Annotated in this window: 447 protein-coding genes, 4 tRNA genes, 4 pseudogenes, 1 riboswitch and 1 other annotated feature (2 of these 457 cut by a window edge); of the genes and pseudogenes, 247 read left to right on the top strand and 208 right to left on the bottom strand. The window is 66.1% G+C overall.

From position 1 onward, the window contains the following. Positions 1-878: the 3' portion of an SLC13 family permease gene (locus ACNO8X_RS27270; protein WP_418003532.1), read on the top strand. Its footprint begins 961 nt before the window's first position; 878 of the gene's 1,839 nt are visible here — the last part of the coding sequence; its start codon lies beyond the left edge, outside the window; its stop codon occupies positions 876-878. Positions 879-959: 81 nt separating this feature from the next. Here the strand turns inward: ACNO8X_RS27270 and ACNO8X_RS27265 are convergent. The 3 genes from ACNO8X_RS27265 to ACNO8X_RS27255 form a co-directional block, all read right to left on the bottom strand. After that, a tRNA-Arg gene (locus tag ACNO8X_RS27265) sits at positions 960-1,032 on the bottom strand. A 178-nt stretch (positions 1,033-1,210) separates the two neighbouring features. Continuing rightward, positions 1,211-1,903, bottom strand: a complete 693-nt coding sequence (locus ACNO8X_RS27260) for a hypothetical protein (RefSeq protein WP_418003531.1) — start codon at positions 1,901-1,903, stop codon at positions 1,211-1,213. 249 nt (positions 1,904-2,152) lie between these two features. After that, positions 2,153-3,235, bottom strand: coding sequence for an enoyl-CoA hydratase/isomerase family protein (locus tag ACNO8X_RS27255; protein ID WP_418003530.1), 1,083 nt, complete (start codon positions 3,233-3,235; stop codon positions 2,153-2,155). 117 nt (positions 3,236-3,352) lie between these two features. Between ACNO8X_RS27255 and ACNO8X_RS27250 the strand changes: the two genes are divergently transcribed. Then, positions 3,353-3,973 (top strand): TetR/AcrR family transcriptional regulator, encoded by a 621-nt coding sequence (locus ACNO8X_RS27250; protein WP_418003529.1) that lies wholly within the window; start codon positions 3,353-3,355, stop codon positions 3,971-3,973. A 584-nt stretch (positions 3,974-4,557) separates the two neighbouring features. Here ACNO8X_RS27250 and ACNO8X_RS27245 read toward each other — a convergent pair. From ACNO8X_RS27245 to ACNO8X_RS27235, 3 genes are all read right to left on the bottom strand, one after another. Then, on the bottom strand, positions 4,558-4,911 hold the full coding sequence (locus ACNO8X_RS27245) for a nitroreductase family deazaflavin-dependent oxidoreductase (protein WP_418006055.1): 354 nt from the start codon (positions 4,909-4,911) through the stop codon (positions 4,558-4,560). Positions 4,912-5,502: 591 nt separating this feature from the next. Next, positions 5,503-6,558: an alcohol dehydrogenase catalytic domain-containing protein gene (locus ACNO8X_RS27240; protein ID WP_418006054.1), complete on the bottom strand. Its 1,056-nt coding sequence runs from the start codon at positions 6,556-6,558 to the stop codon at positions 5,503-5,505. A gap of 242 nt (positions 6,559-6,800) precedes the next feature. Beyond that, positions 6,801-7,244 carry a DUF2867 domain-containing protein gene (locus tag ACNO8X_RS27235; RefSeq protein ID WP_418003528.1) on the bottom strand — a complete coding sequence of 148 codons (444 nt, stop codon included), beginning with the start codon at positions 7,242-7,244 and terminating at the stop codon, positions 6,801-6,803. A 165-nt stretch (positions 7,245-7,409) separates the two neighbouring features. Between ACNO8X_RS27235 and ACNO8X_RS27230 the strand changes: the two genes are divergently transcribed. Together ACNO8X_RS27230 and ACNO8X_RS27225 are read left to right on the top strand one after the other, a co-directional pair. Next, a complete protein-coding gene (locus ACNO8X_RS27230) occupies positions 7,410-8,015 on the top strand; it encodes a TetR/AcrR family transcriptional regulator (protein WP_418003527.1) in 606 nt (201 codons plus the stop codon). A gap of 84 nt (positions 8,016-8,099) precedes the next feature. Further along, positions 8,100-8,396, top strand: coding sequence for a hypothetical protein (locus tag ACNO8X_RS27225; RefSeq protein WP_418003526.1), 297 nt, complete (start codon positions 8,100-8,102; stop codon positions 8,394-8,396). Positions 8,397-8,685: 289 nt separating this feature from the next. Here the strand turns inward: ACNO8X_RS27225 and ACNO8X_RS27220 are convergent, their stop codons facing one another. The 5 genes from ACNO8X_RS27220 to ACNO8X_RS27200 all read right to left on the bottom strand — a co-directional run bounded on the left by ACNO8X_RS27220 (position 8,686) and on the right by ACNO8X_RS27200 (position 12,766). Further along, positions 8,686-9,129, bottom strand: coding sequence for an ASCH domain-containing protein (locus tag ACNO8X_RS27220; protein WP_418003525.1), 444 nt, complete (start codon positions 9,127-9,129; stop codon positions 8,686-8,688). Further along, the gene (locus ACNO8X_RS27215) at positions 9,099-10,622 is read right to left on the bottom strand and encodes a GNAT family N-acetyltransferase (RefSeq protein WP_418003524.1); all 1,524 of its coding nucleotides are present in this window, start codon (positions 10,620-10,622) and stop codon (positions 9,099-9,101) included. Before ACNO8X_RS27215 ends, ACNO8X_RS27220 begins: the two co-directional genes overlap by 31 nt. Before the next feature lie 196 nt (positions 10,623-10,818). After that, a complete protein-coding gene (locus ACNO8X_RS27210) occupies positions 10,819-11,109 on the bottom strand; it encodes a helix-turn-helix domain-containing protein (protein ID WP_418003523.1) in 291 nt (96 codons plus the stop codon). A 190-nt stretch (positions 11,110-11,299) separates the two neighbouring features. Then, positions 11,300-11,632 carry a hypothetical protein gene (locus ACNO8X_RS27205; protein ID WP_418003522.1) on the bottom strand — a complete coding sequence of 111 codons (333 nt, stop codon included), beginning with the start codon at positions 11,630-11,632 and terminating at the stop codon, positions 11,300-11,302. Positions 11,633-11,644: 12 nt separating this feature from the next. Next, entirely contained in the window at positions 11,645-12,766 is a 1,122-nt protein-coding gene (locus tag ACNO8X_RS27200; protein ID WP_418003521.1) for an ImmA/IrrE family metallo-endopeptidase, read from the bottom strand. Between the two features lie 317 nt (positions 12,767-13,083). Between ACNO8X_RS27200 and ACNO8X_RS27195 the strand changes: the two genes are divergently transcribed. The 5 genes from ACNO8X_RS27195 to ACNO8X_RS27175 all read left to right on the top strand — a co-directional run bounded on the left by ACNO8X_RS27195 (position 13,084) and on the right by ACNO8X_RS27175 (position 18,228). Next, positions 13,084-13,809 carry a hypothetical protein gene (locus ACNO8X_RS27195; protein ID WP_418003520.1) on the top strand — a complete coding sequence of 242 codons (726 nt, stop codon included), beginning with the start codon at positions 13,084-13,086 and terminating at the stop codon, positions 13,807-13,809. A gap of 92 nt (positions 13,810-13,901) precedes the next feature. Then, positions 13,902-14,135, top strand: a complete 234-nt coding sequence (locus ACNO8X_RS27190; protein WP_418003519.1) for a hypothetical protein — start codon at positions 13,902-13,904, stop codon at positions 14,133-14,135. Continuing rightward, entirely contained in the window at positions 14,128-14,637 is a 510-nt protein-coding gene (locus ACNO8X_RS27185; protein WP_418003518.1) for a hypothetical protein, read from the top strand. Before ACNO8X_RS27190 ends, ACNO8X_RS27185 begins: the two co-directional genes overlap by 8 nt. Before the next feature lie 290 nt (positions 14,638-14,927). Continuing rightward, positions 14,928-15,941 carry an AAA family ATPase gene (locus ACNO8X_RS27180; RefSeq protein WP_418003517.1) on the top strand — a complete coding sequence of 338 codons (1,014 nt, stop codon included), beginning with the start codon at positions 14,928-14,930 and terminating at the stop codon, positions 15,939-15,941. Between the two features lie 46 nt (positions 15,942-15,987). Beyond that, a complete protein-coding gene (locus ACNO8X_RS27175) occupies positions 15,988-18,228 on the top strand; it encodes a S8 family peptidase (protein WP_418003516.1) in 2,241 nt (746 codons plus the stop codon). Positions 18,229-19,017: 789 nt separating this feature from the next. On the opposite strand, the gene ACNO8X_RS27170 is transcribed toward ACNO8X_RS27175, so the two are convergent. Next, on the bottom strand, positions 19,018-20,532 hold the full coding sequence (locus tag ACNO8X_RS27170; protein ID WP_418003515.1) for a hypothetical protein: 1,515 nt from the start codon (positions 20,530-20,532) through the stop codon (positions 19,018-19,020). 752 nt (positions 20,533-21,284) lie between these two features. On the opposite strand from ACNO8X_RS27170, the gene ACNO8X_RS27165 reads away from it, so the two are divergent. Next, on the top strand, positions 21,285-22,058 hold the full coding sequence (locus tag ACNO8X_RS27165; RefSeq protein WP_418003514.1) for a hypothetical protein: 774 nt from the start codon (positions 21,285-21,287) through the stop codon (positions 22,056-22,058). Here the strand turns inward: ACNO8X_RS27165 and ACNO8X_RS27160 are convergent. Continuing rightward, positions 22,055-22,333, bottom strand: a complete 279-nt coding sequence (locus ACNO8X_RS27160) for a hypothetical protein (protein WP_043983946.1) — start codon at positions 22,331-22,333, stop codon at positions 22,055-22,057. The genes ACNO8X_RS27165 and ACNO8X_RS27160 overlap by 4 nt on opposite strands. Then, positions 22,330-22,713, bottom strand: coding sequence for a heme-binding protein (locus ACNO8X_RS27155; protein WP_133762262.1), 384 nt, complete (start codon positions 22,711-22,713; stop codon positions 22,330-22,332). The genes ACNO8X_RS27160 and ACNO8X_RS27155 overlap by 4 nt, the downstream gene beginning before the upstream one ends. 256 nt (positions 22,714-22,969) lie before the next feature. Between ACNO8X_RS27155 and ACNO8X_RS27150 the strand changes: the two genes are divergently transcribed. From ACNO8X_RS27150 to ACNO8X_RS27140, 3 genes are all read left to right on the top strand, one after another. Next, entirely contained in the window at positions 22,970-23,755 is a 786-nt protein-coding gene (locus ACNO8X_RS27150; RefSeq protein WP_418003513.1) for a DUF4239 domain-containing protein, read from the top strand. Positions 23,756-23,820: 65 nt separating this feature from the next. Further along, positions 23,821-24,183 carry an ArsR/SmtB family transcription factor gene (locus tag ACNO8X_RS27145; protein WP_418006053.1) on the top strand — a complete coding sequence of 121 codons (363 nt, stop codon included), beginning with the start codon at positions 23,821-23,823 and terminating at the stop codon, positions 24,181-24,183. Next, positions 24,180-25,160: a cation diffusion facilitator family transporter gene (locus tag ACNO8X_RS27140; RefSeq protein WP_418003512.1), complete on the top strand. Its 981-nt coding sequence runs from the start codon at positions 24,180-24,182 to the stop codon at positions 25,158-25,160. The genes ACNO8X_RS27145 and ACNO8X_RS27140 overlap by 4 nt, the downstream gene beginning before the upstream one ends. Here ACNO8X_RS27140 and ACNO8X_RS27135 read toward each other — a convergent pair. The 3 genes from ACNO8X_RS27135 to ACNO8X_RS27125 all read right to left on the bottom strand — a co-directional run bounded on the left by ACNO8X_RS27135 (position 25,157) and on the right by ACNO8X_RS27125 (position 27,104). Then, entirely contained in the window at positions 25,157-25,588 is a 432-nt protein-coding gene (locus tag ACNO8X_RS27135; protein WP_418003511.1) for an ester cyclase, read from the bottom strand. The two genes, ACNO8X_RS27140 and ACNO8X_RS27135, sit on opposite strands and share 4 nt — an antisense overlap. Before the next feature lie 223 nt (positions 25,589-25,811). Beyond that, the gene (gene rd, locus ACNO8X_RS27130) at positions 25,812-25,994 is read right to left on the bottom strand and encodes a rubredoxin (protein WP_020098970.1); all 183 of its coding nucleotides are present in this window, start codon (positions 25,992-25,994) and stop codon (positions 25,812-25,814) included. A gap of 27 nt (positions 25,995-26,021) precedes the next feature. Further along, positions 26,022-27,104 (bottom strand): fatty acid desaturase, encoded by a 1,083-nt coding sequence (locus ACNO8X_RS27125; protein WP_418003510.1) that lies wholly within the window; start codon positions 27,102-27,104, stop codon positions 26,022-26,024. A gap of 83 nt (positions 27,105-27,187) precedes the next feature. Between ACNO8X_RS27125 and ACNO8X_RS27120 the strand changes: the two genes are divergently transcribed. Further along, positions 27,188-27,904 (top strand): TetR family transcriptional regulator, encoded by a 717-nt coding sequence (locus ACNO8X_RS27120; RefSeq protein WP_418003509.1) that lies wholly within the window; start codon positions 27,188-27,190, stop codon positions 27,902-27,904. Between the two features lie 43 nt (positions 27,905-27,947). Then, on the top strand, positions 27,948-29,159 hold the full coding sequence (locus ACNO8X_RS27115) for an acyl-CoA dehydrogenase family protein (protein ID WP_418003508.1): 1,212 nt from the start codon (positions 27,948-27,950) through the stop codon (positions 29,157-29,159). Between the two features lies 1 nt (position 29,160). Here the strand turns inward: ACNO8X_RS27115 and ACNO8X_RS27110 are convergent, their stop codons facing one another. Further along, positions 29,161-29,988: an SDR family oxidoreductase gene (locus tag ACNO8X_RS27110; protein WP_418003507.1), complete on the bottom strand. Its 828-nt coding sequence runs from the start codon at positions 29,986-29,988 to the stop codon at positions 29,161-29,163. A gap of 142 nt (positions 29,989-30,130) precedes the next feature. Between ACNO8X_RS27110 and ACNO8X_RS27105 the strand changes: the two genes are divergently transcribed. The 7 genes from ACNO8X_RS27105 to ACNO8X_RS27075 all read left to right on the top strand — a co-directional run bounded on the left by ACNO8X_RS27105 (position 30,131) and on the right by ACNO8X_RS27075 (position 37,885). Next, complete coding sequence (locus ACNO8X_RS27105; protein ID WP_418003506.1) at positions 30,131-31,516, top strand: aldehyde dehydrogenase family protein; 1,386 nt, start codon at positions 30,131-30,133, stop codon at positions 31,514-31,516. Beyond that, complete coding sequence (locus ACNO8X_RS27100) at positions 31,516-32,937, top strand: wax ester/triacylglycerol synthase family O-acyltransferase (RefSeq protein WP_418003505.1); 1,422 nt, start codon at positions 31,516-31,518, stop codon at positions 32,935-32,937. The genes ACNO8X_RS27105 and ACNO8X_RS27100 overlap by 1 nt, the downstream gene beginning before the upstream one ends. After that, complete coding sequence (locus tag ACNO8X_RS27095; RefSeq protein ID WP_418003504.1) at positions 32,937-33,899, top strand: PDR/VanB family oxidoreductase; 963 nt, start codon at positions 32,937-32,939, stop codon at positions 33,897-33,899. Before ACNO8X_RS27100 ends, ACNO8X_RS27095 begins: the two co-directional genes overlap by 1 nt. Then, complete coding sequence (locus ACNO8X_RS27090) at positions 33,896-35,134, top strand: cytochrome P450 (RefSeq protein ID WP_418003503.1); 1,239 nt, start codon at positions 33,896-33,898, stop codon at positions 35,132-35,134. Before ACNO8X_RS27095 ends, ACNO8X_RS27090 begins: the two co-directional genes overlap by 4 nt. Positions 35,135-35,136: 2 nt before the next feature. Beyond that, a complete protein-coding gene (locus ACNO8X_RS27085) occupies positions 35,137-36,681 on the top strand; it encodes an acyl-CoA synthetase (protein ID WP_418003502.1) in 1,545 nt (514 codons plus the stop codon). Positions 36,682-36,697: 16 nt separating this feature from the next. After that, a complete protein-coding gene (locus ACNO8X_RS27080; protein WP_418003501.1) occupies positions 36,698-37,237 on the top strand; it encodes a TetR/AcrR family transcriptional regulator in 540 nt (179 codons plus the stop codon). Between the two features lie 84 nt (positions 37,238-37,321). After that, positions 37,322-37,885: a TetR/AcrR family transcriptional regulator gene (locus ACNO8X_RS27075; protein ID WP_418003500.1), complete on the top strand. Its 564-nt coding sequence runs from the start codon at positions 37,322-37,324 to the stop codon at positions 37,883-37,885. A 23-nt stretch (positions 37,886-37,908) separates the two neighbouring features. On the opposite strand, the gene ACNO8X_RS27070 is transcribed toward ACNO8X_RS27075, so the two are convergent. The 4 genes from ACNO8X_RS27070 to ACNO8X_RS27055 form a co-directional block, all read right to left on the bottom strand. Then, on the bottom strand, positions 37,909-38,181 hold the full coding sequence (locus tag ACNO8X_RS27070; RefSeq protein WP_418003499.1) for a cytochrome C oxidase subunit IV family protein: 273 nt from the start codon (positions 38,179-38,181) through the stop codon (positions 37,909-37,911). Positions 38,182-38,183: 2 nt separating this feature from the next. Continuing rightward, positions 38,184-38,813 carry a cytochrome c oxidase subunit 3 family protein gene (locus ACNO8X_RS27065; protein WP_418003498.1) on the bottom strand — a complete coding sequence of 210 codons (630 nt, stop codon included), beginning with the start codon at positions 38,811-38,813 and terminating at the stop codon, positions 38,184-38,186. Then, positions 38,806-39,147, bottom strand: coding sequence for a hypothetical protein (locus tag ACNO8X_RS27060; protein ID WP_418003497.1), 342 nt, complete (start codon positions 39,145-39,147; stop codon positions 38,806-38,808). The genes ACNO8X_RS27065 and ACNO8X_RS27060 overlap by 8 nt, the downstream gene beginning before the upstream one ends. A 102-nt stretch (positions 39,148-39,249) precedes the next feature. Further along, entirely contained in the window at positions 39,250-40,047 is a 798-nt protein-coding gene (locus ACNO8X_RS27055; RefSeq protein ID WP_418003496.1) for an SDR family NAD(P)-dependent oxidoreductase, read from the bottom strand. 185 nt (positions 40,048-40,232) lie between these two features. Here ACNO8X_RS27055 and ACNO8X_RS27050 point away from each other — a divergent pair, with 185 nt between their 5' ends. The 3 genes from ACNO8X_RS27050 to ACNO8X_RS27040 are packed head-to-tail and all read left to right on the top strand — an operon-like array spanning position 40,233 to position 44,448. Next, positions 40,233-41,093, top strand: coding sequence for an SDR family oxidoreductase (locus ACNO8X_RS27050; RefSeq protein ID WP_418003495.1), 861 nt, complete (start codon positions 40,233-40,235; stop codon positions 41,091-41,093). A gap of 11 nt (positions 41,094-41,104) precedes the next feature. Then, positions 41,105-42,724 carry a class I adenylate-forming enzyme family protein gene (locus tag ACNO8X_RS27045; RefSeq protein ID WP_418003494.1) on the top strand — a complete coding sequence of 540 codons (1,620 nt, stop codon included), beginning with the start codon at positions 41,105-41,107 and terminating at the stop codon, positions 42,722-42,724. After that, on the top strand, positions 42,721-44,448 hold the full coding sequence (locus ACNO8X_RS27040; protein WP_418003493.1) for a class I adenylate-forming enzyme family protein: 1,728 nt from the start codon (positions 42,721-42,723) through the stop codon (positions 44,446-44,448). The genes ACNO8X_RS27045 and ACNO8X_RS27040 overlap by 4 nt, the downstream gene beginning before the upstream one ends. Here ACNO8X_RS27040 and ACNO8X_RS27035 read toward each other — a convergent pair. After that, positions 44,445-45,467 (bottom strand): MBL fold metallo-hydrolase, encoded by a 1,023-nt coding sequence (locus ACNO8X_RS27035; RefSeq protein WP_418003492.1) that lies wholly within the window; start codon positions 45,465-45,467, stop codon positions 44,445-44,447. The genes ACNO8X_RS27040 and ACNO8X_RS27035 overlap by 4 nt on opposite strands. Positions 45,468-45,548: 81 nt before the next feature. Here ACNO8X_RS27035 and ACNO8X_RS27030 point away from each other — a divergent pair, with 81 nt between their 5' ends. Both ACNO8X_RS27030 and ACNO8X_RS27025 read left to right on the top strand, forming a co-directional pair. Further along, entirely contained in the window at positions 45,549-46,418 is an 870-nt protein-coding gene (locus tag ACNO8X_RS27030; RefSeq protein WP_418003491.1) for an HpcH/HpaI aldolase/citrate lyase family protein, read from the top strand. Next, positions 46,415-47,629, top strand: a complete 1,215-nt coding sequence (locus ACNO8X_RS27025) for an enoyl-CoA hydratase-related protein (protein WP_418003490.1) — start codon at positions 46,415-46,417, stop codon at positions 47,627-47,629. The genes ACNO8X_RS27030 and ACNO8X_RS27025 overlap by 4 nt, the downstream gene beginning before the upstream one ends. A 1-nt stretch (position 47,630) precedes the next feature. On the opposite strand, the gene ACNO8X_RS27020 is transcribed toward ACNO8X_RS27025, so the two are convergent. Continuing rightward, positions 47,631-48,311, bottom strand: coding sequence for a TetR family transcriptional regulator (locus ACNO8X_RS27020; RefSeq protein WP_418003489.1), 681 nt, complete (start codon positions 48,309-48,311; stop codon positions 47,631-47,633). 159 nt (positions 48,312-48,470) lie between these two features. On the opposite strand from ACNO8X_RS27020, the gene ACNO8X_RS27015 reads away from it, so the two are divergent. From ACNO8X_RS27015 to ACNO8X_RS26955, 13 genes are all read left to right on the top strand, one after another. Next, on the top strand, positions 48,471-48,923 hold the full coding sequence (locus ACNO8X_RS27015; RefSeq protein ID WP_418003488.1) for a MaoC family dehydratase: 453 nt from the start codon (positions 48,471-48,473) through the stop codon (positions 48,921-48,923). Continuing rightward, positions 48,920-49,660: an enoyl-CoA hydratase/isomerase family protein gene (locus ACNO8X_RS27010; protein ID WP_418003487.1), complete on the top strand. Its 741-nt coding sequence runs from the start codon at positions 48,920-48,922 to the stop codon at positions 49,658-49,660. Before ACNO8X_RS27015 ends, ACNO8X_RS27010 begins: the two co-directional genes overlap by 4 nt. After that, positions 49,653-50,447: an enoyl-CoA hydratase/isomerase family protein gene (locus ACNO8X_RS27005; protein ID WP_418003486.1), complete on the top strand. Its 795-nt coding sequence runs from the start codon at positions 49,653-49,655 to the stop codon at positions 50,445-50,447. The genes ACNO8X_RS27010 and ACNO8X_RS27005 overlap by 8 nt, the downstream gene beginning before the upstream one ends. 1 nt (position 50,448) lies before the next feature. Then, a complete protein-coding gene (locus tag ACNO8X_RS27000; RefSeq protein WP_418003485.1) occupies positions 50,449-51,222 on the top strand; it encodes an enoyl-CoA hydratase/isomerase family protein in 774 nt (257 codons plus the stop codon). A 9-nt stretch (positions 51,223-51,231) separates the two neighbouring features. Beyond that, positions 51,232-52,473, top strand: a complete 1,242-nt coding sequence (locus ACNO8X_RS26995; protein WP_418003484.1) for an aromatic ring-hydroxylating oxygenase subunit alpha — start codon at positions 51,232-51,234, stop codon at positions 52,471-52,473. Next, positions 52,473-52,958 (top strand): aromatic-ring-hydroxylating dioxygenase subunit beta, encoded by a 486-nt coding sequence (locus ACNO8X_RS26990; protein WP_418003483.1) that lies wholly within the window; start codon positions 52,473-52,475, stop codon positions 52,956-52,958. The genes ACNO8X_RS26995 and ACNO8X_RS26990 overlap by 1 nt, the downstream gene beginning before the upstream one ends. Beyond that, complete coding sequence (locus ACNO8X_RS26985; RefSeq protein WP_043983981.1) at positions 52,958-53,170, top strand: hypothetical protein; 213 nt, start codon at positions 52,958-52,960, stop codon at positions 53,168-53,170. Before ACNO8X_RS26990 ends, ACNO8X_RS26985 begins: the two co-directional genes overlap by 1 nt. Beyond that, positions 53,167-54,348, top strand: a complete 1,182-nt coding sequence (locus ACNO8X_RS26980) for an acetyl-CoA hydrolase/transferase family protein (protein ID WP_418003482.1) — start codon at positions 53,167-53,169, stop codon at positions 54,346-54,348. Before ACNO8X_RS26985 ends, ACNO8X_RS26980 begins: the two co-directional genes overlap by 4 nt. Next, a complete protein-coding gene (locus ACNO8X_RS26975; protein WP_418003481.1) occupies positions 54,345-55,541 on the top strand; it encodes an acetyl-CoA C-acetyltransferase in 1,197 nt (398 codons plus the stop codon). Before ACNO8X_RS26980 ends, ACNO8X_RS26975 begins: the two co-directional genes overlap by 4 nt. Further along, positions 55,538-56,815, top strand: coding sequence for an OB-fold domain-containing protein (locus tag ACNO8X_RS26970; RefSeq protein WP_418003480.1), 1,278 nt, complete (start codon positions 55,538-55,540; stop codon positions 56,813-56,815). The genes ACNO8X_RS26975 and ACNO8X_RS26970 overlap by 4 nt, the downstream gene beginning before the upstream one ends. Further along, the gene (locus tag ACNO8X_RS26965; protein WP_418003479.1) at positions 56,812-58,005 is read left to right on the top strand and encodes an acetyl-CoA acetyltransferase; all 1,194 of its coding nucleotides are present in this window, start codon (positions 56,812-56,814) and stop codon (positions 58,003-58,005) included. Before ACNO8X_RS26970 ends, ACNO8X_RS26965 begins: the two co-directional genes overlap by 4 nt. A gap of 95 nt (positions 58,006-58,100) precedes the next feature. Then, on the top strand, positions 58,101-59,267 hold the full coding sequence (locus tag ACNO8X_RS26960; protein ID WP_418003478.1) for an acyl-CoA dehydrogenase family protein: 1,167 nt from the start codon (positions 58,101-58,103) through the stop codon (positions 59,265-59,267). A gap of 9 nt (positions 59,268-59,276) precedes the next feature. Beyond that, positions 59,277-60,578 carry a phytoene desaturase family protein gene (locus ACNO8X_RS26955; RefSeq protein ID WP_418003477.1) on the top strand — a complete coding sequence of 434 codons (1,302 nt, stop codon included), beginning with the start codon at positions 59,277-59,279 and terminating at the stop codon, positions 60,576-60,578. A 66-nt stretch (positions 60,579-60,644) separates the two neighbouring features. Here the strand turns inward: ACNO8X_RS26955 and ACNO8X_RS26950 are convergent, their stop codons facing one another. From ACNO8X_RS26950 to ACNO8X_RS26925, 6 genes are all read right to left on the bottom strand, one after another. Next, a complete protein-coding gene (locus tag ACNO8X_RS26950) occupies positions 60,645-61,799 on the bottom strand; it encodes an acyl-CoA dehydrogenase family protein (RefSeq protein ID WP_418003476.1) in 1,155 nt (384 codons plus the stop codon). Positions 61,800-61,820: 21 nt separating this feature from the next. Further along, complete coding sequence (locus ACNO8X_RS26945) at positions 61,821-62,972, bottom strand: acyl-CoA dehydrogenase family protein (protein ID WP_418003475.1); 1,152 nt, start codon at positions 62,970-62,972, stop codon at positions 61,821-61,823. A 3-nt stretch (positions 62,973-62,975) separates the two neighbouring features. After that, positions 62,976-64,127 carry an acetyl-CoA C-acetyltransferase gene (locus ACNO8X_RS26940; RefSeq protein WP_418003474.1) on the bottom strand — a complete coding sequence of 384 codons (1,152 nt, stop codon included), beginning with the start codon at positions 64,125-64,127 and terminating at the stop codon, positions 62,976-62,978. A 69-nt stretch (positions 64,128-64,196) separates the two neighbouring features. After that, positions 64,197-64,817 carry a hypothetical protein gene (locus tag ACNO8X_RS26935; protein WP_043390719.1) on the bottom strand — a complete coding sequence of 207 codons (621 nt, stop codon included), beginning with the start codon at positions 64,815-64,817 and terminating at the stop codon, positions 64,197-64,199. 108 nt (positions 64,818-64,925) lie between these two features. Beyond that, positions 64,926-66,197, bottom strand: a complete 1,272-nt coding sequence (locus ACNO8X_RS26930) for a PucR family transcriptional regulator (RefSeq protein ID WP_418003473.1) — start codon at positions 66,195-66,197, stop codon at positions 64,926-64,928. 44 nt (positions 66,198-66,241) lie between these two features. Beyond that, on the bottom strand, positions 66,242-66,445 hold the full coding sequence (locus tag ACNO8X_RS26925) for a hypothetical protein (RefSeq protein ID WP_418003472.1): 204 nt from the start codon (positions 66,443-66,445) through the stop codon (positions 66,242-66,244). Between the two features lie 257 nt (positions 66,446-66,702). Between ACNO8X_RS26925 and ACNO8X_RS26920 the strand changes: the two genes are divergently transcribed. Next, positions 66,703-70,179, top strand: a complete 3,477-nt coding sequence (locus ACNO8X_RS26920) for a protein kinase domain-containing protein (RefSeq protein WP_418003471.1) — start codon at positions 66,703-66,705, stop codon at positions 70,177-70,179. A 1-nt stretch (position 70,180) separates the two neighbouring features. Here the strand turns inward: ACNO8X_RS26920 and ACNO8X_RS26915 are convergent, their stop codons facing one another. Both ACNO8X_RS26915 and ACNO8X_RS26910 read right to left on the bottom strand, forming a co-directional pair. Next, on the bottom strand, positions 70,181-72,271 hold the full coding sequence (locus ACNO8X_RS26915) for an MDR family MFS transporter (protein ID WP_418003470.1): 2,091 nt from the start codon (positions 72,269-72,271) through the stop codon (positions 70,181-70,183). A gap of 51 nt (positions 72,272-72,322) precedes the next feature. Further along, positions 72,323-73,144, bottom strand: coding sequence for an LLM class F420-dependent oxidoreductase (locus tag ACNO8X_RS26910; RefSeq protein WP_418003469.1), 822 nt, complete (start codon positions 73,142-73,144; stop codon positions 72,323-72,325). Between the two features lie 64 nt (positions 73,145-73,208). Here ACNO8X_RS26910 and ACNO8X_RS26905 point away from each other — a divergent pair, with 64 nt between their 5' ends. The 3 genes from ACNO8X_RS26905 to ACNO8X_RS26895 are packed head-to-tail and all read left to right on the top strand — an operon-like array spanning position 73,209 to position 76,768. Then, on the top strand, positions 73,209-74,723 hold the full coding sequence (locus ACNO8X_RS26905; protein WP_418006052.1) for an MFS transporter: 1,515 nt from the start codon (positions 73,209-73,211) through the stop codon (positions 74,721-74,723). A 46-nt stretch (positions 74,724-74,769) separates the two neighbouring features. Further along, positions 74,770-75,558, top strand: coding sequence for a GNAT family N-acetyltransferase (locus ACNO8X_RS26900; RefSeq protein WP_418003468.1), 789 nt, complete (start codon positions 74,770-74,772; stop codon positions 75,556-75,558). Positions 75,559-75,565: 7 nt separating this feature from the next. After that, positions 75,566-76,768 (top strand): lysine N(6)-hydroxylase/L-ornithine N(5)-oxygenase family protein, encoded by a 1,203-nt coding sequence (locus tag ACNO8X_RS26895; RefSeq protein WP_418006051.1) that lies wholly within the window; start codon positions 75,566-75,568, stop codon positions 76,766-76,768. On the opposite strand, the gene ACNO8X_RS26890 is transcribed toward ACNO8X_RS26895, so the two are convergent. The 4 genes from ACNO8X_RS26890 to ACNO8X_RS26875 all read right to left on the bottom strand — a co-directional run bounded on the left by ACNO8X_RS26890 (position 76,758) and on the right by ACNO8X_RS26875 (position 80,831). Beyond that, complete coding sequence (locus ACNO8X_RS26890) at positions 76,758-77,984, bottom strand: Nramp family divalent metal transporter (protein WP_418006050.1); 1,227 nt, start codon at positions 77,982-77,984, stop codon at positions 76,758-76,760. The genes ACNO8X_RS26895 and ACNO8X_RS26890 overlap by 11 nt on opposite strands. Positions 77,985-78,067: 83 nt before the next feature. Next, positions 78,068-79,144, bottom strand: coding sequence for a diacylglycerol kinase (locus tag ACNO8X_RS26885; protein ID WP_418003467.1), 1,077 nt, complete (start codon positions 79,142-79,144; stop codon positions 78,068-78,070). 11 nt (positions 79,145-79,155) lie between these two features. Next, positions 79,156-79,947: an SDR family oxidoreductase gene (locus ACNO8X_RS26880; protein WP_418006049.1), complete on the bottom strand. Its 792-nt coding sequence runs from the start codon at positions 79,945-79,947 to the stop codon at positions 79,156-79,158. Between the two features lie 89 nt (positions 79,948-80,036). Next, on the bottom strand, positions 80,037-80,831 hold the full coding sequence (locus ACNO8X_RS26875; protein WP_043983996.1) for a Ku protein: 795 nt from the start codon (positions 80,829-80,831) through the stop codon (positions 80,037-80,039). A 46-nt stretch (positions 80,832-80,877) separates the two neighbouring features. Between ACNO8X_RS26875 and ACNO8X_RS26870 the strand changes: the two genes are divergently transcribed. Next, complete coding sequence (locus ACNO8X_RS26870) at positions 80,878-83,124, top strand: ATP-dependent DNA ligase (RefSeq protein WP_418003466.1); 2,247 nt, start codon at positions 80,878-80,880, stop codon at positions 83,122-83,124. Here the strand turns inward: ACNO8X_RS26870 and rnhA are convergent. The 4 genes from rnhA to ACNO8X_RS26850 all read right to left on the bottom strand — a co-directional run bounded on the left by rnhA (position 83,111) and on the right by ACNO8X_RS26850 (position 85,059). After that, complete coding sequence (rnhA, locus tag ACNO8X_RS26865; RefSeq protein ID WP_418003465.1) at positions 83,111-83,581, bottom strand: ribonuclease HI; 471 nt, start codon at positions 83,579-83,581, stop codon at positions 83,111-83,113. The genes ACNO8X_RS26870 and rnhA overlap by 14 nt on opposite strands. Then, a complete protein-coding gene (locus tag ACNO8X_RS26860; RefSeq protein ID WP_418003464.1) occupies positions 83,578-83,757 on the bottom strand; it encodes a helix-hairpin-helix domain-containing protein in 180 nt (59 codons plus the stop codon). The genes rnhA and ACNO8X_RS26860 overlap by 4 nt, the downstream gene beginning before the upstream one ends. A gap of 100 nt (positions 83,758-83,857) precedes the next feature. Then, positions 83,858-84,484 carry a glyoxalase gene (locus ACNO8X_RS26855; RefSeq protein WP_418003463.1) on the bottom strand — a complete coding sequence of 209 codons (627 nt, stop codon included), beginning with the start codon at positions 84,482-84,484 and terminating at the stop codon, positions 83,858-83,860. Next, positions 84,481-85,059 (bottom strand): TetR/AcrR family transcriptional regulator, encoded by a 579-nt coding sequence (locus ACNO8X_RS26850; protein ID WP_418003462.1) that lies wholly within the window; start codon positions 85,057-85,059, stop codon positions 84,481-84,483. The genes ACNO8X_RS26855 and ACNO8X_RS26850 overlap by 4 nt, the downstream gene beginning before the upstream one ends. 94 nt (positions 85,060-85,153) lie before the next feature. Here ACNO8X_RS26850 and ACNO8X_RS26845 point away from each other — a divergent pair, with 94 nt between their 5' ends. Both ACNO8X_RS26845 and ACNO8X_RS26840 read left to right on the top strand, forming a co-directional pair. Further along, a complete protein-coding gene (locus ACNO8X_RS26845; protein ID WP_418003461.1) occupies positions 85,154-86,314 on the top strand; it encodes an acyl-CoA dehydrogenase family protein in 1,161 nt (386 codons plus the stop codon). Positions 86,315-86,438: 124 nt separating this feature from the next. After that, complete coding sequence (locus ACNO8X_RS26840) at positions 86,439-86,798, top strand: DUF5709 domain-containing protein (RefSeq protein WP_418003460.1); 360 nt, start codon at positions 86,439-86,441, stop codon at positions 86,796-86,798. A gap of 71 nt (positions 86,799-86,869) precedes the next feature. On the opposite strand, the gene ACNO8X_RS26835 is transcribed toward ACNO8X_RS26840, so the two are convergent. The 4 genes from ACNO8X_RS26835 to ACNO8X_RS26820 form a co-directional block, all read right to left on the bottom strand. Then, positions 86,870-87,724 (bottom strand): IS3 family transposase, encoded by an 855-nt coding sequence (locus tag ACNO8X_RS26835; protein WP_418003459.1) that lies wholly within the window; start codon positions 87,722-87,724, stop codon positions 86,870-86,872. Further along, positions 87,721-88,050, bottom strand: a complete 330-nt coding sequence (locus ACNO8X_RS26830) for a helix-turn-helix domain-containing protein (protein WP_418002669.1) — start codon at positions 88,048-88,050, stop codon at positions 87,721-87,723. The genes ACNO8X_RS26835 and ACNO8X_RS26830 overlap by 4 nt, the downstream gene beginning before the upstream one ends. Positions 88,051-88,297: 247 nt before the next feature. After that, a complete protein-coding gene (locus ACNO8X_RS26825; RefSeq protein ID WP_133763254.1) occupies positions 88,298-89,173 on the bottom strand; it encodes an LLM class flavin-dependent oxidoreductase in 876 nt (291 codons plus the stop codon). 59 nt (positions 89,174-89,232) lie between these two features. Next, entirely contained in the window at positions 89,233-90,429 is a 1,197-nt protein-coding gene (locus ACNO8X_RS26820; protein WP_418003458.1) for a diiron oxygenase, read from the bottom strand. A 216-nt stretch (positions 90,430-90,645) separates the two neighbouring features. Between ACNO8X_RS26820 and ACNO8X_RS26815 the strand changes: the two genes are divergently transcribed. Genes ACNO8X_RS26815 through ACNO8X_RS26805 form a run of 3 tightly spaced genes read left to right on the top strand, consistent with a single transcriptional unit; the run spans position 90,646 to position 92,792 of the window. Continuing rightward, positions 90,646-91,635: an IS481 family transposase gene (locus ACNO8X_RS26815; RefSeq protein WP_418002682.1), complete on the top strand. Its 990-nt coding sequence runs from the start codon at positions 90,646-90,648 to the stop codon at positions 91,633-91,635. 9 nt (positions 91,636-91,644) lie between these two features. After that, the gene (gene cobF / locus ACNO8X_RS26810; protein WP_418003457.1) at positions 91,645-92,400 is read left to right on the top strand and encodes a precorrin-6A synthase (deacetylating); all 756 of its coding nucleotides are present in this window, start codon (positions 91,645-91,647) and stop codon (positions 92,398-92,400) included. Beyond that, on the top strand, positions 92,397-92,792 hold the full coding sequence (locus ACNO8X_RS26805; protein ID WP_418003456.1) for a phage holin family protein: 396 nt from the start codon (positions 92,397-92,399) through the stop codon (positions 92,790-92,792). The genes cobF and ACNO8X_RS26805 overlap by 4 nt, the downstream gene beginning before the upstream one ends. Before the next feature lie 18 nt (positions 92,793-92,810). On the opposite strand, the gene ACNO8X_RS26800 is transcribed toward ACNO8X_RS26805, so the two are convergent. Next, positions 92,811-94,595: an FUSC family protein gene (locus ACNO8X_RS26800; RefSeq protein ID WP_418003455.1), complete on the bottom strand. Its 1,785-nt coding sequence runs from the start codon at positions 94,593-94,595 to the stop codon at positions 92,811-92,813. Between the two features lie 40 nt (positions 94,596-94,635). Here ACNO8X_RS26800 and ACNO8X_RS26795 point away from each other — a divergent pair. Both ACNO8X_RS26795 and ACNO8X_RS26790 read left to right on the top strand, forming a co-directional pair. Beyond that, positions 94,636-94,881 (top strand): annotated as a pseudogene (locus ACNO8X_RS26795) (DNA-formamidopyrimidine glycosylase family protein); the annotation flags it as partial. 144 nt (positions 94,882-95,025) lie between these two features. Further along, positions 95,026-95,499: a zinc finger domain-containing protein gene (locus ACNO8X_RS26790; RefSeq protein ID WP_418006048.1), complete on the top strand. Its 474-nt coding sequence runs from the start codon at positions 95,026-95,028 to the stop codon at positions 95,497-95,499. 1 nt (position 95,500) lies between these two features. Here the strand turns inward: ACNO8X_RS26790 and ACNO8X_RS26785 are convergent, their stop codons facing one another. Next, the gene (locus ACNO8X_RS26785) at positions 95,501-96,058 is read right to left on the bottom strand and encodes a chorismate mutase (RefSeq protein WP_418003454.1); all 558 of its coding nucleotides are present in this window, start codon (positions 96,056-96,058) and stop codon (positions 95,501-95,503) included. 60 nt (positions 96,059-96,118) lie between these two features. On the opposite strand from ACNO8X_RS26785, the gene ACNO8X_RS26780 reads away from it, so the two are divergent. Beyond that, on the top strand, positions 96,119-96,868 hold the full coding sequence (locus tag ACNO8X_RS26780; protein WP_418003453.1) for an SDR family oxidoreductase: 750 nt from the start codon (positions 96,119-96,121) through the stop codon (positions 96,866-96,868). Positions 96,869-96,878: 10 nt separating this feature from the next. Here the strand turns inward: ACNO8X_RS26780 and pgi are convergent, their stop codons facing one another. Both pgi and ACNO8X_RS26770 read right to left on the bottom strand, forming a co-directional pair. Then, the gene (pgi, locus tag ACNO8X_RS26775; protein WP_418003452.1) at positions 96,879-98,543 is read right to left on the bottom strand and encodes a glucose-6-phosphate isomerase; all 1,665 of its coding nucleotides are present in this window, start codon (positions 98,541-98,543) and stop codon (positions 96,879-96,881) included. Positions 98,544-98,588: 45 nt separating this feature from the next. Continuing rightward, positions 98,589-98,882 carry a chorismate mutase gene (locus ACNO8X_RS26770; protein WP_043390768.1) on the bottom strand — a complete coding sequence of 98 codons (294 nt, stop codon included), beginning with the start codon at positions 98,880-98,882 and terminating at the stop codon, positions 98,589-98,591. Between the two features lie 200 nt (positions 98,883-99,082). Here ACNO8X_RS26770 and pcrA point away from each other — a divergent pair, with 200 nt between their 5' ends. After that, the gene (gene pcrA, locus ACNO8X_RS26765; RefSeq protein WP_418003451.1) at positions 99,083-101,419 is read left to right on the top strand and encodes a DNA helicase PcrA; all 2,337 of its coding nucleotides are present in this window, start codon (positions 99,083-99,085) and stop codon (positions 101,417-101,419) included. A 66-nt stretch (positions 101,420-101,485) separates the two neighbouring features. Here pcrA and ACNO8X_RS26760 read toward each other — a convergent pair whose 3' ends face one another. Together ACNO8X_RS26760 and ACNO8X_RS26755 are read right to left on the bottom strand one after the other, a co-directional pair. Then, positions 101,486-102,175, bottom strand: a complete 690-nt coding sequence (locus ACNO8X_RS26760) for a hypothetical protein (protein WP_418003450.1) — start codon at positions 102,173-102,175, stop codon at positions 101,486-101,488. Positions 102,176-102,178: 3 nt separating this feature from the next. Then, positions 102,179-103,270, bottom strand: coding sequence for a M23 family metallopeptidase (locus ACNO8X_RS26755; protein ID WP_418003449.1), 1,092 nt, complete (start codon positions 103,268-103,270; stop codon positions 102,179-102,181). A gap of 268 nt (positions 103,271-103,538) precedes the next feature. On the opposite strand from ACNO8X_RS26755, the gene sucC reads away from it, so the two are divergent. Continuing rightward, complete coding sequence (gene sucC / locus ACNO8X_RS26750; RefSeq protein WP_418003448.1) at positions 103,539-104,702, top strand: ADP-forming succinate--CoA ligase subunit beta; 1,164 nt, start codon at positions 103,539-103,541, stop codon at positions 104,700-104,702. 15 nt (positions 104,703-104,717) lie between these two features. Next, on the top strand, positions 104,718-105,620 hold the full coding sequence (gene sucD / locus ACNO8X_RS26745) for a succinate--CoA ligase subunit alpha (RefSeq protein WP_020099021.1): 903 nt from the start codon (positions 104,718-104,720) through the stop codon (positions 105,618-105,620). Positions 105,621-105,857: 237 nt separating this feature from the next. On the opposite strand, the gene ACNO8X_RS26740 is transcribed toward sucD, so the two are convergent. The 4 genes from ACNO8X_RS26740 to ACNO8X_RS26725 all read right to left on the bottom strand — a co-directional run bounded on the left by ACNO8X_RS26740 (position 105,858) and on the right by ACNO8X_RS26725 (position 110,128). After that, entirely contained in the window at positions 105,858-106,961 is a 1,104-nt protein-coding gene (locus ACNO8X_RS26740; RefSeq protein ID WP_418003447.1) for a MarR family transcriptional regulator, read from the bottom strand. Then, entirely contained in the window at positions 106,940-108,052 is a 1,113-nt protein-coding gene (locus ACNO8X_RS26735; RefSeq protein ID WP_418006047.1) for an ATP-binding protein, read from the bottom strand. The genes ACNO8X_RS26740 and ACNO8X_RS26735 overlap by 22 nt, the downstream gene beginning before the upstream one ends. A gap of 83 nt (positions 108,053-108,135) precedes the next feature. After that, positions 108,136-108,660, bottom strand: a complete 525-nt coding sequence (locus tag ACNO8X_RS26730; protein ID WP_418003446.1) for a hypothetical protein — start codon at positions 108,658-108,660, stop codon at positions 108,136-108,138. 16 nt (positions 108,661-108,676) lie between these two features. Next, complete coding sequence (locus ACNO8X_RS26725; RefSeq protein ID WP_418003445.1) at positions 108,677-110,128, bottom strand: hypothetical protein; 1,452 nt, start codon at positions 110,126-110,128, stop codon at positions 108,677-108,679. A gap of 433 nt (positions 110,129-110,561) precedes the next feature. Between ACNO8X_RS26725 and ACNO8X_RS26720 the strand changes: the two genes are divergently transcribed. Continuing rightward, positions 110,562-112,091, top strand: coding sequence for an acetyl-CoA acetyltransferase (locus ACNO8X_RS26720; protein WP_418003444.1), 1,530 nt, complete (start codon positions 110,562-110,564; stop codon positions 112,089-112,091). A gap of 71 nt (positions 112,092-112,162) precedes the next feature. Here the strand turns inward: ACNO8X_RS26720 and ACNO8X_RS26715 are convergent, their stop codons facing one another. Both ACNO8X_RS26715 and ACNO8X_RS26710 read right to left on the bottom strand, forming a co-directional pair. After that, positions 112,163-112,498, bottom strand: a complete 336-nt coding sequence (locus ACNO8X_RS26715) for a hypothetical protein (RefSeq protein WP_418003443.1) — start codon at positions 112,496-112,498, stop codon at positions 112,163-112,165. Positions 112,499-114,073: 1,575 nt separating this feature from the next. After that, positions 114,074-114,925 carry an LLM class F420-dependent oxidoreductase gene (locus ACNO8X_RS26710; protein ID WP_418003442.1) on the bottom strand — a complete coding sequence of 284 codons (852 nt, stop codon included), beginning with the start codon at positions 114,923-114,925 and terminating at the stop codon, positions 114,074-114,076. A gap of 185 nt (positions 114,926-115,110) precedes the next feature. Between ACNO8X_RS26710 and sfnG the strand changes: the two genes are divergently transcribed. The 5 genes from sfnG (at position 115,111) to purH (ending at position 121,104) form a co-directional block, all read left to right on the top strand. Further along, on the top strand, positions 115,111-116,241 hold the full coding sequence (gene sfnG / locus ACNO8X_RS26705) for a dimethylsulfone monooxygenase SfnG (RefSeq protein WP_043390781.1): 1,131 nt from the start codon (positions 115,111-115,113) through the stop codon (positions 116,239-116,241). Positions 116,242-116,370: 129 nt separating this feature from the next. Continuing rightward, the gene (locus ACNO8X_RS26700; RefSeq protein WP_166651472.1) at positions 116,371-117,300 is read left to right on the top strand and encodes a DUF5336 domain-containing protein; all 930 of its coding nucleotides are present in this window, start codon (positions 116,371-116,373) and stop codon (positions 117,298-117,300) included. A 76-nt stretch (positions 117,301-117,376) separates the two neighbouring features. Beyond that, positions 117,377-118,900: a DUF6350 family protein gene (locus ACNO8X_RS26695; protein ID WP_418003441.1), complete on the top strand. Its 1,524-nt coding sequence runs from the start codon at positions 117,377-117,379 to the stop codon at positions 118,898-118,900. A gap of 9 nt (positions 118,901-118,909) precedes the next feature. Further along, on the top strand, positions 118,910-119,539 hold the full coding sequence (purN, locus tag ACNO8X_RS26690) for a phosphoribosylglycinamide formyltransferase (protein WP_260932779.1): 630 nt from the start codon (positions 118,910-118,912) through the stop codon (positions 119,537-119,539). After that, positions 119,536-121,104 carry a bifunctional phosphoribosylaminoimidazolecarboxamide formyltransferase/IMP cyclohydrolase gene (purH, locus tag ACNO8X_RS26685; protein ID WP_418003440.1) on the top strand — a complete coding sequence of 523 codons (1,569 nt, stop codon included), beginning with the start codon at positions 119,536-119,538 and terminating at the stop codon, positions 121,102-121,104. The genes purN and purH overlap by 4 nt, the downstream gene beginning before the upstream one ends. A gap of 98 nt (positions 121,105-121,202) precedes the next feature. Here purH and ACNO8X_RS26680 read toward each other — a convergent pair whose 3' ends face one another. Together ACNO8X_RS26680 and ACNO8X_RS26675 are read right to left on the bottom strand one after the other, a co-directional pair. Beyond that, positions 121,203-122,090, bottom strand: a complete 888-nt coding sequence (locus tag ACNO8X_RS26680) for a hypothetical protein (RefSeq protein WP_418003439.1) — start codon at positions 122,088-122,090, stop codon at positions 121,203-121,205. 161 nt (positions 122,091-122,251) lie between these two features. After that, on the bottom strand, positions 122,252-123,265 hold the full coding sequence (locus ACNO8X_RS26675; RefSeq protein ID WP_418003438.1) for an alpha/beta hydrolase: 1,014 nt from the start codon (positions 123,263-123,265) through the stop codon (positions 122,252-122,254). A gap of 94 nt (positions 123,266-123,359) precedes the next feature. Between ACNO8X_RS26675 and ACNO8X_RS26670 the strand changes: the two genes are divergently transcribed. Further along, on the top strand, positions 123,360-124,736 hold the full coding sequence (locus ACNO8X_RS26670; RefSeq protein WP_418006046.1) for a sigma 54-interacting transcriptional regulator: 1,377 nt from the start codon (positions 123,360-123,362) through the stop codon (positions 124,734-124,736). Beyond that, positions 124,729-126,696: a VWA domain-containing protein gene (locus tag ACNO8X_RS26665; RefSeq protein WP_418003437.1), complete on the top strand. Its 1,968-nt coding sequence runs from the start codon at positions 124,729-124,731 to the stop codon at positions 126,694-126,696. Before ACNO8X_RS26670 ends, ACNO8X_RS26665 begins: the two co-directional genes overlap by 8 nt. A gap of 137 nt (positions 126,697-126,833) precedes the next feature. Here ACNO8X_RS26665 and ACNO8X_RS26660 read toward each other — a convergent pair whose 3' ends face one another. The 7 genes from ACNO8X_RS26660 to ACNO8X_RS26630 form a co-directional block, all read right to left on the bottom strand. Beyond that, complete coding sequence (locus ACNO8X_RS26660; protein WP_418003436.1) at positions 126,834-127,421, bottom strand: DUF1707 SHOCT-like domain-containing protein; 588 nt, start codon at positions 127,419-127,421, stop codon at positions 126,834-126,836. A gap of 90 nt (positions 127,422-127,511) precedes the next feature. Then, on the bottom strand, positions 127,512-128,279 hold the full coding sequence (locus tag ACNO8X_RS26655) for an enoyl-CoA hydratase family protein (RefSeq protein WP_418003435.1): 768 nt from the start codon (positions 128,277-128,279) through the stop codon (positions 127,512-127,514). Positions 128,280-128,290: 11 nt separating this feature from the next. Then, positions 128,291-129,454: an acyl-CoA dehydrogenase family protein gene (locus ACNO8X_RS26650; RefSeq protein ID WP_043390799.1), complete on the bottom strand. Its 1,164-nt coding sequence runs from the start codon at positions 129,452-129,454 to the stop codon at positions 128,291-128,293. Next, positions 129,451-131,409, bottom strand: coding sequence for a biotin carboxylase N-terminal domain-containing protein (locus tag ACNO8X_RS26645; protein ID WP_418003434.1), 1,959 nt, complete (start codon positions 131,407-131,409; stop codon positions 129,451-129,453). The genes ACNO8X_RS26650 and ACNO8X_RS26645 overlap by 4 nt, the downstream gene beginning before the upstream one ends. A 7-nt stretch (positions 131,410-131,416) precedes the next feature. Continuing rightward, a complete protein-coding gene (locus ACNO8X_RS26640; protein WP_418003433.1) occupies positions 131,417-133,012 on the bottom strand; it encodes an acyl-CoA carboxylase subunit beta in 1,596 nt (531 codons plus the stop codon). Beyond that, entirely contained in the window at positions 133,009-134,157 is a 1,149-nt protein-coding gene (locus tag ACNO8X_RS26635) for an acyl-CoA dehydrogenase family protein (RefSeq protein WP_418003432.1), read from the bottom strand. The genes ACNO8X_RS26640 and ACNO8X_RS26635 overlap by 4 nt, the downstream gene beginning before the upstream one ends. Then, on the bottom strand, positions 134,154-135,854 hold the full coding sequence (locus tag ACNO8X_RS26630) for an acyclic terpene utilization AtuA family protein (RefSeq protein WP_418003431.1): 1,701 nt from the start codon (positions 135,852-135,854) through the stop codon (positions 134,154-134,156). The genes ACNO8X_RS26635 and ACNO8X_RS26630 overlap by 4 nt, the downstream gene beginning before the upstream one ends. 218 nt (positions 135,855-136,072) lie before the next feature. Here ACNO8X_RS26630 and rpmF point away from each other — a divergent pair, with 218 nt between their 5' ends. From rpmF to ACNO8X_RS26585, 9 genes are all read left to right on the top strand, one after another. Next, the gene (gene rpmF, locus ACNO8X_RS26625) at positions 136,073-136,249 is read left to right on the top strand and encodes a 50S ribosomal protein L32 (RefSeq protein ID WP_043401019.1); all 177 of its coding nucleotides are present in this window, start codon (positions 136,073-136,075) and stop codon (positions 136,247-136,249) included. A gap of 92 nt (positions 136,250-136,341) precedes the next feature. Then, entirely contained in the window at positions 136,342-137,028 is a 687-nt protein-coding gene (locus ACNO8X_RS26620; RefSeq protein WP_260932725.1) for a response regulator transcription factor, read from the top strand. Between the two features lie 53 nt (positions 137,029-137,081). Further along, positions 137,082-138,569 carry a sensor histidine kinase gene (locus ACNO8X_RS26615; protein WP_260937882.1) on the top strand — a complete coding sequence of 496 codons (1,488 nt, stop codon included), beginning with the start codon at positions 137,082-137,084 and terminating at the stop codon, positions 138,567-138,569. A 111-nt stretch (positions 138,570-138,680) separates the two neighbouring features. Continuing rightward, positions 138,681-140,123 (top strand): S1C family serine protease, encoded by a 1,443-nt coding sequence (locus ACNO8X_RS26610; protein WP_418003430.1) that lies wholly within the window; start codon positions 138,681-138,683, stop codon positions 140,121-140,123. Positions 140,124-140,143: 20 nt separating this feature from the next. Further along, entirely contained in the window at positions 140,144-140,668 is a 525-nt protein-coding gene (locus ACNO8X_RS26605; RefSeq protein ID WP_133763292.1) for a MogA/MoaB family molybdenum cofactor biosynthesis protein, read from the top strand. Positions 140,669-141,269: 601 nt separating this feature from the next. Further along, positions 141,270-141,908, top strand: coding sequence for an MspA family porin (locus ACNO8X_RS26600; RefSeq protein ID WP_418003429.1), 639 nt, complete (start codon positions 141,270-141,272; stop codon positions 141,906-141,908). A 140-nt stretch (positions 141,909-142,048) separates the two neighbouring features. Next, the gene (locus ACNO8X_RS26595; protein ID WP_418003428.1) at positions 142,049-142,696 is read left to right on the top strand and encodes an MspA family porin; all 648 of its coding nucleotides are present in this window, start codon (positions 142,049-142,051) and stop codon (positions 142,694-142,696) included. A 150-nt stretch (positions 142,697-142,846) separates the two neighbouring features. Then, positions 142,847-143,482, top strand: coding sequence for an MspA family porin (locus ACNO8X_RS26590; RefSeq protein WP_418003427.1), 636 nt, complete (start codon positions 142,847-142,849; stop codon positions 143,480-143,482). Between the two features lie 156 nt (positions 143,483-143,638). Next, positions 143,639-144,277, top strand: coding sequence for an MspA family porin (locus tag ACNO8X_RS26585; protein ID WP_418003426.1), 639 nt, complete (start codon positions 143,639-143,641; stop codon positions 144,275-144,277). An 88-nt stretch (positions 144,278-144,365) separates the two neighbouring features. Here ACNO8X_RS26585 and mscL read toward each other — a convergent pair whose 3' ends face one another. The 4 genes from mscL to ACNO8X_RS26565 form a co-directional block, all read right to left on the bottom strand. Then, the gene (mscL, locus tag ACNO8X_RS26580; protein ID WP_043398854.1) at positions 144,366-144,734 is read right to left on the bottom strand and encodes a large-conductance mechanosensitive channel protein MscL; all 369 of its coding nucleotides are present in this window, start codon (positions 144,732-144,734) and stop codon (positions 144,366-144,368) included. 141 nt (positions 144,735-144,875) lie between these two features. Then, on the bottom strand, positions 144,876-145,541 hold the full coding sequence (locus ACNO8X_RS26575) for an SAF domain-containing protein (protein WP_418003425.1): 666 nt from the start codon (positions 145,539-145,541) through the stop codon (positions 144,876-144,878). A 63-nt stretch (positions 145,542-145,604) separates the two neighbouring features. After that, the gene (locus tag ACNO8X_RS26570; RefSeq protein ID WP_418003424.1) at positions 145,605-145,910 is read right to left on the bottom strand and encodes an FmdB family zinc ribbon protein; all 306 of its coding nucleotides are present in this window, start codon (positions 145,908-145,910) and stop codon (positions 145,605-145,607) included. Positions 145,911-146,181: 271 nt separating this feature from the next. Then, positions 146,182-146,760 carry a 5-formyltetrahydrofolate cyclo-ligase gene (locus ACNO8X_RS26565; protein ID WP_418006045.1) on the bottom strand — a complete coding sequence of 193 codons (579 nt, stop codon included), beginning with the start codon at positions 146,758-146,760 and terminating at the stop codon, positions 146,182-146,184. Between the two features lie 156 nt (positions 146,761-146,916). Between ACNO8X_RS26565 and ACNO8X_RS26560 the strand changes: the two genes are divergently transcribed. The 8 genes from ACNO8X_RS26560 to ACNO8X_RS26525 all read left to right on the top strand — a co-directional run bounded on the left by ACNO8X_RS26560 (position 146,917) and on the right by ACNO8X_RS26525 (position 152,418). Continuing rightward, positions 146,917-147,807, top strand: coding sequence for a UTP--glucose-1-phosphate uridylyltransferase (locus ACNO8X_RS26560; protein WP_418006044.1), 891 nt, complete (start codon positions 146,917-146,919; stop codon positions 147,805-147,807). 86 nt (positions 147,808-147,893) lie between these two features. Then, positions 147,894-149,132, top strand: a complete 1,239-nt coding sequence (gene glp / locus ACNO8X_RS26555; protein ID WP_043398868.1) for a gephyrin-like molybdotransferase Glp — start codon at positions 147,894-147,896, stop codon at positions 149,130-149,132. Between the two features lie 3 nt (positions 149,133-149,135). After that, positions 149,136-149,789 (top strand): GNAT family N-acetyltransferase, encoded by a 654-nt coding sequence (locus ACNO8X_RS26550; RefSeq protein ID WP_418003423.1) that lies wholly within the window; start codon positions 149,136-149,138, stop codon positions 149,787-149,789. A 193-nt stretch (positions 149,790-149,982) separates the two neighbouring features. Beyond that, positions 149,983-151,176 (top strand): gephyrin-like molybdotransferase receptor GlpR, encoded by a 1,194-nt coding sequence (gene glpR / locus ACNO8X_RS26545; protein ID WP_418003422.1) that lies wholly within the window; start codon positions 149,983-149,985, stop codon positions 151,174-151,176. 49 nt (positions 151,177-151,225) lie between these two features. Next, positions 151,226-151,298: transfer RNA gene (locus ACNO8X_RS26540), tRNA-Ala, on the top strand. A 92-nt stretch (positions 151,299-151,390) separates the two neighbouring features. Further along, positions 151,391-151,855, top strand: a complete 465-nt coding sequence (locus ACNO8X_RS26535) for a hypothetical protein (RefSeq protein WP_418003421.1) — start codon at positions 151,391-151,393, stop codon at positions 151,853-151,855. A 78-nt stretch (positions 151,856-151,933) separates the two neighbouring features. Further along, the gene (locus ACNO8X_RS26530; protein ID WP_418003420.1) at positions 151,934-152,245 is read left to right on the top strand and encodes a WXG100 family type VII secretion target; all 312 of its coding nucleotides are present in this window, start codon (positions 151,934-151,936) and stop codon (positions 152,243-152,245) included. After that, the gene (locus tag ACNO8X_RS26525; protein WP_418003419.1) at positions 152,242-152,418 is read left to right on the top strand and encodes a hypothetical protein; all 177 of its coding nucleotides are present in this window, start codon (positions 152,242-152,244) and stop codon (positions 152,416-152,418) included. The genes ACNO8X_RS26530 and ACNO8X_RS26525 overlap by 4 nt, the downstream gene beginning before the upstream one ends. A gap of 12 nt (positions 152,419-152,430) precedes the next feature. Here ACNO8X_RS26525 and ACNO8X_RS26520 read toward each other — a convergent pair whose 3' ends face one another. The 7 genes from ACNO8X_RS26520 to ACNO8X_RS26490 all read right to left on the bottom strand — a co-directional run bounded on the left by ACNO8X_RS26520 (position 152,431) and on the right by ACNO8X_RS26490 (position 156,754). Then, positions 152,431-152,775: a hypothetical protein gene (locus tag ACNO8X_RS26520; protein WP_418003418.1), complete on the bottom strand. Its 345-nt coding sequence runs from the start codon at positions 152,773-152,775 to the stop codon at positions 152,431-152,433. A 29-nt stretch (positions 152,776-152,804) separates the two neighbouring features. Then, positions 152,805-152,954: a hypothetical protein gene (locus ACNO8X_RS26515; protein ID WP_418003417.1), complete on the bottom strand. Its 150-nt coding sequence runs from the start codon at positions 152,952-152,954 to the stop codon at positions 152,805-152,807. A 30-nt stretch (positions 152,955-152,984) separates the two neighbouring features. Further along, positions 152,985-154,241, bottom strand: coding sequence for an MgtC/SapB family protein (locus tag ACNO8X_RS26510; protein WP_418003416.1), 1,257 nt, complete (start codon positions 154,239-154,241; stop codon positions 152,985-152,987). A gap of 14 nt (positions 154,242-154,255) precedes the next feature. Beyond that, positions 154,256-155,053, bottom strand: coding sequence for an enoyl-CoA hydratase/isomerase family protein (locus ACNO8X_RS26505; protein ID WP_418003415.1), 798 nt, complete (start codon positions 155,051-155,053; stop codon positions 154,256-154,258). Positions 155,054-155,133: 80 nt separating this feature from the next. Beyond that, positions 155,134-156,048, bottom strand: a complete 915-nt coding sequence (locus ACNO8X_RS26500) for a lysophospholipid acyltransferase family protein (RefSeq protein ID WP_418003414.1) — start codon at positions 156,046-156,048, stop codon at positions 155,134-155,136. 98 nt (positions 156,049-156,146) lie between these two features. Further along, a complete protein-coding gene (locus ACNO8X_RS26495) occupies positions 156,147-156,506 on the bottom strand; it encodes a WhiB family transcriptional regulator (RefSeq protein WP_418003413.1) in 360 nt (119 codons plus the stop codon). Then, positions 156,503-156,754 (bottom strand): type B 50S ribosomal protein L31, encoded by a 252-nt coding sequence (locus ACNO8X_RS26490; RefSeq protein ID WP_418003412.1) that lies wholly within the window; start codon positions 156,752-156,754, stop codon positions 156,503-156,505. The genes ACNO8X_RS26495 and ACNO8X_RS26490 overlap by 4 nt, the downstream gene beginning before the upstream one ends. 148 nt (positions 156,755-156,902) lie before the next feature. Between ACNO8X_RS26490 and ACNO8X_RS26485 the strand changes: the two genes are divergently transcribed. After that, entirely contained in the window at positions 156,903-157,901 is a 999-nt protein-coding gene (locus tag ACNO8X_RS26485; RefSeq protein ID WP_418003411.1) for a GNAT family N-acetyltransferase, read from the top strand. After that, the gene (locus ACNO8X_RS26480) at positions 157,901-158,737 is read left to right on the top strand and encodes a shikimate 5-dehydrogenase (protein WP_418003410.1); all 837 of its coding nucleotides are present in this window, start codon (positions 157,901-157,903) and stop codon (positions 158,735-158,737) included. The genes ACNO8X_RS26485 and ACNO8X_RS26480 overlap by 1 nt, the downstream gene beginning before the upstream one ends. Positions 158,738-158,749: 12 nt before the next feature. Here the strand turns inward: ACNO8X_RS26480 and ACNO8X_RS26475 are convergent, their stop codons facing one another. Further along, a complete protein-coding gene (locus ACNO8X_RS26475; protein WP_043398886.1) occupies positions 158,750-159,451 on the bottom strand; it encodes an LpqN/LpqT family lipoprotein in 702 nt (233 codons plus the stop codon). 148 nt (positions 159,452-159,599) lie between these two features. Between ACNO8X_RS26475 and ACNO8X_RS26470 the strand changes: the two genes are divergently transcribed. Then, entirely contained in the window at positions 159,600-160,274 is a 675-nt protein-coding gene (locus ACNO8X_RS26470; RefSeq protein WP_418003409.1) for a DUF5642 family protein, read from the top strand. A gap of 10 nt (positions 160,275-160,284) precedes the next feature. Then, the gene (locus ACNO8X_RS26465; RefSeq protein ID WP_418003408.1) at positions 160,285-160,941 is read left to right on the top strand and encodes a DUF5642 family protein; all 657 of its coding nucleotides are present in this window, start codon (positions 160,285-160,287) and stop codon (positions 160,939-160,941) included. Here ACNO8X_RS26465 and ACNO8X_RS26460 read toward each other — a convergent pair whose 3' ends face one another. After that, positions 160,942-161,553 carry an alpha-ketoglutarate-dependent dioxygenase AlkB gene (locus ACNO8X_RS26460; RefSeq protein WP_043398896.1) on the bottom strand — a complete coding sequence of 204 codons (612 nt, stop codon included), beginning with the start codon at positions 161,551-161,553 and terminating at the stop codon, positions 160,942-160,944. A gap of 41 nt (positions 161,554-161,594) precedes the next feature. Next, the gene (locus tag ACNO8X_RS26455; RefSeq protein ID WP_418003407.1) at positions 161,595-163,133 is read right to left on the bottom strand and encodes a dolichyl-phosphate-mannose--protein mannosyltransferase; all 1,539 of its coding nucleotides are present in this window, start codon (positions 163,131-163,133) and stop codon (positions 161,595-161,597) included. A gap of 23 nt (positions 163,134-163,156) precedes the next feature. Between ACNO8X_RS26455 and rsmI the strand changes: the two genes are divergently transcribed. Further along, the gene (rsmI, locus tag ACNO8X_RS26450; protein ID WP_418003406.1) at positions 163,157-164,011 is read left to right on the top strand and encodes a 16S rRNA (cytidine(1402)-2'-O)-methyltransferase; all 855 of its coding nucleotides are present in this window, start codon (positions 163,157-163,159) and stop codon (positions 164,009-164,011) included. A gap of 12 nt (positions 164,012-164,023) precedes the next feature. On the opposite strand, the gene ACNO8X_RS26445 is transcribed toward rsmI, so the two are convergent. From ACNO8X_RS26445 to metG, 5 genes are all read right to left on the bottom strand, one after another. After that, positions 164,024-165,211, bottom strand: a complete 1,188-nt coding sequence (locus tag ACNO8X_RS26445; protein WP_418003405.1) for an aminodeoxychorismate synthase component I — start codon at positions 165,209-165,211, stop codon at positions 164,024-164,026. 13 nt (positions 165,212-165,224) lie between these two features. Further along, complete coding sequence (locus ACNO8X_RS26440; RefSeq protein WP_418003404.1) at positions 165,225-166,139, bottom strand: RNA polymerase sigma-70 factor; 915 nt, start codon at positions 166,137-166,139, stop codon at positions 165,225-165,227. Next, positions 166,136-167,305, bottom strand: a complete 1,170-nt coding sequence (locus ACNO8X_RS26435; protein WP_418003403.1) for an NAD(P)/FAD-dependent oxidoreductase — start codon at positions 167,303-167,305, stop codon at positions 166,136-166,138. Before ACNO8X_RS26435 ends, ACNO8X_RS26440 begins: the two co-directional genes overlap by 4 nt. 98 nt (positions 167,306-167,403) lie before the next feature. After that, positions 167,404-168,759: an NADP-specific glutamate dehydrogenase gene (gdhA, locus tag ACNO8X_RS26430; protein ID WP_418003402.1), complete on the bottom strand. Its 1,356-nt coding sequence runs from the start codon at positions 168,757-168,759 to the stop codon at positions 167,404-167,406. Positions 168,760-168,768: 9 nt separating this feature from the next. Continuing rightward, complete coding sequence (metG, locus tag ACNO8X_RS26425; protein WP_418003401.1) at positions 168,769-170,346, bottom strand: methionine--tRNA ligase; 1,578 nt, start codon at positions 170,344-170,346, stop codon at positions 168,769-168,771. 25 nt (positions 170,347-170,371) lie between these two features. Here metG and ACNO8X_RS26420 point away from each other — a divergent pair, with 25 nt between their 5' ends. From ACNO8X_RS26420 to ACNO8X_RS26390, 7 genes are all read left to right on the top strand, one after another. Continuing rightward, positions 170,372-171,205: a TatD family hydrolase gene (locus ACNO8X_RS26420; protein ID WP_418003400.1), complete on the top strand. Its 834-nt coding sequence runs from the start codon at positions 170,372-170,374 to the stop codon at positions 171,203-171,205. A gap of 128 nt (positions 171,206-171,333) precedes the next feature. Next, positions 171,334-172,461 carry a transglycosylase family protein gene (locus ACNO8X_RS26415; protein WP_418003399.1) on the top strand — a complete coding sequence of 376 codons (1,128 nt, stop codon included), beginning with the start codon at positions 171,334-171,336 and terminating at the stop codon, positions 172,459-172,461. After that, positions 172,458-173,378: a 16S rRNA (adenine(1518)-N(6)/adenine(1519)-N(6))-dimethyltransferase RsmA gene (gene rsmA / locus ACNO8X_RS26410; protein WP_043398927.1), complete on the top strand. Its 921-nt coding sequence runs from the start codon at positions 172,458-172,460 to the stop codon at positions 173,376-173,378. The genes ACNO8X_RS26415 and rsmA overlap by 4 nt, the downstream gene beginning before the upstream one ends. A gap of 66 nt (positions 173,379-173,444) precedes the next feature. Further along, positions 173,445-174,413 carry a 4-(cytidine 5'-diphospho)-2-C-methyl-D-erythritol kinase gene (locus ACNO8X_RS26405; RefSeq protein ID WP_418003398.1) on the top strand — a complete coding sequence of 323 codons (969 nt, stop codon included), beginning with the start codon at positions 173,445-173,447 and terminating at the stop codon, positions 174,411-174,413. A gap of 291 nt (positions 174,414-174,704) precedes the next feature. Further along, the gene (locus ACNO8X_RS26400) at positions 174,705-176,342 is read left to right on the top strand and encodes a fatty acyl-AMP ligase (protein WP_418003397.1); all 1,638 of its coding nucleotides are present in this window, start codon (positions 174,705-174,707) and stop codon (positions 176,340-176,342) included. 151 nt (positions 176,343-176,493) lie between these two features. After that, positions 176,494-176,916, top strand: a complete 423-nt coding sequence (locus tag ACNO8X_RS26395; protein ID WP_043398934.1) for a hypothetical protein — start codon at positions 176,494-176,496, stop codon at positions 176,914-176,916. 276 nt (positions 176,917-177,192) lie between these two features. After that, positions 177,193-177,456 carry a hypothetical protein gene (locus ACNO8X_RS26390; RefSeq protein ID WP_418003396.1) on the top strand — a complete coding sequence of 88 codons (264 nt, stop codon included), beginning with the start codon at positions 177,193-177,195 and terminating at the stop codon, positions 177,454-177,456. Positions 177,457-177,538: 82 nt separating this feature from the next. Here the strand turns inward: ACNO8X_RS26390 and ACNO8X_RS26385 are convergent, their stop codons facing one another. The 10 genes from ACNO8X_RS26385 to ACNO8X_RS26340 all read right to left on the bottom strand — a co-directional run bounded on the left by ACNO8X_RS26385 (position 177,539) and on the right by ACNO8X_RS26340 (position 184,991). Next, complete coding sequence (locus tag ACNO8X_RS26385) at positions 177,539-178,393, bottom strand: IS3 family transposase (protein ID WP_418003395.1); 855 nt, start codon at positions 178,391-178,393, stop codon at positions 177,539-177,541. After that, positions 178,390-178,719, bottom strand: coding sequence for a helix-turn-helix domain-containing protein (locus tag ACNO8X_RS26380; RefSeq protein ID WP_418002669.1), 330 nt, complete (start codon positions 178,717-178,719; stop codon positions 178,390-178,392). The genes ACNO8X_RS26385 and ACNO8X_RS26380 overlap by 4 nt, the downstream gene beginning before the upstream one ends. 259 nt (positions 178,720-178,978) lie before the next feature. Continuing rightward, positions 178,979-179,554: an aminoacyl-tRNA hydrolase gene (gene pth, locus ACNO8X_RS26375; protein ID WP_133763328.1), complete on the bottom strand. Its 576-nt coding sequence runs from the start codon at positions 179,552-179,554 to the stop codon at positions 178,979-178,981. Between the two features lie 6 nt (positions 179,555-179,560). Continuing rightward, a complete protein-coding gene (locus ACNO8X_RS26370; protein ID WP_020099098.1) occupies positions 179,561-180,223 on the bottom strand; it encodes a 50S ribosomal protein L25/general stress protein Ctc in 663 nt (220 codons plus the stop codon). 150 nt (positions 180,224-180,373) lie between these two features. Next, positions 180,374-181,243: an oxidoreductase gene (locus ACNO8X_RS26365; RefSeq protein WP_418003394.1), complete on the bottom strand. Its 870-nt coding sequence runs from the start codon at positions 181,241-181,243 to the stop codon at positions 180,374-180,376. Between the two features lie 24 nt (positions 181,244-181,267). Beyond that, the gene (locus ACNO8X_RS26360) at positions 181,268-181,918 is read right to left on the bottom strand and encodes an LpqN/LpqT family lipoprotein (RefSeq protein ID WP_418003393.1); all 651 of its coding nucleotides are present in this window, start codon (positions 181,916-181,918) and stop codon (positions 181,268-181,270) included. Then, positions 181,915-182,256 (bottom strand): arsenate reductase (glutaredoxin), encoded by a 342-nt coding sequence (gene arsC / locus ACNO8X_RS26355; RefSeq protein WP_418003392.1) that lies wholly within the window; start codon positions 182,254-182,256, stop codon positions 181,915-181,917. Before arsC ends, ACNO8X_RS26360 begins: the two co-directional genes overlap by 4 nt. 2 nt (positions 182,257-182,258) lie before the next feature. After that, entirely contained in the window at positions 182,259-183,239 is a 981-nt protein-coding gene (locus ACNO8X_RS26350) for a ribose-phosphate diphosphokinase (protein ID WP_043398950.1), read from the bottom strand. A 159-nt stretch (positions 183,240-183,398) separates the two neighbouring features. Further along, positions 183,399-184,841: a bifunctional UDP-N-acetylglucosamine diphosphorylase/glucosamine-1-phosphate N-acetyltransferase GlmU gene (gene glmU, locus ACNO8X_RS26345; RefSeq protein WP_418003391.1), complete on the bottom strand. Its 1,443-nt coding sequence runs from the start codon at positions 184,839-184,841 to the stop codon at positions 183,399-183,401. Positions 184,842-184,919: 78 nt separating this feature from the next. Beyond that, positions 184,920-184,991 (bottom strand) — tRNA-Gln (locus tag ACNO8X_RS26340). Between the two features lie 85 nt (positions 184,992-185,076). Between ACNO8X_RS26340 and ACNO8X_RS26335 the strand changes: the two genes are divergently transcribed. Next, positions 185,077-185,670 carry a TetR family transcriptional regulator gene (locus ACNO8X_RS26335; protein ID WP_418006043.1) on the top strand — a complete coding sequence of 198 codons (594 nt, stop codon included), beginning with the start codon at positions 185,077-185,079 and terminating at the stop codon, positions 185,668-185,670. Positions 185,671-185,745: 75 nt separating this feature from the next. On the opposite strand, the gene ACNO8X_RS26330 is transcribed toward ACNO8X_RS26335, so the two are convergent. Then, entirely contained in the window at positions 185,746-186,993 is a 1,248-nt protein-coding gene (locus ACNO8X_RS26330; protein ID WP_418003390.1) for a diaminopimelate decarboxylase family protein, read from the bottom strand. A 107-nt stretch (positions 186,994-187,100) separates the two neighbouring features. Here ACNO8X_RS26330 and mfd point away from each other — a divergent pair, with 107 nt between their 5' ends. Both mfd and ACNO8X_RS26320 read left to right on the top strand, forming a co-directional pair. Beyond that, positions 187,101-190,730, top strand: a complete 3,630-nt coding sequence (mfd, locus tag ACNO8X_RS26325; protein WP_418003389.1) for a transcription-repair coupling factor — start codon at positions 187,101-187,103, stop codon at positions 190,728-190,730. A gap of 31 nt (positions 190,731-190,761) precedes the next feature. After that, positions 190,762-191,709: a nucleoside triphosphate pyrophosphohydrolase gene (locus ACNO8X_RS26320; RefSeq protein WP_418003388.1), complete on the top strand. Its 948-nt coding sequence runs from the start codon at positions 190,762-190,764 to the stop codon at positions 191,707-191,709. Here the strand turns inward: ACNO8X_RS26320 and ACNO8X_RS26315 are convergent. Then, positions 191,697-192,389 (bottom strand): alpha/beta hydrolase, encoded by a 693-nt coding sequence (locus ACNO8X_RS26315; RefSeq protein ID WP_418003387.1) that lies wholly within the window; start codon positions 192,387-192,389, stop codon positions 191,697-191,699. The two genes, ACNO8X_RS26320 and ACNO8X_RS26315, sit on opposite strands and share 13 nt — an antisense overlap. 34 nt (positions 192,390-192,423) lie before the next feature. Between ACNO8X_RS26315 and ACNO8X_RS26310 the strand changes: the two genes are divergently transcribed. Beyond that, the gene (locus ACNO8X_RS26310) at positions 192,424-193,374 is read left to right on the top strand and encodes a cupin domain-containing protein (RefSeq protein WP_418003386.1); all 951 of its coding nucleotides are present in this window, start codon (positions 192,424-192,426) and stop codon (positions 193,372-193,374) included. Between the two features lie 98 nt (positions 193,375-193,472). Next, positions 193,473-193,763, top strand: a complete 291-nt coding sequence (locus ACNO8X_RS26305; RefSeq protein WP_043398968.1) for a hypothetical protein — start codon at positions 193,473-193,475, stop codon at positions 193,761-193,763. Here the strand turns inward: ACNO8X_RS26305 and efeB are convergent. Genes efeB through efeU form a run of 3 tightly spaced genes read right to left on the bottom strand, consistent with a single transcriptional unit; the run spans position 193,736 to position 197,089 of the window. Continuing rightward, positions 193,736-195,055: an iron uptake transporter deferrochelatase/peroxidase subunit gene (gene efeB, locus ACNO8X_RS26300; protein WP_418003385.1), complete on the bottom strand. Its 1,320-nt coding sequence runs from the start codon at positions 195,053-195,055 to the stop codon at positions 193,736-193,738. The two genes, ACNO8X_RS26305 and efeB, sit on opposite strands and share 28 nt — an antisense overlap. Further along, positions 195,036-196,196 carry an iron uptake system protein EfeO gene (gene efeO / locus ACNO8X_RS26295; RefSeq protein WP_418003384.1) on the bottom strand — a complete coding sequence of 387 codons (1,161 nt, stop codon included), beginning with the start codon at positions 196,194-196,196 and terminating at the stop codon, positions 195,036-195,038. Before efeO ends, efeB begins: the two co-directional genes overlap by 20 nt. Further along, positions 196,193-197,089 (bottom strand): iron uptake transporter permease EfeU, encoded by an 897-nt coding sequence (gene efeU / locus ACNO8X_RS26290; RefSeq protein ID WP_418003383.1) that lies wholly within the window; start codon positions 197,087-197,089, stop codon positions 196,193-196,195. The genes efeO and efeU overlap by 4 nt, the downstream gene beginning before the upstream one ends. Positions 197,090-197,339: 250 nt before the next feature. Here efeU and ACNO8X_RS26285 point away from each other — a divergent pair, with 250 nt between their 5' ends. The 5 genes from ACNO8X_RS26285 to ACNO8X_RS26265 all read left to right on the top strand — a co-directional run bounded on the left by ACNO8X_RS26285 (position 197,340) and on the right by ACNO8X_RS26265 (position 201,536). Next, on the top strand, positions 197,340-198,008 hold the full coding sequence (locus ACNO8X_RS26285; RefSeq protein WP_418006042.1) for a lytic transglycosylase domain-containing protein: 669 nt from the start codon (positions 197,340-197,342) through the stop codon (positions 198,006-198,008). Positions 198,009-198,108: 100 nt separating this feature from the next. Then, positions 198,109-199,398: a phosphopyruvate hydratase gene (eno, locus tag ACNO8X_RS26280; protein ID WP_043398978.1), complete on the top strand. Its 1,290-nt coding sequence runs from the start codon at positions 198,109-198,111 to the stop codon at positions 199,396-199,398. 23 nt (positions 199,399-199,421) lie between these two features. Beyond that, the gene (locus ACNO8X_RS26275; RefSeq protein WP_418003382.1) at positions 199,422-200,102 is read left to right on the top strand and encodes an FtsB family cell division protein; all 681 of its coding nucleotides are present in this window, start codon (positions 199,422-199,424) and stop codon (positions 200,100-200,102) included. Beyond that, positions 200,095-200,586: a DUF501 domain-containing protein gene (locus tag ACNO8X_RS26270; RefSeq protein WP_418003381.1), complete on the top strand. Its 492-nt coding sequence runs from the start codon at positions 200,095-200,097 to the stop codon at positions 200,584-200,586. The genes ACNO8X_RS26275 and ACNO8X_RS26270 overlap by 8 nt, the downstream gene beginning before the upstream one ends. Continuing rightward, positions 200,577-201,536 (top strand): exopolyphosphatase, encoded by a 960-nt coding sequence (locus ACNO8X_RS26265; RefSeq protein ID WP_418003380.1) that lies wholly within the window; start codon positions 200,577-200,579, stop codon positions 201,534-201,536. Before ACNO8X_RS26270 ends, ACNO8X_RS26265 begins: the two co-directional genes overlap by 10 nt. 303 nt (positions 201,537-201,839) lie before the next feature. On the opposite strand, the gene ACNO8X_RS26260 is transcribed toward ACNO8X_RS26265, so the two are convergent. Together ACNO8X_RS26260 and ACNO8X_RS26255 are read right to left on the bottom strand one after the other, a co-directional pair. Beyond that, the gene (locus tag ACNO8X_RS26260) at positions 201,840-202,595 is read right to left on the bottom strand and encodes a cutinase family protein (RefSeq protein WP_133763343.1); all 756 of its coding nucleotides are present in this window, start codon (positions 202,593-202,595) and stop codon (positions 201,840-201,842) included. A 273-nt stretch (positions 202,596-202,868) separates the two neighbouring features. Further along, a complete protein-coding gene (locus ACNO8X_RS26255; protein WP_418003379.1) occupies positions 202,869-205,709 on the bottom strand; it encodes an aminotransferase class I/II-fold pyridoxal phosphate-dependent enzyme in 2,841 nt (946 codons plus the stop codon). 149 nt (positions 205,710-205,858) lie between these two features. Here ACNO8X_RS26255 and ACNO8X_RS26250 point away from each other — a divergent pair, with 149 nt between their 5' ends. Further along, positions 205,859-206,686, top strand: coding sequence for a class I SAM-dependent methyltransferase (locus ACNO8X_RS26250; RefSeq protein WP_418003378.1), 828 nt, complete (start codon positions 205,859-205,861; stop codon positions 206,684-206,686). A gap of 2 nt (positions 206,687-206,688) precedes the next feature. Here ACNO8X_RS26250 and ACNO8X_RS26245 read toward each other — a convergent pair whose 3' ends face one another. The 6 genes from ACNO8X_RS26245 to ACNO8X_RS26220 all read right to left on the bottom strand — a co-directional run bounded on the left by ACNO8X_RS26245 (position 206,689) and on the right by ACNO8X_RS26220 (position 214,769). Then, on the bottom strand, positions 206,689-207,369 hold the full coding sequence (locus ACNO8X_RS26245; RefSeq protein WP_043398993.1) for a response regulator: 681 nt from the start codon (positions 207,367-207,369) through the stop codon (positions 206,689-206,691). Continuing rightward, the gene (locus ACNO8X_RS26240) at positions 207,366-209,894 is read right to left on the bottom strand and encodes a DUF4118 domain-containing protein (protein ID WP_418003377.1); all 2,529 of its coding nucleotides are present in this window, start codon (positions 209,892-209,894) and stop codon (positions 207,366-207,368) included. The genes ACNO8X_RS26245 and ACNO8X_RS26240 overlap by 4 nt, the downstream gene beginning before the upstream one ends. 11 nt (positions 209,895-209,905) lie before the next feature. Next, positions 209,906-210,838, bottom strand: coding sequence for a potassium-transporting ATPase subunit C (locus tag ACNO8X_RS26235; protein ID WP_418003376.1), 933 nt, complete (start codon positions 210,836-210,838; stop codon positions 209,906-209,908). A gap of 2 nt (positions 210,839-210,840) precedes the next feature. After that, entirely contained in the window at positions 210,841-212,901 is a 2,061-nt protein-coding gene (kdpB, locus tag ACNO8X_RS26230; RefSeq protein WP_418006041.1) for a potassium-transporting ATPase subunit KdpB, read from the bottom strand. Between the two features lie 108 nt (positions 212,902-213,009). Further along, complete coding sequence (gene kdpA / locus ACNO8X_RS26225) at positions 213,010-214,680, bottom strand: potassium-transporting ATPase subunit KdpA (RefSeq protein WP_418003375.1); 1,671 nt, start codon at positions 214,678-214,680, stop codon at positions 213,010-213,012. Further along, positions 214,680-214,769, bottom strand: a complete 90-nt coding sequence (locus ACNO8X_RS26220) for a potassium-transporting ATPase subunit F (RefSeq protein ID WP_418003374.1) — start codon at positions 214,767-214,769, stop codon at positions 214,680-214,682. Before ACNO8X_RS26220 ends, kdpA begins: the two co-directional genes overlap by 1 nt. Positions 214,770-215,249: 480 nt before the next feature. Here ACNO8X_RS26220 and ACNO8X_RS26215 point away from each other — a divergent pair, with 480 nt between their 5' ends. The 7 genes from ACNO8X_RS26215 to ACNO8X_RS26185 all read left to right on the top strand — a co-directional run bounded on the left by ACNO8X_RS26215 (position 215,250) and on the right by ACNO8X_RS26185 (position 222,262). Continuing rightward, positions 215,250-215,828, top strand: a complete 579-nt coding sequence (locus ACNO8X_RS26215; protein ID WP_418003373.1) for a hypothetical protein — start codon at positions 215,250-215,252, stop codon at positions 215,826-215,828. An 88-nt stretch (positions 215,829-215,916) separates the two neighbouring features. After that, complete coding sequence (locus ACNO8X_RS26210) at positions 215,917-217,563, top strand: acyl-CoA synthetase (protein WP_418003372.1); 1,647 nt, start codon at positions 215,917-215,919, stop codon at positions 217,561-217,563. A gap of 7 nt (positions 217,564-217,570) precedes the next feature. Further along, positions 217,571-218,926, top strand: coding sequence for an acetyl-CoA hydrolase/transferase family protein (locus ACNO8X_RS26205; RefSeq protein WP_418003371.1), 1,356 nt, complete (start codon positions 217,571-217,573; stop codon positions 218,924-218,926). Between the two features lie 12 nt (positions 218,927-218,938). Beyond that, complete coding sequence (locus ACNO8X_RS26200) at positions 218,939-219,316, top strand: hypothetical protein (RefSeq protein ID WP_418003370.1); 378 nt, start codon at positions 218,939-218,941, stop codon at positions 219,314-219,316. A gap of 150 nt (positions 219,317-219,466) precedes the next feature. Then, complete coding sequence (locus tag ACNO8X_RS26195; protein WP_418006040.1) at positions 219,467-220,480, top strand: AurF N-oxygenase family protein; 1,014 nt, start codon at positions 219,467-219,469, stop codon at positions 220,478-220,480. 125 nt (positions 220,481-220,605) lie between these two features. After that, a complete protein-coding gene (locus ACNO8X_RS26190) occupies positions 220,606-221,001 on the top strand; it encodes a YciI family protein (protein WP_133763353.1) in 396 nt (131 codons plus the stop codon). 7 nt (positions 221,002-221,008) lie between these two features. Continuing rightward, positions 221,009-222,262 (top strand): RNA polymerase sigma factor, encoded by a 1,254-nt coding sequence (locus ACNO8X_RS26185; protein WP_418003369.1) that lies wholly within the window; start codon positions 221,009-221,011, stop codon positions 222,260-222,262. A gap of 1 nt (position 222,263) precedes the next feature. Here the strand turns inward: ACNO8X_RS26185 and ACNO8X_RS26180 are convergent, their stop codons facing one another. Then, positions 222,264-222,851, bottom strand: coding sequence for a hypothetical protein (locus tag ACNO8X_RS26180; protein WP_418003368.1), 588 nt, complete (start codon positions 222,849-222,851; stop codon positions 222,264-222,266). A 217-nt stretch (positions 222,852-223,068) separates the two neighbouring features. On the opposite strand from ACNO8X_RS26180, the gene ACNO8X_RS26175 reads away from it, so the two are divergent. The 3 genes from ACNO8X_RS26175 to ACNO8X_RS26165 all read left to right on the top strand — a co-directional run bounded on the left by ACNO8X_RS26175 (position 223,069) and on the right by ACNO8X_RS26165 (position 226,470). Then, a complete protein-coding gene (locus tag ACNO8X_RS26175) occupies positions 223,069-224,694 on the top strand; it encodes a hypothetical protein (RefSeq protein ID WP_418003367.1) in 1,626 nt (541 codons plus the stop codon). A gap of 4 nt (positions 224,695-224,698) precedes the next feature. Next, positions 224,699-225,448, top strand: coding sequence for a DUF2510 domain-containing protein (locus ACNO8X_RS26170; RefSeq protein ID WP_418003366.1), 750 nt, complete (start codon positions 224,699-224,701; stop codon positions 225,446-225,448). Positions 225,449-225,573: 125 nt separating this feature from the next. After that, on the top strand, positions 225,574-226,470 hold the full coding sequence (locus tag ACNO8X_RS26165) for an alpha/beta fold hydrolase (protein ID WP_418003365.1): 897 nt from the start codon (positions 225,574-225,576) through the stop codon (positions 226,468-226,470). Position 226,471: 1 nt separating this feature from the next. Here the strand turns inward: ACNO8X_RS26165 and ACNO8X_RS26160 are convergent, their stop codons facing one another. Genes ACNO8X_RS26160 through ACNO8X_RS26150 form a run of 3 tightly spaced genes read right to left on the bottom strand, consistent with a single transcriptional unit; the run spans position 226,472 to position 228,611 of the window. Beyond that, positions 226,472-227,605, bottom strand: a complete 1,134-nt coding sequence (locus ACNO8X_RS26160; RefSeq protein WP_418006039.1) for an MAB_1171c family putative transporter — start codon at positions 227,603-227,605, stop codon at positions 226,472-226,474. 8 nt (positions 227,606-227,613) lie between these two features. Continuing rightward, the gene (locus tag ACNO8X_RS26155) at positions 227,614-228,132 is read right to left on the bottom strand and encodes a hypothetical protein (protein ID WP_418003364.1); all 519 of its coding nucleotides are present in this window, start codon (positions 228,130-228,132) and stop codon (positions 227,614-227,616) included. Positions 228,133-228,134: 2 nt separating this feature from the next. Next, positions 228,135-228,611, bottom strand: a complete 477-nt coding sequence (locus ACNO8X_RS26150) for an XRE family transcriptional regulator (protein ID WP_418003363.1) — start codon at positions 228,609-228,611, stop codon at positions 228,135-228,137. A gap of 151 nt (positions 228,612-228,762) precedes the next feature. On the opposite strand from ACNO8X_RS26150, the gene ACNO8X_RS26145 reads away from it, so the two are divergent. After that, positions 228,763-228,836, top strand: a tRNA-Leu gene (locus ACNO8X_RS26145). 48 nt (positions 228,837-228,884) lie between these two features. Here the strand turns inward: ACNO8X_RS26145 and ACNO8X_RS26140 are convergent. Beyond that, positions 228,885-230,054 (bottom strand): tyrosine-type recombinase/integrase, encoded by a 1,170-nt coding sequence (locus ACNO8X_RS26140; protein WP_418003362.1) that lies wholly within the window; start codon positions 230,052-230,054, stop codon positions 228,885-228,887. Next, positions 230,041-230,574 carry an XRE family transcriptional regulator gene (locus tag ACNO8X_RS26135; protein WP_418003361.1) on the bottom strand — a complete coding sequence of 178 codons (534 nt, stop codon included), beginning with the start codon at positions 230,572-230,574 and terminating at the stop codon, positions 230,041-230,043. Before ACNO8X_RS26135 ends, ACNO8X_RS26140 begins: the two co-directional genes overlap by 14 nt. An 86-nt stretch (positions 230,575-230,660) precedes the next feature. On the opposite strand from ACNO8X_RS26135, the gene ACNO8X_RS26130 reads away from it, so the two are divergent. Next, complete coding sequence (locus tag ACNO8X_RS26130; protein WP_418003360.1) at positions 230,661-230,903, top strand: helix-turn-helix domain-containing protein; 243 nt, start codon at positions 230,661-230,663, stop codon at positions 230,901-230,903. Positions 230,904-230,905: 2 nt separating this feature from the next. Here ACNO8X_RS26130 and ACNO8X_RS26125 read toward each other — a convergent pair whose 3' ends face one another. Further along, positions 230,906-231,040 carry a hypothetical protein gene (locus tag ACNO8X_RS26125; RefSeq protein ID WP_418003359.1) on the bottom strand — a complete coding sequence of 45 codons (135 nt, stop codon included), beginning with the start codon at positions 231,038-231,040 and terminating at the stop codon, positions 230,906-230,908. Positions 231,041-231,072: 32 nt separating this feature from the next. Between ACNO8X_RS26125 and ACNO8X_RS26120 the strand changes: the two genes are divergently transcribed. From ACNO8X_RS26120 to ACNO8X_RS26055, 14 genes are all read left to right on the top strand, one after another. Next, positions 231,073-231,456 carry a hypothetical protein gene (locus ACNO8X_RS26120; RefSeq protein ID WP_418003358.1) on the top strand — a complete coding sequence of 128 codons (384 nt, stop codon included), beginning with the start codon at positions 231,073-231,075 and terminating at the stop codon, positions 231,454-231,456. Then, entirely contained in the window at positions 231,453-232,319 is an 867-nt protein-coding gene (locus ACNO8X_RS26115) for a hypothetical protein (protein ID WP_418003357.1), read from the top strand. Before ACNO8X_RS26120 ends, ACNO8X_RS26115 begins: the two co-directional genes overlap by 4 nt. Then, positions 232,316-232,489: a DUF6011 domain-containing protein gene (locus tag ACNO8X_RS26110; RefSeq protein ID WP_418003356.1), complete on the top strand. Its 174-nt coding sequence runs from the start codon at positions 232,316-232,318 to the stop codon at positions 232,487-232,489. The genes ACNO8X_RS26115 and ACNO8X_RS26110 overlap by 4 nt, the downstream gene beginning before the upstream one ends. Then, the gene (locus ACNO8X_RS26105) at positions 232,470-232,793 is read left to right on the top strand and encodes a DUF2742 domain-containing protein (protein ID WP_418003355.1); all 324 of its coding nucleotides are present in this window, start codon (positions 232,470-232,472) and stop codon (positions 232,791-232,793) included. Before ACNO8X_RS26110 ends, ACNO8X_RS26105 begins: the two co-directional genes overlap by 20 nt. Beyond that, the gene (locus ACNO8X_RS26100) at positions 232,790-234,340 is read left to right on the top strand and encodes a hypothetical protein (RefSeq protein ID WP_418003354.1); all 1,551 of its coding nucleotides are present in this window, start codon (positions 232,790-232,792) and stop codon (positions 234,338-234,340) included. The genes ACNO8X_RS26105 and ACNO8X_RS26100 overlap by 4 nt, the downstream gene beginning before the upstream one ends. 93 nt (positions 234,341-234,433) lie before the next feature. Continuing rightward, a complete protein-coding gene (locus ACNO8X_RS26095) occupies positions 234,434-234,862 on the top strand; it encodes a hypothetical protein (protein WP_418003353.1) in 429 nt (142 codons plus the stop codon). Beyond that, positions 234,847-235,014 (top strand): hypothetical protein, encoded by a 168-nt coding sequence (locus tag ACNO8X_RS26090; RefSeq protein ID WP_418003352.1) that lies wholly within the window; start codon positions 234,847-234,849, stop codon positions 235,012-235,014. Before ACNO8X_RS26095 ends, ACNO8X_RS26090 begins: the two co-directional genes overlap by 16 nt. Next, the gene (locus tag ACNO8X_RS26085; RefSeq protein WP_418003351.1) at positions 235,001-235,717 is read left to right on the top strand and encodes an HK97 family phage prohead protease; all 717 of its coding nucleotides are present in this window, start codon (positions 235,001-235,003) and stop codon (positions 235,715-235,717) included. The genes ACNO8X_RS26090 and ACNO8X_RS26085 overlap by 14 nt, the downstream gene beginning before the upstream one ends. Then, positions 235,717-236,058, top strand: coding sequence for a hypothetical protein (locus ACNO8X_RS26080; protein WP_418003350.1), 342 nt, complete (start codon positions 235,717-235,719; stop codon positions 236,056-236,058). The genes ACNO8X_RS26085 and ACNO8X_RS26080 overlap by 1 nt, the downstream gene beginning before the upstream one ends. After that, positions 236,055-236,435 (top strand): hypothetical protein, encoded by a 381-nt coding sequence (locus tag ACNO8X_RS26075; RefSeq protein ID WP_418003349.1) that lies wholly within the window; start codon positions 236,055-236,057, stop codon positions 236,433-236,435. The genes ACNO8X_RS26080 and ACNO8X_RS26075 overlap by 4 nt, the downstream gene beginning before the upstream one ends. A gap of 2 nt (positions 236,436-236,437) precedes the next feature. Further along, a complete protein-coding gene (locus ACNO8X_RS26070; RefSeq protein WP_418003348.1) occupies positions 236,438-239,851 on the top strand; it encodes a phage tail tape measure protein in 3,414 nt (1,137 codons plus the stop codon). A 112-nt stretch (positions 239,852-239,963) separates the two neighbouring features. Next, entirely contained in the window at positions 239,964-240,281 is a 318-nt protein-coding gene (locus ACNO8X_RS26065; protein ID WP_418003347.1) for a hypothetical protein, read from the top strand. A gap of 774 nt (positions 240,282-241,055) precedes the next feature. Next, entirely contained in the window at positions 241,056-241,502 is a 447-nt protein-coding gene (locus ACNO8X_RS26060; protein ID WP_418003346.1) for a Panacea domain-containing protein, read from the top strand. After that, positions 241,502-241,969, top strand: a complete 468-nt coding sequence (locus ACNO8X_RS26055; protein WP_418003345.1) for a hypothetical protein — start codon at positions 241,502-241,504, stop codon at positions 241,967-241,969. Before ACNO8X_RS26060 ends, ACNO8X_RS26055 begins: the two co-directional genes overlap by 1 nt. Positions 241,970-242,116: 147 nt before the next feature. Here the strand turns inward: ACNO8X_RS26055 and ACNO8X_RS26050 are convergent, their stop codons facing one another. The 4 genes from ACNO8X_RS26050 to ACNO8X_RS26035 form a co-directional block, all read right to left on the bottom strand. After that, the gene (locus ACNO8X_RS26050; RefSeq protein WP_418003344.1) at positions 242,117-242,563 is read right to left on the bottom strand and encodes a hypothetical protein; all 447 of its coding nucleotides are present in this window, start codon (positions 242,561-242,563) and stop codon (positions 242,117-242,119) included. Beyond that, positions 242,560-243,165 (bottom strand): XRE family transcriptional regulator, encoded by a 606-nt coding sequence (locus ACNO8X_RS26045; RefSeq protein ID WP_418003343.1) that lies wholly within the window; start codon positions 243,163-243,165, stop codon positions 242,560-242,562. Before ACNO8X_RS26045 ends, ACNO8X_RS26050 begins: the two co-directional genes overlap by 4 nt. Positions 243,166-243,224: 59 nt before the next feature. Then, on the bottom strand, positions 243,225-243,506 hold the full coding sequence (locus ACNO8X_RS26040; RefSeq protein ID WP_418003342.1) for a hypothetical protein: 282 nt from the start codon (positions 243,504-243,506) through the stop codon (positions 243,225-243,227). 618 nt (positions 243,507-244,124) lie between these two features. Next, positions 244,125-245,360, bottom strand: coding sequence for an integrase core domain-containing protein (locus ACNO8X_RS26035; protein ID WP_418005940.1), 1,236 nt, complete (start codon positions 245,358-245,360; stop codon positions 244,125-244,127). Positions 245,361-245,509: 149 nt separating this feature from the next. Between ACNO8X_RS26035 and ACNO8X_RS26030 the strand changes: the two genes are divergently transcribed. Continuing rightward, positions 245,510-245,794 carry a hypothetical protein gene (locus tag ACNO8X_RS26030; RefSeq protein ID WP_418006038.1) on the top strand — a complete coding sequence of 95 codons (285 nt, stop codon included), beginning with the start codon at positions 245,510-245,512 and terminating at the stop codon, positions 245,792-245,794. A gap of 404 nt (positions 245,795-246,198) precedes the next feature. Here the strand turns inward: ACNO8X_RS26030 and ACNO8X_RS26025 are convergent, their stop codons facing one another. Then, the gene (locus tag ACNO8X_RS26025; protein ID WP_418003341.1) at positions 246,199-246,798 is read right to left on the bottom strand and encodes a TetR/AcrR family transcriptional regulator; all 600 of its coding nucleotides are present in this window, start codon (positions 246,796-246,798) and stop codon (positions 246,199-246,201) included. A 128-nt stretch (positions 246,799-246,926) separates the two neighbouring features. Between ACNO8X_RS26025 and ACNO8X_RS26020 the strand changes: the two genes are divergently transcribed. The 5 genes and pseudogenes from ACNO8X_RS26020 to ACNO8X_RS26000 all read left to right on the top strand — a co-directional run bounded on the left by ACNO8X_RS26020 (position 246,927) and on the right by ACNO8X_RS26000 (position 252,030). Next, positions 246,927-247,415, top strand: a complete 489-nt coding sequence (locus tag ACNO8X_RS26020; RefSeq protein WP_133763372.1) for a nuclear transport factor 2 family protein — start codon at positions 246,927-246,929, stop codon at positions 247,413-247,415. 9 nt (positions 247,416-247,424) lie between these two features. Next, positions 247,425-247,696 (top strand): annotated as a pseudogene (locus tag ACNO8X_RS26015) (IS3 family transposase); the annotation flags it as partial. After that, positions 247,514-247,645: a sequence feature (AL1L pseudoknot), on the top strand. (Overlaps the previous pseudogene by 132 nt.) A gap of 416 nt (positions 247,697-248,112) precedes the next feature. Further along, on the top strand, positions 248,113-249,510 hold the full coding sequence (locus ACNO8X_RS26010) for a hypothetical protein (RefSeq protein ID WP_418003340.1): 1,398 nt from the start codon (positions 248,113-248,115) through the stop codon (positions 249,508-249,510). Positions 249,511-250,405: 895 nt separating this feature from the next. After that, the gene (locus ACNO8X_RS26005; RefSeq protein ID WP_418003339.1) at positions 250,406-250,825 is read left to right on the top strand and encodes a hypothetical protein; all 420 of its coding nucleotides are present in this window, start codon (positions 250,406-250,408) and stop codon (positions 250,823-250,825) included. A 719-nt stretch (positions 250,826-251,544) separates the two neighbouring features. Next, positions 251,545-252,030: a MarR family winged helix-turn-helix transcriptional regulator gene (locus ACNO8X_RS26000; protein WP_418003338.1), complete on the top strand. Its 486-nt coding sequence runs from the start codon at positions 251,545-251,547 to the stop codon at positions 252,028-252,030. Between the two features lie 266 nt (positions 252,031-252,296). Here the strand turns inward: ACNO8X_RS26000 and ACNO8X_RS25995 are convergent, their stop codons facing one another. Further along, positions 252,297-253,814: a hypothetical protein gene (locus tag ACNO8X_RS25995; protein WP_418003337.1), complete on the bottom strand. Its 1,518-nt coding sequence runs from the start codon at positions 253,812-253,814 to the stop codon at positions 252,297-252,299. 1,770 nt (positions 253,815-255,584) lie between these two features. Between ACNO8X_RS25995 and ACNO8X_RS25990 the strand changes: the two genes are divergently transcribed. The 3 genes from ACNO8X_RS25990 to ACNO8X_RS25980 all read left to right on the top strand — a co-directional run bounded on the left by ACNO8X_RS25990 (position 255,585) and on the right by ACNO8X_RS25980 (position 259,168). Further along, complete coding sequence (locus tag ACNO8X_RS25990) at positions 255,585-256,730, top strand: zinc-binding dehydrogenase (protein WP_418003336.1); 1,146 nt, start codon at positions 255,585-255,587, stop codon at positions 256,728-256,730. Between the two features lie 68 nt (positions 256,731-256,798). Next, the gene (locus ACNO8X_RS25985; RefSeq protein WP_418003335.1) at positions 256,799-257,653 is read left to right on the top strand and encodes a glycosyltransferase family 2 protein; all 855 of its coding nucleotides are present in this window, start codon (positions 256,799-256,801) and stop codon (positions 257,651-257,653) included. A gap of 249 nt (positions 257,654-257,902) precedes the next feature. Further along, positions 257,903-259,168 (top strand): MCE family protein, encoded by a 1,266-nt coding sequence (locus tag ACNO8X_RS25980; protein WP_418003334.1) that lies wholly within the window; start codon positions 257,903-257,905, stop codon positions 259,166-259,168. A gap of 6 nt (positions 259,169-259,174) precedes the next feature. Here the strand turns inward: ACNO8X_RS25980 and ACNO8X_RS25975 are convergent, their stop codons facing one another. After that, positions 259,175-259,681, bottom strand: coding sequence for a hypothetical protein (locus ACNO8X_RS25975; RefSeq protein WP_418003333.1), 507 nt, complete (start codon positions 259,679-259,681; stop codon positions 259,175-259,177). A 100-nt stretch (positions 259,682-259,781) separates the two neighbouring features. On the opposite strand from ACNO8X_RS25975, the gene ACNO8X_RS25970 reads away from it, so the two are divergent. Then, positions 259,782-261,992 (top strand): AAA family ATPase, encoded by a 2,211-nt coding sequence (locus ACNO8X_RS25970; RefSeq protein ID WP_418003332.1) that lies wholly within the window; start codon positions 259,782-259,784, stop codon positions 261,990-261,992. Positions 261,993-261,996: 4 nt separating this feature from the next. Here ACNO8X_RS25970 and ACNO8X_RS25965 read toward each other — a convergent pair whose 3' ends face one another. From ACNO8X_RS25965 to ACNO8X_RS25935, 7 genes are all read right to left on the bottom strand, one after another. After that, the gene (locus ACNO8X_RS25965; protein WP_418003331.1) at positions 261,997-262,839 is read right to left on the bottom strand and encodes a bile acid:sodium symporter family protein; all 843 of its coding nucleotides are present in this window, start codon (positions 262,837-262,839) and stop codon (positions 261,997-261,999) included. Further along, positions 262,836-263,849: a hypothetical protein gene (locus ACNO8X_RS25960; RefSeq protein ID WP_418003330.1), complete on the bottom strand. Its 1,014-nt coding sequence runs from the start codon at positions 263,847-263,849 to the stop codon at positions 262,836-262,838. The genes ACNO8X_RS25965 and ACNO8X_RS25960 overlap by 4 nt, the downstream gene beginning before the upstream one ends. Before the next feature lie 8 nt (positions 263,850-263,857). Further along, positions 263,858-265,183: a Dyp-type peroxidase gene (locus tag ACNO8X_RS25955; protein ID WP_418003329.1), complete on the bottom strand. Its 1,326-nt coding sequence runs from the start codon at positions 265,181-265,183 to the stop codon at positions 263,858-263,860. After that, positions 265,180-265,743, bottom strand: a complete 564-nt coding sequence (locus tag ACNO8X_RS25950) for a hypothetical protein (protein ID WP_043987781.1) — start codon at positions 265,741-265,743, stop codon at positions 265,180-265,182. Before ACNO8X_RS25950 ends, ACNO8X_RS25955 begins: the two co-directional genes overlap by 4 nt. Positions 265,744-265,812: 69 nt before the next feature. Then, positions 265,813-266,541, bottom strand: coding sequence for a DUF3060 domain-containing protein (locus ACNO8X_RS25945; protein ID WP_418003328.1), 729 nt, complete (start codon positions 266,539-266,541; stop codon positions 265,813-265,815). Positions 266,542-266,572: 31 nt separating this feature from the next. After that, positions 266,573-267,262: a response regulator gene (locus ACNO8X_RS25940; RefSeq protein WP_133763382.1), complete on the bottom strand. Its 690-nt coding sequence runs from the start codon at positions 267,260-267,262 to the stop codon at positions 266,573-266,575. Continuing rightward, positions 267,259-268,821 (bottom strand): ATP-binding protein, encoded by a 1,563-nt coding sequence (locus ACNO8X_RS25935; protein ID WP_418003327.1) that lies wholly within the window; start codon positions 268,819-268,821, stop codon positions 267,259-267,261. Before ACNO8X_RS25935 ends, ACNO8X_RS25940 begins: the two co-directional genes overlap by 4 nt. A 117-nt stretch (positions 268,822-268,938) precedes the next feature. On the opposite strand from ACNO8X_RS25935, the gene ACNO8X_RS25930 reads away from it, so the two are divergent. Beyond that, positions 268,939-270,270 carry a cation:dicarboxylate symporter family transporter gene (locus ACNO8X_RS25930; protein WP_418003326.1) on the top strand — a complete coding sequence of 444 codons (1,332 nt, stop codon included), beginning with the start codon at positions 268,939-268,941 and terminating at the stop codon, positions 270,268-270,270. A 554-nt stretch (positions 270,271-270,824) separates the two neighbouring features. Then, the gene (locus ACNO8X_RS25925) at positions 270,825-271,796 is read left to right on the top strand and encodes a hypothetical protein (RefSeq protein WP_418003325.1); all 972 of its coding nucleotides are present in this window, start codon (positions 270,825-270,827) and stop codon (positions 271,794-271,796) included. Positions 271,797-271,851: 55 nt separating this feature from the next. On the opposite strand, the gene ACNO8X_RS25920 is transcribed toward ACNO8X_RS25925, so the two are convergent. Further along, positions 271,852-272,169, bottom strand: a complete 318-nt coding sequence (locus ACNO8X_RS25920; RefSeq protein ID WP_418003324.1) for a hypothetical protein — start codon at positions 272,167-272,169, stop codon at positions 271,852-271,854. Between the two features lie 100 nt (positions 272,170-272,269). Between ACNO8X_RS25920 and ACNO8X_RS25915 the strand changes: the two genes are divergently transcribed. Next, complete coding sequence (locus ACNO8X_RS25915) at positions 272,270-273,898, top strand: fatty acid--CoA ligase (RefSeq protein WP_418003323.1); 1,629 nt, start codon at positions 272,270-272,272, stop codon at positions 273,896-273,898. Positions 273,899-273,909: 11 nt separating this feature from the next. Here the strand turns inward: ACNO8X_RS25915 and ACNO8X_RS25910 are convergent, their stop codons facing one another. Beyond that, on the bottom strand, positions 273,910-274,740 hold the full coding sequence (locus tag ACNO8X_RS25910; protein ID WP_418003322.1) for an alpha/beta fold hydrolase: 831 nt from the start codon (positions 274,738-274,740) through the stop codon (positions 273,910-273,912). Positions 274,741-274,802: 62 nt separating this feature from the next. Between ACNO8X_RS25910 and ACNO8X_RS25905 the strand changes: the two genes are divergently transcribed. Then, entirely contained in the window at positions 274,803-275,408 is a 606-nt protein-coding gene (locus tag ACNO8X_RS25905; RefSeq protein WP_418003321.1) for a TetR/AcrR family transcriptional regulator, read from the top strand. Positions 275,409-275,482: 74 nt separating this feature from the next. Here the strand turns inward: ACNO8X_RS25905 and ACNO8X_RS25900 are convergent, their stop codons facing one another. After that, positions 275,483-276,676 (bottom strand): lipid-transfer protein, encoded by a 1,194-nt coding sequence (locus tag ACNO8X_RS25900; RefSeq protein ID WP_418003320.1) that lies wholly within the window; start codon positions 276,674-276,676, stop codon positions 275,483-275,485. A 139-nt stretch (positions 276,677-276,815) separates the two neighbouring features. Here ACNO8X_RS25900 and ACNO8X_RS25895 point away from each other — a divergent pair, with 139 nt between their 5' ends. Then, the gene (locus tag ACNO8X_RS25895) at positions 276,816-277,865 is read left to right on the top strand and encodes a dihydrodipicolinate reductase (protein WP_418003319.1); all 1,050 of its coding nucleotides are present in this window, start codon (positions 276,816-276,818) and stop codon (positions 277,863-277,865) included. A 92-nt stretch (positions 277,866-277,957) separates the two neighbouring features. Here the strand turns inward: ACNO8X_RS25895 and ACNO8X_RS25890 are convergent, their stop codons facing one another. Then, complete coding sequence (locus ACNO8X_RS25890; protein ID WP_418003318.1) at positions 277,958-279,001, bottom strand: zinc-binding dehydrogenase; 1,044 nt, start codon at positions 278,999-279,001, stop codon at positions 277,958-277,960. 40 nt (positions 279,002-279,041) lie between these two features. Here ACNO8X_RS25890 and ACNO8X_RS25885 point away from each other — a divergent pair, with 40 nt between their 5' ends. Further along, positions 279,042-279,515 (top strand): SRPBCC family protein, encoded by a 474-nt coding sequence (locus ACNO8X_RS25885; RefSeq protein ID WP_418003317.1) that lies wholly within the window; start codon positions 279,042-279,044, stop codon positions 279,513-279,515. A 39-nt stretch (positions 279,516-279,554) separates the two neighbouring features. After that, on the top strand, positions 279,555-280,406 hold the full coding sequence (locus ACNO8X_RS25880) for a patatin-like phospholipase family protein (RefSeq protein WP_418003316.1): 852 nt from the start codon (positions 279,555-279,557) through the stop codon (positions 280,404-280,406). On the opposite strand, the gene ACNO8X_RS25875 is transcribed toward ACNO8X_RS25880, so the two are convergent. From ACNO8X_RS25875 to ACNO8X_RS25860, 4 genes are all read right to left on the bottom strand, one after another. After that, positions 280,403-281,368, bottom strand: a complete 966-nt coding sequence (locus ACNO8X_RS25875; protein ID WP_418003315.1) for a patatin-like phospholipase family protein — start codon at positions 281,366-281,368, stop codon at positions 280,403-280,405. The genes ACNO8X_RS25880 and ACNO8X_RS25875 overlap by 4 nt on opposite strands. 47 nt (positions 281,369-281,415) lie before the next feature. Continuing rightward, entirely contained in the window at positions 281,416-281,631 is a 216-nt protein-coding gene (locus ACNO8X_RS25870; RefSeq protein WP_418003314.1) for a hypothetical protein, read from the bottom strand. A 352-nt stretch (positions 281,632-281,983) separates the two neighbouring features. Further along, positions 281,984-283,606, bottom strand: a complete 1,623-nt coding sequence (locus ACNO8X_RS25865) for an LCP family protein (RefSeq protein ID WP_418006037.1) — start codon at positions 283,604-283,606, stop codon at positions 281,984-281,986. Positions 283,607-283,805: 199 nt separating this feature from the next. Beyond that, positions 283,806-284,228 (bottom strand): lipoprotein LpqV, encoded by a 423-nt coding sequence (locus ACNO8X_RS25860; protein WP_418003313.1) that lies wholly within the window; start codon positions 284,226-284,228, stop codon positions 283,806-283,808. 187 nt (positions 284,229-284,415) lie between these two features. Here ACNO8X_RS25860 and ACNO8X_RS25855 point away from each other — a divergent pair, with 187 nt between their 5' ends. Both ACNO8X_RS25855 and ACNO8X_RS25850 read left to right on the top strand, forming a co-directional pair. After that, positions 284,416-284,961 (top strand): cysteine dioxygenase, encoded by a 546-nt coding sequence (locus tag ACNO8X_RS25855; protein ID WP_418003312.1) that lies wholly within the window; start codon positions 284,416-284,418, stop codon positions 284,959-284,961. After that, a complete protein-coding gene (locus ACNO8X_RS25850; protein WP_418003311.1) occupies positions 284,961-285,407 on the top strand; it encodes a rhodanese-like domain-containing protein in 447 nt (148 codons plus the stop codon). The genes ACNO8X_RS25855 and ACNO8X_RS25850 overlap by 1 nt, the downstream gene beginning before the upstream one ends. A gap of 9 nt (positions 285,408-285,416) precedes the next feature. Here the strand turns inward: ACNO8X_RS25850 and ACNO8X_RS25845 are convergent, their stop codons facing one another. The 3 genes from ACNO8X_RS25845 to ACNO8X_RS25835 form a co-directional block, all read right to left on the bottom strand. Next, positions 285,417-287,102, bottom strand: coding sequence for an alpha/beta hydrolase (locus ACNO8X_RS25845; RefSeq protein WP_418006036.1), 1,686 nt, complete (start codon positions 287,100-287,102; stop codon positions 285,417-285,419). A gap of 66 nt (positions 287,103-287,168) precedes the next feature. Beyond that, a complete protein-coding gene (locus tag ACNO8X_RS25840) occupies positions 287,169-287,942 on the bottom strand; it encodes an enoyl-CoA hydratase (RefSeq protein WP_418003310.1) in 774 nt (257 codons plus the stop codon). Positions 287,943-287,950: 8 nt separating this feature from the next. Beyond that, complete coding sequence (locus ACNO8X_RS25835; protein ID WP_418003309.1) at positions 287,951-288,985, bottom strand: enoyl-CoA hydratase/isomerase family protein; 1,035 nt, start codon at positions 288,983-288,985, stop codon at positions 287,951-287,953. Positions 288,986-289,146: 161 nt separating this feature from the next. On the opposite strand from ACNO8X_RS25835, the gene ACNO8X_RS25830 reads away from it, so the two are divergent. Then, entirely contained in the window at positions 289,147-289,989 is an 843-nt protein-coding gene (locus ACNO8X_RS25830; protein WP_043395837.1) for a Bax inhibitor-1/YccA family membrane protein, read from the top strand. Between the two features lie 66 nt (positions 289,990-290,055). Here ACNO8X_RS25830 and purT read toward each other — a convergent pair whose 3' ends face one another. Beyond that, on the bottom strand, positions 290,056-291,255 hold the full coding sequence (gene purT, locus ACNO8X_RS25825; RefSeq protein WP_418003308.1) for a formate-dependent phosphoribosylglycinamide formyltransferase: 1,200 nt from the start codon (positions 291,253-291,255) through the stop codon (positions 290,056-290,058). Positions 291,256-291,524: 269 nt separating this feature from the next. On the opposite strand from purT, the gene ACNO8X_RS25820 reads away from it, so the two are divergent. Then, positions 291,525-292,397: an endonuclease domain-containing protein gene (locus tag ACNO8X_RS25820; protein WP_418003307.1), complete on the top strand. Its 873-nt coding sequence runs from the start codon at positions 291,525-291,527 to the stop codon at positions 292,395-292,397. Between the two features lie 146 nt (positions 292,398-292,543). On the opposite strand, the gene ACNO8X_RS25815 is transcribed toward ACNO8X_RS25820, so the two are convergent. Continuing rightward, positions 292,544-293,761, bottom strand: coding sequence for an acetyl-CoA C-acetyltransferase (locus ACNO8X_RS25815; RefSeq protein ID WP_043395831.1), 1,218 nt, complete (start codon positions 293,759-293,761; stop codon positions 292,544-292,546). Between the two features lie 51 nt (positions 293,762-293,812). Continuing rightward, complete coding sequence (locus ACNO8X_RS25810; protein ID WP_418003306.1) at positions 293,813-294,781, bottom strand: SGNH/GDSL hydrolase family protein; 969 nt, start codon at positions 294,779-294,781, stop codon at positions 293,813-293,815. A 206-nt stretch (positions 294,782-294,987) separates the two neighbouring features. On the opposite strand from ACNO8X_RS25810, the gene ACNO8X_RS25805 reads away from it, so the two are divergent. From ACNO8X_RS25805 to ACNO8X_RS25775, 7 genes are all read left to right on the top strand, one after another. Further along, positions 294,988-296,040, top strand: a complete 1,053-nt coding sequence (locus ACNO8X_RS25805; protein WP_418003305.1) for an alpha/beta hydrolase — start codon at positions 294,988-294,990, stop codon at positions 296,038-296,040. 42 nt (positions 296,041-296,082) lie between these two features. Further along, the gene (locus ACNO8X_RS25800; protein ID WP_418003304.1) at positions 296,083-297,477 is read left to right on the top strand and encodes a cystathionine beta-synthase; all 1,395 of its coding nucleotides are present in this window, start codon (positions 296,083-296,085) and stop codon (positions 297,475-297,477) included. An 85-nt stretch (positions 297,478-297,562) separates the two neighbouring features. Then, positions 297,563-297,940, top strand: a complete 378-nt coding sequence (locus tag ACNO8X_RS25795) for a CD225/dispanin family protein (RefSeq protein ID WP_418003303.1) — start codon at positions 297,563-297,565, stop codon at positions 297,938-297,940. Positions 297,941-297,952: 12 nt separating this feature from the next. Then, positions 297,953-298,381, top strand: coding sequence for a DUF2752 domain-containing protein (locus tag ACNO8X_RS25790; RefSeq protein ID WP_418003302.1), 429 nt, complete (start codon positions 297,953-297,955; stop codon positions 298,379-298,381). A gap of 51 nt (positions 298,382-298,432) precedes the next feature. Then, the gene (locus tag ACNO8X_RS25785; RefSeq protein WP_418003301.1) at positions 298,433-299,551 is read left to right on the top strand and encodes a hypothetical protein; all 1,119 of its coding nucleotides are present in this window, start codon (positions 298,433-298,435) and stop codon (positions 299,549-299,551) included. Positions 299,552-299,617: 66 nt separating this feature from the next. Beyond that, a complete protein-coding gene (locus ACNO8X_RS25780) occupies positions 299,618-300,103 on the top strand; it encodes an RDD family protein (protein WP_418003300.1) in 486 nt (161 codons plus the stop codon). After that, complete coding sequence (locus ACNO8X_RS25775) at positions 300,103-300,597, top strand: RDD family protein (RefSeq protein ID WP_418003299.1); 495 nt, start codon at positions 300,103-300,105, stop codon at positions 300,595-300,597. Before ACNO8X_RS25780 ends, ACNO8X_RS25775 begins: the two co-directional genes overlap by 1 nt. On the opposite strand, the gene ACNO8X_RS25770 is transcribed toward ACNO8X_RS25775, so the two are convergent. Continuing rightward, positions 300,581-301,747 (bottom strand): acyl-CoA dehydrogenase family protein, encoded by a 1,167-nt coding sequence (locus tag ACNO8X_RS25770; protein ID WP_260943259.1) that lies wholly within the window; start codon positions 301,745-301,747, stop codon positions 300,581-300,583. The two genes, ACNO8X_RS25775 and ACNO8X_RS25770, sit on opposite strands and share 17 nt — an antisense overlap. Positions 301,748-301,831: 84 nt before the next feature. On the opposite strand from ACNO8X_RS25770, the gene ACNO8X_RS25765 reads away from it, so the two are divergent. The 3 genes from ACNO8X_RS25765 to ACNO8X_RS25755 are packed head-to-tail and all read left to right on the top strand — an operon-like array spanning position 301,832 to position 304,058. Continuing rightward, a complete protein-coding gene (locus ACNO8X_RS25765; protein ID WP_418003298.1) occupies positions 301,832-302,347 on the top strand; it encodes a DUF4190 domain-containing protein in 516 nt (171 codons plus the stop codon). Between the two features lie 15 nt (positions 302,348-302,362). Then, positions 302,363-302,875: a TM2 domain-containing protein gene (locus ACNO8X_RS25760; protein ID WP_418003297.1), complete on the top strand. Its 513-nt coding sequence runs from the start codon at positions 302,363-302,365 to the stop codon at positions 302,873-302,875. A 10-nt stretch (positions 302,876-302,885) separates the two neighbouring features. Beyond that, a complete protein-coding gene (locus tag ACNO8X_RS25755) occupies positions 302,886-304,058 on the top strand; it encodes a cystathionine gamma-synthase (protein ID WP_418003296.1) in 1,173 nt (390 codons plus the stop codon). Positions 304,059-304,123: 65 nt separating this feature from the next. Here ACNO8X_RS25755 and ACNO8X_RS25750 read toward each other — a convergent pair whose 3' ends face one another. The 3 genes from ACNO8X_RS25750 to ACNO8X_RS25740 form a co-directional block, all read right to left on the bottom strand. Further along, on the bottom strand, positions 304,124-304,789 hold the full coding sequence (locus ACNO8X_RS25750) for a GOLPH3/VPS74 family protein (RefSeq protein WP_418003295.1): 666 nt from the start codon (positions 304,787-304,789) through the stop codon (positions 304,124-304,126). Between the two features lie 46 nt (positions 304,790-304,835). Beyond that, entirely contained in the window at positions 304,836-305,330 is a 495-nt protein-coding gene (gene greA / locus ACNO8X_RS25745; protein ID WP_043395809.1) for a transcription elongation factor GreA, read from the bottom strand. Positions 305,331-305,597: 267 nt separating this feature from the next. Further along, positions 305,598-306,020 carry a DUF4307 domain-containing protein gene (locus ACNO8X_RS25740; RefSeq protein ID WP_418003294.1) on the bottom strand — a complete coding sequence of 141 codons (423 nt, stop codon included), beginning with the start codon at positions 306,018-306,020 and terminating at the stop codon, positions 305,598-305,600. Between the two features lie 120 nt (positions 306,021-306,140). On the opposite strand from ACNO8X_RS25740, the gene mca reads away from it, so the two are divergent. The 4 genes from mca to ACNO8X_RS25720 are packed head-to-tail and all read left to right on the top strand — an operon-like array spanning position 306,141 to position 309,657. Beyond that, positions 306,141-307,007, top strand: coding sequence for a mycothiol conjugate amidase Mca (mca, locus tag ACNO8X_RS25735; RefSeq protein ID WP_418003293.1), 867 nt, complete (start codon positions 306,141-306,143; stop codon positions 307,005-307,007). Then, complete coding sequence (locus ACNO8X_RS25730) at positions 307,004-307,312, top strand: hypothetical protein (protein ID WP_418003292.1); 309 nt, start codon at positions 307,004-307,006, stop codon at positions 307,310-307,312. Before mca ends, ACNO8X_RS25730 begins: the two co-directional genes overlap by 4 nt. Then, the gene (locus ACNO8X_RS25725) at positions 307,305-309,284 is read left to right on the top strand and encodes a thioredoxin domain-containing protein (RefSeq protein WP_418003291.1); all 1,980 of its coding nucleotides are present in this window, start codon (positions 307,305-307,307) and stop codon (positions 309,282-309,284) included. Before ACNO8X_RS25730 ends, ACNO8X_RS25725 begins: the two co-directional genes overlap by 8 nt. Positions 309,285-309,294: 10 nt before the next feature. Further along, complete coding sequence (locus tag ACNO8X_RS25720; protein ID WP_071289764.1) at positions 309,295-309,657, top strand: nuclear transport factor 2 family protein; 363 nt, start codon at positions 309,295-309,297, stop codon at positions 309,655-309,657. Here ACNO8X_RS25720 and trhA read toward each other — a convergent pair. Next, positions 309,654-310,379 (bottom strand): PAQR family membrane homeostasis protein TrhA, encoded by a 726-nt coding sequence (gene trhA / locus ACNO8X_RS25715; RefSeq protein ID WP_418006035.1) that lies wholly within the window; start codon positions 310,377-310,379, stop codon positions 309,654-309,656. The genes ACNO8X_RS25720 and trhA overlap by 4 nt on opposite strands. A 116-nt stretch (positions 310,380-310,495) precedes the next feature. Between trhA and ACNO8X_RS25710 the strand changes: the two genes are divergently transcribed. The 4 genes from ACNO8X_RS25710 (at position 310,496) to ACNO8X_RS25695 (ending at position 313,775) form a co-directional block, all read left to right on the top strand. Continuing rightward, positions 310,496-311,293, top strand: coding sequence for a (2Z,6E)-farnesyl diphosphate synthase (locus tag ACNO8X_RS25710; RefSeq protein ID WP_071289767.1), 798 nt, complete (start codon positions 310,496-310,498; stop codon positions 311,291-311,293). Between the two features lie 21 nt (positions 311,294-311,314). Beyond that, a complete protein-coding gene (locus tag ACNO8X_RS25705; protein ID WP_418003290.1) occupies positions 311,315-312,679 on the top strand; it encodes a hypothetical protein in 1,365 nt (454 codons plus the stop codon). A gap of 129 nt (positions 312,680-312,808) precedes the next feature. Continuing rightward, positions 312,809-313,228 (top strand): hypothetical protein, encoded by a 420-nt coding sequence (locus ACNO8X_RS25700; RefSeq protein WP_418003289.1) that lies wholly within the window; start codon positions 312,809-312,811, stop codon positions 313,226-313,228. Between the two features lie 145 nt (positions 313,229-313,373). Continuing rightward, positions 313,374-313,775, top strand: a complete 402-nt coding sequence (locus ACNO8X_RS25695) for a hypothetical protein (protein WP_418003288.1) — start codon at positions 313,374-313,376, stop codon at positions 313,773-313,775. 62 nt (positions 313,776-313,837) lie between these two features. Here ACNO8X_RS25695 and coaA read toward each other — a convergent pair whose 3' ends face one another. Then, positions 313,838-314,776: a type I pantothenate kinase gene (coaA, locus tag ACNO8X_RS25690; RefSeq protein WP_133763418.1), complete on the bottom strand. Its 939-nt coding sequence runs from the start codon at positions 314,774-314,776 to the stop codon at positions 313,838-313,840. Between the two features lie 62 nt (positions 314,777-314,838). Between coaA and ACNO8X_RS25685 the strand changes: the two genes are divergently transcribed. The 7 genes from ACNO8X_RS25685 (at position 314,839) to ACNO8X_RS25655 (ending at position 322,252) form a co-directional block, all read left to right on the top strand. After that, positions 314,839-316,071 (top strand): DUF885 domain-containing protein, encoded by a 1,233-nt coding sequence (locus ACNO8X_RS25685; protein ID WP_418003287.1) that lies wholly within the window; start codon positions 314,839-314,841, stop codon positions 316,069-316,071. Between the two features lie 6 nt (positions 316,072-316,077). Continuing rightward, positions 316,078-316,539 carry a hypothetical protein gene (locus ACNO8X_RS25680; RefSeq protein ID WP_418003286.1) on the top strand — a complete coding sequence of 154 codons (462 nt, stop codon included), beginning with the start codon at positions 316,078-316,080 and terminating at the stop codon, positions 316,537-316,539. Positions 316,540-316,585: 46 nt separating this feature from the next. Beyond that, positions 316,586-318,058 (top strand): glycine hydroxymethyltransferase, encoded by a 1,473-nt coding sequence (locus ACNO8X_RS25675; RefSeq protein WP_418003285.1) that lies wholly within the window; start codon positions 316,586-316,588, stop codon positions 318,056-318,058. Between the two features lie 181 nt (positions 318,059-318,239). Beyond that, complete coding sequence (locus ACNO8X_RS25670; RefSeq protein WP_418003284.1) at positions 318,240-318,902, top strand: DUF4190 domain-containing protein; 663 nt, start codon at positions 318,240-318,242, stop codon at positions 318,900-318,902. A 62-nt stretch (positions 318,903-318,964) separates the two neighbouring features. Next, positions 318,965-319,786, top strand: a complete 822-nt coding sequence (locus tag ACNO8X_RS25665) for an acyl-ACP desaturase (protein ID WP_043984703.1) — start codon at positions 318,965-318,967, stop codon at positions 319,784-319,786. 189 nt (positions 319,787-319,975) lie between these two features. Next, positions 319,976-321,289 carry a PhoH family protein gene (locus tag ACNO8X_RS25660; RefSeq protein WP_043395757.1) on the top strand — a complete coding sequence of 438 codons (1,314 nt, stop codon included), beginning with the start codon at positions 319,976-319,978 and terminating at the stop codon, positions 321,287-321,289. 87 nt (positions 321,290-321,376) lie between these two features. Further along, positions 321,377-322,252: a polysaccharide deacetylase family protein gene (locus tag ACNO8X_RS25655; protein WP_418003283.1), complete on the top strand. Its 876-nt coding sequence runs from the start codon at positions 321,377-321,379 to the stop codon at positions 322,250-322,252. Positions 322,253-322,630: 378 nt separating this feature from the next. Here ACNO8X_RS25655 and ACNO8X_RS25650 read toward each other — a convergent pair whose 3' ends face one another. The 3 genes from ACNO8X_RS25650 to glpX form a co-directional block, all read right to left on the bottom strand. Continuing rightward, a complete protein-coding gene (locus ACNO8X_RS25650) occupies positions 322,631-322,990 on the bottom strand; it encodes a hypothetical protein (RefSeq protein WP_418003282.1) in 360 nt (119 codons plus the stop codon). Between the two features lie 174 nt (positions 322,991-323,164). After that, positions 323,165-324,571, bottom strand: a complete 1,407-nt coding sequence (locus ACNO8X_RS25645; protein ID WP_418003281.1) for a class II fumarate hydratase — start codon at positions 324,569-324,571, stop codon at positions 323,165-323,167. Between the two features lie 29 nt (positions 324,572-324,600). Next, on the bottom strand, positions 324,601-325,629 hold the full coding sequence (gene glpX / locus ACNO8X_RS25640) for a class II fructose-bisphosphatase (RefSeq protein ID WP_418003280.1): 1,029 nt from the start codon (positions 325,627-325,629) through the stop codon (positions 324,601-324,603). Positions 325,630-325,683: 54 nt separating this feature from the next. Here glpX and ACNO8X_RS25635 point away from each other — a divergent pair, with 54 nt between their 5' ends. Further along, positions 325,684-326,382 (top strand): DUF4245 domain-containing protein, encoded by a 699-nt coding sequence (locus ACNO8X_RS25635; RefSeq protein ID WP_418003279.1) that lies wholly within the window; start codon positions 325,684-325,686, stop codon positions 326,380-326,382. On the opposite strand, the gene ACNO8X_RS25630 is transcribed toward ACNO8X_RS25635, so the two are convergent. Genes ACNO8X_RS25630 through ACNO8X_RS25610 form a run of 5 tightly spaced genes read right to left on the bottom strand, consistent with a single transcriptional unit; the run spans position 326,309 to position 331,704 of the window. After that, positions 326,309-327,538 carry an AI-2E family transporter gene (locus ACNO8X_RS25630; RefSeq protein WP_418003278.1) on the bottom strand — a complete coding sequence of 410 codons (1,230 nt, stop codon included), beginning with the start codon at positions 327,536-327,538 and terminating at the stop codon, positions 326,309-326,311. The genes ACNO8X_RS25635 and ACNO8X_RS25630 overlap by 74 nt on opposite strands. Before the next feature lie 32 nt (positions 327,539-327,570). Next, positions 327,571-328,335 (bottom strand): SDR family NAD(P)-dependent oxidoreductase, encoded by a 765-nt coding sequence (locus ACNO8X_RS25625; protein ID WP_418003277.1) that lies wholly within the window; start codon positions 328,333-328,335, stop codon positions 327,571-327,573. Between the two features lie 51 nt (positions 328,336-328,386). Then, positions 328,387-329,268, bottom strand: coding sequence for a formylglycine-generating enzyme family protein (locus ACNO8X_RS25620; protein ID WP_418003276.1), 882 nt, complete (start codon positions 329,266-329,268; stop codon positions 328,387-328,389). Further along, positions 329,261-330,154, bottom strand: a complete 894-nt coding sequence (locus ACNO8X_RS25615) for an HAD family hydrolase (protein ID WP_418003275.1) — start codon at positions 330,152-330,154, stop codon at positions 329,261-329,263. Before ACNO8X_RS25615 ends, ACNO8X_RS25620 begins: the two co-directional genes overlap by 8 nt. Next, positions 330,154-331,704 carry an arylsulfatase gene (locus ACNO8X_RS25610; protein ID WP_418003274.1) on the bottom strand — a complete coding sequence of 517 codons (1,551 nt, stop codon included), beginning with the start codon at positions 331,702-331,704 and terminating at the stop codon, positions 330,154-330,156. The genes ACNO8X_RS25615 and ACNO8X_RS25610 overlap by 1 nt, the downstream gene beginning before the upstream one ends. Before the next feature lie 151 nt (positions 331,705-331,855). Between ACNO8X_RS25610 and ACNO8X_RS25605 the strand changes: the two genes are divergently transcribed. Next, positions 331,856-332,131 (top strand): dsRBD fold-containing protein, encoded by a 276-nt coding sequence (locus ACNO8X_RS25605; protein WP_418003273.1) that lies wholly within the window; start codon positions 331,856-331,858, stop codon positions 332,129-332,131. 123 nt (positions 332,132-332,254) lie between these two features. Here the strand turns inward: ACNO8X_RS25605 and ACNO8X_RS25600 are convergent, their stop codons facing one another. The 4 genes from ACNO8X_RS25600 to ACNO8X_RS25585 form a co-directional block, all read right to left on the bottom strand. After that, positions 332,255-333,328, bottom strand: a complete 1,074-nt coding sequence (locus tag ACNO8X_RS25600) for an NAD-dependent epimerase/dehydratase family protein (RefSeq protein WP_418003272.1) — start codon at positions 333,326-333,328, stop codon at positions 332,255-332,257. 63 nt (positions 333,329-333,391) lie between these two features. Next, positions 333,392-333,604, bottom strand: a complete 213-nt coding sequence (locus ACNO8X_RS25595) for an exodeoxyribonuclease VII small subunit (RefSeq protein ID WP_043395723.1) — start codon at positions 333,602-333,604, stop codon at positions 333,392-333,394. Next, positions 333,591-334,808: an exodeoxyribonuclease VII large subunit gene (gene xseA, locus ACNO8X_RS25590; RefSeq protein WP_418006034.1), complete on the bottom strand. Its 1,218-nt coding sequence runs from the start codon at positions 334,806-334,808 to the stop codon at positions 333,591-333,593. Before xseA ends, ACNO8X_RS25595 begins: the two co-directional genes overlap by 14 nt. Before the next feature lie 19 nt (positions 334,809-334,827). After that, positions 334,828-335,406, bottom strand: coding sequence for a lipid droplet-associated protein (locus tag ACNO8X_RS25585; RefSeq protein ID WP_418003271.1), 579 nt, complete (start codon positions 335,404-335,406; stop codon positions 334,828-334,830). 53 nt (positions 335,407-335,459) lie between these two features. Here ACNO8X_RS25585 and ACNO8X_RS25580 point away from each other — a divergent pair, with 53 nt between their 5' ends. After that, entirely contained in the window at positions 335,460-336,470 is a 1,011-nt protein-coding gene (locus tag ACNO8X_RS25580) for a 4-hydroxy-3-methylbut-2-enyl diphosphate reductase (RefSeq protein ID WP_418003270.1), read from the top strand. 50 nt (positions 336,471-336,520) lie between these two features. Here the strand turns inward: ACNO8X_RS25580 and ACNO8X_RS25575 are convergent, their stop codons facing one another. Further along, positions 336,521-337,663, bottom strand: coding sequence for a DUF6542 domain-containing protein (locus ACNO8X_RS25575; protein ID WP_418003269.1), 1,143 nt, complete (start codon positions 337,661-337,663; stop codon positions 336,521-336,523). 83 nt (positions 337,664-337,746) lie between these two features. Here ACNO8X_RS25575 and ychF point away from each other — a divergent pair, with 83 nt between their 5' ends. Then, positions 337,747-338,820: a redox-regulated ATPase YchF gene (gene ychF, locus ACNO8X_RS25570; RefSeq protein ID WP_418003268.1), complete on the top strand. Its 1,074-nt coding sequence runs from the start codon at positions 337,747-337,749 to the stop codon at positions 338,818-338,820. Positions 338,821-338,879: 59 nt separating this feature from the next. Here the strand turns inward: ychF and ACNO8X_RS25565 are convergent, their stop codons facing one another. Continuing rightward, positions 338,880-339,722 carry an SDR family oxidoreductase gene (locus ACNO8X_RS25565; RefSeq protein ID WP_418003267.1) on the bottom strand — a complete coding sequence of 281 codons (843 nt, stop codon included), beginning with the start codon at positions 339,720-339,722 and terminating at the stop codon, positions 338,880-338,882. A gap of 151 nt (positions 339,723-339,873) precedes the next feature. On the opposite strand from ACNO8X_RS25565, the gene ACNO8X_RS25560 reads away from it, so the two are divergent. Continuing rightward, entirely contained in the window at positions 339,874-340,737 is an 864-nt protein-coding gene (locus ACNO8X_RS25560; protein ID WP_418003266.1) for a helix-turn-helix transcriptional regulator, read from the top strand. Positions 340,738-340,915: 178 nt separating this feature from the next. After that, on the top strand, positions 340,916-341,152 hold the full coding sequence (locus ACNO8X_RS25555) for a hypothetical protein (RefSeq protein WP_418003265.1): 237 nt from the start codon (positions 340,916-340,918) through the stop codon (positions 341,150-341,152). An 87-nt stretch (positions 341,153-341,239) separates the two neighbouring features. Here the strand turns inward: ACNO8X_RS25555 and ACNO8X_RS25550 are convergent, their stop codons facing one another. Both ACNO8X_RS25550 and ACNO8X_RS25545 read right to left on the bottom strand, forming a co-directional pair. After that, complete coding sequence (locus tag ACNO8X_RS25550; protein ID WP_418003264.1) at positions 341,240-342,301, bottom strand: magnesium and cobalt transport protein CorA; 1,062 nt, start codon at positions 342,299-342,301, stop codon at positions 341,240-341,242. Continuing rightward, positions 342,298-342,651, bottom strand: a complete 354-nt coding sequence (locus ACNO8X_RS25545; protein WP_418003263.1) for an ArsR/SmtB family transcription factor — start codon at positions 342,649-342,651, stop codon at positions 342,298-342,300. Before ACNO8X_RS25545 ends, ACNO8X_RS25550 begins: the two co-directional genes overlap by 4 nt. Positions 342,652-343,070: 419 nt before the next feature. Here ACNO8X_RS25545 and mgtA point away from each other — a divergent pair, with 419 nt between their 5' ends. The 4 genes from mgtA to ACNO8X_RS25525 all read left to right on the top strand — a co-directional run bounded on the left by mgtA (position 343,071) and on the right by ACNO8X_RS25525 (position 349,866). After that, positions 343,071-345,668, top strand: coding sequence for a magnesium-translocating P-type ATPase (gene mgtA, locus ACNO8X_RS25540; RefSeq protein ID WP_418003262.1), 2,598 nt, complete (start codon positions 343,071-343,073; stop codon positions 345,666-345,668). 62 nt (positions 345,669-345,730) lie between these two features. Next, a complete protein-coding gene (locus ACNO8X_RS25535) occupies positions 345,731-347,473 on the top strand; it encodes an ABC transporter permease (RefSeq protein ID WP_418003261.1) in 1,743 nt (580 codons plus the stop codon). Between the two features lie 24 nt (positions 347,474-347,497). Next, complete coding sequence (locus ACNO8X_RS25530; RefSeq protein ID WP_418003260.1) at positions 347,498-348,862, top strand: nitrate/sulfonate/bicarbonate ABC transporter ATP-binding protein; 1,365 nt, start codon at positions 347,498-347,500, stop codon at positions 348,860-348,862. Continuing rightward, positions 348,859-349,866 carry a VWA domain-containing protein gene (locus tag ACNO8X_RS25525; RefSeq protein ID WP_418003259.1) on the top strand — a complete coding sequence of 336 codons (1,008 nt, stop codon included), beginning with the start codon at positions 348,859-348,861 and terminating at the stop codon, positions 349,864-349,866. Before ACNO8X_RS25530 ends, ACNO8X_RS25525 begins: the two co-directional genes overlap by 4 nt. Before the next feature lie 213 nt (positions 349,867-350,079). Here the strand turns inward: ACNO8X_RS25525 and arr are convergent, their stop codons facing one another. Both arr and ACNO8X_RS25515 read right to left on the bottom strand, forming a co-directional pair. After that, positions 350,080-350,490: an NAD(+)--rifampin ADP-ribosyltransferase gene (gene arr / locus ACNO8X_RS25520; protein ID WP_418003258.1), complete on the bottom strand. Its 411-nt coding sequence runs from the start codon at positions 350,488-350,490 to the stop codon at positions 350,080-350,082. Between the two features lie 35 nt (positions 350,491-350,525). Beyond that, positions 350,526-350,906 carry a nuclear transport factor 2 family protein gene (locus ACNO8X_RS25515; RefSeq protein ID WP_418003257.1) on the bottom strand — a complete coding sequence of 127 codons (381 nt, stop codon included), beginning with the start codon at positions 350,904-350,906 and terminating at the stop codon, positions 350,526-350,528. Between the two features lie 106 nt (positions 350,907-351,012). After that, positions 351,013-351,078, top strand: a riboswitch (guanidine-III (ykkC-III) riboswitch). A 9-nt stretch (positions 351,079-351,087) separates the two neighbouring features. Here ACNO8X_RS25515 and ACNO8X_RS25510 point away from each other — a divergent pair. Continuing rightward, a complete protein-coding gene (locus tag ACNO8X_RS25510) occupies positions 351,088-351,402 on the top strand; it encodes a DMT family transporter (protein WP_418003256.1) in 315 nt (104 codons plus the stop codon). 30 nt (positions 351,403-351,432) lie between these two features. Continuing rightward, positions 351,433-351,996, top strand: a complete 564-nt coding sequence (locus ACNO8X_RS25505; protein ID WP_418003255.1) for a dihydrofolate reductase family protein — start codon at positions 351,433-351,435, stop codon at positions 351,994-351,996. An 11-nt stretch (positions 351,997-352,007) separates the two neighbouring features. On the opposite strand, the gene ACNO8X_RS25500 is transcribed toward ACNO8X_RS25505, so the two are convergent. Continuing rightward, positions 352,008-352,370 carry a VOC family protein gene (locus tag ACNO8X_RS25500; RefSeq protein WP_418003254.1) on the bottom strand — a complete coding sequence of 121 codons (363 nt, stop codon included), beginning with the start codon at positions 352,368-352,370 and terminating at the stop codon, positions 352,008-352,010. A 149-nt stretch (positions 352,371-352,519) separates the two neighbouring features. Then, positions 352,520-352,966, bottom strand: a complete 447-nt coding sequence (locus ACNO8X_RS25495) for an Lrp/AsnC family transcriptional regulator (RefSeq protein ID WP_418003253.1) — start codon at positions 352,964-352,966, stop codon at positions 352,520-352,522. A gap of 80 nt (positions 352,967-353,046) precedes the next feature. Between ACNO8X_RS25495 and ACNO8X_RS25490 the strand changes: the two genes are divergently transcribed. The 4 genes from ACNO8X_RS25490 (at position 353,047) to ACNO8X_RS25475 (ending at position 355,418) form a co-directional block, all read left to right on the top strand. Next, positions 353,047-353,754: an AzlC family ABC transporter permease gene (locus tag ACNO8X_RS25490; RefSeq protein ID WP_418003252.1), complete on the top strand. Its 708-nt coding sequence runs from the start codon at positions 353,047-353,049 to the stop codon at positions 353,752-353,754. Continuing rightward, a complete protein-coding gene (locus ACNO8X_RS25485) occupies positions 353,747-354,070 on the top strand; it encodes a branched-chain amino acid transporter permease (protein ID WP_418003251.1) in 324 nt (107 codons plus the stop codon). The genes ACNO8X_RS25490 and ACNO8X_RS25485 overlap by 8 nt, the downstream gene beginning before the upstream one ends. A gap of 111 nt (positions 354,071-354,181) precedes the next feature. After that, positions 354,182-354,580 (top strand): VOC family protein, encoded by a 399-nt coding sequence (locus tag ACNO8X_RS25480; RefSeq protein WP_418003250.1) that lies wholly within the window; start codon positions 354,182-354,184, stop codon positions 354,578-354,580. A gap of 91 nt (positions 354,581-354,671) precedes the next feature. Continuing rightward, on the top strand, positions 354,672-355,418 hold the full coding sequence (locus tag ACNO8X_RS25475; protein WP_418003249.1) for a class I SAM-dependent methyltransferase: 747 nt from the start codon (positions 354,672-354,674) through the stop codon (positions 355,416-355,418). 8 nt (positions 355,419-355,426) lie between these two features. Here ACNO8X_RS25475 and ACNO8X_RS25470 read toward each other — a convergent pair whose 3' ends face one another. Beyond that, positions 355,427-356,005 carry a TetR/AcrR family transcriptional regulator gene (locus ACNO8X_RS25470; RefSeq protein WP_418003248.1) on the bottom strand — a complete coding sequence of 193 codons (579 nt, stop codon included), beginning with the start codon at positions 356,003-356,005 and terminating at the stop codon, positions 355,427-355,429. A gap of 46 nt (positions 356,006-356,051) precedes the next feature. Between ACNO8X_RS25470 and ACNO8X_RS25465 the strand changes: the two genes are divergently transcribed. The 4 genes from ACNO8X_RS25465 (at position 356,052) to ACNO8X_RS25450 (ending at position 360,190) form a co-directional block, all read left to right on the top strand. Continuing rightward, positions 356,052-356,900 (top strand): phytanoyl-CoA dioxygenase family protein, encoded by an 849-nt coding sequence (locus ACNO8X_RS25465; RefSeq protein WP_418003247.1) that lies wholly within the window; start codon positions 356,052-356,054, stop codon positions 356,898-356,900. 71 nt (positions 356,901-356,971) lie between these two features. Further along, positions 356,972-358,240 carry a DUF222 domain-containing protein gene (locus ACNO8X_RS25460; RefSeq protein WP_418003246.1) on the top strand — a complete coding sequence of 423 codons (1,269 nt, stop codon included), beginning with the start codon at positions 356,972-356,974 and terminating at the stop codon, positions 358,238-358,240. A gap of 54 nt (positions 358,241-358,294) precedes the next feature. After that, positions 358,295-358,930 (top strand): TetR/AcrR family transcriptional regulator, encoded by a 636-nt coding sequence (locus tag ACNO8X_RS25455; protein WP_418003245.1) that lies wholly within the window; start codon positions 358,295-358,297, stop codon positions 358,928-358,930. A 27-nt stretch (positions 358,931-358,957) separates the two neighbouring features. Next, complete coding sequence (locus ACNO8X_RS25450; RefSeq protein WP_418003244.1) at positions 358,958-360,190, top strand: oxygenase MpaB family protein; 1,233 nt, start codon at positions 358,958-358,960, stop codon at positions 360,188-360,190. A 17-nt stretch (positions 360,191-360,207) separates the two neighbouring features. On the opposite strand, the gene ACNO8X_RS25445 is transcribed toward ACNO8X_RS25450, so the two are convergent. Next, positions 360,208-360,435: a hypothetical protein gene (locus tag ACNO8X_RS25445; protein ID WP_418003243.1), complete on the bottom strand. Its 228-nt coding sequence runs from the start codon at positions 360,433-360,435 to the stop codon at positions 360,208-360,210. A 109-nt stretch (positions 360,436-360,544) separates the two neighbouring features. Continuing rightward, positions 360,545-361,237 (bottom strand): hypothetical protein, encoded by a 693-nt coding sequence (locus tag ACNO8X_RS25440; protein ID WP_043395672.1) that lies wholly within the window; start codon positions 361,235-361,237, stop codon positions 360,545-360,547. Between the two features lie 56 nt (positions 361,238-361,293). Here ACNO8X_RS25440 and ACNO8X_RS25435 point away from each other — a divergent pair, with 56 nt between their 5' ends. Further along, complete coding sequence (locus ACNO8X_RS25435; RefSeq protein WP_418003242.1) at positions 361,294-361,461, top strand: hypothetical protein; 168 nt, start codon at positions 361,294-361,296, stop codon at positions 361,459-361,461. Here the strand turns inward: ACNO8X_RS25435 and ACNO8X_RS25430 are convergent. Both ACNO8X_RS25430 and ACNO8X_RS25425 read right to left on the bottom strand, forming a co-directional pair. Further along, positions 361,422-362,240 carry an adenylate/guanylate cyclase domain-containing protein gene (locus ACNO8X_RS25430; RefSeq protein WP_418003241.1) on the bottom strand — a complete coding sequence of 273 codons (819 nt, stop codon included), beginning with the start codon at positions 362,238-362,240 and terminating at the stop codon, positions 361,422-361,424. The two genes, ACNO8X_RS25435 and ACNO8X_RS25430, sit on opposite strands and share 40 nt — an antisense overlap. A 34-nt stretch (positions 362,241-362,274) precedes the next feature. Continuing rightward, entirely contained in the window at positions 362,275-363,162 is an 888-nt protein-coding gene (locus tag ACNO8X_RS25425; protein WP_418003240.1) for an alpha/beta fold hydrolase, read from the bottom strand. Positions 363,163-363,300: 138 nt separating this feature from the next. On the opposite strand from ACNO8X_RS25425, the gene ACNO8X_RS25420 reads away from it, so the two are divergent. The 5 genes from ACNO8X_RS25420 (at position 363,301) to ACNO8X_RS25400 (ending at position 368,208) form a co-directional block, all read left to right on the top strand. Further along, positions 363,301-363,936 carry an Mce protein gene (locus ACNO8X_RS25420; protein WP_418003239.1) on the top strand — a complete coding sequence of 212 codons (636 nt, stop codon included), beginning with the start codon at positions 363,301-363,303 and terminating at the stop codon, positions 363,934-363,936. Further along, entirely contained in the window at positions 363,933-364,592 is a 660-nt protein-coding gene (locus tag ACNO8X_RS25415) for a hypothetical protein (RefSeq protein WP_418003238.1), read from the top strand. The genes ACNO8X_RS25420 and ACNO8X_RS25415 overlap by 4 nt, the downstream gene beginning before the upstream one ends. Then, on the top strand, positions 364,592-365,845 hold the full coding sequence (locus ACNO8X_RS25410; protein ID WP_418003237.1) for a WS/DGAT domain-containing protein: 1,254 nt from the start codon (positions 364,592-364,594) through the stop codon (positions 365,843-365,845). Before ACNO8X_RS25415 ends, ACNO8X_RS25410 begins: the two co-directional genes overlap by 1 nt. Positions 365,846-365,854: 9 nt before the next feature. Next, positions 365,855-366,370 (top strand): DoxX family protein, encoded by a 516-nt coding sequence (locus ACNO8X_RS25405; RefSeq protein WP_043395663.1) that lies wholly within the window; start codon positions 365,855-365,857, stop codon positions 366,368-366,370. Between the two features lie 107 nt (positions 366,371-366,477). Next, positions 366,478-368,208 (top strand): DUF3556 domain-containing protein, encoded by a 1,731-nt coding sequence (locus tag ACNO8X_RS25400; RefSeq protein WP_418003236.1) that lies wholly within the window; start codon positions 366,478-366,480, stop codon positions 368,206-368,208. Here ACNO8X_RS25400 and ACNO8X_RS25395 read toward each other — a convergent pair. Beyond that, positions 368,198-368,995, bottom strand: coding sequence for a FadR/GntR family transcriptional regulator (locus ACNO8X_RS25395; protein ID WP_418003235.1), 798 nt, complete (start codon positions 368,993-368,995; stop codon positions 368,198-368,200). The two genes, ACNO8X_RS25400 and ACNO8X_RS25395, sit on opposite strands and share 11 nt — an antisense overlap. A gap of 194 nt (positions 368,996-369,189) precedes the next feature. On the opposite strand from ACNO8X_RS25395, the gene ACNO8X_RS25390 reads away from it, so the two are divergent. Genes ACNO8X_RS25390 through ACNO8X_RS25380 form a run of 3 tightly spaced genes read left to right on the top strand, consistent with a single transcriptional unit; the run spans position 369,190 to position 372,277 of the window. After that, positions 369,190-370,335: a thiolase family protein gene (locus ACNO8X_RS25390; RefSeq protein WP_418003234.1), complete on the top strand. Its 1,146-nt coding sequence runs from the start codon at positions 369,190-369,192 to the stop codon at positions 370,333-370,335. Then, complete coding sequence (locus ACNO8X_RS25385; protein ID WP_418003233.1) at positions 370,332-371,132, top strand: crotonase/enoyl-CoA hydratase family protein; 801 nt, start codon at positions 370,332-370,334, stop codon at positions 371,130-371,132. Before ACNO8X_RS25390 ends, ACNO8X_RS25385 begins: the two co-directional genes overlap by 4 nt. A 2-nt stretch (positions 371,133-371,134) precedes the next feature. Continuing rightward, positions 371,135-372,277: an acyl-CoA dehydrogenase family protein gene (locus ACNO8X_RS25380; protein WP_418003232.1), complete on the top strand. Its 1,143-nt coding sequence runs from the start codon at positions 371,135-371,137 to the stop codon at positions 372,275-372,277. 73 nt (positions 372,278-372,350) lie between these two features. Here ACNO8X_RS25380 and ACNO8X_RS25375 read toward each other — a convergent pair whose 3' ends face one another. Both ACNO8X_RS25375 and ACNO8X_RS25370 read right to left on the bottom strand, forming a co-directional pair. Next, positions 372,351-373,106 (bottom strand): fasciclin domain-containing protein, encoded by a 756-nt coding sequence (locus ACNO8X_RS25375; protein ID WP_043984741.1) that lies wholly within the window; start codon positions 373,104-373,106, stop codon positions 372,351-372,353. Between the two features lie 133 nt (positions 373,107-373,239). After that, positions 373,240-374,460: an MFS transporter gene (locus ACNO8X_RS25370; RefSeq protein WP_418006033.1), complete on the bottom strand. Its 1,221-nt coding sequence runs from the start codon at positions 374,458-374,460 to the stop codon at positions 373,240-373,242. Positions 374,461-374,571: 111 nt separating this feature from the next. Here ACNO8X_RS25370 and ACNO8X_RS25365 point away from each other — a divergent pair, with 111 nt between their 5' ends. Continuing rightward, entirely contained in the window at positions 374,572-375,087 is a 516-nt protein-coding gene (locus tag ACNO8X_RS25365; RefSeq protein WP_043396016.1) for a gamma carbonic anhydrase family protein, read from the top strand. A 49-nt stretch (positions 375,088-375,136) separates the two neighbouring features. On the opposite strand, the gene tet(V) is transcribed toward ACNO8X_RS25365, so the two are convergent. Next, a complete protein-coding gene (gene tet(V) / locus ACNO8X_RS25360; RefSeq protein ID WP_418003231.1) occupies positions 375,137-376,420 on the bottom strand; it encodes a tetracycline efflux MFS transporter Tet(V) in 1,284 nt (427 codons plus the stop codon). An 81-nt stretch (positions 376,421-376,501) separates the two neighbouring features. Next, positions 376,502-377,293: an enoyl-CoA hydratase gene (locus tag ACNO8X_RS25355; protein ID WP_418003230.1), complete on the bottom strand. Its 792-nt coding sequence runs from the start codon at positions 377,291-377,293 to the stop codon at positions 376,502-376,504. Positions 377,294-377,413: 120 nt separating this feature from the next. Between ACNO8X_RS25355 and ACNO8X_RS25350 the strand changes: the two genes are divergently transcribed. From ACNO8X_RS25350 to ACNO8X_RS25340, 3 genes are read left to right on the top strand one after another with little or no spacing between them, the layout of a single operon-like run. Further along, positions 377,414-378,508, top strand: coding sequence for a CaiB/BaiF CoA transferase family protein (locus ACNO8X_RS25350; RefSeq protein ID WP_418003229.1), 1,095 nt, complete (start codon positions 377,414-377,416; stop codon positions 378,506-378,508). A gap of 39 nt (positions 378,509-378,547) precedes the next feature. Then, complete coding sequence (locus tag ACNO8X_RS25345; RefSeq protein ID WP_071288912.1) at positions 378,548-379,300, top strand: 3-hydroxyacyl-CoA dehydrogenase; 753 nt, start codon at positions 378,548-378,550, stop codon at positions 379,298-379,300. Positions 379,301-379,331: 31 nt separating this feature from the next. Further along, on the top strand, positions 379,332-380,333 hold the full coding sequence (locus ACNO8X_RS25340) for an NAD(P)H-dependent flavin oxidoreductase (RefSeq protein WP_418003228.1): 1,002 nt from the start codon (positions 379,332-379,334) through the stop codon (positions 380,331-380,333). 212 nt (positions 380,334-380,545) lie between these two features. Here ACNO8X_RS25340 and ACNO8X_RS25335 read toward each other — a convergent pair whose 3' ends face one another. Further along, complete coding sequence (locus tag ACNO8X_RS25335) at positions 380,546-380,668, bottom strand: hypothetical protein (RefSeq protein WP_020099274.1); 123 nt, start codon at positions 380,666-380,668, stop codon at positions 380,546-380,548. Between the two features lie 336 nt (positions 380,669-381,004). Here ACNO8X_RS25335 and ACNO8X_RS25330 point away from each other — a divergent pair, with 336 nt between their 5' ends. The 3 genes from ACNO8X_RS25330 to ACNO8X_RS25320 are packed head-to-tail and all read left to right on the top strand — an operon-like array spanning position 381,005 to position 384,530. Beyond that, positions 381,005-383,233 (top strand): MMPL family transporter, encoded by a 2,229-nt coding sequence (locus ACNO8X_RS25330; RefSeq protein WP_418003227.1) that lies wholly within the window; start codon positions 381,005-381,007, stop codon positions 383,231-383,233. Further along, the gene (locus ACNO8X_RS25325; protein ID WP_418003226.1) at positions 383,230-383,898 is read left to right on the top strand and encodes a TetR/AcrR family transcriptional regulator; all 669 of its coding nucleotides are present in this window, start codon (positions 383,230-383,232) and stop codon (positions 383,896-383,898) included. Before ACNO8X_RS25330 ends, ACNO8X_RS25325 begins: the two co-directional genes overlap by 4 nt. A 2-nt stretch (positions 383,899-383,900) precedes the next feature. Then, the gene (locus tag ACNO8X_RS25320) at positions 383,901-384,530 is read left to right on the top strand and encodes a class I SAM-dependent methyltransferase (RefSeq protein WP_418003225.1); all 630 of its coding nucleotides are present in this window, start codon (positions 383,901-383,903) and stop codon (positions 384,528-384,530) included. On the opposite strand, the gene ACNO8X_RS25315 is transcribed toward ACNO8X_RS25320, so the two are convergent. Further along, on the bottom strand, positions 384,517-385,245 hold the full coding sequence (locus tag ACNO8X_RS25315) for an NAD-dependent deacylase (protein ID WP_071288915.1): 729 nt from the start codon (positions 385,243-385,245) through the stop codon (positions 384,517-384,519). The genes ACNO8X_RS25320 and ACNO8X_RS25315 overlap by 14 nt on opposite strands. An 86-nt stretch (positions 385,246-385,331) precedes the next feature. Here ACNO8X_RS25315 and ACNO8X_RS25310 point away from each other — a divergent pair, with 86 nt between their 5' ends. Continuing rightward, positions 385,332-385,694 carry a GntR family transcriptional regulator gene (locus ACNO8X_RS25310; protein WP_071288916.1) on the top strand — a complete coding sequence of 121 codons (363 nt, stop codon included), beginning with the start codon at positions 385,332-385,334 and terminating at the stop codon, positions 385,692-385,694. A gap of 195 nt (positions 385,695-385,889) precedes the next feature. Here the strand turns inward: ACNO8X_RS25310 and ACNO8X_RS25305 are convergent, their stop codons facing one another. Beyond that, on the bottom strand, positions 385,890-387,086 hold the full coding sequence (locus tag ACNO8X_RS25305) for a PucR family transcriptional regulator (protein ID WP_418003224.1): 1,197 nt from the start codon (positions 387,084-387,086) through the stop codon (positions 385,890-385,892). Between the two features lie 131 nt (positions 387,087-387,217). On the opposite strand from ACNO8X_RS25305, the gene ACNO8X_RS25300 reads away from it, so the two are divergent. Together ACNO8X_RS25300 and ACNO8X_RS25295 are read left to right on the top strand one after the other, a co-directional pair. Beyond that, on the top strand, positions 387,218-388,723 hold the full coding sequence (locus tag ACNO8X_RS25300) for a flavin-containing monooxygenase (protein ID WP_418003223.1): 1,506 nt from the start codon (positions 387,218-387,220) through the stop codon (positions 388,721-388,723). A gap of 40 nt (positions 388,724-388,763) precedes the next feature. Next, positions 388,764-391,901 carry a cytochrome P450 gene (locus ACNO8X_RS25295; RefSeq protein ID WP_418006032.1) on the top strand — a complete coding sequence of 1,046 codons (3,138 nt, stop codon included), beginning with the start codon at positions 388,764-388,766 and terminating at the stop codon, positions 391,899-391,901. Positions 391,902-391,977: 76 nt separating this feature from the next. Here the strand turns inward: ACNO8X_RS25295 and ACNO8X_RS25290 are convergent, their stop codons facing one another. The 3 genes from ACNO8X_RS25290 to ACNO8X_RS25280 are packed head-to-tail and all read right to left on the bottom strand — an operon-like array spanning position 391,978 to position 394,631. Beyond that, a complete protein-coding gene (locus ACNO8X_RS25290; RefSeq protein WP_418003222.1) occupies positions 391,978-393,222 on the bottom strand; it encodes a uracil-xanthine permease family protein in 1,245 nt (414 codons plus the stop codon). A 42-nt stretch (positions 393,223-393,264) separates the two neighbouring features. Next, positions 393,265-394,041 (bottom strand): class I SAM-dependent methyltransferase, encoded by a 777-nt coding sequence (locus ACNO8X_RS25285; protein ID WP_418006031.1) that lies wholly within the window; start codon positions 394,039-394,041, stop codon positions 393,265-393,267. A gap of 56 nt (positions 394,042-394,097) precedes the next feature. Continuing rightward, positions 394,098-394,631: a DUF1697 domain-containing protein gene (locus ACNO8X_RS25280; RefSeq protein WP_418003221.1), complete on the bottom strand. Its 534-nt coding sequence runs from the start codon at positions 394,629-394,631 to the stop codon at positions 394,098-394,100. A 54-nt stretch (positions 394,632-394,685) separates the two neighbouring features. On the opposite strand from ACNO8X_RS25280, the gene ACNO8X_RS25275 reads away from it, so the two are divergent. Then, entirely contained in the window at positions 394,686-395,129 is a 444-nt protein-coding gene (locus ACNO8X_RS25275) for a PPOX class F420-dependent oxidoreductase (RefSeq protein WP_043395606.1), read from the top strand. Between the two features lie 18 nt (positions 395,130-395,147). Continuing rightward, entirely contained in the window at positions 395,148-395,336 is a 189-nt protein-coding gene (locus ACNO8X_RS25270; RefSeq protein ID WP_418003220.1) for a DUF5302 domain-containing protein, read from the top strand. Positions 395,337-395,414: 78 nt separating this feature from the next. Here the strand turns inward: ACNO8X_RS25270 and ACNO8X_RS25265 are convergent, their stop codons facing one another. From ACNO8X_RS25265 to ACNO8X_RS25255, 3 genes are read right to left on the bottom strand one after another with little or no spacing between them, the layout of a single operon-like run. After that, the gene (locus tag ACNO8X_RS25265) at positions 395,415-396,698 is read right to left on the bottom strand and encodes an acyltransferase family protein (protein WP_418003219.1); all 1,284 of its coding nucleotides are present in this window, start codon (positions 396,696-396,698) and stop codon (positions 395,415-395,417) included. Positions 396,699-396,742: 44 nt separating this feature from the next. Next, positions 396,743-397,963, bottom strand: coding sequence for an MFS transporter (locus tag ACNO8X_RS25260; protein ID WP_418003218.1), 1,221 nt, complete (start codon positions 397,961-397,963; stop codon positions 396,743-396,745). Positions 397,964-397,970: 7 nt separating this feature from the next. After that, entirely contained in the window at positions 397,971-398,501 is a 531-nt protein-coding gene (locus ACNO8X_RS25255) for a helix-turn-helix domain-containing protein (protein WP_418003217.1), read from the bottom strand. Between the two features lie 100 nt (positions 398,502-398,601). On the opposite strand from ACNO8X_RS25255, the gene ACNO8X_RS25250 reads away from it, so the two are divergent. Both ACNO8X_RS25250 and ACNO8X_RS25245 read left to right on the top strand, forming a co-directional pair. Beyond that, a complete protein-coding gene (locus ACNO8X_RS25250; RefSeq protein ID WP_418003216.1) occupies positions 398,602-399,387 on the top strand; it encodes an aldolase in 786 nt (261 codons plus the stop codon). Positions 399,388-399,411: 24 nt separating this feature from the next. Beyond that, a pseudogene (locus ACNO8X_RS25245) lies at positions 399,412-400,291 on the top strand (dihydrodipicolinate synthase family protein). 6 nt (positions 400,292-400,297) lie between these two features. Here the strand turns inward: ACNO8X_RS25245 and ACNO8X_RS25240 are convergent. Continuing rightward, the gene (locus ACNO8X_RS25240; protein ID WP_043395587.1) at positions 400,298-400,594 is read right to left on the bottom strand and encodes a hypothetical protein; all 297 of its coding nucleotides are present in this window, start codon (positions 400,592-400,594) and stop codon (positions 400,298-400,300) included. A 119-nt stretch (positions 400,595-400,713) separates the two neighbouring features. On the opposite strand from ACNO8X_RS25240, the gene ACNO8X_RS25235 reads away from it, so the two are divergent. After that, complete coding sequence (locus ACNO8X_RS25235; protein ID WP_043395583.1) at positions 400,714-401,292, top strand: HhH-GPD-type base excision DNA repair protein; 579 nt, start codon at positions 400,714-400,716, stop codon at positions 401,290-401,292. 71 nt (positions 401,293-401,363) lie between these two features. On the opposite strand, the gene ACNO8X_RS25230 is transcribed toward ACNO8X_RS25235, so the two are convergent. Further along, positions 401,364-402,026, bottom strand: coding sequence for a nitroreductase family protein (locus ACNO8X_RS25230; protein ID WP_418003215.1), 663 nt, complete (start codon positions 402,024-402,026; stop codon positions 401,364-401,366). A gap of 175 nt (positions 402,027-402,201) precedes the next feature. Here ACNO8X_RS25230 and ACNO8X_RS25225 point away from each other — a divergent pair, with 175 nt between their 5' ends. From ACNO8X_RS25225 to ACNO8X_RS25205, 5 genes are all read left to right on the top strand, one after another. Next, positions 402,202-402,822, top strand: a complete 621-nt coding sequence (locus ACNO8X_RS25225; protein ID WP_418003214.1) for a hypothetical protein — start codon at positions 402,202-402,204, stop codon at positions 402,820-402,822. A 41-nt stretch (positions 402,823-402,863) separates the two neighbouring features. After that, positions 402,864-403,013 carry a DUF1059 domain-containing protein gene (locus tag ACNO8X_RS25220; RefSeq protein ID WP_418003213.1) on the top strand — a complete coding sequence of 50 codons (150 nt, stop codon included), beginning with the start codon at positions 402,864-402,866 and terminating at the stop codon, positions 403,011-403,013. Between the two features lie 171 nt (positions 403,014-403,184). After that, the gene (locus tag ACNO8X_RS25215; RefSeq protein ID WP_418006030.1) at positions 403,185-403,622 is read left to right on the top strand and encodes a MarR family winged helix-turn-helix transcriptional regulator; all 438 of its coding nucleotides are present in this window, start codon (positions 403,185-403,187) and stop codon (positions 403,620-403,622) included. Between the two features lie 29 nt (positions 403,623-403,651). After that, positions 403,652-404,014 (top strand): nuclear transport factor 2 family protein, encoded by a 363-nt coding sequence (locus ACNO8X_RS25210; RefSeq protein WP_418003212.1) that lies wholly within the window; start codon positions 403,652-403,654, stop codon positions 404,012-404,014. A 62-nt stretch (positions 404,015-404,076) separates the two neighbouring features. Beyond that, a complete protein-coding gene (locus ACNO8X_RS25205) occupies positions 404,077-404,817 on the top strand; it encodes an SDR family NAD(P)-dependent oxidoreductase (RefSeq protein ID WP_418003211.1) in 741 nt (246 codons plus the stop codon). A 68-nt stretch (positions 404,818-404,885) separates the two neighbouring features. On the opposite strand, the gene ACNO8X_RS25200 is transcribed toward ACNO8X_RS25205, so the two are convergent. Together ACNO8X_RS25200 and ACNO8X_RS25195 are read right to left on the bottom strand one after the other, a co-directional pair. After that, positions 404,886-405,932, bottom strand: a complete 1,047-nt coding sequence (locus ACNO8X_RS25200; protein WP_418003210.1) for a hypothetical protein — start codon at positions 405,930-405,932, stop codon at positions 404,886-404,888. Between the two features lie 43 nt (positions 405,933-405,975). Continuing rightward, positions 405,976-406,794, bottom strand: a complete 819-nt coding sequence (locus ACNO8X_RS25195) for a hypothetical protein (RefSeq protein ID WP_418003209.1) — start codon at positions 406,792-406,794, stop codon at positions 405,976-405,978. A 183-nt stretch (positions 406,795-406,977) separates the two neighbouring features. Here ACNO8X_RS25195 and ACNO8X_RS25190 point away from each other — a divergent pair, with 183 nt between their 5' ends. Further along, entirely contained in the window at positions 406,978-408,111 is a 1,134-nt protein-coding gene (locus ACNO8X_RS25190) for a mannosyltransferase (RefSeq protein WP_418003208.1), read from the top strand. Here ACNO8X_RS25190 and ACNO8X_RS25185 read toward each other — a convergent pair. Continuing rightward, a complete protein-coding gene (locus ACNO8X_RS25185) occupies positions 408,092-408,367 on the bottom strand; it encodes a 4a-hydroxytetrahydrobiopterin dehydratase (protein WP_418003207.1) in 276 nt (91 codons plus the stop codon). The genes ACNO8X_RS25190 and ACNO8X_RS25185 overlap by 20 nt on opposite strands. 144 nt (positions 408,368-408,511) lie before the next feature. On the opposite strand from ACNO8X_RS25185, the gene ACNO8X_RS25180 reads away from it, so the two are divergent. Next, on the top strand, positions 408,512-409,366 hold the full coding sequence (locus tag ACNO8X_RS25180) for a DUF559 domain-containing protein (protein WP_418003206.1): 855 nt from the start codon (positions 408,512-408,514) through the stop codon (positions 409,364-409,366). Between the two features lie 63 nt (positions 409,367-409,429). Then, on the top strand, positions 409,430-409,828 hold the full coding sequence (locus tag ACNO8X_RS25175) for a (deoxy)nucleoside triphosphate pyrophosphohydrolase (RefSeq protein WP_418003205.1): 399 nt from the start codon (positions 409,430-409,432) through the stop codon (positions 409,826-409,828). Here ACNO8X_RS25175 and ACNO8X_RS25170 read toward each other — a convergent pair. Together ACNO8X_RS25170 and ACNO8X_RS25165 are read right to left on the bottom strand one after the other, a co-directional pair. After that, a complete protein-coding gene (locus ACNO8X_RS25170; RefSeq protein ID WP_418003204.1) occupies positions 409,822-410,094 on the bottom strand; it encodes a hypothetical protein in 273 nt (90 codons plus the stop codon). The genes ACNO8X_RS25175 and ACNO8X_RS25170 overlap by 7 nt on opposite strands. Before the next feature lie 93 nt (positions 410,095-410,187). Next, on the bottom strand, positions 410,188-410,355 hold the full coding sequence (locus ACNO8X_RS25165; protein ID WP_110767632.1) for a hypothetical protein: 168 nt from the start codon (positions 410,353-410,355) through the stop codon (positions 410,188-410,190). Positions 410,356-410,423: 68 nt separating this feature from the next. On the opposite strand from ACNO8X_RS25165, the gene typA reads away from it, so the two are divergent. Next, entirely contained in the window at positions 410,424-412,328 is a 1,905-nt protein-coding gene (typA, locus tag ACNO8X_RS25160) for a translational GTPase TypA (protein ID WP_043395565.1), read from the top strand. A gap of 52 nt (positions 412,329-412,380) precedes the next feature. Here the strand turns inward: typA and ACNO8X_RS25155 are convergent, their stop codons facing one another. Next, a complete protein-coding gene (locus ACNO8X_RS25155; protein WP_418003203.1) occupies positions 412,381-413,235 on the bottom strand; it encodes a hypothetical protein in 855 nt (284 codons plus the stop codon). 127 nt (positions 413,236-413,362) lie between these two features. Here ACNO8X_RS25155 and ACNO8X_RS25150 point away from each other — a divergent pair, with 127 nt between their 5' ends. Continuing rightward, the gene (locus ACNO8X_RS25150; RefSeq protein WP_071288591.1) at positions 413,363-415,204 is read left to right on the top strand and encodes an ABC transporter family substrate-binding protein; all 1,842 of its coding nucleotides are present in this window, start codon (positions 413,363-413,365) and stop codon (positions 415,202-415,204) included. Here the strand turns inward: ACNO8X_RS25150 and ACNO8X_RS25145 are convergent. Beyond that, complete coding sequence (locus ACNO8X_RS25145; protein WP_418003202.1) at positions 415,191-416,492, bottom strand: chloride channel protein; 1,302 nt, start codon at positions 416,490-416,492, stop codon at positions 415,191-415,193. The genes ACNO8X_RS25150 and ACNO8X_RS25145 overlap by 14 nt on opposite strands. Before the next feature lie 28 nt (positions 416,493-416,520). Here ACNO8X_RS25145 and mshB point away from each other — a divergent pair, with 28 nt between their 5' ends. Together mshB and ACNO8X_RS25135 are read left to right on the top strand one after the other, a co-directional pair. Beyond that, entirely contained in the window at positions 416,521-417,399 is an 879-nt protein-coding gene (gene mshB / locus ACNO8X_RS25140; protein WP_418003201.1) for an N-acetyl-1-D-myo-inositol-2-amino-2-deoxy-alpha-D-glucopyranoside deacetylase, read from the top strand. Between the two features lie 90 nt (positions 417,400-417,489). Continuing rightward, positions 417,490-417,942: a hypothetical protein gene (locus ACNO8X_RS25135; RefSeq protein WP_418003200.1), complete on the top strand. Its 453-nt coding sequence runs from the start codon at positions 417,490-417,492 to the stop codon at positions 417,940-417,942. Positions 417,943-418,083: 141 nt separating this feature from the next. Here the strand turns inward: ACNO8X_RS25135 and ACNO8X_RS25130 are convergent, their stop codons facing one another. Continuing rightward, on the bottom strand, positions 418,084-419,412 hold the full coding sequence (locus ACNO8X_RS25130) for a hypothetical protein (protein ID WP_418003199.1): 1,329 nt from the start codon (positions 419,410-419,412) through the stop codon (positions 418,084-418,086). A gap of 213 nt (positions 419,413-419,625) precedes the next feature. Here ACNO8X_RS25130 and ACNO8X_RS25125 point away from each other — a divergent pair, with 213 nt between their 5' ends. Both ACNO8X_RS25125 and ACNO8X_RS25120 read left to right on the top strand, forming a co-directional pair. Further along, positions 419,626-422,202: a bifunctional FO biosynthesis protein CofGH gene (locus tag ACNO8X_RS25125; protein ID WP_418003198.1), complete on the top strand. Its 2,577-nt coding sequence runs from the start codon at positions 419,626-419,628 to the stop codon at positions 422,200-422,202. A gap of 89 nt (positions 422,203-422,291) precedes the next feature. After that, positions 422,292-422,762 (top strand): DUF2231 domain-containing protein, encoded by a 471-nt coding sequence (locus tag ACNO8X_RS25120; RefSeq protein WP_418003197.1) that lies wholly within the window; start codon positions 422,292-422,294, stop codon positions 422,760-422,762. 122 nt (positions 422,763-422,884) lie between these two features. Here the strand turns inward: ACNO8X_RS25120 and ACNO8X_RS25115 are convergent, their stop codons facing one another. Together ACNO8X_RS25115 and ACNO8X_RS25110 are read right to left on the bottom strand one after the other, a co-directional pair. Further along, positions 422,885-424,912: an FAD-dependent oxidoreductase gene (locus tag ACNO8X_RS25115; RefSeq protein WP_418003196.1), complete on the bottom strand. Its 2,028-nt coding sequence runs from the start codon at positions 424,910-424,912 to the stop codon at positions 422,885-422,887. Continuing rightward, the gene (locus ACNO8X_RS25110; protein ID WP_133764346.1) at positions 424,909-425,469 is read right to left on the bottom strand and encodes a PadR family transcriptional regulator; all 561 of its coding nucleotides are present in this window, start codon (positions 425,467-425,469) and stop codon (positions 424,909-424,911) included. The genes ACNO8X_RS25115 and ACNO8X_RS25110 overlap by 4 nt, the downstream gene beginning before the upstream one ends. Before the next feature lie 246 nt (positions 425,470-425,715). Here ACNO8X_RS25110 and fdxA point away from each other — a divergent pair, with 246 nt between their 5' ends. The 5 genes from fdxA to ACNO8X_RS25085 all read left to right on the top strand — a co-directional run bounded on the left by fdxA (position 425,716) and on the right by ACNO8X_RS25085 (position 431,297). Beyond that, on the top strand, positions 425,716-426,036 hold the full coding sequence (gene fdxA, locus ACNO8X_RS25105; RefSeq protein ID WP_029121628.1) for a ferredoxin: 321 nt from the start codon (positions 425,716-425,718) through the stop codon (positions 426,034-426,036). A 2-nt stretch (positions 426,037-426,038) separates the two neighbouring features. Beyond that, positions 426,039-427,142: a succinyldiaminopimelate transaminase gene (dapC, locus tag ACNO8X_RS25100; RefSeq protein WP_418006029.1), complete on the top strand. Its 1,104-nt coding sequence runs from the start codon at positions 426,039-426,041 to the stop codon at positions 427,140-427,142. Between the two features lie 139 nt (positions 427,143-427,281). Beyond that, entirely contained in the window at positions 427,282-429,543 is a 2,262-nt protein-coding gene (locus ACNO8X_RS25095) for a sensor histidine kinase (protein WP_418003195.1), read from the top strand. Further along, complete coding sequence (locus ACNO8X_RS25090; protein WP_418003194.1) at positions 429,518-430,195, top strand: LuxR C-terminal-related transcriptional regulator; 678 nt, start codon at positions 429,518-429,520, stop codon at positions 430,193-430,195. Before ACNO8X_RS25095 ends, ACNO8X_RS25090 begins: the two co-directional genes overlap by 26 nt. Before the next feature lie 76 nt (positions 430,196-430,271). After that, positions 430,272-431,297, top strand: a complete 1,026-nt coding sequence (locus ACNO8X_RS25085) for a TIGR03617 family F420-dependent LLM class oxidoreductase (RefSeq protein WP_418003193.1) — start codon at positions 430,272-430,274, stop codon at positions 431,295-431,297. 83 nt (positions 431,298-431,380) lie between these two features. Here ACNO8X_RS25085 and ACNO8X_RS25080 read toward each other — a convergent pair whose 3' ends face one another. Continuing rightward, positions 431,381-432,307, bottom strand: coding sequence for a LysR family transcriptional regulator (locus tag ACNO8X_RS25080; RefSeq protein ID WP_418003192.1), 927 nt, complete (start codon positions 432,305-432,307; stop codon positions 431,381-431,383). A gap of 69 nt (positions 432,308-432,376) precedes the next feature. Here ACNO8X_RS25080 and ACNO8X_RS25075 point away from each other — a divergent pair, with 69 nt between their 5' ends. Beyond that, positions 432,377-435,811, top strand: a complete 3,435-nt coding sequence (locus ACNO8X_RS25075; protein ID WP_418006028.1) for a proline dehydrogenase family protein — start codon at positions 432,377-432,379, stop codon at positions 435,809-435,811. A gap of 9 nt (positions 435,812-435,820) precedes the next feature. Here ACNO8X_RS25075 and ACNO8X_RS25070 read toward each other — a convergent pair whose 3' ends face one another. The 3 genes from ACNO8X_RS25070 to ACNO8X_RS25060 form a co-directional block, all read right to left on the bottom strand. Beyond that, complete coding sequence (locus ACNO8X_RS25070) at positions 435,821-436,840, bottom strand: isopenicillin N synthase family dioxygenase (protein WP_418003191.1); 1,020 nt, start codon at positions 436,838-436,840, stop codon at positions 435,821-435,823. 82 nt (positions 436,841-436,922) lie between these two features. Continuing rightward, positions 436,923-437,168, bottom strand: a complete 246-nt coding sequence (locus ACNO8X_RS25065) for a hypothetical protein (RefSeq protein WP_418003190.1) — start codon at positions 437,166-437,168, stop codon at positions 436,923-436,925. A gap of 98 nt (positions 437,169-437,266) precedes the next feature. Continuing rightward, a complete protein-coding gene (locus ACNO8X_RS25060; protein WP_418003189.1) occupies positions 437,267-437,815 on the bottom strand; it encodes an NUDIX domain-containing protein in 549 nt (182 codons plus the stop codon). Positions 437,816-437,838: 23 nt separating this feature from the next. Between ACNO8X_RS25060 and ACNO8X_RS25055 the strand changes: the two genes are divergently transcribed. Continuing rightward, positions 437,839-439,236: an acyl-CoA synthetase gene (locus ACNO8X_RS25055; RefSeq protein ID WP_418003188.1), complete on the top strand. Its 1,398-nt coding sequence runs from the start codon at positions 437,839-437,841 to the stop codon at positions 439,234-439,236. On the opposite strand, the gene ACNO8X_RS25050 is transcribed toward ACNO8X_RS25055, so the two are convergent. Both ACNO8X_RS25050 and ACNO8X_RS25045 read right to left on the bottom strand, forming a co-directional pair. Next, positions 439,233-440,120, bottom strand: coding sequence for a carbon-nitrogen hydrolase family protein (locus tag ACNO8X_RS25050; protein ID WP_418003187.1), 888 nt, complete (start codon positions 440,118-440,120; stop codon positions 439,233-439,235). The genes ACNO8X_RS25055 and ACNO8X_RS25050 overlap by 4 nt on opposite strands. A 2-nt stretch (positions 440,121-440,122) precedes the next feature. Next, positions 440,123-441,604, bottom strand: coding sequence for an APC family permease (locus ACNO8X_RS25045; protein ID WP_418003186.1), 1,482 nt, complete (start codon positions 441,602-441,604; stop codon positions 440,123-440,125). 124 nt (positions 441,605-441,728) lie between these two features. Between ACNO8X_RS25045 and ACNO8X_RS25040 the strand changes: the two genes are divergently transcribed. Further along, positions 441,729-442,319: a TetR/AcrR family transcriptional regulator gene (locus ACNO8X_RS25040; RefSeq protein ID WP_267315307.1), complete on the top strand. Its 591-nt coding sequence runs from the start codon at positions 441,729-441,731 to the stop codon at positions 442,317-442,319. Here the strand turns inward: ACNO8X_RS25040 and ACNO8X_RS25035 are convergent. Then, positions 442,316-443,641: a hypothetical protein gene (locus ACNO8X_RS25035; protein ID WP_418003185.1), complete on the bottom strand. Its 1,326-nt coding sequence runs from the start codon at positions 443,639-443,641 to the stop codon at positions 442,316-442,318. The genes ACNO8X_RS25040 and ACNO8X_RS25035 overlap by 4 nt on opposite strands. Before the next feature lie 178 nt (positions 443,642-443,819). On the opposite strand from ACNO8X_RS25035, the gene ACNO8X_RS25030 reads away from it, so the two are divergent. Then, complete coding sequence (locus tag ACNO8X_RS25030; RefSeq protein ID WP_418003184.1) at positions 443,820-444,233, top strand: PPOX class F420-dependent oxidoreductase; 414 nt, start codon at positions 443,820-443,822, stop codon at positions 444,231-444,233. A gap of 48 nt (positions 444,234-444,281) precedes the next feature. Here ACNO8X_RS25030 and dapD read toward each other — a convergent pair whose 3' ends face one another. Next, positions 444,282-445,214 carry a 2,3,4,5-tetrahydropyridine-2,6-dicarboxylate N-succinyltransferase gene (gene dapD / locus ACNO8X_RS25025; RefSeq protein ID WP_418003183.1) on the bottom strand — a complete coding sequence of 311 codons (933 nt, stop codon included), beginning with the start codon at positions 445,212-445,214 and terminating at the stop codon, positions 444,282-444,284. Between the two features lie 111 nt (positions 445,215-445,325). Continuing rightward, the gene (locus ACNO8X_RS25020) at positions 445,326-447,140 is read right to left on the bottom strand and encodes an NAD(P)-binding domain-containing protein (RefSeq protein ID WP_418003182.1); all 1,815 of its coding nucleotides are present in this window, start codon (positions 447,138-447,140) and stop codon (positions 445,326-445,328) included. 114 nt (positions 447,141-447,254) lie between these two features. Here ACNO8X_RS25020 and ACNO8X_RS25015 point away from each other — a divergent pair, with 114 nt between their 5' ends. The 4 genes and pseudogenes from ACNO8X_RS25015 to dapE form a co-directional block, all read left to right on the top strand. Beyond that, complete coding sequence (locus ACNO8X_RS25015) at positions 447,255-448,301, top strand: 2,3-butanediol dehydrogenase (RefSeq protein WP_418003181.1); 1,047 nt, start codon at positions 447,255-447,257, stop codon at positions 448,299-448,301. Between the two features lie 50 nt (positions 448,302-448,351). Further along, positions 448,352-448,777, top strand: a pseudogene (locus ACNO8X_RS25010) (SDR family oxidoreductase); the annotation flags it as partial. A 23-nt stretch (positions 448,778-448,800) separates the two neighbouring features. Further along, positions 448,801-450,081, top strand: coding sequence for a GAF domain-containing protein (locus ACNO8X_RS25005; protein ID WP_418003180.1), 1,281 nt, complete (start codon positions 448,801-448,803; stop codon positions 450,079-450,081). A gap of 26 nt (positions 450,082-450,107) precedes the next feature. Beyond that, positions 450,108-450,205, top strand: the start of a protein-coding gene (gene dapE / locus ACNO8X_RS25000) for a succinyl-diaminopimelate desuccinylase (RefSeq protein WP_418003179.1). Its footprint extends 967 nt past the window's final position; the window shows 98 of its 1,065 coding nt (coding positions 1-98); the start codon lies at positions 450,108-450,110; the stop codon falls past the right edge of the window.

The raw sequence follows: 450,205 nt of genomic DNA, 5'->3' as shown, positions 1-450,205 counted from the left end.
TGTTGCAGGACGTCGGTGTGGCCGAGGTGATGCTCGCGCCCGAGTCGAAATCCATCGGCACCACACTCGGCGATCTGGACCTCGCTGCCGCACACAACGTGACCGTCCTGGCGGTCCGGCACCGAGGGCAGTGCATCACCGAGGACCTGCCCAGCCGCACCCTCGACTTCGGTGACGCGATGTTGGTCGGCGGCAACTGGGACGACATCGAGCGGCTCAGCGATGCTCGGCGCAACTTCATCCTGTTGAACCTGCCCGCCGAGTACCAACAGCGGTTGGTGGCGCCGGGCCGGGCGCGCGCCGCGGTGGCCATCCTCATCGCGATGGTGGCGTGCATGGCCTTCGGTTGGCTTCCGGGGGCCGATGCGGCACTGCTCGGCGCGCTGGCCATGGTCGGTGCGGGCTGCGTTCGCGTCGACAGCATCTACCGGCTGATCAGCTGGAACACCCTGGTCCTGATCGCCGGGATGTTGCCGTTGGCCACGGCGTTGGCCAAAACGGGTACGACGACGCTCATCGCGCACCACCTGGTCTCCACCCTCGGCGACCTGGGGCCGACCGGCATGCTCGCGGTGGTGTTCCTGGTGACGGCGGTGGTGGCGCTGTTCATCTCGAATTCGGCGACCGCCGTGCTCATCGCGCCGGTCGCCATCGAGGCGGCCCAGGCATTGCATGTGTCGCCGCAAGGCTTCGCGATGACCGTCGCCATCGCGTGCTCCGCAGCATTCGTCACGCCCGTGTCGTCGCCGACCAACATGCTGGTCATGGAGCCCGGCGGCTACCGGTTCTCCGACTACGCGAAGGTCGGCGTGCCCCTGCTGGCGCTGACCATGGTGATCACGGTCGTCATGGCCAGGCTGATCTACCTACCGGGCTAGCGCCCTACGCTGAGCGTGGGGGTTGACGAGGCGACACGCCGCGGCGGACCTCGAAAGGTCGCACGCTCGACGCGCAAAAAGTGCCCCCGGCAGGATTCGAACCTGCGACACCGGCTTTAGGAGAGCCGTGCTCTATCCCCTGAGCTACGGGGGCGCGGGACCTATCGAAATAGGTGTCTAAAACCCTAAGGGACGACTCATGCTAGACGGCGAACTGCTGATGGCGGTATTTGGGCTCGCGTCGACGCGGTGATTGTGATGCTGGCGTGGTCGGTGTGAGGGGTGAGTTGTATGTGACTGGCCTGTGGGTAGATCTATCCCCTGTGGGGTGTTCAGGCGGTTTTTCGTTGCTGCTGTTTTTGATGCAGGTATGCGGCGATTGCGTTGCGGCCCAAGGCAAATCCGATCATCACGCCGTGTTGTCGGGTGGCGGAGTGTGCGGTCATGCGGCCGCCGTAGAGGGTGCGGTCGAGGGTGTTGTTGAGGGATTCGGAGTCTTCGCGCCAGCCGTAGCAGCGGTCGTAGAGGCTGGTGCCGCCTTCGGTTTTGGTGAATTGGCGCAGGTGCTCGGCGCGCTTGTAGCCCTTTTTGTCATCGTCTTCGGTGCTGTCGATGCGTACTTTGGTGACGGTGCCGCAGAGGGGCGCGAATTCGATGTACCAGCGGTAGGTGCCTCTGGGAGTGTGGCGGTCGTAGACGCGGGTCACGGGCAACGGATGGAGATGGGTTTCGCCGGTGTCCAGGATGGTGCGCTCGTGCAGTCTGCCCTTGTCGGTCCAGAGTTCGTGGTCGTCACCGCAGCCGCATTTGATGGTGGCGAACGCAGTGGGCACGGCGGTGCCGGCGTGCGTGGGGACCAGGGCGATCATGCCGCGTTTCATCACGTGGTCGATGTGGGTGCCGCGGAAGGCGCCGTCGTAGCAAATGCCGTCGACGCGTAGGTCCGGCCGGGCGGTAAGGCGGTCGAGCATCTTCAGGGCAATGCCCGCTTCGCCTTTGTAACCCTTGCGCGGCGGGACCGGCATGGTGTCCAGGATGACTCGGAGATTGCGGGTGGTGTCCGGGCGCGTGATCATGATCGCGAACTTCGTGCCGTAGCTCCATGCCTTGGAGTCCTCCCCGCGCTCGACTTCGAACTCGGAATAGACGGTGGCCCTGCCCTCGGCTTTCTTCTTCTCGGCCGTCGATGGGCGCTCGGGTCCGGCCAGAACGGTGCCGTCGCAGGTCGTCTTGCGCGGCCGCGAGCCCCCGCATCGGGGCCGCGAGCGGCTGGGTCAAGACCACATCGTCGTGAAGGATTTCAGTGAGTCGTTCTGGTGATGGGTCTTTCCAGAAATCGGTGAACTTCGCAACGAACAGCTCCGGGTCAGACATTGATTCTCTCCTTGCGCTCTACATGCGAGGCTTGGACGGCGCCGCACCGAGGAAGACGTCCCACGCATGGCGCACCGCCTGCTCGGCGGGCAACACGGGATCGAGTTCACGGAGCAACGCTTCGAAGTGGCGCGTGGCGCGTGGCGTGGGGCGTGGGGCGCGGACACGGCGGTCACCAGGCTTGCCGCCTCCATCCGCAAGCCGGCCGAGAGCGACCGGCTGCCGGCGTCGTAGACCAAGCGCTTGATTTCCCGGTTGATCAGCGGGGGTCGCTGGGCCAGCCGCTCGGCGATTGTCATCGCCTCCGCGTCCAGGCGGTCCTTCGCAACGACGCGGTGTACGAGGCCGATCCGAGCCGACTCGTCGGGCGTCAGGTAGCGGCCTTCGAGCAGCATTTCGACCGCGCGTGACGCACCGACAGCGCGCACCAATCGTTGCGTTCCGCCGGCGGCGCCCAACATCGCGACGGCACTTTCCGGCAGGCCAATCACGTGGTCCCCCGCGGCCATAAGCCGGATGTCACAGGCGAGCGCAAAGACACACCCAAACGCCAACGCTGTTCCATTGATCGCCGCGATGAATACCTTGTCCATGCGGTTCATCCGGTCGAGGGCTGCATATGTCCTGGGTAGCAGCATGCCGCCCCGCATACGGGTATCACGCAGCCTGCCGTCCAGCCATTGCGACCGGCCTGCCATCGTGGTCACCCCGGTGAGGATCTTGGCAGGTAGGTAGCGAACACCGAATGGAGTAAGCCGAGCGCCCTGCAGAAGGTCCGGAATATTCAGGTGGGTGTAGGCGCCGTCCTGACCGGTGAATATCACCGCCCCGATCGACCTGTCGCGCTTCAGCTGCCGGGTGAGTTGATCGAGCTCGACACTCATCTGTTCGTCGTAATGATGATGCGGGGGGTTGTTGAAACGCAACGTCAGGACGCGCCCGCGGCGATCAGACAGCAGCCGTGCATCGGCCTTAGTGTTCATCTTCGCCTCCGACCTGCCGGTACGTGCGTTCTTATAGCCATTACACGAACTTGCATTGGCGGTACCGTAGCATCGAGGCAGAATTTCTTGCAATGGTTATAAGAACTGGGACGGTGGATGGATCCGCGCAAGCAGCGAACGATCGACGCACTCGTTGAGGCGGGCGAGCGGATTTTCGCCGTGCACGCAGTCGATGAGGTCACTGTCGAGCAGATCGCGGAGGCCGCCGGAGTGTCGGTGGCGTCGATCTATAACCACTTCGGGTCAAAGGCAGGCTTGCATGCTGCAGTCGCGCAGCGGGCGCTCGACGTCGATAGGGGTTTCATGGATCTCGCCTATGCCCCGGATCGGACACCTGAAGACCAGGTGACCGCGGCGGCCGAGCAGTATTTGCAGTTCTATCTCAATCACCCTGACTTCTTCCGGATGCTCGCGTTCCCTGCTGAGCCGGGTCAGTACCTGGCGGGTCACGAGGTCGCCGAGCGCTTAGCGGAATCAGTGGCCGAGCAGAACGTGCGCCTTGCCAATGCAGTGGGGGCGGGAATCGAGTTCGGACTAGTCCGCCCCCTCGATCCTGCGGCGGTCGCCACCGTGCTGTGGGCGGCGTGGAATGGCATTATCAGCCTCGCGTGGCGTCAGGACTCGTTGCGTTGCAACGAGTCCGAATTGCGGTCCCTGCTGGCGACTGCCAGCGACATCATCGCCAACGGACTGCGGCTACCGCCTTCAAGCAGCTAGCGACGAACCGTTCTGGTGCCGCGACGCGCCGGGAACATCAACAACAAGCAACTGCACAAGATGTTTGCCGGCGCGGCGCCGCATCAAGAAATTCCGGGTACAAGCTCAGCGCGGGCCGCAAGCATTGATGCGGCAGGTAGAGCCACCAGATGGCGCGGCGCGCGCATCCACTGTCCACTGCCTTCCAAGTCGCGTGGCTCCCTGGTGCGGCGCGTTCTGGACGTTGATCTCGAACACTCCTGGATTGGTTATCAACGGGCAGTGGATATTTGGCGGGTCGCGTCTGGCGGACACCTTGCGAAATACGGCCGTGTTCGACCATGACTGGACCGAGCCGGTGGCGTAGTGACGTTGGTCGGCGACAGAGAGAGAGTCTCTTCGGCCCGCTGTTGCCGAGTGCCATCACAGCGACTTGACTGCCGTGCGGTCAACTCGCCCAAGCCGATTCGACAAAGACGAGGGCGGCGGCCTCCTGCGCCGCGGCGGAGCCATCCATTTGGCGCACGAAGAGACCTTCGAATGGATCCGCGCTCTCCTGCCGGATATCACGGCACGGTCGACGAACTGACGGCTGCGGGGCAAACCTAGGTGCTGATTGGTTTCAGTTCGAATATCCGGAACGGTCTCTGCGGCACACGATCTTGGGCGATCTGGTAGCTCGGCCACCGGCGCAGAATCGTCGCCCACGCCTGGTCGCGTTCGGTGCCGGTCAAAAGCCGGACGGTGGCCCTGCCCTGATATAGGCGTCGTCGCACGTCGACCTCCGAGACCGCGATCAGATTCGCCGACCATGCCGGATGGTCTTCGTGCCCCCAATTGGAGCCAATCACCAGAACGCGATTGCCATCATCGACGCAGTAGAGCGTGCTGGTGCGTGACATTCCAGTGCGCCTGCCCGCCACAGTGACTCGGATTGCCGGCAACCCCACTAGATCCATCACACCGACACGATCACGGGTCAAACTGCGGATCGATCTCTCACACCACTCGACACCGCGGTGTAGTCGGAGCATCACCGCGTAGGCCCACCGCCGTTGGGCCAACACCGCGAGCGGGTTCCCGATCAACTTGCCGCCCTCTGCCTCGAAGCAGCAGCCGCATGCCACACATCCCGAGTGTTGCTTCGTCGGTGACGGTCGCGACATTGATCGCGTCCCGTCCGTCGCCGCTCACGTTGGCCGATATCCGTGTGAGGGCCAGGAGCGGCGCGGCGATCGATCACGAACCGGCGAACCCTTCCCTCGGCTGCCCCCTCGCATAGGTGGGTAGGCCGCAACTGAGGCCAACGTTGAAAGCGCCGATCTCCCGCTGAAACCGGGACCCCGCGTTCACTCATACCGATTTGTGCCCTCGTCGGATGCGGGTAGATGGCCCGTTGGGTGCTGGCAGTCATTGCCAGCGCGCCAGCATCGACGAGAAGTTCACTGCACGCAGTGGAACCGCAGTCGATCCACGCATAATCCGGCCCTCCTATTGGCTGATCTTGTCGACGCAGATAGTGGACATGCAGGCAGGCCTCTTTGCGGCCGCTACTCGATGACAACGGTTTTGGTGGCTTCGCCAAGAACGTGTTCGGTGATGACCCGGTCGGCCTGGTCCAGACGACCGACGTTCGTAGTCACTGTCTCGGGGCGCAGCGTTCCGTTGCACATCAGGTCGAGTACGGCAGGTATGTGGGCGCGCGCATTGGATCGCCCGAGTTCGTAACTGATGTTGCGTCCGTACATAAGTGCCGTCGGAATAGAACTACGTCGGCTCAGACTTGCCAGCGAGACACAGATGCCGTCAGGTGCCGTGTGCCGGATCGCTAGGCCGACACCAGGTTTGATGCCCGTGCTGTCTACCACCAATGCCGCTGGCCCAACGCCGCGCAGCGTATCGGGGCTGTGAGCGAACATCCCAAGACCGGCGGCGTGGGCGCGAACGTGGCCGCGTCGGTCAACCAGATGGACTCGGCGGGCTCCCAGCGCCAATGCAGTCAGCCCGGCGTAGAGCACCACGCTCGAACTCATCGGCGGCCGGCGGCCGATCTCATTTAAGATGAGGACTTCCGTGTCAGGATCTCTTTCGAGCAGGTGCGGGAGATACGGTGCAACACCCCGGTATCCATCGACGACGTTGTCGGCGACCGATGCCGCCGCGGCCGGGTCGACACCATCAGGCAGCGCTACGAGCATGCCGTCGGCGTACGGGACGGTCAACAGATCAGACAGTGCTCCGCCCCAATGTCCGCCGACCACACCGAACCCGTACATCGAAATAGGCGGCACGCTAGCGCAATTGGAGGTCAGGCCCGCCCGGCACGGCCGGCACGTCCCGCAACTGATCTGGAAAGGCACCACGACACGGTCGCCGGGGCGCACCGTCGTGACGCGTTCACCGACCGCGGTGACTTCGGCCACGCATTCATGTCCGAAATGGAACGGCAACGGAAATGGTGTTCTTCCCAGCGCCATCGCCCGATCCAGGTCACAGGTCGCAACCGCGATCGGGTGCACGACCGCCGCGTCGGGCGCCGGTGGCGGGGGCGCTGGGACGTCGCGCCACCGCAACTGTCCACCGGGGCTGGCTACCAGAGCCCGCATCTTCGGCCTGCCTGGCCGGCGGTGTTGCCGCCAGCCGTCTGCGGCGGTGGTCTTTAGCCGTTCGACTCGTTGCGCGGCCAAGCGCTCAAGCGCCACCTGCGCGGCCGGGATAGCGGTTTCGGCGGTGGCGACCCCGGCAAGGTGGCGCAACCATCCCCGAGGGTGGTGCTGCGGCAGCGTCGGGTAACCGTAATCACGGAAGGCGTCGGTGGCGGTCTGCGCTGGCGGGGTCGGTGTGCCGGTCACCGGAGGACACCGCCGCGAGCTGCCCGGATCAGTAGTCGGGGAATCGTCGCGGTATGAAAAGGCAAGACCATTGCCCACACCAATCGCGCGCACGGCGTCCGGTAGTGCACGGTCGTCGTCCACGACACCTGGGCATCATCGACCTGCACGATATTGAGCGCTGCGATGAGTCGCGAACGTTGTTCGAGGACAACAAGATCATTCTCAACTGAGTCAACGTGCCAACCGAGTACATGGCTGTCATCGGTGCGTGGCCGCGACGGCAGCCCGAGAACGACACGCCACCCGAACAGTAGAAAACCTCGCATCAGAGAGGGGGCACCTTCGAACACCGACCGCGCCCACTGTTCGGCGGTGCGCAAGTCTGCAGCCGGCCGCGTGATGTCGAACGCGCAGGTGGTGTCGACCGGCGAGGTTCTCGCTATCTGCTGGGTCCGCACGGGCACCCGGGCTCGTCGGGCAGTCACCTCGGTCATATATGCCTCCGCAGTGCATTGGTTCAAACGGCGTACTCGGGTGATTCGCTGTCAAGTAACATACTGACGTGTCAGTATGTAGTCAATGCGCTGGCGAGGGCGCAGTTGGCGATGCGAGAGGACCGAGAGATGAGTACGCCCGCAAGCGATGTCGACCAGCCGCCCCACGCCCGTCGCCGCGCGGCGACTCGACGTCGATTGATCGATGCTGCCCTGGATGTGTTCTCGCGTAATGGTTTTCACGCCGCTTCGCTAGATGAGATCGCGGCCAGCGCCGGGGTGTCCAAAGGCGCGGTGTACTACAACTTCACCTCGAAAGAAGACCTGTTCCTCACCCTGCTGGAGGACCAATTCGAGCGCATCCTCGACAACGTGCGGGCGAACTCTGAGGGCGCCCAGTCCGCGGCACACCTGTTCATCACTACCATCGAGGGTATTCCTGGATGGCTGCCGCTTTATCTGGAGTTCCTCGCCTACGCGTCTCGGACCCCCCGGGTCGCGGAGGACTACGCCCGCCGCTTCGTTCGCGACTCGCGTCGTCAGGTCACCGACACGCTCCAACAGTTCGCCGGCGAACTCGACACTGCACTGCCCGCCCCAGTCGCCGAACTAGCCGTCGCCGTTGACGCGATCATGTTGGGCTTCACCATCAACCGACTCTTCGACCCTGACGCGGTGCCCGATCGTCTCGTTGACGAGGCTCTGTTGCGAACCGCACTCGGCAGCATCGAGTGACCACTCCCTGGGAGATGCTGCCGAGCCACATGCGATGCGCGGTAAGGATGGCGAACGATCGATGCTTCGGCGCGTATTGGGCCAGTGCCCCGCACCAATCAGGCTGCTGCAGGCGCGGGCCGCGCGTTGTTCAACACAGCGCTGCTGGATGCCAGCATGCTGTTTACGGACGGGCCTGTGCATGACCGCTTGCGTGGCCCGATGCGGGGCGTGGTCGGTCCCTCATTCATCAACCAGCTCAGCGTCGGTGTCGAACACCTCTGCACCAATACGGTTTCCGTGGTTCCGGCCGGCCGGACCTTCGACGGCGATGTCTCAAATCACCCTTTCGCGGCCAGGGCGAATCGCTTTTCAGAGATGCAGCCATGCCGCGCGAGATGACCCGGCTGTGACTGAGTTGCATATGAAGCCGCTCAATCGACCTGAGCTGGGCCGAGTGAGTCGTTCGAGGGCGCCGTGGATAGCGGTCTCAGTGTCGTCGGCGACGACCATACGTCGCGTTTGCAGATAGGCGAGCGGTGGTCTAACCGTCCGACCCCGGACGCGGTGTACAGCCCATTGCAGAAGGCTGGGGACGCGACGATACTGAAGCCCACTGACACGCTTCAGCCAGTTGTCAGACCGACCGCATCATTGAATTCAGTACACGCGCGTCGTGCGCTCGATCGAATTATGCCCGCGCGATTTGATGGTGTATCCGTCCGTTGTGGTGATCGGCGGGCGAGTTCACGTACGCGAAGCTCTGCGGTGGAACCCCCGACGGTAGAAGTTCGGAGATCACCAGCGGCGTCTCAAGGCGGACGGCCGACCTGATGCCAATTCCTGCACCGGAGTCGCTTCCGGCGTAATACCGATCGAAGTCGACCCGGTCGATGCACCCGACTTTGGCAAACTTGCGCCAAAGTACTTGTGGTGCAGCCGTAATAGTTCGATCGACCTCAAAGTACCCAACGATCCGTTGCACTGGTGCAGTGGCGTACACCCACACTCGGGTCACGTCATCGGCGAGCGGCCGCTTACGAAACTCCACCCGCTTGCGTCCATCCATGATGGCCTCGGCGAACCGGGGATGCACAGAAAGAACTACCTGTCGGCCAGTTGTTGGTGAACCCATTGGGCGCCAACCTCCTTCACCTTGGTCACCGTTTGTGGCGGTCCCTTGAGCACGCCGTTAGCAATGAGTTCCGAGTCGGTCCACGGCGGCTCGACGTCGCGATCCTTACGAAACAGCAGCACCAGGACACCGCGGGAATGGGCAGCCATCCCAGCGATGTCATCGGTGCCGTAAACCGTGCGCCCCGCAACAAGATTGAGCACTTCATCCGGGGCGGAAGTGCGGTGTGTGCGTTCCACGACGCCGACAACCGAAACGACCTGCAGGCCCGACCGGTAGAACAGGATGACATCGCCCGGGCGCACCTGCTTCGTTGGCGCGTTGCATAAGTAGGCTTTTCGTAACGCGTTCCCCCACGGTCGTGTCGCTTGGCCGGCGATGTCGGGGAAAGTCAGCTGGTCCCCAACGGCATCGGATGCGCACTCGGGGAAGAGCTGATCATGCCAGTGCGCGCGAATCGGGATGACGAACACCGAGGCATCCGTCGAGATAGCCGGTGGCCCGTATCTAATGTGGTAGTCGAGCGGCGGCAGGCTCTCGTCGCGCGGCTGAAAGCTTTTGAGCAGAACGAGTTCGCCGCGCGCGGACTGCGCGCCCTCGACGTAGCCGAATTGCCCCAAGAAGTCGATCAGCGGCTGGTGGTGCGGCCACACCTCGACATACGCGCTGCCGACTCCATGATCATGGTGCGACCGCAGCACTGCTTTCAGCAGCAGTTCTCCGTACCGCGATCCTGAAAACTGTTCAGCAACTTTGAATGTGGAGATTTTCGACACCGGCTGCGTGAACGGGTAGGCGCAGTCAGGCTCATTGATCTTCACGATCGCGATGGCGGCATAGGTCCCATCGGCCTCCTCGATGACGAAACACTCGCGATTCGACGAGTCGGCCTGAACCTTGGCGATCCAGTCATCGAAGTCCGGCTGGTACTCGATTCGAAGGCTGTCGAAGATGTCTTGTTCGAGGTCTAACGCATATGGCGGCAGCACTGTGACTCGCGGCGGAGGTGGCGCGATCGACGGTTCGAATCCCTCAAGCATCGCGGCCGCATCGGCCAAGGTAAGGACCCGGTCGCCGACGCCGATACGTTTCGCTCGTTGCCCGAGGCGAACATCATCGCTTACAAGGAAATTCACGGCCGCCGCCAGAATCCTTCTGTCCCGGTGGTCGTTGCTGTCCAGTTCGACAGGGCCGAGCTCGTTACTGATCGTTGAGCTGATCGGTGACTCGGCCAGCAGGTCGAACTTCTTGAGTTCGGCGATTCGCTGTTGCACGCGAGTCGGATCGGATCCTTCGGCGAGTTCGTCTCGGCTTGCAGGGTGAACAAAGACGTGATGCCCTTGCTTCATCGCAAGTCGGACGAAGGTCGCGGCCGGGGTCATGCCAGCTTCCATTTGGCCGGCATATGGCTCCAACGCGATAATGACGTTGGTATCCAGCAGAAACCGAGTGGGAGCCGTTGAGCTGTTGGTATTGACGCGCTCGTCGGCCACAGCTGGATTATCGGTTTTGGACGCCGTGTTTCTGCAGCGTGACACGCGCCATCCGGCACCGGATTTCCGCGAACGATATCGGCGGAGCCCGTGTTGGTGGGTGGCCGCGCTAGTCGGGGTCTGTTTCGGAGAGGGGTATTCGCGCACCGGACTGTCGGCAACGGGGTGTGCGGTTATCCGGTGTCCCGCACCGTGGTTAGAGGGTCGGCGCATCGTCATGCTCGGACCACGCGTCGGCGAGAGTGTTGGCGAGGGACCAGAAGTCGGATTCGTTGCGCGAGTAGTTGCCGCGGCGCGATGTTGCGTTGAGCAGGCCGACCTCGGTGAGTTTCTTGAGTTCCTTCGAGCAGGTCGCCGATGACACGTCGGTGATCGACGCTAGTTGACCCGTGGTGAACTCCGGCTTGGGGAACCGACTGATGGCGCTCCACAGGCGTATTGCCTCAAACCTGCCCGTCAGGACCTGGGACCGCGCGTCGATGTCCATGCTTCCAATTTCGTCATGCTAATTTCTAATATAGAAATTAGCATGATAGTCGGGATGCGGGGTCGTGACAACGCGATGGTGGCCCTTGCCCTCGGCCTCGCTCAGGCTGACGACATTGCTGCCTCCCTGCGGGTGGGAGTCCGCCGCATCGTCACGGGCACGTTCATGCACATCGCGTCAGCCGCTGTGTTCACACTGGCACTGAGGTATCGGACACCAGGCCAAGGTTCTTCGCGAGCTGCCATGCGGCAGTCAGATTTTCGGCGCGGCTGCGTGCGGCGACCTGCCCCAGGTAACGACTGTGGCACTGGCAGTTGCTCTGCCAGCGCAGTTCGGCGTAGATCCGGTTGTACTTGACCTTCAGGGCGACTCGTCCTAGTGCTGGGGCGCTGTCAATTATGGTGCGCTGGTCTCGTCCGCCTGCGGCAGTGTCCTGTTCGTCGGACAGCGTCTGCTTGCCCGCGTTGGGTAATGGGCGCCACTGTTCATCTCTGATCGGCGTTCGGTTCCAGGTCGCGGACACAAACGTTTTCTGTTAGACCAGGGTCAGCCTGCGGGGAGCTGGTTCGCTGGTTTGTTGTTGTGCTGCACCGAAAGTCGCAATGCGCTCTTCGTTGGTCAGCAACGTGATGGTATCCAAGTCGCGCTCATTGAAACCCGCTTCGGTCAGCTGGTCGAGAACGTGGCCAACAAGTCGCGGTTCCTCGCGATCGACGCCAGGTCGATCGCCGTAAGCCCGACCGGTTTCGTTGAGAATTCGAAACATGGTGCGGTAGTGATAATCCGACAAATGGCCACGGTCGTGGGCGCGTACCACCAACGACGGAACGCTGACGCCCCAACGCATCCGCAGTTCGTCGAGCTCGTGGACAGTGCGAGGCGTCACTCGTGCCAAGTCATACTCGATATCCGCGTACGGTGCGAGGAACTCAGCGGCGAAAGACGTTGCGCGTCGTTCCACCTCTTTCGGATGGGCAAGCGTCATCGCATCCATGACCAAATGTCCGAGCTCGTGGGCTAGCGTCAGCCGGAACCGATCGGCTGGCAGCGCCCGATTGATGTAGATGACGTGAGGGTGAAATTCGTTGGCGCGCAGGCTCACCGCGTCGACGTCATTGTCGCTGAATGGGTCAGCGACGACGAACACGCCGGCGCTCTCCAGTAGCCCGGTCAGATCGGTGATTGGTCCCGACAAGCGCCAGTACCGTCTAAGCACCTGAGCGACGGTGATCTCGCCGAACTCCGTCGCATAGTCGTCCGGATCGAGCGTCGGCAAGGAGATCGCCGGGTCCAAATCAACGTTCTCGACAATGCGGCCGATGCGCATGGCGGCGATGTTGGCGTTGGCAAGTACGCGGTCGCGTTTCCATTCCGCCGTGCTGGCATTGGCGCGGAAATGGGGCCCTTGGGACGGTGATCGGCGGTAGGGCACGCACAACAACTCCGGTCGGCAGTCCAGCGCCTGGGCGTAGTCGCGCAGGGGTTTACCGGCAAGGGGAAGACGGCCAGCTTCCACCCGGGTGACATGGGAAGGGTGGACGCCGGCGAGTTCAGCCAAGCGCTTCATGGGCCAGCCCCGTGACAGGCGCATCAACTGCACCACCACGCTGTTGGCCTCAGCAATCTCAATCCCGCTGGAAACCGACTGCGACACCATGCCTCCGTCTAACGTGCCAGGCGGATTTCGCCCACCCTAGCGTGCACCTAAGCCTCAGCCCGGCAGAAACCCCGGTCCGAGGGCTGTCCAATCCGTGCTGTTGGCGATACCGGTTTGGGCTACAGCAATGTATGCGCCCCGCGCCGCCCTGTCATATCGCGGCGGTCGTCGGCATCGCCGGTGACCGCCGCATGGCTTCGCTCATCGCCCCACCATCCCAGCTGGGTCCGACACGCCTGGCGTGTCGTGCCCTCGAAACCTTCCCCCGGTCTGCAACATTTTAAGCAAGATTTTCACCACATGTGGAGGAATTGACCGTGACCGCACCGGACTCACAGGCGCCGCTGCCGGGCAAAACGTTTGTCAGTCGTCACGACGCCAAGAACATGATGCGCCAGCTCTACGTCGGTATCGGCGCATTGCTGCTGGCCTCGGTCGATGAGTGGGACCTGTACGTCGCCGGCCACAACGCGCATATGCGCACCGCGCTCACCCCATTGGCGCGCGGCTACCACATCGCGGCGACGCTTGCGGCGTCCATCGACGTGTGGATGAGCACCCCGGGCAAGCACCCGCCGCGGCACCTCGCCCGTAAGCCGTACGCATGGCCGGAAGTGACCTGCCGCGGCAAGCTCAATCTGATCGCGCACCACGAAGAAATGGAACCCACCAACGATCGACGATCGGCCTACCGCCGACAGGACGCCGAATTCCTGCTGTTCGACGACGACCCCACACTGTGCGAGCTGACGTGGGACTACGACCAGTTGACCGAGAGCAAAGTGACCCACATCTGGGTCAGCGCACCCCTGGACGAGGGCTACGTTTGGCCACGGTTCGAGGTGCCGATGGCCGCAGCACGGCTGCAGTACGACAAGTGGGTCAAACGAGCCGTCAGTTGGATGCCGATCACCACGCCGCCCGCCGCGCCGGTGATTGCTACTCCGACCCAGAGCGGCCCCCGTCCGAAGCCAACGGTGGTGGTCACCGGAACGCCTGCCTCGGCTGCCCAGCGGGAACGGGCCGAACGTGAGACGTCCTGAGCCGCAACGCCATATCTAGACAGGTCTCACGGTCGATTGTCACAGTTTTACTGTGAGCGACCTGTCACGACGTGGTGCCGACCGGGCTATGTATGAAACCGCGCGTCGTCGGCGAAAATCAGGTGATCGGCCCGAGCATCGGGCAACGGCGAGATGGTGCGGAGGTCATGTTGGTGACTCAGGCAGGCGGCGACGAGCAGAACCCTGATCAGCAGGCGCAGACCCAGAGTCCGACACCTGAACCCTGGCGGGACTGGGGTTCTGATGAGAACATCAGAGGCGAGCTGCCGTCACAAGAACGGCGCGACAACCGACCTCATGGCTGAGGCGTCGACCGCCGGCGAGGTCTACGCCTCTCTGGTCGAGTCGGCTCTCAAGTCTGAAGAAGACCGTCGCAAGGCCATTGAAGGCCGGGCGGGCGCGATCTTGACGACCAGCTCCACGATGCTGGCGCTCATTCTCGGGCTCACGGTCATCGTGACCGGCAAAGACTACGTCTACAAAAACCACTGGTCGCTGGTGTTGCTGTTGGTGGCGTTGGTGGCGTTTGTCATGTCAGCGGGGCTGGCCATCGTGGTTCAGGCATTTGGCTTCAAATACAAGGTGATCAGCGCCGCAACGCTGTCCAATCTCACCGACGATGTGAACTGGCATCGAACCCCCGATGCCCGGCGGATGTGGGTGACTCGTCAAGTTGCGACCACCCAGTCGGTGCGCACGGGCAACAACACCAAAGCCACACTTGCGATCTGGAGCCTGGCCTTCGAGCTGGCCGCCATTGCCATGTTGGCGCTCGCCGTCGGCGTGGAACTTCACACCCGGTTCTAGCCGACTGGGGCACTGCCTGATCACGCTGTAGCGACGCCGGTCGCTGGTCGCCGTGCGACTCCCGAGCGCCGACGGGTCCACCGGCGATCACCCGGGACCCACCGCTCCGCGCCATATAGCCGGTGGGCGTCAGTGGCTTGAGATAGCATATAACTAGTCCACATGATGACGGGAATAAGCGCATGTCAGCACCTATAACAGACCCGCAGAGGACGAAGGATCCTGCGGTTGACGAAGCATTAGTCCACTTGGCTCGCTTGGCGATGTCCGGGCGTGAGCAAGATGTCGTGATGTTTGTGCAGCGGACCGCTCGCCGTCTGCGCCACACGCACCCCGAGGCCGCAGAGGCTCTGACGCAGGTATTGCGCGAGTCGCCGACCAGAATGTCTCCGCTGCGCTCGGCCTCGCCGTCGCCAATGCCGGTGGATACCGATTCTCGACTGCCGTTGTTGCGGATCGAATCGTTCGATCACGGCGGCCTCGCGCCGATCTTGTCCGACGCGGTTCGGGACGCACTCGCGCAGATTGTCGATGAGCGCGGACATCGGGACCGCTTGTTGGGTGCGGGTCTGGCACCGTCGCGCGCGGCGCTGTTTGTCGGACCTCCCGGTGTGGGCAAGACGATGGCGGCGGGGTGGATCGCACAATCTCTTGGTGTGCCACTGGCGATTTTGGATCTGTCCAGCGTGATGAGCAGTCTGCTGGGCAAGACGGGGATCAACCTGCGCTATGCGTTCGACTACGCGAAACAAAGTGAATGTGTGCTGTTTCTGGACGAATTGGACGCTATCGCCAAACGGCGGGGCGATGACAGTGATGTCGGCGAGCTCAAACGTCTAGTCACCGTGTTGCTGCAACAGATCGACGACTGGCCCAGCAGCGCCGGCCTGATCTTGGGGGCCACCAACCATCCTGATCTGCTCGATCCTGCAGTTTGGCGCCGGTTTGACACGACTGTCGCCTTCGACGCTCCAGATGGGCACCTTCGGGCCCAGGCCATCGAGCGGTTCAGCGACGGGATGCTGACTGCAGCGGCCGTTGAAGTGCTGTCGGCCTCGATGGAGGGTGCATCGTTCAGCGACCTGGAACGGCGGGTTCTGCGGTTGCGGCGCAATGCCGTCATCCACGGCTCTAGCGCCGCGGAGGTCGAAGATCACGTGCTTGCCGGTGTCCGGGAACTCGATCTGGCTCAACGTCGACGAATTGCCGTGGCACTCAACGACAGTGGCCGTAGTCAGCGGCAGATCAGTGTGATAACCGGCATATCGCGCGACACGCTGCGCAAGCACCTCGCCCAGGGTTAACGAGAGTGTTAATAATTGGTGCTGACCGCGAAGGGAGGTCGCGGCAATGACCGCACCGACACGTTTTCTCATTGGCCACGGCGAACGGTTGATCGAGCCCATTCCGCCGATCGTCGGAGGTAACGAGACGCCCACGCCGTACACGGTGGAGCACGCCCGCACGCGGATTGGCCAGATGACACAACGCACCGCGGCCGATGCGGCCGTGCTGCCCCGATTGGCCTGCCCCGATGACGTGACCGTCGCCGCACTGACTCTGCATCCGTCATACCTGTCGAAAAGCGGTTACCCACTGGAGCTTTTGCGATCGGTCGGGTTGAGCCCCGTGGGAAGCCGACCGGCGAAAATTGTTCCCGAGCAGGCCGCTCGGCGCGTCAAGGGCAGCACAGAGCCCCAGCGTTATGAGCCGACCGAGCCCCGGACCACGACCAAGCTGTTCGTCGCGGCGACCCGAGACCACCTGAGGCAGTGGGCGGACGAATTGCTCTCTCCGTTCAGCGAGGATGACCTCAGCAACGCCGACAAACAGATCGTCCGTTTGGAGCGCGTGGACCTCAACACTGCGCGCGACCGTGACCGGCTGAGCACCGGCGCCACCACCGCAGAGGTCGTTCTGCATTCCTCTGAGCAGATCGCCATCGACGGTTTGGTCCAGTACTGCGCCGACCGTGAGGTGCAGTTGCTCCTCGAGCGTCGTCTCATCACCGGCGGACTGGTTTTTGTGCCCGTGCGTGGAGATAACGAGGTGTTGCGCAGTCTGGCCGACTACTCTTTTACTCGCGTCGTGCGCGCAGTTCCGCAGATGCGTCGACTGTTAGAAGAACCGCCAGAGCCGGTGCGTTCGATGCCGGCTGTACGCGCCGTGCTGCCCCAGGGTGGGCCCATCGATCCCACCCTGCGCGTCGCGATCTTTGATGGCGGACTGCCCGACGACACTGTGCTGAACCAGTGGGCGACCACATACACATTTCCGGACAGTGGCCCAGCCCGGCCGAAATACCTCGACCACGGCCAGAAGGTCACCTCGGCAATCCTGTTCGGCTCGGGCCAGGAGGGTGCGCCAGTAGCTCGACCCTATGCCAATGTTGATCACTACCAGGTGCTCGATTCGGAAAGTGATTCCGATCCTTACGAGCTGTACGCCGTCATCGAACGGATTGAATCAGTTCTGACACAAACGAATTACCCATTCGTGTCCATTAGCATCGGACCTGCACTGCCCATCGAGGATGACGAAGTCCACGCATGGACGTCGTTCTGGGACAAGCACCTCGCCGACGGCAATACCTTGACCACCATTGCCATCGGCAACAACGGTGCCCTCGACCGCGACAGCGGTAATGCTCGTGTGCAGGTGCCCGCAGACAGTGTTAACGCCATCGCGATCGGCGCCGCCGACAAGACCAGTCAACTGTGGCAACGAGCAACGTACTCAGCCATCGGATACGGCCGCGAGCCCGGAGTGATCAAACCCGACGTCCTGGCATTCGGAGGCTCCCTGACTGAGCCGTTCATCTGTGTCAATCCCGAGGGAAACCTCTATACCACCTGCGGCACCAGCTTTGCCTCGCCTCTGGCTATGCGCACAGCCCTGGGGATCCACACATTTTTCGGATCGCAAGTCGGGCCCATGGCGATCAAGGCGCTGCTCATCCATACCGCGGACCTCCAGGAGGGTCACGATCACCGCGAGGTGGGACGCGGGCGGATCAGGCAGCACAATGACGACTTGACCCAATGTGGCGACGGTGAAGCACGGATCCTCTACCAAGGCACGCTGGAGCCGGCGCGCTATGTTCGGGCTGCGATCCCGTTGCCGCCGGACTTGCCCTCAGGCCTGGTAACCATCACCGCCACAATCGTTTTCGCCACTGATGTCGACCCGGCCGATCCTGGCAATTACACCCGCAGCGGCCTGGATGTGTGGTTTCGTCCTCACCGCGACAGACTCAACCGCTCTGGCACGCTCGCCAAGACCGCGCCATTCTTCCAGGGGCACGACTTCTCCAACGAACAGGAGTTGCGCCGCGACGCCCACAAATGGGACACCGTTATGCATGCCTCGCACCGCAAAAACACGTCGAGCCTGTCGCACCCCGTGTTCGACATCCACTACAACGCCCGATCAGCAGGACACAACGCCGGCGACTCGCCGCGCATCCGGTATGCCATGGTGATCACCGTTCGGATGCCCAAGGTGGACGATCTGTACGAACAGGTGTTGCGCACGTACGCCACCCAGCTGCAGGCGCTGCAGCCAGCGATCGACCTGCGTCTCTACACCTGAGTCGGCAACGCTACGCCGTGCACATCGGGTACGTGGCGTGCGATGAGTAAAACTGTTGATATTCAACATATCTCGCGGTGGCAGTGGGTTGCATTGGTAGCGCTGCCGCCCGACAAGTGGCCAGTGGATGGCGACGGTGGCCCATTGCCTTTGATGCGGTCTGGCTGTCGTCGCTGTCCCTGTGCGATCGGGGCCGCAGTGATCGACACCTACATACGGTCAAGCCAGCCCTGTCAATACGACGGCGGCGCCAACGGGCAGATGGTCACCTCGGACCTGATGCTGCCGGGCAGCTTCGCCATTGATGCTCAAGGCGAACTCGATCTGGTCAAGGGTGATGGACCCGGTTCCGACGTGACCGGCCTGAGCGGTCCGCGTACTGTGCGACCTCCACCGGCGGAAGGGGATTCTCGATGCTGCTCGTTGTGCTCAGTGGTGGCCGCGCCTACCAGGCATTGGGCTGGGGCGGTCACCAAACCTGCGACCAGCTAAAGCAATTCACACACGCGGCACTGCAGCATATCCCGGGCTGAGCATTGGTGCTGCCACGGAACCCATCAGGAATGCCGCAATTACGTCGCGGCCTAAGGCAAATCCTGTCATCACGCCGTGCTGGCGGGTAGCCGAGTGTGCGAGTATGCGGCCGCCGTAGAGGGTGCGGCAGAGGGCGTAATTCAGGGATTTGGAGTCTTCACTCCACCCCTAGCAGCGGTCGTAGCGGCTGTTGCCTTCCTCGACTTTGGTGAACACCGGTACGACACTTCCGGCACGCGGTCAGCACCTGAGTTCCTACAACCCAGGTTCGCCTTCGGTGCCGTTTTCGTCGTCCATGTAGTCGTCCGGGCCGAGGTCGGCGTACTCCCATTCCCTGGCGTGCTCGGCGTGGCGCGCGTCGCGCCACCCTTCTTCCTCATCGTCGGTGGCCTCATCGATACCGAGGTCGAGTTGCAATTCGATATCGGTTAGAACCAAGTACTCCGCATCGAGAAATAGGTCGCACACCGGGCATTCGGCATAGTTGGCTGTCCCGGATACGTTGGCGTAGAACGAAACACCGTGAGGCATCTCCGACTCGTCGATGTCGATCTCCCGATGTACGTCGTACACCACCCACATGTAACTCCCGCAGGCCGGGCAGTTGTGCTTGCGCGCCGTCTGGTCGTCCTCGACCGGAGGTTGACGCGCTTCAAGTTCGCCGATGACTCGGTTACGTTCGTTATCACTCAGTCCCGCAGTCAATCTGATGAAGACGGCTTTTGCCTCACCGACCACTCCGCCGAAGTATTCGCGTAGATCTTCGTAACGGGCTTTTCGGCGCGCCTCGACGATCGCGAAGTGCCTCGGTGACCAAAATGCGCTGAGATCTGCCTGTTGATTCAAAGCGGCACGGACTTTGAAAACCCAATCAACTAGTGTCACCAATTCGGTGAGTGCGGTCTCGAGGTCCTCATCATTGGCCAGCGCCAGATGTTGGGCTCCGTGTCGGACTTCGAACACAGCTTTGGGCTCGGGTATGCCCTTCATTCCGGCCGGCATGCACGCGATGAGTCGTTTGAACGCCTCTACGCCGCTGGCGGTAGCGACTTTCCCGGACGGCTGCTGCCCGTTGCTGCTGAGCGCACAGAGTGTAGCCATTCCGGTGTTATCTGCGATGAGTACTGGGTTGATGTTGGCGAGCGTGGCCTTCAGTAGCATTTCGGCAGCCTGGCCGATCGCCGTCAGCCGAACCCACCGGTCGAACCCTGACTGATCAGCCGGCGGCTCGTCGATTGCCTTTCGTGAGCAGTCGGTGGCCAGTTCGAACAATGCCGCTGCCAACTCGTGGGGCGTCTTGGTCCCGTAGATCGTGTTCCAGGATCCTTGCATTGGCGTCCGTTTTGGTTTGGGCACCGCTTCACTGCTTCCTTTTGGGGACGAAGTGCCAGACGCTTGCCTTGCGGCTTGCACGACCGACACGAACTCGGTGGTGTCCTTCGCCTTGCCTAGTACTTCGATCGGGGTGCGGTCGTCGAGGCGAGTGTTGGTGCCGAGTAGCCATGCTCGGGCGGTCTTGTCGTCGTAGGCGTCGACGAGCATGCGCACAACTTTGTAGCCCTCGCGCAGCCGGCGTTCCGTGGTTGCTTGCGGGTTGGGGCCGTCGGTGCGTGCATAGCGGCCGATCTGCTTCGCATCACCCAGGCCTGCGACTGCGGCGGCGGTCCGTTGTCCGAGTGTGTTTTGCAGGTAGGTAGCGATCTCCGCGAGGGGCCGGGTTGTGGCTTCGGCGTCGAGTCTGTCGGAGGCTGCGGTGACCAAGACTGCCATGGGCCGTCTCCCATCATCTGTACCCTGCCCTTATCGGGGATGTTACCAGAACAACCCCAGAAACCACACCGGAAACAACACCTTGCAATGAAGTTAAGCAGGACAAGGCGAACAGTCGAGTGGATGCTTGTGCCTGACCTGCGGGGTGGTGAAGGCATCCGGGATGCGCCTACTGCGCCCAGTCACTGGTCAGGCAACACGCAAGTGGGCTGGTATATCGACGAGTAGGCCGTTCGGCGTGCATAGTTCCACGCGTTCCGAAATCGGCCATACTGCGTTCCGAAGCCGAGAATCCCGAAGGTGCTGATCAGCGGTGTCGGGGTTTTCTACAGGTCCCCGGGGGCGCAAAGGGACGCCTCATGGTAGTTGGCGCGCCGTCCGCTGGGCATCTGGGCTCGCGGTGAGGCCGCGTTCGTGGTGCAAGTGAGGCTCATGGGCTGTGTGCGGCCGGCCGCGGGTGGATCGTGTCCCGTGCGCGTACGTGTCACGGGTGCCAGCGGATTTGGTGGCTCGACTTTCGGGGTAGGCCCCGGCGATGGGTGGCGACCTCGGCCGCTTTCTTGCGCCGGCGCCTCAAATTCGGTGGGTGACGGCATCCCGATTGTCGGTGCAATTAGCGCCCCTACCATTCTATTTACGCGACTGTATAATACTTCTCTGCACCGCCGATTTACGGTGCCCTGATCGGGGGAAAAGTCAAATCGCAGCAATTGTGGTAACGACGTTCTCTGGTTGTCTACACTTCCGTCCAAATGTGTGAATTTGACATGAACGCGTGCGATCCCGTCGATGTGGCGCGCCAGTTGGACTCGACGGGTGTCGCTCAGGTAGCAAACGCCGTGCAATGGGATTGGGTGATCGATTCCCGCGCGGAGATCGACCGTTGGCTGGCCGCGCATGGCGAGAAAGACCATTTCGTCCTATCGCCACAGGATGGGCACCTGGAGTCGATTCATGCGTTCATGGCCAGCGATTCGGTTCGCACATTTCTCGACAATGTCGTGCGCCAGCGCTTCCCGGACCGGGCGCACGAATTGGCCGGTACCGCGGTGCGCATCGTGGCCGGTCCGCACGCCGACGGTGACGCGTGGTGGTTCCACTACGACGCCAGCGTCGTGACGATGGTGGTCCCGCTGTTCATTCCCGAAGCGGAGCCGGGCCGGTCGGGAGAGCTGGTGGGCTACTTCAACAAGCGGCCGTTCCGGCGGTCTGTGGCGATCAACATCCTCGAGAAGATCGTCCACCAGAGCGCCACGTTCCGGCAGCGGATCCTGCAGAGCCTCGGCCGTGCCGGTGGCCCGACCGTCGTCGACATGAATGTCGGTGACGTGTACCTGTTCTGGGGCTATCGAAGCCTGCACGCCAACATGCCGATCGCTTCAGGTCAGCGGCGCGTCACGTTGCTCATTCACTATGGACAACCGCACGCGCCCAGCGGCACCTTGGCCGCGGCCAAGCGCCTGCACTGGGCGCTGCGCGGCCGCGCCGACGCCGCGGACCAGCCGGCCGCGGCGCGGGCGTACTAGCGGCAGGTGTTGGCGCTGACCCAACGGCCGTTCCAGCCGACGCACCCCTGCACGGGCGGGGGCGGCGGGGGCGGCGGCATGTCCTCGGGCAGCGGCGCGTAGTAGGCCGGCGGCGGAGCGTACGGCGCGACGGCGCCGAAGTCGGTGCATCCGCTGACCGTGATGCGTCGTCCGGCGCCGAAGCAGACGTCGGCACTCGCGGTACCGGCGGGGGCGACGGCAATCAATCCGGGCACGGCTGCAGCTGCCAACGCGGCAGCGACGAGGCGCATCATTCGCCGAGCAGCGGGCGGTCGGGCTGCGCCAGGCCGCAGCGCTCGCGGAAATCGGTCATGGGCTGACGGATCGCCCGAAGTTCGTTGTGCGCCTGTGGGTTTGCGTCGAAGAAGGTGCGAACGTCATTCGCGACCTCATCGCGGGGCTTGCCCTGCAGGCTGCCGTAGAAGTCGTTGACGTCCGGGTGTGTGAACAGGTAGGCGGAGGCAGCAGCGGCGACTCCCGATGCCACGCCGGCCAGGTCCGCGGGGGTGCAGTTGGGGGCCGTGGGGGCGGCCATCGCCTGACCCGAAGTCGGCAGGGCGACAGCCATGACGGCCATGACGGCTCCTGCGGCAGCCACGACCGCCCGCTGGGCGACCGATTTTGTGAAGACCATTGCCGTATTCCTTTCCACAGCGCCAGGTTCGGCGTCGATCGGCGCCGGATATAGCCGGACTGTAGCAGGCCGATTGACCCGGACGACATTTTCGGGGAGAGCCTCGGTGTGCTCGTTGCACCGGTGGTCGATCTCGCCGCCGCCGCACGTTGCCGGCGGACCCGACAACTGCGTGTTGCTGTGCGGTTTCACGCTTCAGGCAGTTTGCGGAGAATGCTTGGCAACGGCCCGGCGTGATTGGCATGCTTGATCGACTATGGGTGATCTAGGGGTGTTCGGCGCATGGCTCATGCTGGCCTTGGTCGTCGGCGGAGCGGTCTGTGTGGCGGTCGGCTGTGTGTTCGTGACGCGCCGCATCATCGCGCGCGATGCGCGTCCCGAACAGAACTCGTTCCTGTCTCCGTTTCTGACCGTCGTCGGCCTGGTTTACGGGGCGCTCCTCGGGTTCACGGTCGTCGTCGGCTGGCAGCAGTTCCTCGGTGCCGAGACGAATGTCGCCAACGAAGCGTCGACCTTGACCACCCTGTATCGCCAAACCATCGCGATGCCCCAGCCGGAGCAGGCGCAGATTCGTGAACAGCTGCGTAAGTACGCCGCCGCGGTGCAGGGCCCTGCCTGGGGCATGGACGAATTCGCGGACATCAGCAACAACGGTCGCGTTGCGCTCGGCGAGCTGTATCGCATTGTGGGAACGCATAGTTCGGGGCCGACCGCGAGTCCGATCGATTCGCAGTTCCTGAGTGAACTGACGGTGCTGGCCTCGGATCGCAGCGAGCGCATCCTCAATGCCAAGCAGCGCATCCCGACCTTGCTGTGGTGCGCCCTCATCTTTGGCGGGACGGTATTGATCCTGCTGACGTGCTTCATGCGGCTGGAGAACGGCCGGGCCCATGCGATCCTTGTCGGCGCGGTTGCCATCCTGTTGTCGTTGTTGATGTACGTCATCTACACCCTTGACCATCCATTTGGTCCGATAGGTGTTACCTCGCAGCCGTTTTCGCATGCGGTCAAGGTGTTCGACATGGTCGACCGCGGCACCTGAGCGCCTCTCCGGGGGCAGCTGCGCGGCCAATGATCTATTATCTGCGTATGAATGCAGGTAACCAGATGCCGGCGCCGCTCGCCGATGATCAGGTGCGCCTGGTGGTCGAGGTGTTCCGGATGCTCGCCGACCCAACCCGCGTCCACCTGCTGTGGGCGTTGAGTGCATCCGAGCTGTCGGTCAATGAACTGGCCGAGCGCGTCGGCAAGCCCGCTCCGTCGGTATCGCAGCATCTGGCGAAGCTGCGGATGGCGCGGTTGGTGCAGACCCGTCGTGCCGGGACGACGATCTTCTACAGCCTGGAGAACGAGCATGTCCGCCAGCTGGTGGTGGATGCCGTGCACAACGCCGAACATGCCGGTCCCGGTGTGCCGGCCCACCATCGCCAGGATGCCGGTCTGCGGAGCCTCGAAAGGGGCGGACGATGAGTGGGCACCACCACGATCACGACCATGGGCATACGCATGACCACGGCTTCCGGGGTGCGGTCAAGGGCATTTTCGCGCCGCATTCCCACGACGCGGCGGACAGCCTGGACAGTGCGCTCGAATCGAATGCGGCCGGTATCCGGGCCGTGAAGATCAGCCTGCTGGTGCTGGGCCTCACCACGGTCGTGCAGATCGCCATCGTGGTGGTGTCGGGGTCGGTGGCGCTGGCCGCCGACACGATCCACAACTTCTCCGATGCCCTGACCGCGGTGCCACTGTGGATCGCATTTGCGTTGGGCGCCAAGGCCGCAACCCGCCGCTACACGTACGGGTTCGGCCGGGTCGAGGACCTCGCGGGGTTGTTCGTGGTCGGCATGATCGCGCTGTCGGCGATCATCGCCGGCTATGAGGCGGTGCAGCGGTTGATCCACCCCCAGGTCATCGAGTACGTGGGGTGGGTGGCGCTGGCCGGGTTGGCCGGATTCCTCGGCAACGAAACCGTGGCGGTCTACCGCATCCGGGTGGGACGTCAGATCGGTTCGGCGGCGTTGGTCGCCGACGGCGTGCACGCGCGTACGGACGGCTTCACCTCACTGGCGGTGCTGCTCGGCGCCGGCGGGGTGGCCCTTGGGCATCCGCTCGCGGACCCGATCGTCGGGCTGATCATCACGGTGGCGATCCTGGCCGTACTGCGCACCGCGGTGCGAGATGTGTTCCGTCGCTTGCTAGATGGCGTCGATCCGGCGCTCGTCGACACGGCCGAGCGGTCCCTGTCGGCCGAACCGGGGGTGCGGTCGGTGCACAGTGTGCGTATGCGCTGGATGGGGCACCGCCTGCATGCCGACGTGGAGCTCGATCTCGATCCTGACCTGAGCCTGGCGCAGGCCCACCGGATCGCCCACGACGCCGAGCACCATCTGGTGCACGCCGTGCCCAAGCTCACGACGGCGCTGATCCACGCGTATCCGGCGCGCTAGAGGTGGATCGCGCCGAGCTGTTGCAGCTGGGCCAGGGTGTCGACCACACCCCAGACCTCGGCGATCTGTCCGTCGGCGAACCGGATGATGAACATTTCTTCGTAGACAACGGGTTTCCCGGTCGGCGCCAGGCCGCGGTAGTCGCCGAGATGTGTTCCGGTCACGGTCTGCCGTGAGGCGATCTTGTCATGGTCGACGATCATGTCGTCGACCATGACGTGAATGTCGGGGAACGCTCGAAGTAGCAGGGTCCAGATGCGTTTCATGGTGTCCGGCCCGGTACCGGCCGACAGCGGTGAATGGACGACGGCGTCGGGATGAAAGACGTCGTCGATCGTGCTCACGATGTCGTCGACATCCCCGCTGTTGCAACTGCAGTGGAATCGTTCGAAGGTCGCGACATTGGTGCTCGTGGGTGTCGTGGACACGCGTTCTCCTCGCCTCGCGAATTAGGTCGACCGTCGCAATGGCGGTTGGACGCCGGCATAGCCGGCACTGACTGTGATGCGTCCCTCCGCGTCCGCCCCGAGCAATCCACGGTCAAGTCTGCACTACGGCCCCAGATGTCTGGCGCGTATTCCCACAGTTGTGGCTTGCCCCCCAGCGTGCCCGTCAGTCGAGCGCGATCAACGAAGCCGCGTCAGCTTCGAATCAGTCTTCGTAGGGGACGAACTCGTCCTTGCTGACACCGCAGACGGGGCACACCCAGTTGTCGGGGATGTCCTCGAACGCGGTGCCGGGGGCGATCCCGCTGTCCGGGTCGCCGTCGGCGGGGTCGTAGATCATGCCGCAGCGCACGCAGATCCACAGCTGGGCGGTTTGGGTCTCGGTCATTGTGTTTCCGTTCGGAGAAGGGTGTGGTCAGGGCTCGACATGCGCCGGGGCGAGGCTGAATCGGTTGGCCCGGTGGAAGGTGCCGAAGTCGTTGAACCGGACACCGTTGTCGCGCAGTACTTTCTGGCAATCGTGTTTGATCGCCTCGCGGAGGTAGAACGGGTCGCGGACCAGGAAGTGGTGGATCGCATGGGTCTCGCCGAAGTTGAAGCAGAGGGCGTGGAAGGGCTTGAGCCACTTGGCCGTCCATACCTGGGTCTGCTGCATCACGTTGTGCTTCTCGACGTCGCCGTAGTAGTGCATGTTGGAGCTGACGAAGTGCAAGCAGAACGTGCGCACCGCGTTCGGTGCCAGCAACGTGACGGCGACGAAGTTCAAAGCAGTCACCCAGCTGCCGGAAATGCTGGTGCCGGTGACGAATTCGAACACGTGCAAGCCGATGAACAGGTGCCACAGCGTGTAATGGATGATCCCCAGCGGAAAGTACACCGCGAGTGTCTTGGCGGCGAGCTGGCGCGCCTCCTCGGCGGAACGGGCCTCGTGGTTGATGTAGGCGGTGACGATGGCCTGCTGCCGGAGCGGCTTGGTGTAGATGCCGAGCATCGAGTCCAGCAGGCTGAGCAGTCGGTGGCTGCCCCAGCCTTCGCCGTTGGTGATGCCGCGTTCCTCGAGGTCTGAATCGGTGCCCGAGACCTCGTGATGATGCAGGTGCAGCGTCCGCCGGATCCAAGGGTTGATGGTGCTCGGCCGGAAGAACCAGACCCCGAACATCATCACGTTGTGCACCACGCGGTTCTGCCGGAAGTACATCGAGTGGATGAGGTCGTGCTCCAGTTCGTGCAGCAATGACAGCCAGAACGCGGTGATCAGGATGGTCGCGTACCAGGGCAGGATGCCGGCCGCGTAGAGCGCGGCGTCGGCGAGTATGCCGGCGATCGATGTCAGGAATATCGCCATCCCGACCCCGTCCTGGTGGGCGGTGAGGAACGGATGGCGCTCACGCCAGCCGTTACCGATGCGGATGAGCTCGCCTCGGATCTCGGCGATCCGGTCGCGGTCTTCTTCGGCGAGGTTGCGCTCGCCGGGTAGGCGGGTCGCGATGCGTGCCATGATCTCTCCATTCGAGTTAGAGAACGAATGTTCCGTAAGATATGGTTGCCGATATGCCGAGGTCAATAGCTAGAATTGGAATCGTGACCGGTGACACAGAGAACAGACGCTCTCTATCCGCCGACGCGGACTCCGGCAAAGGGCGGGATCGGCATGGGCGCCGGACACAGCAGGAGCGCCGCGAGCACACCCGGCGTGCGCTGATGACGGCGGCGCTGGACCTGACCGCCAGCGGGTCGAGCTTCGACGCGCTGAGCCTGCGGCAACTGGCCAGCAAGGCCGGTGTCGCGCCGTCGGCGTTCTATCGCTACTTCCAGTCGCTCGATGACCTCGGCCTCGCCGTGATTCACGAGACGTTTCGCACGCTGCGCGAGATCATGGGCGAGATGGCCACTCTCGACATCGATTCGTCCGGCGGTGCCATCCACGTCGGTGTGCAGGCACTTCGTGGTGTGGTCTCGCGCGACCATGCGCACCTGGCGTTCCTGGCTCGCCAACGCGCGGCCGGCCATTCGGTACTCCGGCGTGAGATCCGGTCGGAGATCCGCTTGTACGCCAGTCAATTGGCCACCTACATGGCCCGGTTCGAACCCATTCGGTCGTGGAGCGTCGGTGATGTGGAGATGCTGTCGAGCATGTTGATGGCCACCATTCTCGCTGGCATCGATTCGATGCTCGAGGTCATCGCGCGCGGGCTCGACGAAGAGACCACGGCGCGCGATCTGGATGCGGCCACCACGATGCTCGAGCGCCAGATTCGATATCTATACGTCGGAGCTACCGCTTGGCGGAGCAATTGATCGCTTGCGGAACTGAAACCCTTTGACTACCAACAGGAGCGACATGACATTCTCACTGCAGCTCAGCGATGACGTCATCGAAGTGCGAGACTGGGTGCACCAATTCGCCGCAGAGGTCGTACGCCCAGCCGCCGCGGAATGGGATGAACGGGAGCAGACGCCGTGGCCGATCATCCAGGAAGCGGCGAAGATCGGGCTGTACTCGCCGGAGCTGTTCGGCACCCAGGCTGCCGAGCCGAGCGGGCTCGGCATGCTCACCGTGTTCGAGGAATTGTTCTGGGGTGACGCCGGAATCGCGCTGTCCATCATGGGTACCGGTCTGGCCGCCGCGGCCTTGGCTGGTAACGGAACACCTGAACAGATAGGTCGATGGCTGCCGGAAATGTTCGGCTCGGCCGCGGATCCGAAGGTCGCGGCCTTCTGCTCATCTGAGCCCGACGCCGGCTCCGATGTCGGGGCTATCCGGGCCCGGGCCCGCTACGACGAGGCCACCCGTGAGTGGGTGCTCAATGGCACCAAGACCTGGGCCACCAACGGTGGCATCGCCAACGTGCACATCGTGGTCGCGTCGGTGTACCCAGAACTCGGGTCGCGCGGCCAGGCCAGCTTCGTCATCGGACCGGACACCAAGGGCTTGACCCAGGGGCAGAAGTTCAAAAAGCACGGCATCCGGGCGTCGCACACCGCCGAGGTGGTGCTCGACAACGTGCGGCTGTCGGAGGACGCGATCCTCGGCGGCCGGGAGAAGTTCGAGGCCCGGGTGGCTCGGGTGAAGTCGGGAGCATCCGCGGGCGGCCAGGCCGCGATGAAGACGTTCGAGCGGACACGTCCGACGGTCGGCGCGATGGCGGTCGGGGTGGCCCGGGCCTCCTACGAATATGCCCTCGAATATGCCTGCCAGCGTGAGCAATTCGGCAAGAAGATCGGTGAATTCCAGGCCATTGCTTTCAAGCTGGCGGACATGAAGGCCCGCATCGACGCCGCCCGGTTGTTGGTGTGGCGGGCCGGGTGGATGGCGCGCAACAATGTGCCGTTCGAAAACGCCGAGGGCTCGATGGCGAAGCTGGTGGCCAGCGAGACCGCCGTGTACGTGACCGATGAGGCGATTCAGATTCTCGGCGGCAACGGGTACACCCGTGACTACCCGGTCGAGCGCATGCACCGAGATGCCAAGATTTTCACCATCTTCGAGGGCACCAGTGAGATTCAGCGGTTGGTCATCTCGCGGGCGGTGACGGGTCTGACGATCCGCTGAATTACGACTCGTCGATGCGGTGCTGGTACTCGGCGCGGGCTGTCGGGTCGAAGTCGAGAAAGGTGCTGTACGCGCCCAACTGCGTGTTGATGGCATCGCGCAGCCGGCGCCCGATGAGGGGCTGTGTGCGCAGGATCGGTCCGATGATCTTGGGGACGAACACATCTGCGATGGGATGAGATACCGCGTCGACGATCGCCTGAGCGACATCGTCGGGTTGGACGGTCGGGATGAATCGCACGCCGGAGGTCCCGGCGATGAGCTCGGTATTGGTGAATGACGGCATCACACAGGTGAATTGCACTCCAGTACCGGCATATTCGACGCGTGCGGTTTCGGTGAGTGCGATGACGGCGGCTTTGGTGCCGCAGTAGGTGAGGCCACCGGGCACCGGCGTCTTGCCGGCCGACGAGGCGATGTTGATGATGTGGCCCGAGCCTCGTTCCACCATCGCCGGCAGCGCGAGGTGCATGCCGTTGATACAGCCCATGACGTTGATCTCGACGGCGCGGCGGTGTTTTTCGGCCGACTGGTCGAGGAAGCGTCCGATCGGCATGATCCCGGCGTTGTTGATCAGGACGTCGAGCGGTGCATCCGCGGCCGCCTGCTTGTGGAACGCCGCGAAGGACTCGTAGTCGGAGACGTCGACCGGATAGGCCTCGGTGCCCGGACCGACGCTGCCGGCGGCCGCGACTGCCGATTCGTTGTCGAGGTCGCCGATCACGATGGTGGCGCCCCGGCGGTACAACGCCTTGGCTGTGGCCAGGCCGATACCCCGGCCGGCGCCGGTGATCGCGATCCGTCGTCCACGTAGGGAAGTGGCGCTCATGGGTGATTCCTCTCGTCGTTCCGGTTCAAATGTAGGTCTACATATATTTCCTGCGCAAGAGGTCTTGACTGTCATATATAACGTAACTTACATTTCAAATGTCGCGTAGACGGTACGGAATCTGACGAAGGTGGTGAAGCGAGTGGTTGGTTCAACGGCGTACGAGCAGGAGACCACGGTGGTCGACACGCTGCGCAAGGTGTTCGCTACCGGTCGCACGCGCGAGCTGTCGTGGCGGATCGACCAACTGCGCGGTATCGAGCGGCTGTGCGAGGAACGCGAGCAGGAGATCGTCGATGCCCTCGCAGCAGACTTGGGCCGCTCGGCGTTCGAAGGGTGGCTAGCCGATATCGCGTCCACCAAGGCCGAGGCGGCCTACGCGCGTAAGCACCTCAAGAAGTGGATGCGCCGACGTCCCGTCGGTCTGCCGCTGAGCCAACTACCGGCCAAGGGCTGGGTGCAGTACGACCCGCTCGGCGTGGTGCTGGTCATCGGCCCGTGGAACTACCCCTTCTATCTGAGCGTCAGTCCGCTGGTCGCCGCTGTCGCCGCCGGCAACTGCGCCGTCGTCAAGCCCTCCGAACTTGCCCCAGCGACCTCTGCGCTACTAGCGCGGCTGTTGCCTCAATACCTCGATCCGGACGCGATCAAGGTTGTCGAAGGTGACGGCGCGACGACCCAAGCGCTACTGGCGCAGGGCTTCGATCATGCCCTGTTCACCGGCGGTACCGAGGTCGGGAAGAAGATCATCGCCGGCGCGGCCCCGACGCTGACCCCCGTCACGCTGGAGCTGGGCGGCAAGAGCCCGGTCATCGTGACTGCGGACGCCGATATCGACGTCGCAGCCCGGCGCATCGCCTGGGTGAAACTGCTCAACTCGGGGCAGACCTGCATCGCGCCGGACTACGTACTGGCCGACCGAGCCATCGCGGGCGAACTCGTGGCCAAGATCGCCGAAAACATCGAACGATTCCGGTCGGCCGAGCCGAACACCTCGCAGCGCATCGTCAACGACCGTCAGTTCGATCGGCTCGCTGGATTGATCGCCTCGACGACCGGCACCGTGGTGATGGGCGGCGGCTCCGATCGATCGACGCTGCGCATGGAACCTACAGTCATTCTCGATCCCGCGGCGGACGATCCGGTCATGGCCGACGAGATCTTCGGCCCGATCCTGCCGGTGATTCGCATCGGATCAGTCGACGCGGCAGTGCGATACATCAACGCCAAGCCGAAACCCTTGGCGCTGTACGTGTTCACCGAGTCGACGGCGCAGGCACGACACATCATCGACGCGGTCCCGTCCGGCGGCGCCGTCGTCAACCACATCGCGATGCATGTGTTGGTGCCGCAGCTGCCGTTTGGTGGCGTGGGGGCCAGCGGCATGGGTGCGTACCACGGCCGGTGGGGATTCGAAGCGATGAGCCATCGCCGCGCCGTGCTGGCCAAGCGCAGCAGTCCGGACCCACAGATATTCTACCCGCCATACGGGCGTCTGGCGAAGAAGATCCTGCGAAAGGTGTTCTGATGCGACGTCTTTCGAGCCTGGATGCCCAGTTCCTGGCAGCAGAAACCCACACTTTCGGCGCGCATTACAGCGGGCTGGCCATTTTCGAAACCGGTGACAGCACGACCATCACCGCCGCAACGATGCGGAGCCGGGTGGCGGCCTGTATCGATCAGCTTCCGCCATTGCATTGGCAGGTGGTGGAAGTTCCGCTCGGGCTTGATCATCCGGTTTTCATCGAGGCGGACGTCAACCTGGACGATCACATCTTCGAGTCGACGCTGCCTGAGCAGGCCGACGACGAAATGCTGGGCCAGGCAGTGGCCGACATCTTGTCGACACGCCTGGATCGGGACAAGCCGCTGTGGCGGCTGGACGTCATCCACGGTCTTCCCGGTCGCACTGCCGTGGTGATCACGCTGCACCACGCGGCTGCCGACGGGATCGCCGCTAGCGAAGTCCTGGCAGCGATCCTGGACAACGCGGTGTCGCGGGAGGTCGCACCACGACGCCGGTCGGAAGCTGCGCCAAACCCGTTGGGGCTGGCTGTTCGTGGACTGGCGGCGCTCCCCGTTCGTGGGGTTCGGGCGCTGCTGGCCGCACCGCAGACCCTGGCGCACCTGGATCAGGTGCCGGCCATCCGTGCGCTGCCGGGCGTGCACACCCTGGCGCAGACGGTGCGCCGCGACGGAGATGCGAAGCCTCTCAACGCACCGCGAACTCGGTTCAACGTGAAACTTTCCGGCGCTCGGACCGTGGCTTTCGGGACGGTGCCGTTCGGCCAGATCAAGGCGCTGAAGGTGCATTTCGGCATCACCGTCAACGATGTGGTGATTGCCTTGTGCGCGGGCGCGCTGCGGCGCAGACTCACCGAGACCGGCGACCTGCCGACGGGGCCGCTCGTCGCCTACATTCCGGTGTCGAAGCGGTCGTCCGATGCGCAGGACCGTTTCGGCAACGCGATCAGCTCCATCATCGCGCCGGTGCCGGTACACCTGCCGAAACCTGTTGACCGACTGCGTTTTGCGCACGAAACGATGACGGCGGCGAAACAACGCACCGGCGACGCGCCGGACACCCTGCTGTGCGACGTGAACGATCCGATTCCGGTACCGATCTTCGGGATCGCCGCGCGCGGCCTGATGGAACTGACCTCATCGCGATTCGCCCGGCCACCGATCAACATGGTCATCTCCAACGTGCCCGGCTCGCCGTCCGCGATGACGTGCGAGGGGGCTCCGCTGGTGGCGACCTACCCGGGCAGCCTCGTGTTCGACGGCTTCGCCCTCAACATCACCGTGGTCAGCTACCAGGACGGTCTCGACATCGGAATCGTCGGTGATGCAACCGCACTGCCGGATGCGTGGGACCTGCTGGCCGATTTCCGCAGCGAATTGGACGAACTGTCTGCCTTGGTCGATTCAGAAAGGAGTGCGCACTGATGTCTGCGACGGACGTCGAACTGGTGGTGCGGCGGCGGGAGACAGCTGCCGATGGCGTGGTGACCCTGGACCTCGTCGAACCCGATGGCAACGAACTGCCCGCGTGGGAGCCCGGCGCCCACATCGACCTGCTGCTCGACGAGGGCCTGGTGCGTCAGTACTCGCTCTGCGGTGATCCGCGCGAGACCGGCACCTGGCGGGTCGGCGTCCTGCTCGACCCGAACAGCCGGGGCGGATCCCAGCATGTCCACGCGCACCTGCAAGAAGGCTCCGCTGTCCGGGTTCGCGGACCCCGCAACAACTTTCCGCTCGTGGAGGCGCCGAGGTACCTGTTCATCGCGGGTGGCATCGGTATCACGCCAATGAAGGCCATGGCCGAAAGCGCGGAGCGCGCGGGCCTCGACTGGTCCATGCTCTACCTCGGCCGCTCGCGGTCCTCGATGGCCTTTCAACACGAACTGCAGGACACCTACGGTGACCGCGTCACGGTTTGGGCCGACGACGAGCGCGGTGGATTCTTCGACCTGGCCTCTGCTCTGGCGGAGCCGTCGGACGGCACGGTGATCTACAGTTGCGGGCCGGAGCCGCTGCTCGCGGCAGTCGAAAAGCATTGTGCGCATTGGCCGGACGGCAGCCTGCATGTCGAGCGGTTCACCGCCAAGGCGCCGGCCGCCGAAACCCTCGAGCAGGCGCTGGACACCTACCAGGTGATCTGTCAGCGCTCGGCCATCACCGTCGAGGTGTCGGACGGCGTGCCGATGCTGGAAGCGCTCGAGGACGCCGGCGTTCCGATCATGTCCTCCTGCGGCGAGGGCGTGTGCGGCACCTGCCGGGCCACCGTCCTGGAAGGCACTCCCGATCACCGCGACTCATTGCTCACTGACGCCGAACGTGCGTCCGGAGACGTCATCCTGCCCTGTGTTTCCCACTCCCTATCCGGAAAGTTGGTGCTTGACCTATGACCGTTCAATCCGACATCGATCTGGCCACAGTCGATCTCACCGACCTGTCGTACTTCCAGGACGGGCCGCCGCACGAGTTGTTCGCGCGCATGCGCAAGGAGGCGGGTCCGCATTGGAACGCGCTCACCGACGCCGACGAACCCGGTTTCTGGTCGTTCACCAAATACGCCGACATCCAGGCGATCAGCAGCAACTCCGAACTGTTCTCCTCAGCCCGGGGTGGGGTCTTCTTCACCGCCTCCATGGGCGCCGCACCGATCGAGGCGCTGCGCGAAGTGATCCTCGGGATGGACCCGCCGCGGCACACGCAGCAGCGCATGGTGGTGCAGGCGGTCTTCACCCCACGGATGATCCGGCAGATGGAAGCCGAAGTCCGTGCCACGGTGGCCCGGCTGATCGATGACGTAATCGAAAGAGGTAACTGCGACTTCGTCGAGGAGATCGCTGTCGAGCTGCCTCTCATCGTCATCGCCGACATGCTCGGCGTCGTGCAGGAAGACCGCCGGCAGCTCTTCGAGTGGACCAACATGCTGTCGCGTGCGGCGGCGACCGGTGATTCCCAGATGGGCATGGGCGCCCTGATCCAGATCGGTGGCTACCTGACGGCGCTGACTGCCGCGCGCAAGGAAAACCCCGGCACGGATTTGCTGTCGCGGATGCTGACCGCCGAGGTGGACGGCGAGCGCCTGTCCGAAGCCGAGATCACCTTCTTCTTCGCGATTCTGATGTTCGCGGGCAACGACACCACGCGCAACACCGCCTCGGGTGGCCTTCGTGCGCTCATCGAGAATCCGGCGGAGCGGCAGAAGCTGCTCGACGACCCGGAACTGATCCCCGGCGCCGTCGAGGAGATGCTGCGCTGGGTGTCGCCCGTCGTGTACTTCACCCGCACCGTCACCGCCGACACCATCGTCGGCGGGCACGCGCTGAAAGAGGGTGAGCGCGTGTGCATGTGGTACCCGGCCGGCTCCCGCGATCCGGAGAAGAACGAGGACCCCGAGACGTTCAACGTGTCGCGCGGCAAGATGCCGCACATGGCGTTCGGCGGCGGCGGAGCGCACTTCTGCCTCGGTAATCAGTTGGCACGTCTGGAATTGCGGGTGTTGTTCGAGGAGCTCCTGCGTCGCATCCCGGACATGGAGATCACCGGCCCGGTGAACCGGCTGGTGTCGACGTTCTCCAACGAATTGACCTCGATGCCGGTCACTTTCACGCCCGGCAGCAGAGAAGGCTGACTATGTTCCCAGGGACGCACGCACTGACGACGCCCGACAAGGCGGCCGTCATCATGGCTGAATCAGGGCGCACCGTCAGCTACCGCGAACTCGATGACAGCTCGCGCCAACTCGCCGTCGCATTGGCTGATCTCGGGCTCGTCAAGGGTGACGTCATCGCAATGCTCAGCGACAACGCCGCCGAGTGCTTCACCATCTACTGGGCGGCCCTGCGGTCTGGGCTGTACCTGACCGCGGTGAACTTCCACCTCACGGCCGACGAGGTCGCCTACATCGTCGACGACTGCGAAGCCAAGGTGCTGATCGCCGCCGGTGGGCTGGGAGAGTTGGCCGAGCAGGTGCGGGTCCTGGTCCCCGGCGTCGAACACGCCTACACGTTCGGTGGCGATCTGACCGGATTCGGCTCGTACGCAGACCTTTTGGCGTCAGCCGGTGACCGAACGCTCGCCGACCAGCCGCGCGGCAGCGACATGCTGTACTCGTCGGGCACCACCGGGCGTCCGAAGGGGATCAAACCGCCGCTGCTGCCGATTCAGGTCGACGAGCCGGGAGACCCGATCACCGGGCTGCTGAGCACTGCGTTCGGCGTGACCGCTGATGATGTCTATCTGTCTCCCGCGCCGATCTACCACGCCGCACCGCTGCGCTGGTGCGGCGCGATCCAAGCGCACGGCGGCACCGTCGTGGTGCTGGAGAGGTTCAAGGCCGACCGCACGCTGGCCGCGATTCAGCAGTACCGGGCGACCGCCATCCAGGTGGTGCCGACGATGTTCGTCCGCATGCTGCAAATGTCGGAAGAGGATCGCACGTCGTACGGCCTGTCGAGTCTGCGCTTGGCAATCCACGCTGCCGCACCATGTCCCCCCGATGTGAAGCAGGCGATGATCGATTGGTGGGGACCGATTCTCGTCGAGTACTACTCGTCGACGGAGGCGTGCGGGTTCACCGTCATAAACTCCCACGAGTGGCTGGCCAAGCGCGGATCAGTCGGCCGCAGCATGCTGGGGCCGGTCCACATCTGCGGTGACGATGGCGCTGAATTGCCGGTTGGCGAACCAGGATTGGTGTACTTCGAGCGCGACATCCGGCCGTTCGAGTATCACAACGACCCGGCCAAGACCAAGGAAGCCGAGCATCCGGCGCACTCGAACTGGACGACGGTGGGAGACGTCGGCTACATCGACGCGGACGGTTATCTCTTTCTGACAGATCGGAAGTCGTTCATGATCATCTCCGGTGGGGTGAACATTTATCCGCAGGAAGTGGAGGACGCACTCGCCCTGCACCCTGCGGTGTTCGATGTGGCCGTCATCGGGGTACCGGATCCGGCCATGGGTCAACAAGTCAAGGCGGTGGTCCAGCTGCGCGAGGGGGTGGAGCCCAGCGACGAATTGGCCGAGCTGCTCATCGCGCATTCCCGGAGCAAGGTGGCGGCGTTCAAGACGCCCAAGACCGTCGACTTCGTCGAGAGCCTGCCACGTACGCCGACGGGAAAGCTGGTCAAGCGGACGCTGGTGCAGCGATACGCGGCCGCTCCGGCCGGCTGATGCGATGAGGCGAATCGTGAGCGTCGACGATTACTTCGACGCGGCGATCGAACTGCTTGTGACGGAGGGGCCGGGCAGCATCAAGGTCGGCTCGCTGTGTTCGTCGTTGGGCGTGACGACTGGGTCGTTTTATGGTTACTTCCGGGGGCTGGAAGATTTCGTCGCAGCGCTGCTGGCTGCCCGTTTGTCGACGCAGAACCGGCGACTGGCCGAACTGACCGCCAGTCGTGTGTTGCCCGAGATGCGGATGGCGCAGCTGCGGGAAGTCGCGCGGGATGTTCCGCACCACGCCGAGGCCGCGTTGCGGACGTGGGCGGCAGGCAATCGGGCCGTGGCACGGCTGCAGCAACGCCTCGATGAGGAGCGGGTTGCCACTCTCGTCGAATTCCTTCGTCCCATCGTGGTCTCGCCCGAGGTGGCGGCGCGGCTCGGCGACTTCGGGATGGTCTTCCTGATCGGGTGGCAACATCGTCACGCCGGCGCCTGCGGTCCGGAGTTCGACGTCATGTTCGACCACTTCGAGGCAGTCATACGCCAATGCGCGTGGGCTGGGTAGCTGCACGTCGGCCGCAAATGTAAGGATCATTACATCGAACCGGCGCAGAGCCGGTGACTTGTTGAACCCGCGGGAGGAATTGCCGTGCGCCTCTTGGTTACACGTGAGCAGTATTTCGACGCAGCCATGACGTTGTTGGCCACCGATGGCGTCGGCAAGCTGAAGATCGCCACGTTGTGTGGGGCCCTCAATGTCACGACCGGATCGTTCTACGGGTACTTCGGCAGTCTCGACGGATTCGTCGCCGAATTCCTCGCCTATTGGGAAGAGACCCAGACTGAGCGGTTGGGGCAGTTGGTTGGCGTCCCAGGAGATCTCGCCGCGCGAGTCCACCTGCTGAAGCGCCTGACCGCAGGGCTTCCCCATTCCGCGGAAGCCGCGATACGCGGCTGGGCCCATTCCGACGCTCAGGTCGCAGCCGCCCAGAAGCGGGTGGACGACCGTCGCATCGACATCGTCACCAACCTCCTCGCACCCGCCGTCGGGTCGCGCCGGGAAGCAGCGACCCTGGCGATAATGGGTGTGACACTGCTGATCGGGATCCAGCAGTGGCGTTCACCGGTGACCACAAGGGATTTCAACCGGATCTTCAACGAATATGAAAAGGTGCTGTTCGCCCGGATGACCGGCGACGAGAGCATCGCGTAGCGGCCCGGTCAGTCGGCTCGCCTTCAGGCCAGCAGATACATCACCGACAGCACCCCGAGCAGTACGAGGCAGAAGAACTCGAAGAGGCCACGCAACGCCCACGGTGCCGCGCGGAGCTCCATGAAGTAGAGGCCGACCAGGCGCGCCTTGAAGACGGCCACCACGAAGATCGCCAGGCTCGCTGCCACGTGCGCGCCGCCGCTCGCTGTCTGACTCCCGATCACCCATTGGGCCAGTGTCAGCGCAACGAGAACCGCCCAGGCCAGCGACGCCTTGCTCAGTACCAGGGTCGCCATGATCAGTGCACCAGGAAGACGAGCGGAAAGATGATGAGCCACAACAGGTCCACCATGTGCCAAAAACACCCGCCGCCCTCGAAGACCGCAACCTGAGTTCGCGTGGTCTCGGTTCTGCGCGCGAACCGCCACAGCACCAGCAGCACGATCAGTCCGACGATCACGTGGACGAGGTGCAATCCGGTCAGCGCGAAGTAGTAGAGGAAGAACTCGTTGGTGTTCGGCGTGATACCTGCCGCGACCTTGGTGCGGTACTCGATGAGCTTTACGATCACGAAACAGGAGCCCACGAGTGCGCCCGCCAAGGTGAGGCGGGCGGCCAGGTGTCGAAATTGCGTACTTCGCATTGCCCTGACCGCCAATACGATCAACATGGAGCTGCAGAGCAGCACCAGTGTGTTGGCCACTCCCAGAGTCCGGTTCAGGGCCAGTTGAGACTCCGCGAACAGCGCCCGGTTGTGGCTGCGGCTGTTCAGGTACGCGCCGAACAACATCGTGAAAAGCAGCATGTCGCCGAAGATCAAGACCCAAACCCCTTGTTCGCCAGGCACATGTTTGGCCGGTGGGCAGGGGTGCGCGGTCGGTTCGACCGGACGAGGACGCGTCGCGACGGTGCGGCTGCCGTCAGGCAACTCCGGCACCTTCGAGCTCTCGGTCTTCGGCCTCCAGTCGCTGCAATGCCGCGCGGGTCAACGGCACCATGGCAAAGAGGTAGACGAAGAACATGACGAAGACGAGCCAGAAGGTGATCAAACCCTGCCAAGCGAATGGCCCACGGGTCATGAACGAGATCATCGTCGTCGAGATGAACGTCGCACACGTGAAGAATCCCACCCAGGCGATCCACGAAGGGAACAGTGGCTCTTGCCGCTTGTCGGTCAGCATGGCGAAACCGATTGCGCCCCATTGGATGGTGAAGATCATGAATGGCGGGTCGAAGATGAACCAGCCGAGGTCATACAACATCTGAATGTTCTCGTTGGATCGGACACCCGGGCGAAAGGCCTACGACGTGCTGGGTTCATGGTGGAACTCCTTGTTGAGGTGGCAGAGGTCAGCGCTGTGCGGTCAGGGCATCGTGTAGCCGCCGCTGACCGAGATCAGCTGCCCGGTCACCTGTCGTGCGGCGAAGGGTGACGAGAACCATGCCACCGCGCGGCCGACGTCCTCGGCCGTCGTCAAGCGGCGCATCGGGGTGTCCTTGAGCATGAACTCGATCTGCTTGGGGTTGAAAACGTCGTCCTGCCCGACCGCCCACAGACTCGAAGCGCCGATGGCCTCGGGTCCGTCGGGCACGACGAGCCCGGGGCAGACGACATTCGAGCGGATCCCGTGCCGCCCGTGTTCACGTGCGGTGGTGCGGGCCAACGCCACCATGGCGGCCTTTGACGCGCCATAAACGCCTTGCCGAATCTGTCCGAAAGCGGCATCGCTGGCGATGAAGACGATCGACCCGCAGCCGGCGTCCCGCATCGGACCGATCGCAGCCTGGGTGGCGGCCAGCGCGCTGAAGAAGTTGATCTCCATCGTGCGTTGCCATTTCACGCGGTCGGTGTCGGTGGCCACGAAGCCGGGGACGCTCCACCCCGCATTGTTCACCAGGACGTCCACGCCACCCCAGGCATCGACGGCGCGGCCGACTGCCGACTCGGCGCTACCGGGCACGGTGAGATCGGCTATGACCACTTCGACCTCAGCGGCGCCGAGCGCGAGCGCCTCGGCGCGAACGCGCTCGGCCTGCGCCGCGTCGATGTCGTTCAGCACGATCCGGGCGCCCTCTGCGGCGAAGACGTGCACGATGCCCCGACCGATGTTGGAGGCCCCGCCGGTGATGACGACGCGGGCGTCCGCCAGTCCCAGGTCCACGACGATCCTTTCTGACCACGGTGTTCGCTCCGCGGATTTAATTTAGAATAGAAATATTGATTAGATTTGTCTACCTATCAACTGGGTTGAATCACCCACGTAGGGATTGCAGACCTGACCTTGACGCTCCGTTACTTTTGAATCTAGATTCAATAGAGAAGGCAATGGAGCAGAGGGAGCAGGTCGTGGCAGGAGTGCGGGACAGGGTCATCGTCGTGACGGGTGCGGGAGGCGGGCTGGGGCGTTCATATGCCCGATTCCTCGCTGCACACGGCGCACTGGTCGTCGTCAACGACCTTGGGGGAGCGCGGGACGGTTCTGGCGCCGGGACCTCGATGGCTGACTCGGTTGTCGACGAGATTCGCACTGCGGGTGGGCGGGCCGTCGCGAACTATTCGTCGGTGGCCGATCCGGACGGTGCGGCCGAAATCATCCACACCGCCTTGTCGGAGTTCGGTGCTGTTCACGGCGTCATCAGCAATGCGGGCATTCTGCGCGACGGTGCCTTCCACAAGATGACGCAGGATAACTGGGACGCCGTCATGCAGGTCCATCTCTACGGTGGCTACCACGTCATCCGGGCTGCCTGGCCGCACCTGCGCGAACAGAACTACGGACGTGTTGTGGTGGCGACCTCGACCAGCGGTCTGTACGGCAACTTTGGTCAGGCGAACTACGGGGCGGCCAAAGCCGGACTGGTCGGATTGATCAACACCCTGGCAATCGAGGGCCGAAAGTACGGCATCACCGCGAATGCCGTTGCGCCGCTGGCGGCAACCCGGATGACCGCCGACATCGGGTCCGCAGAATTGCTCGACAAGCTCGATCCGGAGCTCGTTGCCCCGGCGGTCGGATACTTGGCATCTGCGGAAAACAGCGACACGGGTTCGGTTTTCGTCGTCGGCGGTGGGCTCGTCCAGCGAGTGGCGCAGTTCCAGAACGCCGGTGTCAGCTTCTCATCGGCACCGGACCTCTCGACGATCACGGACCGGTGGTCGGAGATCAACGACATGTCCGGGGCGACCCTCGGCAGCAATCCGGTGTGAGGGGCGGCTCGGTGGCAGGAATAGCGCTGACGGAGTCTTACTGGTCGGCCGACCACAGTGTGCCACTTGTCGATTTCACCGTGGGTGGACTACTGGCGGATCGGGCTGCGCAGCACCCGGACCGTGAAGCGATCGTGGCCGTGCGGCACGGTACCGAGAACCTGGCCCGCTTGACCTATCGCGAGTTGTTCGACGAGGCGTGCCGGGTGGCCACCGGCCTACGGCGTATCGCGCAGCCCGGCGACTACGTGGCACTGTGGGCGCCCAACGTCCTGGAATGGACAACCATCCAATATGGTGCCGCGTTGGCCGGCGTGGTTCTCGTCGCGCTCAATCCGGTCCTGCCGGCCGCAGACCTCGAGTATGCGTTGCGTCATTGCGGCGCAGTCGTATTGCTTCACGCCGACGCCAGTCGCGGACACGCCATGGCGGAAGTCGCAGGCCAGGTGTGCGAGAGAATTTCGGGGCTTCGCCGAATATCGTTGTCGGACAGCGCCGTCTGGCGACCCGATGACATTGACCATGACGTCATCGCACGTGCCCCTGTTGATCCGGACCGCCCGGTCATGCTGCAGTACACGTCGGGCACCACAGGGCGGCCGAAGGGCGTCTTGCTCACTCATCACGCACTGGTGAATGTGGCGAAGTTGACGATGGAGGCTGCTGGAATCGGCACGGCGGCCGTATGTGTGAACCCGCTGCCGTTGTTTCATACCGCCGGATGCGTGATCGCGACCCTCGGTCCGCTCTGGGTGGGTGGCACCGAGATCGTCTGCGAACGATTCGTCGCACATGCGGTACTCGACATACTGCGGGCCGAGGAAGCCTCGGTACTGTTCTACGTGCCGACCATACTCAGCGCGCTGCTGGCCGCGCAGGAGGTCAGTCGGCAACGACCGCCACCATTGCGCGTGATCATGGGCGGTGCCGCTATGGTGTCCCCGCACTTGATCGACAGCGCCGCAGCAGTTTTCGGCGCCGGTGTGTTCAATCTCTACGGTCAGACCGAGCTGGCCCCCGTGCTGACAATGACCCGGCCGACGGACACTCGCGATGAGCGCCTGTCCACGGTCGGCCGGCCGTTGCCCCAGGTTGATTGCAAGATTGTCGATCCGGAAACCGGATGTACAGCACCCGTCGGCCAGATCGGGGAGATCTGCGCGCGGGGCTATCAGCAATTTGTCGAGTACCTGCACGACCCCGATGCCACTGCACTTGCGCTCGACCCGGACAACTTCGTCCGCACCGGTGATCTCGGAACCATGGACTCACGAGGGTTCTTGTCCGTCACGGGCCGTCTGAAGGAATTGATCATTCGCGGCGGCGAGAACATCGCTCCAGCGGAGATCGAACATGCCGTCGCTGTCCATGACGATGTGAGTGAGGCCGTCGCGGTGGGCCTGCCCGACGAGCGGCTCGGCGAGATCGTCGCCGTGGTGTGTCGGTTGACCAACCCAGCTCACCTCGATCTCAGAACCGATCTGGTCGATCATGTACGCGACCGCCTGCCCGCATACAAAGTGCCGGCCCGGTGGTTCGTCGTCGACACATACCCGACCACAGCGACCGGCAAGGTGCAACGCCATGCGCTGACGGCGGCGATCAGGCGCGGTGAACTACGCGAACTATGAGCGATACCAATGCGATAGCGGCCCGGCGCGACGAACTGTTGGCGCGCTTTCCCACCTGGCGTGAACGTACGTTGGATGGCTGGCTCGATGACTGCGCTGCCCGGTATGCCTCGCGTCCGTTTGTGCTGTCCGACGATGATTGCCTGACCTATGAGCAGGTTGCCGTCGAATCGCGGCGGTTGGCGGCGGGTTTGATGGCACTCGGAGTGCGACCGGGCGACCGAGTTGGCCTGGTCATGGCCAACTATCCGGAATTCGTGACGGTGAAATTTGCGATCGCCCGGGTCGGGGCCATCGCGGTGCCGTTCAACTACCTGTACCGCCGCGACGAATTGGCGTTCGTGCTCGGTGATTCCGGGTGCCGGGTGTTGGTCACCATGACCGGTTTCGGGGAACTGGACTATCAGTCGATGTTGGACGACATCGTTCCCGGCTGGGATCACGACGATTTTGCGGGCCGCGCCGATTCGTCCGACTCGCTCGCCGCGCTGCGTCATGTCGTCATCCTCGAAACCGACCGTCCGCGCCGAGCGGGCGTGCGGTCGGTGGCGGACCTCGCCGAGCTGGGCGCGGACACGGCGGATCATGTGCTCTCCCAGAGCGATCCGCGCGCACCCGGCGACATCCTCTACACCTCGGGAACGACGGGGTCGCCCAAGGGCGTGGTCACCTCACACGACGGTGTCCTGCGCACGGCATTCGCATCTGCGCTGACACGTGCATATGAGGATGGCCGGCGAATCCTGTTCTCGTTGCCGTGTTATCACATGTTCGGTTACGTCGAGGGTCTGCTGTCGGTGATGTTCGTGGGCGGGGCCGCGGTTTTGCAGCCGAGGTTCACTGCCGAAGGGTATTTCCGAGGGATTCAACAGCATCGCGCGACCGACATCCTCTGTGTGCCGACTATGGCAGTGGCCATGGTGGAGAGCCCGGCTCGGTCGAGCTTCGATCTCTCCACCCTGTCCGCGATCCTGTGCGGTTCGGCGCCCGCACCGATTTGGTTGTGGCAGCAGATCGAACGTGACTTCGGCGTGAGTGAGATCGTCACCGGCTACGGGATGACCGAATGCGGCGGTGCCATGACCCTCACGTTGCCCGAGGACGCGCTGTCCTTGACCTCGGAGACGGTCGGTCGCCCGAAACTGGCCGGTGCTGCTGGTGTCCCGGGCACCGACGCATTGGTCACCTACCGGGTGGTGGACCCCACCACCGGTGCCGATGTCGAGGCCGGCGTCGAAGGGGAACTGTTGTCGAGCGGGCCGTCCACCATGCTCGGATACTGGAACCGTGCGGCCGAAACGTCCGCCGCGCTCCGCCTGGGCTGGTTGTGGTCGGGTGACCTCGGCTGCCGACGCGCAGATGGCTACCTGCAGGTCACCGGCCGTAGTAAAGACATGTACAAAAGCGGCGGAGAATTGGTGATGCCCAAGGAGATTGAAGATCTCCTCGCTGGTCACCCCGACATCAGCCAGGTCTTCGCGATGGGATTGACCGACGATCGCTGGGGCGAGATCGGTTGTGTGGTCGTGGTTCCGGTGCCGGAAGGTATCATCACCGAGCAGCAGGTCTTGGCTATCTGCCGCGCCAACCTCGCCCGTTTCAAAGTGCCGAAACGCGTCGTGTTCTACCGCGCGGACCAGCTGCCGACGACCCTGACCGGCAAGGTGCAGAAATTCCGCCTCGTGCAGCAGTTGCGTTCCGGCGGTGCCGCGTTCACTGACTAGGCGACGGCGAACACGGTGACACCCGCTTCGGCCCGACTGGACAGCACGTGTTGTGTGGCAAGCAGATCCAGATGAGCGGCGACCTCGAGCACAGCCGTCATCTGATGCACGACGTCGAGTTCGTCGAGTCTGCGTTCATGCCGTGTCCAGCGCATCTGCGCCGCAATCTCAAACGCTGTGGACGAGCCGGCGGCCACGAATTCGGCGACGCGCGCCAGCCGTTCGCGGTGATGATGGAGCAGTTCTTGAGCGCGATCGCCGGTGCGCCGGTCCGCTGGGCCGTGCGCCGGCAGCATCCGGGACTGCGGCAGTTGGAGGAACAACCGCAGCGAGGACAGGTAGGACCGCAGGGGCAATGCCTCGGGCGCTCGTTCGAAAGCTATCGAGGGTGTGATCCGGGGCAGCAGATGGTCGCCGGTGAACACCATCCGGTGGTCGACGTCATCGAAGACCATGTGCCCGCGGGTGTGGCCCGGAGTGAACCGTGCGACGACCGACGCACCGCCACAGTCGATCACATCACCATCCATCAACCACCGGTCCGGCCGCGTGAACGCGATACCGCGTTCGTACGGTTCCCACGCCAGCTCTTCGACGGCACGTGCGAGGTGGGGTGCTCCGCTGGTCCTGAGCATCCCGACCTGCGTCGGATGAACGCCGGCCAGCGCCGAGAAGGCGTCGATGCTGTGCCGCTCTTCGTATCCCAGCATCAATTCCGCGTCGTAGGTGCCGCTCCAACGCAGGGCGAGCGAATAGTGGTCCCAATGTTGGTGGGTCACCAGGATTTGTCTGACGTCGGAAGGCCCGGCATCGATCCGGCGGAGAGCATCGATCAATACGGCTTCGGAATGCGCGTAATCCCAACCGGGGTCGATGAGGGTGACACCGTCGCCGCCGAGAATGAGGTACGCGTTGACCGACGTGAGGTCGGGCAGCGGCAATGGCAGCGGCACCCGGATCACGTGATCGGCGATCAGTTCGTGTGGGGGCCCGACACCTGAGGTACTTAGGGCGTGCATCTCGGCGTCCTCCGGGTGGTTTCACGTGCAACAAATTTAATTTAACACAGATTTGAAAAAGGTGTTAGGCTGCGCGTCACGATGGAACGACGCATTGAGAACCTCCGTTGCGCACGCAGTGTGCTGTTCGTGCCGGGCGATCGTCCCGACCGATTCGCCAAGGCCGCCGCATGCGGGGCCGATCTCGTCGTGTTCGACCTCGAGGACGCGGTGGCGCCGGCCGCGAAGAGTGCTGCTCGTGACGCGGTGGATCGATGGCTCGGTACCGGACGGCAAGCCGTCGTCCGGATCAACGGGACCGGCACCCCGTGGTTTGACGACGACGTCGCCATGGCGGCGGCGCACCACTGCGCCGCAATGTTGCCGAAAACCTCCAGCGCGGAACATGTCTCGACGGTCGCACGCCGGCTGCCCAGCCGAATCCCGTTGATCGCGCTCATCGAGACGGCGTCGGGCGTCCTGGCGGCCGGGGAGATCTGTGCAGCCAATCGGATCGCCGCCGTGGCTTTCGGAAGTATCGATCTCAGCGCGGAACTCGGCATTCGTCCCGACGATCGACAGGCACTGCTTCATGCGCGCAGCTCTGTCGTACTCGCGGCCGCTGCCGCGCGGCGACCCGCACCATGGGACGGGGTGAGCACTGCCGTGCACGACGACGAGGCGGTCCGCGCCGACGCGGCCCACGCCGGGCAATTGGGGTTCGGAGGCAAGCTGTGCATCCACCCCCGGCAGGTGGCGATCGTCAACGCTGAGTTCCAGCCCTCGTCGGCGGAACAGGCCTGGGCGCAGCGCGTCCTGGACGCTGCGGCGGGCAGCGGGGGAGCGGCATGCGTCGTCGATGGCTGCATGGTCGACAAACCCGTGATCGACAGGGCTGTCCGGCTCTTGGCGCGGGTCCGCAACGAGGAACCGCTGCAGTCGGGCGGCCAATTGGAAGGAAAACTGCATTGACCGGGACTGACTCCACATTGACCGCCAATGCCGATGCCGCGCAACGGTTGTACGAGGCATTGCGCGGGGGCGACCGAGACACCCTCGCAGTTCTGTTGCATCCGGAGTTCGTCGGCCACACCACAGCGGGCCTACCGCTGGACCTCGGTGGCGAGCACTCGGGGCCTGACGAGATGCAACGGGATTTCTGGTGGCGGATCGGGCGTCACTACGTGGCAGAGGCGCATCCCGATGACATGCGCCGCCTGGATGACGGCCGGCTGTTCGTGCGCGGCCGGTACCGCGGTCACGGGCGGGAGTCTGGTGGCCCGCTGGACGCCGAGTTCATTCATGTCCTGACGTTCGCAACCGATGGCACGATCGTGCGGCTCGATCAGCTCACCGACAGCGCATCTTGGGTTGCCGCACTGGAACCGGCGGGCGGACCACGAGTGATCGAGTATTCGGTGAGCGGCGGCGTCGCCACCATCTGCCTGAACCGGCCCGAGGCGCGCAACGCCATCGACATGCGAATGGGTGAAGAAACCCTTCGCGTCGCCCAGCTGGTCGCCGAAGACCCGACCGTGCGGGCAGTGCTCATCTGCGGCAACGGACCGGCGCTGACGGTCGGCGGCGACATCGACTACTTCCTCACCACACCCCCCGATCGCTTCGGTTCGCTGTTCGCTCGCATGACCACCCCGTTTCACGAAGCGTTCCGGATTTTGAGCCGAATCGACGCGCCGATCGTGACCGCGGCGCATGGCGCTGTCGCCGGCGGCGGCCTCGGTTACGTATATGCCGCCGATCTCGTCGTCGCCGCCGAAGGCACGAAGTTCGTGACCGGATTTGCCGATCTCGGCCTTTCCGGCGACGGTGGCGGCACGTGGCATCTGCCACGCCTGATCGGTGCACGGCGAGCTGCCGAGGTGTACCTGCGCAATGCCCCGATCGGCGCGGACGATGCGCTGCGCTGGGGGATGGTCAATGCGGTGGTTCCTGCGGACGAACTGCGTTCGCAGGCGACGCGCCTGGCTGCGGACCTGGCCGCCGGGCCCACGCGCGCCTACGGACGCATGCGCGCGTTGTTGCGTGAGACCTGGAGCCGCGACCTGTCCGAACAGCTGCTCGCAGAGACCGAGGGGATGCGAGCGTTGGGCGGAAGCGCCGACGCTGCCGACGCCATCACCGCGTTCGTCGCGAAGCGAAAGCCGCGCTTCACCGGCAGATGAGTTACTTGGCGCGTTTGTGACGCGGCGATACGTCCTCGTCGGCGCCGGGTGCGGCGATGGCGTTGCGGACGAACGTCGTCGCGTTGCGGACGACCGAGTCCACCGACCCGCGGCGGGGTGTCCACCATTCGGCCGCCCAGTTGAGCGATCCGATGATCAGGAGCTGTGCGACCGTCAGATCGAGATCGTCGCGGAGCTGGCCCTCGGCATGGGCTGCCCTGAGGAGCTTGCGCCAAATGGCGGAGTAGGTGGCCTCCTCTGCCAGCTGCCGGGCCCGCAGGTGCTCGGGGACCTGGCCGCTGTTGCGGATCGACGCGGTGGCGTAGTCGGACAGTTCGAGTTCGTGGCGCAGATGTGTCTCGACGGCGACGAGAATCCGGTCCAGTGGCGAGGTTTCGGAGGACAGCTCGTCGAGCACCGTCTGCAGGTGCCGCGCCATGTCGGCGATGCCGCTCCACATCACCTCTTCGATCAGGTCTTCGCGGGAGGGGAAGTAGTAGTAGATCGCCGGCGCCTGCAGTTCCGCGTGCTCGGCGACATCGGTCAGCCGAGTGCCCGCGTAGCCCTTGGTGCTCAGCACGTGCGCGGCGGCATCGAGGATGCGTCGACGGGTGCGCGCTGACTTCGAGTCCGCGTCGCTACCGTCCTCCGGCGCCGCGGCCTGGGCCGATTTTCTAGCCATCGTTCAACTATATGGGAAACGGTAGGCAAATCTCCGCAGGGTGTGCGGGTGGTCGTCGGGGCCGGTCTCCATCGTCGACGGGCGCGGTCGAGCGCGATTGACGGGTCCGCGAGTTCTAATCTATATTCAAAAATCAATGGACGCATGGAGGCGATGTGCATGAAGGTTTTCCAAAGTATCGATGAGTTTGCAGCGGCCGAGGGGACGTCGTTAGGGCCGACGGATTGGCTGACGATCGATCAGGAGCGCGTCAACAAGTTCGCCGATGCGACGGGTGACCACCAGTGGATCCATGTCGACCCAGAGCGGGCCGCGCAGGGGCCCTTCGGAACTGCGATCGCCCACGGGTTGCTGACCCTGTCGCTGACACCGGTGCTGGTACACGATCTCTACCGCGTTGAGGGGGTGCGGATGGCGGTGAATTACGGCTACAACAAGGTCCGCTTCGTCTCGCCGGTGCCGGTCGGTTCGAAGATTCGGGCTGCTGCCGTGGTCGGACCGGTGACGGTGGTGCCTGGCGGTGTCCAGGGCGAGCTGACGACGACCATCGAGATCGAGGGCTCCGACAAGCCGGCGTGTGTCGTCGAATCGATTGCGCGGTACTACTCGTGACGAAGCCGGTTCTGCTCGAGGTATCCGGCAAGGTGGCCACGGTCACCTTGAACCGGCCCGAGCAGCGCAACGCCATCACCGTCGCCCTCGGGGCTGCATTGGAAGATGCGTTGCACGAGGCCGCTGCCAGCGCTGACGTTGTCGTGGTGCGCGGTGCCGGCGGGAACTTCTGCGCAGGAGGGGATTTCCACGAGTTGGGACGTCTGCGCGCGCTCGGCCGCGCTGCAATGGCCGAGCTCTTCGACAACTTCCGGCGTGCCTGCGCGAGCATCGAAACGCTGCCTGTACCGGTGATCTGCGCGGTCGAAGGTTTCGCGACCGCCGGAGGCTTCGAACTCATCCAGGCAGCCGACATCGTGCTCCTGCACGAAAATGCCGTGCTTGCCGACATCCATGCGAAGTTCGGCCAGATTCCGGGTGGCGGCAGCACGCAGCGACTGCCGCGACTGGTCGGCCGGCAACGAGCACTCGCCCACATTCTCACCGCCGACAGCCTGACGGCCGCCCAAGCACTCGACTGGGGACTGGCGTACCGCGTGTTCGCGAGTGACGAATTCGACTCGGCGGTAACGGTTTTTGCCGAGCGGCTGGCGACCAGGGACCGCACTGCACTTGCGCGCAGCAAGGCCCTGATCTACCAGGGGCTGCGGCAACCGCTCGACGACGGATTGGCATTGGAGCGCGAGGCGGTGCTGGAACACGTCGCGATGACCGGAACAGGGGTGGGGCGTGGCTGAGCAATTGGTGCTTCTCGACGTCGCGGACGACGGCGTCGCGCGGTTGCGGCTGAACCGGCCCGAGGCCGCCAACGGCATGAATGTGCCTTTCCTGCAGGCACTGCACGCCGTGATCATGCAATGCCACGGCAATCCCGCCATCCGCGCCGTCGTTATCACCGGCGAAGGCAAGAACTTCTGCGCCGGCGGCGACGTTCGAACATTCGCGTCCAAGGGTGAGGCGCTGCCGGATTACCTGCGCGAGGCCACCGCATGGCTGCAGCTGGCCGTCGATGCACTGCTCCAGTTACAGGTACCGGTAATCGCCGGAGTGCACGGATTCGCCGCGGGCGGCGGCGGATTCGGGCTGGTCTGCGCATCGGATTTCGTCATCGCCACTGAATCCGCGAAGTTCATGTCGGGTGCGGTCCGTGTCGGGATGGCGCCCGACGCCGGTGTGTCGGTGACACTCACCCAACTTGTCGGGCTCCGCAAGGCCATGGAGATCGTGCTCACCAATCCGACGCTGTCGGCACAGCAGGCCCTCGACATCGGCCTGCTCACCAAGGTCGTGCCCGACGACCAGCTCGGTGATGAATTGAGTTCCTTTGCAGAACAATTCACCGATATGGCCCCCAAGGCGGTGGGTGCGACCAAGCGGCTGATGTGGGGCGGCCTGGGTGCCGGCGTGGTGCAGCGACTCGGCGAGGAGGCACGCACCGTGGCTGAGCTGTCCGGCACAGCAGACTCACGTGAAGGGCTGGCTGCCGTCATCGAACGGCGACCGCCCCGGTTCGTCGGGAAATGACATGGACGACGTCGTAACGGTCGCTGATCACGGGCACACCCGGGTCATCACGCTGAATCGGCCCGACCGGCGGAATGCGATCGACATACCACTGCGCGTGGCACTGGCCGGTCAACTCGAAGATGCCATGGCCGACAACAATATTCGGGCTGTCGTGCTGACGGGTGCGGGCGCGAGCTTCTGTGCCGGCGGTGACATTTCGACCATGCGCCGGATGCCGGAGACAGAGAGCCGGCCGCGTGCTCAAGCCGCCGCCCGGGTGGTTCGGGCCATCTGGACCGGCGGCACGCCGGTCGTCGCCGCGGTGGAAGGTGCCGCGTTCGGTGCCGGTGTCTCGCTGGCGCTGGCCTGCGATCGAGTGGTAGCCGCCGAGGACTCGGTGTTCTCCACGGCCTTCACAGGTGTCGGCCTGGCCGGCGACATGGGCATTTTCGCATCACTGCCCGCACGGGTCGGTCCGGCAAAGGCGCGGCAGCTGATGCTGTTGCCGCAGAAGCTGTCTGGCGCGGAAGCCTTTGAGCTCGGCCTCATCGATGCGCTCGTGCCGTCGGGTTCGACGCTGACATCGGCACTTGCTGACGCCGAGCGGATCTCGGCACTCGCGCCCCTTGCGGTTCGCGAGATCAAAGGGGCATTGACCCGTTGGCCCGGTGCGCCGCTGGCGATGCTCGACCACGAGGTCGACTTGGCAGTGCGCCTGTTCGACACCGAGGACTTCGACGAAGGCGTCGTCGCTTTCCATGACCGTCGTCCGCCCCGATTCCGGGGCTGCTGAGGAGAAGCCATGACCACCGCTGTCGACTATTCACGGCTCATCGAGCCGACCCGCGTGCACGGCTCGCTGTACACCGACCCCGCCATCTTCGCCGAAGAGCTGGAGCGCATCTGGTACGGCGGCTGGGTGTTCGTCGGCCACGAGAGCGAGATCGCGCAGCCGAATGACTACGTGCGCAAGCAGATCGGCCCGCAGGACATCATCATGACCCGGAGCCGTGAAGGCGACGTCCACCTGCTGGTGAACCGCTGCGCCCACCGCGGCAACCTGGTGTGCGACGACGCGAGCGGCAACTCGGGATCGTTCCGTTGCCCGTATCACGGCTGGACGTACCGCAATGACGGTGCGCTGGTCGGCTACCCGTTCAAGAAGGGCTACGGCGACGGCAAGCTGGACCTGGGCCTCGGGCGCCTGCCGAAAGTCGACAGCTACCACGGCTTCGTGTTCGGCAGCTTCAACCCCGACGTACCGCCGCTGCTGGAACATCTCGGCGCCGCTGCCGGCGAGATGGACCGGCTGGCACGCCTGTCGCCGGCAGGCCAGGTGCGGCTCGACGCCGGCTGGCTCAAGCACAAGACCCGCGCCAACTGGAAGCTGTTGGCGGAGAACGAGACCGACGGCTACCACCCGCAGTTCGTGCACGGTTCGATCTTCTCGGTGACCGGCAGCACCATTGGCCCGCTCTACAGCGACAAGTCCACCGCCGTCACCCGCGCGCTCGGAAACGGGCACAGTGAGAACGACCTCCGGCCGGAATTCCGCAAGTTCGCCGAACCGATGCGATGGTTCGGCACGACGGCCGAACGGGTCCCTGACTACGTGGCCAGAATGAGAGCAGTCCACGGCGACGCGGCCGAGCAGATCCTCATCGAGGGTGGCCCGCACGTGATGGTGTTCCCGAACCTCTTCATCGCCGAGATTCAGGTCTTCAACATCCAGCCGCTGTCCGCCGGTGAGTGCATCCAATACTCGACCGCCGTTCAGTTGGAGGGGGCGCCAGAGCTCAACAAGCGCATGCTCTCGCAGTCCATCGGATCGGTTGGACCGGCCGGAATGCTGCTCGCCGACGACACCGAGATGTACGAACGCAACCAGGCCGGCGTCGCGCAGCTGCTGCCCGAATGGCTCGACATCCGCCGCGGCACCGTCCGGGAGCGCCAGGACGAGAACGGCTTTCAGATCGGTGGCGCCACGGACGAGACGGCCATGCGCGCCTTCTGGGCGCACTACAAGACGCTGATGGAGCCATGATGACGACATCGACCGGAGCAGACCTGCGCGAGCTCGAGCGATTCATCTACCGCGAGGCCCGCTTTGCGGACGAGCACGAATACGACGCGTGGGAGGCCTTGTGGACCGACGACGCGCTGTATTGGGTGCCTGCCGCGGGATCGCTCGCAGACCCGGAGCACCACGTGTCGGTCATCTACGACAACCGCCGTCGGATCTCGACGCGGTTGCAGCAGCTGCGCACCGGCAAGCGGTACGCGCAAGCGCCGGCATCGAACCTGCGCCGGATCATCTCCAACATCGAAATCCTCGCGGCGGAGGGTGACGAGTCCACCGTCGGCGCGAACTTCGTGCTCTACGAATCGAAGTCACGCGGCATCGAGACCTGGGCCGGCCGCGTGACCTACCTGCTGCGACGTGTCGAAGGCGAGCTGAAGTTGGCCCGGAAAACGGTGATGCTGGTGAATTACGACGAGGCGTTGCCGACTCTGGGATTCCTGATCTGATGGATGCCGGCGACGTCGTCCACAACGAGTTCGCGCAGGTCGCGGTGCGAGTCGACCGCGTCGGGAACAGTCCCCGGCTGTCGTTGACCGACCTCAAGACCGGGCGAGTGCGCTTCCTCGACGCGCTTGAACTCGAGACCATCGTGTGGCTGCCGGACGGGCACATGCAGAAGCTGCTCGACCCGTCCGCAGACCGATGGAAAGAAGGATGATCGACCTCAGTGCACTCATTCGTCCAGGCGACACGGTCGTCTGGGGGCAGGCTTGTGCGGAGCCCCTGACCCTCACCGAGGCGCTCACGGCGCAGTGTGAGTCTCTCGGCGGCATAACGGCTTTCCTGGGTATCCAATTTGCGGGCACCGCGAAGCCCGAGCACGCCGATCACATCCGGTTCGTCAGCTATTGCGGCACCGGTGCGAACCGCGCATTGGTGCAGGCGGGCGTGCTCGACATCTATCCGGGCCACTACTCGACACTGCCCTGGCTGGTGTCACACGGACCGCTGCGAGCGGACGTGGTGCTCGTGCAGGTATCGCCGCCCGACCTGGACGGCAATCACAGCCTGGGCCTGGCGCATGACTATCTCACCGCCGCAATCGATGTCGCGCGAGTGGTGATCGCCGAGGTGAACGACCAGGTTCCCTTCGTCGCCGGCTCGCGCTATCTGACCGCCGCTGACATCGATGTGCTGGTGGAGAGCTCGCGGCCGCCGGTGGAGGCGCCGGCGGGTCGGGTCGACGCGACCACGATGCGGATCGCCGAGCTGGCTGCCGGCCTGATCGAGGACGGGGCGACCTTGCAGCTGGGTATCGGCGCGGTGCCGGAAATGATGTTGGGCGAACTGAAAGACAGGCGCGACCTGAGGTTTCATTCGGGGCAGCTCAGCGACGGCGCTGCCGGGCTCATCGAGGTCGGGGCGGCCGGCGGTGGGGTCGCGGCGTTTCTCATCGGGACTCGCCGCCTATTCGACTTCGCGCATTGCAATCCGGCTATCGGGTTGCGCCCGGCGTCCTACACGCATGACCCCGATGTGCTTGCGGCACAGGAAAAGTTCGTGGCCGTCAACTCGGCGGTCGAGGTCGATGTGACCGGTCAGGTCAATGCCGAGATCGCCGGCGGGACGTACGTCGGTGCGGTCGGCGGCGCGGCAGACTTCCTGCGTGCCGCAGCGCGGTCATCGGGCGGACTGCCCATCGTCGCGCTACCCGCGAGCCGGATCGTCGCGGCGTTGTCCGGGCCGGTGTCGACAGCGCGGGCGGACGCCGGAATCTTCGTCACCGAATACGGCATCGCGGATCTACGTGGACAGCCATTGGCGCAGCGGCGCCGCCGCATGGTCGAGATCGCACATCCCGACCACCGAGAAGCCTTGTTGGAAGGAACATCATGAGACGCGCGGCAATCGTGAACCCACTGCGTACCCCGGTCGGCGCGTTCGGCGGAGTGCTGCGCTCTGTGCCTGCCGAGCGGTTGGCGTCCACGATCCTGAAAGCCGTTGTGGAGACGTCGGGTATCGATCCGGCGCGGATCGACGACGTGGCAATGGCCCAGTCGTACGCCAATTCCGAAGCGCCGTGCATCGGCCGGTGGGCAGCACTGGATGCCGGTCTGCCGGTGGAATTGCCCGGTTTTCAGACCGACCGTCGGTGTGGCGGCGGATTACAGGCAGTCGTCACCGCCGCGATGATGGTGCAGACCGGAGCTGTCGACGTCGTCCTCGCCGGCGGCGTCGAGAGCATGAGCAACATCGAGTACTACACCCAATCGACACGGTGGGGTTCGCGATCGGGCAACGCCACGCTCTACGACCGCTTGGATCGGGGACGGGAACGCTCGCAGCCGGCTTGGCGGTTCGGAGCGATCAGCGGAATGATCGAAACCGCCGAGAATCTCGCGACCGAGTACAGCATCTCCCGATCTGCCGCCGACGAGTTCGCCGCGCGTAGTCACCAACGGGCCGCTGCCGCATGGGAATCCGGACGGTTCGACGACGAGGTGGTGCCGGTCGAGGTGCCGCAGCGGAAAGGCGACCCGATCGTCTTCGCGAAAGACGAAGGCATCCGCCCTGATACCACCGCCGATTCGTTGGCGAGACTTCGCACGATCACACCCGGGGGCACCGTGACCGCCGGGAACTCCAGCCAGCAGAACGATGCCGCCGCGGCGTGTCTGGTGGTCGCCGAGGATCGGCTCGACGAGCTCGGTCTGGAGCCGCTCACCTTCCTGCGTGGCTGGGCCGCGGCGGGCTGCGAACCGCGGGTGATGGGTATCGGGCCGGTGCCGGCGGTGGCAAAACTCTTTGCCCGCACCGGGTTGTCGTTCGATGACATGGATCTGGTCGAGCTGAACGAGGCGTTCGCAGTTCAGGTGCTGGCAGTGATGAAGGGCTGGGGATTCGACGATCTCGACCGGCTCAACGTCAACGGCTCCGGCATCTCACTCGGGCATCCGATCGGTGCGACCGGCGTGCGGATCCTCACAACGCTGTCGCACGAATTACGTCGCAGTGGCGGCAGATATGCGCTGGAAGCGATGTGCATCGGCGGCGGCCAGGGCATGGCGGCGATCGTCGAGGCGCCGTGACCGGAATCGTCTCGTACGCCACGTATCTGCCGTCACACCGGTTGCGGGGCCGTCGGGTCGTCGCGTCGTTCGATGAGGACAGCACGACGCTGGGTGTCGCCGCCGCGCAGGCAGCGCTCGGCAACAGGCCGGGCGGCGCCCTGTATTTCTCGTCCACCACGCCTGCGTACGCGGACAAGGCGAACGCCACCGCCATCCACGCCGCACTCGGCCTGTCGGCTGGCGCGTTTGCGGTCGACATGGTGGGGTCGGCGCGCAGCGCCGTCGCGGCATTCCGGGCCGCGTCGGCGTCGGGCGGTATGGCGGTGATGTCCGATGTCCGGGTCGGGCGTGCCGGGTCCTCCGACGAGAAAGACGGTGCCGACGCCGCGGCGGCCTTCCTGTTCGGCGACAGTGACACGATCGCCGACATCATCGGATATGCCGGCGCGACAGCAGAATTCCTCGACCGCTGGCGCGTCCCCGGCGGTACGGGCACGCACTGGGAGGAGCGCTTCGGTTTCGAGGAATATCTGCCGCTGATCGAAACGGTGCGGTCCCAGGTGGGTGTCGACGAGCCGGATCACGTGGTCGTGGTGTCGCCGAACGCCGCGGTGCGGAAATGGGCCGCGCGTACGTTCACGACGTCGCCCGTAGGCCACGCGGGCGCCGCTGATCTGGGCATCGCACTGGCGAACGTGCTGGACGTCGCGCAACCCGACGAGACGATCGTGGTGATCTCAGCGGCGGACGGGGCCGACGCCATCGCCCTGCGCGTCACCGCGCAGGTCCGGCGTCAGGCGGTCTCTGTGGCCGAGCAGCTTGCGGCCGGTGCCGACGTCGACTACCTGACGTACGTGACGTGGCGCGGACTGCTCGAGCAGGAGCCGCCGCGGCGACCGGAACCCGACCGGGTCGCAGCGCCGCCGTCTGCTCGCGAGCGCGATTGGAAGTTCGGTTTTGCCGCAAGCTGCTGCACTGCTTGCTCGTTCGTTCATCTACCGCCGGTGCGGGTCTGCAAGAAGTGCGGCGTCGTCGATCAGATGACGCGGCGGCCGCTGCGTGCGGAGGCCGGGACCGTCGCGACCTTCACGGTGGACCGGCTTGCCTACTCGCTTGCGCCGCCCGTCGTCGGAGCAGTCGTCGACTTCGACGGCGGCGGCCGCTACACCCTCGAGCTTGCGGATGGTGGAGCCGACCGCATCGCTGTCGGCTCACGCGTCGGTTTGACGTTCCGCTGTCTGCACAGCGCGGGCGGTGTCCACAATTACTTCTGGAAGGCGAAACTCCTGTGAGTAGCAGCGGCATCCGCGACAAGGTCGCTGTGGTGGGCATGGGATGTACCCGATTCGGCGAACGGTTCGGTGCGTCTGCCGAAGATCTCATCATCGAGGCGATCGATGAATGCTTCACGGCCAACCCGAAGCTGGATCGGGCCGGCGTCGGCGCGTACTGGCTGGGCACGCTGGCCACCGGCCAGAGTGGGCTCACTGTCAGCAAGGCGCTCGCCTTGGACTACACCCCGGTGACGCGGGTCGAAAACTATTGCGCCAGTGGATCCGAATCCTTCCGCAACGCCTGCTTCGCCGTCGCATCCGGTGCTTACGACATGGTGGTGGCCGTGGGGGTCGAGAAGCTGAAAGACTCGGGCTACTCGGGACTGCTGCGGGGCGATCCGCCGGGCGACGGTACCGCTTCGGAGCTTTCGCTCACCGCACCGGCGGCGTTCTCGTTGCTCGACCCGGCCTACTGCGCCCGCTACGGTGTCGACCCCGCCGCGATGCGCGATGCGATGACTCACGTCGCCTGGAAGAACCATCGCAACGGGGCGCGAAACCCGAAGGCGCAGTTCCGTTCAGAGGTCTCCAAGGAGAAGATCGCGCACGCGCCCATCGTCGCCGGACGGCTCGGTGTGTTCGACTGCTCGGGCGTATCCGACGGCGCGGCGTGCGCGGTCATCGTTCCCGCAGAGCGCGCGGCCGAGTACACCGAACGGCCCATGTACGTGAAAGGGGTTGCGCTGGCGGCCGGGCCGGGACGGGGCGCGGTGGACCCCGGTTACGACTTCACCACCTTCCCCGAAGTCGTCCGGTCGGCACGTGACGCGTATGCGCAGGCCGGGATCGAGAACCCGCGTGCGGAACTCTCTTTCGCCGAGGTGCATGACTGCTTCACTCCGACGGAGCTGGTGCTCATGGAGGATCTGGGGTTCGTCGACCGGGGCGATGCCTGGCGGGCCAGCCTCGCCGGTGAGTTCGATGCCGACGGGCGGTTGCCGGTCAACGTCGACGGCGGCCTCAAGTCGTTCGGCCATCCGGTCGGTGCCAGCGGGCTGCGCATGCTCTATGAATGCTGGTTGCAATTTCGTGGCGAGGCCGGCGGCAGGCAACTGACCGAGCCTCGAATGGCGTTGACGCACAATCTCGGTGGGCGGCCGGGAGCGTGCGTATCGCTCGTCGCGGTAGTGGGTAGCGAACTGGGTTGACACTGTCGCCGCGGCGGCAGCGTTGACCCCCATAGGTCATTATTTTATTATAGATTCAAAAGTACTACGAAGCAGCTCGACGGAATGTGGATCAAATGACGCTCACCAGCCTGGTTGTAGACAGTGCCGACCACGCGATGCTTCGCGACACGGTCGCCAAGATCGCCGACAAATATGGCGCGGAGTACTTCCTGGAACGTTCGCGCGCCGGTGGGAAGGTCGATGAACTCTGGGCGGACCTCGGCGCGGCCGGGTTGCTCGGGGTGCACCTGCCCGAGGAATACGGCGGTGGCGGTGCAGGCATGTCCGAGCTGGCCATCGTCATCGAAGAACTGGCCGCACATGGCATTCCGCTGCTCTTGACGGTCATCTCGCCGGCTATCTGCGGTTCGATCCTGGCCGCCCATGGCTCGCCCGAGATGAAGCAGCGCTGGCTGCCCGGCATCGCCGACGGCTCGTTGAAGATGGCGTTTGCGCTGACCGAGCCGGATTCCGGGTCCAACAGTCACCAGGTGAAGACCACCGCCCGCCAGGACGGCGACGGATGGGTGGTGTCCGGCGGCAAGTACTTCATCTCCGCCGCCGACGAAGCGCACTCACTGCTCGTGGTGGCGCGGGACGGAACCGCTGCGGACAGTGGGCGGAACCCGCTGTCGCTCTTCGTGGTACCCACCGATGCGCCGGGAGTCACACTCCAATTGCTGGAGACGACGGTGACCTCTCCGGATCATCAGTTCACCGTGTTCTTCGACGACGTTCGGGCCGGGCCCGAAGCGTTGATCGGTACCGCCGGCAACGGGCTCAGGCAGGTGTTCGCCGGGCTCAATCCGGAGCGGATTCTGGCTTCGGCGCTCAGCGGGGGCATCGGCCGCTACGCGGTCGAGAAAGCCGTCGCCTATGCGAAAGACCGTGCGGTCTGGTCGGTTCCGATCGGGGCGCACCAGGGTATCTCGCACCCCATCGCCGATTGCCACATCCAGGTCGAGCTCGCCCGCCTGGCCACCCAACGTGCCGCGCAGATATTCGATGACGGCGGGAACGCTGCTGCGGCGGCGAACATCGCCAAGTACGCCGCGGCTGAAGCGTCGCTGAAGGCGCTCGACCAGGCCATCCAAACCCATGGCGGCAACGGACTTTCCAAGGAGTACGGACTGGCCGAACTGTGGTTCGTGGCCCGTCTCATGCGCACCGCACCGGTGAGTCGCGAGATGGTGCTGAACTTCGTCGCCCAAACCATGCTCGACCTGCCCGCTTCGTACTGAGGAGAATCCATGCCAAACACATTTGACGCACTCGTCGTCGGCGCCGGCGCGGGCGGGCTGTTCGCCGCGGCGCGGCTTTCGCACCTCGGCTACCGGACGTTGGTCGTCGAGCGGCTCGAGGTCGTCGGCGGGCGGGCATCGACGCGCGACATCGACGGGTTCAAGGTCAACAACGGCGCCATCGTCATCGAAACCGGCGGCCTCACCGAGGAGACGTTCCACGAGGTCGGCGCGAAGTTCGACGTCCGTGCCGCGGAACCGCCGATTCTTTACCGCATCGGCGATAAAGACGTCGACGTGACCGGTGGTGGCTGGGGATTCCTGCTGTCCAAGCTGACGCGCCAGGGCGCGAAGCTGGTGAGTGGAATCGGCGCGGCCCGAAACGATTCGGGTTTGCCGGAAGACGAGCTGTCGACAGCCGACTGGGTGGCCAAGTACACCAAGAACGAGTCGGTGCACGGCATCTTCCGCAACATGTGCGGATCGGTCTTCGCGGTGGGTTCCGAGGAACTGCCCGCGCGGGTGTTTCTGACGTACTTCACTCGCAAGAGCGCATTCAAGAAGTTCGGCTTCTGCCCTGAGGGCACCGTCGGCATCTGGCAGGCGCTCGCCGAGGTGGTGGAGAAGAACGGGGGAGCGGTCTGGCTCTCGTCGGAGGTGCAGCAGCTGCACCTGACGGACGGGCGGATCACCGGAGCCACCGTCGTCCATGGCGGTGAAACCGTCGATATCTCTTGCGGTTTCGTGGTGAGTGATATCGGTCCGTTCGCGACGGTCGAGCTGGTCGGCAGCCAGAATCTGCCCGCCGACTACGTCGCGAAGGTCGATGCGGCAAACCGGCCGTGCTCGATGATCACCGTCAACTTCGCCAGCCGGCGAAAGCTGTTGAAAGCTCCGGGCATGCTGAGCTTCGCGAAGACCCGGAGGCTGTGCTACGTCGCGAATTTCACCGAGACGTGTCCCGAGATGGCGCCGGAGGGCTGGCACCTCTATGCGGGGACCTCGGTGCCCAAACCCGCAGTCGGCGACTTCGACGAGAACGCGGAAACCGAACTGCTACTGGCTGATCTGCGCGAGGAGATCGACGGCTTCACCGATGCCCGCATCCTGTCGATCGCGGTCACCCGCGACGGCTGGCCGCCGCAGCGCGCCGTCGCCGGCTTCGACCTACCGCACGACACCCCGATCGCGAACTTGTGGAATGTCGGAGATGCGGTGAAGGAGTACGCCAACGGCGGGACGACGGCGTGTGCCGAGACGGCCAAGATCGTCGTCGACAAGATTCGGGCCATGCATTCGCCGACGGCCTGATGCTGTTCCGGCCCTTCGCCATCCGAGGTTGGCGAAGGGCCGGTTCGTCGGCAGCGTGGCCAGTTCTCAGGCGGTCAGTCCACCGCGGGCGACGAGCTGCGCTGCGATGACGTTGCGCTGGATTTCGTTGGTGCCCTCGCCGACGATCATCAGAGGCGCGTCGCGGAAGTAACGCTCGACGTCGTATTCGGTCGAGTAGCCGTAACCTCCGTGAATGCGGACGGCGTTGAGTGCCACCTCCATGGCGACCTCGGACGCGTAGTACTTGGCCATGCCGGCTTCCATGTCACATCGTTCGCCGGCGTCGAACCGCTGCGCCGCATGCAGCACCAGCTGACGGGCGGCCGTCAGCTTGGTGGCCATGTCGGCCAGATAGCCGCCGACAGCCTGGTGCTTCCAGATCGGGATGCCGAAACTTTCGCGCTGCTGGGCGTAGGCCAGCGCATCGTCGAATGCGGCCTGACCGACGCCGAGCGCGCGGGATGCGACCTGAATCCGGCCTGTCTCAAGACCTTTCATCATCTGCGCGAAGCCCTGCCCCTCCACTCCGCCGAGGACGGTGTCCAGCGGCGCGCGGAAGTCGTCGAAGGCCAACTCGCAACTCTCGACGCCCTTGTACCCAAGCTTGGGCAGATCGCGGGACACGATCAGTCCCGGACCGTGTTCGACCAACAGGATGCTGATACCGCGGTGCCGGGGCGTGGCCGCCGGGTCGGTCTTGCACAACAGCGCGATGAGCTGAGACCGGCGGGCGTTGCTGATCCACGTCTTGGCCCCGTTGATGACGTAGCCGTGCTCGTCGCGACGGGCGACAGTGGTCATCGCCTGCAGGTCGGAGCCGCCGCCGGGTTCGGTCAGCGCCATGGTTGCCCGGATCTCTCCGGTGGCCATCCGCGGGAGGTAGCGGCTCTTCTGGTCGTCCGTGCCGAAGGCCAGGATCAACTTGGCGACAACGGTGTGGCCACCCATGGCTCCCGCCAGGCTCATCCAGCCACGTGCCAATTGCTCGGTCACCCCGACGTAGCACTGGGTGGACACGGGCGCATCGCCGTACGGCTCTGGGATCGCCAGACCGAAGATGCCCATCTGCTTCATCTGGTCGATGAGCTTTTCCGGGTACTCATTGGCGTGTTCGAGATCGCGTGCGACGGGCCGCACCTCGCGGTCGACCCAGTCCCGCACAGTCGCGACGACCTGCCGCTCTTCGGTTGACAACTCCACAGCTGGTCTCCTAACTGAGAATCAGCAGGCCGCGATATCGCGGCCGATGATCTCCTTCATGATCTCGGTCGTTCCGCCGTAGATCGTTTGGATGCGGGTATCGAGATAGGCTCGGGCCACAGGATATTCAGTCATGTAGCCGTACCCACCGTGCAGCTGCAGGCAGCGGTCGATCACGCGCTTTTGCAGCTCGCTGACGTACCATTTGCCCTTGGCCGCATCGATCGCGCTGAGCGTTCCGGCGTTGTACGCCAACACCGAACGATCGACGTAGGACTCCGCGATATCGATCTCCGTCGACATCTCGGCGAGCTCGAACCTGATGTGCTGTTTGTCCGTGAGCGGCTTTCCGAAGGCCTGGCGCTGCCGGCAGTAGTCGACGGTGCTGCTGAAGATGGCGCGGGTCGTGGCGATCGCTTTGGCGCTGACGCCGAGACGCTCCCGTGGGAGATGACTCATCAGGTACGGCAAGCCCATTCCCGCTTCGCCCAGCAGGTTCGTCGCGGGTACCTCGGCGTCCCGGAAGTACAGTTCAGCGGTGTCCTGAGCGGGCAGCCCGATCTTGTCGAGCTTGCGTCCGCGTTCGAACCCCGGGGTATCGCGCTCCACGACGAACAGACTGAATCCGCGCGAGCCCGCGTCGGGATCGGTTCGGGCAGCAACGACCACCAGGTCGGACATGATGCCGCTGGAGATGAATGTCTTCTGCCCGTTGAGGATCCAGGTGTCCCCTTCGCGCCGGGCAGTGGTGCGAATGCCGCGTAGATCGCTGCCGGCGCCGGGTTCGGTCATGGCCAGCGCGCCGATGATCTCGCCGGCCGCGAACCCGGGCAGCCAGCGCTGCTTCTGTTCGTCGTTGGTCAGGTCGAGCAGATAGTGCAGAACGAGGTCATCCTGCAAGCTGACGGTCAGACCGAACGACAAGGCGTTGATCCGGGAGACCTCCTCGCACACCACCATCCGGTAGCGGTAGTCGGATTCGCCGGCGCCGCCGTACTGCTCGTCGATCTGCAGGGCGTAGATTCCCGCTTTGGCGGCGCGAGCGAATACGGCGCGATCGATCCAGCGGTCCCGATCCCAATCATGTTGATGGGGAACGACTTCACGCGCGAGAAACTCGCGCACCGTCTCGCGATAAGCCGTGTGGTCCGCGGTGTAGAGCGTGCGCTCCATGGCCTATAGCCGCTCGATGATGGTGACGTTGGCCTGCCCGCCGCCTTCGCACATGGTCTGCAGCCCGTACCGACCGCCGGTGCGTTCCAGCTCGTGCAGCATCGTGGTCATGAGGCGGGCGCCGGTACAGCCGATCGGGTGACCGAGGGCGATGGCGCCGCCGTTGGGATTGACCTTGGCGGGGTCGGCGTTCAGTTCGGTGAGCCAGGCGAGGACGACCGGTGCGAACGCCTCGTTGATCTCGACGACATCGATGTCGTCGATGGACAGTCCGGCACGCTTCAAGGCGTGCTGGGTCGCCGGGATCGGGGCGGTCAGCATCATCACGGGATCGGCCCCGCGTACAGACATGTGGTGGATGCGGGCCCGCGGGGTGAGCCCGAACCGGTCCACCGCACTCGCGGAGGCGACGAGCAATGTGGCTGCGCCGTCCGAGATCTGGCTCGCCGCTGCGGCGGTCACGACGCCGCCGTCCACCAGAGGCTTCAGGCCGGCCATCTTTTCCAGTGACGTGTCGGCTCGCGGCCCTTCGTCGACGCTGATTCCGGCGAGTTCGGTGATCTCCCGGGCAAAGCGCCCCTCGGCGATGGCGGCGAGGGCGCGCTGGTGGCTGGTCAAGGCGAACCGCTCATTGTCCTCGCGGGTCAGCTTCCAGTGGGCGGCAATCAGTTCCGCGCCTCGGAACTGCGAGATCTCCTGATCTCCGTAGCGTGCCCGCCAGCCCTCGCAGCCGGTCCACGGATCGGTGGCGCCGAACGGTTCGCCGGCGGCGAATGCGCTCAAGATGGGGTACTGGCTCATCTTCTGCACGCCACCCGCGACGATGAGGTCGCACGTGCCGCTCATAACCGCTTGTGCGGCAAAGTGAACCGCTTGCTGAGCCGAGCCGCACTGACGATCGATTGTCACGCCGGGGACGGATTCGGGCAGGCCGGCCGCGAGGGCCGCGGTGCGGGCGATGTCACCGGCCTGCGAACCGATGTTGTCGAGGCACCCGAAGATCACGTCATCGATGGCTTCCGGGTCGATGTCGTGACGGTTCACCACGGTCTTGATCACATGCGCGGCCAAGTCGGCGGGGTGTGTGCCGGACAGCCCGCCGCCGCGCTTGCCGACAGCAGTGCGGGTGGCGTCGACGATGTATGCCTCAGTCATAAAATTGAATTTAACATAGATTCGAAAATGCGGTCAATCGAAGACCATGACCCGTCCAGGCGGTCTTGTTCAGACGAGTTCGGGCACTCGCAGATGAGCAATTGCCAGCTCGAACTCGCAGATATCGACCAGGTTGCCGCCCAGTTGCCCGAGCTTCTCGGTGCGCACCTCGCTGGCCTGCTCACGGTTGCGGTCGAGGGCCGCGGCGCTGTCGAACGTCACCGATGACACGGCGAGTCCGGATGGTTTGTCGAGCATGAGGCTGGCGCTGCAGAATCCCTCGAGTTGCTGCACCGCCGGCAGGACCAACGTCCGGTAGAAGTCCGTGGCGAGGTCCGCCTGATGCGGCTCGACGGTGAACCACGCAACCCGCAGGCAGGCGCCCTGCGGCGAGCGGTGGTCGCGGTGCAGTGCCGTGACCTCCCACTCGTTGATCTCCTTTCGGGTGCCGTGCATCAGCTCCGCTGCTCGTTCCCCGAGCGGCCGGGCGGCGTGTGCCGTCAAGTGCATCACCGCCTCGGACTCCCATGCGCTGGTGGCGATGCACCGGCCGAGGCGCCGATCCACCATCAGGGACATTCCTGCCGCCCCTAGCTCCTCGAGAGCGGGCAGCACGGTGTCGCGCATGTACGCAACACCGGTATCGATCGACGCCGGCTCGGCCTGAAACGTGGTTGAGCGTGCGTACACCAAGCGCTCCTCGGTTACGGCAGCGCCTGGTGGCACTGCTGGTTCTCCTCACAGCGTCCCCTGTCGACCCGGATGGTGTACGGACTTTGCCGGAATCCACAGGTTGCGTTAAGGAGCGAGGACCGCGGTGCCGAACCAATGGCAAAGCAGCAGTGCGACTTCCACGTCGATGCGGTCTTCTTCGATTGGTCTGCCGCGACGCTCGATGGCGCGGTGGACGCGGTACTTCACCGAGTTGACGTGCAGGTGCAGCTCGTCGGCGCTGGATTTGAAGCTGGAGCTGTTGCGCAGAAACCCTCGGAGGGTCTCCCGTAGCCGCTCGTCACCGTCGGTATCCGTGGCCAGCGGGCCGAGGACCTGGGCGACCCAGGAGCGGGCGTTGTCCAGGTCGGAGCTGAACTGTGCTGCGACGAACAGTCCAGGTTCGTCGGCAGCGGTGACCGGCCGTGGTGGCGCCCCCGGTGCCATCGCCACCGCACGGGCGGCAATCGCCTCGCGGTGTGACCGGCGGAATCCGGTGAGCCCGTCGAGCGGGTTTCCCACGGCCAGCCATGGCGCGTCCGCCCGGAGCCGGACAAATTCGCGGATCTGGCTCACCGCGGTGTCGGCGGCATCGGAAGCAAAGGGAATCCAGGCCCACCCGGTTATCTGATCCGACGCCACGAACAGGGGTCGCTCCCGAGCTCCCAGAGTGGCCGCCAGGTCGGTGACGAACCGCTCCATGGCGTCCAGTTCGTCGCCGTCGGCCTGCTCGGCGCACCAGACGATGAGCGCGAGATGGCTGCGGTGCAGGGGGTACTGGATCAGGTCGGTCGTCTCATCGACATCGAGATCGCCGCCGTCGAGCACCTCGCGTACCCGTAAAGCCCGTATCTGGTTCCGATTGGCCAGCCATCGATCGCGCTCGGCTTGATAGGCGGTCACCACCTGGTGCGACACCCGGTCGATGTAGGTGAACGAGCTGGCGGCGATCTCTTCGAAGACCCGCCACCCCAGTTCGGTCTCGAGCTGCGCGGCCCGGACTTCGTCGAGGATCAGTTTGAGGACGCCTTGGTGCCCGAGTCGATAGGCCCGGACCAATTCGTCCACATCGGTGCCGCGCTGCGCCAACCGGCGCGCGTGCTCCAGCGCAGCCGTGGGCGGCTCGATGCGATCGATGGGTATCCCGTGGCGGATGGCGGGGAAGAAAGCTTCGAGATTGCCCTGTACCGCGTCGTACAGCAGCGCTGTCAGCTCGCCCTCACCGGCCATTTCCGATCGCTCCTGGACCAGCAACTCCTGAAGGGAGCGGGCAATGGCCGGCAGCTTGTCGCTCAGCCGGTCCACGATCATTGCGGCAGTCTCGGCGGAGAGCACCCCGGTGTCGTGACTGCGAGCCATCGCTCGACTCTATGGCTTTAGGGGCGGGCTCACGCCCGCATTTGCTACTGGCTGCCGGCGTAGGCCAGGGTGCGCGCGCGGGCCGGCGCTGCGACGTGCGGCAACGCGACCGAGTGGACGGCGGCAGCGGCGGCGACGCGACGGGCGTTGAACCAGCGGACACCGGCGGCGGCGGCGACCAGCAGCAGCGGCCACAGGCCGATGGCGAAAATGACGATGCCGTCGAAGATGAACTTGGCTTCGAACATGGTTCTACTCCTGAGGTTGGTGAAATGTATTTGGTCCGTTGATATTTGGCGGTTTCTCAACGGGAAGCTGATAAAAGAACGGTACGGCGCGAGCGCGGCGCGACCCAGGTACCGGCGAGACAATCTTTTGCCGATCTGGTCCGAATCGTTGTCTCTGCGGAACAAAGGGTGCATCAATTTCCACGGGTGGCCCCTATTCCGGCCCGCCGAGCCGACAATTGAAAGTGAAGGCAGCAACCGAACCGAAGGCGTCTGACGTGTCCGAACCCGACGAAACGCAACGCGGCGTCGCGACCGGCATCGTCGCGGAGCTCGAAGCCGAGGGCTTCTACGGTGCCGAGCCTGTCGGGCGCGGCGGGTTCGGCGTGGTCTACCGGTGCCGTCAGCCGTCGCTGGACCGGGTCGTCGCGATCAAGGTCCTCAACACTGACTCAGACGACGTCGATCTGGAGAGCTTCGAGCGCGAGCAGCGGGCGATGGGACGGGTATCAGGTCACCCGAACATCGTGCCGGTGCTGCACAGCGGGCTGACGTTCACCGGGCGGCCGTTCATCGTCATGCCGTACCTCGGCCGCAACACCCTGTCGGCGTGGATCCGGCAGCGCGGGCCGCTGGCCGTCGGGGAGGCGCTGACGGTCGGGGTGCGGCTGGCGGGGGCCCTCGAAACCGCGCACCGCGCCGGCGTGCTGCACCGAGATGTCAAGCCGCCCAACGTACTTCTCTCGGCCTACGGGGAACCGCAGCTGTGCGACTTCGGCATCGCGCGCATCGCGGGCGGGCGGGAAGCCACCATGAGCGTCTTCGTCGGATCTCCGTCGTACACCGCGCCCGAGCTGTTCGAAGGAGCGACGCCCACCGCGGCCTTCGACATCTACGGGCTGGCCGCCACGATCTTCACCTTGCTCAAGGGGGAGCCGCCGTTCCCGTTCCAGAAGGGTGAAAACCCGATCGCGTTCGCCAAGCGCGTCCTGGCCGGACCGGTGCCCGACCTGCGTCCGCTCGGGGTCGCCGATCCGGTCTGTACGGCGCTCGAGCAGGGACTGAACGTCGATCCCGCCCAGCGCCCCGCAACGGCCGCGGAGTTCGGCGAGCTTCTGCGGGCCGCGGGCGCCCGCATCGGGCTGAACATCTCCGAGGTACCGCTGGAGCTACCGGAAGTCGAGTACGACGGGATGGATTCGTCGCCGGATACCGGGGGACGCTCCACCGGCGGGATCGGACTGCGGACCGACGGATCGGGCCGGTCCACCTATCCGCCCAGCTCACCGGCCAGGTTCCGGCCGCCGACGTTCAGCCGCCCACCGGTGCCGCGCCAACGCATCCTCGACCGGCTCGGCTCTGGACGTCGACCGAAGCTGGTGCTCATCCACGGGCCGGCCGGATACGGCAAGACCGTGCTGGCGACGCAGTGGGGCGAGACGCTGGTCCGCGACGGACTGCAGGCGGCCTGGTTGACGGTCGACAGCGACGACAACAATGCCCTCTGGTTCGTGGCGCATCTCATCGAGGCGGTGCGCGTCATGCTGCCGGAGCTCGCCGACGTGCTGCAGCAGGAATTCGACGAACGGCCGGATTCCGCGCTCCGGCAGGTGCCCAACATGCTGATCGACTGGCTGCACGTCAACAAACAGACGTTGGCCCTGTTGATCGATGAATGGCACCGCGTCACCAGCGCCGACAGCCTCGACACCCTCGCCTACCTGTTGGAGAAGGGCTGCCACCATCTGCACGTGATCGTGGCCAGCCGGACGGGCACGGGCCTGCCGCTGGGCACGCTGGGTGTGCAGGGTGAGCTGGTCGAGATCGATGCGTCGCTGCTCAGGTTCGACGTCGGTGAGGCGCGGACCCTCCTGGTCGATCGGTGCGGACTCGACCTGTCCGGCGCCACGGTCGCCGACCTCGAAGAGTCGACCGACGGTTGGCCGGCGGCCCTGCAACTGGCCTCGTTGAGCCTGCGGGACGGCGGTGACGCCGCTGCCATCGTCGGCAGGCTCTCCGGATCGGACAGGGCGATCGGCGACTACCTGACGTCCAACGTGCTCGACAGCCTGGAACCCGAACTCGTCGAGTTCCTGTCGGCGACGTGCATCACCACGCAAATCTGCAGTGGCTTGGCGGCCGCCCTCACCGGCAATCCGCGCAGCCGCGACGTGCTGGAAGACATCGAAAAGCGTGACCTGTTCCTCCGCCGGACCGACCCGGAGGGCACCTGGTTCCGGTACTCCAACCTGTTCTCCGAATATCTGCTGCACCGGCTCAAGCGCGACGATGAAGACCGCGTCAGCGAGTTGCATCGGATTGCCGCACGGTGGTTCATGAAGCATCGGATGTACAACGAGGCTGTCGATCACTGGATGCTCGCGGGAGACGACGAACAAGCCGTCGATGCCGTCGAGCAGGTGTCTCCCGATCTGCTCGAACAATGCGAGCTCATGATGCTGACCGGCCTGGCGGCCAAGCTGCTGCCGCACCTGGCAGATGAGCGGCCGCGGCTGCAGGCCAACTTGGCGTGGGCGAACGTCGTCCTTCGTCGGCCGGTCGGTGTGGCTGACGCGTTGCAGCTCGCGGAAGACAACATCGACCTCCTGGACGACGACGAAATCGACGATGTCCGAAGAGAATTGGACCTGCTTCGCGTGGTGATGGCCGGACACGCCGACCACATCGACGCGTTCACCGAGACGGCTGCTCAAGCGTGCGTGGATCATGCCGACACCCTGGCGCCGTTTGTGTTGTGCCGCGCGGCGTACACCGCGTCGTACGCCGCACTGCGCAAATTCGATTTCGACGGCGCATTGCGCTGGCATCGGTGGGCCAACAAATATCGGCGGTCCATCGCGGGGCCGATGACCGTCGGCTACGGGTATCTCATCGCAGCCCTGGCAGCGAACGAGCAGCTCGATGTCGCCGGTGCCGAGGCGCACCTGCGGCACGCGATCAGGATTGCGTTGCTGCCGTCCGGCCGGCCGACGTACATCGCGAAACTCGCCGGCGCGCTGCTGGGCGAATTGCTTTATGAGCGTGGACAACTCGACGAAGCGGAGGTCCTGCTCGACGAGGCGCATGAACTCGGCAACGAGGGCGGCATCGTCGACGTGATGCTCGCAACCTACCGCGCGGGTGCCTATCTGAAGAATGCCCGCGGCGACAGCGCCGCTGCTGAGCATCGACTGTCGGATGGCATCGGGCATGCCCGGGCGCTGGGACTGTCGCGCCTGGAGGCGGGGTTGAAGCTGACGCACATTCGCGTCGCGGCGTTGTCCGGGACTGAGATCGACAAGGCACTGGCGCGGCGCGTCATGGCCCACGGCCTGCAAGACCTCGATGAGATCGGTGATCTGACAGCCGAATTCAGGGAAGATGCGCAAATCAGGGTGCTCTTGCTCGACGGTCAGTCGGAGGCGCTGGCGTCCGCGTGCGAGCGCGCCCGCGTCCGGCTCGATCACCTCGACAAGCTGCAGCGGCCCCGTGCGCACCTGCAGGCCAGGATTCAATACGCCCGATGTCTCGCGGCAGCAGGGGAGGACGAGAAAGCCCAATGGGTGCTGGCCCCGGCGCTGAAAATCTGTGCCGCGCTTGGGTTGAGCCGGCTCCTGATCGACGAGGGGCCCGCGCTACTGCGCGTCGCACACGACGTCGCGGTCGGATGGGAGACCGTCGACGCCGCCACCGCGGCGGACATCAGCGACTTCGTCCACAAACTCGAAGCGGCTGCCCTGCACCGGGCGGGATGACTCAGCCGCGGGGCAAGCTGGCGTGCGCGCGGAACGGCCGGGTCGGTGGCTCCTCCGGCCGCGCGGCGCGCATCCGGGTGGTGGGCAGGTCGGCGACAGACTGATGCGGTGGGCCGAGTTTCGTTCCCCGGGCCGACTCCCGTTCGATGAGCACACCGCGGGCAATGTGGTCGAGTGCACTCTGGACATGAATGCGCTCGGGCGCACCGTGGAATTCGTCTGATTGTGTGAGGGTTTCGGTGATCCAGCTCGAGATCACATTGCGAGCCGCACTCACCTCGGCAGCGCCGGCCGGGGTCAGCGTGTATTCGCTTCCGGCGCGCGTGGCAAATCCGGTGGCGACCAACCGATCGAAGGTCGGTTCGAGGACCTGTCGTGGCACGCGCCGGTCGTCCGCGATGTCGAGCAGGTCCGCGGCCCCGGTCGCCGCCGCATACCGGTAGATCAGCATGAGCACCCACAATTGCGCCGTGCCCAGTCGGCTGTTCGAGGTCCGCGCAACCGCTTCCAGGTCAATGCCGTTGCTGTGCTGCAGCAGCCGGCCGACAGCGACTTCCAGGAGTTTCTCCGGCGACTCGGTGGTCGGCATGCCGAAACCCTCGCCCATGTCGGTGCTTCCGCTGGCGGCAGCGTCGCGCAGCGGCACCTGCTTGAGGAAGAGCGCCAGGACGAAGCCGACGACCGCGACCGGCGCCGCCAACAGAAACACCTGACTCAGGGAATCGGCATAGGCAGTGATGATCGGTGCGGCGGTCTCGTGCGGAAGGCTGTGCAGCACCTTCGGATCGGGTGGCGCTCCAGCCGGGATGCGGGCACTCAGGAAGTTCGCGAACATCGAGCCGAATATCGCCGCGCCGAAGGAACTTCCGATGGTGCGGAAGAAGGTGACACCGGAGGTGGCGACGCCGAGATCGGCGAAGTCGACGGTGTTCTGCACCACCAGAATCAGCACCTGCATGCTCAGCCCGATGCCGGTGCCGAGGATCAGCAAGAATAGCGATTGGGTCAACGTCGAGGTGTCGGCATCCATCCGGGACAGCAACACGAACCCCAGTGCCATGATCGCGGTGCCGGCGATCGGGAAGATCCGGTACTTGCCGGTGCGGCCGACGATCGCACCGCTGCCCAGTGAGGTGACGAGTAGACCGGCCACCATCGGGAGGGTGCGCAGTCCCGACGCGGTGGCTGAGACGCCGTCGACGAACTGCATGTAGGTCGGCAGGAACGTCAGCGCACCCAGCATCGCGAACCCGACAACGAACGAGAGCACACAGCACACCGTGAAGACCGGGTTGGCGAACAAGCGCATCGGCAGAATCGGCTCGGGCGCACGACGTTCCACCATGACGAAGCCGACGAGTGCCAACACCGAGGCAACGAACAACCCGATGATCGTCGCCGAGCCCCACGCGTAGGTGGTGCCGCCCCAGCTGGTCGCCAACGTCAGGCCCGCCGCGCCGAGCCCGACCAGGACGATGCCGGCATAGTCGACGACGGCCCGGCCGGCACGGGCCATTTCCGGAATGGCCACCGCCGCGATCGCGAGGACCACCACCGCCACCGGCACGTTGATCCAGAACGCCCACCGCCAGCCCAGATGGTCGGTGAACAGCCCGCCGAGCAACGGGCCGACGACGGTCGTGACACCGAAGACCGCGCCCAAAGCGCCTTGATACTTGCCTCTTTCGCGCAGCGGGATGACCTCGCCGATCACGGCGACGGCCGTCACGGTGATGGCGCCACCGCCCAGGCCCTGCAGCGCCCGCGACGCGACCAGCATCCCCATCGACTCCGAGAGCCCGCACAGGACCGACCCGGCCAGGAACAGCAGGATCGCGACCTGGAAGACCTTCTTCCGGCCGAAGATGTCGCCGAGCTTGCCGACCACCGCGGTCACGATCGTCGAGGCGAGCAGGTAACTCGTGACGACCCAGGACTGGTGGCCGGCGCCGCCCAGATCCGCGACGACCGTCGGCAGCGCGGTCGCGACGATGGTCTGGTCGAGCGCGGCCAGCAGCATGCCGAGGACGACAGCGAGGAAGACGAAGTTGCGCTGTCGGAGGCTGGACGACTCGGCCTTTTGCGGATACATAGTTCTACTAATCGAATTTGATGGGCGCGGCGTTACAAGCGCCCGCCGGTCTCAGCGCAGTTCTGCGATGACCTTCGCGAAGGCCTCTGAATGCTGTTGCTGAACAATGAAGTAACTCACCCCGTAGCGATCTCGGAGTTCGCGGATCCGGTCGGCCATGTCGGCGGTGCTGCCGCTGAGCACGCCGGGCGTCGTCATCAGTTCGGCATCGCTGAGCTCGGGCTGGAAGTGTCGGGTCATCGACAGGTTCGGTATCCCGGACCCGTCGGTCGGCACCGCGGTGATGGCCAGGTTCAGCTCCAACTCGTCGAACCGGGCACCGGCGGCGGTGCGCACGAACGAAATTCGCTCGGCAAGTGGATCGTGCTCGTCGGTGCGCGGTCCGCCGCCGGTCAGCCCGATGATCTGTGCCTGCTGCGCGGCGACGGTCAGCAGCTTGTCGCCGGCACCGGCGATCATCACCGGCACATCGGGCAGGTGCGTGCGTAGGTACGAGGTGACGTGCGCTGCGTACTCCACCCGCTTCCCGGCGCTGGGGAACGGCAGCTCGGCGGCGTCGAACTCTTCCTTGACGTAGCCGGCGCCCAGACCCGTCTCGAAACGCCCTTCGGTCAGGTCGCGCATGGCCGCGATATCGCGAGCCAGCAGCGCCGGTTTGTAGAAGCACGCGTTGAAGACGAAGGTGCCCAGGTGCAGCGAGTCGGTCGCCGCGGCGGCCGTCGCCAGCACCGGAAACGGCGCCGGCGCACCCAGATGGTCGGGCACCAGGAGGACGTCATACCCGAGGTCCTCACCGCGGCGCGCCGCGGTGAGGACCGCTGACCGACTGTCGGCCTGCCGCAGGCCGACTCCGAACCGGAAATCTCTCGTCATGTGTTCGACCTTACGGACACGCAGGGCGCACCCGCCGGTGCAAACTGCAGGTGTGAACGCCAGACTGACCCTGACCGCGGTCTGCGTCGTGGTGTTCATGCTGCTGCTCGACATGACGATCGTCGCCGCGGCGCTGGCCGATATCCAGGCTTCTCTCGATGCCCACCTGTCCGGGTTGCAATGGGTGGTCGACGCCTATGCGCTGCCGATGGCCGGACTGCTGCTGACCGCGGCGACGGTGGGCGACCGGTTGGGGCGGCGGAGGTTGTACCTCGGCGGGCTGGTGGTGTTCATGTTCGCGTCCGCCGGGTGCGCGCTGGCCCGCAACATCGACGTGCTCAACGGACTTCGGGCGGTGCAGGGCTCGGCCGGCGCGGTGCTGCTCGGGGTGTCGCTGCCGATGATCGCGGCCGCTTTCCCCGATGTACGGCATCGGGCGGGCGCCATCGCCGCGTACGGCGCGGCGATGGGGGCCGGCGGTGCCGTCGGGCCGCTGCTGGGCGGCGCGCTGGTCACCGCGTATGGGTGGCCGTCGATCTTCCTCATCAACCTGCCAGTCGGGGTGCTCGCGCTGTACATCGTCATCTTCGCCGTCCCGGAAACCGTCGTGGCACACTCCCGTCCGGTCGACGTCTGGGGCACGGTGGTGCTGACGGCGGCGTTGTTCGCCGGTGTGTACGTGCTGATCGAGGGCAACCGCTTCGGGTGGAGCAGCCCGATCATGTTGGGGCTGAGCGCATTCTGCGTGGCTGCCCTGGCCGCCTTCGGGTGGCACGAGTTACGCCAGGCCGAGCCGATGCTGGATATCCGGCTGCTTTCCGTTCCCGGTTTCGCCGGTGTCTCCCTGGCCGCGTTCGCCGCCAGCGGGACGCTGATCGCGTCGACCAACTACCTCGCGCTGTACTTCATGAACACCTTGGGGTTCAGTCCCTTTGGCGCCGGATTGCGGGCATTGCCGCTGACGCTGGCCATCGTGGTGGGTGCCCCATTGGCGATGCTCGCGGCGCGGCGGATACCGGTGGCGGCGACCGTACCCGCCGGCGTCACATTGATTGCCGTGGGCATGTGGATGATGACCGCAGTAAACGCGAGTACGACGTGGACGCATTTCATCGCCGGGTCCGTCGTGGCGGGATTGGGACTCGGCGGGCTGTCTGCGCTGACGTCTGACGCGGCGCTGCGTTTCGTGCCGGTCGCCAACGCCGGGATGGCGACGGGAACGGTCAGCACCGCGCGCCAGATCGGCATTCTGGCCGGCGTCGCCGGGCTCGGTGCATTGTTCAGCCGGCACGCGGGCGACCTTGCCGCGACGCGGCTTTCCGCTGTGCCAGGGCTTGGCGCCGACGCTGCCGGGCAGCTGAGTGACGGGCTGGCCGCCGGCGCCGGACTGCGGGCGCTCGAGGCGGTACCCGACCGGATGCGTCCGGCACTCGCGACGATCGCGCGGGAAGCCAGTGCGGCCGGCATGCAGTCCGCCTTGACCGCCGCCGCGCTGGCTGCCACCGTCGCCACCGTGACCGTGGCGCTGCTCGTCCGGATAGGGGCCCGGCAAACAATTCGCGCCGATACTGTGGATTAGCCAAAGTTGCTACGGCCGGGGCTGGATGCGGATACGTTCAAACCTTATGGTCGGCGCTGCTGTTCTCTTCTCAGGGGGGCGGTACAGCGTCGTCATCTCCGATGACCCAGACGAGGTCGAAGCGGCCCAGCGCTTGCGGTACCAGACGTTCGCCGAGGAGCTGGGTGCCGCACTCCCGCAAGCGATTCGAGGACCGCGCACCGGCGAGATGATCGACACCGACCGCTTCGATGCGTACAGCGATCATCTGCTGGCCCGCGACGAAGAAACCGGGGCGATCGTCGGCTGCTATCGGCTGCTACCCCCCGACGGCGCCCGAGCGGCCGGCGGCATCTTCACCGACACCAACTTCGAGATGAGTGCCGGCATCGACGCGTTGCGGCCGTCGCTGGTCGAGTTGGGCCGGGCCAGTGTGCATCCCGACCATCGCAGCGGCGCGGTGATGGCCATGCTGTGGGCCGGCATCCTGCGGTATCAGGAACTGACCGGATATCGGTGGGCCATCGGCAGTCTGTCGGTGCGCATGGAGGATGGCGGTCCGCGCGGTGCGCTGGTGCGCGGCGTCCTGGACCGGGCCTTCCGTAAGCACCCGGCGCCCGAGGAGTTCCGTGTCACACCACGAAATCCAGTACAGGTCAACGGAACTCCGCTGGCAGAGCTGCCTGATCCAGGTCGGGTACGGATTCCGCCGATGGTCGCCGGCAGCCTGCGGATCGGTGGCGTGATCTGTGGGGAACCGTCTTACGACCCGGAATTCGACATGGCCGATTTCGTGGTGTTGATCAATCGGGACATGGTGCATCAGCTCTATCTCGCACGGCTGACCCGTGTTTGAGGCCGACATGCTGGGGATCGGATTCGGGCCGTCGAATCTGGCTCTGGCGGTGGCCCTTGCCGAGCGTGGCGTGCGCGGTCGATTCGTCGATGCCCAGCCGCGGTTCGGTTGGCACCGCGACATGTTGCTGCCCGGCACCCGGATGCAGATCCCGTTTCTCAAAGACCTGGCGACGCTGCGCAATCCGCAGAGTGCATTCACGTTCGTGAACTATCTCAGCGAGCGCGGCAGGCTGGTCGACTTCATCGGTCGTCATGACGTGTTTCCCAGCCGGCACGAGTTCCACGACTACCTGCAGTGGACGGCCGACCAGTTCTCCGCCGACGTGCGCTACGGCCACCGCGTGGCCGGGGTGACGGCGAATGACGCCGGATTCGCGGTGCGGCTGGACCCTGACGAGGTCATCTCGGCGCGCACTCTGGTGCTGGGCACGGGCCTGCATCCGGTACTGCCCGCCGGCACGCGGCCGAGCCTGCGCCAGTGGCACAGCCACCAACTGCTGAGCGCCTTGGCTGCCCTTGGCTCCGTGGCACGCGGTCGCTTCGCGGTGGTGGGAGCAGGGCAGAGCGCCGCGGAGGTGGTCGCCTATCTGCACCACACCTATCCGCTCGCCGAGGTGCACGCCGTGTTCAGCCGGTACGGGTACAGCCTCGCCGACGACAGTGCCTTCGTGAACCGAATCTTCGATCCGTCGGCGGTCGACGAGTTCTATGGCGCGGACCGCGTCGAGCGTCAGCGGCTACTCGACTATCACCGGTCGGCGAACTATTCGGCCGTCGACGTCGACCTCATCGCGGACCTGTACGAACGCGAATACGGGGAACGCGTGAGCGGGGATCTTCGGCTGTTCATCCACCGGGCCTGCGCCGTTGTCGGCGCCGATGAGGACGAGGCAGAGGTGCGCCTCGGCGTGCGCAACCTCATCGACAACACGACCGAGACCGTGCGCTGCGACGTCGTGGTGTACGCGACCGGCTACGCACCGATGGATGTGTCGGCGTTCCTGGGCGAGCTGGCGTCCTGCTACGAGTTCGACGAGCGGGGCCGCCCGCTGGCCACCCGCGACTACAAGTTGGTGGCCAGGCCGGGTGCTCCCGGTGACATCTATCTCAACGGCGCGACGGTCGAACACAGCCACGGGCTCGGCGCGACGCTGCTGTCGAACGTGGCCGTCCGCAGCGGCGAGATCGCGGCCGCGATCAGCCCGTGACGGTCAGGTAGATCAACACCACATTCAGCGCCGAAATCAGTACGGCCACAGTCCATCCCAGCGTCGTGACGACGCGGTGGTTGATGCTCTCGCCCATCACGGCGCGGTTGCTGGTCAGCCGGATCAGCGGAATCAGCGCGAACGGGATGCCGAACGACAGCACCACCTGGGAGATGACCAATGCGCGCGTCGGGTCGAAGCCGACGGCCAGCACCACAAGCGCCGGAATGACCGTGACTGCCCGTCGGAGCAGCAGCGGGTACGACCGGTTGAGCAGGCCCTGCATGATCATCGCGCCGGCATACGCGCCAACTGAGGAGGAGGCCAGGCCCGAAGCCAGCAGGCCGATGGCGAAGCACAGCGCGACGGCCGGACCGAGGGCATTGCCGACCGCGGCGTGTGCGCCCGCGATGGTGTCGGTGCCTTCGACGCCCTGCAGGTGCGTCGCCGCGACCAGCAGCATCGACAGGTTCACCGCACCCGCGACGACCATCGCCAAGCCGACATCGAAGCGGGTGACGCGCAGCATGTGGCGCAGCGGAGCGCCGGTTTCCGGCTTTCCGTGCCGGTCGCGGGCCAGGCCGGAGTGCAGGTAGACGACGTGCGGCATGACCGTCGCGCCCAGGATCGCGGTGGCCAGCAGGAGGCTTTCGGCTCCGGCGAATTGCGGCACCATGCCGCCGATCACATCGCTCGCAGCGGGCGGATCGACGAAAAGACTGGTGAGGAAGCCGATGGTGATGATCGCCAGCAGCCCGGCGATGATCCGCTCGAACGCGCGCTGACTGCCACGGTTCTGCACCGACAACAGGCACATGGAGACCACGCCGGTGATCACGCCGCCCACGAGCAGGGGCAGGTCGAACAGCAGTTGCAGCGCGATGGCGCCGCCCACGACCTCGGCGAGATCGGTTGCGACCGCCACCATTTCGGCCTGTACCCAGAACGCGATCCGGGTTGGGGTGCGGCAGTTCTCGGCGACCAGCTCCGGCAGCGAGCGGCCGGTCGTCAGGCCCAGCTTGGCTGACAGGTACTGCACCAGGCCGGCCATGACATTCGCGAGCAGGATGACCCACACCAGCAGGAAGCCGAACTTCGCGCCCGCGCTGATGTTGGCCGCGACGTTGCCGGGATCAACATAGGCGATGGCGGCGACGAACGCCGGGCCCAGCAAGGACCAGGTTGGGCGCGACGGTGTGCGGGTCTCGGTCAGCACTGCACTCACTCTCTATCCGGGTCTGCGAATAGAAAAGTTAGGTTAGCCGAAACCTTGCGATTGGGGAAATGTGTCGGGCGGCGTCAGTTGAGGCGGTACAGGCCTTTTCCGGTGATGAGCGGCAGATCCAGCGTCGTCCGGATGCCCGGTTCGGCGGCGACGACGGCCGGGATGGCGTTCACGACGCGCGCCGCGGTGGCCACGAGTCCGGCGTGATTGTGGTCGCCCTTGCGGCTGCTGAGACACAGGTCAAGGGCGTACGACGGCTCGCCGGTCACCTCGACGCGGTACGAGCCGCCCTCCTGCGCCGGCTGCGGCCAGTCGGGGCACAGGTCGTCGCGCAGGCGGGTGATGTGCTCCAGCACGACGGCCGCGCGGCCGTCTTTCATGCCGCGCACCTCGAACCGCATGGCCGCCGTGGTGCCCGCGGGGATGTGGCCCGACGCGATGTCGAAGTCCTCGGGCGCCGGCACCCGGGTGTGCTCCTCGGTCAGCTCGTCGAGCTCGATGCCGAGGCCCGCGGCCAGCTGGCGCACCACCGAACCCCAGGCCAGGCTGAGCACGCCGGGCTGCAGCAGCATCGGCAGCTCGTCGATGGGCTTGCCGAAGCCCATCACGTCGAACATCACCGTCGCGCTGTCGTAGGTGGCGTAGTCGACGATCTCCATGCACCGGACCTGCTCGATGCTCTGGCAGGTGCCCATGAGGGCAAGGGGGAGAAGGTCATTGGCGAAGCCGGGGTCGATGCCGTTGACGAACAGCGACGAGCCGCCTGCTTTGGTGGCGTCTTCGAGCGGCGCGATCAGTTCGGCGGGCAGCACCTGCCACGGATATTGCAGGAACACAGCCGAACTGGCGACCACGTTGACCCCGGCCGCCAGGATGCGCCGGTAGTCCTCCAGTGCGTCGGGCAGCCGGTTGTCGGCCATGGCGGTGTAGACGACGCAGTCCGGCTTGCCGGCCAGGATGGCGTCGAGGTCGTCGGTGGCCGTGATGCCGGTCGAAACATCAAGTCCGGCAAGCTCTCCGGCGTCCTTGCCGGCCTTGGCGGCCGAGGACACCCAGACGCCGGTCAGTTCGTAGGCGGGGTCATTGATGAGTTGAGTCAGGGCATGGCGGCCGACGTTGCCAGTGCCGACTGCGGCGACTTTGATTGGCATGTAAGGGTTCCTCACAGGTCCGGGATGGGTAGGTCGAGGTTGGGAAACGTGAGGCCGCCGTCGACCTCCAGCACCTTGCCGGTGACGTAGGCGCCGGCCGGTGAGGCCAGGTACAGCGCCGCGGCGGCGATGTCCTCCGGGTCGCCGAGGCGGCGCATCGGGGTGGCCTTCTCCATGGGATCGCGCAACGCGTCGTTGGAGGCGACGATGTCCAGCGCCGAGGTCAGGATCGAACCGGGGGCGATGCCGTTGACCCGGATCTTCGGGCAGAGGTCCATCGCGGCGAGCTTCGTGTAGTGCGCCAATGCGGCCTTGGCGGTGCCGTACGCGGCGAAACCGCGGCCCGCCAACCGGCCGACGGCCGAGGTGATGTTGATGACGCTGCCGCCGCCGGAATGCTCCAGCATCAGCGGGACGGCCGCCTGGGTCAGCGCGTGTGCGGTGGCGACGTTGAAGGTGAAGGCGTCTTTGAGATCCTGCGGCGAGGTGTACATGAGCGGGGCGGGCATGGTGCCGCCGACGTTGTTGACGACGACATCTAGTCTGCCGAAGGCTTCGACCGCGACGGCGGCGAGCTTGGCCGTCTCGTCCGGGTGGGCGAGGTCCGCGGCGACGATGTGCGCCCGTCGGCCGGCCTGCTCGACCAGCTTCGCCACGTCCTGCAGCTGGGACTCGGTGCGCGAGGCAATCACCACGTCAGCACCGGCTTCGGCGAATGCGACGGCGATGGCCGCGCCGAGGCCGCGGCCCGCGCCGGTCACCACGGCTACCTGGTTGTCGAGTCGGAATCTGTCCAGAATCACGTGTGCCTCATTCGCCTCGTCGTGGTCGTTGTTAGGCACGCTAGCAAGATTGAGGCGCTGCGGGAACAGATTTCTAGAACACGTTTCAATTAGCCTTTGCGGGCTTTGACGCTGGCCTCCAGCTTGGCCAGCAGATCGGAGACGTCCTCGGTCGCGTCCAGTTCGGTCGCCGCTTCCTCGGTGGTGAACGCCTCGCCGCCCGCGATCTTCGCTTCGATGAGCTCTTCCATCTGCTCGCGGTAGGTGTCGTGGAACTGCTCGGGGTGGAAGTCGTCGGTCATCGAGTCCACCACCTGCCCGGCCATCTTGAGCTCGGCGGGCTTGATCTCGACTTCCTTGTCCAGCACCGGGAAATCCGGGTCCCGAACCTCGTCGGGCCACAGCAGGGTGTGCACGATCATCACGTTGCGCTTGCCGAAGTCCTTGACGCGCAACGCCGCAAGCCGAGTCTTGTTGCGCAGCGAGAAGTGCACGATGGCGACCCGATCGGTCTGCGCCAGCGTCTGGGCGAGCAGCACGTACGACTTGGACGACTTCGAGTCGGGCTCCAGGAAGTAGCTCCGGTCGTACATCAGCGGATCGATCTGATCGGCGGGAACGAACTCCACCACCTCGATCTCGCGGCTGCGCTCCTCGGGCAGGGTCGCGATGTCGTCATCGGTGATGATGACGGTCTGCCCGTCCTCGGACTCGAAAGACTTGGCGATATCCCGGAACTCGACGACCTCGCCGCAGACCTCGCACACCCGCTTGTATCTGATGCGGCCATTGTCCTTGGCGTGCACCTGATGAAACTTGATGTCGTGATCCTCGGTGGCGCTGTACACCTTCACCGGCACATTGACCAGTCCGAAGGCGACTGACCCCTTCCAGATGGACCGCATACCCAAGTATGGCCCATGATCGCGTCCGGGCTTGGATACTTGAGCAGTGGAGCAATTCGGACGGGTGCGGCTGACCAACCCGGACAAGGTGCTCTACCCGGCGACCGGGACCACCAAGGCCGATGTGTTCGACTACTACCTCGCCGTGGCCGATGCGATGTTGCCGCACATCGCCGGTCGCCCCGTGACCCGTAAACGGTGGCCCAATGGTGTTGCGCAGCAGCCGTTCTTCGAAAAGCATCTGGCGTCGTCGGCGCCGGAGTGGCTGGACCGCGGCGCCATCACCCATCGCAGCGGGACGACCGTCTACCCGATCATCGACACCGTCGAGGGGCTGGCCTGGATCGCTCAGCAGGCGGCACTGGAAGTGCATGTGCCGCAATGGCGTTTCGTGGGCGCGGGCGGGCGAAGCGGGGCGGGAGATGCCCCAGCTCCGGGCCCGGCCACCCGCATCGTGTTCGACCTCGATCCCGGCGACGACGTCACCATGGCTCAGCTGTGCGAGGTGGCCCGTGCGGTCCGCGACCTCGTCGCCGGCATGGACCTGGAGGCCTATCCGTTGACCAGCGGCAGCAAGGGGCTGCACCTCTATGTGCCGCTGGCCTCGCCCGTCAGCTCGCGCGGCGCCTCGGCCGTCGCCAAACGTGTTGCCCAGCAGCTCGAATCGTCGATGGGCGGTCTGGTCACCGCCACCATGACCCGCAGCGTGCGGGCCGGCAAGGTGTTCCTGGACTGGAGCCAGAACTCGTCAGCCAAGACGACGGTGGCGCCGTATTCGTTGCGCGGCCGCGACGAGCCGACGGTGGCGGCGCCGCGGAGCTGGGACGAACTCGACGACGCGGGGTTGCGCCAGCTGCGGTTCGACGAGGTGCTGACCCGGCTGAACCGCGACGGTGACCTGCTCGCGGGACTGGATGCCGGTGCGCCCGTGGCCGACCGGCTCACCACCTACCGCAGCATGCGCGACCCGGGCCGGACCCCCGAGCCGGTGCCGTCGGCGCGGCCGGCGTCGGGGGAGAACAACCGGTTTGTCATCCAGGAGCACCACGCCCGCCGACTGCACTACGACTTCCGGCTCGAACGCGACGGCGTGCTGGTCAGTTGGGCTGTGCCGAAGAACCTTCCGGACACCTCGACCGTCAACCACCTGGCGGTGCATACCGAAGATCACCCACTGGAGTACGCCACCTTCGAAGGCGACATCCCCAAGGGCGAATACGGCGGCGGGCACGTCACGATCTGGGACGCGGGCACCTACGACACCGAAAAGTTCCGGGACCCAGGTGAACACGGCGAGGTGATCGTCAACCTCCACGGCAGCCGGGTCTCGGGGCGGTATGTCCTGATCCAGACCGAGGGCAAGAACTGGCTGGTCCGCCGGATGAAAGAGCAACGGTTGCAACCGATGCTGGCCACCCATGGCTCGGTGGGCCGACTGTCGCCGGATGACTGGGCCTTCGAAGGTAAGTGGGACGGCTACCGATTGCTGGTCGACGCCGACCACGGCCGGATCCGGCTCACCGCGCGCAGTGGTCGGGACATCACGGACGAGTTCCCGCAATTGCAGTCCCTGGCAGCCGATCTCGCCGAGCACCACGTGATCCTGGACGGTGAGGTAGTGGCGCTGCAGGATGGGGTACCGAGTTTTCAGGCCATGCAGAACCGCGGTCCCGATGCCCACATCGAATTCTGGTGTTTCGACATTCTGTCCCTCGACGGGCGTGATCTGAGCCGGGCGAAGTACCGGGACCGGCGAAAGCTGTTGGAAACACTGGCTTCCGATGGTGCATTGACGGTGCCGCCGCTGCTGCCCGCGGAGGATCCCTTGACGTTTGCGGGTGACCGCGGCTTCGAAGGCGTGGTCGCCAAGAAATGGGATTCTGGCTACCGGCCCGGACGGTCCGAGGCCTGGGTCAAGGACAAGTTCTGGAGAACCCAGGAAGTGGTGATCGGCGGCTGGCGCGCCGGGGAAGGCGGCCGCACCAGTGGCATCGGGGCGCTGCTGGTGGGGGTGCCGGCTGAGGGCAGTTTGCAGTTCGCCGGGCGGGTCGGCACCGGGTTCACCGAGAAGATGCTGGGCGACCTGCGGGCGCTGCTGCAGCCTCTCGAAACCAGCGAATCACCTTTTACCGCACCACTTTCCACCCTGGACGCCAAAGGCGTGACGTACGTGCGGCCCGAGCTGGTAGGGGAGGTGCGTTACAGCGAACGCACCACCGACAGCCGGTTGCGCCAGCCCAGCTGGCGTGGGCTGCGGCCCGACAAGACGCCGGGTGAGGTCATCTGGGAGTAGCGGCGACGGCTTCTTCCAGACCCCGGGTCGCCAACTGGTCGGCCAGCTCGTTGTCGGCGACGCCGGCGTGCCCCTTCACCCAGAACCACTCGACCTCGTGCCGGGCGCAGGCAGCCTGCAGTCGCTTCCAGAGGTCGACGTTCTTCACCGGCTGCTTCGACGCCGTCAGCCAGCCGTTGCGTTCCCAGCCGTGCACCCACTTGGTGATGCCGTTGCGGACGTAGGTGCTGTCGGTGTGCAGGTGCACCACGACAGGCCGCGTCAACGCTTCGAGCGCCATGATCGGCGCCGTCAGCTCCATTCGGTTGTTGCTGGTCTCAGCTGGCTCGCCGCCGCACATCTCGCGCACGTGGTGACGCAGGCGCAGAACCGCGCCCCAGCCGCCAGGACCGGGGTTGGGGCGGCAGCCGCCGTCGGTGTGGATGACCACGATGTCATCGGTGTCGGAGTCGCTCATGACTGGCGCGCCTCCTGGAGCAGTCGCACGGCCTTCGGTCCGACGCCGTGCATCGGGAGAAGCTCGTTGAGATCAGCGGGCAGATCCGCGAGGGTGCGATAGCCGGCGTCGATGAGCGCGCCGGTCGCGGGCCGCCCGATCGAGATGCCGTCGAAGACGGGGCCGCGGTCGGTCATGGTGCGAGGTTAGCGTCCCGGTCCGGCTCGATCACAATGTCGGTCTGAGAGCTTCGATAACCGTATATATGTTCATCGCCGCTCTCAGGCCGACATTGCGTCAGCGATCAGGGCCGGAGATCATCGCCGTGCGGACCGACATCCCGAATTCCTGGTGGCGCAGCGTGGTGATCCGTCGTCCCGGCTGCACTGCCGGCTTGACCGGTGCGGTGCGGTCGCCGAAGAACGCGGCGGTGGCGTCGATGTCCTGGGCGACGTAGGTCAGGCCCCACAGCATCGACGGCCCGTCGCCCGTCGTCTCGGGTGAGCCGACGACTTCGAGGATCACCTCACCCAGCCGGAAGAAGATCTGGCGCATCGGTCGTCCGCCGAGTTGTCCGTCGCGCTCCCGGCGCGGATGGACGTCGACCGCCGCCAGCGACGCGACGGTCCGATTCAAGTCAGGAGACAGCAGCACGACGTGGTCGATCGAGATGGCGCCGTTCGCGTGCACGGCCGGCGTCGTTGCCGGGGTGTCCGACCGGGTGGTGGGAATGCCGTCGAGCGGGGCGTCGGACGCCAGCCCGCGCAGCGACCAGCCGACGATGCCCTTGCCGCGATCACGCCCGACCAACCGGATCTGGACGCCGCCGATCCGGCATATGCCGTCCGGGTCGACGGTGAAGCCGGCAGCGGTCCAGGAATCTGCGGTGTCCGCGACCTCGAATGCGTCGACGGTGACGGTCATTGCGCGGCCTCGTCGACGGCCACCCGCAGCCGCGGCGGTTTCGTATCCGGCGCCACCCGTTGCCACACCGCGTCGACCATGGGTGCCAACAGTAGTTCGCCCATCTGCCGGGCCAGCACGGCGACGACCTGGGTGTTCTCCCGTCGGGTGGTCGAGGCGCGACCGGTCTTGCGGGCGGCCCGGACCTCGCGCTGGGTCAGGTCGACGATGACGTCGATCAGGTGACTGTCGGCGACGTTGGGCTGCAGCAGGGCCCGGCGCACGTAGTCGACCACCGTCGGATTGGCCCGCAGCATGTCCCGGACGGCATCGTCGCGCACTGCCGTCGAGGCGGATTCGGGGACGTCGGCGAGGGCATTGGCGAAGTAGTCGACCACCAGCTGGTCCACCGCATCCCGCAGGCCGGCCTTGGTCTTGAAATGGTGCTGCACCAGTCCCACCGCGACGCCGGCCTCAGAGGCGATGGCGCGCAAGGAGATTCGGTCCTCGCCGTGTTTGGCATAGAGGTCCAGCGCGGTGTTGCGAATACGCGCTTTGGCCGTCAGGTCATCGACAGTTGCCCGTGGATCAACCATCAGACCTCCCGTCGACAACCAGATCAATGTACTGTACACATGAACAGGAGCCTATACAGCTGTATAGTGCGCGGAACATTAGTGAGGTGGACTGATGTCAGAGCTTTTCCCGAAATACCGGGCCAGCTGGGAGACCGATCAGCACCGCGAGCTGCGTCAGCACGCCGTGGCGTTCCTGGCCAAAGAGGCCACGCCCAACCAGGAACGGTGGGCCAAGAATCACCAGGTCGACCGCGAGTTCTGGAACAAGCTGGGCGACGCCGGCCTGCTGGGCCTGGACCTGCCCGAGGAGTACGGCGGCGCGGGCGGCGACTTCGGATTCTCGGCAGTGGTGGCCGAAGAGTTTGCGCTGGCCCATGATTCGGCTTCGGGCTGGTCGGTGCACTCGCCGATCGTGGCCCACTACATCGACACGTACGGCAGCGCGGAGCAGAAGGCCCGCTGGATGCCGAAGATCATCAGCGGCGAGGCCGTGCTGGCCATCGCGATGACCGAGCCGGGTACCGGTTCGGACCTGCAGGCCGTCCGCACCACCGCGATCCGCGATGGCGACGACTACGTCATCAACGGGTCAAAGACCTTTATTTCCAATGGATCTCTGTGTGACATGGTGGTGATTGTCGCCAAGACCGATCCCACTCAAGGGGCGGCGGGTGTCTCGCTCATCGTTGCCGAGGTCAACGACCTGCCGGGCTTCGAGCGGGGCCGGGTGCTGGAGAAGGTCGGCCAGCACGGCCAGGACACCCGCGAGCTGTTCTTCACCGACATGCGGGTTCCGGTCGCCAACCTGCTAGGCGAGCAGGAGGGGCTGGGCTTCTACCAATTGATGTCGCAGCTGGCTCGCGAGCGGCTGGTCATCGGCTCCATCTGCGCCGGTATGGCCGAGGCCGCGGTGCTGGAGGCCATCAAGTACACCAAGGAGCGCGAGGCGTTCGGCAAGCCGCTGATCAAGTTCCAGCACAACCGATTCCAGCTCGCCGAGCTCAAGGCCGAGGTGCTGTCCATCAAGACCACGGTGGACTACTGCGTGCAGGCGTTGATCGACGGCGACAACGATCCGGCGATTGCCTCCATGGGCAAGCTGATCGCCGCCGACCGGGCAGTGGCGGTCGTCGACCGCTGCGTCCAGTTCTTCGGCGGCTACGGGTACATGATGGAGTACCCGATCGGCCGCGCCTACGCCGCGGCGCGGGTCAACAAGATCTACGGCGGCACAAGCGAAATCATGAAGGAGATCATCAGCCGTACGCTGTGATCTCCATTCCCGCGAGCAGACGTGAACACCCCCGAAACGCGATGGTTTTGGGGGTGTTCACGCCTGCTCACCGGTTGTTGAGCAGTTGGTCGCGGGATTTGGTGATACGTGGCAAGGTGAAGCCATGAGCGGCTCAGACGAGTACGGCGTCGACGACGATCAGCTGACCCAGGAGGACATGCTGATCGACCGCGGCGTCGACGACCTGCTGGACGAAGGCTACGAACCGCCGGACGCCTGGCGCGAGCCGCGCGATCACGAGACGCTCGATGAACTCCTCGCCGAGGAGGAGCCGGACCCCGCAATGCAACTCGACGATGTCGACACGGTCGACGAGCAGTGGGGTGACGACGAGGTGGGCGACCGGCGGTCCGGCCGGCTCGTCTCGGGCGATCAGGACGGTGAACTCACCGGCGGCGATGTCGGCATCGATGGTGGTGCGGCCTCGGCCGAGGAGGCCGCCATGCACATCATCGACTTGTAACCACCGAGCGAAAACCCCCAAATCCCGAGAGGTGAAGTGGTCCCCGAAAGTTGGACTCTGAGGGTTGGAGCTTAAGCGGCAAGGGCCTGGGCCCGGTATTGGACCGGGCTCAGGCCCTTGAGCTTTGTGGAGATGCGTTCGGTGTTGTACCAGCAGATGTAGTCATCGAGCGCTGCGGTGAAGTCCTCGATGGTGTCGAATCGGTTGTGGTGGAACATTTCTGACTTCAGATGGCCGAAGAAGTTCTCGGCGACGGCGTTGTCGTAGCAGTTGCCCTTGCGTGACATGGACTGCGAGGCATCGGCATCGTTGAGCAGGCCACGCCAGGACCGGTGCCGGTACTGGAAGCCTTGATCGGAATGCACCAGGGGCCGCTCGCCGGGTTCGAGGGTGGCGATCGCCGAGGCCAGCGATGAGTTGGTCAACTCCAGATTCGGTGACAGTGACCAGGAGTGCGCCACCACCGATCGGTCGAACAGGTCGAGCACCGGCGACAGATAGACCTTGCGATCGCCGATCCGGAACTCGGTCACGTCAGTGACCCACTTCTGATTCGGCGCGGTGGCGGCGAAGTCGCGATCGAGGACGTTGTCGGCGATCTGCCCGGTCTCACCGGTGTGGGAGTTGTAGCGGCGGCGGCGCCGCACCCGGCAGATCAGCGCGAGCTCGCGCATCAACGCCAGCACGGTCTTTTTGGCCACCACAAAACCCCGTCTGGTCAGCACGGTGTGCAGCCGGCGGTGACCGTAGCGGCCGTAGGCGGCCTCGAACTCCTCGGCGATCGCGGTCTTGAGGTCAGCCCGCGGGTCGGGCACCTCAGGTTTGCCCTGGTGGTAGTAGAACGTCGACCGCGCCAGTCCCGCGACCTGCAGTAACAACGGCAACCGATGGTCAGCCTTGAGTGCGGCAACAGCGGCGGCTTTCACCGCTGTTCGTGCGCCATCAAGGCCCGCAATTTTTTTAGGTAGGCATTTTCCGCCCGCAACCGCAGATTCTCCTGCTCGAGCCGCTGCAGATCGGTCAGCTCCTGTGGCGGGGAGTCGGCGTTTTTGGGTTGACGCCCTTTGAGTTTGGGTTTCAACCCATCCTCACCCAGTCGGCGATAGGACCGCACCCACGATCGCACGAGCTGGTCCGAGGACAGCCCGTACTCCATGGCCACTTCGGCTGCAGTCGCGCCATCGTTGACGACCTTGCCCACCACTTCGAGCTTGAACTCGAACCGATACTGCGTGTTGGTCGGTTTAGCCACTAGCGCCTTCCTGCCGTGCAGGACCCATCGACGACGCAGATCGCGAACCGCCCAACGGCTCACTCCCAGATAACTCGCCGTGGCACCATAGCCCCGACCCTGCTCGAACAACGCTACCGCCACACTGCGTTGGGCCTCAGTCAACGAACACTGTGGATGCAAAAAAGTACTCCCCAGACGAAGGAACCGAATTTCTCGGTCCAACTTCTGGGGAGCACTTCAGGTTTTGGGGGTTTTCGCGAGGCGACTAGACCTTGGCGATGACGTTCTCCGCGAACATCTCGAGGTGCTTGATCTTCTCGTCGAGCGGCTGGGTGTCCTCGCCCATGATGTAGGGCACGCGGAAGCCGACGATGACGTCGGTGACGCCCTTGTCCTCGAGGCGCTTCACGCCGTCGACGGTGAAGCCGTCGATCGAGATGACGTGGATCTGGTACTCGTCGCAGAGCCCGATGCGCTCCTCGGACTCGCGGTACTGCGCCAGCTTCTTCAGTAGCGGGTCGAGCTCGGCCGGGTCGCCGCCGCCATGCATCCAGCCGTCGTTGCGGGCGGCGCGCTTGAGTGCGGCGTCGGCGTGACCACCGACCAGGATCGGCACCGGCTTGGTCGGCGCGGGAGTCATCTTGGTCTTCGGGATGTCGTAGAACTCGCCGTGGTACTCGAAGTAGTCACCCGAGGTCAGGCCGCGGACGACGTCGATGCACTCGTCCATGCGCTTGCCGCGACGGGCGAACGGCACGCCCATGACGTCGTAGTCCTCGGGCCACGGGCTGGTGCCGACGCCCAGGCCCAAGCGGTTGTCGAACATCGCGGCCAGGGACCCGGCCTGCTTGGCCACCAGGGCCGGCGGCCGGATGGGCAGCTTCAGCACGAAGATGTTGAAGTGCAGCTTGGTGGTGACCGCGGACAGGGCGCCGATCAGCGAGAACGACTCGATGAACGACTTGCCGTCGAGGAATTCGCGGCTGCCGTCGGCGGTGTACGGGTAGGTCGAGTCGGACTCGAAGGGGTACGCGATGCTGTCCGGGATGGTCATCGCGTGGTAGCCGGCTTCGTCAGCCGCCTTGGCCAGCGGAATGTAGTAGGACGGGTCGGTCATCGCTTCGGCGTAGGTGAACCTCATGACCCGATGCTAGAACGTGTTCTAGTTTTGTGGAATGGGTATGGCCCATTCGGTGGCTGTTACGTCAGTGGGAAGGGCGGCAATCCGGCGCCGCTGATGGCGTAGCCGCCCTGCTGGCTGCGCTCGGTGACGCGTGCTGTTGCCGTCCGTTCTCCGACCGCCACGGTGACGGCGGTGCGGGGCAGTTCGTCGAGCGCCTCGAAAACCGTTCCGCGCCAGTGGTATTGACCGTCGATCGGATCCAGGTGCCCGGCCAGCCGGACCCGCACCTCGCGGCCGTCGATGGTGGCGGGTCCGTCATAGAGGTCTTCGGCGTCGGCGATGTCCGCGCGCGCCGCGGGCGCGATGGGGCCGCCGGGCAGGAATCCGCTGCGTCGCCACAGCCGGCGCGCGATGGGGCCGAGGAGTCCAACTTCCTCCAGGAACGAGGCCAGCGGCGCGAAGCCCGCGATCTGCGTCTCGATCCGGTGCGGCGAGGTCCGCGCCATTCGGCGGGCGGCCCGCGCGTCCAGGCCGACGCGGCGGTACTGCACCTTGTTGGTGAACAGGAACCGGAAGAACAGCCCACCCACGCCGTTGAGATTGCCGATCCAGAAGCGCTTCGGCCACGACATCTCGGGCGTGCGCTTGCGCAGCCCGTCGCGGGCGAACTGGATGTGTCGGGCCTCTTCGGTGACGTGAATCCGCATGAGCCGCTGCACCATTGGCTGCAGCTCGGGGTCGTCCATCATCTGCCGCTGCAGCGAATCGAAGATCTCCTCGCCGATCAGCGCCGCCACCCACAGCATCGAGCCCTGGAAGGCGAACGGCAGCATGTTGATGATCGTGCGCTGGTACCACTTCGGCCGCACCGGATCGGCGCCGACCTTCTCGATGGCCTTGCCGAACATCACCATGTGCCGGGTCTCGTCACCCAGTTCGGTCAGCTCGTAGTGGGTCGTGCTCGCAGTCGGGTCCTGGTGCATCATCTTGCGCAGTAGCGCCTGGTTCAGGATGTTCTCGAACCAGATGCCCGCCGAGAGGGTGTTCACCAGTTCCTGGCGGGACAGTTCGATCTGCTCGGCCCGGCTCATCGATTCCCAGATCGGCGTGCCGTACAGCGACACCACTTTCGGTGGCAGGAAGTACTTGTCCGGATCGATCGGCGCGTCCCAGTCGATGTCGACGATCGGCGCGTAAGACTTGCGCACCGAGCCTTTGAGTAGGCGCTCGGCGAACTCTGCGCGACTGGTCTGGCCCTTGACCGAAGCTGTCATCGTTGACATCCCTTCGAAAGTGTCCGGTGTTTCGAAGTTACGTCCGATACCGAAGGTAGTCAATACCTGCGGTACTGGATAAAAGTGAGGCCGCCGTAGGCCGCTAGCTGTACTGACCACGGACGTTAGGTACGGCGTGGCGTGGTGACATGAAGAAGACCTCCGAGTGAAGTGCGAGCTGTCTAGGAACGCACCAACTCAATCTCGGAGGTCTTCGTGTCCCACCGTAATGCTCCGCTGTCGGAAACTGGTCGTCTGCGCTTGGCCCGTTGTGTCGTCGAGGACGGCTGGTCGCTGCGCCGCGCAGCCGAGCGATTCCAAGTCGCGGTCACCACAGCGGCGCGTTGGGCGGGTCGCTACCGCGAGCAGGGCCCAGCCGGCATGGTCGATCGCAGTTCACGTCCACAGCGAAGCCCCAACCAGACACCGACTCGTACCGAGCGCCGGATCATCAAAGTGCGGGTCATCCGGCGTTGGGGGCCAGCACGAATCGGCTATCTGCTGGGAATTCATCCCTCGACCGTGCACCGGGTGCTAACCCGTTACGGGGTGGCCAGGTTGCGTTGGCTCGACCGGCCCACCGGCACGGTGATCCGCAGAATTCACGCCGCGCGACCCGGCGAACTGGTGCATGTTGACGTCAAGAAGCTGGGCAAAATTCCTGCCGGCGGGGGCTGGCGGATGCTGGGCCGAACCGCAGGCAATCACAACACGCGCGCCGATAAGAGTTCCGGACGCGTCAGCAAGCACGGTCACCCGATCAAGGGCCATCACTTCCTGCACACCGCGATCGATGCCTACTCACGGCTGGCCTACTCCGAGCTCCTGGCCGACGAGCGCAAAGAGACAGCGTCAGCGTTCTGGGCCCGGGCCAACGCATGGTTTAACCAATGCGGGTTCACGGTGTCGAAGGTGTTGACCGACAACGGATCCTGCTATCGATCTCACGCGTTCCGTGACGCACTCGGGGCCATCGAACACCGCCGAACACGTCCCTACCGGCCCCAGACCAACGGCAAGGTGGAGAGATTTCACCGCACCTTGGCCGATGAATGGGCCTACGCCCGGCTCTACACCAGCGACGCCGAACGCTGCGCCGAGTACCCCCGATGGCTACACACCTACAATCACCACCGCGGCCACACCGCACTGGGCGGTCAACCACCCGCCAGCCGCGTACCTAACCTCTCAGGTCAGTACAGCTAGCCTTCGCGGATGCGCACTATCCACGTCATCGGTATCGGTGCCGGCGACCCGGACTACGTCACCGCCCAGGCCGTCGCGGCGCTCAATGACACCCAGGTGTTCTTCGCGATGGACAAGGGTGACACCAAGGACGATCTCGTCGCGCTGCGGAGGCTGATCTGCGAGCGGTTCATCGAAAACCCCGACTACCGGTTCGTGGCGCTGCCCGATCCCATGAGGGCCAAGGCCGAAGATGGCCGGGCGTACCACGACGTTGTGAATGAATGGCATGCCGCGCGGGCCCGGCTGTGGGCCGAGGCCATCGAAACCGAACTACCGGACGGCGCCACCGGGTCTTTTCTTGCCTGGGGCGATCCGTCGCTCTACGACAGCACCCTGCGCATCCTGGACCGGGTCGCCGAACACGTCGAGTTCGAGTTCGACGTCATTCCGGGCATCACCGCCATTCAGGCACTCACCGCCCGGCATCGCATACCGCTCAACGACATTGGCGAGCCGGTGCTGATCACGACGGGCCGTCAGCTGCGTGAGCACGGGCTGGCCGGTGCCGCGGTGGTGATGCTCGACGGCGAGTGCTCGTTCCTGGAATGCCCACCGCAGACCCGCATTTGGTGGGGCGCCTACCTCGGGACCCCGGACGAGATGCTGATCGCCGGCACCGTCGCCGAGGTTGGGGAACGGATCGCCGCCGAGCGTGCCGAGGCCCGGGTCCGGCACGGCTGGATCATGGACATCTATCTGCTGCGGGCAGAATCGACGGTATGAAATCGTTGTTGCTGCGGGCCGCCGTGACCGGCCTGGCGTTGTGGGTGGTCACCAAGATGGTGTCGGGGATCGCCTTCGTCTTCCCGGTGGGCAGCAGCCAACTGGAGCGGGTCGGCATCATCCTGGTCGTCGCGTTCGTCTTCGGGTTGGTCAACGCCATCATCAAGCCGATCGTGCAGCTGTTCGCGATCCCGCTGTACATCCTCACGCTCGGCCTGGTCCACATCGTGATCAATGCGTGGATGCTGTGGATCACCTCGTGGATCACCGAGAACACCACGCACTGGGGCCTGTCGATCGACCAGTTCTGGTTCACCGCGATCTGGGCGGCGATCCTGTTGTCGGTCGTCGGCTGGGCGCTGGGTCTGGTGCAGCGCGCCATCGAGAAGTAGGGGTTTGTGCACAAATCACTACGTCAGCGACGCGCGGATCGCCTGCAACTCGGCGGCGCCGAAGGCCGGTGGCTCGATGATGTCGGCTGCGGGCCGTCCGGTGCGGACCGTTTCGGCCAGGTCGCCGATGGTCGTAGTCAGCCGCTCGGCGTCGTCGGGGGTGATCGGCGCTTCGGACCGTTCGGTGGCCCAACCCGCGGCCAGTGTCCGGTAGGCCAGTTGCTCGGTGGCGACGATTGCCGGCCAAAGTCGTTCTGCCGCAATCCGGTCCCTGGTCGACCCGCCGATGGCGGTGTCGTAGACCGGGAGCATGGCCATCGCGCGCAGTTGCAGATCGCGACGGTCATTGCGGGCCTGGTCGGTGGTGACCGCGCCCGCGGCGAGATGGCTGACCACGACGGCGACGGCATCCAGCGTCGCGGCGATCGACTCTGCGGGGCGCGCTGCCGGATGTCCGCGCCGCGTCAGCCACAGCACCAGAAGTGCTACGGCGCAGCCGATCACGGTGTCGATGCCGCGGGCGAGCAGGAAGTCGAGCACGTTGGTGATGCGGTGACCACCGGAGGCGATGGTGAGTGCCGCCGGCGTGATGAAGATGACCGCGACCGTGTAGTTGCGCACCACGAACATCTCGATCAGGAACTGCAGCGTGCCGACGACCACGGCGAGCCAGGGGCCACCGGGCGCGGCGACCAAGATGCCCCCGGCCAGCAGCAGGCCGAGCCAGGTGCCCAGGGTTCGTTCGATGCCGCGTTGCACTGTGCGCCGCCAATCGAATCCCTGGTGCAGCATCAGCACTGCTGCCGCCATGGCCCAGTAGGCATGGTCCATGTTCAGGCCGACGGTGACGGTGCCGGCGATCGCCACGGCGACCGCGGTGCGCAGTGCGGCGGTCAGCGGGGGAGCCCCCGAGGTCACGGCCCGACGCAACAGGGTGCCGACGGACGGCCGTCCCAGCGGGATCAGGCCCTCGAAACTGCCGCCGATGTCGTCGGGCACCGCGCCCAGCTGCCGTGCCGACGCGGCGCCGTCGACCGACATCGGTTGGCCGCGGTCGGCGGCGGCCATGGCTTCGGCGAACAACACGTGTAGCCGGCGGTTCGTCATCCGCAGCCGATACAGGGCGTCATCCGGTTTGGGCCGCACCGGCTGGAACGTCACCAGGGTGATCCACGCTTCGTGCAGGAGCTGGGCGGCTCGGTGCCTGGCGTCGGGCGACGAGGTTTCGATGTAGGTGGCCACCGCTTCGGCCGCACTGGCCACCGCGGCGCGCTCCGGCCCGCGCGGGCGGACCAGGACGCCCGCCATGTGAACCACCCAGGAGAACGCGCCGCCGGCCAACACCAGCGCACCCAGTCGCCACGGGCTCAGGTGCTCGGCCGCGATCCCGACCGCCGCCGCGCAGGCCAGCACAGGCATGTAGGCGCCCGGTGGTCCGACGGAGAGAGCCTGGCAGATCAGCACGGCGATCATCGCGATCACCGACACCACCAGCACGGCGGACCAGGGGGTCGCGGCGGCCCAGTCGCCGAGTGCCACGACCACCGCGAACGCGACGGCGATGGCGCCGAGGTACATCGCCCGGTTGAGATACGGGCGTCCGCTGCCGTAGAGCGAGGTGAATCCGCCGATGGTGGCGACCAACCCGGCGGACACGTCTCCGGCCGCCCACCCGGCGAGAATCGGCACCATCATGCAGACCGCGGCCCGCAGCGCGAACGGCCAGCGGCGCGGTACCGCGTTCATGACCAACATGCGTCGGAGCGGATTGGTGGCCGGGGCGGGCGCCGAGCGGTCTGCCATGTGTACAGCATGCGGTACCTCCAGTCGCTAGCCTGAACCCATGCCGGAACTTCCCGAGGTCGAGGCGCTCGCCGATCACCTGCGTCGTCATGCGGTCGGTCTGCCGATCGGCCGCGTCGACGTCTCCGCCTTCTCTGTGCTCAAGACCTTCGATCCGCCGCCGACGGCGCTGTACGGCAACGAGGTCACCGGGGCCGACCGCTGGGGAAAGCACCTGGGCCTGCAGGTCGGCGACCTGCACCTGATCACGCACCTGTCCCGGGCGGGGTGGTTGCGCTGGTCGGAGAAGCTGGCTCCCGCGCCGCTCAAACCAGGCAAGGGGCCGATCGCTTTGCGGGTGCATCTCGGAAAGCCGGGTGAGGCACCGGGTTTCGACCTGACCGAGGCGGGGACCCAGAAGCGGTTGGCCGTCTGGCTGGTGAACGATCCGCTGGCGGTCCCGCAGATCGCCACGCTGGGACCGGACGCGCTGTCACTCGGGCCGACGGAATTGAGTGCGGTCCTGGCCGGCAACACCGGGCGGATCAAGAACGTCATCACCGACCAGCGGACGATTGCCGGGATCGGCAACGCCTACAGCGACGAAATCCTGCACGTGGCCAAGCTGTCCCCGTTCGCGACCGCGGGCAAGTTGACCGACGAACAGTTGGGGACGCTGCACGACGCGATGATCTCGGTGCTCACCGATGCGGTGAGTCGATCGGTCGGGCAGGGCGCGGCAACCCTCAAGGGGGAGAAGCGGTCCGGGCTTCGGGTGCACGCCCGCACCGGGCTGCCGTGCCCAGTGTGCGGCGACACGGTCCGCGAGGTGTCCTTTGCGGACAAGTCTTTTCAGTACTGCGCGACGTGCCAGACGGGCGGCAAGGTGCTGGCCGACCGGCGAATGTCCAAGCTGCTCAAGTGATTCAGCTGCAGTAGTTCTTGGTTGCGGCCGCCAGCGCCTGCTGATACAGCGGGTCCAGGTGCCGCTGGTCGGTCACCTGGGTGCGGGCTGCGTCCAGTGCGACGGTACAGCCCGGGCCGTGTAGGACGCCCTGTTGCGCGGCGATCTCGGTGACCATCGTGTGGTTGAAACCGTCTATCGCAGTGCGTGATTGGGACAGGTCGGGCGCCGCCACGGGAGCGGTGGCCGGATCGAACTTCCACTGGCTGAACCGCAGGTACTCGATGCCCTCGGTGGCGTGAATCTGGTCGGTGAACACCTGCCGCACGAACGTCGGATCGGCACCCGACGCTGTGGCCTGGGCGCCGACGGCGGACAGCACCTGATCGACCCGCGCGGGATCCTCGATCGAGCCGCCGTCGATCCACTTGACGGCGGCGACCGGATCGGCGGTCTGCAGCCGCTGGGCTGCGGTGTCGACCAGGCGGAACAGCGGATCGGCGTCGGCGTGGGCGAGGGGTGCGGACACCGGACCCCACGCGGTGCCCAACCAGATGACCAACAGGGCGGCGAGCTTCATACGTCGATCCTGCACCCTGCGACCTTTCTTGACACGTGTCGAGTTCGCTACGCTGCAGTCATGACTCGGCAGAAAATCCTCATCACCGGCGCGAGCTCGGGCCTGGGCGCCGGTATGGCCAGGCAGTTCGCCGCCAAGGGCCGCGACCTCGCGCTGTGTGCCCGCCGGCTGGACAACCTCGAAGAACTCAAGGCCGAACTGACGGCGCAGTACCCCGGTGTCACGGTCGCCATCGCGTCGCTCGACGTCAACGACCACGACCAGGTGCCCAAGGTGTTCCAGGAGCTGTCCGACGAACTCGGCGGCATCGACTGCGTCATCGTCAACGCCGGCATCGGCAAGGGCTACCCGCTGGGCGGCGGGAAACTGTGGGCCAACAAGGCGACCATCGAGACGAATCTGGTTGCGGCGCTGGTCCAGATCGAAACAGCGCTGGAGATCTTCAAGGCGGCGGGCCGGGGTCACCTGGTCCTGGTGTCGTCGGTGCTCGGCAACGTGGGCGTCCCGGGGTACAAGGCCGCGTATGCCGCCAGCAAGGCCGGCGTCACCTCGCTGGGCGAATCGCTGCGTGCCGAGTACCCGTCCGGCCCCATCAAGGTCACTGTGCTGGAGCCCGGCTACATCGAGTCCGAGATGACCGCCAAGTCCAAATCCACCATGCTCATGGTCGACAACGAGACCGGCGTGAAGGCCATGATCGACGCCATCGAGAAGGAGAAGGGCCGCGCCGTCGTCCCGGGCTGGCCGTGGTGGCCGCTGGTCGAGGTGATGAAGCTCGTCCCGCCGCGGTTCACCAAGTACTTCGCGTGAGTTTCCCGGGTCAAGCGCTGCGGCCGCGCTCGGCACGGTAGCGACGCACCAGGGCGTCGGTCGAGCTGTCGGACTGCGCGGCCGGCGCGGCGTCGGACGTGATGACGGGCAGCAGGGCCTTGGCCTGGGTCTTGCCCAGCTCGACGCCCCACTGGTCGAACGAGTCGATGCCCCAGATGACGCCCTCGGTGAAGACCTGGTGCTCGTACAGCGCGATCAGCTGGCCGACGACTGACGGTGTCAGCTTGGTCGCCAAAATCGAAGTGGTGGGCCGGTTTCCGGGCATCACCTTGTGCGGCACGACGTTGGCCGGGGTGCCCTCGGCGGCAATCTCCTCGGCGGTCTTGCCGAAGGCCAGCACCTGTGTCTGGGCGAAGAAGTTGCTCATCAGCAGGTCGTGCATGCTGCCCGTGCCGTCGGCGGTGGGCAGGTCGTCGGTCGGCTCACTGAACCCGATGAAGTCGGCGGGCACCAGCCGGGTGCCCTGGTGCAGCAGTTGGTAGAAGGCGTGCTGGCCGTTGGTTCCCGGTTCGCCCCAGAAGATTTCGCCGGTGTCGGTGCTGACCGGGGTGCCGTCGGCGCGCACCGACTTGCCGTTGGACTCCATGGTCAGCTGCTGCAGGTAGGCGGCGAAGCGGGCCAGGTCGTTGGAGTAGGGGAGCACCGCACGTGCTTGTGCGCCAAAGAAATCCGAGTACCACAGGCCGATGAGGCCAAGCAGCGCGGGCGCATTCGCTTCCAGTGGTGCGGTGCGGAAGTGCTCGTCGACCAGATGGAAGCCGGCCAGGAACTCGCCGAACCGCTCCTTGCCGATGACGGCCATGACCGAGAGCCCGATGGCGCTGTCCACCGAGTAGCGGCCGCCGACCCAATCCCAGAAGCCGAACATGTTGGCGGTGTCGATGCCGAACTCCGACACCAGCTTTGCGTTGGTCGAGACGGCCACGAAATGCTTGGCGACGGCGTCATCACCGAGTGCGGCGACCAGCCAGCGGCGGGCGGCGGTCGCGTTGGTCAGGGTCTCCAGCGTCGAGAACGTCTTGGACGCGACGATGAAAAGCGTTGTGGCAGGTTCGAGTCCGTCGAGCTTGGCAACCAGGTCCGCCGGGTCGACGTTCGACACGAACCGGGCCGAGATGCCGGCGTCGGCGTAGTGGCGCAGCGCCTGGTCGACCATCACGGGCCCCAGGTCCGAGCCACCGATGCCGATGTTCACGACCGTGGTGATGCGCTGCCCGGTGGCGCCGGTCCACTCGCCGCTGCGCAGCCGGTCGGTGAACGTGCCCATCTCGTCGAGGACGGAGTGCACGTCGGCGACCACGTCCTGACCGTCGACGACCAACGACGCGCCACGGGGCAGCCGCAGCGCGGTGTGCAGCACCGCGCGGTCCTCGGAGGTGTTGATGTGCTGACCGGCGAACATGGCGTCGCGGCGCTGTTCCAGCCCGGCCGCGCGGGCCAGGTCGAGCAGCAGCGCAAGGGTCTCGCGGGTCACCCGGTGCTTGCTGTAGTCGATGTACAGATCACCGACGGTGAGAGTCAGTTCCCGGCCACGGTCCGGGTCGTCGGCAAACAACTCGCGCAGCGTCGTCGTCTCGACTGCGGCATGGTGCGCGCTGAGCGACTTCCAGGCTGTGGTGGTCGAGATGTCGGCAGCGGGAGTGTGATCAGCCATGCCTCAAACCCTAGTGTGACGCAGGAAACGCCGCCCGGTATGGGGCTAGTGGCCGAGGCGGCCGCGGCCCAGGCGCAGGAGCAGCATCGCGAGGTCTTTACCCTCGGGACCCAGCTCGCTGTAGCGCTCGATGACCTTCATCTCGCGGCTGTGCACCAGTCGGGTGCCGCCGGAGGCCATCCGGGCCTTGCCGATGAGCTTGGAGACCTCGGTGCGACGGGCGACAGCCGCCAGGATGGTGGCGTCCAGCTCGTCGATCTCGAGGCGGAGCTCGTCGATGTTGGGGAGTTCGGTTTCGGTTGACATGTTGTCCTCGCTGTTGGTGGATTCTGGTGTCATCCGAATTCAGGCCTCACACAACAAACGAGCCCCGGATCCGGATGCGGACCACGGGGCTGAAGGGAAGCAGCTAAACCCCGGGTACCGGCGTCCGGTACCCGTAGAAAAATCGCTGCTGCGCATTGAGCACGTTTCGAGTGTGCCATCCCGGCCGGTGCCAGCGCAAAGTTGTCGGTCTGCAGCGGTAAGTTTGAGCTGATATGACGAGCGCAGCCCCCGACACTGATCAGCTTCTCGACGGCCTCAACCCACAGCAGCGCGCAGCGGTGCTGCATGAAGGTTCGCCCCTGTTGATCGTGGCCGGAGCCGGCTCGGGCAAGACCGCGGTGTTGACGCGGCGCATCGCCTACCTGCTGGGCAACCGCGACGTCGGCGTCGGCCAGGTGCTGGCCATCACCTTCACCAACAAGGCCGCCGCCGAGATGCGTGAGCGCGTGGTCCAGCTGATCGGCCCGCGCGCCAAGTCGATGTGGGTGTCGACGTTCCACTCCACCTGCGTCCGCATCCTGCGCAACCAGGCCTCGCTACTGCCGGGGCTGAACTCCAACTTCTCCATCTACGACGCCGACGACTCGCGCCGACTGCTGATGATGGTCGGCAAGGACCTCAACCTCGACGTCAAGCGGTACTCGCCGCGCATGCTGGCCACCGCGATCTCGAACCTGAAGAACGAACTGATCGACCCGCTGCAGGCCGCCTCCGAGGCGTCCGAGGCCGACGAGGACCTGCCGCGCATCGTGGCCGAGGTGTACGGCGAGTATCAGCGCCGGCTGCGGGCCGCCAACGCCATGGACTTCGACGACCTGATCGGCGAGACAGTCGCTGTGCTGCAAAGCTTTCCGCAGATCGCGCAGTATTACCGTCGGCGTTTCCGGCACATCCTGGTCGACGAGTACCAGGACACCAACCACGCTCAGTACGTACTGGTGCGCGAGCTGGTCGGGCACCACGCGCCGGAAGGCTCCGATGACGTCCCGCCCGCAGAACTGTGCGTCGTGGGTGACGCCGACCAGTCCATCTATGCGTTCCGCGGCGCGACGATCCGCAACATCGAGGACTTCGAGCGCGACTTCCCGAACGCGAAAACCATTCTGCTCGAACAGAACTACCGATCCACCCAGAACATCCTGTCGGCGGCCAACGGCGTGATCAGCCGCAATGCCGGACGCCGCGACAAGAAGCTGTGGACCGACGCCGGTGAGGGCGAACTGATCGTCGGCTACGTCGCCGACAACGAGCACGACGAGGCTCGGTTCATCGCCGAGGAGATCGACACGCTGACCACCAAGGGCAGCGGTATCGACACCAAGTTCACCTACGGCGACGTCGCGGTGTTCTACCGCACCAACAACTCGTCGCGGGCGGTGGAAGACATCTTCATCCGGGCCGGCATTCCGTACAAAGTCGTTGGCGGCATGCGCTTTTACGAGCGCAAGGAGATTCGCGACATCGTCGCGTACCTGCGGGTGCTGGACAACCCGGGCGACGCCGTGAGCATGCGGCGCATCCTCAACACCCCGCGCCGGGGCATCGGCGACCGCGCGGAAGCCTGCGTGGCGGTGTACGCCGAGAACACCGGCGCCAGCTTCAACGACGCCCTGCAGGCTGCGGCCGAGGGCCGGGTGCCGATGCTGAACTCCCGCTCGGAGAAAGCGATTGCCAGTTTCGTCGAGCTCATGGACAGCTTGCGCGGCGGGCTCGACGGTGAGTTGGGCGACCTGGTGGAGACAGTGCTGGACCGCACCGGCTACCGCCGCGAACTGGAGGCCTCCAGCGATCCGCAGGATCAGGCGCGGCTGGACAACCTGAACGAATTGGTCAGCGTCGCACACGAATTCAGCACCGACCTGGCCAATGCGCAGGCCTTGCAGGAAGAGGAACTCGACGAGGACGTGCCCGACACCGGAGCGCTGGCCGCGTTCCTGGAGCGGGTCTCCCTGGTGGCCGACGCCGACGAAATCCCCGAAGACGGCGACGGCGTCGTCACCATGATGACGCTGCACACCGCCAAAGGCCTCGAATTCCCCGTCGTCTTCGTGACAGGCTGGGAAGACGGCATGTTCCCGCACATGCGTGCCCTCGGCGATCCGACCGAACTGTCCGAGGAACGCCGGCTGGCCTACGTCGGCATCACCCGGGCGCGGCAGCGGCTGTACCTCAGCCGCGCGAAGGTGCGGTCCTCGTGGGGGCAGCCGATGCTGAACCCGGAATCACGCTTCCTGCAAGAGATTCCACAAGAGCTGATCGACTGGCGACGGGTCGAGCCGCCACCATCGTTGTCGGCGCCGAGCCGCTACGCATCCGGCGGATCGAGCGGTTTGGGCGGTGGACGTCCGTCGCCGATGCGGCCGGCGCCGAACCGCAACAAGCCGCTGGTGGTGCTGTCCCCGGGCGACCGCGTCACGCACGACAAGTACGGTCTGGGTCGCGTCGAAGAGGTCAGCGGCGTCGGCGAATCGGCCATGTCGCTCATCGATTTCGGCAGTTCCGGCCGGGTCAAGTTGATGCACAACCACGCGCCGGTACAGAAGCTTTAGCGTCGCCGCGCGCGAAAATCAGACGGTGCGATCTCGCTGATTTTTAGCCGGATTCGACTCGGTGCGTCAGATCTTGGTGCACCAGCGCCCGGTGACGGGCAGCATCGCGAGCACCATGCTCGCGATGGGCAGCACCGGGATGCCGTAGACGATCGGCGGCAGTTTCGCCCCGGCGACGAACAAACTGGCGAAGATCACCAGCGTCACCAGGGCACCGACGACCACCACCACCCGGCCCGTGCGGCGCCGTAGCAGGACAGCGATCTGCCCGCCGATGGTGGCGCCGCAGCCGACCGCGGCGAGGAAGCCGATGGCGACACAGAACAGCGGATCGGTGCGCCACCACCCGGCGATCAGCGAGGTGGCGATGACCGCCGTTGCCCAGCCACTCAAGATGCAGGCCGTGGCGGTGGCGCAGGCGGCGAACGGGCCGGGCGGCGGTTTCGGTGCCGGTGTCGGAGTGTCCTCGGCAGCTGGAATCGGGGCCGAGGCCGGGAGGATCGTGGTCGCCGGAGCGTCCTCAGCGGCGATCAGGCCCGTTGCGGGCTCGATGATGCTGGTCTGCGGAGCGTCGGCGACAGGGATGGCGCCGGTTGGGGTGCGGCGGATGATGCTGGTAGCCGGTGCGTCAGCAGCGGGGAACGCGCCCGTCGGTACCCGACGGATCAGACCGGTTCTGGGTTCGTCGTCAGACTGGCGCCCGAACGTCTGGGTGGGGTCGGACAACGGCCCATCGGCGGTGTTGTCGTCCGTCACGAATCAGCCGACGTAGTTACCCGGGCTCAGGCCACGCTGCGCCAGCCACGGCACGGGGTCGATGCGCTGGCTGCCGCCCAGGAGTACCTCGAAGTGGCAGTGCGGGCCGGTCGAGTTGCCACGGTTGCCGATGGTGGCGATCTGATCTCCGGCGAAGACGCGCTGGCCAACCGACACCACCCAGGTGTTGACGTGGCCGTACAGCGTGACGGTGCCGTCGGAGTGGCGGACCTTGACCCACGCGCCGTAACCGGCGGTCGGGCCGGCAGCTACGACCACGCCGTCGGAAACCGCGACGATCGGCGTGCCGATCGAGTTGGCGATGTCGATGCCGCCGTGCAGCGCGCCCCAGCGGTAGCCGAAGCCCGAGGTGAACACACCCCGCGTCGGCATCACGAACAGCGGGCGGGCCAGGCGGGCCTCGCGCTCGGCACGCTCCTGCGCGAAGGCGGCGCCGTTGGCCAGTTCCTGGGCATGCACAGCGCCGGACGAAGCAGCAGGTTCCACGTTGACGATCTGGATGCCGTCGCTCGAGCCGGCGGGACCCGATGCCAGAACCTGATCGGCGGCCAGCTTGGTACTCGTCGGCTGATCGGCGCTGGTCATCATGGAGTACCCGGCGGCGGCGGTGGCGCCGACGGCCATGGCAGCGGCGACCAGGCGGCCCTTCACGCCGTTGACGGGCTCAGGCTTGCGGTGGGTGCCGCGGCTCGCGCGCAGATCGATGACGTCGGTGTCGTCGAGACCATTGCTGGTATCGGTGTGGCTGTCGCGGTAGGCGCTCGCGGAGAGGCGCTGGGCGCCCTCGGGCTGCCGGAATTCGGCCGGGACAGTCAGGATCAGGGGGGTCTGGTCGTCGGTGTCGTCCAGATCGTCGAGCTCGGGGGCGGCGTTGACGCGGGAATCGCGGTCGAAAGCGCTCTCGGAGAGGTCCAGATCGTGCAGATCGCCGAACTCGTTGAACGGGATGATGTCGGTCACTTCGGCGGGGCTCATGGCGCGGGATAGCTTGATGGTGGTGCGGTCAGCGTTCTCGGTGATGCCGGCGTTCGTCGCCTCTCCGAGGGGAGTACCAGACGAATCGTGCTCAGCCAACCGAAATTCCTTTGCTCCGTGACCGTACCGTTACCGAGACCGCCCATGACGGTACTGAAAATCAGAACCGATTGGCAACCTATCGATGCCATTGGCCGGGAACTGTGATTTGCCTCACTCGTGGCTGTCGGGTGAGATGTACCACATGGGTGGTAGGCGGTGCAGGCTACTCATTAGTACGTGGCTAAAGTGCCGAGCGAGCCAGTGCGGCCCAATGCTGAAGTGAATTCAACCGTCAACGCAGACAGAACGGGATTTCTCAGAGCTCATGGATCTCTTCGAGTACCAGGCGAAAGAGCTGTTCGCCAAGCACAACGTTCCTACTACACCAGGCCGGGTCACCGAGTCCGCCGATGACGCCAAGGCGATCGCCGAAGAAATCGGCAAGCCCGTCATGATCAAGGCGCAGGTCAAGGTTGGCGGCCGCGGCAAGGCCGGTGGCGTGAAGTACGCCGCCACCCCGGAGGACGCCCTCACCCACGCGCAGAACATCCTCGGCCTGGACATCAAGGGCCACATCGTCAAGAAGCTGCTCGTTGCCGAGGCCAGCGACATCGCGGAGGAGTACTACATCTCCTTCCTGCTCGATCGCGCCAACCGCACCTACCTGGCCATGTGCTCGGTCGAGGGCGGCGTCGAGATCGAAGTAACCGCCGAGGAGAACCCCGACGCCCTGGCCAAGGTGCCCGTCGACGCGGTCAAGGGTGTCGACTTGGCGCTGGCTCGTGAGATCGCCGAGAAGGGCAAGCTGCCCGCCGAGGTGCTGGACGCCGCGGCCGTGACCATCCAGAAGCTGTGGGAGGTCTTCGTTGGTGAGGACGCCACCCTGGTCGAGGTCAACCCGCTGGTCCGCACCCCGGACGACCAGATCCTCGCCCTCGACGGCAAGGTCACCCTGGACGAGAACGCCAACTTCCGCCAGCCCGGCCACGAAGAGTTCGAGGACAAGGACGCCACCGATCCGCTCGAGCTCAAGGCCAAGGAGCACGACCTCAACTACGTCAAGCTCGACGGCGCGGTCGGCATCATCGGTAACGGTGCCGGTCTGGTCATGTCGACGCTGGACGTCGTCGCGTACGCCGGCGAGAACCACGGCGGCGTGAAGCCCGCCAACTTCCTGGACATCGGTGGTGGCGCCTCGGCTGAGGTCATGGCCGCCGGTCTGGACGTCATCCTGAACGACAGCCAGGTCAAGAGCGTCTTCGTGAACGTCTTCGGTGGCATCACCGCGTGTGACGCGGTGGCCAACGGCATCGTCAAGGCTCTGGAAATGCTGGGCGACGAGGCCAACAAGCCGCTGGTCGTCCGTCTCGACGGCAACAACGTCGAAGAGGGCCGCCGCATCCTGGCCGAGGCCAACCACCCGCTGGTGATCCAGGCCGAGACCATGGATTCCGGTGCCGACAAAGCCGCCGAGCTGGCGAACAAGTAAGGGAGCCAACTACTTATGTCTATCTTCCTGAACAAGGATTCCAAGGTCATCGTCCAGGGCATCACCGGCGGTGAGGGCACCAAGCACACCAAGCTGATGCTGAAGGCCGGCACCCAGGTCGTCGGTGGCGTGAACGCGCGCAAGGCCGGCACCAAGGTCTCGCACGTGGACAAGGACGGCAACGACATCGAGCTGCCCGTGTTCGCCACGGTGGCCGAGGCCATGAAGGAGACCGGCGCTGACGTGTCGATCGCCTTTGTGCCGCCGGCCTTCTCGAAGGACGCCATCATCGAGGCCATCGACGCCGAGATCCCGCTGCTCGTCGTGATCACCGAGGGCATCCCGGTGCAGGACAGCGCCTACGCGTGGGCCTACAACGTCGAGAAGGGTCAGAAGACCCGCATCATCGGCCCGAACTGCCCGGGCATCATCACCCCCGGTGAGGCGCTGGTCGGCATCACGCCGAACAACATCACCGGCAAGGGCCCGATCGGTCTGGTTTCCAAGTCCGGCACCCTGACCTACCAGATGATGTACGAGCTGCGCGATTTCGGTTTCTCGACCGCTATCGGCATCGGCGGCGACCCGGTCATCGGCACCACCCACATCGACGCCATCGAGGCGTTCGAGAAGGACCCGGAGACCAAGGTCATCGTGATGATCGGCGAGATCGGTGGCGACGCCGAAGAGCGTGCCGCCGACTACATCAAGGCCAACGTCACCAAGCCGGTCGTCGGCTACGTCGCGGGCTTCACCGCTCCGGAGGGCAAGACCATGGGCCACGCCGGCGCCATCGTCTCGGGCTCGTCGGGCACCGCCGCCGCCAAGCAGGAGGCCCTCGAGGCCGCCGGCGTGAAGGTCGGCAAGACCCCGTCGGCCACCGCTGCGCTGGCTCGCGAGATCCTGCAGTCGCTGTAATTCAGTAGTTTCGGCAATGCCCCGCACCTGGTGGTGCGGGGCGTTGTTGTATGTGGCGGCAGACATTTGACGTTCGCAATGGGGAACCTGTCCGGAGAAATACGTAGCGTCAATCGCCAGGCGCGCGTCGGTACCGCGATTGAATCCAGGTACTTCTGCGGGCCGTCAGAGGTCCCTGACTGCAATAACCACCGGCGAATCGCAACCACGATTGCACTCAGGTACACATCCGCGGTGTCAGCGTTGGCGGCGCTCGCGGTAGTGCAGGTAGTTGCGCAGCAGTGGGTCGCTGAGGTCGTACCAGGTAGCGCGGCGATCGCCGGAGTCTGCTTTGGCGGCGTGCACCCAGCCGCCGGTCGTCAAGCGTCCCAAGGCCGCCGATGCCGACTGATTCGAAATACCCACGGCAGCAGCAAGATCGGTGACGGTTCGTGGTCCGTCGGCGCGGGCCAGTTCGACGATCAAGCGTTGTTCACCGGTCGGCAGCTGCCACAGGAGCTGCTGGTAGTGCGGCGTCAGCTGTTCCAGTACTGCATCGGCGGCGGGAGTGACACTCGCCAATGCGGCTCGGTCGACGGTCTCGGCGATGATCTGCCAGACGCGCGGCGCCCAGCCGACGATCTGGGCCACCTCGCCGATCTTCGCGTGCCCCTCGGAAGTCTCGACGTACGAGGCCAATTCGCGGCTGTGGGCGTGCTGTGCGAGGAGTTCGGCGACGTCAGCCTCGGTGAGGTCGGGTAGTTCCTCGATGATGAACGACCCGTACCACGGATGGGTGCGCGACGAGACTGCCGGAAACAGTGCTGGCGCGGTCGCGAAGACCAGTACCGCGGTGGATGTTTCGACCCACGCCCGGAAGCTGCCCTGACCTGCTTCACCGATGGCGTCGAAGATGCGGTCGGCGTTCTCGATGGCGATCAGCACCATCCGGCCCGCGGCCAGATCGAGGATTTCCCGTTCCAGTTCCAGTGCGTCACCGCGAAGTTCCCGCGCTCGCTCGTGCACCTCGGGGCCCTGCGTACGCAGCAGTTCGACGAGTAGGTCCGGGTAGCTGCCGATGGCCAGTGAATCCTCTGGAAGTGCCAGCAGCAGTGTGGCTTTCGCGGGTTTGCGCTGTTTCAATGCGCGGTGGATCGCGACCTGCAGGGTGTGGGTCTTACCGGTGCCGCGCGGCGCGACGAGCAAGGTGTGTGGGCGGGAGCCGTCCTGCGCAGAGCTGACGATGCGGTCCGTCAGGCGCTTCAGTAGTGCGGCGCGGCCGAAGGTGCGGGCGTCGAGTTCGGCGGGGTCGACGGTGCCGGGGGAGAACGCCGGGTGGCTCATCGCCTCATGGCCCGCCACGCCGATTGCACCAGACCGGACGCGAAGCAGTCGTCGTCGCCGACGCGGCGCAGGTAGTGGTCCTGCTCGAGACGTTCGATGAACGACACCAACTGGTCGCGGTCGCTGATGGGTGAGCCCTCGGACTTGAGGAACTGAAGTGTTGCATCGACGCTCAAAGGTGTTGGGGCATGGGCGTAGATATCGAGCAGGCTGGCAATGGCGGGCGCGTCGTCGCCGTAGTAGTTGCGCAGCCGGTCGCGATAGTGCCGCAAATCCCACGGGTCGTGCGGATCGGTGATGGCGGCCGCGAGCAGTTCGGCGATGCGGTTGGGCTGGACCGAGCCCTCGCGTGCTGCGCCTGCGACGAGATGCTGGATGTAGTACGGCACGTTCTCCGCTGCTGCCGCAACGGATTCCGCGACCTGGTGCCGGTCGGTGGTCGGGACGTTCGCGCCGAGCAGCAGGCATTCGGCCAGATACGTGGCGTGATCGTGGCGGATGGGTCCGACCGTGACTTTACGGATATCGTTGACGGAGCTGAGCGCATCTTCCGAAACATGGTGAAAGCCAATGGAACCGGAGAGGATGGTTGCCAGGCGGCCGGAGTTGTCCTGACGGAACCGGCGCAGCAGATGTAGGAATGCGTCTCCGCCGCCGGGCTTTTCGCGTTCGAGATTGCGGGCCAGCACCGTGACCTCGTCGATGAACAACACCAGCGGCCCATTCTTGGTGCGGGCCACAGCGCGCTGGAGTAGATCGTCGAGGGCGGCGTCGGCGCGGACCCGCTCGAACTTGAACGGCCCGGTACCGACCGCAACCTTCCAGCGGTCGACCTCCTGGCGCAGTGCGTTGTCGACGCGGCCGAGTTCGGCAGCGAGGGCGGTGACGAACTCGGCGTAGGTCTGTCGCTCGGCGCTGACCGAAACGACGGTGAGGCCCTGCAGGCGCGCGGTGTGGGCGACGAGGCGGGACAGGGACGTCTTGCCGTGCCGGCGGTCACCGACCAGGGCGGCACCACCGTCGGGCAGGCTGGCCAGGATTTCCTGCTGTTCGCGGACGCGGCCCACCACGTTCTCGGGCGGGACGACGCCGCCCACCACCAGCGACATGGGTCTGATGGGCCAATTCATGGCGCTATTGTACGTCGAATTAGATGTACGTCTAGGTAGTTGTACGTTGGAATTGTCGTGGGTTAGAAGGTCCAGCTGCCCGAGGGCTGGAGAACGAAGCCGTGGTTGGTGGCGGTGTTGATGCAGGCGGCGAGGCTGTTGGTGCCAACGACGCAAGTAACTTCGTGTGCATCATCAGTCAGCTTCTGGCCGATGTTCAACAGAGTGTCATTCGTCTGAAGGCACGGTTGGTCCGACTGGCCGAAGGCGAATGATTCGGCGGGCGACGCACCTTGGTGTACCGACGGGCATACCGACTGTTTTTGCGCCGGAAGGCCAGGTATTGCACCCGAGCACCAGGACGTTGGTCCGATTGCGCAATTCAGTCCGTCAGGTGTCCGAAAGAACAGGTAGCCGACTTCCCATCGCTGATCCCGGGTCAACGGACGGGCGAATGGAGCCGGGTTGACTTGGGTAAAGCTGGCGATATCAGGAAATCCGGGTGGGGCGGCAGTCGCAATCGCCGTCGACGTCAGACCCGTGGCCGCAGCGACGAGACCGGAAGTCGTTGATGTTAAAAAGATTAGGGATTTGTACGCGATACTCACAGAGCCGTCCTTGAGGTTAGTGCTGCACGGTAACGTTCGACTTATACGTATTCGGGTTGTAGTCAGGACGTGGATGCTCTGGCGTTGGTACCCAGCCTGGCTTTGCCTCCCAAGTGCTCACGCGTATTTCTACGTTTTCCTTCCCGGTGACAGGATCGTAGGTCGTATCAACGACGGTAGGTCCATAAGGAGCTGCGCCTCCTGGCCAATTGTGTTGCGAAGGCGGAAATAGGTCGGTTGGCGTCGCATTCAGCAGACCTTGGGGGGTGGCAGCGGTTACTGCGCTGACTGCATGACGTGTCGGGTCGTTATATGCATCCGACCCCACCAGCATGAAGCCTCCACCTTTGAGAACCACCAGCTGGTTCTCGCGGTCCCCAGGTAGGCCGTTGATTGGTCCGATCGGTTGAACGGTGTTGACCCAGTCGTTTGGGTGGGCAGGGTCGATCGGGGCGGACTGATACAGAATGCGTTGCCTCGAGAGTGGATCGGGATTTCCCACGACATACATGCGGTTGGTCTTAGGGTCGTACGCGGCGCTCGCTTGCGAGATGCCGCGAAGTACCCCGATGCTCTTTGAGGGGTCCGCGAGGTCCACGACCGTCGTGTCGGCCGCTGCGTACCCTTCCTCCGGCGTGCGGGCATACGGGACGACCCCATACATGGCGTATTGCTTGCCCTCCGGCCCAGCGGCTGTGCCTGTGGGCAACGGTCTCACGACGTCTTTGCCTAGTGGGTCACCTTTGTCGCGTGGGTTCCCGACGTCGAGGGGATTTCGTTCGCCGTTGAGGGTTGGGTATCCATTGCGTCCATCCCCGCTGATCACAATGCCGGTGCCGGGAATGGTGGCATTGAGGTCGGCTTTGTCGTCGTCTTTGGTGAGTGGGCCGGCGGGTCCAGTGATTTTCGGATCGCCTGACGCTCCAGGTCCGGCGGGACCTCCAGGTTGATCCGTCTTGAATTCGCGCAGGCTCGTCGCAATTGGCTTTAGCTGACTTGCGATCTCCTGGTCGGCAGCGGCGAGGCTCAGCGCCTTGCCACGGATATCTGCCTCCATCGCTGCGCGAGCAAGATCACGGATCATCAGCAGTGGGCCGACCAGGATTTTCGGAATGCGGTCGGTAACGCGGAGATTGTCGCTCACGGAAAAGAACTGGCGCTCGGCGTTGGAAATGGCTTCGATGGCGCTGCGTTTCAACCCGGCCAGGAGGTCCGCGCCACTCTTTGCAATGCCCGCGGCCTTGCGGAGCAGTTCCATAGCGGTCCGCACGCGGACGATGTCACTGAACATTCTGTCGTGGGCGCTGTCGGCGGCACTACCGTGCCACGTGGGTTCGGTAACTGCCTGTTGGGCGCTGCTGTAAATGTCCTCGACCGTGTGAGCTTGTCGAGTCCATGCGTCAGCCGCACTCGCCAAGTGGTTTGATTTCCAGCTCTCGACTTTGGTGCGCGTCGGCATCTCCACCATTTGTGGCTGCTCCGCTATCGGTCCGTGTGCATCGTTGTCAGCACACGCTGTCCGCCATCGGAGTCCGTCGCGGAGTAGGACTTGGCAGCTTGCGCTAATTTGTCGCCAAATGCCTTGAGGTCACCTGCGCAGACCCCGGCCACGTGATCTGCCGCGGCGGTTACGGCTGCTGCGGCGGCACCGCTGGCTTGACTCTCAGCGGCCGGAAGCCCGTGGACGACTGCGCTATTTGTCAGGTCGCTGCTCAAGCTGGACAACTTGCGGGCTGCTGACTCCAGTTCAGCGGTGTCGACGCGCAGGTTTGGTCCAGTCATCACTCAACCGTACTTCGGTCAGCGGGCATCTCCCGACGGAAATGTGCAGCCACCCGTGCTGTCGACCTCGAACCTCAATCGGTTAGCCTATCGAATTAACAGTTGCCTGGAGGTTTGTAATGGGTGTCGATCCGCGTACGCCGGTGATCGTGGGTGTCGGTCAGTTCACCGAGCGACTGGAGGACCCCGACTACCGCGGGATGTCGTCGGTTGACCTCGCCACCGCAGCCGCGCAGGCGGCGCTGCAGGACACCGGGGCCGACGGCGCGGCCGACGCCGCTGCGATCGACACCATCGCCGGCACCCGCCAGTTCGAGATCTCCGGGCGGACGCCCGCGCCGCTCGGCAAGTCCAACAACTACCCGCGCTCGGTTGCGCAGCGCATCGGCGCTGACCCGGCCCGCGCGGTGCTGGAAGTCATCGGCGGGCAGAGCCCGCAGCATCTGATCACCGAGTTCGCCGGTGAGATCGTGGCCGGCCGCGCTGACGTCGTGATGATCATGGGGTCGGAGAACACTTCGAGCCTCAGGTATTTCGACGGCCGTGACGACAAGCCCGATCACTCGGAGACCGTCGAGGGTCAGCTCGAAGACCGTGGTTACGGTTACGACGGCATCTTCGACGACTACACCGTTCGGCATGGGCTGATCGGTGCGCCGGTGCAGTACGGCCTGCTGGACAACGCCCGCCGTGCGCGGCTCGGGCTGTCCGTCGAGGACTACCGTCGGGCGATGGGGGAGCTGTTTGCCCCGATGTCGAAAGTCGCTGCCAAGAACCCGTATTCGTCGGCGCCGGTTGAGCGCACCGTCGACGAGCTGGTCACCGTCACCGACAAGAACCGAATGATCTGCGATCCGTATCCGAGGCTCATGGTGGCTCGCGACCAGGTCAACATGGGCGCAGCGGCGCTGCTCATGTCGGTGGAGTCGGCGCGCAAACTTGGTGTGCCGGAATCTAAGTGGGTCTACTTGCGTGGGCATGCGGACATGAAGGAGCAGAAGCTGCTTGATCGTCCCGACGTCGGTGCCAGCCCGGCATCGGTGCTGGCTGTGGAAGAAGCGTTGCGGGTAGCCGGAATTGGGCTCGACGACGTTTCGGCGTTCGACCTGTACAGCTGCTTCCCGTTCCCGGTGTTCAACATCTGCGACGGTGTCGACCTGGCCGTTGACGACCCGCGTGGTCTGACGCTGACCGGCGGCCTGCCGTACTTCGGCGGCCCGGGAAACAACTACTCGCTGCACGGCATCGCTGAGGCCGTCACCCGAATGCGGGAAACCCCAGGCGAATTCGCATTGATCGGAGCGAACGGCGGCATCGCAAGCAAGTTCTCGGTCGGCATCTATTCAACCGAGCCGGCGGACTGGGCGGCGGACGACAGTGCCGAATTGTGTGCCGAGGTTGCGTCGTGGCCGACGATTGCGGTCGTCGAGTATGCGAACGGCCCGGCGACCATCGAGACCTACACCGTCCGATACGACTGGACTCCCAACACCGGCATCATCATCGGGCGCCTCGACGCAGATGGCAGCCGGTTCTTGGCCACGACGACAGACGCCGAACTGATGGCCTTGCTGTGCGCCGGCGAACCGCTGCGAGCGAAAATCGTGGTCACCTCAACCGACGAGGGCAATCGGGCGGTCCTGGCCTGAGCTGTCGTCGAGATCGGCGAAATGGTCGTTGTCGCAGTAGATTCCGTGACCATGTCGTCAATCTCGGGACGTCAGAACAGTGTGGTTCTGTCTGGCGCCAGGATGAATCCATGATTGCCTACTCGGCAAGCCGGTATACCTTTCTCGTCAACGGCACAGATCGCATCGCCCTTGGTGGCCGTCAGCTTGTGCATCGGAGGCAGCAGTGGCGGCGGATTGTTCTTGTCCTGCTGGAAATCGGGATCACCAGTGATGGATTCAACCGTGCTGACCGACGATCGACCGGCGCTTACTGACCAGTCGCCCGGTCCTTCGGAAGCTAGGGCTCCCCGGCAGCCGACCTTCTCGTACTGGTTGTCCGGGTATGCATTGCTGGCACATATCAATCCGTTTGGGGCCGTGAACATGAACCCTTGCGACCGAGGTCTATTCGCCTGGTCGTACCGGGCTATATCGGCCTGGGCGTAGCCGCTGATATCAGGGAAGTTGCTTGGGGATTCAGCGACTTCGGCAGGTGGCATAGTCGGCGCGCACGCGACCGCCGCAATGAGAGTTACTCCCGCACATAGATTTCGCCTCGTGCTACTTCGAGGGGGAACACTCATCCTTTGGGCCACTCTAGAAAAGTGTCAACTGATCGGTGCCCAACACGAATCCATGATCGCCGATTCTGCATGCTGGCGTTCCGTCGTCGATGATGCCACAAACGAGGTCATCCATGGGGCGCTTCAGGACGTGGTGAATAGGTAGTACCGGCTTAGGGTCGGTTGATGATTCTTGCCATACATCCGGGGGAATCTCTTTAATGGTGGCTGCACTGCGTCTGTCTGCGTTGATCTCCCAGTGGCCGGGTCTGCCCGGGACGGGGCCCCAACAAACGATTCGTGCAAATTCTGGCTGGGGGTAGTCGTTCGAGGAGCAAGCCAGCCCGTTCGGAGTTCGAAAAAAGTAACCCGAATAACGTTGTCCGTTACTTAAGTAGGTGCTTTGGTCTGCCTTGATGAATCTCGACAGATCTGGAAAACCTGCGACTGCAGGGCTTGACGACGGGGCTGAAATGTCGGGTCCTGGTTGATTCGTTCCCGCGGGAGCGCAAGCGCCTGCAGCTACGAGAGATATTGTCGCGACGTAAAGCCGACGTCGTATGGCGTGCCGCAGCAGATTCATCGGTCTGACCCTTCTAGAAGAGTGTCAGCTTGTCAGTGGCCGCCACGAATCCGTGTGCGCCGATGCGGCACGCAGCAGATCCGTTGTCGAGGACTCCGCATAGGACGTCGTCCTGAGCTGCTTTCACGACGTGCCGGATCGGCAATGTTGGTGGCGGAGGAGGAGGGAAGTATCCCGGGGCCGGATTTGATGACGAGTTCGCCGACGCTAGCGGTGGTACCGCGCTCGATATGCAGTGCCCAGTCGTGAACTCGTCCAGGGATGGGGCCACTGCACTCGATACGTGCTGGATCTGAACTGGTGTCTGCGTACAAGAAGCAGCGCTGACCGCTGGGTGTGCTGAATGCTAGGCCTGGATCATCCTTGGTGCCAGGGGAATACATGGCGGGTGCGGCGGGCGTAAAGCTGCTGAGGTCCGGAAACTCGACGTCGTGTGGTACCGCTGGAGTGTGCGGACCTTCCCTAAACAGTGAGCACCCCATAAGCGGAACTGATAGCGCTGCTAACAATGCCACTCGCGCTGCGCGCACGTCAGTACGCCCCCAAATCCTTGGTATCTGAGTTCTCGATTTGGTAGAGCGCCGTCCCGTATCGATTCCACAGTGACAGAGTGGAATCGAGATTGGTGCCGCGAATCTTCAGGATCGACAACGGCCCCACCCGTCAAAGAGCCACCCCACGACAGTCAGTCTATGGCGGCCGGCGTGCAGAACCTGACGGGAATTGCCAGGACGATCTGGAGCCGTCAAGGTACCTTGACGGCTCCAGATCGAAGCGTGGGTAGAGCGAGGTCCGACGCTGAAGGCGCGCGGACCTCAGATCCCGAAGTCGCTCAGCTTCTTGGCCAGCTTCTCGACGTACGCCGACACCGTCGCGTCGTCGCTGTCCGGCAAGCCGAACAGCACCTCGGTCACGCCGAGCTTTTTCCAGCGCGCCAATTTGTCGGCGTCCGGCTTGAAGTCCAGGGCGACGATCGTCGGTGCGCCCGAGCGTCCGGCAGCGGCCCAGGTGTCCTGCAGGAGCTTGACCGGCTCGTCGATGTCGAAATCGCGCGGCGTGGTGATCCAACCGTCGGCCGACTTGGCGATCCACTTGAAGTTCTTCTCGGTGCCGGCCGCCCCAACCAGGATCGGGATGTGCGACTGCACGGGCTTGGGCCACGCCCACGACGGACCGAACTTCACGAATTCGCCGTCGTACTCGGCTTCTTCCTGGGTCCACAGTGCCCGCATCGCTTCCAGATACTCGCGCAGCATGGTGCGCCGCCGGGCCGGCGGCACGTTGTGATCCTGGAGTTCGTCTGTGTTCCAACCGAATCCGACGCCGACGGACACCCGGCCCCCGGATAGGTGATCCAGCGTGGCAATAGATTTCGCGAGAGTGATCGGGTCATGCTCGACGGGTAGCGCGACAGCCGTCGACAGCCGCACCCTGGATGTCACCGATGCGGCCGAGCCGAGCGCCACCCACGGATCCAGCGTGCGCATATAGCGGTCGTCGGGCAGCGTCTCGTCACCGGTGGTGGGATGTGCGGCCTGGCGCTTGATCGGGATGTGCGTGTGTTCGGGCACGTAGAAGGTGGTGAAGCCGTGGTCGTCGGCCAATTTGGCCGCGGCGGCCGGCTTGATTCCGCGGTCGCTGGTGAAAAGTACGAGCCCGTAGTCCATACGCTGAATTAGAACGTGTTTCAGTATCGAGGCGCAAGAGGGGGTTCGAAGAAACCCGATCAAGCCGGATTACCTGGGATTTTGGGACAACCCGCCGCGGCGAACCCCAAGTGAACCGAAAGCGAGATAACTTCACCGCGAACGTTACCCACGACGGCTCGCCGCGCACTTGCTGACATGGGCGCATGACGACCGAACGCATCGCCGACCACGTCAAGTTCGCCTACTGGGTGCCCAACGTCAGCGGCGGCCTGGTGACCAGTGACATCGAACAGCGCACCGACTGGAACTACGAATACAACAAGAAGCTCGCGCAGACCGCGGAGAACAACGGCTTCGAGTACGCCCTCAGCCAGGTGCGATACGAGGCCAGCTACGGCGCCGAATACCAGCACGAGTCAACGAGTTTCAGCCTTGCCCTCCTGCTGGCGACCGAACGGCTGAAAGTCATCGCCGCGGTGCACCCCGGTCTGTGGCAGCCGGCCGTGCTGGCCAAACTGGGCGCCACGGCAGACCACCTCTCCAATGGCCGCTTCGCCGTCAACGTCGTCTCCGGTTGGTTCAAGGACGAATTCACGCACCTGGGCGAGCCCTGGCTGGAGCACGACGAGCGCTACCGCCGCAGTGCTGAATTCCTCCAGGTGCTGCGCAAGATCTGGACCGAGGACGACGTCGACTTCCGGGGCGACTTCTACCGCATCCACGACTTCACGCTGAAGCCCAAGCCGCTCAACACGGCAGACCGCCCCAACCCGGAGCTGTTCCAGGGCGGAAACTCGAGCGCCGCACGACGCAACGGCGGCTACTACGCCGACTGGTACTTCTCCAACGGCAAGGACTTCGACGGTGTGACCGAACAACTCGTCGACGTTCGCGACCACGCCCGCCAGGTTGCCCGGGAAGTCCGCTTCGGGCTGAACGGCTTCATCATCGCCCGGGATACGGAGAAGGAAGCGAAAGAAGTCCTCCGGGAGATCGTCGCGAAGGCGAACCGGCCGGCCGTCGAGGGGTTCCGTCAGGCCGTGCAGCAGGCCGGCAACTCCACCGGCGACAAGAAAGGCATGTGGGCGGACTCGAGCTTCGACGACCTGGTGCAGTACAACGACGGTTTTCGTACCAAGTTGATCGGAACTCCGGAACAGATCGCCGAACGGATTGCTGCCTACCGCAAACGCGGCGTCGATCTGATCCTCGGTGGCTTCCTGCATTTCCAGGAGGAGATCGAGTACTTCGGGGCCAAGGTGCTGCCGTTGGTGCGGGAAATCGAGGAGGCGGAACAGGACGCGGCGCAGGGTCCGGTCCGGGTCCCGGCCTGACGCGTCGGCAAGTTTGCTCAGCGCCGTCGCGGCCGGTCAGGCCGGTGCTCAGCGCGCTCAACTCATGCAGGGCACCCTTAATGAAGTGCGCTAGCGTGGTTGGTCGAGTCGACAGGTACAGGAGAGGTCATGACGTACCAGCCCGGTAACCCCGGCTATCCGCCCGCCCAGCAGCCCAACCAGTTCGGAGGGCCGACCCAGCAGTTCAACCGCCTGCCCGAGCAGATCCCGGCTGCGCCCGCCGCGCCGGCCGGCCCGAGCAAACTGCCGGAGTACCTGACCACCGCGGTGGCGGCGCTCGGCCTGCTCATCTTCGGGTTCAACTTCGCGCCCCAGCTGGGCGCCGGAGGCCTCGACGCGGGCACCGGCAGCATCCTGACCCAGGCTCCCATCGTGGTCGCTGTCTTGGCCGCGCTGCTCGCCGGCGTCAGCCTGCTGCCGAAGCAGAAGAGCTTCAAGTCGTGGGTCGCCATCCTGTCGGTGCTGGCATTGCTGCTGGTGATCAACGAGATCGTGCAGGCACCCAAGGGCATCGAGGTCGAATGGGGCCTCTACACCGTGCTGGCGCTGTCCGTGCTGCAGGCCGGTAGCGCCGTGGCTGCGCTGCTGCTCGACGCCGGCGTCATCCAGCCGCCCGCGCCGCGCCCGCAGCCCGATCCGTACAACTACGGCGGACCGGCACAGGGCTACAACCCGCAGGCGCAGTACTACGGTCAGCAGCCCCAGCAGCAATACGGCCAGCAGACCGGCCAGCACTTCGGTCAGCAGGGCGGATACCAGCAACAGCCGCAGAACGGTCCCATCGGCGGCTACACCGGTCAGCAGGGTGCGCCGCAGCACGGTGTCGACTCGGGTCCGCCGACCCCTCCCACCGGATTCCCCGCGTTCGGTCAGCCGCAGTCGTCTGCCGGTCAGTCTCAGGCCCCGCAGCAGTCGTCGGCCCCGCAGCCGTCGGCGTCTGAGGCCGTCGCCGGATCGTCGTCGTACGGCTCGTCGCCGAGCGTTCCGGGTGCTTCCGAGCCGACAACGACTTTCCAGCAGCCCCCGGCTCCGCAGTAATCGGGTCCGGCGTCGTCATAATCGCTAGGGCACTCGCAACCGGCGGGTGAGACCTGCGCGAGGAGTGACCCAGCTAGTGGATAACCGACCAGTCGGTACGCGCCAAGCGCGTGACCTGCTTCGGGTTGCGTTCGGCCCGTCGGGCATCGCCCTGGCGATCATCGCTGCGCTGACGCTGATCCAGCTGGTCATCGCCAATAGCGATCTGACCGGCGCGTTCGGCGCGATGGCCAGCATGTGGCTGGGCGTGCACGGCGTACCGGTGTCGATCGCCGGCGCCGAACTCGGCGTGATGCCGCTGGCCCCGCTCCTGGCGATGGTGTGGGGCACCGCCCGCACCACGGCGGCGGCGACGCGGCCGGGTGCGTCGTGGTTCGTCGTCCGGTGGATCGTCGCGTCGGCCCTCGGCGGCCCTTTGCTGATCGCGGCGATCGCAATCGCGGTGATCCACGATGCGTCGTCGGTGCTCACCGAGCTGCAGACCCCCAACGCCCTCCAAGCGTTCGGCTGCGTGCTGGCTGTGCACGCGGTGGGCGCGGCCATCGGCGTCGGCTCGCGGCTGCAGGGACGACTCCTGACCGACGCCCACCTGCCCTACTGGCTCCCCGAAGCGCTGCGCGCGGCGCTCGCCGGGGTGCTGGCGCTACTCGGCCTGTCTGGGCTGGTCGCGGTCGGTTCGATGGTCGTGCACTGGTCGACCATGCACGACCTGTTCGGGATCACCGACTCGGTGTTCGGCCAGCTCAGCCTGACCGTGCTGTCTGCGCTGTACATCCCGAACGTCATGGTCGGGTCCGCGGCGGTGGCCGTCGGCTCGAGTGTGCACATCGGGTTGGCGACGTTCAGCTCGTTCACGGTGCTCGGCGGCGACGTCCCCGCCGTGCCGGTGCTGGCCGCGGTGCCGTCACCTCCGTTGGGGCCGGTGTGGGTGGCGCTGCTGATCATCGCGGCGGCCTCGGCCGTGGCGGTGGGGCAGCAGTGCGCGCGGCGCCCGGCCCCGTGGCCGATTGCGTTCGCGAAGTTGGCGGTGGCGTCGCTGCTGGCTGCGGTGATGATGGTCATGCTCGCGATCGCGGGCAGTGGTCGCCTGGGCAACTTCGGTGAGCTCGGGGTGGACCAGACGACGTTCGGGCCGGGTGTGTTCCTTTGGTTCGTGTCGATCGGCGGTCTCACGGTGGCGATGGCCGGCGGTCTGACGCGTCGGCCGGAGCGGCCGGTGCCCGTCGCGCCGGTGGCAGAACCGGATGACGACGAACCGGCGGACGCCGAGGTCGTCGAGGACGACGAACCCGTGACCGAGGTGCTGTTCGGCGACGTCCCGGCCGCTGCCGTAGAAGTTGACGACGATTCGCATTTCGCGGGCGGTCCGGCGTTCGAGTCCGCCCCAGAGCCGGCACCTGAGCCGGCGCCCGCACCCGATCCTGAGCCGGTGGCCAAACCTGCCGAACCCCGTCGGCCCGCCCGCCCCGAACCGGACATGACCCCAGCGCCGGCCGAGGCGTATCAATCCGGCACCACCGATCGCATCGGCGAACACATCGCCTTCGACCCTGACGAGGACCCTGAGGCGCATTTCGTCGTCGACGACGACGGCCACTAGGCTGCTCCCGTGCAGCAACCGCTCCGTGTGCCCCCGACTGCGCCGGCGCGGCTCGTCGTCCTGGCCTCGGGGACCGGTTCGCTGCTCGAATCAGTGCTGGCAGCAGCGGTTGGTGACTACCCGGCGCGCGTCGTGGCGGTCGGAACGGACCGGGATTGCCAAGCGCTGGAGATCGGCGCGGCGGCTGGTGCGGCGACGTTCACTGCCCGGTTGCGCGACCACGCCGACCGGGCCGCCTGGGATGTCGCGCTGACCGAAGCGGTCGCCGCCCATGAGCCGGATCTGGTGGTGTCGGCGGGCTTCATGAAGATCCTCGGACCGACGTTTCTGGCGCGCTTCCAAGGCCGAGTACTGAACACCCACCCGGCGCTGCTGCCGTCGTTCCCCGGAGCGCACGCGGTGCCCGACGCCCTCGCGTACGGAGTGCGCGTCACCGGCAGCACGGTGCACCTGGTGGATGCCGGTACCGATACCGGGCCGATCCTGGCGCAGGAGCCGGTGGCGGTGCTCGACGGCGACGACGAATCGTCGCTGCATGAACGGATCAAGGTCGTCGAGCGACGACTGCTGGTAGATGTGATCGCCGCGGTGGCCCTCCGCGGCGTGACGTGGAGTGGACGAAAGGCGGCCATAGGATGACGCGACGACCGATTCGGCGCGCGCTGATCAGCGTGTACGACAAGACCGGTCTGGCAGAGCTGGCCCGCGGGCTGCACGCGGCCGGAGTGACCCTGGTGTCGACCGGGTCGACTGCGAAAACCATTGCTGCCGAGGGTATCCCGGTCACGCCGGTGGAAGAGGTCACGGGCTTCCCGGAGGTGCTCGACGGCCGGGTCAAGACGCTGCACCCGCGCGTGCACGCCGGTCTGCTGGCCGACACCCGCAAGGCCGAGCACCTCGCCGCGCTGGACGAGCTCGGCGTCGAGGCGTTCGAACTCGTTGTGGTGAACCTGTATCCGTTCACGCAGACCGTCGCGTCGGGTGCTTCCGAGGATGAGTGCGTCGAGCAGATCGACATCGGCGGCCCGTCGATGGTCCGCGCCGCGGCGAAGAACCACCCGAGCGTCGCCGTCGTCGTGGACCCGCTGGGGTACGACGGTGTGCTGGCTGCCGTCAACGCCGGTGGCTTCACGCTCGAAGAGCGGAAGAAGTTGGCGTCGTTGGCGTTCCGGCACACCGCCGAGTACGACGTGGCTGTGGCTTCCTGGATGGGATCGGTGCTGGTGCCGGGCGATGACGAGGCGTCTGCCGCGGGCATGCCGGCCTGGCTCGGTTCGACCTGGCGTCGCTCCGATGTGCTGCGCTACGGCGAGAACCCGCATCAGAAGGCCGCGCTCTACAGCGACGACGCCGGCTGGCCGGGGCTCGCGCAGGCCGAGCAGCTGCACGGAAAAGAGATGTCCTACAACAACTTCACCGATGCCGACGCGGCGTGGCGGGCGGCGTTCGACCACGAGGACATCTGCGTGGCGATCATCAAGCACGCCAACCCATGTGGCATTGCGGTGTCGTCGATCTCGGTTGCCGATGCGCACCGCAAGGCGCATGAGTGCGATCCCCTGAGCGCCTTCGGCGGCGTCATTGCGGCCAACACGGCGGTGACCGAGGAGATGGCCGAGACCGTCGCCGACATCTTCACCGAGGTGATCGTCGCTCCCGCATTCGAGCCGGGTGCCGTCGAAATCCTGAGCCGTAAGAAGAACATTCGCATCCTGGTGGCTTCCGAGCCGCAGCCCGGCGGCACCGAGTTCCGTCAGGTCAGCGGTGGTCTGCTGGTGCAGCAGCGCGACGCGCTCGACGCGGCGGGCGATGACTCTGCCAACTGGACCCTGGCGACCGGCTCCCCGGCCGACCCAGAGACGTTGGCCGACTTGGTGTTTGCCTGGCGCGCCTGCCGTGCCGTGAAGTCGAACGCCATCGTGGTCGCCACCAACGGCGCCACCGTCGGTGTCGGCATGGGCCAGGTGAACCGGGTCGACGCGGCGCGGCTCGCGGTCGAGCGGGGCGGTGACCGGGTGCGCGGCGCTGTTGCCGCGTCGGACGCCTTCTTCCCGTTCCCCGACGGCCTGGAGACCCTGACCAACGCCGGCGTGAAAGCCATTGTGCACCCGGGTGGTTCGGTCCGCGATGACGAAGTCACCGCTGCCGCTGCCGCCGCCGGGATCACGCTGTACCTGACCGGCGCTCGGCACTTCGCCCACTAGGTCAGTCATCCCGCCGAGTGGCCAGTTGCGACACGCAAATTGCGAAAATTCGTGTCGTATCTGGCCACTCGGCGTTTTGGATGGCGAGTGGCCAGCTTCTACACACGGTCGCCTAATATCCGTGCAATAGCTGGCCATTCGGCGCCGGCGGCGCGTAGTGCCTGGCATGTTCTCACGACGAATGTTCGGGGTCGGTTTCGCAAGATGTCGGCACTGACCCGGATGATCACCCAACCAGCCTCGAGCAGTCTGGCCAACCGCTCGATATCTTTGGCGCGTTGCTCAGGGTCGTCCCAATGCTGGACACCGTCATACTCGATGCCGACCTTGAACTCTCGGTAGCCCATATCGATGCGGCCGACGAACTTCCCGAATTCGTCGTGGACCACGATCTGGGCTTCTGGCTTCGGCAGGCCGGCGTCGACAAGCGCCAGTCGAGTCTTCGACTCTTGTGGCGATTCGGCTCCGCCGTCCATCAGTTCGAGAATCTCGCGCAATTGAACCAGGCCGCGAACTCCGCGATGCCGCGGAATCAGGTAATCGATCTCCTTGGCGGTGACTCCGGTTTGGTTGGCCAGTGCGTCGACACGAACCAGAGCGCGCTCCCGTCCCCTGCGACGACCGAGATCGAATCCGGTGCGCGCGGGCGTGGTTGTGGGGATACCGCGCACTTCATCGACTTCGTCGGGAAACAGAACGTCGCGGTGAATGATGATGCCCGACACGGGTTTTCCGTTTGTCCGGAACAGTTCCGCGGGTGATCTGGGGTCGACCCACCGAGTGCCATACCGCGCGGCGGCGGAGAGCCCGCCTATGGTCGCCAGACGGTCGGACCATAGCCAAGCAGCCTTGGCTCGCATTTCCGCGGTCAGCGTGACGTCGGCCGGGAGGTAGACGTCACGGTAGATGCGGTGATGGCGGTTGAGTTCTCGCCGAGATACGTGGCCGGAAGCCAACGCCTCGGTGCCCAGGAATGGTGTGGTCATGCACCGAAGGTGCGACTCGGGTCCGACACCAACGGCGCGCCAGCGGGGCTTTCGTGCCGGGCTGTGGATGAATCGCGGTCTGTGGATATCGCTCAGCGGCCAGTTATCGCACGCAAATCACGAAAAGGCGTGGCATAACTGGCCACTCGGCGGTGGAGCAGCTAGGAGGCGACCTCGTCGTGTTTCTGAGTGGTGGCGTATTCGAAGAACGCGACGATCTCGGAGACGGCCTTGCGGGCGTCCGGGTTGACGTCGAAGCTCAGCTGGAACATGTGCATTGCCGCGTCCCACACCTGAACCCAGGCCTGGGCACCGGCCGCCCGCAGTGCGTCGGCGAGCGCGAAGGAGTCGTTGCGCAGCATCTCGTTGGTGCCGATCTGCAGCAGCGTCGGACCGAGGCCGTGGAGGTCGGCTTCGGTGGGCATCTGGGGCACGGGGTGGGTGCCGTTCTTCGTGGCGAAGACCGTGTAGATGTACTTCACCGCCATGAACGGGAACAGCACGTCGCGTGATTCCAGCATGGCGTTGTACTTCAAGTTCATGTCCGACGACGTCAGGGCCGACAGCAGCACCTGTGCCGCGGGCACCGGCAGACCGCTGTCCCGCGCGGCGATCGCGGTGTCGGCCGCGATCAGGCCGCCCGCCGAGTCGCCGGCGAACACGATCTTCGTGGAGTCCATCCCGGAGGCCAGCACCAGGCGGTAGGCGTCGAGTCCGTCGCTCACTGCCTCTTCGATCGTGGCCTGCGGGGCCAGTCGGTAGCCGACGTTCAAAACCCGGGCTCCCGTCGCTGCGGAGAGCTTGCTGGCCCAGCGCCGGTGCGAGTTCAGCCCGAGGGTGATCAGCGCGGAGCCGTGGAAGTAGACGATCACCCGATCGGAATCCCGTGCGCCGGGCGCGACGATCCATTCGGCCGGGCAATTGGGCAGTGCGATCGGCGTCACCTCGGTGCCCGGCAACGGGCGGAAGACCCGGAAGGCGGGGTCGATGATGTCGTAGCGACCGCGCTGCACCAGCTCGGGACGGAACCGGTTGACGACCATGCCGACAAGCGTGAGCAGGGCAATTACCGGTCGGACGAACACCGCGGTCAGCCCGCCGAGCAGTCGGCTCTGCCACGCGGCGGGGCCGAACTCGAGGTCGGTGGGGCGGTTCGTCCAGTCGAGCGAGTTCACGATACCGAGGGTACTGGGTAAAGCTCCGGAGCCCAAGGTGCTGCCGGTCACGGAGCACCGTCGTAGCGTGGAGGTCGTGACATCACCTAACGACCTGCCAGCCGATCTGCCGAAGACCGTCGGCGCGTTGAAAGCAACGGGCCACCGGGAACGGGGCATCAAGACCGAAATCCGCGAGAACCTGCTGGCTGCACTGGCTGACGGCCAGGATGTGTGGCCCGGCATCTTCGGCTTCGAGGACACCGTGCTGCCGCAGCTGGAGCGCGCGCTGATCGCCGGGCACGACGTCGTGCTGCTCGGCGAGCGCGGACAGGGCAAGACCCGCCTGCTGCGCGGTCTGGTCGGACTGCTGGACGAATGGACCCCGGTCATCGCGGGCTCGGAGCTGGGTGAGCACCCCTACTCGCCGATCACGCCCGAGTCGATCCGTCGGGCCGCGGATTCGGGCGACGACCTGCCCATCACCTGGAAGCACCGCAGCGAGCGCTACACAGAGAAGCTGGCGACGCCGGACACCAGCGTCGCCGATCTCGTGGGCGACATCGACCCCATCAAGGTGGCCGAGGGACGCAGCCTGGGCGACCCGGAGACCATCGCCTACGGCCTCATCCCGCGGGCGCACCGCGGCATCGTCGCGATCAACGAGCTGCCCGACCTCGCCGAGCGCATCCAGGTCGCGATGCTCAACGTGATGGAGGAGCGCGACATCCAGGTCCGCGGCTACACCCTGCGGCTGCCGCTCGACGTGCTCGTGGTGGCCAGCGCCAACCCCGAGGACTACACCAACCGTGGCCGCATCATCACGCCGCTCAAGGACCGCTTCGGCGCCGAGATTCGCACGCACTACCCGCTGGAGCTCGATGCCGAAGTTGGGGTGATCAAGCAGGAGGCCCACCTGGCCGCCGAGGTTCCGGGGTACCTGCTCCAGATCCTGGGCCGCTTCGCGCGGTACCTGCGCGAGTCGCAGTCGATCGATCAGCGCTCCGGTGTCTCGGCCCGCTTCGCTATCGCCGCTGCCGAAACCGTCGGCGCTGCGGCTCAGCACCGTTCGGCGATTCTGGGTGAACAGGACCCGGTGGCGCGCGTGGTCGATCTGCAGACCATCATCGGCGTGCTGCGCGGCAAGCTGGAATTCGAATCCGGTGAGGAGGGGCGCGAGCAGGCGGTGCTGGAACACCTGCTGCGTCGTGCCACCGCCGACACCGCACAGCGACTGCTCGGCGGCATCGATGTCGGGTCGTTGGTCGCTGCGGTGGAAGGGGACTCGCCGGTGACGACGGGGGAGCGGGTGTCGGCCAAGGACGTCCTGGCCGCGCTGCCCGACCTGCCGGTGATCGAGGCGATCGCTGAGCGGCTCGATGCCCAGTCCGACGGCGAGCGGGCGGCGGCCGTCGAGCTGGCGCTGGAAGCGCTGTATCTGGCCAAGCGCATCGACAAGACCTCCGACGACGGCGAAACGGTTTATGGCTGAACACCTCTCGCGGTATTCGCGCTACACCGGCGGCCCGGATCCGCTGGCGCCCCCCGTCGACCTGAGGGAGGCGCTGGAGCAGATCGGCCAGGACGTCATGGAAGGCGCGTCGCCCCGGCGCGCCCTGTCCGAACTACTGCGTCGCGGTACCCAGAACATGCGCGGTGCCGACCGGCTGGCCGCCGAGGCCAACCGGCGTCGTCGGGAGTTGCTGTCGCGCAACAACCTTGACGGCACCCTGCAGGAGATCAAGAAACTGCTAGACGAGGCCGTGCTTGCCGAGCGCAAGGAACTGGCCAGGGCGCTCGACGACGACGCGCGGTTCGGCGAACTGCAGTTGGAGTCGTTGTCGCCGTCGCCGGCCAAGGCCGTGCAGGAGCTGTCCGAATACGACTGGCGTTCGGCGGAGGCCCGGCAGAAGTACGAGCAGATCAAAGATCTGCTCGGCCGGGAGATGCTGGACCAACGGTTCGCCGGCATGAAGGACGCGCTGGAGAATGCCACCGACGAGGACCGTCAGGCCGTCAATGACATGCTCGACGACCTGAACAACCTCTTGGAGAAGCACGCCAAAGGCGAAGACACCAAACAGGATTTCCAGGATTTCATGGCCAAGCACGGCCAGTTCTTCCCGGAGAATCCGCAGAACGTCGACGAGCTGCTGGACTCCTTGGCGCAGCGGGCCGCGGCCGCGCAGCGCTTCCGCAACAGCCTGTCGCCCGATCAACGCGCCGAGCTGGATGCGTTGGCACAGCAGGCATTCGGGTCGCCGTCGTTGATGAACGCGCTCGACCGACTCGACGGCAACCTGCAGGCCGCCCGCCCCGGCGAGGACTGGACCGGGGAGCGGAGTTTCACGGGAAACAACCCGCTGGGCATGGGGGAGGCCGCCCAGGCGATGGCGGACATCGCCGAGTTGGAGCAACTGGCGGAACAACTTTCGCAGAGTTACGCCGGTGCCCAGATGGACGACGTCGATCTGGACATGCTCGCCCGGCAGCTGGGCGATGAGGCCGCCGTCGACGCGCGGGCGTTGGCGGAACTGGAACGCACCCTGATGAATCAGGGCTTCCTCGATCGCGGTTCCGACGGGCAGTGGCGGTTGTCGCCGAAGGCCATGCGCCAGCTCGGTCAGGCGGCGCTGCGTGATGTGGCGCAACAGCTTTCCGGCCGCCACGGCGAGCGGGACACTCGTCGGGCCGGTGCGGCCGGAGAGCTGACCGGGGCCACCCGGCCCTGGCAGTTCGGTGACACCGAGCCGTGGAACGTCACGCGCACATTGACCAACACGGTGCTGCGGCAGGCGGGCACGGACCCCGACGGGCCGTTGCGGATCAGCGTCGACGATGTGGAGATCTCAGAAACCGAGACCCGCACCCAGGCTGTGGTGGCGCTGTTGGTGGACACCTCGTTCTCGATGGTGATGGAGAACCGGTGGCTGCCGATGAAGCGCACCGCCCTGGCGCTCAATCATCTGGTGAGCACCCGGTTCCGGTCAGATGCGTTGCAGATCATCGCTTTTGGCCGGCACGCCCGCACGGTGTCCGCGGCCGAGTTGACCGGGCTGGAAGGCGTCTACGAACAGGGCACCAACCTGCACCACGCGCTGTTGCTCGCCGCCCGGCACCTGCGTCGTCATCCCAATGCGCAGCCGGTCATCCTGGTGGTCACCGACGGCGAGCCGACGGCCCACCTGGAGCAGTACCGCAACGGGACCGAGACGTTCTTCGACTACCCGCCGCATCCGCGCACCATCGCCTTCACGGTGCGCAGCTTCGACGAGGTGGCCCGAATGGGCGCGCAGATCACCATCTTCCGGCTGGGGAGCGATCCAGGCCTGGCCCGGTTCATCGACCAGGTGGCCCGGCGCGTCGAAGGTCGCGTCGTGGAACCCGAATTGGACGGGTTGGGTGCCGCGGTGGTCGGTGACTACCTGCGGTCAAGGCGTCGTCGCCGCTGAATTGCTTTTCACGAGCGTGCGTGTCTACGTCCGACACGCCGCCATCGGCATACAAGAACGCCACGCTCGCCGGCGATGACGGGGACGTTTTGGCACGCAATCCACGGTGTGTCGCGTACAAACACGCACGCTCGCGGTTAGGAGGACTCGAGTGGCTTGCGCTTCTTGGACTTGATGCCGACGCGGCCCCACAGGGAGAAGCCGCGGATGGTGACGCGCGGGGCGCCGGGGGTGCCCTGCTGCCCGAGGTGGTCGAACGCGCCCATCACACCGACGCCGTGCACGTCGACGTTGACCTCCGGCGGCAGCAGGATGGTCTGCCCGCCGAAGATCGAGTACGAGTGGATCTCGACGTCCGGTGACGTGAAATCGGCGTACCGCAGATCGATGACGCCGCCGCCGAACAACGAGAACGACGTCAGCCGCTGCGGCACATTCCAGCGGCCCCGCCGCTCGAATCCGCTCATGATCGCCAACAACAGCGTCGAGGGTGCGGGGTGGCACTCGCCGCCCGCTTCCCACGGCGCGGTGGTGATGTACGGCAGGTCGGAACTCAGCTTCGACAGTTCGGCGTACGTCTGCGCGGAATAGGCGCGGTTCAGCCGGTCCTCGTATTCGGACATCGGCAGCCGTCCCTGCGCGGCCGCGTCGCTGAGGAGGTGAGCGACCTGTATCCGGTCGGTATCGACGACGCGCATCTGTGCGCGCGAACCTGGGGTGCTCATCAAGTCGAGCCTACGACGATCACAGGGACTTGCAAGGCTGATGTTGCAAACTGTGGCCGCATCGATGTCGGATCCGTTACGGGATGTGGATCACTTATTCCAGTTCGGCTGCCGCTTCTGGAGGAAGGCCATCATGCCTTCGCGCGCCTCGTCGGAGACGAACAGCTTCGCCGACTGCTTGGCCAGCTTCTCGGCGTCGCGGTCGAAATCAGCCAGGATCGACGCCGTGGTCAGCGCCTTCGACGTGGCCAGGCCCTGCGGTGAGCCCTTGGTGATCTCGTCCGTGAGCTTCGCGACCGCGGCCGGCACGTCGTCGGTCGCGACCGTCACCAGCCCGATCCGTTCGGCCTCCTCGGCGCCGAACTTCTCGCCCGTGACGAAATAGCGACCGGCCGCGCGGGCCGTCATCTTCGGTAGCAGTGTCAGCGAGATGATCGACGGAGCCACCCCGATCCGGGCCTCGGTGAGCGCGAAGGTGCTGGCGGTGCCGGCGACCACCAGGTCGCAGGCACCGATCAGTCCCATGCCGCCGGCCCGGACGTGACCGTCGATCGCGGCGATCACCGGAACGGGCAGCTCGAGGATCGACCGCAGCAACCGCGCCGCCTCCAGGGCCCGGGCGGTCGCGAGGTCGCCGGGGTCGCGCCCGGCCGCCTCACTCAGGTCGGCCCCGGCGCAGAAGGTGCCGCCGGTGTGGCCCAGCACCACCACCCGGACGCCGGGCTCGGCAGCGGCATCGGTGAGGCCCTGCCGCAACTGGTCCACCAGCGCGGTCGACATCGCATTGCGGTTGTGCGGTGAGTCCAGCGTCAGCCGGGCGACACCACTTTCGACGGAGTAATGGACCAGTGCGGTCATGAGGTCCCTCTTTAGTACGAGCGGGGCAGACCGAGCGAGGTCTGCGCCACGAAGTTAAGCACCATCTCGCGGCTGACCGGAGCGATCCGCCCCAGTCGCGATGCCGTGACGGCGGCGGCGATGCCGTACTCCTTGGTCAGGCCGTTGCCGCCGAGTGACTGGACGGCCTGATCGACCGCACGCACCGAGGCCTCGCCCGCGGCGTACTTGGCCATGTTCGCGGCCTCGGCGGCGCCGAAGTCGTCGCCGGCGTCGTACAGCGTGGCGGCCTTCTGCATCATCAGCTTGGCCAGTTCGAGCTCGATGTGAATCTGGGCCAGTGGGTGCGAAATGCCTTGATGGGCACCGACCGGGACCTTCCAGACCTGCCGGGTCTTGACGTACTCGGTGGCGATCCGGATGGCGAGGCGACCGGTGCCGACGGCCATGGCCGCACCGATGATCCGTTCCGGGTTCAGACCGGCGAACAGCTGCGCGATGGCGGCGTCCTCGGATCCGACGAGCGCATCGGCGGGCAGCCGCACCTCGTCCAGGAACACCTGGAACTGGCTCTCGGGGCTGATGATCTCCATCTCGATCTTGGTCCAGCTCAGCCCGGGCGCATCGGTGGGCACCACGAACAGCGCCGGCTTCAGGTTGCCGGTCTTGTGGTCCTCGGTGCGACCGACGACCAGCACCGCGTCGGCCTGGTCGATGCCCGAGATGAAGACCTTCTGCCCGGACAGGATCCAGTCGCCGCCGTCGCGGCGGGCCGTCGTGGTGATGCGGTGGCTGTTGGAGCCGGCGTCGGGTTCGGTGATCGCGAACGCCATGGTGAACGAGCCGTCGGCGAGGCCCGGAACCCAGCGCTTCTTCTGTGCCTCGGTGCCGTACTTGGAGATGATGGTGCCGTTGATGGCCGACGAGACCACCATCATCAGCAGCGGACAGCCGTTCGCGGCCATCTCTTCCATGACCAGGCTCAGCTCGTACATGCCGGCACCGCCGCCGCCGTACTCCTCGGGCATGTTGACGCCCAGGAGGCCGAGTTTGCCTGCCTCAGCCCACAATTCATCGGTGTGCTGGCCGGCGCGGGCCTTCTCCAGGAAGTAGTCCTGGCCGAATTTGGAGGCCATGCCGACGACGGCCTCGCGCAGCGCCTGGCGCTCTTCGGATTCGATGAAAGACACGGTCATTCTCCTTCGGGGGTTTCTACGCGGGCCAGCACGGCGCCGACATCGACCTGTTGGCCGGGTTGCACGTTGAGTTCGGTGAGCACACCGGAATCCGGTGCGGCGATGGTGTGTTCCATCTTCATGGCTTCCAGCCAGATCAGGGGCTGGCCGGCCGTGACCGCGTCGCCGACGGCCGCGCCGACCCGGACCACCAGACCGGGCATCGGGGCCAGGAGCGAACCTTGGGCCACCGCCGCGTCCGGGTCGGGGAACCGCGGCTGGGTCACCAGATGCACCGCGCCGGCGGGGGAGTCGACGAACACGTCGGCGCCGTATCGAGCGACGTCGAACGAGCGTTCAACCCCATTGAGCGACAACACCACCCGAGTCGGGTCGGTGGTCACCACGGTGACGTCGTCGCGGTCGGGCAGTTCGACGCCGTCGCGCGTGAACCGGTACCGCACCTGGTGCTCGGCGCCGGCTGCGTCAGCGTACGAACGACTCTGGTAGCCCGACGTGAGGTTCCGCCAGCCGCTCGGTGCGGCGCCGAAAACGGTTGCCGTGCTGCGGTTGTGTGCCGCATCGGCCAGCGTCGCCGCGACCGCGGCCAGCGTGACATCGGTGTCCGCCGGTGCCGCCAGTTCGGCCAGGCCGTGCGTGTCGAAGAACGCGGTGTCGGTGTCACCGGCCAGGAAAGCGGGGTGCCGAAGCACGTTCACCAGCAGGTCGCGGTTGGTACGCAGGCCGTGGATGCGAGCACGGGACAGTGCGTCGGCGAGGATCGCCGCGGCCCGGTCACGAGTCGGCGCGAACGAGATCACCTTGGCCAGCATCGGGTCGTAGAACACCGAGACGACCGAACCGTCGACGATGCCGGAGTCGAGACGCGTTCCGGCTCGGCCCAAAAGGCTGAACTCGGTTCGGACGCCCGGCACCTCGAATCGGTGGACCGTACCGGCCTGGGGCTGCCAGTCCTTCGCCGGGTCCTCGGCGTAGAGCCGGGCCTCGATCGAATGTCCCTGCGTTGACGGTGGTTCCGCGGCGAGCGCGCCGCCGTCGGCCACCTCCAGCTGCAGCTCGACCAGATCGAGTCCGGTGGTCTCCTCGGTGACGGGGTGCTCGACCTGCAGGCGGGTGTTCATCTCCAGGAAGAAGAAATCGCCGTTCGCATCGGACATGAACTCGACGGTGCCGGCGCCGGTGTACCCGATCGCGGTGGCCGCCAACCGGGCTGCCTCGAAGAGCTTTTCGCGCATCCCGGGGGTCCGCTCGACGAGCGGGGATGGTGCTTCCTCGATGACCTTCTGGTGCCGGCGCTGGATGGAGCACTCGCGTTCGCCGACGGCCCACACGGTGCCGTGCGCGTCGGCCATCACCTGTACCTCGATGTGGTGCCCGCTGGCCAGGTAGCGCTCGCAGAACACCGTCGGATCGCCGAACGCGGACTGGGCCTCGCGCTGCGCCGCCGCGACTTCGGCCGGCAGCGCGGACAATTCGCGAACCACCCGCATGCCGCGGCCGCCGCCACCGGCGGAGGCCTTGATGAGCACCGGCAGTTGGTCGGCGGTGACGGTGTCGGGGTCCAGCTCGGTCAGGACCGGAACCCCGGCCGCCGACATCAGCTTCTTGGCCTCGATCTTGGAGCCCATCGCCTGCACGGCCGCCACCGGCGGGCCGATCCAGGTCAGCCCGGCGTCCTGCACCGCGGCGGCGAAATCCGGGTTCTCGGAAAGGAACCCGTAGCCGGGATGAATCGCGTCGGCGCCAGATGCCTTGGCCGCGGCGATCAGCTGCACGGCATCGAGGTAACCGGTGCGACCTTCCAGGCGCACCCGGTCGTCAGCTTCGGCGACGTGCGGCGCGGCAGCGTCGGGATCGGTGTACACCGCGACGGTGCCGATGCCGAGCCGACGGCAGGTGGCGAACACCCGGCGGGCGATCTCGCCCCGATTGGCAACCAATACTTTCGTGATCATCTGATACTCACATCCGGAAGACGCCGAAGTTCGACGTCCCCTCGATCGGGGCATTGGCAATGGCGGACAAGCACATTCCCAGCACGGTGCGGGTGTCACGGGGGTCGATGATGCCGTCGTCGTAGAGCCGGCCGGACAGGAACGCCGGCAGCGACTCAGCGTCGATCTGCGCTTCGACGGCGGCCCGCAGCGCCGCATCGGCGGCTTCGTCGACCTGGCCGCCCCGGGCTTCGGTGGCCGCCCGGCTGACGATCGAGAGCACGCCCGCCAGCTGCGCACCGCCCATCACGGCGGACTTCGCACTGGGCCAGGCGAACAGGAACCGGGGGTCGTAGGCCCGCCCGCACATGCCGTAGTGACCTGCGCCGTACGAGGCGCCGATGAGCAGCGAGATGTGCGGCACCTTCGAGTTGGAGACGGCATTGATCATCATCGAGCCGTGCTTGATCATCCCGCCTTCCTCGTACGCCTTGCCCACCATGTAGCCGGTCGTGTTGTGCAGGAACAACAATGGCGTGTCGGAGCGGTTGGCCAACTGGATGAACTGCGTGGCCTTCTGGGACTCCTCGCTGAACAACACGCCGCGGGCGTTGGCCAGGATGCCGACCGGGTAGCCCCACAGGTTCGCCCAACCGGTCACCAACGAGGAGCCGTACAGCGGCTTGAACTCGTCGAAGTCCGAGCCGTCGACGATGCGGGCGATGACGTCGCGCGGATCGAACGGGATCCGCAGATCGGCGCCGACGATGCCGAGCAGTTCGTCTTCGGGGTACAGCGGCGGCACCACCGGCGCCGGCGTCGGGCCCTGCTTGCGCCAGTTCAAACGGGCCACGATGCGGCGGCCGATGCGGATGGCGTCGAGCTCGTCCTGCGCGAAGTAGTCACCGAGACCCGATGTCCGGGAGTGCATTTCGGCGCCGCCGAGCGACTCATCGTCGGACTCCTCGCCGGTGGCCATCTTGACCAGCGGCGGCCCGGCCAGGAACACTTTCGAGCGCTCCTTGATCATCACCACGTGGTCGGACATGCCGGGGATGTAGGCGCCGCCGGCGGTCGAGTTGCCGAACACCAGCGCGATGGTCGGGATGCCCTCCGCCGATAGCCGGGTCAGGTCCCGGAACATCGCGCCACCGGGGATGAAGATTTCCTTCTGCGTCGGCAGATCGGCACCGCCCGATTCGACCATCGAGATCACCGGCAGCCGGTTCTCGCGGGCAATCTGGTTGGCGCGCAGGATCTTCTTGAGCGTCCACGGGTTGCTGGTGCCGCCCTTGACGGTCGGATCGTTGGCGACGATCAGACACTCGACGCCTTCGACGACGCCGATGCCGGTGACCAGGCTGGCGCCGACGACGAAGTCGCTGCCCCAGGCGGCCAGAGGGCTCAGCTCCAGGAACGGCGAGTCCTGATCGACGAGCTGCTCGATGCGCTCGCGCGCGGTCAGCTTGCCGCGGGCGTGGTGGCGGTCAACGTATTTCGCGCCACCGCCGGCGACGGCCTTGGCATGCTCGGCATCGAGCTCGGTGAGCTTGGCCGCCATGGTGGTGGCGGCTTCGGTATACCCGGCCGACGCGGTATCGAGCCTGGATTTGAGTGCGGTCACGATTGGAATCCCAACGTCTTGGCGGCCAGCGAGGTGAGAATCTCGGTGGTGCCGCCGCCGATGCCGATGATGCGCATGTCGCGGTACTGCCGCTCGATTTCCGACTCGGCCATGTAGCCCATGCCGCCGAACAACTGCACGCCGGCGTTGGCCACCCACTCACCGGCTTCGACGGCGGTGTTCTTGGCGAAGCAGACCTCGGCGATCAGGTTCGTTTCACCCGCCAACTCCCGCTCCACCAGATGGTGCGTGTACACCCGGGCCACATCGATGCGACGGGCCATGTCGGACAGGGTGTTCTGCACCGACTGCCGCGAGATCAGCGGCCGGCCGAACGTCTCCCGGTCCCGGCACCACTGCACGGTCAGGTCCAGGCAGCGCTGCGCGCTCGCATATGCCTGGGCGGCAAGGCCGACCCGCTCGGAGACGAAGGCGCCGGCGATCTGCAGGAAGCCGGAGTTCTCCGGCCCCACCAAGTTGGCGGCCGGGACGCGGACGTCGACATAGGACAGCTCAGCGGTGTCCGACGAGCGCCAGCCCATCTTCTCCAGCTTGCGGCTGACGGTGAAACCGGGCGTGTTCTTGTCCACCACGATCAGTGAAACCCCGGCTGCGCCAGGGCCACCCGTGCGCACCGCGGTCACCACGTAGTCGGCCCGCACACCCGAGGTGATGTAGGTCTTGGCGCCATTGATGATGAAGTCGTCACCGTCGCGCTCGGCGCGCGTCGTCAGGTGTCCGACGTCCGAGCCGCCGCCGGGTTCGGTGATGGCCAGCGAGCCGATCATCTTGCCCTGCAACGTCGGTCGCACGTAGGTGTCGATCAGTCGCTGGTCGCCGGAGGCGATCATGTGCGGCGTGGAGATGCCGCAGGTGAACAGCGACGCGAAGACGCCGCCGGGTACGCCGGCGTAGTGCAGTTCCTCGCAGACGATCACCGCGTCGGCGCCGTCGCCGCCGCCACCGCCGACGGATTCGGGCGCCTGCGCGCCCAGCAGACCGGCCGCACCGGCTGCCTCATGCAGCGAGCGGGGCAGCTCGCCGCTGCGCTCCCACTCGTCGACGTGCGGCAGGATCTCGCGTTCCGCGAACGCGCGCACGGTCTTTCGCAGCGCATCGCGTTCGGGCGTGGTCCAGATGCTCACGAAATCAATTCCTCCGGTATGTCGAGATGACGGGTTCGTAGCCATTCCCCGAGGCCCTTGGCCTGGGGGTCGAATCGGGCCTGGTACGCGACGCCTTCGCCGAGGATGCCCTCGATGACGAAGTTGATGGCGCGCATGTTCGGCAGCAGGTGCCGGGTCACGGGCAGGTCGGCGGCCTCGGGCAGCAGCTCGCGCAGCTTCTCGACCGTCAATGTGTTTGCCAGCCAACGCCATTGGTCATCGGTGCGGACCCAGACACCGACGTTGGCCGAGCCGCCCTTGTCGCCGCTGCGGGCCCCGGCGATGGTGCCCAGCGGTGCCCGGCGGGTCGGTCCGGCCGGCAGCGGTTCGGGCAGCGCCGGGTCGGCGACCGGACCCAGCGCCAGCGTCTGCGCCGACGGCGCGATGTCGGCCCGCGAGCCGTCGGCCAGTACTGCCGTATGAGGCACCAAGGCCGCGTCGACGTAGCCGGGCTTGAACAGGCCGTACACCTGGCCGTCGCCGGGAGGTGCCGTCGTCGTGAATCCCGGATAGCTGGCCAGCGCGAGTTCGACTGCAGCCGCGGAGAATTGGCGTCCGACCTTGGCCGGATCGGGGTCGCGCACCACACAGTGCAGCAGCGCGCTGGCGCGCTCCTCGGTGTCGCCGTCGGGATGATCGGTCCGTGCCAGCGTCCACTGCAGCTCGGCCGGCCGCACCGCGATGCTGGCCTCCAGCTGGCGCTGCAGCAGATCCGCCTTCGCCTCGATGTCCAGGCCCGTCAGGATGAAGGACGCCGCATTGCGGAAGCCGCCGATGCTGTTGAGCGACACTTTCAACGTGGGCGGCGGTGCTTCGCCCCGCACGCCGGAGATGCGCACGCGGTCCTCGCCGTCGGCGGCCAGCTCCAACGAGTCGACCCGCAGGGTGGCGTCGGGATTGGCGTAGCGCGCCCCGGTGATCTCGTACAGCAGCTGCGCGGTGACGGTGTCGACGCTGACGCGGCCGCCGGTGCCGGGGTGCTTGGTGATCACCGACGAGCCGTCCGCGGAGATCTCCGCCAGCGGGAACCCGGGGTGGATCAGGTCCGGAATCTCCGTGAAGAAGCTGAAGTTGCCGCCAGTGGCTTGCGTGCCGCACTCGATGACATGGCCCGCGGCGATCGCGCCCGCGAGCGCGTCGTAGTCGGTGCGGGTCCAGCCGAAGTGCGCGGCGGCCGGTCCGACGATCACCGAGGCATCGGTGACCCGCCCGGTGACGACGACGTCGGCGCCGGAGTTCAGGCAGTCCACGATGCCCCAGGCGCCGAGGTAGGCATTCGCGGACAACGGCGTGCCGAAGCCCAGGTCGGCGGCGCGGCCGACGAGGTCGTCGCCTTCGACGTGCGCGACGTTCACCGACAATCCGAGCCGCTCGGCCAGCGCCCGCACCGCCGCGGCCAGGCCGGCCGGATTGAGGCCGCCGGCGTTGGCGACGATCTTCACGCCCTGGTCCAGGGCCAGGCCCAGCGACTGCTCCAGTTGGCGCAGGAAGGTCTTGGCGTATCCGAGGTCGGCGTTCTTGGCCCGGTCGCGAGCGAGGATCAACATGGTCAGCTCAGCGAGATAGTCGCCGGTGAGGTAGTCCAGCTCACCCCCGGCGAGCATCTCGTGCATTGCCGCCAGCCGGTCTCCATAGAACCCCGAGCAGTTACCGATCCGGACTGCTGGTGATGTCACACACACTCCCGTCGTTCAACCAACCGGTAGGGAGGTTAGTCGGTACTGACGGTACCGAGTCAAGGGGGCTGGGGGTTGCGTGTTGCCCGGTTGGGGCGACGTTTTGGAGCCTACGCAGGTCGGCGGCTATCCTGAGGTGCAATCGCCGCTGGCCTTGTTCGTTTGTTCGTGGCGCGGCTGACCGCAAGCAATTCCGTTTAGCAAGAGAGGTGCACATCATGGCTGTGCCCAAGCGCAGGATGTCGCGCTCGAACACCCGTAGCCGTCGCGCGCAGTGGAAGGCCGAGGCCACCGGCCTGGTCAGCGTGAACGTCGCAGGTCAGGCGCACAAGGTGCCGCGTCGCCTGCTCAAGGCCGCGCGTCTGGGTCTCGTCGACCTCGACCGCCGCGTCTGAACCATCTCGACTTTCGGTCGTAACGGTTTTTCTCGCGCCCTCGTGGCGCGTCTTCTCAGTCCGCTCTCAGATGGTGGGGTGAGACTGTGCCTGTGCGAATCCTTGTAGTCGACGATGACCGCGCTGTGCGTGAATCGCTGCGTCGGTCACTGACGTTCAACGGGTACTCGGTCGAACTGGCCCAAGACGGTGTCGAGGCGCTGGAGTTGATCTCCAGCGACCGGCCCGACGCCGTGGTGCTGGACGACATGATGCCCCGATTGGACGGCCGTGGCGTCTGCCGTCAGCTGCGCAGCAATGGTGATGATCTGCCCGTGCTGATGCTGACGGCGCGTGACTCGATCGATGAGCGGGTGGCCGGCCTCGACGCCGGTGCCGACGATTACCTGCCGAAGCCGTTCGCGCTCGAGGAACTCCTGGCACGGATGCGGGCGCTGCTCCGCCGGACCGGACCCGATGACCGCGCCGAGTCGGCGGCGCTGACGTTCTCCGATCTGAGCCTCGACCCGGTGACGCGTGAAGTCACCCGGGGTTCCCGGTCGATCAGCCTGACCCGTACTGAGTTCTCGCTGCTCGAGATGCTTATCCACAATCCCCGCCGGGTGCTCAGCCGCAGCCGGATCCTCGAAGAGGTGTGGGGCTTCGATTTTCCGACGTCGGGCAATGCCCTCGAGGTGTACGTCGGGTACCTGCGCCGCAAGACCGAGGCCGAGGGAGAACCGCGCCTGATCCACACCGTGCGCGGCGTGGGTTACGTGCTGCGTGAGACCCCACCCTGATGCTCGGCAAGGTTCGCGCGACGGTGGACCGGAAGATGCGGGAAGTGCCGCAGATGCCGGTGACGACTCCCGATGGCGCGGTGCAGCACGACGCCAGCTCGGTGTCACTGAAATGGCGCGTCATGCTGCTCGCGATGTCAATGGTGGCGATGGTCGTCGTCCTGATGTCGGTCGCGGTGTACGTCGTGGTGTCCAAGGCGCTGTACGGCGACATCGACAACCAGCTGCACAGCCGCGCGCAACTGCTCATCGAGAGCGGCTCCCTGGCCGTCGACCCCGGCAAGGCCATCGAGGGCACCGCCTACTCGGACGTCAACGCGATGTACGTGATCCCGGGACAGTCCATCTACACCGCGAACCAGCAGGGGCAGACCCTGCCGCTCGGCACGCCGGAGAAGGACGTCATCGCCGGCAAGCTGCTGATGTCGTTGCGTACCACCAACTATCAGCGCGTGCTGGCGGTGCACCTGCAGTCGGGTAATTCGCTGCTGATCTCCAAGAATCTGTCGCCCACCGCCGAGGTGCTCAAGCGTCTCGGCACCATTTTGCTCATCGTGGGTGGAATTGGCATGGCCGTCGCCGCCATCGCCGGTGGCACGGTGGCGCGTACCGGGCTCAGACCCGTGGCCCGATTGACCGAGGCCACCGAACGCGTGGCCCGCACCGATGACCTGCGTCCCATACCGGTGTACGGCAATGACGAATTGGCCAGGCTGACAGAGGCTTTCAATATGATGTTGCGGGCGCTCGCCGAGTCGAGAGACCGGCAGGCCCGCTTGGTGTCGGACGCCGGTCATGAGTTGCGCACGCCGCTGACCTCGCTGCGGACCAATGTCGAACTGCTGATGGCGGCCATGGCGCCCGGAGCGCCGCCGTTTCCCGAGGAGGAGATGACGGGTCTGCAGTCCGACGTCATCGCCCAGATCGAGGAGCTGTCCACCCTGGTCGGCGACCTGGTGGACCTGACCCGCGACGACGCCGGAGTGACGATCCACGAGCCGGTCGAGATGGCCGAGGTCGTCGACCGAAGCCTGGAACGAGTTCGCCGTCGCCGCAACAACATTGACTTCGACGTCGATATCGCGGGCTGGCAGGTGTACGGCGACGGGGCAGGGTTGTCCCGGGCGGTGCTGAACCTGCTCGACAACGCCGCGAAGTGGAGTCCGGCCGGCTCGGTGGTGCGGGTCCGGTTGGGACGCATCAGCCCGACGCACGCGGAGCTGGTGGTGTCCGACTGGGGACCGGGAATTCCGCCGCCGGAGCGGGCGCTGGTGTTCGAGCGTTTCTACCGGTCGACCACGGCGCGGGCCATGCCCGGTTCCGGTCTGGGGCTGGCGATCGTCAAGCAGGTGGTGCTGAAACACGGTGGCGCACTTCGGATCGAGGACACGGTGCCCGGTGGCACGCCGCCCGGCACGTCGATCCATCTGGTGTTGCCCGGGCGTCCCTCCGGGTTGACCGCAACACACCGCCCCTCCGGGCTGGACGTAACGGGCGTGACCACGGAAAATGAACCTGCCCGGACGGGGGAGGAAGTCTAGGGTGCGGCCAGTGGTGTCTCAGTGGATTCTCAGCCCGAAAGGGCACCGTTCGGTCATGTCGTTCGTTGTCCCGGCAACGGATCTGAAATACAGGAAGAGTGTCGACCAGTAATGACGAATCACCCGAGGTACTCGCAGCAGCCCGAGTCCGGTCGGCGTTCTGATTCCTATCAGTCCGCGCCCGGCTACGGCGCATCGCAGCAGCAGGGGTCGTCATACGACTGGCGGTACGCCACGCATCAGCAACAGCAGACCACCGGGCAGTACCCCACGGGCAGTTACCCCACCGGTCAGTACCAGACGGGCCAGCACCAGACCGGCCAGCACCAGACCGGCTCGTACTCCACCGGGCAGTACTCGACGCAGCAGTACGGTTCGCAGCCGTACGACCCGTACCGGACGGGACAGCACAATGGCCGGCCGTCGATCACGCCGCGCCCACAGGGTCAGAATCGTTCCCGCACAGGGCCTTTGATCGCCGGCATGGCGGCCGTGGCACTGGTGTCGGCGGGCGTCGGTGGCGGCATCGTGATGCTGGCTCAGCCGGACTACTCGAATAATTCGACGTCGCTGGGCGGTTCGGCGCGCGGCCAGCACGCGGGGAACGCGCCGATCGGTTCGGTCGAGCAGGTCGCCGCCAAGGTGGTGCCCAGTGTCGTGAAGCTCGAGACCGACATGGGCCGGTCGTCCGAAGAGGGCTCGGGCATCATCCTGTCCGCGGACGGGCTGATCCTGACCAACAACCACGTGGTGGCCGGCGCCAAAGATGCCCCGCCCCCGGGGGCTCCGCCGGTGCAGACCAAGGTCACGTTCAACACCGGTAACACCGCGACGTTCCAGATCGTCGGCACGGATCCGAGCAGCGACATCGCGGTGGTGCGGGCCAAGGGTGTTTCGGGTCTGACGCCCATCGCGTTGGGTTCGTCGTCCAATCTGGTGGTGGGGCAGCAGGTGGTGGCCGTCGGCTCGCCGCTGGGTCTGCAGGGCACCGTGACCGAGGGCATCATCAGCTCGCTGAACCGTCCCGTCGCCGCGGGTGGCGATGCCAAGAATCAGAACACCGTGCTCGACGCCATCCAGACGGACGCCGCGATCAACCCCGGCAACTCCGGTGGGGCGCTGGTCAACATGAGCGGTGAGCTGGTCGGCATCAACTCGGCGATCGCGACGCTGGGCGGGGATTCCGGCCAGTCGCAGAGCGGTTCGATCGGGCTGGGCTTCGCCATTCCGGTGGACCAGGCCAAGCGCATCGCTGACGAGCTGATCAAGAACGGCATCGCCAGCCACGCCTCGCTCGGCGTGCAGGTCGGCAATGACAAGGCCATCGACGGCGCCCGGATCGTCGACGTCACCAGCGGTGGTGCGGCCCAGTCGGCGGGCTTGCCCAGCGGTGTGGTGGTGACCAAGGTCGATGACCGGGTGATCAGCAGTGCCGATGCACTGGTAGCTGCGGTGCGCTCGAAGGCTCCCGGTGACAAGGTCACGTTGACCTACCTGGACAACGCGGGCAAACCACAGACAGTTCAGGTCACGCTGGGTAAGGCTCAGCAGTGATGGGCGCGGGGTCGAGTTCGATGTCAGAGGCGGGATATACGGTGACAGGCATGGAACAGGCAGGGGAATTGGCCGGGCGCGCGCTCGTCGTGGTCGTGGATGACCGGACGGCGCACGGCGAAGAGGATCACAGCGGCCCGTTGGTCACCGAGTTGCTCGGTGAGGCCGGCTTCCTGGTCGACGGGGTGGTCGTGGTCCCGGCCGACGAGATCGAAATTCGCAATGCCCTCAACACCGCGGTGATCGGTGGCGTCGACCTGGTCATCTCCGTCGGCGGCACCGGAGTCAGCCCCCGCGATGTCACGCCGGAAGCCACTCGCACCATGCTCGATCGTGAGCTGCTCGGTATCGCCGAGGCGCTGCGGTCGTCGGGCTTGGCCGCGGGCATTTCGGATGCTGGGCTCTCGCGTGGCCTGGCCGGAGTCTCGGGAAGCACGCTGGTGGTCAACATCGCGGGCTCCCGCGCGTCGGTGCGCGATGGCATGGCGACGCTGGGGCCGTTGGCGGCGTACATCATCGCGCAGCTGTCGAGCCTCGACATCTAAATAGCTGAGCTCCGCTTGGGGCTATCGGTCGAACGGAGTCGCTATGGGTTCGTCCAACATGAACAATCGGATTTGGCAAAAGTGTGATCTTGATCACACTGCGGGAGGGTTGTGATGGGTGATACACGGCCCTCTCGCGACCTAGTTAACAAGGTGTTCGGTGACGTTCTACCGGACGTAACCCGCGATGAATGTAACGAGCAGTCCCCATCCTCGGATGGTGACCGAGATCGCTGGCTACGGGACAACGTCCCGCCGCACCACCGCTGAGCACGTAGTTCTCACAACGGCTGGTCGCCGATTAGGTTAACTCCTGATTACGCCGGTCAATGGCGTCATTGAGACCATGTTTCCGCCCTGTTTCGGGCATGCGGGGCGCTGTGGTCGGCCCTATTTCGCAGATGGTTCCCAGCAAACTTTTCCAGCTCGGGAATATATGCGCGGTCTTTACGTCGTTCGCATTGCCGGACGGTGCGCGCGCCGATATCTTCCTCGTGTCAACGATGAGCAAAAGGTAAGAGCAACGTGTGAGATTCACATGGAGGTCTTGCGACGGTCGCGCGGTCAGCTTGCTGGCACCGCCTACTGAGCTAGGGAGAATATGAAGGCATTCAGTCGGGTGCTGGTAGCACTGGTAGCGGCGCTGGCGTCGCTGTTCCTCGGAGCAGGTACGTCCCATGCGGGTCTGGACAACGAGCTGAGCCTGGTCGACGGCCAGGATCGGACGTTGACGGTGCAGCAGTGGGACACGTTCCTCAATGGCGTGTTCCCTCTGGACCGCAACCGCCTGACCCGTGAGTGGTTCCACTCGGGCCGGGCAAAGTACAACTGCGCAGGGAAGGGCTGCGACGAGTTCGGCGGCACGTTGGAGCTGGGGTACCAGATCGGCTTCCCGTGGTCGCTGGGTGTGGGTATCAACTTCAGCTACACCACGCCGAACATCCTGCTGGATGACTTCAACCCGGCGACGCTGGCCGGTACGGGTGGTGGCGGCATCATCACACCGAACCTGTTCCCCGGTGTGTCGATCTCCGCTGACCTGGGCAACGGTCCGGGTATCCAGGAAGTCGCGACGTTCTCGGTGGACGTCTCCGGCCCGGCCGGTTCGGTGGCGGTGTCGAACGCGCATGGCACGGTGACCGGCGCGGCCGGTGGTGTGCTGCTGCGCCCCTTCGCCCGCTTGATTGCCAAGACGGGTGACTCGGTGACGACTTACGGCGAACCCTGGAACATGAACTAGTCGATATTCGGCAGCGCCTAGGGCTTATGCTTGGCGCCGATGACGCGTTCGGGGCGGCGTCGACAGGATCAGGTCATCTGGTCCCGTCGGCGCCGCCCTGCGTCATTTGTCAGGACTATCAAGCCCAGAAGGTGGGAATCATGAAGGCATTCAGTCGGGTGCTGGTAGCGCTGGTAGCGCTGGTAGCGGCGGTGTCGTCGCTGTTCCTGGGCGCGGGTACGTCCCATGCGGGGCTCGACAATGAGCTGAGCCTGGTCGACGGCCAGGATCGGACGTTGACGGTGCAGCAGTGGGACACGTACCTCAATGGTGTGTTCCCCTTGGACCGCAACCGGCTGACGCGGGAGTGGTTCCATTCGGGGCGGGCAAAGTACGTCTGCGCGGGCAAGGGCTGCGATGAGTTCGGCGGCACGTTGGAGCTGGGGTACCAGATCGGCTTCCCGTGGTCGCTGGGTGTGGGTATCAACTTCAGCTACACGACGCCGAACATCCTGCTGGATGACTTCAACCCGGCGACGCTGGCCGGTACGGGTGGTGGCGGCATCATCACACCGAACCTGTTCCCCGGTGTGTCGATCTCCGCTGACCTGGGCAACGGTCCGGGTATCCAGGAAGTGGCCACGTTCTCGGTGGATGTGTCGGGTCCGGCTGGTGGGGTGGCGGTTTCCAACGCCCACGGCACTGTGACTGGAGCGGCTGGTGGTGTTCTGTTGCGTCCATTCGCCCGACTGATCGCCAAGACCGGTGATAGCGTCACGACCTACGGAGAACCCTGGAATATGAACTAGGTGAGAGCAAATCGCACCTAGGCCTTATGCTAGGCGCCGACGACGCATTCGGGGCGGCGTCGACAGACCAGACAGCTGGCCTTGTCGGCGCCGCCCTGCGTCTGCAAGGAACTTCATATGCAACATCATCAAGCCCAGAAAGTGGGAACCATGAAGGCATTCAGTCGGGTGCTGGTAGCGCTGGTAGCGGCGGTGTCGTCGCTGTTCCTGGGGGCGGGTACGTCCCATGCGGGGCTCGACAATGAGCTGAGCCTGGTCGACGGCCAGGATCGGACGTTGACGGTGCAGCAGTGGGACACGTTCCTCAATGGTGTGTTCCCTCTGGACCGCAACCGCCTGACCCGTGAGTGGTTCCACTCGGGCCGGGCAAAGTACAACTGCGCGGGCAAGGGCTGCGACGAGTTCGGCGGCACGTTGGAGCTGGGGTACCAGATCGGCTTCCCGTGGTCGCTGGGTGTGGGTATCAACTTCAGCTACACCACCCCGAACATCCTGCTCGATGACGTCAACCCGACCACGTTTGTCGGCGGTGGTGGCGGCATCATCACGCCGAACCTGTTCCCCGGTGTGTCGATCTCCGCTGACCTGGGCAACGGTCCGGGTATCCAGGAAGTCGCCACGTTCTCGGTCGACGTGTCCGGCCCGGCCGGTGCCGTCGCCGTCTCGAACGCCCACGGCACCGTGACCGGCGCGGCCGGTGGTGTGCTGCTGCGCCCCTTCGCCCGGCTGATCGCCAAGACGGGTGACTCGGTGACGACCTACGGCGAACCGTGGAACATGAATTAGCCCTGAAAAGGGTATGAATAGGAGCGCGCAGCCCGTCTGCTGAGCGCCAACGACGTACTTTGGGGCGGCGTTGACAGACCGGAATCGGTCAGTCAACGCCGCCCCGTCGTTTTGCCGGGAGCTTGACAGTGAAGAACGAGGCCCGGGAGTGGAAAGTTGACGGCGTTCGGTCGTGTTTTGGTGACGGTGTTGGTCGGGGTGTCGTCATTGTTCCTGGCGGCGGGTACGTCCCATGCGGGTCTGGATGATGAGCTGAGCCTGGTCGACGGTCAGGATCGGACGTTGACGGTGCAGCAGTGGGACACGTACCTCAATGGTGTGTTCCCCTTGGACCGCAACCGGCTGACGCGGGAGTGGTTCCATTCGGGGCGGGCAAAGTACGTCTGCGCGGGCAAGGGCTGCGATGAGTTCGGTGGCACGTTGGAGCTGGGGTACCAGATCGGCTTCCCGTGGTCGCTGGGTGTGGGTATCAACTTCAGCTATCAGACGCCGAACATCCTGCTGGACGACGTGACTCCGGCGACGTTCACCGGTCAGGGTTTCGGCGGCATCATCACGCCGAACCTGTTCCCCGGTGTGTCGATCTCCGCTGACCTGGGCAACGGTCCGGGTATCCAGGAAGTCGCGACGTTCTCGGTGGACGTCTCCGGCCCGGCCGGTTCGGTGGCGGTGTCGAACGCGCATGGCACGGTGACCGGCGCGGCCGGCGGGGTGATGTTGCGTCCCTTCGCCCGGCTCATTGCCAAGACCGGTGACTCGGTGACGACCTACGGCGAACCCTGGAACATGAACTGATCCAGGCGGTTTCAACCGACATACGACACGGCGCCCGGCCAACCGGCCGGGGCCTAGTCGTAGTTGTGGGGTATTCGCGCCGGATGCGCTACTTCTTGTCCAGCAGGTCGCGGATCTGCGTCAGCAGTTCGACTTCCTGCTTGATCGCATCCTCCTTGGCGGCGCGGAACCTGCTGTACGGCAGCACGACCACGAAGTAGATGACGGCGGCGACGAGGACGAAGTTGATCGTCGCACTCAAGACCGCGTTCAGGTCCATGTAGTTGTCGCCGAGCAGGTGGATGCGCAGGACGCCGTACGAGTGGTCGCCCCCGGCGCCGATGCTGGAGATCAGCGGCTGGATCACCTGGTCGGTGAATGACTTCACCAGTGTGGTGAACGCGGCGCCGATGACCACCGCGACCGCCAGATCGACGATGTTCCCCTGTGCGAGGAACTCTTTGAAGCCCTTAAGCATGACTGCCCTCCCTGTGATACGACCTGTACCCACGAACGGTAAGGCTGGCCTGGGCTTCGCGCAGGAAGCAGCGGCCTGATGGTCCCAACAGATGCGGTCCGGTGACGAAATCGAAATCGGCCGCCAGGGAAATTTCGCGGGTCAGTGCAGGGTGACGGTGATCGCCCGGTGCAGAGCCGCCCCGGCGACGGCGTTGGCACTGTGCCGCGGCAGGGCGACGAGCACGACGCGTTCGTCGCCGCTGGTCGGTGACTTGAGGCGTTCGGACACCAGCACCACCCGGGCGTCGGTGGCGATGACCTCGGCCGACGACTGATCCGCTGCCGGGCCGGTGTTCTCCGGTCCCGCCAGGACGTCCACGACGTCGCCTGAGCGCAGCAGGCCGGGGAGCGCGGCGTCGGCCAGATGCAGTGGCACCATGCGGGCGTCGGGTCCGGCGGCAGCGGCGGTGAGCCGGGAACCGAGCAACCGCACGTCGGTGATGACCTCACCGCGTCGCGCGGGAGCGGCCAGAGTCGAGCCGACCGCGGCGCTTGATTCGCGCAGTGCGCCGTCGGGAATGCTTGGTGCAGAACGGGATTCGACGACGACGTCGTCAGCGGTCAATGCTGAGCCGGGGGACAGGTCATGCTTGGCGACGACGACGCCGACCTGCCCGTCCCGGGGATCCGGGCGAAATTCGATGACGGCCGCGAGGACCACCAGGAAACCTGCGGTAACTCGGCGCGCGGCGGTGGTCCTGGCCCAATCGGGCCGCAGTTTCTGTGTCAGTCGGCCGATCAACGGCGCGTCGAGTGAATCCCCCATGCCGTAACGGTAGGGATTCTGCTCGGGAAACACAGGTCGGAAGGCGTCCGGCCTGTGGATAACTCAGCTGGACGCTGCGGCGGCCGGTGCGGTCGACGTCGTGCTGCTCGACGAAGACGAAGACGACGAGTCCGACGAATTGGAGCTCGACTCGCTCTTGGCCGGTGCGGCCGCGGTGCTGGAGCTCTTCGAATCGCGGCTGTCGGTGCGGTAGAAGCCGCTGCCCTTGAAGACCACGCCGACGGAACCGAACAGCTTGCGCAGTCGGCCCTGGCACTTCGGGCATTCGGTCAGCGCGTCATCGCTGAATGCCTGCACGGCGTCGAACCGGTTGTCGCACTCGGTACACGCGTAGGAATAGGTCGGCACGGAAACCTCCGAGGTCGTCAAACTTGTTGGCACTCTACCGGGCTAAGTGCCAAAACAGCTATTCGGTCCCGGGCATTCCCGGGTCGGCGGGATCCGCGGACCGGTGACGGCGGCAATTGCTTCCGGGAGCAGGGCGGGACACATAGCATTGTGTGCATGACTGGCAACATCACCAAAGGCAGCGGCTGCGACAACCCGGACTGCACCTGCGAGGACTGTAACTGCGGATCGGGATGTACCTGCGGCAAGGACTGACGTCCTCCCGTACTTCCTAGATACCCAGCCTGACCAGCCCGGACCTCGGCGTCAGGGCGTGCGTCATCGGCACGTCGTGCGGTTCGGCGGGCAGCTTCGGCAACAGGTCGTCGTCGTACACCACCGCCACGAGTAGCGCGTCCGGCGCGGCCAGCGACAGCGAGCGGTCATAGAAACCTGCACCGCGGCCCAGCCGGACGCCGGCACGGTCGACGGCCAGTGCGGGGATCAGAATCACACCCGCCTGGCTGATCGCGTCGGGCGGTAGATGCGGTGTAGCCGGTTCGAGCAGCCCGAATTGTGCCTCCGTCAGGTGCCCGGGCCGGTACCAGCCCCAGCTCAGTGAGGTGTCGGGACGGGTCACCGGTAACAGCACCCGTGCTCCCGCATCGATCAGGGCGTCCAGCATCGTGGGCGAACCGGGCTCGGTGCCGATCGGCACGTAGGCACACACAATGCCGCCGGGGTCCACCACTTCCGGCACTCGCAGCGTCAGGGCTTCGGCGTCCGCCTGCCGCTGCTCGGGGGTCAGGGCGCGACGTCGACGCAGGATGGCGCTGCGCAGGTCACGCTTGCCGGCCTCGGGACTCACGATTACCACGGTGTCATATTTGCTCCCGCGGTGTTGTACACCTGTCCAGGTATTGGCAACTTTGACGTTGCCGCCGACCTCACCAATACGCACCTTGGTGGGGCGGATCGAGGCAATGCCGTTATCGTGTGAACAATGACGACACAGACTTCAGTGCCGATGCCGCGCACCGCGGTGGTCCCGGCGGCTGGTCTGGGCACGCGTTTTCTGCCTGCCACCAAGACCGTGCCCAAGGAGTTGCTGCCGGTCGTCGACACCCCCGGCATCGAGCTGGTTGCTGCCGAGGCCGCTGACGCCGGTGGCGAGCGACTGGTGATCGTGACCTCGGAGGGCAAGGACGGCGTCGTTGCGCACTTCGTCGAGGACCTCATCCTCGAAGGAACGCTCGAGGCGCGCGGCAAGCACGTGATGCTCGAGAAGGTGCGGCGGGCGCCCGCGTTGATCAAGGTGGAGTCGGTCGTTCAGGCCGAGCCGCTCGGCCTGGGACACGCCGTCAGTTGCGTCGAGCCGGTGCTGCTGCCCGACGAGGACGCCATCGCGGTCTTGCTGCCCGACGACCTGGTGCTGCCGACCGGCGTGCTGGTGACCATGGCGAAGGTGCGCGCCAAGCGTGGCGGTTCCGTGCTGTGCGCCATCGAGGTGCCCAAGGACGAGATCAGTGCCTACGGCGTGTTCGACGTCGAGACGGTGCCCGACGCGGCCAACCCGAATGTGTTGCGCGTCAAGGGCATGGTGGAAAAGCCCAAGGTCGAGGACGCCCCGTCGCTGTACGCGGCGGCCGGCCGGTACATCCTGGACCGCGCCATCTTCGACGCGCTGCGGCGTGTGCAGAAGGGTGTCGGCGGTGAGATCCAGCTGACCGATGCCATCGCGCTGCTCATCGAGGACGGCCACCCCGTGCACGTGGTGGTGCACCGCGGGTCCCGACACGACCTGGGAAATCCCGGCGGCTACCTTAAAGCTGCGGTTGACTTTGCGTTGGAACGCGACGACTACGGCCCGGAATTGCGGCGGTGGTTGGTCGAGCGATTGGGTCTTGCCGAGCGCTGAGCGCCTGACACCGGCGGTACGGTTGGCCCGAACATGCGCGAGCATGTGGTCAGCCACGGTGTACGAGGTATCCAGAAAGGCGAGCTGTGCGTTCGGTTGAAGAACAGCAGGCCCGGGTTGCGGCTGCGGCGGTAGCGCCGCGACCGCTGCGGGTGGCGATTGCCGAAGCGCAGGGCCTGATGTGCGCCGAAGAGGTTGTCACCGAACGACCGCTGCCCGGGTTCGATCAAGCCGCCATCGATGGCTATGCCGTGCGCAGCGTCGACGTGATGGGCGCGGACTCCGGCGGCGACAGCGACGTCACTCTGCCTGTGGTCTCGACCATCGCTGCTGGTGAACGCACTCCCACCCGGCTGCAGCCGCGTCAGGCCGCACGGGTGCAGACCGGTGCGCCGATGCCGACCCTCGCCGATGCGGTGCTGCCGCTGCGCTGGACCGACGGCGGCTCGGCGCGGGTCCGGGTCTTGCGCGGTGTGCGGTCTGGCGCCTATGTGCGTCGTACCGGGGATGACGTGCAGCCGGGCGACGTCGCGGTGCGTGCCGGCACCATCATCGGGCCGGCGCAGGTCGGCCTGCTGGCGGCCGTGGGCCGCGAACGCGTGCTGGTCCACCCGAAGCCGCGGCTGACGATCATCTCCGTCGGCGGTGAGCTGGTCGACATCTCCCGGACGCCCGGAAACGGCCAGGTCTACGACGTCAACTCCTACGCGCTGGCCGCTGCCGGCCGGGACGCCGGCGCCGAGGTGAACCGGGTCGGCATCGTGGACGGCGATCCCAAGACCCTGCGCGACGTGGTCGAAGGGCAGTTGAGCCGGTCGGAACTCGTGGTGATCGCAGGCGCCGTCGGTGGTGCGGCGGCCGAGGGCGTGCGTTCGGTCCTCGCTGAGCTGGGGGAGATGGAGGTCGCGCGGATCGCGATGCATCCCGGGTCGGTGCAGGGCTTCGGAACGCTCGGACGTGACGGCGTCCCGGTCTTCTTGCTGCCGGCGAACCCGGTGAGTGCCCTCGTGGTCTTCGAGGTGATGGTGCGGCCGTTGATTCGGATGTCGCTGGGCAAGCGGCAGCCGATGCGGCGCGTGGTGCCGGCCCGCACGTTGTCTCCCATCTCATCGGTGGTGGGGCGCAAGGGATTTCTGCGTGGCCAGTTGATGCGTGATCAGGACACCGGCGAATATCTGGTGCAGGCGCTGGGCGGCGCGCCGGGCGCGTCGCATCTGCTGGCGACCCTTGCCGAGGCGAACTGCTTGGTGGTCGTGCCCACCGAGGCTGAACAGATCCGTACCGGCGAGTCCGTTGACGTGGCCTTTTTGGCGCAGCGCGGCTGAGCCGTGAACCTGTTGCGATCGAGTGCTGTGCATCCGGGCTGGCCGCTGTCGGTGGGCCCGATCCGCGTGCATGCCGGGGTGATCCGGTTACGTCCGGTGCGGTTGCGTGACGGCCCGGTGTGGAGCCGGATGCGGCTGACCGACCGTGCGCACCTGGAGCCCTGGGAACCGGTCGGTGAGGTGGATTGGACTGCGCGCCATGCTGTTTCGTCATGGCCGGCGCTGTGCTCGGGGTTGCGGTCGGAGGCCCGGCGCGGGCGAATGCTGCCGTACGTCATCGAGTTGGACGGTGAGTTCTGCGGTCAGCTGACCATCGGCAATGTGACGCACGGAGCGCTGCGGTCGGCCTGGATCGGCTATTGGGTGGCACGCCAGTTCACTGGCGGCGGGATCGCGACAGCCGCACTGGCGCTGGGTGTCGATCACGCCTTCGGTCCGGTCGGGCTGCACCGGATCGAGGCGACGGTGCGTCCGGAAAACGGTCCGAGCCGGTCGGTGCTGGCGCGGGTGGGCTTCCGGGAAGAGGGCCTGCTGCAGCGCTACCTGGAAGTCGACGGGGCGTGGCGGGACCATCTGCTGGTGGCCATGACGGTGGAGGAGATGTCCCAGTCGGCGTCATCGGCGCTGGTCAGGGATGGTCGAGCCGCCTGGGTCTGAGTGATTTGTGCACGGTTTTGCGCGGTAGGCGCGGCAAATCGTGCACAAATCGGAAAACGGCTGTGTTGCAGATGTGACATCTGTGACTGATGTGCTTGTAAGTAGCGAATTACAGGTGTGTAATTGACCCTGGCGCGTCGGCTTCGGATGCGCTGGTCACCGACCTAATCTGATGGGGAAAGGAGCCGGCGACATGCCAAGCATCCCCCAATCCCTCCTGTGGATATCCCTCGTCGTGTTGTGGCTTTTCGTGCTGGTGCCGATGTTGATCAGCAAGCGCGAGAACGTCCGCCGGACGAGCGATGTCGCGTTGGCGACCCGTGTGCTCAACACGAACGGCAACAGCCGGCTGCGACGCCGCAGCGGGCCCGCTACCGGTCACTTCAGCGACCCGCACTGGAAACAGGATGAGGACCTCACCGCGTTCGAAGAGGACTTCGCTCGCAGCGATGCGACCACCGACTCGATCCCGGTCGCCGACCCAGAAGCCGATTCACCGCGTTCGGTGGTGCTGGCCGATCAGGTCGTCGTCGAGGAATCGGCGTACCTCGACGTCGAGGTCGTCGAGATGGACTCCGGTGCGCTGCCGATCGGCGCATCGGGGCGCATGAAAGCGGTTCCCGAGCCTGAAACCCGCGAGCAGCCAACACTTTTCGACGAGGTCGCGACGCCGACCATGGCGATCCGGACCGTCTCCGAGGCGGATTTCGAGCCGGAGGAAGCGCTCACCGACGAGATGGCCGCGGCGGACGCCGACGCGCCCGAAGTCGAGGCCGAGCCGACCACCGACGTCCACGAGGCCGTCGCGGCTGACGAAGCTGACGAGGCTGTCGCGGAACAGGCCGAGGAAGAGGCCGAGGACGGCACCGAACACGACTACGAGTACGTCGACGACACCTCGGGTGTCGAGGCGGTGTCGGAGGACGAGCCGAAGCTGGCCGACTCGATGTCGCACGTGCGCCGCAACCGCTACGAGTCGAAGGCCGCCGTCGCGGCCGCCGAGCGCAAGTACCGGTTCCGCAGCCGGATGCTGTCCGGTATGGCCGTGGCCATCCTGGTCACCGGCGTTGTGGCCTTCTCGCTGGCGTCGAGCATGTGGTGGTGGTTCTGTGGCATGGTCAGCGCGGCCTCCGTGCTGTACCTGGCCTACCTGCGTCGTCAGACGCGGATCGAAGAGCAGCTGCGGCGCCGTCGTGCCCAGCGGATGATGCGGTCCCGGCACGGCGTGGAGAACACGCAAGACGAGGAATTCGACGTCGTCCCGTCCCGGCTGCGCCGCCCGGGCGCCGCCGTCCTGGACATCGACGACGAGGATCCGATCTTCGAACACCTGGAATATGCCCGGATGGGCAGGGAGTACGACCTGCCCCGGGCGGCCGGGCAGTAAGTCGGTTTTCATGTGACGGACCGGTGCTGGTAGCCTTTGCATCCGGTAAGGGGCTATAGCGCAGTTGGTAGCGCGTCTCGTTCGCATCGAGAAGGTCAGGGGTTCGATTCCCCTTAGCTCCACAGAGATTGAGCTGATCTGCTCTGCCAGGTCAGTGCGAGTGCTCCGTCGGGGGAGCGCATGCGGCGGTCGGAGATTTCGAGGGTGAATCTACGTGGTCGACGATCAATCTGGTGCTGACGCGGCTCCGGTCAATCCGCGGGCGTCACGTCGCCGGTTGTTGGTCGTGCTCGTCGTCGTGGTCGCGGGCGTCGCTGTTGCCGGGTCGCAGACACGCTGGTTCGGCCTTCGTCCAGACCCTCGCGAGGCCGTCGCCATCGACCGCTGCGAGGACGCCGTGCGCCACGATTTGGCGGTTCCGGATCAGGCCCACTTCGACCGCGTCAGGGCGCGGGTGGACATCGTCACCGAAGATGATCACGTTCGCCTCGGTTTCGATGCTTCGAAGGTCGCTGCCATGTGGGGAGTGTCGGGCTCGGTGGCTTCGCCCGGACGTTCGGGCCAGCCGGCTACGCTGGAGTTCGCCTGCCGCGCAGCCTTTTTCGAAGGCCGGCCTGTCACTGCATCCGTCAACTACGGGAGCGCGGACCTCTCCGGTCAGCTCGGAAAGCGCAGCTGACAGAGTCGACCGGGCCACGCGATCGGCGTCGGGAGTGCTCGAAAACCCGGGTAGTGTCGGTTATGAACGAGAATGCCCTTGGGTGAGGTTATTCGTATGGCGGGGAATGCAGTAGCGGTCAATCTCGGCGAATTGGACCGGTTCGTCGGTCAACTTGCGGCATTCTCGCGCGAGATCGACACAAAGGTCGACAGCCTGGCAAGCCACATCGACAGCCTGCACGCGCAGTGGCACGGCACGGCAGCCGAAGCGCATGCGAAGGCGCACGCCGAATGGGCGCAAGGCGCCCAATTGATGTCCGACGGTATTCGTCGTCTCCGAGAGGCTTCAGTCAACGCGCACAGTGCGTTCACCACGACAGTGCAAACCAACAAGGCGTTGTTCTCATGAGCGGTGGGCTGCACGTCAACCCCACAGATTTGGCACTGACGGCTCAGACCGCGGATACCACTGCCGATGAGATGTTTGAGCGGTACCACGCGATGGCGGCCGAAGTAGCCGGTCTGCTCGACGGCAGGTGGAAGGGTGCGGCCGGCGTGTCGTCGGCCGGCCAGGCGATCTGACCCGCGGCGCTTTCAGCGGCTCGCCACGGCCGGCTGCGACAACCCGTTGAGTGAGGACAGTTCCCGGCTGAATCCTGTTGCGGTGTCAGAATCCGTCTGGGTGACGTTGTTGGCCGCCGAGACGATCTTGTTTCCGTTGGCCGCCAAATCGTCGATGAAGCTGTTCATCTGATTGTGCAGCTTGTTCGCATACTCAACGAGCCGAGGTCCAGCCGCAAAGCTCGGGTTGCCACGCGCCGCTGCTTCTTGTGAAGTGAAGTATTTGTTCGTTTGCGCCTTTGCGGTACCGGCCAATTCACTGAGGCGCTGACCGCTTGCCTTCACTTCGCCGGGGTCGATGTTGATGTCGTCGCTCATCGCATTCCTTATGTTGTCCGGAAGATCGGCTACCAGGTTCTCTTGGGCTGCACGATCTCGATCTTCTGCTGGCCGTACCCCTGCTCGAATTCGGGTAGGCGGCCATTGAGCGGATAGTTCTTGGCGGAATCCGAGTGTTGGGTGTAGAGGACTTCCCCGTCCGGCAGGACTCCGGTCACGACGGTCGACGCCTGACGGGCGACGACGGGTTACGTCGCGGTCATCGTCACGGCCAGGACGACTCCGAAAACCAGTGCAGGCGGGGTCATCCCGGCGAGAAACCGAAGCCCGAACCGACGGCCACCGGCGGTGAACGCCAGCACCGTCTTCACGATCAGGTTGGAGCCGAGTGCTGCCGCCACCGCGAGCAGCGCGGTATCGACGGTGACATCGCCCTTGGCGGCAAGGCTGGCGGCGGCGACCGCACCGGCGTGCGCATCGGCCAGGCCGGCGGCGAACGCGGCGAGCACAGTGCCCCCGGCGCCGAGCACATCAGCACCCCACCGACCGACCAGCAGCGCAAGGGTCAGGACTGCGGCGAGGATCAGCGCCGGCCGCAATGCGAAAGGTCGGGTTGTGGGGGCTGCGCCGGCGTCGTGGTCGGGGGATGGTCTGTCTTCGGAGAGCCGACCGGCTCCTCGGTAGACGACGGCGGCGATAGCGACCAGCACGACGGCACCCGCGACGACGGGCGGCCATAGGCGCTTGAGCACTTCGGCGTCGACCACGGCGATCACGATGAGTAGCTGGACAAAAGTCGCCAAGCTGGCCAGCAGAGCGCTGGCCAGAGGCGCCCGCAAGCTCGGTGTCGTGCGGCTGAGCCGCCCCATGGACGCCGTCGTTGCGCTCGCTGAGACGAATCCGCCCGCGATGCCGGTGATGAGCAGGCCGCGTTCCGGGCCGAGCGCCCGAACGCCGATGTAGCCCACCCATCCGATACCGGTGAGCAGCACGACCAGGAGCCAGACCTTCTCCGGATTGAGGACGCCGTACGGTCCGAGACCGCGATCCGGTAGCAGCGGCAGGATCACGAACGCGACGACGAGAAACTTGATGGCGTCTTCCAGTTCGACCTCGGTCATGATGTCGCGGGCGAAACGATGGATGCGGGTTTTTGAGACGAGCAGGCCTGCGACGACGACGGCGAGGGCCACGGCCAGCGCTGGGCGGGAATAGGCAAGGGCGCCAAGGAGGTACGCGACCAGTGCGGCTGTCGCTGTGGTGGTCCCTGGGTCTTCGTCGCTGGTGCGGAAGTAGGCGAGGGCGACGAGCGCACCGACGCCGAGAAATACAGCGACGACGGCCCACTGACCGAAAGCCGCTGCGACTGCACCGGCCAGCGACAGCAGCGCGAACGAGCGTGATCCTGCGGGAAGTTTGCGCGCGTGACTGCGCTCGCGTTCCAGGCCCAGCAGCAGCCCGATGGCGAGCGCTACCAGGAAGGGTTCGATCTGCTGCCAGCTCACGTGGGCTCCTGCGGCTATCGCGCGGACGGGAACTGGGGCGGGCGCTTCTCCCGCAGCGCGGTGTAACCCTCGACCACATCGGGTCCGAGGAACGTCAGCATCTCGTAGGCCGCGGACTGGTCGAAGATGGGGCCGGCGTTGCGGAGCCAGTTGTTGAGGGCGCGTTTGGTGAGCCGGATCGCCTGCTGGGCACCGGTGGCAAGCACGTCGGCCACCCGGAGTGCTTCGTCCAGGACCTGTTCGCGGGGCAGGGCTTTGGCGACCATGCCGATGCGCTCGGCCTCGACGCCGTCGATCATCTCGCCCGTCATGAGGTAGTACTTCGCCTTCGCGGTGCCGGCCAGCAGCGGCCAGATGATCGCGGCGTGATCGCCCGCGGCCACACCGAGTTTGACGTGCCCGTCGCCGATCTTGGCGTCCTCGGCGATGATCGCCACGTCGGCCAGTAGCGCGGCCACGGCGCCGGCGCCGACCGCGACGCCGTTGATCGCGGACACGATCGGCTTGTCGCAGTTGATCATGTTGTAGACCAGGTCGCTCATCTCGTCGAGCATGTGCGAGACCCGGGCGTAGTCGCCGGCCATGCGTTCGACCATGGCCAGATCCCCGCCGGCGCTGAATGCCTTTCCCGCACCGGTGATCACGGCGACCCGGGTTTCCGGGTCGGCCGCGACGTCCTTCCAGATGTTGGCCAGCTCGGCGTGCATGCCCTCGTCAGCGGCGTTGTACTTTTCCGGCCGGTTGAGGGTGATCAGCAGGACGCCGTTGTCCCGGCGCGTCAGGGACAGCTGCTGGTAGTCGGTGAGTGCCATCTCGCGAAGCCTTTCTGCCGCATGCGGGTGCATGCAGACCGATGGCAACTCACGTTACGGTCTCCCGACCGCCGTCGTGGTCAGCCCGCGCGGACGACGGCCTCGGGCGGCTGAGCTGCCCGCGACCAGGCCAACGGATTCAGGCTGCGGTACGGATCGCCGGCCCGGACTTCCTGCAGGTCGGCCAGGATCTGTTCCAGCGCTTGCTGCGTCGCCGATTTGACGGTCTCCACCCACCGGGCGTGGTTCGTTCGGCTGGTGGGCGCGGCGGTGGAAATCGGCTCGCCGAATTCCAGATACATGCGCTGCGGGCGGGGGATCAGCGTCGGCCCGATGCCGCGCACCAGGGGCATCGCCATGTCGGTGCGGCCGGCGAGCCGTTCGCCGATGGATTGGCTGAACCGGCCCAGCGGGCTGTCGCGTTCGATGAGGGGTTCGTAGACGTCGTCACTGCCGACCAGACCGACGGGCACGATCGGGTACCCGCTTTCGATGGCCACGCGGGCGAAACCGCTTCGGCCGTCCCATTTCAGCTGGTACTCCTCGCCCTTGAACTTGGGCATCTCGCGCCCACCGCCGGGGAAGACCAGCACGGTTTCGTTGTGCCGCATCAGTTCTCGTGCGGTGTCGGGGTGGCCGACGACACCGCCGTAGGCTGCGACCAGATCGCCGCCGAGGCCCGACATCTGGCCCAGGGCCCGTTCGGCCAGCGGTCGTATCCGCACCCCGAGCTCGCGCCGGACGTAATACGGCATCAGGAGTACCTCGGCGAACCCGAACGCGGTGTGGTTGCCCACCAAGAGGAATCGGCCATCGCGGGGCAGCCGGTCCAGCCCGGTGACGAACGGCCGGTACAGGTCGATCAACGGATCGAGGGCATCGCCGGTGGCGCCCAACATGTTTCGCAGTGTGCGGACGCGTTGCGGCGGATCCATGATGGCGGCGATCTCGTCGTCGGTGACGGTCGGCCGGCCCTGTGGCGGTCCGAATCCCATCGTTGCTCCCATCGGTGTCGTGGTGTTGACACCAACGTACCGACAGATTGGCTAGCCTGGCTAATAAAAGGCTGTGAAACGAACAGCGCCCCACTGGACTAGCGCCAACGCGGCGACGCTCGCAACGCGGCTCGTTCCTTCGGTGTCGTCGCACCCCAGATGCCGTAGGGCTCACCGGCTTCCATGGCGTGGCCGAGGCAGTCACGCAGGACGGGACAGTGGAGGCAGATCTGCTTGGCGTGCTCTTCGTGCGCGATTCGCCGCGCGCCGCGATCGTCATCGCCGGTGTAGAACACCTCGGCCGGCAGTCCACGGCACCGGGCATGCAACTGCCAGTCCCAGGCTGCGGTGGTGACCGCGCCCCGCGTGTGGCACGCGGGGCGCGGCCGGGGCCGGATGGTGCGTGAAGGAGAGCCGAATGTTTCGCCGGGGTAAGGGGAAACCTGCGGCAAGGTCATCGGCCGTACTTGCGATTGAACTTCTCGACGCGGCCGGCGGTGTCCAGGATCTGGCGCTTGCCGGTCCACACCGGGTGCGAGTCCGAGGTGACGTCGACGACGATCAGGGGGTAGGTGTGAACTCCGTCGGCGGTCTGCCATTCGATGGTTCGCGAACTGGTGGCGGTGGATCGGGTCAGGAACGAGCGTCCGGTGGTGGCGTCCTGGAAGACGACGGGGTGGTAGTCGGGGTGAATGCCGGCTTTCATGAGGACCTCCAGCGACTAAGTGAAAATCGTTTTCAATAAGGCGTGGCCGACGATACCCGAACCGCGCAGGCTTGTCGAAAATCGTTTTCAGTAAAGGGTGGTGTCAACGGCACCACGCGGCGTGCCGTCCGCCGGTAACGTTTCCGACGTGCCGGAATCGACGACGGATGAACTGGCCTCGCTGGGTTTCTTCTCCAAGTGCCGTCAAGAGGACCTTGACCGGCTCGCGCCCTTGCTGCGTCCGTTGACGGCCGAACCTGGCGAGGTGCTGATGACGCAGGGCGAACCTGCGCAGTCGTTCATCCTGATCAGCGCCGGCAGCGTCCGGGTGACGCACACCGCCCCAGACGGCGAACTCAGCGTCCACAACCTCGGCCCGGGCCTGATCGTCGGTGAGATCGCGCTGCTGCGAGGCGGCACCCGCAACGCCACCGTGCTGGTCACCGAACCGCTGACCGGATGGATCGGCGGACACGACGCCCTTACTGCCATGCTCGACGTCCCCTGTATGGCAGAGCGGCTGGTGCGTACGGCGCGCCAGCGGCTCGCGGAGTTCATCACGCCACTGCCGGTGCAGCTGAGTGACGGCAGCCAGATGTTCCTGCGCCCCGTGCTGCCCGGCGACAACCCGCGAGTGCGCCAGGGGCCCGTCGAATTCTCGACCGAGACCATGTACCGCAGATTCCAGACCGCCTACGAGCCCAGTCCCGCGCTGATGGCCTACCTGTTCGAGGTCGACTACGTCGACCACTTCGTGTGGGTGCTGACTGACGGGGCGGACGGGCCTGACGGCCCGATGGTCGCCGACGCGAGATTCGTTCGGCTGCACGAGAATCCGACGGTCGCCGAGGTGGCCTTCATGGTGGGTGACGACTACCAGGGCCGGGGCATCGGGACTTTCCTGATGGATGCCCTGGTACCCGCCGCCCGTGGCGCGGGCATCGAGCGGTTCGCGGCGCGAGTGCTGTCCGACAACTTTCCGATGCGCAAGATTCTGGAGCACTACGGTGCGACCTGGGAACGCGACGACCGGAACATGATCGTCACCGAGTTCGACGTGCCGACACCTAAGCAATTGTCGTTGTCGCACAAGCAGTATCGCGACATCTACACGCTGGCGCAGCACGTGATCAAAGCGGTCGGCTGATGACCGACTCGCTGTACTCCGGGCGTCCGCTGCTGAACAAAGACACCTCGGTGTGTATCTCGCTGGCCGCCCGGCCCAGCAACATCGGCACGCGCTTCCACAACTACCTCTACAACGAGCTCGGTCTGGATTTCGTCTACAAGGCCTTCACCACGACGGATATCGCCGCGGCGATCGGTGGCGTCCGAGCCCTGGGCATCCGCGGCTGCTCGGTGTCCATGCCGTTCAAAGAGGACGTCATCGCACTGGTCGATGAGCTGGAAGAGTCTGCGCGCGTGATCAATTCGGTGAACACGATCGTCAATGACGCGGGCCGGCTGACGGCCTGCAACACCGACTATCTGGCCATCGCGCGGCTCATCGACGAGCACGGCCTGAACCCCGCGGAGACGCTGCTCATCCGCGGTAGCGGTGGCATGGCCAGCGCGGTGGCAGCGGCGTTCCGGGACAAGGGGTTCGAGGCGGGCACCATCGTGGCCCGCAACCAGGAGACCGGGGGCCGGCTGGCGGACCGGTTGGGGTATCGCTACGCGGCAGGCGCGTCAGGTGGCGCGGACATCGTCGTCAACGTCACCCCGATCGGGATGGCGGGTGGGGCCGAAGCCGACGATCTGTCGTTCGAGCCAGAAGTTATTGCCAAGGCGCACAACGTGTTCGACGTGGTTGCCCTGCCATCGGAGACCCCGCTGGTGCGCGCGGCGCGGGCGGCCGGGATTCCGGTGATCACCGGCGCCGAGGTCATCGCACTGCAGGCCGCCGAACAGTTCGAGCGCTACACCGGGGTGCGGCCGACCGCCGAGCAGGTGGCCGCGGCCTCGGTGTTCTCCCGCGCGTGAACTGCGCCTGACTCAGGGCACAGTGATCTTCAGTGACTTGTCGATCGATGACGTCGCATCCATCAGCGGCGCGATCGTCTCCTTGGTGCCGCTGGCGTTGATCTGCAGCACGATCACGCCGTCCTTGGTGGGGATGGCCGCCGTCTTCTGAGCCATCAGCCGATCCTTGCCGTCCTGGTTGTACATGCCGCCGACCTGACACGCCTTGAAGCCGGCGAGCTTGGCGTCGCAGTTGGTGCCGGCGTCCTGCCAGTTGTGCAGGTTCTGCAACTCGCCGGGCGCGTACTCCAGCACCTCGTCGGCATTGCCGCCGGGCAACTTCGAGATCAGCACGATGATCGTCGGCGGGTCGGCCTTCATGGCCGGGTCATCGAATTTGCTTGCGCTCCAAGCCCATTTCGGCGTCAGCGCGCCCGCGTCCACCCAGCCCGGCGGGAGCGGCATGGTGAGCGTCGGCGCACCGGGATCGCCGGGGTGCAGCTGCTGCTCGGTGATGTTCTTCTCGCGCAGGTAGTCCCGGATGGTCTTCTTCGGCGCTGCCGGAGCCGCCGGCGCGCCGGGCGCCGACGAGGTCGGTGCGGCCGCGGCGCTGGTGCTCGAGGCGCTGCTGGACGTCGACGACGGTGCCGGTTTCGAGCCCGAGTCGCATGCACTCGCGCCCAGCGCGCTCACCGTCACGGCCAGCGCAACGCCGGCCACCTTCATCGACACCATTTCCGTCTCCTGTCGTCGGATGCAGACTACGGGGCGGACGCGGCGGGTGGCGCGAGCTTTCGTCGCTGTGCCGTGTCCGCAAAATATCCGTCGGCGTGGCACCGGGTATCTACCGCGGTCGGCGGGTTTGCCGTGCTATCAACAGCAAATGCGCGCATTTGCGTTGTCGGCAGTGGTTCTGCTGTGCGCCGCGTGCGGCTCGACCACCGAACCCGCGCGGCCGACCACCACTGCGGCCGCGAAGCCCGCCGATCCGGCCGCCATAGGTCGGATGCGCCGGCAACTGCCCAAAGAGCTGCAGGGCTACGAGTTCGGGGCGTTGCCCGCGCCCGCCGCGCCGACGACGTTCTGGGGCATGCCGTCCGGTTCAGTTGCGGACCCGGCGGACTGTGGCGCGTTGGTGGCGGCACCGGCTGACGGGGTGCGGGGCTGGTCGGCGTCAGGGTCGGGCGGCATCGTGTACGTGACTGCGGCGCCGGGCGACGCCCCGACGCCAGAGCTTGCCGGCGACTGCCAGTCCTGGACGTTGAACACCGGCCGTGCGCGCGCGGCCGTCGACCGCACCGACGCACCTCGGATCGCCGACGCCCGGACGCTGGGCATGACGGCGCACATCACCACCAGTGTCGAGAACGGCGCGCAAACCCATTCGCAGGCAACGACTCTGATCGCCTACGTCGATACGCTGGCGGTTTCGGTCACCATGGTGACCGATCCGGGGGCTGTCGCGCCCGCGCTGCCCGCGGATCTCCCGGCGACGTTGTTGGACGCGGCCGTGCGGTCGGTGCGGGGCATCCCGGCCGTGGACGGGTCAGCCCGGTAGATTCGCCACAATGCGCAGAACGGTGCTCGCGGTGGCCTCCGCCGGTCTGGTGGCGGCATGCACGTCCCACGCCCAGGTGGTCGCCGACCCCGACATCACCAAAATCCTTGATCTGAAGGGCACTTTCGGGCCCGAATACCAGGTCAAGACGGTTGCGCCGACGGGCATCGACCCGCGCGCATTCGCCCCGCAGACACTGCCCCCTGGCCTGAAATTCGAGCCACCGGACTGCGCCAAGTTCGCCTCCGGCATGGCCGTCTCACCCGGCGCCAAGGGCAACATGACCGCCGTCACCGCAGAAGGCCAGGGCAACCGGTTCGTCATCCTGGCAGTGGAGACGTCCGAACCGATCGCTCCGGCTGACCCGGGTGACGCCTGCAAGAAGGTCGCCTTCTCCGGTGCGGGGCTGCGCGGTCTGGTCGAAGAGGTACAGGCACCGGCCATCGACGGGGTCAAGACCGTCGGCACGCATCGCATTCTCGAGACGGTGGCCAACGGCAAGCCCGCCACCGGCCAGCTCTACAACTACGTCGCCGGTTTCGGCAGGTTCCTGGTGATCGTCACCGCCAACTCGCTTGTCGTGCCGGACCAGCCCGTGGTGCCGGTGAACACGCAGCAGGCGACGGAGCTGCTGACCAAATCGGTCTCGACGGTCAGGGGTCAGTAACTAGCGCACGTCGCGCGGCCGGAACTGGATGCTGATCCGCGGTCCGGTGGGGCGGGCGGTCTTGGGTACCGCGTGCTCCCAGGTGCGCTGGCAGGCGCCGCCCATCACCAGCAGGTCCCCGTGGCCCTGCGGTAGCCGGACGCTGGTGCGCCTGCCGTCCGCGGCGGCAGTGCGCGGGCGCAGGGCGAAAACCCTTGTCGCCCCGAGGCTCAGCACCGCGACCATGGTGTCCTGCGTGCTGCTGCGGCCGATGGTGTCGCCATGCCATGCCACGCTGTCGGCGCCGTCGCGGTACAGGCACAGGCCGACGGTGGTGAACGGCTCGCCGAGTTCGTGAGCGTAGGCGTCGTTGAGCCGCACCCGCAGCCGCGCCAGCCCGGGATGCGGCGCCCGTTCCCGGGCCAGGTCGTGGAAGCTGACGAGACGCGGTACGTCCAGCACCTTGTCGTACATCTGGCGCTGCTCGGCGCGCCACGGAATTGCGGTCAGCAGTTCGTCGAAAAGGGTGTCGGCGCCCGTGAGCCAGCCTGCGCGGACGTCGACCCAGGCGCCGTCGTCGAGCCACCGCCGTTCGGCATGGTCGAACAGCGAACCCTGAACCGCCAAGGACACCCCGCGATCTTATCGCACAGGCGTTCGATGCGCCGGGGGGATCACCGCCAGGAGGGCAGCACGATCTCCATGTTCCAGGTGGACGGTGAGATCGGCAGCCCGGTCAGGATCGGGTACATCCACGCGAAGTTGGTGATCACCAGCGCCACGTAGAAGCAGACGACCAGCAGCCCGAGTGTTCGTCGTTCCGGTTCTGTCGATCGTGGATAGAGGATGTCGCCGAGGATGAGCGTGATGAGGATGATCAGGAACGGCGCCATGGGCGTCGCGTAGAAGAAGTACATCTGCCGGTCGATATCGGCGAACCACGGCAGGTATCCCGCGGCGTAGCCGGTGAGCGCGGCCGCGTACCGCCAGTCGCGTCTGACGAACGTCCGCCACACGGCCCAGGCCAGCACCGGCACCGCGATGAACCACATGGCCGGCGTACCCGCCAGCATCACGGCCTTGACGCACGACTGCGCGCCGCACCCCGGCACGTTGTTGTTGTCGATGGCGTAGAGCACGGGCCGTAGCGACATCGGCCATGTCCACGGCTTCGACTCCCACGGGTGGTGATTGCCGGCGGCGTTGGTCAGCCCAGAATGGAAGCGGTAGACGTCGTGCGTGTAGTACCAGAGCGAGCGCACCGTGGCGAGTGGGCCCTCGCCGATGTTCCGGCCCTCCATGTGCCGGTCGATCGCGGTCTCGGAGGCGAACCACGGCGCGTACGACGCCAGGTAGACGCCGACCGGGATGAGCGTCAGCGCCCACATGCCGGGCAGGACGTCGCGTCGCAGCGCGCCCAGCCAGGGTCGCTGCACGCGGTACGCGCGCCGGGCCGCGATGTCGAAGGCGACGGTCATCAGGCCGAAGAACACCATGTAGTAGAGGCCCGACCACTTGACCGCGAGCGCGAGCCCCAACAGCACGCCGGCCCCGAAGCGCCACCACCGCACGCCGAGCCGCGGGCCCCAGACGGTCTCGGCGATGCGGCCTTCGGTCATCGCGACGTGCATGCGGGCGCGCACCTGGTCGCGGTCCACGAGGAGCGCGCCGAACGCCGCCACGATGAACACGGTCTGATAGACGTCGAGCAGGGCTGTGCGGGCCGAGACGAAGCTGACGCCGTCGGCGATGATCAGCAGGCCGGCGATGCCGCCCAACAGAGTCGAGCGCGTCATGCGCCGCACGATCCGCGCCACCAGCAGCACCAGGATGACGCCGCATACCGCGCCCGAGAACCGCCAGCCGACGCCGTTGTAGCCGAAGATCCACTCGCCGATGGCCATCAGCTGTTTGGCGACCGGGGGATGCACCACCAGGCCGTAGCCGGGGTTGTCCTCGACGCCGTTGTTGTGCAATACCTGCCAGGCCTGCGGCGCGTAGTGCTTCTCGTCGAAGATCGGGGTACCCGCATCGGTGGGTGAGCCCAGGTTCAGGAACCGGGTGATCATGGCCAGCGCGGTGATCACCGCGGTCATGGTCCAGCCGCGCAGCCGGTCGGTGGGGCCGAAATCGGCGGCGGGCGTCAGCGGCGCCGGACTGATCACGGGGACCTCGCGCTCGGCCTCGGATGCGTCGAGAGCGGGGGCGGTCACGTCAGCGATCGTAGGCTGTCCCGGTGACATCAGTTTCTGGTCCACTCGCGGACGCCGGTCGGCTGCTGCTCGCGGCCACTCCGTTGGGCCAGCCCGGCGACGCTTCGGCACGCCTGATCGAGGCGCTCGGCAGTGCCGGCGTGATCGCCGCCGAGGACACCCGACGGGTGCGCGCGCTGGCGGCGTCTCTGGATGTCCGTCCTGTCGGGCGCATCGTCAGCTTCTTCGACCAGAACGAGGCGTCCCGGGTGGCGGGGCTGGTCGAGTCGGTCGCCGCGGGCGAGACCGTGCTGGTGGTCAGCGACGCCGGTATGCCCTTGATCAGCGATCCGGGCTACCGATTGGTGGCGGCGTGCGCCGAGGCGGGTCTGCCGGTCAGCTGCCTGCCGGGCCCGTCGGCGGTGACGACGGCGCTGGCGGTGTCCGGGCTGGCGTCGGACCGGTTCTGCTTCGAGGGCTTCGCACCGCGGAAGGGCCGGGCGGCGTGGCTGGCCGCGTTCGCGACCGAGCGACGGACGTGTGTGTTCTTCGAGTCACCGCGCCGCTTGGCCGAGACCTTGGCCGAGGCAGTGGCTGCACTGGGGCCCGATCGGCGCGCTGTCGTGTGCCGCGAGCTGACCAAGACCCACGAGGAGATCAAGCGCGGGACGCTGGGGGAGCTGGCCGAGTGGGCCGCCGACGGCGTGCTCGGCGAGATCACCGTGGTGCTCGCGGGGGCGACACCGGTGGCGGACATCGAGGCGTTGGTCGCGCTGGTGCAGGAATTGGTCGACGACGGAGCGCGCGTCAAAGACGCCTGCGCTCAAGTGATCGCCGAGAACCCCGGTGCCCCCTCCCGGCGCGAGCTCTACGACGCCGTCCTCAAGTCCCGCGACTGACAGTTCGCACGATCAGGGGCCGACGATGGCGGCGGCCTTGTGGAGGCATTCTTCCCACTCGCGGTCGGGGTCGGAGTCGGCGGTGATGCCGCCGCCGACGCCGAGGATCGCCGCGCCGTCGGCGTCGAATTCCACCGTGCGGATCGCGACGTTCAGTTCGGTGCCCGCCAGGGGCGATGCCAAACCAACGGTCCCGCAATAGATTCCGCGATCGTAGGGCTCCCATTCGGCGAGGAGTTCGCGGGCGCGGCATTTCGGGGTGCCGGTGACGGAAGCGGGCGGGAAGGTGGCGTCCAGGACCGCCGACATCGGCGTCGCTGCCGGAACCTGTGCGGTCACCGTCGACACCAGGTGCCAGACGCCCGGGGCGGGTTTGACCGCGAGCAGTTCGGGAACCCGGACCGAACCGGTGGTGGCGACGCGGCTCAGATCATTGCGGACCAGGTCGACGATCATGATGTTCTCGGCGACGTCCTTGACTGACGACGCCAGCTCCGACGGCGAATGATAAAGGGGGAGCGTGCCTTTGATGGGGCTTGAGGTGACGACCTCGCCGCGGCGGCTCAGGAACAACTCCGGCGACAGCGACGCCACCGAACCCCACTCGCCCGCGACGAACGCGGCCCGGGCGGGCGCGGTCCGGGCGACGGCGTCGACGAAAAAGTCAACGGGCGCACCGGTTATCCGTCCGGTGAAGCGGGTACAGACGCAGGCCTGGTACACCTCGCCGGCGGCGATCGCCTCCAGGCAGGCCAGCACGCCGGCGCGGTGACTGGTGCGGTCCGGCGGACACCAGTCAATCGAGTACGGCGCGGGCGCCGCCGGTTCCAGGTCGGCGAGCCAGTCGGGAATCGTTGCCCCGGAGAGGCTTTCGTACCACCAGCGCCCGGCCGCGTCCTGCCGGAGCACGCAGTCCGACCAGCCGCCCGCGGCCATCGGTATGCGGCCGTCACCGTCCGGGTACGACAGGTAGCCGAACCAGCCGCCGCCGATCACCTCGCCGGAACCCGGTGGCGCATCGAAGACTTCGGTGGCAGTCGCCGGCTCGATGGAGACGCTCGGCGCGATGACGGCCGTAGCACCGAACCAGTCGCCCAGCAGCGCGGCCGGCGGGGGCAGGCCGCGCCGAGCGGCGGCGTCGGCGACAGCCTTCAAGACCCCCGGGGCGGCGCCCAGGTCGGCCAACCGCTCGACTCGCACGCCCCACAGCTTGTCAGACGGTGCGGCGGATCTCCCGCTCGACCAGCACTCCACCGAGCTTGTCGGGATTGCGCATGGCGTAGAAGTGGCTGATCTGGCCGTCCTCGATCTCGATCAGGATGATGCCCTCGAGGTGCTCGCCGAGGTACAGCACCAGCGCCGGGGCGTTGTTGTACGTCGCGAGGTCGATGCGCGCGTCGTAGTCCGCGGCGCCGCGCATGAGCCCCAGCACCAGGCGCCCCACCCGGTCCGGTCCGTACACCGGCCGACGGGCAGCACTGACCTTGCCGTCGCTGTCCGCGGTCCAGGTGACATTCGGAGCCAGCAGCGTCATCAGGCCGTCCAGGTCGCCGGTCGCGGCCGCCGTCAGGAACTGAGTGGTCACCTCCGCGGATTTTTCGGTATCGGGCGTGAACCGCCTTCGCCGCGCCTGCACATGCTCGCGGGCCCGGTGCGCCACCTGCCGCACCGCCGCGGTGGATTTGCCTACGGCTCCGGCGATTTCGTCGTAGTCGAACCCGAACACCTCGCGTAGCACGAAAACCGCCCGCTCGTCGGGACCCAGGGTCTCCAGGACCACCAGCATGGCCATCGAAACCGATTCGGCGAGAACGACATCCGACGACGCATCGCGCTCGTCGAGCAGCAGGGGCTCGGGCAGCCATGGGCCGACGTACTCCTCCCGGCGCCGCGCGCCGGCCCGCAATGCGTTCAACGCCTGCCGCGTGACCAACTGGGCCAGGTACGACTTGGTGTCCCGTACCGTCTCGAGGTCGACATCGGCCCACCGCAGATAACTGTCCTGCAGCACGTCGTCGGCTTCCGTTGCGGAGCCCAGGATTTCGTACGCGATGGTGAAGAGCAGCGGCCGCAGGTGGGTGAACCGCTCGGCGTGTTCACCCCCTGCCGCCCCGGTGGAACCGGTCATGCGGTGACAGCTTCTGCCAGACGCTCGGCCCGCTTGCCACCCGTCATCACGAACACCGCGCTCGGCTTACGCGCCGTGCGCCGGATGCCCCACAGCGTGCCCTTGCAGATCGCTTCCTTCAGCTTGGCGCCGACCCGCCCGCCGATGTAGTAGTTCGTCGACGAATCGTCCTTGCGGGCGATCTGGATGGTCGCCACGTGGCGACCCAGGCTGACGCACGATCCGGCGAACACCGGGTCCAGCGCCGCCGGCTCGGTGCCGGCGATACGGCTCAGCACGGTGCCCACCGCGGTCACGGTGAGCGGGCTGGAGGCCTGGCAGCTCATCCGCAGCGGCTGTCCCGACGGCGCGGCCGCGTCGCCGGTGGCCACGATCCGCGGATCGTCGATGCTGGTCAGGGTTTCGTCCGTCAGCAGCCGGCCCAGTTCGTCGGTGCGCAACCCGCTGGCGGCGGCCAGCTCCGGGGTGCCGAAGCCGGCGGTCCACACCGTCACGGCGCTGCTGATGAAGCGTCCGTCGGCCAACGTCACCCGGTTGGCGGTGATGGAGCTGACGTCACCCTCGATGACCGTCACGCCCAGCTTGGCGAGGGCCTTGGCGACCGAGCGGCGTGCCGGTGCACTCATCGACGGCGCCAGCTTGTTGCCGACCAGCACGACGTTGCGGCCGGCCTCGGCGAATTCGGAAGCGGCCTCGATGCCGGTCAGGCCGGCGCCGACGATCACCATCTGCGCGGACAGCGGCACGTCCTGCAGCCGGGCGGCCAGCCGCTCGGCCTGCTCGAATTCGGCCAGCGGATAGGCGAATTCGGTGGCGCCGGGCACCGACGCAGGCACGGTACCGGTGCTACCCACGGCGTAGATCAGGTAGTCGTAGTCCAGGGTGTCCCCGGACGCGAGCTCGACGGTGCGGGCCGCGGCGTCGATCCGCGTGGCGGTGTCCACCACCAGGCGCACGTCGTCGGCGAGCAGCGTGTCGTAGCCGACGGTGGCGTCGTAGTTCCCGGCGACGTGCTGGTGCAGGCGGATGCGCTCGACGAACTTGGGGCGCGGGTTCACCAGGGTGATTGCCACGTCATCACGCATCCGAACGTGATTGGCCGCCAGCGCACCGGCGTAGCCGCCGCCGATGACGACGACGCGGTTGGGCTTCTGGTTTCCGGTCATCACTGCATCTCCTTCGGGTTGGTTATGCCCTCAAGACACCTGCGGCCTCCGGAATGTGACAGCTGCGCCTGGAATGTGGCGCGGCTCACATTATTGCGTCAGACGACTCCGAGCGCCGACATCGCGTCGGCGACCCGGATGAAGCCGGCGATGTTGGCCCCGGCCGCGTAGTTGCCCGGCTGTCCGTACTCGTCGGCGGTGCTCAGGCAGCGGTCGTGGATGCGGCCCATGATCTCGGCCAGGCGCTGCTCGGTCTCCTCGAACGTCCACGAATCCCGCGACGCGTTCTGCTGCATCTCCAGCGCACTGGTGGCGACGCCACCGGCGTTGGCGGCCTTGCCTGGCGCGAACGCGACCTTCGCCTCGGTGAACAGCTTCACCGCCTCCGGGGTGCACGGCATGTTGGCCCCCTCGGCGACGATCTGGCAGCCGGACTCGATCAGCGCCTTCGCGTCGTCACCATCCAATTCGTTCTGTGTGGCGCAGGGCAGCGCGATGTCACACGGCAACTGCCAGATCGAGTTGTCCTCGACGAATTGCGCGCTGCCACCACGCATTTCGACGTACTCGGAGATCCGGCCGCGACGCACTTCCTTGAGCTCCTTGAGTAGCTCGAGGTCGACGCCCTTCTCGTCCACGACGTAGCCGCTGGAGTCCGAACAGCCGATGACGGTGCCGCCGAGCGCGTGCACTTTCTCGATGGCGTAGATCGCGACGTTGCCCGACCCGGACACCACCACCTGCTTGCCGTCGAACGATTGCCCGGAGCTGCGCAGGATTTCGTCGACGAAGAACACCGTGCCGTAGCCGGTGGCTTCGGTGCGGACCTGCGAACCACCCCACGTCAGGCCCTTACCGGTGAGGACGCCAGACTCGTAGCGGTTGGTGATGCGCTTGTACTGACCGAACAGGTAGCCGATCTCGCGGCCGCCGACGCCGATGTCGCCGGCGGGGACGTCGGTGTACTCACCGATGTGCCGGTACAGCTCGGTCATGAACGACTGGCAGAACCGCATCACTTCGTTCTTGGAGCGGCCCTTGGGGTCGAAGTCCGACCCGCCCTTGCCGCCGCCGATGGGCAGACCGGTCAGCGAGTTCTTGAAAATCTGTTCGAAGCCAAGGAATTTCACGATGCCCAGGTACACCGACGGGTGGAACCGCAGGCCACCCTTGAACGGGCCCAGCGCGGAGTTGAACTCGACGCGGAAGCCGCGGTTGATCTGCTCGGCACCGGCGTCGTCGATCCAGGGTACGCGGAAGATGATCTGCCGTTCCGGCTCGAACAACCGGCGGATGATGGCGGTATCGGAGTACTCGGGGTGCTTGTCGACGACCGGGCCCAGGCTGGTCAGAACCTCGTAGACGGCCTGGTGGAATTCGATCTCGCCTGCGTTGCGGCGGGTGACTTCCTCGTAGACGTCGTGCAGCCGCTCGTGTAGGCCGTTCTGCGCCATATCTTCTCGCTACTCCTTGGTCTCCGCTTGGTAGCGGGGAAAAACGCCTTCGGGTGTCGGCAGCACCGTTCCCGGTGCCAGTCGGGTACCGACAGCGCGGAAGTCCCGCGCCGAGGCGTCCTGCCCAAGAAGATCGAGCAGCTTCCCCCCTGATTCCGGCATCACCGGCTGCACCAGCAGCGCGGCGATCCGGACCGCCTCCAGCGTCGTGTACAGCACCGTGCCGAAGCGGGCCTGGTCCGACTCAGCGGGAGACTTGCGCAGCACCCACGGCTCTTCGGCCGAGAAGTAGCGGTTGGCCGCGCCCAGCATCAGCCAGATCGCTTCCAGCGCCAGATGCATGGCCGGCACGTCGTAGTGGCCGCGCACGGTGTCCAGCAGATCATCGGCCTGCTTGAGCAACTCGAGGTCGGCGGCGGTGAATTCGCCTGGCTCAGGGACGATTCCGCCGAGGTTCTTGTTGACCATCGACAGCGAGCGCTGCGCCAGGTTGCCCAGCTCGTTGGCCAGGTCGGCGTTGATCCGGCCGATGATGGCTTCCTCGCTGTAGCTGCCGTCCTGGCCGAAGGACACCTCGCGCAGGAAGAAGTAGCGCACCTGGTCCAGGCCGAAGGCGTCGATGAGTGCGATGGGGTCCACCACGTTGCCCACCGACTTGCTCATCTTCTCGCCCTTGACGTTGATGAAGCCGTGCGCGAAAACCCGTTCCGGGAGGGCGATTCCGGCCGACATCAGGAATGCCGGCCAGTACACACTGTGGAACCGGATGATGTCCTTGCCGATCATGTGCAGGTTCGCGGGCCAGTACTTCTCGAAGGCCTCGCCCGCGGTATCCGGAAAGCCAACGCCCGTCAGGTAATTCGTCAGCGCGTCCACCCACACGTACATGACGTGCTCGGGGTGGTCGGGGACCGGGACGCCCCAATCGAACGTGGTCCGCGAGATCGACAGGTCCTTGAGTCCGCCCGAGACGAAGCTGGTGATCTCGTTGCGGCGCACGTCGGGGCCGATGAACTCGGGGTGCTCCTCGTAGTGCGCCAGCAGCCGGTCGGTGTAGGCCGACAGCTTGAAGAAGTAGGTCTGCTCCTCGGTCCACGTGACCGGCGTGCCGGTCTCGATGGCGAAGCGGCCGTCGTCCCGGACCTCGGTCTCGTCCTCGGCGAAGAAGCGCTCGTCGCGGATGGAGTACCAACCCGCGTAGGTGCCGAGGTAGATGTCCCCGGCCTCGTTCATCCGTCGCCAGATCTCCTTGGACGCCTCGTAATGGTCGGCGTCGGAGGTACGGATGAACCGGTCGAAGGAGATGTTGAGCTTCTCCTGCAGGGCCTGGAACACGTCGGAGTTGCGATTCGCCAGCTCCGCCGCCGAGATGCCCTCGGCCGCGGCGGCCTCGGCCATCTTCTGGCCGTGCACGTCGGTGCCGGTCAGGTAGCGGACGTCGAAGCCGTCGAGCCGCTTGAACCGGGCGATCGCGTCGGTGGCGATGTACTCGTAGGCGTGCCCGATGTGCGGCGCGCCATTCGGGTAGGCGATGGCGGTCGTGATGTAGAAGGGCCCCTGGGCGCCGGGGGAATTCTGGCTGCTCATGTTGCCCCCACCTTAAGGTGTCGCTGTGAGCGCCAAACGTGAGAAGCCGCCCGCCCCGGAACCGCTGCCTGGACTGGTCGACGCCCACACCCACCTGGACGCCTGTGGTGCGACCGATGCCGAGAGCATCCGCGTGATCCTGGACCGGGCCGAGGTCGTCGGCGTGGAGAAGGTCGTGACGATCGCCGACGACCTGGAGGCCGCCGAGTGGGCGGTCGGCGCGGCTCATGCCGATCCGCGCGTGTACGCCGCCGTCGCGCTGCATCCGACTCGCGCGGGCGCCCTCGACGACGAGGCCAAACGCACCCTGGAGACCCTGGCCACCGACCCGCGCGTGGTCGCGGTGGGGGAGACCGGCATCGACATGTACTGGCCGGGCAAGCTCGACGGCTGCGCCGACGAGGCGACGCAGCGCGAGGCCTTCGCCTGGCACATCGAGCTGGCCAAACGCGTCGGCAAGCCGCTGATGATCCACAACCGGGACGGCGACGCCGAGGTTCTCGACATGCTCAGGTCCGAGGGCGCGCCGGAGACCGTCATCTTCCACTGCTTCTCGTCGGACGCGGAGATGGCGCGCATCTGCGCCGATCACGGCTGGCTCATGAGCCTCTCTGGCACCGTCAGTTTCCGGAACGCCCATGCGCTGCGCGAGGCGGCCGCGATCATCCCGGCGGAGCTGCTGCTGGTCGAGACCGACGCGCCGTTCCTGACGCCACATCCGTTCCGCGGGGCGCCCAATGAGTCGTATTGCCTGCCGTACACGGTCCGTGCGCTGGCCGAAATCAGAAATTCTTCAGCGGCCGAAATCGCCGCCGTGACCTCGGAAAATGCTTCGAAAAGCTATGGACTGTATCATTAGTCCAGGTTGCCGCCTCCCGGGCATGTTCGTTACCGTTCTGTGATCAACCCGGTCGAGGTGGCTTTTATGTGGTCACCGCGGCCGCTGCTCGGGGCCATCTCGGGCCCAACAGACACGGGATTGACGCCTTGAATGTTCTGAACAAGTTGCATGATGCGCGCTCGCCGATGCTGCGCGGCGTGACCGGGGCCTTCCTCGCCACGCTGACCGTCGCCGGCGGGTTCGCCGTCGCGGCCCACAAGACCGTCACCCTCACCATCGACGGCGCACCGATGACGGTGCAGACCATGAAGACCCACATCGGCGATGTCCTCACCGAGAACGGCTTCTCCGTCGGCGAGCGCGACGACCTGTTCCCCGCGGCCGACCAGGAAGTGCACGAGTCCGACAACATCGTGCTGCGCCGTAGTCGCCCGCTCGAGATCTCGCTGGACGGCCAGAACACCCGTCAGGTGTGGACCACCGCGGCCACCGTGCAGGACGCCCTCAAGCAGCTGTCCATGACCGACACCGCGCCCGTCGCGGCCGACCGCGCCACCCGCGTGCCGCTGGCCGGCATGTCGCTTCCGGTGGTCAGCGCCCGCAACGTGACGATCGTCGACGGTGGCGTGCCGCGCCAGGTGCACCTGGCCGCCGCGAACGTGGCCGGACTGCTGGCCGTCGCCGGCGTGCCGCTGGAGCAGCGCGACGCCGTCGTCCCCGCCGCGGCCACGCCGGTGACCGAGGGCATGCTGATCGACGTGACCCGCATTCGGCTGCAGCAGGTCACCGCAGAATCTCCGCTGGCCCCGACGATGAACACGGTGTCCGATCCGGCGCTGAACATGAGCCGCAAGGTGGTCGAGGATCCGGGCCAGCCCGGCACCCAGAACGTCACCTTCGCCGTCGCCACGGTCAACGGTGTCGAAACCGGCCGGCTGCCGGTCTCCAATCAGGTGCTGACGCCGGCGCGGGACGGCGTCCTGCGCATCGGCGCGAAACCCGGTACCGAGGTGCCGCCGGTGACCCAACCTGCCGCCTGGGACGCGCTGGCGCGTTGCGAGTCGACCGGCAACTGGGCCATCAATACCGGCAACGGTTTTTACGGCGGAGTGCAATTTGATCAGAACACCTGGGAGCGGCAAGGCGGTCTGCGTTATGCTGCGAGGGCTGATCTTGCGACACGTGAAGAGCAGATCGCGATTGCTGAAGTGACGCGAGCCCGCCAAGGTTGGGGTGCCTGGCCTGTCTGTAGCGGGAGAATTGGGGCACGATGACGATCCGGCTACTCGGTCGAACCGAAATCCGGCATCTGGCAAAAGAGCTTGATTTCCGACCGCGTAAAGCTTTCGGACAAAACTTCGTGCATGATGCCAACACGGTGCGCCGCATCGTGTCGGCTTCCGGGGTGAACCGGCAGTCTCACGTTTTGGAGGTGGGCCCGGGTCTGGGCTCGCTGACGCTGGCGCTGCTGGACCGGGGCGCGAAGGTGACGGCCGTCGAGATCGACCCGGTGCTGGCCCGCCAGCTGCCGACGACGATCGCCGAGCACTCCCACAGCGAGATCGGCCGGTTGACCGTGCTGAACCGCGACGTGCTCGACCTGGTGCCGTCCGACCTGGACGAGCAGCCGACCTCGCTGGTCGCCAACCTGCCGTACAACGTCGCGGTGCCGGCCATTTTGCACCTGCTCTCGGAATTCCCGACCATCCGCACCGTCATGGTGATGGTCCAGGCCGAGGTCGCCGAGCGGCTCGCCGCCGACCCGGGCACCAAGGACTACGGGGTGCCCAGCGCCAAGGTGCGGTTCTTCGGCAATGTCCGGCGCTACGGCATGGTCTCGCCGACGGTGTTCTGGCCGATCCCGCGGGTCTACTCGGGTCTGGTCCGGATCGACCGGCACGAGACGACGCCGTGGCCGACCGACGACAGCTTCCGCTCGCAGGTGTTCAACCTGATCGACATCGCCTTCGCGCAGCGCCGCAAGACGTCGCGCAATGCCTTCGCCGAATGGGCGGGTTCGGGCAATGCCTCGGCCGAGCGCCTGCTGGCCGCCAGCATCGATCCGGCACGTCGCGGCGAGACCCTGGCGATCGCCGACTTCGTGCGGCTGCTGCAGCGTTCGGGCGAGCTGGACCGCGAGCAGCAGGCCTCCGCTCCGGAGTCCGACCAGCAGGTCGACGCCAACCACTGAGCCTGTCTGACAGGGTTTCTCACCACTTGGTGTTGTGGCCCTCACCGCGGGCGTTACTGTCGTGACGTGTCTGCGTCGGATGGAAACACTGCTTCTGAGTGGGTACCCACAGGTTCGGTGACCGTCCGCGTGCCGGGCAAGGTGAACCTGTACCTCGGTGTCGGTGACTGCCGCGATGACGGTTACCACGAGCTGACCACGGTGTTCCACGCCGTCTCCCTGTTCGACGAGGTGACGGTCCGCAATGCCGACCTGCTGTCGGTGGAGATGCTCGGGGACGGCGCCGAGGGGCTGCCGACGGACCACCGCAACCTTGCCTGGCGGGCCGCCGAACTGATGGCCGAGCACGTCGGCCGGGCGCCCGACGTCGCCATCTCGATCGACAAGTCGATTCCCGTCGCCGGCGGTATGGCCGGCGGCAGCGCCGACGCGGCGGCCGTGCTGGTCGCGATGAACAATCTTTGGGAGCTGGGCGTGCCCCGGCGGGACCTGCACGCGCTGGCCGCCCGACTGGGCAGCGACGTGCCGTTCGCGCTGCACGGCGGTACCGCGCTCGGGACCGGCCGCGGCGAGCAGCTGGCGACTGTGCTGGCGCGCAGCACCTTCCACTGGGTGCTGGCCTTCGCCGAGGGCGGACTGTCCACGCCGAAGGTTTTCGCCGAACTGGACAACCTCCGGGCCGACGCCCGGGACGGTGGGCCGCCCTCGCTGGACGACCCCGAGCCGCTGCTGGCAGCGCTGGCGTCCGGCGACCCGCGTGAACTGGCGCCGCTGCTGGGCAACGATCTGCAGTCGGCAGCCGTCAGCCTCGACACCGGGCTGCGGCGCACCCTCCGGGCGGGCGTCGAAGCCGGGGCGCTGGCGGGCATCGTGTCCGGTTCGGGGCCCACCTGCGCTTTCCTGTGTGCCTCCGCGGAGGACGCGGTCGAGGTCGGCACCCAACTTTCCGGCGCCGGGGTGTGCCGGACGGTACGCGTGGCCAGCGGCCCGGTACACGGCGCCAGGGTGGTGCCGGCGCCCAGCCAGCAGGCCTGATCGCGGTGTGACTCAGCACTCAATTCGGCCAACAGTTTGTTAGCTACTTAAGAGTCTCTTAAGATGATCGATGGTGTCTGCCAGCGGCCAGGCGTGGAACGCAATGGTTTCTCTCACCGGCGGTGTCGGTGAGGGATCGAGACGTGCCAGGGCAGCGTCGCCCGTGCACTCGGAGCCATCGATTCGAGATATAACCGCGGCCGAATTGTGCGTGCGCGCCTCTACAAGTGCGCCTGGCACCGGACGGACTATGGAACGACGGGCAGTGGCGCCTGACCTCAGGAGGTTGTCGTGAGCCGATTTACCGACAAGATGTACTACAACGCACGTACATCGCAGCGGGGCATGGTCACTGGTGAGCCGCACGAGCCGGTGCGCCACACCTGGGGCGAGGTCCACGAGCGGGCCCGGCGCATCGCCGGTGGCCTGGCCGCTGCCGGAATCGGTCACGGCGACAAGATCGGCGTGCTGGCCGGCTACCCGGTGGAGATCGCCCCGACCGTGCAGGGCATCTGGATGCGCGGCGGCAGCCTCACCATGCTGCACCAGCCGACGCCGCGGACCGACCTGGCCGTCTGGGCTGAAGACACCATGAACGTCATCAGCATGATCGAGGCCAAGGCCGTCATCATCTCCGAGCCGTTCCTGGTCGCCGCCCCCGTGCTGGAAGAGAAGGGTCTGCTGGTCCTCAAGGTCGGCGACCTGCTGGCAGCCGAGCCCATCGACCCCGTCGAGACCGGCGAAGACGACCTCGCGCTGATGCAGCTGACGTCAGGCTCGACCGGCTCGCCCAAGGCCGTCCAGATCACGCACCGCAACATCTTCTCCAACGCCGAGGCCATGTTCATCGGCGCCGAGTACGACGTCGACAAGGACGTCATGGTCAGCTGGCTGCCCTGCTTCCACGACATGGGCATGGTCGGCTTCCTCACCATCCCGATGTACTTCGGTGCCGAGCTGGTCAAGGTCACGCCGATGGACTTCCTGCGCGACACCCTGCTGTGGGCCAAGCTCATCGACAAGTACAAGGGCACGATGACGGCGGCCCCGAACTTCGCCTACGCGCTGTTCGCCAAGCGCCTGCGCCGGCAGGCCAAGCCGGGCGAGTACGACCTCTCCACCCTGCGGTTCGCGCTGTCCGGCGCCGAGCCGGTCGACCCTGCCGACGTCGAAGACCTGATCGACGCCGGCAAGCCGTTCGGCCTGCAGCCGTCGGCCATCCTGCCGGCCTACGGCATGGCGGAGACCTGTCTCGCCGTGTCGTTCTCGCCGTGCAACGCCGGCCTGGTCGTCGACGAGGTCGACGCCGATCTGCTGGCCGCGCTGCGTCGCGCCGTGCCCGCAGCGAAGGGCAACACCCGTCGCCTCGCCTCGCTGGGTCCGCTGCTGCGCGACCTGGAGGCCCGCATCGTCGACGAGGACGGCAACGTTCTGCCCGAGCGCGGTGTCGGCGTCATCCAGCTGCGCGGCGAATCGGTCACCCCCGGCTACATCACCATGGCCGGTTTCCTGCCGACGCAGGACGAAAACGGTTGGTACGACACCGGTGACCTCGGCTACATCACCGAAGAGCAGAACGTCGTGGTCTGCGGCCGTGTGAAGGACGTCATCATCATGGCGGGCCGCAACATCTACCCGACGGACATCGAGCGGGCCGCCGGCCGCGTGCAGGGCGTGCGCCCAGGCTGCGCCGTCGCGGTGCGCCTCGACGCCGGTCATTCGCGTGAGACCTTCGCCGTCGCCGTCGAATCGAACGCCTGGCAGGACCCGGTGGAAGTGCGCCGGATCGAGCACCAGGTGGCGCACGAGGTCGTGACCGAGGTCGATGTGCGGCCGCGCAACGTGGTCGTGCTGGGCCCGGGCACCATCCCGAAGACGCCGTCCGGCAAGCTCCGTCGCGCGAACTCGGTGGAACTCGTCACCGGCTAGGTTTCGTGCACAGTCGTGAAAAACCCCGATTTCCTCGGAAATCGGGGTTTTTTTACGTTTTTCTCGCGGGTGGGGCTGCTCGCTTCGCTGAGCGAAAGCTGTGAGTGCCGGGTAATCTCGCTGAATTATTAACGAGAGGACCGGCGTATTCATGGGGCGTGTGATTGCGGCTGTGGTGGCGGTGTTCGGCGCGTGCGTCATCGCCGCGGTGCCGGCTTGCGCTGAAGCTCCAGCGGGCTTGGTCGAGGACACGAATGACATCGCCGCGGCGGTCGGCTCCGGGGTGCGGGGCAGCGACATCGTCGGCTTCTCCGCAACCGGGCCCGACGTCCCTGCTGCCTCCGCAGCGGTGATCGCGGCGTGTAAGCGTGCCGGTGCGGTCCAGTGCACCAGTGACGAGGTCACCAACGACCGCTTGTGCATCGTCAACGTCAACGCCCCTGAAACCGGTGTGGTGGCCGGCGGTGCCGGACGCACGGTCGAGGAAGCCCGCCAGGACGCGTTCAACCGGGCTGCAGCCAACAAGACGCCGCTCGATCCCGATTCTCGAACCTTGGCGTGGTCCTGCCCCTGAATCGAGTCACGCAGGTGACAACGGTTGTGAATTCCGTTGCGCGGGATGGTTCCTCGACCATCCGGTGACCTTGCTCACCGGTTTTTCAGAGGTTGCCAGGTCAGCGCAATTCTATGAATCCCTTATATGTGAGTTCGTCATGAGTTAATGGCGCGGTCATCTGGCTGAAACATATAGTCGACCTAACATGCGTTATTGGAAGGCGTGTCAGTGGTTTTCAGCCCGTCGATCACGGACCGGAGACAGGCGACCTTCCCCGAATAGTGAGAAGGTGACATGACTCATCAAAGCAAGCGCAGGATGGTCGCTCTGCTGGTGGGCCTGGCCTCGGTCAGTGGCATCATGGCGCCTGTTGCAGGTGCCCGCCCGACCTGTCAGGACGCCGGAAGCCTCTCCACCTGCGAGACGAACGGCAGCGTGGCGATCAAGGCGACCCCGGGCATCCGCAGTCAGGACACCACCCAGAGCTCCCGCGTGGGCGCTCAGGGCCGCCGGAGCTGCTACACCGATGCCGTTGACCGGCAACACATCTGCGGATAATCTTCCGCGCGAGCAGACGTGAAAACCCCCAAATTCAGCTGAATGAAGTGGTCCCCGAAAGTTGGACTCTGAGGGTTGGAGCTTAAGCGGCAAGGGCCTGGGCCCGGTATTGGACCGGGCTCAGGCCCTTGAGCTTTGTGGAGATGCGTTCGGTGTTGTACCAGCAGATGTAGTCATCGAGCGCTGCGGTGAAGTCCTCGATGGTGTCGAATCGGTTGTGGTGGAACATTTCTGCCTTCAGATGGCCGAAGAAGTTCTCGGCGACGGCGTTGTCGTAGCAGTTGCCCTTGCGTGACATGGACTGCGAGGCATCGGCATCGTTGAGCAGGCCACGCCAGGACCGGTGCCGGTACTGGAAGCCTTGATCGGAATGCACCAGGGGCCGCTCGCCGGGTTCGAGGGTGGCGATCGCCGAGGCCAGCGATGAGTTGGTCAACTCCAGATTCGGTGACAGTGACCAGGAGTGCGCCACCACCGATCGGTCGAACAGGTCGAGCACCGGCGACAGATAGACCTTGCGATCGCCGATCCGGAACTCGGTCACGTCAGTGACCCACTTCTGATTCGGCGCGGTGGCGGCGAAGTCGCGATCGAGGACGTTGTCGGCGATCTGCCCGGTCTCACCGGTGTGGGAGTTGTAGCGGCGGCGGCGCCGCACCCGGCAGATCAGCGCGAGCTCGCGCATCAACGCCAGCACGGTCTTTTTGGCCACCACAAAACCCCGTCTGGTCAGCACGGTGTGCAGCCGGCGGTGACCGTAGCGGCCGTAGGCGGCCTCGAACTCCTCGGCGATCGCGGTCTTGAGGTCAGCCCGCGGGTCGGGCACCTCAGGTTTGCCCTGGTGGTAGTAGAACGTCGACCGCGCCAGTCCCGCGACCTGCAGTAACAACGGCAACCGATGGTCAGCCTTGAGTGCGGCAACAGCGGCGGCTTTCACCGCTGTTCGTGCGCCATCAAGGCCCGCAATTTTTTTAGGTAGGCATTTTCCGCCCGCAACCGCAGATTCTCCTGCTCGAGCCGCTGCAGATCGGTCAGCTCCTGTGGCGGGGAGTCGGCGTTTTTGGGTTGACGCCCTTTGAGTTTGGGTTTCAACCCATCCTCACCCAGTCGGCGATAGGACCGCACCCACGATCGCACGAGCTGGTCCGAGGACAGCCCGTACTCCATGGCCACTTCGGCTGCAGTCGCGCCATCGTTGACGACCTTGCCCACCACTTCGAGCTTGAACTCGAACCGATACTGCGTGTTGGTCGGTTTAGCCACTAGCGCCTTCCTGCCGTGCAGGACCCATCGACGACGCAGATCGCGAACCGCCCAACGGCTCACTCCCAGATAACTCGCCGTGGCACCATAGCCCCGACCCTGCTCGAACAACGCTACCGCCGCACTGCGTTGGGCCTCAGTCAACGAACACTGTGGATGCAAAAAAGTACTCCCCAGACGAAGGAACCGAATTTCTCGGTCCAACTTCTGGGGAGCACTTCAGAATCTGGGGGTTTTCACGTCTGTTCGGCAGGAAGCGCTACCAGGCGTGGACGGTGTTCTGCGCCGCCTCGACGCCGTGCTGCAGCAGCAATTCCGTTGCGTCGGAGGCTTGTTCGAGGATGGTGCCCAACTCGGGTCGTTCCTTCGAATTGAAGTTCTCCAGCACGAACGCGGCCGGGTCTTGCCGCCCCGGCGGGCGGCCCACGCCGATGCGGACGCGCTGAAAATCCTTGGTGCCCAAGGCGGAAGCAATGGAACGCAGACCATTGTGACCACCCTCGCCGCCACCGAACTTGAGCCGGATGCGGCCGAAGTCGATGTCCAGCTCGTCGTGAATAACCACGATGTCGGCCGGCTCGACGGAATAGAACTTCGCCAAAGGCCCGATGTGCCTACCGGATTCGTTCATGTAGGTGCGCGGCTTGGCGAGCACCACGGACCGGCCTCCCAGCCGGCCCGTGGTGACTTCAGCTCCGGATTTCTTGTGCACCTTGAACCCTGCGCCGATGCGCTCGGCCAGGATGTCGGCAACCAGAAATCCAACGTTGTGCCGCGTTGTTTCGTAGCGCGGCCCAGGATTGCCCAGGCCGACCACCAAGAGCGGTTCGGCCAAAGCGAATTACTCCGACTCGGCAGCGGCCTCTGCGGCCGCCTCGCCCTCGGCAGCAGCCTCGCCCGAAGCGGCCTCTTCGCCGGAGCCCTCGGCCTCGAGGTCCTCAGCGGTCGGCGCCGCGACGACGTTGATGACCAGCACCTCGGGGTCGGTCACCAGCGTGACGCCCGCGGGCAGTTCGACCTGGCCGGCCAGGATCTGAGTACCGGCCTCGATGCCCTCGACCGACACGGTCAGCGACTCGGGGATCGACTGGACGTCGGCCTCGATCTGGATGGTGTTGGTGTCCTGGGCCACCAGGGTGCCGGACTGGGCGTCACCCTCGACGACGATGCTCACGTCGACGGTGACCTTCTCGCCACGCTTCACGACGATCAGGTCGGCGTGCTGGATGTTGCGCTTGATCGGGTGAACGACGACCTGCTTGGTCAGCGCGAGCTGCTCCTTGCCGGCGATGTCGAGGGTCAGCACCGCGTTGGTGCCCGAGTTACGCAGCACGGCAGCGTACTCGCGCGCGTTGATCTCGAGGTGCTGCGGCTCGGTGCCGTGGCCGTACAGGACGACCGGCACGCGGCCTTCGCGACGGGCCAGGCGCGAGGCGCCCTTGCCGGTCCGGGTGCGGACCTCAGCGGTCAGATTGTTCGAGGTGGGGGCCGCGTTCTTGGCCATGTGAATCGCTCCTGATGCCGTATCTACTGGGTGGCACGGCCAGGGCTGGGATATCAGCGCACATCAGTGCTGTGAAGTTCCCGTCGATAACGGTGGTCCTGGTGGACCGACCCTCGCCGTGATCGTCAGTCAGACTAGCGGAAACGCCCCTCAGACCGGAAATTCGGTGGCGGTGAGCTGGGCAGACAGGTCCCAGAGGGCGGTCGCGGTGCGTGCTGACCGGCCGGCAGGCTTGATCAGCTGCGTCGGCCCGGTCGGCCCGCGGAAGCCGAATTTCGGGCCGACGAACGTGTTGCCCGGCAGGTCCTGCGACGCCGCGAACAGCGTCTGCTGGGCTCCGAAGGCGGCGGGGGTGGCGATCTTGTTGGTGGCGAGCCAGAACTTGTCGCCCAGCTCGTTGCCGGTCTGGCCCTGCAGGTTGGTCGCCGAGTAGCCCGGATGCGCGGTCAGTGCCCGCACGGGCGACCCGGCCAGCGAAAGCCGGCGCTGCAGGTCCTTGCTGAACAGCAGATTCGCCAGCTTCGACTGCCCGTAGGCCAACCATGCCGAGTACGGCCGCGACTTCCAGTTCAGGTCTTTCAGGCTGATGTAGCCCAGCATGTGCAGCCCGGACGACACCGTGACCACGCGGTCGGTGATCTTCGGCAGCAGCAGGTTGGTCAGGGCGAAATGCCCCAAGTGGTTCGTGCCGATCTGGCTCTCGAAGCCGTCCTCGGTCAGCGAGAACGGCACCGCCATGATGCCGGCGTTGTTGATCAGCACGTCGACCTTGTCGACACCGGCGGCGAACTCGCGCACCGAGGCCAGGCTCTGCAGGTCCAGGGGCCGAACCTCGACGTCGCCGGTCATGCCGGCGGCAGCGGCGTCGCCCTTGGCGGTGTTGCGGCAGGCGAGGATGACCTTGGCGCCCACGCGGGCCAGCTCACGGGCGGTGACCTCGCCGAGGCCACTGTTGGCGCCGGTGACAATGACGGTGCGGCCGGCGAAAGAAGGCAGGTCGGCGGCGGTCCATTCACTCATGACCGCGAGCTTAGTGCCGCAGGGCTACTTGGGGCCGACGGAGAAGCCCTTGATGATCGCTTCGATGTCGCCGGCCTGGTCCTTGGCCTGTTCGGCATACGTCGTGATGGTCAGCTGGATCAGGTAGTGGATACCCGGTCGTGGCGGGGCCGGCTGGGCGATGACGATCCGGTTGTAGGACTGCATCCGGCGGTTGTGCAGGTCGTAGCTGCCCTCGATCATCGCCGACGGGTAGCCCTGGAAGTCGTCGCTCGAGCTGTAGAGCTTCTTGAAGTTCTCGGACAGCAGGGCGTCGGCGTCGGAATGCTTGAGGGCATCCTTGACGTCGAAGTCTCCGGACAGCTGGAACACCATCAGCATCGCCAGGGGATAGGTGTCGTTCTTGGCGATCGTCACGGTGCCGGGCGAGTAATTGAGGTTCTTGTATCCCGTCCAGCCCTGCGGCCGGGGCAGCGTCACCTTGAGGTCGGTGAGCTGGTCGGGGATGACCTGCTTGCTCTGCACCCCGAGCTTGTTCAGGTAGTCGGGGAACGGAATCAGACTGGCCTTGTCCACCGGCGTCGTGCTGGTGGTCGGCGTCGTCGACCAGATCGACTTGTAGTCAGGCGTTTTCGTCTCGCACGCGGTGAGTGACAGCGCCACCGCCGCGGCGGCACAGACCCTGCGCAGGATCACAGAATCTCGCGGACCGCGTCGATCGGGCGGGCCAGCCGGGTGCCTTTGGCGGTGACGACGAACGGCCGCTCGATCAGGATCGGATGTTCGGCCATGGCGTCGAGCAGCTGCTCGTCGGTGGCGTCGGCCAGATTCAGTTCGGCGTAGAGGGATTCGCGCCTACGTACCGCGGTGCGCACGCCGATGCCCGCATCTTTGATCATCGCCACCAGCTCGGCCCGGGTCGGCGGCGTCTTCAGATACTGCACGACCTCGGGCTCGATGCCGTTCTCCCGCAGCAGATCCAGCGTCTTACGGGAGGTCGAGCACTTCGGGTTGTGGTAGATGCGGGCGGCCATTGTTAGGCAGATCCGTCGAAAAGGCCGGTGACCGAGCCGTTTTCGAACACCGCGCGGATGGTCGACGCCAGCAGCGGCGCGATCGACAGCACGGTCAGTGCCGGGAACTGCTTGTCCGGCGTGATGGGCAGCGTGTTGGTGACGATGACCTCGCGGGCGCCGCAGTCGGCCAGGCGCTGGGCTGCCGGGTCGGACAGCACACCGTGGGTGGCGGCGATGATGACGTCCTTGGCCCCGTCCTCACGCAACAGCTTGACCGCGCCGGCGATGGTGCCACCGGTGTCGATCATGTCGTCGGTCAGGATGCAGGTCTTGCCCTTGACTTCACCGACGACGCGGTTGGCCTTGACCTGGTTGGGGACCAGCGGATCGCGGGTCTTGTGAATGAACGCCAGCGGCACGCCGCCCAGGGAGTCGGCCCACTTCTCGGCGACGCGCACGCGGCCGGAGTCCGGCGAGACCACGACCAGGTCGGAGTCGCCGTACTTGTCGCCGATGTAGCCGCACAGCAGCGACTGGCCGCGCATGTGGTCGACCGGACCGTCGAAGAAGCCCTGGATCTGGTCGGTGTGCAGGTCGACCGAGACGATGCGGTCGGCGCCGGCGGTCTTGAGCAGGTCGGCGATCAGACGGGCCGAGATGGGCTCGCGGCCGCGGTGCTTCTTGTCCTGGCGCGCGTACGGGTAGAACGGCAGGATCGCGGTGATCCGCTTGGCGGACCCGCGCTTGAGCGCGTCGATCATGATGAGCTGTTCCATCAGCCACTGATTCAGCGGCGCGGGATGGCTCTGCAGCACGAAGGCGTCGCAGCCACGCACCGACTCGTCGAAACGGACGAAGATCTCGCCGTTCGCGAAGTCCCGGGACGTCTGCGGGGTGACCTCGATGCCGAGCTCTTTGGCGACCTGTTCGGCCAGTTCGGGGTGCGCGCGCCCCGAGAAGAGCATCAGATTTTTGCGGTTGTCGGTCCAGTCCGTGGCCACTGTGTGCTGCTTTCGCGGTGGGGGATCGATGCGTCGTAATGGTACTTGCCGGTAACCAGGAACCGTTGCCGGGTTACCGGAACACCAACAGCAAACTTCGAGTGTGAGTGCTGTGCACGGATTCGGCACCGTTTTCGTGCATAGCCCTCACCGGCGTCATCAGCCCTGTTCCCGCGCCTTGCGCGCGGCCTCCGCGGCCTTCGACTCGGGCCGCTTGCGCTCCACCCAGCCCTCGATATTGCGCTGCTCACCTTTGGAAACGGCCAGTGCTCCGGGTGGCACGTCCTCGCGGACCACGGTGCCGGCGCCGGTGTAGGCACCGTCGCCGACGCTCACGGGTGCGACGAACATCGTGTCCGAGCCGGTGCGCACATGCGAACCGATGGTGGTGCGGCTCTTGTTCTCGCCGTCGTAGTTGACGAAGACGCTGGACGCGCCGATGTTGCTGTACTCGCCGATGTCGGCGTCCCCGACGTACGTCAGGTGCGGCACCTTGGTGCCGGTCCCGATCTTCGAGTTCTTGACCTCGACGAACGCACCCAGCTTGCCGTCGGCGCCCAGCTCGGTGCCCGGCCGCAGGTACGTGAAGGGGCCGACGGTGGCGCCGGCACCGATGACCGCCAGCTGCCCGTGGGTGCGGATCACCTCGGCGCCGTCACCGACCTCCATGTCGGTCAGTGTGGTGTCGGGACCGATGACGCAATTCGCGCCGATGTCGGTGGCGCCCAGCAGCTGGCTGCACTGCTTGACGACGGTGTCGCGGCCGATGCTGACGTCGACGTCGATCCAGGTGGTGCCCGGGTCGATGATCGTGACGCCCGCGCGCTGGTGACCGGCGATGATGCGGCGGTTCAGCTCGGCGGCCACCTCGGACAGCTGCACGCGGTCGTTGACGCCGGAGACCTGCGCGCTGTCGTCGACGTGGTGGGCCCGGACGATCTGGCCGTCGCCGCGCACGATCGAGATGGCATCGGTGAGGTAGAGCTCCTGCTGGGCGTTGTCCGACCGCAGCCGGCTCAGCGCCGAGCGCAGTGCCGTGGCGTCGAACGCGTAAACCCCGGAGTTCACCTCGCGGATGGCGCGCTGGGATTCGGTGGCGTCGGCCTGCTCGACGATGCCGATCACCTCGTGGTCCTGCGTGCGCAGGATGCGGCCGTAGCCGGTGGGGTTGGTGACGGTGGTGGTGAGCACCGTCGCGGCCGCGGTGGCGGTGGCGTGGGTGTCGACGAGGTTGGCGAGAGTATCGGCGTCGAGCAGCGGAACGTCACCCGCGGTGACCACGACCGTGCCGGCGAAGTCGGCGGGGAGCGCCGACAGGCCGCAGCTGACGGCGTGCCCGGTGCCGAGCTGCTCGTCCTGGATGGCGACGGTGACGGTCCGGCCGAGTCCGCCCGCGATCTCGTGCACGTGTGCGGTGACCCGCTCGCGTTCCTTGCCGACGACCACGACGAGGTGTGTCGGATTGACCTTGGCCACGGCGTGCAGCGCGTGCGCGAGCATGCTGCGGCCGGCCAGCGTATGCAGGACCTTCGGAATGTCGGAGCGCATCCGGGTGCCTGACCCAGCGGCCAGGACGATGACGGCGGCTTCGCCTCGAGTCACACGTACGCCTCTCTCTACGCGCTACTGATGCGCGATGCGGTACTTGGCGCCCTGCCGATTGTCGCTCGGCAAGCCTCGCTCCGTCGCCAGGACTCGAACCTGAACTATCTGAACCAAAATCAGAGGTGCTGCCGATTACACCACGACGGATTACTCGCCAGAGACTCTAGTGCAAGCGGATACGCTGGCGACCATGGCAGCGGCGGAGAACGGAGCGCGCAGCCCTCGTGCGCGCATGACCGGCAGTGAACGCCGTCAACAGCTGATCGAGATCGCGAAGTCGCTGTTCGCGGAGCGCGGCTACGACGGCACGTCTGTCGAGGAGATCGCGCAGCGCGCCAACGTCTCCAAGCCGGTGGTTTACGAGCATTTCGGCGGTAAGGAAGGCCTGTATGCCGTCGTCGTGGACCGGGAGATGTCCGCGCTGCTCGATGGCATCACGTCGTCGCTGACCAACAACCGGTCGCGAGTCCGCGTCGAGCGGGTGGCACTGGCGCTGTTGACCTACGTCGAGGAACACACCGACGGCTTCCGCATCCTGATCAGGGATTCGCCGGCGGCCATTACGTCGGGCACCTACTCGACGCTGCTCAACGACGCGGTTAACCAGGTCAGCTCGATCCTGGCCGGCGACTTCTCCCGCCGCGGGCTCGACCCGGAGCTGGCCCCGCTGTATGCGCAGGCGCTCGTCGGCTCGGTGTCGATGTCGGCGCAGTGGTGGCTGGACACCCGCGAACCGAAGAAGGAAGTGGTCGCGGCGCACCTGGTCAATCTGATGTGGAACGGCCTGACGCACCTCGAGTCGGATCCGGAGCTGCACGAGAACTGACCTCCCGGTCCAACGTGAAGAAGATGGCGAGAATTCGCCGATTTCTCGCGATCTTCTTCACGTTCGGCGAGAGCTCTAACCGCAGTCGCGCAGCAGCAGGTCCGCGGTGGTCTCCCGACGGATCAGCGGCCGGACCCGGCGCTCGCACACGGCGATGACCGGTGGCCGGGTCGTCATGGTGAAGTTCGACGCGGTGCTGTGGTGATACGCGCCGGTGCAGGCGGTGGCGAGCAGGTCGCCGGGGTGGACGTCGTCGGGCAGGTCGAGGTCACCGGCGATGGCCGTGCCGTCGCGGCCGACGATCGTGGACTGGCGTGTGGGCCCGAGGGGGTGCCGGTTGGCAAGGGCCACAGTGTAATTCGCGATCGGCGCGGAGTGGGGGTGGCTGCCGTCGACGGTGATGACGGCGCGGCCGTCGGTGCGCGCCGATACCGACTGCACCCGGTGCAGCGTCACGCCGGCGCGTCCGCTGATCGCCCGACCGGGTTCGACGACGAGCCGCGGGCGGGGGAACCGGTTCGCGGCGCAGGCGGCGTCGAGGGCGTCTTCCAGGAAATCGGCCAGTGCTGCGACGTCGAGTTCGGGTTCCCCGGTCCGGTAGGCGATGGCATGCCCGCCGCCGATGTTCAGCTCGGTGAGTACCACGCCGTGGGCGGCGCGCACGTCGGCCATGGTGTCGACCAGCCGGCGCACGGCCTCGACGTAGACCTCCGGCTCGGCGATCTGGGTGCCCAGGTGGCAGTACAGCCCGACCAACGGCAGCTGCGGGGTGGCCAGCGCCCGGCGGACCATCGGCAACACGTCGACACCGGGCTGGACCTGCAGCAGCATTGCCTGCGGCCGGCGCGTGACACCGGACAGATAGGCCATCTCGATGGGGGAGTCCAGCACGATGCGGCCCACCCCGGCGCCCGCGGCCGTCGCCAGCTCGTCGACCGACTTGCCGCTGCCGTGGACCACGATGCGCGCCGGGTCCATGCCACCGGCGAGGGCCGTGGCCAACTCGGCCGTCGAACACACCGCCATGCCGAGGCCGGCCTCGTGCACCCAGCCGGCGACGGTCCTGGTCAGCAGCGACTGGGCGGCGTAGACCACCTCGACGCCACGCAACGTGGCGCGGTACTGCTGGGCGCGCCTGCGGAAGTCGGACTCATCCAGAACGTATGCGGGCGTGCCGAACTCGTCGGCGACGTCGGTGAGCGCCACCGACCCGACGCAGAGTCGTCCCAGGGCGTCGACCTGTGTGGTCAGCGGCCAGATCGTGGTGTCGATGCGCGGACGCATGGCTCCTCGCAGGGACGGCAGTATGTCGAGCAGTGTCATGACTCCAGCCTGCGCCCGGAAATGCCGGGTGAACGCCCCGTTGACGATCCTTTGACGGGACCGCGCCCAATATTGACGAAGTCCTGCGAACTACAATCGGGGGCATCATGACCTCCCCGGGGCAGCAATCGATCCAAACCCCGTTGGCGGGGCTCGTTCAACTCGCACTCACCGATCCTGGCCTGCAGGAACTGACGCGGCAGGCCGCCGAGGGCGTCGCCGAGCAGGCTTTGGTCGGCCCGGTCAGCGCCCGGCTCCCGGTCGCGGCGGCGCTGGCTGCCGCCGGCCCGGTGCTGGTGGTCACGGCCACCGGTCGCGAGGCCGACGATCTCACCACCGAGCTGCGGGCCGTCCACGGCGATGCCGTGGCGCTGTTCCCGTCGTGGGAGACCTTGCCGCACGAGCGGCTCTCGCCCGGCGTCGACACCGTCGGCGCCCGGCTGACGGTCCTGCGCCGGCTCGCGCGGCCGGACGACACCCGGCTCGGTCCGCCGCTGCGGGTGGTGGTCACCACGGCCCGGTCGCTGCTGCAGCCGCTGGCCGGCGGGGTGACCGACGCCGAACCGGTGACGTTGACCATCGGCGGCGAAGCCGACTTCGACGACACCGTGACGCGGCTGGTCGAGCTGGCCTACTCGCGGGTGGACATGGTCGGCAAGCGCGGCGAATTCGCCGTCCGCGGAGGCATTCTCGACATCTTCACGCCGACCGCCGAGCACCCCGTGCGCATCGAGTTCTGGGGCGACGAGGTCACCGAGATGCGGATGTTCTCGGTGGCCGACCAGCGGTCCATCCCCGAGATCGCCGTCGAGACGATGATTGCGGTGCCCTGTCGCGAACTGCTGTTGACGGCCGACGTCCGCGAACGCGCCGCCGAGATCGGTGCGGGCCTGCCCAGCAGCGACAACCAGGTCACCGGCAGCATCGCGGACATGATGGCGAAGCTCGCCGAGGGTATTCCGGTCGACGGCATGGAAGCGCTGCTTCCGGTGCTGCGTCCGGGCGACCTGGCGTTGCTCACCGACCGGCTGCCGACCGGTGCGCCGCTGCTGATCTGCGACCCGGAGAAGGTGCGGACCCGCGCGGCCGATCTGATCAAGACCGGCCGCGAGTTCCTGGAGGCCTCGTGGTCGGTGGCTGCCGTGGGCGGCGACGCGCCGATTGACGTTGAGCAGCTTGGTGGTTCGGGATTCCGGGACTTCGTGGAGGTCCGGGAAGCCGCGGCCGCCGGTGGTCACCCGTGGTGGACGCTGAGCCAGCTGGCCAATGAAACGGCGGTCGAGGTCGACATCCGGCCGGCGCCGTCGGCCCGCAGCCAGCAGAGCCTCGAAGAGATCTTCGCGATGTTGCGGGCGCACATCGCCACCGGAGGCCTCGCGGCGGTGGTCACCCCGGGCACCGGTACCGCGCACCGAGTCGTTGAGCAGCTCAGCGAATCCGATGTCGCGGCAACGATGTTGGAGCCCGGGGCGGTGCCGAAGGCCGGCGTTATCGGGGTGCTCAAGGGTCCGCTGCACGACGGTATGGTGCTGCCCGGCGTCAACCTCGTCGTCATCACCGAGACCGACCTGACGGGCAACCGGGCCGCGGTCACCGAGGGCAAAAGGCTTGCCGCCAAACGGCGCAACGTCGTCGACCCGCTGGCGTTGACGGCCGGTGACCTGGTGGTGCACGACCAGCACGGCATCGGCAAGTTCGTCGAGATGACCGAGCGCGTGGTCGGTGGCGCCCGGCGCGAGTACCTGGTGCTCGAGTACGCGTCGGCCAAACGCGGCGGCGGGTCCGACCGGCTGTACGTGCCGATGGACTCGCTGGACCAGTTGTCGCGGTACGTCGGCGGTACGGAGCCCACGCTGAGCCGGCTCGGCGGCAGCGACTGGACCAACACGAAGACCAAGGCGCGCAAGGCGGTTCGTGAGATCGCCGGCGAGCTGGTGTCGCTGTACGCCAAGCGGCAGTCCGCGCCCGGCCATGCGTTCGCCCCGGACACCCCGTGGCAGAACGAGATGGAGGACGCGTTCGGCTTCACCGAGACCATGGACCAGCTGACCGCCATCACGGAGGTCAAGGCTGACATGGAGAAGCCGGTCCCCATGGACCGCGTCATCTGTGGCGACGTCGGCTACGGCAAGACCGAGATCGCGGTCCGTGCGGCGTTCAAGGCGGTGCAGGACGGCAAGCAGGTCGCGGTGCTGGTGCCGACGACGCTGCTGGCCGACCAGCACCTGCAGACCTTCGCCGCCCGCATGGCCGGGTTCCCGGTGACGGTGAAGGGACTGTCCCGGTTCACCGATCCGGCCGAATCCCGTTTGGTGATCGAGGGTTTGCAGGACGGCTCGGTCGACGTGGTGATCGGCACCCACCGGCTGCTGGCGACCGGTGTCACCTGGAAAGACCTCGGTCTGGTGATCGTCGACGAGGAGCAGCGGTTCGGCGTCGAGCACAAGGAGCACATCAAGTCGATGCGCACCCACGTCGACGTGCTGACCATGAGCGCCACCCCGATCCCGCGCACCCTGGAGATGAGCCTGGCCGGTATCCGGGAGATGTCGACCATCCTGACGCCGCCCGAGGAACGCTTCCCAGTGCTGACTTACGTTGGGCCGCATGACGATAAGCAGGTCGCCGCGGCGCTGCGACGCGAGCTGCTGCGCGACGGGCAGGCGTTCTACATCCACAACCGGGTGAAGTCGATCGACAACGCCGCCGCGCGGGTGCGGGCGATGGTTCCCGAGGCGCGCGTCGTGGTGGCACACGGGCAGATGCCCGAGGAGCTGCTGGAGAAGACCGTCGAGGGTTTCTGGAACCGCGACTACGACATCCTGGTGTGCACGACGATCGTCGAGACGGGCCTTGACATTTCGAACGCCAACACGTTGATCGTGGAGCGGGCCGACACCTTCGGCCTGTCGCAGCTGCACCAGTTGCGTGGCCGGGTGGGCCGTAGCCGTGAGCGCGGCTACGCGTATTTCCTGTACCCGCCGGAGGTGCCGCTCACCGAGACCGCACACGACCGACTGGCCACCATCGCGCAGAACAACGATCTGGGCGCCGGTATGGCGGTCGCGATGAAAGACCTCGAGATTCGCGGTGCGGGCAACGTGCTCGGTGTCGAGCAGTCCGGGCACGTCGCGGGCGTCGGCTTCGACCTGTACGTCCGGTTGGTCGGGGAGGCCGTCGAGGCCTACCGCGCTGCCGTGGACGGGAAAACCATTGCGGCCGTGGAGGAAGCGAAGGAGGTGCGGGTCGATCTGCCGATCGACGCACACCTGCCGCCGGACTACATCGGCAGCGACCGGCTGCGGCTCGAGGCCTACCGCCGGTTGGCCGCCGCGTCCGATCACGCACGGGTGGCGTCGGTGGTCGAGGAGCTGGTGGACCGCTACGGGCCACTGCCCGAACCCGCGCAGCGGCTCGTCGCCGTGGCCCGGCTGCGGCTGCTGTGCCGCGAGTACGGCGTCACCGAGGTGACCGCGATCTCCGACTCGACCATCCGGTTGACGCCCCTGACGCTCATGGACTCCGGGCAGCTGCGGCTCAAGCGGATGTATCCGGGTGCGAACTACCGGGCGACGACGTCGACGGTGCAGATTCCGATTCCGCGGGCCGGTGCCGGCGTGGGCGCACCGCGCATCCGCGACCTGGAACTGGCGCGCGCGGTGGCCGGACTGCTGCTGGTGCTCGACGGGAAAGCGGCCGGTGACGTAGACATAACCGACTTGGGGGGTAGCTCATGACGGGCAGCGAGAAGTCGAAGGCGGATCGCGCATGACGGTCGTCCTGGTCGATCCGCGCCGCCCGTCGCTGATGCCGATCGACGCGCTGGTCCTGCTTACCGGCGACGTGCAGTACACCGAGGAACTGCCGGTCAAGGTGCCGTGGTCTTTGCCGTCGGGCCGGCCGGCCTACGGCGAGTCCGACAATCCGGCGCCGGTGCTGTTGTCCTCCGATCCGGAGCATCCCCAGGTGCGGGCTCGGCTCGCCGCGGGCGAGAAGCTCATCGCGGCAGACGGTTCGCAGCCCGGAGAGCGGCTCATCGACGCCGTCACGATGATGGACAAGCTGCGCAGCAACGGTCCGTGGGAGAGCGAGCAGACGCACGACTCGCTGCGTCGCTACCTGCTGGAAGAGACGTACGAGCTGTTCGACGCGGTCCGGGGTGGCAACGCCGACGACGTCCGCGAGGAGCTCGGAGATGTGTTGCTGCAGGTGCTGTTCCATGCGCGCATCGCCGAGGACGCGCCGCTGCACCCGTTCGACATCGACGACGTCGCCGACACGCTGATCCGTAAACTGGGCAACCGGGTGCCGGCAGTGCTTGCCGGACAAGAGATTTCGCTGGAAGACCAGATCGCCCAGTGGGAAGAGCGCAAGGCGCTGGAAAAGGCCGCGCGGACGTCGTGCATGGACGAGGTGCCGACGGCGCTGCCGGCACTGGCCCTGGCGCAGAAGCTGATCGAACGGACCGGCACGGCCGGGTTGCCCGCCGATCTGCTTCCGGCCGGACTGACCTCGGTGACCCTGACACCCGACGTCGATGCCGAAAGCGCCTTGCGCACAGTGGCTCTGGAATTCATCGACACCGTGCGGGCGACCGAGCGCCGCATCGTCGCCGCCCGCCGCGGCGACGAAGTGGCGGTGGAGTTGGATGCCGCGCCGCTGGGTGCGGTGTCAGCAGACGAGTGGCGGGAGCACTGGCCGGCTCAGGACGTCTGAGTCGCTGCCTCGTCGATGAGGTCGGCCACGGCGACCGGCTGCGAAGCGAGCGAGGCGTGGCTGGCGTCCAGTTCGATGATCTTGCGCGGGTTCATCCGTTGCGCCATGCGGCGTTCGTTGTCCGGGTGGATCATCCGGTCCTGGGTCGACACCTGGTACCAACTCGGCTTGGACCGCCAGGCCGGTGCCGTGACGGTGTCGCCGAAAGTCGATGCCAGCGGTGCCTTTTGGGTGACGGCCATGACGAGTGCATCGTCAGCGGACAGGTCCTGACAGAAGCTCTCGTGGAACTTGTCCTGGAGGACCCAGAGGTAGCCGTCGGAGTCGGGTGCGAGGTTGGCGGCCGCAGCGGGCGGCATCTCCTGGGTGATCCCTCCCGGGCTTTCGCCGGCATCGGGCGCGAAGGCCGCGATGTAGACCAGGGCGGTCACGTTGGGCAGGTCGCCGGCTTCGGTGATGACGGCACCGCCGTACGAGTGCCCGACCAGGACGACGGGGCCGTCGACCTGACTGACCATCTTGCGAGTGCGCTCGGCGTCGTCGGCCAGCGAGGTGAGCGGGTTCTCCACCGCGTGCAGCGACGAGTAGCCGCGGCGGTTCAGTTCGACGATCACGTTGGCCCAGTGGGCCGCACCGCCCCAGAATCCGTGAACCAGGACGACTGTTGGTTTTTCGGTCATGCGGTGACAGTATTTGGACGATGGGGCAAGTTCAATGACTGATTCGGCGTCAAACTTTGCCGATTCACCGATTTCTGGATCGGATGCGTTCTCCGAAATCCTCGACGCCGTCCGCCTGCGCGGCCAGGACGTCGTCCGTTATGCGCCCCGATCCGTGCCGTTCAACATCGCGATGCCGGGACAACGTCTCCTGCACATCGTCGAGCACGGCGACGTCCGGTTGCGGGTGAGCGGCGACGGTCCACCGGTCATCCTGTGCGACGGCGATCTCGTACTGCTGGCCCGGGGTGACCGGCACCAGCTGCAGGCGGGGCTCAACGTGCCGGTCCGCCAACTTGCCGACACGGACCGCTACGTCGACGGAGATGAACTCCCGCAACAGGATTCACCACGCTGGGTGACCGGGACGTTCGCGCTCGACGAGGCCGTCGCCGATCCGCTGTTGTCGGTGCTACCCCCGGCGATCGTGGTGTCCGGGCGCGGCGTGGACCGGGAGTGGCTGGAGGTCAGCCTGCGGCTGTTGGTGGCAGAGGTCGCGGCCCCGCGGCCTGGCTCGGCGGTGATGATCTCGCGCATCCTGGATCTGTTGTTCATCCATACTCTGCGGGCCTGGTCGCGGGACGCCTCGGCGCCATCGGGCTGGCTCACCGCTGCGTTGGATCCGGTACTGGGCCAGGTGCTTTCGGCTGTTCACCAGGATCTGGCCAGGCCGTGGTCGATCGCCGAACTTGCGCAGATGGCGAACCTGTCGCGGACCGCCTTCGCCGAGCGGTTCACCCGGCTGCTGGGGCGCCCGCCCGCCGCCTACCTGATCGACCGCCGGCTGGACCGGGCCGCTCAGCTGCTGCGAACCGATACGGCGTCGGTGGCCGCGGTCGCCGCGACGGTGGGCTACACCTCCGAGGCCGGGTTCAGCCGGGCGTTCAGCCGACGCTTCGGCGCCCCACCGCTGCGCTGGCGGAACACCGCTGGCCGCGCCGGCTGACGTCTCCCACACCCAGAACTTGGGATCGGTAGCCGACCGGCCCCGGTGTGATTGCTCCAACGACGCCGATCAACGAGCGTCCACAGAGAGGAAACACCGTGAAGATCGTGCCCGCCGTCATCGAACAGCACGTCAACCGCTTCGATCGCCAACAGAGCCTGATCATCGCGATCAGCACTGGCCTCCTGGCCTTCTGGTCGGGCTACCGCGTGGCGTGGTCGCTCTACCTGACCCTCGCCTACGACTTCCTGTTCGGCTCGCTGGTCTTCCAGATCGCGCTGTGGGGTGTCATCGGTGGCGCCGCGGCGGTCGCGTCGCTCGCGTTCTACAACCGCTACCGCACCGCCGACCAGCCCGACGCTCAGCCGAGCAGCGTCGAACCCCAGTAGTCCGACGAACCATCACGCACACCTGGTGGGCAGGCGAAGATGCCGCTGCCGGTGTGCGTGATGTATTCGTTCAGAGCATCGTTGTCGGACAACGACCTCTGCATCGGAATGAACGACTCGGCTGGGTTCCGGACGAACGCGATGAAGAACAGCCCCGCGTCCAGGTGGCCGAAACCGTCTGAGCCGTCGGTGAAGTTGTAGCCGCGGCGCAGAATCTTCGCCCCTTTGTTGGCCTCCGGGGAGGCCAGCCGCACGTGGGAGTCGAGGTCGACCAGCGGTGCGCCGTCGGCACCCTTGCTGTCGAAGTCCAGCGGGGTGAACTCGTCGGTGTACCCGTTGGGTGCGCCGTTGCCCTTCTGCCGTCCGATGACTCGCTCCTGCTCCGCCAGCACGGTGCGGTCCCAGGATTCGATGAGCATCCGGATGCGGCGGCTGATCAGGTACGAGCCGCCCGTCATCCAGGCCGGTCCGTCACCATTGGCGATCCAGACGTGCTGGTCGATGGCGGACGTGTCCTCGGCTTTGAGGTTGTTCGTTCCGTCCTTGAACCCGAACAGGTTTCGCGGGGTGGACTGGGTGAGAGTCGTCGACGAGGTGCGGCCGAAGCCGAGCTGCGAGTACCGCACGGCGACGGTGCCGAAACCCACGCGGGCCAGGTTGCGGATGGCGTGCACCGCGACCTGCGGGTCGTTGGCGCAGGCCTGCACGACGATGTCGCCGCCGCACCGATTGGGGTCGAGCTTCTCGTTGCGAAACTTGGGCAGGTCGACCAGGTGCGCCGGCCGCTGCGCGTCGATACCGAAGCGGTCCTTGCCGTCCTTGCGGAAGAAGCCCGGGCCGAAGCCGATGGTCAGGGTCAACGCCGAGGGCGAAAGGCCAAGGGCCTCACCGGTATCGGCCGGCGGTGCGTATGGATTGAGCCCGATGGCGCCGTGCGCGACGGCCTCTTCGCCGAGCGTCATGCGCTCGGCCATCTCGGTCCACTTCTTCAGCATCGCCACCACGTCGGCCTTCTTGTCCGTGGTGACGTCGAACGTGGCGAAGTGCATGCGGTCCTGCGCGGCGGTGACGATGCCCGCCTGATGGGTGCCGCGGAACGGCACCGGGTTGCGCAGGCTGTTGTCGACCACGGCTGCGGAAGAGCGGGCGGCCAACGCGCCGGTGGCGGCGGCGCCGACCACGGCGGCCGTCACCCCGGCCGCGCCGAACAGTTTGCGTCGGCTCAGGCCGCCCTGCTCGGTCACGGTCGGTTCAGTGGTGCCCGGCTGGGGCTCACTGCTTGGCGATGACACCCTGCACCTCGCTGACCTCCTTGCTCAGGGCATCGACGGCGCGCGAAAGTTCTTGCCGCTCAGGCTCGGTCACCTTGTCGTAGAAGATGAAGCCGTCGCCCTGGCGCCACTTGTTCAGCAGCTTCTGGACGTTCTCGAAGGCCGCGTCGACGTCCTTGCCCAGCTGCGGGTTGCGCTCGTCGAGGATCGGGTCCACCGAGCCGACCGCGGTCCGCGAGCCCTCGATGTTGGCCTGGATGTCCCACAGGTCGGTGTGGCTGAAGATGTCTTCCTCGCCGGTGATCTTGGTCTTGGCGATCTCGTCCAGCAGCTCCTGCGCGCCACCGGCGATCTTGGTGGAGTCGATGGTCCACTTGGGATCCTTGACGCCGGCGTCGAGCTCCTTGACGTCGGCGACCAGCTGGTCGGCCAGTGCGTTGGCGTCAGGCTGCAGTCCGGTGACCCACAGCTGCTTCTCCAGGACGTGGAAGCCGGTCCACTTGTCGCCCGGTTTGACGTCGGCTTCGCGCAGGTCGATCCGCGGGTCCAGGTCGTCCGGGAACGACTCGGCGACCGGCTCGATGCGCTCGTAGAAGGTGCGGGCCTTGGGGTACTGCGCCTTGGCGGCGGCCACGTCACCCTTCTTCACCGCAGCGGCGAACGCCTCGGTGGCGGGTACCAGGGCGGTGGTCTGATCGATGACGTACTTCTTGTAGAACTCGGCGGCGTCCTTGAACTTGCCGGTGTCGTCGATCTTGACGGTGTCGCCGGTGACGGTGAAGTCACCGCGGATGCCGTCGCCGACCATGCCGGGCTTGCACGCCGTCTTGTAGGTGCCGGCTTCGGGCAGCTGCACGATCAGCTTGCGCTGCAGGCCGGGGGAGACGTTCTCGATCTCGCCCATCACCTTGTCGCCGGGGCCGTAGACGTAGAACTCGGTGACCTTGGTGCCGTTGTTGGTGACGACGAACGTGCTCGGGCCCGTCTTGGCCGACGTCGCCGACAGCTTGCAGGCGTCGTCGGTGGCGGTCACGGTGATCTCGCCGGAGGCGGACTTGTTCTCGTCCGACTTGGAGGTGCACGCGGAGACCGCGGTCAGACCGGCGAGCAGGGCGGCCGAGGCGGCCAGGCCGGTCTTGACGTTCAGGGCAGCGAGATTCACGAAGCGGACCTTTCGAGGGTGGCAGCAGGGGCGGGTTTGGCTGCGACAGGTCGCAGGAACAGCGTCAGGACGACCAACAGGTAGGCCAGCCAGCAGACGAACTGCAGGACAGATGGGGTGGGGCTGATGTTGAAGATGCCCTGGATCGCCTGGCCGTACCACGACGACCAGTTGAAGACGCCCGTCAGATCGAAGGCCCTGGCGCCCAGGCCGGGCAGCCAGCCGACGGTCTGCAACGCGTGGATCGCGTAGGACAGGATGCCGGCGGCGACGACGACCAGGAAGGCGCCCGTGTATTTGAAGAACTTCGCCAGGTTGATCCGCACCGCACCGGCGTACATGCCGTAGGCGATAGCGACGGCGATGAGCAGGCCGATCAGCAGCCCGGCCAGCGGCCATGCCGTCGAGGCGTTGGCGTAGCCGACCATGAACAGCGCCGTCTCGACGCCCTCGCGGCCGACGGCCAGGAAGGCCAGGGTGGCGACGGCCCAGCCGCCGGTCTCCAACGCGCGGGTCATGTCGCCGCGCAGGTCACCGGAGATGGTGGCGGCGGCTTTCCGCATCCACAGCACCATGGTGGTGACGATGACCACCGCCACCAGGGACGCGACACCGGCAATGGCCTCGGCTGCCAGTCCGGAGATGGTGTTCTCGCTGAGTTGGATGGTGAGGAAAACGCCGATGGTCATCGCGATGGCGCCGGCGACCCCGAGCCAGACCCACTTCAGGGCGTCGCGGCGATCGGACTTCACGAGGAACGCGACGAGGATGGTGACGACGATCGCAGTTTCGAGGCCTTCACGGAGGCCGATCAGCAAGCTGCCAAATAGCTGTGAGGAAACGCCGGGGCCCGCGGCGACCAGCGATGTCGAGACCGCGAAAGTGGTGGTCATCCGCAATCCTTAGATAGACTAAACGGTAACACAGGGTTGCCTTGCCAAAGCAAGGCAAGCCAACCTTATCAGCGGATCGGCTACCTGGTTGCTACCTACCGGAAAGCTGGCGCTCCGGGGTGCACTCGGCGCGGCATGCGACGATGACAGGGCGACGAATCCGTCGAGAATCTCAGTGCATGGGGGAGTACCGGTGTTGCGAGCGCGTTGGCTGCGGGCGAGCGCTGTCGTCGCCGCGACAGCGCTCCTGATGGCCTCGAGCTGCTCGTTTCAGCCCGGCTACCTGCGCGGAGTGCCGCCGCCGGCCGGGCCTGCCGTGCCCGCGATCAACACCCATGTGAAGGGCCGGGGCGCCGACCAGCTGCGCGACTGGGCTGAGCATCTGGCACCGCCGCTGGGTATTCCGGTCATGGCGCTGGAGGCCTATGGGTACGCCGCACGCGTCGCCGAGGTCGAGAACCCCAAGTGCCACATCGCGTGGACGACGCTGGCGGGCATCGGCATGGTCGAGAGCCATCACGGCACCTACCGCGGCGCGACCATCGCCCCGAACGGTGACGTGACGCCCCCGATCCGCGGCGTGCCACTCGACGGAACCATGAACAACCTGCGGATTCCGGACTCCGACTCCGGCAGCATGGACAGTGACGACGCCGTCGACCGCGCCATGGGACCCATGCAGTTCATCCCGGACACCTGGCGGTTGTACGGCGTCGACGCCAACAACACCGGCTTCGCCAGCCCCGACAACATCGACGACGCGGCGCTGTCGGCGGCGGGTTACCTCTGCTACCGCGGTAAGGATCTGTCCAGCCCGCGCGGCTGGATGGACGCGCTGCACGCGTACAACATGTCCGACGACTACGCCCGCGCCGTGCGGGACTGGGCGACGGCATATGCGAACGGGCACCAAAGATAGGTAGCCAAGATCGGTACCCGTAGCTGCCGCACTTCAGGTCTTGGCACCGTTTAGGCTGATGGGCGTTCGCACGAGTCCGTGACGCCAAAGGGAGACCCAAGTGCCAATCATCGAACAGGTCGGAGCCCGCGAGATTCTCGATTCTCGGGGAAATCCGACGGTCGAGGTCGAGATCGCACTGACCGATGGAACGTTCGCCCGTGCGGCGGTGCCGTCGGGTGCGTCGACCGGTGAGCACGAGGCTGTCGAACTGCGTGACGGCGGCCCCCGCTACCTCGGTAAGGGTGTCGAGAAGGCCGTCGAGGCCGTGCTCGACGAGATCGCTCCCGCGGTCATCGGCCAGGCTGCCGACGACCAGCGCATCATCGACCAGGCGCTGCTGGACCTGGACGGCACTCCGGACAAGTCTCGACTCGGCGCCAACGCCATCCTCGGCGTCTCCCTGGCCGTGGCGAAGGCCGCTGCCGACTCGGCCGGCCTGCCGCTGTTCCGCTACATCGGCGGCCCGAACGCCCACATCCTGCCGGTGCCGATGATGAACATCCTCAATGGTGGCGCCCACGCCGACACCGGCGTCGACGTCCAGGAGTTCATGGTCGCTCCGATCGGTGCCCCGACCTTCAAGGAATCGCTGCGCTGGGGCGCCGAGGTCTACCACTCGCTCAAGTCCGTGCTGAAGAAGCAGGGCCTGTCGACGGGCCTCGGTGACGAGGGCGGTTTCGCGCCCGACGTCGCCGGTACGTACGCCGCGCTCGAACTGATCAGCACTGCCATCGACGCCACCGGCCTGAAGCTGGGCAGCGACGTGGCCCTGGCCCTCGACGTCGCGGCCACCGAGTTCTACACGGACGGAACGGGTTACGCCTTCGAGAAGCAGACCCGCACCGCCGAGCAGATGGCCGAGTTCTACGCCTCGCTGCTCGACTCCTTCCCGCTGGTGTCCATCGAGGACCCGCTGTCCGAGGACGACTGGGAGGGTTGGGTTGCGCTCACCACCGCGATCGGTGACCGCGTCCAGCTCGTCGGCGACGACCTGTTCGTCACCAACCCGGAGCGCCTGGAAGAGGGCATCGAAAAGGGTGCCGCCAATGCGCTGCTGGTGAAGGTGAACCAGATCGGCACGCTCACCGAGACTTTGGACGCCGTCGCCCTGGCGCACGCCAACGGCTACAAGTCGATGATGAGCCACCGCAGTGGCGAGACCGAGGACACCACCATCGCCGACCTGGCTGTCGCGTGCGGCTGCGGCCAGATCAAGACCGGTGCCCCGGCGCGCAGCGAGCGCGTCGCCAAGTACAACCAGCTGTTGCGCATCGAGGAGACCCTGGGCGACGCCGGGCGGTACGCCGGCGACCTGGCGTTCCCGCGTTTTGCGGTGGAAGCCAAGTAGTTTCGCGGGTCTGACCTACCGATATGGCCGATCCCAAACGGCGTTCCCCCGCCTCTCGCCCCGCCAAACCCGGCGAGGCGAAGCGGGGGCGCGCCGGGAACGGCACGTCGGCCGCCAAGGCGGGTAACCGGCCCAAGGCCGAGCCCCGGCGGGTCCCGGAAAATTTGCCGGTCCCCGTCACCGAGCCCATCCGGCAGGCCTACACGGAGTCGGTCGAGCACCATGCCGAGCAGCGCCTGGGGTCGGCGGCGCGCCGGGCGGCGATTCTCGCCGTCGTGGTGTGCGTGCTGACCCTGACCATCGCCGGACCGGTGCGCACCTTCTTCGCGCAGCGCACCGAGATGCAGCAGTTGGCCACGGCAGAGTCCCAATTACGTTCGCAGATCAGCAATTTGGAGCAGCAAAAGGTGAAGTTGGCCGACCCGGTGTACATCGCCGCGCAGGCCCGTGAGCGGTTGGGCTTCGTGATGCCGGGCGATATCCCGTATCAGGTGCAACTGCCTCCCGGTGCCGTCGCGACGCCTGTCGCGCCCGCGCCGTCGCCCACCGCGAAGAGCAACCAGCCCTGGTACACCGCGCTGTGGCACACCATTGCCGATCAACCGCACGGCCTGACGCCGACGCCGACGGTCGTGCCGCCCGGCCCTGATGGCGCCGTGCCCTCGACTGACCAGCCCGCACCTCAGGCGCCGCCCGGTGGTTGAGACTGCTGATCTGGAAGCCGTTGCGGCCCAACTGGGGCGGGAACCGCGTGGGGTGCTGGAGATCGCCTACCGCTGCCCCAACGGCGAACCCGGCGTGGTCAAGACCGCACCGCGGTTGCCCGACGGAACCCCTTTTCCCACCCTGTATTACCTGACGCATCCGGCGCTGACAGCCGCGGCCAGCCGGCTCGAGTCGTCCGGGCTGATGCGGGACATGACCGAACGTCTGCAGGCATCCGAAGAGTTGAGCGCGGCCTACCTGCGGGCGCACGAGTCGTTCCTGGCCGAGCGGGACGCCATCGAGTCGCTGGGGACGACGTTCTCCGGCGGCGGGATGCCGGACCGGGTGAAGTGCCTGCATGTGGTGATGGCGCATTCGTTGGCAAAAGGCCCGGGCGTCAACCCCTTTGGCGATGAGGCGCTGGCGTTGTTGGCGGTCGAGCCGGCGATGGCCGGGATTCTGGATCCGAAGGTGTGGGTGTGAGTTCGCGGGTTGCGGCGGTCGATTGCGGTACCAATTCGATCCGGCTGCTCATCGCTGATGTCGCCGACGGTCGGTTGCGCGACGTCCATCGCGAGATGCGGATCGTCACCCTCGGTGAAGGTGTCGACGCCACAGGTGAATTCGCGCCCGCCGCGCTGGCCCGGACCGAGGCCGCGCTGGCCGACTACGTCGACGTGATGCTGGCGCACGATGTGTCCAAGGTGCGGATGGTCGCGACCTCCGCGGCCCGGGATGCCGGCAATCGCGATGAGTTCTTCGCGATGACGGCCCGGCTGCTGGGCCGGGTGATGCCGGCCGCCGTGGCCGAGGTGATCACCGGGACCGAGGAAGCGGCGTTGTCGTTCCGCGGCGCCGTCGGCGAATTGGACCCGGCGACAGGACCTTTCGTGGTCGTCGACCTGGGCGGCGGTTCGACCGAGGTGGTGCTCGGCGGGTCCGGTGCCGCGGTTGCGGACGTGGTGGCCAGTTTCTCGGCCAACATCGGCTGCGTGCGGCTCACCGAGCGATGCCTGCTGTCGGACCCGCCCACCGCCGACGAGGTGGCGGCGGCGCGTGCTGTGGTGCGCGAGAAGTTGGCTGAGGCTTTGGACGTCGTGCCCGTCGAAGGTGCCCGCACCTGGGTCGGTGTGGCCGGCACGTTCACCACGGTGGCCGCGCTGGCCCTGGGCCTACCGGAGTATGACTCCGAGGTAATTCACCTGTCCCGCATCGGAATTCCCGATGTCTTCAAGGTATGTGACGACCTGATCGCGATGCCGCGGGCGCAACGCGCCGAGCTCGGCCCCATGCACCCGGGCCGGGTGCCGGTGATCGGCGGCGGGTCGGTCGTCGTCGAGGAATTGGCCCGCGAATTCGGTCAGCGGGCGGGGATCACGGAATTGGTGGTCAGCGAGCACGACATCCTGGACGGCATCGCGCTGTCGGTCTGACGCCGAGCGTGGGGGTTTCCGCGGAAATCCCTCGTCAACCCCCACGGTCGACGGTCGAGATTTCTAGCTAGACCTTGCAGTTCGGGCGGTTGTGGCAGTGGTGTCCGTCGCGGCATGCGTTGCACTGACAGCCGCACGTCGACACGTTCTTGGTGGAAACCTTCATTACTGTTCACCCCTGATTGTCTCGGCTTATCGAGATATGACTACTTCACCATAGTTCGATCGGGGTGCCGCGTGAAGGCTGCGGACAGACCGACGGTCGGAAGCTGGTTGGCTTCCGACCGTCGGCCTGGGGGTGATTCAGTTGGCTGTGTCGTCCGAGGTCTGGACGATGGGCGCGGCCGGAGCGGCGGGGGCACCCAGTTGGCGGGCGACGAAGTCCGCGGCCTGGTTGGCCATGCCGTTGAACTTGTAGGCGCTGTGGGCAGAGCGGTCCATGCCGCCACCGCAGATCGGGTCGCCGGGGGCGCACAGCTGGATGGTCTTGCCGGCGTAGGCGCCGCCGATGTTGATGGCGGGGGCGCTGCGGTCGGCGACGCTCAGCACGAAGGGGCTGGGGGTGCCGAACAGGACCACCGCTGCGACGTGCGAGGCGACGGACGAGGGCATCGGGCCGCTGATGCCGGCGGGCAGGACGAACCCGGCGGGCACGCTGCTCATGGTGCTGTAGCCGGCGACGGCGGCGCCCTGCGAGTAGCCGCCGATGACGATCTTGGTGGCGGGGCACGAGGCGGCGATGGACTCGATGCGGTTGGTGGCGTCGGCGACGCCCTCGGCGGCCTGGCCGAAGTCCAGGGAGGCGGGGTAGTTCACGCCGTAGGCGTCGATGTTGCGGCCGGGCATGCGGGCGTTCAGTGCATCGACGAAGGCTTGGCCGGTGGCTCCGACGCCGGGGCCTTCGAAGGTGCCGCGGGCGAAGACGACCTCGACGTTCGCACAGGAGTCGTCGGCGGCGTTGGCGGTGGCGACCGGGCCGGCGATGGCGCCGACGGCGATCGTGAAGGCGGCCACGGCGGTCAGTGCCACCTTGTTGGCCACGTTACGAATGGCGCTCATGTTGTTTCCCCGTCCTTGAAGTTCCAGTTGCCTGGTATAAGCCGAACGGGGGTGCTGCGATTCCGGCGGGCCGGTGTGACGTACCGCATATCTAGGGTGGCTAAGCATGCGGGATGAACTGCGGTCCGGAATGCGTTGACTACGCGCCGGCGCCCTAGCCCATGGCTGGAAGGCCGCTGGAGGGCGTGTTCGATCTGGAAGCGTCAACTTTCATTGACTGTCAGGGAAAGTTGACGGCTCCGAATCGACTGTGTCGAAGGAGAGGCTCCGACGTCAGCCCGACTTCGCGGTGCTCTTCTTGGCCTTGGTGGCTGCTGGTGCCGTCGGCGGTGCCGAGGGCACGGGTGCCGCAACGTGCGCCGGCGGCATGATCACGGGGCCGCACATGTCGATGGCTTTCTCGGTGTACACGCGATAGCCGTAGTCGGGGTTGTAGCCGTGGATTTCGGGAGTGTCGAGGTCGCGCAGGAAGGTGAGGATCTCGCGGCTGAACACCTGACCCGGCACCAGGACGGGGAAGCCCGGCGGGTACGGCGTGACGAACGTCGCCGAGACGACGTCCACGTCGTTGTCCAACTTCTCGAATACTTCGTCGGTGGTGAGGTATTCGCAATTGGTGTCGGTGTAGGACAGGTAGAAGGCGCGGCGCACATCGCCTTCCGGCGTGGGCACGGCACCGTTGGCCCATGCTACGTCGGAGAACACCGGGTGGAACCCACTGAAGTTCGGCAGCGAGGCCGCCGAGGTGGTCAGGCGTCGCACCTTCTGCTCGAACCGGCTGCGCTCACCGAGGCCCATCTCGGAGACCGACTCGTCGAGTTCGGCGGCGATCTTCACCAACACTTCGACGAGGAAGGCGACCGAACTGCGCGTGGTGCCGATGTTCGTCATGAACAGCACCGTGTTTCGCGAAGTCTTGTTGATCTGCACGCCGTGCCGGTCCATCAACTGCTCACGTTTGAAGGTGTCCCCGTCGTAGCCGGTGTGCCCGATAGACAGGGTGATCCGGGACGGGTCCAGTACGAACTCGTCTTTGTCCCACGCGGTCATCATGTTCTGCAGGCCGGAGCGCAGCGGCTGTTCGATGTGGCTGGCGCGGAATTCGTCGGGGATCAGATCCGAGGTGCGCAGGCACCGCATGTACTTGCTCAGTAACGGGTGGTTGTCGATCGCGTCCCGCAATTGCATGGCGTTCTCGATCTGGCGCTGTACCAGCTCGACTCCCTCCAGCGCCACCTGCCGCCGGCCCAGATCCAGCGACGCCAGAATTTGGTAGTTGGGCGACGTCGACGTGTGCGCCATGTACGCCTCGTGGAAGGCCTCGGCCACCTTCTGCTCGAAGTCCTGATCGAAGACGTGGATCATCGAGCCCTGACGTAACGACGTCAGCGTCTTGTGCGTCGACTGCGACGCGTACACCCGCACGCGGGCCTTCGCCGGGTCCGGGATCAGCCGTCGATCGAGCAATTCCTGATCGGTAGGCGGCTTTTCGATGTCGGCCTTCAACTGATTCTGATACGTGGCGAGGTACTCGGGGTCGGCCAGCTTGTCGCGCAGCCGTCGGGCTGACGCCATGGCCGTGCGGTCCCGGTACACCGGATGGAACCGCGCGAACGCGAACCATGCTTCGTCCCAGAGGAATACCAGATCAGGCTTGATGGCCAGGCATTCCTCCATGACCCGCTGCACGTCGTAGACGATGCCGTCGAAGGTGCAGTTCGTCAGCGAGATCATCTTGACGCGGTCGAGCTTGCCGGCGTTCTTGAGTGCCAACAACTTTGACTTGATTTCGCGCAGCGGCACCGCGCCGTACATGGTGTAGTCGGGCAGCGGGTAGGCCTCGAGATAGATGACGTTGGCCCCGGCCATCATCATCCCGTAGTGGTGCGACTGGTGGCAGTTGCGATCGAGTAGCACGATGTCGCCGGGCGCCACCAGCGACTGGGTGACGATCTTGTTGGCCGTGGACGTGCCATTGGTGACGAAGTAGGTGCGCCGCGAACCGTACGCTTCGGCCGCCAGCTGCTGGGCTTCGCGCAGTGGCCCGGTCGGCTCCAGCAGCGAGTCCAGCCCGCCGCAGGTGGCTGACGTCTCGGCCATGAATACGTCCAGCCCGTAGAAGCTGACCATGTCTTTTATCCAGTGCGAGTTGACAATTGACTTGCCCTGGCTGATCGGCAGCGCGTGGAACACCCCGGTGGGCCGGTGGCTGTACTGCTTGAGTGCACTGAAGAACGGTGTCCGGTAACGCTCGGCGACGCCCTGCAGAATCGACAGGTGCAGTTCCAGCACGCCCTCGCGGGCGTGAAACACCCGGCGGAAGTGCGGACCCAGCCGGCCGGCGATGTCTTCGACCTCGATTTCCGTCATGAGATACAGGTCGAGTTCGGGCCGCAGCTCCTGCAGCGACGACGCGAGAATCTGCGCGCGCTCGTCGGGCGACTTGTGGTCGTCCAGCACTGCGGACACCTTGGTGTCGATGAACTGTGCAAGCGCCGACAGGTCGCGCTCGGACTGGTGGCTGAACCGCCGCCGGATCACGACGGCCTGGAGGTTGACGTTCAGACGGGCCGCGATCAAGGCCTCGTCGCCGCTGGCGACCACGACCAGCTCGTAGACGAACTCATCGTCGGGCCGGCGCCAGCTGCGGACCTCTGCGCGCAGCGCCTGCTCCTGCGCCTCGGTCATCTTCTCGACGATCAGTACCTCGAAGTACAGCTGCTCCCTGCGGGTGACGGGCTGCTGTTCCAGCGTGCGCGGGTCGGTGGGGAACATGTCTGTGTCGTCCATGCCGGCGTTGTCGATGTCGCCGGTCCGGTAGGACTCGGTGGTCAGCGCCCGATTGATCCGGGCGACTGCCTTCGCGAATTTGTCGTAGCTCCCCCCGTTGAACAACCGCTGCACCTTGGCGAACTGGACAGAACCGGGATATGCCCAGTACGGCTCCAGCGGAGTGAGGGTGGCGAGGAGTTCCCGGCAGACACCGATGTACTGGTCCTTGAGATCGCCGACGGTGGTGGTTCGGGTCAGCCGATCCGCGGCCTCTTCGAGGCGGCACCATGCGTCGCCCCGCAATTGCCAGACACTGTTGTACGCGCGCGAATTGTCTACCATTTCCAGCCTTTTCAAAGGTGCTTTGGGTGGGACGGCATCAAGGTTCAGCGTTCCACCGTCGGTTGCTGATGTCAGGCGAATGCTGTGCGTCCATTGCATGGCGGAAAAAAGAAGTCGAGCTGTGAGCGCCGAGCTGTGAGGATGAACCCGTGATCGACGACTGGCGCAGCATCAATCTGGCGAACTGGGAGGCGCGGGTGCCGCTGCACACCGCACTCGATGGCTACGACCTGGCTGCCTTCGACGACCCCGAGTACCTTTCGGCCGTAGTGCGCTACGACTTGCCGCGGCTCGGGCAGCTCGACGGCCGCGACGTGGTGCACCTGCAGTGCCACATCGGTACCGACACGGTATCGCTGGCCAGGCTCGGTGCCCGCTCGGTAACGGGGCTGGACTTTTCGCCGGCCGCCCTGGACGCGGGCCGGGACCTGGCTCGTCGCGCCAACGCCGATGTGCGCTTCGTCGAGTCCGACGTGGACGGTGCGGTCGGGGCGCTCGGCGCGGGATGCTGCGACGTGGTCTACACCGGCATCGGCGCCCTCTGCTGGTTGCCCGACATCCGTCGGTGGGCGGCTGTCGTCGCCGAGCTGCTGAGGCCAGGGGGACGGCTGTTCATGCGCGAGGGGCACCCCGTGCTGTGGGCGATCTGCGACCCCCGGCCGGACGGTCTGCTGGTGCTGGAGTATCCCTACTTCGAGACTGGCGGAACGGTTTTCGTCGAACACGAGAGCTATGCCGGCTGCGGTGCAGTCGCCGCGCCCGAGTCGGTCAGCTTCAACCACGGTCTCGGGGAGATCTTCACCGCGCTCACCGAGGCCGGGCTTACCGTCACCGCATTGGAAGAACATCGCGAGGTGCCGTGGAATCCGTTGGGGGAGGCGATGATCCCCAGCGCCGACTTCGAAGAGGAGTATGTCCTCGCCAGCGGGCGTGACCGGATGCCTGTGACCTACACCCTGCAAGCGGTCAAAGGCTGACGCTACTCCTGGAAGCGGTACCCCATCCCGGCCTCGGTCAGCAGGTGCTTGGGGTGTGACGGGTCGACCTCGAGCTTGCGGCGCAGCTGGGCCAGGTACACGCGCAGGTAGTGGGTCTCCTTCGCGTACGCCGGACCCCACACCTCTTTGAGCAGTTCCTCGCGGCCCACCAGCTTGCCGCGGTTGCGCACCAGCATCTCCAACATGCCCCATTCGGTGGGGGTCAGGTGCACCTCGTTGCCGCTGCGGGTCACCCGCTTGGCCGCGAGATCGACTGTGAATGACGATGTTTCGACGACGGGCTCGTCGGTCTCGGACGCCGCCGCGCCGCGCCGCACGGCGGCTCGCAGCCGGGCCAGGAACTCGTCCATGCCGAACGGCTTGGTCACGTAGTCGTCGGCCCCGGCGTCGAGGGCCTCGACCTTGTCCATCGAGTCGGTGCGCGCCGACAGCACGATCACAGGAGCCGTGAGCCAGCCGCGCAGCCCGGCCAGCACGTCGATGCCGGACATATCGGGCAGACCGAGGTCCAGGATCACCACGTCGGGTTTGTGTTCCGCGGCTGCTTTCAATGCCTCGGCGCCCGTGGCCGCGACGGTGACGTCGTACCCGCGCACCGACAGGTTGATCCGCAACGCACGCAGAATCTGTGGTTCGTCGTCGATGACCAGAACCCGTGTCACACCCGATCCTTTCCCGCGGCTGCCAGGTCCACCACGACGGTCAGCCCGCCGCCGGGGGTGTCGGTGGCAGAGATGGTGCCGCCCATTGCTTCGACAAAACCGCGCGCGACCGAAAGACCAAGTCCCACACCGGTGCTGTTGTCGTGGTCGCCGAGGCGCTGGAACGGCGCGAAGAGTTGCTCTTCGGCGCCGCGGGGGATGCCGGGCCCCTCGTCGACGATGGTGATCAGCACCCGGTCGCCGATCTGTCCGGCGTTCACCCGTACCACGCTGCCCGCGGAGTAGCGCAGTGCATTGTCGATGAGATTGACCAGCACGCGCTCCAATAGGCCTGCGTCGGCCAGCGCGACGGCGTCGCCCACTTCGACCTTGACCCGTTCGAGCCCGCGGTGCCCGTAACCGGTTGCACCCCGGCTGATTCCGAGCAGCGCCCGCTGCACGACCTCTTCCATGTACACGCGCCGCAGCTCCGGTTTCACCACCCCGGCGGCCAGCCGAGACGAGTCCAGCAGGTTGCCCACCAACGCGGTCAGCTGGTCGACGGATTCCTCGACGGTGGCCAGCAGTTCGGCGGTGTCTTCAGGGGAGAAGCCGACGTCCTCACTGCGCAGGCTCGACACCGCCGCCTTGGCCGCGGCCAGCGGGGTGCGCAGGTCGTGGCTGACAGCGCTGAGCAGGGAGCGGCGCAGTTCGTCGGCTTTGGCCAAAGCCTCGGCGCGGCCGGCTTCTTCGGCCAGCGCACGCTGGCGCACCAGACCTGCCGCCTGTCGGGCGACGGCGCTGAGCACCCGACGATCGCGGGCCTCGGTCCTGCGACCGGCCATCAGCAGCCAGTACTTGTCGTCGCTGACCTCGATGGCGGTGTCGGCGGAATCGACTGTCACACAGGGTTCTTTGCCGACACAGGCGACGATGCCGTCCTCCTCGTGCAGCAGGCTGACAGCCCGTTGCGCGTAGGTCTCACGGACCCGTTCCAGCAGCGTGGTGAGGTCGGCGCCGCGCAGCACGCTGCCCGCGAACAGGGCCAACAGCTCGGCTTCGCGAGAGGCATGGCGGGCCTCCCGGGAGCGTTTGGCGGCGCCGTCGACCAGCGCGGCGACCGCGACCGCGACGGCCAGCAGCACCACGATGGTCAGGGCGCTGTCCGGGTCGGCGATGGTGAAGCTGTAGCGCGGGGTGACGAAGAAGTAATTGAGCAGCAGCCCGGACAGCACCGCCGACAGGGCGGCCGGCGCGACGCCGCCGAGCAGCGCGACGATCAGCACGCCGATGAAGAACACCGCGCTCTCGCCGCCGATGTGCAGGAACGGGTCCAGCAGGGAGGCGATGGCGGTGATGATGCCGGGCACGACGACAGCGGCGAGCCAGGATGTCAGGTGCCGCTGGCCGCGGGTTGCCGTCGACCACGACCAGCCGGGCTGGGACTGCTCATGGGTGACCATGTGCACGTCGATCTTGCCGGAGTGCTGGACGGTCTTGGCGCCGATGCCCTCGTCGAAGAGCCGGGCCCACCGCGACCGTCGTGATGTGCCGAGCACCAGCTGGGTGGCGTTCATCTCGCGGGCGAAATCCAGTAGGGCACTGGGTACGTCGCCGTCGCTGCCGCCGACGACGGTGTGCAGCGTGGCGCCCAGGCTGGCCACCAGCTCGCGCACCCTGCCCATCTGGGGTGCGGAGACGCCGGTCAAGCCGTCGCCGCGGACGACGTGCACCACCATCAGCTCGGCGCTGGATTTGGAGGCGATGCGTGACGCCCGTCGGACCAGGGTCTCTGATTCCGGACCGCCGGTGACCGCCACGACGACGCGTTCGCGGGCCTCCCAGGTATCCGAAATATTGTGTTCGGCACGGTATTTCGCGAGCGCGGCGTCGACCTGATCGGCCAGCCACAGCAGTGCCAGTTCGCGCAGGGCGGTGAGGTTGCCCTGCCGGAAGTAGTTCGACAGCGCCGCATCGACGCGTTCCGGCGCGTACACGTTGCCGTGGGACAGTCTGCGGCGCAACGCTTCCGGAGTGATGTCGACCAGTTCGATCTGAGCGGCACTGCGCACCACGGAGTCCGGCACCGTCTCCTGCTGCTCGATGCCGGTGATCTGGGCGACGACGTCGTTCAGGCTCTCGAGGTGCTGGACGTTGACGGTGGAGATGACGGTGATGCCGGCGTCGAGCAACTCCTCGACGTCCTGCCAGCGCTTGGCGTTCTTGCTGCCGGGGGTGTTGCTGTGCGCCAGTTCGTCGACCAGCACCACCTCAGGGTGGCGGGCCAGCACCGCCGGGACATCCAGCTCGGCGAACGTCCCGCCGCGGTAGTCGATGAACCGCGGCGGGATCCGTTCGATGCCTTCCAGCGCCTCCGCCGTCTTCTTGCGGCCGTGCGTCTCGACCACGGCCGCGACCACGTCGGTGCCGCGCTCGAGCCGGCGTCGTGCCTCGCCGAGCATCGAGAAGGTCTTGCCCACGCCGGGGGCTGCGCCCAGGTAGATGCGTAACTCGCCCCGCTTGTCCGGCACGTCCATGTGTCCCATTGTCCAGTAGGTCAGCTACTGGACGGGTACTTCTGGTCCAACGCCAGATTGAGTTGCAGGACGTTGACCCGAGGCTCGCCCATGAAACCCAGGGCACGGCCACTTGTGTTGTCCTTCACCAGAGCCCGGACCTGGTCAGCCGAGATGTGTCGGACCTTGGCGATCCGGCCCACCTGCAGGTCGGCGTAGTCGGTCGAGATGTCTGGGTCCAGGCCACTGCCGCTGGCCGTGACGGCGTCAGCCGGCACCTGCGGGTCGGACGGCGCCGAGCCGCGGATCGCGACGATCTGTCCTGCGGTGTAATCCTCGCCGTACTTGGCGCATTCGACCCGCACACCCTCATAGGTCGCAGCGAAGGGAGCCTTGGTCGTCTCGCACGGCTGGTTCACACTGACCACCTTGGTGGGATGAGTGACGTTGCCCGTGGCATCCCGCGGCCCGATCACCGACAGCACCGCGCCCACGCCGTCCGAGGTGCAGAACGGACGTGCCCCGGAAGTGTGGTCCAGGCCCTCGGTGTCCGCGACGCCGTAGCTCCGCGTGCACACCTGGGTCAGCAAGCTGGGTTTGAATCCGGCTTCGCTTGCCGCCTTGCCTGCCTTGATCTCAGCCGGGTCACCGGGCGTGTCGACAATGCTCTCGGGGCCGAGGTTGCTCGCGCCGCTGGCCATCGGGTCGTACCCGGTGCCGGCGTTGGACGGCCGACCCTGGAAATACTGCGGCAGCACATTGCCTTTTGCGTCGGTGTACAGCTGGCCGATGAGCGAGCTGCCGACGACCTTTCCGCCCGCGGTGACGAGTGAACCGTCGGCCTTGTCCTTGAGCCCGGGGAGCTGAGCGACGGCCCAGACGAGCACAGGGTAGGCCAGGCCCGTGATGACGGTCAGGACCAGCAGCGCGCGCAGCGCTGCGATGTGCACGCGAATCAGGTTGCCAATATTCATGATTAAGACATCCCCGGGACGAACTGAATGATGAGGTCGATGAGCTTGATGCCGACGAACGGGGCGACGATGCCGCCGAGTCCATAGACGTACAGGTTGCGGCTCAAGAGCTTTGACGCGCTGCTGGGGGTGTATCGGACACCGCGCAGCGACAGCGGGATCAACGCGATGATCACCAGGGCGTTGAAGATCACCGCGGACAGGATCGCCGACTGCGGGCTGTGCAGCCGCATGATGTTCAGCAGATCCAGGCCGGGGAACAGGGCCACGAACATCGCCGGGATGATCGCGAAGTACTTCGCGATGTCGTTGGCGATGGAGAACGTGGTCAGCGCGCCGCGGGTGATCAGCAGCTGCTTGCCGATCTCCACGATCTCGATGAGCTTGGTCGGATCCGAGTCGAGGTCGACCATGTTGCCGGCCTCTTTCGCCGCCGAGGTGCCGGTGTTCATCGCGACGCCGACGTCGGCCTGGGCCAGCGCGGGGGCGTCGTTGGTGCCGTCACCGGTCATCGCGACGAGCTTGCCGCCCGCTTGTTCCCTCTTGATCAACGCCAGCTTGTCCTCGGGCGTGGCTTCGGCCAAGAAGTCGTCGACTCCGGCCTCGTCGGCAATCGCCTTGGCGGTCAACGGGTTGTCGCCGGTGATCATGACGGTGCGGATGCCCATCTTGCGCATCTCGTCGAACCGCTCCCGCATGCCCTGCTTGACGACGTCCTTGAGGTGGATGACGCCGAGCACTTCGGCCTTGCCGTCCTGAATGCGGCCGACCACCAGCGGGGTGCCGCCTGCCGCGGAGATGCCGTCGACGATCTCGCCCAATTCGATTGGCACGGCGCCGCCGTGGCCCCGAATCCAGTCGGCGACGGAGTTGGCCGCTCCCTTGCGCAGCTGCTGGCCGTCGTGCAGATCGACACCGGACATGCGGGTCAGGGCGGTGAACTCAACCCAGGTGGCGTCGGTCAGCTCGCCCGGCGTGCGGGCGCGCAGGCCGTGAGCCTGCTTGGCGTACACCACGATTGACCGACCCTCAGGGGTTTCGTCGGCGAGGCTGGAGAGCTGCGCCGCGTCGGCCAACTGCTCAGCGGTGACACCGGGCACCGGGAGGAAGCCCGACGCCTGCCGGTTGCCGAGAGTGATGGTGCCGGTCTTGTCGAGCAGCAGGGTGTTGACGTCACCGGCGGCTTCGACCGCGCGGCCGGACATGGCCAGCACATTGCGCTGCACCAGCCGGTCCATGCCGGCGATGCCGATGGCGGACAGCAGTGCGCCAATTGTGGTGGGGATCAAGCAGACCAGCAGCGAGACCATCACGATGCCGGTGACGCCGAAGGCGTCGAGCGCCTCGGTGTCGGGCACACCCGGGTTGTTGGCCTTCGAGTAGATGGCCAGCGGCTGCAGCGTGGCGACGGCGAACACGAAGATGATCGTCAACGCGGCCAACAGGATGTTCAGCGCGATCTCGTTGGGGGTCTTCTGCCGGTTGGCGCCCTCGACGAGCGCGATCATCCGGTCGACGAAGCTCTCGCCCGGCTTCTGGGTGATCTGGACGACGATCCGGTCGGACAGCACCGTGGTGCCGCCGGTGACGGCGCTGCGGTCGCCACCGGATTCCCGGATGACGGGGGCTGATTCGCCGGTGATGGCCGACTCATCAACGGAGGCAATGCCTTCCACCACGTCGCCGTCGCCGGGGATGACCTGCCCGGCTTCGACCACGACGATGTCACCCTGCTGCAGCAGCGGAGCGGCAATCTCCTCTTCGGTGCCCGGTTGGCCCGGAGCCCAACCGCTCAGTTGGCGGGCCATGGTGTCGGACTTGGTCTTTCGCAGGCTCGCGGCCTGGGCCTTGCCGCGACCTTCGGCGACGGCTTCGGCCAGGTTCGCGAAAACGACTGTCAGCCAGAGCCAGAACACGATCAGCCAGGCGAACCAGCTGGGCTGCAACGCGGCCAGGACCGTCGACCAGACGGCGCCGATCTCGACGATCAGCATCACGGGGTTGCGCCACAGGGTGCGCGGGTCCAGCTTGCGCAGGGCGTCCGGCAGCGACTTCAACAGCATCTTGGGGTCGAGCAGGCCGCCTTGCACGCGGCCCTTGCTCTTGGCGTCGTGCGTCTGTGCGGGGTGGTCGGGGTCGGCGACCCCGACTGTTGCGGTTTTGGTGGACATCTAGTGGATTCCTTCAGCAAGGGGGCCGAGCGCCAGCGCCGGCAGGAAGGTGAGGGCGACCAGGATCAGTGTCACGCCGGCGACCATGCCGACGAACTGCGGGCGGTGCGTCGGCAGGGTGCCGATCGACGGGGGAGTGCTGCCCTGCTTGGCCAGAGAACCTGCCAAGGCCAGCACCAGGATCATCGGCAGGAAGCGGCCGATCAGCATCGCCAGGCCCAAAGCCGTGTTGTACCAAACGGTATTGACCGAGATGCCCGCGAACGCCGAACCGTTGTTGTTGGCCGCGGAGGTGAAGGCGTACAGCACCTCGGACAGGCCGTGCGGGCCGGAGTTGAGCATCGCCGCGCGTTCACCCGGCAGGGCCATGGCAAAAGCGGTGCCGGTCAACACGATGAGCGGGGTCACCAGGAAATAGCTTGCCGCCAGCTTGATCTCCCGCGGAGTGATCTTCTTGCCCAGGTACTCAGGGGTGCGCCCGACCATCAGGCCGGCCACGAACACCGTGATCACCGCGAGGATCAGCATGCCGTACAGGCCGGACCCGGTGCCGCCCGGCGCGACCTCGCCGAGCTGCATGTTGAACATCGTCATCATGCCGCCCAGGGACGTGTAGGAGTCGTGGAACGAATCCACCGCACCGGTCGAGGTCAGGGTGGTGGCGGTGGCGAACACCGCGGAATTTGCCACGCCGAAGCGCTGTTCCACGCCTTCCATGGCCGAGCCGATGGCGGTGGGGACGGTGCCGTGGTGCTGGCCCTGGAACAGCATCATCAAGCTGACGCTGATGGTGGCCAGGGTGGCCATGACCGCGACGATCGCATAGCCCTGCTTACGGCTGTCGACCATGCGGCCGAAGGTCCGCGGCAGTGAGAACGAGATCACCAGCAGCAGAAAGATTTCGATCCAGTTGGTCCAGGAGTTCGGGTTCTCGAACGGGTGCGCCGAGTTGGCGTTGAAGAAACCGCCGCCGTTGGTGCCCAATTCCTTGATGGCCTCTTGGCTGGCGACCGGGCCGCCGGCGATGGTCTGCTGCGCGCCGGCCAGGGTGTTGGCGATCTGGTCGTGCAGGTGGAAGTTCTGAATGGCGCCACCGGCGATCAGGATGAGCGCAGCAATGCCCGCGAGCGGCAACAGGATTCGGATGGTGCCGCGCACCAGGTCGACCCAGAAGTTGCCCAGCTCGGTGGCGTGCCGGCGGGCGAACCCGCGCACGAGTGCGACCGCGACGGCCATGCCGACGGCGGCCGACACGAAGTTCTGCACCGACAGGCCGGCCATCTGGACCAGGTGGCCCTGGGTGGTCTCACCCGAGTAGGCCTGCCAGTTGGTGTTGGTGACGAAGCTGACCGCGGTGTTCCACGCCAGGTCGGCCGTCATCGGCGTCGCCGGGTTGTTCAGGTGCAGCGGCAGCAAGCCCTGCACCAACTGGAAGACGAACAGGAACAGCAGGGAGATGGCGGAGAAGGCCAGCGCGCTGCGGGCGTAGGCGCCCCAGTTCTGTTCGGCATGCGGATCGGCGCCGATCGCCTTGTAGATGAGACGTTCTGCGCGCGAATGCTTTTCGGACGTGTACACGCGGAACATATAGTCGCCCAACGGCACATGCACCGCGGCGAGCGCGACGATCAGCGAGAGCAGGAACGCGATTCCTGCGGCGGTGGTGCTCATCAGAACCGCTCCGGGAAGAGCAGTGCGGCGACGAGGAACAGTGCGATCACCAGACACAGCACCAGGCCGATGGCGTTGACGTAATTCACAGGCGTTCCACCGCCTTCTGGATTACACCGAACACCGCGAACAACGCGATGGTCAGTACGACGTAAATCGCGACAGACATGTTGGCTCCGTTTCGGGCGCGTCTCGGCAGCGCCACGAGCGGAAGTAAACGCCGCCCGGATGGGTCCGGCGCTGATCTTGATGCTTTCCTTACGGGCTCTGTGTGTTCATTTACGGACTCCTTGCAGGCGCGGTGACGTGGGTCATATTCGGGGAGGATTTCGGGGTGTGATAGGGCTACAGTGGCCGATGTTTGCCCTGGTCAACAAGGTTGATCGAGTAGTTTGGGCTGGCGATTCACCGGCGGTGCCCGGCATCTTTACACCCCAGAAACATTCGCGCCGAGTGGCGTTAAGAAGCCGCAAGTTTTTGGTGCGGTCATATCAAGACTGTGGCAGAGCCGGCCGTTGTCGCTGGTGACACGGGTAAGCCTGGAGCAACACACCGCTTTTGGAGGTCTCATGTTGCTGTCCGCTGTACCGGGCATTGAAATTGCCTGTCCGGCAGCGTCGCTATCCGAGTCGGATGTCGCTCGGCGGGTGGTCAGCGACGGAATTCTGGTCAGTGCTGTTGGCGGCCTGGAGCTTGATGCGGTGCTTGCCCTCGGCGTGGCACCGGGGCGGATCGGTGTGCACTGCGATGACCTCACCGACGACCAGATTCTGTGGGCGGCGCGTATGGGCATAGGCCGACTGGTGATTTCGTCGGCACACCAGGCCGACGTGCTGTCTTCCTGCGCGGGCCTGGGCCTGCGTGGAGTGTGGCTCCAGATGGGATGCGGTGTATCGGTCCTGCGCGGGCGTCCCGGGTTGTGTATCGCCGGCTTGGAGGCTGATTGCGACGGAGCCGAGTGCACGGCAGTGGTCGACAACCTGATGGGCGAACTGGCCGACATCCGCTGGCACGCTCTTGTTGGACGATTGGGGATTTCGGGTCTTTGCCTGGACCGCGACGCAGTCGACGAGATCGATGACGCAGTGACCGAGGGGTGCATCAGGTACCGGCTGCCACGGCCTCAGCTGACGTTGTGCAGTGCCTAGCTCCCGGTAGGTGGTGTTCTCACGGCGTTCTACCGGCTAACGTGCCAGTCGTGTGGGGTCGATCACCCCTCAGACTCGGGAGGTTTTGGTGTTCGACGTCGTCGGTGGAGTGCTGCAGAAGCTGGGCCGTGTCGGGGAGTCCGTGAACGCGGTGAAGCGGCTCTATGAGACCGGATTTCTGGATCTGTCCAACCCCGGGGTGATGGTGGAGACCGCCAAGAACGCGCCGATATTCGGCCCGCAGGCGTCCATGGCCATCCAGGGCGGACGCAAATACGCGGACCTGCCGGCGCTGGTGGATGAACGCGGCACCTTGACCTACGGAGAGGTGAACGACCAGTCCTGGGCGCTGGCGCGCGGGCTACAGGGCCTGGGCGTGACGGAAGGCTCTGTGGTCGGGCTGCTGTGCCGGGACCATCGTGGCCTGGTCCTTGCCATGGTCGCGTGCGGAAAGCTCGGGGCCCGGCTGGTGCTCATGAACACCGGGTTCGCCAAGCCGCAGTTCGCTCAGGTCTGCGAGCGCGAAGGCGTCAAGGTGGTGCTGCACGACAGCGAGTTCCTCGGCCTGCTCGATGCCCTGCCCGCGGACATGCCGCGGGGGTTGACGTGGGTCGACGAGGGCGTCGACGTGCCCGAGTCGATGCTTACCCTGGACGCCATCATTGCGGCCAACTCCACCGAGCCGCTGCCCGCGCCGAGCAAGGCGGGTGGATCGGTCATCCTCACCAGCGGGACGACGGGCCTGCCGAAGGGTGCGCCGCGCAGCTCGGTGTCGCCCCTGGCGACGGCGCAGATCATCGACCGAATTCCGTTTCCGCGCAAGGGAACCATGGTCATCGTCTCGCCCATCTTCCACAGCACCGGGTGGGCCACCTATACAGTCGGCGCCGCGTTGGGCAACAAGGTGGTGACCGCCCGGCGCTTCAACGCCGAGCGGACCCTGCAGCTCATCGCCGAACACAAGGCGCAGATGCTCGTCGCGGTGCCGACGATGCTGCACCGCATCGTCGAACTGGGACCCGAGGTCATCGGCAAGTACGACACTTCGTCGCTGAACACCATCCTCATCGCTGGGTCGGCGCTGAGCCCGGAGCTGTCCAATCGGGTCCAAGACACCTTCGGCGACGTGCTCCACAACTTGTACGGCTCGACCGAATGCGCCATCGCCAGCGTCGCCACCCCGGCCGAACTGCGTCTCGCCCCGGGCACCGCCGGACGGGCGCCGGTCACGTGCGAGGTGGTGCTGTACGACGAAAATGACCAACGCATCAAGGGAAACAACCGTCGCGGCCGCATCTTCGTCCGCAACGGCGCACCATTCGCCGGCTACACCGACGGCCGGACCAAGCAGATCATCGACGGCTACATGTCCAGCGGTGACATGGGGCATTTCGACGACCACGGGCTGCTGTTCGTCGATGGCCGTGACGACGACATGATCGTCTCCGGCGGCGAGAACGTCTTCCCGCAAGAAGTCGAAGAACTGCTCGCCGAGCGGGACGACATCTTTGACGCGGCCGTGGTCGGCGTCGATGACGTCGAGTGGGGCAAGCGCCTGCGGGCATTTGTCGTGTTGCAGCCCGGCGCCGCGCAGGACCCCGAGGAGATCAAGGCGTTCGTCAAGAACAATCTGGCCCGGCACAAGGTGCCCCGCGACGTGGTGTTCATCGATGAGTTGCCGCGCAACACCACCGGCAAGTTGCTGCGCCGGGTACTGATCGAGATGGACGTCTAGGGCAGCGATGCCGACCGAACTCAGTGCCGACCAGGCCGCGGCCCGGTTGGGGCCGGTCGACACCATCGGGATCACCCTGGGTCCCGGGCAGCCCCCGGCTGTGCTGCGGGCGCTCGGTGCGCGCCAGGACTGGACGAATCTGCGAGTCTTCGGTGCGCTGTTAGCCGTTGGTACCGAACTGTTTTCGCGTCCGGGCGTGCACTACGTGTCGGGTTTCTTCGGTCCGATCGAGCGGGCGCTGCGGGACATGGGTGCCGACATCGAGTTCGCGGCCGCGGACTTTCGCCGGTTCGCCCCATTGCTGGAACGGCAAGCGCCGCGGGTGATGACCACGGTCGCGACGCCACCGGATGCCGACGGTTGGTGCTCGCTGTCGTTGCACGCCGGCGGGACCATCGACGAGTTGCGCCGCGCCGGCGCCGACCCGCAACGCCTCCTCGTCGTCGAGGTTTCCGACGCCTACCCAAGGACTTTCGGCTACGGCTCGCACCGTCATGCACTGCACGTCGACGAGATCGACATTCTGGTGCGCTCGACCGACGCCCCGCTGGCCCTGCCCGGGAGCGATGTGCCGCCCACGGACGTTGAGCGCGCGATCGCGCAGCACGCCGTCGGCTTCATCGGTTCGGGGGCGACGCTGCAGACCGGAATCGGCGCAATTCCCAACCAGATTGCCACCTTGCTCGCCGAGGGCGACGGCAGCGGGTACGGCCTGCACACCGAGATGTTCACCGACGGCTGCATGCACCTGCATCGCGCCGGCAAGATCAGCAACACCGGCAAGGGCCAGTACGACGGCGTCAGCGTGACGACCTTCGCTTTCGGGTCGCAGGAGCTCTACTCCTGGCTCGACGACAATCGCGATGTTGCGTTCTTGCCCGTCGACATCGTCAACTCGCCGGAGGTGATCGCCGCCAACACCGGCATGGTCTCCATCAACGGTGCACTCGCGGTGGATATTCAGGGGCAGGTGACCGCCGACACCATCGACGGGGGACAGTTCAGCGGGATCGGCGGCGCGGAGGACTTCGTGGCCGGGGCCGGGCTGGAGCTGTCGGACCGCTCACTCATCTGTCTGCCTTCGACTTTCGTGAAGGACGGCCAGTTGCGGTCGCGGATCGTGCCGTGGTTCGGGCCGGGCGCCGTCATCACCACACCGCGGCACCAGGTCGACGTCATCGTCACCGAGTACGGTGCCGCGGAATTGGAAGGCAAGACCGTCCGGGAACGCGGTGAGGCGTTGGCGGCCGTCGCGCACCCGCAGTTCCGGGACGCCCTGTTGGCAGCGGCACTGCGCGCCGCGAAGGGGCGCTCGCCGGTCGAGAACTACGCGGATCTTCCGGCGCAGTCGCAGAACTCGTGATTCACTGCCGCCATGACGAGCAGTGACCAGCCGTGGTGGATTTCCGCGCCCGTCGCTGAGCTCGCGGCGGCGATCCTGCCAATGTTCGGATCGTCAGCTTTCGATAGTGAGCGCGGAGCGATGACGGACGTCGTGTCATGGCTCCGAACCGGCGCCCGGGCCCCGCGTGGAATGTTCTCCGCAGGCATCTCGTCGCGCGGTGAGGTGTTTCAGAACCCCGACCTGCGGGCCGTCGCCGAGGCCATGCAACTGCTCGAACGCTCGGGCCTGCTGCTTCGGGTCCTGGTCCCGTCGAGTCATTCCAGCTTCGACGTCGGGCTGACCCGGCTCGGGTGGCAGGCCGTCCAGACCGGCACAGTCAGACAACACCTCGGGCTGGGCGACCTCTAGCCGAGCGTGAAGAAGATCGTCATAACCCGCCGATTCTTGACCATCGTCTTCACGTTCGGCGGTGGAACCACCCTTGACAATCATATGGGACCGGGGGTCCCATATAACTGGTTGAGCAACGGTGCTCCGATGCGTAGAAGAGGCGACGTCATGGCTGTTACGAAGATGGTCCGCCGCTGGCGCGCTGGGATGGACGTGCGCGACGACATCGCTTACTGCGCAAATCTGGCGACGCTCTCCGCGGGTTCCGTGCGGCGAAACTTCAATCCGTATCTGGACGTTTCGTGGGATTCGCCGGAGTTCCGGGTGACGGCGAACGATCCGCGCTGGGTGCTGGCGAAGAGCGACCCCATCGGCATGAGCGCCTGGTATCAGGCGCAACCGCTGGACAAGCAGATCGCGATCGGCATGTGGCGCCAGGCGAACGTCGCCAAGGCCGGCCAGCAATTCGAGAGCATGCTGATTCGCGGGCTCCTCGCGTACACGTTCTGGGTGCCCAACGGCAGCCCGGAGTACCGGTATTGCCTGCATGAAGCGGTGGAAGAGGGCAACCACACCCTGATGTTCCAGGAGATGGTGAACCACGTCGGCTTGGACGTCCCGGGTCTGCCGCGTTGGATCAAGTGGCTCAACTGGGCGTTCCCGCTGTTCGCGAGCCCGATGCCGACCTTCTTCTTCATGATGGTGCTGTGCGGCGAGGAACCGATCGACCACATGCAGAAGTCGATCCTGCGCGAGGGCAGTGCGATACATCCGATCATGGAGCGCGTCATGGCGATCCACGTCGCCGAGGAAGCGCGTCACATCTCGTTCGCGCACGAGTTCCTGCGTCGGCGCATCCCGGAGATGCGGCGGCTCAACAGGTTTGGGCTGTCGATCATGTATCCGCTGGCGTTTCGTCTGGCGGCCTCGCTGATCGCCAAGCCGCCGCGCTCCTTCTGGCGTGAGTTCGAGATTCCCCGGGCTGTGAAGAAGGAGATCTTCTGGCGAGCGCCGGAATCCAGGACGATGCTGCGCGAGATCTACGGTGATGTGCGCATGCTCGCCGAGGACACCGGCCTGATGAACCCGATCGCCAAGATCCTGTGGCGGGTCCTGCGGATCAACGGCCCGGCGTCGCGATTCCGTAGCGAGCCGGCTCGGCACGCCGCCGTCACCGTCTAGGCGGTCGCGCCCAGATCGCGATGAGCTTTCGCTCGATCGCGAGTCATTTCCGTAGCAATGTCGAAAACGGCCCCGCCCGTTCGACGTGTGTGTGAAGGATTGACTCGACGACGAAAGGTCACGCAATGCGCTACATGGGTTTGGTCATCATGGATCCCAACCAGGGTCCGCCCCCGCAGGAACTGGTGGACGCGATGGGGGAGTACGTCGCCAAGAATGCCGCTGACGGCATCTTCCTCGATGGCGGCGGTCTGGGGCAGGGCGACGGTCGGGTTGGCTATGAGGTGCGTTCCGGGCAGCTGAGCAGCACTGACGGGCCGTTCACCGAAGGCAAGGAGATCATCGGCGGCTACGCGATTCTGGAGTACCGCAACCCGGCCGAGGCCGCCGAGGGCTGCCGGCAGTTCACTGAGCTGCATCGCCGGTACTGGCCAGAATGGGAAGGCCGGATCGAACAGCACCTGATCGAAGGCCCCGCGGACACCGGATGTCCCGCAGGCGCGCCGGAACCGGGCGCCTGACATTGCGGTGACCCGTACCGGAGGTGCCGGCTCGACCGGCGCCGACGCAGTGACCGCCGCCTGGCGCGTCGAATCGGCGCGGCTGGTGGCGGCACTGGCCCGCATGACACGCGACATCGACCTTGCCGAGGACGCCGCGCAGGATGCACTCGTTGCGGCACTGGAGGAATGGCCCGACCGCGGGATTCCCGCGAACCCCGCCGCCTGGCTCATGACAGCGGCGAAGCGCCGCGCCATCGATCACATCCGGCGTGCGGAGATACTGCGCCGCAAGACCGAGGAGGTCGGGCACCGGCTGGAGGAGGTCGACATGCCGGATTTCGAAGGGCAGCTCGACTTCATCGAAGACGACGTGCTCCGGCTGATGTTCCTGACGTGTCACCCGGAGCTGTCGGCGGCGTCGCGTGCGGCGCTGACGCTGCGGCTGGTGTCGGGACTGAGCACGGCCGAGATCGCCCGCGCCTTCCTGGTGCCGGAATCGACCATGGCGCAGCGGATCAGCCGGGCGAAGAAGAGCCTCGTCGGTGTGGACATGGAGCTGCCGGTCGGGGCCGACCGCGTCGACCGCATCGACGACGTGCTCGCCGCCATCTACCTCACATTCAACGAGGGCTATGTGGCGACCGCCGGCGAGGATTGGACGCGCCCGGACCTCTGCTTCGAAGCGATCCGGCTGGCGCGCATGGTGGCCGCCATGGTGCCGGACGTTCCGGATTCGCTTGGGCTGCAAGCACTTGTCGAACTCCAGGCGTCGCGGATTCCTGCGCGTACCGATCGCGACGGGGCACCCGTGTTGTTGGACGATCAGGACCGCGCCCGGTGGGATCACCTGCTGCGGCGCCGCGGCCTTCAAGCATTGGCCCGCGCGGAGAAGCTCGCCGCGACGGGCGCGCCCGTCGGGACGTACTTTCTGCAAGCGTCGATCGCGGCCTGCCATGCCCGCGCGATCCGGGCCGAGGACACCGATTGGCATCGGATCGCAGACCTGTACGACGTGCTGGCGTTCGCGGCCCCTGGTGCGGTTGTTGAGGTCAACCGCGCGGTGGCCCACGGCCGTGCGCATGGCGCGGAGGCGGGGCTGGCGGTGCTCGACGCGCTCGGCCCCGACCCCATGCCCAGATCGCCGCTGCCGCACGCGGTGCGCGGAGATCTGTTGGAGCGCTTGGGCCGCGCCGCTGAGGCATCGGCAGCGTTCCTTTGCGCCGCCGAGCTCAGCAGCAACGAGGCGGAACGTTCGCTGCTCCTGGGTCGGGCCGAATGACCTAGGCCGGCTTCTTGGTCAGGTCGGCGTTCTCGTCTTCCTGGATCGCGACGCCGTCCTTCTGCGAAATCGACTCGATCGAGCCGATCGAGGTATTCAGGTCGGTGATGCCGCTGGCGTCGCCGCCCTTGAGCTTGTCGAACGCGGCCTGCACGGTGTCGCCGAGCTTGTCCAGCGGCGCAATGATGGCCTTGCACAACGTCGGATCGGCCTGCACGTCGGTGGCCGCGAGCCGGACTTCGCGTTTCACGAACAGCGCGGACAGGCCGCCCTTGATGAACGCCTTGATCCGGCCGTCAGCGCCCTTCTTGAAGGTGCCGGCCTGGAACGGCTTCCACAGCCAGCGGTGGAACGCGCCGAAGGCCAGGCCGCTGTGCGCGACGAACTTCGTCTTGGCGAACGACGTGGTGGCTTGCGCCGGGCAGGTCTGAGAGATGGGCGCGGCATCACCGGCATCGCCCGACGGATCGGCGGGGATCGAATCCGACGTGGTGTTTCCCTGTGCGGCTTCTTGTTTGTGCCCACAGCCGCCCACCAGCAGGACGACGGGGATGATCAGCACGGCGATCAGACGGACCAGCGTGTTCACGGGTTGCCTCCAGCAAAAGTTGGCTCGTTGCCCAGGTTCGGCGCGAAGCTAGCAGCCAAACCTGGGTGTTTGGTGGCAACGGCTTGACGTCCTGATGCCTGCTCTGGCTGCGGCACTTCACCTCTCCGAGCGACCTACCTGAGAAACGAGTACTGCAGTACTCGTGATGGCCGGGCGCCATCGCGGGATGCTTCCAGGTGAGAGGAGGTGAGCCGCCATGGGTGCGCTACGTTCTCGCCGCTACTCGCGCCGCGCGGCAGGTGCGCTGGCCCTCGGATGCGCGATCTCCTTGACGATCGTGTTTGGGGGCACGGGCATGGTCTTCGCCGATCCGTCGTCCACAACTGCCGCGCCCCCAACGCCTGCGCCCACGACGGCCGCTCTACCTGCATTCAAAGCGCTGCCACCGGTCATCGCGGCACCTGCGCCGGCCGCGGATCAAGCCACTCTCGCACTTGAGCCCACCCACAGTGGCGCGGGAGATCAGGTCAAGGCCACCGTCACGGGCTTCGACTATTGCCTGGACGCCCCGCACCTGCTGTGGGACGGTCAGGCACTATCCGCCAGCCTGACGTTCACGGTGCCCGATGGTCCGGCCGGTGACCACAGGGTGACTGCGGTGTGCAGACTCCTGGATGGGGCCCGCACGGTGGCTTCGGCGCCGTTCACGGTCGATGTGACCGAGAAGGCCACTCTCACACTGGATCCCGGAAAAGGTCCCGCCGGCTCGCAGGTGACGGCTACCCCCAAGGGCTTCGGGACATGTCTGGAGGCGCCGCACCTCCAGTGGGACGACCAGTCCTTGGCAGCCAAGGCCGTGGACCCTGCCATTGGCAGCCTGGCGTTCACCGTTCCGGATGGCCCGGCGGCCGCACACACCGTCACTGCGGTATGCGGGACCCCGCGCAAAGCATCGGTGGTGGCGTCCGCACCCTTCACGGTGGTCGAAACTCCCAAACCCACTTTGACTTTGAGTACCCCGAAGGGACCCGCGGGCTCGGAATTCACGGCGACAGGTACGGGCTTCGCGTGCCCGAACAATGGCGGTGTGCTGTTGTTCTGGGACGGTGACAGGTCTCCGGCGACCAAGGCCCCGTCCGGCACTTTCCGCGTCCCGTTCACCGTGCCCGCGACGGCATCGGCCGGCGAGTACACGGTGCTGGCCGCCTGCGCCGGCGATCCAGACGTCGCAGCCAGTCAGCAGTTCACGGTCGTCACCCCGGTGACGAACCAGGGAACGCCGGCGGCGTCCATCTCGCTCGACCCGACACAAGGACATCCAGGCGATGCGGTGCAGGTCGTCGGCTGGCAGTTCAACTGCGCCGACCACCAGCGGACCGTGGCGCTGTCGTGGGATGGCGCCCCACCCCGGTTCAACGTGGCTGTCGATGGGCTCGGCGAATTCACGACGTGGTTTGCCGTCCCAACCGATGCCGCAGTCGGCAGTCACACCGTGCGCGCCGCCTGTGCGGATGGATCAGATTGGGACACTGGAGAATTCACCATCGTGACCCTAGGTCTGCCGGTGCCGCCACCTATCACGACGCCGCCGGTGTCACCGCCTCCCATCATCCCGCCGCCGCCCCATAAATGGTGGCCGGTCGTCGTGGTCGCCGGTGTCATTGCGGTGCTCCTGTTGGCCGCGGCCGTCCACTTCGGCCGCCGCGCACTTCGGCCCCCGCGGGTCCGGGTCATCACGCGGCCCGGCGGCCCTGCGGTCGTCAGGCTGCGTGAGAGGCCGGCGGCCGGCGAGGTGACGTACGCGGTTCAAGTGGCGGTGCATTCCCAGCCCGATGTCGTGACCTTGAGAGGGGTGGATGATGAGCGCATCCGCGTTGACTGAGACGGTGACCGTTCGAGACCTCCTGTATGGCGATGCGCCGGTCGAACCGACTCAGGCGCTGGCCGACTCGCTGCAGCAGAGTGGGACGGTCAGCAACCTCGTTGCCCGCTTTCCCGGCGTTTCGTCTCTCGTCGAGAGCGAGGTGGCCAAGGAGATCGATGGCCTCCTGTCGCAGAGCTTGCTTGATCTGGCCGTCGACGGCTGGAAGAAATTTGCGGAGCTCATGGACGCCGCCCGCCGGACGAGCGACAACCCGGCGGCCCGGGAGACCGTGAAGCTGGTGACGCACCGGATCGAGTTCAGCCACCCGTGGACCGTCGAGGTGTTCGTCAACGGCAAGTCGGCCGGCACCCTCGAGGTGGAGTTGACGGTCTCCTTGGACATGGACCTGGTGGTGCTCGTAGTTCAGCGCGGTCGGATCACGGCCATCGAATCCGGCCGGTGCATCGTCACCGCGGCATTGGAGATCGCGCAGACCCAAGTCGTCAAACGCCAGGGCCGGTTCAACTTGGGTGGCGAAATCCCGCTTGGCCATGGGCTGATGCTGGCCTCACCCACGGCAACTGCTGCCTCGGCCAACCGCGCTGTGGTCACCAATGCGCAATCACCGAATGCGAATTGGTACCCCGATCCCTTGCACCGGTACGAGTTTCGCCGATGGGACGGGACGCGTTGGACTGACCAAGCCTCGAGCAAGGGCCGCGTGGTGTCCGACCCCATTGTCGGTGAACATGTTCTTCCGCTCTCGACTTGACGAGCGAGCGAATTCAACGGACAGTTGATTTACCTCTCATCCTGGTAACGGTCAGTTGAGGGAAGCGCAGCGTCGCGCGAGATACGTCCGGCAGTGCTCACTGTGTTGGGAAGGCGTCCTCAGTCATGTCCACTCTCAGGTCCACGGCGGTGGCAGTCGAAATGACCGCCACCGAAACAGGTTTCCTACGGCGCAACGATCCCGACGGGGTCCGGGTTGCGTATAAAACGTGGGGTCGGCAACGTCCGGGTGCGGTATGTGGCGATGTGCTGCTCGTACACGGTTCGCTGCAGTCCTCGAAAGTGTGGTCCAAGCACGGCTACGTGGCGCAGTTGGCGCAGCGCTACCGGGTCATCACCATTGATGTGCGTGGCCACGGTCTCAGCGATGGGCCCGAACACCCCGCCGGGTACGACATTCAGGCCTCGGTGCGCGACGTGTGTGCGCTGCTTGACCACTTCGGGATCGCCAAGACGCATTACCTGGGGTACTCGCTGGGCGGTCGTATCGGTTTGACCATGGCGGCGGTTGCCCCGGAGCGGCTCGCCTCGCTGGTGGTCGCCGGCTCGTCGTCCCGGCCGCAACGTGGCGCGGTGAACGTCGTGATGTTCCCCGATGCCATTGCGGTGACGGAGAAGTCGGGTGTCGAAGGATTCGTGCGTGGTTGGCAGGAGCATCGCGGGGTGTCGATGGGCTCAGGGTTTCGCGCCACGGTCGAGGCCCTCGGCGCGCGGGGTCTGGTCGCTTTGATGCGGCAGTGGGATGCCGAACCTGGTGTTCCCGAGGACGTACTGGCGCAGGTCCGGACACCCGCGTTGTTCTTCGCCGGTTCCCGAGACATGTTGCGGTTGGCAGATTCCCGCGATGCCGCGGCACTGATGCCGCGCGCCTACTTCACGTTGCTCGAGGGCGCCGATCACAGTCAGACCATCGCGATGCGTGACCGCATTCTGGACCGGGCGGAGGCATTCTTCCGGTTGGCGGAGTTCCCGGACATCGAGAAGCTCAGCGCCGTCGGTTAGTTCACCGTCGTGGGATTGCCGGTGTCCGTAGCTGGCGGGAGACCTCGAGTAGCCAGCTGAGTTCGTTGGCCTGCTCGGTGCCCCGCGGTTCGCCGGCGATCTGGGCATGTGAATCGCGACCCGGAATCTGCCCGGTGCGCTGATGCTGAATGGCCTGCTGGATTTGTTGCGCTGCTGAGGTTTTCGACGGATCATCGCGCACGTAAGGGCGGATGGCGCTGAGCCCGTCGCGGATCTCGACGATGCGGCGGTACAGCCGGTAGTCATGGTCGCCGATCGGTGCCCGGGGCGGCGCGAGGGCGATGTGTGAATTGCCTTCGTAGAGTGCGGTCCACAGCGGCTCGAGCTGCCGGTGCCACCGGTAGATTTGCACACGGCGGGCTGCCGCGCGGAACAGTTGGGAAAAGGACGGTCCGGCAAGACCTATGACGATCAGCACCTGCCCCACCGCGGCGACGAATGGCGCCAGGTGCTGCCAGGACATGCTGCGGTTGGTGAGCATGCCGTAGATGGCCGAGTCCGCGCGCAGCAGGCAGAAGACCAGACACAGCGCGGCTCCCGCGGCGGTGAGCAGCAGACTGCGCCGCAGCCAGGCCACCTCGTGGTAGCGGGCGTACTGCAGGCAACGCACGATAATGACAACTGCGCCAAGGGCATATGTGCTCAGGTACAGCAGCATGTACGTGACCCAGAGCGGGTCGTCCCCGTGCGCGGCGTAGAAATCCACGGGGAGTTCAGCCTCCGGCGCGACGATCCAGCAGACGATTAACGCGACGGCGACCAGGCAGGCAAGGGCGATCCACAGGCGCAATCTGCGATAGGCACGCCGGCCGGGCTCTCCCCAAAACGTGATGACCGCGAGGACACACGCAGTCCAGGCCATGCCCCCGGTCAGGCTCAGGATGAGTCGGCAGATGTTGTGCACCCCGATCGCGCGGTCCAGCAATGCCGAGACGCTCGGAATGGACAGCGTGACCGCAATTCCTTTGAACAGGAACGACATCAGCAGTGCTATGGAGGCGGGCGGCCGCACCGGGGAACGGCTGATGGCCAGGGTCACCACGACGACGGCACCCCACATGAACGCTGCGGAGACCACATAACTGAAGGCCGTGTTTTCGAGCACGTGGGCCACTGAAGACATCACGGCGTCGCCGAATTGCCCTCGAGTCTCAGCGAAGCGAGAATGCGTCCCAAGTTGGCGTTCGATATCGAGATGGTTTGCGGCGCACCGCGTCTGACCCGTTGTCCCATGATGGAGGCGAGTGTTTCAGCCTCGATCTCCTGGTCGTCCAGGTAGTTCTCCCGGCGCAGCACTTCGGCCTGGCCGGTTTGGCCGGCGGCGGAGTGGCCGCACAGCACATGGCTGAGCTCGTGCAGGATGATGTGCTCGCGGTGCATCGTGGTGGTCTCGCTGTCGAAGACCACGTAGTCGGTGGGACCGGTTCGTACCAACATCCCGTGCACACCGCTTCCTGACAAGCGATACGGCAGCAACTGGATGTCACGCCCACTGATCCGGCCCGCGACCTCGCGGATGTCGTCGACCGCGGTGAGCTTGTCCAGCCCCCAATCCACGAGCTTGCGTGTGCAGTCGCGGTGAATCGCCTTGAGCTCGCGCGTCGAGCGCAGAGCGGCTGCTGCGCCACACGACGCGTCCATGACTACCGTTCGGCTTTCACGGGGGCGATGGTCGGTAGACCTTGCAGTGCGCGCACGTGATCCAGCACGGCGGCAACGGTTTCCAGACTCTCCTTGTTGAGGCCGATGGCACGCAACGCAATCAACTCGACGTCGTCGCGGGCGGATTCATCGAGTGCGCCCAGCCGCTCATCGAGTGAGTGTGACCGAGCCGGATCGGTGATGGTCGACAACGGCACCTGGAAGAAATCGGCCAACGCACCGAGCAAGTCGATGCCGGGGCGCGCCCGTTTGCCGGTACGCAGCGCGGAGAGGTACGCACCGCCGACCTTGATATCGGGATGGGCCTTCTTGAGGGCGGTTGCGACTTCGTCGTTGGTCCACATCCGGCCATCGGGACGCCGATGGGCGTCGAAGAGCGCGTTGATGCGCTCAGCCAGGCTGACGCCCGCGTCGGGTGCGTCGGACGGGCTGATCGGTGTGGTCGGCGAAGTCGCCATCTGTCCAGTGAAGCATCGATAGCCGCTGGCCTCAACTTGTAGACGAGTGTTACCTCATGATTCCAACTCATGGTTGATCTCGGCCGGACCGCTCCACTCGGCCGGGCCGTCGGGCGCTAACGTCATGGCGGCGCCGGTTGAGCCGGTGCTCGCCCCCATAGCCCAATTGGCAGAGGCAGCAGACTTAAAATCTGCAAAGTGTCGGTTCGAGTCCGACTGGGGGCACTGGACTTCTGGCGATATCTGCGCAGGTAGAAGCAATATTGAGCGCGGTCACGCAGTGATCTTGGGGCGCTGTGCCCACATTTTGCCCACAGTCTCATCTAACTTGTCGGCAACAGCAGTGAGATCGTCGTCGAAAAGGTCGGCGTAAATGTCCAGCGTCATGGCCGCCGACGAGTGGCCGAGCATCCGCTGAACCACCTTCACGTTGGCCCCCGCACTGATGGCCAACGACGCTGCGGTGTGCCGTAGCGCGTGCGCTGTGACCCTCGGGAACACCGGCGTCGTGGGCTCCTTCTTGCCGCCCTTGCTCTCTTTCGTCCTGGCCTCGGCCGCCGCGGCCTGGCAGCGGTCGACTGCCCCGGACAGCCAGGAATCATGCGACGACGGTGGACCCAGGTGCCCACCCGCGCGGGCCGGCCAGATCAACTCGCCGTGCACCTTGCCCTTGCACGTCTTGGCTAGTTCGGCGACGACGAACGCCGGTAACGTCACCGTGCGCTCCTTGCCCGACTTCAGCGTGCCGACATGGACCGAGCCGCCGACCGTAACTGCGTTCTCGTGCAACGTGACCCGGCGCTTCAGGAAATCGATGTCACCGACCCGCAGCGCGGCTGCTTCGCCCCATCGTGGCCCGACAGTTCCAAGCAGCAACACCAGTGATTGATACCGGCCGGACTCCACGGCGAGCGCCTGAAGCTGCTCGGCGGTCAGATAGATGTTCTTGCGCTTCGATTTCGCGGGGAGCTTCACCTTGAGCGCCGGGTTCACCGCCAGGCGCCGGTCCTTCACCGCGTCGTCAAGGATCCTCGACAGAACCGAGTATGCAGTCCGAACAACGGTGGCCTTGCGTTTGGTCGACAGTTCGGTAATCCACGCTTGCACATCGGTGTGCCGGATGTCTGCGATTGCCTTTGTCGCCCAACGTGGTTCGACGTGTACAGACCATGCCGAGTCCACCGAATGGAACGCCGAAGGCTTGATGACACCCTTTAGTCGTTCCAGCCACCCCGGCCCGAGCTCGCCAATCGTGACCTTGCCCAGCGCCGGGGCCACATAGCTGCCGGTGAGCTTCTCAACTTCGACCGTGGCCGCGAACGCCTCGGCTGCCCGCTTCGTCTTGAAGCCGCGTTTGTCGGTCTGCTTGCGGTCTGGTGTGCGATACCGGACACGATAAAGCGCTGTGCCAGAAGATGTTTCATACTTGCTAATTGTCGCCATCGGGGGACTTGCCTTCGGCTAGAAGCTGCTCTGCGGACATCAGGCCGGACTCGATGAGGTTCCGGTCAGCGGCTCGGCGCTCCAAATGATCGCGATCGTCTTTCTCGGCCTGGTATTGCCACCACCAAGGAGGCCGAGTATCGAACTGGAACGCGATCGGGATGCGTTTATCACCCGGCAGTGGTAGCTCGGTCAGCAGCCAGTGCCATAGCGCTATCGCGGACACGGGGTGATTTCGGCCAGTGATCGCGACCTCATCTTGACGGTTCTCCGTGTGTGGCGCCAATAGGGTGATTGGCGAAACATCAAGCGCCACAGCCAAAGCCACTAGGTCATCAGCATCTACGCGGCGTTCGTAGCTCTCGATCTTGCGCAAGCCCAGTGTCGGGATAGGTCGGCCCAGTTCCTCAAGTCGAGCCGCAAGTTTGACGTACTGCATGTCACCGCGCAGCCGTTTGATGTTGTCCGCGACAGTGGTCCCCGTCGGGCCGAGGGGGTTCTTCTTCTGTGGCTCTGCCATCTCGTCAGGTTAAGCGATGAAAATCATCGGAGCAACGATGGTTATTGACTGTGACTCATTCGAGGTGTATTTGTATCACTATAGCGATGAAAATGATCGCTAAAGCGATGAAAACGAAAGGAAGGTCCATGCAAAACATCATGACCGCCAAGCAGCTGGCTGCCGAGCTGCACGTGTCCGAAGACTCGCTGGCTCAAGACCGGTACAAGGGCGGCGGCATTCCGTTCGTAAAAGTTGGTTCCCGAGTCCGCTACATGCGGGTGGATGTGGAGGCCTTCTTGGCGGCCAACCGCTGCACTCGCACGGATGATCCGCGGGGCGCTGCCTAATGTCACGCCCTCACGTCGACCAGTTCGACCGTGACCAGCTCGACGACCACAACCTGGTCGACCACCAGATGGCCGGGGATGACCCGGAAGAACGAAGCGCCCCGGCGGCAACCGGAGCGCTTCAGCAGATCAATCACCACCACTACCGCTAGCAGAGAGAAGAGATCCGATGTCAACGATACCGACTACTGGCACTTCGCCGGTACCCCAACACTGCGACTCCTGCACCGTCGAAGTCGAGCACGAGGGGGACCTGTGCACCTGCTGCGCCCGCCACACGCCGCCGATCGACAGCTCGACCGTCACCCAGGGAGTCGGCGACGGTCATCCCGGCAAGGAGCGGACCACTTCCGACACCCGCCTGTTCGACACCGCCGCCAACTACTGCTCGATCGCACTCGAGGACCTGGAGGACGCGATCGGCACACTGCCGGCCGGCACCTCGATGTGGGTGACGGTGGACCTCGTAAGGGCGCAGCGCTATCTCCGCGCCGCGTTGCGTGTCGTCGAGCACGCCGGAACGCTGCTCGACGCTGAGGTGGTGGCACCGTGACGCGCACCCCAGAGGCTGAAGCAATTCGGACCGACGCGCTGACCCGCCTATGCCCGTTCTGCGGGTCCGAACCCGGCCAACCCTGTCGAGCCCGCACTAACGGTGCCAAACTCGATTGGCCACACGCCCGGCGGATAGATGCAGCCAAGCCCGAACCCGAACGGGGACAAGCGCTGTGCTGTCAGTGCGGGAATCTGCGGACCATAGGCGCCAATTTTCACCACCGCAGCAGCGACCCGAATTATGCCTGGGGCAGCTTCGACGACAAGCGAGGCTGGCGAGCAACCTGCTCGCTCAAATGCGAAGCGTGCGGTCAGTCCACACGACACGCGCTGCTGCCCAAACCTGGCGCGGACGACTGGGCCGAGCTCCAGCAGCGGTTCGTACTCGGAGGGGAGCCGCCCTCGCAGTACTGGAATGACAACGACCGCGCACGTCTGCGGGCCGAGTACTTCGCCCAGTTTCCGCGTAATCCCGAACTGTCGCACCGGTATTGGGTGACTGAGGCGAAAGAGGCTTGGGCCGCCGGCCGGCGTGACGTCACAGCGCTGTGTGGTGCCCCAATGACGCTGAATCGCGACCCTGACCGACCGCCGGCCAATCCAGACCATGAGCTGATTGCGCCCGACCGGATCGACTGGGACACCGAATTCGAGGACCACGACACCGGATTGTGGTGGGTTGACATGGACTGCGTTGACTGCCTGGCCGTTTCGAACCGGCTCCGACTGGCCGCGCGTCGAACGCTGCTTAAGGAGTGGCTGGCGTATCTGCTGGCGAAACCGGATTACGTGCCGGACAACCAGGTCGAGACCCTCATTGCCGCTATGGAAGCGACACGGCCGACGAAGGATGACGAGTGACCGGCCGCTCGATCGAGGCCCGCGCACGTGCCAGCGCGGGTACTCCGGCCGAGACCCGAATCGCCGTGCGCTGCAATACCTGTGGCCATTGGCTCACCGATCCGGAATCGGTTGCCGCTGGCTCCGGTCCACGTTGCCGAAAGCGTCAGAGTGGCGCAGCAGCCGCATAGCGCGATTGTCACGAGGCAGGTGGACTTCTACCCGGTCCACCTCCTCGTGGCACCAATCCTCGCAAGCGTCGAATCATGGCCGATCGTAGGGACATTGCCCTGGCAAGCATTGGCTGATACCGATCCGGCCAAGTGGGCGGCAGTGCTCGACGTGGCCCAGTACGGCGCTCTGCATCTGCAACTACGGCAGGAAACGCTTGCCGAATCAGCAAAAGAGCTTGCCTCTGCGGAGAACTGGTCCGCGCTCGCCCAGCGCGTCCAGAACGGGCGCGGCGAAGCCTACATACCTCGAAAGGCATCATGACTGAGGACGAATTCTGGTCCGCCACCGACCAACTCAAACTGATTCACCAATGGGCACGCGCCCGGTACGTGGCCCCGTGGGCGCTGCTGCTCGCTGTCCTGCTGCGGGTGGCGGTGTCCAGCAGCCCGCGCGTAATGCTTCCCGGCCCACCAGCCCCGGCAAGCCTCAACATGGCAGTGGTGCTCGTCGGCCGATCAGGTGCCGGCAAGGGCGTCACTGACAAGCTCGCCCGCATCGTGTGGCCAGGAAAAGACATTCACGAGGAGGGCCTTGGTTCCGGTCAAGGTATCCACGAGCTGTTCAAGGAAACGAAGGACCCCGCCGATCGCATCACCAGCGCACTGTTCAACGTCTCCGAGATCGACCACATGGCAGCACTACACGCGGGCCAAGCGAACAACACCAGGGCGACAATCAAGGCGGCGTTGACGGGTGATCGGTTGGGCAGCAAGGGCGCGACATCGGCCACCACGCGAGCGGTTCCGGCAGACTCCTACCGGCTCGGTCTGTCCATCATGGCGCAGTACGGCCACACCGGCGTGCTGCTCGATGACGTGTCCGGTGGCACGCCGCAACGCATGGTGTGGGGATCCGTCACCGACCCAACAATCCCCGATACCCCCGGCCCAGAACCCGGCCGCGTGCTCGACTCGAACCTCCCGCCGTGGGCAACGGCGGACAAGTTAGTGCTCATCCAGTACGGCACCCCGGAGATCACCAACTACGTCGCTGCGGGCCTGCTGGCCAACCAGCGAGGAGAGTTGGACGCCATCGACGGTCACCGGACCCTGACCCGACTCAAGGTCGCCGCACAGCTGGCGATCATGGATCACCGGATGGTCATCTCAGAGCTCGACTGGAAACTGTCCGAGCACATCATGTTGCATTCGGACGCCACCCGCGAAGCAGTGCTCGAATACGACCGGCAAGCCGCACGGTCGAGGGTCCGGGAACGCGCCATCGCCCGAGCAGTCGGTGAGGACTTCTACGACGCCAGCCGCCTCGAGACCGTTAAGAGCAGCCTCCTGCGGATGCTTGAGCGCGACGGTGAGCAATCGGCTGGCGATCTCCGTAGGCGCCTCGGCAAACGTGAGAAACGAGAGCTATTCGACCAGGCCATAGCTTTGCTGGAGAGCGCCAAACTTGTGTCCGCTCGCGCCGGTGAGCACAACAGCATGAAGTACCGCATCGGGTCACCCGTGACCAACGAGGTCACCCCCGAAAACCCCAGCTCAGAAGGGGTGACCACCGCGGTCACCCGTGACCGCCCGGCGACAATCACCGACCTCGATTCCCGCAGGTCAGACGAATCACGACCCCAGGACGCCGGGGAGTGGCTCGTGGGCTGGATGGCCACCAACGCTGGCCCAGGTGTATGGGTCAAGCCCAGCACAATATTTGCTGCAGGCCAGAAAGAAGGGTACGAGAAGTACGCCCTCGTCAAGGCGAAGCAGATGTACGTCACCACGCCAATCGAGTCCAGCGGCAACGGCCGCAACTCTATGTGGCGCATCGCGCCCACCGCCGCCACCGAGGACGTCTCGTGACCCCGCTGGTTTTTGAGTCCAAACACCCAGGTGGCACTGGCAATGTTCCTTTCGCGGTGTGTACGGAGTCTGGCGGTTGTGCGGAGTCTGGGGATGTCCGTGTCCACGCCGCCTAATTCGTGGCGCCTGGACGGGCTCGTGGTGGCCGGATCGGCGGTCATTTTGACGGGCGGGGCGGCACGAGCAGCGCTCCAAGCAGCTCTTATCGCGATTCGGGCGCGCCGCGCCAATGGGCTGCCAGCCTCCGAGCCTTACAGGGAGTTGGCGCGGGCTCTCGCGCAAGTGGAGTCCGGAGGCGGACATTCGGACATCCATGAACGTGTTGTGGTGGAGCATTTTTCAGTAGGTCCGACGGTTCCACTCGTCGAAGCGGCTGCGCGTCTTGGTCTTTCGGGCCGTCAGTTGCGGCGGTTAGCACCGCAGCTTGGCGGCAAGAAGATCGGCGGCATGTGGCTGGTGGACGAGCAGGCACTTGCTGACGAGATCGAAGGAAGGAAACAACCGACATGGCGACACGGCTGAAGCTCAGGCCGGACGAGGATGCCCCGATAAGTAGGCGTGACGTCGTGCACGTCCTGGCGGCACTGGACGATGACGAATTCCGTGAGCTGGTGGACGAGGCGCGTGGGCCATCGGTGATCTCGGTAGAAAGGGTTGCTCGTGGCGAGAAGTGAAGCAGGACTGACGGAACGGCTTTCTGTCCCCGGCTTGGTCGAAGTACGTGCTGACGCCGGCGCTCGCACGATTGGCGGCTATGCCGCGAAGTTCAACCGAATGAGCCAGAATCTCGGCGGGTTTGTCGAGCGGATTGATCCGGCGTTCTTCAACAAGAGCCGCGGCGACGGTTGGCCTGATGTGATCGCCCGCTACAACCATGACGACAACATGGTGTTGGGCACCTCCAAGGCCCGCACCCTGCGCCTCAGTGTGGACGGCACCGGCTTGATGTACGAAGCGGACCTGCCGCCGTCCCGCACTGATGTGTACGAGCTCGTGCAGCGGGGGGACGTGAACCAGTCATCGTTCGCGTTCTACACGCTGGAAGACGATTGGGGCGTCACGGATCAGGGCTTCCCTCTGCGAACTCTCGTGTCGGGCAAGCTGGTTGACGTGGCCCCGGTGAATACCCCGGCGTACGTTGACACGTCGGTGGGTCTGCGGTCGCTCGCCGCCAAGTTCGACGCGCCTCTCGAAGAGGTGCAGAAACTCGCCAGCCGCAACGAACTTCGCCGACTGATCGTCCGCACCGATGCGACACCACCCGAGCGCCGCCGGTCTGCCCGTCATGCACTCGCGATGGCCGCGGCCGCATCAACCGATCCTGGTCTGCGCTCGTACAACGCACGGCTCGCGCTGACGGAAGCTATGGAGGCGTAATGAGTGAACAAAACCGGCCGGATACACCAGCCTTGGACAGGTTCGACGCTGACGTGCGCCGAACAAGCCTGCTGCTACTGGCGGCGGCTTCGGACGGGGAACATGCCGACCTCACCTCCGGCGTCGACCGGTTCCTCGAGCGACCCGATATCCGCGCCAGCCTTGGCTTCCTGGCGCGCTTGAGTTTCGCGGCCTTGACCCAAGGTTGCGGGTCGTCGGATGCCGCACTGTCATTCATTCGCGACGAGATCGACGTGGCGGATTTCGCCATCACGATGCCTGACACGGTGGACCTGGAAGACCCCGCCCTTACCTTCCCCGACATAGTGGGGCGAGCATGAAAGTGCGGATCACAAAGCGCCCGGTCGGCTACATCTCATTGGATGGCCATCCGCTCACCGCGTGGCCGCCGGCCGGTCAGGTTGTCGACCTTCCGGACGCGGTCGCCGAAGACCTCATCAAAGGCGGCAACGCAGAGAAGGCGCACGGGCCTGGCCGCGCATGGCGGTGGCCCTGGCAGATACCTGAGCCTGAGCCTGTTGCGGATGTACTCGTGCGAATCAAGGTGCGCCCGAACGGATACGTGAGTATCGGTGGTGGCCCCCTCATTGTGTGGCCGAATGTTGGTTCGGTGATTGAACTGCCGGCGGGGGTGGCTGAAGACCTGCTTGAAGGCGGGTTCGCCGAAGTGGCAACCGATTCGAAGATCGGAGGCTGATCATGGACCCGATCATTCTGAGGATTGAGCCGGAGCTTGATGAGCGTGCCGCCACTGCCACGATGACCCGGGCGCAGCGTGTCTACGAGCAGGGTTCCCGTGACATTTCGAAGGTGATGCGCCAGCAGTTGACTCAGGGTACGGAGGCTGCGGGCAGGGGTTTCGACGAGTTGGAGACCAAGGCCCGCAAGGCGTATCTGGGGATGCAGGACGCCTCGGAGAAGGTTGCGTCGGCCGAACGCAAGCATCAGGCGGCGGTGGAGAAGGGTGCGGCGAGCGCGGAGTCTCTGGGCCGCAAGGTGGAGCGTGCGCGGCTGGCTGAAATCGAGGCGATCGAGAAGGCTACCGCCGCATACAAGGAGTACGGGCAGGCCGCTGATCGCGCCGGCCACAGTGCCGTCGGTGGCTTACGCGGCGCTCTATCTGGAATGCGTAGCGCGGGCGGTGAGGCCGCAAGCGGATTCATGGAAGGCTTCACCGGGTCGTCGGCGCTGATGAGTCTCGGCTCGAAGGCTGGACCTATCGGCCTCGCTGTGGCGGGGGTCGCGGCTATCGGCGTCGTCTCAGGAAAGGTGTTGGCCGACAACATCGCTGCCGGCATGGACCAGCTTCGGATGCGCGATCTCGTCCAGACACGCCTGGGCGTCGACAGCTCGACGATGCAGACGATCGGCGACGCGGCAGGTGCAGCGTACGTCAAGGGTTTCGGTGGCTCGGTAGAGGACAATCTGAAGACGATCTCCGCGGGAATCCGTGCCGGCCTGATCAGCCCGAAGTCATCCGATTCCGACCTGGCGAAGTTCACCGAACGGATGGACACCACCAGCAAGATCACCGGTCAGGACACCGGTGAGATTGCGTCGAAGTCCCGCAACATCGTTCGCTCCGGACTGGCCGCGGATTACAAAGAGGTCCTGGACCTGCTGAACTCGGCGGCCGGCAAGCAACTCGATATCTCCGGTGACTTGCTGGACACGCTCGAGGAGTACAGCACCGCCTGGCACGGTGTCGGGTTGTCCGCTCAAGATGCGGTCGGCTTGATGAAGCAGATGTCGGATGCGGGCATCCGGAACACCGACGTGGCGGCGGACTCGCTCAAAGAGCTGTCGATCAACGTGTCGGATAACTCGAAGACGACACGGCAGGCGCTCAGGGTGTTGGGTTTCGACGCCGACGAGATGAACCGAAAGTTCGCTCAGGGCGGGACTTCTGCGCGCGATGCCCTCAGCGCTGTACTGACCGCGCTGCAGGACTTGAAGGATCCGGTCGATAAGCAGAACGTCGGCCTGGCGCTGTTCAAAACGAAGTGGGAAGACAACAAGACCGCCATTGAGGCCGCGAATCTGAAGACCGCGGCGAGCGACATGGGCAAGGTTGCCGGCGCCACTGACGAGGCCACCCCGAAGCTCAACGAGCACGCGGACGCGTGGACAAACCTCGGCAACAAAATCTCGGAGATGTGGGACAAGACCGAACGGAAACTCGCCGACGGCTGGCTAGGGAAGTTCGTCGACAAGACGCTGCCGGGCATGTTGTCCCAGGGGTTTGACTTGGCCCTGAACTTGGGTACTGGTGGAGCTCAACTGCTGGGCATGGACCCGCTGGGGTTGCACGATAAGCCACCACGCTTCGCCGGTGGCGGGGGCAGTTTTGACCCCGCGGGTCCGCCACCGGGCCACGGTTGGTTTCCGGGCCTCAAGCCGCCAGATGCTCCCGGCCTGGGTCACGGCGCGCAGTCGCTGCACTGGGATGATGCCGCCGAGGCTGACAAGGCATCGAAGACTCTCCCGCCGGCTCCGGTGGTGGCGTTGAACTACACGTCGACTGCGGGTCTGCCGTCAGGCATCGCGAACGCGCAGCAGAGCTTGGATGAGCGGAAGCATGATGTCGCCGAGAAGGAGGCGCGTCTGCATCAGCTCGAGCAGACGAACATCGCGACCGCCGACGATATTCAGAAGGCCAAGAACGACCTCACCAAGGCTCAGCAGGACCAGCTCAAAGCCGAGCAATCGTTGAACGACGCGCGGGTCAATGCCACAAAGCAGGCCAACAAGCAACTATCCGGGTTGTCGTCGGACCTGAATGACCTTGGGTCGCAACTGGACAAGGACTTCGGCATCTCCAAGGGCCTCGGCGGCATTGTCGAGAACGCAGTCAAAGCACTCGGCAACGTCCTCGCGGCACCGTTCTTGCAGGCGCTTGGTTTCGTCGCGAAGGCCAACCCGAACGAAGGCTCCGGTCTCGTGGGTATCGCTGCGGCCAATGGGATGTTTGGGCAGCAGTACACCCCAGGTGCAATTGCGGCGGCGAGCCAGACGACCGCTGCACTCGACGGCTTGACTACTGCTGCGACGTCGGCTGCTGGTGCGCTCACTGGCGGATCGGGAGGCGGCCTGCCGTACGGGCTGCCCACTGGTACCAACACGGGCGGCTACGGGTCCAGTGGTGCTGCGTTCCCGTCGTGGGTGCATGACTTGGAGCAGGCGTTCGGCGTCAAGGCGTCCACCTACGCCGGGCATCAAGAATCCGACCGCCACGAGCCTGGCTACGCGCCGAACCCGATGCATCAGAACCGTGGTATCGACTGGACGGGTTCGCCGCAGGCCATGCAGGCATTCGCGAATTACATGGCGAGCCAACCGAACGCCGAGCAGGTCATCTACCAGAACCCGCTAACAGGCCAGGCGACGGAATCCGTTGCGGGACAGGCGCGCCCAGGCTACTTCGCGAGTGACCTCGGCGCTCATCAGAACCACGTGCACACGCGGCAGGCGTACGGGATTGGCACACCTGGACTGAACCCGCTCGGCGGCCCTGCCGGTGTGCCGCCGGCTAGTGGTGGCGCCCCGTTGCATCCGGGCGTCGGCCCGGCGAATGCGATTCCGGGCGTGGCACCGCTCGGGCAGGTCTCTCCTGCGGTGGGTGGCGGTGTCCCGTACCCGACGACGGGTGGCAATAGCGGCAACGTGCTCGGTGGCCTGCCCATGGACGGGCTGATGGCCGCTGCTGGTGCCGCAGACCTGATGATGCCCGGTGCAGGTGCCGCCGCGAAGATCGGTATTCAGGTCGGGAACCGCACTGTCGGGTACGTCGCGCAAAACATGGGCATCGCAGCGAACGCAGTCGGCGAGTTCCTGTCCGTCGGCGACAATCCGAAGGGAAGCCTCGGTGCTGGCTGGTTGGGCAAGCTGGCCGGTGGAATCGCCGGTGCCGCACCCGCATTGCCGAACCTGGCCGGCGGGAAGAAACCTCCGGGGCCGATGGAACAACCCGGTGGCGGGCAACAGCAAGGGAACACGGACAACAGCCAGACCAACAACATCACCGTCACGCCGCCCCCGGGAACCAGCGCGAACACGCAGGCGGCCATGGTGGCGGAGCAGGGGCGCATGCGCGAAATACCGGGGCGTCAGTAAACAACTTTCCCGGCGCCGGGGAATTGGGTGTCCACGGCCGCGGACACCCACCCTCGAAGGGTCGCATTTCAAACGCGACCCTTTCACCAAGCTAGACAGGATGTAATCAACCATGACCACCACGAAGTGCGAGCAATGCACGCTCCGAGAGCAAGGCGAAACCGAGCGCACCAACAAGACCACTGGCATCCACATGCAACGGCTGATCCTGGGAGCCATCAACAGTGGCGGGGCTGATGTATCTCGCGACGAGCTCATGGCCGAAGTCGACGACTGTTTGGAATGCGCACTCACCCTCATCACGCAGCTCGTTTGGTACAACGCCCAGGCGCTCGTCCGCATCGTCGGAAGCCTCGATGCCGCCAAGCAGGGCCTCGAGCTGAGCCTCATGGAAGACACCAACGACTTGCCGCCAGACGAAACCCAGTGAGCCGCTTTCCTGCTGGACCCTGCCGCTGACTGCACATTCGCCCCCCCGTAACCGCAGGTCAGAGGGCCTATTTTTGAGGTCAAACGCCAGGTGAGACTGCCAGTCTTGCTTTTCTCTCCCCGCGTGTTTCCCCCACCACCCCCAACCTCTCTTCGGGGAAGTGTGGAAAAAAATGTCGGAGAGAGATGCGGAAGACCGGCGGTCTCACCTGGGCCGACGCCTCAAAAAACTGGGCGGCCATGTGCTTGAGCGGTTAGTCTGGTCGACTTCGCCGAAATCGGAGTTCCTGAAGGTACTCATCTCATGCTTACTGTCCGGCGCTGGCTCTCTCGTCAGCTCTACCTCTGGTCGTGCCGCATCCACGAGGATTGGCACGAAGTCGAACTTACGTCGTCTGATGGCGAGCGGATTCGGTTCTGCTGCTACGGCAACTTCACAGGCTCATGGCCCGAGCGTTGGGACTTCGCCTGCTCTTGCGAAGCGCCGGCAGCTCACTGACTTGCCCTCCAGACTCGTTCAAAACCCCCAGACCCGTACACATCGCGCGGCTGACTGGTGATGGGGTCAGCAACGGGCTGGCATCCACGAATAGATACCCGCCCCCTACCTGGGGTTTTGCACGGCCAGTCAACGGGCTGACGGTGCGTGAATTGCGCCACGCCGCGCGTGAACTATGCGCATAGCGGGTAAATCTGTCGGTAGCAGCGTGTAATACTGACGTCAGAGATAGCAGCGAACGGTTGGACCCGGGCTGAAGTTAGAGGGGCAGAGGCCATGGCGAACGTTCACGATGTGGCGGCATACATCCTGCAGAAGAAGACTCGCATGAGCGCGATGAAGCTGCAGAAGCTGGTCTACTACTCGAAAGCCTGGCATCTGGTCTGGGAGGACAAACCCCTGTTCCGGGAGCCGATTCAAGCCTGGGCCAACGGGCCCGTGGTGTACGAGCTCTACGACCTGCACCGCGGCAAGTTTGAGGTCACCGCGAAGGTCCTCAAAGGCGGCGACCCCAACAATCTCACTACCGATGAGAAAGAGTCGATCGACGTGGTGCTCAAGCACTACGGGCATCTGAAGGCATACGAACTGAGCGATATGACTCATCGTGAGGACCCGTGGCGCAACGCTCGCGGCGGACTACCGGCCGGTGCCCCCTGCTCGAATGTGATCACTGACGTGTCGATGTACGAGTACTACTTGGGGCTCGTCGGGAGCAACTGATGGGGGACCGTCAGAACGGCGGCCGCCGCGGCGGTCGCCCGAAGCTCATCGCCGATGGTGGCACGGCGCCGCCACCGGCGAAACGGCCGTTCTCAAGTCCGCCCGCACCAGATAAATTGCTGACGTTCCGGTTTGGCCGGCTGGACCACGACAAGTGGGCCTTGTGCAAAATCGAGCGTGGGCACCACAAGCGCCTGTTGGAGCGACTGGCCTACTTTGAGACGTTGACTGTAGAACAGGCTCGAGCGAACCATGTGCTGTCGGACTACGACATGTCGGAGTTCCCAAACAAGAACGCACGCAAACGCCTGAATAACCAGTACGACGGCCATGACGCGCTGTGCGGCCTGAAGATTGCGCCGAGTGAAGACATGCGCCTTTTCGGCATCCGGGAAGGTCACGAGTTCCACATCATCTGGTGGGACCCGGGCCACGAGGTGTGGAACCAAGGCAAGAACGTTCGCTGAACCTGTCGGTGCCTCGTGGCAGTGTTCCGGCTTGAGGAGCCCGAGCTCGCCTTCCGCTTGCTTCGGCCCCTCGCCTGCGGCGCTCCGGGGATGGCTCCTACTTCTCCGCCGCGCCGCAGGTTCTCGCCAAGCGCTCTGAACGTCCCCTCAGTTGTCCGCTGGCGCGGAGCCCGGCTTCTCGGCGTTGAGTGTGATTTCGCCTGACCGAAGCAACGGCAGCACAGGGCTATCCAGGCCCAGTGATGAGGCGGCCTGTCCGACCGTGGCCCGTAGATATGGGTAGACGACCATGACTCCAACCTTTGCGGAGAATTCGCGCATGGTGGCGTCATCGATTTTGCCGCTGGTCTTCAGTGTGAACACTGCGCCGGCGTCGGCAATGTATTGACCGCCGCGCGCGGCAAGCGTTGCCTTGCAGCGAATTTCGAATTCGTGATCTTCGACCCGGGTCAGGACTTGGAGCGCAAAGTTCTGTTCAACGGATGGGTCAACACGCCGGCCGGAATTTTCGTACACCACTAGCGACGTCAATTCGGACTCGTTGAGTAGTTCCTTGCAGTCTTCAAATTTGGATTCGCCGCCGAGGTCGATCATGAGGCGAGGGCGTAGGTCCGCTGGTAGTAGTCGTCGGCAATTTGCTGTGTGCCGCGGCCATGTGGACTGAACACAACTCCCGGGATATCAAGGTGAGTCGTGACCGTGACCTGCTGGATGCCTTCGGAGATCATGACGTCGAGTCGGTTGTGATCGTCGAGGGTCGGGAAATGTGCTTCCTCGGCGGCCCAGTCGAGACCGAGCGTGCGCGCCCACTCGACAACATCACCCCACAGCCAGACGCCGCCGCTAACTAGCGAAACGGGTGCTGGGAACGGTGTTTCAGAGAAGCGCTCACCTCGCACCCAGAGGCCGACACCTTGCCGTGTCATGTCTGACCGGTCGGCGATGTCTTGCCGGGCGACTAGATCCTGGTATGTACGCAAAACCCGAATACCAGCCGCTTCAATCAACTGTGCGGCGCGAATCCCGGCCTCAATCGCGTCGGGGGCATGCATCGCCGTGGTCACGATGTTGAAGTCGCGGTGCGAAGCGATTGTGGCGTCCGGGAGTAGCGCCAAAACCTGGCCAAGGCGCGCGTCAGCAGGGTCACCGATCGGCTCGGTGGCAAACGCTATCTCAAATTCGGTTTCCAAGGCCATGGCACTATCGTGTGCGAAGACGGCGATGTTGTCAACCGGAAACAGTGCAGGTCGAACGGCTATTCGATATCGGCGTCGACGATCTTCTGCATCGCTCGACACTCGCGACGCAGCCGCTTGGCGTGCCATGTCGGATTACCTTCGGGCGTACTACCGATTATCACCCACGGCGGAACGAGTCGAACTCCAGTATCTGGTGGCCACAACGTGAAGCCGTGGCCCTGATCGCGCACGCGCCACCCCTTCTCGGTCATCCAGTATTTGATCTCTTCATAGATCTCGTGGCGCCCTTTGTACGCCTTGCGCACATCCTCAAGCGACACCTCCGGCCAGTCAGCCATGACGTAGCCCGAGGTGGCTACCGCAAGGAACTGGCATGACGAAGGCCTTTCGTTGGGCCTCGGCCAGACGTCGGACGGACTCGCAATTGGAACGACGCGCCGGATTCGTGCATGTCGCCTAGGATCAGGGGAGTCCTGCCAGACACCCGAGGCCCTTGCTGGAGTCCGCTCCGGCAGGGCCTCGGCGTTTCCTTTGGCAAGCTGTGATTTACCTGCCCGTCGAAAAGCGTAACGAGTTGCCGCGATTGATGCGTGCATCATGGCGTGTCGGGAGGGTGTAATTCATTGACGACGATCCCGCCGAGAACGTGGTGGTGGAAGTAAGCGCGTACAGGCATCGCGGAAGTCGGCGGACAGGCGCTCATCGAGTAGCCGGTCCATCGTGGTGGTGCTGCTAACGCTGCCGAACTCTCGCAGGCCGACGCGCACTGTGGCGAGCACTCTGAGGTCTGCGTCGATGTCTTCGATGGTTCGCATGCTGGTTTAGACGTATCTGGCGGCCGTCCGGTTCCATCGAACGTATGATCTAACAGTGGGCGACCTGCCGGCGATCACCGATGTGATGTATTAAGACATCGGTGACAGTTCTGCATCAAGACATCGGTGACAGTTGATGTGTCAGGACGTCGGTGACAGTTCGGTGTTTTTGGGGCGGCCACCACGGGGTCTGCCGTTGCCGACGTACCTGACTCCGGGTGCGGGTCGGGTGTGTTCGGCGAGGACCTCACCGAGTAGGTCGGTGATGATGATCGCGTTGTCGATGCTGACCACAAGCACTTTCTCAAAGGCTCGGTGCGTGTCGACCATGTAGCTCACGTAGTTCAGCGTGATGGTGCCTGCGGTGCTCACCGATCTGAGGCGAGTGCCTGCGGGCAGGTCTACCGGCGCCGGCGGTGTGGGCCTCGGGCGTGGCGCGGGCCGGTCGAATAGTGGCCGATCGGGCTTGGGGCGGGGTGGGTCGGCTTTAGGGGTGGCCTCCCACGCGGTCGAGGGTGTGACGCGCCCAGGCAGTCCCTGGTGCGGGCGCTCGGTGTTGTAGATGTGGTCGAACTCATCGACCTGGGCCTGCAGTTGCTCAAGCGATTCGGCGAGCGGCTGCTTGTCCAGGTAGCGGAACAGCGTTTGATGGAAGCGTTCGTTTTTGCCCTGGGTGGTCGGCTTGTAGGGCTTGCCGGTGATGGCCTCCACCCCCAGGGTGCCCACGTGGGCGACGAGTCGGCCGTGGTGTCCGCGCCGTGTCGGGTTCAGCGCCGCTCCGTTATCAGATAGCAGTCGTTGGGGCACACCATGATTGGCGACGGCCTTATCGAACACGGCGATCGCCGCTTCGGCGGTCTCGCTGCAGGCCACGTGGGAGCCGACGGCGTAGCGGGAGTGGTCATCGATCAGTTGCAGGATCACGCATGTGCGACCACCAGCCAGAACGTACTCGGTGCCGTCCAGTTGCCAGCACGCATTCGGGGCCGGATACACGAACCGGCGCCACGATGAGCGCGGCTTCTTCTTCGGCTCCACGCGGGCTACCCCGGCCTCGCGGAAGATGCGTGCCAGCGACGCCGTCGACGGGACCTGGGCCAGGCCCATCGTGCGCATCTTCTCGTGCACGCTGATCGGCCCGTGATCGAGTCCGGACTGCTCCAGTGCCGCACGTACCCCGATGGCCTGTTTCTTGACCTCACCACTCAACTCCGACGGGCTCGATTTCGGTCGTCGGGTCCTGGGCTCGAGCACCGCCGCCTGACCATCGTTCTTGGCACGGTTACGCAACACGTAGAACGACTTCCGGGAAATGCTGTGCTCGGCGCAGAACGTCGAGACCGCCCCGCGAGGCGCGTCATCGGGCCACTGCGAGATCGCCAGACGGACACGAGGATCGATCGGTTCATTGACAGCCACCCACCGAGCCTCAAGGCGATAGAACTGTCACCACCAAGAACACTCAAACTGTCACCGATGTCTTGATGCAGAACTGTCACCGATGTCCTGAGACATAACAGCCGGCGATCACCGATACCGGCCGACATCCGGCAGGTGACTTCCGCCGGGTCGACCCCCCACGCAGTGTGCAGATCGACCTCGCCACCCTGTTTCCCCGACAACCTCACCACGCCGAGCGGTACCAGCCCGGCGGCCTACAGCTGCACCTGGTCGTCACAGGACAGCTGACCTGTTGGGCGCGCTGCGTCAAAGGCCAGTGGTGGGGACTCGTGACCTATCCAGTCGTGTTCGGGACGCAGCAGAAGACCGTCACCCACTGGGTGCCGGCGTGGGTGCTCAAGATTGCCTAACTACTCGCTGAACAGAGGGCGCAAGATGAACCCATACATGTACTCCCTCGCGTCTTTGCCGCGTAAGTGGTGGACCTTGTAGCTGACGAGCCCACGACGCGCGTAGGAGGTCGGCGGCTTCGGCGAGGGTGTAGATCGGCGGGATAGATGACGCACCGTCGTCGGTCTCGTCCATAGGGGTGACCCTAGGTGTCGGCGCAGGATCGTGCGCGGCAAACCCAGCACCCACCTTGTGCCCACTATCTGCCCACAGTTACAGATATCTGCAGTGATATCCGCTGATGTAATTCAGCAGGTCATGCGCGTTCTTGCTGGTACGCAAAGGGTTTGAAATCGGTTCGAGTCCGACTGGGGGCACAAGAATTGCGCCCAAAAGGCGCGACCTCGCTTGAGAGGCGAAACGGCTAGGCCTTGCCCGGATGCGGCATCAGCGCCGTCGCGATCGTCGTCAGCGCTTTGATCGCTGGTGTGGCGTCCTGCTCGTACTGAGCCTGCACCACAGCTCCGTCAACGGCTACACCGAGTGCTTGGGCTGCGCGGGCGCGGTGTGGTCCCGGCGGCAATGTCGCCTTGATGGCGGCGACCATGTCGGCTTTGTGTCGCGAGGTGATCGCATGTACTTCGGGTAGTTCAGCGCCGAGTTCGTTGACGGTGTTGATGAATGCGCATCCCCGAAAAGAAGGCGCAGTCAGCCACTCCTCCACCGCGGATACGACCGCCGGACGCCCGCGCCTGCTCGCGGCGTGCCGGTCGAGCGCGTCTTGGAACCACTGCATCCAACGGTCATGACGCAGTTCGAGGAACGCGAGGATGAGTACGTCCTTGCTCGCGAAGTGGCGGTAGAAGGTCACTTTCGTGACACCGGCTTCGGCGATCACTTTGTCGATGCCCGTGGCCCGGATGCCATCGCGATAGAACAGCCGATAGGCGGTAGCCAGTATCCGATCGCGTGCCGGCAGGGACGGCACGTCAACCTGGGGATCGAGGGTGTCGGAGACGCTCACAACCTGATTGTAGACAGATCTGTCCACTCTCGTCGAGACCGCATGTAGACAGAGCTGTCCACATGCGCTACCTTTGCCATGTATACAGATCTGTCTACATGGCAGCATTCCTAGAAAGCGAGACGGCAATGACCTCCTCCACGACCACCGAAGTGAAGCTCCCCGTTCCGCCGTTCACCGACGAATCGGCAGCCGTCAAGGTCCGATTGGCCGAGGACGCATGGAACACCTGCAATCCGCATATCGTGTCGTTGGCCTACTCGCTCGACAGCAGCTGGCGCAATCGCTCGGAGTTCGTCACGGGTCGCGAGAACATCGTGAAGTTCCTGTCCGGCAAGTGGGGGCGTGAGCACGAATACCGGCTCATCAAGGAATTGTGGGCGCATAGCGACAATCGCATCGCGGTGCGCTTCGCCTACGAATACCACACCGATTCCGGCGAGTGGTTCCGTGCCTACGGCAACGAGAACTGGTTGTTCAACGAGGCGGGCCTGATGACCCACCGTCACGCCAGTATCAACGACGTGCCAATCAAGGAGAGCGACCGCAAGTTCTTCTGGGATCGCAGCGGTGCGCGCCCGGCCGATCACCCGGGCCTTTCTGATCTCGGCCTGTAGCGGAACCGTGGTGACCGGGACCCGGCCGCTGAGTCCACCGTGTTACGCCGAGAGAACGCTGAATTACGCAGGGCCAATGAGATTTTGAAAACAGCGACGGCGTTATTCGCAGTGGCGGGGGTCGATCGCCGACTGCGGTAATCGTCGACTGCGTCGACGCTCGCCGCGACCAGTTCGGGGTCAACGCGATCTGCACCGTGCTCGCTGAGCGCGGCCTGCCGATCGCCCCGTTCACGTACTACGCCGCCAAAGCCCGCGGCCCAGTCGGTGACGCCACCTGGTGGTGGCCCGGATTGGTACTGCCGAGACTATTGACGTACAGCAGTTCAGCCGCGCTGCTTACGGCTCCGCATGGCGGCACGTTGCATGCCGCCCGAGTACATTCGGCATTCGACATCTTTGCATTAATAGCTTTATGCAGTTAATTACCTTCGGTAGTTAACTTTCTGTCGCTGAATATCAACATCGAATAACGAATATTTCCGGCTGAATTGACCCCGAGCGGCGGTCCTTCTGAAGTAATTTGCGGGTGCAGGTTACCGATTACTGAGGGGGAGTTTTGCAAACGATTACGCGGACCAGCATGACGAGCGGTGTGGCACTGATCGGAGCGAGTGCCATCGCGCTGTCACCGATAGTGGTGACACCGCAGCAGGTGCACCTGCCGACGATCCCGGTGTCGAGCCTCGCGACGACGTTGACCGCGCAGGTCAATCCCATCAACGAATGGGGGAAGGTCCTTACGGCAGCGTTCAACAACCTTTCGGCCCTCGGCCAGCAGGTGTGGGCCGACCCGGCTCCCATCCTGAAGCAGATCATCATCAACCAGATCGGCTACGCAAACACCGTTTCTACGGCGCTGGGCGCCGCCGGCAACAGCTTCGTCACTACCGCGGCGGCACTTCCACCGGCGCTCCGTCAAGCAGCTCAACAACTGGCCGCCGGCCAGATCAGCGGAGGCCTGAACACGGCATTTCAAGCGCTGCTCAACTTAGTGGTAAACCCCGGCTTGGCACTGATGCAAAGCCCGATATTCAACATCCCCGGCCAGGCTATGCAGAACGTCACCAACGTCGTCAAACTGCTCCCCGATGTTATTGTGGCAGCGGGCTTTTCAGTGCTCGGCACGGTTAGTGGCGTCCAGCGCGCCTTTGGCGATACCGCGCAAGCGGTGTACGACGGGGTTCGCGCCGGCAACCTCGGGGCGGCTGTGAACGCGATCCTCAACGCCCCGGCCGTGCTCACCAACGCCTTCCTCAACGGGTATGCACCGACGGGGGCCGCAGGGATTCTGAGCCCCGGATTTGGCTTGGTCCCCTTACTGGTGGTCAGCATTCGCCAAGCCATCGCGCAAGCGCTGGGCGCACCGGTGCCCGCCGCGGCGGCGGCAGCGTCCCCCGATACGGGACCGTCCGCCGTTCCGTCGGCCGCTTTGTCGGCTGCGACGGTCACGCTGGGCGCCGAGAAGGTGACGACGCCTGATGCCGTAAAGGTCGCGGCGACGAAGACCGCGGAGACCAAGACCACCCCGGCAGAACCCGCCACAACGGCTCCGGTCGCCGCGGCTTCACCCGAAACGCCTTCTACCGCAACCGAAACGAAGCCGGAATCGGGCACCACCTCGGGCAGCACCACCACGCCAACCGGTGGCACCGACACCACCAGCGGCACCACGGCCGGTACACCCGGCACGACCGGTGAACCGACGAAGCCCAGCGGATCGACCGGCAGCGAAACGGGCTCGGGCAGCACCGGCTCCGGCAGCAGCAGTGGCGCATCCGGCTCGACCGGCGGCACCACGACCGGTACACCCGGCACGACCGGTGGGCCGACGAAGCCGACCAAACCCACCAAGCCCAGCGGATCGACCGGAAACGAAACGGGCTCGGGCAGCACCACCACGTCAAACGGTGGCACCAGCACAACCGGCGGCACCAAGACCGGTACGCCCACCAAGCCCACCAAGCCCACGAAGGTGAGCGGATCGACCGGGAGCCAGACAGGCTCGGGTAGCACCGGCTCCGGCAGCGGCGCATCTGGCAGCAGCAGCGGTGCATCTGCATCCGGAGGTGGCGCTTCCCACGCCGCCGCGTAGTCACACCCTTTTCAAGACCAGTGGGCCCCGCTCATGAGCGGGGCCCACTGTCGTCTGGTGTCGCGAGGGGTCGCCAGACATGCAGCGGCCCCCGGGCCTTGGTTCCTGGCGTGGACGGAACGAGAAGCTCGGGGGCCGGGTGGCTGTGGGGAATTCGCCGGCGCGCGTGGGTGATTCACATGCGCGCCTCGGGATGCGCCGAATAGGCACTCGAGGCCATCGCCACGTAGTAGTCGCGGCCCAACTGGGTGCTCACCGTGGTTCCGGTCGTGGCGCCACCGGCGGCAGGCTACCCATCACCACGCGATCGGTGATCGGGGCCTCGGCCCGGGATCGCTCGTGTGCGCGCACGGCGTCACGCCTTGGTCGCCGAAGCCGGCCAGCCGGCGAGTTGGGTGTTGAAGTCCGCCGGCGAGGTAGAACTCGAACCGGGCAGCAGCTGTAGTTCTCGGGGAGCTTGTGGACACGTAGGCGCTCGATGGGCGTCATGAAATTCCGCATTGAATATCTTTCTGGTAATAGCTTTCTTTTATGCAATTCTCAATACCGAATAGCTAATAACAAATAGGGAATGCGACACGGCTATCGAAACGTATTCAATATGTGCACGGAATTTGACTAGAGGCGAGTTATGTTTTCTTCGCTCTACCGCGGCGCGGCATCTCGGCCACGTCGTTACCCTCACCTCTTGGAGATAACTATGCGATCGAATACGTCCACGCTGCGTCGTGTCGGCGCCATTACTCCGATGGCGCTTGCTGCCGCACTCTGTTTCGCAGGGACGGCACATGCAGCCGTCTCTGTGAATTGGAGTTGTCAGGCCTCGGTTGGGACGTCGAGTATGACAACCTCGGTTACTACCACCGCGCCGGGTTCGGTGACCGCGGGTTCTCCCGTGGCCATTACCGTTGCGCCGGGTTCATCGACGGTTCCGACGTCGGCGGCTGGTGTAACGGTCGTCAAGATCAGCAACATGAAGATGCTCATCCCGGTGCCGGCGAACTCGACATATGTCTCCTCCAGCGCATCCGGTGGATCTGTCCCCGGCACGACGGCCCTCGTGGGCAGTAATGTCGTGCTCACCGTTCCCGGCCCAATTTCCGGTGGCACGACGTACACGCCGCCTGCGGTCACCATCAACGTGACGGCCAACGCTCCCGGCTCAGTTACCAGCAACTATGCCGGCAACAGCTATACGAATCCCGGCATGACCTTCACCACTACCGTGAAACCGCCGCTTGTTCCTCAAATCGACGTCGCAACCGCGTGCTACCCGAATCCGTCTCCGACGCTCACCACCACGACCGTCACCTAACTCTGGATGGCGCGCAAGAAATAGCCGACTGTACATATGGACGGCGCTGATCGGATTAGGGTCAGACTCAGCGCAGGGCCTGGGGAAGTGCGGCGGTGAATAGCCCTCGACTGGGCTGAATGACCAGCCCAGTCGAGGGTTATTTCTATTTTCCGGTCACCATCTCGAAGGGAGAAGATTATTCTCTGCCGAATCTCTTATTCGCACCTGTCGGTTGCGTTTGTGAATGAACCCAGCCCGGCGGGGTCGTCCACCTCGCGGAAGCTGACGTTTGCACATCGAGATAAGCACCGGTACCTGTCTATGAATCCAAGCCACCGATGCCACGGATACTGCGCAATGCGGCATCTTTTCTTGGCGTAAGCACTCCAACTCCGCATGCTCATCAAACAGAGATCACACGGGTTTCAGACAAGACGGTGCTCCCCATATGAGTCCAGCGGTTCCCGGGGTTCCAACCCGCGGCCTGGCGCGGTTCGCCGCCAAGTCCAACATGTCCCAGCGCCAGCCCCACGAATGTTTGGTGCAACGCAGCTGCTGCCGCTTCTGGGGTCACGCTGAAAAGTTGAGGTCCATGACCAGCAGTTATTGCCCGTCAAGGCGGTGGCAAAGTTGGTCATCGACAGTTCTAGCTAAAGCGTCAATAATGGCGTCCGGAGCCACTCGACCGTCGCTATGATCAGGTCCAGTGGAGAACCTTGGGGGAGGTCTTTCGTCCGATGGCAACTGAACTCGCTCGGATCGCTGCAGACTTGAAGAGACGACTGGAATCTTTTCATGGATCCGTCGACGAATTGGCGCACGAATTGATGAGGATGCTCGGCGTCAATCACACCGATCTACGTGCCCTGTTACACATTCTCCTTACGGGCGAGAAGGCAACGACGCCGGGACTTCTGGCCGACCGGCTCGGTCTCACTGCCGCCGGCACCACGATCGTGCTCAACCGCCTGGAAAAGCTGAGATACGTCAGTCGATCACTACATCCGACCGATCATCGCCGAGTAGTCGTGTTGGCCACGGATCTCGCTGCTCGCCGTATCTCGGAACTCGTCTCCCCGCTGCTGGATCAGGGCGGCAAGATGTTGTTGAGCTATTACAACGCGGCGGAGATTGCCCTGATCGTCGGGTTCCTCACCCGTACGAACGAAATACACCAAGCTCATCTGAAGCGGATGCGTGAATTGGATCCCTACCCCCAGTAACCGTCCGATCCACGTCGCTGAACTCGTTGGTGCACAGGGTGTCTGGTTGCTGTCGAGCGTCACACTGGCCGCTCGACGCTACGCGCATGTGAATCACCCACGCGCGCCGGCGAATTCCCCACAGCCACCCGGCCCCCGAGCTTCTCGTTCCGTCCACGCCAGGAACCAAGGTTCGGGGGCCGCTGCATGTCTGGCGACCCCTCGCGACACCAGACGACAGTGGGCCCCGCTCATGAGCGGGGCCCACTGGTCTTGAAAGGGTGTGACTATGCGGCGGCGTGGGAAGCGCCACCTCCGGATGCAGAGGCACCGCTACCGCTGCCGGATGCGCCGCTGCTGCTGCCGGAGCCGGTGCTGCCCGAGCCAGTCTGGCTCCCGGTCGATCCGCTGGGCTTGGTGGGCTTGGTGGGCTTCTTGGGTCCACCGGTCTTACCGGGCGTACCGGCCTTGGTACCGCTGCCGGATGCGCTGCTGCCGGAGCCGGTGTTGCCCGAGCCCGTTTCGCTGCCGGCCGATCCGCTGGGCTTGGTGGGTTTGGTGGGCTCACCGGTCTTGTCGGGTGCGCCGGCCGTGGTGCCGCCGGTGCTGCCCGAGCCTGTTTCGCTGCCGGTCGATCCGCTGGGCTTGGTGGGCTTGGTCGGCTCAGCGGTCTTGTCGGGTGTATCGGTCTTGGTGCCGCTGGTCGTGTCGGTGCCCCCGGTTGGCGTGGTGCTGCCCGAGGTGGTGCCCGATTCCGGCTTCGTTTCGGTTGCGGTGGAAGGCGTTTCGGGTGAAGCCGCGGCGACCGGAGCCGCCGCGGCGGGTTCAGCCGGAGTGGTCTTGGTCTCTGCGGTCTTCGTCGCGGCGGCCTTCGCGCTATCGGGCGCCGTCACCTTCTCGGCGCCCAGCGTGACCGTCGCAGTCGACAAAGCGGCCGACGGAACGGCGGACGGTCCGGTATCGGCCACCTTCGCCGCCACGGGCGCAGCGGACGGAGCGAGCGCATGGGCGATGGTGTTCAGGCCCTGGATAACCTGGTCGATAAGTCCGCCTGGGCTGAGCAGTCCGGGAGCGCCGGAGAGAGCAAACCCGTTGAGTATCGCGTTGACGATCACGCCGGGCGTTGCGACAAGGGCATTGACTGCGCCCATCAAGTTCCTGGCTTTCAGTGCGTCGAGGACGGCCTGCGCTTGGAATGCGGTCGCCTGCATGGTGCCGTTCACGGTACCGATGACGCCGAAACTCGCGCCGACCAGAACGCTCGGGGCCACGGCGACGACGTCCGCGAAGTTCTGCGCCATGTTGACCGGAATTTGAAGAAGTTCGAGCAGCGGGAAGACTGGGCCGACAATGAGTCCGAGCCCCGCACTGAACAGCGTGTTGTAAGCCTCGTAGAGCTGGCCCGCCCGAATCTGGTTGAAGGCGTTTTGAACCCCTGCCGGGAAGCCGTAGGGGTTGTCCAACTTCAGTTGGTCGACGAGATTCACGAAGGAGTTTTGCACTGCCGAGAACGTCTGCCCGCCGTAGGTGAGGCCGTTGATGAGCAGCTGGTGCAGAATCGGCGCAGGGTTGGTCATATAGGTTTCGACGAGTCCGCCGCTGTTGGCGAGAGCGTCTTGGATGATCTTCGACCACTGCTCGATCGGGTTCACCGCAGCGGTGAGCGCAACCTTCGCCGAGGACACGGCTCGCGTTTGTAGTTCGGCGATGGCGGGCATCGGTTGGGCAATCGGGGCGAGCGCTATCGCACCGGCACCTGTCAGCGCAATACCCATATTGATACGTGATCGAACGGCGCCGTGCATGCCAGGTCTCCTTAATTGACGGTCGTGTCACCGGGAGGTTACCTGAGCGGAAGTCGAATTCCGCAAGTATTTTTATTTCCGTTGCGGTACCCCGCCACTCGCAATCTGGATTAATGTGGGTTGTTGCTGGTTGTTGAATTTTGGAACAGATATCAGCAAACCGATACTCGACCGCGTTCGTTCAGGTCCAATTACCTAAACCCGTTTAGCTAAAAGCGCTTAACTAAAAGCATTTAACTAAATGTGGTTAATTGAATGTGCCCGAATAGTCGAGGATGCTCAACCGGCGTTCTAGTTGCCTATTCTGATTTGCCGCCGGTCAGAGACCAAGACGCGGGCACCGTCGTGGCCGCGCGGGTGGGTCGCTCGTGGTGCGGGCGCTCTTCGGCGAGGCGGCGGGTATCGCAGCCGGCGGCATGTACGCGCAGTGTCGCGTCGGCGGTAGGAGTGGCCGCCGCGATGTCATCCCGGTTGCGTCATCCCGGCTTCGCCCCGTTTGGTATGGCCGACTTGTTTGAAAACAGATCGGCAAGCTCCTGTCGAAGTGGCTCCACGTAGGTAAGTGCCTGCTCGTGGGGGGCTCCAAAGGTTGCCGCCGCAGGTGCTCAGGCAATGTGTGGAGCATTCGGGCGCCGTGGCTTCTAGGTTTGCTACTAGCCTGGCGTCGGGTGTTCAACTGCCCTACTTATGACCTATGAACTGGGCTGTTCAGTTGGCGTGTGAGGGGTATCGCCATTCTGGAAGTAGCTGAAATCGCGGAAAACTGTTGCTTTGTAACTTACTGATGGGTTAATTTTGTGACGGCGGCGGGCTGAGATCGCTCACGCAATCGAGGGATGGGGTAATGCAGCTGACGTTGCGTCCGGCGGCGGTCACGCCGGAACCGAGTAGCTGAACAGGTTGTGGGCTCTGCTGGAAGGCGGAGGGCCACAACCATTTTGGGTGTTCGATCGGCGCGGTGGCCGACGGTTCGCGGATCGGCCATTACCGCGCGACGCCAGCACGAACACCCCGAGCAGTCAGGCGGGTGGACGCGCGAGCTCCCACGCGAACAGCGCGGCGAACGCAGGCGCGCGCTGGGTGATCGTAAGTACGCCTGCGGTGCAGTCAGCTCGCCCGCCCAACGGCGGAGACAGGAAGTGATCGCAAGTGTCATACCGAAACCGCGACGGTGGCAATCGGGTTCGTCATTCAGCCGCGGCCGCAGCAGTCAGCGCAGGTACCGCCATCGGCACGCGCATGACCGAAGCAACCTCTGTCGTGAGCAGCTCTTCGACGTCGGGTACGGGCATGGTTTCGGTCATGCCGGTGGGTGTGCGCTGGCAGTCGCATTGCACCTGCGGAGAATTGACCGCTGGTCGCCATCTGCTGAAAGGGGTAGCGGTCAACGACGCGCACGAGCACGCGTACAGGACTGGTTGCACTGTTGAGTGGCCGCTCGTTGTCGCGCGTGGTTCGCGCACAACCGGATCGGTGCGCGGCTCGCAAGGGCGACCGTCGATGAACGATTGCCACTCAGTGGAGTAGGGCCGGTTGTGCATGGTCGGATCACTCATGTTGGGTGGCAGTCTTTTTCGAGTAGGGGGTTGAGAAGGGTCAGGTCGGTGCGAGTCAACCCGGTTGGTTTGTGTGCGTCGACGTGTCCGGAAGTGAATCCGTTGTTGATTTGTCTGATTGCCTCTTCGAGGTAGCTGGCCGGTGTGACACGACCGCCGGTGAGGTGATTGTGGTTACTGTTCAGGTGAGGGTTCGACGATCGGAGACACACCAATGACCGAAGCACCACCCGAGACCGGTTTGGAATTGCGGTCATTGGTGACCCCGGCCGGCATGCTCGAGCTCTCGCTGCACGACGTCGAAGTCCCGGCCCTGACCGCCGACCAGGTCGTGGTCCGGGTCGAGGCGTCGCCCGTCAACCCGTCGGATCTGGGTCTGCTGATTCCGGGTGCGGACATGTCGGCCGCGACAATCACCGGCACCCCGGGCCGCCCCGTTGTCACCGCACCGCTGCCGCCCGGGGCACTGGCACAGCTGTCCGTCCGGGTCGGGCAATCGCTTCCCGTCGGCAACGAAGGCGCGGGCACGGTGGTCGCGGCGGGGGAGTCGGCCGCGGCGCAGGCGCTCCTCGGTAAGACGGTGGGCATCGCCGGCGGCGCCATGTACTCCCAGTACCGCGTCGTCAATGCCGCCGCCTGTCTGGTCCTGCCCGACGGCGCGACTGCCCGGGACGGGGCGTCGTCGTTCGTCAACCCGCTGACGGCGCTGGGGATGGTGGAAACCATGCGGCGAGAAGGACATTCGGGTCTGGTGCACACTGCAGCGGCGTCGAATCTCGGGCAGATGCTGGTCAAGATCTGCCGCGCTGACGGAGTGCCGCTGGTCAACATCGTCCGCAAGGCCGAGCAGGAAGAAATCCTGCGCGACCTAGGTGCGGTCCACGTATGCAACTCTGCTGCACCGACTTTCGAGCAGGACCTGCTCGAGGCGCTCAAAGCCACCTCCGCGACACTGGCGTTCGACGCCACCGGTGGCGGCACCCTGGCGAGCCAAATCCTCAACGGCATGGAGCAGGCCGCCAACGCGACGGCGACGCAGTACTCCCGCTACGGCTCCGCCGTCCACAAGCAGGTGTACATCTACGGCAGCCTCGACACCGGACCCACTGTCCTCAACCGAAGCTTCGGCATGTCGTGGGGCATCGGTGGCTGGCTGCTCACGCCGTTCCTCGCCGGCGCGGGGGCGGAGGTCATCGGCAGGCTACGAGCCCGCGTCGCCGCGGAGCTCACCACAACCTTCGCGAGCACCTACACCCAAGAAGTCTCATTGGCCGGCCTGCTCAAGCCCGAGGCGTTCACCAGCTACCTCAAGAAGGCGACCGGCGAGAAATTCCTCGTGACTCCGCAGGTGGTGCCGTAGCTGCGAGTGCCCTGTGAAGCGCCTCGCGTGACAGGCGCACGGGACGGATCTCAGCTACCTTTCGGCTCATGATCTCCGTGGTCATCCCATGCCGGGACGGTGCGCGTGTCCTCGCCAAACAACTCGATGCCCTGCTGTCGCAGCAAACCAGTGCCGAGTTCGAGATCGTCGTGGCCGACAACGGGTCAACGGACGGCACTGCCGACCTGGTGCGCTCCTATTCTGATCCGCGCGTGCGTGTTGTGGATGCGGGTCGGGCGCCGGGCGCGAATGTCGCTCGTAATGTGGGGATTACAGCTGCCAAGGGGGAGTTCATTCTGCTGACCGACGCAGACGATGTGGTCCACACGGGCTGGATCGAGGCGTATCACCGCGCTTTCCTGGGAGGGGCGGAGGCGGTCGGCGGTGGGCTCGATCGAATCCTCGACGACGGCACCCTGTTGGCGCGGGAACGCCGGCTCTACCCGACTCTGGCCCGCAAAGATGTGTTCGCGAACGGCACGAACTGCGGCTTCACCCGTGAGGTGTTTTCCCGCGTGCACGGCTTCGATGAAACGTTCAAGCTTGGCGCCGATGAGGTCGACTTCTTTTGGCGGGTAGCCGAAGCCGGATTCATGTTGGAGTTCGTGCCCGGTGCGGTGGTGAGCAAGGTGCAGCGCACGGATCTGAAGGCGGCGTTCGTGCAGTATCGGAACTTCGGCCGCGGCGAAGCACGCATACTGGACAAATTCCGCCCGTGGTGGCTGGGACCCGCCGCAATGGGGGCGGCGTTGCAGTCGATCGTATGGGCCGCGGCGTGGTTGTCCGGTGTGGACCGCCGGAAGACGACGTGCTCGCTGGCGTGGAACCTTGGCGCGCTGCAGGAGGCAATAGGGCTGCTGCGTGTCCGTGCCGTTGGTCGGCCTGCTCCAGCGGTTCCGTAACTCAGCGCACGTGCTGCGCCGAAGGCCACGGCTGTCAATTTGCTGACGGCTGTCATCACTTTGGCGGCAACCGTCGTGTGAAGGCGAGAAGGTCGCCATTGAGTGCCCGGCCCACCAAATTGCGGTTTGCTAGATGTTTGTCATTTGCGCGCCGTTAGGCCGGTGACAGTCGTACCCTGCTTACCAGTCGACATCGATGAAGGCCTGGCAACGGCGCCCGGCCGCACTTCGATCTGATGGTGGAATGGCATGACAAAACCACGGCCGCCGCTGGAGCCGCTACCGCCTGTCGCGGCGGGGCAGGTGCATGCGCCGCTCAACCGGGATCGGACACCGCCGTACAAGATCGCCGGCCTGGTCCTGGCTCTGGTTGCCGCCGCAGGGATGGCGCTCACGTGGCTCCAGTTCCGCGGTGCGTTCGAGTCCAAGGCCCAGGTGTACGTGCTGGCCAGTCGCGCCGGGCTGTCGATGGACAACGGCTCGAAGGTCACCTACAACGGAGTACCGATCGGCCGGTTGAAGGGCACCGAAATTGTCAGCGCTCCCGGCGAGAAGCCCGAAGCCAAACTGATTCTCGACGTCGACCCGCAATACCTTCGCGTGCTGCCGCGCAACGTGGACGTCAAACTGCTCGCCACAACGGTATTCGGCAACAAGTACATCTCCATGACGTCGCCGCCGAACCCGTCGCCACAGCGTCTCAAAGCCGGCGACACCGTCAACGCCGTCAGCGTCACCACGGAATTCAACACGTTGTTCGAGACCATCACCGCGATCTCCGAGCAGGTCGACCCGGTGAAGTTGAACGCGACGCTGACCGCCGCGGCACAGGCGCTGGAGGGGCTGGGTGACAAGTTCGGGCAGTCGCTGGTCAACGGCAACGTCATTCTGGCCGACCTCAATCAGCGGATGCCTTCGATCAGGCACGACAATCGCGCCCTTGCCGATCTGGCCGAGGTCTACGCGAACGCATCGCCGGATCTGTGGGACGGCCTCAAGAACGCGGTGACCACCGAGCGCACCCTGAATGACCAGCGCGGCAACATAGATCAGGCGCTGATGGCCTCGGTCGGCTTCGGCAACACCGGCGGCGACATCTTCGAGCGCGGCGGCCCGTACCTGGTTCGTGGCGCGCAGGACCTGCTCCCGACGGCTCAAGTACTCGACACGTACAGCCCCGAGATCGATTGCGGTGTAAGGGCTCTCCCGCGTGCGGTGAAGGCCACAGCTTTTGCTGTCGGCGGCAACGGTTACTCGCTGATCTCGCACACGGCGCTCGTCGGCTCGTCGAACCCGTACGTGTACCCGGACAACCTGCCCCGAATCAACGCCAGGGGCGGCCCGATGGGCCGGCCGGGATGTTGGACCGTCACCCGCGACATCTGGCCGATGCCGTACATGGTGATGGACACCGGTGCCTCGATCGCGCCGTACAACCACTTCGGCCTCGGCTCGCCGTTCGCGTCCGAATACGTGTGGGGCCGTCAGGACGGCGAGAACACCATCAACCCCTGACGCGTGTTAGTTCTTGCGGCCGCAGTTCGGCTGGGCCGGCTTGGCCGGCCACGCGCACACGTTGAAGAACGTCTCGGTGCCGAACCCGCCACCGTCGAAGACGCCGTAGTTATCGCCGTGGGTACCGGTGTAGGTGGCGCCGCCGCCACCGCTCGATCCGCCGTCGTTCGACACGATGGTCGTGACGGCCCAGCCCTTGCCTTCGAGCGCGGTCTTGTAGGCCTTGACCACGTCAGCGGGGCCGCCCGTCACCTTGAAGCTGAGGTGAATTCCGTTGTCCGCGATAGGGTCTGGGCCGAAGGTCTGCACTGTACCGGCCGGCGCCGGCACCAGCGCCTGCAGTTCTGCAGGGGTCGCCGCAGCTGCTGATGACGACGCGGTGCTGGACGCTGCGGCGCTCGTCGCCGCCGAACTCGACGAACTTTTGGCGCCCGAGTCGGACCCGCCGCCGCAGCCGGCCACGAGGCCGATCACTGCAGCCGCGACTGCCACCGAACGAATTGCGTTGCTCATGGTCGCTCCCGTCGTTGAGCGCACGGTATCAACGTATTCGACGGTGCGGTCAAAAATGGCACGGTTGGGTGGCCGAGCGCATCGCACCTACGATGCCAACGTGGCAGGGGAAGGCTGGGTAGCGCACATTCCGACGGCTACCTACGGCCCGCCTCGGCTGGGCGGGGCGGTCATCGCGCGGCCGGCGATCACCCGATCCCTGCTCGCCTCGGACGCGGAACTCGTGGTGGTGACGGCGCCCGCCGGATACGGCAAGACGACCGCGGTGGCACTGTGGGATGACGCCGACGACCGGCCATTCGCCTGGGTGCGGCTGGACCACCTCGACAACGACCCTGCCCATCTGTTGCTGCACCTGCTGACCGCCGCGGACCAGGTCGCCGCTGTCGATGCCGCGACGTTCCAGTACCTCCGCGGCGCAGGCCGGGCCGCCGAATCTCAGCTGGTGCCGGCCGTGGTCGCGGCATTGGAGTCCGTGGGACCAATTGTTGTGGTGCTGGACGATGTTCATGAACTGACGCACGACGCGGCTGTCGATACCTTGCGTGCGCTGGTCCAGCTGGCCCCGGCGTCGACGACGCTGACGCTGATCAGCCGGACGTCGCCACCGCTCGATCTGGCGCGGCGCCGGCTGCGGGGCGGCGTGTTCGAGGTTGGTACCGAACACCTGAAACTCTCTGTCGCTGAAGCACAATCGGCTGTCGACTCTGTCGGTGGGCCCGACGGTCCCACGGCCGCGCTGGTGATCGACCGCTGTGAGGGCTGGGCGGCCGGGGTGGTCATGGCAGCGATGGCGTTGCGCGACGGCGCGTCCGGTGACGCGATCACCGGACGTCACCGCCTGGTGGCGGGCTATCTGGTCGAAGAGGTGCTGGCCCGGCTGGACCCGGCCGTCGAGTCGTTCCTCGTCGAATCCGCGGTGCTCGACCACTTCAGCGCCGACGACCTGAACGACGTTCTGCAGCGCGATGATTCAGCTGACATGCTGAGCGCGATCCATGCCTCGGGCAACCTGTTCCTGGTGCCGCTCGATGACCAGGGTGTCGCGTACCGGTACCACCGGCTGTTCGCCGATCTGCTCCGTGCGCGGCTGCGCGATCGCGATCCAGACCGGTACCGCAGCGTGGCCGCCCGGGCGGCGGAGCTTCTCGAGCGCGTCGGCGACATCGACGGCGCCCTGTTGCAGGCCTTGGCGGCCGACGACCCGGCACACGCCGCGGCGCTGGTCGAACGCGATGCCGTGCGTCTCGGATTCGACGGCCGCGCAGGCATCTTGGCGCGCCGGCTGAGGCTGCTCGATGAGCACGTCTTCGCCGACCATGCCGATGCCGCGATTGCCCGAGCCTGGTTGGGGGTGACGCTGGGGGACGCCGATCTGATCCAGCGGTCCCTGCTCGCGGCCTCGGCCGCGGACCGGGGCGCGGGCTTGGCCGACGGCACGCCATCGGTGAAAGTTGGTGCGGCCCTGGTCGGTTCCCTCGTCGGCATCGGCGGTGTGCTCGAGGTGGTCCGGCACGCCGACACGGTGTGTGACGCCGGCGACCACCTGGTCAACCCGTGGTGGGGCGCTGCCGCATCGGTCAAAGGCGGCGCGTTGTCGATGATCGGTGACGCGGAAAATGCCAGGGCCACACTGGAATCGTCATTCCCGGTCCTTGACGACCTCCCCGGCTTCCGGGCCGTGGCGTTGGCGCATCTCGCCCTGCTGGACCTCGACGACGGGGCCCTGCTGTCTGCGGCGCAGCGCAGCGCACAGGCCCGCAGCATCGTCGACTCCCGCGACCTGTGCGACCTGGTTCCCATGGTGTTGGTGTACGCGGTGGACGGGCTGGTGCGGAGCCACCGCGGCGACGTCGCCGGGGCACGCGACGCGGTGCGTGGCACCGAACGGCTCCTGGAGCGACTGGGAGACCTGGCGGCACGTACCGCGGCACTGGGACACGCGCTGACCGCGGCCACTGCCCTGGAGATCGACGACCCGCAGCTGTGCCGACGGCATCTCGATGCGGGACAGCTCGCCAGTCGTCGGGAGCCCGACGCCGCGGCGGTGCAGCTCCGGCTGGCGCGGGTCCGCGAACTACTGGCGGCGCATGCACAGCACGGGCCGCGGCCGGCCCTGACCGCGGCCGAGCTGCGTCTGCTCCCACACCTGGCCACCCACCTGTCGCTGCAGAAGATCGCCGGTGAACTGCACCTGGGCCGGGAAACCGTGAAGAGCCAGGCCAAGTCGATCTACCGCAAGCTGTCGGTGTCGTCGCGCACCGAGGCTGTCACCGAGGCGGCGCGCCTCGGCCTGCTCGACCAGCCCTGACCCGTCAGGCTTTGCGGGCCAGGAACCGGGCGAACGGGATCAGCATCGTGAACTCGGCGATCAGCACCACCGTGATCATCACCGTGACGCGCGGATCGTCGAAGTTCTGGCCGGCCACCACGAAGGCCGCCGCCGCATTGCGCTGTGCCGTGCCCAATGCGAGCACCGGCCGCGCGGTGGTGCTGAAAAACACCAGACCCCAACCGATTCCGGCGCACACTGCGGTGTAGACGATGGCCGCCAGGATGCCACGGGTGCCGTACACCGACAGCACCTCCCGGAAATTGGCGACGATCGTCAGGACGACCACCAGCACCATGCTGACGGTGCTGAGCAGCCCGATGGCCGGCCTGATCCGCGCGGCCACCGCCGGAGCCTGCTTCCGGCAGAGCAGCCCGATCGCCAAGGGGATCAGCATGAGGACCACCAACGACGACGCGATCGCGAGTGGATCGACCTCCGACCCCTTGAGGAAGATCGGCAACACGATCGGCACGTAAGCCACCGTGGTGATCATCAGCAGCGCCATCAGGCCCACCGTCAAACCCGCGTCGGCCTTGGCGAACTCGGCGAGTTTGATCAGGAACGGCGCACCCGCCGCCAGTCCGCACAGCAGCAGGCCGACGCCCAGCGGCTCGTCGAGGGCCAGCAGGCGCCACAGCCCGAAGGCAACCAGCGGCGCCGCAACGAAATTGGCGACCAGGGCCAGACTCACCACCCGAATGTCCTTGAGCGGTGCCAGAATCTGGGCCGGGGTCAGGCTCAGCCCGACGCCCAGGGTGCTGGACACCACGAACAGGACGACGGCGATGTTGGCACCGCGCGCCGCCAGGTCGCTCAGCGTCACATCGTCACCAGATTGCGCCAGAACGACTTCAGGCTGTCGCTGGCGCCGAACAGGGTTGTGAAGTGCGTCGAATCGACCAGCACGATGTCGCCCGCGCGGTCACCGCTCGGCGGCATGTGGATCAGCGCGTTGAACTCGGTGTTGCCCGCCAGGGTGAACGGGTGCGGCCGGGTCTGGTCGATCAGCTGCCGGCCCAGCACCCGAAGCTCCGTGCTCTCCGGAGCCGTCAGTGCGTAGTGCGGCAGATGCGGATGCAGGGCCAGCGTGGTGACGTCCCGGAGCAGGCCGGCCGAATCCAGATCACGAAAAGCGGTAAGCGGCACAATCTGTTTGGTGCCCTCGACCGTCGCGGGGCGCAGGCCCCAGGTGTTGTGCACAGGGATGTTCAGCCCGGTCAGCAGCGATCGCGCGAAACCGCTGAACCGCTGGATCCGTGGCGTCAGCGGGTCGCCGTGGTGCAGGTACTCCATCTGTTGCTGTTCTTTGTCGTCGGTGAAGCCGACGTCGTGGTGCGGGGCCAGCATCAGGCACGTGCCCTCGCGCTTGAGCCACTGCTGGATCGCGGCGATCTCTTCCGGGGCGGCGTCCTCGTCGCCCAGCAGGTGGTCCAGGCCGAAGATCATGAGAGTGTCGGTGTCGTTCAGGATGCGCTCATCGATCGGCAGCCGGTAGCCGGCCTGATCGACTCGCTGGAACACCGCCACCGGATGCCCGGTCGCTTCCCCGGCCACGTCCTGGAAGGCCAAGGAGGAGCGGTGGAACAGCTCCAACGTGCCGTCGACGCCTTGCAGGAAGTTCCGCGGGCTGTATTCGGGGCCTTCGTACGCCGGCCACGTCGCCGCGCGTACCTCGGTCATGGTGGAGAACCGGTTGTACAGCAGCGCCGGGTCGCGCTGCGCCTCCCACGGGTAGCTCCACGACCAGTAGATGCTGACGCGTCGGTTGCCGTTGTGCGACCGGGTGATGTGCGCCTGGTTGTAGGTGCGGGCGTAGGGCTGTGTCGATGCCATGATTTCTCCTAGTTCTTCAAAGTCGAGAGGTGACGCAGTGCGCTCAGGCCGGGCAAGAAGAAGTACGCCCCGCCGCGCAGCGTGGTGAATGCCGGTAACCCCTTGTGTACCTTGCGAATCGGCCGCTTCGGGATCGTGAAGTCCAGCGTGCCGTCCTGGGTGCCGCAGATGGGGTCGTGTTCGTTGCCGAGTTCCTGGAACGCCGCGTCGTTGATCCACACGTTCTGCGCGAACTCGAACTGCCGCACCAGGCTGGCGCAGATCAGGAACATCCCGACGCCGCGTTCGACGCCGTCGTCGGGCACGCCTTCCGGCAGTGCCGGCCCGTACGTGCCGCTGCGCCGGATCAGCTTGCGCCGATTGGGATTCGGCTCGGTATCGCGTGGATTGAGCCGACGCGCGTGCGAGCCGAGCGGGCATTTGTAGCCGTGCGGATCCATGGTGCCGTAGTCGAAATCGTTGTTGCGCATCGGATCCGCACCAAGTTCGGGATCGTCGTGCTCAGGGGCCAGCACCAACGGAGCCCCGCTGCGCCAGCGACCCATGAACTTGGCGGCCAACAGCTCCTGGCTCTCGGCGTCCTCGGCGTTCTGCCGCAGATAGTCGCGGAAGACCTCGACATGCTCCTCCAGCCGGCGGTACGCCATGAAACTACCGTTGCGTGAAAGAGCTTCGAGCGCAGGCTGATTCGATATCAGCCTCTCCTCGTCCGGATAGCCGAGCAGGAACTCGCCCGGTGCCAGCGCCCCACCCGCACCCGGAATCAGCTCCTCGCCGGACCCCTGCATCTGCGGCTGCGATACCGGATCGCGGTACCCGAAGTGATCGTGGTCGTACTCGAACGGCGCGGTGGCCGCCAGATCCAGATGCGACAGCGACCGGACGCCGGGGCAGCGGGCCAGCAGCGCGTCGTGTTCGCCGACGCATCGCACCCGTTCGTCCTCGTCCCGGGCGAACAGGATGACGATCGCGTGCAGATCGTCGCCCGCGAGCCCACCCAGCCAGTGCTCGGGTGCGGCCGCGCCGGTATCTCCGAGGATGTCGGCGCGCGCGGCCATGCCCTCCCGGAATTCAGCCGGGAAGGTGGCCAACGTCTCCTCGTCAAGTCCCAACGCGCGCAGCCCATTCCAGGTGAACGCCAGGTTGACCCACCGCTTGAAGATGTTGACCGTCTTGCGGACATCGGTCGCCGACTGCACGAGGGGAACCATCTCGGCCAGCCAGGCTTGCCCGGCTTCGGGGGTGTCGAAGGTCAGGAACTCGTACCGACCGGTCAGATGGGGAGTCCCGGTCAGCATGATGTGCTGAATGTCGTCGAATTCGAGGGCTGTCACTGCATTTGGTCCAACATCTCGGAGAACGCGGCCTTGAGTCGCAGCGCCTTCTTGACCTCGACGGAGGTGACGTACGGGTACTCGCCGTACTCCAGGAAGCTCGGCACCTGGTGCTCGCGGACGAACATGATGAAGGCCTCGGGGTTGGTCTTCCAATCTTCCGGGAAGCCCTCCAGGTGGGTGAACGCCGTGGTGATGCCCGTCGAGCTGAACAGCTTGACGGCGTCCTCGGTGTACTTGTCGAAGTCGGTGTCGAAGATGCCCTGGTACTGGAAGTGCAAGCCGGAGCCGACGTCGAACAGCTGCCACCGCAGGTAGTGCAGCTTCAGCGGGGCCAGGACATCGGGCTGCGCGGCGACAGCTGCCTCGAGCTGCTTGCCGTAGTCGCGGATCGCCTGCTCATGGCCGTCGAGCACCTTGGCGATGATGTTGAAGCCGTAGCACGCCGGGGTGCGCGGGTAGACCGGTCCGTAGCGGCCGCGGGTCAGCTCGAAGTAGCCCTCCTTCGGGATGGCTAGAGCTGCGGGCTGGGTCCAATCGTCATTTCCGTTGTGCGCCATGGCAACGAGATTATGAGCGCCGCGCACGCACGTCGTCCCCCGAATCGGGGGAAATCGTCGGAAGCTGACTCAGCCGCGGCTGACGGTGTTGGACCCGCCCGGATTCGGGATGTCCGGCGTCCCGGAGTGATAGGTGACGTGGTTGTCCATGCCGGACGTGACGATCTTGTCGGCAGAGTCGACGGTCACGGTGTTCTCGATGCCGGATACCTGGACGGTCGAGCAGTGCCCGGTGATGGTGACGCTGTTGGACACCCCGCTGATGTTGATCGGGCGGTCGTTGCATGCCACGGTTCGGTGGCCGCGCACACCCGCGACCTGGATGGGCGCGTTGGGATCATCGGACTGCGGCGGCAATTCGACCAGGCCCGGTCCGGACATCACCGTGGTGCCGTTGACCACCACCGAGGATTCGTCGCCGGGATGAGCCGGGGTCGGAATGGCGACCGAGATGCTGGGTTGCTGACCGGCGCTGGGCGGGAGAAACGTCGTGTGCTTCTTTCCGGTGAGGTTGGCGACGAAGACGATTCCCGCCACCACCGGCCCCACCAACACCGCGAGAACGACGGCGCCCAAGATCATGCGACGTGCGGCGGTACTCGGCACCCCCGGCGGCAACGGTTGCGCCGGCCAGGGCTTCTGCGGCCGGCTGTACTGGGCGGAGTACGGCCGACTTGTGACTGGCGTACGCGAGGACCACTGCTGGCCGGGTTCGGTCAGCTCCGAGGCCCGGGCCTGTTCGTTCATCGCGCGTTCGAGCTCGCGGATGCGGGCCTCGGGATCGTCGTCGCGACTCATGTTCCGATGCTGTCACACCCGGCGGGGCGGCTCAACGCCACAGGTAGCGGGTCTTGGGCCGGCCGGTCCCGCCGTATTCGCTTCGGCGCGTGACCGTTCCGTCGTCGGCCAGCCGTTCCAGATAGCGCCACGCGGTCACCCGAGCCACCCCGACGGCCTTCGCGGCCTCGTCTGCGGTCAGCCCGTCGGGACTGTCCCGCACCGCGCGGGCGATATCGTCGTTGGTCAGCGTGGCGGCACCCTTCGGGGCTGCGGATTTGTCTGCGCCGGTGCGTAATTCGGCGAGCGCCCGGTCCACCTCGGCTTGGCTCGCGGCGTCCACCCCAGGCGGCAGCGCCGTCCGGTATCGCTGATAGCGATCCAACCGGTCGCGGAACGCGGCGAACGTGAAGGGCTTCAACAGGTAGGCGAGCGCACCGTGCGCGACGGCCGCGCGGACCATCTCGAGGTCGCGCTCGGAGGTGATGGCGATGATGTCCGGCGCCGGCCGCAGCCCGGACAGTGCCGACGCCAGGCTGATGCCGCTGGCGTCGGGCAACCCGAGGTCCAGCAGCACCAGGTCGACGGGCTCGTCGGTGGTGGTCGCCCGGGAGGCGAACTGCATCGCCTCGCGTGCGGTGTGCGCCACCGCCGCGACGGAAAAGCCTTCCAGCCGTTCGACATACGTGCGGTGGGCCTCGGCGATCAGTGGGTCGTCGTCGACGATCAGCACCCTGGTCATGTGAGTACCGCCGGGATCGTCACCGACACCACCGACCCGTAGCTGACGTCCGACTCGAGGGTCCCCCCGTGCCGCCTGACCACCTGCGCCACCAAGGCCAGCCCGAGACCGTGCCCCGGCGCCGATTTCGTCGAATAGCCCCGGCGCATGGCGTTTTCGAACGTCTCCGGGTCCATGCCGGAGCCGCTGTCGGCCACCCGTAGCACCAGCTCGGCACCTGGCTCGCAGCGGACCGTCACCTCGATCCACGGCTCGTCGCGGTCGCACGCATCCATCGCGTTGTCGATCAGGTTGCCCAGCACCGTCACCATCTCCTGCCCGGTCAGCGGTAGATAGGAAGTGTCCGAAGGCAATTGCGAGTCCACGGTGACGGTGAAATCGATGCCACGCTCGTGGGCTTGCGCGCTCTTACCCAGCAGCAGCGCCACCAGCGCGGGTTCACGGACCTCACTGGACAGCCGGTCGACGAGTCGCTGCGACAGCTCCAGTTCGTCGGTGGCGAAGGCGACGGCGTCCGACGGGCGGCCCATCTCGACCATGGTGATCACCGTGTGCAGCTTGTTGGCCGCTTCGTGCGCCTGCGCCCGCAACGAATCGGTCAGCACCTTCAATGAGCTGAGTTCGCCCAGGGTGCTTTGCAATTCGGTGCGGTCCCGGATCGTCACGACCTCCGAACCCGCGGCGCCGGACACCGGTGAGCGGCTCACCACCAGCACCCGCTCGTCGGTGACGTGGACCTCGTCGCGCACGCCGGGGTCAGCGGCGCGCAGGAACTCCGGCAGATCGGACAGTGCCACCGTGCCCGGCGGCAGGGCCAGCAGGCGGCGCGCCTCGTCGTTGGCCAGCGCCACGCGGCCCTTCTCGAGCACCAGCAGGCCTTCGGACACCGAATGCAGGACGGCGTCGTGGTGCTCGTACATCACGCGTAGTTCCTCAGGCCGCAGGCCGTGCGTCTGGCGGAGCAGCCGGCGCCGGATCAGCCAGGCGCCGGCCGACGAAAGAGCAAGGGCGGCAAGGCTGATCGCCGCGATCACCGGAATCTGGTGGCGCCACTGTGCGGTCAGTGTGGTCTCGGTGATACCCGCGGCGACCAGACCCAGCACCCGTCCGGAACCGTCCCGAACCGGGGCGATGGTGCGTACCGACCGGCCGAGCGTCCCGGTGTAGAACTCGGTGAACGTCTGGCCTTTCAGGGCCGGCTCCATGGTCCCCAGATAGTGGGCGCCGATGCGGCTCGGATCGGTGTGGGTGAACCGGGTGCCGTCGGGCGCCATGACGGTGATGAACGCGATCCCGGTCTGTGCCCGAACGGTTTCGGTGACGGGCTGGAGCACCTCGGTGGCCCGGCCCGCCTGCAGGGCGGCCGCTGTTGACGGGGCGTCGGCCAGCGCCGTGACGATGCCGGTCAGTAATTGCTTGGCCGCGGCGTCGTTGGTGCGGCGGGACTGCACCAACGCCAGCGCGCTACCGGCGGCCACCACCGCGATGATGATCGCGATCTGCAGCGCGACGATCTGCCCGGCCAGAGACCAGCGCGGCGCGGCCGGCCAACTGCGCATCACTGCGTCCTTCTGTGAACTTCGGTGAACGAAATGAACATATGCGTGACGTGCCTCACGTTCTGGACCAACATCCTTGCAGAAGTTTTCGCCATCGAGGCCGGAGGATTCCCCGACATGACTGATCAAGCGCCGCGTCGCGACCGCACGCACTGGCTGTACATCGCCGTGCTCGTCGCCGTCGTCGGCGGTGTGGCCGTCGGCCTCATCGCACCCGGGATCGGCAAGGACATCGCGGTCCTCGGCACCCTGTTCGTCAACCTGATCAAGATGATGATCACCCCGGTGATCTTCTGCACGATCGTGCTGGGCATCGGCTCGGTGCGCAAAGCGGCGACTGTCGGCAAGATCGGTGGCCTGTCGCTCGGCTACTTCCTGCTGATGTCGACGGTGGCGCTGGCCATCGGCCTGGTCGTCGGCAACCTCCTGAGCCCCGGATCAGGCCTGCACCTGTCCGCGCAGGCGACCGGCCAGGGCGCCAAACTGGCCCAGAAGGCGCACGAGGCGGGTGGCCTCATGGACTTCGTCTCCCACATCATCCCCGAGACCCTGTTGTCCGCTCTGACCAGCGGAAACGTGCTGCAGGCCCTGTTCATCGCCCTGCTCGTCGGATTCGCCGTGCAGGCGATGGGCACCGCCGGCGAACCCGTCCTGCGGGGCGTCGAGCACCTGCAGAAACTGGTGTTCCGGGTGCTGAGCATGATCCTGTGGCTGGCCCCGATCGGCGCCTTCGGCGCGATGGCGGGCGTCGTCGGCCAGACCGGCTGGAAGGCGGTCACCCAGCTGCTGACCCTGATGCTCGGCTTCTACGTGACCTGCATCGTCTTCGTCTTCGGAGTGCTCGGGGTGGTGCTGTGGTCGGTGACGCGGATGTCGATCTTCCGGCTGGTCCGCTACCTGGCCCGCGAGTACCTGCTGATCTTCTCGACGTCGTCGTCGGAGTCGGCGCTGCCCCGGCTGATCGCCAAGATGGAGCACCTGGGCGTGGACCGCAGCACCGTCGGCGTCGTGGTCCCGACCGGCTACTCGTTCAACCTCGACGGGACCGCGATCTACCTGACCATGGCGGCGCTGTTCATCGCCGACGCCATGGGGCGGCCGATGGCGATCGGGGAGCAGTTGGCGCTGCTCGCCTTCATGATCGTCGCCTCCAAGGGCGCTGCCGGCGTCACCGGTGCCGGCCTCGCGACGCTGGCCGGGGGCCTGCAGAGTCACCGGCCGGACCTGCTGGACGGCGTCGGCCTCATCGTGGGCATCGACCGGTTCATGTCGGAGGCGCGGGCCGTCACCAACTTCTCGGGCAATGCGGTCGCCACGGTGCTGATCGGATCGTGGACCGGGACACTCGACCGCGCGAAGGCCGAGGCGGTGTTGCACGGCGCCGATCCGTTCGACGAACTGACGATGCTCGATTCGGGTGTCCCCAGCCCGTCCGCAACGTCGGTGTGACGCCTGTCTCATCGTGAACAAAATGTGAACTCGTCGATAACAGCGAATATCAGGCCCAGTTCAGGTGGGCGCCGGGGCCGTCACGATCTTGATGAACGGAAGTGGGGCCTGAGTTGTATCGTGCGGATGAGACGGATGGGATTCAATGCGTTCGTGTCGCTGTGTGATGTTTCGCTCACTTTGCCTGGGAATGTCGGGAAACAGTGTTCGGAAACCCTCAGAAATGAGGTCTGCCTGTGTTTGCTCAAATTGAATTTGCCTGATGTTTACCCAGGTCGGAGCGTCGATCACCTTTGATAACAAGTGCATAACAATTCGCACCTTAAGTAACTCCTAAGAGCACCTGTTCAATTCACGAGGTGGCGTCGCTGAAGCCGTCCGGAATGTCGGTGGGGATCACTACACTTCTTGAAAGCAGCGCTCATCCGGGCGCACCCGAACGGGAAATCGACTACCGGCGCGTTGCCGCGCCGGCGGAGGTACCGAAGATCGTGGCAAATAATAACGCTCGTGCAAAAGCGAAGCGGGCGAGCGCCCAGGCGCTGCGCGGAACCATGGACATCGCGCAGGTTGGCCGCGGCACCATCGCCGACATCGCCGAGAGCGCGGGCCAGTTGGTTGCGACCAGCTACGCCGACAACATGGTGTCGCTGATCGAGCCGCGCAGCCGCAGCATCCGCGATATCGCCGTCGACGGTGAACCGTTCGCGGTCGTCGCCACCGATGACCGGGCCTACGTCGCCGTGTCCGGTGCCGAATTCGACGGCATCGCCGTCATCGACGTCGCCACCGGTGCCGAGCTGGCCGCCTACCCGCTGGCCTCGGGCGTCAGCGCCCTGGCTGTCAGCCCCGACGGCAAGCGCGTGTTCGCAGGCCGCGCAGGTGACGCCTACATCGACGTCGCCGTCATCGACATCACCGCAGACCGCGTCGGCACCATCGAGATCGCCACCGGTGCCGCCATCAGCATCGACGCCCTCTCGGTCGACCACACCGGTCGCCGGCTCTACGTCGCCACCACCGACGAGATGGGCAGCCAGCTGGTCGTCGTCGACACCGAGACCGCGCGCATCCGCAACACCATCGTCATCGGTGCCCCGATCCGCAGCCTGGCGCTCGGCCCGGACAACACCGCCTACGTGCTGACCTCGGACCTGACCGCCCGCGGTGAGGTGCACGTCGTCGACCTGGCCGCCGGCCGCGTGACCGGTCGCTTCGCCGTCGGTGACGCCCCGACCCAGCTGGTGCTCGGTGCCGACGGCACCCGCGCCTACGTCGTCGACTACGACCGCGTCTCGGTGTTCTGCACCCAGACCAACGCGGTCGTCGACACCATCACCGCTGATGTGCAGCCGTCCTGCGTCACCGTCAGCCGCGACGGATCTCGGCTCTACGTCGCGGACGTCGCCGGTGACGTCACCGCGGTCGCCGTCGAGGCGCCCAAGCCGCTGCTCTACTCGCAGTTCATGGCGACCAAGTCGGTTGCCATGAACGAGGTGCGCGCGCTGGAGCCCGCGACCGTCTGATCAGTCCAAAGAGAACGCCCCCACTGTGAAGGTGGGGGCGTTCTGCGTTGTGCGGCTAGTGCGTGCCCGTGCAGTCGAGCGACACCGAAATGGTCTTGCTGGTCTGCGGCAGCAGGATGGAGTTGCCGTTGCGGCCCAGGACCGGTCCGGCGAACGGCACCCACTGCGTGGTCGACTGCGGATTGCGCACACTGGATACGGTGCACTGGGACATCGGCGCCGTCCCCAGCTTGTCGATCGTGACCACATAGCCCTCGGACTGCAGCCGGTTGATCGTGTCCTGTGCCGTTTCGGCAGCGGCCAATCCCGCCGGTGCCAGCACCGTCAGCGCAGCTCCGGCCATCGCTGCGGCGAGCGTCCAATTCCTGCGCATGATTTTCTCCTGTCGTGCCAACACTAATCATCCTCCTACCTGGCAGGGTCGGCTAGCATCTCGACATCCCAGCGGCAGCAACCCAGAGGCGAAACTCACGATGCTCAGTACGATGCAGGACGCCCCGCTCACCATCGCCACGATCATGCGGCACGCGACCGGGCAGAATTCCCGCCGAACCGTCACCACGGCGCTCGGCAGCGGGCAGTACCGCACCGTGACCTACGGCGACGTCGGCGAGCAGTGCGGGCGGCTGGCCAACGCGTTGCGCGGTCTCGGCATCACCGGGGACCAGCGGGTGGCCACGTTCATGTGGAACAACGCCGAACACACGGTGGCGTACCTGGCCGTTCCGTCGATGGGTGCGGTGCTGCACACCCTCAATATCCGGCTCTCACCCGAGCAGATCGCGTACATCGCCAACGAGGCCGAGGATTCGGTCGTCATCGCCGACCTCTCGTTGACCGCCCAGCTCGCCCCGGTACTGCCGCAGATGACCACGGTGCACACCGTGATCGCCATCGGCGCAGGGGATTTGGGGCCGCTGGAAGCGTCGGGCAAGACGGTCCTGCGGTACGACGAACTGCTGGCCGCCCAGTCCGTCGACTTCGACTGGCCCGAGATCGACGAGTGGTCTGCAGCTGCGATGTGTTACACCAGCGGCACCACCGGAAATCCCAAAGGCGTTGTCTACAGCCATCGTTCGAGCTTCTTGCATGCCATGGCTACGTGCACCAGCAATGCGCTGGACGTCGGCAGTGACGACGTGACCCTGCCCATCGTGCCGATGTTCCACGCCAACGCCTGGGGTCTGCCGTACGCCGCGCTGATGGCCGGCGCCGACCTGGTGATGCCGGACCGGTTCCTGGACGGTGCGTCGCTGATCGACCTCATCGAGACCCATCGCCCGACCATCGCCGGCGCCGTTCCGACCATCTGGAACGACGTGATGAACTGCCTGGAGAAGAACCCGGGACACGACATTTCGTCCCTGCGGATCGTCGGCTGCGGCGGCTCCGCTGTGCCGGTGTCGATGATGCGGATCTTCCAGGAACGGTACGGCGTCCACATCCGTCAGGCCTGGGGGATGACCGAGACCTCGCCGCTGGCCACCACCGCCAAGCCGCTGCCGAACGTGTCCGACGAGGAGTACTGGGCGTCCCGCGCGACCGCGGGGCGCCCCATGTGCGGCGTCGAGATCCGGATCGTCGACGACGCCGGGACCCCGCTGCCGCACGACGGAGAAGCGGTCGGGGAGATCGAGATTCGCGGACCGTGGATCACCGGCAGCTACTACCTCGGCTACGACGCGAGCAAGTTCGACAGCGGCTGGCTGCGCACCGGTGACGTCGGCCGCATCGACGACTGCGGATTCGTCACGCTCACGGACCGGGCCAAGGACGTCATCAAGTCCGGCGGCGAGTGGATTTCGTCGGTCGAGCTGGAGAACCACCTGATCGCGCACCCGGCCGTGCTGGAAGCCGCCGTGGTCGCGGTGCCCGACGATCGCTGGCAGGAGCGCCCGCTGGTTGCTGTGGTGCTGCACGACGGCGCTGCCGCGACTCCCGCCGAGCTGCGAGAGTTCCTGGCGGACAAGGTGGTTCGCTGGTGGCTTCCTGAGCGCTGGACGTTCATCGACCAGGTGCCGCGCACCAGCGTCGGCAAGTACGACAAGAAGACCATCCGCGCCCGGTACGCCGACGGCGCCTACGAGGTCGTCACCATCTAGCGCTCACGGGATCAAGCGCGCACCGCGAGGGTCGACATGAGGTCGGCGAGCCGATCCGGCCGGTCGAGCATCGAGAATGTCCTTGCGCCGTCGATGATTTCGAGACGAGCGTGGGGGATCAGGTCTGCCAGCTTCTCGCCGTCGCCGACTTCGAAGAACACGTCGTCGGCGGACCACGCGATGAGCGTCGGCTTGTCGAACTCGGGCAGCCGCGCCGCCACCGCGGTGGTGACCTCGGTGCGCAGCGAGTTGGTGAGCACTCGGAGGTCCTCGGCGATCGCCGGATTGGACTGTGGGTTGCGCACCCACTCGCGGGTCAAGGCATCGAGGTCGGAGTAGGCGAGGCCGGCGTAGGCGCGCTTGCGCACCAACGGAATTCGGAACACCTGCGTGCCGGCGCGGAAGATGGCCTTCGAGCGCGAGGCCGTGATCAACGGCTTGAGGATCGGCGGCGGAAAGTGTTCGAACGCATCGCAACTGGTCAGCACCATGGCGCCGATGCGCTCGGGGTGGTGGACCGCGACCAGTTGGGTGACGACACCGCCGGTGTCGTTGCCGACGATGACGACGTCGTCGAGGTCGAGGGCGGCCAGGGTGTCGGCGACGATCCGCGCGACGCCGTGGATGCTCCGGTCGGCGCCGGGTCGCAGCGGCTCGGAATGCGCACCCAGCGGCCAGGTCGGGGCGATGCATCGCAGGCCGCGCGCGGCCAGGCGCGCGCCGACCTGTCGCCACAGCTGGCCGCCCATCATGTATCCGTGTACGAAGACGACGGGTCTGCCGTCCTTCGGCCCGAATTCCTCGAAATGGATGGTTCCGGCGTTAATCTCGATGATCGACATGGATCACTCCTAGCTCGATACTGATTTACAAACAGGCTGTCCGCAACTTACCAACAGGGTGTATGGAAAACAAGAGGCGTACCCAGGAAGAACGCTCCGCGGCGACGCGTGAGGCGTTGATCGTCGCTGCGCGGCGACTGTGGGGTGAGCGTGGTTATGCCGAGGTGGGTACGCCCGAGATCGCGACGGCCGCCGGGGTCACGCGAGGCGCGATGTACCACCAATTCGCCGACAAGGCAGCGCTTTTCCTGGCCGTGGTGGAGGCGGTGGAGCAGGACGTGATGGCCCGGCTCGGGGAGTGGGTGGCGGCTGCCGGCGCGACGACACCGGCGGATGCCATCCGGGCCGCGGTCGACGGCTGGCTGGAGGTCTCCGGCGACCCCGAGGTGCGGCAGCTGGTCCTGTTGGATGCCCCGAGCGTGCTGGGCTGGGCGGGCTTCCGCGACGTGGCCCAGCGCTACAGCCTCGGCATGACCGAGCAGCTGCTCAGCGAGGCCATCAAGGCCGGCCAGCTGGCCCGTCAGCCGGTGCGGGCACTGGCGCACGTACTGATCGGGGCCCTCGACGAGGCGGCCATGCTCATCGCCACGTCCGAGGACCTGAAGAAGACTCGCCGCGAGACCCGGCAGGTGCTGCGCCGCCTGGTCGACGCGATGTTCACTCCCTGACCGCCGAAACGGCATTCCGGCAGGAAAAGTTCGAGAACGAACCTGCTGGAATGCCGTTTCGCGGGTGAAGGGGGTTAGCGCTCGGCGCGCTGGTAGGCCGTCACGACGGCGGCGCCGCCCAGGCCGATGTTGTGCTGCAGGGCGGCGTTGACGCCGTCGACCTGACGCTTGTCGGCAGTGCCGCGCAGCTGCCAGGTCAGCTCGGAGCACTGGGCCAGGCCCGTCGCGCCGAGCGGGTGGCCCTTGGAGATCAGGCCGCCCGACGGGTTGACCACCCAGCGCCCGCCGTAGGTGGTGTCGTTGTTGTCGATCAGCCGCGGGGCTTCACCCTCGCTGCACAGGCCCAGGGCTTCGTACAGCAGCAGTTCGTTGGCGGAGAAGCAGTCGTGCAGCTCGATGACCTGGAAGTCCTCGGGGCCCAGGCCCGACTGGTCGTAAACCTTCTGTGCGGCTTGGACATTCATGTCGTAGCCGATGATGTTGGCGGCGCTGCCGTCGAACGTCGACGCGAAGTCGGTCGTCATGGCCTGGCCGACGATCTCGACGGCCTGCGAGGCCAGCCCGTGCTTGTCGACGAACGCCTCGCTCGCGACGATCGCCGCACCCGATCCGTCGGAGGTGGGGGAGCACTGCAGCTTGGTGAGTGGGTCGGAGATCATCTTGGCGGCCAGGATGTCGTCGAGTGTGTACTCGTCCTGGAACTGCGCGTACGGGTTGTTCACCGAATGCTTGTGGTTCTTGTAGCCGATCTTCGCGAAATGTTCGGCGGTGGTGCCGTACTTCTTCATGTGCTCACGGCCGGCCGCACCGAACATCCACGGCGCCACCGGGAAGGCGAACTCGTCGATCTCGGCCAGGGCCTTGACGTGCCGGCCCAGCGGGGATTCGCGGTCCTGCGCACCGCCGCCGAGCGAGCCCGGCTGCATCTTCTCGAAGCCGAGCGCGATCGTGCAATCCGCCAGGCCGCCGCGAATCGCCTGCGCGGCAAGGTAAAGCGCGGTCGAACCCGTCGAACAGTTGTTGTTGACGTTGACGATCGGGATGCCCGTCATGCCCAGTTCGTACAGGGCGCGCTGGCCGGAGGTCGAGTCGCCGGAGCAGTAGCCGACGTAGCCCTGCTCCACCTGGTCGTACGAGATGCCGGCGTCGGCGAGCGCCTTGTTGCCGGACTCGTTGGCCATCTGCGGGTAGTCCCAGCCTTCGCGACTGCCGGGCTTCTCGAATTTGGTCATGCCGACGCCGACGACGAACACACGATTCTTGGCCATGGGGTTCCTTTCGTTACTACCTGTAGTTCAGTCACGCGCGGCGCTTTTAGTCAAGACCCCAAAGGTCTGGTCTCCGGAGCCGAGCCGGTGGTATACAACCTAGAACGTGTTCTAGTTCTGCCGGTCCTCGGGAGGTTTCATGGCGTTGCGGGTCGTGCAGTGGGCAACCGGCGGAGTCGGCGTCGCCGCGATCAACGGCGTGCTGGAACACCCCGACCTGGAGCTCGTCGGCTGTTGGGTGCATTCGGAAGCCAAGAATGGCAAGGACGTTGGCGAGATCATCGGCGCGGCGCCGCTCGGCGTCACCGCCACCAACAACATCCAGGACATCCTCGACCTGGACGCCGACGCCGTCATCTACGCCCCGCTGATGGCCAACCCCGACGAGGTCGCCGCGCTGCTGCGGTCCGGCAAGAACGTGGTGACGCCGGTCGGCTGGGTGTACCCGAGCGAAAAGCAGGGCGCGCCGGTGCGCGAGGCCGCGTTGGCCGGTGGCGTCACGCTGCACGGCACCGGCATCGCGCCCGGCGGCATCAGCGAGAAGTTCCCGCTGTTGTTCTCGGCGATGTCCACCGGCGTGACTTTTGTTCGGGCCGAAGAGTTCTCGGACCTGCGGACCTACGAGGCACCCGACGTGTTGCGGCACGTGATGGGGTTCGGTGAGACCCCGGACAAGGCGCTGACGGGCCCCATGCAGAAGCTCCTGGACAGCGGCTTCATCCAGGCTGTCCGGATGTGCGTCGACCAATTCGGCTTCAACGCCGACCCGAAGATCGTTGCCCGCCAAGAGGTTGCGGTGGCGACCGCACCGATCGACTCGCCGCTCGGACCCATCGCGCCCGGCCAGGTGGCGGCCCGCAAGTTCCACTGGGAAGCGGTCGTCGGCGACGAGGTCGTCGTCCGCGTCACCGTCAACTGGTTCATGGGCGAGGAAAGCCTCGATCCCGCATGGGATTTCGGCCCCGAAGGTCAACGCTACGAGATGGAGGTCAAGGGCAATCCGGATTTCACCGTGTCGATCAAGGGTTTTCAGGGACTCGTGGGCGAGGACGGACCGGAACCCGGCGTCGTCGGCACCGCTGCCCACTGCGTCAACTCCGTGCCGGCGGTGTGTGCCGCGGAACCGGGTATCGCCACCTATCTGGACCTGCCGCTCGTCAGCGCGAAGGCAGCGCCGCGCCTGAGATAGCGGTCATTCGCGCACGCTCGTCAGCGGCGAGCGTGCGCGAATTGCACGCGGAATACGGCGTGTCGGCGTACAGACACGGCCGCTCGCGGGAATCAGGGCTGCACGAGTATGCGGATCGGATTGCCTTCGGCCCGATCGAGTTTCGCGATGCCTTCGGCGACGTCCTCCAGCGGGACGATCTCGCTGATCGACCGGGTGAGGTCGAGTCGGCCGCGGGAGACCAGCGTGGCCAGGGTGCCGATGTCGGCGTTCTGGTAGCCGAGGTGGCCGAGCACCTGCTTGCGGGTCAGGTTGAAGAACGACGTGGGGCCGATCGTCGGGGCGTCGGCGCTCATGCCGACACCGACGAACCGGCCGCCGACGGTCAGTGACGCCAGCGCCTGATCGAACGTCGACCCCTTGCCGACCGCGTCGAATGCGACATCGAGCATCCGGCCTCCGGTGGCGGTAGCGATCTGCGCCGCCAGTTCCGGGTCACGCGCGTCGAACGCGTAGTCCGCGCCGACGGCCAGTGCGCGCTCCAGCACCGCCGGATTGACGTCGACGGCGATGATGGGCGCGGCCCCGACCAACCGGGCCAACTGCACGATGTGCGTGCCGAGCCCTCCGACGCCCCAGACGCCCACCGACTCGCCGATGCCCACCTGACCGGTCCGGACCACGGCGCCGAACGGCGTGGACACCGCGTCGGCCAGGATCGCGGCCTGCTCCAGCGGCACGTTGTCGGGTACGCGGGTCAGCCCGAAGGCCTGCGCGACCGTGTACTCGGCCCAGCCGCCGTCGTACGCGAACGCCATGAGCCGGATCCGCAGACAGTTCGACATGTCGCCACGCAGGCAGTTCACGCAGTCCATGCACGGCTTGCCGGCGGCGACGACGACGCGGTCGCCCTCGGCCCAGCCGGTGACGCCCGGTCCCAGCTTGGCGACGGTGCCCGACGTCTCGTGCCCTTGGGTCACCACCGGGAGCTGCGACGGGAACGTGCCGTTGATCAGGCTGAGGTCGGAGTGGCAGATGCCGCAGTAGGCGACTTTGACGAGGACCTCGCCGGGGCCTGGTTCTGGAATCGGAACATCTTCCACCACAACCTTTTTGGTGTCGGAGTAGAACCGTTGGGCCCGCATCGTTGAGGTCATGACACTCCAGTGGTCAGCTTCGATGGTTACGATCGCCATCATGGCGCAGGCATTGGTGGTCGAGCAATCACGAACAGTTCCCGTCACGGTCGCTGACGCGTTCAGCGGTACGGTCCCGATGCCGTTGAACGAGCTGTTCTGTCGGTGGTACGGGCCGATCCCGCCGATCAAGGCGGTTCGTGACCAGACCGGCATCTGGGACGCGGTCGGGCAGACCCGCACGATTCTGCTGCAGGGCGGTGGCAGCATGGCCGAGACGCTGACGTCGTTCAATGAGCCGCACTCGTTCGGCTACACCCTGTCCGACATCACCGGCCCGATGGCCGCGCTGATCAGCGGCGTCAACGGCGAATGGCTGTTTCAACCCGCCGGCACCGGTACCAAGATCACCTGGCGCTGGACCTTGCACCGGCGCAGTGCGGCGACCGCTCCGCTGCTGCCGGCGTTCGGCCGGTTGTGGAAGGGCTACGCGGGCCGGTCACTCGAGCATCTTTCTGACCTCCTGGTGGGATGACAGTCCCACGGTGCACGCCGGATCATGTTAGATGAACTAATGACTAAGCGTGCACTCGTCTTGGCTGGTGGCGGCATCGCCGGCATCGCATGGGAGACCGGCATCCTGCAGGGAATCGCCGACGAAGCCCCCGAGATCGCGGCGGCGGTGCGGAATGCGGATGTGGTGTTGGGCACATCGGCAGGCTCGGCGGTCGGGGCTCAGCTGGGCAGCGCGCTGAGCATCGGCGAGCTGTTCGAACGCCAGGTCGCCGCAGAGTCCGCGGAGATCAGCCCAGGTATCAACATCGAAGTCGTCTTGACCGTTTTCGTCGAGGCGATGTCCACCGCCAACGGCACTCGCGCGCAGCAGTTGCAGCGCCTCGGGGCCGCCGCGGCGGAGGCCGACACTGTCAGCCCTGCCGTGCGCCGCGACGTCATCGAACGCCGGCTGCCGTCGCACGAGTGGCCCGACCACGACCTGCGCATCACCGGCGTCGACATCGACACCGGCGAGTTGGTGGTGTTCACCCGCGAGTCGGGGGTGTCCCTGGTCGATGCGGTCGAGGCCAGTTGCGCGGTGCCGGCGGCCTGGCCGATCGTGACCATCGGCGGCCGCCGGTACATGGACGGCGGCATGGGCAGCAGCGTCAACATGATCGCGGTCAAGGACTGTGACACCGCCGTCGTCCTCATCCCGGCTCCGTCGGACTCGCCGTCACCGTTCGGTGCGGGCCCCGGCGCCGACGTCAAGAGTTTCGCGGGCAGCGCCTGCGCCATCTACGCCGACGACGAGTCCCTCGCCGCCTTCGGTCTCGATCCGCTGGATCCGGCCTGCCGCATTCCGTCGGCGCAGGTCGGCCGGGCGCAGGGCCGCCGGGTCGCGGCTGAGATCGCCGCGTTCCTGGCCTAGTTGCCGAGATCGAGGGAATCCAGTGCGGCGCTGGCCAATTCGTGCCCGATGTCGATGACCTCATCCGCGCGATAGAACTCCAGGCTGCGGCAGACCGTGCGCGGAACCTCGATCAGCAGATCAGGTGGGTACGCCGCCAGGGTGTGCCGCATCAACGCGGCCTGCGAGATTTCGATGGTGCGGTTCATCACCTCGAACCCGCCGAGCCGCGGCACGGCGGAGTCCTCGGCATCGGCGTCGGCCTCGGCGGGGTTGTCGATGCCGTCGACCGCATTGCTGAAACGGCTCAGCACCGATCGTGCGGTGGGGCCGTCGAGCAGCGTGCTCGCCGCGGCCCGGTCGATCAGTGACGTCGTGCTGCGTCGCATCCGGCTCAACAGTTCGGCGGTGGCACTGGGAGACTCTGCCGGGTGACTGGGGTCGCTGGCGTTGAGGCTGACCGCGATGGTCAGGTCGGCGTTGACGGCCGCGAGCGGCGCCATGGGCAGTGGGTCCAGGATGCCGCCGTCGGCCAGCAACCGGCCATCCAGCAGATACGGGGCGATGACGCCGGGGATGGCGATGGAGGCCCGGATGGCCGCATCGATGGGGCCGCGCTGCAACCAGACCGACTTTCCCGCGATCAGGTCGGTTGCGACGGCGGTGAAGGGGATCGGCAGGCTCTCGATGGTCCGCGGGCCGATGATCTCGCGGACGGTGGCCAGAATCTTCTCGGCCCGCAGCACCCCGGCGGCGGTGAGGGACGGATCGAGCAGGCGGAGTACCGCGCTCTGGGTGAGGGCGCTGGCCCACGCTGTGAATTCGTCGAGTTTGTCGGCGGCTTGCAGGGCGCCGACGAGTGCGCCCATGGACGAACCGGAGATGCCGACGACGTCGAATCCGCGCTCGCGTAGCGCGTCGATGACTCCGATGTGTGCGTAACCCCGGGCGCCACCGCTGCCGAGGACCAGTGCGACCCGCATCGCCCTATCTTGGCGTGCGGATCAGGCTGAGGTGAGACGAGGCAGCGTCAGCAGCGGATACGCGAGAAGAACGCCGCGGAGATCAGGCCGACGATCAGGGCCACCTGCGGCTGTCCGCTGCTCATGGCGAAGACGATGCCGCTGACGGATGCGACCGCGATGAGCAGCAGCAGGGTGCCCATGAAGAGCATCCGGCGACCGTTGACCGCGCCACTGTGCGCCCGCGCGACCGGTACGTGCTGACGAGCAACCATCGGGCTCATCCCTTCGACTATGAGTGAGACATCCCATAGTGTGCACCATTGTGTGAGTCGAAGCACAATTACTGACCAGTAGTTGGGAAATACGACGCATTCGTTAGCTGATCTCATTGGTTTCGCGACGTTTTACCTGGTCGACGGGCAAATTTATTAGTTGTGCTTTGTGTTCTGGGAATGGCGTTCGGGTCCGATTTCGCGCCGCAACAGGCGGCGAAATTAATTTGTTGAACTAATCTAATTAATTCGCGGAGCGGCGTGCGAGGTATGCCGTCGCGAGCGTGCGGTCGGATCGTGAAATCGCCAGATCTGCGATCGGTGCGACCTTCGCGGCGGCGGAGCCGGCGAGGCAAACGCGTCAGTTGACGCAGGGGATGCCGCCGTTGGCCCGCACGGGCGGGCCGGATTCCGGCGTCGGCAACGTGGTGTCGTAGTTGGACGACTTGGCCGCGGCCATGGAGACGCTGTCCAGCGTGTCGGGCACCTGGTAGCCCGGACCCAGCGTGACGTGGATGCGGCCCGCAGGCACCGTCGGGTCCGCACGGACTGCGTCGATGCCGAGCAGTTCTGCCAGGTGCTTGGCCTCGGAGTCGGCTCCGGTGCCGAAGTCGACGGCCGTCGAGCTCAGCTCGCCGTCCTGCGAGCTCCTGGTCTGGCCCATGGAGTATTCGAGATCGCCCAGGATCTCCGACATCTGCCGGCCCAGGCCCATCACGTCGGAACCGTTGATGACGTCGATGATCGCGGTCTTGGCGTTCTTCGACGTGGTGCCCGTACTGTCCGAGGCCTTGTCCAGCGTGGACGGCTCGGTCGACGTGGTCGGCGTCGACGTCGTCGCTCCCGGCGGCGGCTTGAGGCCGAAGGCCTTGGCGACCTCGGTCTTGACGGCCATCGGGTCGACGATGTTGACGTCCTGGCCATCGATGTTGTCGTAACGCACGACGGGCAGCGTCCGGTACTGGACGTTCGCGCCGCCGGCGATCTCGCCCATGCGCTTGAACTGCTCCTGGCCCCACCCGGCCGACAGCACGACGTCCTTCTGTGCCACGCCGATCAGCTGGTTCAGCTTGCCGAGGTCGCTGAACGACCCGTCCTGCTGCAGCTGGTGCATCACCGAGATCAGGAACGCCTGCTGGCGGTGGGTCCGGTCCAGGTCGCCGTTGTCGAGGCCGTGCCGCTGCCGGACGAAGGCGACGACCTGCGAGGCGTCGAGGGTCTGCCGGCCGGCCGGGAAATCGGCGCCGGAGTAGTCGTCGTACACCGGGTGGTTCAGGCAGATCTCGACGCCGCCGAGGCTCTCGGCGATGTCGTAGAAGCCGGCGAGGTTCACCTCGGCGAAGTAGTCGATGGGCGCACCGGTCAGGTTGCGGACCGCGGCCAGTGTCGCGGCGCGGCCGGCCTCGCGGCTCTTGCGCTCCAGCTCGGCCTGGTCGGTGACGCCCTTGTCCATCAGGTGCTGCATGGCGTTGGCCTTGGTCAGGCCGTACGCCTCTTTGATCTTGATGTGGTCGTACCCGGGGATGCCGGTGACCCGCACGTAGTCGTCACGCGGAATCGAGAACGCGACCACATGATTGTCGGCGGTGATGTGCGCCAGGATCAGCGTGTTGGTGTTGTAGCCGCCGTTGTCGGAATCTCCGGCGTGCAGCTTGTCGAGCAGCGCCTGCGACAGGTCGTTGCCCTGCTGGTCTTTGCGGGAGTCCAGGCCGATCAGCAGGATGTTCATCGCCCCGCCGGTGGACTTCGGCGCGTCCGCTCCGAGTGCGTCGCTGACCGTGATGCCGTGCAGCGCGCCGCGCACCGTCCACCAACCCAGGCCGGTCGTCGCCACGGCCACGACCGTCACCAGCGCGAGCGTTACGCGGCCGACGGTGTCCCAGCCCACGCGGGCGCTGAGCAGGCTTTGCAGCCGGCTCCGGCGGTGCCGGGCTGGAAGACGGTGGCGGGCGGAATCGCTGCGCTGGAAATCGGGGGCGCTCAGATGCGACCTCGAGGGGATGCGGTCATGGCGTTCATCTCGGCGGGCCTCGCGGGTACGTGTGGGCCGCCGGTCGGATCCGGCGGTCGGAAGTTCGGTATCACCGCGGCCCGCGTGGATGCGTCTTCATTGACCGGACGGCAGCACCACCGATTTTAGGGCAACGCCCCTGACTCAGCGAATCCTCAGAGAACGCCGGTGATCAGCCGCATTCGCCCTTGGATGCGCTGGTCGCGGCCATGATCACGCCGGCCTGTTGGGCTGCTGTGAGCTCGGCCCAGGGGGTGTTGAAGTTACCGGGATCACGTGTTTCCGGCCGCTGCAGGATGCTCAGGTACGGCTCGACCAGTGTTGTCGGGTCGGCTCGCTGGGCGTCCATCCACAGTTTCGCGGCGTGGCAGGCCTGGCCGAATTCGGACTCCGTGGCCGCCGATGGGACGTCGACGGCGGTCGTCACACCGCCAGGGGAGACGGCGACCCCGCCGGGGGCCGGGTGTTCGTGCGACTGCGTGGGCAGCTCAGCGGCGGGCGTCTGAGCAGGACCCGACTGCTTGTCCGGACCGCAGCCGGTGAGCACGGTCAAGGCGGTGGCGGTGAGCAGCGTTGCTCGGCTGATGGTCAGCATGAGAGCCAATCTAGGTCGTCGCGCATTCAGGATCACCCTGACGCTAACCCTTTCCCACTCGCCGGGGGCCCGTCACGATGGGGTACATGGCAGTGCAGAACGTGCAGAACGCGAAGTGTTGTCGGGCTTGAGCCCGGCCTCATGAGGGCTGATAGCCCACCGTTCGTTTCTGCATTGGAGTTCCGTCATGTCCGTCCTGACCGATTTTTCTGTATCTGGTCCTGCCCTCGTCGCGCCGACCCGATTGCGCCTACCCGACCTGCTGCACGCCACTGACCGCTGCGCGGACGACGTGCTCAGTGGCCGCTACGACCGGCTGTTGCCCGCCGATGGCCTGCCACTCGAAGAACGTTGGTACCGCCGGCTGTACGGCGACGACGAACTCGATCTCTGGTTGATCAGCTGGGTCCCCGCGCGCAGCACCGAACTGCACGACCACGGCGGATCGCTGGGTGCGTTGACCGTGGTGTCGGGTGCGCTGGAGGAGACCCGGTGGGACGGTCGCGGGCTGCGCCAACGCACGTTGGAGGCCGGTGACCAGGCGGCGTTCCCACTGGGCTGGGTCCACGACGTGGTGCGCGCCGCCGATGAGCCGGCGACGGTATCGCATCCCACCTTGAGCGTCCACGCCTATTCGCCGCCGCTGACCGCCATGTCGTACTACGACGTCTCTGAGAGCAACAAGCTGCGTCGCGTCTACACCGAACTCACCGACAAACCCGAGGGGGACTGATGCCCAGCGCGAGCGAAGCGACGGGAAACGTGCTGAGCAAAGTCGACCAGATGTTGCACGCCGCCCGGGAGCGGTTGGTCCGGCTGTCGGCCGCCGAAATCCCGGCTGCGCTGAATCGTGGCGCCGTGCTCGTGGACATCAGGCCGGCCGCGCAGCGTGCCGTCGAGGGCGAGTTCCCCGGCGCGCTCGTAGTTGAGCGCAACGTCCTGGAATGGCGCTGCGACCCGACCAGCGACGCCCGCCTGCCGCAGGCCACTGGCGACGACGTCGAGTGGGTCGTGCTGTGCTCGCAGGGGTACACCTCGAGCCTGGCCGCCGCGGCGCTGCAGGACCTGGGGCTCTACCGGGCCACCGACGTCATCGGTGGGTACCGGGCGCTGGTCGCCGAAGGACTGCTGGGCGGGACGGCTGCGTCGGTGCTGCTGCGCGCCGGCGCTTGGGTGTAGCGGGTCGTCTCAGCTCGAGTAGCCGCGCGCCAACAAGGGGCGCAGCTGTTCGGTCTTCTCCGGTGTCCATCCCGGCGGTTGCAGGATGGCCGCCCAGGCGTTGGCGACGTCGCGGATGAACACGTGACCGTGCCCGTCCGGCACCTCGACGGCCACCGCCATATCGGCCGATACCTGCAGGAAGGTCACCACCGGAATCCATTCCATCCGCGGCGACACATCGCGGCCCCGGGGTTCGCGCAACCAATCCGGCATGTGGAACAACAGATCCGGATTGAACCAGGAGATCGGATCGGACGGGTGCTGCAGGTACACCACCCGTGGGTGGTGCCAGGCAGTGGTCGGGCGGTCCAAATCCGTTGGCTGCGAGACAAACCGGACGTACTCGCCCTTGTCGTAGATGGGTAGCTTCTCGGGGGAGCCGGCGTCGCGCCGGGCGGTCAGATCGGTCCAGATGGTGTTCTGGAATGTCGGTCCCGAGAACAGGGCGCCGTCGGTTCGGGCGATCAGATTGTTGAGCGACAGGAACGGTGCCTCGCCGCCGAACGAGCCGAGACTCTCGCCGAACACCACGAGCTTGGGTCGTTTGCCTTCGGGCAGTTCGCGGACCATCTCGTCAACCGCCTCGAACAGCTCCTGGCCTGCCTGACGGGCGTTCTCCTTGTCCACCAGGAACGAGATCCAGCTGGGCAGGAACGAGTACTGCATGGACACGATCGCGGTGTCGCCGTTGTACATGTACTCCAGCGCTGATGCCTCGGCAGCGTTGATCCAGCCGGTACCTGTCGTCGTCGCGACCGCGATCACCTTGCGGTTCAGTCCACCGGTGCGTTTGAGTTCGTCGGCGGCCAGCCGGGCCGTGGCACGGATGCCTTCTGCCGAGTGCAGGCCGGCGTATGCACGAATCGGTTCGATTGCTTTGGTGCCGTTGAACTTTGACAGCTCGTCGACGGTCGGTCCGCCCTTGACGAACACCCGACCCTGATGGCCCAGGGAGTCCCAGCTGGCCAGCGACTGCGGGCCGCCGGAGCGCAGCGTGCTGGTGGGTGCCGGGTTGTCGGTGTCGTTGTTGGCGTTCTCGAAGATGTTGTTGATCGTCGACATGGCGAAGCGGACCACGACGCCATTGAGGATCGCGATGAACAGGCTGACGACCAAGACGACGGCGACCACGCCCGACACCCGCGGCGGCGCAATACGTTCCAGCTGACGCACCAGGAACAGCACCAGCTTGCGCACCAACTGTCCGAATTCGACGAACGCGAACAGGAAGACGACCGACAGCACTGCCGTGAGCGGATGGTCCCAGAAGCCCATGCGCGGCACGCCCATCAGGTCCCGGACGTCGTCCTGCCAGACGTGGAACCAGATGATCGCGAGCACCTGGCCGATGGTGCCGAGTCCGATCAGGACCAGCCAGGCCCAGCGGGGGGCCTTGGGGCTGCTGTCCTTCGACCGCATATACCGCACCAGCCAGACCCCGAAAACTCCGAAGCCGTAACCGATCGCGCCGGCGGCACCACTGACGATGCCCTGGAACAGCGGGCCACGCGGCAACAGTGACGGGGTCATCGACAGCCAGATGAACATCAGGCCGAGCGCGGTGCCGAAGAACGTGTAGCGGCGCACCCACCAATCCGACGGCGGCTCTTCCAGTTTCGCCGCCAGCGACTCCTCACCCGACGGGTCGGCCACCGCTACAGCGGTGCCGTCGTCGTCGGCAGGATCAGAGTCTTGAGCAGTGTCGGCCACCGCTCGACTTTACCGATGCGTGAAGTTCGGTGCGCGCTTCTCGGTGAAGGCCGCCATGCCCTCGGTCTGGTCGTCGGTGGCGAAGGCCGAGTGGAACAGCCGACGCTCGTACAGCAGGCCCTCGGCGAGGGTGCTCTCGAAGGCACGGTTGACGGCCTCCTTGGCCATCCGCGACGCCGAAAGGGACATGCCGGCAATGGTTTTGGCGACGGCGTTGGCCTCGTCGAGCAGCGCGTCGGCGGGGACCACGCGCGACACCAGGCCGCAGCGCTCGGCCTCTTCGGCGTCCATGTTGCGGCCGGTGAGGATCAGGTCCATCGCCTTGGCCTTGCCGACGGCACGGGTCAGGCGCTGGCTGCCGCCCATGCCGGGCAGCACGCCCAGCTTGATCTCGGGCTGGCCGAATTTGGCGGTGTCGGCGGCGATCAGCAGGTCGCACATCATGGCCAGCTCACAACCGCCACCGAGCGCGTAGCCGGCGACGGCCGCGATGGTGGGGGTGCGGGTCGCGGCGAACTTGTTCCACAGCGCGAAGAAGTCCTGCGAGAACACGTCGGCGAACGTCAGGCTCGCCATCTCCTTGATGTCGGCGCCTGCGGCGAAGGCCTTCTCGCTGCCGGTGATGATGATGGCGCCGATGCCCGGGTCGGCGTCGAGTTCGGCTGCGGCCGTGGTGACTTCGACCATCACCTGGCTGTTGAGCGCGTTGAGGGCCTTGGGCCGGTTAAGGGTGATGGTCGCGACGCGGTCGTCGCGGGTGACCAGGATGGTTTCGAACGTCATCAGGGCTCCTAGAAGGTCAGGTCGGGGTCGGCGGAGACGAAGTAGGCGTCGACGTCGGCGGTGGTGCAGTCCGACAGATTAGCCGGGGACCACTGCGGGTTGCGGTCCTTGTCGACGAGCTGGGCACGGATGCCCTCCACAAAGTCGTGAGACTTGTGCGACGCCATCGAGACTCGGAACTCCTGGGTGAGGACGTCCTCGAGGGTGGGCAGTTTGGCGGCGCGGCGCACGGCCTCCAGTGTGACGGTCAGCGCGATGGGGGACCGGGTGGCGATCAGGTCGGCTGCGGCGTTGGCCTCGGCGGCCTCATGGCCGCGCAGGTTTTCCAGAATCGCCGCGACGGTGTTCGCGGCGTAGCACTCGTCGATCCAATGCTGTTGTGCCAGTAGCTCACTGGCCGGCGGCTCGATGGCGTGCTTCGCCAGGGCAGCGTCGGGTCCATCGCTGATGACCAGGTCCCGGAAGGCGGCGAGGTCGGCCCGCGCGACGAAATGGTCGGCGAATCCCAGGGCGATGGCGTCCGCGCCGGAGAACGGGGCACCGGTGAGTGCGGCGTGCAGGCCGATCAGGCCGGGTGCCCGCGACAGCAGGTAGGTGCCGCCGACGTCGGGAATGAAGCCGATGCCGACCTCGGGCATGCCGAGCTTGGTCTTCTCGGTGACGACGCGGATGTTGCCGTGCGCGCCGACGCCGACGCCGCCGCCCATCACGATGCCGTCCATCAGTGAGACGTACGGCTTGGGGTAGCGGCCGATGTGGGCGTTGAGGAGATACTCGTCGTGCCAGAAGGTTCTGGCGTTGTCGTCGCCGGCCTTGGCGCTGTGGTAGAGCGCGATGACGTCGCCGCCCGCGCACAGGCCGCGCTCGCCGGCGCCGGTCAGCAGGACCGCACGCACGCTGTCGTCGTGCTCCCACGCGGTGAGCGCCTCGGCGAGGCCCGTGACCATCACATGGTTGAGCGAATTGATGGCCTTCGGACGATTCAGCGTGACGACGCCGACGCCGTTCTCGACATTTACTAGGATATCCTCGTTTTCCGCCACGGTAAGCAATCTAGATCGTTGCGCGTCGGCTACGTCGACCAGGTACCGTTTCACAGTAAGTTCCCAGTTTTTCCGTCTCGCCGGGAACCAACACCCGAAGTCGTACGTTGTGTGGGTGTTCGTCAGCAGACGGACCACAGCTTCAGGAGAGGAACCCGACGGTGCGCGAGAGCAGCAACCCGATATTTCGTTCCCTGCCCAAGTCGCAGGGCGGATACGCGCAATTCGGTAGTGGCGCAGCCGCATATGGTGCCCAGCAGACCATGGCCCAGCCGTACACCGAGTACCCGCAGCAGCAGGCCGGTTTCGCCCGGCCGCTGACCATCGATGACGTCGTCACCAAGACCGGCATCACGCTGGCGGTGCTGACGGTCAGTGCGGTCGTTTCGTACTTCACGATCATGTCGAACCTGGCGCTGGCCGGGCCCATCGCCATGATCGGTGCCCTGGGCGGCCTGGTGATGGTCCTCATCGCCACGTTCGGCCGCAAGCAGGACAACCCGGGCATCGTGCTCACCTACGCGGTGCTGGAGGGCATGTTCCTCGGCGCCTTCTCGTTCATCATGGCCAACTTCGCGGTGTCCGGCGCCAACGCCGGGGCCCTGATCGGCCAGGCGATCCTCGGCACCTTCGGTGTGTTCTTCGGCATGCTCGTCGTCTACAAGACCGGCGCCATCCGCGTCACCCCGAAGTTCACCCGCATGATCGTGGCCGGCATGTTCGGCGTCCTCGCGCTGATGCTCGGCAACATGGTCATCGGCTTCTTCAACGGCGGCGCCGGCATGGGCCTGCGCAGCGGTGGCACCATCGCGATCATCTTCTCGCTGGTCTGCATCGCGCTGGCGGCGTTCAGCTTCCTGCTCGACTTCGACGCGGCCGACCAGATGATCCGCGCCGGTGCGCCGGAGAAGGCGGCGTGGGGCGTCGCGCTCGGCCTGACCGTCACCCTGGTCTGGCTGTACGTGGAAATCCTGCGACTGCTGAGTTACTTCAACAACGACTAGCTCCGTTGACAGAGAAGGGGCGTCCGCTTCGGCGGGCGCCCCTTCTTCGTGTCACGGTGCTGTCGGTCAGACTGCGCGCGGCGTGACCCGGCTCGCGGCTTCGGCAGCGTTGCGTCGTGCGGTGTCGACATCCGCGGCGCGGGCCAGGGCCACGCCCATCCGGCGGGTCCGGAAACTCTCCGGCTTGCCGAACAGGCGAATATCGGTGCCCGGCACCTGCAGCGCGTGATCGACGCCGCCGAAGACGATGCCCTCGGCCTCGACACCGCCGTAGATCACCGCGCTGGCCCCTGGCGTCTTCAGCGAGGTGTCCACCGGCAGGCCGAGGATCGCGCGGGCATGTAGCTCGAACTCGTTCTGCCACTGCGTGATCATCGTCGTCATGCCGGTGTCGTGTGGCCGCGGGCTGACTTCGCTGAACCACACCTGGTCGCCCTTGACGAACAGCTCGACACCGAAAACGCCCTGCCCGCCGAGGTTTTCGGTGACCTTGTGCGCGATCTGCTGGGCGCCCGCCAGGGCGGCGGCCGACATCGGGTGCGGCTGCCAGCTCTCCACGTAATCGCCCGCGACCTGACGGTGCCCGATCGGTTCGCAGAACTGGGTCTCGACCTGGCCGTCGGCTTGGGCGCGGACGGTCAACAGCGTGATCTCGTAATCGAAGTCGACGAAGCCCTCGACGATGATCCGGGTGTTGGTGACGCGCGCCCCGCCCATCGCGTACTCCCAGGCCTTCGCGACGTCGTCCGGTCCGTCGAGCTTGCTCTGGCCCTTGCCCGAGCTGCTCATCACGGGCTTCACCACGCAGGGGTAGCCGATGCCGCCATCAATGGCGGCCTGGAGTTCTTCCAGCGAATCGCAGAACTTGTAGGGACTGGTCGGTACCCCGAGCTCCTCGGCGGCCAACCGGCGGATGCCCTCGCGGTCCATCGTCAGGCGGGCGGCCCGAGAGGTCGGGATCACCCGCACCACACCGGCGTCCTCGAGTTCCTGCAGCGCCGGCGTCGCGATGGCCTCGATCTCGGGCACCACGAGGTCCGGCTGCTCGGCCTCGATCAGCGCTTTGAGCTGGTCGGGGTCGGTCATCGAGATGGTGCGCGCATGGTGCGCGACCTGATGTCCCGGTGCGTTCGGATAGCGGTCGACGGCAATGGTCTCGACGCCCAAGCGCTGCAACGCGATAAGCACTTCGCGACCGAGTTCGCCGGAGCCGAGCAGCATGACCTTGGTCGCAGTGGGCGACAGAGGGGTTCCGATGGTGATCATCGGGGGCTGAGTCTATGGGGCGAGGCCCGTCGGCGCATTGACCCTGTACTGACGGCACACGCCACTCGAACAAATGCGCCATGGATTCAGGGTCAACCGTGGGTACTGGCTGATCCTGCGCTGAGGGCGTGGACCTCTCGCACTTTTGCGCCGCCAGCGCGGAGTCAATGGCGGCAGGGTTATCCACAGTTCTGGATTCGTCCACAGGCGGCGCCCGGACGGTCGACCGGGCGAACAGCTGTGTCACCTACGGCTTGCAAGGTGCCGATATGGACATCGACAACTGGCCCTTCATCGGCAGCGAGGCTCTTCAAGCGGGTGTGCTGAACCGTCACGAACTGCGTCGGCACTACCGCGCGATCATGCCGAACGTCTACGTGAACAAGCGGATTGACCCGTCACTGCCCCAGCGCGCAGCGGCTGCCTGGTTGTGGTCGCGGCGGGAAGCGGTGGTCGCGGGCTCGGCCGCGTCGAGCCTGCTCGGGGTCAAGTGGATTCCCGACGATGTCGCGATCGAATTGATCTGGGAGAACGCGCGCCCGCCACGCGGTGTCATCACTCGCGATGACTTGGTCTTCGCCGATGAGGTTCGGGCCGTCGACGGGTTGCCGGTCACCACACCGGAACGCACAGCGTTCGACATCGGGCGCCGCGGCCCGCTCAACGATGCCGTCGCACGGCTCGATGCGCTCTGTGCGGCAACGGGATTCAATCCAGGTGAGGTGTTGACACTGGCCGACGAGCATCCGCATTGTCGAGGTCTCCGGCAACTGGAACGAGCCTTGGACCTGTGTGATCCGGGCGCGCAATCTCCCCAGGAATCGAGGCTCCGAATGCTGGTGATAGCTGAGGATTTCCCTCGGCCGCAGACTCAGATCCCGGTGCTCGGGCCTGATGGCAGTCCGACGTACTTCCTCGACATGGGCTGGGAAGACCTGATGCTCGCCATCGAGTACGACGGAGCGCAGCACGCGAGCCAGCTCGGTTACGACATCGTGCGCAGCGAGTACCTAGCTGGACTCGGGTGGATCGTGGTGAGGGTGGCCGCGGGGCACCGGAAGTCAGATGTCTTGGCCCGCGTGAACCGCGCTTGGGACCTTGCGGTGCGCCGCCGCAATCCCGCTGCATTCACGCTGCGATGAGGGCGTGGACTTCTCGCACTTTTGCGCCGCCAGCGCGGAGTCAACCCCAGAAACACGTTGACCCTGTACCTGGGGCGCATGTCACTCGAACAAATGCGCCCTGAGTACAGGGTCAACGCGAGGCGGCGGGACGCCGCGTCAGGAACTTACGAAAGCCGCTCGATGATCATGGCCATACCCTGGCCACCACCGACACACATGGTCTCGATGCCGAACTGCTTGTCGTGAGTCTGCAGGTTGTTGATCAGCGTCGCGGTGATGCGGGCACCGGTCATACCGAACGGGTGGCCGAGGGCAATGGCGCCACCGGAGACGTTCAGGCGGTCCTCGTCCATGCCGAGGGCGCGGGCCGAGCCCAGGACCTGCACGGCGAAGGCCTCGTTGATCTCGTACAGGTCGACGTCGCCGATGTTCATGTTGGCGCGGCCGAGGGCCTGCTTGACGGCCTCGATCGGGCCCAGGCCCATGATCTCCGGGGACAGACCCGACACACCGGTCGAGACGATGCGCGCCAGCGGGGTCAGGCCGAGGGCCTTGGCCTTCTCGTCGCTCATGATCACCAGGGCGGCGGCGCCATCGTTCAGCGGGCAGGCGTTACCGGCGGTGATGGTGCCGTTCGGGCGGAACACCGGGTTCAGCTGGCTGATCTTCTCGTAGGTGGTGCCGGCGCGCGGGCCGTCATCCTTGGAGACGATGGTGCCGTCGGGCAGGGTGACCGGGACGATCTCGCGCTCGAAGAAGCCGGCGTTGATGGCCTCTTCCGCCTTGTTCTGCGACCGGACGCCCCAGTGGTCCTGGTCCTCGCGGCTGATGCCGGTGTGCAGGACGACGTTCTCGGCGGTCTGGCCCATGGCGATGTAGACGTCGGGGAGGACGCCGTCCGCGCGCGGGTCGTGCCACTCGGTGGCGCCTTCGGCCTGCTTGAGGGTGCGGGCCTGGGCCTCGTCGAACAACGAGTTCTTGCTGTTCGGGGCACCGTCGGCGGCGCCGACGCCGAAGCGCGACACGGTCTCGACACCGGCCGAGATGAACACGTCACCCTCGCCGGCCTTGATGGCGTGGAACGCCATACGGGTGGTCTGCAGCGACGACGAGCAGTAGCGGTTGACGGTGGTGCCCGGCATGAAGTCGTAGCCGAGCTCGACGGCCACGGCGCGGCCGAGGTTGTAGGCGGCCTCACCACCGGGCTGTCCGCAACCGATCATCAGGTCGGCGACGTCGCGCGGGTCCAGCGCGGGGACCTTGTCCAATGCGGCGCGGACCATCTGCGCGGCGAGGTCGTCGGGCCGCATGGTGGCCAGCGACCCCTTGACGGCACGGCCGATGGGGGAGCGGGCGGTGGAGACGATGACGGCTTCGGGCATGACGGGAGCTCCTAGTCGATCCAAAGAAAAACGTATTGCTTTCCTCGGAATTTATCCCGTCACAGGAGCGACGATCGGCGCGGGTACGCCTGTCGTGCGCCGCCACAGGCGCGACACGTTTGTCAACCGCGCCAGCGCGTTGGTCTCGTCGGAGGTCCTGGAGACCAGCGCCGATGCCGGCGGCGAGTCAGTTGTCCACTCGCCCAACGCTTCACACAAGGCGGGGAGCAGCTGCTGGGCGGCCAGGGAGTACCCGGCGGCGGACGGATGGAACATGTCCGAGGAGAAGAGCACCTCGGGCGCCTTGAGGAAATCGGGCGACAGCAGGTCGGAGAACGGCACCGGCACGCCGCCGGAGGAACGGACCTGTCCGGCCTGGGCCCGGGCCAACCGCAGGCCACGATTGCGGGTGACGAAGCGCAGCGGTTGTGGGATGGCAGCGATGGCGCCGAAGTCCGGGCAGGTGCCGACGACGACGACCGCGCCGCTGGCGTGCAGGCGCTGCACGGCGTTCCCCAGTCGGTGGGCCGACTGCCAGATGCCGTTGACGGCGGTGATGTCGTTGGCGCCGATCATGATGACCGCGGCGTCCGGCGGTGGACCCGCGACGAACATGGCGTCGATCTGGCCCGACAGGCCCTTGGAGGTCGCGCCCACGATGGCCTTGGTGGACAGCCGGATTCGCTTGCCGGACTGCTGCGCCAGCCCTCGGGCGAGCAGTACTCCGGGCACTTCGTCTGCGCTGTGGCAGCCGTATCCCGTGGCGGTGGAGTCGCCGAAGACCATCAAATGCAGGTCGAACGGCACCCCGCGCTGCCATTTTTCGACGGGTCCGCCACCGGGGCTGTAGACGCCGTCAGCTCTGGGTGGGACGTCCCACGACTTGGGTATCACTCGGCGGGCCTTGGCGGCCTGCCCGGTCAACAGGTTTCGCGCCCCGACGTAGAACGAGCCCGTCGAGGCGATGGTGGCTGCTGCCGCCAGCGCGATAGTCGTTCGGCGAGGTGCACGTGTGCCCACGGCGACAAGTCTAGGTCGGTTGCAGTGATTCGCAGGTCGATGAACCGCGGGTGACCCGATCACGTAGTCATATCGACTGCGGCATCATTTCGGCGACTTTGATTGTTGATCTATGTAGCAGTGGCAAGCTAAGTTACGCGGGTTGTCTATTAAGTGATGTAAATAACGAAGTGCACCGGAACTACAAAGGCGTAGGAGTGGTGGCGATGACCGCACCGAGTAGGGTCGTCAGGACCCATAGTATTGGCATAAGTGCTGTTAAGGGGCGGAAACCACGCCGCTACCCGGTCAGCGACGGCGCGCCGGTAGAGATCATCGAGGACGGTCCGAGCCTTGCCGGACGCCTGATGTCAGTGGCCGCAACCCTCGCCATCAAGTCAACTCTGACCATCGGCAGCTACGTTCCAAAGGCCCCCTGGCCATGGGGAATGGTCGACTTCGTCGCCCGCGTCATGAGGCCCGAGCCGGGCACCATCCGCGCCACGATCGGTTTGCCGAACTGCACGGCGCACCTGGTCCGCGCCAAGGGCGTGCTGCCGGCCGACGGCAGGCGCAGCGTCATCCTCTACATGCACGGGGGGGCGTTCCTGACCTGTGGCGTGCACACCCACGGTCGCGTGGTCGGCGCGCTGTCGAAGTACGCCGACGCCCCCGTCCTGGTCGTCGACTACCGGATGATCCCGAAGCATTCGATCGGCGAGGCCATCGAGGACTGTCACGACGCCTACCGCTGGTTGCGCTTGAAGGGCTACGAGCCGGACCAGATCGTGCTGGCCGGCGATTCGGCCGGCGGCTACCTGTCGCTGGCGCTGGCCGAGAAGCTCCAGGAGGAAGGCGAGCTGCCGGCCGCGGTGGCGACCATGTCGCCACTCTTCGAGATCGACAACGAGAGCCGCGCCCAGCACCCGAACATGAAGTCCGACGCGATGTTCCCGGCGCACGCCTTCGACGCGCTGGTCGAACTCATCGAGCACGCCGCGTCGCGCCACATCGTCGACGGCCGGCCTGAAGAGGTGTACGAGCCGCTCGATCACATCGAGCCCGGGCTGCCGCGCACCCTGATCCACGTCTCCGGCTCCGAGGTGCTGCTCAACGACGCCCGCAAGGCCGCCCACATGCTGGCCGCCAGCGGTGTGCCCGTCGAGGTGCACGTGTGGCCCGGTCAGATGCACGTGTTCCAACTCGCTGCCCCGCTGGTCAAGGAAGCCGACCGCTCCCTGAAGCAGATCGGCGAGTACATCCGCGAGGCAACCTGGTAATCCGGTATGCGCAACCAGGGTGCGGCCTGACAACATGTACCCATGCGCATCGCCCGGCACATCAGTGAGCTCATCGGCAATACGCCTCTGGTCCAACTGAACTCGGTTGTCCCAGCGGGCTCCGGGGTGGTGGCGGCCAAGATCGAGTACCTCAACCCCGGCGGCAGCGCCAAGGACCGCATCGCGGTCAAGATGATCGACGCCGCCGAAGAGGCGGGACTGCTCAAGCCGGGCGGAACCATCGTCGAACCCACTTCCGGTAACACGGGCGTCGGGCTCGCCATCGTCGCGCAGCAGCGCGGTTACAAGTGCATCTTCGTCTGCCCCGACAAGGTCAGCGAGGACAAGCAGAACGTGCTGCGCGCGTACGGCGCCGACGTCGTCGTGTGCCCGACGGCCGTGGCCCCCGACCATCCGGACAGCTACTACAGCGTCTCCAACCGCCTCGTCACCGAGATCGACGGTGCCTGGAAGCCCGACCAGTACTCGAACCCGAACGGTCCGGCCAGCCACTACGAGACCACCGGCCCGGAGATCTGGGCCGACACCGACGGCAAGATCACGCATTTCGTGGCGGGCGTCGGCACCGGCGGCACCATCACGGGCACGGGCCGCTACCTCAAAGAGGTCTCGGGCGGCCGGGTGAAGGTCGTCGGCGTCGACCCCGAGGGGTCGGTGTACTCCGGTGGCACCGGCCGGCCGTACCTCGTCGAGGGCGTCGGTGAGGACTTCTGGCCGTCGGCCTACGACCCGAGCATTCCCGACGAGATCATCGCCGTTTCCGACGCCGATTCGTTCGAGATGACCCGGCGCCTGGCGCGCGAAGAGGCCCTGCTGGTCGGTGGCTCGTGCGGCATGGCCGCGGTCGCCGCGATCAAGGTCGCTGAGCGCGAGGGTCCCGACGCGCTCGTCGTCGTGCTGCTGCCGGATGGCGGAAGAGGCTATCTGTCAAAGGTTTTCAACGACGAGTGGATGTCGTCGTACGGCTTCCTGCGGAGCCGGCTGGACGGCACGCCCGAGGAACACACTGTCGGCGACGTGCTGCGCGGCAAGTCCGGTGCGCTGCCGGACCTGGTGCACACCCACCCGTCGGAGACGGTGCGCGACGCCATCGGCATCCTGCGCGAGTACGGCGTCTCGCAGATGCCGGTGGTCGGTGCGGAGCCGCCCGTGATGGCCGGTGAAGTGGCGGGCAGCGTGTCCGAACGTGAGCTGCTCTCAGCGGTTTTCGAAGGCCGGGCGAAGTTGGCCGACGCGGTGGCGCAGCACATGGGCCCGCCGCTGCCGCTGATCGGCGCGGGCGAGCTGGCGTCCGCGGCGGCCAAGGAACTGCGCGAGGTCGACGCCGTCATGGTCGTCGACGACGGCAAGCCCGTCGGTGTGCTGACCCGGCACGATCTACTCGGCTTCCTGTCACAGGGCGGCTCGCGCAAATAAGCCGCGTAAGCAGGGGAGATTGACTTATCTTCTCCGATAGGGCGAGACGCTCGCTTCTCGCTAGTTCACCTTTGGAAAGGCCGCAATGACCGAGTACCCGCCACCGCCGCCCGGGAATTTCCCGCCGCCCCCTCCGGGGAACTTCCCGCCGCCTCCGCCGGGCGGTTACCCGCCGGCCGGTGGATATCCCGCTGCCGGCGGGCCGCCGGACAACAACCTGGTGTGGGGCATCCTCGTCACCATCTTCTGCTGCTTGCCGTTCGGCATCGTGTCGATCGTCAAGGCGACGCAGGTCTCCGGACTGTGGCAGCAGGGCCGGCCTGACCTGGCTCAGGCCGCCGCTGACGAAGCCAAGAAGTGGGCCATGTGGGGCGCCATCGCCGGTGCCGTGGTGGCCGTGCTCTACATCGTCTTCGTCGTCGTGCTCGGCGCGTTCTCGTTCTCGACGTCGTACCCCAACTAGTCAGGTTCGACGATGCAACACCTGCAGCGGCCCAAGGCGGTTAGTCCGCTCCTTGGGCCGCTCGGTGTTGCGGCAACCGCCGGCGTCGTGTGCTGCGCGGTGTGGCTGAGCGACCCGACAGTGCCGGGTGGCCCGATTCCGGTCTGCCCCACCAAGGCGCTATTTGGCATCGATTGCCCCGGCTGCGGCAGCATGCGAATGCTGTATTCACTGATGCATGGCGACGTTTCGGCTGCGCTGCATTTCAACGCGGTCGGTGTGATCGCCTTGGTGCTGCTCATCTGGGCCTATGGCGCATGGACCTATGGCCGTGTCGTGGGCCGACGAATCAGCAGTTGGCAGCATCGACGTTGGGCCGCTCCGGCTGTTTTGACGGTAGTGTGCATTTGGTTTGTTATTCGGAATGTGCCGATAGCGCCGTTCATTTCGTTGTACGTGTAGTTCACGTTGTAACTAGAAACGCCACATCCACATCGCTCGGAGGGACGAAAGATGACGGACCAACCGACGGAAGGCACGCCGCCGGACGCCAATCAGCCGACGGAGTACATTCCACAGCCACCGCCGGGTGGGTTCCCTCCGCCGCCTCCGGGAGGCGCTCCGACGGAGTACATCCCGCAGCCGCCGCAAGGCGGAGGCTTCCCGCCACCGCCGCAGGGCGGTTACCCGCCGCCCCCGCAGGGCGGTTACCCGCCGCCCCCGCAGGGTGGCTACCCGCCGCCCCAGGGTGGTTTCCCACCGCCACAAGGTGGTTTCCCACCGCCACAAGGTGGATACGCGCCGCCACCACCTCCGGGCGGTGCCTACCCGCCGCCCCCGCCGCCGCAGGGTGGCTTCGCTCCGCCGCCACCGGGGGCCTACCCGCCGGCCGGGTACCAGTACGGCGCGCCGGGCGGTGCGGCTCAGTTCAGCGTCGGCGACGCACTGTCGTGGGCGTGGAACAAGTTCACCAAGAACCCGGCGCCGCTGATCGTGTCGACGTTGGTCTACACCCTCGTCGTCGCTGTGATCGCCGGCATCGTGCAGTTCAGTGCCCTGGGCCTGGCTGAGACCTCGGTCTCGAGCTACTCGGCGGACGACGCCGGATTCAGCTACTCGTACAACATCACCTCACTCGGGCCCGCCAGCATCGCCATCCTGGTGCTCGGTTACCTCGTGCTGCTGGTTGTCGCAGCGGCGATCTCGTCGGCCAACTACGTCGGCCTGCTGGGCATCGCCGACGGACAGCCGACCACCATCGGGTCGTTCTTCAAGCCGCGCTACATCGGCCCGATGATCCTGCTGACGCTCATCGTGGGTGTGCTCGTGGGCATCGGTTACGCGTTGTGCGTGATCCCCGGTTTGGTCGTCGCACTGTTCGCGATGTTCGCGCACCCGATCCTGGTCGACCGCAATCTGTCGCCGATCGATGCGATCAAGGCCAGCATTGACATCGTGAAAGCCAATGTCGGACAGGTGATTCTGGTCTGGCTGGTGGCAGGGTTGATCGCCGTCGCAGGCGCGTTCGCCTGCGGTGTCGGCATTCTCGTCTCGGGTCCGGTCGCCTCGCTGATGCTGGTGTACACCTACCGTCGCCTCAGCGGTGGTCAGGTCGCCCCACTGACGCAGTAACGCTGTGGCCTGTTCGGGGGACGTGGCCGGTTGGTCGCAGCCCCCGAACAGGTATGACGGCAGCAGATGAGACAGGACGACTTGAACTACACACCCTGGTGGGCCCGCGTGGTGGCCAGCCTGATCGACCGGGTCCCCCCGCTGTTCGTCATCATCGTCGGCGGGCTGGTCGAGCGATCCCAGCGTGTGACGAAATGCCTTGCCGATCAGGCGGATTACAGCATCGGCCCATTCTGCGCCACCGGGAACTCGGTCGCCGGCGTGCTGATCTGGCTGGCCGGCGTCATCGTCGCGGTGCTGTTCATGGTGTGGAATCACGGCTACTTGCAAGGCACCACGGGCGCCAGCCTGGGTAAGCGGGTCCTGCATTTCCAGGTGATCGACGAAAAGACGGGGGAGCCCGTCGGCTTCGGCCGGTCGGTGGTGCGGCAGCTGGCCCACGTCGTCGACGCCATTCCGGTTTACGCCGGGTACCTGTTCCCGCTGTGGGACGCCAAGCGGCAGACGTTGGCGGACAAGATCATGTCGACGGTCTGCGTGTCGACCCGTTGATGACGTACGCCCCGTGGTGGCGCCGCGCCGCCGCCACCGTCATCGATCTGATGCCGCTGCTGGTGCTCACCGCGGCCGGCGCGGCGCTGGTCTGGCTCACCCGCGACCGGGTGTGCGACACCGATACCTCCGCATTCGACGGTGGCGCGCAATGCGGCGACGGCTACTCGACGCTGGGCTACGTCAGCCTGGTCGCGACCTGGGGGCTCATGGTGGGGTATCTCGTCTGGAACTTCGGCTACCGCCAGGGCCGCACCGGCGCCAGCCTCGGCAAGACCGCCCTGCGCTGCCGAGTGGTCGGCCAAACCTCAGGGGCGCCAATCGGTTTCACGCGGTCCCTGCTGCGGCAGGCCGTGCACCTGACCGACCTCTCGATCGTCGGCTACCTCTGGCCGCTGTGGGACGCGCACCGGCGGACTTTCGCCGACATGGTCATAGGGACGGTCTGCGTGACACCGCCGCGCAAGCGCACTCCGGTCAGCGGAACGCACTGACTCCCGTCAACGCCTGCCCGATCACCAACTGGTGCACCTCGGACGTCCCCTCGTAGGTCAGTACCGACTCCAGATTGTTGGCGTGCCGGATCACCGGGTACTCCAGAGTGATGCCATTGGCGCCCAACAGGGTTCGACATTGCCGGGCGATCTTGATGGCCTCGCGGACGTTGTTCAGCTTGCCTACGCTGATCTGCTCGGGCTGAATCTTCCCGGCGTCCTTGAGCCGGCCGAGCTGCAGCGCAAGCAGCTGCGCCTTGCCCAGTTCGACGGCCATGTCCGCGATCTTGGCCTGCGTCAGTTGGTATTCCGCGAGGGTCTTGTCGAACACCGTGCGGGTGCCGACGTAGTCCAGCGTCGCCTGCAGGCAGTCGCGGGCCGCACCCACCGCGCCGAACACGATGCCGAACCGTGCCTCCGACAGGCAGCTCAGCGGCCCGGCCAGACCGCGGGCGCCGGGCAGCCGCGCGGACTCGGGCAGCCGCACGTCATCGAGGCTGAATTCCGAGGTGACCGAGGCCCGCAGCGACATCTTGCGAGTCATCTCGCGGGCGCTGAAACCCGGTGTGTCCGTGGGCACCGCGAAGCCAAGCACGCCCTCCTCGGCCCGGGCCCACACGACCGCGACATCGGCGACCGAGGCATTGGTGATCCACATCTTCGACCCGTTGAGCACCCAATCGTCGCCGTCCCGGCGGGCGGTGGTGCGCATGCCACCGGGGTTGGAACCGAAGTCGGGCTCGGTGAGACCGAAACAGCCGATCAGATCACCCGCCGCCATCCCCGGCAGCCACTGCTCACGTTGCTCTTCGCTGCCCCAATGGTGAATCGCGAACATGGCGAGCGAACCCTGCACCGACACCAGCGAACGGATGCCGCTGTCGACCGCTTCCAGTTCCTGGCACACCAGCCCGTACGCCGTCGCCGTCGAACCGCTGCAGCCGTACCCGGTGAGGTGCATGCCGAGTAGGCCCAGCTTGCCCACCTCGGTGGCGATCTCCCGCACCGGCACCGAACCGTTCTCGAACCACTCGGCGATGAACGGACGCAGCCGCTGTTCGCCGAACTGGCGCACCATGGTGCGCAATTCGATGTCCTCGGCGCTCAGCAGGTCGTCAGTGCCGAGCAGGTTGTCGATCGAGGCTGTCATGGTGCAGTTCTACACCGGGAGTTCGGCGTAAGGCGAGTGCCCGCCCCGGCTACGCTGGTCGCTCAGGGACAGACGGGGTGGACGATGACAGAGCACGAACAGAACCAGGGCGCGGACGAGCCGGAGGCTTCGACCCCGGCTTACGGCATGCCGCCGCTCCCGGCCTATGGCGCGGAGCTCTACCCGCCGACGCCGGCGCCCGAAGCGTTTCCGCCGCCGGTTCCCGGGTACCCGGGCCCGGGCTACCCGCCGCCGCTCGCGCCGTATCAGCCTGTGGCCCAGGGCTATCCGGGCATGCCGATGCCCGGCATGATGCCGATGGGTTACGCGCCGGTGCCGAAGACCAACGGACTGGCCATCGCATCGTTGGTCTGTTCGCTACTGGGCCTGGCGACCTGCGCGGCCACTTCGATCCTCGGGGTGATCTTCGGGCACCTCGCCAAGTCGCAGATCAAGCAGAGCGGTGAGGACGGCGACAGCATGGCTCTCGCCGGCTTGATCATCGGCTACATCGGTTTGGCGATCTTCGCGCTGATCGCCATCTTCTACTTCGGCCTGATCGCGTTCATCGTGGGCAGCAGCGGCACCACCACCTACTAGACGGGGAGTCAAGCAATGTCGAATCCATACGAGCCGACGTCGAATGCATACGAGCCCGGCGACAGTTCCGGTCAGCAGCAACCGGGCGAGCCGCAGTTCGGCCAACCGGAATACCCGGGTCACCCGCAGCAGCCGGGTCACCCGCAGCAGCCGGGCTATCCGCCACAACCGGGTTACCCGGCGCCCGGATACCCGCTGCAGGGGGGATACGCGCAGCCGGGATACCAGCAGCCGGGCTACGGCTATGCGCCGCAGTACGCGGTGGACCCCTCCGCACCGTTCGGCCGTGACCCCATGACGGGGCTGCCGCTGTCGGACAAGTCCAAGGTGACGGCCGGCCTGCTGCAGATCCTGTTGGGCGGCTTCGGCGTCGGGCGATTTTATCTCGGCTACACGACCATCGGTGTGCTGCAGCTCGTCGTCTCGCTCGTCACCTGCGGCATCGGTGCCATCTGGCCCCTCATCGACGGCGTCATGATCCTGATGGGGAACGTTCCCGACACCCAAGGACGCAAGCTCCGCGACTAGGCTGGCGCCTGTGAGTGAGCAGCGCAGCCAGGCAGACCACTACCGGGCCTACGGGCCGTCGACCCGGGCCATTCATGCCGGGTTCCGGCCGGACCCGCAGACCGGTGCAGTCAACACCCCGATCTACGCCAGTTCGACGTTCGCGCAGGACGGCGTCGGCGGGCTGCGCGGTGGGTTCGAGTACGCCCGCACCGGCAACCCGACCCGGTCGGCGCTGGAGACGCTGCTGGCCGCCGTCGAGGGCGGGAACTACGGCCGCGCGTTCAGCTCCGGCATGGCCGCCACCGACTGCGCGCTGCGTGCCGTGCTGCGTCCGGGCGACCACATCGTCATCCCCGACGACGCCTACGGCGGCACCTTCCGGCTGATCGACAAGGTGTTCACGCAGTGGGGCATCACGCACACACCGGCGCAGCTGTCGAACCTCGACGAGGTGCGCGCGGCGATCACGTCGAAGACCCGGCTGATCTGGGTGGAGACCCCAACCAACCCGCTGCTGTCCATCGCCGACATCGCGGCCATCGTGCAGATCGGCGCGACGTCGGGGGTGAAGGTGCTGGTGGACAACACGTTTGCCTCGCCGGCGCTGCAGCAGCCGCTGTCGCTCGGGGCGGACATCGTGCTGCACTCGACCACCAAGTACATCGGCGGGCACTCGGACGTCGTCGGCGGCGCGCTGGTGACCAATGACGAGGAACTCGACGCGAAGTTCGCGTTCCTGCAGAACGGTGCCGGTGCGGTGCCGGGTCCGTTCGATGCCTACCTGACCTACCGCGGCCTCAAGACGCTGCCCCTGCGCATGCAGCGGCACTGCGAAAACGCCTTGCGGGTCGCCGAATTCCTCAACGACCACAAGGCGGTCACGACGGTGCTGTACCCGGGGCTGTCGAGCCATCCGGGCTACCAGGTGGCCGCCAAGCAGATGAGCGGATTCGGCGGCATGGTGTCGGTGCGGCTGCGCGGTGGCGAGCAGGCCGCACGCGAATTGTGCTCGCGCACCGAGATTTTCATCCTCGCCGAGTCGCTCGGCGGGGTGGAGTCCCTGATCGAGCATCCGGGCTCCATGACGCACGCGTCGACCGCCGGTTCGCAGCTGGAGGTGCCGAACGACCTGGTCCGGCTGTCGGTCGGTATCGAGGATGTGGCCGACCTGGTCGGCGACCTGGAGCAGGCGCTCGGTTAGCCCGCCGACTGGCCGGTTAAGGCACGGAAACTGCGAAAAACCGTGTCGTAACTGGCCATTCGGTGTCAGGAGACGAGCGCGCCCCGTACCGCGGCGGCCGTGACGGCGAGGTTCACCTCGGCGACGCCGGTCTCGTATTCGTTCACCCAGTGACCGCTGGCGATGTCGCCGGCGCGGGCATGAACCCATCGCCAGCCGCGGTCGTTGAGGCTCATCAGGGAACCCAGGCCGTCGACGGTGTGCAGCAGCGTCACGATGGCCGCGGTCGCAGGGCTGGGTGGTCGACGGTCGAACAACGCCGACAGCAGCTCCGCGCGGGCCTGGCCGACTCGCGCCCGGTCCGTCAGCGGCAACGCGTATTGCGGTCGGAACCTGTTGCCCCCCAACGGCTGCCGGCGCAGCTGCCCGGCGCGCTCCAGCTGGTCGATGAGACTGTTCTCGGTGCCTTTGCGCAATTTGGACAACACGTCACCGGGCCGCCGCGGTCGCTGACGCAGCAACTCCAGTGCCGGCGTGGACACCGGGTCGACGGTGCCGTCGCCCGAGAGGGCGACCAGGTGCCCGTCGGGTGCGCCGTCACCTGGCGAGGCGGGCCGAATACGGCACGCCAGCGCCAGGTCCAGCAGCACGGCACCGGACAACACCCGGTGCCGACGTGGTTGATCAAGACCTGGCTGTGCGGACGAGTTGTCCAGGAGCAGCAGATACAGGTCCTCGGTGATCTGAGCCATGGATCGTCAGCCGGTGGCCAGCGGGGTAGGACTAGCCGTGGCAGGGCTAGGCGTGATAGGGCTCGGCCTTGACCAGAGTGACCTTGACGGTGGCGCCACTGGGCACCGTGTAGCTGCGCTCCTCGCCGACCTTGGCGTCGATCAGCGCGTGGCCGAGCGGCGAGTTGGGGGAGTACACCTCGAGCTTGCCGTCGGTGACGCCTTCCTGGCGGGTGGCGATGAGGAACGTCTCGGTGTCCTTCTCGTCGCCGTCGTAGAAGACGGTGACGACGGAGCCGGGCAGCGCCACACCGGACTTCTTCGGGGCCTCGCCGACCTTGGCGAGGCTGAGCAGATCCTGCAGCTGGCGGATGCGGGCTTCCTGCTGGCCCTGCTCGTCGCGGGCTGCGTGGTAGCCGCCGTTCTCGCGGAGGTCGCCCTCTTCGCGGCGGTCGTTGATCTCCGCGGCGATGATCGGGCGGTTGGCGATCAGCTGATCGAGTTCGGCCTTCAGGCGCTCGAATGCCTCTTCGGTGAGCCAGGTGACCTGGGTATCGGTCATGTCTGCTGCTCTCCTGTCGTTGTAAGTGCTTGTGTGCCCCGGCGTCGTGTCCGGGGTTGCCCCGTTACCGGGGCCGGCGGCGCTGCGATCGCGAGGGCATCGCTAGGTTTTGGGTCCCCCAGAAGGTGCCCGCAGGTGCCCGCTAATGCAGCAATACACGGCCCCAGTCGGAACCGTGTACTGAGCAAGCGTACCACTTGGGCGTCTCCGAACCGTCATGATTTCGCAGTTCGCAGTTCGCCGGATGGTTGGTTGCCCGGCCGTCGATCAGGGCGCGACCAGGTACGACGGCGCGTCGGTGCCACAGCCGTAAACATCGCCCACGACCGGCGGTTTTGTGGACTTCACGACCGCGGTCACCTGGATGGTCTTGGCCGGTGCCGGCTCGATCAGGATCTCGCGCCGCCCGGTTTCGCTGCCGTCGAGGGCCCTGGCCCGCACGATGCACACCGCCGGTTGCGCCGGGTCCTCGCGCGTGACGGAGATCGTCACCGCCACAGTTTCGTTGTCGACGATCTTGTAGCTGCTCAATTCGCCCTTGACCGGGGACGTCCCGAGGCGCTGGAAACCGACGAAGGCAAGCGCCACACCTGCGACGACGATGAGCAGCGTGAGGCCGATCGCGATGCGGCGACGGGTCAGCCGGGACATGCGCTGCTGCCCGTAGCGGGCGGTCGGACGCTCGATCATGGCTGCTTTGGGTGCCCCATCGGTCGGTTCGGATTGCTTGGACTGGAACTATAGGACCCAGCGACATGGTTGGACTCCATCGAGTTGTCCCACCGAGTAGAGACAGTAGGTAAGGCACACGTGAGCGAACTGCGGTTGATGGCGGTGCACGCGCACCCCGACGACGAGTCGAGCAAGGGTGCGGCCACCACGGCCAAGTACGCGGCCGACGGTGTCCGGGTCATGGTGGTGACCCTGACCGGCGGCGAGCGCGGCGACATCCTCAACCCGGCGATGGACCTGCCCGAGGTGCACGGCCGGATCACCGAGGTCCGCCGCGACGAGATGGCCAAGGCCGCCGAGATCCTCGGCGTCGAGCACCACTGGCTGGGGTTCGTCGACTCCGGGCTGCCTGAGGGCGACCCGCTGCCGCCGCTGCCCGACGGCTGCTTCGCGGTGGTGCCGATCGAAGAGCCCGTCCGCCGGCTGGTGCAGGTGATCCGCGAGTTCCGTCCGCACGTGATGACGACCTACGACGAAAACGGCGGCTACCCGCACCCCGACCACATCCGCTGTCATCAGGTGTCCATGGCCGCCTACGAAGCGGCCGCCGACCACGTGCAGTTCCCCGACGCCGGTGACCCCTGGAGCATCGCCAAGCTCTACTACGGCCACGGCTTCCTGCGCCGGCGCATGCAGCTGCTGCAGGACGAGTTCGCCAAGCACGGGGAAGTCGGGCCGTTCGAGAAGTGGCTGCAGCACTGGGACCCCGAGCACGATCCGTTCGCCAACCGGGTCACCACCCGTATCGAGTGCTCGGACTTCTTCCGGCAGCGTGACGAGGCGCTGCTGGCCCACGCCACGCAGATCGACCCGAACGGCGATTTCTTCCGCGCGCCCATCGAATGGCAGCAGCGGCTGTGGCCGACCGAGGAGTATGAATTGGCCCGATCCAGGGTTCCGGTGACGTTGCCCGAGACCGATCTGTTCACGGGAGTATCGCTGTGATTTCTGTTCCGCTCACCATCCTGCTGGCCGAGGGTCCGCGCCAGACGGGTCCCGACTTCGGCAAGGCCAGCCCGGCCGGGTTGGTGATCACCCTGATCCTGTTGATCGCGGTGGTGGCCCTGGTCTGGTCGATGAACCGGCACCTGCGCAAGTTGCCCGAATCCTTTGACCCCGCGCATCCCGAAGCCGATCAGGCGATCGACGACGGCACCGTCGGCGGTGTGCCACAGGAGGCTCCGGACGCCGATGCTGGGCACAAGGATGCGGGCAAGCCAGAAGCTGGGTCAGACTCCAGGGATGGCTAACACCCTCGGCTCCGCCACCAGCCCGTACCTGCGCCAGCACGCCGACAACCCGGTGCACTGGCAGCAGTGGTCGCCGGAGGCACTGGCCGAGGCCGCGGCCCGGGACGTGCCGATCCTGCTGTCCATCGGCTACGCGGCCTGCCACTGGTGCCATGTGATGGCGCACGAGTCCTTCGAGGACGAAGACGTTGCGGCTGTGGCCAATGCGGGCTTCGTGTGCATCAAGGTCGACCGGGAGGAACGTCCGGACCTCGACGCCATCTACATGAGTGCGACCGTCGCCATGACCGGCCAGGGCGGCTGGCCCATGACGTGCTTTCTGACGCCCGACGGGCGGCCGTTCTTCTGCGGCACCTACTACCCGAAAGCCGGCTTCCTGCAGCTGCTTTCGGCGGTCACCGACACCTGGCAGAACCGGCGGGCCGAGGTCGAACAGGCCTCGGACCAGATCGCCTCGGAGCTCCGCAAGATGTCGTCCGGGCTGCCCGACGGTGGACCGGTGCCCTCGCCCGAACTGTGCGACCACGCCGTCGCCGCGGTGCTGCGCGACGAGGACCTGCCCCGGGGCGGCTTCGGTCGCGCGCCCAAGTTCCCGCCGTCGGCATTGCTCGAAGCCCTGCTGCGGCACCACGAACGCACCGGCTCCGCGCTCGATGCGGTGGAACGCACCTGCGCCGCGATGGCTCGCGGCGGCATCTACGACCAACTGGCGGGTGGCTTTGCGCGCTACAGCGTGGATGCCTCGTGGGTGGTGCCCCACTTCGAAAAGATGTTGTACGACAACGCCCTACTGCTGCGGGTGTACGCGCACTGGGCGCGGCTGACCGGAAACTCGTTGGCGCGCAAGGTGGCCGACGAGACGGCACGGTTCATCATGAACGACCTCGGTGACGGCGGCATGTTCGTCTCGTCGCTGGACGCCGACACCGCCGGGCATGAGGGCCTGACCTACGTGTGGACGCCCGCGGAGCTGGTGTCGCTGCTCGGTGACGACGACGGACTTTGGGCCGCTTCGCTTTTCGAGGTCACCTCGGCCGGGACGTTCGAACACGGCAGTTCGGTGCTGCAGCTGCTGGCCGACCCTGATGACGCTGCGCGCTTCGAGCAGGTCCGCGCGAAGTTGATGGCGGCCAGGGAGCTGCGTCCGCAGCCGGGTCGCGACGACAAGGTCGTCACCGCCTGGAACGGCTTCGCGATCACCGCCCTCGCGGAGGCTGCCGTCGCGCTCGGAGCGTCCGAATTCCTTGATGCGGCAACGGGTTGCGCCCGCCGGCTGCTGGATCTGCACCTGGTCGACGGCCGGCTGCGCCGGGCCAGCCTCGGTGGCGTCGTCGGCGACAGCGTCGGGATCCTGGAGGACTACGCGGCGCTGGCGACGGGTCTGCTGACGCTGCATCAGGTGACCGCGGACGACAGATGGCTGACCGCCGCGCAGAATCTGCTCGACACCGCGCTGACGCACTTCACCGACCCCGACCGCGGCGGCCGGTGGTTCGACACCGCGGACGACGCCGAGGCCTTGCTGGTGCGCCCCGCCGACCCGGTCGACGGGGCGACGCCGTCGGGCGCCTCGTTGATCGCCGAAGCGCTGCTGACGTTCGCGCACCTGGCCGCTGAGCCGCAGCGATACATCGACGCGGCCGCCGCCACCTTGGCGTCGGCGACCCCGATCCTGGCCCGCTCGCCGCGCGGCGGCGGCCACTGGCTGGCGGTCACCGAAGCGGCCGTCCGCGGCCCCATCCAGATCGCGGTGGCCTGCGCCGACCCGAATTCGGAATTGCTCAGTGCCGCACGCAGATTCGCGCCCGGCGGGGCGATCGTCGTCGGCGGCGCGGAAGGGTCGTCGGCGCTGCTCGACGGACGTGGCCTGGTGCACGGTCAGGACGCCGCGTACGTCTGCCGTGGCCAGATGTGCGACCTGCCGGTCACGACGGCGGGGGATCTCGCCGCTGCCCTGGGCGCGGCCGTGTAGCGTGCGGCGCATGCCCAGCGCCGAGCAGATCACCGAAAACGTCAACCGTTACCTGGACCTCGTCGACGTCGCCGACGCCGACGGGATCGCGCAGCTGTACGCCGTCGATGCCGCCATCGAAGACCCGGTGGGTGGCGAGGTGCACGTCGGCCGTCAGACGATCCACGGGTTCTACTCGAACATCGCGGGCACGAAGAACTCCCACGAACTGCACACGCTGCGGGTCTGCGGCCACGAGGCCGCGTTCTACTGGAGCCTGACCGTCAACAGCGCCATGCGTATCGACATCATCAGCACCATGAACTTCGACGCCGACGCCAAGATCACGTCGATGAAGGCCTACTGGGGCCCCGCGAACGTCACCCAGCTCTAGCCGGAGAAGACCGCGAACCACATCGCGATGTAGTGGCAGATGGCCGCCACCGCGGTGCACGCGTGGAAGAACTCGTGGTGCCCGAACGTCCGGGGCCACGGGTTGGGCCACTTGACCGCGTAGAGCACGCCGCCGATCGAATACAGCGCGCCGCCGACGAGCAGCAGCACCACGGCCGTCACCCCGGCGCCTTCCAGGATCGGGCCGATGAACCAGGCCGCCACCCAGCCCAACAGGATGTACAAAGGCACGCCCAGCCAGCGCGGGGCCGTCGGCCACAGCATCTTCAGCGCCACCCCGGCGAGCGCGCCGCTCCACACGATCCAGAACAGCAGCCACCCGTTGGTGCGGACGGCCAGCAGCGCGAACGGCGTGTAGCTGCCGGCGATGAAGATGAAGATCATCGAGTGATCCATGCGCTTCATCCAGGTGCGCGTCTTCACCGACTTCCAGTTCACCCGGTGATAGGTACCGCTGACGGTGAACATGGCGACGATGGTGAAGGTGTAGAGCAACGTCGCCAATCCGGCGCGGGTGCCCTGTAAGGCCCACGACACCGAAACCAGTGCGGCGCCGGCAAAGAACGCGACCACCGCCGAATACACGTGGATCCAGCCGCGGGCTCGGGGCTTGCCCAGGAACTCGACGACGCTTTCCACCACCACGTCCGGCAGCGAATCTGAATGACGGAGTACCGCCGCAGCACGGTACGGCTTGGTCATGTGCGTCGGCGCATCGGCCGCTTCGGTGGCAGCCGGATCTGTATTGCTCGGAGCGGTCAACGTTCCTCCACTAACAGCCATGGGATACCCAGAAGTCCACAGTAGTCTGGTTTCTCGTGGACATCATTCCTCCGCGCCTCAAGGAACCGGCGTACCGGCTCTATGAGCTGCGGCTCCGTCAAGAGCTGACGGCCTCGAAAGCGCAACTGCCACGCCATATTGCGGTGCTGTGCGACGGGAACCGGCGCTGGGCACGTGAGGCAGGTCACGACGACGTCAGCTACGGCTACCGCATGGGCGCCGCCAAGATCGCCGAAGTGCTGCGCTGGTGCCAGCAGGCCGGCATCGAGATGGCGACGATCTATCTGCTCTCGACCGAGAACCTGCAGCGTGACCCGCATGAGCTGGCGCCGCTGATCGAGATCATCACCGACGTCGTCGAAGAGATCTGCGCGCCCGACAAGCACTGGACCGTCCGCACCGTCGGTGACCTCGAACTGCTCGGTGAGGAACCGGCCAAGCGACTGCGCGACGCGGTGGAGTCGACGACCGAGCGCACCGACGCCGGCTCGTTCCACGTCAACGTCGCCGTCGGTTACGGCGGTCGGCAGGAGATCGCCGACGCGGTACGCACCCTGCTGAGCAAGGAACTCGCCAACGGTGCGACGGCAGAAGAACTCATCGAGGCCGTGACCGTCGACGGCATCTCGGAGAACCTGTACACCTCGGGCCAGCCGGACCCCGACCTCGTCATCCGGACCTCGGGGGAGCAGCGGCTCAGCGGGTTCCTGTTGTGGCAGAGCGCCTATTCGGAGATGTGGTTCACCGACGCGCACTGGCCGGCGTTCCGGCGAGTGGACTTCCTGCGTGCCCTGCGCGACTACACGCTGCGGAACCGCCGCTACGGAAAATAGCGTTCGTGCCAAACTGAAGACATGGCTGCGCTGTCGGCAGTGGTCTTCGCCCTGAGCTGGTGGCTCGGGCTGTATCTGTTGGCGCGGGATCCCCGCAAGCCCATCTTGGCGTGGTCCGCGGTCGGGTTGTGCAGCTTCGCCGTGGTGGTCGCCGTCGACGCGATCCGGCTGGGCAGCGGTGCACCCACTGGTCTGCTCAGTCACGTCGAGGCGTACCTGGCCGTGCTGCCGGGCATCGCCTGGCTCACCGTGCTGCTCGAGTTGTCCCGGCCGGTCGATTCGACACGGAGCCGGCGGGGCTTCTTTGTGGTGGCGGCGGTGGCCGTCATCGCGTTGGTGGGGGCCGGGATATCCGGTGGCGTGCACCCGCCGCTGCGGCCCGGGCACTGGGTCATGGTCGGCGCCATCGCCTTGTCGGCGTTCGGCGCCCTGGTGCTGGCGGTGCGACGGCTGCGCCGTGGCGCGTCGTCGCGCAAGATCGTCCCGGCGGTGGTGGCGGCGACCGTCTTCTTCGGGCTCGGCAATGCGATTCTGCTGATCCCGCTGGGGCTCCTGCCGAGTTGGGTGGTGCTGGCCTCGGCCGCTTTCGACGTGCTGCTGCTAGGTATCGCGGTGGCGTGGTGGGACGCGTTCGACGAGGGGCAGGCCCTGCGCGCGGGCATGCGCCGCTCACTGGTCGGCAGCATGGCGGTGTCGGTGCTGTTCGGCGGGCAGGTGCTGATCGGTCTGGCGGTCACCGGTGAGCATGTGGCGTTGATGGTGTTGTTGTTCACCAGCCTCGCGGTGGCGATTGCGATCAACGTGCTGGCCGACCCGTTGTCGGGGCTGCTGGACCGGCTGGCGTTCGCCCGCGAACCGGACCTGCGGGCCGACCGCGCCGCACTGCGTCGCACCGAGGCGGCGCTGCCACTGCGCGCCACCAATCCGCTGGACCACGTCGATGACGAGACTTTCGTCCGCCTGACCCGACGCGCCCTCGGCCACTACGCCGACCTCTCGAAGCTCGTCGCATCGCCGCTGACGACCCTGCCGGTGATCGACGACCGGCTGGCCCGGCGCGGCGCACCCGACCAGCCGCTGGAGCGCGCCAACGAACTCAAGGATTTGCTGGCCGATCGAATCTCGGCGCTCAAGCCGCGCGACGCCGGCGACTTCGGCACCACCGAGCAGTGGCGCCACTACAACTCGCTGTACTTCCCGTACGTCGTCGGCGTCCGGGCCTACGCACAGAACGCCACCGCCTCCGGGCTGGACCCGGTGGCGCGCCAGGCCTGGCAGTGGTTCGTCACCGAGGTGCCGCAGCGGTCGCTGCACAATTGGCAGAACGCGGCCGCCCGGGTGATCGCCGCCGACTTGCGCGGTACCCCGGTATCAACGTCGAGTTAGGCCCTTCAGGGCGCTGACCTGCGGTTGGCAGTGCCTGGCAGTATTCGGCAGCGTTTGGTGCAGACCGGGCAGCACGGTCCGGGCAGTGTCATGGGTGTCCCCACACCGGCACCGCAAGGAGCGACCGCCATGACCGCCATCAACCCAGGACTTCACACCCGACCACTGTCCGACAGTTCCGATTCCCTGCTCCGTTTCGCCCTCCGGGTCGACGGCACGCTGTGCTCGCTGACCGGCCTGCTGATGGCTTTCACCGCTGATCCGTTGTCCCGGTTGTCGGGGCTGTCGGCGACGTCCGAATGGATCATCGGCGCCGTGTTGGTCGTTTGGGGGTTTGCTCTGTACGTCCTAGCCGCGGTACCCCGGATTCGGCGCGTCGGGACCGGCGTGCTGATCGGCAACCTGGTCGGCACCGTCGCGGTGCTCGGGGCGCTGGCCTCGGGGGTGCTCCCGCTGACCGCGGCAGGCAACGTCCTGGTGCTGGCGATCATGGCCGTCGGCCTGGGCTGCGCCTGGCTGCAATACCTCGGAGTGCGTCGTCTGGCGTGACTCCCTCCCCGCCGTGCGGGGGCGTCACTGAAAGAGGTTGCAGTCGACGTCCCCGCACCGGCCTTCCCAGCGATTTCGGCGTGATTCGTAGCGATCACCGCGACAAATCACGCCGAAATCACCCTCTCCAACGAAAGGAAAATCCATGACCACCATCACCTCGCCCGTCCGCGTACGATCCGACCGCCTGCTTCGTCTGGCCCTCCGGGCCGATGCGCTTATCAGCGGCGCCGCCGGCGTCATCCTGGCGGCCGCGGCCGGCGCCGTGGCGGCGGAGTCGGGTATCCCGCAGTCGGCCGTCTACGTGTTGGCCGCGGTCCTCGTCGGCTACGGCGCCGTCGTCTACGGGTTGTCGACCATGGCGGCGGTGCGCCGTCCCGGCATCGCCGTCGCGATCGCCAACGTGGTCTTCACCATCGCCGCGATACTGGCCATCGTCGACGACATCTGGCCACTGACGACGACGGGCGTGGCCATGATGGTCGTCAGCGCCGTCTACACGCTGGCGATGGCCGAGCTCCAATACCAGGGCGTTCGCCGCGCCTGACTCCCAGCGATTTGTGCACGATCTTCCGCGCCTGCCGCGGAAGATCGTGCACAAATCACTGTCTAGAGCTTGCGGAGGCGCAGCCGGTTGATGGCGTGGTCGGCGTCTTTGCGCAGCACCAGGGTGGCGCGCGGCCGGGTCGGCAGGATGTTGTGGATCAGGTTGGGCAGGTTGATCGACTGCCAGATATCGCGGGCGGCGAAGATCGCCTGCTCGTCGGTCAGTGTCGAGTAGTGGTGGAAGTGCGACTGCGGATTGGCGAACGCGCCGGCGCGCATGGCCAGGAACCGCGACACGTACCACTGCTCGATGTCTTCGATCCGGGCGTCGACGTACACCGAGAAGTCGAACAGGTCCGAGATCATCAGGGCCGGCCCGGTCTGCAGGACGTTGAGTCCCTCGATGATCAGGATGTCGGGATGCCGGACGACGACCTTCTCGCCGGGCACGATGTCGTAGATCAGGTGCGAGTACACCGGGGCGGACGCCTGATCGGCGCCCGACTTGACCGCGGTGACGAAGCGCATCAGCGCACGACGGTCATAACTTTCCGGAAAACCCTTGCGGTGCATGATCTTTCGGCGCATCAGCTCGGCGTTCGGGTACAGGAAGCCGTCGGTGGTCACCAGGTCGACGCGCGGGTGGTGGCCGAACCGGGCGAGCAGCGCCTGCAGCACACGGGCGGTGGTCGACTTGCCGACGGCGACGCTGCCGGCCACGCCGATGATGAACGGCACCGGCCGGTCCGGGCTCTGTTGTGGCTCGCCGAGGAACTCGGAGGTGGCCGCGAAGAGGCGCTGCCGGGCGGCGACCTGCAGGTGGATCAGACGGGCCAGCGGCAGATAGACCTCTTCGACTTCGAGCAGGTCGAGTTGCTCGCCCATACCGCGCAGACCCAGCAGTTCATGAGCAGTGAGTTTCAGGGGAGTCGCCATACGCAGTGCGCGCCATTGGCGCCTGTCGAACTCGACGTAGGGACTCGGCTCGCTCGGCCGCGGCATGCGCCCAGTCTTGCAGTAATTGCCGCGCGGTGAACGCGGGGGTACCGGCTAACGTGGCGGATATGAGCACTCGGCATATCCCGATGCCGGTTACCGATACCGCCGCCGACGGCCTGATCCGCGAATATCTGCTGCTCGGTCTGCGGTTCGACCGCATCGAGGAGGGCTACGTCGACTCGTTCACCGGGGACCCCGCGCTGCGGGCCGCGGTCGCCGACGAGGCGGCACCGGACCCCGCGGCGCTGGCCCGGCAGGCGCGCCGCTTGCACGGCGAGGTCGACGGTTCCGGCCTGAACCCGCAGCGTGCGGACTATCTCAAGGCCCATCTGCGGGCCCTGGACTGTGCGGGGCGCAAGTTCGCGGGGGAGGACGTCGGCTTCGTCGACGAGGTCCGCGACTACTTCGACGTCTCGATCGCCAAAGGCGACGAGGACCGGTACCGCGAGGCGCACCGCGCGCTGGACGAGGCGCTGGGCGGCAGCGGCCCGCTGGTCGAGCGCATGCAGGCCCACCGATCCGGCGAGGAGATTCCGCCCGAGCGGCTCGAGGAGTGCATCTACGCGTTCTCCTCTGCGCTGCGGGACCGTGTCCGGGCGGACTTCCCGCTGCCCGACACCGAGACGATCAACTACGAGATCGTCACCGACAAGCCGTGGTCGGGCTTCAACTACTACGAGGGCAATTTCCGGTCGACTGTCGCGGTCAACGCAGACCTCAAGCAGCAGATGTCGAACCTGCCGCGGCTGGTGGCGCACGAGTCGTACCCGGGTCACCACACCGAGCACTGCCGCAAGGAAGCCGGCCTCGTCGAGCTGGGCGGTCAGGCCGAGCAGACGATCTTCCTGGTCAACACCCCGCAGTGCCTGATGGCGGAGGGCCTGGCGGACCTGGCGTTGCACGCGGCGGTGCCCGACAACTGGGGCAGTTGGGCCGCCGAAATCTACGCCGACCTGGGCCTGCGCTTCGACGGTGAACGCGCCGAGGCGATCTCCGCGGCGAGTGCCGCGCTGGCCGACGTGCGTCAGGACGCCGCGCTGATGCTGCACGACGAACACCGCGACGCCGACGAGGTCGTCGCCTTCCTGCAGCGCTGGCTGCTGACCAGCCCGGAGCGGGCGCGGCAGTCCATGCGGTTCCTGTCGTCGCCGCTGTGGCGCGCGTACACGTCGACGTATGTCGAGGGTTACCGCCTGCTGCGGGGCTGGCTCGACGCCCGCCCCGACGATGTCAGCCTCACCGCCCGGTTCGGCCGACTCCTCGATGAGCCGCTGATCCCGTCTGCTCTGCGGAACTAGGGTCGAATGACGTCCACCCTGCGGCGGGACGCCGCCGGCCAGGCCATGTCGCTCAACGTCCTGTTGGTGGTGTGGATGGCGATCGGGCGGGGATTGTTCGTGCCGCTGGGCTGGATAGCGCTGTTCACGGTCTTCTTCTCGCCTGTGCTGCTGGCGTCTCTGTCGGCCACCACCCGGATGATTCGCCGGCTGCCCGGGTGGGACCTCACAGTCGGGCAGACGCGCGCCCAGGTCGCCGTGTGGTCGGCGATGTTCGGCTTCGGGTTGTTCGCTCCCGATGGCGGTGACGGTCCTACCTATCCGTCGATCCTGATGAAACTGCTCGGTGAGCCGTCCTGGTCGGAAACAGTGAGCGGGCTGCTCTGGTGGGGCTGCATCATCGCTGGGCCGGTCGCGTGGTGCGTGCTGTTCTCCAAGCTCACCAAAGGTCTCGCCGCTGTGCAGCCGCCGTACCCGCCCACGGGCTAGCCATCCTGGGGCAGGAGCGCAGAGACCAGCGCACTATTCTGAACGCATGACCGCAGACGCTTCCGTGTCCAAGTCCGGCCTGGGTGCCGGCTACGCCGCCACCGCCAGCGAGGCCTATCAGGCGGCGCTGCGGGTCATCGAGCAGGTCGAGCCCCGCATTGCCGCGGCGACCCGGAAAGAGCTTGAGGATCAACGCAGTTCGCTGAAGCTGATCGCCAGCGAGAACTACGCGTCGCCCGCCGTGCTGCTGACCATGGGCACCTGGTTCTCCGACAAGTACGCCGAGGGCACCGTCGGGCACCGGTTCTACGCCGCATGCCAGAACGTCGACACCGTCGAGGCGCTGGCCGCCGAGCACGCCCGTGAGCTGTTCGGCGCCCCGTACGCCTACGCGCAGCCGCACTCGGGTATCGACGCCAACCTGGTCGCGTTCTGGGCCATTCTAGCCACCCGCATCGAGGCCCCCGGCCTCGCCGAGCTGGGCGCCAAGCACGTCAACGACCTGTCCGAGGCGGACTGGGAGAAGCTGCGCAGCAAGCTGGGCAACCAGCGCCTGCTGGGCATGTCGCTGGACACCGGCGGCCACCTCACCCACGGTTTCCGCCCGAACATCTCGGGCAAGATGTTCCACCAGCGCAGCTACGGCACCGATGCGCAGACCGGCCTCATCGACTACGACGCCGTCGCCGCTGCCGCCCGCGAGTTCAAGCCGCTGGTACTGGTCGCCGGCTACTCGGCCTACCCGCGCCGCGTGAACTTCGCCAAGATGCGCGAGATCGCCGACGAGGTCGGCGCCACCCTGATGGTCGACATGGCGCACTTCGCCGGTCTGGTCGCGGGCAAGGTGTTCACCGGCGACGAGAACCCGGTGCCGCACGCCCACGTCACCACCACGACGACGCACAAGTCGCTGCGCGGTCCGCGCGGTGGCCTGGTGCTGGCGACCGACGAATACGCCCCGGCCGTCGACAAGGGCTGCCCGATGGTGCTCGGCGGCCCGCTGTCGCACGTGATGGCCGCCAAGGCCGTCGCGCTGGCCGAGGCCCGCCAGCCCGAGTTCCAGACCTACGCCCAGAACGTCGCCGACAACGCCAAGTCGCTGGCTGACGGCTTCCTCAAGCGTGGCGCGACGCTGGTCACCGGCGGCACCGACAACCACCTGGTGCTGCTGGACGTGCAGTCCTTCGGGCTCACGGGCCGGCAGGCCGAGTCCGCGCTGCTGGACGCCGGTGTGGTCACCAACCGCAACTCGATCCCGAACGACCCGAACGGCGCCTGGTACTCCAGTGGCATCCGCTTCGGCACCCCGGCACTGACCACGCGTGGCTTCGGCGCCGACGAGTTCGACAAGGTCGCCGAGCTGGTGGTCGATGTGCTGTCGAACACCCAGCCGACCGCGGCGTCGAATGGCCCGTCCAAGGCCAAGTACACGCTGGCCGACGGCACCGCCGACCGCGTCCGCGCGGCCTCGGCCGAGATGCTGGACGCCAACCCGCTGTACCCGGGTCTGACGCTCTGAGTTTGCGCCGAACGTGGGGCCTGTGACCGCAGAAATCGCGAGATTGCGGTCACAGGCCCCACGTTTGCTTGCGCTGGCTAACATTTGCTCTTGAGAATCGGCCCTCCGCGGCTCCATATCGGCTAGCGTCCTCAGCGGACACGCGCCACGCAGTGTCGCTGGCACTGAAGGGGGTCTGGCATTGGCTTTCTTGTTTCCCGTCGTCATTCTGCTCGTGCTCGTCGGGGTCGTTGTACTCGCCATGGGGCCCGGGCGAAAAGAACTCCCACCGACCGCGCAGGCAAAGCCCATAGGTCCTTTCGTCGTCCTCGCTGTGTTGTCGATTCCGGGGGCCGTCGCCGTCATCGCCGGCATCAACTCGATAGCCAGCCACGGCGGCTATGCGATGCGGACCCGGGGTAACGCGATCGCCATCGTGATCGGTGTGGTCTTGGTCGTCGGTTCGTTCGTGGCGTTGATCCGCCGCGCCGGCTACAACGGGGCGGTCCGGCGCGCGCAGGCAAGGGTCGCCATTGCGGCCCCGCTCGGGTACACCCCCGAAGGCCAACCCATCTATCCGGTCGTCGGCTATACGCCGGACGGCAGCCCGGTCACCGCTGACAGGGCGCCGGGAGTTCGGGTGCCCGGTGCTGCAGGTACGAACGGGCTGGCGACGGCCGCGCTGATCTGTGCCTTCTTCGTTCCGGTGGTGGGCGCGATTCTCGGCTTCGTCGCGCGATCCCAGATCGCCAGGACGGGCCAGGACGGTAGTGGTCTGGCCCTGGCGGCGATCATCATCGGGGTCGTCCTGACGATCGCCAACGTGGTGTTCGTCCTCGTGATGCTCAAAGGCCTCCACGGCTGAAGGTGCGTTTTCTCGGCGAGGCTGATTTCAAAAACATGTGAACTCGGGTTACAGTTACTTTCATGGCTGCGAAACCCGTTGCGAACGCGCTGACCCTTGAGCTCGATCCCGTCGTGGGCCACGAGCTGTCCCGGCACCTCGGGACCGAGGAAGCCTGGTACGCCCACGACTACGTGCCGTTCGAGCAGGGCGAGAACTTCGCATTCCTCGGTGGCACCGACTGGGATGCCTCGAGCGTCACGCTGCCCAAGCCGGTCACCGATGCGCTGGAAATCCTGCTCATCACCAAGGACAACCTCGCGGGCTACCACCGTGAGCTGGTCGAGCACTTCATCCTCGAAGACAAGTGGGGCCGCTGGCTGGGCCGCTGGACCGCCGAGGAGCACCTGCACGCCATCGCGCTGCGCAACTACCTCGTGGTGTGCCGCGAGATCGACCCGACGGCTAACGAGGACGTCCGCGTCGCGCACGCCATGAAGGGCTACCGGGCCGACAAGTTCAGCCAGATCGAGACGCTGGTCTTCATGGCGTTCTTCGAGCGTGCGCACGCCGTCTTCACCCGCAATCTGCAGGCCCAGATCGAGGAGCCCGTGCTCGCCGCCATGGCCGGCCGCATCGCGCGTGACGAAGAGCGGCACGAGGAGTTCTTCGCGAACCTGGTCACCCACCTGCTCGAGACGCACCGCGACGAGACCATCGCCGCCATCGCCGCCCGGGCTGCGGGCATCGAGGTCATCGGCGCCGATATCGACGCCTACCAGGACAAAGTCCAGGTGGTTGCCGACGCCGGCATCTTCGACGCCGCGGCGCTGCGTACGGTCATCTCCGACCGCATCAAGGCGTGGGGCCTGGGCGACGAACCGTCGCTCGCTCAGTTCATCTAGACGTCACAAAACAGTCACGGCGCGCCGTCAGCGTGGGGCGGTAGCCGGGAGTAGCGTCGCCGGTGATGGCTAGCGAACTGCTCTGCTATCCGGGCGGTACCCGATTAGAGATTGGGACCGGCCCCGGTCCAGGTACCGCTGCGTCCACCGAAGTACTCGTGTGGGGCCGCACGGGCCGAGGAGCGCCACGTGTCTGATTCGCAGGTCCGTACCTATGTGCTCGATACCTCCGTGCTGTTGTCCGATCCTTGGGCTTGCACGCGTTTCGCCGAGCACGAAGTGGTTGTCCCCCTGGTGGTCATCAGCGAGCTGGAAGGTAAACGCCATCACCACGAACTGGGATGGTTCGCCCGGCAGGCGCTGCGCATGTTCGACGACCTGCGTTTGGAGCACGGACGGCTGGATCAACCGATTCCCGTTGGGACACAAGGTGGTTCGCTCCAGGTTGAGCTGAACCACGTCGACCAGTCGGTGCTGCCCTCCGGCTTCCGCACCGACACCAACGACCACCGCATACTGGCCTGCGCCGCCAACCTTGCCGCCGAAGGCAAGCGAGTCACGTTGGTCAGCAAGGACATTCCGCTGCGGGTCAAGGCCGGTGCGGTGGGTCTGATCGCCGACGAATACCACGCGCAGGATGTCATCACCTCGGGCTGGACAGGCATGACCGAGATGGATGCCGCGCCGGACGACATCGACACGCTGTTCGCCGACGGCGAGGTCGACATTCTCGAGGCTCGGGATCTGCCGTGCCACACCGGGATTCGGTTGCTCGGCGGCACCTCGCACGCGCTCGGCCGGGTCAATGCCGAGAAGCGGGTGCAGCTGGTCCGTGGTGATCGCGAAGTGTTCGGCCTCCGGGGAAGGTCAGCCGAACAACGCGTCGCCCTCGATCTGCTGCTCGACGAATCCGTCGGCATCGTCTCACTCGGCGGCAAGGCCGGCACCGGCAAGTCGGCGCTGGCGCTGTGCGCCGGCCTGGAGGCGGTGCTCGAGCGCCGCACCCAGCGCAAGGTCGTGGTGTTCCGCCCGCTGTATGCCGTTGGCGGACAAGACCTTGGCTACCTGCCGGGCAGCGAGAGCGAGAAGATGGGCCCGTGGGCGCAGGCCGTCTTCGACACTCTGGAAGGACTGGCCAGCCCCGCCGTGCTCGAAGAGGTGCTGTCCCGCGGAATGCTGGAAGTGTTGCCGCTCACGCACATTCGCGGTCGCTCGCTGCACGACTCATTCGTCATCGTCGACGAGGCGCAGTCGCTGGAGCGCAACGTGCTGCTGACGGTGCTGTCGCGCCTCGGCAGCGGTTCGCGGGTGGTGCTCACGCACGACGTCGCCCAGCGCGACAACCTGCGCGTCGGCCGGCACGACGGTGTCGCCGCGGTGATCGAGAAGCTCAAGGGCCACCCGCTGTTCGCGCACATCACCCTGATGCGCAGCGAACGGTCGCCGATCGCCGCGCTGGTCACCGAGATGCTCGAGGAGATCAGCCCCGGCACCCTGCCGTGACCTGACCTACCGCCGCGATTTGTGCACGATTTTCCGCGCTGAGCACGGGTTTTCGTGCACAAATCGCGGCGTCGGTAAGGTGATTGGGTGCCAAGACGACGCGAAAACAAGGCCTGGTCCTACTGGCGGACCGTGCTCGGCGTCTGCGCCGGCGTGACGATCGTCGTGGTCGGGTGCCAGACCGGAAATGTCGCCAAGGCCGACGAAGTCGACTGCAGCAAGTACAAGTGCATCGCGCTGACCTTCGACGACGGTCCCAGCCCGTACACCGACCGGCTGCTGAAAATCCTGCAGGACAACGACGCCAAGGCGACGTTCTTCGAGATCGGCAACAAGGTCGCCGCCAACCCGGCCGGCGCCAAGCGCGTCGTCGACGCCGGGATGGAACTCGGTCAGCACACGTGGGAACACCCCAACATGACGACCATCCCGCCGGAGGACATCCCGGCCCAGTTCAGCAAGGCCAGTGACGCCATCGAGAAGGCCACCGGGCAGCGGCCGAAGCTGGTCCGCACCGCGGGCGGCCTGATCAACGACCAGGTGCTCGCCGAGGCCAAGAAGCAGGGCCTGGCCGACATCAACTGGGACGTCATCCCTTTCGACTGGGCCAATGACTCCAACACCGCGGCCACCCGCTACATGCTGATGACGCAGATCAAACCAGGCGCTGTCGTCCTTTTTCATGACACCTACTCGTCGACAGTCGATCTGGTTCAGCAGTTCATCCCGGTGCTCAAGGCCAACGGCTACCACCTGGTGACGGTCAGCCACCTGGTCGGCCATCGCGAGCCGGGCACCAGCTACGGCAGCCGCGACAACGGCCCGCCGGTCAACGGGCTCACCGACATTCCGCCGGCGGAGATTCCGACGCTGCCCAACACGCCGTCGCCGCCGCCGATGCCGAACATCCCGATCACGGACATCCCGGGCGCCAACTCCGGCGGCTCGAACAACGGCCAGTAGTTCCGCCGAGCGGCTTCCTCAGGGGTCGGTGCTCCGACGACAAACCCAAAATCATCTGATTTGCGTGTTCGCGACGGATCCGTGGGTGAGTTGCCGACGTTTGCGACCATCGGAAGTCCGTGGCTTCAATTGCGGGGCAGGTGCGGCTGCGGTGATTGAACCCAGGTACTTTTTCCGGCGCCAGGAAGTCCCTGCGTTCAATCAACGCCGGCACATTGCCACCGCGATTGAGTTCACGGACTTCCTCGCCCGCTCCGGCACCGCGCCGCGCCGGCACATTGTTGTGCCACGATCGAGAACATCAATCGGTTGACGAGCCCGTCAGGCCCGACCCGTCCGTTGTCACCACCGCGTCAAACCACGACTCGCGAGGGAACGCTAGGCAGTGGGGAAGCGGTCGGCGATCGCGTCGACCATGGCGATGATGTCGGCCATCCTCGAACGCAGCACCTCGAGATGCTTGTCGGCGCCCTGTTTTGCCGCCCGGCGCTCCGTCGCCGCCAGCTGCAGATTCAGCTCGCCCAGCTCTTCTTCGAGCAGTTCGATGAACAGCCTGGCCTGCAGCACATCGGCATTCCGTTGCCCCGGTGAGGTCGTCACCAGTTTGAGGACATCGGTCTGGGGCCGCGGCAGCGGTTCGCCGGCATGCGTGTGCGGCATGTGGTAGCGCCCGTGTGTCATGCACGGGACGGCGTCCAGCCGGGTACCTCGATACGAATCACTGAGGTCGGCCGCCATTGCAACACGATCGCAAATACACGGTCGAATCCCGTTTCCCGGCAGTATCTGTCCAGTAAGGAGCTGTTCACATTGGCTTCACCCAGGTTGTGAGAAGGCCCCTGCCGAACAGACGCGAAAACCCCCAAAATCGGATGATTTTTGGGGGTTTTGACGTCTGCTCGCGCAGAAAAGTTACTCGCCGTCCTTGACCTTCGCCATGGCCAGCACGTCGAGGCGCTTGTCCAGCTCGGCCTCGGAGAGGTTGTCGCCGATCAGGCCGCGGTCGATGACCGTCTGCCGGATGGTCTTCTTCTCCTTGAGGGCTTCCTTGGCCACCTTGGCGGCTTCTTCGTAGCCGATGGCCGAGTTCAGCGGCGTCACGATCGACGGCGACGACTCCGCCAGCGTGCGCAGGTGGTCCTCGTTGGCGACGAGGCCGTCGATGCACTTGGACGCGAACAGCCGGGACACGTTGGACAGCAGCGTGAAGGACTCCAGCACGTTGCGGGCCATCATCGGGATGTACACGTTCAGCTCGAAGGCACCGGACAGGCCGCCGACGGTGACCGCCGCGTCGTTGCCGATGACCTGCGCGGCCACCTGGGTAACCGCTTCGGGCAGAACGGGATTCACCTTGCCCGGCATGATCGAGCTACCCGGCTGCAGGTCCGGCAGCTGGATTTCGCCGAGGCCGGTCAGCGGGCCCGAGCCCATCCAGCGCACGTCGTTGGCGATCTTGGTCAGCGACACTGCGATGGTCTTCAGTGCGCCGGAGGCCTCGACGAGTCCGTCGCGGGCGGCCTGCGCCTCGAAAGAGTCTGTGGCGGTGCGCAGTTCGGCGATGCCGGTCTGGTTCACGAGCACCTCGACGACCCTGGCGCCGAAGCCGTCGGGGGCGTTCAGGCCGGTGCCGACGGCGGTGCCGCCGATGGCCAGCTCACCCAATCGCGGAAGACACGCGCGCACCCGTTCAATCCCGGCCTCCACCTGACGGGCGTAACCGCCGAACTCCTGGCCCAGGGTGACGGGCACCGCGTCCATGAGATGGGTGCGGCCGGACTTGACGACGGTGCGCCACGCGCGGGCCTTGTTGGCCAGCGACTCGTGCAGCACCTCGAGCGCCGGGATCAGGTGGCGCACAGCGGCTTCCGTCGCCGCGATGTGCGTGGCGGTGGGGAAGGTGTCGTTGGAGCTCTGCGACATGTTGACGTGGTCGTTGGGGTGGACCTCGACGCCGTTGCGGCCCGCGATCGAGGCGATGACCTCGTTGGCGTTCATGTTCGAGCTGGTGCCCGAGCCGGTCTGGAACACGTCGATGGGGAACTGGTCGTCTTGCAGACCGTCGGCGATCTCACCGGCTGCGGCGATGATGGCGTCGGCCTTGTCTGCGGCCAGCAGACCCAGGTCCTTGTTGACCTGCGCGCAGGCGCCCTTCAGCAGGCCGAGCGCGCGGATCTGAGTGCGCTCCAGGCCGCGGAACGAGATCGGGAAGTTCTCGACCGCTCGTTGCGTCTGTGCGCGCCACAGGGCGTTGACCGGAACCCGGACCTCGCCCATGGTGTCGTGTTCGATCCGGTACTCGACATCGTTGTCGGACATGTGCTCCCTTTGGTTGAGGTGAACGGAATTTACGGCAGGGGGTGTGCGGCGGAGAGGTCCCCGGTGAAGTCCACCGCGGAGTACTCGTTGAGCTTGGAGAGCCGGTGGTAGGCCTCGATCATTCGGACGGTGCCGGACTTCGAGCGCATCACGATCGACTGGGTGGTGCAACCGCCGGCGAAGTAACGCACACCGTTGAGCAGGTCGCCGTCGGTGACGCCGGTGGCGCAGAAGAAGACGTTGTCGCCGGCGACCAGGTCTTCGGTGGTCAGTACCCGGTCCAGGTCATAGCCGCGGTCCAGGGCCTGCTGCCGCTCGTCGTCGTCGGTCGGGGCGAGGACGGCCTGGATCGCGCCGCCCATGCAGCGGATGGCGGCCGCGGCGATGATGCCCTCCGGGGTGCCGCCGATGCCGGCCAGGATGTCGGTCCCGGACTCGGGGCGGCAGGCGGAGATGGCGCCGGCGACGTCGCCGTCGGAGATCAGCCGGATGCGGGCGCCGGCCTCGCGGACCTCGCTGATCAGTTGGGCGTGGCGGGGCCGGTCCAGGATGCACACCGTGACATCGGCCACAGATTCGTTGCGCCGCTTGGCGACCCGGCGGATGTTCTCACCGATGGGCACGGTGATGTCGATGACGTCGGCCGCATCGGGGCCGACGGCGATCTTGTTCATGTAGAAGACGGCCGACGGGTCGAACATGGTGCCGCGCTCGGAGACTGCCAGCACCGAGATGGCGTTGGGCATGCCCTTGCTCATCAGGGTGGTGCCGTCGACCGGGTCGACGGCGAAGTCGCAGTCGGGGCCGTCGCCGTTGCCGACCTCTTCGCCGTTGTAGAGCATCGGGGCGTGGTCTTTCTCGCCCTCGCCGATGACCACGACGCCGCGCATCGAGACTGAATTGACCAGTTCACGCATGGCGTCGACGGCCGCACCGTCACCGCCTTCCTTGTCGCCGCGGCCGACCCAGCGGCCGGCGGCCATGGCCCCGGCTTCAGTGACCCGGACGAGTTCAAGTGCGAGGTTGCGGTCTGGGGCTTCCCGGCGCGAAGGCGTCATGCGCAGATTGTCCCATTAGCCGGTGCGCGTCGGGGAGCTGGGATACTGAGCACCGTGACGTCATCATCCCCGGAACCTGAGGGCCAGCCGCTCCCCGCACCCGAGGTGGTCGCCGAGGGCCAGTCGGTGCCGGTGCCGCGCCCGGCGAAGGACCGGCTGCTGCAGGACGGCCGGGACATGTTCTGGTCGATCGCCCCGCTGGTCGTGGCATGTATCGCGCTGGCCGGGATGCTCGGGATGTGCTCGTTCGCACCGCAAGGGCCGGGTAAGGGTCCGGCGCCGCAGTACGACGCCCCGGCCGCCCTCAAGGCCGACGCAGCGGCGCTGCACATCCCGATCCGCGTGCCCGAGCTGCCGTCCGGGTGGCATGCCAATTCCGGGTCCCGCGGCAGCATCGAGGCGGGTCGCATCGATCCCGTCACCAAGCAGCCCACGCGGGCGCTGACGTCGAAGGTGGGTTATCTGACCGCCGCCGGCATGTTCGTGGCGCTGACGCAGAGCAATGCCGATGAGGACAAGCTGGTCGCCTCGATCCACACCGGCATGTACCCGACCGGTGCCCAGGACCTGGGCGGCGTGCACTGGGTGGTCTACGAGGGTGCGGGCGAAGACCAGCAGGGCACCGAACCGATCTGGACCGCCAAGCTCGACGGGCCGACCGGCCCGGCTCAGGTGGCGGTCAGTGGGTCGGCGGGGCCGGTGGACTATCGGACACTCGCGGAGGCGACGCAGCAGGCACAGCCACTGCGGTAGCCGGTTGCGATCGGCGCATTCGGGCCCACAGTGCGGCGCTCAGCCGGGACAGGCGTCCCGGTGCCCGGGGTTCGTCGGGTTCCGGTTCGCTCAGCGGAACACCTTTGTACACAGCGAGATACACGCTGATCGTGGTGACGACAACGATCATCAGCACTGGGCCGATCACCAGGCCCAGGAAACCGAACATCGCGATCCCGGAGAACACCGACAGCAGCATCAGCGCGGAATCCAGCCGGGCCGCGCGGGGTACCAGGATCGGCCGGAGCACGTTGTCGATGTTCGTGACCACCAGGATGTGGAAGGCGATGACGAACAGTCCGCCGCCGACATTGCCGAACAACGCCAGGCCGATGCCGAACGGGATGCTGACGATGCCGCCGCCCAGCGGGATCACCGACAGGGCACTCAGCAGGATCGCGAAGATGAAGAAACCGTCGTGGAATCCGGCGATATAGATCGAAATCGCGCCTGCCACACCCTGAGCCAGGGCGATGACGAACTGGCCGAGGACCGTCCCGCGCACCATGGCGCCCATCTTGGCCAGGTACAGGTCGGTGACCTCTTCGCCGAGCGGATTGAGCCGCCGGATCAGCAGGACCACCTCGTCACCGTTGACCAGTAGCGAGATGAACACGTACAGGAAGATCACCGCACCAGCCAGCGCGCCGAACAGTCCGCCCGCCGCGTCCTGCAGCACGTTCAGGCCCCATGCGCCGGCGCGCTGCGCGAACGTGATGATCCATTTCTGGAGCGATTCGCTCGTCAGCGTCACGTCGTGCAGATACGGGATTCGTGCCAGCAGGTCGTTGACGGCCTGTAGTGAGCGGGTGCCCAGCGCGCCCATGTCGGTGCGGCTCACCCAGTCCGACACATTGCGGATCATGCTGCTGATCTGAACGATGCCGATGGCGACGGCCCCACTGATCGGCACGACCACCACGACCAGCGCGGCAAGCAGGGTCAGGGTGGCCGACAGTCCGGTGCGCAGCCGCGTCGTCAGCCGGCGGAACAGCGGGTTGAACAGGTAGGCCACCACTCCGGCGACCACGACCAGCATGAACTGGCCCCGCAGGAAATACGCGCCGAATCCGACCGCGACGACCGTTGCGACGGCGAGCGCCCGCTTCTGGGTGATCGTGAATTCGGTGTCCATGCGGGTGATTCTGTCGGATTTGTCGCCGATCGCTACCCGGATGTCAGCTTCAGCAGGTGGCTCATGATGTCGGGGTAGCGCTTGAGGTGCGCGCCGCCGTTGAGGTCGAGCACCTCGCCCGTCATCCACGACGCCTGCTCCGAGCACAGGAACAACACGGCGTTCGCGATGTCTTCGGGGGTACCGGCGCGTCCCAGCGCGGTGTTCTCCACGTACTCGTCGACGACGCCGGGGATCAGTGCCGCGCCCTCGGTCAGTGGGGTGGCCACAAAGCCGGGGGCGACGGCGTTGACGCGAATTCCCTTGGGGCCCAACTCCAATGCGGCCACCTCGGTCAGCATCGACAGGCCGGCTTTGGCGGCGCTGTAGGCGCTCATGCCGATGGCCGGCTGGCGGCCGTTGAGCGACGAGATGCACACCAGTGACCCGCCTTCGCGGAGCCGGCGTCCGGCGTATTTGGCGACGATGAACGAGCCCGTCAGGCAGCAGTCGACGACGGCCCGGAAATCTTCGACCGGCATGTCGACGATGAGTCCGAAGGTCGAGAATCCGGCACAGCTGACGATGGCGTCGAGCGCACCGGCCTGCTCGAAGACGGCCGCGACGGAGGCTTCGTCGGTCACCTCGACGACGACCGACGTGTGCGGTGCGCCGAGCTCGGTGGCGCGGGCTTCGGCGAGTTCGGCGTTCCGGTCGGCGATGGTGACGCGGTAGCCCTGCGCGGCCAGGCCTTGGGCGGTGGCCCAGCCGATACCGGATGCCCCACCGACGACGAGGGCGTTGCGCTGTGTGCTCACTGGGTTCTCCTGGGCCGAGGCGATCGCGTCACCCCGAGCGGAGTGAACAGATTACTCAATCTGTATACACCTGAATCCGACGTGACTCATCCCCGTATCGACGGCTTGTGGACGACGAGCCGCCGGCCGGTAGCGCAGGCAGTAACTGTCCGCGCAGAGGAACGACCCGCCCTTGATCACCCGGCGCGGGACCGGTGTCCCTGGTTGATCGGGGTCGTAACTGTCCGCGGCGCAACACGGCCCGCTGTCGCGGGTGGTGCCGTAGAAGTCGGTGGTCCACTCCCAGACATTGCCGGCCATGTCGAACAGGCCGTAGCCGTTGGCCGGAAAGCTGCCCACCGGCGTGGTCTGGCCGTAGCCGGTATCCGGCAGGTAGGGGAACTCGCCGTGCCAATAGTTGGCCAGCCGCTGCCCGGGCTGCTCGGGTTCAGTGCCCCAGGAGTAGGTGGCGCGATCCAATCCGCCGCGGGCGGCGACCTCCCACTGCGCCTCGGTGGGCAGGGCCAGCCCGGCCCAGTCGGCGTACGCCGCAGCGTCCTCGAACGCCACGTGCACGACGGGATGGTGCTCCCGGTTCCGCAGCGACGACTTCGGGCCCAGTGGGTGGTTCCAGCACGCGCCGGGCGTCCACGTCCACCACTGGCTGAGGTGACGCAGGTCGACGGGGCCGGGGGTGCGACGGAACACCATCGAGCCCGGTTGCAGATTCTCCGCCGGGGCGCCCGGATAGTCAGCGGGGTTGAGTGGCCGTTCGGCGACGGTGACGTAGCCGGTGGCGTCGACGAAGGCGCCGAACGCCTCATTGGTCACCTGGTGCGGCTGCATCCAGAAGCCTTCGACGGTGACCTCGCGGGCGGGGGCCTCCTCGGGGTAGTGCTCGTCGGAACCCAGCACGGCGGTCTGCGCCGGAATCCAGGCCAGTGCGTCAGTCATCGAACACGGCGGCCCAGTCCGACTGCATGCTCGCGACGGTCCAGCCATCGGTCTTCGCCAGCTCCAGCGCCCGTTCCGCGCCTGCGACGTAATCGAATTCGCGTTCGGCATCGTCGTGCAGCACCAGCAGCCGGAAGCCGCGGGCGTATTCGAGCATCTCGATGTCGCCGTTGGAGTTGCCCGCGGCAAAGATCGGCCGGCGCCCGATCCGTCCCCAGATTCGCACCGGCTTGATGGGCCCGTCGTCGAGGAACTCCGGTTGGGCCGTCGTGAGCAGTTCGCCGTCCTGGTATTGCAGCGCAACGGAACTGCCGACCACCCGCTCCGGCGGAATGCCGTACATCGCAGCCGTCACCGGCCGCATGAAATCGCGTCCGCCGCCGGAGGCGATGTAGCAGGTGAATCCGTTCGCCTCCAGGTAGCGCAGCAGCTCGATCATCGGCACGTAGCCGCACGCGGTGTACTGCCGGCCGAGCGTCGGATGCGGAGCGTCGGCGAAGAACGCCGCCACCCGTGCGGCGTGTTCCTCGACGGTGATTCCGGAGTGGGCCGAAAGCACCGCCGCACCAAGCACTTTCAGATCGCCGTCGTCACCCTGATAGTGCTTGGTGACGGCGTTGCCGAACCAAGCGAGATCTCCCGACGCGGCCGCGGCGTACGGCTGCCGGTCCGCCAGCGCCGGGTCGGCCGCGACTTGCTCGGCCAGCCGGCGCACCAGGAAATCCAGCTGGATGTAGGCCGGCTTCTCGCACCACAGCGTGCCGTCGTTGTCGAACACCGCGATCCGGTCTTGCGGCGCAACGTAATTCGGGCCGTCGGTGGTGACCCGCCCGACGAAGTCGACGATCGCCGACTTCGTCGGGCCGTCGTGCCAGGATTCGAGCACTAATCGGCCGCCAGGAACTCGTTGAGCTTCTTGACGATCTGATCGATGCTGAAGCTGGCCGGCTCGTGTCGGGGCGGGAACTCCTTGAACGTGTCGAGGAACGCCGACGCCATGGCTGTCGCGTAGAAGACGAAGAAATCTCGTCGCAGGAACCACTCGTAGTACGTGTTGGACGTGATGTCGGCGTACTCATACGGGTCGGTGCGCAGGTTGAACAACTTGGGAACCCGCAGCGGAGTGAAGGGTTCGGCCCAGATTTGCAGTGTGCCCTGGCAGCGTTGCTCGGCGAAGACGATCTTCCAGTTCTCGAAGCGCATCGCGACCAGCTCGGCGTCGTCGTTGAAGTAGAAGAACCCGCGCCGCGGGCTGTTCTCGACCTCGCCCATCAGATACGGCAGCAGGTTGAACCCGTCGATGTGCACCTTGTACTCGGTCTCGCCATCGGCGCCGGCCTTGTGGCCCTTCTTGAGCTTCTCGACGATGTCGGGGTCGCCCGCGGCGGCCAGCAGGGTCGGCAGCCAGTCGTGGTGCTGGACGATGTCGTTGGATACGCTGCCCGCCTTGATCTTTCCGGGCCAGCGGATCAACTCGGGCACCCGGTAGGCGCCCTCCCAGTTGGTGTTCTTCTCGCTGCGGAACGGCGTCGTGCCACCGTCTGGCCAGGTATTGCGGTGCGGGCCGTTGTCGGTGGAGTAGATGACGATGGTGTCGTCGGCGATGCCGAGTTCGTCGAGCACATCCAGCACGGTGCCCACGTTCTTGTCATGGTCGATCATCGCGTCGTGGTACTCGGACTGCCACATGCCGGCCTGGCCCTTGCTCTCGGGCTTGACGTGCGTGTAGAGGTGCATGTGGGTGAAGTTGCACCAGACGAAGAACGGGGTGTCGGCTTCGTGCTGCCGCTTGATGTAGTCGACGGTGCGGTCGGCGATGTCGTCGTCGATGGTCTCCATCCGCTTGGCGGTCAGGGGGCCGGTGTCCACGATGGTCTGCTTCCCGACGGGACCGAACTTGTCGTCGTCGGGCTCGGTCGAGACCTCGTCGATGGCCCTGCAGTCCATGACACCGCGTGGCAGCGCCAGCTCGTAGAGCCGGGGGAACTGGTCCTTGTGCGGGTAGTCGAATTGCTCGGGCTCCTCCTCGGCGTTGAGGTGGTAGAGGTTGCCGTAGAACTCGTCGAACCCGTGCACGGTCGGCAGGTACTTGTTCATGTCGCCGAAATGGTTTTTGCCGAACTGCCCGGTGGCGTAGCCCATGGGCTTCAGCAGTTCCGCGATGGTCGGATCCTCTGCGGCCCAACCGATGTCGACGCCCGGTACGCCGACTTTGCTCATGCCCGTGCGGTACACGCTCTGCCCGCTGATGAACGCGGCCCGGCCGGCGGTGCAGCTTTGCTCGCCGTAGGAGTCGGTGAAGCGCATGCCCTCGGCGGCGATGCGGTCGATGTTCGGGGTGCGGTAACCCATCAGCCCGTCGCTGTAACAACTCAGGTTGCTGATGCCGATGTCGTCACCCCAGATCACCAGGATGTTGGGTTTGCCGTTGGGCATTGCGGAGCTCCTCGGTCGAAACGGATTTTCCTGTGCCCGTTCGACTTTACGGGTGCGTTACCGGTTGCGGCGGCTGTTCGGCAGGTGCGTGAAATCGGTACTGGTCAACGGGCGGCGGGAGGAGCACGCTTGTTTAGGGAAGGTGATCGACATGTACGACAAGGATCTGACCAACAGGTGGCACGTCGAGATCGAGTTCTTCGAAGATGACGTCCACACCCACGCCAGCGCGCACGCCCGGCTCCGCGACGACACGCTCTCCACGACAGGGGATGCCTACCGCAATCCCAAAGACCCGAGTGCGCCGTTGGTCGGCGAGGAGATCGCGGCGGCCCGTGCGCTGATCGCGCTCGGCACCGATCTGCTCCTGGCAGCCTCGGCGAACATCGAGAAATCAACGCAGCACCCGGTGCATCTCTACCGCTGAACGCGGCAGAGATCCTCGCGAGCAGACACAAAACTGTCGTATTTCCAACGAGATTGACAGTTTTGCTGGGGGTACCACCCGCTTGCGGGGGACTGCTCGCGGGGAGGGGTGACGCGCCAGAAACTACTTGGCGTCAGCCGCTTCCATCTGGCGGAAGAGTTCGACGTAGTACGGCATGCATTCCTTCATGGCCTGCTCGGTGTTGAACAGCGGCTCGTAGCCCAGGTCGCGCTTGGCCTTGGCGATCGAGAAGTAGTTGTTCAGGTAGAGGCGCTCCACGGCCAGCGGCTCGATCAGCGGCTCGGGCAGGCCGAACTTGAAGTGCAGCCACTGCCAGGCCATCATCGCGCGGTGCACGAGCTTGCCGGAGACGCGGAAGTCGGGCAGCTTGCGGCCGCACGCGGCCACGACGGGACGGGCGAACTCGAACATGTTGAGCGGTTCGCCGTCGTTGATGAAGTAGGCCTGTCCGGGTGAGGTCCCGCCCGGCACGAGGTGCTCGCCCGCCAGGATGAAACCGTGGATCAGGTTGTGCACGTAGGAGTTGTCCAGCTTGATGTTCTTGTTGCCCACCAGCACCTTGACGTGGCCGGCGAGGATGTTCTCGAACACCTTCCTGAACATGGTCTGGTCGCCGCGGCCCCAGATGCCGCTGGGCCGGATGGAACAGGTGAGCATGCCGTCGACATTGTTCTGCGACAGCACGAACTTCTCGGCGGCGACCTTGGTCTCGGTGTACAGGTCGTTGAAGCGCGTGGTGTACGGCATGGACTCGTCGCCGTTCTGGATGTCCTGGCCACCCATCACGACGCTGTTCGACGCGGTGTAGACGAACCGCTTGACGCCCGCGGCCCGGCCCAGCTTCACCAGGTTCTCGGTGCCGCCGACGTTCACGCCGAAGCTGCGGTTGCGGTACTCCTCGGTGACGGACGCGCCGCCCATCAGGTCGATGATCGCCGCGGTGTGGATGATCGTGTCGATATCGGCGACAGCCTTCGACACATCTTCGGGGTTGGTGATGTCGCCGACCTGCGTCTCCAGGTTCGGGTTCTCCGGCAGCGGCGACGGGACGCGGTCGAAGGACCGGACGCGGTGGCCGCGGTCGAGCAGTTCGGTCACCAGGTTGGCGCCGACGAAGCCGGACCCGCCGGTTACCAACACACGGCCGAGGTCTGTGGTCAGGGAAGCATCACGCATGGTGCAGGAGCATAACTGAAACGTGTTTCAGTTAACAGGGTGCTGCAAAAATTACCGCACTGATCAATTTTCGTCGTCGGCGCCCGTGGCGAGCGCGTCCTCGACCTTCTTGCGGGCGCCGGCCAGATGCTCTTCGCACCGTTTTGCCAGTTGTTCGCCCCTTTCCCAGAGCTGGAGCGAGGTGTCGAGATCGAGCCCGCCCGCTTCCAGTTGACGGACGACCTCGATCAGTTCATCGCGGGCCTTTTCGTAGCCAAGCTGACTAATGTTCGTCATATATTCCTTCGCTCACGGTCGTGACGGCGCCGTCGGCCACCCGGATTCGGAGTCTGGTTCCCGCCGGGGCATCCTGCGCCGACCGCAGGACCGCGCCCGCCGCCGACAGGTTCTGCACCACGGCGTAACCGCGGGCCAACGTCGCGGCTGGGCCCAGGGTGGCCAGCCGGGCCGACAGGTGGCCCACGTGATTGGTCTCGGTGGCGATGAGCCGCCGGATGTCGCGGCGCGCGGCCGTCACCGCCCGGGTGATCACCTCGCTGTGCGTGTCGAGTGCCTGTAGCGGCTGGGCCAGGACCGGACGGCTGCGCAGCGCCTCGATGAGGCGCTCCTCGCGGTGCACCCAGTTGCGCAGGGCCTGGGCGCTGCGCCGGCGCAGGTCGCTCACCAAGGCCTGCTCGGCGGCGGCGTCGGGGACGACGCGTTTGGCCGCATCGGTCGGGGTGGCCGCGCGCAGGTCGGCGACCAGGTCGCACAGTGGGTTGTCCGGTTCGTGCCCGACGGCGCTGACCACCGGCGTGGTGCAGGCGGCGATCTCGCGGCACAGCGTCTCGTCGGAGAACGGCAGCAGATCCTCGACGCTACCGCCGCCGCGGGCGATCACGATGACGTCGACGGCCGGTTCGGCATCCAATGCGCGCAGGGCCTCCACGATCTGCGGCACCGCGTTCGTGCCCTGGACGGCGGTGTTCCGGATGTCGAAGTGGACTGCGGGCCAACGGCTTTGGGCGACGGAGACGACGTCGTGTTCGGCGGCCGACGCCCGGCCGGTGATCAGGCCAATGGTGTTGGGCAGGAACGGAATCGGACGCTTCAGTCGCGGATCGAACAGGCCCTCGGCGTCCAGCAGCCGGCGCAGCCGGTCGATGCGGGCCAGCAGCTCACCGATGCCGACCGCGCGAATCTGGCTGATGCGCAACGAGAATGAGCCGTTGCGGGTGTAGAACTGCGGCTTGCCCAGCATGATCACCTGGGTACCCTCGGACAGCGCCACCGGGGCGTCGTCGACCAGGGCGCGGGGGCAGCTGACCGACAGCGACATGTCCGCGGCCGGGTCGCGCAGCACCATCCAGGCCGTCGACTGCCGCAACTTCAGCTCGGTGAGCTGGCCCTCGATCCAGATGGTGCCGAGCCGGTCGATGTACTTGGCCACCCGGGTGGACACCGCCCGGACCGGCCACGGGTTCTCGGCCGAGTTCGGTATCTCGGCAGCTGTCACCGCATCACTTCGCGGTCGCGCGGGTGATCCTGTTGGCCAGCAGCGTCTGGAACGGCGCGCGGGACTTGGTGTTGTTCTCGTAGGCGAGCAGCGCCTCGAGGTCGTCGACCTTGAGCTGGGGCAGCCGCGCCCGCAGCTGGGCCAGGGTCAGCTCCGCGTAGTCGAGGTCGGTCACAATTGCCGGCTCGATCGCAGTCGTCGCGCTGGCACCGTTGGTGGCCGAGCCGTTGGTCGTCGCCTTCGGCGTGTCCGTGTACAGCGCGAAGCGGCCCTCGGTGAGGCGGGCGCCGTCGCGCAGCTCGGTGTCGGCAGCACCGTCAGTCGGTGCTGCGTCCAGCAGATCTTCGTCGAACGTGGCCCATTCCGGCTGCTCGTCCTTCGGCGGGAACCACTGCTCGAGGGTCTCGTCACCCTTGTTGACGAGTTCGGCCAGGTCCTGCTGCATCTTCATGACCAGCTGGGCGAGCTGACTGGCCAGCGTCATCGGGTAGGTCAGGATCGTTTGGGGGAGCCGGATGGTCTCCTCGAGCGCGGTCGCAGCCGCGCCGACCAGCAGCCGGACTCCGTAGGGCGCAGTAGACATGCTTGCCAGAGTACGGCTGGCTCTGGCTGGACGTTGGTCAGTACCCTTGAGCCATGCCACCGACGATCAATATGGGCATTCCCGGCGCCACCGTTTCGGTTGCCGGGGCTGCGATGAGCAAAACCGGTAAGCGGGTGCTCCTCGCCGAGCCCCGAGGGTACTGCGCGGGCGTGGACCGCGCGGTCGAGACCGTCGAGCGGGCGCTGGAGAAGCACGGCGCCCCGGTGTACGTGCGGCACGAGATCGTGCACAACCGCTACGTGGTGGACACCCTGGCCAAGGCCGGGGCGGTGTTCGTCGAGCAGACCGAAGAGGTGCCCGAGGGCGCCATCGTGGTGTTCTCCGCCCACGGCGTCGCGCCGACGGTGCACGAGGAAGCCGCGGCGCGCAATCTGCGGACCATCGACGCCACCTGCCCGCTGGTCACCAAGGTGCACAACGAGGCCAAGCGCTTCGCCCGCGACGACTACGACATCCTGCTCGTCGGCCATGAGGGCCACGAAGAGGTCGTCGGCACTGCAGGTGAGGCACCTGAGCACGTGCAGGTCGTCGACAACCCCGAAGCCGTCGACACGGTGACGGTGCGCGATCCGAACAAGGTCATCTGGCTGTCCCAGACCACCCTGTCGGTCGACGAGACCATGGAGACCGTGCGGCGGCTGCGGGAGAAGTTCCCCACGCTGCAGGACCCGCCCAGCGACGACATCTGCTACGCCACCCAGAACCGCCAGGTTGCGGTCAAGGCGATGGCGCCGGAGTGCGAGCTGGTGATCGTGGTCGGCTCACGCAACTCGTCGAACTCGGTGCGCCTGGTCGAGGTGGCGCTGGGCGCCGGCTCGAACGCGGCCAAGCTCGTCGACTACGCCGAGGACATCGACCCGGGCTGGCTGGAGAACGTCACGACGGTCGGCGTCACCTCCGGCGCCTCGGTGCCCGAGATCCTGGTGCGCGGCGTCCTGGAGCGACTCGCCGAATTCGGCTACGACACCGTGCAGCCCGTCACCACCGCCAACGAGACTCTGGTGTTCGCGCTGCCACGCGAGATTCGTCCGGCCCGCCACTAGGCCCAGCCCGGCACTGGTCCGGGCGGGCGCTGACCCGGGCGGCTACGCCGTCAGGCGTCGGCGTCCCACGTGCGCCGCGGCCGGCGCTCTGCGAGGGGCTCGGCCGCCGCATCGTCGTCCGCACCGCGGTACCGCACGCGCGAGACGGGGTGGTGCGCGCTGCTGGGCGGCGCGTTCCGCGCCGGACGAGCGGGGGACTGGTAGCGGTCGCCGGGCTCGTACGGATCGTCGGCGTAGCGACGACGGCGCGGCTCGGACGCGGACGGCCGTTGCGTCGGGCGCTCGTAGCGATCCCGTTCCCGCGGCTCCCGGTAGTCATAGCGTTCCTGCGGCGGGGTACGACGTGGCTCGCGCGATTCGGCGGCCGGACGCGGACGACGCCGCGGCTCGTCGGGAACGGCATACGGATCGGTGGCGGCCGGGCGGGGACGGGCCGGTCGCTGTGGCCGGCGCAGCTGTCCGGGCACTGGGTCGATCAGCTCGGTGTCGCCGGCGTGCGCACGCGCACGGGCTGGACGCGGCGCGCGCTGCGGATCGGCGGTGCCGCGGCGGGACGACTCCGCCGCCGTACGACGCGACGGGGTGGCGCGTGTCCGGGCGCTGCGGGGCGTCTGGCCGGTGGTCAGCTTGGTGAGCTTGGCCGACAGCGTCGCCGCCAGGCCGGCGGGTGCGACGGCGTCTTCGTCCTCGGCCTGGCGCCGTGCGCGGCGCGGCTTGGCCTCGGCGACCGACTCGTCGTCGTCTTCCTCGTAGGTCAGGAACTGCGGTAGGACAAACCAGCGGACGAGACCGAGCACCAGCACCGTGGCCGCGGTGAAGAACATCGTCGGAAAACGCTCGATCAGCGGATATCCGCAATTGATCAGCAGGTCCTTGATGCCGGCGATCTTGTCGCTGTGGAACATGAAGTACGCGCCCGGCACGGCGACGAAAAGGATCAGCGGTGGCTGGATGACCGCGGTGAAAATCCCGGACCGCCGCACGCCGAGCACAGCGAGTACACAGCCGGCTACGTAGCAGAACGTGAAGAAGGCGCTGAGTTCTTTGTCACCGGTGCCGGCGTCGTAGGCGAAGCCGATCGCAGTGGCTGTGACCGCCAACACAAGGCCTCCCCACCAGGGGATTCCCGGGATGCTGGGCAGCGCCGAGCGGCGATCGAGGGCGGCTTCGGGCCCATGATGCTCTGCTGACACTCCTAGACCGTACCGGCAATCTGGGCCTTAGTGCCTACAGGCGGGCGTTGGGACGGTGTGGCGTCTCCTAAACTAGTGAACTCGTGGGTCTGAACCTGGGAATCGTCGGTCTGCCGAACGTCGGAAAGTCAACGCTGTTCAACGCGTTGACACGTAATGACGTGCTCGCGGCTAATTATCCGTTCGCAACGATCGAACCCAACGAGGGCGTGGTGCCGCTGCCCGACCCGCGGCTCGACAAGCTCGCCGAAATCTTCGGTTCCGAGAAGACCGTCCCGGCGCCCGTGACGTTCGTGGACATCGCCGGCATCGTCAAGGGCGCCTCCGAGGGGGCGGGCCTGGGCAACAAGTTCCTGGCCAACATCCGCGAGGCCGACGCCATCTGTCAGGTGGTGCGCGCCTTCGCCGACGACGACGTCGTGCACGTCGACGGCCGCGTCGATCCCAAGTCCGACATCGAGGTCATCGAGACCGAGCTGATCCTCGCCGACATGCAGACGCTGGAGAAGGCGCTGCCGCGGCTGGAGAAGGAAGCCCGCACCAACAAGGACCGCAAGCCGGTCCTCGAAGCCGTGGCGGCTGCCCAGGCCGTGTTCGACGAGGGCAAGACGCTGTTCTCCACGGGCAAAGACTGGTCCGTCCTGCGCGAGCTGAACCTGATGACCGTCAAGCCGTTCCTGTACGTCTTCAACGCTGACGAGTCGGTGTTGACCGACGAGGCCCGCAAGGCCGAGCTGACCGCCATGGTGGCCCCGGCCGAGGCCGTGTTCCTGGACGCCAAGATCGAGGCCGAGCTGCTGGAGCTGGACGACGAGTCCGCGGCCGAGCTGCTGGAGTCCATCGGTCAGACCGAGCGTGGCTTGGATGCGTTGGCGCGCGCCGGTTTTCGGACGCTGAAGCTGCAGACCTACCTGACTGCCGGCCCCAAGGAATCGCGGGCCTGGACCATTCACCAGGGCGACACGGCACCGCGCGCAGCGGGCGTCATCCACACCGACTTCGAGAAGGGCTTCATCAAGGCCGAGATCGTGGCGTTCAACGACCTCGTCGAAGCCGGGTCCATGGCCGCCGCCAAGGCTGCCGGCAAGGTCCGGATGGAAGGCAAGGACTACGTCATGGTCGACGGGGATGTGGTGGAGTTCAGGTTCAACGTTTAGCGATTGGCCGTTCAGGCGTGGTCGGTGGGCATCACCCGCAGTTCGCTGACGGAGTGTGGTCAGTCGTCGTACGTGAGAGCGGCTGAGAGCCCGCGGTGGGCATCGATCTGTCCCTGGATGACGGTCAGGTTCTGTTCGACGCCAGCCATGACGTCGGTTCCGGCCAAGAACCGCCGCGGCAGGTCGCCGGAGTCGGAGAGTGTGACGAGGGCTCTGGCGAGCTTGACGGGGTCGCCGCCCTGCTGGCCGTTCATGCTCGACCACGCGGCGATGGTTTGGGCGGTGCGCGCGGCGTAGTCGTCGATGTCCAGCTCTGGCCAGATCGTCGAGGATCCTTCGACTAGCAGCTCCGTGCGGAAGAAGCCGGGCTCTACGGCCATGGTTGAGATGCCGTACGGCTCAACGTCATACCGCAGTGACTCCATCCACCCTTCGAGAGCGAATTTCGAGGGCGCGTAGGCGGCGCAGAACTCCTGCCCGATGAGACCCGCCGCGGAAGTGACCGTGATGACTTGACCGGAACGCTGCCTGCGCATGGTCGGCAGGGCCGCACGCGTCACGTTGAGCGGGCCGAAGAAATTCGTCTCCATCTGCGCGCGCATCTGACTATCACTGATGTTCTCGAAGTAACCGGCATAGAAGTTGCCGGCGTTGTTCACCAGCACGTCGATGCGTCCGAATGCCGCCACGGCGGCCGTGGCGGCGCGCTCGGCCGCCGCCGGATCGGTGATGTCGAGAGCGATGGTCAGCAGGTTCTCGTGCTCGCCCACGGCCGCACGCGTGCGGCCGGCGTCGCGGCCGGTGGCGACGACGAGATGGCCGGTCGCGAGGGCGGCTCGGGCGATCTCGACCCCGAGTCCGCGAGAGGCTCCGGTGATGAACCAGACGTTCTGAGCTGTCATTTCGGGACTTCCCTCCACTGAGACATTCGTGTGCACGCGGTCGGTGCGCTGAAATCAGTCAACGACGCTTCCGCACACAAGTGAGAGTCCCGCTCGATGGGGTCACTGACAGGACCCCTTTTGAGCACCCGTGTCGGCATACCGTAGAGACATGGGCCACCACGACGACCTCGGCGAGTTCCTGGCCACGCGCCGCGCGAAGCTCTCCCCACAGGACGCCGGTCTGCCTGACTTCGGCGGTCGCCGCCGCGTGCCCGGCCTGCGGCGCGAAGAGGTCGCGATGCTCGCCGGGATGAGCCCCGAGTACTACCGGCGGCTGGAAAGGGGCAACGCGACTGGCGTCTCTGATGCGGTGCTCGACGGGGTCAGCCGGGCTCTGCAGCTCAACGAAGCGGAGCACGCCCACCTTCACGTGTTGGCGCGCAACGGTGACGCCGTCCGGACCAGTGGACGCCGGCGGCCACCCCGCAAGCATCACATCAGCGCCGCACTTCGGCAGACGATCGACGCCATGTCGACTGTGCCAGTCTTCGTGCAGAACGGGCGGCTCGACGCGGTCGCGACAAACAAGCTTGGCCGCGCGCTGTTCTCCGAAATGTTCACGAGCTCTGACGAGCCCGCGAACGGTGCCCGATTCATGTTCCTCAATGAACGGGCGCAGTCGTTCTACCGGGACTGGGAAGGCAATGCCCGCCAGATCGTCGCCATCCTGCGCGCCGAGGCGGGTCGTTCCCCGAACGACCGCGGTCTTAGCGACCTCGTCGGCGAGCTATCCACCCGCAGTGACTACTTCCGCAGACTCTGGGGTTCGCACGACGTGCGCGAGCACCGCACAGGTCTCAAGAGCATCCACCACCCCGTCGTCGGAGACCTTGACCTGAGCTTCCAAAGTATGGACCTGACGTCCGATCGCGGGCTGCTCATGCTCGTCTTCTCCGCTGAGCCCGGCTCGGCATCACACGCCGGTCTGCAGCTGCTCGCGAACCTCGCGGAGAGCGACGCCGTGTTCGCTTGAGGTCAGAGGTTGCTCTGTACCGGAATGCAGTGGAGATTCGCAGCTTCCTCGCGGTAAGACTGGAATTCACATACTCTCCGTGCTTTCGCGTGCGGCGTTAGTTTCCGCCCCACACGCCACACCATCAACTAGCTCAACTGCGATGCGCAGAGGTCCCAATGGTGCGACTATTCACGCTATGGACGATTTCCACGACGTGGCCCAAACAGATCGGCTGCGCGCCGAACTGTGGCGTCATGTCGAGGAGATATCGCGACTCCTGGAACGGGCCGAACGTAGAGAACGTCGTCTGTCGGACTGGGGTCACCGGCAGAGCCGTCGGCTCCGCGCCGAACTCTACGAAACGCATCACCTCATCGACGCACTCAACCGCCGATTCGCAGCACCCGCTGCGGAGGCCATTTGGGCCATTTAGGCCTGGTTTAGACCCCCGGTTCGCTCCCGCCGTCGGCCCGCTCGAAAGACGTTCACAGGGACGAGACCGAATTCCGTTGATGGCCAATTAAAGCCAGTGGTTGCGGCGGAAGGTGCGGTAGAGCGCGGTACACGCGATTGCCATGACGCCGAGCACCGCGGGATAGCCCCACACCTGCCGCAGTTCGGGCATATGGTCGAAGTTCATGCCGTAAATCCCGGCCACCATGGTCACCACCGATGCAATGGCCACCCACGCCGAGATTTTGCGCAAATCGATGTTCTGCTGGGTCCCGATCCGGGCCACCGCTGCCTGGACCAGTGAACTCAGTACTTCGTCGAAATTGTCAATCCGCTCGGCCGCCATTGTCTGGTGGTCGATCACGTCGCGCAGGTACCGGCTGATCTCTTTGGAGGCGATCAGGTCCTTGTGATCGGTCAGGATCCGCTGCAGGGCAACCGATAGCGGGCTCACGGCGCGCCGGAGTTCGACCACTTCGCGCTTGAGTAGGTAGATGTGCTCGATCTCGGTTGTGCGGCGGGGCGAAAAGGTCTCCACTTCGACGGTGTCGATATCGGTCTCCACCAGCGACGTGACCTCGACATAGCTGTCGACGACGTGGTCGGCGATAGCGTGCATCACCGCGAACGGGCCCCGCCGCAGACGGTCGGGAGCAGCCTCGAGCTCTTTGCGCAGGTCGGCGAGTCCGCTGAAGTCGCCATGGCGGACCGTTACCACGAAGTGGGCGGCGACGAAGATCATGATCTCGCCGGTTTCGACGATTTCATTGGCCAGTGTCACTGATTCGTGGGGTATGTACTGAACAGTTTTGAGCACCAGGAGCAAGGTGTCGTCGTAGCGTTCCAGCTTGGGGCGTTGGTGGGCATGCACTGCGTCTTCCACTGCGAGCGGATGCAGGCCGAATACCTTTGCCACATCGTGCATCTGGCGCTCATCGGGCTCGTGCAGACCCACCCAAACGAAGCCGTCGCCGAGTTCGCGCACCCTGTCGCGCGCGGCGGCCGGGGTGAACTGGCCGCTCAGCCGCTGTCCGTCGAGATAGATACCGCAGTCCACCAACGTGCTGGCGGCGGGTGCCTGCAGCTGATCGAGACAGGTCAATGCGTCAGCGCCGCCGGCCGAGCTCATGCGGAATGGCCGGTGCGGGTGTCGATGGGGTGGCTCTGGCGTTGTCGGCGGCGCAATGCGAGGGCAACGACATCGGAGACGTCGGAGTCGTTGACGAGATACACCTGGCGACGCCCCTCCTTGCGAGAGCGCACAATCCCGGCGAGTTTCAATTTCGCCAGATGCTGGCTGACGGCGGCCACGCTCTGGCCGACCTCCTCGGCCAGCGTGCCGACGTCGCGCTCACCGGAGCTCAGCAGCACAACGATCTGCAGACGGGCGGTGGCGGCGAGCATGCCGAACATGACCGCGACCGCGTGCAGCGCGGCGTCGTCGATCGGCTCATCATGGGTCGTGCCGTGGTTGGTCATCGCATCCTCCAATGGAACGAATCTGCCAGGTAGCTGTCACTTGCGCAAGTGATTGACAATCCGCGGTGGCGGGTTTCTAATGGTCACGGCGCAGCGACCCTGCGCGGATTGACCTGGGAAGCGAGGTGAGCGGCACATGCCGGACGACAGTATCGACGCATGGGGCTGGGCTGGCCTCGTGGTGCCCGCCCGCTCATCGTTGCGCTGATACCACGCTCGTATTGCTCATTCCAGGGCTGCGAAGGTTCTTCCGGTTCGATGAGGGAAAGCCTTTCCGCACAGCATGATTGGAGAGTCGCCGTGGCGCGACGATCGACGACAGTGGTCCTCGAATGCGGTGTCCGCCAATGTGTCCTCACGCCGTCGCCTCACCGATGGGTGAACGCACATCGAATGGCGCCGTGTGACAGGCCGTGGCCGTGACCGCGCCGGGAGTTCGTCCTGCCGACTACGCAGGAGTGTCCGTCTTCGAGGTGCTCTCGGCGTTGGCCAGTACGCCGCGCGGGCTGACCGAGCAAGAGGCCTCGGAACGACTCGGAGAGGCGGGTGAGAACCGTCAGCCCGTCGACCGCCCACCAGCGTGGACCGATCGCCTCAAGATTGCCGCCGGTGGTCCGTTCGTCGCTTTGCTCCTCGGGTTGGGCGTCGTCCTCGGGGCGGTCGGCGACGCCCGTGGCAGTGTCACGGTCGCAACGATGGTCGCGCTGTGCGTTGGCGTTCGATGCTGGCAACAGATGCGGTCCGACCGTGCCATGCGGGCACTGCGGGAGTACACGACCTACACCGCCACCGTGCGGCGACGCCTCGGCGCGGACACTGCGACTGCCGCCTACGAAATCCCGGTTGAGGATCTGGTCCCCGGGGATGTGGTGCTGCTCTCGCCCGGCGAGGTGATTCACGCCGACCTGCGGGTCATCGCGACACAGGGGCTGCGGGTGGACCAGTCGGCGCTCTCTGGTGAGTCCCTGCCGGTGGACAAGTCTGCTGAACCCGTTGATGGCGAGCGCCGGGGCCCCCTTGATGGCCCCAACATGTGCTTCGCCGGTACCTCGGTCGTCAGTGGCTCCGGAACAGCGGTCGTGGTCGCAACGGGGCCGCGGACCTACTGGGCAGCGGCGACCCTTGCCGGTGGGCGCCCGCGCCCGCGCACCAGCGTCGATGCCGGGGTCAGCGCGGTGGGCGCCACGCTGATGCGATTCATGATCGTCATGATTCCGATCGTCCTGGCCGTCAGTGGTGCGATCACCGGGGACTGGGCCCAAGCCGGATTGTTCGCCGTGTCGGTGGCCGTCGGACTCATGCCCGAACTGCTGCCGGTGATCGTGGCGGCCACGTTCCTGCGGGGTGCGGTCAACCTCACCCGGCGCCGGGTCATCGTCAAACGCCTGGAGTCGATCTGCGACCTGGGTGCCATCGACGTGCTCTGCCTGGACAAGACGGGCACCCTCACCGAGGACCGGGTGGCCTACGCCTGCGGCATCGACATCGACGGCCGTCCCGATGAGCAGGTCGACACCTACGCCTGCGTCGCCGCGACGTTCCAGGACGTCCCGTACAACCTTCTCGACGCCGCGCTGGGCGATCTGGTGGACGCCGATCAGCACATCCTGCTGGGGGCGCGGTTCACCAAGATCGGCGAAACCCCGTTCGACGTCTATCAACGTCAATCCAGTGTTGTCGTCCAAGAGCGATCGGACGAGCATCTGGTGATCACCAAAGGGGACCCCGATGCGGTCCTTCGGTTGTGCAGCCACGCCCAACTCGACGGGGTCGTCACCGAACTCTCGGCCGACCTCGCCCAGCAGGGACGCGATTTGGTGGCTTCCTTGCAGCGCAACGGCATGCGCGTACTGGCGGTCGCGGCCAAGCCCATCGCCGTCACCGGCCGTCTCGACCATCCGGCCCACGATGCGTCCGGGTCCGTTCTGGTGGGCTTTGTCGGCTTCGTCGACCCCATCAAGGCGACCGCCGCAGCCGCCGTTCGCGACCTCGACGCGGCCGGCATCAGTGCGAAGGTGCTCACCGGTGACGCGCCCGAGGTCGCCGAACACCTCTGCCGGGCCGCCGGACTGCCGATCGGGCACATTGTCACCGGCTCTGACATCGAAGCCCTCTCGCCTGACGAACTATGCGACATCGCCTGCCGTACAACAGTATTCGCCAGAGTTGATCCCCAACAGAAGGCTCGGATCGTCTCCGCGCTCCGGACCGCGGGACACACCGTCGGGTTCATCGGTGACGGGATCAACGACTCGTCGGCGCTACGGGTCGCCGACGTCGGAATCTGTGTCGACACCGCGACCGATGTCGCCCGGCATGCCGCGGATCTGATCCTGTTGGACAAGGACCTCACCGTCGTCACCGGCGCGGTGACCGAAGGCCGGCGCACCCTCGGCAACACCATGAAATACGTCAAGATCACCACCGCGTCGAACGTCGGCAACGCGGCCAGCGTGCTCTTGGCCGGTGCGCTACTCCCGTTCCTGCCCATGCTGCCTATTCAACTGATGGTTCAGAACCTGCTCTACGAGATCACTCAGTTGACGTTGCCGTTCGACCGCGTCGACCCCGACTACCTGAGCAGACCCCGACGGTGGCAATCAACCGGGCTGACCAGTTTTGCGATCGCCTTCGGCCTATTGAGCTCGGTCTTCGACCTCGCGACTTTCGCAACGTTGTGGTGGATCGTGGACGCCAATACCGTTGCCGTACAGACGATGTTCCAGACCGGCTGGTTCCTGGAGGGGCTGCTGTCGCAGGTCTTGGTCGTTCTCGTGCTGCGCTCGCGCCACGGCCTGCGGGCGGCGGGAACTCCAGCGCTGCCGCTGCTGGGCGCCGTGATCGCCGTGGTCATCGTCGGTCTGTGTCTGCCGTTCACACCGTTTGCGCACTGGGTTGGCCTGACCCCGCTACCCGGGGAATTCTTCGGCTGGCTCGCGCTGATCCTCGGGGCCTACCTCGCCGCGGCCGCTGCACTGAAGCGGCGGTGGGTCAGCCGAACGACGGCATTCCCGTAACGCCCCAAGCCCGTTCGATTCCGACCTAACGCTGATTGTTCGACTACGAGGACGGTGACGTCATGACCACTACTGTGCTGCGCACGTATTCATCGCGGGGCGCGATGGATCGTCCGCCCAACCGAGCCGTGGATGTCGTGGTGTTCCTCGCCGCGGCGGTGCTGTTGTGGGCGATCGTTCGAGTCTCGTCGGGGATCGACGTTCCCTTCGACGCGACAGCCGATTCGGCGACCATCTCCACCGATCCCTCCCAATTGCCGTACTACACGGCGCGGTCCTTGTTGCGGATGTTCGCCGCGCTGGGCCTGTCACTGGTCTTCACGTTCGTCTGGGCCACTGCGGCGGCGCGGCTGCCACGCGCCCGCAAAGTGATGCTGCCGATCCTTGACGTCCTGCAGTCGGTGCCGATTCTCGGGTTCCTCTCGGTGACGATCACCGGGTTCATCGCGCTGTTCCCCGGATCTCAGCTCGGGTTGGAGTGCGCGTCGATCTTCGCCATCTTCACCTCGCAGGCGTGGAACATGACGTTCGCGTTCTATCAGAGCCTTTCGAGTCAGCCTCGCGAACTCGACGAAGCATCCAGGAATCTCAGACTCTCACGCTGGCAACGGTTTTGGCGCGTCGACGTACCGTGCGGCATGATTCCGCTGGTCTGGAACGGGATGATGAGCTTCGGTGGCGGCTGGTTCTTCCTCGTCGCCTCCGAAGCGCTGAGTGTCAACAACCGCCACTACGTGCTGCCCGGTGTCGGCTCGTATGTGGCCACCGCGACCGCCGACGGCGATCTTGCGAAGGTCTTCATCGCGATTGGCGTGATGATCGTCATGGTCGTCGGCGTCAACGTGGTGTTCTGGAGGCCGCTGACCGCGTGGGCGGAGCGCTTTCGGATCGAGGATTCCGAGGTGGTCGAGGCGCCACGTAGCGTGGTACTGAATCTGTTGCGCCGCTCGCGCATTCCGGTGCTGATGGGCCGGATCTTCGGCGGGGCGGTGGCCCCGTTGGATCGGGCGATGGCGGTGTTCGGGCTGGCCGAGTACCCGCTGCACACATCGCCGGCGCGGCGACGGACTGCCGACGTCGCGTTCACCACGGCAGTGCTCGCCGGCGTGGGCTACGGGGTGTTCCAACTCGGCACGTACATCCACGCGACGGCAGGCTTCGGGGAAGTCGTTCACGCTCTCGGTTTGGGGTTGATCACCTTCGGTCGCGTGATCGTGCTCGTGATCGTCGCAACGCTGATCTGGGTTCCGGTCGGGGTGTGGATTGGCTTGAACCCCAAAGTTTCCCGGCTTGCCCAACCCGTGGTGCAGGTGCTGGCCAGTTTCCCGGCCAACTTCCTGTTCCCGATCGCGACCGCGGTGCTCGTCTCGACTGGGATCAGCCTGAACTGGGGTGGCATCTTCCTGATGAGCCTCGGTGCGCAGTGGTACATCTTGTTCAACGTCATCGCCGGTGCAAGCTCCATCCCGAACGATCTCCGTGAGGCGTCGGCGAATCTGCAGCTGCCCAGGATGTTGTGGTGGCGCCGGCTGATCCTGCCCGCCATCTTCCCCAGCTACATCACCGGCGGCATCACCGCCGCGGGTGGGGCGTGGAACGCCTCCATCGTCGCCGAAGTCGTCAGCTACGGCTCGACGACGTTGGTGGCCACCGGACTCGGCGCCTACATCGCCCAAGCCACCAGCTCCGGGGATTCACCGCGCATCCTCATCGGTGTTCTGGTCATGAGCATGTACGTCGTCGGCCTCAACCGGCTGTTCTGGCGTCGCCTCTACACGATTTCACAACGCCGCTACTCCCTCTGACCACTCTCGATCAGGAGAACTGCCATGACCACTGCCTCACCGGGTGTCGGCGACGACGCCATCCTCATCAACGTCGACGGCGTCAGCAAAAGCTTCACCGGCGCCGCCGGCGATGAGTTGCGCGTACTGGACTCCATCGATCTGCAACTGCGCCGAGGCGAAATCGTCGCGCTGCTCGGGCGGTCCGGATCGGGCAAATCAACCCTGCTACGGATCATTGCCGGGCTGATCCCATCCACCAGCGGCAGCGTGCGCTACCGCGGCACCGAACTCACCGGCGCCAACCCCGGAACAGCACTGGTGTTCCAGTCGTTTGCCCTGATGCCGTGGCTCACCGTCCAAGACAACGTCGAACTCGGGTTGACCGCCCGCCGAGTCCCACCCGCACAACGCCGCGAACGGGCACTCGCTGCCATTGACATGATCGGCCTGGACGGTTTCGAATCCGCTTATCCGAAAGAACTTTCCGGCGGTATGCGCCAACGTGTCGGCTTCGCCCGCGCACTCGTTCTCGAACCCGACCTGCTGTTGATGGACGAGCCGTTCTCCGCGCTCGACGTCCTGACCGCCGAGAACCTGCGCACTGAACTGATGAATCTGTGGGCGGGAGAGAACTTTCCCACCAAAGCGATCTGCATCGTCACCCACAACATCGAGGAAGCCGTTCTGCTCGCCGACCGCGTCATCGTTTTGGGCGCCAACCCCGGCCGGATCCTCGCCGAGGTCGACGTCGCACTCGAGCGTCCCCGTGACCGGCGCGCCCCCGCATTCGACGCGCTCGTCGACCGCCTCTACGGACTGCTCACCGGACGCCAAACCGTGGAAACCACCCTCGCGCACCCAGCCACCGCCAACCCCACCAGCAGGCCGTTGCCCGACGCCTCCGTCGGCGGACTGGCCGGCCTCTTGGAGATCGTCTACGCCAGCGGCACCAGGATCGGCCTACCCGACATCGCCGACGAATTGAACTTCGAGATCGACGACCTGCTGCCGCTGCTCGATGCGGCGAGCATGCTCGGCTTCGTCACCGTCGAGGAGGGCGAGCTGGTCCTCACCGATGTCGGGGTCCAATTCACCACCGCCGACATCCAAACCAGCAAGCAGATCTTCGCCGCCCAGGCCCGCCACCGCGCCCCCCTGGTGCGCACCATCTGCAAGGCGTTGGCCGGCAGCAACGACGGCAACCTGCGAGCCGCTTTCTTCCTTGACCTGCTGGGTCGCGGATTCTCCCGAGACGACGCGCAGCGTCAACTCGATACCGCCATCGGCTGGGGGCGCTACGGCGAGCTCTTCGACTACGACAGCAACAGCGACGAGATCACCGCCGACCCCGCAGCAGGCATTCACCCCGGGATCCCCGTGCAGACAGTCGGGGCGACCAGTTCGTGACAGCGCCGCTTCTGGGGCCATTGACATTCTCCGACTTCACCCACCCGTGGAGCTTCCTGTTCCTGGTCGTTGTGTTGTCGCTCATCGGGCTCTACCTCTGGGTTCAGCTATCCCGCCACCGCCGGGTGCTGCGGTTCGCCAACATGGAGTTGCTCGATAGCGTCGCCCCGACGCAGCCGAACCGGTGGCGGCACCTTGCGGCCATTTTGCTGGTGATGTCGCTACTCTTGTCGACCGTGGGGCTGGCAGGTCCGACCACGGACGTGCGGATCCCGCGCAACCGTGCGGTCGTCATGCTGATCATCGACGTCTCACCGTCCATGAGGGCCACCGATGTATCGCCCAGCCGACTCAGCGCTGCCGAAGAAGCCGGTAGACAGTTCGCCGACGAGCTCACATCGGGAATCAACCTGGGGCTCATCGCTTTTGGCGGCAGTGCCCTGGTCCTGGTATCGCCCACAACCGACCGAAACGCGACCAAGGCCGCGATCGGGAAACTCCAGATCATCGAACGCACCGCGATCGGTGAAGCCATCTTCACGGCGCTGCAAGCCATCGCGACCGTCGGAGCGGTGATCGGCGGCGGCGACAGCCCGGCGCCGGCCCGCATCGTGCTGCTCTCCGACGGTAAGGAGAACTTGCCAACCAATCCCAACGCGCCCAAAGGTGCATTCACCGCCGCCCGCACCGCGAAAGACCAAGGCGTACCGATCTCCGCGATCTCCTTCGGCACACCGAACGGGACCATCGACTACAACGACCAGCACCTCGCCGTGCCGGTCGCCGACGACACGCTCAAGAAAGTCGCCGACCTGTCCGGCGGCACCCTCTACAGCGCTGCCAATATCGACCAGCTCAAGGACGTCTACACGACCCTGCAAGCGCAGTTCGGGTTCGACATCGTCCACGCAGACGCCAGCACCAGCTGGTTTCGGCTCGCTGCAATGGTTCTCACCATCGCCACCCTCGCCGCACTGCTCATCAACCGTCGGATACCGACGTGAACGGGTCACGCTCGCTTGCCATCGGCGCCGAAACAATCGGGTGCTGAATTCCGAGGCGATCGGTCAGGCGGGTGGCGATCATCGTCTGATTATGAACGTCAGCAGAGACATCGAGCGTGGGGGTTAACGCGGAAAGACGCCGAGAATTCCTCGTAATCGCCCACGCTCGACGTAGTCGCACGCGTTGCAGTGACTTGACACCAGTAGCGATTCTCAGTTGATGATCTCGCCACGCTCGTCCGCCCGGAGCTCGGCCAGCCGATCGCGCCAGTCCTGGAGTGCCTCGGGAGACAGGCGCGTCCAGTCGTTGACCTCGTCGATGATCCGGAGCGGCTCGCTGCTGCGGTACGAGCGGGTCGGATTGCCGGGGAACTTCTTGTCGGTGACGTTCGGATCGTTCTCGAACTCGCCGGTCGGTTCGACGAGATACACCCGCGGCGTGCCGTCGCCGGCCGCGAGCTCGGCGGCAAGGCCAGCACCGTCGCGCAGAGCGGTGAAATAGATGTGGTTCATGGTGATTTCGGGCCGATAGTTGGAACGGAAGCCGGCGGTGAGGTGATCCCCCGGCTGCAGTTCGGCCTTTGTGCCGTGAAAGAACGGCCCGTCGTCCAGTGCCTCGTCCATGTCGCCAGGCTACAAACCGGTCGGTGACGTCGCGGTCAGCCGATGGGTTCGACCCACTGAGCTCGTGACGGCCCGGGGGTGAACGGATCGCCGAAGTACTGCGTCTCGCGGATGACCTTGCCGTCCTCGAACTCCATGATGCTCACCACGTACGACGGTTGTCCGTCGTAGGTCATGACGAGTTCGCTGATCCACAGGTCGCCGCCGCCGAGAATTCGGCGCACGGTGAAGCGCTTGGCATTCGGCTGAGCTTCGCGCGAAGCCTGAATCCTGTTGCGGCCGTGGATTTTTTCACCAGACTGCGGGTACTCCAGGACGGCATCGGAACCGTAGATCTGATGTTCTGTGTCGAAGTCGTTCGCATCGGATGACGCCCAGTGCGTCTCGAGCGCGGCCCGTACGTCGTCGTCAGCCATGTGCCGACGGTATCCGGATGAACCGATGGTCGCTCACGTTGTCGGCATCGCTCCGGTGGTGACCGATCTGACATTGCCACCCGCGTGCGCCTGTGAGAACTTCGTAACAGGGCCTTAACGAAGGCTTCCGGACGATGGGTGCCGTACCCGGTGTGCGACAAGACGGCCCGGGAGAGACGTCATGTCGTGGGTAATTCTGGTCATTTCCGGTGTCCTCGAAGCGGTCTGGGCAACAGCCATGGGCAAGTCCGAAGGATTCAGCAAGCTCTCGCCGAGCATCGTGTTCGCGGTCGCGCTGGTCGCCAGCATGGCCGGTCTGGCCTACGCCATGCGCGACCTGCCGGTCGGAACCGCCTACGCCGTCTGGGTGGGCATCGGCGCCGTTCTCACCGTGGTCTACGCGATGGCCACTGGGGATGAGGCCACGTCACTCCTCAAGGTGGTGTTCTTGGCGGTGATCATCGGCGGCGTTGTGGGGCTCAAACTCGTGCACTGACGCTGTGTCGGGCGGAGTAGGTTGCCTGGCATGGGGGCTCTGTACTACAGCACGACGATTTCGCTCGACGGCTACGTCGCCGACGCCGATGGCGACTTCCAATGGTCCGGCCCGAATGACGCGGTATTCGCCGTTCACCTTGCCCGCATCGCGGGTGTGTCGACGGAGGTGCTCGGGCGGAAAACCTTTGCGCTGATGCAGTATTGGGAGAATTTCACGGGAGACGATGACTCCACCGCAGACGAGGGGGAGTTCGCCCGGCTCTGGCGCGGCATCGACAAGGTGGTGGTGTCGTCGACACTCACGGACGGCGATCTCGGCACGAGCCGAGCGCGGCTGGTGCCCGAACTCCCATTGGCCGAATTGCGCCGCATCGTCGACGACGCGGCAGGCGCGGTCGAGATCTTCGGGCCCACCACGGCGGCCGCGGCGATCCGCGCCGGCATGATCGACGACTTCCACTTCTTCGTCGTCCCGAAGGTGGTCGGCGGGGGCTTGCGCGCACTACCCGACGATGTGCGTCTCGACCTGGATCTCGTCGAGCACCGGGTCTTCGACAACGGCGTCGCGTATCTGCACTACCAGCCGCGCTGAACGGGCGCGGGTTAGCTTATGGCGCTTGGATTTTCGAAGTACTGCACCAGGCAGAACTCGTGGCCTTCGGGATCGAGCATGACCATGACGATGCCCTCGTCGTAGTCGTGACGGGTCCCCGACCACCGCCCGCCGAGGCCTTCGACTCGCTGGCGGCCTACCTCGATATCGGCGACCTCAACGTCGAGATGAATGCGAACTTTCGTCGACTTCGCTTCGGGTACGCGCTGGAAGGTGAGCCGTGGTGTCGGGCCTGAGCTGGATCCGACGGTCGCCCAACCGGGGTCGTCGCCGTGCTCGTTGGACGGATCGATCCCCAGCAGCAGTCCCCAGAACGTCGCCATCCGGATCGGGTCGACGCAGTCGATCGTCACTCCTGACCAGCGAACGGACAATGCAGGACTCCTGCCTCGCGCGTGACGGTGGGAAAGCCTCCAGTTTGGTAGACGGCCGGCGCCGAGAGTGGGGCATTCCGTCAAAAAACGGCGCGGATCTCACGTAAGGGCCCACGCTCGGCGAGATGTCACGCCGGCCGCAGCGACTTGATGGTCTTCATCGGGAAGCGTGACGAGACGCGGTGGATGCCGGCGATGGAGAGCACCTTGCTCGTCAGGAACTGCTCGTAGGCCGCGAGGTCCGCGACCGCGACGCGGCACAGATAGTCCGGCGACCCGAACAGTCGGTGGAGTTCGAGGACCTGGGGATAGGCGGCCATCTTGTCTTCGAACGACTCGATGCTCTTCATGTCGAAGTCGGTGATCTCGATGTCGAGGAGGACCTCGAAGCTCTGGTTGGCGGCAGCGGGTGAGATCTGGGCCTGGTAGCCGACGATGACGCCGTCGGCTTCGAGCCGCTGCACCCGTCGCAGGCACGGCCCTGGAGTGAGTCCGACTCGTTCGGCCAGCGCGACGTTCGCGATCCGGCCGTCCTCGCGGAGGACATCGATTATTGCTGCATCAAGTCTATCCATGCCCAATTATTGCTCACCAAGGCTATCGAGCGCACTAAGTAGCAACCATATGCTGCACGCATCCTGGGATCATTGTTGGCATGGATACCCTGGCACCGACGTCTCGGAAGGCGGAGGTCGCCGCCGGTGTGCGGGCGTCGCTGGCGGCCGGGCTCGGCATGTATCCGATCGGCGTCGCCTTCGGGTTGCTGGTCGTCCAGGCGGGGCTGCCGTGGTGGGTCGCGCCGGCTCTGTCCATCGCGTGTTTCGCCGGGTCGTTGGAGCTGCTGCTGATCGGCATGATCGTCGCGGCCACCCCGTTGGCGACCGTGGCACTGACCGCGTTTCTGGTGAACTTCCGTCACGTCTTCTACGCCTTCACGTTTCCGCTGCACGTGGTGCGCAACCGGTTCGCCCGTGCGTATTCGGTCTACACCCTCGTCGATGAGGCGTATGCGGTGACGGCCGCCAACCCGCGCGGCTGGACGTCGTGGCGCCTGGTCTCGATGCAGGCCGCGTTCCAATGTTATTGGGTCGGTGGCGGTTTGACGGGCGTGTTGCTCGGCTCATTGCTGCCCGCGCGTATCGAAGGGCTCGAATTCGCCTTGTGCGCACTGTTCGTCACCCTGACGCTCGACGCGTGCCGATCCCGCGACGGCGTGCCTTCGCTGCTGCTGGCCGCCCTCAGCTTCTCGATTGCGGTGGTGGTTGCGCCTCACGCGGCATTGTTCGTCGGGCTGCTGCTGTTCATCGCGGCGCTCGTGGTGCGGTACCTGCTGGTGCGACGGCAGGTGACCGTCGATGCCTGACCTGGGATACCTCGCGGCAGTGCTGGCGACCGTGTTCGTCATCAATCTGGCCTTGCGAGCGGTGCCGTTCGCGATCCTGCAGCCGCTGCGAAAGTCTCGTTTCGTCAACACGATGGCCGCGTGGATGCCCGTCGGCATCGTGGTCATTCTCGCGGCGAGCACCTTCCGTTCGGTCTCGGGCGACGTCAGGCATGTGGTGTACGCGGCGCTCGGGGTGGCCATCACGGTGGGAGCCCACCTCCTCGGCGGTCGTCGAACCCTGCTCAGCGTCGGCGCCGGAACCCTCGCCTACGTCCTGCTGGTGAACGCGTTCTGATCCGGCGGATGTCGAGCGTGGGGCCTTACGTGCCAAAACGGCCAGAATTCCGCGTCGTCGCCCACGCTCGATCACGCGAATCTGTCGGTGCTCGCCGATAGCCTGCGCAATATGAAGCTTGTTTCCACCCGCATCATCACCGCCGACGTGCCGAGCCTGGTCGGCTTCTACGAATTGGTGACCGGAGCCGAAGCGGTCTGGGCCAACGAGCTGTTTGCGGAAATCCGAACGCCGGTGGGCACATTGGCTATCGGCAGCGACAAGACCGTCCCATTGTTCGGGGTGGGGTCCGCTGAGCCCGCGGCCAACCGCAGCGCCATCATCGAGTTCATCGTGGCCGACGTCGACGCGGAATATGAACGGCTGCAAGGGCGGTTGGACGAGGTCGTCACCGCGCCGACGACCATGCCGTGGGGTAACCGTGCCCTGCTGTTCCGTGATCCCGACGGCAATCTGGTCAATCTGTTCACGCCGGTCAGTGACGAGGCAAAGGCCAAGTTCGGCGTCTAGTTGTCGGGCCGGCTGTGAGGGGTATGCACACGATCGGCGGCTATTTCGTGCATAGGGCTCGCACTCGCGGACGGCGGCATAGCATTCGGCGGTGAGCTTCGTCGTCTCGCCAGACGCCTACGGCCGCTACATGGGCCGGTATGCCGAACCTCTTGCGACGGTCTTCGGCGCATTCGCCGGGATCGCCGCGGGCAGCAAGGTGCTCGACGTCGGCTGCGGTCCCGGCGCTCTGACGGCCCATGCCCTGTCGGTCGGAGCCGAGGTGTCGGCCATCGATCCGTCGCCGCCGTTCGTCGACGCGATTCGTGCGCGTTTCCCTGCCATCGATGTGCGCAGCGGCACGGCAGAGGAATTGCCTTATGACGCAGATGCTTTCGATATCTCGCTCGCACAGTTGGTGGTGCACTTCATGGCGGACCCCGTGGTCGGCGTCAGCCAGATGGCCCGGGTGACCCGGCCCGGCGGCGTCGTCGCGGCCTGCGTGTGGGACGGGCCGACCGGTGCGCTGGCGCCGTTCTGGGATGCGGTTCACGTGATCGATCCCGAAGCACAGGACGAGGCGCTGCTCTCCGGGGCGCACAAAGGTCACCTGACCGAGATCTTCGAAATCGCGGGACTACGCGACGTGCACGAAGACGCCATCGCCATCGACGTCGTGCACCCGACCTTCGAGGAGTGGTGGGAGCCGTACACGTTCGGTGTCGGCCCCGCCGGCGACTACGTGCAGCGACTTGACGACGAAGCGCGCGGCAGGCTGGAAACCGTTGCGCGCGAACGTCTTGGCGCCGGGCCGTTCACCGTCACTGCCATCGCGTGGGCCGCGCGCGGGACGGTGTGATCCTGCGGTCAAGAAATGCCGAGCGCCGCGGCGGTCAGGTGCCAGAGTCGTTCGGCTGCCAGGTCCGGGTCGGCCCTGGGCGTGGCGCGCAACTGCTGGGCGATGCTGTGCCGCAGGCCGCCGATGACGAACGCGCCGGCGCTGGCCGCGTCGATGTCGTCGGGCAACTGACCGAGGGCTTGTCCACTGCGGATGTTGTCGGCCGCGACCTCGCTCATGGTCTGGAGATGCACCGCTTCGAGTTCGGCGAGTTCGGGGTCCAGTGTCGCGCGGCCGAGCAGGATCGGCGCCAGGTCATCGTCGAAGTGATATGCGACGAAACGCCGGGTGCGCTCGCGTTCCCGGACACCCCAGTCGGCGGCGGCGGGCAGGTGCACGTCGGCGATGGCATGGCGTAGCCCGTGGTAGAAGTCGTCGTAAACCGCTGCGAGCAGACCGCTTTTGGAGCCGAAGTGGTGATAGAGGGCGCCGGTGCTGAGCTGCGCCCGACGGGTCAGCGCGCTCAGTTCGAGCACCCCGTTGCCGCGCACCAGTTCGTCGCGGGCGGCGGTCAGAAGTTGTTGACGTCCGATCGGGGCGCGTGCCATAGTCCGAACATAACAGAATTCAGTTATGTTTCGGCGGGAGTGGGCAATGAGCACTGAAGTGTCATCGTTGGCGGACTTGAGCGGCGATCTTGCCGGCACGTATCGCCGAACCGAAAGCAGTGGTGCGACGGTGGACCCCGCGATCGTGGAGGCCGACCTCGCCGCGATGGCGCGCGACGGGTACGTGATCCTGCCCGATTTGCTCAGCCCCACGCAGCTCGACGGGATTCGCGCCGCGGTGACGCCGATGCTGGATCGGCACGGCCGCAACGGATTTGAGGGACGTTCCACGCAGCGGATCTACAGCGTGCTGAACAAGACCGCGGCGTGTGACGTCATTGCCGACCACCCGCGGGTGCTCGCGCTACTGGACCGGATGTTCCTGCCGAACTATCTGCTGTCGATGCTTCAGGTGATCAACATCCTGCCGGGCGAGCAGGCCCAGATGCTGCATACCGACGATGGCTTCTATCCGCTGCCACGCCCCCGGGCCCCGCTGGGCGCCGCGACCATCTGGGCCATCGACGATTTCACCGCCGACAACGGCGCCACCGACGTCGTCCCCGGTAGTAATCGGTGGGGCGACCAGCTGCCCGACGACGACGCCGAGCGGAAACCCGTTGTGATGTCGGCGGGTTCGTGCGTGTTCTTCCCGGGCACGTTGTGGCACGGCGGCGGTGCCAACCGCACCGACCGTCCTCGGTTGGCCGTCACCGCCCAATACTGCGAGCCGTGGCTGCGGCCGCAGGAGGCGTTCACGCTGTCGATGACTCGCGACACCGTGCGCCGGGTGTCGGAAGACATTCGCCGGATGCTGGGCTACAGCATCCACCCGCCCTTCATCGGGCAGGTCGAGGGTATGCACCCGAAGCGACTGCTGGAGTTGGACTCCTGAACTGCTAGCAGCCTGTTGGCGTCGATCCGACACGGCCGAAATTTGTCGGTGCCTTCTGCTTTGATGGTGTTATGTCCAGCACCGCAACGGCTTTCGATGTTGAGGTGTCGCCGTGTGAGCGTCTGGAGGCGTTCTTCGACGAGATCGGGGAGTTGACCGGTCAGCGCAACGCGATCGACGGACGCCTGGTCGAGATCGTCGCCGAGATCGACCGTGACGGGCTGTGGGGCGCCACCGGTGCCAAGTCGCTCACGTCGTTGGTGGCGTGGAAAACCGGGGTGTCACCCCGTAATGCGGAAGTGATGGTGGCCGTCGCGCACCGGGTCGAGGAGTTCCCGCGCTGCGCCGAGGCGATGTGTGAGGGCCGGTTGTCGTTGGATCAGGTGGGCGTGGTCGCCGAACACGCCGCGGACGGGTCCGATAAGCACTACGCCCAGTTCGCTGAAAGCGCCACGGTCACCCAGCTGCGCAAGGCCGTGAGTCTGGAGCCACGCCCGGAATCCGAGCCTGAGCCGACGCCTGAGCCCGAGCGGTCGATCAGCAAGACCACGCACGATGACGGGTCCACCACATACAAGATTCGGTTGCCGAAGTTGGAGGCCGCGAAGGTCGACGCGGCGTTGGCGTCGCATCAGGATGCGTTGGTGGCGGACTGGAAGCGCGACCACGAGCAAGAGGGCGCTGGTGAACCCTCATCGGAAGCGGCGCCGCCGTTCCCGAACGGTGTGGATGCGTTCATGAGTGTGATCGAAGCCGGCTGGGACTGTGATGTGGAACGTCGTCCACATGGTCAGCACACCACGGTGGTGGTGCACCTGGATGCGGAAAAGCGGGCGGCGGCACTGCATCTCGGCCCGGCGCTAACCGATGATGAACGCGCGTACCTGTTGTGCGACGCGACGTGCGAGGTCTGGCTTGAGCGGCACGGTCAGCCGATCGGTGCCGGGCGCAGCACCCGCACCATCAGCCGGCGCCTGCGCCGGGCTTTGGAGCACCGGGACCACTGCTGCGTCGTGCCCGGATGCGGTGCCACCCGAGGTTTGCATGCGCACCACGTCATCCATTGGGAAGATGGCGGCGTCACCGAGCTGCACAACCTGGTGCTGGTGTGCCCGTACCACCATCGGTTGCACCACAAAGGTGGCATCACCATCACCGGACCTGCCGACCGGCTGATCGTCACCGACGCGGCTGGACATCAGCTCACCAACAGATCCCTGGCGCGGCCACCGACCGCACCCCGTCCTGATGTGCCGCCGTGCCCCGGCCCCACCGGGGAACGCGCCCAATGGTGGTGGTACCAGCCATTCCAACCACCACCCACACCGTCGGCCAACTAGACATCGGCCCGCGTCCCGACTTAACGACCGTCGGCTGCGGTTTAGGGTCAGGTCATGAGCAGCGTCTCGGAGAATCCCGCACAGGTCAGGGGTGAACGCCGCAGGATGCGGACGAGAGCCGCATTGCTCGATGCGGCGGAGCAACTGCTCTCGGATCGTTCGACAGACGCCATCCGCATGGAGGACGTGGCTGAGGTCGCCGGGATTTCACCGGCGTCGGTGTACGTCCACTTCGGTACCAAAGATGCGCTGGTGTCGGCGGTGATCCAACGTCTGCTCGACACCTCGATGGCCGAATTGATGGCGGCATACGCCACCGAGGGCACTGCGTTCGAGCAGGTCTTGGAGGCGGGGGTGGCCTACATGCGGCTGTTGGTGGACCGCCCGGCCTTGACCCGCTACCTCTCGGTGAATGCCCTTGGCGGGCCGAGTAATCCGCTTGATGGCGAGGTATCGGCGCGGATTAACTTGCTGCGCAACGCTTTCGAACAGCGGATCCAGGCTGCTGTCGACAACGGTGAGGTCATGGCCGTCGACAGTCGGATGTTGTCCTACTTCCTCTTCGGGGCCTGGAACGGCGTCGCCGCGCTTGCGCTGCGCACCGACAATGCCCGGCTGACTCCCGACGAGGTCGAAAAATGCCTGCTCCAGGCGCGGGAATTGCTGGCCCGCGCGGTCACCATTGCCTAATCTAGAGTCTGACTCTAGATTGGATGTATGACATCAGTCGATGTGCGCCCGACCTACGAGCTCTATGAGCGGGTGCCGAGTCCCGAACTGGCGAACTCCACCCTGCTGCGGCTGCTGCCGAAGTTCCTGTCCGAGGATCTGCGGCCAACGCAGGCCCAGGTCGAGGGTTTCGCCAAATACGGCGTGACCGGTGACCCGCTGGCCGACGCGGTGGTCGCGGCCATGAAGGGGCCGGGCGCGAAGGAGTTGCGCGGCCAGTTCGAACAGGCGCTGGCCCACGGCATCGACACCGTCGAGGACGCGCCGCCGGTGCTGCGGGAGTTCTTCGCCGCGGTCGAGGAGGTGCCGTACTGGGTCGACCCGGAGAAGCTGCAGCGCGGCGCCGAGGTCACCAGCCGGATGGGTCCGCTGCTTGCCCCGAGCTTGCTGATCGGTCTGGCGCTGACGTACACCACGCCCGACGGCAACGCGGTGCTGCTGCGGGCCGGCGACACCCGGGACAAGGCCGGGACGCGCGCCGTCGAGACCCTGTCCTGGCTGTCGGCCGTGACGACCCCCGGCTTGCTGCAGCGCGGCGAACTGGGCTACCAATCCTCTGTGCGGGTGCGGCTGACCCATGCCTTCCTGCGGTCCGGCATGCCCAAGCGCGCCGACTGGGATGAGGGTCGTTTCGCCGTGCATCAGCAGGTGTTCAGCTCGGTCATCATCGCGTTCACGTTGGTGCCGTTGGTCGTTGCGGGCATGGCCGGTAATCGGTTGCACCGCAAGGACCGTGAGGCCGTCGTGCACCTCTGGCGGTACATCGCCTTCATCGTCGGGGTGCACCCGAACCTGATCCCCGCCACAGAGTCGGACACCAGCAGGCTGCTGTGGATGTTCCTCGATGAGGTGATCGCCCCCGATGCCGGTTCCACCGAACTGGGCACCGCGCTGATCGAGGCCTATCCCGAGATCTACGGCGTCACCGGCAACAAGCCGAGCCATCGCATCGCGCGCTGGCTGCTGCCGCAGTCGCACTCAGTGGTGGCTCGTGCTGCGCTGGGCAACGAGATCTCCGATGTGCTGGGCTTCCCGAAGGTCAATCCGGTGATGGTGCCGCTGGTCGGTCTGACCATGGCGGCGACCACGGTGTGGTCGGCGTTGGACTTCATCGGGCCCGTGCGCCGCGCGCGCACCCAGGTGATGTACCGCAGCCGGGTGAAGGTCATCGACCGGATGTGCCAGCGCACCCACGCCGACCTCAGCTATCGCCGCGAATAACGCAGCAGGGCAACGGATCAGTACGGCACGTCGGTAGCGCCGGCCGAGGTGTCCTGCTCGTCGTGATTCGACTCGTGGAATCCGAAGCTTCCTGGATTGGGGCCCTGCCCTGGAGCCTCGAATTCGTCGCCGCCGTAGGGCACATCGGGGTCCGGCTGGGCGCCGGCTAGTGGGGCAAGGCTGACCGCCCCACCGATCGCGGCAGCGGCAATCCATGATGCAACAAGCGCTTTTTTCATTCGCATGACGCCTCCTGGGGGCTTACCCGTAACCGGGCATTTGCCCACAATTATTGATCACGACGGCGCCCTGCGAATGGCGAATGGAATTAATTGACGGATCCGGAATCCGAGGTCAGGCCAGGATTTCGATCTCGCTGCCCAGCTGATATCCCGGCGTCAACGACAGAGAATCACCACTCCAGAAGGACCCCGGATCGAAGTAGTTCTCGCGCTTTTCGGTGACCAATAGCCCCATCTCCTCGTAGGTGATGGCCACCGTCTCGGCGCAGTACGCGGTCTCCAGTCCGGCCGCCCGCCGACGGTTCTTGTCCTTCTCGGCGGTTTCGCGAACCTTCTGGTGCACCACCGGAATTCCGCGGGTGTAGTCGCTGATCACCGGTGCCCGACCGCGGAACCATCGACCCGTCAACCGGGCCGTGGTGGGGAACGCGGTGCCGTCCATGCGGGCCACCACCTTGAGTGCCAGGTCCTCCTGCTCGCGGGTGGCGTACGGCGTCAGCTGCCGCAGCCAGCAGCGCTGCCCGTACACGTACACCCACCGTTCGACGGCGGAGCGCAGGTCGTTGAGTTGCACGCCGCGGTGGTGGCTGCCGCTCCACAGGCATTCGAGTTTGTCGCCGAGTTCGGCGTGCCAGATCAGCGGTGGCAGATCGTCGATGGCGACCGTCATGCCGACGTGGTTGACGGGCGCATTCGTGAGTGCCTGGATGGCACGGTCGGGCTTGGAAGCCCCGCGGAACAACCAGATATCGCCGGTCCGGGTCTCGGCCAGCGCCCGCTCCAACGTCACCGCATTACCAGTCATCTGGGCAGTTAAACATTCCTCGTCGCTTCGCTCGCCCAGGAAGGCAGAATCGAGCCATGCGTGGCTTGTGGAAGTGGGTTGGCATGGCGGGTGTCGCGGGAGTGGTCGCCGGTGGCGTGTTGGTCGCGCGTGATCAGCGCAAGCGCAACTCGTATACCGCCGACGATATTCGCGCGCGGTTACATCAGCGGCTGGCCGAGTCCGGCGGCCAGTCCACCGCGTAGAGCCGGTGGTCCCCGGTGAAGCCCTTCAGCTCCGCCGTCCGACCACTGTCGAAGCTGATGTCGGCGCAGGAACCCAAGCCGGACAGGGCATCTCGCACGGCTTTGCTCACCAGGATCTCGGCGCCGTCGGCCTGACTCGCGACGCGGGCCGCCATGGCGACGTTGCGGCCGAACAGGTCGTCGCCGCGGCGCACCGACTTTCCGGTGTGAATGCCGATGCGGACCCGAATGCCATTGGGGGCCTTGGCCAATTGCTGCTGCATGTCGATGCTGCAGCGCACCGCCTGTTCGGGCTCGGCGAAGGCGATCATGAAACCGTCGCCTTGACTCTTCACGACGTACCCGGACTGCTTCTTGACGCACCGACTGACCAGCTTGTCGTGGTGGTCGATCAGCCGCACCCAGGCCCGGTCGCCCATCCGCTCGTTGAGGGCGGTGGACCCCTCGATGTCCGAGAACACGATCGCCACCCGACCGGTCGGCGCCAACTTGGCCAGATCCGGCCGCTCCACTTCGGCCCAGCCGGCCAGCTCCTCGATCGATGACCACATCGCGCCGCCGAAACCCTCTTTGTTGATGAGGTTGGCGGTCTGCCACATCGTCTTGACCGCGGCCCGCCCGCCGGCCAGCAGCAGGTTGGTTCGCGGCTCGGATGGCGAGCGCAACTCCTCGATCTCCTGCCGCGCGGCGCGCAACCGGGTGCGTGTCACCCGCAACACGATCGCCTCGGCGACAACGACCACCGCGAGAACGCAGATGGCGACCAGCTCTACCGTCACCGCTCAAGTATCGAGGCGACGGCCCACTATCGGGTCATTGACGGACGAACTGCACGACCGCGTCGGTGAACGCGTCGTTGTCGTCACCGGCTGCGGTGTGTCCGGCGTCGGACAATTCGACGAACTGCGCGCCCGGCACCTTTTGTAGGAAGTCCTGCACGCCTTCGGTGCTGACCACATCGGAGAGCTTGCCGCGGATCAACAGGATCGGGATCTCGAGGTTGATCGCAGCGTGCTCGAGCATCTCGGCGCGCTCGAACGGATCGTCGTCAGGCGCGGTGAGGAATGCCGGGTCCCAATGCCAGAACCACTTGCCGTCGCGCAGCCGCAGGTTCTTCTTGAGCCCTTCGACGCTGCGCGGCCGGGCACGGTGGGGCAGGTACGCCGCGACGGCGTCGGCGGCCTCCTCCAGCGAGGCGAAGCCGTCGATGCCGCTGAACATGAAGTCGCGGATTCGCGCGCTGCCGCTCTTCTCGAATCGCGGCACCACGTCGACCAGGACCAGCTTGGTGACCAGCTCGGGCCCGGCCTCATGAGCGACCGGCAGGCTGGTCAGGCCGCCCATGCTGGCGCCGATCAGGGCCACGGGCCGGCCGATCTGATAGATCACCTGCAAGGTGTCGCCCGTGAGCGTCTCAAGTGAGTAGTTCGCCGTGGGGGAGCGGTCGCTGTCGCCGTGCCCGCGGCTGTCCAGCGCGACGACGTGGAAGCCGGCGTCCGCGAGAATCTGGCCGGTGTTCTTCCAGGAGTGCCGGTTCTGACCACCGCCGTGCAACATCAGGATGGTGGGCTTGTCCAGGGCAATCTCCGCGTCGCGGTTCCACTCGTCGGCGACCAGGGTCAGCTCGTCGATACCGCGGAATCGCACCGTCTGTGGATTGCTGCCGCCATCGGCGGGGGAAGTGCGTTCATCGGTGCTCACTGGGAATCCTCTCGTCACTTCTCCCGCACGTTACCGAGCTGTGCTAACTGAACCGAACACGACCCTCGTCACCGCGTGGTCTCTAGACTCGGCCGAGGTGTCGCCGCCCACGCCGGGCGCGCGGCGAGAGGAAGGCACATGGCTGACGAGCACGGGCGGCACAGGAATCCCGACGAAGTGGACGACGCAGACGCGAGCGCCGCGGACCCGACGCCGGACACCGCCGACGACAAACCGGCCGTTTCCGACGATGAAGCCCTCGCCTTCCTGAAACAGGCTGCGCCCAAACGGGATAACCGTGTCATCGTGGCATTGGTCGTGGGTGTTGTGGTGGTGGTTGCGCTGGGTGCGCTGGTGACCTGGCTCGGCCAGCGCGAACTGCAGTCGCGTCGCGACGATGCCCTGCACCAGATGTATCTGACCGCGGGGAAGCAGTCCGCGGCCAATCTCACGACCATCGACTACCGGCACGTCGACGACGACATCAAGCGGGCGCTGGATACCTCGACCGGCGCCTACTTCGACGAATTCAAACAGCGCTCGGCGGCCGTCGTGGACTCGGTGAAGCAGCAGCAGTCGGTGTCGTCCGGCACGATCACCGAGGCCGGCGTGGAATCGGCGAACGACACCAGCGGCGTGGTGCTGGTCGCGGTGAAGGTGCACACCGAGGTCGGCAGCGGTCCGCCGCAACGGGACCGCTACTGGCGCGTGCGGCTGACGATGCAGAAGGTGGGCGAGGACGCCAAGGTGTCGAACGTGGAGCCGATCCAATGAGCAAGCACGGGATGGACGAGCCCGACGAGGCAGCTGAGACCGAGCTCGAGCCGACGGAACTCGAGGCGGAGCCTGAATCGGCAGAGTCCGAGGGGAGCGAGTCTGAGTCCGAATCCGCTGAGGCGGCACCGGCAGCTGCCGATGATGCTGTGCCGCAGGCGAAACCGCTGAAGCCTCGGATCGAGTGGGGGCGGGTGATCGCCTACCGGGTGTTGCCGGCGCTGGCGGTCGTACTCGCGGCCGCTGCCGGCGGCCTGTGGTACCTGACCGCGAGGCACAGCAACGAGGCCGAGCAGGCTGCGGTGATCAAGGTGGCCCGCGACGGCACGGTCGCGCTGCTGTCGTACGAACCGGACACCGTCCGCCAACAACTCACCGACGCGCGCAAGCTGCTCACCACTCCGTTCCTGGACGAGTACTCGACGCTGACCAAGTCGGTGATCCCCGGCGCCGAACAGCGGCACATCTCTGCGGCGACATCGGTGCCGGCCGCTGCCGCGGTGTCGGTCGACGAGAACCACGCCGTCGTGCTGGTGTTCGTCAACCAGACTGTCCGCGTCGGCGACCAGCCACCGACCAGCACGCCGACCAGCGCACGGGTGACCCTGGAACGACTGGGGGGCCAGTGGCTGATCGCCAATTTCGAACCGGTGTGATGGCAGCTGCCGACGCCCAGAGCTTCTGGATGTCGGCGAAGATCCCCAACGACATGTTTCAGGTGTGCGGGTTCGACGGTGTGCCCGCCGACCTGGACGAGGCGCTGGCAGCAGTGCGACGGAACGTGGCCGCCTGTCCAGAGTTGTTGGTACGTATAGATGATTCGGATTCGTGGCGCTATCCGTCGTGGGTGCGGTGCGAGCTGGCCGAGGAATCCGTCGTCGTGCACGAACTCGACGACGCCACCTGGTCCGGGTGCCTGAACGCCATCCGCGGCGTGGCCGCCGGTGACCAACTCGACGCCACAGTGCAGGTGTGGCGGCTGCACGTGTTCGCCGGCATCACCGGGATGCCGGAGGCAGCCCAGGGCAAGGGGCCGGGCACGGTCGTCGTCGTGCAGATGTCGCATGCCCTTGCCGACGGGCGGCGGGCGACGGCCCTCGTCGGGCGAATCTTCGGACGGGACCAGGAAGTGCCCGCGGTGGTCGAGCCGCGGTGGGGGACGTGGGCGCTGCCCTATCTGGCGTGGCGAGCCAGCGCCGCTCACCGTCGACTCGTGCAGGACACCGAGTCGGGTGCTGTTGCCGCACCGGCGGATTCGTGGCCGTTGCAGCCGACCAACAACGCGCCGGAGGGGCCCGACGTGCTGCGGGCGGTGGTCCGTCATCGTGCGCAGCTGCCCGGGCCGACGGTGACGGTGGGCGTGCTGGCGGCCATCTCGGAGGCGCTGGCCGCTGAGTTGGGCGGCGTCACCGCGCTCGGAGCCGAGGTGCCCATGGCCAAGACCAGCACCCGCCACGCCTACAACCACTACGGCAACGTCAGCGTGGCATTGCACCCGCAATTGCCGTTCCATGAGCGGGCGGTCCGGATCGAAGCGGAACTCGCCCAGCGGCGGCAGCGTTTCGAGCATCCCGCGGTCACGGCGAGCGATGCCGCCTCCGCGGCGGTACCGGCACCGGTCTTGCGTTGGGGGCTGGGTCATTTCGATCCACACGCCCGGTCGGCGACGGCGGCCGGCAACACCGTGGTGTCCAGCGTCAACCGGGGGCGGGCCGATCTGACGTTCGGCGGATGCCCGGTGGTGTTGTCCACCGCGTGCCCGGCGTTGTCCCCGATGATGGGCTTGACGCACGGGGTGCACGGCATCGGGGACACCGTCACGATCAGCGTGCACGCGTCCCCGTCGGCCTTACCGGATGTCGATTCGTATGTGGAACGGTTGTCAGCGGTCCTGGACTCCGGGGCTTAGTCTCGACGCGTGACTGCTTACGCGTTCTCGATCCTGCTGCTGCGGGTGGTGCTCGGTCTGACCATGGCTGCGCACGGGTACAACAAGTTCTTCGGTGGCGGCCGGATCCCGGGTACCGCCGGCTGGTTCGACAGCATCGGCATGAAGCCGGGCCTGCTGCACGCCCGGCTGGCCGCCAGCACCGAAATCCTGGCAGGCCTGGGCCTGGCGGTCGGCTTCCTGACGCCGATCCCCGCCGCGGGCTTCGTGGCGCTGATGGTCGTGGCGGCCTGGACCGTGCACCGCGACAACGGTTTCTTCATCGTGAAATCCGGCTGGGAGTACAACCTGGTGCTGGGTGTCGCGGCGGTGGCCATCGCGGGTACCGGCGCGGGCCGCTACAGCCTGGACTGCCTGCTGTTCCACGGCACCAGCTTCTATCACCTGCTGCACGGCTGGTGCGGGCTGGCGATCGCCGTCGGGCTCGGGCTCGCCGGTGGCATCGGGCAGCTCCTGATCTTCTTCCGCCCGCCCGCCAAGGTCTGACCGTCCCCTCGCGAGCAGACGCAAACCTGTCGATTTCGCGCGCTCAAATCGACAGTTTTGCGTCTGTTCGCGAAAGGAAATCTAGAACACGTTCTAGTCTGACGGGTATGGGCTTTCTCAAACAGGACACTCCCGTCATCGACTTCGCGGAGTGGAGCAAGGGCACCCGTGCGGAGAAGATCGCGCCGATGGCCAGGCACTGGGCCGAGACGGGCTTTGGCACGCCAGTGGCGCTGCACCTGTTCTATGTCGTCAAGATCGGCCTGTACATCCTGGGTGGCTGGCTTATCGCGTTGTCCACCAAGGGGATCGACGGCTTCGCCGACGTCGCGACGTGGTGGACCGAGCCGATCGTGTTCGAGAAGGTCGTGCTGTACACGATGTTGTTCGAGGTGGTCGGCCTCGGCTGCGGGTTCGGCCCGCTGAACAACCGCTTCTTCCCGCCCATGGGATCGATCCTGTATTGGCTCCGGCCGAGGACCATTCGTCTGCCACCATGGCCCGGCCGCATCCCGCTGACCAAGGGCGACACCCGCGGGCCGCTTGACGTGCTGCTCTACGGCGCGCTGCTGGTCCTGCTCATCGTCGCCCTGTGCTCCGACGGCACCGGCCCGATGCCGGGACTGCACACCGCCGTCGGTGTGCTCCCGATGTGGCAGATCTGGGCCATCTTGGGAGTGCTGGCGGTGCTCGGCCTCAGGGACAAGGTGATCTTCCTGGCCGCGCGCGGCGAGGTGTACGGCTCGTTCACCGTCGCCTTCCTGTTCGCCGGCTACGGGGTCGACCTGATCATCGCGGCCAAGCTGGTGTGCATGGTGATCTGGCTGGGCGCCGCGGTGTCGAAACTCAACCACCACTTCCCGTTCGTCATCTCCACCATGATGAGCAACAACCCGGTACTGCGGCCCAAGTTCATCAAGCGGGCGTTCTTCGAGCACTACCCGGACGACCTGCGGCCGGGTAAGCCGTCGCGGTTCATGGCGCACTTCAGCACCCTCATCGAGGGCGGGGTGCCGCTGGTGCTGTTCTTCTCGGGCGGCGGCTGGCCGACGTACATCGCCGCGTTCGTCATGCTGTGCTTCCACTTCGGCATCCTGTCGGCGATCCCGATGGGCGTGCCGCTGGAGTGGAACGTCTTCATGATGTTCTGCGTCGTGACGCTGTTCGTCGGGCACGCCTCTGTCGGTGTCACCGACCTGACGTCGCCGTGGCCCGTCGTCCTGTTCGCGGTCGTCGCGGGCACCGTGGTGATCGGAAACCTGTTCCCGCGCAAGGTGTCTTTCCTGCCGGGCATGCGGTACTACGCGGGCAACTGGGACACGTCGCTGTGGTGCATCAAGCCGTCGGCTTCGGAGAAGATCGAGAAGGGCATCGTCGCGATCGCCAGCATGCCCGCGACCCAGATGGAGCGGTATTACGGCAGCCCGGAGAACGCACAGATGTACTTGTACATGGGGTATGCGTTCCGGGCCTTCAACACCCACGGCAAGGCGCTGTTCACGCTCGCGCACCGCGCCATGGCCGGGTACAACGAGGACGACTACACCCTGACCGACGGCGAGCGCATCGTCTCGACCGCCATCGGTTGGAACTTCGGCGACGGCCACATGTCGAACGAACAGCTCGTCGCGGCGCTGCAGGAGCGGTGCCAGTTCGAGCCGGGTGAGGTACGGATCGTCATGCTCGACGCGCAGCCCATCCACCGGCAGACACAGCGGTACCGCTTGGTCGACGCCGCCACCGGCGAGTTCGAGAGTGGCTACGTCAAGGTGGGTGACATGGTCAGCCGCCAGCCGTGGGCCGACGACGTGCCGGTGTACGGCGTGACTAGCGCATGACGTCGCGGACTTTGAGGTTCTCCATGCCCTCGAACAGCAGGCTGTTCGCGGTGTCGAGGTGTTTGCGCCAATGTGCTTCGGCGGCTGCGGCATTGCCGGAGCGCATGAGCGTCATGAGGCGGCGGTAGGAGCGCATCAGGATGTCGTAGTCCGCTTTCGACATCGGCCGGTTCTCGCGCATCGCGAACGCGATGTGGCGGACGGTGATCTCGTGCAGCATGCCGGTGATGATGGCCAGCGTCGCGTTGCCGGACAGTTCGACCATGCGCAAGTGGAAGTCGCCGGTGGTCTCGGCCATGCGGCCGGTTTCCAAACCGGACGGGACGTACTCGGCCAGCATGGTGTCGAGCTCGTCGAAGACCTCGGTGTTGCCCTGCTCGGTCAGCAGTCGCACCACGGTGGGTTCGACGCTGGAGCGGGCGATGGTCACATCGGCGATCGTGGCACCGGACAGCTCCAGCAGTAGGCCCGCCGGGCGCGCGACGATTTCCGGCCCGGGCACGCGCACTCGCGCGCCGGTGCGCGACCCGCGTCGCACCTCTACCAGGCGCTCGGATTCCAGGACGCGAACGGCCTCGCGCAGAGTCGGGCGGCTGACGCCGAAGTGCGCCATCAGCTCGGCCTCGTTGGGCAGGAAGTCGCCTTCCTTGAGCTGGCCGTCGACAACCATGCGGCGCAAGGTGCCGGCCACCAGTTCCGCGGTTTTGGGGGAGCGGATGGGGCCGCTCGTCGAGGATGGCACAGTACGTGGGTCGATCATCGGCGACAACGGCGGAGTCTGCGCCATCTGGGCCCTCCTTGAACCGAATGTGCTGGCCTCTTGTTAGGCAACTCAGTAAACCATGTGGGATGGCGTTAGCCGTTCATTCACGGAAATGGCGACTGCCTACCAACTAGTAGGTTGACCTAGTAAACCTACTGTTCTATGTTCACTGATAAAGCATGTTTACGGGTGTCAATTCAACATTGAAGGAGAAGTCCGTGGCTGAAGCAGTCATCGTCGAGGCAGTGCGGTCAGCGGTCGGGAAGCGCAACGGCGCCCTTTCGGGTGTGCATCCGGCCGAACTGTCGGCTCAGGTGCTCAACGGTCTGGTGCAGCGCGCGGGCGTCGACCCCGCGCTCGTCGATGACGTCATCTGGGGCTGTGTCATGCAGGCCGGCGAGCAGGCCCTCGACATCGCCCGCACCGCGGTGCTGACCGCCGGCTGGCCCGAGACCGTCCCCGGTGTCACCGTCGACCGCCAGTGCGGCTCCAGCCAGCAGTCGGTGCACTTCGCCGCGGCCGGCGTGGTCGCCGGCCACTACGACGTCGTCGTCGCCGGCGGTGTCGAATCGATGTCGCGTACCCCGATGGGCTCGTCGCTCGCCAATGGCGGACACCCCTACCCGGAGGCGTTCCGCGCCCGCTACGACCAGACGCCGAACCAGGGCACCGGCGCCGAGATGATGGCGGAGAAGTGGGGCCTGTCGCGCACCCAGCTCGATGAGTTCTCGCTGCGGTCGCACGAAAAGGCCGCTGCCGCACAGGATGCCGGCGCCTTCAAGGACCAGATCGTGGGCATCAAGGACCAGGACGGCAACATTGTTCTCGAGGACGGCGGCATCCGCCGCGGCGGCACTGTCGAGTCCATGGCCGCCATCAAGCCGGCCTTCAAGGAAGACGGCGTCATCCACGCCGGTAACTCCTCGCAGATCTCCGACGGTGCGGCAGCGCTGCTCATCATGTCGGCGGAGAAGGCAAAAGAGTTGGGCCTCAAGCCTCTTGCCCGGCTGCACACCGGGGTGCTGGCCGGCGCAGACCCGGTGATGATGCTGAGCGCCCCGATTCCGGCTACCCAAAAGGCGCTGGCCAAGTCCGGCCTGAGCGTGGGCGACATCGGCGTCTTCGAGGTCAACGAAGCCTTCGCCCCGGTTCCGATGTCTTGGCTCAAGGACATCGGCGCCGACGAGAGCAGGCTGAACCCGAACGGCGGCGCCATCGCGCTCGGCCACCCGCTCGGCGGTTCGGGTGCCCGCATCATGACCACCTTGCTGTACCACATGCGGGACAACGGGATTCAGTACGGCCTGCAGACCATGTGTGAGGGCGGCGGCCAGGCCAACGCGACCATCCTGGAGCTGTTGTGACCTCGGTTTCCGCCGAACCCGGCGCCCTCGCCGAGCGTCGCGGCAACGTCCTGCTGATCACCATCAACCGGCCCGACGCCCGCAACGCGGTCAACCAGGCCGTCAGCATCGGTGTCGGCGACGCGCTGCAAGCCGCGCAGGACGACCCGGAAATCCGGGCTGTCGTGATCACCGGCTCCGGCGACAAATCGTTCTGTGCCGGCGCGGATCTCAAGGCGCTGTCGCGTGGCGAGAACCTCTTCCACCCGGACCACACCGACTGGGGCTTCGCCGGCTACGTCAGTCATTTCATCGACAAGCCCACCATCGCGGCCGTCAATGGCACCGCCCTGGGCGGCGGTTCGGAACTGGCGTTGGCCAGCGACCTGGTGGTCGCCGAGGAGAGCGCGAAATTTGGTCTGCCGGAAGTGAAACGGGGACTGATCGCCGGTGCCGGCGGTGTGTTCCGGATCATCGAGCAGCTGCCGCGCAAGGTGGCGCTGGAGCTGCTGTTCACCGGTGAGCCGATGACGTCCGCCGACGCGCTGCGTTGGGGTCTGATCAACCAGGTGGTGCCGGACGGCACCGTCGTCGACGCGGCTTTGGCACTGGCGGAACGGATCACGTCCAACGCGCCGCTGGCCGTGCAGGCCAGCAAGCGGGTGGCATGCGGCGCCGACGACGGCGTGGTGACCGGCGAGAAGGACGGCTGGAAGCGCACCAACCGCGAGTTCGTCACCCTGTTGCAGTCCGAGGACGCCAAAGAAGGACCGTTGGCCTTCGCGCAGAAGCGCGAGCCCGTTTGGAAAGCGAAATAGTAATGAAGCGAACAGTTTTCGAAGGCGAACACGAAGCGCTGCGGGAGTCCACCCGGCAGTACATCGAGCGCGAGCTCGTCCCCAATGCCGAGAAGTGGGAAGAACAGCGCATGGTCGACCGGTCGGCGTTCCTCGCCGCCGGGAAGTACGGCTTGATCGGGTTCAACATGCCCGAGGAGTTCGGCGGCGGTGGGTCCGACGACTTCCGGTTCAATGCCGTGATCGACGAGGAGCTGGCCCGCTACGGCGGCCCGGCGCCGTCGTTGAGTCTCCAGAACGACGTCGTCGCACCGTATTTCAAGCACCTCGCGAACGACGAGCAGAAGGCGCGGTGGATGCCGGGCATCGCCAGCGGTGAGCTGATCCTCGCCGTCGCGATGACCGAGCCCGGCGCCGGCAGTGACCTGGCCGGCATCCGGACCTCCGCAGTCCGCGACGGGGACGACTGGATCATCAACGGCTCCAAGACATTCATCTCGTCGGGCATCAATTGCGACCTCGTCGTCGTGGTGTGTCGCACCAACCCCGAAGCCGGGCACAAGGGCTTCACGCTGCTGGTCGTCGAACGTGGGATGGCCGGCTTCGAGCGGGGGCGCAAGCTCGACAAGATGGGCCTGCACGCTCAGGACACCTCGGAGCTGCACTTCGAGAACGTCCGCGTGCCGCAGGCCAACCTGCTGGGCGAGGAAGGCCGCGGCTTCTACCACCTGATGCAGAACCTGCCGTCAGAGCGCTTGGGTATTGCCATCTCGGCGATCGCGGGTGCGCGCGAATGCTGGCGCCAGACACTGCAATACGCCAAGGATCGCAAGGCCTTCGGGCAGTCGATCGGCAACTTCCAGCACAACCGCTTCCTGCTGGCGGAGATGGACACCGAGCTCGACGTGTGCGAGCGGTACATCGACCGGTGCCTGCAGGGTGTCGTCGACGGCGACCTGTCCGCCGTCGAGGCGGCGAAGGCCAAGTGGTTCTGTACCGAGACCGCCAAGAAGGTCATCGACGGCTGCCTGCAGCTGCACGGCGGCTACGGCTACATGATGGAGTACCGCGTGGCCCGCGATTACTGCGATTCCCGCATCCAGACGATCTTCGGTGGCACCACCGAGATCATGAAGGACATCATCGGCCGCGATCTGGGCCTGTAATCAGCCCATAGAAGCCAATCGGCGCCCCCGCACAACGTGGTGCAGGGGCGCCGATTTCGTTTGTCTGGCTGGACTACCGCGCGGCCGACGTCGTCGTGGCCGGAGCCGAAGACGAGGTCGATGCCGGAGCCGACTCGGTGGTGCTCGGCGCCGCCGAGGTCGACGTGGTCGTGGTGGCCGACGTCGAGGTCCCGCTGCCCGCGGCGGTGACCGGGGTCGGGGCGTCCGCCAGGTCCAGCACGGTGTCGATCACGTAGATGCGGGCGTTGCTCGCCTCGATCGCGCCACAGACCAGCTTGGCGGTGTCGTTGACCTTGATGTCGCCGCCGTCGCCGGTCACCTTGATCTGGGTGCCCTGCTGCGTCGGACGCTGGCCCTTGACGGTGTCATTGCCCAGCACGCCCAGGAAGACGTGGTAGTAGTCCAGGCTCGTCAGCGCGGCCGGGTCGGCCTTCAGTGCGGCCAGCTTGGCCGGGTCCAGCGCCTCGAAGGCGGCGTTGGTGGGTGCGAACACCACGTACGGGCCGTTGTCCAGCACGCTGGTGATGTTCACGTCGGGGTTCAGACCGCCGGAGATCGCCGAGTTGAAGGTGCTGATCGACGGGATGCTGGCCAGAGCGGCGCTCACCGGCTTGTTGGTCAGCGTGCTCAGATCGGGCATGCCGACCTTGACCTGGTCGCAGCCGGGGCCCTTGGGGTCCGGCGTCTTGTTGGTCGGCGGCGGCAGCGGTGGCGGGTCTGCGTAGGCGGACACCGCCAGCGGCAGCGACGCCGTCAGGGCGGCGACGGCCGCGGTTACGCCCAGAAATCTGCTGGTGCGAGTCTTCATGGTTCGGCTCCTCAGCTGTTCATGTCGCGCACACGGACCGATCGGGGAGACCCCAGCCGGGGCGTGGCGCCCGTCGAATGGTAATGGCTGGCGCTGCGAAACAGCAAAATCAGCTACCGGTGGTCCGGTTTGGTCACGCGGTGCTGACCTGCACTTTTCGCACGCTGAAGCACAGCACCGCGGCCACCGCACACAGGCCCGCGGCCAGTTGAAAGGCCAGGTCATAGTTACCTTGCAGGTCCCGAAGCCAGCCGGCCGCGGCCGCTGCGACCGCAGCGCCCACTTGGTGCGCGGCAAACACCCAGCCGAACACCACAGGGGCCCGATCACCGAAGTAGTCGCGGCACAGCGCGATCGTGGGCGGCACCGTGGCAACCCAGTCCAAGCCGTAGAACACGATGAACACCCAGGTGCCCGGGTCGGCGTGCGGGGAAAGCAGCGAAGGCAGCAGCATCAGGGAAATCCCGCGTCCGATGTAGTAGACGGTCAGCAGGAGCCGCGGATCGACCCGGTCGGTGAGCCAGCCCGAACAGACCGTGCCGGCCACGTCGAGGACGCCGATGGTGGCCAGCAGACCCGCGGCGACCGTCGTCGGCATGCCGTGGTCGCCGGCAGCAGGGATGAAGTGGGTGCCGATCAGCCCATTGGTGGTCATGCCGCAGATCGCGAAGCTGCCCGCCAGGAGCCAGAACACGGGCACCCGGGCGCCGATGACGAGCCCGTCCAGCGCCGAACGGAAACCGTTCGTCGGTGCCGTGACCGGCATCGGGGGGTGATGGCGCATGACGATGAGGACGGGTGCGATGACCGCGAATGCGGCCGCGGCGACGATGAGGCAGGCCCAGCGCCAGCCGTGCCGGGTCGCGACCTCGGCGACCAAGGGCAGGAAGATCAGTTGTCCGGTCGCGCTGGCAGCGGTCAGTACGCCGGTCACCAGGCCGCGACGTTCGTCGAACCAGCGGGTGGCCACGGTCGCCACGAAGCCCATCGAGATGCATCCGGTGCCGATGCCGACCAATACGCCCCAGCACGCCACCAACTGCCAGCCGGTCGTCATCCGGACCGACAGCGCCGAACCGGCCGTGACCAGCCCCAGCGCGACCGACAGCACCGGTCTGACGCCGAATCTGTCCATCAGTGCTGCCCCGAACGGGGCGGTCACCCCGAACAGCGTCATGTTGACCGACATCGCCAGGCCCACCGTGGCGTGCGACCAGCCGAACTCGTGGTGCAGCGGGTCCATCAGGACGCCGGGCACGGCCCGGAAGCCGGCGGCGGCCAGGATGGCCAGGAAGCTGACCGCGGCCACGGCCCACGCGGCGCGCGTCGGCGCTGTCGTCGAGGTGAGCGTCACCGCATCACTGTGCCGGTGGCGCCACGGGTAGGCCAGTGGCAGAACCGACACGAACCGCACAGATTGCGCCACGCTCCCGGCCCGCGCGGCGCGCGACCTAAACTCTGCCGCATGTCAGGACCGTTGATTCTTCCCATCCAGGGCCATGCCCCGCAGCTGCACGACGAGTCGTGGGTCGCGCCGACCGCATCCGTGCTCGGCCAGGTGACGCTCGCCGCGCGGGCCAGCATTTGGTACGGCACGACGCTGCGTGCCGAGTTCGAGCCCATCGAGATCGGTGAAGGCTCCAACATCCAGGACGGCTGCACCGTGCACGTCGACCCGGGCTTCCCCGTGAAGGTCGGCGCCGGCGTCAGCGTCGGGCACAACGCGGTCCTGCATGGCTGCACCGTCGAGGACGGTGCCCTGGTCGGCATGGGCGCCATCGTGCTCAACGGCGCGCGGATCGGCGCGGGTTCGCTGGTGGCGGCCGGAACTGTTGTGCCGCAGGGATTTGTGGTGCCGCCGGGAACGATGATCGCCGGCGTGCCGGGCAAGATCCGGCGTGAGCTCACCGAAGACGAGATCAACCACAACCGCATCAACGGCCAGGTTTACGAGCACTTGCTCACGCTGCACCGCGGCTAGGGATTTCGGCGTGATCCGTAACGCCGACAGTTACGGATCACGCCGAAGCCTAGAGCGGGTGGGCCAATTCGTCGGCGCCCATCTTCGCCACGATCCACGCGAAGGCCGTCAGGATTGCCGGCAGGACGCCGGACACCACGAAAATCCATTGCATGGGAACGATTTTCGACAGCGGGCCGACGATCGCGTAGGACACCGGCAGGAATACCAGTGAGACGAAGAAGTCGAGGCTCGACACTCGGCCCAGCATCTCGGTCGGTACCCGCATTTGCAGCAGCGTTCCCCAGATCACCATGCTGGCGCCCTCGCCGATGCCGACGAGGAACGTCGCGGCGAACATGACCGGGAACGACCACGTGCTGCCGACCACGACCAATGGCAACGCGCCCAGACCCCAGATCGCCATCATCGCGGTCAGGTAGTGCCGTGGCATCCGGGCGTAGGAAACCGCCAGCGCGCCAACGGCACTGCCGATGCCGAAGCCGGCCATGATGAACCCGTAGGCGCGCGGACCGTCTTCGAAGCGTCGTTCGGCGATGAACGGCACCAGCACCTCGATGGGTCCCAGCACCACCAGCACGTAGACGCTGGCGACCAGCAGCGTCCACAACAGCCACGGGGTGCGGGTCATGAACCTGAAACCGTCACGCAGATCGTGCAGTACGTGCTTGTGCTCGACCGGTTCCTCGTCGGCCCGGACGGTGCTGGGCCTGGTGGCCACCAGCAGGACCAGGCCCACGCCGAACAACACCGCGACGGTGGTCGCGCCGACGCTCGGGAAGGTCAGTCCCACGAGGACACCGGCGGCCGCCGGGCCGATAGCTTGCTGGAGCACCGGGCGCACCACGCCCTCAATGCCGTTGGCCGCCAACAATTGTTCGGGCGGCAGTATCCGCGGCAGCAGCGCGCTGTAGGCGGGGAAGAAGAACGCGGCCGCGATGCCGAGGCACGCCGCTGCCACGGCCATGTGCCAAACACGCAGCGCCCCAGTCGAACTCAGGACAGCGACGGCCGTCACCGCGGCGAGGTTGACGACCTCGACGGTGATGATGATGTTGCGTCGGTTCAGCCGGTCGGCCGCGATGCCACCGACCAACACGAAGCACACCAGGCCGGTACCCAGACAGGTCGCCACCAGAGACAGCGCGGCCGGATCGTTGTCCAGCGCGATGACCTGCAGCGCGGCCACGACCGTCCACATGCCCTCGGCGAAGATGGACAGTGAGACGGCCGCGATGAGCAGACGGTATTCGCGGAAACGTAAGGGCGCGAATACCCGCCAGCGGTCAGTGGTCCGCGGTTCGGGCGTTTCGACGTCGAACTGGGAACTCACCAATTCATCGTCCCGCGCCCGTCAAACGATTTGTGCACGTTCTTCCGCGGCCGGCGCGGAAAAACGTGCACAAATCACGGGTTAGATGTCGGAATAGACCGGTAGCCGCCGCTGCTGGAAGGACGTCACACCCTCCTGGAAGTCGGCGGCGTGCAAAAGCTGGATTTGCCCGGCGGTTTCGCGGGCGAACGCGTTGTTCAGTTCGGTCAGGGTGGCGTCGTTGACGGCCTGCTTGGTCTTGCGCAGGGCCACGGCCGGACCGGACTTGAGCGCCGCGAGCACCCGATCCACCTCGGCGTCGAGGTCGTCGGCGGCGTGCACCGAGCTGACCAGTCCGGCGGCGTAGGCCTCGGCGGCGGGCAGCTTCTCGGCCAGCAGCGCCATCCGCATGGCCCGGGCCCGCCCGATCGACGCGGCGACCAAGGCCGAGGCACCGCCGTCGGGCATCAGCCCGATCTTGGTGAAAGCCAACAGGAACGACGACTTCTCGGATGCCAGGACGATGTCGCACCCGAGGGCGAGGGAGACCCCGACACCGGCGGCGACGCCGTGCACCACCGCGACCGCGGGCTTCGGCAGGTTGACCAGTGCTGCGACGGCGCGGTTGGCAGCGTTCAGCACCGCAGCGGCATCGAATTTCTTGGCTTCCTGGTCCTCGGGGCTCAGGCCGGCGCCGGAGCAGAAGCCCCGGCCGGCGCCGCCGAGGCGGACCACCTTGACCGCGGGGTCGGTCGCGGCCTGGAGCACCGCATCCCCGACGAGCTCGAGCATTGCCAGCGACAGCGAGTTCAGCGTGTCCGGCCGGTTGAGCGTCACGGACAACACGCCGTCGTCCAGTGAGACGGTCAGATCGTCGGATCCGGTGTAAGTCATTCAGTACCCCAGTTTCATGGGCGGGCCAGATGCCCGCACTAGACAGACTTCGTTATACAAGTAAGCTATGTCGCGGTCAACACGACTGGGATCAAACGATCTACCAAGAGGTGCATGAAAATGGCTGGACCATTGCAGGGACTGCGCGTTGTCGAGCTGGCCGGCATCGGCCCGGGCCCGCACGCGGCGATGATTCTCGGAGACCTGGGCGCCGACGTGGTGCGCGTGGAACGCCCGAGCAAGTCCGGCAAGCCGAGCGCCGACTCCATGCTGCGCAACCGCCGCTCTGTCACCGCTGACATGAAGAGCGATGAGGGCCGCGAGCTGGTGCTGTCCCTGATCAAGAAGGCCGACGTCCTCATCGAAGGTTTCCGACCGGGCGTCACCGAGCGTCTGGGTCTGGGACCCGAGGACTGTGCGAAGGTCAACGAACGGCTGATCTACGGCCGCATGACCGGTTGGGGCCAGACCGGCCCGCGGGCCCTGCAGGCCGGCCACGACATCAACTACATCTCCCTGAACGGCCTGCTGCACGCCGTCGGCCGCCAGGGCGAGCGTCCCGTGCCGCCGCTCAACCTTGCCGGTGATTTCGGCGGTGGCTCGATGTTCCTGCTCGTCGGCATCCTCTCGGCGCTGTTCGAGCGGCAGACCTCGGGCAAGGGTCAAGTGGTCGACGCCGCGATGGTCGACGGCTCCAGCGTGCTGATGCAGATGATGTGGAGCTTCCGTCGGCAGGGCATGTGGCGCGACGACCGCGGCGTCAACATGCTCGACACGGGCGCGCCGTACTACGACACCTATGAGACGGCCGACGGCAAGTACATGGCCGTCGGCTCGATCGAGCCGCAGTTCTACGCCGAGCTGCTGGCCAAGCTGGAACTGGACCCGGCCGCCCTGCCGGACCAGAACGACGTCGCCCGGTGGCCCGAACTGCGCGACATCTTCACCACCGCCTTCAAGGCGCAGACCCGCGACCACTGGACCAAGGTCTTCACCGGCTCGGACGCGTGCGTCAGCCCCGTGCTCAGCTTCGCCGAGGTCGAGACCGAGCCGCACATCGCCGAGCGCGACACCTTCTTCCGGTTCGCTCCCGAAGACGGCGGCAACCTCGAGCCGATGCCGGCGCCGCGGTTCTCCCGCACCGTGCCGGCCACGCCGACACCGCCGCGCGCGCCCGGATCCGACACCGAGTCGGTCCTGCGCGACTGGGCCTGAGGCCGCAGCAGATTTCCGTAACAAGAAGGGATTGCATCAATGCAGATCAAAGATTCCGTAGCCGTCGTGACGGGTGGCGCGTCGGGCCTGGGCCTGGCGACCACCAAGCGTCTGCTCGACGCCGGCGGCAGCGTCGTCGTCATCGACCTCAAGGGTGAGGACGTCGTCGCCGAGCTGGGCCCGCGCGCCAAGTTCGTCGCCACCGACGTCACCGACGAGGCCGGTGTCAGCGCGGCGCTGGACGCGGCCGAGGAAATGGGCCCGGTCCGGATCAACGTCAACTGTGCCGGCATCGGCAACGCCATCAAGACGCTGAGCAAGGACGGCGCGTTCCCGCTGGCCGGTTTCCGCAAGGTGGTCGAGGTCAACCTGATCGGCACCTTCAACGTCATCCGCCTGTCGGCCGAGCGCATCGCCAAGACCGAGGCGGTCGACGGCGAGAAGGGCGTCATCATCAACACCGCCTCGGTGGCGGCGTACGACGGCCAGATCGGTCAGGCCGCGTACTCGGCGTCCAAGGGCGGCGTCGTCGGCATGACCCTGCCGATCGCCCGCGACCTGTCGCGTGAGCTGATCCGCGTCTGCACCATCGCGCCCGGTCTGTTCAAGACCCCGCTGCTGGGCTCGCTGCCCGAAGAGGCACAGAAGTCGCTGGGCCAGCAGGTGCCGCACCCGGCTCGCCTGGGCGACCCCGACGAGTACGGCTTCCTGGCGCAGCACATCATCGAGAACCCGATGCTCAACGGCGAGGTCATCCGCCTGGATGGTGCGATCCGGATGGCGCCGCGATGAGCGCCTGCGCGAAGAGCAAGGAGCACAGCTGATGGCAATTTCTACGAAGTTCACCGAGACGTTCGGTGTCGAGCACCCGATCGCCCAGGGCGGCATGCAGTGGGTCGGTCGCGCGGAACTGGTTGCCGCCGTTGCCAATGCGGGCGGTCTGGGTTTCATCACCGCGCTGACGCAGCCGACGCCGGCTGATCTGGCCAACGAGATCGCCAAGACCCGCGACCTGACGGACAAGCCGTTCGGTGTGAACCTGACGATCCTGCCGTCGATCAACCCGCCGCCGTACGACGAGTACCGCAAGGTGATCGTCGACGCCGGTATCAAGATCGTGGAGACGGCCGGTTCCAACCCCGGCCCGCACCTGCCGATGTTCCATGATGCGGGCATCAAGGTCCTGCACAAGTGCACCTCGGTGCGCCACGCGGTCAAGGCCCAGAGCCTGGGTGTCGACGGCATCAGCATCGACGGTTTCGAGTGCGCCGGTCACCCCGGTGAGGACGACGTGCCCGGCCTGGTGCTGATCCCGGCCGCGGCCAAGGAGATCGAGATCCCGATGATCGCCTCCGGCGGTTTCGGGGATGCGCGTGGCCTGGTGGCGGCGCTGGCGTTGGGTGCGGACGGCATCAACATGGGCACGCGGTTCATGTGCACCGTCGAGTCGTGCATCCACCAGAACGTCAAGGAAGCCATCGTGGCGACCGACGAGCGGGGCACCGAGCTGATCTTCCGCAGCCTGAAGAACACCGCGCGCGTGGCGTCCAATGCCGTCTCGCGTGAGGTGGTGGAAATCCTCAAGGGCGGTGGCCAGTTCGAGGACGTCAAGGATCTGGTGGCCGGCGTGCGGGGCCGCAAGGTGTTCGAGAACGGCGACGTCGACGCCGGCATCTGGACCGCGGGCACCGTCATGGGTCTGATCCACGACATCCCGACCTGCGACGAGCTGATCAGCCGCATCGTCGGGGAAGCCGAGGAGATCATCACCGGCCGCCTGGCCGGAATGGTCGGAGCCGGCGAAGCCGAGTTGGCTTCCGTCTAACCGACACAACTGTGCTGAGGGCCGCGACTCCACGGGAGTCGCGGCCCTCAGTCGTTTTGGGGTGGCATGACCCGGACACACAAAAAGCCGCCGACCTTGTCGGTCGGCGGCTTTGATGCTGGTAATTACCCCTACGAGTCCTTGTGCGCCGTTCGAGCGCACGGACGGTAGCGCCTCAGCGCGGCGTCAGACTCGCGGGTGGACCCGCGGAATCAGACGGCCTCGGCGAGGTCGGGGAACTGCTCGGACGTGTCACCCTCGATCAGGACGTCCCCGTGGTACAGGGCATCGAAATCTACTTTGATGACATCTGCGTTGGTGTCGTCGATCCACATGTCTATGAGGCTATGGGTCGCTATTAAGAAATCTTTGAGTCACGATTCGGAAAACGCTGGCAATTCTTACCGGTGGGTAGGTTGGCCAACCCGGACCCCTAAGTAACCGGTGGGTAGCTCACATTCCACAAGGCCACGGGTGATCTTGATGCGCTGTACGGGCTCCTGATCGCAGCTTAGTTCACTGGCCAGTAGCAAACATGACGGCGATCACGCGGATAGTGCCTGGTAGGCCGGGTGAACCAGACGTCAATAGATCTCGTGACCACGGTGAGCGACTGTTGACACGCCTAAGTTATCGTCGTTAACTTAGCGGTGTTTCGTGAAGGGGAATCCATGCTGAACCGCATTGCGCTGCTGGCCATCGCCGCGCCGAGGAGAATTCTGGCGCTGGCAGGGCTGGTCCTGATCGCTGCGGCAATCTTCGGCGTCCCAGTGGTCAAGACCTTGCCCGCGGGCGGTTTCCAAGACCCGAAGGCGGAGTCCTCACAAGCCAGTCGGCTACTGGCCACCAAGTTCCACCAGGGCGACATGCCCATGCTGGTTACCGTCACCGCGCCCGACGGGGTGCACGGGCCGGCGGCCTCGTCGGCAGCCCGCGACATCGTCGACCACCTCAAGGCCTCACCCCATGTCGCTTACGTGTCCTCGGCCTGGACGGTGCCGCCGGCAGCGGCCGGGGAGCTGATCAGCAAGGACGGTAAGTCCGGGCTGATCGTGGCCGGGATGAACGGCGGCGAGAACAACGCGCAGAAGTACGCCCAGGAACTCGCCGATCAGGTGGTGCACGACCGGCCGGGCGTCACCGTCAAGGCCGGCGGTGGGGCCATGGTCTACTCCCAGATCAACACGCAGACCGAGCACGACCTGCTCGTCATGGAATCCATCGCGATACCGCTCAGCTTCCTGGTGCTGGTGTGGGTGTTCGGCGGACTGGTCGCCGCCGCGCTCCCCATCCTGGTCGGCGGGCTGGCGATGACCGGCACGCTCGCGGTGCTGCGGACCATCACGTTCTTCACCGACGTGTCCGTGTTCGCGCTGAATGTGGCCACGGCCCTCGGGCTGGCCCTCGCCATCGACTACACGCTGTTGATCATCAGCCGGTATCGCGATGAGGTGGCCGAGGGGCAGCCCCGGGAAAAGGCGTTGATCCGCACCATGGTCACCGCGGGCCGCACCGTGTTGTTCTCGGCGACGACGGTCGGCCTGTCGATGGCAGCGATGCTGATGTTCCCGATGTACTTCCTCACGTCCATCGCCTACGCCGGCATCGCGACCGTCGCGTTCGCCGCCGCGGCCGCGGTGATCGTCACGCCGGCCGCCATCTGGCTGCTCGGCGACCGGCTCGACGCCCTCAGCCTGCCGCATCTGTTCCGGCGCAACACCACACCCAAGCCGGTGCAGGAGATGTTCTGGTACCGCGCCGCGAAGGCGGTGATGCGCCGCTCGATATCCGCCGGTCTGGCCGTCGTCGCGCTGCTGTTGGTCTTGGGCGCACCTTTCCTCAGCGCGAAATGGGGTTTCCCCGATGAGCGGGTGCTGCCGACAACGGCGTCCGCGCATCAGGTGGGGGACCAGCTGCGCAACGACTTCGCCAACAACTCGGCCACCGACATCACGGCCGTCATTCCCGACGCCGCCGGATTGGCTCCGGCAGCCTTCGATGCCTACGCCGCCGACCTCTCGCGCGTCGCCGCCGTCACCGAAGTGACGGCGCCGACCGGAACATTCGTCGGCGGACGGAAGGTGGGGCCGGCCGGTCCCGGTGCCGCGATCGTCGACGGCAGCGCCTTCCTGACCATCGGCAGCAGTGCTCCGCTGTTCTCCGACGCGTCGCAGGCGCAACTCGACGCGGTGCACGCGGTCAAGGGACCGGACGGGCGCACCGTGCAGCTCGCCGGCGTGGCGCAGATCAGCCACGACAGCGTGCAGGCTGTCACCGACCGGCTGCCGTGGGTGCTGGCCGCCATCGCCGTCATCACGCTCGGGCTGCTGTTCCTGCTCACCGGCAGCGTGGTGCTTCCGGTGAAAGCCGTTGTGCTCAATGTTCTTTCGCTCACCGCTGCCTTCGGCGCACTGGTCTGGATCTTCCAGGACGGCCATCTGGGCGCGCTCGGCACCACGGCCACCGGGACGTTGGCATCCAACATGCCGGTGCTGCTGTTCTGCATCGCGTTCGGACTGTCGATGGACTACGAAGTGTTCCTCGTCGCCCGCATCCGTGAGTTCTGGCTGGTCGAGAGGGACAACGACGAGAGCGTCGCGCTCGGGCTGGCCCACACCGGCCGCGTGATCACCGCCGCGGCCCTGGTGATGTCGATATCGTTCGGCGCGCTGATCGCCGCGGAGGTGTCGTTCATGCGGATGTTCGGCCTCGGGCTGACCATCGCCGTCCTGGTGGACGCCACCCTGGTCCGGACCGTGCTCGTGCCGGCCTTCATGCACCTGATGGGACGGTGGAACTGGTGGGCGCCGGCGCCACTGGCCCGGCTGCACAAACGCATCGGTATCAGTGAGTCCGGTGCGGCCGAGCCACCCGTGCCGTCGGCGTGCGGAGCGCAATGACCGAGACCAAGCGGCGTCGTGCCCCGCGCGGGTCGGGGGATCAGCTGCGCGACGAAATCCTCGACGCGGCAACTGAATTGCTCCTGGAATCCAATCAGGAGAAGGCGGTGTCCATCCGGTCGGTCTCGCAGCGGGTGGGCATCACCCCGCCGTCGATCTACCTGCATTTCGCCGACAAGGACGCCTTGTTGGACGCGGTCTGCGGCCGGTACTTCGAACGGCTCGACGACGTCATGCAGCAGGTGGCCGCCGACCAACCGACGACGATCGACCGGTTGCGCGCACAGGGACTGGCGTACGTCCGCTTCGCCCGGCAGAACCCCGAGCTCTACCGGATCGCCATGATGTCCGAAGGGCATCCGGGCAGCAACGTGGACGAGGCCCTCAATACCGCGGCCTTCGTGCACATGCGGGATTCGGTGCAGGCCCTGATGGACGAGGGCAGTTATCCGTCTGGAGACGTGACGGTGACGGCGCTCGGATTGTGGACGGTGGCGCACGGTCTGGCGGCACAGTTCATCTCGCGGCCGTATCTGCCGTTCGGCGATCTCGAGGACTTCGCAGACCAGGTGCTCAGCGCCGCGTGCCTCGGTGGCATGGTGAGAGGACTGGCCGGACCGGATGCGACACCGCAGCAGCTGGTCGAGCGAATGAAAGGTGCCTGACGATGACCGACACTACGGTGGACAACCCGTTCTTCGCCCGCATGTGGATCGCGATGTCGTCGCGCGAGCGCAAGTTCATGAAGAAACTGCGTCAGGACAATCTGGCCGGACTGACCGGCCGGGTGCTGGAGATCGGTGCCGGCACCGGGACCAACTTCGCCTTCTACCCGGACACCGTGACCGAGGTGGTGGCCGTCGAACCGGAGGTCCGGCTGGCGCCGCTGGCCCGGGAAGCGGCGCTGGCCGCACCCGTTCCGGTGACCGTCCGCACCGAGACCGTCGAGAACTTCGACAGCGACGACCTTTTCGACGCGGTGGTGTGCTCCCTGGTCTTGTGTTCGGTCGACGAACCGGAAAGCGTGCTGCGGCAGATGTATTCACGGCTCAAGCCGGGTGGCGAACTGCGCTACTTCGAGCACGTCGCCAGCGACGGGGTGCGGGGCCGGGTGCAGACCTTCCTGGATTCGACGTTCTGGCCGAAGATTTCGGGCAACTGTCACGCACACCGGGAAACCGAGCAGAGCATCGTCGGTGCGGGATTCCAGGTCGCCGACGCCCGCCGGGTGCTGATGCTGCCGGGCTGGGTACCGCTTTCGGAGGCGGCGTTGGGACGGGCCGTCAGGCCTGCTTGATCGTCGACAGCAGTTCGGGCAGGCGCTGCAACAGGGTGGGTAGCGCGGTGGCCGCGGTTTCCCGCAGGGACACCGTGGCCTGATCGGAGAACGGCGTCGGCTTCGGGTTGACCTCGATCACCGGAATACCCTGCTGCACAGCCGCTTCCGGCAGAGATGCCGCCGGGTACACCACCGACGACGTACCGACGGTGATCACCAGGTCGGCGGTGCTGACCGCCGCGACGGAGTTGTTCCACGCATCGGAGGGCAGGTTCTCGCCGAACCACACCACGTTGGGCCGCACCAGACCGCCGCAGTAGCACTCCGGTGGCTCGACGGTGATCGCAGGCTCGGGCATGTCCGGCAGCGTGCCTTCGAAGTTGGCTTTGCAACTATCGCAATGGAATTGGAACAAGCTGCCGTGCAGATGGTGGACCCGCGTGCTGCCGGCCCGCTCGTGCAGGTTGTCGATGTTCTGGGTGACGATGTCGACCTCGGTGTAGTCCTGCCACGCGGCCACCGCACGGTGCCCGTCGTTGGGGGACACGTTGCCCATCATGTGGTGGCGCCACAGGTACCAGGCGAACACTCGCTCGGGGTGGCGGCGCCAGGCATCCGAACTGGAGATCTCATACGGGTCGGTGTTGGCCCATAGGCCGGTCTCGGCGTCCCGGAAGGTCGGTACGCCACTGTCGGCGGACATCCCCGCACCGCTGAACACCGTCACCCGCATCCGACCACGTTATCGGGTTTGGGGTGATCTGGGCCACTTCACGGGCGGGGACGTTGGGCGTCGGCGTCGTCGGTCATACTCGGCGGATGACCGATTTCGGGGAGTGGGTGCGCCTCGATCCGCACGCGGGGCCGTTGTTCGACCAGTTGCGACTGCAGATCATCGAGGCCATTCGTAGCGGGCGCCTGCCTGCCGGGACCAGGCTGCCCACGGTGCGCGACCTGGCCGGCACGCTGGGAATGGCGGCCAACACCGTCGCCCGGGCCTACCGCGAGCTCGAAACCGCCGGTGTCCTCGAAACCCGGGGGAGGTCAGGCACTTTCGTCGCCGCCGCCGACCCGGCTGCCGCGGCGATGGTGGATGCCGCGAACGCCTTCGCCGACACCGCCCGAGCGTTGGGTGTGCTGAAAGCCGACGCACTGCGGTACCTGGATGCGGCTTTCGAATAGCGCCCCGGCGCGCCCGCGAATGTGCAGTCCGAGTGCCGATTTCGCGGATCCGGCGATCTGTGTGCACCCTCGCGCGCAGCGGACCGCCGCGGTCTCCCCATTGGTGCGCGCTGGGAGCCGTCACAATACGTGACATTGTCAGCACATGGTGACGGCTCTGGACGGCAAGTGCCATGGTGGCCGGCGCGCCAACCGTCAACCGCGCCAATGTAACACGTCCAGCGCGACGCCGACCTCGACGCTGTTGTCGGCCAGCGGGCGTGGCAGGAGTTCGTCGGCGCGGGCCAGTCTGCGCAGCAGGGTGTTGCGATGTGTGAAGAGCTTGCCGGCAGCGCGGGATACATTGCATTGCTCGCGGACGAATATCCTCACCGCAGAACGTAATTCCGGACTGGCGGTTTCCAGGTCACCGAGGACTCGTTTGACGAACACCGCCGCGCGGTCGGCGTCCGCGGTGAGCAGCGCCACCAGCTCGATATCGGTGTACTCGGCGATCTGTTGAGGCGAGCGCAGCCGCGCCATCATCTGCTGCGTGGTGAGCGCATCGAAGTGGCTGCGCCGGAAGCCGTCCACCCCGGGACCGGTGGAACCGATCGCGATGCGGACCTCGCTGCCGGCGGCTGACGCCAGGGTGGCGATGTCGGGTGCGCCCGGTGTCCATACCCACCGCGTGGCGGTGCTGGCCGACACGGTCAGCGGACGTACGCGCCCGCCTCGTCCGAATGCCTCGGCAGCCCGATCCAGTTGGGACAGATCGCCATTCGGATTGTCGGTCCAGATGACGGCGGCGGTGTGGGTGCCGCCGAGCCCGTAACCGAGTCGGCTTTCGGCGCGCTGTCGGGGGATGGGCGCGCCGTCCAGTAGCAGTGCGACCGTCTCGCGCCGCTCGGCGTGGCTGCCGCGCGTCAGCTCGTCACGCTCGAGTTCGATTTGCGCGGCGATGGCGCCCAAGGTGGTTTCGATGAACTCGCTGATGGACCGCGAGCACACGGTGAGCATCTCGTGCAGGTCTGCCGGGTCGGAGCTCAATTCGAAGGCGATGTCCATCAAGCGTCGCCACGCCACGCCTTCGCCGACCCGGTACGCGTCCAAGGAGTACGAATCGACACCTCGACGGACCAGCTCCCGGGCGACGGCGATGGGCTCCGAGGTGACGTTGGCTGGTACCGGTGCGCCCGGGTCGTGCACGTTGGCCGCGCCCCAGAACAGCAGATTCGACCGGTTGCTGCGACTGATGGCCGCTGCCAGTTCCGGGTCCGACGCGATGGCCGGATTGGCGCCCAGTACGGCTTGGTCGAGTTCGTCGAGCCATTCCGGCCGGGCGTTGACGACGACCTGTGCGCACTGCCGAATCAGGTCGCGTACCTGCGGTGACGGTCGCGTTTCGGCCATCGGGTCAGGTTATCGCGTGAGGTGCACAATGCACCACTAGTCGCGAAAGTTGAGCTGTTTTGACCTTCAGTTGAGTGGGCGTCGGCGCCAACATTGTTATCACGCCCACCACCGCCAACAGGGAGTCTGCAATGGAGCACACCGCCACCACCACCCAGGTCGACGTGCTGATCGTCGGCGCCGGAATCTCCGGCATCGGCGCCGCCTACTACCTGCAGCAGGAACACCCGGGACGGTCGTACGCGATCCTGGAGTCCCGCGGCGCGACGGGCGGGACCTGGGATCTGTTCCGGTACCCCGGCATTCGCTCCGACTCCGACCTGCACACTTTCGGCTACGAATTCAAGCCGTGGCGTGACGAAGACGCCATCGCCTCCGCCGACAAGATTCTGGCGTACCTGCGAGAGACGGTCCGCGAGAACAACATTGACCGCAACATCCGGTTCCACCACAAGGTCCTCGGTGCGGCCTGGGACAGCGACACCGCGCGCTGGCTCGTCGACGTCGAGCGCACCGACACCGACGAACTGGTGCAAATTTCGGCCAATTGGCTGTTCTGCGCCGGCGGCTACTACCGCTACGACCAGGGCTTCACCCCGCAGTTCCCAGGCCGCGACCGCTTCGCGGGGCAGATCGTGCACCCGCAGCACTGGCCCGAGGACCTCGATTACACCGGCAAGAAGGTCGTCATCATCGGCAGCGGCGCGACGGCGGTGACGCTGGTGCCGTCGATGGCCGCCACCGCCGCGCACGTCACCATGCTGCAGCGCTCGCCGACCTACATCATGCCGGTGCCGGCCAAGGACGCCTTCGCGAATGCGGCCGGTCGCCTACTCGGCGCAGACCGCGGCTACGCGCTGGCCCGTCGCAAGAACATCGCGAAACAGCGTGCGGTGTATACCTTTTGCCAGAAGCTCCCCACCGTGGCGCGGAAACTGATCCGCTCGATCAATGCCAAGCAGTTGCCCGCGGGATACCCGGTCGACGAGCACTTCAGCCCCGCCTACAACCCGTGGGACCAACGGCTGTGCGCGGTTCCGGACGCGGATCTGTTCAAGGCGATCAGCGCCGGCAAGGCATCGGTTGTCACCGACCGCATCGCTACCTTCACCGAGACCGGCATCGAGCTGGAGTCCGGGCAGCACCTGGACGCGGACATCATCGTCACCGCAACGGGTTTGAACGTCCAACTGTTCGGTGGGATGTCGCTGACAGTCGATGGTCAGGCGGTGAACCTCTCCGACACCGTCGCCTACAAGGGCATCATGCTGTCGGGCGTACCGAACTTCGCCTTTGCCTTCGGTTACACCAACTCGTCGTGGACGCTCAAGGTCGGGCTGCTGTGCGAGCACTTCTGCCGGCTGCTGAGCCATATGGACGAGGGCGGCTTCGACAGTGTCCGACCGGTGTTCGACGGCGCGGGAATGGAGACCAAGCCACTGCTGGACTTCGCTGCCGGGTACGTGCAGCGAGTCGCTGACACGCTGCCGCGGCAGGGCGTCGAAGGACCGTGGACCATGTCGATGAACTACAACCTTGACCGCGAGGTGCTGCGCAACGGACCGGTCGCCGACCCGAACCTGCGGTTCGCCGCCGCGGAGCGGGCAGAAGTTCGGGTGCACGCGCCGGTTTCCTGATCGCCGCTCAGGGTTGCCGTTTACGCTGGCGTGAGTGGAGATGTTCTCGCCAGCTGTACCGCCCGAAATCCCTGGTGTCCCTTCAGCTGTAGGCGTCGAATTGCCGTCCGGGCCTGTGCCCGGACGGCCCTATTCGTTGCCACTGGATTTGCTGGCCGAGCAATACGGCCCGCTGTTCTACGCCGACTTCGGTGCCAGTCGACGGCTGTACGCCTGCTCCCTGGCGCTGGTCGACGAACTGTGTGACGAGACCCGGTTCACCAAGGCCCTGACGGACCGGTTAGCCAGGTTCCGCCCGGTGGTCGGCAACGGATTGTTCACCGCCTACCCCGGCGAGGACGGCTGGCAGGAGGCGCACGACGTCCTGATCCCTGGCTTCAGCTTCAGCGGACTGCGCAGCTATCACCCGGCGATGTTGGACATCAACCGGCAGCTGATCGAGCAGTGGGACGCGGCCGTCGGCGCCCGCACCGTGGATGTCGCGGGTGACCTGGCCAAGCTCGCGATGGACACCGTCGGCCTGGCCGGGTTCGGCGCGCGGTTCGACTCCTATCAGCACGACGGACTCGCCGACATTCCCGCGAGTTTCGCGGCCACCCTGGACCAGGTGCTGGCCGGCGCCAACGGTGACCAAGCGGTGTTCCAGGCCGAGCGCGGCAAGCTGTTCAGCTTCATCACCGACCTCATCGCCCAGCACCGCGCCGGTGAGGTGGACATCGACGACCTGCTGGCCTTGATGCTGCAACCGGGACCCGACGGCGCCCCGATCCTCGACGACGACAGCATCCGCAATCAGATCGCCACGTTCCTGGTCGCCGGGCAGGACACCACGTCGACGGTGATGCCGACCGCGCTGTACAGCATCGTCAAGAACCCGGCGGTGCTGCACCGGGCGCAGATGGAGGTCGACGCGCTCTTCGGCCCCGAGGACGACCACGTGCCGGCCTTCGACGAGATCGGCAAGCTCACCTACATCCGCCAGATCATCGACGAGACGCTGCGGCTGTCCCCGCCGGTGCGGGAGTTCGATCGAATGGCGCTGGCGGACACCGTGATCGGTGGCAAGTATCCGGTGCGGCAGGGTGAAGCGGTGACGGTGCTGACGTCGTCGCTGCACCGCCAGCCCGAGTGGGGCGACAACGCCGAGATCTTCGACCCGGACCGATTCGGCACCGACCGTGCCGGACAGCGTCCGGTCAACCTGTTCAAGCCGTTCGGGACCGGCGCGCGGTCCTGTATCGGGCGCCAGTTCGCGCTCCATGAAGCGACGATGGCGATCGCGACGCTGGTCCACCGCTACCGGTTCGTGGACGTCGAGCACTACACCCTGCGCACCCACAGCGACCTGCTGCGCAAGCCGGAAGGCTTCCAGCTCAAGCTCATCCGCCGTACCCCGGAGGACCGTCGGCAGGCGCCCGCGGCCGTGCTGGCGGCGCCGGTGACGCAATCCCGCGCTGCCGTGCCGTCGGGCACGAAACTGCTTGTGCTGCATGGGTCGAACCTCGGCAACTGCCGGGCGCTGGCGCAGCAACTCGGCGATGAAGCCGTCGACCTCGGCTATGAAACAACCGTCGCTGCTTTGGATTCCGCGACCGGCGCGCTGCCGGACCAGGGTGCGGTCGTGATCGTCGCCGCGTCGTACAACGGGATGCCGACCGACGACGCCCGCGCGTTCGTGGACTGGTTGGACGGTGCGGCCAGCCAGGTATCTGCGGTGCCGTACGCGGTTCTCGGTGTCGGAGACCGCAACTGGGCCGAGACCTATATGGCGATACCCCGGCGCATCGACGCGCGGCTCGCGGAACTCGGTGCTACACAACTCCTTCCGATGGTCGAAGCCGACACCTCGGGTGACTTCGCCGGCGTGGTCGAGGACTTCTCGGTGGCACTGTGGAATGCGCTCGGCGGCGTCTTCGGCGCCGTTGCCACGGATGAACCCGTGGCCGACGAGTCTCTCTACGATCTGCGCGCCATCGACGGGCCCGTCACCGCCGCGATCGACGCCCGCTACCAGGTGCAGCCGGCCACGGTGCTGGACAACATTCCGCTGGTGGACACCGGCTCCGAGTTCGGACAGGACAAGCGGTTGATCCGCATCGCCCTGCCCGACGGCGTTGACTATCAGACCGGCGACCACCTCACCGTGCTGCCCGACAACACCCCCGCGCTCGTCGACGAGGTCGGTGAACTGCTGGACCTGCGCCTCGATCGCCGCATCTCGATCAACCCACGGCGCAGTACGCGGCGGGCCATCCCGATCGACCGGGAAGTCACTGTGCGCGAACTGCTTACGCACTTCCTCGAGCTCCGCAAGCCGGCCACTCGTAGCCAGTTGCTCCGGCTCGCGGCGGCGAACCCATGTCCGCCGGAGCGTGCCGCGCTGACCGCATTGGCCGACGAGCCCGAGGCGCGCGCATTGAGCATCACCGAGTGCCTGGCGGAATTCCCGGCCACGCAGCTCAGCCGTGTAGAACTGCTGGAACTGTTCGAACCGATGTCCCCGCGCCACTATTCGATCGCCACGTCGTCCCGGCGTCGGGTCCGGGAAGTCGAGCTGGTCGTGGGGGTGCTGGAAGGGCCGGCCCGATCCGGCTCCGGCTTGTTCCGTGGCGTCTCATCCAGCTACCTCGCGGATTCCGTTCCGGGACAGCAAATCCGGATGCGCGTCGATCCGGCGCGCCAAGCCTTCCGGGCCGGCGCCGACCCGACCCGCAACGTCATCCTGGTCAGTGCCGGCACGGGCGTTGCTCCCTTCCGGGGATTCATCGGCGATCGGTTGGGTGCGCTGGAAGCGGGGGAGCCGTTCACCGCCGCCCTGTGTTTCTTCGGCGTGCGTCATCCCGACGTGGACTACCTGTTCCGCGACGAGGCCGAGGACGCCGAACGCCTTGGCATCGTCCGGATGCGGCCGGCGTTTTCCCGGGCCGGTGATGAGGTCAGGTACGTGCAGGACCGGATCGCCGCGGACGCCGACGAGGTCTGGGACATGCTGGGCAACCCGGACAACGACACCCATGTCTACGTGTGCGGTGACGGTGCCCGGATGGCGCCCGCGGTGCGCGCCGCGTTCCAGGACATCTACCGCAGCCGGACCGGCGCCGACGACGATGCGGCCCGCGCCTGGCTCACCGGCCTGGTCAACACCGACCGCTACGTCGAAGACGTCTGGGCCGGCTAGCTCCTCCCGCCGAAACGGCATTCCAGCAGCGAAAGTGCGAGACGAGGCCTGCCGGAATGCCGTTTCGGCGGCAAGGTCAGTGCGCGCCGCGGACGGCGGCCAGCCCGCGCATGGCGTGGTAGATCACCAGCGCCGCAATGGAACCCAGCGCGATACCGGTGAACGTCAATGGTCCGGCCTGCCAGGTGAAATCGGCGATGCCGATGATGAGCGGGATGGCGGCGGTCATCTGGTTGATCGGCTGGGAGAAATCCACGTGGTTGGTCAGCCAGATCCGCACCCCGAGGATGCCGACCAGACCGTAGAGCACGATCGTCGCGCCGCCCAGCACGCCCGGCGGAATGGCGGAGATGGCGGCACCGACCTTGGGACACAACGACAGTACGACGGCCACCACGGCGGCGACCCAATACGCCGCGGTGGAGTAGATGCGCGTTGCGGCCATCACCCCGATGTTCTCGGCATAGGTGGTGGTGGCCGATCCACCGCCCGCTCCGGCCAGCACGGTGGCGACTCCGTCGGCCGCCAGCGCCCGTCCCATCAGCGGATCCAGATCGCGGCCGGTCATCTGGCCTACTGATTTCACGTGCCCGATGTTCTCGGCGATCAGCGCGATGACTGCCGGCAGGAACATCGGCAGGACCGCCAGACTGAATGACGGACCGTGGAATTCGGGCAGCCCGATCCACGGGGCGGCAGCGATGGCCGCGGTGTCGACCTCGCCGAGGGCCAGCGCCAGCAGATAGCCGATGACCACGGCGAGGAAGATGGCCAGCCGGCCGACGATGCCGCGGAAGAACGCCAGCGTCGCGACCAGCAGGACCAGCGTCACCAGGCCGACCAGCGGTCCCTTCTCGAAATTGTGCTTCGCCGCCGGGGCCAGGTTGAACCCGATGAGGGCGACGATCGCACCGGTGACCACCGGCGGCAGCGTGACATCCAGCCAGTGCGTGCCGACCAGATGCACGACCCCGCCGACGAGGATCAGCAGCACACCCACGGCGATCAAACCGCCCAGCGCGCTACCGGTTCCGTGCGACGCGACCGCGGCGGTCACCGGCGCGATCACCGAGAAGCTGGATCCGAGATAACTCGGCAGCCGGTTTCCGGTGATCAGCAGGAACAGAATTGTGCCGACGCCGGAGAACAACAGCGTGGTGGCCGGCGGGAAACCGGTCAGCACCGGCACCAGGAAGGTGGCGCCGAACATCGCCACCACATGCTGTGCGCCGATACCGATGGTGCGGGGCCAGCTGAGCCGTTCGTCGGGCGCGACGACAGCGGCGTCCGGTCCTACCGGCTTCCATGAGAGCGCAACCATCCGGTCATATTGCCCGATGGGGTGCGTCTTCGCGCGGGAGTGCTAGCCGAATTCGAGCAGGGTCATGGCGGGCCGGACCGCGTCGAACAACGAGGGGAGTCGCTGCGCCGTCCACATCATGGCGTTGAGTATTGCGCTGCGGCTGGCGGGTAGTTCGACGTCATGCACTGCGCGCACACCCGGGATGGTGTCGACCAATCGCGCGGCTTGGCTTGCCGACAGGGTGAACGGCATGGGCGGCACCCGGTAGCGCAAGGAGGTCCGCATCCCGCGTCCGACCAATCCGGCGAACAGGGCGGGCGGTGAATCGAACATCAGCCGTCCGCCCGGGAACCGTTTGGCGCACTCGGCGATCAGCCCCAATGACTCTTCGGGCTGCAGGTACATCAGCAGGCCTTCGGCCGTGATGAAGACGCCCTCGGAGGTGTCGACCTGGTCCATCCAGCTGTAGTCCAACGCCGACTGTGCGCACACCGAAACCCGGTCCGAGGGCGGCAACAGCTTGCTGCGGACCTCGATCATCGGCGGTAGATCGACTGTCAGCCAATGGAATTGCGGATCGGGCTCAGCCGCGGAGAGTCGGTAGAAGCTGGTCTGAAAGCCTTCGGCCAGCGCCACCACGGTGGCCTTCGGGTGGTCGCGCAGATAGTCGCGGGTGGCGCGGTCGAACGCCAACGCGCGCAGCGCCATGTCGGGACGGCTCGAATAACCGAACTTGGCGAAATCGAAGTCGATACGGTCCACCAACTCGACCGCCACCGGATCGTCGATGATGCCGTCGGGTCGGCGGGCTTCGCTGGCCCGGACCTGGAGGGTCATCAGTGCCGTCTCGGATACGCCGGTCAGTGCGCTGCCGTCGATCTTCGGGGTTGAACTCACGGTTTCGAACCTACCGAAGCCAGCACTTTCTCGACGGTCCGCAGATTGCGGGTGGTGGTGGACGACTTGTAGCGCTTCTTGCCCATGGTTTTGCTGATCGCACTATTCAGGGTGTCGCCGCGGGCCACCTGCCAGTACAGGACGCCGCGCCCGCGACTGATCAGTTCGTCGCCGACCGGGTCAAGCGCCGCGAGCTCGTCCAGCACGTCCGGGTCGCTGACGAACGTCACGTACGAATGGTGGCCGTCGACCTCGCGCTCGAATGGGTAGTCCGCCGAGATGGCCTTGAGTTCGTCCATCGGATACACCAGCACCCAGGCGTCGTACCCGAATGATTCGCGCAGTGCCGCTTCGGCTTTCGTGCGAACTCCAGCTGCCTTCGCGGAACTGGACAGCACCACGTTGCCACTCGCCAGCAGCGTCTTCACGTCATCGAAGCCGGCCTGTCGGAAGGTGGCCGCGACGTCGGCCATCTTCAGATTGACCCCGCCGACGTTTACGCCGCGCAGAAACACCGCGTAGCGCGTCATCCGAACTCCGTCATGACGCCCAATGGTAGGCAGTTGCACCGTACGCTGGGTGCCATGACCCGTCAGGTCTTCGAAGACAAGCTGCTGGCGCTGATCAGCGACAATTCGCTGGGCGTGCTGGCCACCATCAAACGCGACGGTCGACCGCAGTTGTCGAACGTGTCCTATTACTTCGACCCACGGGCCGTCACCATCGGGGTGTCGATCACCGAGCCCCGGGCCAAGACCCGCAACCTGCGGCGGGACGCCCGGGCATCGATCTACGTGCGATCCGACGACGGCTGGGCGTATGCGGTCGCCGAGGGGGACGCGGTGCTGAGTCCGCCGGCCGCGGCGCCTGACGACGACACCGTCGAGGGCCTGATTACCTTGTACCGCAATATTTCCGGTGAGCATCCGGACTGGGACGACTATCGGCGGGCGATGGTCGCCGACCGTCGGGTGCTGCTCACCATGCCGATAACCCACCTGTACGGGCTGCCTCCGGGCGTGCGCTGAACGCGCTACGCTGCGTGTATGGCCGAGAACTCCGACGAAGGTTCAACATCGCCCGACGAGACCAAGCGGAAGTTTCGCGAAGCGCTCGAGCGTAAGAAGGCCGGTTCCGCCGGCGCCGCCGCAAACCAGGATCGTGGGGCCAAGCAATCCAAGTCGCACGGCGCCGTTGGTGGTGGCCGCCGGGAGTTCCGCCGCAAGAGCGGCTAGCGTCTTTTCGCGAGCAGACATAAAGCTGTCCCTTTTCCCACGAAAAGGGACAGCTTTATGTCTGGTCACGGAGATCAACTAATCCCGGGCCAGCAGCCGGGCCCCGGCGAGCGCCGCCAGCATCACCGAAACACATTGCAGGCCGGTGTCTTTCAGGCCCCAGCCGACTGACGCTAGCGTGGCGGCACCGGCAATGACCAACAGGGTGCCGACGGCCGCGCTGCGCCAACCGGTTTCAGAGACCCGGCCGCCATCCCACAGCGGCAGGGGGTTGTTCTCCAGCGGGCGCAGCAGCAGGAACAGTCCGGCGACCAGCACCGCCATGAGCGCCACCTGGTAGACGCTCAGCACCAGGAAGTGCGGCTGGCCGGGGTAGCGGGGCAGCCCCGCCAGATCGAAGGCCAGATGCATCCCGAGCAGGGCGGGCATGTGCCACAGGTAGAGCGTCATGGCGCCGGTGTTGCCGATCACCGCGAGGCGCCACACCTGCGGCCGCGCGGCCCAGCGGCTGATGGCCGGGGCGGCGGCAATGGCGAACGCGCACATCATGATTGCGTGACCGGCGAGCAGCAGCGACGGCGGCGTCATGTTCTTGATGTGCTGGGTCTCGATGCCGACCAGGCTCAGCTCGTAGGGTCCGACCCAGACCATCGCGACGTTGACCGCCAGCATGGCCAGGCCGACGCGCAGGGCGGCTGCGGTGGTCAGCAGTCCGCGGCGGTACGCGACGCCGAACATGCCGGGGATCAGCCACACCACGAAATTCACATAGCCCAGCGCGGACCAGGCGTGGTCGTTGATGCGGATGGCATCGACCAAGGCGACCAGAGCGTAGGTGCCGGCGACCGACGCGACAAGCTGACTCAGGGTGGTGATCCGCACCAGCAGCGGCACCGCGGCCAACACCATCACGTAGGCACCCAGAAACCACAGCAGCTGGATGCTGATGCCGGCGATGGGTTCGTAGACGTGGATCGGCAGCAGCGGCTTGAGGATCAGCAGCGCCGCGGCCCAGAACGCCAGGTAGTAGAACACCGGTCGGTACAGCCGGGTGCAGCGCTTGAGCAGCCAGCCGCCCCAGGTCATCCCGCTTCGGTACGACGCGGCCGAGGCTGCGACACCGGCGAAGAAGAACAGCGGCATGATCTGGAAAATCCAGGTCAGGGCCTGGAACACCACCGACGTGGTGAGCAGGTTGCCCCAGCGGAACACGTCGTGGTCGATGATGCTCGTCGCCATGATGGTGTGACCGGCGACGACGCCGATCAACGAGACGATGCGAATGACGTCGATGGCGCGGTCACGGTCGGCCGGCGTGCGCTGCGCGATCTCGGCAGCAGAAGGAAAGACGCGGGTGGTCATGCCTCCGAACGTAAGGCCCGCACCCCTAGGTATTGCTACTCAAATTACGCTGACCTGCGGCGTTCCTGCCACAGGACAGCGGCCAGGCAGACGGCCGCCAGGACAGCGATGACGACGGCGAAGCTGACCCCGGCCGCCTGCAGGCCCCAACGCTGGGCGGCGAACCCGAGGCTGACGACCGGCAGCGAGATGGCCACGTAGGCCACCACAAAGTAGGTCGAACTGACTTCGGCGCGACGCTCGGTCGGGGTGCCTTCGACGACGGCGGCCAGGCCGCGACTGAAGCTGATGCCCTGCCCGACGCCGGCCACCACGGCCGCGGCCAGCAGCCCCACCAGCGACGAAAACTGCAGTGCCACAGCAAGAATCACCATGCCCGCGACCAGGATCGCGCAGCCCAGCGCGACGGCCCGCGGGGGATGGAGGCGTCGGCCGGCCAGCTGAGCGGCGGCCGAGGCGCCGAAGATCGACGCTGCCACGGCGCCGCCGACAGCATGGTTGTCGATGCCGATGACACTGCTGACGAAGGACGGCGCCACCGCGGTGAACAGGCCCATCACCGCGAAGCCCGCGAAGGCGGCGGTGGCTGCGAGGACGAACGTCGCCCGGACCTCGGCGGGCACCGACAGCCGCTGAAAACCGAGTTGCCCGGTGCGGCTCGAGGTCTCCGGGACCAGCCAGACCGCCACGATGGCCAGCACGGCCAACACGATGTGCACGAGGAACGGCAGCTGCAACGGGTGCGGCAGATACTGCACAAGCAGACCGGCCACGACGGGTCCGGCGCCGAGTCCGCCGATGTTGGCGATGGTGGCACCGGCCGCGGCCTGCTCCCGGCGGGCCTCGGGCACGGACTCGACGACCGCGGCCGTCGCCGTGCCGGTGAAGATGCCCGCCGACAACCCGGACAACAACCTGCCCACCAGCAGCAACGGCACGCTGTTGGCGTAGAGGAAGACGACGGCGCTCGCGATGGCGGCGAGCGCCCCCGCGATCAGCACCGGGCGTCGCCCGACGGCGTCGGACCAGCGGCCGAACAACAGCAGCGCGGCCAGCACACCGATGGCGTACGCCGAGAAGATGACCGTCGTCGTCAGGACCGCGAAGTGCAGCTCGTGCGCGTAGAGGGCGTAGATCGGTGTCGGCAGCGTGGTGCCCAACATGATGGCGGCGAAGGCATAGGCCAGCAGCGGAAAGCCAAGGCGCGAGGTCACGGTTCGAGTTTGGAGCACGGGTAGGGCAACGCGGGCGGGACGCGCTGGCATTCCTCGGTCAGCGGACTGTGCGGGGTGGCGCCGGCGAGGTCACCACGACCACGACGGCGGTGTCGTCGCCGACCTGGCGGAGCTTGTGCTGCGTGGCGGCGTCGAAATAGGCGCTGTCGCCCGTTGCCAGTTCCACGAGACGACCGTCGTAGTTGAGTTCGATTGTCCCCGAGTGGACGAACACGAACTCCTGACCGGGATGCGTCGGGTGGGCATGGGCGGCGAACTGGCGGCCGGGCCGCACCACGAACGGCGACATGGCCTTGCCCAACATCCCTGACGCGATCGCGTGATTGCGGGCGGTGCCGCGGTCGGCAGCGCGTTCGACGGTGAACGTGCTGACTTCCGGATCGTCGGAAAAGAGTTGTGCCACATCGACATCGAGTGTTCGGGAGATCTTGAGCGCGGCGGCGATCGACGGCACGCTCTGGCCGCGCTCTACCTTGGACAGGTAGCTCTTGGTCAGCCCGGTGCCGGTTGCCAGCTCTTCCAGCGTCATCCCGCGTTGCTGGCGCACCGCACGCAACAAGCCACTCACGGAAGTGAGGATATCCCATTGACTGCATGACACATTGTGTCCTATGGTCGGCAATGTGTCATTGAGGTGCGGCCACGCACCAAAGCTGAGGGGAGTTCCGATGACCGACACGATGCACGACTCCAAGGGCGAACTGATGCAGCGCGCCGAAGATGGACTGAACCGCCACATTGCGGAGTCCAACCTGACCGTCCGCGAGAAGCTGGCACTGACCTGCCGGGCGCTGTTCGACGCGGGACACGACTCGGGCCTGGCTGGGCAGATCACCGCCCGCGCCGAAGAACCGGGCACCTACTACACCCAGCGGCTCGGCCTGGGCTTCGACGAGATCACCGCGGGCAACCTGCTGCTCGTCGACGAGGACCTCAACGTCCTCGACGGCGGCGGAATGGCCAACCCCGCCAACCGTTTTCACTCCTGGATCTACCGAGCCCGGCCGGACGTGAACTGCATCGTGCACACGCACCCGTTCCACGTCGCGGCGCTGTCGATGCTCGAAGTTCCGCTGATCGTCTCGCAGATGGACATCGCGCCGTTGTACGACGACTGCGCCTTCCTGGCGGACTGGCCCGGCGTACCGGTGGGCAACGAGGAAGGCGAGATCATCTCCGGCGCACTGGGGGACAAGAAGGCAATCCTGCTGGCCCACCACGGTCAGGTGGTCGCCGGGGCCAGCGTCGAGGAAGCCTGCTCGCTGGCCATGCTCATCGAACGCGGGGCCAAGCTCCAGCTGGCCGCCATGGCCGCCGGCACCATCGCCTCGCTGCCCGACCGGCTCGCCCGTGAAGCCCACGACTGGACGCTGACGCCCAAGCGCAGCGTCGCCAACTTCGCCTACTACGCACGGCGTGCCCTGGTGCGCCACGCCGACGCCCTCGACAACTGACGAACCCAGAATGGACACGACCTCATGACCGATATCCACGGCATCATCGCCTACCCCATCACCCCGTTCACCGCTGACGGCGCCGACGTCGACACCGCCACGTTGGCGGCCGTCGTCGAGCAACTGGTCAGCACCGGCGCGCATGCCATCGCCCCGTTGGGCAGCACCGGCGAGTCGGCGTACCTCACCGAGGACGAGTTCGACGCCGTCGTCGACGCCACCGTCGGCACCGTCGACGGCCGGGTCCCCGTCATCGTCGGAGCGTCAGATTCTGACCACCGCCAACACCATTCGGCGCGCGCGGTACGCGCAGCAGGCCGGCGCCGACGCCGTGATGGTGCTGCCGATCTCGTATTGGAAGCTGGGCGAGCGGGAGATTTTCCAGCACTACGCCAGCATCTCGGCCGCCGTCGACCTGCCGATCATGGTGTACAACAACCCCGCGACCAGTGGCATCGACATGCAACCCGAACTGCTGGTGCGGATGTTCAACGACATCGACAACGTCCGCATGGTCAAGGAGTCCACCGGCGACCTCACTCGGATGCTGCGGATCAAGGAGCTCTCCGGCGGCACGCTGCCGTTCTACAACGGCAGTAACCCGCTGGTGCTCGACGCCCTACTGGCCGGCGCGTCCGGATGGTGCACCGCCGCACCGAATCTGCGTCCGCAGCCGTGCCTCGATCTGTACGACGCGGTGCGGCGCGGTGATCGTGCTCGCGCGCAGGAGATCTACGACGATCTCGCGCCGCTGCTGCGCTTCATCGTCGCGGGTGGACTGCCGACGACCGTCAAAGCCGGACTGGATCTGTTGGGGCGCAATGCCGGGGCTCCGCGTCCACCGCTGTTGCCGCTCGACGAGGCCGGCCGTGCCGAACTCAAGGGCCTGCTCGCCGAGGCGTGAGTGCGCCTACTCGACCGGGCAGGCGTACTTTCTGGCGACGTCCATCACCCGCTGCTGGGCGCCGGGGCCGATGACACCCTGCGCGGCCAGTTCCAGATTGATGTAGCCGGGGAGGCCGCCGATGCACGCCTGGTGCGCCACGCGCCACGCGGTATCCGGATTCAGGTTGTAGCCGTTGCGCTCGAGGCCCTGCATGTATTGGTCGAACTGCGGCGTGCCCTGGTCCGGTATGGCGCTGGCCGCGCCGGCCAAGGCAATGGCGGCAGCGATCGCTGCGATAAGAGCCGCGACTGCACGTCTCATGTCCGTCCCCCTACAGGCATGTGAACCGGTTACCGGCCTACACGTTCGCACATCGCACTGACGCAGAAACTCTGAACCGTCGTAATCGGTTGCGGCTACCGGGGTCCTAAACTGGCGTGATGTCGAAGCTGCAGCTGGTTCAGGAGCCGTCCGCCGACGCACTGCTCGAGTCCAACCCGTTCGCGTTGTTGGTCGGAATGCTTCTTGATCAACAGATTCCAATGGAAGTGGCGTTCGCGGGGCCGAAGAAGCTCGAAGACCGCCTCGGTGGGCTGGAGGCCGGCGTCGTTGCCGACTACAACCCCGACAAATTCGCCGAACTGTTCGCGCAAACCCCTGCGGTGCACCGGTTTCCGGGATCCATGGCCAAGCGGGTGCAAGCGCTGTCGCAGGTGATCGTCGACGAGTACGACGGCAACGCCGCCTCGCTGTGGACCACCGGCGACCCCGACGGAAAAGAGGTGCTGCGCCGGCTCAAGGCGCTGCCCGGGTTTGGTGAGCAGAAGGCCAAAATCTTCCTGGCGCTGCTGGGCAAGCAGTACGGCGTCACTCCCGAGGGCTGGCGTACCGCGGCCGGCGACTACGGCAAGCAGGGCACGCACATGTCCGTCGCCGACGTCGTCGACAAGGGCTCACTGGACCAGGTCCGCGCCTACAAGAAGCAGATGAAAGCGGCGGCCAAAGCGGCCAAGGCCTGAGCGTTGACTCCGCGCTCACGGTGACTTTTGTCGAGTAGCTGACGCCGTAGGCGCAGGATCAACGCCAGGTTCTAGAGCGCGGGCCCGTCGAACCGGTCCCGGGTGGTGAACTCCGACACCGGACGGCGGGTCAGCTTCGTCACCTGCTTGACCGGCTTGCCCAGTGGCAGCATGCACGCCACCGCGTAGTTGTCCGGGATGCCGAGCAGTTCGCGCACTGCGGGTTCCTGCGCCACCACCATGGTCGTCAGCACGCCGCCGAAGCCCTCGTTGCGGGCGGCGAGCAGAATGCCCCAGACGAACGGGTAGATCGAGGCTCCGCTGATCACGCCGATGCGATCCAGGTGCTGATCGAATGCCGCGGCCACGCCCAGGTCCAGACACACCACGAGCACGACCTCGGCACCCAGCAGGGTGCCGGTGACCATGCCGTCGGGAACCGGAGTGGCCTCGACGACGGCGGGGTCAACGCCGCAGGGCCGCAACGGGTTCCAGGGGCCTTCGCCGGCGGCGATCTGTGCGACGTACTGCCTGGCGCCGGGCTTGGAGAGCTCGCCCAGTTTCTTGCGCGTCTCGACGTCCCGCACCGCGATCACCCGCGCGCCCTGCCGATTGCCGCCACTGGGGGCGAAGCGGGCGTTGTCGAGGATGCGCATCAGCACCTCGTCGGACAGGGGCTCGCCGCTGAACTTACGGACGGCCCCCGTCGTGCGCATGACGTCGTAAATCTCCATGCGCACCATCATGCGGATCGAAAGGTGTTCGGTGTGGCCGAAACACGCCACTCGTCGATACCGGGCTGCCGGGTGAATAAATAGTTATCTTCGTCAATAAACCCACGCGCCCAGGCGGCCCGGCGTAGAAGTTGAGTCACTGCAAATGTTGACGACGCTAGGGAAGGACCACTCCATGAAGCTCGCGCAGACCACAACTGTGGGCTTGTTCGCCGCGGCACTGCTGGTGGGCACGACCGTGGCCGGCTGCGGTGGTGACGAGAAGGAAACCACGTCCTCGTCGTCCTCGTCATCGAGCGCCACCTCGGCCACCTCGACAACGACGAGTGCGCCCGCGAGCCCGGCTGCGCAGGGCGCCGACTACAGCAATCTGCTGCTCAAGCCCGCTGATGTCGACCCGAGCTTCACCGCGAGTGATCCCGTACGAAACCCCAACGGCCAGCCCGGCATCGGGCAGACGCTGACCAACGCCGCCAAGGGGGAGGTCCTGCTGTTCGCCATCTTCGTCGACGAGAGCCCGGCCGGCGCGGTGCAGGCGTTGCAAGGTTTCAAGACTTCGCTCGCCAAGGAGGTCACCGGGGAACCGCAGCCCGCTGACGTCGGCGACGGCGGCTTCATCGCCACCGGGACCAACCCTGACGGCTCGAAGGCCGTGACAGAGGTGTACTTCACCCAGGGCAAGGCGCTGGTCAACCTCGAGTTCGAGAGCGCGCCGAACGATCCGGTGCCGCCGGAGAGCGCGTTGGCGATTGCCAAGATGCAGGACGCCCAGATCAAGAACAATTTGCCCGCCTAGTTTTCGTGGCAGGCAACGCCGCATGTGGAAAAGTGACGGGCATGGCTAAGACACACTTGAATTGTCCCTGCGGCGAGGCGATTTCCGGCAACGACGAGGACGATCTGGTCGAGAAGGCGCAGACCCATCTCGCCGAGCAGCACCCCGGTCGTGAATACGACCGCGAGATGATTTTGTTCATGGCTTACTGAGCCAACAAAACAGCGAGCGTGGCTGCCGTCGGGGGCGGTCACGCTCGCTGTTGCATAGGTGGCGATGGCTCGACCGGCATACTGACGGGCGTGACGCCGAGGAAGGTGCAGGCCGCAACGCCCGAGCGGGGCTGGCTCACGCCGAAACAGCAGCGCGCCTGGGTTGCCTACATGCGCGTGCAGCTGCGGATGAGCTACGAGATGAACCGGCAGCTGCAGGCGGACTCCGGGCTGTCCCTGGCCGACTACGACGTGTTGGTGGCGCTCAGCGACGACGACGATGCGGGCCTGCGTGTCAGCGACCTTGCCGCGCGGATCGGCTGGGAACGCAGCCGGCTCTCGCATCAACTGCGGCGGATGGAAGAACGTGGCTTGACCGAGCGCCGGCCGAGCGCCGAGGACGGCCGCACCACCAACGTTGTGCTCACTGCGAGCGGGCGGCGGGCGATCGTCGAGGCGGCACCCGGGCACGTCGATCTGGTCCGTGGTCTGTTCTTCGACTCCCTGCCGGAGAACCTGCTCGGGCCGTTCACTGCCGCGTTGGAGCACATCCACGTCAACCTCCAACACCACAGCTCGCTCCCGCCCAATCAAGCTAGATTTAGGTGATTCATCACCTAAATTTAAGGAGTGGGTCAGTGAACGACGTCATCAACCGCTTGATGGAAGCCAATCTACTGGCCGTGTTCGATGAACGCGACCCGCAGCGCCGTGCCGCCGCGATCGCCGAGACCTACTCGGAAGATGTGCAGTGGATCGACGATGAAGGCACTGTCATCGGCCACGAACAGCTGAACATCAAAACCGCTGAACTGCAGGAAAAGCTGACAGGTCTGCATTTTTCTAAAGCCGGTCCGGTCCGCCGAACTCGCGGCCTAGGATTTCTCGCGTGGGAGCTCTCGACTCCTGATGGCGTCACGGTGGCATCGGGTTTCGACGTCGCTGAGATCGTCGATAACCGCATCGCGCGATTGTGGACGGTGTTGAACCCTGAGGAATAGGTGATACATCACCTAAGTTGATACCGACGGAAGAGCAATTCGCATAGAAACGGAGCCCGATCATGGGACAGCTCGACGGCAAGACAGCACTGGTCACCGGAGGAACGTCGGGTATCGGCCTGGCGACCGCGAAGCGCCTGGCCGATGAGGGTGCCTACGTCTTCATCACCGGACGTGATCGCGCTCGGCTCGACGAGGCGGCCGCATCCATCGGTGCGCACGGTGTGCAGAGCGACATTAGCAAGCCCGAGGAACTCGACACGCTGGCCGCGGAAATCGCCAAGCACGGCAAGGGGCTAGATGTCGTCTTCGCCAATGCCGGCGGCGGCGACTTCGCCACCCTCGCCGATGTGACACCGCAGCACTACCGCGACAACTTCGACCGCAATGTGGCCGGCACGGTGTTCACCGTGCAGAAGACGCTGCCGCTGCTCAATGAAGGCGCTTCGATTGTGCTGGCCGGCTCCACGGCCGCCTCCGAAGGGATCCCGGCCTTCGGGCTGTACGCCGCGTCCAAGGCCGCCATCCGGTCCCTGGGCCGGACCTGGGCTGCCGAGCTGGCCGACCGCAAGATCCGGGTCAACACCATCGTGCCGGGCCCTATCGAAACTCCGGGGTTGACGGGCCTGGCGCCAGCCGAGCAGAAGCAGGACCTCTTGGACGGTTTCGCCGATCAGGTGCCGATGAAGCGGCTGGGCCGTCCTGACGAAATCGCTGCCGCCGTGCTGTTCTTGGCCTCGGATCAGAGCAGCTTCATGACGGGCGCGGAGTTGGCTGTCGACGGTGGCCAGATTCAGCTCTAGTGCAACAAACGAGAGGACGCCCCGGGACTGGTGATCCCGGGGCGTCTTCTCGTCACGTCAGATGCTGGTTACGGCACCACCGACGAACCGATGGTGGGCATGAACTGGCACTGCTTCTCGGTCGTCGTCACCTGACCGAAGATCGTCGACATGATGCTGCCCGAGCCGGTGTCGACGATGGCGGTCAGCGTCGTCGGCCCCTGCGGGTTGATGTCCGCCTGCGGCTTGAGAGTCGCGCTGCCCGACTTGCCGGTGGTCAGGTTGACCCAGGTGACGTTCAGCGGCAGCTTCTGCTCGGCCGCCGGGCCGGGCGTGCCGACCGCGGTGAACACGTAGGCAGTCTGGCCGGGGCCGGGGCCCGGGGTCGGAATCTTTGCGGGGCCGGCCACGGTGATGGCCGTCCCGAGGACGTTGCCGCCGTCGGCCTGGCAGCCGTTGCTGATCGACGGGTACATGAAGTCCTGCGTGATCGGCGTGCCCGGTCCGAAAGCACCGGCCGGAGCCGGCGCCGCTGCGGGTGCAGGTGCGGCTTCGGGAGCCGGGACCGTCGCCGCGGCCTGGGTGACCGGGGCGGACGCCGGAGCAGCTTCAGGAGCAGGAGCCGGCGCGGGGGCCGGAGCCGGAGCCGCGGCAGGTGCCGGTGCGGCTTCGGGGGCCGGAGCCGGAGCCGCGGCAGGTGCCGGTGCGGCTTCGGGGGCCGGCGCCGGAGCAGCTTCAGCCACCGGGCCGACGGCGTGCACCGGGTCGACGCCGGCAGGCAGGTGGGCCTCGACGCCCGGCACCGCGCCGGGGGCCGGCACGTGCGGGGCTTCCGGTGCGGCCGCGAACTGGTTCACGGCGTTGGCCAGATTCTTCGAATCCGACGGTGCGGCCTGGCTGCCGGCGAACGCCCGGGCTGCTGCCATGAGCAGCTCCGCGGCGCCCGCCGGATCAGCGGCGGCCTGCTGGATCACCGGGGCGAGAGTCTGCATGGCCGGCAGGCCAGGAGCCTGAAGGCCATCGATGGGCAGCGGCAACGGCAGTGGCGACGTCGGATCAGCGTGAGCGACGGTGGCCGCGCTGATCGTGAGTGCGACGGATGCGCCAAGCGCGATGAACAGCTTCCTCGATTGCATGTCTCTCCCCGGTTTCGTATCGGTTATCTGGTTACGGTGCGGATCACGGCAAGCCGGAGGTGATGACCGGCGCGAGGCTGGTCAGGCTCATGATCCCCGGCACGACGCCCGGGATGGCCTGCGCCGCGGGTGCGGCAGCCGCCACGGCGGCGGGTGCGGTGGCTAGCGGAGACGCGACGGCCGGAGCAGCAGCCAACGGTGCGGTCAACGGAGCGGCAGCCAACGGCGCGGCGAGCGGAGCCGTAGCGGCGGCCAGCGGAGCTGCGGCAGCAGGAGCAGCCGCGGCGAGCGGAGCAGCCAACGGTGCCGCTGCGGCCGCGAGCGGTGCGGTGGCGGCGGCCAGCGGTGAGGTGGCGGTCGTCGCAGCGGCAACCGGAGCGGCAACAGCCGGCTGCGGCAGCAGGTTCGCCAGCGGCATGCCGGCCGGCAGCAGCGAGGTCAGGTCACCCGGGAAGGCGATCTGCTTCGGCAGCGGCACCGGCGAGCCCGGAATCTGCGGCAGGTTGATGTTGGCCGACGGGATGATGCCCTGGGCCGGGGCGGCAGCTGCGGGTGCAGCGGCTGCCGGAGCGGTGGCGGCGGGGACCAGGTTCTGCGGCAGGGTCACCGACGCGGTGGCGGCGGGAGCGGCCGGAGCGGCGGCCGGCGCGCCGGACGTCAGGGCCTGCGTGACCCCCGACAGCGCCTGGACCGGAGCCTGGGCGAGTTCATTCACCAGCGGCGTGCCGGGCACGACGGGTGCTGGGGCCGCGGGGGCCGGGTCGGCGGCGGCGACAGCGCTCAGCGCGATCGCCACCGGGACTGCGCCGGCGGCGGCAATCATGCTGGTGGCCAACAGTTTTCCAGTGGTGCGGTTGCGCATGTGAGGGGTCCTCCCGGTACAGGTGTGGCGCGTCAGTACCGAAGGTATGCCGTTACTGGTGTTACTCAAGTGACACGTGTGGCATTTATAGATCCGTTACTGACCCGAAGGCGAAGGGAGACCGACCGTTACAGTCGTGCGATAAACACCGCCACGCGATCAGTCCTGCGCTGGGCGCCACTGATGCTGGCGCTCAGCGTCGCTGCGCGCTTCGCCTGGACCTACCTCGTGCCCAACGGGGCCAACTTCGTCGACCTCCACGTCTACGTCGGCGGCGCGGCGACGCTCGGCAGCGGTCACCCGCTGTACGACTACGTCTACGCCGACCAGACGCCGGACTTCCCGCTGCCGTTCACCTATCCGCCGTTCGCCGCCGTGCTGTTCTATCCGCTGCACTTCGTGCCGTTCGATTTGCTGGCGTTCTGCTGGCAACTGGGGATCATCGGCGCGCTGTACGGCGTGGTGTGGATCAGCTTGCGGCTCATCGGGTTAGGCGATCCCGCGCACCGGCTGGCCATGGCGTGGACGGCCGTCGGCATCTGGACCGAGCCGCTGCGCAGCACCTTCGACTACGGGCAGATCAACGTCATCCTCGTGCTGGGCGCGCTCTATGCGGTCTACAGCACCCGCTGGTGGTGGTCCGGTCTGCTGGTCGGCGTGGCGGCCGGAGTGAAGCTGACGCCCGCGGTGACGGGCCTGTACTTCGTGGGCGTCCGGCGTTGGGGTGTGGCGGTGTTCGCGGCCGTGACGTTCGCCGGCACCGTGCTGGTGTCATGGTTGGTGCTGCGCGATCAGGCGCTCTACTACTTCACCGATCTACTGGGCGACGCCAATCGCATCGGCCCCGTCGCGACGTCGTTCAACCAGTCCTGGCGCGGCGCGATCTCGCGAATCGTCGGGCACGACGCGGGTTTCGAGCCGGCCGTGGTGATCGCGGTGGCGCTCACGGCCATACTCGCCGTGTTCGCCTGGCGCGCCGTCTACGGACCCGACCGGCCCGATCGACTGGGTGCGCTGCTGGTGGTGCAGTTGTTCGGGCTGCTCTTCTCGCCGATCTCGTGGACCCACCACTGGGTGTGGCTGATCCCGCTGATGATGTGGCTGTGGCACGGGCCGTTCGCGGCGCTGGCCAGTGCGCGGGCGTTGCGCTGGACCTGGCTGGTGCTGCTACTCGTCGGGGTGCCGTGGCTACTGAGCTTCGCGCAGCCGACGATCTGGGTGATCAGCCGCCCGTGGTACCTGGCGTGGGCGGGGCTGATCTATCCGGTGATGACGCTGGTGACGCTGGCGTGGATGGCTAGACGACGAGTCCGTTGATGTCCTCGGCCATCGCCACGTCCTTGTCTGTGATGCCGCCCTCTGAATGCGTGACCAGAACGAAAGTGACCGTCCGCCAACGGATGTCGATGTCGGGGTGATGGTCCTTGGCTTCGGCGTGGATCGCCACCCGACGCACGGCGTCGATGCCGTCGAGGAACGCCGGGAACTTCACGGACCTGCGTAGTGCGCCGTCGGCTCGTTCCCAGCCCTCGGGCAGCGCGGCGTCTACTTGTTCATCGGTGAGGACGGCCATGGCCCCATTGTTGCGGCGAGCGTGGGGGATTACGAGGAATTCCTGCCGAATTTTCACGTAAACCCCCACGCTCGATGTCATGACCTGTGGATAACCTCGCGCAGCGGCGCTGAACTGTCGGATCTCCAGCCGAGGGTGAGCACCATGGACCCACTTATCCTCGGTTCGCAGGCATTACGCGCCGGACTTCTCACCGAGCACCAGCTGCGGACCCGCTATCGCATGGTCTATCGCAACGTGTACCTGGCAAAGGGCGTCGCCATGACGGCAGAGCTCAAGGCACGTGCCGGTTGGCTGTTCGCAGGTCCGGATGCGGTGTTGGCCGGGGTGTCTGCGGCTGCGGTGCACGGCACGAAGTGGCTCGACGCGGACGCACCCGCGGTCGTCGTACGCCCTGATCGTCACCGGCCGAAGGGCCTGGCGGCGTACTCGTATGCCCTTGCACCACAGGATATTTGCCTGCGGCAAGGCATGCGCGTCACCACTGCCGCCCGCACCGCCTTCGACCTCGCGCGACTGCTGCCGCATCCACGAGCCGTGCCGCTGGTGGATGCGCTGATGAATGCGACCGACCTGAAAGTCATCGACGTCGAGTCGTTGATCGAGGCTAATCCGGGCGTCCGTGGAGTACGGCAAGCACAGTCTGCGCTGGCGCTGGTCGATGGTGGGGCGGAGTCGCCGCAGGAATCCAGGTTGCGGTTGGCACTGGTGGCCGGCGGGCTTCCGGCGCCGGAGACGCAGATCCGGTTCTATGACGAATATGGCGAGGCCTTCATCCGTGCCGACATGGGCTGGCGTCAGTGGAAAGTGGCCGTCGAATACGACGGGGTGCAGCACTGGAATGACGGCCGCCAGCGTGCGTGGGACATCGAGCGCATCGCGATCTTGGAAGCCTTGGGGTGGGTCGTCGTCAGGGTCAGCGCTGCGATGTTGCGAGATCCCGAAAAGTTGGTGGCGAGGGTACGCGCGAAGTTGAGGGCCGCGGGTTGCCCGGTGTGACCCGTCGAGCGTGGGGGTTTACGAGGAATTCCTGCCGAATTTTCGCGCAAACCCGCACGCTCGATGCCAAGTAGCCTGTTCGACGTGATCGTCGTCGCGGGCGCCCTCATCGCCGACGCCAAACTGTTGGTCGCTCAGCGCAATCGGCCGCCGGAACTGGCCGGCCTCTGGGAGCTGCCCGGTGGGAAGGTGGCGCCGGGAGAGACAGATGAGCAGGCGCTGGCCCGCGAACTCCAGGAAGAACTCGGCGTCGAGGTGACTGTCGGGAAGAAGCTGGGCGAGGACGTGCCGTTGTCCGACACCGTCACGTTGCGGGCGTACCGGGTGTCGACCAACGACGCGCCCCACGCCCACGATCATCACGCCGTGCGCTGGGTGGGCACCGACGAACTCGACGAGCTGCCCTGGGTGCCCGCGGACCGGGCGTGGCTCTCAGAACTGAAGGTCGCGCTGGCTCAGTAGTGCAGCTTGTCGCCGACGACGCGCGTCGACGCCATCGCGCTGCCGTGCTGCGCGGTGTAGAGCGGGTGCAGCAGCGCCGGGTACTTGCAATGCGGGCAGTCGGTCTTCGGCTTGTTCACCGTGGAGAACGCCAAATGGTGACACGCAGCACACCTCACCACGAAGAATCCGCCTGCCCAATTGGCCAAACCGGCGAATATCGCGGCCGTTGCGCCGAGTGCCAGAACGAATCCGACGACACCGGTCAGCACTTCGTAGATTGTCATGACGACGACCTCCTCGCGCTCGTTCCCTGGAACTGACGAGACGCTTCCACGGTACGCGCGATGCCAATAAAGAGGCAGGTCAATCGCTATATATCAAGCCTTGCGGGCGCGCTTGTAAACCTTCTCGAGGTCCTTGCCGTGGATCCCGTGGTGCGCCGCTTTCTGGACCTTGTGCAGCACCAGCGGACACCGCTTGCACCGGGGCTTGCTGCGGCAGCACTTCTTCTTCGGTTTAGCCCCGGCTAGCTTGCTGGCCTTCATCGACTAGCAGTTTTGCCAGGCCGCCCGCAGTTTCGCAAACCGACCCCCTCGCTGCGACAATCTCTGACGTGAGTGAGCAGCCCAAATTCCGCAATGTTGCCATCGTCGCGCACGTCGACCACGGCAAGACGACGCTCGTCGACGCCATGCTGCGGCAGTCCGGTGCCCTGACGCACCGCGGCGACGACGCTGTCGAGCGACTGATGGACTCCGGTGACCTGGAGAAGGAAAAGGGCATCACGATCCTGGCCAAGAACACCGCGGTGCACCGGCACCACGCGGACGGGACCATGACGGTGATCAACGTCATCGACACCCCGGGCCACGCCGACTTCGGTGGTGAGGTCGAGCGCGGCCTGTCCATGGTCGACGGTGTCGTGCTGCTGGTCGACGCCTCCGAAGGCCCGCTGCCCCAGACCCGTTTCGTGCTGCGCAAGGCGCTGGCCGCCCACCTTCCGGTGCTGCTGGTGGTCAACAAGACCGACCGGCCTGACGCCCGCATCGCCGAGGTCGTCGAAGAGAGCCACGACCTGCTGCTCGACGTCGCGTCCGACCTGGACGAGGAAGCCCAGGCGGCCGCCGAGAAGGCACTGGACCTGCCGACGCTGTACGCGTCGGGCCGGGCCGGTATCGCCTCGACCACGCAGCCCGCCAACGGCGAAAACCCCGACGGCGAGAACCTCGATCCGCTGTTCGACGTGCTGCTCGAGCACATCCCGCCGCCAGCCGGCAACCCCGAAGCCCCGCTGCAGGCGCTGGTCACCAACCTCGACGCGTCGGCCTTCCTGGGTCGTCTGGCGCTGGTCCGTATCTACAACGGCAAGATCAAGAAGGGCCAGCAGGTGGCCTGGATGCGCGAGGTCGACGGCCATCCGGTGATCACCAACGCCAAGATCACCGAGCTGCTGGTCACCGAGGGCGTGGAACGCACCGCGACAGCGGAGGCCGTCGCCGGCGACATCGTGGCCGTCGCGGGCATGCCGGAGATCATGATCGGCGACACCCTGGCCGACGTGGACCATGCGCATGCGCTGCCCCGCATCACCGTTGACGAGCCCGCCATCTCGGTGACCATCGGCACCAACAGCTCGCCGCTGGCGGGCAAGGTCTCCGGTCACAAGCTGACGGCGCGAATGGTCAAGTCCCGCTTGGATTCCGAGCTGGTCGGCAACGTGTCCATCAAGGTCGTCGACATCGGCCGCCCGGATGCCTGGGAGGTCCAGGGCCGTGGTGAGCTGGCGCTGGCCGTGCTGGTCGAGCAGATGCGCCGCGAAGGCTTTGAGATGACCGTCGGCAAGCCGCAGGTGGTCACCCGCCAGGTGGACGGCAAGCTGCACGAGCCGTTCGAGGCCATGACCATCGACTGTCCCGAGGAGTTCGTCGGCGCCATCACTCAGCTGATGGCCGCCCGCAAGGGCCGCATGGAAGAGATGACCAACCACGCTGCCGGGTGGGTCCGCATGGACTTCATCGTGCCGTCGCGTGGCCTGATCGGCTTCCGCACCGACTTCCTGACCCTGACCCGCGGCACCGGCATCGCCAACGCCGTGTTCGACGGCTACCGCCCGTGGGCCGGCGAGATCCGCGCCCGGCACACCGGCTCGCTGGTCTCCGACCGCACCGGCTCGGTGACCCCGTTCGCCATGATCCAGCTGGCCGACCGCGGTCAGTTCTTCGTCGAGCCCGGCCAGGACACCTACGAGGGCCAGGTCGTGGGCATCAACCCGCGCGCCGAGGACCTGGACATCAACGTCACCCGCGAAAAGAAGCTGACGAACATGCGCAGCTCGACCGCAGACGTGATGGAGACGCTGGCGCGGCCGCTGGAGCTCGGCCTGGAGCAGGCCATGGAGTTCTGCGCCGAGGACGAGTGCGTCGAGGTCACCCCTGAGATCGTGCGCGTGCGCAAGGTCGAGCTGACTGCCAGCCTGCGGGCGCGGGCCAAGTCCCGCGAGAAGGCTCGCAACAACTAACGAACGACGCTCAACGGCCAGCTAGTACACGCAATTCACGAAAAAGCGTGCGCTAACTGGCCGTTCGGCGTTCGAGCCAGGCCACGCCGTCCTGGGCTGCTTTGATCAGCGCACCGCGTTCACCGAAGTACGTCGAGACGGCGCCGACCCACGGCAGCGCACTCAAACGCTGCCACCACTTCGTCGGCTGCGGCCGCTTGGCGATCTCGTCGAACGTCGCGCGCAGGATCCCGGCCAGCTGCCACACGGTCCGCACGACGACCACCGGCATCGACGACGTGATGGCCTCCAGTGGCTTCCAGCCCGGCGGCGGTGCTTCGGGCAGCGGCGCGGGCTCCTGTGCCGGCACGTCGAAGTCCTCCGGCAGCTGCCGCCCGCACAGCACCTCGGCCAGCAGGCGCACCTGCTCACGTTGATCGGTGACGCCGTATTCGCGGGCCACCGCGCACAGCACGATGGCGTCGTTGACGAAGCCGGCCAATTCGCTCACCGGCAGCACCCGGGCCAGCCAGCCGAAGGCCCCCGGCGTGGCCACCAGCAGCGTGTTCAAGGCGCCGACGCGGTGCACCCACCAGTGGATGCGCTCGTCGCGGCTCATGCGGTTCCACGCGGCGGTGCCGGGGAGGTCGGCGGCGTTCATCAGCTGCGCGCCGACGTTCAGGGCACCGTCGGCGGTGCTGCGGCCGCGGCCGGCCTCCCGGCGACGACGCCACAGCCGCAGCCGCCGCACCCGGTCGCTCAGTCCGCGGGGCGGACGCAGCAACCGGTGCGTGCGTTTGCGCAGCCCGATGGGATCGGCCTGCGACAGCACATTGAGCAGCGGGTTGATGACCGCGACCGCACGGCTCAGGGCATCGGCGACGTCGGCATCGGAAAGCGGGGTGTACGGCTTCGGTAGCAGGCCCATACCGCTGATTGTGGACTACATCAGGGGCGAGCGGAGCGACAGGGATTTGCCGCCGGGGCCTCGGCTGGTGGTTCGGCCCTACCCTGCGGATACCCTGAACGGCGTGCCGACCGCCCGCCGCCAGCTGATGACGACAGGCGCACTGGTGTCGGTTCTGGCGCTCGCCGGCTGCACCGTCAGCCCACCGCCCGCTCCGCGCAGCACCGAGACGACCAAGACCGTCGTCCCACCGCCGCCCAAGATGAGCCAGATCATCATGGCCATCGACTGGATCGGCCCCGGGTTCAACCCGCATCTGCAGTCCGATCAGTCGCCGGTCAACGCGGCGATCTCCGCGCTGGTCCTGCCGAGCTCGTTCCGGCCCATCGCCGATCCGGCGTCGCCGTCGGGATCGCGCTGGGAACTCGACCCGTCGTTGCTGTTGTCGGCCGAGGTGACCAACCAGAGCCCGTTCACCGTCACGTACAAGATCCGCCCCGAGGCGCAGTGGACCGACAACGCGCCCATCGCCGCCGACGACTACTGGTACCAGTGGCGGCAGATGGTCAGCCAGCCCGGCGTCGTCGACCCGGCCGGCTACGACCTGGTGACCGGCGTCCAGTCGGTCGACGGCGGCAAGACGGCCGTGGTGACCTTCGCCCGCCCGTACCCGGCCTGGCGGGAACTGTTCAACAACATCCTGCCCGCGCACATCGTCAAGGACGTGCCAGGTGGTTTCGGCGCCGGCCTCGCCCGGGCCATGCCGGTCACCGGCGGCCAGTTCCGGGTCGAGAGCATCGATCCGCAGCGCGACGAAATCCTGCTGGCGCGCAACGACCGCTACTGGAGCGTGCCGTCGGTGCCCGACCAGGTGCTGTTCCGGCGTGGGGGATCGCCTGCGGCCCTTGCTGATTCGATCCGTAACCGGGACACCCAGGTGGCTCAGGTGCACGGCGGGCAGGCGACGTTCGCGCAACTGGCGGCCATCCCGGGCGTGCGCACCGCGCGGATCGTCACCCCGCGGGTCATGCAGCTGACGCTGCGCGCGCAGCGACCGGGACTGACCGACACCCAGGTCCGCAAGGCGCTGCTGGGCCTGCTCGATGTCGGCCTGCTGGCGGCCGTCGGCGCGGGCAGCGACAACACCGTCACGCTGGCGCAGGCGCAGGTGCGGACGCCGTCCGACCCCGGCTATGTGCCGACGGCGCCGCCGGCGCTGGACCGCAATGCCGCGATGGACCTGCTGCACCAGGCCGGGTACAACGTCGAGTCCGCCGTCGCGCCGCCGTCGCTGCCCGGGACACCACCGCCGCCGGGCCACGATCGGCTGGTCAAGGACGGCACGCCGCTGGGGCTGGCCATCGGTGTCGCCGCCAACGACCCGACCTCGGTTGCGGTGGCGAACACGGCCGCCGACCAACTGCGCAGCGTCGGGATCGAGGCCACGGTGCTGGCGATGGATCCCGTGGCGCTGTACGCGGACGGGCTCGAGCGCGTCGACGCGATCGTCGGCTGGCGGCACGCCGGCGGCGACCTGGCGACGGTGCTGGCATCGCGCTACGGCTGCCCGGGTTTGGATGCGACGGCGGTGTCGACCGCGACGACCCCGGCACCCACTCCGCAGCCGACGTCGACCTCCAAAACCGTTGCGCCGCAGCCGCCGACGCCTTCGGTGACGTCGACTGCACCGACCATTCCGCTGCCCAAGCCGCTCGGCGGCGATCAGCTGGTGCAGGCGCCCAGCAACTTGACCGGCATCTGCGACCACGCGATCCAGCCCAAGATCGACGCGGCCCTCGCCGGCACCGAGAAGATCGCCGACGTTCTCAATGAGCTGGAGCCCAAGCTCTGGGCGATGGAGACGGTGCTGCCGATCCTGCAGGACACCACGATCGTCGCGGCCGGGCCGACGGTGCAGAACGTCAGCCTCACCGGCGCGGTCCCGGTCGGGATCGTGGGCGACGCCGGCAAGTGGGTCAAGGTTCCTTGAGCTGTTCCTGAGCCGGCTTCGGCCCGGGAGCCTTCGTCCGGGCCGCCGACTGTTCCCGTAGCAACCGGATGCCGTGCGACGAGTACGCGGCGACCGCGAAAACCAGTAGTAGCCACACCGGTGGATGTGCCAGCTCCCAGACGAACAGCGCCGCGAATGCCGGTGCCCGCTGGGTGATCGCGAGGACGCCCGCCGCGCAGGTGAGGGCCACCGCGGGCACGTGCAGGTGCGTGTCCGCCAGGCCATTGAGGGCGAACGTGGCGACGGTGCCCGCGGCCGCGCCGGTGGCCAATGCCGGGGTGATCATGCCGCCGACCGCGCCGACCCGCAGATACAGCGCGGTGAGCAGGGGTTTGAGCACCAGGAGAACCGCTGCGGCGGCGAGGCTCAGCTGGGCGTCGACGCTGACGATCAGCACGCTGCGGCCGTTCCCCGGCAGTTCGGGACGGTAGATCGAGCAGATGCCGGTGATCAGCCCGGCCAGCGCGACGCCCGGGACGAGCACCCAGGAGGTCAGCTGCGGCTTCGGGCCGGCGAGCGCCATCAGCCGGTTGAAGGCCAGGCCGATCACCACCGCAAGCGGTGCGATTGCTAACGCCAGCATGGTGAATTGGTACGACAGTGCCGGTTCCGGCCAGGTGAGGTCGCGCTCGAAATGGGTGACGGGGTGCGACACCGCGACCGCCAGGCTCGACGTGATGAGGGCCGTGCCGACGACCTTGGGGTGCCAGGTGCCCATCATGACGCGGGCGGCGAAGAACGCGCCGCCGAGCGGCACGCTGTACACCGCGCCCAGGCCGGCGCCCGCGGCGCAGGACAGCAGGATCTCGCGGTCGCGGGCGGTCAGCGTGCCCAGCGCCGACGACGTGAGCCGCCCGAGCCAGGTCGTCCCGTAACTGCTCAGGACGGCCGCCAATTGGCGCGGCGCCGTCTCCCGGCCCAGTGAGGCACCGGACCCGACCACCAGGGCCTGCAACGCCGCGTCGGCCGCCATCGGCAGATGCTGCATCGGCTTCTTCCCGGCGATGGTCGCCGACAGCGACGGCGTCCCATATCGCCGCCGCAGAAGCCACCAACCGAGTCCGGCCAGCGCCCCGCCGATCGCCGGTGCCAGCGCGCGCCGAACCGGCGAGCTGGCGCCGATCCCGTCGAGCAGGAGACCGTACGAATAGTGGTAGGCGAGATGTTCGACGGCGTGCAGCAGCGAGACCGTGAGCGCGCCGGCGACCCCGGCCAGCAGGCCGGTGAGCAGCACCGCACTGCCGAACTCGAGCGCACGTCGCGTCACCCGGAGAATGTATGCCAGCCTGGGGGATATGGAGACCCCACGGCTGCTGTTCGTCCACGCCCATCCGGACGACGAGACACTGACTACCGGAGCGACCATCGCGCACTACGCGGCCCGCGGCGCCGACGTACGAGTGCTCACCTGCACGCTGGGTGAAGAGGGTGAGGTCATCGGTTCACAGTGGGCACAGTTGGCGGCCGACGGTGCCGACCAGTTGGGCGGCTACCGCATCGGCGAATTGTCCTTGGCGCTCAAGGAATTGGGCGTCGACCGCCCTCGGTACCTGGGTGGGGCCGGCCGTTGGCGGGACTCTGGGATGGCCGGCAGCCCGGCGCGACACCGGACCCGCTTCGCGGACGCCGACATGGACGAGGCCGTCGCTGAGCTGGTGGCCGTGCTGCGGGACTTCCGCCCGCACGTCGTCGTCACCTACGACCCCAACGGCGGCTACGGGCACCCTGACCACATCCAGGCGCACCGCGTGACGACGGCCGCGGTCGCCGCGTCGTCGGGCGACGGTCATCCGGGGGAGCCGTGGCAGGTGCCGAAGTTCTACTGGACCGTGATGGACGGCGAGACGATGGCCGAGGGCCTGGCGTCACTGGACAGCATGGAGCTGCCCGACGGCTGGGTGCGGATTCCGGCCAGTGCGCTGGATTTTGTGCTCGACCACCCCATCGACGCCGTCATCGACATCCCGGAGACCCTGCCGGCCAAGGTCGCGGCCATGCGCGCACATCAGACTCAGGTGACCGTTCAGCCGGACGGCCGGGTGTTCGCCCTGTCCAACAACATCGCGCTGCCGATCACCGCGTGCGAACACTATGTCTTGGTGGAGGGCACGGCGGGCGAACGCGACGCCCGCGGTTTGGAAACTGACCTACTCAGCGGGATAAACCTGGCGTGACACCCGGATCGGGGGGAGTAGGGTGACCGCCATGGACTCGGATCTGGACCCCAACTTGCAGCACCTGCAGGGCCTTGGCGACAACTATCAGTGGGTCGTCGGCTCCCTCGTTTCGCTGCTCGACAGCATCCCGACCTGACATCAGCTCCGCCGCGCGCCGACCCCGGTCGGATGCGCGCGTTCGTCCTCGGTGTTCTCGCGCTCGACGGCGCCTTGTCGGCCATCGCCGGTGCACTGTTTCTGCCGCTCTACCTCGGCCCGGTGCCGTTCCCGATCAGTGCCCTGATCAGTGGACTGGTGAACGCCGCCCTGGTGTGGGCGGCGCTGCAGTGGACAACCAACTCCCGCTTGGCCGCGCTCCCGATGTGGGTCTGGCTGTCGACTGTCGTGATTCTGCTGCTCGGTGGGCCCGGCGATGACGTCGTGTTCGGCGGCCGCGGAATCATGCAGGCGTCGCCGTTGATCTTCTTGCTGCTCGGGGCGATGCCGCCCGGCGTGGTGCTGTGGCGCCATGCCCGGCGGCGCGCTGAAATGTCGGGGTAGCGGCCGGAATCCGGTCTCTCTGCACAACTCTCGTCCGGAGCCGTCAGCTTTCCTTGACGCGTCAGGGAAAGCTGACGGCTCCAGATCGAACGTGTGGCAAGGGCAGCCCACACTGCGCGTAGCCGGCGAAACCCGGCAGGTTCAGCCCTTGGCAGCGTGCCCTTCCGAGCCCGCATGCTGGCCCGCGTTGGCGTTGGACGACTGCCCGGCGCCCTTCTCGCCCTTGGTGCCCTTGGTGCCTTTGCCGGGCTTCGTCGTTCCGGTAGTGCCGGTTTCGCCCGCGGCCTGGTTGTCCCCGACGTTCTTGGTCCCGGTCTTGTCCCCGGTCTTCTTGCCGCGGGTCTTGACGGGCTTGGGCACCTTGACCTCGTCCTGCTGCTGGGCGGCCGGTCCGTCGGTGTCACCCGCGGCCGGGGCGCCCGGCTTCGGGTCGGTCTTGGGCTCGGTTTTGGGCTCTGTCTTCAGGTCCGTCTTGGGGTCGGTCTTCGGCTCTGTCTTGGGCTCTGTCTTGGGCTCGGCCTTGGGCTCTGTCTTGGGTTCGCCGGCCTGCGGGTCCGTCGGCTGGCCGGCCTCGGTGCCCTCCGTCTGCGTGCCCTTTTCGTCGGCCTTGCCCTTGTCCTCGACCTTGGCCGGCGTCTCCACGGGCTTCTCGGCCGGCTTCTCGGCGGGGGCCCCGGTCTGCGCGGCGGTTGGCGCGATCTTGCTCGTCGGGTCGGTCTTCTCAGCGGTCTTGGCCGGGGCGAAGCCGGCAGCCAGGCTGGTCAGCGCGGTCTGGACGGACTTGGCGAGCGACTCGAGGGTGGGCGTCGTGGCCGCGAGCGGGCCGATCGGCGGAAACGGCGGGATCGGCGGGATGAGCCAGCCGAAGAAGTAGTTGAACTCAGAGATGCCGAAGTTGATGACCGGCGGAATCGACATCCGGACCACGTTGCGGATGGCCTGGGTCCACACGAACAGGTTCAGCGGATCGTTCACGATCGGAACGACGGCCTGATAGAAGATGTTGTCGGAGATCGGCCTGATCAGCGTGTAGTAGAAGATGTCGGTCTGGGCCGCGATCGCGGATGAGAACGGGACGAACCACCCCGCCCAGTACAAGAGGTCGGTCGCGTAGTCGACGCCCCAGTCGACCCAGGCCTGGATTCCGGTGTACGCGTTGATGAGCCAGTCGCTGGCCGCGTTCTGCGCGCCGACGACGGGCGCGGCGGCCAATGGCGCCGCGGCCAACGGGTTCGGTCCGACCTTCGGTACGACGCCCGCGGCGGGCAGCTTGGGCGGCGCCGGCGGGGTCATATTGCTGGCCGCGGCCAGCAGCTTCACCATGGCCTCGGTCAGGTGCGGTTGGGCAGTGGTCGGGTGCGCGGGGACTGCGACGTCGGCGGGAACGACCTGAATCGGGGTGAGCGCCAGCGCTGTGGCGGTCGCCGCGGCGGCGCCCGCCACCAGATATGAACGAACAGAAACGGACACCATGACTCCTTGAAACGATCGCGTCCCGACCCTCTGAACTTACGCGGTCGTCACTAAAATCTTCCAGTAGTCTGCGCGTTTGCTGTATGTGTCGGGGTATGGGGCCCGCGACGCGCCGACGAGCTGGCGCTACTGTGGCCGGTATGCCAGGCGCAGTGGTTTCAGAATGTGAGACGCGTGGATGAACGCCGACACCACCGGGGTTACACGGAAGTGGCTCTGAACCCCCCGAACGGCGCAGACCTGCCTCTCCCCGTGGTCCCACCGCTCGCCGCGCCGTCATCGTCCGCGTTACGCCGCGTCCTGCGCCGCGCGCGTGACGGTGTTTCGCTCAATGTGGACGAGGCCGCCATCGCGATGACGGCCCGCGGCGACGACCTCGTCGACCTCTGCGCCAGCGCCGCCCGCGTCCGTGACGCCGGGCTGGAAGCGGCGGGCCGGCGAGGTGCGAACGGCCGGTTGCCGGTGTCGTATTCGCGCAAGGTATTCATCCCCGTCACCCACCTGTGCCGTGACACCTGCCATTACTGCACGTTCGTGACGGTGCCCGGCAAGCTGCGCGCGCAGGGCATGGGCATGTTCATGGAGCCCGACGAGATTCTCGACGTGGCTCGCCGCGGCGCCGAGTTGGGTTGCCAGGAGGCGCTTTTCACCCTGGGTGACCGCCCGGAGGACCGGTGGGACGAAGCCAAGCAGTGGCTCGACGAACGTGGCTATGACTCCACCCTCGATTACGTGCGCGCCATGGCGATTCGCGTTCTTGAGGAAACCGGACTGCTGCCGCACCTGAACCCCGGCGTGATGAGCTGGTCCGAACTGTCGCGGCTCAAGCCGGTGGCGCCGTCCATGGGCATGATGCTCGAGACCACGTCGCGCCGCCTGTTCGAGACCAAGGGCCTGGCGCACTACGGCAGCCCCGACAAGGACCCGGCAGTCCGGCTGCGCACGCTCGACGACGCCGGCCGGCTGTCCATCCCGTTCACCACGGGTCTGTTGGTCGGTATCGGTGAGAACCTCACCGAGCGGGCCGAGACCATGCACGCGATCCGCAAGTCCCACAAGGAGTTCGGGCACGTGCAGGAAGTCATCGTGCAGAACTTCCGGGCCAAGGATCACACCGCCATGGCCGCGACGCCCGACGCCGGGATCGACGATTTCCTGGCCACCATCGCGGTGACCCGCCTGGTGCTCGGACTCAAGATGCGGATCCAGGCGCCGCCGAACCTGGTGTCCCGCGAAGAATGCCTGGCGCTGATCGGCGCCGGCGTCGACGACTGGGGCGGCGTCTCACCGCTGACCCCCGACCACGTCAACCCGGAACGGCCCTGGCCGGCGCTGGACGACTTGGCTTCTGTGACTGCTGAAGCCGGCTATGACCTGGTGCAGCGACTGACGGCGCAGCCGTCGTACGTGCAGGCCGGGGCGGCCTGGATCGACCCGCGCGTGCGCGGACATGTGGATGCCCTGGCCGACCCGGAGACCGGGTGGGCGCGCGACGTCAACCCCGTCGGACTGCCGTGGCAGGAACCCGACGAGGCTGCAGAATCGTTGGGTCGCACCGATCTGCACACCGCCATCGACACCGAGGGCCGGCTGACGGAGACGCGCAGCGACCTCGGTAGCGCGTTCGGCGACTGGGAGTCCATTCGGGAGAAGGTCTCCGAGCTGGCGGCCCGCGCACCGGAACGCATCGATACCGACGTGCTCGCCGCGCTGCGTGCCGCCGAACGGAACCCGGGCGGCTGCACCGACGACGAGTACCTGGCTCTGGCCACGGCCGACGGACCGGCGCTGGAAGCTGTTGCAGCGCTGGCAGATTCGCTGCGGCGGGATGTCATGGGTGACGACGTCACGTTCGTCGTCAACCGGAACATCAACTTCACCAACATCTGCTACACCGGCTGCCGCTTCTGCGCCTTCGCGCAGCGCAAGGGTGACGCCGACGCCTACTCGCTGTCCACGGACGAGGTGGCCGACCGCGCCTGGGAGGCGCACGTCGCCGGAGCCACCGAGGTCTGCATGCAGGGTGGCATCGACCCCGAGCTGCCCGTCACCGGGTACGCCGATCTCGTGCGTGCGGTGAAGAAGCGGGTGCCGTCGATGCACGTGCATGCCTTCTCGCCCATGGAGATTGCGAACGGTGTCACGCGCAGCGGGTTGTCGACGCGCGAGTGGCTGACGTCGCTGCGTGAGGCGGGCCTCGACACCATCCCGGGTACCGCCGCCGAGATTCTCGACGACGAAGTTCGCTGGGTGCTGACCAAGGGCAAGCTGCCGACCGCCGAGTGGATCAACGTGGTGACCACCGCGCACGAAGTGGGTCTGCGGTCGTCGTCGACGATGATGTACGGGCACGTCGACACCCCGAAGCACTGGGTGGGACACCTGAACGTGCTGCGTGGAATCCAGGACCGCACAGGCGGTTTCACCGAGTTCGTGCCGCTGCCGTTCGTGCACCAGTCGTCGCCGCTGTATCTGGCCGGTGGCGCGCGCCCGGGGCCGACGCACCGCGACAACCGCGCGGTGCACGCACTGGCGCGGATCATGCTGCACGGCAGGATCCCCAGCATCCAGACCTCGTGGGTCAAGCTCGGGGTCGAGCGCACCCAGGTGATGCTCCAGGGCGGCGCCAACGACCTCGGCGGCACCCTGATGGAGGAGACCATCTCCCGCATGGCCGGCTCGGAGAACGGATCCGCCAAGACCGTCGCCGAGCTGGTCGCCATCGCCGAAGGCATCGGCCGCCCGGCCCGCCAGCGCAGCACCGACTACTCACCCCTGGCCGCCTAACCGCGAGCGGCCGTGTTTGTACGGGCATTCGCGGTGTGTCATGTGGGCTTTACGCACACTCACAGGTAGCGAGTGTCAGGCTTGGGTGTGTGAACACGATCGGCGACATCCCCGCGCACCCGTTCTTCGTCCACTTCATCGTGGTGCTGGCTCCACTGACGGCGATCTTGCTGATCCTCTGCGCGGTGTGGCCCGCAGCCCGCGCGCGGCTGGTATGGCTGACGCTGGCGCTGTCCTTGGTCGTGACGGTGCTGACCCCGCTGGCCACCGAGGCGGGCGAGTGGTTGGAGCACCAACAGAAGAAGAACGGACCGATATCGCCGATCCTGCATCAGCACACCGAAGCCGGCGACACCATGATCTACGGCGCTTTGGGTCTGCTGGTGATATCGGTGGCACTGGTGGCGCTGCATCGGTGGGGTGATCGCCTGGCCGCCCGTCGCACGGTCGTGACCGTTGTGGTCGCGGTGCTCGCCGTGGTGATCGGGGTGTCGACCATCGTTCAGGTTGTGCGCATCGGCGACACCGGCGCCCACGCGGTCTGGGGCGGCGGGTCGTAGGTCGGGGCGCCGATATGCGGCGCACCCCCCCGCCGAGCGTGGGGGTTGTTGGTGACGACACGCCGCATGGAGCGCGGCAGCCCACACTCTCGAGGTAGGGCCGTGGCCCGGTTGGTGCGGAACTACAGCGACGCAGCCAGTTCCGTGCCCTGCCGAATGGCCCGCTTGGCGTCCAGCTCGGCTGCCACGGCTGCTCCGCCGATGATGTGCGGCTCGATTCCGGCCTGGCGCAGAGCGCCTTCCAGGTCGCGCACCGACTCCTGGCCGGCGCAGATCACCACATTGTCGACCTCGAGGACGCGTGCTCCGGACCGGTCCGGCCCGAAGCTGATGTGCAGCCCGGCGTCGTCGATCCGTTCGTAGTTCACCCCGGAAAGCTGCTGCACGCCTTTGGCTTTGACCGATGCCCGGTGCACCCAGCCGCTGGTCTTGCCGAGCCCGCGTCCCTGGGCGCCCTTGGTGCGCTGCAGCAGGTACACCTCGCGGGCCGGTGGCAGCGGGATCGCGGTGGCCAACCCGCCGCGGGCGTTGCCGCCGTCGGCGATGCCCCACTCGGTTCGCCACTCCTTGAGATTCAGGGTGGGGGATTCATCGACCGTGAGGAACTCGCTGACGTCGAAACCGATTCCGCCGGCGCCGATCACGGCCACCCGCTTGCCGATGGGTGCGCCGGTGATCGCCTCGGCGTACGACAGCACCATCGGATGGTCGATGCCCGGGATGTCCGGCATGCGGGGCGCGACACCGGTGGCGAGCACGACGTCGTCGTAGCCGGACAGTTCGTCGGCTGACGCCCGGGTGCCCAGTCGCACGTCCACTCGATGCTTGGACAGCATCGTGGTGTAGTAGCGGAGGGTCTCGTTGAACTCCTCTTTACCGGGAATCCGTCGGGCGAGATCGAATTGGCCACCGATGTGGTCGCCGGCCTCGAACAGCGTCACGTCGTGGCCGCGCTGCGCGGCGGTGACGGCAGCGGCCAGGCCGGCCGGTCCGGCACCGACAACCGCAACCCGCTTGGTGGTCCGAGTCTTGCCCAGTACCAACGTGGTTTCGTGCCCCGCTCGCGGATTCAGCAGGCACGACACGGTCTTGTGCACAAACGCGTGGTCCAGGCAGGCCTGGTTGCAGGCGATGCAGGTGTTGATCTCGTCGGCCGCGTCGTGCTGGGCCTTGCGGACCCAGTCCGGGTCGCTCAGGAGCGGACGGGCCATCGAGATCAGTTGCACCGCACCGTCGGCCAGAATCTGTTCGGCCGACTGCGGCATGTTGATCCGGTTGGAGGCCACCACGGGAATGGTGACGTGTTGTGCCACCGCATTACTGATATCCGCGAACGCGCTGTTCGGTACCGACGTGACGATGGTGGGCACCCGTGCTTCGTGCCAGCCGATCCCGGTGTTGATGATCGTCGCTCCGGCAGCCTCGATTTCCGTTGCCAGGGTGAGGATTTCCTCCCAGGTCTGGCCGTCCTCGACGTAGTCGGCCATGGATAGCCGGTAGCAGATGATGAAGTCGCGGCCGACGGCCTCGCGGGTGCGCCGGACGATCTCGACGGGGAACCGGCGGCGCTTTTCGGGCGTGCCGCCCCAGGCGTCGGTGCGCTTGTTGGTGCGCGGCGCCAGGAACTGGTTCAGCAGATAGCCTTCGCTGCCCATGATCTCGACGCCGTCGTACCCGGCCTCGCGGGCCAGCAGCGCGCATTTCACGAAGTCGTCGATGGTGCCCTCTACGTCGCGCAGCGCCCGCGGCCGGAACGGGTTGATAGGAGCCTTGATCGACGAGGCGCTGACCGAAAGTGGTTGGTACGCATAGCGTCCCGCGTGTAGCACCTGCAGCAGGATCTTGCCGCCCTCGGCGTGGACGGCCGTGGTGATCTTCCGGTGCCGACGGGCGTCGCTCGAGGACAGCATCTCGGCGGCGAACGGCAGCAGCCAGCCGGTCCGGTTGGGTGCATAGCCGCCGGTGATGATCAGCCCGACGCGGCCGCGGGCCCGCTCGGCGAAGTACTCGGCGAGCTTGCCGGTGTCGCGCGCGCGGTCCTCCAGGCCCGTGTGCATCGAACCCATGATCACCCGGTTACGGAGGGTGGTGAAGCCAAGGTCCAACGGGGACAACAGGTTCGGATAGGGCGTTGAATGCGGCACAGTCATCGGTTTCCTCTCAATGCCAGCAGAACTTCGTCCAACCAGTCCACCGATCCCTGCTCGGCGCGGATACCGCCGCGCAGCACCAAGTACTGGTGCAGCGCGCTGCCGGTGAGCGCGGCCGGATCGGGGAACTGACGTTTCTCGTAGCCGAGGTAGGTGTCGAGCAGTGCGGCGCGTTCGGCGCGCAGCGCGTGAATCTGCTCGTGTAGTGCGGCGGTGCTTTCCGCTGAGCCATACGCCGCGCCGCGCAGCTTCACCGCGAGTTCACGGGTGCGGGCGTCGGTTACGGCACTGCCGCGCCCGGTGAGCGGTTCGGCGATCCAGCGCTCCAGCTCGGCGCGGCCGGCGTCCGTCACCGAGTAGACCTTCTTGTCCGGCCGGCCGTGCTGCGCGACGACCTCGACGCTGACCCAGGCATCCATGGTGCGCAGCGTCTTGTAGATCTGCTGGTGCGTGGCCGCCCAGAAATAGCCGATGGACCGGTCGAACCGGTTCGCCAGTTCGTAGCCGGAACCGGCTTGTTCGCACAGCGCCACGAGGATGGCGTGGGGGAGAGCCACGGCACGAGCCTAGGTGCTACCGGCGGTCCTATGCAACAAATTGCAAAGCGAAACATGACACGCGTAAAAACCTGTGAGTCACAACTAGTCGGAAGGTATCTGCAACGGCTAGTGTCAGTAACCACGCGCTCCGGCGCGCAAAGTTAGGTCACACTGAGCCAGACCGCTCAAAATGGGCGCACCATACTGACGTCGGCTCGTTGAGTCCTGATGAGCCAGCAGCCCCCTGGAACAGGAGAACTACCGGTGACGTACGTCATTGCCGAACCCTGCGTCGACGTCAAAGACAAGGCATGCATCGAAGAATGCCCGGTCGATTGCATCTACGAGGGTGCACGCATGTTGTACATCCACCCCGATGAGTGTGTGGACTGCGGCGCTTGCGAGCCCGTCTGCCCCGTCGAGGCCATCTACTACGAGGACGACGTCCCCGATCAGTGGAGCGGATACACCCAGAACAACGCCGACTTCTTCGCCGAGCTCGGCTCGCCGGGTGGTGCGTCGAAGGTCGGCCAGACCGACAACGACCCGCAGGCGGTCAAGGATCTCGCGCCGCAGGGCGAGTGACCCTGTCCGCTCGAACCAAGGTCTCGGCTGCTCTGCCGGTGTTCCCCTGGGACACGCTGGCTGACGCAACCGCGACCGCGCGTGCCCACCCCGACGGCATCGTCGACCTGTCCGTCGGTACGCCCGTAGATGCGGTGGCCGACGTCATTCGGGAGGCCCTGGCCGCCGCCAGTGCCGCACCGGGTTATCCGACGACGGCCGGCACGCCGGCGGTTCGCGCGTCGGCGGTGGCTGCCCTGCAGCGCCGCTACGGCGTCACCGGTCTGCCGGAGCAGGCGGTGCTGCCGGTCATCGGCACCAAAGAGGTGATCGCCTGGCTGCCGACCCTGCTGGGGTTGGGGGCCGCCGACACGGTCGTCGTGCCCGAGCTGGCCTACCCGACGTACGACGTCGGCGCGCGGCTGGCCGGTGCCCAGGTGCTGCGGGCCGATTCACTGACCCAGATCGGGCCGCAGGCGCCCGGGCTGGTCTACCTGAACTCGCCCAGCAACCCGACCGGCAAGGTGCTCGGTGTCGACCACCTGCGCAAGGTCGTCGGCTGGGCGCGTGAGCGTGGTGTCGTCATCGCGTCCGACGAGTGCTACCTCGGCCTGGCGTGGGACGCCCAGCCGCTGTCGGTGCTGCATCCCGACGTCTGCGACGGCGACCACACGGGTCTCCTGGCCGTGCACTCGCTGTCCAAGACGTCATCGCTGGCCGGTTACCGGGCCGGTTTCGTGGCGGGTGATCCGGCTTTGGTCGCAGAGCTGTTGGCGGTGCGCAAGCATGCCGGGATGATCGTCCCGACGCCGGTGCAGTCCGCGATGGTCGCCGCCCTTGACGACGACGAGCACGAACGTGTCCAGCGCGACCGCTACGCCAAGCGGCGCGACGCACTGCTGGCGGCGGTCCGGGGCGCCGGCTTCACCGTCGAGCACTCCGAGGCGGGCCTGTATCTGTGGGCCACCCGCGGCGAGTCCGGTCGTGCGACGGTCGCGTGGCTGGCCGAACGCGGCATCCTCGTCGCCCCCGGTGAGTTCTACGGCCCGGCCGGTGAGCAGTTCGTGCGCATCGCGTTGACCGCGACCGACGAGCGCATCGCCGCCGCCGTTTCCCGCCTGGCTTAGGCCTTGTCGGTTCGCTTCGGCTGAACGTCGCCGGGTCGGTTTCGGCCAACCCGCGCATCGCCATGCCGCGGCGTTTGCCAGGCCAATTTCTGGGACGGCCAGCGCCGCAGTTGAGGGTGGCGCACAATGACCTCTCGCCATGATTGATGCCCTCGCGTCCGACGCCTCGCGGCGGAACATGCTGCGGCAAGCCAAGCGCATCACGTTGTTCATGCGTCACGGAGCCAATCTGTTGGTCTGCGCGGTCGTCGTCGTGCTACCTCCAGTGCCGCACGAACTTGCCGCCCGGGTGTTTGCCGGTGCGCTCGGCGCATGGGCTGTCTACCGATTGGTCTCCCCATCGCATGGCTCGCGGCTGGTGGTGGTCGACTACATCACCACGCTCGCGGCCTGCCTGGCCACCCCGGTACTGGTGGCAGGCCCGCATTTCTACCTGTCGAACAGCGTTCCGGTGGTGGTCGCCGGCACCGCTGTTGTCAGCTTCTCCCTCTCCATGCCCGCTGCGGTCAGTCTCGCGATGAGCATCGGGATCGCCGCTGCGTTCGCAGTCGGTTCTTCGGGAGTCGTCGGCTGGAGTCATGTCGGCGACATCTTCAACTTGTACTACTTCGCGTTGCAATGGGTGACGGGGGTGTTGGTCCGAATGATGGTGTTACGTGTGGCCGACTCCGTTGACGCGGCGCGCGCGGATCGAGTGGCCGCGGAACTGCAACAGGAGGTCGCCACCGCGGTCCGCGAGTATGACCGCGAACAGACGCGGCTGCTGCACGACACTGTCGCCTCGACCCTGCTGATGGTCGGTGATGGCACCACATTGGCGCCCGAGCGCGTCGCCGCACAGGCCCGTCGCGACCTGGAGGTGTTCTCCGACAGGCCCTGGGCGCCCCGGGCGCGCGCTGATCTTGTTGCGGCCCTTCGTCACAACGCTGACCACATCGCGACACCGATGACCTATGCCGGGGCCGAAGCACTGTGGCTCGACGGTGTGACAGTGGCGGCGGTCGCCGCCGCGGCCCGAGAAGTGCTCAACAACGTAGACCGGCATTCCGGTGCCACCGGGGTGACGATCACCGTTGCACCTGGGCAGGTACGCATCGCCGACGACGGCCGCGGCTTCGATGCCACCCAGCCGGTGCGGGGGCACGGGATTGCGAACTCGATCACTGCCCGCATGCACAGAATCGGCGGTGACGTGGCAATTCATTCACGTCCCGGGTACGGTACGACCGTCGAATTACGTTGGCACACAGACACACAGGCGACTGCGGAACCGCCTGCCGATCCAGAGAGACTGATCGAACGCACCCGGGCGGGCTATGGTCTGGCGCTTATTGCTTACGCCTGCGTGAACCTGCTGGCGATGGTGCCCGCCGCCGCATCTGCGACCGGGCATCCACAGCTGCAGTGGGCGTTGGCGGCGATATCCGCAGCGGCAACCCTGGCGGCGATCGCCGGAGTCCTCGGGTGGCAATGGGTGCCGCGCCGCGCAAATGTCGCGGCACTGGTGCTCGTTTCGGTGGTGCAATCAATGTCGCTGCCTGTTGATCTTCTCGGAACGGCTGCCCAGTGGCCCCAGAATGCCATCGGCTGGTGTGTGCTGCCGCTGCTTCTCAACGAGCGGGTACGTGTCGGTGTCGTCGTCCTGATCGGCTGCTGGACCATCCCCGGCGTCTACGCCCTGATCCGGGACCCGTCGGCGCATACCGTGGCCAATCTCGGCTATGGGACGGCCAGCATCCTGCTGTTGCAGTTGTGCGCGCTGCTGTTCGACAACCTGATCCGACGGGCGGCAGTGGCCGCCGGTGCTGAAGCCGAGGCTCGGGTGCGTCTGGTTGCAGCCGACCGCATCGCCGACGCCGTGCAAGCGGAGTACCGGCGTCGCTACGCCGATCTAGCCGACACGATCCGTCCGCTGCTGCTCGTCCTGGCCAGCGGCGGCACGGTTGATGCCACCATTGCGCGGTCCGCTCAGATCGAATACCAGCGCCTGCGTGCACTTTTCGACCAATCAGCTGCCTTCGATCACGTTCTGATGCGCGCGCTGCGCCCCGTCGTCGATGGCGTCCAGGACCGCGGTGTGGCGGTATCCACCAGTGTTGCCGGAACCCTGCCCGTCATCGATGACGTGGTGGCACGGCGGCTCACCCACGTGATTCACCTGATGCTGACGGCTCCCTCTACGTTTGCTTCTGCCCGAATCACCGTGTCCGGCGATGCGTTCGCAGTCAAGCTCAGCGTGATCTGCCGAGGGGTGCAACACCCCGAAATTCTCACCGAACAGATCGCCGATGGCGAAGATCAACTCGACCTGACCGTTCTCGACGACACGGTATGGATCACCGTGCGACACCAGCTCACAGGAGGAGCCCCCGAGTATGCCCTTGCCGGAAACGCACCCTGAATCCCCGGGGATCGCCGTGGTCGATGACCACGACATCATTCACACCGGGGTAGCCGCGCGATGTGCCCAGGCCGACCCGCCCGTTGGGGTCGTCTCCAGCCACCTGACGGCCGAATCCTTCTTGGCAACCCATCCGGCGGTCACTCCCGGTCTGTCGGCGGTTGTTCTTGACCTCGAATTACGCAGCCGGAAACCAGATTTCGCGGCTCTTACTGCGGTGGTCGATGCCGGCCACACCGTAATCGTGTACACGCACTTGGAAAACGACGAGGTCATCCTGCGCTGCATGGACCTCGGTGCGGTCACCTATCTGGCCAAGAGTGAAGGCCAGCATCATCTGATCGAGGCGATCCGCGCCGCCGGCACCGGCGAGCCCTACATCGGACCCCGCATGGCTGCGGCGATCTGGGCTGACTCCACCGTTGGCCGGCCGCGCCTCAGCGATCGCGAACTCGAAGTGCTCAGTGCCTGGTTCCAGACCGAGAGCAAGGACATCGTCGCCAAGAGCCTGTACCTTTCGCCCGCCACCGTCAAAACCCACCTGCAACGCATCCGTGCCAAATACGCCGCCGTTGGCCGACCAGCCCCGACCAAGGCCAAACTCGTTGCGCGAGCGGTGCAAGACGGCTTGCTCAGTATCGACCAGCTGTGAGGCACCTGCGGTGCACCGACCGCAGTCTCGGGGTGTACGCGTCGGCTCGCCCCGCGGGTAGCTACTGTCGTGGCGCATGCAGGTATTCGCCGCCATGTCGCCCGAGTTGCCGCTGACGCAGGTTCCGGCTTACGCGCGCCGGGTCGAGAAGCTCGGTTTCGACGGGTTGCACATTGCGGAGACGATCCACGACTCGCTCGCCGTGGCGCTGTTGGCCGCCGAACACACGGAACGGATGATCATCCGGACAGCCGTCACCCTGGCGTTTGTCCGCAGCCCCATGCTCACCGCCTATGCGGCTTGGGATTTGGCGACCTTATCGGGCGGGCGATTCGAATTGGGCCTCGGCAGCCAGATTCGACAGAACATCGAGGGTCGGTTCGGGATGCCGTGGAGCGAACCGTGTGCGCGTATGGCCGACTACGTCAGCGCGATCACCGCGATCTTCGAGGCGTTCCGCAGCGGCGGTTCTGTGCATCACGAGGGCGACGCGTACCGCATCACCCGGCTGCAGCCGTATTTCAATCCGGGGCCGAATGACATTGAGCCACCACGCATCTGGTTGGGCGCGGTCAACGCGCGGATGTGTGAACTCGCCGGCGGGGCAGCGCACGGTGTCGTCACGCACTCGACGAATTCTGATCCCGAATACCTGAGAGACGTTGTGCGCCCAGCACTTCAGCGTGGTGCGGAGGTCGCGGGCCGCTCCGGGTTGCCTCTGCTCGTCGCGTCGACCGCCGTCGCTGCCGGCAGTACCGATCTGTTGGTGGCCGCCGAGCGAGAGCGTCAACGCCGGATGTTGGCGTTCCTGTTGTCGACTCCCGCATATGCGGCGACGCTGACGCGGCGAGGCTGGCACGCGCTGGCCGACGAGCTTCGAGCCCTGATCAAGCAGCAGCGGTGGGATGACCTGCCGACGGTGCTCGGTGACACGGTGCTAGATCAGCTGATCACCGCCGGCCGATACGACCAATTGCCGGATCTCTTGCGCGCCAAGTACGGCGGCATCGCTGACGGGGTTGTGCTTCCGCCGATCAGTGATGACGCGACCGAGGATGGGCCGGTGCGGGCCTGTGTCGAGGACCTTCGGCAACGGGGATGAGCGTAGCCAAGACTTGCTGAGTCGTACCGTCGATCACCTGTGCCGTATCGCGGGTGGACGTGCGGCCGGCCGGCGGTAGGCGATCAGTCCACGTCGAGCTGCGGGGGCACTGCCGAAGCCAATGCCGCCCGGCACGCCACGATGGCCGGTGTCTGGCTGATGGCGGTCCGGGTCGCCGTGAACACCACCCGCCGACGCGGATCGACGTCCACGACGCGCAAATCGGGACGGCGCCGGACCCGCATCAGGTCGGGCAGGATCGCGACCGCGTTGCCATTCTCGATCAGGGCGATCTGGGCTTCGAGGTCGTCGGTCTCGAAGCGGACGTCGGGCTCGAAACCTGCTTGCCGGCAAAGCTGTTCGGCCCAGTGCCGGGAGGCGGTGCCTTCGGGCTCCATCGTCCACGGCAGTTCGGCGGCATCTTTGACCGAGGAGACGCGGTCCCAGGGGTCTCCGGTCGGTGGTACGGCCAGCCGCAACAGGTCGGTGGTCAGCGGTGCCCGGTGTAGATCGGGATACGCGCGCGCAGCATGCCCCGGATACTCCTCGGCGATCACCAGATCGAACTCGCGCAGCCACGTCTCGTAGAGCGCCTGCTCCGGTTCGCGTTGCGACATCGTCACGCGAAGACGCGGATGGCGGGTCGCCAACTCCGTCAGCATCTGCGGCATGAAGGCCGAGGCCGCCGATTGGAAGACGGCCAGCCGAACGGTGCCGGAAGCCTCGTCGCTCTGCACCGCGATGTCGGAGGCGGCTTGCTCGAGCCGCGCCAAGATGACCGCGGTGTGCTCGACGAGCACCTCGGCCGCGGGGGTGAGCCGCAGCCGGCGGCCGACCTTCTCCAGCAGTGGCACGCCGACCTCGCGCTCGAGCTGGCTCAGCGCCTGAGAGACCGCCGACGGGCTTTGGTGCAACGCCTCGGCGACGTCGGACAACGTGCCGCGCAGGCTCAGCTCGTGCAGCAGCCGCAGCCGGCGGACATCCAGCAGATCCGCGCGTAGATGTTTCATTGCTACTTAAACTTTCGTGTCAGAAATCATCGCTTTATTTTAAGTGTCTGGTCGGCTCATGATGGGCAGATGACGGAGCTGAGCAGCAAGGACGACCTGCTGACCGAGGTGGTGACCCAGGTCCGGTACTGGCTCGACGATGCTGCCCGCCTGCCCGTCGCCCCGGCCGGCCGCCGATTGGCTGAGGTCCTTCGCGATCCTCATGGCCTGGATTTCACCGTCGGATTCGTCGACCGCGTGATCCGGCCCGAAGACCATCGGGTCGCGGCCGCCAACCTGCGCGCCCTGGCGCGTAACGCCCCTGGCTTCCTGCCGCTGCATGAACGGCTGTTGATCAAGCTCGGTGCTCTGGTGTCGGTGATCGCGCCCGGCCTTGTCATTCCGGTCGCCCGGAAAGCGTTGCGCCAGATGGTCGGCCATCTCCTCGTCGACGCGACCGATGCCCGCCTCGGGCGTTCCATCGCACGGATCCGCAAGCGTGGCGTCGGGCTCAATATCAATTTGCTCGGTGAGGCCGTGCTGGGGCGGGCCGAGGCGGCCCGACGGCTGGAAGGCACCGAACGACTGCTCGCCCGTCCCGACGTCGACTACGTGTCGATCAAAGTCTCGGCCACCGTGCCGCCGCACTCGCCGTGGGCGTTCGACGAAGCCGTCGACCACATCGCCCAGAACCTGCTGCCGTTGTTCACCCAGGCCGCGACCGCGCCGACGAAGAAATTCATCAACCTCGACATGGAGGAGTACCGCGACCTCGAGCTGACGATCGCGGTGTTCACCAAGCTGCTGGACCGGGCCGAACTGCTGGACCTCGAAGCCGGGATCGTCCTGCAGGCCTATCTGCCCGATGCGCTGAGCGCGATGATGCGACTGCAGGACTGGGCTCGTGCGCGCCGCGAGCGGGGCGGCGCGGGCATCAAGGTTCGGTTGGTCAAAGGCGCCAACCTGCCGATGGAACACGTGGAGGCCTCGCTGCACGGCTGGCCCGTGGCGACGTTGTCGACCAAACAGGACACGGACACGAACTACAAGAGGGTGTTGGATTACGCGCTGCGGCCTGACCACACCGCGAATGTGCGTATCGGTGTCGCCGGGCACAACCTCTTCGATATCGCCTATGCGTGGACGCTCGCCGGGCGGCGCGGCGTCCGGGATGATGTGGAGTTCGAGATGCTGCTGGGGATGGCCGAAGCGCAGGCCGAGGCCGTCCGGCGCACCGTCGGCGGTCTGCTGCTGTACGTACCGGTGGTGCACCCCAAGGACTTTGACGTGGCGATCGCCTACCTCGTGCGCCGGTTGGAGGAAGGTGCCAGCCAGGACAACTTCATGTCCGCGGTGTTCGAGCTGCACGATGACCAGGCGCTGTTCCGGCGCGAGAAGGACCGGTTCATCGCGTCCATCGCCGATCTCGTTGGGGAGAGCGTCGTTCCGGTGCCCAACCGTCGTCAGGATCGCCGTACCGATGATCCACGCGCAGCGATGAGCCCGGTCGGCGAGTTCGCGAATGTCGCCGACACTGATCCGGCACTGCCCGGCAATCGACTGTGGGGACGCGCGATCACCGTCCGGATCGCCACGTCGTCGGCAGGCGCGGCGCTGGTCGCCGAGCACACCGTATCGAGTGCGGCCACGCTGGACGGGATCATTGCCGACGGTGTGAACGCCGGCGCTACCTGGGCTGCGTTGGCCGGTGCGCAGCGGGCGGCAGTCCTTCGGCGTGCGGCCGCGACGCTGCAGGCAGCACGGGCGGCATTGCTGGAGGTGATGGCGTCCGAGTGCGGCAAGACTCTGGATCAGGGCGATCCAGAAGTCTCCGAGGCCATTGATTTCGCGAATTACTATGCGGCACAAGCGGAAACTCTGGACTCGGTCGACGGTGCCGTCGCAGTGCCGAGCGGATTGACGGTGGTCACGCCGCCGTGGAACTTCCCGGTGGCGATCCCCGCCGGATCGGTGCTGGCCGCGCTGGCCGCGGGTAGTCCCGTCGTCATCAAACCTGCCACTCAGGCCAGGCGGTGTGGATCCGTTATGGTGCAAGCGCTTTGGGATGCCGGCGTGCCGCGCGATGTGCTGCAGTTGGTGCACCTCGATGAGGGCGAACTCGGCACGCAGTTGGTATCCGACCCGCGGGTTGCCCGGCTGATCCTCACCGGTGCCTTTGAGACCGCAGAATTGTTCCGCGGCTTCCGGCCCGACTTGCCGCTGCTGGCGGAGACCAGCGGCAAGAACTCCATCATCGTCACCCCGCATGCAGATCTCGATCTCGCGGTGAAAGACCTGGTGTACTCGGCCTTCGGGCACGCAGGTCAGAAGTGTTCGGCCGCATCGCTCGGCATTCTGGTGGGCTCCGTCGCTCGGTCCGCGCGGTTCCGCGACCAGCTCGTCGACGCCGTCACCTCATTGAAGGTCGGCTACCCGACAGATCCGACCGTGCAGGTGGGGCCCATCAACGAACCCGCACACGGCAAACTGCTGCGTGCACTCACGCAGCTCTCGCCTGGGGAGCAGTGGCTGGTAGCGCCCCGCCAACTCGACGACACCGGACGGCTCTGGTCACCGGGAGTGAAGACCGGGGTTCGGCGCGGCTCCGAGTTCCACCTCACCGAATACTTCGGTCCGGTACTGGGTCTCATTGCCGCCGATGACCTCGACGAAGCGATCGCCATTGCGAACCAGGTCGACTACGGACTGACGGCAGGCCTGCACAGCCTGGACCGCGCCGAGATCGAACGCTGGCTCGACCGGGTCGAGGCCGGCAACGCCTATGTGAACCGCTCGACCGTCGGGGCGATCGTGCGGCGTCAACCCTTCGGCGGGTGGAAGAAGTCGGCGGTGGGTGCGGGCGCCAAGGCAGGCGGCCCGAATTACCTGATCGGCCTGAGTGATTGGCGTTCCGCGCCGGCGAACGAAACGGCCTCGGTACCGCCACCGGTACGCGCGATCTTGGATGCTGCAAAGACTGTCGCGCTGGATCCCGACGAACTGGATTTCCTCGAACGGTCCTTTGGATCCGACGCGCATGCCTGGGCGAGCGAATTCGGCGTGGCGCGCGATGTCTCCGCCCTGATGGCGGAGAGGAACGTCTTCCGGTACCTGCCCGTGCCGGTGACGGTGCGCGCCGAGAACGCTGACCCGACAGCGGTGCTGCGGGTGGTCGGGGCGGGAATCCTGGCCGGTTCCCTGGTGACCGTCTCCACCCCGGTTCCGCTCGATCAGGCGATTGCCGACACGCTGGCAACCGCCGGCGTCGTCTGCCGGGTAGACGATTCGGTGTCATGGCGGAACACTCTGCGCGACAACGCTCCTGGACGCGTTCGCCTGCTCGGTGGCAGCCGAGAACAGTTCGGGCGTGACAGTGCCGGCAATGTCGGCATTGCGCTCTACGCGGGGCCGGTTGTCGAATCCGGGCGGATCGAGCTGCTGACGTTCCTGCACGAGCAGGCGATCGCGGTGACCGCGCACCGATTCGGTTCCCCGACACCGTTGTCCGAGAACCTGTTTCGGTGACGCCGCGTCTCAGAGCGCGTAGGCGAGCTTGAACTTGTCGAGCAGATACGGCCCCGACACCACCGGCTCGTAGCGCGGCGGATTATCAGCGCTCGAGCAGGTGGGAATGCACTCGATGACGGCGTCGAAGTTGGGTTGATGGAAGAACGGCAGGCTGAACCGTTCGCCGCGGGCGCCGTTGCTCACCACGCGGTGCACGGTGCTGACCCAACGGTCGTTGGTCCACCTGGCCAGCAGATCACCGATGTTGATGACGAATGATCCGGGGACCACGGGCACGTCGAGCCACTCGCCGCGGTCATTGAGTACCTGTAGCCCGCGCTGAGATTCATCCTGCAGCAGGATCGTGAGATTGCCCCAGTCGCTGTGCTGGCTCAGTCGGATTTCGCCGGCCGGCCGGTGGTCGGCAGGGTAGTAGTTGGCCATCAGGTTGGAGTTGTGCCGGTCGATCGATGCGTCGAACCAATCCTCGCGCAGGCCCAATGCCAGTGCGAACAGCCGGGCCAATTCGGTGGCCAGTAACTCCATTTCGGCGTAGTAGCGCTCGTACGCCGAGCGGAAACCGGGGAGTTCGGGCCACCGTTGCGCGACGAACATCCGCTCGTCGGTCCAGCCGTCGCCGCCCATGCCCTCCGGGTTGCCCAGCGGGAAGTGGACGAACTTCTCGACCCGGTCCGGCGCTTGGTGCTCGGCGTCGACATCCGCGCCGTCGTTGGTGGCCGCGAGCTTGCCTGCGGTGCTGAATCCACGGGCCAGTGGGTCACCGGGTTGCGCCCTGAGGCGGTCTTTTTCGGCCTGCGGCAGGGCGAAGAACCCGCGCAGGGCGTGGTTGACGTCGTTGATGGCCTGGTAGGGCACACCGTGCCCTACCAGGAGCAGGAAACCACTGGTCTCGCAGCACCGGCCGATCGCATCGGCCACCGCCTGGCGGTGAGTCGGGTCGCCACTACGGGCGCTGCTGATGTCTATCACCGGGACGAAGCCGTCCTGCAGGACGACCTGGTCGACTATCACTTCTGGTTGGGTCATGCGTTCGACGCTAGAACCTCAACCAAGGTTGAGATCAAGTGTGAATGGTCTTCTCTCACAACAGCGCCCGCTGGGCGCGTTGTCACTGGCTCTGGTGAACTGTGTTGTCGACGCGTGGCGCCTGGGCGTGCGGCTGGATGTCTTGGAGCCACTGCAGCTGATCGATGCCGTGGTTGTTGTGTGATGCCACAACGGTTTCCGGCAGAGCCCTTTGTGTGCCGTCGGTGAACGACCACACGATCGGGGACACCAGGACTCCGACTGTCAGCGCGCCTGCGAGAACGTAACGACCTATCGTCTGCTGTGCGAAACCGGTCATCGTCTTCATGTCGTTGCCTCCTGCTGGGTGTTATGCCCAGCTCAACAGGCGGTCGTAGCGACATCATCCCAGGTGGCGCTATGTTTACCCGAGTTGGCAGGATCGCCTTACCGAGCCGTGTGCAGCCGCAGCAGCGTCCACGCCGCGAGCGTCTGCGCGTCGGTGATCTCACCGCCGCGGATCATGTCCTCGATCTGTGTGGCGGTGAACCACTCGCTGTGCATGTCCTGCTCTTCGTGCTCGCGGTCGTGCGCGCCTTCGGTGATGCCGGTGGCGAGGTAGGCCCAGCCGCGTTGGCTGCACATCCCCGGCGCGACATCCAGCTGGCCCAAAACCTGCCATGTGTCGGCTCGCAGCCCCGTCTCTTCACGGAGTTCCTGCGCGGCGAGATCCGCGGGCGCGGGCTCGTCGCCATCCAACGTGCCCGGCGCGGTGCCCTGGACAAACTCCCAGCGCCGCAATCCGATTGGATAACGGAACTGCTCCACCATGCGGTACCGGTCGCCGTCGTGGGCGATCACCAGGGCGTACGTGGGTTTGTCCACCACCCCGTAGATGCCGGTGGTGCCGTCGGGACGACGGATGTCGTCTTCGCGCACCGACATCCAGTTGTTGCGGTACACCTCACGACTGGACAGTCTCTCGATCGGGTCCACCCGCCCAGAGTAGCCTCACGCACATGCTGCTGACCTCCCTGAACCCCGCGGTGGTGGCCGCCGGGCACGACCTCGAAGACGCGGTGCGTATCGACGGCTCGGTCCTGTCGCGCAGTGATCTGGTAGGCGCTGCGACGTCGGTGGCCGAGCGGGTGGCCGGGGCTGCGCTGGTAGCCGTCCTGGCTCGGCCGACGGCCAAGACGGTGCTCGCCGTCGCGGGCTGCCTGATCGCTGGCGTGCCGGTGGTTCCGGTGCCCGCCGACGTCGGCGCGGCGGAACGGCGGCACATGATCACCGACTCCGGGGCGCAGGCCTGGCTGGGGGAGGTGCCCGACGAAACCGAAGGGCTGCCGGTCATCCCGGTCCGGCTGCACGCCCGCTCCTGGCATCGCTACGCCGAACCGTCGCCGGATTCGACCGCTCTGGTCATGTACACCTCTGGCACCACAGGGTTGCCCAAAGGCGTGGTGATCAGCCGTCGCGCCATCGCCGCCGACATCGACGCGTTGGCCAAGGCCTGGGCCTGGACCCCGGCCGACACCCTGGTGCACGGCCTGCCGCTGTTCCACGTGCATGGTTTGATTCTCGGCCTCCTGGGTTCGCTGCGGATCGGAAATCGCTTCGTACACACCGGAAAACCCACGCCGGCCGCCTACGCCGCCGCGGGTGGTTCGTTGTACTTCGGCGTGCCGACCGTGTGGTCCCGCGTGGTGGCCGACGCTGCGGCCGCCGAGGCGCTCCGCGGAGCGCGACTGCTGGTGTCGGGCAGCGCAGCGCTGCCGGTGCCGGTATTCGACGACCTCGCGCGGCTCACCGGGCATGCGCCCGTGGAGCGCTATGGCAGCACCGAATCTTTGATCACCCTGTCCACCCGGGTCGACGGCGAACGCCGGCCCGGCTGGGTCGGGTTGCCGTTGGACGGCGTGCAGACGCGGCTGGTCGCCGAAGATGGGTCCGCGGTGCCGCACGACGGGGAAACCATTGGCCGCCTGAAGGTTTCCGCGCCGACGATCTTCACTGGCTATCTGAACCGCCCAGAGGCGACGGCCGAGGTGCTGGGCGACGACGGCTGGTACCGCACCGGCGACGTCGCGGCCATCGACGAGGGCGGTATGCACCGCATCGTCGGTCGCGAGTCGGTCGACCTGATCAAGTCCGGCGGTTTCCGGGTCGGCGCCGGCGAGATCGAGACCGTCCTGCTGGGCCACCCCGGGGTTGCCGAAGCCGCGGTTGTCGGCGTGCCGGACGATGACCTGGGGCAGCGCATCGTGGCGTTCGTGGTCGGGTCGGCCTCGTCGCAGGAACTCATCGACTTTGTGGCGCAACAGCTTTCGGTGCACAAGCGGCCCCGCGAGGTGCGCCTCGTCGACAGCTTGCCCCGCAACGCCATGGGCAAGGTGCAGAAGAAGCTCCTCGTTTAGCCCGCATTCGCCTGATCGGCCCCGTGCCATGGCGGCGTCTGGATGCCCGGACCGTCGTACATCGGCAAGCGCAAATCTGCCCCGTGCCTGGCGATTTGGTCCCACGGCCGGTTGAGGCCGAAGGTGCCGTAGGCCCGCGCCCGAGTCACCGCGTCCAGATCCAGACAGTCGATCAGGATCTCCTCGCCGGTGGTCGCCTGTTGGCGCACCGTGCCCTCGGGGTCGACGATGCAACTCGCTCCGACGCCTGCGGGATCGCTCGCGTTGAGGTTGACGACGTAGACCTGGTTGGTCCACGCGTTGGCGCGGGCGCACACCAGCTCCATCTCGCGGTCGCGTGTCGTGGTCAGCGTCGGTTGCACGATCACTTCGGCTCCGAGCCAAGCCAATTGACGCGCCGTCTCCGGGAACGAGCCGTCGTAGCAGATTGCCAAGCCGATTCTGCCCACGCCGGGGATGTCGAAGACGACGAACTCGTTGCCCGGAGTCGTCTGCTCGTAGGGCTGCCACGGAAATACCTTGCGGTACGTCGCGGCGATCTCACCGAGCGGCGACACCGCGACCGCGGTGTTGTAGACCAGCCCGTCGTCGCCCCTTTCGTACAGGCTACCGGGCACCAGCCACAAGCCGGTCTCCTTGGCGAGCGCGCAGATCCGGTTGATGGTCGGGCCCGGGATGGGCTCGGCGACGTCGTACATCCACTCTGCGCGGGCCTGCAGTAGTGGCGCCTCGGCGGCCAGCATCAGCTCGGGCACCACCACCAGCTGGACGTGCGGAAAGGTGTCGCGAACCGAGAGCACCTGTGAGCGGAACCGTTCCCAGCTGGCCGCGGTATCGAAGGCAACCGGTGCTGTCTGGATAGCGGCGATGGTCAGTGTGCGCATGATCAGTCCTCTGTGACGGTGATGTGGGTGATGGCGCCGCGGCCAGCGCGAAAGAAGTCGGGAAAGCGGGTGTGGACGACGAGCAGTGCCGCCACGCCGACGACGATGGCACCGACGCCGAGCAGGAACACCCCGCCGACACCGTGGAAGGACGTCGCGCCGTACGTCGGGGCCAGCATGTCGTGCGCGCTGCGGGCGAACGCCGTGAGCATGATCAGGCCGCCGATCGCCGGCAGGATGCCCTTGAGGAACAGGTCGCGGACCGACGTGGCCAGCCGGTGTCGGAAGTACCAGACGCACGCAAGGCCGGTCACTCCGTAGTAGAAGGCGATCAGCAGACCGATCGAGAGGATGGCATCGCCGAGGAAGTTCTTCGAGACCGTGGCAAGCACCGTCAACGTGACGGCAGCTGCGGCCCCGAAGAACACCGTGCCGAATGCCGGGGTTTGGAATTTCGGGTGAATTCGGGTGAACGCCTTGGGAAGTGCACCATGAGCGCCCATCGACAGGGCGCCGCGCGGGCTGCTGATCACGCAAGTCAGCAACGCCGAGATCGCAGAGACGCAGATGGCGAGCTCGACCACCTTCGCCAGAGCGGTGCCCAACACCGGGGGGCCGAGGGTGGCCAGCACGTCGGCCGCGTTGTCGGCGTTGCCGAGACCCAGTCCGTCGGTCCCGGTGCCTGCGAAGCTGATGGCGGCGAACGCGGTGAACAGATAGGTCCCTAGCAGGAGCAGGGTGGAGATCACCGCAGCGCGCCCTGGCGTCTTGTCCTTGTCCTTGGTCTCCTCGTTGACGGTGATCAGCGCGTCCCAGCCCCAGTAGATGAACAGGCACAGCAGCACTGCTTCGGCGAACGGCCCGAAGCCGTCGAACGCCAATGGATTGAGCCAGGACAGACTTGGCGTCTCGGCGCCTGGGCGGGCGAAGGCGGCAGCACCGAAGCCGAAGAGGGCGACCAGTTGCAGCCCCAGGAGCACGTATTGCACCTCGGCGGCTATCTGTAGCCCGCGATAGGCGATGGCGGTCACGACGGCGAGGAGCACGACCGCCGTCGCGATCACCGCGAAGTCGTTGTGCGCAAACGAGTCCAGATCCAACAGTGTCAGCAGATAGCCTGCGCCGACACGGGCCAGCGCCGTCATCGCAATGACCGTCGCGATCAGAGGAACCCAGCCGCCCGAGAGCCAACCGGCGTACGGCCCGAACGCCCTGGTGTTCCACACGAACGTGGTGCCACAGTCGGGCATCTCCCGGTTCAGCTCACGAAAGGCGAAGGCTGTCAGCAGGATCGGCACGAATCCGGCCAACAGGGCGGCCGGAGCCAGGTGCCCGACGACGATGACGACGAAGCCGAGCGTGACGGCGATGCTGTACGCCGGCGCCACCGAGGACAGGCCGAGTGCGACGACCGCGAAGAGACCGACGGAGTCGGAGCGCAGGCCCTTGTCCGACGTGGCGTCGGCGGTGGTGGGTACGGACAAGGCGTGCTCCTTGGCTGATGGATTTCTTAAATAAATATTTAACAAAAGTGTGAGCTAGTCGTCAATAGCTGCACGGCTATGCTTTAAATCTCGATGTAAGGATCCGGGAGCGGAAGGGCGACCAGTGGCACGAAAGAAGGACCAGGAAGCTCGACGTCTGGCCCTCGGCGACGCCGTACGCCGCGCCGTGTTGACCCGCGGTCTGGAGGGCGTACGGCTACGCGACATCGCCGAGCAGGCAGGTGTCACCCCTGCAGCCGTTCTCTACTACGGCGACGTCGATGCCCTGACCTACAACACCTACCAACAGGCGATCGAGCGATTTAGCTCCGACCGCGAGCGCGTCGCCGAACGGTTCCCCGATGCGCGTGATCGACTTCGGGCCAGCATCGACCACGGGGTGGCCAGCGGCCCCGACGACGAACTCGTCCGATTGCTGTTCGAGTTCTGGCCGCGATCGTTGCGCGACCCCAAGGCTGCGGTCCTCGACTCTTCTCTCCAGGAGCGCCAGATCGCGGTCTACAGCACGATTTTCGTGCTTGGGGAGACACAGGGCCACTTCACCCTGACCGACCCGCCGCGCCTACTCGCAGGCAACGTCGTCGCGATGGAGGACGGTTATCAGATGGAGGTGCTGTCCGGACGCCGCGGCCGCGACGAGGTGAAGGCGTGTTTGTACTCCTACGCCCGCACCGTCACCGGCTGCGAGATCTAGGGCAGACGACTGGCCGGTCCACCCTCGATCTCCGGCTGGATCAGCCGGAAGTGAGATTCGCTGCGCTGCATGTGCCGTCGCTGGTAGTCGCCCTCGATGTGCTTGCCGTCGACCATGCCGGTCAACATCAGCCGGTCGGGACCGTCCAGACGAAAGTGCAGCACGATGGGCGGATCCGATTCGTGCTTCTTGATCTCCAGTCGGTCGTCGTGGATCTCGAACAGGTAGACGGTGACGTAGCCGGCGGGAACCTGGGTGACGAAGCTGGTGTAGTCGTCGACCCGGTCGGCGATCGCGACGTTGGTCCACGGCGCAGGAGACGTCTGCTGCAGCGTCGCCTCTTTGCCGTCGACCGTGAATGACGTTGCACGCCAAACTCCGTCGATGTCCGATTCCCTGTGCCGAATGTCGTAGAACGTGACGATGCTCAGAGTGGTTACCAGCGCGCCGACGACGGCTGCGATGGTGAACTTCGCCACGGTGCCGGTGCGGCGCAGCCATCCCCTGCCGGAGCCCAGTGCCGGCCACAGCACGACCGGTTCGGGAGTGCCACGCTGGAACACCATTTGCGCCAGGCCCCGCCAGTACGGCGTGGTGATCGCGACGGAGATGAAGAACAGGGCTCCGGACACCAGTTTCACCGGAACGTCGTAGAACAGATTGAGCAGGAACACCTGCCCCATGGCGCCGATCGCGATCAGCGCGCCCAACAGCCACGTCCGATTCCACAGAAGCAGCACGCCGGCAACGAATTCGACGAGACCGGCGGCCACCGAGTAGGGGTCGGAGGCGCCCATGAAACCCCACAACGTGTTCATCAGGCTGACGTCGCCGACCATCTGGATCTGATAGCCAGGCAGCATCATGTAGGCCATCTGCGTCGGAATAAGCTTGGCCAGACCGTAGAACAGCATCGAGATCGCCAAGCCGAACCGGGCGAACACCAGCAGCAGGGAGGCGAGGGAACGGTAGTTGGGCCTGCGCCGGTCCAGCGCAGTCCACACCGCGGTGATCACCAGGGCCACCAGGATCCAGCCGAGGTGCAGGCACCACTCCGCCATGGAATCAGCGCCGCCGTTGATGTTCAGGTACGCGCCCTCGCCGCGGGTGACGAAACTGCCCAGGTTTGCGAGCCCCTGAAGAAGCGGGGCCATCAATAGGCTCAGGCCCAGATTGCCGTACACCGATAGGATCAGGATTCCGCCGCCGATGGTGAACAACAGCCGGAACGCCAGCTTCTGCTTGCCGGTCCATTCGGGCGCCGAGATCTCGTCGGGGTTACTGGTTGTCAAGGTGTCCGCGTCGCCGGTCGTCGTGCTCACCGGATTGACGCTAGTGATGAATGTGCGCCGATGTCCCCGGGGAAAACCTCCAACTTCCCGGCGACGATCTCCCCGATGGTCGCCGACTGTGCGGTTCCGTACGCGAGCCGGGCGAATCCACGCGCACGAGCTCATTCTCGGCGGGAATGGCTGGGCAAGCAGATACCTTGTAGATGCCATGCAACTCACAGACGAAGCCCGCGCCCTCATCGGCGACGGGGCCAACGCGACGCTCGTGACTTTGAATGCCGATGGCAGCCCACAGGTTTCGGTGGTGTGGGTGGAACTGCAAGGCGACGAACTGGTCAGCGCCCATCTCGCCGACTACAAGAAGCTGCGCAACATGCGCCGCGACCCCAGGGTCGCGGTCACCATCATCGGTACTGACCGGGGAGCGGCATCGGTCAATCCCTATCTCGCGATCAGCGGCACCGCACGCATCGTCGAGGGCGGGGCACCCGACGTGCTGACCCGGCTGACCAACGTGATGGCACCGGAGTTCAACGGCCAGTTCCCGCCGGCCGAAGCGCCGCCGGGATTCCTGACCCGCATCACCATCGAGAAGGTGACCGGCGTCGGCCCCTGGGCCTGAAAAAGCCGAGCCCGAGCTGGCGCACCAGCTCAGGCTCGGCGGGCAGAACTAGTTGGCGTGCAGCACCTCATTGAGGGTGATGCCGGTGCCGTCGCGCTTGACGACCTCGACCGCGCCGCTGACCGAGTTCCGGCGGAACAGCAGGTTGTTAGAGCCGGACAGCTCCTTGGCCTTGATGGTCTGACCGTCGGCGGTGGTCACCTTGGTGCCGCCGGTGACGTAGAGGCCCGCCTCGATGACGCAGTCGTCGCCCAGCGAGATGCCCAGGCCGGCGTTGGCGCCCAGCAGGCAGCGCTTGCCCACCGAGATGACCTCTTTGCCGCCGCCGGACAGCGTGCCCATGATCGACGCGCCGCCGCCGACGTCGGAGCCGTCATCGACGACGACGCCCGCCGAGATGCGGCCCTCGACCATCGAGGTGCCCAGGGTGCCGGCGTTGAAGTTGACGAAGCCCTCGTGCATGACGGTGGTGCCCGACGCGAGGTGCGCGCCCAGGCGGACGCGATCGGCGTCGGCGATGCGCACGCCGGTCGGCAGCACGTAGTCGACCATGCGCGGGAACTTGTCGACGCCGAAGACGGTGACGGTGCCGCGGCGGCGCAGCTTGGCGCGGACGGTCTCGAAGCCCTCGACCGCGCAGGGGCCGAAGTTGGTCCACACCACGTTGGTCAGCAGGCCGAAGATGCCGTCCATGTTGGCGCCGTGGGGCGCGATCAGCCGGTGCGAGAGCAGGTGCAGCCGCAGGTAGGCGTCGTGTGCGTCGGCCGGCTTGTCGTCGAGCGAGGTGACGGTGGTGCGCACGACCTCGGTGCGCACGCCACGGTCCTCATCGGTGCCGACGAGCGCTTCCAGCTCAGCGGGGACCGGGCCGGCCGCGGCGTCGGCCGAGAGCTCCGGAGCGGGGAACCAGGTGTCCAGGACCGTTCCGTCGGCGGTGATGGTCGCGATGCCGATGCCAGATGCAGAAGTCACGTTGGCCAAGGTTACTGAACCAGTGCCGCGCAGGGGCTACCACCCACTCGCGAGCAGACACAAAACTGTCGTTTTCGCCAGGAAGACGACAGTTTTATGTCTGCTCGCGAGAGAACCAGCTCACTGCAGGTGATGGACCTCCTGCAGGCCGAAGACCGGCGTGGGGATGCCTTCGTAGCGCGCCTTCAGCTGCAGGGCCAGGTAGAGCGAGTAGTGCCGCGACTGGTGCAGGTTGCCGCCGTGGAACCACAGGTTCTCCTGCTGGGTCGGCTTCCACATGTTGCGCTGCTCGCCCTCCCAGGGGCCGGGGTCCTTGGCGGTCCCGCTGCCCAGGCCCCACACCTTGCCGACCCGGTCGGCGATCTCCTGACCCATCAGGTCGGCGGCCCAGCCGTTCATCGAGCCGTAGCCGGTCGCGTAGACGACGACGTCGGCCGGCAGCTCGGTGCCATCGGCGAGGACCACCGCGTCTGCCGTCAGGTGCGAGACCTGGCCGTGGGCCAGCTTGATCGAGCCGTCGGCCACCAGCTCGCACGCGCCGACGTCGATGTAGTAGCCCGAGCCGCGGCGCAGGTACTTCATGAACAGTCCGGAGTCGTCGTCGCCGAAGTCCAGCTCGAAGCCTGCGGCTTCGAGGCGCGAGTAGAAGTCCTTGTCCCGCAACCGGATCGCGTCGTAGATAGGCCGCTGGAAGTCGGCCATGATGGCGTAGGGCAGCGATGCGAAGGTCAGGTCTGCCTTCTCGGTCGTCATGCCGGCAGCCACCGCGCGCTCGGAGTACAGATCGCCGAGGCCGAGGTCCATCAGCGAATCCGATTTGACGATGTGCGTCGACGACCGCTGCAGCATCGTCACGTCGACGCCGTTCTCGTACAAGGCTTTACAGATGTCGTGCGCGGAGTTGTTGGACCCCACCACGACGACCTTCTTGCCGACGTATCGATCGGGCCCGGGGTGCTGACTCGAGTGGTGCTGTTCCCCGGCGAAGACGTCCTGGCCTGGAAGTGTTGGGATGCTGGGCTTTCCGGACATGCCTGTCGCCAGCACCAGTTGCGTCGGGTGGAGAGTGAGCCGCTCGCCGTCGCGGTTGACTTCGACGGTCCAGTGGCCCGCGTCGGAATCGTAAGTGGCCGAAAGGCATTCGGTGCGCGACCAGTACGGCACGTCCATGACGCGCGTGTAGAACTCCAGCCAGTCGCCGACCTTGTCCTTCGGCGCGAACACTGGCCAATTGGCGGGGAACGGCAGGTAGGGCAGGTGGTCGTACCAGACGGGGTCGTGCAGGCACAGGGACTTGTAGCGCCCCCGCCACTGGTCGCCGGGCCGCTCGTGTTTGTCGACGACGATGGCCGGCACCCCGAGCTGACGCAGCCGCGCGCCCAGTGCGATGCCGCCCTGTCCGCCGCCGATCACCAGCACATACGGCTGCGCCTCGCGACCCAGCGTCGCCTCTTCCTCAGCGCGCTTCTCGGCCCACGACCGCGGGTCGGGATCGGACCCGTGCACCGCGCCGAGCACGCGCGTCGCACCCTTGCGCTCCTCGTGGCCCTTGAGCTCCTGCAGCGTCGTCAGCAGCGTCCAGCCTTCGTCTCCACGTAGCCGCAGATGCCCTGAGCCGCGCCCGGTGGCTGTCTCGAACTCGATGAACGCCGACGTCACATCGCCGTCCGCCGTGGCCGGTTCCCGGGTCCGGAACCCGGACGGGGTGGTGTCGGCCAGCCGTGCGCGCAGCATGCCGGCAATCTGGTGGCGACCCGCCACGGTCTTGAGATTCCAGGTGAACGCGACGAGGTCGCGCCAGAAGCTGTCGACGGCGAACATCCCGGCGACTCCGTCGATGTCCTGCGCGGCCAGCGCCGTTTCGAAATTCGCGAGCCAGGTCTCGACGCGCTCCTGCGGCGAGATGGCGGTGGTGGGTTCCAGTGTTGCGGTCATGTGATCCAGAACATACGTGCGGCGCAACCTCCGACAAGAGTTGCACCACGTTGCAGCGTTGCAACCCCCTGCAACTCTGTCGAGGTGTGGTCGCCGTCACATAGAACTGGCGACATGAGAGCAGCTGTCTATTACGGACCCAACAAAGTCGCGGTCGAGGATGTCGCGGTCCCGGACCCCGGACCGGGCACGGTTCAGCTCCAGGTCGGCTTCAACGGCATCTGTGGCACTGACCTGCACGAGTACTACGCCGGCCCCATCTTCGTCCCCACCCAGCCGCATCCGTTGACCCATCAAGAGCTGCCGCTGACGCTGGGCCACGAATTCTCCGGCACCATCACGGCCGTCGGTGCCGGCGTCACCGAGTGGCGCGAGGGCGACCGGGTGGCCGTCGAGCCGATCTACAAATGCGGCCACTGCGGACCCTGCGCGGCGGGTAACTACAACGTCTGTCAACAGATCGGCTTCCACGGCCTGATGTCCGACGGCGGCATGGCCGAATACACCGTGGTGCCGACGAACATGCTGCACCGGCTGCCCGACAACGTCTCGCTGGAACTCGGGGCGCTCGTCGAACCGATGTCGGTGGCCTACCACGCGGCGACCCTCGGCGACGTCAGCCCTGGCGACACCGCGATGGTCTTCGGCGCCGGGCCCATCGGCATCGGACTGTGGTTCGCCTTGCGCGGCAAGGGACTTCAGGATGTCTTCGTCGTCGAGCCGTCGCCGGTCCGGCGGGCCGCCATCGAAGCGCTCGGCGCCACCACGCTGGACCCGACGACCACCGACGTGCCCGGCTTGATCGCCGACCACACCTACGGCGCCGGGGCCGACGCCGCGTTCGACGCCGCGGGCGTCACTCCCGCAGTGGAGACGGCACTGGCCTGCGTCGGCTCCCGCAAGCCCATGGTGAGCGTCGCGATCTACGAAAAGCCATTGCAGACACCACTTCTGAACCTGGTGATGAACGAGTCCCGCATCCAGGGCTCGCTGTGTTACACCGGCGCCGACTTCGAGGCGGTCATCGCATTGATGGCTCAGGGCGCCTACGACACCACCGGATGGGTGGCCCAGATTCCGATCGGTGATGTGGTCGCCGAAGGATTCGAAGCGCTGCATGCGGGGAACAAGATGAAGGTTTTGGTCGACCCGACGCGATGAGCGGAGAAACAGAAATGACACTGGCAGGCAAAGTAGCCCTGGTCACCGGCGCCGTCGCGAAATTCAAGGAACTCGGCAATCAAGACAACGGGACGATCAGCAAGATCATCAACGCCTCGTCGATCGCCGGGCATGACGGGTTCGCGATGCTCGGGCCGTACAGCGCCACCAAATTCGCGGTGCGTGCCCTGACTCAAGCCGCGGCCAAGGAACACGCCGCCGACGGCATCACCGTGAACGCATACTGTCCTGGCGTGGTGGGCACCGACATGTGGGTCGAGATCGACCAGCGATTCGCCGACCTGACCGGCGCCCCGGTGGGCGAGACCTACGCCAAGTTCGTCGGCGGGATTGCCCTGGGCCGGGCCGAAACCCCTGACGACGTAGCCGGATTCGTGTCCTATCTGGCCGGACCCGACGCCGACTACATGACTGGGCAGGCCGGCCTGATCGACGGCGGTCTGGTTTATCGCTGACATGCGGAGCACAATCGGCGATGATGCAGAGCCCGGCCGTGCCTGAACCAGCGGTAGCTGTTGGCGAGGACCCGCGCAGTTACGCGCGGTTGATGTCGGCTGTCTACGACGCCACCATGTCCGGCGGGCGCGCCCCGGCGCGGCCCCGCGATGTGATCGGCGACTCCTGGCAGCGCATGCTGGCCCGCGGCGTCAACCCGGACACCCACATCCCGCCGGTCATCGAAGCGACCGGGCTGGATGCGTTGCGAAAAGCATCGGGCTTGCTCACGGTGCTTGACGACGTGTCGCGCGGGCTGGAATCCATTGTCGCCGAAGGGGACAACATCCTGGTGCTGGCCGACGCGCGGGGCCGGGTGCTGTGGCGTTCGGGTTCGCCGGCGGTCCTGGGTAAAGCCGACCGGCTCGGGTTCGTCGAAGGCGCCAACTGGGGTGAGGGCGCCGTCGGCACCAACGCCATCGGCACCGCACTGGCGTCCAACCGCGCCGTGCAAGTGTTCTCCGCCGAGCATTTCCTGCGCAGCCACCACGCGTGGACCTGTGCCGGCGCCCCGGTCCGCGACCCACGCACCGGCCAGGTCATCGGCGTCGTCGACGTCTCCGGGCCGGCCGCGACGGTGCATCCCACCACCGTCGCGCTGGTCGACGCAGTCGCCCGGCTGGCCGAAGCGCACCTGCGCGAGCAGCACGATCGCACGCTGAACCGGCTGCGGATGGTCGCTGCCCCGATCCTGGCCCGGATCGGCAGTCCCGCACTGGCGGTCGATGCCGACGGCTGGGTGGCTGCCGTCGACCAGATGCCGCTGCACAACCGGATTCTGCTGCCCGAGGAACTGGCTCCGGGCCGGGTCTGGATCCCCACGTTGGGGCGGTGCGATGTCGAGCTGCTGCCCGGCGGTTGGCTGGTTCGGCCGTCGACTGCCGCCTCCGACGACGACGCGACCGCCACCCGCGTCGTGCTGGACCTGCGCGGTGCGCCCGTCCTCGAGATGGCGGGGCAGTTCGGTGGGTGGCGCCACGACATCTCGCTGCGGCACGCCGAGATCCTGCTGGTCCTGTCGATCCACCGGAACGGTCGGTCGGCATCGGAGCTGGCCGAGGACCTCTACGGTGACCGGAGTCGGGTGGTCACTGTGCGCGCTGAACTCTCCCGGATGCGAAAGCAATTGGCTGGCTTGATCCTTGGTAAGCCCTACCGGTTCGGCGACGATGCCGTCATCGACGTGCGCTACCCCGCCGACCGCTCGACCCTGCTGGGCGCCTCCACGGCACCGGCGATCCGGGCACTGCGCGCCGTCGCCTGAACCAGCGGACCGACTAACCTGGCTGAATGCTGGATCTCACCGCAGACCCGATCGCTCTGACCGCCGCGCTGGTCGACATTCCCAGCGAATCGCGGCACGAGCAGCTCATCGCCGACGAGATCGA

Origin of the sequence: Mycobacterium sp. PDNC021 (assembly GCF_048282635.1) — a bacterium.
GTDB classification, from domain to species: domain Bacteria; phylum Actinomycetota; class Actinomycetes; order Mycobacteriales; family Mycobacteriaceae; genus Mycobacterium; species Mycobacterium llatzerense.
Note: the sequence above shows the minus strand (reverse complement) of the source record. Positions and strands in the feature narration are given on the sequence as shown.

Coding starts and splice junctions, on each gene's coding strand:
- ACNO8X_RS26095 (WP_418003353.1), top strand. CDS start 234,434: ATGTCCGTGTCCACGCCGCCTAATTCGTGGCGCCTGGACGGGCTCGTG.
- ACNO8X_RS26155 (WP_418003364.1), bottom strand. CDS start 228,132: ATGGACGCGTCGTGTGGCGCAGCAGCCGCTCTGCGCTCGACGCGCGAG.
- ACNO8X_RS26850 (WP_418003462.1), bottom strand. CDS start 85,059: ATGGTTGATCCACGGGCAACTGTCGATGACCTGACGGCCAAAGCGCGT.
- ACNO8X_RS25695 (WP_418003288.1), top strand. CDS start 313,374: ATGACCACCATCACCTCGCCCGTCCGCGTACGATCCGACCGCCTGCTT.
- ACNO8X_RS25895 (WP_418003319.1), top strand. CDS start 276,816: ATGGCGTTGCGGGTCGTGCAGTGGGCAACCGGCGGAGTCGGCGTCGCC.
- ACNO8X_RS26070 (WP_418003348.1), top strand. CDS start 236,438: ATGGACCCGATCATTCTGAGGATTGAGCCGGAGCTTGATGAGCGTGCC.
- ACNO8X_RS26600 (WP_418003429.1), top strand. CDS start 141,270: ATGAAGGCATTCAGTCGGGTGCTGGTAGCACTGGTAGCGGCGCTGGCG.
- ACNO8X_RS25335 (WP_020099274.1), bottom strand. CDS start 380,668: ATGTGGATCGACGACACCAACGCAGATGTCATCAAAGTAGATTTCGAT.
- ACNO8X_RS25905 (WP_418003321.1), top strand. CDS start 274,803: ATGGAAAACAAGAGGCGTACCCAGGAAGAACGCTCCGCGGCGACGCGT.
- ACNO8X_RS25280 (WP_418003221.1), bottom strand. CDS start 394,631: ATGACGCGCTACGCGGTGTTTCTGCGCGGCGTAAACGTCGGCGGGGTC.
- ACNO8X_RS26100 (WP_418003354.1), top strand. CDS start 232,790: ATGACTGAGGACGAATTCTGGTCCGCCACCGACCAACTCAAACTGATT.
- ACNO8X_RS26190 (WP_133763353.1), top strand. CDS start 220,606: ATGCGCTACATGGGTTTGGTCATCATGGATCCCAACCAGGGTCCGCCC.
- ACNO8X_RS26855 (WP_418003463.1), bottom strand. CDS start 84,484: ATGACCGTCACCGTCGACGCATTCGAGGTCGCGGACACCGCAGATTCC.
- ACNO8X_RS25915 (WP_418003323.1), top strand. CDS start 272,270: ATGCTCAGTACGATGCAGGACGCCCCGCTCACCATCGCCACGATCATG.
- ACNO8X_RS25465 (WP_418003247.1), top strand. CDS start 356,052: ATGAGCACTGAAGTGTCATCGTTGGCGGACTTGAGCGGCGATCTTGCC.
- ACNO8X_RS25515 (WP_418003257.1), bottom strand. CDS start 350,906: ATGGCTGACGACGACGTACGGGCCGCGCTCGAGACGCACTGGGCGTCA.
- ACNO8X_RS25190 (WP_418003208.1), top strand. CDS start 406,978: ATGCTGGCGCTCAGCGTCGCTGCGCGCTTCGCCTGGACCTACCTCGTG.
- ACNO8X_RS25860 (WP_418003313.1), bottom strand. CDS start 284,228: ATGCTGACCATCAGCCGAGCAACGCTGCTCACCGCCACCGCCTTGACC.
- ACNO8X_RS25455 (WP_418003245.1), top strand. CDS start 358,295: ATGAGCAGCGTCTCGGAGAATCCCGCACAGGTCAGGGGTGAACGCCGC.
- ACNO8X_RS26335 (WP_418006043.1), top strand. CDS start 185,077: ATGACCGGCAGTGAACGCCGTCAACAGCTGATCGAGATCGCGAAGTCG.
- ACNO8X_RS25750 (WP_418003295.1), bottom strand. CDS start 304,789: ATGGCTCAGATCACCGAGGACCTGTATCTGCTGCTCCTGGACAACTCG.
- ACNO8X_RS25870 (WP_418003314.1), bottom strand. CDS start 281,631: ATGAGCCCGATGGTTGCTCGTCAGCACGTACCGGTCGCGCGGGCGCAC.
- ACNO8X_RS25395 (WP_418003235.1), bottom strand. CDS start 368,995: ATGGCGCAGACTCCGCCGTTGTCGCCGATGATCGACCCACGTACTGTG.
- ACNO8X_RS25920 (WP_418003324.1), bottom strand. CDS start 272,169: ATGCGCAGGAATTGGACGCTCGCCGCAGCGATGGCCGGAGCTGCGCTG.
- ACNO8X_RS25275 (WP_043395606.1), top strand. CDS start 394,686: ATGACCCGTCAGGTCTTCGAAGACAAGCTGCTGGCGCTGATCAGCGAC.
- ACNO8X_RS25365 (WP_043396016.1), top strand. CDS start 374,572: ATGTCAGGACCGTTGATTCTTCCCATCCAGGGCCATGCCCCGCAGCTG.
- ACNO8X_RS26500 (WP_418003414.1), bottom strand. CDS start 156,048: ATGGGATTCGGACCGCCACAGGGCCGGCCGACCGTCACCGACGACGAG.
- ACNO8X_RS25295 (WP_418006032.1), top strand. CDS start 388,764: ATGTTCTCGCCAGCTGTACCGCCCGAAATCCCTGGTGTCCCTTCAGCT.
- cobF (WP_418003457.1), top strand. CDS start 91,645: ATGCGCACTATCCACGTCATCGGTATCGGTGCCGGCGACCCGGACTAC.
- ACNO8X_RS26090 (WP_418003352.1), top strand. CDS start 234,847: ATGGCGACACGGCTGAAGCTCAGGCCGGACGAGGATGCCCCGATAAGT.
- ACNO8X_RS26660 (WP_418003436.1), bottom strand. CDS start 127,421: ATGAGCACCCCAGGTTCGCGCGCACAGATGCGCGTCGTCGATACCGAC.
- ACNO8X_RS26505 (WP_418003415.1), bottom strand. CDS start 155,053: ATGGCACTCACCGACTACCAGCAGCTGTCCCTGACGCGCCGGGACAAC.
- ACNO8X_RS27015 (WP_418003488.1), top strand. CDS start 48,471: ATGAAGGTTTTCCAAAGTATCGATGAGTTTGCAGCGGCCGAGGGGACG.
- ACNO8X_RS27115 (WP_418003508.1), top strand. CDS start 27,948: ATGACATTCTCACTGCAGCTCAGCGATGACGTCATCGAAGTGCGAGAC.
- ACNO8X_RS25800 (WP_418003304.1), top strand. CDS start 296,083: ATGCGCATCGCCCGGCACATCAGTGAGCTCATCGGCAATACGCCTCTG.
- ACNO8X_RS26900 (WP_418003468.1), top strand. CDS start 74,770: ATGGTCGGCGCTGCTGTTCTCTTCTCAGGGGGGCGGTACAGCGTCGTC.
- ACNO8X_RS26175 (WP_418003367.1), top strand. CDS start 223,069: ATGGGTGCGCTACGTTCTCGCCGCTACTCGCGCCGCGCGGCAGGTGCG.
- coaA (WP_133763418.1), bottom strand. CDS start 314,776: ATGCCGCGGCCGAGCGAGCCGAGTCCCTACGTCGAGTTCGACAGGCGC.
- ACNO8X_RS25355 (WP_418003230.1), bottom strand. CDS start 377,293: ATGACTTACACCGGATCCGACGATCTGACCGTCTCACTGGACGACGGC.
- ACNO8X_RS25185 (WP_418003207.1), bottom strand. CDS start 408,367: ATGGCCGTCCTCACCGATGAACAAGTAGACGCCGCGCTGCCCGAGGGC.
- ACNO8X_RS26275 (WP_418003382.1), top strand. CDS start 199,422: ATGGCCGATCCCAAACGGCGTTCCCCCGCCTCTCGCCCCGCCAAACCC.
- ACNO8X_RS25020 (WP_418003182.1), bottom strand. CDS start 447,140: ATGACCGCAACACTGGAACCCACCACCGCCATCTCGCCGCAGGAGCGC.
- ACNO8X_RS25170 (WP_418003204.1), bottom strand. CDS start 410,094: ATGACAATCTACGAAGTGCTGACCGGTGTCGTCGGATTCGTTCTGGCA.
- purT (WP_418003308.1), bottom strand. CDS start 291,255: ATGATCACCATCGGAACCCCTCTGTCGCCCACTGCGACCAAGGTCATG.
- ACNO8X_RS26480 (WP_418003410.1), top strand. CDS start 157,901: ATGACCGACTCGCTGTACTCCGGGCGTCCGCTGCTGAACAAAGACACC.
- ACNO8X_RS25535 (WP_418003261.1), top strand. CDS start 345,731: ATGACCACTACTGTGCTGCGCACGTATTCATCGCGGGGCGCGATGGAT.
- ACNO8X_RS25325 (WP_418003226.1), top strand. CDS start 383,230: ATGACCGAGACCAAGCGGCGTCGTGCCCCGCGCGGGTCGGGGGATCAG.
- ACNO8X_RS25195 (WP_418003209.1), bottom strand. CDS start 406,794: ATGCGCAACCGCACCACTGGAAAACTGTTGGCCACCAGCATGATTGCC.
- ACNO8X_RS26715 (WP_418003443.1), bottom strand. CDS start 112,498: ATGTTCACGGCCCCAAACGGATTGATATGTGCCAGCAATGCATACCCG.
- ACNO8X_RS25740 (WP_418003294.1), bottom strand. CDS start 306,020: ATGATCGAGCGTCCGACCGCCCGCTACGGGCAGCAGCGCATGTCCCGG.
- ACNO8X_RS26605 (WP_133763292.1), top strand. CDS start 140,144: ATGTCAGAGGCGGGATATACGGTGACAGGCATGGAACAGGCAGGGGAA.
- gdhA (WP_418003402.1), bottom strand. CDS start 168,759: ATGGCGCAGAACGGCCTACACGAGCGGCTGCACGACGTCTACGAGGAA.
- ACNO8X_RS26040 (WP_418003342.1), bottom strand. CDS start 243,506: ATGGCTGACTGGCCGGAGGTGTCGCTTGAGGATGTGCGCAAGGCGTAC.
- ACNO8X_RS25560 (WP_418003266.1), top strand. CDS start 339,874: ATGGGCCACCACGACGACCTCGGCGAGTTCCTGGCCACGCGCCGCGCG.
- ACNO8X_RS25630 (WP_418003278.1), bottom strand. CDS start 327,538: ATGGACACCGAATTCACGATCACCCAGAAGCGGGCGCTCGCCGTCGCA.
- ACNO8X_RS25225 (WP_418003214.1), top strand. CDS start 402,202: ATGAAGCTCGCGCAGACCACAACTGTGGGCTTGTTCGCCGCGGCACTG.
- ACNO8X_RS25445 (WP_418003243.1), bottom strand. CDS start 360,435: ATGCGAATGAAAAAAGCGCTTGTTGCATCATGGATTGCCGCTGCCGCG.
- ACNO8X_RS27210 (WP_418003523.1), bottom strand. CDS start 11,109: ATGGACATCGACGCGCGGTCCCAGGTCCTGACGGGCAGGTTTGAGGCA.
- trhA (WP_418006035.1), bottom strand. CDS start 310,379: ATGACCAAGCCGTACCGTGCTGCGGCGGTACTCCGTCATTCAGATTCG.
- ACNO8X_RS25480 (WP_418003250.1), top strand. CDS start 354,182: ATGAAGCTTGTTTCCACCCGCATCATCACCGCCGACGTGCCGAGCCTG.
- ACNO8X_RS26650 (WP_043390799.1), bottom strand. CDS start 129,454: ATGACCGTGTCTTTCATCGAATCCGAAGAGCGCCAGGCGCTGCGCGAG.
- ACNO8X_RS26260 (WP_133763343.1), bottom strand. CDS start 202,595: ATGAGCGCCATTCGTAACGTGGCCAACAAGGTGGCACTGACCGCCGTG.
- ACNO8X_RS25930 (WP_418003326.1), top strand. CDS start 268,939: ATGACTGATCAAGCGCCGCGTCGCGACCGCACGCACTGGCTGTACATC.
- ACNO8X_RS26215 (WP_418003373.1), top strand. CDS start 215,250: ATGTTGCTGTCCGCTGTACCGGGCATTGAAATTGCCTGTCCGGCAGCG.
- ACNO8X_RS25175 (WP_418003205.1), top strand. CDS start 409,430: ATGCCAAGTAGCCTGTTCGACGTGATCGTCGTCGCGGGCGCCCTCATC.
- ACNO8X_RS25485 (WP_418003251.1), top strand. CDS start 353,747: ATGCCTGACCTGGGATACCTCGCGGCAGTGCTGGCGACCGTGTTCGTC.
- glpX (WP_418003280.1), bottom strand. CDS start 325,629: ATGACGCCTTCGCGCCGGGAAGCCCCAGACCGCAACCTCGCACTTGAA.
- purH (WP_418003440.1), top strand. CDS start 119,536: ATGACGCGACGACCGATTCGGCGCGCGCTGATCAGCGTGTACGACAAG.
- ACNO8X_RS27185 (WP_418003518.1), top strand. CDS start 14,128: ATGGCTGAGGCGTCGACCGCCGGCGAGGTCTACGCCTCTCTGGTCGAG.
- ACNO8X_RS25935 (WP_418003327.1), bottom strand. CDS start 268,821: ATGCGCAGTTGGCCGGCCGCGCCGCGCTGGTCTCTGGCCGGGCAGATC.
- ACNO8X_RS25555 (WP_418003265.1), top strand. CDS start 340,916: ATGGACGATTTCCACGACGTGGCCCAAACAGATCGGCTGCGCGCCGAA.
- ACNO8X_RS27175 (WP_418003516.1), top strand. CDS start 15,988: ATGACCGCACCGACACGTTTTCTCATTGGCCACGGCGAACGGTTGATC.
- rsmA (WP_043398927.1), top strand. CDS start 172,458: ATGACGATCCGGCTACTCGGTCGAACCGAAATCCGGCATCTGGCAAAA.
- pgi (WP_418003452.1), bottom strand. CDS start 98,543: ATGGCTGATCACACTCCCGCTGCCGACATCTCGACCACCACAGCCTGG.
- ACNO8X_RS27150 (WP_418003513.1), top strand. CDS start 22,970: ATGGGTGATCTAGGGGTGTTCGGCGCATGGCTCATGCTGGCCTTGGTC.
- ACNO8X_RS25490 (WP_418003252.1), top strand. CDS start 353,047: ATGGATACCCTGGCACCGACGTCTCGGAAGGCGGAGGTCGCCGCCGGT.
- ACNO8X_RS26840 (WP_418003460.1), top strand. CDS start 86,439: ATGAGCGGCTCAGACGAGTACGGCGTCGACGACGATCAGCTGACCCAG.
- ACNO8X_RS26235 (WP_418003376.1), bottom strand. CDS start 210,838: ATGAATATTGGCAACCTGATTCGCGTGCACATCGCAGCGCTGCGCGCG.
- efeU (WP_418003383.1), bottom strand. CDS start 197,089: ATGACCACCACTTTCGCGGTCTCGACATCGCTGGTCGCCGCGGGCCCC.
- ACNO8X_RS25420 (WP_418003239.1), top strand. CDS start 363,301: ATGGCTGACGAGCACGGGCGGCACAGGAATCCCGACGAAGTGGACGAC.
- ACNO8X_RS26200 (WP_418003370.1), top strand. CDS start 218,939: ATGACGAGCAGTGACCAGCCGTGGTGGATTTCCGCGCCCGTCGCTGAG.
- ACNO8X_RS26990 (WP_418003483.1), top strand. CDS start 52,473: ATGACGACATCGACCGGAGCAGACCTGCGCGAGCTCGAGCGATTCATC.
- ACNO8X_RS25290 (WP_418003222.1), bottom strand. CDS start 393,222: ATGGTTGCGCTCTCATGGAAGCCGGTAGGACCGGACGCCGCTGTCGTC.
- ACNO8X_RS25315 (WP_071288915.1), bottom strand. CDS start 385,245: ATGCGGGTGACGGTGTTCAGCGGTGCGGGGATGTCCGCCGACAGTGGC.
- ACNO8X_RS26975 (WP_418003481.1), top strand. CDS start 54,345: ATGAGACGCGCGGCAATCGTGAACCCACTGCGTACCCCGGTCGGCGCG.
- ACNO8X_RS25115 (WP_418003196.1), bottom strand. CDS start 424,912: ATGACTGTGCCGCATTCAACGCCCTATCCGAACCTGTTGTCCCCGTTG.
- ACNO8X_RS25380 (WP_418003232.1), top strand. CDS start 371,135: ATGAAGCGAACAGTTTTCGAAGGCGAACACGAAGCGCTGCGGGAGTCC.
- ACNO8X_RS26255 (WP_418003379.1), bottom strand. CDS start 205,709: ATGGTAGACAATTCGCGCGCGTACAACAGTGTCTGGCAATTGCGGGGC.
- ACNO8X_RS26000 (WP_418003338.1), top strand. CDS start 251,545: ATGGCAACTGAACTCGCTCGGATCGCTGCAGACTTGAAGAGACGACTG.
- ACNO8X_RS25205 (WP_418003211.1), top strand. CDS start 404,077: ATGGGACAGCTCGACGGCAAGACAGCACTGGTCACCGGAGGAACGTCG.
- ACNO8X_RS26720 (WP_418003444.1), top strand. CDS start 110,562: ATGGGTGTCGATCCGCGTACGCCGGTGATCGTGGGTGTCGGTCAGTTC.
- ACNO8X_RS25725 (WP_418003291.1), top strand. CDS start 307,305: ATGGCTAACACCCTCGGCTCCGCCACCAGCCCGTACCTGCGCCAGCAC.
- ACNO8X_RS25780 (WP_418003300.1), top strand. CDS start 299,618: ATGAGACAGGACGACTTGAACTACACACCCTGGTGGGCCCGCGTGGTG.
- ACNO8X_RS25995 (WP_418003337.1), bottom strand. CDS start 253,814: ATGCACGGCGCCGTTCGATCACGTATCAATATGGGTATTGCGCTGACA.
- ACNO8X_RS26725 (WP_418003445.1), bottom strand. CDS start 110,128: ATGGTGGAGATGCCGACGCGCACCAAAGTCGAGAGCTGGAAATCAAAC.
- ACNO8X_RS25240 (WP_043395587.1), bottom strand. CDS start 400,594: ATGAGACGTGCAGTCGCGGCTCTTATCGCAGCGATCGCTGCCGCCATT.
- ACNO8X_RS26240 (WP_418003377.1), bottom strand. CDS start 209,894: ATGGGACACATGGACGTGCCGGACAAGCGGGGCGAGTTACGCATCTAC.
- ACNO8X_RS26135 (WP_418003361.1), bottom strand. CDS start 230,574: ATGGCAGAGCCACAGAAGAAGAACCCCCTCGGCCCGACGGGGACCACT.
- ACNO8X_RS26610 (WP_418003430.1), top strand. CDS start 138,681: ATGACGAATCACCCGAGGTACTCGCAGCAGCCCGAGTCCGGTCGGCGT.
- ACNO8X_RS25055 (WP_418003188.1), top strand. CDS start 437,839: ATGCTGCTGACCTCCCTGAACCCCGCGGTGGTGGCCGCCGGGCACGAC.
- ACNO8X_RS26120 (WP_418003358.1), top strand. CDS start 231,073: ATGTCAACGATACCGACTACTGGCACTTCGCCGGTACCCCAACACTGC.
- ACNO8X_RS25990 (WP_418003336.1), top strand. CDS start 255,585: ATGACCGAAGCACCACCCGAGACCGGTTTGGAATTGCGGTCATTGGTG.
- ACNO8X_RS25220 (WP_418003213.1), top strand. CDS start 402,864: ATGGCTAAGACACACTTGAATTGTCCCTGCGGCGAGGCGATTTCCGGC.
- ACNO8X_RS26860 (WP_418003464.1), bottom strand. CDS start 83,757: ATGACCGACCGCGGCCCCGTCTTCGACGGCATCTCGATCGGGCGGCCC.
- ACNO8X_RS27040 (WP_418003493.1), top strand. CDS start 42,721: ATGAGCGATACCAATGCGATAGCGGCCCGGCGCGACGAACTGTTGGCG.
- ACNO8X_RS26915 (WP_418003470.1), bottom strand. CDS start 72,271: ATGTATCCGCAAAAGGCCGAGTCGTCCAGCCTCCGACAGCGCAACTTC.
- ACNO8X_RS25350 (WP_418003229.1), top strand. CDS start 377,414: ATGGCTGGACCATTGCAGGGACTGCGCGTTGTCGAGCTGGCCGGCATC.
- ACNO8X_RS25415 (WP_418003238.1), top strand. CDS start 363,933: ATGAGCAAGCACGGGATGGACGAGCCCGACGAGGCAGCTGAGACCGAG.
- ACNO8X_RS25685 (WP_418003287.1), top strand. CDS start 314,839: ATGAGCACTCGGCATATCCCGATGCCGGTTACCGATACCGCCGCCGAC.
- ACNO8X_RS26805 (WP_418003456.1), top strand. CDS start 92,397: ATGAAATCGTTGTTGCTGCGGGCCGCCGTGACCGGCCTGGCGTTGTGG.
- ACNO8X_RS26065 (WP_418003347.1), top strand. CDS start 239,964: ATGACCACCACGAAGTGCGAGCAATGCACGCTCCGAGAGCAAGGCGAA.
- ACNO8X_RS27100 (WP_418003505.1), top strand. CDS start 31,516: ATGCGACGTCTTTCGAGCCTGGATGCCCAGTTCCTGGCAGCAGAAACC.
- ACNO8X_RS25680 (WP_418003286.1), top strand. CDS start 316,078: ATGACGTCCACCCTGCGGCGGGACGCCGCCGGCCAGGCCATGTCGCTC.
- sfnG (WP_043390781.1), top strand. CDS start 115,111: ATGACGACCGAACGCATCGCCGACCACGTCAAGTTCGCCTACTGGGTG.
- ACNO8X_RS25165 (WP_110767632.1), bottom strand. CDS start 410,355: ATGAAGGCCAGCAAGCTAGCCGGGGCTAAACCGAAGAAGAAGTGCTGC.
- ACNO8X_RS26140 (WP_418003362.1), bottom strand. CDS start 230,054: ATGGCGACAATTAGCAAGTATGAAACATCTTCTGGCACAGCGCTTTAT.
- ACNO8X_RS27220 (WP_418003525.1), bottom strand. CDS start 9,129: ATGGGTTCACCAACAACTGGCCGACAGGTAGTTCTTTCTGTGCATCCC.
- rpmF (WP_043401019.1), top strand. CDS start 136,073: ATGGCTGTGCCCAAGCGCAGGATGTCGCGCTCGAACACCCGTAGCCGT.
- ACNO8X_RS25340 (WP_418003228.1), top strand. CDS start 379,332: ATGGCAATTTCTACGAAGTTCACCGAGACGTTCGGTGTCGAGCACCCG.
- ACNO8X_RS25900 (WP_418003320.1), bottom strand. CDS start 276,676: ATGGCCAAGAATCGTGTGTTCGTCGTCGGCGTCGGCATGACCAAATTC.
- ACNO8X_RS27070 (WP_418003499.1), bottom strand. CDS start 38,181: ATGGCGACCCTGGTACTGAGCAAGGCGTCGCTGGCCTGGGCGGTTCTC.
- ACNO8X_RS25235 (WP_043395583.1), top strand. CDS start 400,714: ATGTCGAAGCTGCAGCTGGTTCAGGAGCCGTCCGCCGACGCACTGCTC.
- ACNO8X_RS25400 (WP_418003236.1), top strand. CDS start 366,478: ATGGGCTTTCTCAAACAGGACACTCCCGTCATCGACTTCGCGGAGTGG.
- ACNO8X_RS26615 (WP_260937882.1), top strand. CDS start 137,082: ATGCCGGTGACGACTCCCGATGGCGCGGTGCAGCACGACGCCAGCTCG.
- ACNO8X_RS25720 (WP_071289764.1), top strand. CDS start 309,295: ATGCCCAGCGCCGAGCAGATCACCGAAAACGTCAACCGTTACCTGGAC.
- ACNO8X_RS27090 (WP_418003503.1), top strand. CDS start 33,896: ATGACCGTTCAATCCGACATCGATCTGGCCACAGTCGATCTCACCGAC.
- ACNO8X_RS26645 (WP_418003434.1), bottom strand. CDS start 131,409: ATGATCACGAAAGTATTGGTTGCCAATCGGGGCGAGATCGCCCGCCGG.
- ACNO8X_RS25940 (WP_133763382.1), bottom strand. CDS start 267,262: ATGACCAGGGTGCTGATCGTCGACGACGACCCACTGATCGCCGAGGCC.
- ACNO8X_RS27030 (WP_418003491.1), top strand. CDS start 45,549: ATGGAACGACGCATTGAGAACCTCCGTTGCGCACGCAGTGTGCTGTTC.
- ACNO8X_RS25580 (WP_418003270.1), top strand. CDS start 335,460: ATGCCACCGACGATCAATATGGGCATTCCCGGCGCCACCGTTTCGGTT.
- ACNO8X_RS26710 (WP_418003442.1), bottom strand. CDS start 114,925: ATGGACTACGGGCTCGTACTTTTCACCAGCGACCGCGGAATCAAGCCG.
- ACNO8X_RS25435 (WP_418003242.1), top strand. CDS start 361,294: ATGCGTGGCTTGTGGAAGTGGGTTGGCATGGCGGGTGTCGCGGGAGTG.
- ACNO8X_RS27095 (WP_418003504.1), top strand. CDS start 32,937: ATGTCTGCGACGGACGTCGAACTGGTGGTGCGGCGGCGGGAGACAGCT.
- ACNO8X_RS25470 (WP_418003248.1), bottom strand. CDS start 356,005: ATGGCACGCGCCCCGATCGGACGTCAACAACTTCTGACCGCCGCCCGC.
- ACNO8X_RS26980 (WP_418003482.1), top strand. CDS start 53,167: ATGATCGACCTCAGTGCACTCATTCGTCCAGGCGACACGGTCGTCTGG.
- ACNO8X_RS26165 (WP_418003365.1), top strand. CDS start 225,574: ATGTCCACTCTCAGGTCCACGGCGGTGGCAGTCGAAATGACCGCCACC.
- ACNO8X_RS25785 (WP_418003301.1), top strand. CDS start 298,433: ATGACGGACCAACCGACGGAAGGCACGCCGCCGGACGCCAATCAGCCG.
- kdpB (WP_418006041.1), bottom strand. CDS start 212,901: ATGCTGTTGAAGTCGCTGCCGGACGCCCTGCGCAAGCTGGACCCGCGC.
- ACNO8X_RS25095 (WP_418003195.1), top strand. CDS start 427,282: ATGATTGATGCCCTCGCGTCCGACGCCTCGCGGCGGAACATGCTGCGG.
- ACNO8X_RS25505 (WP_418003255.1), top strand. CDS start 351,433: ATGGGGGCTCTGTACTACAGCACGACGATTTCGCTCGACGGCTACGTC.
- ACNO8X_RS25375 (WP_043984741.1), bottom strand. CDS start 373,106: ATGAAGACTCGCACCAGCAGATTTCTGGGCGTAACCGCGGCCGTCGCC.
- ACNO8X_RS26520 (WP_418003418.1), bottom strand. CDS start 152,775: ATGAGCGACGACATCAACATCGACCCCGGCGAAGTGAAGGCAAGCGGT.
- ACNO8X_RS25980 (WP_418003334.1), top strand. CDS start 257,903: ATGACAAAACCACGGCCGCCGCTGGAGCCGCTACCGCCTGTCGCGGCG.
- ACNO8X_RS27250 (WP_418003529.1), top strand. CDS start 3,353: ATGGATCCGCGCAAGCAGCGAACGATCGACGCACTCGTTGAGGCGGGC.
- ACNO8X_RS25090 (WP_418003194.1), top strand. CDS start 429,518: ATGCCCTTGCCGGAAACGCACCCTGAATCCCCGGGGATCGCCGTGGTC.
- ACNO8X_RS25265 (WP_418003219.1), bottom strand. CDS start 396,698: ATGACCACCCGCGTCTTTCCTTCTGCTGCCGAGATCGCGCAGCGCACG.
- ACNO8X_RS25545 (WP_418003263.1), bottom strand. CDS start 342,651: ATGACCAACCACGGCACGACCCATGATGAGCCGATCGACGACGCCGCG.
- ACNO8X_RS27020 (WP_418003489.1), bottom strand. CDS start 48,311: ATGGCTAGAAAATCGGCCCAGGCCGCGGCGCCGGAGGACGGTAGCGAC.
- ACNO8X_RS27000 (WP_418003485.1), top strand. CDS start 50,449: ATGGACGACGTCGTAACGGTCGCTGATCACGGGCACACCCGGGTCATC.
- ACNO8X_RS25085 (WP_418003193.1), top strand. CDS start 430,272: ATGCAGGTATTCGCCGCCATGTCGCCCGAGTTGCCGCTGACGCAGGTT.
- ACNO8X_RS25150 (WP_071288591.1), top strand. CDS start 413,363: ATGACGACAGGCGCACTGGTGTCGGTTCTGGCGCTCGCCGGCTGCACC.
- ACNO8X_RS26395 (WP_043398934.1), top strand. CDS start 176,494: ATGGGGCGTGTGATTGCGGCTGTGGTGGCGGTGTTCGGCGCGTGCGTC.
- sucD (WP_020099021.1), top strand. CDS start 104,718: ATGTCTATCTTCCTGAACAAGGATTCCAAGGTCATCGTCCAGGGCATC.
- ACNO8X_RS25305 (WP_418003224.1), bottom strand. CDS start 387,086: ATGGCCGAAACGCGACCGTCACCGCAGGTACGCGACCTGATTCGGCAG.
- ACNO8X_RS27155 (WP_133762262.1), bottom strand. CDS start 22,713: ATGGTCTTCACAAAATCGGTCGCCCAGCGGGCGGTCGTGGCTGCCGCA.
- ACNO8X_RS26435 (WP_418003403.1), bottom strand. CDS start 167,305: ATGACCGGAAACCAGAAGCCCAACCGCGTCGTCGTCATCGGCGGCGGC.
- ACNO8X_RS25985 (WP_418003335.1), top strand. CDS start 256,799: ATGATCTCCGTGGTCATCCCATGCCGGGACGGTGCGCGTGTCCTCGCC.
- ACNO8X_RS25595 (WP_043395723.1), bottom strand. CDS start 333,604: ATGACGAACATTAGTCAGCTTGGCTACGAAAAGGCCCGCGATGAACTG.
- arsC (WP_418003392.1), bottom strand. CDS start 182,256: ATGGCCGCCCGCATCTACCACAACCCGAAGTGCTCGACCTCCCGTAAG.
- ACNO8X_RS25960 (WP_418003330.1), bottom strand. CDS start 263,849: ATGGCATCGACACAGCCCTACGCCCGCACCTACAACCAGGCGCACATC.
- ACNO8X_RS26390 (WP_418003396.1), top strand. CDS start 177,193: ATGACTCATCAAAGCAAGCGCAGGATGGTCGCTCTGCTGGTGGGCCTG.
- ACNO8X_RS25605 (WP_418003273.1), top strand. CDS start 331,856: ATGTACGACAAGGATCTGACCAACAGGTGGCACGTCGAGATCGAGTTC.
- ACNO8X_RS25760 (WP_418003297.1), top strand. CDS start 302,363: ATGTCGAATCCATACGAGCCGACGTCGAATGCATACGAGCCCGGCGAC.
- ACNO8X_RS25155 (WP_418003203.1), bottom strand. CDS start 413,235: ATGGGCCTGCTACCGAAGCCGTACACCCCGCTTTCCGATGCCGACGTC.
- ACNO8X_RS26925 (WP_418003472.1), bottom strand. CDS start 66,445: ATGTTCGAAGCCAAGTTCATCTTCGACGGCATCGTCATTTTCGCCATC.
- mscL (WP_043398854.1), bottom strand. CDS start 144,734: ATGCTTAAGGGCTTCAAAGAGTTCCTCGCACAGGGGAACATCGTCGAT.
- ACNO8X_RS26330 (WP_418003390.1), bottom strand. CDS start 186,993: ATGACACTGCTCGACATACTGCCGTCCCTGCGAGGAGCCATGCGTCCG.
- sucC (WP_418003448.1), top strand. CDS start 103,539: ATGGATCTCTTCGAGTACCAGGCGAAAGAGCTGTTCGCCAAGCACAAC.
- ACNO8X_RS27145 (WP_418006053.1), top strand. CDS start 23,821: ATGCCGGCGCCGCTCGCCGATGATCAGGTGCGCCTGGTGGTCGAGGTG.
- ACNO8X_RS25450 (WP_418003244.1), top strand. CDS start 358,958: ATGACATCAGTCGATGTGCGCCCGACCTACGAGCTCTATGAGCGGGTG.
- ACNO8X_RS26320 (WP_418003388.1), top strand. CDS start 190,762: ATGACGGTCGTCCTGGTCGATCCGCGCCGCCCGTCGCTGATGCCGATC.
- ACNO8X_RS26575 (WP_418003425.1), bottom strand. CDS start 145,541: ATGGGGGATTCACTCGACGCGCCGTTGATCGGCCGACTGACACAGAAA.
- ACNO8X_RS25700 (WP_418003289.1), top strand. CDS start 312,809: ATGACCGCCATCAACCCAGGACTTCACACCCGACCACTGTCCGACAGT.
- ACNO8X_RS27125 (WP_418003510.1), bottom strand. CDS start 27,104: ATGGCACGCATCGCGACCCGCCTACCCGGCGAGCGCAACCTCGCCGAA.
- ACNO8X_RS25850 (WP_418003311.1), top strand. CDS start 284,961: ATGCCCAGCGCGAGCGAAGCGACGGGAAACGTGCTGAGCAAAGTCGAC.
- ACNO8X_RS25600 (WP_418003272.1), bottom strand. CDS start 333,328: ATGCGTGATGCTTCCCTGACCACAGACCTCGGCCGTGTGTTGGTAACC.
- ACNO8X_RS25950 (WP_043987781.1), bottom strand. CDS start 265,743: ATGGCGCACAACGGAAATGACGATTGGACCCAGCCCGCAGCTCTAGCC.
- ACNO8X_RS26595 (WP_418003428.1), top strand. CDS start 142,049: ATGAAGGCATTCAGTCGGGTGCTGGTAGCGCTGGTAGCGCTGGTAGCG.
- ACNO8X_RS25945 (WP_418003328.1), bottom strand. CDS start 266,541: ATGAGTCGCGACGACGATCCCGAGGCCCGCATCCGCGAGCTCGAACGC.
- ACNO8X_RS27060 (WP_418003497.1), bottom strand. CDS start 39,147: ATGTTGTATGACCTCGGCTGGTTCATCTTCGACCCGCCATTCATGATC.
- ACNO8X_RS26820 (WP_418003458.1), bottom strand. CDS start 90,429: ATGACAGCTTCGGTCAAGGGCCAGACCAGTCGCGCAGAGTTCGCCGAG.
- ACNO8X_RS25285 (WP_418006031.1), bottom strand. CDS start 394,041: ATGACCCTCCAGGTCCGGGCCAGCGAAGCCCGCCGACCCGACGGCATC.
- ACNO8X_RS27035 (WP_418003492.1), bottom strand. CDS start 45,467: ATGCACGCCCTAAGTACCTCAGGTGTCGGGCCCCCACACGAACTGATC.
- ACNO8X_RS25440 (WP_043395672.1), bottom strand. CDS start 361,237: ATGACTGGTAATGCGGTGACGTTGGAGCGGGCGCTGGCCGAGACCCGG.
- ACNO8X_RS25645 (WP_418003281.1), bottom strand. CDS start 324,571: ATGTCCGACAACGATGTCGAGTACCGGATCGAACACGACACCATGGGC.
- ACNO8X_RS25880 (WP_418003316.1), top strand. CDS start 279,555: ATGACTAAGCGTGCACTCGTCTTGGCTGGTGGCGGCATCGCCGGCATC.
- ACNO8X_RS27110 (WP_418003507.1), bottom strand. CDS start 29,988: ATGAGCGCCACTTCCCTACGTGGACGACGGATCGCGATCACCGGCGCC.
- ACNO8X_RS26055 (WP_418003345.1), top strand. CDS start 241,502: ATGGGGGACCGTCAGAACGGCGGCCGCCGCGGCGGTCGCCCGAAGCTC.
- ACNO8X_RS26020 (WP_133763372.1), top strand. CDS start 246,927: ATGACCTCCTCCACGACCACCGAAGTGAAGCTCCCCGTTCCGCCGTTC.
- rd (WP_020098970.1), bottom strand. CDS start 25,994: ATGACCGAGACCCAAACCGCCCAGCTGTGGATCTGCGTGCGCTGCGGC.
- ACNO8X_RS26885 (WP_418003467.1), bottom strand. CDS start 79,144: ATGCCAATCAAAGTCGCCGCAGTCGGCACTGGCAACGTCGGCCGCCAT.
- ACNO8X_RS26825 (WP_133763254.1), bottom strand. CDS start 89,173: ATGAGGTTCACCTACGCCGAAGCGATGACCGACCCGTCCTACTACATT.
- pcrA (WP_418003451.1), top strand. CDS start 99,083: ATGACGAGCGCAGCCCCCGACACTGATCAGCTTCTCGACGGCCTCAAC.
- ACNO8X_RS25215 (WP_418006030.1), top strand. CDS start 403,185: ATGCGCGTGCAGCTGCGGATGAGCTACGAGATGAACCGGCAGCTGCAG.
- ACNO8X_RS25585 (WP_418003271.1), bottom strand. CDS start 335,406: ATGTCTACTGCGCCCTACGGAGTCCGGCTGCTGGTCGGCGCGGCTGCG.
- ACNO8X_RS26940 (WP_418003474.1), bottom strand. CDS start 64,127: ATGACTGAGGCATACATCGTCGACGCCACCCGCACTGCTGTCGGCAAG.
- ACNO8X_RS25840 (WP_418003310.1), bottom strand. CDS start 287,942: ATGACGTTCGAAACCATCCTGGTCACCCGCGACGACCGCGTCGCGACC.
- ACNO8X_RS25855 (WP_418003312.1), top strand. CDS start 284,416: ATGTCCGTCCTGACCGATTTTTCTGTATCTGGTCCTGCCCTCGTCGCG.
- ACNO8X_RS25925 (WP_418003325.1), top strand. CDS start 270,825: ATGGACATCGCGCAGGTTGGCCGCGGCACCATCGCCGACATCGCCGAG.
- ACNO8X_RS26205 (WP_418003371.1), top strand. CDS start 217,571: ATGCCGACCGAACTCAGTGCCGACCAGGCCGCGGCCCGGTTGGGGCCG.
- ACNO8X_RS26525 (WP_418003419.1), top strand. CDS start 152,242: ATGAGCGGTGGGCTGCACGTCAACCCCACAGATTTGGCACTGACGGCT.
- ACNO8X_RS25815 (WP_043395831.1), bottom strand. CDS start 293,761: ATGCCCGAAGCCGTCATCGTCTCCACCGCCCGCTCCCCCATCGGCCGT.
- ACNO8X_RS25705 (WP_418003290.1), top strand. CDS start 311,315: ATGGCTGCGCTGTCGGCAGTGGTCTTCGCCCTGAGCTGGTGGCTCGGG.
- ACNO8X_RS25910 (WP_418003322.1), bottom strand. CDS start 274,740: ATGTCGATCATCGAGATTAACGCCGGAACCATCCATTTCGAGGAATTC.
- ACNO8X_RS27165 (WP_418003514.1), top strand. CDS start 21,285: ATGTGTGAATTTGACATGAACGCGTGCGATCCCGTCGATGTGGCGCGC.
- ACNO8X_RS27255 (WP_418003530.1), bottom strand. CDS start 3,235: ATGAACACTAAGGCCGATGCACGGCTGCTGTCTGATCGCCGCGGGCGC.
- ACNO8X_RS26665 (WP_418003437.1), top strand. CDS start 124,729: ATGGCTGAACACCTCTCGCGGTATTCGCGCTACACCGGCGGCCCGGAT.
- ACNO8X_RS26770 (WP_043390768.1), bottom strand. CDS start 98,882: ATGACACCAGAATCCACCAACAGCGAGGACAACATGTCAACCGAAACC.
- ACNO8X_RS25885 (WP_418003317.1), top strand. CDS start 279,042: ATGGCGCAGGCATTGGTGGTCGAGCAATCACGAACAGTTCCCGTCACG.
- ACNO8X_RS27190 (WP_418003519.1), top strand. CDS start 13,902: ATGAAACCGCGCGTCGTCGGCGAAAATCAGGTGATCGGCCCGAGCATC.
- ACNO8X_RS25510 (WP_418003256.1), top strand. CDS start 351,088: ATGTCGTGGGTAATTCTGGTCATTTCCGGTGTCCTCGAAGCGGTCTGG.
- ACNO8X_RS25260 (WP_418003218.1), bottom strand. CDS start 397,963: ATGCCAGCGCGTCCCGCCCGCGTTGCCCTACCCGTGCTCCAAACTCGA.
- ACNO8X_RS25410 (WP_418003237.1), top strand. CDS start 364,592: ATGGCAGCTGCCGACGCCCAGAGCTTCTGGATGTCGGCGAAGATCCCC.
- ACNO8X_RS26735 (WP_418006047.1), bottom strand. CDS start 108,052: ATGTCGCTGGTGGTGGGCGGCGTCGTCCCGCCCGAGAACGTGGTGGGC.
- ACNO8X_RS25890 (WP_418003318.1), bottom strand. CDS start 279,001: ATGACCTCAACGATGCGGGCCCAACGGTTCTACTCCGACACCAAAAAG.
- ACNO8X_RS25665 (WP_043984703.1), top strand. CDS start 318,965: ATGGCTGCGAAACCCGTTGCGAACGCGCTGACCCTTGAGCTCGATCCC.
- ACNO8X_RS25795 (WP_418003303.1), top strand. CDS start 297,563: ATGACCGAGTACCCGCCACCGCCGCCCGGGAATTTCCCGCCGCCCCCT.
- ACNO8X_RS25550 (WP_418003264.1), bottom strand. CDS start 342,301: ATGAGCTCGGCCGGCGGCGCTGACGCATTGACCTGTCTCGATCAGCTG.
- ACNO8X_RS25200 (WP_418003210.1), bottom strand. CDS start 405,932: ATGCAATCGAGGAAGCTGTTCATCGCGCTTGGCGCATCCGTCGCACTC.
- ACNO8X_RS25765 (WP_418003298.1), top strand. CDS start 301,832: ATGACAGAGCACGAACAGAACCAGGGCGCGGACGAGCCGGAGGCTTCG.
- ACNO8X_RS26285 (WP_418006042.1), top strand. CDS start 197,340: ATGGCCTCGAGCTGCTCGTTTCAGCCCGGCTACCTGCGCGGAGTGCCG.
- ACNO8X_RS25620 (WP_418003276.1), bottom strand. CDS start 329,268: ATGACTGACGCACTGGCCTGGATTCCGGCGCAGACCGCCGTGCTGGGT.
- ACNO8X_RS26800 (WP_418003455.1), bottom strand. CDS start 94,595: ATGGCAGACCGCTCGGCGCCCGCCCCGGCCACCAATCCGCTCCGACGC.
- ACNO8X_RS25250 (WP_418003216.1), top strand. CDS start 398,602: ATGACCGACACGATGCACGACTCCAAGGGCGAACTGATGCAGCGCGCC.
- ACNO8X_RS26150 (WP_418003363.1), bottom strand. CDS start 228,611: ATGGCGACTTCGCCGACCACACCGATCAGCCCGTCCGACGCACCCGAC.
- ACNO8X_RS26060 (WP_418003346.1), top strand. CDS start 241,056: ATGGCGAACGTTCACGATGTGGCGGCATACATCCTGCAGAAGAAGACT.
- ACNO8X_RS25530 (WP_418003260.1), top strand. CDS start 347,498: ATGACCACTGCCTCACCGGGTGTCGGCGACGACGCCATCCTCATCAAC.
- ACNO8X_RS25015 (WP_418003181.1), top strand. CDS start 447,255: ATGAGAGCAGCTGTCTATTACGGACCCAACAAAGTCGCGGTCGAGGAT.
- ACNO8X_RS26785 (WP_418003454.1), bottom strand. CDS start 96,058: ATGAAGCTCGCCGCCCTGTTGGTCATCTGGTTGGGCACCGCGTGGGGT.
- ACNO8X_RS26045 (WP_418003343.1), bottom strand. CDS start 243,165: ATGGCCTTGGAAACCGAATTTGAGATAGCGTTTGCCACCGAGCCGATC.
- ACNO8X_RS27085 (WP_418003502.1), top strand. CDS start 35,137: ATGTTCCCAGGGACGCACGCACTGACGACGCCCGACAAGGCGGCCGTC.
- ACNO8X_RS26310 (WP_418003386.1), top strand. CDS start 192,424: ATGACTGATTCGGCGTCAAACTTTGCCGATTCACCGATTTCTGGATCG.
- ACNO8X_RS25005 (WP_418003180.1), top strand. CDS start 448,801: ATGCAGAGCCCGGCCGTGCCTGAACCAGCGGTAGCTGTTGGCGAGGAC.
- ACNO8X_RS25805 (WP_418003305.1), top strand. CDS start 294,988: ATGACCGCACCGAGTAGGGTCGTCAGGACCCATAGTATTGGCATAAGT.
- ACNO8X_RS27260 (WP_418003531.1), bottom strand. CDS start 1,903: ATGCCGGTCCCGCCGCGCAAGGGTTACAAAGGCGAAGCGGGCATTGCC.
- ACNO8X_RS26955 (WP_418003477.1), top strand. CDS start 59,277: ATGCCAAACACATTTGACGCACTCGTCGTCGGCGCCGGCGCGGGCGGG.
- ACNO8X_RS26995 (WP_418003484.1), top strand. CDS start 51,232: ATGACCACCGCTGTCGACTATTCACGGCTCATCGAGCCGACCCGCGTG.
- ACNO8X_RS26780 (WP_418003453.1), top strand. CDS start 96,119: ATGACTCGGCAGAAAATCCTCATCACCGGCGCGAGCTCGGGCCTGGGC.
- ACNO8X_RS26700 (WP_166651472.1), top strand. CDS start 116,371: ATGACGTACCAGCCCGGTAACCCCGGCTATCCGCCCGCCCAGCAGCCC.
- ACNO8X_RS25030 (WP_418003184.1), top strand. CDS start 443,820: ATGCAACTCACAGACGAAGCCCGCGCCCTCATCGGCGACGGGGCCAAC.
- ACNO8X_RS25075 (WP_418006028.1), top strand. CDS start 432,377: ATGACGGAGCTGAGCAGCAAGGACGACCTGCTGACCGAGGTGGTGACC.
- ACNO8X_RS26495 (WP_418003413.1), bottom strand. CDS start 156,506: ATGACCTTGCCGCAGGTTTCCCCTTACCCCGGCGAAACATTCGGCTCT.
- ACNO8X_RS25875 (WP_418003315.1), bottom strand. CDS start 281,368: ATGCGGGTCGCACTGGTCCTCGGCAGCGGTGGCGCCCGGGGTTACGCA.
- ACNO8X_RS26080 (WP_418003350.1), top strand. CDS start 235,717: ATGAGTGAACAAAACCGGCCGGATACACCAGCCTTGGACAGGTTCGAC.
- ACNO8X_RS26560 (WP_418006044.1), top strand. CDS start 146,917: ATGCCGCGCACCGCGGTGGTCCCGGCGGCTGGTCTGGGCACGCGTTTT.
- rnhA (WP_418003465.1), bottom strand. CDS start 83,581: ATGAGCGACTCCGACACCGATGACATCGTGGTCATCCACACCGACGGC.
- ACNO8X_RS25050 (WP_418003187.1), bottom strand. CDS start 440,120: ATGCGCACACTGACCATCGCCGCTATCCAGACAGCACCGGTTGCCTTC.
- ACNO8X_RS27200 (WP_418003521.1), bottom strand. CDS start 12,766: ATGGTGTCGCAGTCGGTTTCCAGCGGGATTGAGATTGCTGAGGCCAAC.
- ACNO8X_RS25675 (WP_418003285.1), top strand. CDS start 316,586: ATGACCGCAGACGCTTCCGTGTCCAAGTCCGGCCTGGGTGCCGGCTAC.
- ACNO8X_RS26315 (WP_418003387.1), bottom strand. CDS start 192,389: ATGACCGAAAAACCAACAGTCGTCCTGGTTCACGGATTCTGGGGCGGT.
- ACNO8X_RS25270 (WP_418003220.1), top strand. CDS start 395,148: ATGGCCGAGAACTCCGACGAAGGTTCAACATCGCCCGACGAGACCAAG.
- ACNO8X_RS25070 (WP_418003191.1), bottom strand. CDS start 436,840: ATGACCCAACCAGAAGTGATAGTCGACCAGGTCGTCCTGCAGGACGGC.
- ACNO8X_RS27170 (WP_418003515.1), bottom strand. CDS start 20,532: ATGGCAGTCTTGGTCACCGCAGCCTCCGACAGACTCGACGCCGAAGCC.
- ACNO8X_RS25460 (WP_418003246.1), top strand. CDS start 356,972: ATGTCCAGCACCGCAACGGCTTTCGATGTTGAGGTGTCGCCGTGTGAG.
- ACNO8X_RS26365 (WP_418003394.1), bottom strand. CDS start 181,243: ATGAGTGAATGGACCGCCGCCGACCTGCCTTCTTTCGCCGGCCGCACC.
- ACNO8X_RS25820 (WP_418003307.1), top strand. CDS start 291,525: ATGGACATCGACAACTGGCCCTTCATCGGCAGCGAGGCTCTTCAAGCG.
- ACNO8X_RS26895 (WP_418006051.1), top strand. CDS start 75,566: ATGCTGGGGATCGGATTCGGGCCGTCGAATCTGGCTCTGGCGGTGGCC.
- metG (WP_418003401.1), bottom strand. CDS start 170,346: ATGAGCAGCCAGAATTCCCCCGGCGCCCAGGGGCCCTTCTACATCACG.
- ACNO8X_RS25320 (WP_418003225.1), top strand. CDS start 383,901: ATGACCGACACTACGGTGGACAACCCGTTCTTCGCCCGCATGTGGATC.
- ACNO8X_RS25310 (WP_071288916.1), top strand. CDS start 385,332: ATGACCGATTTCGGGGAGTGGGTGCGCCTCGATCCGCACGCGGGGCCG.
- ACNO8X_RS26875 (WP_043983996.1), bottom strand. CDS start 80,831: ATGCGGTCCATCTGGAAGGGGTCAGTCGCCTTCGGACTGGTCAATGTG.
- greA (WP_043395809.1), bottom strand. CDS start 305,330: ATGACCGATACCCAGGTCACCTGGCTCACCGAAGAGGCATTCGAGCGC.
- ACNO8X_RS26490 (WP_418003412.1), bottom strand. CDS start 156,754: ATGAAAGCCGGCATTCACCCCGACTACCACCCCGTCGTCTTCCAGGAC.
- ACNO8X_RS25230 (WP_418003215.1), bottom strand. CDS start 402,026: ATGGAGATTTACGACGTCATGCGCACGACGGGGGCCGTCCGTAAGTTC.
- ACNO8X_RS26945 (WP_418003475.1), bottom strand. CDS start 62,972: ATGGAGCGCACGCTCTACACCGCGGACCACACGGCTTATCGCGAGACG.
- ACNO8X_RS26985 (WP_043983981.1), top strand. CDS start 52,958: ATGGATGCCGGCGACGTCGTCCACAACGAGTTCGCGCAGGTCGCGGTG.
- ACNO8X_RS25495 (WP_418003253.1), bottom strand. CDS start 352,966: ATGGATAGACTTGATGCAGCAATAATCGATGTCCTCCGCGAGGACGGC.
- ACNO8X_RS27180 (WP_418003517.1), top strand. CDS start 14,928: ATGTTTGTGCAGCGGACCGCTCGCCGTCTGCGCCACACGCACCCCGAG.
- ACNO8X_RS26680 (WP_418003439.1), bottom strand. CDS start 122,090: ATGACCACACCATTCCTGGGCACCGAGGCGTTGGCTTCCGGCCACGTA.
- kdpA (WP_418003375.1), bottom strand. CDS start 214,680: ATGAGCACCACCGCCGCAGGAATCGCGTTCCTGCTCTCGCTGATCGTC.
- ACNO8X_RS25080 (WP_418003192.1), bottom strand. CDS start 432,307: ATGAAACATCTACGCGCGGATCTGCTGGATGTCCGCCGGCTGCGGCTG.
- ACNO8X_RS26590 (WP_418003427.1), top strand. CDS start 142,847: ATGAAGGCATTCAGTCGGGTGCTGGTAGCGCTGGTAGCGGCGGTGTCG.
- mshB (WP_418003201.1), top strand. CDS start 416,521: ATGGAGACCCCACGGCTGCTGTTCGTCCACGCCCATCCGGACGACGAG.
- ACNO8X_RS26130 (WP_418003360.1), top strand. CDS start 230,661: ATGAAAATGATCGCTAAAGCGATGAAAACGAAAGGAAGGTCCATGCAA.
- ACNO8X_RS26195 (WP_418006040.1), top strand. CDS start 219,467: ATGGCTGTTACGAAGATGGTCCGCCGCTGGCGCGCTGGGATGGACGTG.
- ACNO8X_RS26930 (WP_418003473.1), bottom strand. CDS start 66,197: ATGGCTCGCAGTCACGACACCGGGGTGCTCTCCGCCGAGACTGCCGCA.
- ACNO8X_RS27245 (WP_418006055.1), bottom strand. CDS start 4,911: ATGGATCTAGTGGGGTTGCCGGCAATCCGAGTCACTGTGGCGGGCAGG.
- ACNO8X_RS25180 (WP_418003206.1), top strand. CDS start 408,512: ATGGACCCACTTATCCTCGGTTCGCAGGCATTACGCGCCGGACTTCTC.
- ACNO8X_RS26075 (WP_418003349.1), top strand. CDS start 236,055: ATGAAAGTGCGGATCACAAAGCGCCCGGTCGGCTACATCTCATTGGAT.
- ACNO8X_RS26960 (WP_418003478.1), top strand. CDS start 58,101: ATGACGCTCACCAGCCTGGTTGTAGACAGTGCCGACCACGCGATGCTT.
- ACNO8X_RS26475 (WP_043398886.1), bottom strand. CDS start 159,451: ATGGTGTCGATGAAGGTGGCCGGCGTTGCGCTGGCCGTGACGGTGAGC.
- ACNO8X_RS26845 (WP_418003461.1), top strand. CDS start 85,154: ATGTCAGAGCTTTTCCCGAAATACCGGGCCAGCTGGGAGACCGATCAG.
- ACNO8X_RS25975 (WP_418003333.1), bottom strand. CDS start 259,681: ATGAGCAACGCAATTCGTTCGGTGGCAGTCGCGGCTGCAGTGATCGGC.
- ACNO8X_RS25565 (WP_418003267.1), bottom strand. CDS start 339,722: ATGACAGCTCAGAACGTCTGGTTCATCACCGGAGCCTCTCGCGGACTC.
- ACNO8X_RS25300 (WP_418003223.1), top strand. CDS start 387,218: ATGGAGCACACCGCCACCACCACCCAGGTCGACGTGCTGATCGTCGGC.
- ACNO8X_RS27160 (WP_043983946.1), bottom strand. CDS start 22,333: ATGATGCGCCTCGTCGCTGCCGCGTTGGCAGCTGCAGCCGTGCCCGGA.
- ACNO8X_RS26465 (WP_418003408.1), top strand. CDS start 160,285: ATGCGCAGAACGGTGCTCGCGGTGGCCTCCGCCGGTCTGGTGGCGGCA.
- ACNO8X_RS25650 (WP_418003282.1), bottom strand. CDS start 322,990: ATGGCGGCCGACCTCAGTGATTCGTATCGAGGTACCCGGCTGGACGCC.
- ACNO8X_RS26050 (WP_418003344.1), bottom strand. CDS start 242,563: ATGATCGACCTCGGCGGCGAATCCAAATTTGAAGACTGCAAGGAACTA.
- ACNO8X_RS25330 (WP_418003227.1), top strand. CDS start 381,005: ATGCTGAACCGCATTGCGCTGCTGGCCATCGCCGCGCCGAGGAGAATT.
- ACNO8X_RS25065 (WP_418003190.1), bottom strand. CDS start 437,168: ATGAAGACGATGACCGGTTTCGCACAGCAGACGATAGGTCGTTACGTT.
- arr (WP_418003258.1), bottom strand. CDS start 350,490: ATGGACGAGGCACTGGACGACGGGCCGTTCTTTCACGGCACAAAGGCC.
- ACNO8X_RS26655 (WP_418003435.1), bottom strand. CDS start 128,279: ATGACCGCACTGGTCCATTACTCCGTCGAAAGTGGTGTCGCCCGGCTG.
- ACNO8X_RS25790 (WP_418003302.1), top strand. CDS start 297,953: ATGCAACACCTGCAGCGGCCCAAGGCGGTTAGTCCGCTCCTTGGGCCG.
- ACNO8X_RS27240 (WP_418006054.1), bottom strand. CDS start 6,558: ATGCGGGCTCTGGTAGCCAGCCCCGGTGGACAGTTGCGGTGGCGCGAC.
- ACNO8X_RS27230 (WP_418003527.1), top strand. CDS start 7,410: ATGAGTACGCCCGCAAGCGATGTCGACCAGCCGCCCCACGCCCGTCGC.
- ACNO8X_RS25610 (WP_418003274.1), bottom strand. CDS start 331,704: ATGCCCAACGGCAAACCCAACATCCTGGTGATCTGGGGTGACGACATC.
- ACNO8X_RS25775 (WP_418003299.1), top strand. CDS start 300,103: ATGACGTACGCCCCGTGGTGGCGCCGCGCCGCCGCCACCGTCATCGAT.
- ACNO8X_RS27140 (WP_418003512.1), top strand. CDS start 24,180: ATGAGTGGGCACCACCACGATCACGACCATGGGCATACGCATGACCAC.
- ACNO8X_RS26470 (WP_418003409.1), top strand. CDS start 159,600: ATGCGCGCATTTGCGTTGTCGGCAGTGGTTCTGCTGTGCGCCGCGTGC.
- ACNO8X_RS25770 (WP_260943259.1), bottom strand. CDS start 301,747: ATGACAGCCTCGATCGACAACCTGCTCGGCACTGACGACCTGCTGAGC.
- ACNO8X_RS26440 (WP_418003404.1), bottom strand. CDS start 166,139: ATGACCGGTTCCACCGGGGCGGCAGGGGGTGAACACGCCGAGCGGTTC.
- ACNO8X_RS26910 (WP_418003469.1), bottom strand. CDS start 73,144: ATGACGAGAGATTTCCGGTTCGGAGTCGGCCTGCGGCAGGCCGACAGT.
- glpR (WP_418003422.1), top strand. CDS start 149,983: ATGCCAAGCATCCCCCAATCCCTCCTGTGGATATCCCTCGTCGTGTTG.
- ACNO8X_RS25345 (WP_071288912.1), top strand. CDS start 378,548: ATGCAGATCAAAGATTCCGTAGCCGTCGTGACGGGTGGCGCGTCGGGC.
- ACNO8X_RS26370 (WP_020099098.1), bottom strand. CDS start 180,223: ATGGCCAAGAACGCGGCCCCCACCTCGAACAATCTGACCGCTGAGGTC.
- mfd (WP_418003389.1), top strand. CDS start 187,101: ATGACCTCCCCGGGGCAGCAATCGATCCAAACCCCGTTGGCGGGGCTC.